459 protein-coding genes, 3 tRNA genes, 1 other RNA gene, 1 pseudogene, 1 riboswitch and 6 other annotated features (2 of these 471 cut by a window edge) are annotated in these 461,373 nt (G+C 47.3%); of the genes and pseudogenes, 397 read left to right on the forward strand and 67 right to left on the reverse strand.

Annotated elements, in window-relative coordinates; all coding sequences use genetic code 11:
- From racE to N7U64_RS00955, 25 genes are all read left to right on the forward strand, one after another.
- A protein-coding gene (gene racE / locus N7U64_RS00835) for a glutamate racemase (RefSeq protein ID WP_214763419.1) crosses the window boundary here: on the forward strand, nt 1-696 show its 3' portion. Its footprint begins 120 nt before the window's first position; only the last 696 of its 816 coding nucleotides appear in the window; its start codon lies beyond the left edge, outside the window; it ends in the stop codon at nt 694-696.
- The gene (gene rph / locus N7U64_RS00840; RefSeq protein ID WP_318927929.1) at nt 687-1,439 is read left to right on the forward strand and encodes a ribonuclease PH; all 753 of its coding nucleotides are present in this window, start codon (nt 687-689) and stop codon (nt 1,437-1,439) included. The genes racE and rph overlap by 10 nt, the downstream gene beginning before the upstream one ends.
- A complete protein-coding gene (locus tag N7U64_RS00845) occupies nt 1,436-2,032 on the forward strand; it encodes an XTP/dITP diphosphatase (RefSeq protein WP_318927930.1) in 597 nt (198 codons plus the stop codon). The genes rph and N7U64_RS00845 overlap by 4 nt, the downstream gene beginning before the upstream one ends.
- A gap of 6 nt (nt 2,033-2,038) precedes the next feature.
- Nucleotides 2,039-2,545, forward strand: coding sequence for a metallophosphoesterase (locus N7U64_RS00850; RefSeq protein ID WP_318927932.1), 507 nt, complete (start codon nt 2,039-2,041; stop codon nt 2,543-2,545).
- 66 nt (nt 2,546-2,611) lie between these two features.
- Nucleotides 2,612-2,685: transfer RNA gene (locus tag N7U64_RS00855), tRNA-Arg, on the forward strand.
- 102 nt (nt 2,686-2,787) lie between these two features.
- Nucleotides 2,788-3,312 carry a hypothetical protein gene (locus tag N7U64_RS00860; protein ID WP_318927934.1) on the forward strand — a complete coding sequence of 175 codons (525 nt, stop codon included), beginning with the start codon at nt 2,788-2,790 and terminating at the stop codon, nt 3,310-3,312.
- Between the two features lie 29 nt (nt 3,313-3,341).
- Complete coding sequence (locus tag N7U64_RS00865; protein WP_318927936.1) at nt 3,342-4,364, forward strand: hypothetical protein; 1,023 nt, start codon at nt 3,342-3,344, stop codon at nt 4,362-4,364.
- 108 nt (nt 4,365-4,472) lie between these two features.
- Nucleotides 4,473-5,765, forward strand: coding sequence for a trigger factor (tig, locus tag N7U64_RS00870; protein WP_012371016.1), 1,293 nt, complete (start codon nt 4,473-4,475; stop codon nt 5,763-5,765).
- A 233-nt stretch (nt 5,766-5,998) separates the two neighbouring features.
- On the forward strand, nt 5,999-7,264 hold the full coding sequence (clpX, locus tag N7U64_RS00875) for an ATP-dependent protease ATP-binding subunit ClpX (RefSeq protein WP_012371015.1): 1,266 nt from the start codon (nt 5,999-6,001) through the stop codon (nt 7,262-7,264).
- 71 nt (nt 7,265-7,335) lie between these two features.
- Entirely contained in the window at nt 7,336-9,645 is a 2,310-nt protein-coding gene (gene lon / locus N7U64_RS00880) for an endopeptidase La (protein ID WP_318927939.1), read from the forward strand.
- Nucleotide 9,646: 1 nt separating this feature from the next.
- Nucleotides 9,647-10,228 (forward strand): ribosome biogenesis GTP-binding protein YihA/YsxC, encoded by a 582-nt coding sequence (gene yihA, locus N7U64_RS00885; protein WP_012371013.1) that lies wholly within the window; start codon nt 9,647-9,649, stop codon nt 10,226-10,228.
- 150 nt (nt 10,229-10,378) lie between these two features.
- Entirely contained in the window at nt 10,379-13,426 is a 3,048-nt protein-coding gene (locus N7U64_RS00890) for a hypothetical protein (protein ID WP_318927940.1), read from the forward strand.
- A complete protein-coding gene (locus N7U64_RS00895; protein ID WP_214763437.1) occupies nt 13,427-14,179 on the forward strand; it encodes a response regulator in 753 nt (250 codons plus the stop codon). It begins immediately after the preceding gene.
- Complete coding sequence (locus N7U64_RS00900; RefSeq protein WP_318927941.1) at nt 14,176-15,198, forward strand: hypothetical protein; 1,023 nt, start codon at nt 14,176-14,178, stop codon at nt 15,196-15,198. Before N7U64_RS00895 ends, N7U64_RS00900 begins: the two co-directional genes overlap by 4 nt.
- Entirely contained in the window at nt 15,185-16,633 is a 1,449-nt protein-coding gene (locus N7U64_RS00905) for a glycosyltransferase family 2 protein (protein WP_290827265.1), read from the forward strand. Before N7U64_RS00900 ends, N7U64_RS00905 begins: the two co-directional genes overlap by 14 nt.
- A 25-nt stretch (nt 16,634-16,658) precedes the next feature.
- Nucleotides 16,659-17,807, forward strand: a complete 1,149-nt coding sequence (locus tag N7U64_RS00910) for an AI-2E family transporter (protein WP_318927944.1) — start codon at nt 16,659-16,661, stop codon at nt 17,805-17,807.
- Between the two features lie 204 nt (nt 17,808-18,011).
- Nucleotides 18,012-19,352, forward strand: a complete 1,341-nt coding sequence (hemA, locus tag N7U64_RS00915; RefSeq protein WP_214763456.1) for a glutamyl-tRNA reductase — start codon at nt 18,012-18,014, stop codon at nt 19,350-19,352.
- 82 nt (nt 19,353-19,434) lie between these two features.
- Nucleotides 19,435-20,361: a hydroxymethylbilane synthase gene (hemC, locus tag N7U64_RS00920; RefSeq protein ID WP_318927946.1), complete on the forward strand. Its 927-nt coding sequence runs from the start codon at nt 19,435-19,437 to the stop codon at nt 20,359-20,361.
- Entirely contained in the window at nt 20,327-21,037 is a 711-nt protein-coding gene (locus N7U64_RS00925; protein WP_318927948.1) for a uroporphyrinogen-III synthase, read from the forward strand. Before hemC ends, N7U64_RS00925 begins: the two co-directional genes overlap by 35 nt.
- A complete protein-coding gene (gene hemB, locus N7U64_RS00930) occupies nt 21,034-22,023 on the forward strand; it encodes a porphobilinogen synthase (RefSeq protein WP_318927950.1) in 990 nt (329 codons plus the stop codon). The genes N7U64_RS00925 and hemB overlap by 4 nt, the downstream gene beginning before the upstream one ends.
- On the forward strand, nt 22,020-23,330 hold the full coding sequence (gene hemL, locus N7U64_RS00935) for a glutamate-1-semialdehyde 2,1-aminomutase (protein ID WP_214763461.1): 1,311 nt from the start codon (nt 22,020-22,022) through the stop codon (nt 23,328-23,330). The genes hemB and hemL overlap by 4 nt, the downstream gene beginning before the upstream one ends.
- Before the next feature lie 55 nt (nt 23,331-23,385).
- Nucleotides 23,386-23,615: a binding site (T-box leader), on the forward strand.
- Between the two features lie 42 nt (nt 23,616-23,657).
- On the forward strand, nt 23,658-26,300 hold the full coding sequence (locus tag N7U64_RS00940; RefSeq protein ID WP_318928801.1) for a valine--tRNA ligase: 2,643 nt from the start codon (nt 23,658-23,660) through the stop codon (nt 26,298-26,300).
- A 56-nt stretch (nt 26,301-26,356) separates the two neighbouring features.
- Nucleotides 26,357-27,607: a folylpolyglutamate synthase/dihydrofolate synthase family protein gene (locus N7U64_RS00945; protein ID WP_318927952.1), complete on the forward strand. Its 1,251-nt coding sequence runs from the start codon at nt 26,357-26,359 to the stop codon at nt 27,605-27,607.
- Nucleotides 27,608-27,679: 72 nt separating this feature from the next.
- A complete protein-coding gene (locus N7U64_RS00950) occupies nt 27,680-31,261 on the forward strand; it encodes a DUF5057 domain-containing protein (protein ID WP_318927954.1) in 3,582 nt (1,193 codons plus the stop codon).
- A 15-nt stretch (nt 31,262-31,276) separates the two neighbouring features.
- Nucleotides 31,277-31,966 carry an ankyrin repeat domain-containing protein gene (locus N7U64_RS00955; protein WP_318927956.1) on the forward strand — a complete coding sequence of 230 codons (690 nt, stop codon included), beginning with the start codon at nt 31,277-31,279 and terminating at the stop codon, nt 31,964-31,966.
- 47 nt (nt 31,967-32,013) lie between these two features.
- Here N7U64_RS00955 and N7U64_RS00960 read toward each other — a convergent pair whose 3' ends face one another.
- Genes N7U64_RS00960 through N7U64_RS00970 form a run of 3 tightly spaced genes read right to left on the reverse strand, consistent with a single transcriptional unit; the run spans nt 32,014 to nt 34,701 of the window.
- Nucleotides 32,014-33,582 carry a type II secretion system protein gene (locus N7U64_RS00960; RefSeq protein ID WP_318927957.1) on the reverse strand — a complete coding sequence of 523 codons (1,569 nt, stop codon included), beginning with the start codon at nt 33,580-33,582 and terminating at the stop codon, nt 32,014-32,016.
- Nucleotides 33,583-33,599: 17 nt separating this feature from the next.
- Nucleotides 33,600-34,214, reverse strand: coding sequence for a type II secretion system protein (locus N7U64_RS00965; protein WP_012370997.1), 615 nt, complete (start codon nt 34,212-34,214; stop codon nt 33,600-33,602).
- A complete protein-coding gene (locus tag N7U64_RS00970; protein ID WP_012370996.1) occupies nt 34,177-34,701 on the reverse strand; it encodes a prepilin-type N-terminal cleavage/methylation domain-containing protein in 525 nt (174 codons plus the stop codon). The genes N7U64_RS00965 and N7U64_RS00970 overlap by 38 nt, the downstream gene beginning before the upstream one ends.
- Nucleotides 34,702-34,876: 175 nt before the next feature.
- Here N7U64_RS00970 and N7U64_RS00975 point away from each other — a divergent pair, with 175 nt between their 5' ends.
- The 23 genes from N7U64_RS00975 to N7U64_RS01085 all read left to right on the forward strand — a co-directional run bounded on the left by N7U64_RS00975 (nt 34,877) and on the right by N7U64_RS01085 (nt 55,654).
- Nucleotides 34,877-36,238, forward strand: a complete 1,362-nt coding sequence (locus N7U64_RS00975; RefSeq protein ID WP_318927959.1) for a G5 domain-containing protein — start codon at nt 34,877-34,879, stop codon at nt 36,236-36,238.
- 26 nt (nt 36,239-36,264) lie between these two features.
- Entirely contained in the window at nt 36,265-36,579 is a 315-nt protein-coding gene (locus tag N7U64_RS00980; RefSeq protein WP_012370994.1) for a hypothetical protein, read from the forward strand.
- A gap of 8 nt (nt 36,580-36,587) precedes the next feature.
- On the forward strand, nt 36,588-38,252 hold the full coding sequence (locus tag N7U64_RS00985; protein ID WP_318927962.1) for a GspE/PulE family protein: 1,665 nt from the start codon (nt 36,588-36,590) through the stop codon (nt 38,250-38,252).
- Entirely contained in the window at nt 38,249-39,292 is a 1,044-nt protein-coding gene (locus N7U64_RS00990) for a type IV pilus twitching motility protein PilT (protein WP_290827239.1), read from the forward strand. The genes N7U64_RS00985 and N7U64_RS00990 overlap by 4 nt, the downstream gene beginning before the upstream one ends.
- 4 nt (nt 39,293-39,296) lie before the next feature.
- Nucleotides 39,297-40,514, forward strand: coding sequence for a type II secretion system F family protein (locus N7U64_RS00995; protein ID WP_318927964.1), 1,218 nt, complete (start codon nt 39,297-39,299; stop codon nt 40,512-40,514).
- Between the two features lie 138 nt (nt 40,515-40,652).
- Nucleotides 40,653-41,153, forward strand: a complete 501-nt coding sequence (locus N7U64_RS01000) for a prepilin-type N-terminal cleavage/methylation domain-containing protein (RefSeq protein WP_318927965.1) — start codon at nt 40,653-40,655, stop codon at nt 41,151-41,153.
- Nucleotides 41,154-41,215: 62 nt separating this feature from the next.
- Nucleotides 41,216-41,974: a prepilin peptidase gene (locus N7U64_RS01005; protein WP_318927966.1), complete on the forward strand. Its 759-nt coding sequence runs from the start codon at nt 41,216-41,218 to the stop codon at nt 41,972-41,974.
- A gap of 18 nt (nt 41,975-41,992) precedes the next feature.
- Nucleotides 41,993-43,738, forward strand: a complete 1,746-nt coding sequence (locus tag N7U64_RS01010) for a fimbrial assembly protein (protein ID WP_318927969.1) — start codon at nt 41,993-41,995, stop codon at nt 43,736-43,738.
- Nucleotides 43,735-44,466 carry a hypothetical protein gene (locus N7U64_RS01015; RefSeq protein WP_318927970.1) on the forward strand — a complete coding sequence of 244 codons (732 nt, stop codon included), beginning with the start codon at nt 43,735-43,737 and terminating at the stop codon, nt 44,464-44,466. Before N7U64_RS01010 ends, N7U64_RS01015 begins: the two co-directional genes overlap by 4 nt.
- Before the next feature lie 107 nt (nt 44,467-44,573).
- Entirely contained in the window at nt 44,574-45,152 is a 579-nt protein-coding gene (locus N7U64_RS01020) for a Maf family protein (RefSeq protein ID WP_318928802.1), read from the forward strand.
- 47 nt (nt 45,153-45,199) lie between these two features.
- A complete protein-coding gene (gene radC / locus N7U64_RS01025; RefSeq protein WP_214764730.1) occupies nt 45,200-45,832 on the forward strand; it encodes a RadC family protein in 633 nt (210 codons plus the stop codon).
- 161 nt (nt 45,833-45,993) lie between these two features.
- Nucleotides 45,994-47,028: a rod shape-determining protein gene (locus tag N7U64_RS01030; RefSeq protein ID WP_012370984.1), complete on the forward strand. Its 1,035-nt coding sequence runs from the start codon at nt 45,994-45,996 to the stop codon at nt 47,026-47,028.
- Between the two features lie 14 nt (nt 47,029-47,042).
- Nucleotides 47,043-47,927: a rod shape-determining protein MreC gene (mreC, locus tag N7U64_RS01035; RefSeq protein WP_012370983.1), complete on the forward strand. Its 885-nt coding sequence runs from the start codon at nt 47,043-47,045 to the stop codon at nt 47,925-47,927.
- Nucleotides 47,920-48,423, forward strand: coding sequence for a rod shape-determining protein MreD (gene mreD, locus N7U64_RS01040; RefSeq protein ID WP_012370982.1), 504 nt, complete (start codon nt 47,920-47,922; stop codon nt 48,421-48,423). The genes mreC and mreD overlap by 8 nt, the downstream gene beginning before the upstream one ends.
- Before the next feature lie 3 nt (nt 48,424-48,426).
- Complete coding sequence (locus N7U64_RS01045; RefSeq protein WP_318927981.1) at nt 48,427-49,101, forward strand: septum site-determining protein MinC; 675 nt, start codon at nt 48,427-48,429, stop codon at nt 49,099-49,101.
- Between the two features lie 50 nt (nt 49,102-49,151).
- Nucleotides 49,152-49,955 (forward strand): septum site-determining protein MinD, encoded by an 804-nt coding sequence (gene minD / locus N7U64_RS01050; RefSeq protein WP_041261996.1) that lies wholly within the window; start codon nt 49,152-49,154, stop codon nt 49,953-49,955.
- A 64-nt stretch (nt 49,956-50,019) separates the two neighbouring features.
- Nucleotides 50,020-51,357, forward strand: coding sequence for a ribonuclease E/G (locus N7U64_RS01055; RefSeq protein ID WP_318927983.1), 1,338 nt, complete (start codon nt 50,020-50,022; stop codon nt 51,355-51,357).
- A 77-nt stretch (nt 51,358-51,434) separates the two neighbouring features.
- Nucleotides 51,435-51,505: a sequence feature (ribosomal protein L21 leader region), on the forward strand.
- 15 nt (nt 51,506-51,520) lie between these two features.
- Nucleotides 51,521-51,829 (forward strand): 50S ribosomal protein L21, encoded by a 309-nt coding sequence (gene rplU / locus N7U64_RS01060; protein WP_012370978.1) that lies wholly within the window; start codon nt 51,521-51,523, stop codon nt 51,827-51,829.
- A 3-nt stretch (nt 51,830-51,832) separates the two neighbouring features.
- The gene (locus N7U64_RS01065) at nt 51,833-52,171 is read left to right on the forward strand and encodes a ribosomal-processing cysteine protease Prp (protein WP_290827225.1); all 339 of its coding nucleotides are present in this window, start codon (nt 51,833-51,835) and stop codon (nt 52,169-52,171) included.
- 14 nt (nt 52,172-52,185) lie between these two features.
- On the forward strand, nt 52,186-52,464 hold the full coding sequence (rpmA, locus tag N7U64_RS01070) for a 50S ribosomal protein L27 (RefSeq protein WP_012370976.1): 279 nt from the start codon (nt 52,186-52,188) through the stop codon (nt 52,462-52,464).
- 68 nt (nt 52,465-52,532) lie between these two features.
- Entirely contained in the window at nt 52,533-53,018 is a 486-nt protein-coding gene (locus tag N7U64_RS01075; protein WP_290827223.1) for a Spo0B domain-containing protein, read from the forward strand.
- A 15-nt stretch (nt 53,019-53,033) separates the two neighbouring features.
- The gene (obgE, locus tag N7U64_RS01080) at nt 53,034-54,329 is read left to right on the forward strand and encodes a GTPase ObgE (RefSeq protein WP_012370974.1); all 1,296 of its coding nucleotides are present in this window, start codon (nt 53,034-53,036) and stop codon (nt 54,327-54,329) included.
- A 41-nt stretch (nt 54,330-54,370) separates the two neighbouring features.
- Nucleotides 54,371-55,654, forward strand: a complete 1,284-nt coding sequence (locus N7U64_RS01085; protein WP_214763523.1) for a hemolysin family protein — start codon at nt 54,371-54,373, stop codon at nt 55,652-55,654.
- An 80-nt stretch (nt 55,655-55,734) separates the two neighbouring features.
- Here the strand turns inward: N7U64_RS01085 and N7U64_RS01090 are convergent, their stop codons facing one another.
- Together N7U64_RS01090 and N7U64_RS01095 are read right to left on the reverse strand one after the other, a co-directional pair.
- A complete protein-coding gene (locus tag N7U64_RS01090; RefSeq protein WP_214850221.1) occupies nt 55,735-56,277 on the reverse strand; it encodes a transcription repressor NadR in 543 nt (180 codons plus the stop codon).
- Nucleotides 56,278-56,297: 20 nt separating this feature from the next.
- On the reverse strand, nt 56,298-57,389 hold the full coding sequence (locus N7U64_RS01095; RefSeq protein ID WP_318927992.1) for a cysteine desulfurase family protein: 1,092 nt from the start codon (nt 57,387-57,389) through the stop codon (nt 56,298-56,300).
- A gap of 97 nt (nt 57,390-57,486) precedes the next feature.
- Between N7U64_RS01095 and N7U64_RS01100 the strand changes: the two genes are divergently transcribed.
- The 16 genes and pseudogenes from N7U64_RS01100 to N7U64_RS01175 all read left to right on the forward strand — a co-directional run bounded on the left by N7U64_RS01100 (nt 57,487) and on the right by N7U64_RS01175 (nt 77,217).
- Entirely contained in the window at nt 57,487-58,917 is a 1,431-nt protein-coding gene (locus N7U64_RS01100) for an L-aspartate oxidase (protein WP_318927994.1), read from the forward strand.
- On the forward strand, nt 58,886-59,728 hold the full coding sequence (gene nadC / locus N7U64_RS01105) for a carboxylating nicotinate-nucleotide diphosphorylase (protein ID WP_318927996.1): 843 nt from the start codon (nt 58,886-58,888) through the stop codon (nt 59,726-59,728). Before N7U64_RS01100 ends, nadC begins: the two co-directional genes overlap by 32 nt.
- The gene (gene nadA / locus N7U64_RS01110) at nt 59,718-60,815 is read left to right on the forward strand and encodes a quinolinate synthase NadA (RefSeq protein ID WP_318927997.1); all 1,098 of its coding nucleotides are present in this window, start codon (nt 59,718-59,720) and stop codon (nt 60,813-60,815) included. The genes nadC and nadA overlap by 11 nt, the downstream gene beginning before the upstream one ends.
- Nucleotides 60,816-61,031: 216 nt before the next feature.
- The gene (gene ruvA, locus N7U64_RS01115; RefSeq protein WP_012370967.1) at nt 61,032-61,625 is read left to right on the forward strand and encodes a Holliday junction branch migration protein RuvA; all 594 of its coding nucleotides are present in this window, start codon (nt 61,032-61,034) and stop codon (nt 61,623-61,625) included.
- 4 nt (nt 61,626-61,629) lie between these two features.
- Complete coding sequence (gene ruvB, locus N7U64_RS01120; protein WP_026832440.1) at nt 61,630-62,625, forward strand: Holliday junction branch migration DNA helicase RuvB; 996 nt, start codon at nt 61,630-61,632, stop codon at nt 62,623-62,625.
- Between the two features lie 2 nt (nt 62,626-62,627).
- Entirely contained in the window at nt 62,628-63,671 is a 1,044-nt protein-coding gene (gene queA / locus N7U64_RS01125) for a tRNA preQ1(34) S-adenosylmethionine ribosyltransferase-isomerase QueA (RefSeq protein ID WP_318928002.1), read from the forward strand.
- Nucleotides 63,668-64,813 carry a tRNA guanosine(34) transglycosylase Tgt gene (gene tgt / locus N7U64_RS01130; protein WP_026827829.1) on the forward strand — a complete coding sequence of 382 codons (1,146 nt, stop codon included), beginning with the start codon at nt 63,668-63,670 and terminating at the stop codon, nt 64,811-64,813. The genes queA and tgt overlap by 4 nt, the downstream gene beginning before the upstream one ends.
- Before the next feature lie 71 nt (nt 64,814-64,884).
- On the forward strand, nt 64,885-65,175 hold the full coding sequence (gene yajC / locus N7U64_RS01135; RefSeq protein WP_012370963.1) for a preprotein translocase subunit YajC: 291 nt from the start codon (nt 64,885-64,887) through the stop codon (nt 65,173-65,175).
- A 153-nt stretch (nt 65,176-65,328) separates the two neighbouring features.
- Nucleotides 65,329-67,540 (forward strand): annotated as a pseudogene (gene secD / locus N7U64_RS01140) (protein translocase subunit SecD).
- A gap of 69 nt (nt 67,541-67,609) precedes the next feature.
- Nucleotides 67,610-69,919 carry a single-stranded-DNA-specific exonuclease RecJ gene (gene recJ, locus N7U64_RS01145; RefSeq protein ID WP_318928005.1) on the forward strand — a complete coding sequence of 770 codons (2,310 nt, stop codon included), beginning with the start codon at nt 67,610-67,612 and terminating at the stop codon, nt 69,917-69,919.
- The gene (locus N7U64_RS01150) at nt 69,898-70,416 is read left to right on the forward strand and encodes an adenine phosphoribosyltransferase (RefSeq protein WP_012370959.1); all 519 of its coding nucleotides are present in this window, start codon (nt 69,898-69,900) and stop codon (nt 70,414-70,416) included. The genes recJ and N7U64_RS01150 overlap by 22 nt, the downstream gene beginning before the upstream one ends.
- Nucleotides 70,417-70,555: 139 nt before the next feature.
- Nucleotides 70,556-72,754, forward strand: coding sequence for a RelA/SpoT family protein (locus N7U64_RS01155; protein ID WP_131972439.1), 2,199 nt, complete (start codon nt 70,556-70,558; stop codon nt 72,752-72,754).
- A gap of 13 nt (nt 72,755-72,767) precedes the next feature.
- Nucleotides 72,768-73,205, forward strand: a complete 438-nt coding sequence (dtd, locus tag N7U64_RS01160; RefSeq protein ID WP_318928010.1) for a D-aminoacyl-tRNA deacylase — start codon at nt 72,768-72,770, stop codon at nt 73,203-73,205.
- 56 nt (nt 73,206-73,261) lie between these two features.
- Nucleotides 73,262-73,485: a binding site (T-box leader), on the forward strand.
- A gap of 40 nt (nt 73,486-73,525) precedes the next feature.
- The gene (gene hisS / locus N7U64_RS01165) at nt 73,526-74,806 is read left to right on the forward strand and encodes a histidine--tRNA ligase (protein ID WP_131972441.1); all 1,281 of its coding nucleotides are present in this window, start codon (nt 73,526-73,528) and stop codon (nt 74,804-74,806) included.
- The gene (gene aspS / locus N7U64_RS01170; protein WP_318928012.1) at nt 74,803-76,569 is read left to right on the forward strand and encodes an aspartate--tRNA ligase; all 1,767 of its coding nucleotides are present in this window, start codon (nt 74,803-74,805) and stop codon (nt 76,567-76,569) included. Before hisS ends, aspS begins: the two co-directional genes overlap by 4 nt.
- A gap of 60 nt (nt 76,570-76,629) precedes the next feature.
- Nucleotides 76,630-77,217 (forward strand): DNA-3-methyladenine glycosylase, encoded by a 588-nt coding sequence (locus N7U64_RS01175; RefSeq protein WP_131972443.1) that lies wholly within the window; start codon nt 76,630-76,632, stop codon nt 77,215-77,217.
- Nucleotides 77,218-77,301: 84 nt separating this feature from the next.
- Here the strand turns inward: N7U64_RS01175 and N7U64_RS01180 are convergent, their stop codons facing one another.
- Nucleotides 77,302-77,424: a hypothetical protein gene (locus tag N7U64_RS01180; RefSeq protein ID WP_012370953.1), complete on the reverse strand. Its 123-nt coding sequence runs from the start codon at nt 77,422-77,424 to the stop codon at nt 77,302-77,304.
- A gap of 140 nt (nt 77,425-77,564) precedes the next feature.
- On the opposite strand from N7U64_RS01180, the gene N7U64_RS01185 reads away from it, so the two are divergent.
- The 3 genes from N7U64_RS01185 (at nt 77,565) to N7U64_RS01195 (ending at nt 79,886) form a co-directional block, all read left to right on the forward strand.
- Nucleotides 77,565-78,767, forward strand: a complete 1,203-nt coding sequence (locus tag N7U64_RS01185) for a DASH family cryptochrome (protein ID WP_318928015.1) — start codon at nt 77,565-77,567, stop codon at nt 78,765-78,767.
- 67 nt (nt 78,768-78,834) lie between these two features.
- Nucleotides 78,835-79,024: non-coding RNA, 6S RNA (gene ssrS / locus N7U64_RS01190), on the forward strand.
- Between the two features lie 97 nt (nt 79,025-79,121).
- Entirely contained in the window at nt 79,122-79,886 is a 765-nt protein-coding gene (locus N7U64_RS01195; protein WP_131972445.1) for a ThiF family adenylyltransferase, read from the forward strand.
- Nucleotides 79,887-79,922: 36 nt separating this feature from the next.
- On the opposite strand, the gene N7U64_RS01200 is transcribed toward N7U64_RS01195, so the two are convergent.
- Complete coding sequence (locus tag N7U64_RS01200; RefSeq protein ID WP_318928017.1) at nt 79,923-81,236, reverse strand: replication-associated recombination protein A; 1,314 nt, start codon at nt 81,234-81,236, stop codon at nt 79,923-79,925.
- 63 nt (nt 81,237-81,299) lie between these two features.
- On the opposite strand from N7U64_RS01200, the gene cymR reads away from it, so the two are divergent.
- The 4 genes from cymR to N7U64_RS01220 are packed head-to-tail and all read left to right on the forward strand — an operon-like array spanning nt 81,300 to nt 84,659.
- Nucleotides 81,300-81,707, forward strand: coding sequence for a cysteine metabolism transcriptional regulator CymR (cymR, locus tag N7U64_RS01205; RefSeq protein WP_041261991.1), 408 nt, complete (start codon nt 81,300-81,302; stop codon nt 81,705-81,707).
- A 14-nt stretch (nt 81,708-81,721) separates the two neighbouring features.
- Nucleotides 81,722-82,852 carry a cysteine desulfurase family protein gene (locus N7U64_RS01210; RefSeq protein ID WP_290827184.1) on the forward strand — a complete coding sequence of 377 codons (1,131 nt, stop codon included), beginning with the start codon at nt 81,722-81,724 and terminating at the stop codon, nt 82,850-82,852.
- Between the two features lie 12 nt (nt 82,853-82,864).
- The gene (gene mnmA / locus N7U64_RS01215; protein ID WP_318928019.1) at nt 82,865-83,989 is read left to right on the forward strand and encodes a tRNA 2-thiouridine(34) synthase MnmA; all 1,125 of its coding nucleotides are present in this window, start codon (nt 82,865-82,867) and stop codon (nt 83,987-83,989) included.
- 13 nt (nt 83,990-84,002) lie between these two features.
- The gene (locus tag N7U64_RS01220) at nt 84,003-84,659 is read left to right on the forward strand and encodes a tetratricopeptide repeat protein (protein WP_012370946.1); all 657 of its coding nucleotides are present in this window, start codon (nt 84,003-84,005) and stop codon (nt 84,657-84,659) included.
- 59 nt (nt 84,660-84,718) lie between these two features.
- Here the strand turns inward: N7U64_RS01220 and N7U64_RS01225 are convergent, their stop codons facing one another.
- Entirely contained in the window at nt 84,719-85,267 is a 549-nt protein-coding gene (locus N7U64_RS01225) for a VOC family protein (RefSeq protein WP_290827179.1), read from the reverse strand.
- Between the two features lie 116 nt (nt 85,268-85,383).
- Between N7U64_RS01225 and N7U64_RS01230 the strand changes: the two genes are divergently transcribed.
- The 14 genes from N7U64_RS01230 to N7U64_RS01295 all read left to right on the forward strand — a co-directional run bounded on the left by N7U64_RS01230 (nt 85,384) and on the right by N7U64_RS01295 (nt 100,027).
- Nucleotides 85,384-87,609 (forward strand): ATP-dependent RecD-like DNA helicase, encoded by a 2,226-nt coding sequence (locus N7U64_RS01230; protein ID WP_318928022.1) that lies wholly within the window; start codon nt 85,384-85,386, stop codon nt 87,607-87,609.
- Between the two features lie 42 nt (nt 87,610-87,651).
- Nucleotides 87,652-87,869 (forward strand) — a binding site (T-box leader).
- 61 nt (nt 87,870-87,930) lie between these two features.
- Nucleotides 87,931-90,573, forward strand: a complete 2,643-nt coding sequence (alaS, locus tag N7U64_RS01235) for an alanine--tRNA ligase (RefSeq protein ID WP_290827177.1) — start codon at nt 87,931-87,933, stop codon at nt 90,571-90,573.
- Between the two features lie 34 nt (nt 90,574-90,607).
- Nucleotides 90,608-90,877, forward strand: a complete 270-nt coding sequence (locus tag N7U64_RS01240; RefSeq protein WP_026827846.1) for an IreB family regulatory phosphoprotein — start codon at nt 90,608-90,610, stop codon at nt 90,875-90,877.
- Nucleotides 90,874-91,296 carry a Holliday junction resolvase RuvX gene (gene ruvX, locus N7U64_RS01245; protein WP_012370941.1) on the forward strand — a complete coding sequence of 141 codons (423 nt, stop codon included), beginning with the start codon at nt 90,874-90,876 and terminating at the stop codon, nt 91,294-91,296. The genes N7U64_RS01240 and ruvX overlap by 4 nt, the downstream gene beginning before the upstream one ends.
- 12 nt (nt 91,297-91,308) lie before the next feature.
- Nucleotides 91,309-91,596: a DUF1292 domain-containing protein gene (locus tag N7U64_RS01250; protein ID WP_014970868.1), complete on the forward strand. Its 288-nt coding sequence runs from the start codon at nt 91,309-91,311 to the stop codon at nt 91,594-91,596.
- Nucleotides 91,580-91,876: a DUF1292 domain-containing protein gene (locus N7U64_RS01255; RefSeq protein WP_233494510.1), complete on the forward strand. Its 297-nt coding sequence runs from the start codon at nt 91,580-91,582 to the stop codon at nt 91,874-91,876. Before N7U64_RS01250 ends, N7U64_RS01255 begins: the two co-directional genes overlap by 17 nt.
- 81 nt (nt 91,877-91,957) lie before the next feature.
- Entirely contained in the window at nt 91,958-93,106 is a 1,149-nt protein-coding gene (gene mltG / locus N7U64_RS01260; RefSeq protein ID WP_318928030.1) for an endolytic transglycosylase MltG, read from the forward strand.
- Between the two features lie 72 nt (nt 93,107-93,178).
- Nucleotides 93,179-93,820 (forward strand): O-methyltransferase, encoded by a 642-nt coding sequence (locus tag N7U64_RS01265; protein WP_012370937.1) that lies wholly within the window; start codon nt 93,179-93,181, stop codon nt 93,818-93,820.
- A gap of 20 nt (nt 93,821-93,840) precedes the next feature.
- Nucleotides 93,841-94,488: a uridine kinase gene (gene udk / locus N7U64_RS01270; RefSeq protein ID WP_012370936.1), complete on the forward strand. Its 648-nt coding sequence runs from the start codon at nt 93,841-93,843 to the stop codon at nt 94,486-94,488.
- A gap of 56 nt (nt 94,489-94,544) precedes the next feature.
- Nucleotides 94,545-95,018 carry a transcription elongation factor GreA gene (greA, locus tag N7U64_RS01275; RefSeq protein WP_318928037.1) on the forward strand — a complete coding sequence of 158 codons (474 nt, stop codon included), beginning with the start codon at nt 94,545-94,547 and terminating at the stop codon, nt 95,016-95,018.
- 58 nt (nt 95,019-95,076) lie between these two features.
- Nucleotides 95,077-95,781, forward strand: a complete 705-nt coding sequence (mtnN, locus tag N7U64_RS01280; protein WP_131502701.1) for a 5'-methylthioadenosine/S-adenosylhomocysteine nucleosidase — start codon at nt 95,077-95,079, stop codon at nt 95,779-95,781.
- A gap of 111 nt (nt 95,782-95,892) precedes the next feature.
- On the forward strand, nt 95,893-96,837 hold the full coding sequence (locus N7U64_RS01285; protein WP_290827166.1) for a beta-ketoacyl-ACP synthase III: 945 nt from the start codon (nt 95,893-95,895) through the stop codon (nt 96,835-96,837).
- Between the two features lies 1 nt (nt 96,838).
- Nucleotides 96,839-98,077 carry a beta-ketoacyl-ACP synthase II gene (gene fabF, locus N7U64_RS01290; RefSeq protein WP_214763572.1) on the forward strand — a complete coding sequence of 413 codons (1,239 nt, stop codon included), beginning with the start codon at nt 96,839-96,841 and terminating at the stop codon, nt 98,075-98,077.
- Between the two features lie 303 nt (nt 98,078-98,380).
- Nucleotides 98,381-100,027: a peptide ABC transporter substrate-binding protein gene (locus tag N7U64_RS01295; protein WP_214850257.1), complete on the forward strand. Its 1,647-nt coding sequence runs from the start codon at nt 98,381-98,383 to the stop codon at nt 100,025-100,027.
- Between the two features lie 137 nt (nt 100,028-100,164).
- On the opposite strand, the gene trpS is transcribed toward N7U64_RS01295, so the two are convergent.
- Entirely contained in the window at nt 100,165-101,166 is a 1,002-nt protein-coding gene (trpS, locus tag N7U64_RS01300; protein WP_012370929.1) for a tryptophan--tRNA ligase, read from the reverse strand.
- A gap of 52 nt (nt 101,167-101,218) precedes the next feature.
- Nucleotides 101,219-101,423: a binding site (T-box leader), on the reverse strand.
- 55 nt (nt 101,424-101,478) lie between these two features.
- Nucleotides 101,479-101,859: a DUF3899 domain-containing protein gene (locus tag N7U64_RS01305; protein ID WP_214763577.1), complete on the reverse strand. Its 381-nt coding sequence runs from the start codon at nt 101,857-101,859 to the stop codon at nt 101,479-101,481.
- A gap of 271 nt (nt 101,860-102,130) precedes the next feature.
- On the opposite strand from N7U64_RS01305, the gene N7U64_RS01310 reads away from it, so the two are divergent.
- The 5 genes from N7U64_RS01310 to N7U64_RS01330 all read left to right on the forward strand — a co-directional run bounded on the left by N7U64_RS01310 (nt 102,131) and on the right by N7U64_RS01330 (nt 108,096).
- A complete protein-coding gene (locus tag N7U64_RS01310) occupies nt 102,131-103,747 on the forward strand; it encodes a peptide ABC transporter substrate-binding protein (RefSeq protein ID WP_290827157.1) in 1,617 nt (538 codons plus the stop codon).
- A gap of 337 nt (nt 103,748-104,084) precedes the next feature.
- The gene (gene opp3b, locus N7U64_RS01315) at nt 104,085-105,011 is read left to right on the forward strand and encodes an oligopeptide ABC transporter permease (RefSeq protein ID WP_012370926.1); all 927 of its coding nucleotides are present in this window, start codon (nt 104,085-104,087) and stop codon (nt 105,009-105,011) included.
- Entirely contained in the window at nt 105,011-106,042 is a 1,032-nt protein-coding gene (gene opp3C / locus N7U64_RS01320) for an oligopeptide ABC transporter permease (RefSeq protein ID WP_114595364.1), read from the forward strand. The genes opp3b and opp3C overlap by 1 nt, the downstream gene beginning before the upstream one ends.
- A gap of 27 nt (nt 106,043-106,069) precedes the next feature.
- Entirely contained in the window at nt 106,070-107,143 is a 1,074-nt protein-coding gene (locus N7U64_RS01325; protein WP_290827155.1) for an ABC transporter ATP-binding protein, read from the forward strand.
- Nucleotides 107,143-108,096 carry an ABC transporter ATP-binding protein gene (locus N7U64_RS01330; RefSeq protein ID WP_214763580.1) on the forward strand — a complete coding sequence of 318 codons (954 nt, stop codon included), beginning with the start codon at nt 107,143-107,145 and terminating at the stop codon, nt 108,094-108,096. The genes N7U64_RS01325 and N7U64_RS01330 overlap by 1 nt, the downstream gene beginning before the upstream one ends.
- Nucleotides 108,097-108,145: 49 nt before the next feature.
- Here N7U64_RS01330 and N7U64_RS01335 read toward each other — a convergent pair whose 3' ends face one another.
- Entirely contained in the window at nt 108,146-108,679 is a 534-nt protein-coding gene (locus N7U64_RS01335; RefSeq protein ID WP_214763584.1) for an HD domain-containing protein, read from the reverse strand.
- A gap of 224 nt (nt 108,680-108,903) precedes the next feature.
- On the opposite strand from N7U64_RS01335, the gene N7U64_RS01340 reads away from it, so the two are divergent.
- From N7U64_RS01340 to mecA, 3 genes are all read left to right on the forward strand, one after another.
- Nucleotides 108,904-109,041, forward strand: a complete 138-nt coding sequence (locus tag N7U64_RS01340) for a hypothetical protein (protein ID WP_012370921.1) — start codon at nt 108,904-108,906, stop codon at nt 109,039-109,041.
- A gap of 175 nt (nt 109,042-109,216) precedes the next feature.
- Nucleotides 109,217-109,615, forward strand: a complete 399-nt coding sequence (gene spxA / locus N7U64_RS01345; protein WP_012370920.1) for a transcriptional regulator SpxA — start codon at nt 109,217-109,219, stop codon at nt 109,613-109,615.
- Between the two features lie 169 nt (nt 109,616-109,784).
- On the forward strand, nt 109,785-110,411 hold the full coding sequence (gene mecA, locus N7U64_RS01350) for an adaptor protein MecA (RefSeq protein WP_012370919.1): 627 nt from the start codon (nt 109,785-109,787) through the stop codon (nt 110,409-110,411).
- Nucleotides 110,412-110,480: 69 nt separating this feature from the next.
- On the opposite strand, the gene N7U64_RS01355 is transcribed toward mecA, so the two are convergent.
- A complete protein-coding gene (locus N7U64_RS01355) occupies nt 110,481-111,203 on the reverse strand; it encodes an SDR family oxidoreductase (protein ID WP_318928051.1) in 723 nt (240 codons plus the stop codon).
- Between the two features lie 61 nt (nt 111,204-111,264).
- On the opposite strand from N7U64_RS01355, the gene cls reads away from it, so the two are divergent.
- Genes cls through pepF form a run of 3 tightly spaced genes read left to right on the forward strand, consistent with a single transcriptional unit; the run spans nt 111,265 to nt 115,663 of the window.
- Nucleotides 111,265-112,776 carry a cardiolipin synthase gene (cls, locus tag N7U64_RS01360; protein ID WP_318928053.1) on the forward strand — a complete coding sequence of 504 codons (1,512 nt, stop codon included), beginning with the start codon at nt 111,265-111,267 and terminating at the stop codon, nt 112,774-112,776.
- Between the two features lie 11 nt (nt 112,777-112,787).
- Nucleotides 112,788-113,855 (forward strand): competence protein CoiA, encoded by a 1,068-nt coding sequence (locus tag N7U64_RS01365; protein ID WP_318928055.1) that lies wholly within the window; start codon nt 112,788-112,790, stop codon nt 113,853-113,855.
- A gap of 5 nt (nt 113,856-113,860) precedes the next feature.
- On the forward strand, nt 113,861-115,663 hold the full coding sequence (gene pepF, locus N7U64_RS01370; protein ID WP_012370915.1) for an oligoendopeptidase F: 1,803 nt from the start codon (nt 113,861-113,863) through the stop codon (nt 115,661-115,663).
- A 169-nt stretch (nt 115,664-115,832) separates the two neighbouring features.
- Here the strand turns inward: pepF and N7U64_RS01375 are convergent, their stop codons facing one another.
- Both N7U64_RS01375 and N7U64_RS01380 read right to left on the reverse strand, forming a co-directional pair.
- Nucleotides 115,833-116,624 (reverse strand): DsbA family protein, encoded by a 792-nt coding sequence (locus N7U64_RS01375; RefSeq protein ID WP_012370914.1) that lies wholly within the window; start codon nt 116,622-116,624, stop codon nt 115,833-115,835.
- A gap of 91 nt (nt 116,625-116,715) precedes the next feature.
- Nucleotides 116,716-117,291, reverse strand: a complete 576-nt coding sequence (locus N7U64_RS01380; protein ID WP_318928060.1) for a CYTH domain-containing protein — start codon at nt 117,289-117,291, stop codon at nt 116,716-116,718.
- A gap of 105 nt (nt 117,292-117,396) precedes the next feature.
- Here N7U64_RS01380 and N7U64_RS01385 point away from each other — a divergent pair, with 105 nt between their 5' ends.
- Genes N7U64_RS01385 through N7U64_RS01395 form a run of 3 tightly spaced genes read left to right on the forward strand, consistent with a single transcriptional unit; the run spans nt 117,397 to nt 119,760 of the window.
- The gene (locus N7U64_RS01385) at nt 117,397-118,047 is read left to right on the forward strand and encodes a GTP pyrophosphokinase family protein (protein WP_012370912.1); all 651 of its coding nucleotides are present in this window, start codon (nt 117,397-117,399) and stop codon (nt 118,045-118,047) included.
- Between the two features lie 10 nt (nt 118,048-118,057).
- On the forward strand, nt 118,058-118,861 hold the full coding sequence (locus N7U64_RS01390; RefSeq protein ID WP_012370911.1) for an NAD kinase: 804 nt from the start codon (nt 118,058-118,060) through the stop codon (nt 118,859-118,861).
- A gap of 17 nt (nt 118,862-118,878) precedes the next feature.
- Nucleotides 118,879-119,760: an RluA family pseudouridine synthase gene (locus N7U64_RS01395; protein WP_318928063.1), complete on the forward strand. Its 882-nt coding sequence runs from the start codon at nt 118,879-118,881 to the stop codon at nt 119,758-119,760.
- A 45-nt stretch (nt 119,761-119,805) separates the two neighbouring features.
- Here N7U64_RS01395 and N7U64_RS01400 read toward each other — a convergent pair whose 3' ends face one another.
- Nucleotides 119,806-120,975, reverse strand: a complete 1,170-nt coding sequence (locus N7U64_RS01400) for an FtsW/RodA/SpoVE family cell cycle protein (protein WP_012370909.1) — start codon at nt 120,973-120,975, stop codon at nt 119,806-119,808.
- A 144-nt stretch (nt 120,976-121,119) separates the two neighbouring features.
- Here N7U64_RS01400 and fabI point away from each other — a divergent pair, with 144 nt between their 5' ends.
- The gene (gene fabI, locus N7U64_RS01405) at nt 121,120-121,893 is read left to right on the forward strand and encodes an enoyl-ACP reductase FabI (RefSeq protein ID WP_318928066.1); all 774 of its coding nucleotides are present in this window, start codon (nt 121,120-121,122) and stop codon (nt 121,891-121,893) included.
- 128 nt (nt 121,894-122,021) lie between these two features.
- Nucleotides 122,022-122,225: a hypothetical protein gene (locus tag N7U64_RS01410; RefSeq protein WP_318928069.1), complete on the forward strand. Its 204-nt coding sequence runs from the start codon at nt 122,022-122,024 to the stop codon at nt 122,223-122,225.
- A 2-nt stretch (nt 122,226-122,227) separates the two neighbouring features.
- On the opposite strand, the gene N7U64_RS01415 is transcribed toward N7U64_RS01410, so the two are convergent.
- Nucleotides 122,228-122,740, reverse strand: coding sequence for a YjcG family protein (locus N7U64_RS01415; RefSeq protein WP_290827129.1), 513 nt, complete (start codon nt 122,738-122,740; stop codon nt 122,228-122,230).
- A gap of 145 nt (nt 122,741-122,885) precedes the next feature.
- On the opposite strand from N7U64_RS01415, the gene N7U64_RS01420 reads away from it, so the two are divergent.
- The 3 genes from N7U64_RS01420 to N7U64_RS01430 are packed head-to-tail and all read left to right on the forward strand — an operon-like array spanning nt 122,886 to nt 124,547.
- On the forward strand, nt 122,886-123,431 hold the full coding sequence (locus tag N7U64_RS01420) for a phosphatidylglycerophosphatase A (RefSeq protein WP_318928071.1): 546 nt from the start codon (nt 122,886-122,888) through the stop codon (nt 123,429-123,431).
- Nucleotides 123,431-124,066: a phosphatase PAP2 family protein gene (locus tag N7U64_RS01425; RefSeq protein ID WP_318928072.1), complete on the forward strand. Its 636-nt coding sequence runs from the start codon at nt 123,431-123,433 to the stop codon at nt 124,064-124,066. Before N7U64_RS01420 ends, N7U64_RS01425 begins: the two co-directional genes overlap by 1 nt.
- Nucleotides 124,053-124,547, forward strand: coding sequence for a hypothetical protein (locus N7U64_RS01430; RefSeq protein WP_318928073.1), 495 nt, complete (start codon nt 124,053-124,055; stop codon nt 124,545-124,547). The genes N7U64_RS01425 and N7U64_RS01430 overlap by 14 nt, the downstream gene beginning before the upstream one ends.
- A gap of 179 nt (nt 124,548-124,726) precedes the next feature.
- Here the strand turns inward: N7U64_RS01430 and N7U64_RS01435 are convergent, their stop codons facing one another.
- From N7U64_RS01435 to N7U64_RS01450, 4 genes are all read right to left on the reverse strand, one after another.
- Nucleotides 124,727-125,599, reverse strand: a complete 873-nt coding sequence (locus N7U64_RS01435) for a DegV family protein (RefSeq protein ID WP_012370902.1) — start codon at nt 125,597-125,599, stop codon at nt 124,727-124,729.
- Nucleotides 125,600-125,662: 63 nt separating this feature from the next.
- On the reverse strand, nt 125,663-126,985 hold the full coding sequence (brnQ, locus tag N7U64_RS01440; protein WP_318928075.1) for a branched-chain amino acid transport system II carrier protein: 1,323 nt from the start codon (nt 126,983-126,985) through the stop codon (nt 125,663-125,665).
- A gap of 202 nt (nt 126,986-127,187) precedes the next feature.
- Nucleotides 127,188-127,481 (reverse strand): hypothetical protein, encoded by a 294-nt coding sequence (locus N7U64_RS01445; RefSeq protein ID WP_318928076.1) that lies wholly within the window; start codon nt 127,479-127,481, stop codon nt 127,188-127,190.
- 251 nt (nt 127,482-127,732) lie between these two features.
- Nucleotides 127,733-128,464, reverse strand: a complete 732-nt coding sequence (locus tag N7U64_RS01450) for a hypothetical protein (RefSeq protein WP_318928078.1) — start codon at nt 128,462-128,464, stop codon at nt 127,733-127,735.
- A 121-nt stretch (nt 128,465-128,585) separates the two neighbouring features.
- Between N7U64_RS01450 and N7U64_RS01455 the strand changes: the two genes are divergently transcribed.
- From N7U64_RS01455 to N7U64_RS01485, 7 genes are all read left to right on the forward strand, one after another.
- Nucleotides 128,586-129,143, forward strand: a complete 558-nt coding sequence (locus tag N7U64_RS01455) for a GNAT family N-acetyltransferase (RefSeq protein ID WP_012370898.1) — start codon at nt 128,586-128,588, stop codon at nt 129,141-129,143.
- 8 nt (nt 129,144-129,151) lie between these two features.
- Entirely contained in the window at nt 129,152-129,877 is a 726-nt protein-coding gene (locus N7U64_RS01460; RefSeq protein ID WP_318928081.1) for an alpha/beta hydrolase, read from the forward strand.
- A gap of 133 nt (nt 129,878-130,010) precedes the next feature.
- On the forward strand, nt 130,011-131,102 hold the full coding sequence (locus N7U64_RS01465; RefSeq protein WP_318928084.1) for a virulence factor: 1,092 nt from the start codon (nt 130,011-130,013) through the stop codon (nt 131,100-131,102).
- 357 nt (nt 131,103-131,459) lie between these two features.
- Nucleotides 131,460-131,672: a hypothetical protein gene (locus N7U64_RS01470; protein ID WP_012370895.1), complete on the forward strand. Its 213-nt coding sequence runs from the start codon at nt 131,460-131,462 to the stop codon at nt 131,670-131,672.
- Nucleotides 131,673-131,763: 91 nt separating this feature from the next.
- Nucleotides 131,764-132,225 (forward strand): BsuPI-related putative proteinase inhibitor, encoded by a 462-nt coding sequence (locus tag N7U64_RS01475; RefSeq protein ID WP_318928085.1) that lies wholly within the window; start codon nt 131,764-131,766, stop codon nt 132,223-132,225.
- Nucleotides 132,226-132,263: 38 nt separating this feature from the next.
- Complete coding sequence (gene nadE / locus N7U64_RS01480) at nt 132,264-133,079, forward strand: ammonia-dependent NAD(+) synthetase (protein WP_012370893.1); 816 nt, start codon at nt 132,264-132,266, stop codon at nt 133,077-133,079.
- 110 nt (nt 133,080-133,189) lie between these two features.
- Complete coding sequence (locus N7U64_RS01485) at nt 133,190-134,470, forward strand: protoporphyrinogen/coproporphyrinogen oxidase (RefSeq protein ID WP_318928087.1); 1,281 nt, start codon at nt 133,190-133,192, stop codon at nt 134,468-134,470.
- Between the two features lie 9 nt (nt 134,471-134,479).
- On the opposite strand, the gene N7U64_RS01490 is transcribed toward N7U64_RS01485, so the two are convergent.
- The gene (locus N7U64_RS01490; RefSeq protein ID WP_318928089.1) at nt 134,480-134,872 is read right to left on the reverse strand and encodes a disulfide bond formation protein B; all 393 of its coding nucleotides are present in this window, start codon (nt 134,870-134,872) and stop codon (nt 134,480-134,482) included.
- A 65-nt stretch (nt 134,873-134,937) separates the two neighbouring features.
- Here N7U64_RS01490 and N7U64_RS01495 point away from each other — a divergent pair, with 65 nt between their 5' ends.
- The 5 genes from N7U64_RS01495 (at nt 134,938) to N7U64_RS01515 (ending at nt 140,548) form a co-directional block, all read left to right on the forward strand.
- Nucleotides 134,938-135,828 (forward strand): LysR family transcriptional regulator, encoded by an 891-nt coding sequence (locus N7U64_RS01495; protein WP_012370890.1) that lies wholly within the window; start codon nt 134,938-134,940, stop codon nt 135,826-135,828.
- On the forward strand, nt 135,812-136,924 hold the full coding sequence (locus tag N7U64_RS01500; protein ID WP_318928093.1) for an N-acetyldiaminopimelate deacetylase: 1,113 nt from the start codon (nt 135,812-135,814) through the stop codon (nt 136,922-136,924). Before N7U64_RS01495 ends, N7U64_RS01500 begins: the two co-directional genes overlap by 17 nt.
- A gap of 221 nt (nt 136,925-137,145) precedes the next feature.
- Nucleotides 137,146-138,534: a cytochrome ubiquinol oxidase subunit I gene (locus N7U64_RS01505; protein ID WP_012370888.1), complete on the forward strand. Its 1,389-nt coding sequence runs from the start codon at nt 137,146-137,148 to the stop codon at nt 138,532-138,534.
- A gap of 12 nt (nt 138,535-138,546) precedes the next feature.
- On the forward strand, nt 138,547-139,569 hold the full coding sequence (locus N7U64_RS01510; RefSeq protein WP_012370887.1) for a cytochrome d ubiquinol oxidase subunit II: 1,023 nt from the start codon (nt 138,547-138,549) through the stop codon (nt 139,567-139,569).
- Between the two features lie 310 nt (nt 139,570-139,879).
- Entirely contained in the window at nt 139,880-140,548 is a 669-nt protein-coding gene (locus tag N7U64_RS01515) for a potassium channel family protein (protein ID WP_012370886.1), read from the forward strand.
- A 43-nt stretch (nt 140,549-140,591) separates the two neighbouring features.
- Here the strand turns inward: N7U64_RS01515 and N7U64_RS01520 are convergent, their stop codons facing one another.
- A complete protein-coding gene (locus tag N7U64_RS01520) occupies nt 140,592-141,368 on the reverse strand; it encodes a Cof-type HAD-IIB family hydrolase (protein WP_012370885.1) in 777 nt (258 codons plus the stop codon).
- Between the two features lie 170 nt (nt 141,369-141,538).
- Here N7U64_RS01520 and N7U64_RS01525 point away from each other — a divergent pair, with 170 nt between their 5' ends.
- Entirely contained in the window at nt 141,539-141,757 is a 219-nt protein-coding gene (locus N7U64_RS01525) for a DNA-dependent RNA polymerase subunit epsilon (protein WP_012370884.1), read from the forward strand.
- Entirely contained in the window at nt 141,754-143,421 is a 1,668-nt protein-coding gene (gene rnjA, locus N7U64_RS01530; protein WP_012370883.1) for a ribonuclease J1, read from the forward strand. The genes N7U64_RS01525 and rnjA overlap by 4 nt, the downstream gene beginning before the upstream one ends.
- Nucleotides 143,422-143,475: 54 nt before the next feature.
- Here the strand turns inward: rnjA and def are convergent, their stop codons facing one another.
- Nucleotides 143,476-144,015: a peptide deformylase gene (gene def, locus N7U64_RS01535; RefSeq protein ID WP_012370882.1), complete on the reverse strand. Its 540-nt coding sequence runs from the start codon at nt 144,013-144,015 to the stop codon at nt 143,476-143,478.
- Nucleotides 144,016-144,392: 377 nt separating this feature from the next.
- Here def and pdhA point away from each other — a divergent pair, with 377 nt between their 5' ends.
- The 5 genes from pdhA (at nt 144,393) to N7U64_RS01560 (ending at nt 149,683) form a co-directional block, all read left to right on the forward strand.
- The gene (gene pdhA / locus N7U64_RS01540) at nt 144,393-145,475 is read left to right on the forward strand and encodes a pyruvate dehydrogenase (acetyl-transferring) E1 component subunit alpha (protein ID WP_012370881.1); all 1,083 of its coding nucleotides are present in this window, start codon (nt 144,393-144,395) and stop codon (nt 145,473-145,475) included.
- A 3-nt stretch (nt 145,476-145,478) separates the two neighbouring features.
- Nucleotides 145,479-146,456 (forward strand): alpha-ketoacid dehydrogenase subunit beta, encoded by a 978-nt coding sequence (locus N7U64_RS01545; protein WP_012370880.1) that lies wholly within the window; start codon nt 145,479-145,481, stop codon nt 146,454-146,456.
- A gap of 98 nt (nt 146,457-146,554) precedes the next feature.
- On the forward strand, nt 146,555-147,853 hold the full coding sequence (locus tag N7U64_RS01550) for a dihydrolipoamide acetyltransferase family protein (protein WP_318928101.1): 1,299 nt from the start codon (nt 146,555-146,557) through the stop codon (nt 147,851-147,853).
- Between the two features lie 3 nt (nt 147,854-147,856).
- Nucleotides 147,857-149,269, forward strand: coding sequence for a dihydrolipoyl dehydrogenase (lpdA, locus tag N7U64_RS01555; RefSeq protein WP_114595397.1), 1,413 nt, complete (start codon nt 147,857-147,859; stop codon nt 149,267-149,269).
- A gap of 105 nt (nt 149,270-149,374) precedes the next feature.
- Nucleotides 149,375-149,683, forward strand: coding sequence for an SAV0927 family protein (locus N7U64_RS01560; RefSeq protein WP_318928103.1), 309 nt, complete (start codon nt 149,375-149,377; stop codon nt 149,681-149,683).
- Nucleotides 149,684-149,807: 124 nt separating this feature from the next.
- On the opposite strand, the gene N7U64_RS01565 is transcribed toward N7U64_RS01560, so the two are convergent.
- Complete coding sequence (locus N7U64_RS01565; RefSeq protein WP_012370876.1) at nt 149,808-151,295, reverse strand: aminotransferase class I/II-fold pyridoxal phosphate-dependent enzyme; 1,488 nt, start codon at nt 151,293-151,295, stop codon at nt 149,808-149,810.
- Between the two features lie 132 nt (nt 151,296-151,427).
- Here N7U64_RS01565 and N7U64_RS01570 point away from each other — a divergent pair, with 132 nt between their 5' ends.
- The 3 genes from N7U64_RS01570 (at nt 151,428) to N7U64_RS01580 (ending at nt 153,040) form a co-directional block, all read left to right on the forward strand.
- On the forward strand, nt 151,428-151,700 hold the full coding sequence (locus N7U64_RS01570) for a UPF0223 family protein (RefSeq protein ID WP_318928106.1): 273 nt from the start codon (nt 151,428-151,430) through the stop codon (nt 151,698-151,700).
- 234 nt (nt 151,701-151,934) lie between these two features.
- Nucleotides 151,935-152,123, forward strand: coding sequence for a hypothetical protein (locus N7U64_RS01575; RefSeq protein ID WP_012370874.1), 189 nt, complete (start codon nt 151,935-151,937; stop codon nt 152,121-152,123).
- Between the two features lie 137 nt (nt 152,124-152,260).
- On the forward strand, nt 152,261-153,040 hold the full coding sequence (locus tag N7U64_RS01580) for an inositol monophosphatase family protein (RefSeq protein ID WP_052294397.1): 780 nt from the start codon (nt 152,261-152,263) through the stop codon (nt 153,038-153,040).
- An 18-nt stretch (nt 153,041-153,058) separates the two neighbouring features.
- Here N7U64_RS01580 and N7U64_RS01585 read toward each other — a convergent pair whose 3' ends face one another.
- Complete coding sequence (locus tag N7U64_RS01585; protein ID WP_012370872.1) at nt 153,059-153,229, reverse strand: DUF5325 family protein; 171 nt, start codon at nt 153,227-153,229, stop codon at nt 153,059-153,061.
- Between the two features lie 187 nt (nt 153,230-153,416).
- On the opposite strand from N7U64_RS01585, the gene typA reads away from it, so the two are divergent.
- From typA to N7U64_RS01600, 3 genes are all read left to right on the forward strand, one after another.
- Nucleotides 153,417-155,264, forward strand: a complete 1,848-nt coding sequence (gene typA / locus N7U64_RS01590; protein WP_012370871.1) for a translational GTPase TypA — start codon at nt 153,417-153,419, stop codon at nt 155,262-155,264.
- A gap of 27 nt (nt 155,265-155,291) precedes the next feature.
- On the forward strand, nt 155,292-155,645 hold the full coding sequence (locus tag N7U64_RS01595; RefSeq protein WP_012370870.1) for a YlaH-like family protein: 354 nt from the start codon (nt 155,292-155,294) through the stop codon (nt 155,643-155,645).
- A gap of 138 nt (nt 155,646-155,783) precedes the next feature.
- Nucleotides 155,784-156,833 carry a PQQ-dependent sugar dehydrogenase gene (locus tag N7U64_RS01600; protein ID WP_318928111.1) on the forward strand — a complete coding sequence of 350 codons (1,050 nt, stop codon included), beginning with the start codon at nt 155,784-155,786 and terminating at the stop codon, nt 156,831-156,833.
- Nucleotides 156,834-156,861: 28 nt separating this feature from the next.
- Here the strand turns inward: N7U64_RS01600 and N7U64_RS01605 are convergent, their stop codons facing one another.
- Nucleotides 156,862-157,065: a YlaI family protein gene (locus N7U64_RS01605; protein ID WP_012370868.1), complete on the reverse strand. Its 204-nt coding sequence runs from the start codon at nt 157,063-157,065 to the stop codon at nt 156,862-156,864.
- Between the two features lie 116 nt (nt 157,066-157,181).
- On the opposite strand from N7U64_RS01605, the gene N7U64_RS01610 reads away from it, so the two are divergent.
- Both N7U64_RS01610 and N7U64_RS01615 read left to right on the forward strand, forming a co-directional pair.
- Nucleotides 157,182-157,634, forward strand: a complete 453-nt coding sequence (locus tag N7U64_RS01610; RefSeq protein ID WP_214763625.1) for a hypothetical protein — start codon at nt 157,182-157,184, stop codon at nt 157,632-157,634.
- Nucleotides 157,635-157,673: 39 nt separating this feature from the next.
- Nucleotides 157,674-158,990 (forward strand): PhoH family protein, encoded by a 1,317-nt coding sequence (locus N7U64_RS01615; protein WP_012370866.1) that lies wholly within the window; start codon nt 157,674-157,676, stop codon nt 158,988-158,990.
- A gap of 73 nt (nt 158,991-159,063) precedes the next feature.
- Here the strand turns inward: N7U64_RS01615 and N7U64_RS01620 are convergent, their stop codons facing one another.
- Complete coding sequence (locus N7U64_RS01620) at nt 159,064-159,525, reverse strand: hypothetical protein (protein WP_318928114.1); 462 nt, start codon at nt 159,523-159,525, stop codon at nt 159,064-159,066.
- 122 nt (nt 159,526-159,647) lie between these two features.
- On the opposite strand from N7U64_RS01620, the gene N7U64_RS01625 reads away from it, so the two are divergent.
- The 4 genes from N7U64_RS01625 to N7U64_RS01640 all read left to right on the forward strand — a co-directional run bounded on the left by N7U64_RS01625 (nt 159,648) and on the right by N7U64_RS01640 (nt 166,161).
- Nucleotides 159,648-159,926, forward strand: a complete 279-nt coding sequence (locus tag N7U64_RS01625; protein WP_014970798.1) for a YlaN family protein — start codon at nt 159,648-159,650, stop codon at nt 159,924-159,926.
- 77 nt (nt 159,927-160,003) lie between these two features.
- Entirely contained in the window at nt 160,004-161,275 is a 1,272-nt protein-coding gene (locus N7U64_RS01630) for an FtsW/RodA/SpoVE family cell cycle protein (protein ID WP_318928118.1), read from the forward strand.
- Nucleotides 161,268-164,702, forward strand: coding sequence for a pyruvate carboxylase (locus tag N7U64_RS01635; protein ID WP_318928119.1), 3,435 nt, complete (start codon nt 161,268-161,270; stop codon nt 164,700-164,702). Before N7U64_RS01630 ends, N7U64_RS01635 begins: the two co-directional genes overlap by 8 nt.
- 103 nt (nt 164,703-164,805) lie before the next feature.
- Nucleotides 164,806-166,161 (forward strand): deoxyribodipyrimidine photo-lyase, encoded by a 1,356-nt coding sequence (locus tag N7U64_RS01640; RefSeq protein ID WP_318928122.1) that lies wholly within the window; start codon nt 164,806-164,808, stop codon nt 166,159-166,161.
- A gap of 64 nt (nt 166,162-166,225) precedes the next feature.
- On the opposite strand, the gene N7U64_RS01645 is transcribed toward N7U64_RS01640, so the two are convergent.
- The gene (locus tag N7U64_RS01645) at nt 166,226-167,119 is read right to left on the reverse strand and encodes a COX15/CtaA family protein (protein WP_214763644.1); all 894 of its coding nucleotides are present in this window, start codon (nt 167,117-167,119) and stop codon (nt 166,226-166,228) included.
- Nucleotides 167,120-167,444: 325 nt separating this feature from the next.
- On the opposite strand from N7U64_RS01645, the gene cyoE reads away from it, so the two are divergent.
- The 9 genes from cyoE to N7U64_RS01690 all read left to right on the forward strand — a co-directional run bounded on the left by cyoE (nt 167,445) and on the right by N7U64_RS01690 (nt 174,740).
- Nucleotides 167,445-168,377, forward strand: a complete 933-nt coding sequence (gene cyoE / locus N7U64_RS01650) for a heme o synthase (protein WP_318928125.1) — start codon at nt 167,445-167,447, stop codon at nt 168,375-168,377.
- A 65-nt stretch (nt 168,378-168,442) separates the two neighbouring features.
- Entirely contained in the window at nt 168,443-169,474 is a 1,032-nt protein-coding gene (gene coxB / locus N7U64_RS01655; protein WP_012370858.1) for a cytochrome c oxidase subunit II, read from the forward strand.
- Between the two features lie 34 nt (nt 169,475-169,508).
- Entirely contained in the window at nt 169,509-171,377 is a 1,869-nt protein-coding gene (gene ctaD / locus N7U64_RS01660; protein ID WP_026827913.1) for a cytochrome c oxidase subunit I, read from the forward strand.
- Nucleotide 171,378: 1 nt separating this feature from the next.
- Nucleotides 171,379-172,008, forward strand: a complete 630-nt coding sequence (locus N7U64_RS01665; protein WP_012370856.1) for a cytochrome (ubi)quinol oxidase subunit III — start codon at nt 171,379-171,381, stop codon at nt 172,006-172,008.
- A gap of 1 nt (nt 172,009) precedes the next feature.
- Nucleotides 172,010-172,339, forward strand: a complete 330-nt coding sequence (locus tag N7U64_RS01670) for a cytochrome C oxidase subunit IV family protein (RefSeq protein ID WP_026827914.1) — start codon at nt 172,010-172,012, stop codon at nt 172,337-172,339.
- Nucleotides 172,340-172,470: 131 nt separating this feature from the next.
- The gene (gene ctaG / locus N7U64_RS01675) at nt 172,471-173,376 is read left to right on the forward strand and encodes a cytochrome c oxidase assembly factor CtaG (protein ID WP_041261986.1); all 906 of its coding nucleotides are present in this window, start codon (nt 172,471-172,473) and stop codon (nt 173,374-173,376) included.
- Nucleotides 173,377-173,394: 18 nt separating this feature from the next.
- On the forward strand, nt 173,395-173,856 hold the full coding sequence (locus N7U64_RS01680; RefSeq protein ID WP_012370853.1) for a DUF420 domain-containing protein: 462 nt from the start codon (nt 173,395-173,397) through the stop codon (nt 173,854-173,856).
- 12 nt (nt 173,857-173,868) lie between these two features.
- Nucleotides 173,869-174,474, forward strand: coding sequence for an SCO family protein (locus tag N7U64_RS01685; RefSeq protein ID WP_114595415.1), 606 nt, complete (start codon nt 173,869-173,871; stop codon nt 174,472-174,474).
- Between the two features lie 8 nt (nt 174,475-174,482).
- Entirely contained in the window at nt 174,483-174,740 is a 258-nt protein-coding gene (locus N7U64_RS01690; protein WP_318928129.1) for a hypothetical protein, read from the forward strand.
- Nucleotides 174,741-174,886: 146 nt separating this feature from the next.
- Here N7U64_RS01690 and N7U64_RS01695 read toward each other — a convergent pair whose 3' ends face one another.
- Together N7U64_RS01695 and N7U64_RS01700 are read right to left on the reverse strand one after the other, a co-directional pair.
- Nucleotides 174,887-175,237: a YugN family protein gene (locus tag N7U64_RS01695; protein WP_012370850.1), complete on the reverse strand. Its 351-nt coding sequence runs from the start codon at nt 175,235-175,237 to the stop codon at nt 174,887-174,889.
- 110 nt (nt 175,238-175,347) lie between these two features.
- The gene (locus N7U64_RS01700) at nt 175,348-176,115 is read right to left on the reverse strand and encodes an ATP-grasp domain-containing protein (protein ID WP_234944529.1); all 768 of its coding nucleotides are present in this window, start codon (nt 176,113-176,115) and stop codon (nt 175,348-175,350) included.
- Nucleotides 176,116-176,216: 101 nt separating this feature from the next.
- On the opposite strand from N7U64_RS01700, the gene N7U64_RS01705 reads away from it, so the two are divergent.
- The 5 genes from N7U64_RS01705 to N7U64_RS01725 are packed head-to-tail and all read left to right on the forward strand — an operon-like array spanning nt 176,217 to nt 179,050.
- Complete coding sequence (locus N7U64_RS01705; protein WP_318928134.1) at nt 176,217-176,657, forward strand: YlbF family regulator; 441 nt, start codon at nt 176,217-176,219, stop codon at nt 176,655-176,657.
- Nucleotides 176,658-176,682: 25 nt separating this feature from the next.
- Nucleotides 176,683-176,940 carry a YlbG family protein gene (locus tag N7U64_RS01710; protein WP_012370847.1) on the forward strand — a complete coding sequence of 86 codons (258 nt, stop codon included), beginning with the start codon at nt 176,683-176,685 and terminating at the stop codon, nt 176,938-176,940.
- Nucleotides 176,941-176,994: 54 nt separating this feature from the next.
- Nucleotides 176,995-177,564 (forward strand): 16S rRNA (guanine(966)-N(2))-methyltransferase RsmD, encoded by a 570-nt coding sequence (gene rsmD, locus N7U64_RS01715; protein WP_318928137.1) that lies wholly within the window; start codon nt 176,995-176,997, stop codon nt 177,562-177,564.
- A complete protein-coding gene (gene coaD / locus N7U64_RS01720) occupies nt 177,561-178,055 on the forward strand; it encodes a pantetheine-phosphate adenylyltransferase (protein WP_012370845.1) in 495 nt (164 codons plus the stop codon). Before rsmD ends, coaD begins: the two co-directional genes overlap by 4 nt.
- Nucleotides 178,052-179,050: a SepM family pheromone-processing serine protease gene (locus tag N7U64_RS01725; protein WP_318928139.1), complete on the forward strand. Its 999-nt coding sequence runs from the start codon at nt 178,052-178,054 to the stop codon at nt 179,048-179,050. The genes coaD and N7U64_RS01725 overlap by 4 nt, the downstream gene beginning before the upstream one ends.
- Here the strand turns inward: N7U64_RS01725 and N7U64_RS01730 are convergent.
- Nucleotides 179,023-180,174 carry a nucleotidyltransferase family protein gene (locus N7U64_RS01730; RefSeq protein ID WP_318928140.1) on the reverse strand — a complete coding sequence of 384 codons (1,152 nt, stop codon included), beginning with the start codon at nt 180,172-180,174 and terminating at the stop codon, nt 179,023-179,025. The two genes, N7U64_RS01725 and N7U64_RS01730, sit on opposite strands and share 28 nt — an antisense overlap.
- 155 nt (nt 180,175-180,329) lie before the next feature.
- Here N7U64_RS01730 and N7U64_RS01735 point away from each other — a divergent pair, with 155 nt between their 5' ends.
- The 35 genes from N7U64_RS01735 (at nt 180,330) to N7U64_RS01905 (ending at nt 216,759) form a co-directional block, all read left to right on the forward strand.
- The gene (locus N7U64_RS01735; protein ID WP_012370842.1) at nt 180,330-180,854 is read left to right on the forward strand and encodes a YceD family protein; all 525 of its coding nucleotides are present in this window, start codon (nt 180,330-180,332) and stop codon (nt 180,852-180,854) included.
- Between the two features lie 47 nt (nt 180,855-180,901).
- Nucleotides 180,902-181,075, forward strand: coding sequence for a 50S ribosomal protein L32 (rpmF, locus tag N7U64_RS01740; RefSeq protein ID WP_012370841.1), 174 nt, complete (start codon nt 180,902-180,904; stop codon nt 181,073-181,075).
- 87 nt (nt 181,076-181,162) lie between these two features.
- Complete coding sequence (locus N7U64_RS01745) at nt 181,163-181,984, forward strand: 2-dehydropantoate 2-reductase (protein ID WP_318928145.1); 822 nt, start codon at nt 181,163-181,165, stop codon at nt 181,982-181,984.
- Nucleotides 181,981-182,337 (forward strand): DUF3397 domain-containing protein, encoded by a 357-nt coding sequence (locus tag N7U64_RS01750; RefSeq protein WP_012370839.1) that lies wholly within the window; start codon nt 181,981-181,983, stop codon nt 182,335-182,337. The genes N7U64_RS01745 and N7U64_RS01750 overlap by 4 nt, the downstream gene beginning before the upstream one ends.
- Before the next feature lie 25 nt (nt 182,338-182,362).
- The gene (gene bshC / locus N7U64_RS01755) at nt 182,363-183,922 is read left to right on the forward strand and encodes a bacillithiol biosynthesis cysteine-adding enzyme BshC (RefSeq protein WP_318928149.1); all 1,560 of its coding nucleotides are present in this window, start codon (nt 182,363-182,365) and stop codon (nt 183,920-183,922) included.
- Between the two features lie 160 nt (nt 183,923-184,082).
- The gene (gene rsmH / locus N7U64_RS01760; RefSeq protein ID WP_318928150.1) at nt 184,083-185,021 is read left to right on the forward strand and encodes a 16S rRNA (cytosine(1402)-N(4))-methyltransferase RsmH; all 939 of its coding nucleotides are present in this window, start codon (nt 184,083-184,085) and stop codon (nt 185,019-185,021) included.
- 13 nt (nt 185,022-185,034) lie between these two features.
- Nucleotides 185,035-185,421 (forward strand): cell division protein FtsL, encoded by a 387-nt coding sequence (ftsL, locus tag N7U64_RS01765; RefSeq protein ID WP_012370836.1) that lies wholly within the window; start codon nt 185,035-185,037, stop codon nt 185,419-185,421.
- A complete protein-coding gene (locus tag N7U64_RS01770) occupies nt 185,418-187,556 on the forward strand; it encodes a penicillin-binding protein (RefSeq protein ID WP_012370835.1) in 2,139 nt (712 codons plus the stop codon). Before ftsL ends, N7U64_RS01770 begins: the two co-directional genes overlap by 4 nt.
- A 104-nt stretch (nt 187,557-187,660) precedes the next feature.
- Complete coding sequence (locus tag N7U64_RS01775; RefSeq protein WP_318928152.1) at nt 187,661-188,980, forward strand: UDP-N-acetylmuramoyl-tripeptide--D-alanyl-D-alanine ligase; 1,320 nt, start codon at nt 187,661-187,663, stop codon at nt 188,978-188,980.
- 22 nt (nt 188,981-189,002) lie between these two features.
- Nucleotides 189,003-189,965, forward strand: coding sequence for a phospho-N-acetylmuramoyl-pentapeptide-transferase (gene mraY / locus N7U64_RS01780; protein WP_318928155.1), 963 nt, complete (start codon nt 189,003-189,005; stop codon nt 189,963-189,965).
- Between the two features lie 33 nt (nt 189,966-189,998).
- Nucleotides 189,999-191,348: a UDP-N-acetylmuramoyl-L-alanine--D-glutamate ligase gene (gene murD, locus N7U64_RS01785; protein WP_318928157.1), complete on the forward strand. Its 1,350-nt coding sequence runs from the start codon at nt 189,999-190,001 to the stop codon at nt 191,346-191,348.
- Nucleotides 191,345-192,439 carry an undecaprenyldiphospho-muramoylpentapeptide beta-N-acetylglucosaminyltransferase gene (gene murG / locus N7U64_RS01790; protein ID WP_214763684.1) on the forward strand — a complete coding sequence of 365 codons (1,095 nt, stop codon included), beginning with the start codon at nt 191,345-191,347 and terminating at the stop codon, nt 192,437-192,439. Before murD ends, murG begins: the two co-directional genes overlap by 4 nt.
- A 61-nt stretch (nt 192,440-192,500) precedes the next feature.
- Nucleotides 192,501-193,280 (forward strand): cell division protein FtsQ/DivIB, encoded by a 780-nt coding sequence (locus N7U64_RS01795; protein WP_012370830.1) that lies wholly within the window; start codon nt 192,501-192,503, stop codon nt 193,278-193,280.
- A 229-nt stretch (nt 193,281-193,509) separates the two neighbouring features.
- The gene (gene ftsA, locus N7U64_RS01800) at nt 193,510-194,814 is read left to right on the forward strand and encodes a cell division protein FtsA (protein WP_214848821.1); all 1,305 of its coding nucleotides are present in this window, start codon (nt 193,510-193,512) and stop codon (nt 194,812-194,814) included.
- A 38-nt stretch (nt 194,815-194,852) separates the two neighbouring features.
- On the forward strand, nt 194,853-196,013 hold the full coding sequence (gene ftsZ, locus N7U64_RS01805) for a cell division protein FtsZ (protein ID WP_012370828.1): 1,161 nt from the start codon (nt 194,853-194,855) through the stop codon (nt 196,011-196,013).
- 82 nt (nt 196,014-196,095) lie between these two features.
- Nucleotides 196,096-196,872, forward strand: a complete 777-nt coding sequence (gene pgeF / locus N7U64_RS01810; protein ID WP_318928162.1) for a peptidoglycan editing factor PgeF — start codon at nt 196,096-196,098, stop codon at nt 196,870-196,872.
- Nucleotides 196,859-197,530: a YggS family pyridoxal phosphate-dependent enzyme gene (locus N7U64_RS01815; protein ID WP_318928164.1), complete on the forward strand. Its 672-nt coding sequence runs from the start codon at nt 196,859-196,861 to the stop codon at nt 197,528-197,530. Before pgeF ends, N7U64_RS01815 begins: the two co-directional genes overlap by 14 nt.
- 201 nt (nt 197,531-197,731) lie before the next feature.
- Nucleotides 197,732-198,055 carry a cell division protein SepF gene (locus N7U64_RS01820; protein ID WP_233550664.1) on the forward strand — a complete coding sequence of 108 codons (324 nt, stop codon included), beginning with the start codon at nt 197,732-197,734 and terminating at the stop codon, nt 198,053-198,055.
- 2 nt (nt 198,056-198,057) lie between these two features.
- Nucleotides 198,058-198,330: a YggT family protein gene (locus N7U64_RS01825; RefSeq protein WP_012370824.1), complete on the forward strand. Its 273-nt coding sequence runs from the start codon at nt 198,058-198,060 to the stop codon at nt 198,328-198,330.
- Nucleotides 198,330-199,103, forward strand: coding sequence for an RNA-binding protein (locus N7U64_RS01830; RefSeq protein ID WP_012370823.1), 774 nt, complete (start codon nt 198,330-198,332; stop codon nt 199,101-199,103). Before N7U64_RS01825 ends, N7U64_RS01830 begins: the two co-directional genes overlap by 1 nt.
- 26 nt (nt 199,104-199,129) lie before the next feature.
- Entirely contained in the window at nt 199,130-199,651 is a 522-nt protein-coding gene (locus N7U64_RS01835) for a DivIVA domain-containing protein (RefSeq protein WP_012370822.1), read from the forward strand.
- Nucleotides 199,652-199,879 (forward strand) — a binding site (T-box leader). It begins immediately after the preceding gene.
- Between the two features lie 57 nt (nt 199,880-199,936).
- Complete coding sequence (ileS, locus tag N7U64_RS01840; RefSeq protein ID WP_318928169.1) at nt 199,937-202,672, forward strand: isoleucine--tRNA ligase; 2,736 nt, start codon at nt 199,937-199,939, stop codon at nt 202,670-202,672.
- Nucleotides 202,673-202,744: 72 nt separating this feature from the next.
- Complete coding sequence (gene lspA, locus N7U64_RS01845) at nt 202,745-203,218, forward strand: signal peptidase II (RefSeq protein ID WP_012370820.1); 474 nt, start codon at nt 202,745-202,747, stop codon at nt 203,216-203,218.
- Nucleotides 203,219-204,142: an RluA family pseudouridine synthase gene (locus N7U64_RS01850; RefSeq protein ID WP_012370819.1), complete on the forward strand. Its 924-nt coding sequence runs from the start codon at nt 203,219-203,221 to the stop codon at nt 204,140-204,142.
- A 243-nt stretch (nt 204,143-204,385) separates the two neighbouring features.
- Nucleotides 204,386-204,916, forward strand: coding sequence for a bifunctional pyr operon transcriptional regulator/uracil phosphoribosyltransferase PyrR (gene pyrR, locus N7U64_RS01855; RefSeq protein WP_012370818.1), 531 nt, complete (start codon nt 204,386-204,388; stop codon nt 204,914-204,916).
- Between the two features lie 51 nt (nt 204,917-204,967).
- Nucleotides 204,968-206,284, forward strand: coding sequence for a uracil-xanthine permease family protein (locus tag N7U64_RS01860; protein WP_214763724.1), 1,317 nt, complete (start codon nt 204,968-204,970; stop codon nt 206,282-206,284).
- A gap of 138 nt (nt 206,285-206,422) precedes the next feature.
- Nucleotides 206,423-207,322 carry an aspartate carbamoyltransferase catalytic subunit gene (locus N7U64_RS01865; RefSeq protein ID WP_318928803.1) on the forward strand — a complete coding sequence of 300 codons (900 nt, stop codon included), beginning with the start codon at nt 206,423-206,425 and terminating at the stop codon, nt 207,320-207,322.
- Between the two features lies 1 nt (nt 207,323).
- Nucleotides 207,324-208,595, forward strand: coding sequence for a dihydroorotase (locus tag N7U64_RS01870; RefSeq protein ID WP_318928174.1), 1,272 nt, complete (start codon nt 207,324-207,326; stop codon nt 208,593-208,595).
- Nucleotides 208,588-209,676, forward strand: coding sequence for a carbamoyl phosphate synthase small subunit (locus N7U64_RS01875; protein WP_214763745.1), 1,089 nt, complete (start codon nt 208,588-208,590; stop codon nt 209,674-209,676). Before N7U64_RS01870 ends, N7U64_RS01875 begins: the two co-directional genes overlap by 8 nt.
- Entirely contained in the window at nt 209,669-212,881 is a 3,213-nt protein-coding gene (gene carB / locus N7U64_RS01880) for a carbamoyl-phosphate synthase large subunit (protein ID WP_318928177.1), read from the forward strand. The genes N7U64_RS01875 and carB overlap by 8 nt, the downstream gene beginning before the upstream one ends.
- A complete protein-coding gene (locus tag N7U64_RS01885) occupies nt 212,878-213,609 on the forward strand; it encodes a dihydroorotate dehydrogenase electron transfer subunit (RefSeq protein ID WP_012370812.1) in 732 nt (243 codons plus the stop codon). The genes carB and N7U64_RS01885 overlap by 4 nt, the downstream gene beginning before the upstream one ends.
- A complete protein-coding gene (locus N7U64_RS01890) occupies nt 213,606-214,535 on the forward strand; it encodes a dihydroorotate dehydrogenase (RefSeq protein ID WP_318928180.1) in 930 nt (309 codons plus the stop codon). The genes N7U64_RS01885 and N7U64_RS01890 overlap by 4 nt, the downstream gene beginning before the upstream one ends.
- Nucleotides 214,510-215,208, forward strand: coding sequence for an orotidine-5'-phosphate decarboxylase (gene pyrF / locus N7U64_RS01895; RefSeq protein WP_318928182.1), 699 nt, complete (start codon nt 214,510-214,512; stop codon nt 215,206-215,208). Before N7U64_RS01890 ends, pyrF begins: the two co-directional genes overlap by 26 nt.
- A complete protein-coding gene (gene pyrE / locus N7U64_RS01900; protein ID WP_214763780.1) occupies nt 215,205-215,849 on the forward strand; it encodes an orotate phosphoribosyltransferase in 645 nt (214 codons plus the stop codon). Before pyrF ends, pyrE begins: the two co-directional genes overlap by 4 nt.
- Nucleotides 215,850-215,949: 100 nt before the next feature.
- Complete coding sequence (locus N7U64_RS01905; protein ID WP_214848837.1) at nt 215,950-216,759, forward strand: GNAT family N-acetyltransferase; 810 nt, start codon at nt 215,950-215,952, stop codon at nt 216,757-216,759.
- 80 nt (nt 216,760-216,839) lie between these two features.
- Here N7U64_RS01905 and N7U64_RS01910 read toward each other — a convergent pair whose 3' ends face one another.
- Together N7U64_RS01910 and N7U64_RS01915 are read right to left on the reverse strand one after the other, a co-directional pair.
- Nucleotides 216,840-217,811 carry a zinc-binding dehydrogenase gene (locus tag N7U64_RS01910; RefSeq protein ID WP_318928804.1) on the reverse strand — a complete coding sequence of 324 codons (972 nt, stop codon included), beginning with the start codon at nt 217,809-217,811 and terminating at the stop codon, nt 216,840-216,842.
- A gap of 2 nt (nt 217,812-217,813) precedes the next feature.
- Nucleotides 217,814-218,305, reverse strand: a complete 492-nt coding sequence (locus N7U64_RS01915; protein WP_012370806.1) for a lactoylglutathione lyase family protein — start codon at nt 218,303-218,305, stop codon at nt 217,814-217,816.
- A 106-nt stretch (nt 218,306-218,411) separates the two neighbouring features.
- Here N7U64_RS01915 and N7U64_RS01920 point away from each other — a divergent pair, with 106 nt between their 5' ends.
- The 4 genes from N7U64_RS01920 to N7U64_RS01935 all read left to right on the forward strand — a co-directional run bounded on the left by N7U64_RS01920 (nt 218,412) and on the right by N7U64_RS01935 (nt 221,454).
- Nucleotides 218,412-218,711: a winged helix-turn-helix transcriptional regulator gene (locus tag N7U64_RS01920; protein ID WP_012370805.1), complete on the forward strand. Its 300-nt coding sequence runs from the start codon at nt 218,412-218,414 to the stop codon at nt 218,709-218,711.
- Nucleotides 218,712-218,751: 40 nt separating this feature from the next.
- On the forward strand, nt 218,752-219,441 hold the full coding sequence (locus N7U64_RS01925; RefSeq protein WP_318928183.1) for a metal-dependent hydrolase: 690 nt from the start codon (nt 218,752-218,754) through the stop codon (nt 219,439-219,441).
- A 205-nt stretch (nt 219,442-219,646) separates the two neighbouring features.
- Nucleotides 219,647-220,546, forward strand: coding sequence for a DUF4097 family beta strand repeat-containing protein (locus N7U64_RS01930; protein WP_214763827.1), 900 nt, complete (start codon nt 219,647-219,649; stop codon nt 220,544-220,546).
- Nucleotides 220,543-221,454 carry an FUSC family protein gene (locus N7U64_RS01935; RefSeq protein ID WP_012370802.1) on the forward strand — a complete coding sequence of 304 codons (912 nt, stop codon included), beginning with the start codon at nt 220,543-220,545 and terminating at the stop codon, nt 221,452-221,454. Before N7U64_RS01930 ends, N7U64_RS01935 begins: the two co-directional genes overlap by 4 nt.
- A gap of 59 nt (nt 221,455-221,513) precedes the next feature.
- Here N7U64_RS01935 and N7U64_RS01940 read toward each other — a convergent pair whose 3' ends face one another.
- Entirely contained in the window at nt 221,514-223,208 is a 1,695-nt protein-coding gene (locus N7U64_RS01940; RefSeq protein WP_318928186.1) for an NFACT family protein, read from the reverse strand.
- 168 nt (nt 223,209-223,376) lie between these two features.
- Here N7U64_RS01940 and gmk point away from each other — a divergent pair, with 168 nt between their 5' ends.
- From gmk to N7U64_RS02000, 12 genes are all read left to right on the forward strand, one after another.
- A complete protein-coding gene (gmk, locus tag N7U64_RS01945) occupies nt 223,377-223,994 on the forward strand; it encodes a guanylate kinase (RefSeq protein ID WP_234944616.1) in 618 nt (205 codons plus the stop codon).
- Between the two features lies 1 nt (nt 223,995).
- Complete coding sequence (gene rpoZ, locus N7U64_RS01950; protein ID WP_012370799.1) at nt 223,996-224,199, forward strand: DNA-directed RNA polymerase subunit omega; 204 nt, start codon at nt 223,996-223,998, stop codon at nt 224,197-224,199.
- A 56-nt stretch (nt 224,200-224,255) separates the two neighbouring features.
- Entirely contained in the window at nt 224,256-225,446 is a 1,191-nt protein-coding gene (coaBC, locus tag N7U64_RS01955) for a bifunctional phosphopantothenoylcysteine decarboxylase/phosphopantothenate--cysteine ligase CoaBC (RefSeq protein WP_318928188.1), read from the forward strand.
- A complete protein-coding gene (gene priA, locus N7U64_RS01960) occupies nt 225,443-227,767 on the forward strand; it encodes a primosomal protein N' (protein ID WP_318928190.1) in 2,325 nt (774 codons plus the stop codon). The genes coaBC and priA overlap by 4 nt, the downstream gene beginning before the upstream one ends.
- A gap of 11 nt (nt 227,768-227,778) precedes the next feature.
- Nucleotides 227,779-229,164: a methionyl-tRNA formyltransferase gene (gene fmt / locus N7U64_RS01965; protein WP_318928192.1), complete on the forward strand. Its 1,386-nt coding sequence runs from the start codon at nt 227,779-227,781 to the stop codon at nt 229,162-229,164.
- A complete protein-coding gene (gene rsmB, locus N7U64_RS01970) occupies nt 229,161-230,501 on the forward strand; it encodes a 16S rRNA (cytosine(967)-C(5))-methyltransferase RsmB (protein ID WP_318928193.1) in 1,341 nt (446 codons plus the stop codon). The genes fmt and rsmB overlap by 4 nt, the downstream gene beginning before the upstream one ends.
- A gap of 24 nt (nt 230,502-230,525) precedes the next feature.
- Entirely contained in the window at nt 230,526-231,260 is a 735-nt protein-coding gene (locus tag N7U64_RS01975) for a Stp1/IreP family PP2C-type Ser/Thr phosphatase (RefSeq protein ID WP_318928194.1), read from the forward strand.
- 2 nt (nt 231,261-231,262) lie between these two features.
- Nucleotides 231,263-233,188 (forward strand): Stk1 family PASTA domain-containing Ser/Thr kinase, encoded by a 1,926-nt coding sequence (gene pknB / locus N7U64_RS01980; protein ID WP_318928196.1) that lies wholly within the window; start codon nt 231,263-231,265, stop codon nt 233,186-233,188.
- A gap of 37 nt (nt 233,189-233,225) precedes the next feature.
- Nucleotides 233,226-234,131 carry a ribosome small subunit-dependent GTPase A gene (gene rsgA / locus N7U64_RS01985; protein WP_012370792.1) on the forward strand — a complete coding sequence of 302 codons (906 nt, stop codon included), beginning with the start codon at nt 233,226-233,228 and terminating at the stop codon, nt 234,129-234,131.
- Nucleotide 234,132: 1 nt separating this feature from the next.
- On the forward strand, nt 234,133-234,789 hold the full coding sequence (rpe, locus tag N7U64_RS01990) for a ribulose-phosphate 3-epimerase (RefSeq protein WP_318928198.1): 657 nt from the start codon (nt 234,133-234,135) through the stop codon (nt 234,787-234,789).
- Between the two features lie 23 nt (nt 234,790-234,812).
- Nucleotides 234,813-234,919: riboswitch (TPP riboswitch) on the forward strand.
- Nucleotides 234,920-234,982: 63 nt separating this feature from the next.
- A complete protein-coding gene (gene thiT, locus N7U64_RS01995; RefSeq protein WP_012370790.1) occupies nt 234,983-235,543 on the forward strand; it encodes an energy-coupled thiamine transporter ThiT in 561 nt (186 codons plus the stop codon).
- Nucleotides 235,543-236,151 carry a thiamine diphosphokinase gene (locus tag N7U64_RS02000; protein WP_012370789.1) on the forward strand — a complete coding sequence of 203 codons (609 nt, stop codon included), beginning with the start codon at nt 235,543-235,545 and terminating at the stop codon, nt 236,149-236,151. The genes thiT and N7U64_RS02000 overlap by 1 nt, the downstream gene beginning before the upstream one ends.
- Nucleotides 236,152-236,216: 65 nt before the next feature.
- Here the strand turns inward: N7U64_RS02000 and N7U64_RS02005 are convergent, their stop codons facing one another.
- Nucleotides 236,217-237,620, reverse strand: coding sequence for an amino acid permease (locus N7U64_RS02005; protein ID WP_318928201.1), 1,404 nt, complete (start codon nt 237,618-237,620; stop codon nt 236,217-236,219).
- Nucleotides 237,621-237,761: 141 nt separating this feature from the next.
- Nucleotides 237,762-237,950, reverse strand: a complete 189-nt coding sequence (gene rpmB, locus N7U64_RS02010) for a 50S ribosomal protein L28 (protein WP_012370787.1) — start codon at nt 237,948-237,950, stop codon at nt 237,762-237,764.
- A gap of 283 nt (nt 237,951-238,233) precedes the next feature.
- Between rpmB and N7U64_RS02015 the strand changes: the two genes are divergently transcribed.
- The 11 genes from N7U64_RS02015 to rnc all read left to right on the forward strand — a co-directional run bounded on the left by N7U64_RS02015 (nt 238,234) and on the right by rnc (nt 248,411).
- A complete protein-coding gene (locus N7U64_RS02015) occupies nt 238,234-238,596 on the forward strand; it encodes an Asp23/Gls24 family envelope stress response protein (RefSeq protein WP_026827974.1) in 363 nt (120 codons plus the stop codon).
- 25 nt (nt 238,597-238,621) lie between these two features.
- The gene (locus N7U64_RS02020) at nt 238,622-240,295 is read left to right on the forward strand and encodes a DAK2 domain-containing protein (protein ID WP_413230420.1); all 1,674 of its coding nucleotides are present in this window, start codon (nt 238,622-238,624) and stop codon (nt 240,293-240,295) included.
- Between the two features lie 91 nt (nt 240,296-240,386).
- Nucleotides 240,387-241,049 carry an L-serine ammonia-lyase, iron-sulfur-dependent subunit beta gene (gene sdaAB / locus N7U64_RS02025; protein WP_012370784.1) on the forward strand — a complete coding sequence of 221 codons (663 nt, stop codon included), beginning with the start codon at nt 240,387-240,389 and terminating at the stop codon, nt 241,047-241,049.
- A gap of 4 nt (nt 241,050-241,053) precedes the next feature.
- Entirely contained in the window at nt 241,054-241,950 is an 897-nt protein-coding gene (gene sdaAA / locus N7U64_RS02030) for an L-serine ammonia-lyase, iron-sulfur-dependent, subunit alpha (protein WP_026827977.1), read from the forward strand.
- The gene (gene recG / locus N7U64_RS02035; protein ID WP_318928206.1) at nt 241,934-243,964 is read left to right on the forward strand and encodes an ATP-dependent DNA helicase RecG; all 2,031 of its coding nucleotides are present in this window, start codon (nt 241,934-241,936) and stop codon (nt 243,962-243,964) included. Before sdaAA ends, recG begins: the two co-directional genes overlap by 17 nt.
- A gap of 85 nt (nt 243,965-244,049) precedes the next feature.
- Nucleotides 244,050-244,619 (forward strand): transcription factor FapR, encoded by a 570-nt coding sequence (fapR, locus tag N7U64_RS02040; protein ID WP_012370781.1) that lies wholly within the window; start codon nt 244,050-244,052, stop codon nt 244,617-244,619.
- On the forward strand, nt 244,616-245,611 hold the full coding sequence (gene plsX / locus N7U64_RS02045; protein ID WP_318928208.1) for a phosphate acyltransferase PlsX: 996 nt from the start codon (nt 244,616-244,618) through the stop codon (nt 245,609-245,611). Before fapR ends, plsX begins: the two co-directional genes overlap by 4 nt.
- 13 nt (nt 245,612-245,624) lie before the next feature.
- Entirely contained in the window at nt 245,625-246,545 is a 921-nt protein-coding gene (fabD, locus tag N7U64_RS02050) for an ACP S-malonyltransferase (RefSeq protein WP_012370779.1), read from the forward strand.
- Nucleotides 246,542-247,273: a 3-oxoacyl-[acyl-carrier-protein] reductase gene (gene fabG, locus N7U64_RS02055; protein WP_012370778.1), complete on the forward strand. Its 732-nt coding sequence runs from the start codon at nt 246,542-246,544 to the stop codon at nt 247,271-247,273. The genes fabD and fabG overlap by 4 nt, the downstream gene beginning before the upstream one ends.
- A 69-nt stretch (nt 247,274-247,342) precedes the next feature.
- Nucleotides 247,343-247,582, forward strand: a complete 240-nt coding sequence (gene acpP / locus N7U64_RS02060; RefSeq protein WP_012370777.1) for an acyl carrier protein — start codon at nt 247,343-247,345, stop codon at nt 247,580-247,582.
- Nucleotides 247,583-247,640: 58 nt separating this feature from the next.
- Nucleotides 247,641-248,411, forward strand: a complete 771-nt coding sequence (rnc, locus tag N7U64_RS02065) for a ribonuclease III (RefSeq protein WP_012370776.1) — start codon at nt 247,641-247,643, stop codon at nt 248,409-248,411.
- Between the two features lie 50 nt (nt 248,412-248,461).
- Here rnc and N7U64_RS02070 read toward each other — a convergent pair whose 3' ends face one another.
- On the reverse strand, nt 248,462-248,662 hold the full coding sequence (locus N7U64_RS02070; protein ID WP_012370775.1) for a DUF1128 family protein: 201 nt from the start codon (nt 248,660-248,662) through the stop codon (nt 248,462-248,464).
- Nucleotides 248,663-248,788: 126 nt separating this feature from the next.
- Here N7U64_RS02070 and smc point away from each other — a divergent pair, with 126 nt between their 5' ends.
- From smc to N7U64_RS02495, 85 genes are all read left to right on the forward strand, one after another.
- A complete protein-coding gene (smc, locus tag N7U64_RS02075) occupies nt 248,789-252,358 on the forward strand; it encodes a chromosome segregation protein SMC (RefSeq protein WP_318928221.1) in 3,570 nt (1,189 codons plus the stop codon).
- Nucleotides 252,355-253,359, forward strand: coding sequence for a signal recognition particle-docking protein FtsY (gene ftsY / locus N7U64_RS02080; RefSeq protein WP_318928223.1), 1,005 nt, complete (start codon nt 252,355-252,357; stop codon nt 253,357-253,359). The genes smc and ftsY overlap by 4 nt, the downstream gene beginning before the upstream one ends.
- A 101-nt stretch (nt 253,360-253,460) precedes the next feature.
- Nucleotides 253,461-253,781, forward strand: a complete 321-nt coding sequence (locus N7U64_RS02085) for a putative DNA-binding protein (RefSeq protein WP_012370772.1) — start codon at nt 253,461-253,463, stop codon at nt 253,779-253,781.
- An 11-nt stretch (nt 253,782-253,792) separates the two neighbouring features.
- Nucleotides 253,793-255,145, forward strand: a complete 1,353-nt coding sequence (gene ffh, locus N7U64_RS02090) for a signal recognition particle protein (RefSeq protein ID WP_012370771.1) — start codon at nt 253,793-253,795, stop codon at nt 255,143-255,145.
- A gap of 95 nt (nt 255,146-255,240) precedes the next feature.
- Entirely contained in the window at nt 255,241-255,516 is a 276-nt protein-coding gene (gene rpsP / locus N7U64_RS02095) for a 30S ribosomal protein S16 (protein WP_012370770.1), read from the forward strand.
- A gap of 89 nt (nt 255,517-255,605) precedes the next feature.
- Nucleotides 255,606-256,115: a ribosome maturation factor RimM gene (gene rimM, locus N7U64_RS02100; protein ID WP_214763942.1), complete on the forward strand. Its 510-nt coding sequence runs from the start codon at nt 255,606-255,608 to the stop codon at nt 256,113-256,115.
- Nucleotides 256,112-256,840, forward strand: a complete 729-nt coding sequence (gene trmD, locus N7U64_RS02105) for a tRNA (guanosine(37)-N1)-methyltransferase TrmD (protein ID WP_318928227.1) — start codon at nt 256,112-256,114, stop codon at nt 256,838-256,840. Before rimM ends, trmD begins: the two co-directional genes overlap by 4 nt.
- A 112-nt stretch (nt 256,841-256,952) precedes the next feature.
- Nucleotides 256,953-257,306 (forward strand): 50S ribosomal protein L19, encoded by a 354-nt coding sequence (gene rplS / locus N7U64_RS02110; RefSeq protein WP_012370767.1) that lies wholly within the window; start codon nt 256,953-256,955, stop codon nt 257,304-257,306.
- Between the two features lie 100 nt (nt 257,307-257,406).
- A complete protein-coding gene (gene lepB, locus N7U64_RS02115) occupies nt 257,407-257,946 on the forward strand; it encodes a signal peptidase I (protein ID WP_012370766.1) in 540 nt (179 codons plus the stop codon).
- A gap of 214 nt (nt 257,947-258,160) precedes the next feature.
- On the forward strand, nt 258,161-259,027 hold the full coding sequence (ylqF, locus tag N7U64_RS02120; protein ID WP_214848876.1) for a ribosome biogenesis GTPase YlqF: 867 nt from the start codon (nt 258,161-258,163) through the stop codon (nt 259,025-259,027).
- A 59-nt stretch (nt 259,028-259,086) separates the two neighbouring features.
- On the forward strand, nt 259,087-259,839 hold the full coding sequence (locus N7U64_RS02125) for a ribonuclease HII (RefSeq protein WP_318928230.1): 753 nt from the start codon (nt 259,087-259,089) through the stop codon (nt 259,837-259,839).
- Nucleotides 259,840-259,852: 13 nt separating this feature from the next.
- Complete coding sequence (locus tag N7U64_RS02130) at nt 259,853-260,731, forward strand: hypothetical protein (protein ID WP_214848881.1); 879 nt, start codon at nt 259,853-259,855, stop codon at nt 260,729-260,731.
- A complete protein-coding gene (locus N7U64_RS02135) occupies nt 260,728-260,988 on the forward strand; it encodes an EscU/YscU/HrcU family type III secretion system export apparatus switch protein (RefSeq protein WP_214763980.1) in 261 nt (86 codons plus the stop codon). The genes N7U64_RS02130 and N7U64_RS02135 overlap by 4 nt, the downstream gene beginning before the upstream one ends.
- Before the next feature lie 88 nt (nt 260,989-261,076).
- The gene (gene sucC, locus N7U64_RS02140; RefSeq protein ID WP_318928235.1) at nt 261,077-262,237 is read left to right on the forward strand and encodes an ADP-forming succinate--CoA ligase subunit beta; all 1,161 of its coding nucleotides are present in this window, start codon (nt 261,077-261,079) and stop codon (nt 262,235-262,237) included.
- Between the two features lie 13 nt (nt 262,238-262,250).
- The gene (gene sucD, locus N7U64_RS02145) at nt 262,251-263,165 is read left to right on the forward strand and encodes a succinate--CoA ligase subunit alpha (RefSeq protein ID WP_012370760.1); all 915 of its coding nucleotides are present in this window, start codon (nt 262,251-262,253) and stop codon (nt 263,163-263,165) included.
- Between the two features lie 64 nt (nt 263,166-263,229).
- Nucleotides 263,230-264,057: a DNA-processing protein DprA gene (locus N7U64_RS02150; protein WP_318928238.1), complete on the forward strand. Its 828-nt coding sequence runs from the start codon at nt 263,230-263,232 to the stop codon at nt 264,055-264,057.
- A 47-nt stretch (nt 264,058-264,104) separates the two neighbouring features.
- Nucleotides 264,105-266,201 (forward strand): type I DNA topoisomerase, encoded by a 2,097-nt coding sequence (topA, locus tag N7U64_RS02155; protein WP_290828824.1) that lies wholly within the window; start codon nt 264,105-264,107, stop codon nt 266,199-266,201.
- 3 nt (nt 266,202-266,204) lie between these two features.
- Nucleotides 266,205-267,509 carry an FADH(2)-oxidizing methylenetetrahydrofolate--tRNA-(uracil(54)-C(5))-methyltransferase TrmFO gene (trmFO, locus tag N7U64_RS02160; RefSeq protein WP_012370757.1) on the forward strand — a complete coding sequence of 435 codons (1,305 nt, stop codon included), beginning with the start codon at nt 266,205-266,207 and terminating at the stop codon, nt 267,507-267,509.
- 171 nt (nt 267,510-267,680) lie between these two features.
- Nucleotides 267,681-268,559: a tyrosine-type recombinase/integrase gene (locus tag N7U64_RS02165; protein ID WP_318928244.1), complete on the forward strand. Its 879-nt coding sequence runs from the start codon at nt 267,681-267,683 to the stop codon at nt 268,557-268,559.
- Between the two features lie 13 nt (nt 268,560-268,572).
- Complete coding sequence (gene hslV / locus N7U64_RS02170) at nt 268,573-269,124, forward strand: ATP-dependent protease subunit HslV (RefSeq protein ID WP_012370755.1); 552 nt, start codon at nt 268,573-268,575, stop codon at nt 269,122-269,124.
- Entirely contained in the window at nt 269,117-270,487 is a 1,371-nt protein-coding gene (gene hslU, locus N7U64_RS02175; protein WP_012370754.1) for an ATP-dependent protease ATPase subunit HslU, read from the forward strand. The genes hslV and hslU overlap by 8 nt, the downstream gene beginning before the upstream one ends.
- A gap of 16 nt (nt 270,488-270,503) precedes the next feature.
- Complete coding sequence (gene codY, locus N7U64_RS02180) at nt 270,504-271,283, forward strand: GTP-sensing pleiotropic transcriptional regulator CodY (protein WP_012370753.1); 780 nt, start codon at nt 270,504-270,506, stop codon at nt 271,281-271,283.
- A 245-nt stretch (nt 271,284-271,528) separates the two neighbouring features.
- Entirely contained in the window at nt 271,529-271,894 is a 366-nt protein-coding gene (flgB, locus tag N7U64_RS02185) for a flagellar basal body rod protein FlgB (RefSeq protein ID WP_234944526.1), read from the forward strand.
- A 3-nt stretch (nt 271,895-271,897) separates the two neighbouring features.
- Nucleotides 271,898-272,296, forward strand: coding sequence for a flagellar basal body rod protein FlgC (flgC, locus tag N7U64_RS02190; RefSeq protein WP_026828004.1), 399 nt, complete (start codon nt 271,898-271,900; stop codon nt 272,294-272,296).
- A gap of 16 nt (nt 272,297-272,312) precedes the next feature.
- Nucleotides 272,313-272,600, forward strand: coding sequence for a flagellar hook-basal body complex protein FliE (fliE, locus tag N7U64_RS02195; protein ID WP_012370750.1), 288 nt, complete (start codon nt 272,313-272,315; stop codon nt 272,598-272,600).
- A gap of 28 nt (nt 272,601-272,628) precedes the next feature.
- A complete protein-coding gene (gene fliF / locus N7U64_RS02200; RefSeq protein ID WP_318928253.1) occupies nt 272,629-274,197 on the forward strand; it encodes a flagellar basal-body MS-ring/collar protein FliF in 1,569 nt (522 codons plus the stop codon).
- A 4-nt stretch (nt 274,198-274,201) separates the two neighbouring features.
- On the forward strand, nt 274,202-275,209 hold the full coding sequence (fliG, locus tag N7U64_RS02205) for a flagellar motor switch protein FliG (RefSeq protein ID WP_318091483.1): 1,008 nt from the start codon (nt 274,202-274,204) through the stop codon (nt 275,207-275,209).
- Entirely contained in the window at nt 275,193-275,918 is a 726-nt protein-coding gene (locus N7U64_RS02210; RefSeq protein WP_318928257.1) for a FliH/SctL family protein, read from the forward strand. Before fliG ends, N7U64_RS02210 begins: the two co-directional genes overlap by 17 nt.
- A complete protein-coding gene (gene fliI / locus N7U64_RS02215; protein ID WP_318928259.1) occupies nt 275,911-277,224 on the forward strand; it encodes a flagellar protein export ATPase FliI in 1,314 nt (437 codons plus the stop codon). Before N7U64_RS02210 ends, fliI begins: the two co-directional genes overlap by 8 nt.
- 13 nt (nt 277,225-277,237) lie before the next feature.
- Nucleotides 277,238-277,672, forward strand: a complete 435-nt coding sequence (locus N7U64_RS02220) for a flagellar export protein FliJ (protein WP_012370745.1) — start codon at nt 277,238-277,240, stop codon at nt 277,670-277,672.
- The gene (locus tag N7U64_RS02225; RefSeq protein WP_318928262.1) at nt 277,669-278,223 is read left to right on the forward strand and encodes a MotE family protein; all 555 of its coding nucleotides are present in this window, start codon (nt 277,669-277,671) and stop codon (nt 278,221-278,223) included. Before N7U64_RS02220 ends, N7U64_RS02225 begins: the two co-directional genes overlap by 4 nt.
- Nucleotides 278,224-278,239: 16 nt before the next feature.
- A complete protein-coding gene (locus N7U64_RS02230) occupies nt 278,240-279,442 on the forward strand; it encodes a flagellar hook-length control protein FliK (RefSeq protein WP_318928264.1) in 1,203 nt (400 codons plus the stop codon).
- Nucleotides 279,435-279,905: a flagellar hook capping FlgD N-terminal domain-containing protein gene (locus tag N7U64_RS02235; protein WP_114595503.1), complete on the forward strand. Its 471-nt coding sequence runs from the start codon at nt 279,435-279,437 to the stop codon at nt 279,903-279,905. The genes N7U64_RS02230 and N7U64_RS02235 overlap by 8 nt, the downstream gene beginning before the upstream one ends.
- Nucleotides 279,905-280,801 (forward strand): flagellar basal body rod protein FlgG, encoded by an 897-nt coding sequence (gene flgG / locus N7U64_RS02240; protein ID WP_014970679.1) that lies wholly within the window; start codon nt 279,905-279,907, stop codon nt 280,799-280,801. Before N7U64_RS02235 ends, flgG begins: the two co-directional genes overlap by 1 nt.
- Nucleotides 280,798-281,034 (forward strand): flagellar FlbD family protein, encoded by a 237-nt coding sequence (locus N7U64_RS02245; protein ID WP_026828015.1) that lies wholly within the window; start codon nt 280,798-280,800, stop codon nt 281,032-281,034. Before flgG ends, N7U64_RS02245 begins: the two co-directional genes overlap by 4 nt.
- Nucleotides 281,009-281,458 carry a flagellar basal body-associated FliL family protein gene (locus N7U64_RS02250; RefSeq protein ID WP_026828016.1) on the forward strand — a complete coding sequence of 150 codons (450 nt, stop codon included), beginning with the start codon at nt 281,009-281,011 and terminating at the stop codon, nt 281,456-281,458. Before N7U64_RS02245 ends, N7U64_RS02250 begins: the two co-directional genes overlap by 26 nt.
- Nucleotides 281,459-281,467: 9 nt before the next feature.
- Nucleotides 281,468-282,451, forward strand: coding sequence for a flagellar motor switch protein FliM (gene fliM / locus N7U64_RS02255; protein WP_012370738.1), 984 nt, complete (start codon nt 281,468-281,470; stop codon nt 282,449-282,451).
- Nucleotide 282,452: 1 nt separating this feature from the next.
- Nucleotides 282,453-283,583, forward strand: coding sequence for a flagellar motor switch phosphatase FliY (fliY, locus tag N7U64_RS02260; protein WP_318928269.1), 1,131 nt, complete (start codon nt 282,453-282,455; stop codon nt 283,581-283,583).
- A gap of 12 nt (nt 283,584-283,595) precedes the next feature.
- Entirely contained in the window at nt 283,596-283,961 is a 366-nt protein-coding gene (locus N7U64_RS02265) for a response regulator (protein ID WP_012370736.1), read from the forward strand.
- 14 nt (nt 283,962-283,975) lie between these two features.
- Complete coding sequence (locus N7U64_RS02270; protein ID WP_318928272.1) at nt 283,976-284,452, forward strand: flagellar biosynthetic protein FliO; 477 nt, start codon at nt 283,976-283,978, stop codon at nt 284,450-284,452.
- Nucleotides 284,449-285,117, forward strand: coding sequence for a flagellar type III secretion system pore protein FliP (gene fliP / locus N7U64_RS02275; RefSeq protein WP_012370734.1), 669 nt, complete (start codon nt 284,449-284,451; stop codon nt 285,115-285,117). The genes N7U64_RS02270 and fliP overlap by 4 nt, the downstream gene beginning before the upstream one ends.
- An 11-nt stretch (nt 285,118-285,128) precedes the next feature.
- Nucleotides 285,129-285,401 (forward strand): flagellar biosynthesis protein FliQ, encoded by a 273-nt coding sequence (fliQ, locus tag N7U64_RS02280; RefSeq protein WP_012370733.1) that lies wholly within the window; start codon nt 285,129-285,131, stop codon nt 285,399-285,401.
- Nucleotides 285,398-286,165, forward strand: coding sequence for a flagellar biosynthetic protein FliR (gene fliR, locus N7U64_RS02285; protein ID WP_318928275.1), 768 nt, complete (start codon nt 285,398-285,400; stop codon nt 286,163-286,165). Before fliQ ends, fliR begins: the two co-directional genes overlap by 4 nt.
- A gap of 1 nt (nt 286,166) precedes the next feature.
- Nucleotides 286,167-287,258 (forward strand): flagellar biosynthesis protein FlhB, encoded by a 1,092-nt coding sequence (gene flhB, locus N7U64_RS02290; protein ID WP_012370731.1) that lies wholly within the window; start codon nt 286,167-286,169, stop codon nt 287,256-287,258.
- Nucleotides 287,259-287,272: 14 nt separating this feature from the next.
- Nucleotides 287,273-289,297: a flagellar biosynthesis protein FlhA gene (gene flhA / locus N7U64_RS02295; protein WP_318928277.1), complete on the forward strand. Its 2,025-nt coding sequence runs from the start codon at nt 287,273-287,275 to the stop codon at nt 289,295-289,297.
- A 3-nt stretch (nt 289,298-289,300) separates the two neighbouring features.
- On the forward strand, nt 289,301-290,371 hold the full coding sequence (locus N7U64_RS02300) for a GTP-binding protein (RefSeq protein WP_012370729.1): 1,071 nt from the start codon (nt 289,301-289,303) through the stop codon (nt 290,369-290,371).
- On the forward strand, nt 290,368-291,222 hold the full coding sequence (locus N7U64_RS02305; RefSeq protein ID WP_318928279.1) for a MinD/ParA family protein: 855 nt from the start codon (nt 290,368-290,370) through the stop codon (nt 291,220-291,222). The genes N7U64_RS02300 and N7U64_RS02305 overlap by 4 nt, the downstream gene beginning before the upstream one ends.
- Before the next feature lie 21 nt (nt 291,223-291,243).
- Nucleotides 291,244-293,235, forward strand: a complete 1,992-nt coding sequence (locus N7U64_RS02310) for a chemotaxis protein CheA (protein WP_318928280.1) — start codon at nt 291,244-291,246, stop codon at nt 293,233-293,235.
- Nucleotides 293,236-293,246: 11 nt separating this feature from the next.
- Nucleotides 293,247-293,675, forward strand: coding sequence for a chemotaxis protein CheW (locus N7U64_RS02315; RefSeq protein ID WP_012370726.1), 429 nt, complete (start codon nt 293,247-293,249; stop codon nt 293,673-293,675).
- Nucleotides 293,668-294,276, forward strand: a complete 609-nt coding sequence (locus tag N7U64_RS02320) for a chemotaxis protein CheC (protein WP_318928282.1) — start codon at nt 293,668-293,670, stop codon at nt 294,274-294,276. Before N7U64_RS02315 ends, N7U64_RS02320 begins: the two co-directional genes overlap by 8 nt.
- Nucleotides 294,269-294,751: a chemotaxis protein CheD gene (locus N7U64_RS02325; RefSeq protein WP_012370724.1), complete on the forward strand. Its 483-nt coding sequence runs from the start codon at nt 294,269-294,271 to the stop codon at nt 294,749-294,751. The genes N7U64_RS02320 and N7U64_RS02325 overlap by 8 nt, the downstream gene beginning before the upstream one ends.
- A 13-nt stretch (nt 294,752-294,764) precedes the next feature.
- Nucleotides 294,765-295,538 carry a FliA/WhiG family RNA polymerase sigma factor gene (locus N7U64_RS02330; protein WP_318091464.1) on the forward strand — a complete coding sequence of 258 codons (774 nt, stop codon included), beginning with the start codon at nt 294,765-294,767 and terminating at the stop codon, nt 295,536-295,538.
- An 11-nt stretch (nt 295,539-295,549) separates the two neighbouring features.
- Nucleotides 295,550-295,963 carry a hypothetical protein gene (locus N7U64_RS02335; protein WP_318928285.1) on the forward strand — a complete coding sequence of 138 codons (414 nt, stop codon included), beginning with the start codon at nt 295,550-295,552 and terminating at the stop codon, nt 295,961-295,963.
- A 129-nt stretch (nt 295,964-296,092) separates the two neighbouring features.
- Nucleotides 296,093-296,827 carry a 30S ribosomal protein S2 gene (rpsB, locus tag N7U64_RS02340; protein ID WP_012370721.1) on the forward strand — a complete coding sequence of 245 codons (735 nt, stop codon included), beginning with the start codon at nt 296,093-296,095 and terminating at the stop codon, nt 296,825-296,827.
- Between the two features lie 82 nt (nt 296,828-296,909).
- Entirely contained in the window at nt 296,910-297,791 is an 882-nt protein-coding gene (tsf, locus tag N7U64_RS02345) for a translation elongation factor Ts (RefSeq protein WP_012370720.1), read from the forward strand.
- A gap of 110 nt (nt 297,792-297,901) precedes the next feature.
- Complete coding sequence (gene pyrH / locus N7U64_RS02350) at nt 297,902-298,621, forward strand: UMP kinase (RefSeq protein ID WP_012370719.1); 720 nt, start codon at nt 297,902-297,904, stop codon at nt 298,619-298,621.
- A gap of 1 nt (nt 298,622) precedes the next feature.
- Nucleotides 298,623-299,180: a ribosome recycling factor gene (gene frr / locus N7U64_RS02355; protein ID WP_012370718.1), complete on the forward strand. Its 558-nt coding sequence runs from the start codon at nt 298,623-298,625 to the stop codon at nt 299,178-299,180.
- An 83-nt stretch (nt 299,181-299,263) separates the two neighbouring features.
- The gene (locus N7U64_RS02360; protein WP_318928294.1) at nt 299,264-300,001 is read left to right on the forward strand and encodes an isoprenyl transferase; all 738 of its coding nucleotides are present in this window, start codon (nt 299,264-299,266) and stop codon (nt 299,999-300,001) included.
- A 19-nt stretch (nt 300,002-300,020) separates the two neighbouring features.
- Nucleotides 300,021-300,821, forward strand: coding sequence for a phosphatidate cytidylyltransferase (locus tag N7U64_RS02365; RefSeq protein WP_214764082.1), 801 nt, complete (start codon nt 300,021-300,023; stop codon nt 300,819-300,821).
- 12 nt (nt 300,822-300,833) lie between these two features.
- Nucleotides 300,834-301,988, forward strand: a complete 1,155-nt coding sequence (locus tag N7U64_RS02370) for a 1-deoxy-D-xylulose-5-phosphate reductoisomerase (protein WP_214764091.1) — start codon at nt 300,834-300,836, stop codon at nt 301,986-301,988.
- 13 nt (nt 301,989-302,001) lie between these two features.
- Nucleotides 302,002-303,243: an RIP metalloprotease RseP gene (gene rseP, locus N7U64_RS02375; protein WP_290828778.1), complete on the forward strand. Its 1,242-nt coding sequence runs from the start codon at nt 302,002-302,004 to the stop codon at nt 303,241-303,243.
- A gap of 29 nt (nt 303,244-303,272) precedes the next feature.
- Nucleotides 303,273-304,973 (forward strand): proline--tRNA ligase, encoded by a 1,701-nt coding sequence (locus tag N7U64_RS02380; protein ID WP_318928300.1) that lies wholly within the window; start codon nt 303,273-303,275, stop codon nt 304,971-304,973.
- Nucleotides 304,974-305,097: 124 nt separating this feature from the next.
- Complete coding sequence (locus N7U64_RS02385) at nt 305,098-309,393, forward strand: PolC-type DNA polymerase III (protein ID WP_318928303.1); 4,296 nt, start codon at nt 305,098-305,100, stop codon at nt 309,391-309,393.
- A 129-nt stretch (nt 309,394-309,522) separates the two neighbouring features.
- Nucleotides 309,523-309,990 (forward strand): ribosome maturation factor RimP, encoded by a 468-nt coding sequence (gene rimP, locus N7U64_RS02390; RefSeq protein WP_012370711.1) that lies wholly within the window; start codon nt 309,523-309,525, stop codon nt 309,988-309,990.
- 16 nt (nt 309,991-310,006) lie between these two features.
- Nucleotides 310,007-311,134: a transcription termination factor NusA gene (gene nusA / locus N7U64_RS02395; RefSeq protein WP_214764120.1), complete on the forward strand. Its 1,128-nt coding sequence runs from the start codon at nt 310,007-310,009 to the stop codon at nt 311,132-311,134.
- Between the two features lie 3 nt (nt 311,135-311,137).
- Nucleotides 311,138-311,407 carry an RNase P modulator RnpM gene (rnpM, locus tag N7U64_RS02400; RefSeq protein ID WP_214764127.1) on the forward strand — a complete coding sequence of 90 codons (270 nt, stop codon included), beginning with the start codon at nt 311,138-311,140 and terminating at the stop codon, nt 311,405-311,407.
- Nucleotides 311,400-311,702 (forward strand): YlxQ family RNA-binding protein, encoded by a 303-nt coding sequence (locus N7U64_RS02405; protein WP_012370708.1) that lies wholly within the window; start codon nt 311,400-311,402, stop codon nt 311,700-311,702. The genes rnpM and N7U64_RS02405 overlap by 8 nt, the downstream gene beginning before the upstream one ends.
- Nucleotides 311,703-311,717: 15 nt before the next feature.
- A complete protein-coding gene (gene infB / locus N7U64_RS02410; protein ID WP_012370707.1) occupies nt 311,718-313,886 on the forward strand; it encodes a translation initiation factor IF-2 in 2,169 nt (722 codons plus the stop codon).
- Between the two features lie 36 nt (nt 313,887-313,922).
- Nucleotides 313,923-314,264 carry a 30S ribosome-binding factor RbfA gene (gene rbfA / locus N7U64_RS02415; protein WP_012370706.1) on the forward strand — a complete coding sequence of 114 codons (342 nt, stop codon included), beginning with the start codon at nt 313,923-313,925 and terminating at the stop codon, nt 314,262-314,264.
- Between the two features lie 51 nt (nt 314,265-314,315).
- Entirely contained in the window at nt 314,316-315,224 is a 909-nt protein-coding gene (truB, locus tag N7U64_RS02420; protein WP_318928308.1) for a tRNA pseudouridine(55) synthase TruB, read from the forward strand.
- 17 nt (nt 315,225-315,241) lie between these two features.
- The gene (locus N7U64_RS02425) at nt 315,242-316,171 is read left to right on the forward strand and encodes a bifunctional riboflavin kinase/FAD synthetase (protein ID WP_012370704.1); all 930 of its coding nucleotides are present in this window, start codon (nt 315,242-315,244) and stop codon (nt 316,169-316,171) included.
- A 123-nt stretch (nt 316,172-316,294) separates the two neighbouring features.
- Nucleotides 316,295-316,564: a 30S ribosomal protein S15 gene (gene rpsO, locus N7U64_RS02430; RefSeq protein ID WP_012370703.1), complete on the forward strand. Its 270-nt coding sequence runs from the start codon at nt 316,295-316,297 to the stop codon at nt 316,562-316,564.
- Nucleotides 316,565-316,699: 135 nt separating this feature from the next.
- Nucleotides 316,700-318,919 carry a polyribonucleotide nucleotidyltransferase gene (gene pnp / locus N7U64_RS02435; protein ID WP_318928310.1) on the forward strand — a complete coding sequence of 740 codons (2,220 nt, stop codon included), beginning with the start codon at nt 316,700-316,702 and terminating at the stop codon, nt 318,917-318,919.
- Between the two features lie 78 nt (nt 318,920-318,997).
- Entirely contained in the window at nt 318,998-320,239 is a 1,242-nt protein-coding gene (locus N7U64_RS02440; protein WP_318928311.1) for a pitrilysin family protein, read from the forward strand.
- Nucleotides 320,240-320,303: 64 nt separating this feature from the next.
- Nucleotides 320,304-321,767 (forward strand): UDP-N-acetylmuramoyl-L-alanyl-D-glutamate--2,6-diaminopimelate ligase, encoded by a 1,464-nt coding sequence (locus tag N7U64_RS02445; protein WP_012370700.1) that lies wholly within the window; start codon nt 320,304-320,306, stop codon nt 321,765-321,767.
- Nucleotides 321,764-323,023 carry a lipid II:glycine glycyltransferase FemX gene (locus tag N7U64_RS02450; protein WP_012370699.1) on the forward strand — a complete coding sequence of 420 codons (1,260 nt, stop codon included), beginning with the start codon at nt 321,764-321,766 and terminating at the stop codon, nt 323,021-323,023. The genes N7U64_RS02445 and N7U64_RS02450 overlap by 4 nt, the downstream gene beginning before the upstream one ends.
- Nucleotides 323,023-323,685 (forward strand): M15 family metallopeptidase, encoded by a 663-nt coding sequence (locus tag N7U64_RS02455; protein WP_012370698.1) that lies wholly within the window; start codon nt 323,023-323,025, stop codon nt 323,683-323,685. The genes N7U64_RS02450 and N7U64_RS02455 overlap by 1 nt, the downstream gene beginning before the upstream one ends.
- A gap of 153 nt (nt 323,686-323,838) precedes the next feature.
- Nucleotides 323,839-325,503 carry a ribonuclease J gene (locus N7U64_RS02460; protein WP_026828051.1) on the forward strand — a complete coding sequence of 555 codons (1,665 nt, stop codon included), beginning with the start codon at nt 323,839-323,841 and terminating at the stop codon, nt 325,501-325,503.
- 72 nt (nt 325,504-325,575) lie between these two features.
- Nucleotides 325,576-327,741, forward strand: coding sequence for a DNA translocase FtsK (locus tag N7U64_RS02465; RefSeq protein ID WP_318928315.1), 2,166 nt, complete (start codon nt 325,576-325,578; stop codon nt 327,739-327,741).
- A gap of 231 nt (nt 327,742-327,972) precedes the next feature.
- Nucleotides 327,973-328,992: a BMP family protein gene (locus tag N7U64_RS02470; RefSeq protein WP_318928317.1), complete on the forward strand. Its 1,020-nt coding sequence runs from the start codon at nt 327,973-327,975 to the stop codon at nt 328,990-328,992.
- Between the two features lie 222 nt (nt 328,993-329,214).
- Nucleotides 329,215-329,934, forward strand: a complete 720-nt coding sequence (locus N7U64_RS02475; RefSeq protein ID WP_012370694.1) for a GntR family transcriptional regulator — start codon at nt 329,215-329,217, stop codon at nt 329,932-329,934.
- Nucleotides 329,935-330,062: 128 nt separating this feature from the next.
- Nucleotides 330,063-331,136, forward strand: coding sequence for a BMP family ABC transporter substrate-binding protein (locus N7U64_RS02480; RefSeq protein ID WP_318928321.1), 1,074 nt, complete (start codon nt 330,063-330,065; stop codon nt 331,134-331,136).
- A gap of 65 nt (nt 331,137-331,201) precedes the next feature.
- Nucleotides 331,202-332,731 carry an ABC transporter ATP-binding protein gene (locus N7U64_RS02485; RefSeq protein WP_012370692.1) on the forward strand — a complete coding sequence of 510 codons (1,530 nt, stop codon included), beginning with the start codon at nt 331,202-331,204 and terminating at the stop codon, nt 332,729-332,731.
- Nucleotides 332,728-333,801, forward strand: coding sequence for an ABC transporter permease (locus tag N7U64_RS02490; RefSeq protein ID WP_012370691.1), 1,074 nt, complete (start codon nt 332,728-332,730; stop codon nt 333,799-333,801). Before N7U64_RS02485 ends, N7U64_RS02490 begins: the two co-directional genes overlap by 4 nt.
- Nucleotides 333,801-334,760 carry an ABC transporter permease gene (locus N7U64_RS02495; protein ID WP_318928324.1) on the forward strand — a complete coding sequence of 320 codons (960 nt, stop codon included), beginning with the start codon at nt 333,801-333,803 and terminating at the stop codon, nt 334,758-334,760. The genes N7U64_RS02490 and N7U64_RS02495 overlap by 1 nt, the downstream gene beginning before the upstream one ends.
- Before the next feature lie 101 nt (nt 334,761-334,861).
- Here N7U64_RS02495 and N7U64_RS02500 read toward each other — a convergent pair whose 3' ends face one another.
- A complete protein-coding gene (locus tag N7U64_RS02500) occupies nt 334,862-335,110 on the reverse strand; it encodes a ferredoxin (protein ID WP_012370689.1) in 249 nt (82 codons plus the stop codon).
- A gap of 285 nt (nt 335,111-335,395) precedes the next feature.
- Here N7U64_RS02500 and N7U64_RS02505 point away from each other — a divergent pair, with 285 nt between their 5' ends.
- The 8 genes from N7U64_RS02505 to N7U64_RS02540 all read left to right on the forward strand — a co-directional run bounded on the left by N7U64_RS02505 (nt 335,396) and on the right by N7U64_RS02540 (nt 343,307).
- Nucleotides 335,396-336,409 (forward strand): helix-turn-helix domain-containing protein, encoded by a 1,014-nt coding sequence (locus N7U64_RS02505; RefSeq protein WP_318928326.1) that lies wholly within the window; start codon nt 335,396-335,398, stop codon nt 336,407-336,409.
- The gene (locus N7U64_RS02510; RefSeq protein ID WP_318928327.1) at nt 336,406-337,839 is read left to right on the forward strand and encodes an ATP-dependent DNA helicase RecQ; all 1,434 of its coding nucleotides are present in this window, start codon (nt 336,406-336,408) and stop codon (nt 337,837-337,839) included. The genes N7U64_RS02505 and N7U64_RS02510 overlap by 4 nt, the downstream gene beginning before the upstream one ends.
- A 39-nt stretch (nt 337,840-337,878) precedes the next feature.
- Nucleotides 337,879-338,076, forward strand: coding sequence for a hypothetical protein (locus tag N7U64_RS02515; RefSeq protein WP_041261653.1), 198 nt, complete (start codon nt 337,879-337,881; stop codon nt 338,074-338,076).
- A gap of 71 nt (nt 338,077-338,147) precedes the next feature.
- Nucleotides 338,148-339,032 (forward strand): MerR family transcriptional regulator, encoded by an 885-nt coding sequence (locus tag N7U64_RS02520; RefSeq protein WP_012370686.1) that lies wholly within the window; start codon nt 338,148-338,150, stop codon nt 339,030-339,032.
- Nucleotides 339,033-339,091: 59 nt separating this feature from the next.
- Nucleotides 339,092-339,682 carry an adaptor protein MecA gene (locus N7U64_RS02525; protein WP_012370685.1) on the forward strand — a complete coding sequence of 197 codons (591 nt, stop codon included), beginning with the start codon at nt 339,092-339,094 and terminating at the stop codon, nt 339,680-339,682.
- Nucleotides 339,683-339,859: 177 nt separating this feature from the next.
- Nucleotides 339,860-340,807 (forward strand): D-alanine--D-alanine ligase, encoded by a 948-nt coding sequence (locus N7U64_RS02530; RefSeq protein ID WP_012370684.1) that lies wholly within the window; start codon nt 339,860-339,862, stop codon nt 340,805-340,807.
- Nucleotides 340,808-340,938: 131 nt separating this feature from the next.
- Nucleotides 340,939-342,204 (forward strand): Glu/Leu/Phe/Val family dehydrogenase, encoded by a 1,266-nt coding sequence (locus tag N7U64_RS02535; protein ID WP_012370683.1) that lies wholly within the window; start codon nt 340,939-340,941, stop codon nt 342,202-342,204.
- 113 nt (nt 342,205-342,317) lie between these two features.
- Complete coding sequence (locus N7U64_RS02540) at nt 342,318-343,307, forward strand: YpdA family putative bacillithiol disulfide reductase (RefSeq protein WP_214764217.1); 990 nt, start codon at nt 342,318-342,320, stop codon at nt 343,305-343,307.
- Nucleotides 343,308-343,367: 60 nt separating this feature from the next.
- Here N7U64_RS02540 and N7U64_RS02545 read toward each other — a convergent pair whose 3' ends face one another.
- Complete coding sequence (locus N7U64_RS02545) at nt 343,368-344,336, reverse strand: asparaginase (protein ID WP_041261650.1); 969 nt, start codon at nt 344,334-344,336, stop codon at nt 343,368-343,370.
- A 151-nt stretch (nt 344,337-344,487) separates the two neighbouring features.
- Here N7U64_RS02545 and prsW point away from each other — a divergent pair, with 151 nt between their 5' ends.
- The 26 genes from prsW to N7U64_RS02675 all read left to right on the forward strand — a co-directional run bounded on the left by prsW (nt 344,488) and on the right by N7U64_RS02675 (nt 365,500).
- Nucleotides 344,488-345,147 carry a glutamic-type intramembrane protease PrsW gene (gene prsW / locus N7U64_RS02550; protein ID WP_012370680.1) on the forward strand — a complete coding sequence of 220 codons (660 nt, stop codon included), beginning with the start codon at nt 344,488-344,490 and terminating at the stop codon, nt 345,145-345,147.
- A gap of 25 nt (nt 345,148-345,172) precedes the next feature.
- A complete protein-coding gene (locus tag N7U64_RS02555; RefSeq protein ID WP_214764230.1) occupies nt 345,173-345,829 on the forward strand; it encodes a flagellar brake protein in 657 nt (218 codons plus the stop codon).
- A 77-nt stretch (nt 345,830-345,906) separates the two neighbouring features.
- On the forward strand, nt 345,907-346,578 hold the full coding sequence (gene cmk, locus N7U64_RS02560; RefSeq protein WP_012370678.1) for a (d)CMP kinase: 672 nt from the start codon (nt 345,907-345,909) through the stop codon (nt 346,576-346,578).
- Nucleotides 346,575-347,174: a lysophospholipid acyltransferase family protein gene (locus N7U64_RS02565; protein ID WP_214764238.1), complete on the forward strand. Its 600-nt coding sequence runs from the start codon at nt 346,575-346,577 to the stop codon at nt 347,172-347,174. Before cmk ends, N7U64_RS02565 begins: the two co-directional genes overlap by 4 nt.
- Before the next feature lie 93 nt (nt 347,175-347,267).
- Nucleotides 347,268-348,401, forward strand: coding sequence for a 30S ribosomal protein S1 (gene rpsA, locus N7U64_RS02570; RefSeq protein WP_318928341.1), 1,134 nt, complete (start codon nt 347,268-347,270; stop codon nt 348,399-348,401).
- Between the two features lie 123 nt (nt 348,402-348,524).
- On the forward strand, nt 348,525-349,835 hold the full coding sequence (der, locus tag N7U64_RS02575; protein ID WP_012370675.1) for a ribosome biogenesis GTPase Der: 1,311 nt from the start codon (nt 348,525-348,527) through the stop codon (nt 349,833-349,835).
- A gap of 17 nt (nt 349,836-349,852) precedes the next feature.
- Nucleotides 349,853-350,878, forward strand: a complete 1,026-nt coding sequence (locus N7U64_RS02580; RefSeq protein WP_041261645.1) for an NAD(P)H-dependent glycerol-3-phosphate dehydrogenase — start codon at nt 349,853-349,855, stop codon at nt 350,876-350,878.
- 18 nt (nt 350,879-350,896) lie between these two features.
- Nucleotides 350,897-351,094, forward strand: coding sequence for a DUF2768 domain-containing protein (locus N7U64_RS02585; protein WP_251135900.1), 198 nt, complete (start codon nt 350,897-350,899; stop codon nt 351,092-351,094).
- On the forward strand, nt 351,091-351,825 hold the full coding sequence (locus tag N7U64_RS02590; protein WP_012370672.1) for a hypothetical protein: 735 nt from the start codon (nt 351,091-351,093) through the stop codon (nt 351,823-351,825). Before N7U64_RS02585 ends, N7U64_RS02590 begins: the two co-directional genes overlap by 4 nt.
- Nucleotides 351,826-351,910: 85 nt before the next feature.
- On the forward strand, nt 351,911-352,183 hold the full coding sequence (locus tag N7U64_RS02595) for an HU family DNA-binding protein (protein ID WP_012370671.1): 273 nt from the start codon (nt 351,911-351,913) through the stop codon (nt 352,181-352,183).
- Nucleotides 352,184-352,325: 142 nt separating this feature from the next.
- Nucleotides 352,326-352,904 (forward strand): heptaprenyl diphosphate synthase component 1, encoded by a 579-nt coding sequence (locus N7U64_RS02600; RefSeq protein ID WP_012370670.1) that lies wholly within the window; start codon nt 352,326-352,328, stop codon nt 352,902-352,904.
- 22 nt (nt 352,905-352,926) lie between these two features.
- Nucleotides 352,927-353,634 (forward strand): demethylmenaquinone methyltransferase, encoded by a 708-nt coding sequence (locus tag N7U64_RS02605; protein WP_012370669.1) that lies wholly within the window; start codon nt 352,927-352,929, stop codon nt 353,632-353,634.
- A gap of 49 nt (nt 353,635-353,683) precedes the next feature.
- On the forward strand, nt 353,684-354,598 hold the full coding sequence (locus N7U64_RS02610) for a polyprenyl synthetase family protein (RefSeq protein ID WP_290828709.1): 915 nt from the start codon (nt 353,684-353,686) through the stop codon (nt 354,596-354,598).
- A gap of 94 nt (nt 354,599-354,692) precedes the next feature.
- Complete coding sequence (gene ndk / locus N7U64_RS02615; protein WP_012370667.1) at nt 354,693-355,109, forward strand: nucleoside-diphosphate kinase; 417 nt, start codon at nt 354,693-354,695, stop codon at nt 355,107-355,109.
- Between the two features lie 139 nt (nt 355,110-355,248).
- Nucleotides 355,249-356,022, forward strand: coding sequence for a CheR family methyltransferase (locus tag N7U64_RS02620; RefSeq protein WP_012370666.1), 774 nt, complete (start codon nt 355,249-355,251; stop codon nt 356,020-356,022).
- A 23-nt stretch (nt 356,023-356,045) separates the two neighbouring features.
- Complete coding sequence (aroC, locus tag N7U64_RS02625; RefSeq protein WP_012370665.1) at nt 356,046-357,200, forward strand: chorismate synthase; 1,155 nt, start codon at nt 356,046-356,048, stop codon at nt 357,198-357,200.
- Entirely contained in the window at nt 357,197-358,255 is a 1,059-nt protein-coding gene (gene aroB, locus N7U64_RS02630) for a 3-dehydroquinate synthase (protein WP_318928359.1), read from the forward strand. Before aroC ends, aroB begins: the two co-directional genes overlap by 4 nt.
- On the forward strand, nt 358,246-359,499 hold the full coding sequence (gene aroA, locus N7U64_RS02635; RefSeq protein WP_318928361.1) for a 3-phosphoshikimate 1-carboxyvinyltransferase: 1,254 nt from the start codon (nt 358,246-358,248) through the stop codon (nt 359,497-359,499). Before aroB ends, aroA begins: the two co-directional genes overlap by 10 nt.
- A 43-nt stretch (nt 359,500-359,542) precedes the next feature.
- The gene (locus N7U64_RS02640; protein WP_012370662.1) at nt 359,543-360,805 is read left to right on the forward strand and encodes a tetratricopeptide repeat protein; all 1,263 of its coding nucleotides are present in this window, start codon (nt 359,543-359,545) and stop codon (nt 360,803-360,805) included.
- A gap of 28 nt (nt 360,806-360,833) precedes the next feature.
- Nucleotides 360,834-361,361, forward strand: a complete 528-nt coding sequence (locus N7U64_RS02645; protein ID WP_012370661.1) for a ReoY family proteolytic degradation factor — start codon at nt 360,834-360,836, stop codon at nt 361,359-361,361.
- A gap of 196 nt (nt 361,362-361,557) precedes the next feature.
- Nucleotides 361,558-361,998 carry a DUF2487 family protein gene (locus N7U64_RS02650; RefSeq protein WP_012370660.1) on the forward strand — a complete coding sequence of 147 codons (441 nt, stop codon included), beginning with the start codon at nt 361,558-361,560 and terminating at the stop codon, nt 361,996-361,998.
- Nucleotides 361,999-362,102: 104 nt separating this feature from the next.
- A complete protein-coding gene (locus tag N7U64_RS02655) occupies nt 362,103-362,609 on the forward strand; it encodes a ubiquinol-cytochrome c reductase iron-sulfur subunit (protein ID WP_026828085.1) in 507 nt (168 codons plus the stop codon).
- A 3-nt stretch (nt 362,610-362,612) separates the two neighbouring features.
- Entirely contained in the window at nt 362,613-363,284 is a 672-nt protein-coding gene (gene qcrB, locus N7U64_RS02660; protein WP_012370658.1) for a menaquinol-cytochrome c reductase cytochrome b subunit, read from the forward strand.
- 41 nt (nt 363,285-363,325) lie between these two features.
- Nucleotides 363,326-364,117 (forward strand): menaquinol-cytochrome c reductase cytochrome b/c subunit, encoded by a 792-nt coding sequence (locus N7U64_RS02665; RefSeq protein WP_214848919.1) that lies wholly within the window; start codon nt 363,326-363,328, stop codon nt 364,115-364,117.
- Nucleotides 364,118-364,173: 56 nt separating this feature from the next.
- Entirely contained in the window at nt 364,174-364,773 is a 600-nt protein-coding gene (locus N7U64_RS02670) for a DUF1405 domain-containing protein (RefSeq protein ID WP_318928367.1), read from the forward strand.
- A 46-nt stretch (nt 364,774-364,819) separates the two neighbouring features.
- Nucleotides 364,820-365,500, forward strand: a complete 681-nt coding sequence (locus N7U64_RS02675) for a zinc metallopeptidase (protein WP_318928368.1) — start codon at nt 364,820-364,822, stop codon at nt 365,498-365,500.
- Between the two features lie 67 nt (nt 365,501-365,567).
- On the opposite strand, the gene N7U64_RS02680 is transcribed toward N7U64_RS02675, so the two are convergent.
- Nucleotides 365,568-366,455 carry a YitT family protein gene (locus N7U64_RS02680; RefSeq protein ID WP_012370654.1) on the reverse strand — a complete coding sequence of 296 codons (888 nt, stop codon included), beginning with the start codon at nt 366,453-366,455 and terminating at the stop codon, nt 365,568-365,570.
- Nucleotides 366,456-366,641: 186 nt separating this feature from the next.
- Between N7U64_RS02680 and bshA the strand changes: the two genes are divergently transcribed.
- The 13 genes from bshA (at nt 366,642) to nth (ending at nt 379,587) form a co-directional block, all read left to right on the forward strand.
- Nucleotides 366,642-367,784 carry an N-acetyl-alpha-D-glucosaminyl L-malate synthase BshA gene (gene bshA, locus N7U64_RS02685; protein ID WP_012370653.1) on the forward strand — a complete coding sequence of 381 codons (1,143 nt, stop codon included), beginning with the start codon at nt 366,642-366,644 and terminating at the stop codon, nt 367,782-367,784.
- Nucleotides 367,771-368,916 (forward strand): CCA tRNA nucleotidyltransferase, encoded by a 1,146-nt coding sequence (locus N7U64_RS02690; RefSeq protein ID WP_318928372.1) that lies wholly within the window; start codon nt 367,771-367,773, stop codon nt 368,914-368,916. The genes bshA and N7U64_RS02690 overlap by 14 nt, the downstream gene beginning before the upstream one ends.
- Entirely contained in the window at nt 368,877-369,848 is a 972-nt protein-coding gene (locus N7U64_RS02695) for a biotin--[acetyl-CoA-carboxylase] ligase (protein ID WP_318928373.1), read from the forward strand. The genes N7U64_RS02690 and N7U64_RS02695 overlap by 40 nt, the downstream gene beginning before the upstream one ends.
- A gap of 238 nt (nt 369,849-370,086) precedes the next feature.
- The gene (gene panB, locus N7U64_RS02700) at nt 370,087-370,926 is read left to right on the forward strand and encodes a 3-methyl-2-oxobutanoate hydroxymethyltransferase (protein ID WP_318928375.1); all 840 of its coding nucleotides are present in this window, start codon (nt 370,087-370,089) and stop codon (nt 370,924-370,926) included.
- Nucleotides 370,923-371,753 (forward strand): pantoate--beta-alanine ligase, encoded by an 831-nt coding sequence (panC, locus tag N7U64_RS02705; protein ID WP_318928376.1) that lies wholly within the window; start codon nt 370,923-370,925, stop codon nt 371,751-371,753. Before panB ends, panC begins: the two co-directional genes overlap by 4 nt.
- Before the next feature lie 2 nt (nt 371,754-371,755).
- Nucleotides 371,756-372,139: an aspartate 1-decarboxylase gene (gene panD / locus N7U64_RS02710; RefSeq protein ID WP_318928378.1), complete on the forward strand. Its 384-nt coding sequence runs from the start codon at nt 371,756-371,758 to the stop codon at nt 372,137-372,139.
- 100 nt (nt 372,140-372,239) lie between these two features.
- Entirely contained in the window at nt 372,240-375,053 is a 2,814-nt protein-coding gene (gene dinG, locus N7U64_RS02715; protein WP_318928380.1) for an ATP-dependent DNA helicase DinG, read from the forward strand.
- 61 nt (nt 375,054-375,114) lie between these two features.
- Complete coding sequence (locus N7U64_RS02720) at nt 375,115-375,285, forward strand: YpmA family protein (protein ID WP_012370646.1); 171 nt, start codon at nt 375,115-375,117, stop codon at nt 375,283-375,285.
- Nucleotides 375,282-375,749 carry a hypothetical protein gene (locus tag N7U64_RS02725; RefSeq protein WP_214764380.1) on the forward strand — a complete coding sequence of 156 codons (468 nt, stop codon included), beginning with the start codon at nt 375,282-375,284 and terminating at the stop codon, nt 375,747-375,749. The genes N7U64_RS02720 and N7U64_RS02725 overlap by 4 nt, the downstream gene beginning before the upstream one ends.
- A gap of 15 nt (nt 375,750-375,764) precedes the next feature.
- A complete protein-coding gene (locus N7U64_RS02730; RefSeq protein ID WP_318928385.1) occupies nt 375,765-376,946 on the forward strand; it encodes a pyridoxal phosphate-dependent aminotransferase in 1,182 nt (393 codons plus the stop codon).
- A gap of 29 nt (nt 376,947-376,975) precedes the next feature.
- The gene (asnS, locus tag N7U64_RS02735; protein WP_214849403.1) at nt 376,976-378,265 is read left to right on the forward strand and encodes an asparagine--tRNA ligase; all 1,290 of its coding nucleotides are present in this window, start codon (nt 376,976-376,978) and stop codon (nt 378,263-378,265) included.
- A gap of 71 nt (nt 378,266-378,336) precedes the next feature.
- Nucleotides 378,337-378,915 carry a DnaD domain-containing protein gene (locus N7U64_RS02740; RefSeq protein ID WP_012370642.1) on the forward strand — a complete coding sequence of 193 codons (579 nt, stop codon included), beginning with the start codon at nt 378,337-378,339 and terminating at the stop codon, nt 378,913-378,915.
- A 3-nt stretch (nt 378,916-378,918) separates the two neighbouring features.
- Nucleotides 378,919-379,587, forward strand: coding sequence for an endonuclease III (gene nth, locus N7U64_RS02745; RefSeq protein WP_318928388.1), 669 nt, complete (start codon nt 378,919-378,921; stop codon nt 379,585-379,587).
- A gap of 45 nt (nt 379,588-379,632) precedes the next feature.
- On the opposite strand, the gene N7U64_RS02750 is transcribed toward nth, so the two are convergent.
- The 3 genes from N7U64_RS02750 to N7U64_RS02760 all read right to left on the reverse strand — a co-directional run bounded on the left by N7U64_RS02750 (nt 379,633) and on the right by N7U64_RS02760 (nt 381,627).
- Complete coding sequence (locus tag N7U64_RS02750) at nt 379,633-380,523, reverse strand: DUF3800 domain-containing protein (protein ID WP_290828667.1); 891 nt, start codon at nt 380,521-380,523, stop codon at nt 379,633-379,635.
- Between the two features lie 395 nt (nt 380,524-380,918).
- Complete coding sequence (locus N7U64_RS02755) at nt 380,919-381,164, reverse strand: hypothetical protein (RefSeq protein WP_214764401.1); 246 nt, start codon at nt 381,162-381,164, stop codon at nt 380,919-380,921.
- 169 nt (nt 381,165-381,333) lie between these two features.
- Nucleotides 381,334-381,627 carry a DUF1798 family protein gene (locus N7U64_RS02760; protein WP_214764403.1) on the reverse strand — a complete coding sequence of 98 codons (294 nt, stop codon included), beginning with the start codon at nt 381,625-381,627 and terminating at the stop codon, nt 381,334-381,336.
- A gap of 74 nt (nt 381,628-381,701) precedes the next feature.
- Between N7U64_RS02760 and recU the strand changes: the two genes are divergently transcribed.
- The 6 genes from recU (at nt 381,702) to gpsB (ending at nt 389,464) form a co-directional block, all read left to right on the forward strand.
- The gene (gene recU / locus N7U64_RS02765) at nt 381,702-382,316 is read left to right on the forward strand and encodes a Holliday junction resolvase RecU (protein WP_041261972.1); all 615 of its coding nucleotides are present in this window, start codon (nt 381,702-381,704) and stop codon (nt 382,314-382,316) included.
- 33 nt (nt 382,317-382,349) lie between these two features.
- Entirely contained in the window at nt 382,350-385,028 is a 2,679-nt protein-coding gene (locus N7U64_RS02770; RefSeq protein WP_318928392.1) for a PBP1A family penicillin-binding protein, read from the forward strand.
- Between the two features lie 107 nt (nt 385,029-385,135).
- Nucleotides 385,136-387,400, forward strand: coding sequence for a DEAD/DEAH box helicase (locus tag N7U64_RS02775; protein ID WP_214764419.1), 2,265 nt, complete (start codon nt 385,136-385,138; stop codon nt 387,398-387,400).
- A complete protein-coding gene (locus N7U64_RS02780; protein WP_318928394.1) occupies nt 387,397-388,578 on the forward strand; it encodes a ribonuclease H-like domain-containing protein in 1,182 nt (393 codons plus the stop codon). Before N7U64_RS02775 ends, N7U64_RS02780 begins: the two co-directional genes overlap by 4 nt.
- Entirely contained in the window at nt 388,575-389,135 is a 561-nt protein-coding gene (locus N7U64_RS02785) for a DUF1273 domain-containing protein (protein WP_214764433.1), read from the forward strand. The genes N7U64_RS02780 and N7U64_RS02785 overlap by 4 nt, the downstream gene beginning before the upstream one ends.
- A gap of 5 nt (nt 389,136-389,140) precedes the next feature.
- Nucleotides 389,141-389,464: a cell division regulator GpsB gene (gene gpsB / locus N7U64_RS02790; protein WP_214764442.1), complete on the forward strand. Its 324-nt coding sequence runs from the start codon at nt 389,141-389,143 to the stop codon at nt 389,462-389,464.
- Between the two features lie 75 nt (nt 389,465-389,539).
- Here gpsB and N7U64_RS02795 read toward each other — a convergent pair whose 3' ends face one another.
- Together N7U64_RS02795 and N7U64_RS02800 are read right to left on the reverse strand one after the other, a co-directional pair.
- Complete coding sequence (locus tag N7U64_RS02795; protein ID WP_012370631.1) at nt 389,540-389,848, reverse strand: hypothetical protein; 309 nt, start codon at nt 389,846-389,848, stop codon at nt 389,540-389,542.
- A gap of 33 nt (nt 389,849-389,881) precedes the next feature.
- The gene (locus N7U64_RS02800) at nt 389,882-391,456 is read right to left on the reverse strand and encodes an FAD-dependent monooxygenase (RefSeq protein WP_318928398.1); all 1,575 of its coding nucleotides are present in this window, start codon (nt 391,454-391,456) and stop codon (nt 389,882-389,884) included.
- 81 nt (nt 391,457-391,537) lie between these two features.
- On the opposite strand from N7U64_RS02800, the gene yvfG reads away from it, so the two are divergent.
- From yvfG to N7U64_RS02850, 10 genes are all read left to right on the forward strand, one after another.
- Nucleotides 391,538-391,768: a protein YvfG gene (gene yvfG, locus N7U64_RS02805; RefSeq protein WP_233494521.1), complete on the forward strand. Its 231-nt coding sequence runs from the start codon at nt 391,538-391,540 to the stop codon at nt 391,766-391,768.
- Nucleotides 391,765-392,376, forward strand: coding sequence for a CoA pyrophosphatase (locus tag N7U64_RS02810; protein WP_318928401.1), 612 nt, complete (start codon nt 391,765-391,767; stop codon nt 392,374-392,376). The genes yvfG and N7U64_RS02810 overlap by 4 nt, the downstream gene beginning before the upstream one ends.
- A 60-nt stretch (nt 392,377-392,436) precedes the next feature.
- On the forward strand, nt 392,437-392,643 hold the full coding sequence (locus N7U64_RS02815) for a hypothetical protein (protein ID WP_012370627.1): 207 nt from the start codon (nt 392,437-392,439) through the stop codon (nt 392,641-392,643).
- 144 nt (nt 392,644-392,787) lie between these two features.
- A complete protein-coding gene (locus N7U64_RS02820; protein WP_012370626.1) occupies nt 392,788-393,519 on the forward strand; it encodes an ABC transporter ATP-binding protein in 732 nt (243 codons plus the stop codon).
- Nucleotides 393,516-395,033 (forward strand): ABC transporter permease/substrate-binding protein, encoded by a 1,518-nt coding sequence (locus tag N7U64_RS02825; protein WP_214764446.1) that lies wholly within the window; start codon nt 393,516-393,518, stop codon nt 395,031-395,033. Before N7U64_RS02820 ends, N7U64_RS02825 begins: the two co-directional genes overlap by 4 nt.
- Nucleotides 395,030-395,914: a diacylglycerol kinase family lipid kinase gene (locus N7U64_RS02830; RefSeq protein WP_318928403.1), complete on the forward strand. Its 885-nt coding sequence runs from the start codon at nt 395,030-395,032 to the stop codon at nt 395,912-395,914. The genes N7U64_RS02825 and N7U64_RS02830 overlap by 4 nt, the downstream gene beginning before the upstream one ends.
- A 200-nt stretch (nt 395,915-396,114) precedes the next feature.
- Nucleotides 396,115-397,461 carry a sodium-dependent transporter gene (locus tag N7U64_RS02835; protein ID WP_318928405.1) on the forward strand — a complete coding sequence of 449 codons (1,347 nt, stop codon included), beginning with the start codon at nt 396,115-396,117 and terminating at the stop codon, nt 397,459-397,461.
- A 278-nt stretch (nt 397,462-397,739) separates the two neighbouring features.
- Nucleotides 397,740-398,486, forward strand: a complete 747-nt coding sequence (locus N7U64_RS02840; protein ID WP_012370622.1) for a 5-bromo-4-chloroindolyl phosphate hydrolysis family protein — start codon at nt 397,740-397,742, stop codon at nt 398,484-398,486.
- Nucleotides 398,473-399,693 (forward strand): toxic anion resistance protein, encoded by a 1,221-nt coding sequence (locus N7U64_RS02845; RefSeq protein ID WP_290828640.1) that lies wholly within the window; start codon nt 398,473-398,475, stop codon nt 399,691-399,693. Before N7U64_RS02840 ends, N7U64_RS02845 begins: the two co-directional genes overlap by 14 nt.
- Before the next feature lie 64 nt (nt 399,694-399,757).
- The gene (locus N7U64_RS02850) at nt 399,758-400,339 is read left to right on the forward strand and encodes a deoxycytidylate deaminase (protein WP_413230423.1); all 582 of its coding nucleotides are present in this window, start codon (nt 399,758-399,760) and stop codon (nt 400,337-400,339) included.
- Between the two features lie 259 nt (nt 400,340-400,598).
- Here N7U64_RS02850 and N7U64_RS02855 read toward each other — a convergent pair whose 3' ends face one another.
- Nucleotides 400,599-401,081 (reverse strand): hypothetical protein, encoded by a 483-nt coding sequence (locus N7U64_RS02855; protein WP_318928409.1) that lies wholly within the window; start codon nt 401,079-401,081, stop codon nt 400,599-400,601.
- 147 nt (nt 401,082-401,228) lie between these two features.
- On the opposite strand from N7U64_RS02855, the gene N7U64_RS02860 reads away from it, so the two are divergent.
- The 3 genes from N7U64_RS02860 to N7U64_RS02870 are packed head-to-tail and all read left to right on the forward strand — an operon-like array spanning nt 401,229 to nt 403,781.
- Nucleotides 401,229-402,419, forward strand: a complete 1,191-nt coding sequence (locus tag N7U64_RS02860; RefSeq protein WP_318928411.1) for an HD domain-containing protein — start codon at nt 401,229-401,231, stop codon at nt 402,417-402,419.
- Between the two features lie 11 nt (nt 402,420-402,430).
- On the forward strand, nt 402,431-403,390 hold the full coding sequence (locus N7U64_RS02865) for a CobW family GTP-binding protein (protein ID WP_318928413.1): 960 nt from the start codon (nt 402,431-402,433) through the stop codon (nt 403,388-403,390).
- Nucleotides 403,383-403,781 carry a ribonuclease HI family protein gene (locus tag N7U64_RS02870; protein WP_318928415.1) on the forward strand — a complete coding sequence of 133 codons (399 nt, stop codon included), beginning with the start codon at nt 403,383-403,385 and terminating at the stop codon, nt 403,779-403,781. Before N7U64_RS02865 ends, N7U64_RS02870 begins: the two co-directional genes overlap by 8 nt.
- A gap of 37 nt (nt 403,782-403,818) precedes the next feature.
- On the opposite strand, the gene N7U64_RS02875 is transcribed toward N7U64_RS02870, so the two are convergent.
- Nucleotides 403,819-405,126 (reverse strand): hemolysin family protein, encoded by a 1,308-nt coding sequence (locus tag N7U64_RS02875; RefSeq protein ID WP_318928417.1) that lies wholly within the window; start codon nt 405,124-405,126, stop codon nt 403,819-403,821.
- Nucleotides 405,127-405,242: 116 nt separating this feature from the next.
- Between N7U64_RS02875 and fumC the strand changes: the two genes are divergently transcribed.
- Both fumC and N7U64_RS02885 read left to right on the forward strand, forming a co-directional pair.
- The gene (gene fumC / locus N7U64_RS02880; RefSeq protein ID WP_290828626.1) at nt 405,243-406,637 is read left to right on the forward strand and encodes a class II fumarate hydratase; all 1,395 of its coding nucleotides are present in this window, start codon (nt 405,243-405,245) and stop codon (nt 406,635-406,637) included.
- Nucleotides 406,638-406,715: 78 nt separating this feature from the next.
- Nucleotides 406,716-408,236, forward strand: a complete 1,521-nt coding sequence (locus N7U64_RS02885; protein ID WP_318928419.1) for a GGDEF domain-containing protein — start codon at nt 406,716-406,718, stop codon at nt 408,234-408,236.
- A gap of 76 nt (nt 408,237-408,312) precedes the next feature.
- On the opposite strand, the gene N7U64_RS02890 is transcribed toward N7U64_RS02885, so the two are convergent.
- Genes N7U64_RS02890 through N7U64_RS02900 form a run of 3 tightly spaced genes read right to left on the reverse strand, consistent with a single transcriptional unit; the run spans nt 408,313 to nt 410,265 of the window.
- Complete coding sequence (locus N7U64_RS02890) at nt 408,313-408,798, reverse strand: dihydrofolate reductase (protein ID WP_318928421.1); 486 nt, start codon at nt 408,796-408,798, stop codon at nt 408,313-408,315.
- Nucleotides 408,795-409,589, reverse strand: coding sequence for a thymidylate synthase (locus N7U64_RS02895; RefSeq protein ID WP_318928423.1), 795 nt, complete (start codon nt 409,587-409,589; stop codon nt 408,795-408,797). The genes N7U64_RS02890 and N7U64_RS02895 overlap by 4 nt, the downstream gene beginning before the upstream one ends.
- Nucleotides 409,590-409,647: 58 nt before the next feature.
- Nucleotides 409,648-410,265 (reverse strand): hypothetical protein, encoded by a 618-nt coding sequence (locus N7U64_RS02900; protein WP_318928424.1) that lies wholly within the window; start codon nt 410,263-410,265, stop codon nt 409,648-409,650.
- Between the two features lie 210 nt (nt 410,266-410,475).
- Here N7U64_RS02900 and N7U64_RS02905 point away from each other — a divergent pair, with 210 nt between their 5' ends.
- Nucleotides 410,476-412,149, forward strand: coding sequence for an alpha-glucosidase (locus N7U64_RS02905; protein ID WP_318928425.1), 1,674 nt, complete (start codon nt 410,476-410,478; stop codon nt 412,147-412,149).
- Between the two features lie 129 nt (nt 412,150-412,278).
- On the opposite strand, the gene N7U64_RS02910 is transcribed toward N7U64_RS02905, so the two are convergent.
- The 3 genes from N7U64_RS02910 to N7U64_RS02920 form a co-directional block, all read right to left on the reverse strand.
- Nucleotides 412,279-412,635: a PilZ domain-containing protein gene (locus N7U64_RS02910; protein WP_318928426.1), complete on the reverse strand. Its 357-nt coding sequence runs from the start codon at nt 412,633-412,635 to the stop codon at nt 412,279-412,281.
- An 81-nt stretch (nt 412,636-412,716) separates the two neighbouring features.
- Nucleotides 412,717-413,415, reverse strand: coding sequence for a queuosine precursor transporter (locus tag N7U64_RS02915; protein ID WP_290828612.1), 699 nt, complete (start codon nt 413,413-413,415; stop codon nt 412,717-412,719).
- 95 nt (nt 413,416-413,510) lie between these two features.
- The gene (locus N7U64_RS02920; RefSeq protein ID WP_318928428.1) at nt 413,511-413,990 is read right to left on the reverse strand and encodes a GNAT family N-acetyltransferase; all 480 of its coding nucleotides are present in this window, start codon (nt 413,988-413,990) and stop codon (nt 413,511-413,513) included.
- Nucleotides 413,991-414,194: 204 nt separating this feature from the next.
- On the opposite strand from N7U64_RS02920, the gene N7U64_RS02925 reads away from it, so the two are divergent.
- A complete protein-coding gene (locus N7U64_RS02925) occupies nt 414,195-414,509 on the forward strand; it encodes a hypothetical protein (RefSeq protein ID WP_012370605.1) in 315 nt (104 codons plus the stop codon).
- 57 nt (nt 414,510-414,566) lie between these two features.
- Entirely contained in the window at nt 414,567-415,349 is a 783-nt protein-coding gene (locus N7U64_RS02930; protein ID WP_041261962.1) for a class I SAM-dependent methyltransferase, read from the forward strand.
- A gap of 54 nt (nt 415,350-415,403) precedes the next feature.
- On the opposite strand, the gene putP is transcribed toward N7U64_RS02930, so the two are convergent.
- Nucleotides 415,404-416,876, reverse strand: a complete 1,473-nt coding sequence (putP, locus tag N7U64_RS02935) for a sodium/proline symporter PutP (RefSeq protein ID WP_318928432.1) — start codon at nt 416,874-416,876, stop codon at nt 415,404-415,406.
- Between the two features lie 338 nt (nt 416,877-417,214).
- The gene (locus N7U64_RS02940; protein ID WP_318928433.1) at nt 417,215-418,393 is read right to left on the reverse strand and encodes a PatB family C-S lyase; all 1,179 of its coding nucleotides are present in this window, start codon (nt 418,391-418,393) and stop codon (nt 417,215-417,217) included.
- A gap of 149 nt (nt 418,394-418,542) precedes the next feature.
- Between N7U64_RS02940 and N7U64_RS02945 the strand changes: the two genes are divergently transcribed.
- The 5 genes from N7U64_RS02945 to N7U64_RS02965 all read left to right on the forward strand — a co-directional run bounded on the left by N7U64_RS02945 (nt 418,543) and on the right by N7U64_RS02965 (nt 421,703).
- Nucleotides 418,543-418,740, forward strand: coding sequence for a hypothetical protein (locus tag N7U64_RS02945; RefSeq protein ID WP_012370601.1), 198 nt, complete (start codon nt 418,543-418,545; stop codon nt 418,738-418,740).
- 112 nt (nt 418,741-418,852) lie between these two features.
- A tRNA-Thr gene (locus N7U64_RS02950) sits at nt 418,853-418,923 on the forward strand.
- Between the two features lie 94 nt (nt 418,924-419,017).
- Complete coding sequence (locus N7U64_RS02955) at nt 419,018-419,905, forward strand: helix-turn-helix domain-containing protein (protein ID WP_318928437.1); 888 nt, start codon at nt 419,018-419,020, stop codon at nt 419,903-419,905.
- A gap of 20 nt (nt 419,906-419,925) precedes the next feature.
- Nucleotides 419,926-420,804: a helix-turn-helix domain-containing protein gene (locus tag N7U64_RS02960; RefSeq protein ID WP_214764563.1), complete on the forward strand. Its 879-nt coding sequence runs from the start codon at nt 419,926-419,928 to the stop codon at nt 420,802-420,804.
- A gap of 23 nt (nt 420,805-420,827) precedes the next feature.
- Nucleotides 420,828-421,703 (forward strand): helix-turn-helix domain-containing protein, encoded by an 876-nt coding sequence (locus N7U64_RS02965; RefSeq protein WP_318928440.1) that lies wholly within the window; start codon nt 420,828-420,830, stop codon nt 421,701-421,703.
- Here N7U64_RS02965 and N7U64_RS02970 read toward each other — a convergent pair.
- Nucleotides 421,700-422,329: an FMN-dependent NADH-azoreductase gene (locus N7U64_RS02970; RefSeq protein WP_318928442.1), complete on the reverse strand. Its 630-nt coding sequence runs from the start codon at nt 422,327-422,329 to the stop codon at nt 421,700-421,702. The genes N7U64_RS02965 and N7U64_RS02970 overlap by 4 nt on opposite strands.
- A 155-nt stretch (nt 422,330-422,484) precedes the next feature.
- Between N7U64_RS02970 and N7U64_RS02975 the strand changes: the two genes are divergently transcribed.
- The gene (locus N7U64_RS02975) at nt 422,485-424,317 is read left to right on the forward strand and encodes a bifunctional diguanylate cyclase/phosphodiesterase (RefSeq protein ID WP_318928443.1); all 1,833 of its coding nucleotides are present in this window, start codon (nt 422,485-422,487) and stop codon (nt 424,315-424,317) included.
- Nucleotides 424,318-424,794: 477 nt separating this feature from the next.
- Here the strand turns inward: N7U64_RS02975 and N7U64_RS02980 are convergent, their stop codons facing one another.
- Both N7U64_RS02980 and N7U64_RS02985 read right to left on the reverse strand, forming a co-directional pair.
- Complete coding sequence (locus tag N7U64_RS02980; RefSeq protein WP_012370596.1) at nt 424,795-425,481, reverse strand: amino acid ABC transporter permease; 687 nt, start codon at nt 425,479-425,481, stop codon at nt 424,795-424,797.
- Nucleotides 425,478-426,320 carry a transporter substrate-binding domain-containing protein gene (locus N7U64_RS02985; RefSeq protein ID WP_012370595.1) on the reverse strand — a complete coding sequence of 281 codons (843 nt, stop codon included), beginning with the start codon at nt 426,318-426,320 and terminating at the stop codon, nt 425,478-425,480. The genes N7U64_RS02980 and N7U64_RS02985 overlap by 4 nt, the downstream gene beginning before the upstream one ends.
- 284 nt (nt 426,321-426,604) lie before the next feature.
- Between N7U64_RS02985 and gltB the strand changes: the two genes are divergently transcribed.
- The 23 genes from gltB (at nt 426,605) to N7U64_RS03100 (ending at nt 453,608) form a co-directional block, all read left to right on the forward strand.
- Nucleotides 426,605-431,083 (forward strand): glutamate synthase large subunit, encoded by a 4,479-nt coding sequence (gltB, locus tag N7U64_RS02990; RefSeq protein ID WP_318928445.1) that lies wholly within the window; start codon nt 426,605-426,607, stop codon nt 431,081-431,083.
- Nucleotides 431,080-432,549: a glutamate synthase subunit beta gene (locus N7U64_RS02995; RefSeq protein WP_318928447.1), complete on the forward strand. Its 1,470-nt coding sequence runs from the start codon at nt 431,080-431,082 to the stop codon at nt 432,547-432,549. Before gltB ends, N7U64_RS02995 begins: the two co-directional genes overlap by 4 nt.
- Nucleotides 432,550-432,720: 171 nt before the next feature.
- Nucleotides 432,721-433,014: a hypothetical protein gene (locus N7U64_RS03000; protein ID WP_318928448.1), complete on the forward strand. Its 294-nt coding sequence runs from the start codon at nt 432,721-432,723 to the stop codon at nt 433,012-433,014.
- Entirely contained in the window at nt 433,007-435,040 is a 2,034-nt protein-coding gene (locus N7U64_RS03005) for a BglG family transcription antiterminator (protein WP_318928450.1), read from the forward strand. Before N7U64_RS03000 ends, N7U64_RS03005 begins: the two co-directional genes overlap by 8 nt.
- Before the next feature lie 172 nt (nt 435,041-435,212).
- Nucleotides 435,213-436,646, forward strand: coding sequence for a PTS mannitol transporter subunit IICB (locus N7U64_RS03010; RefSeq protein WP_214764630.1), 1,434 nt, complete (start codon nt 435,213-435,215; stop codon nt 436,644-436,646).
- 24 nt (nt 436,647-436,670) lie between these two features.
- Complete coding sequence (locus tag N7U64_RS03015; RefSeq protein ID WP_012370590.1) at nt 436,671-437,108, forward strand: PTS sugar transporter subunit IIA; 438 nt, start codon at nt 436,671-436,673, stop codon at nt 437,106-437,108.
- 3 nt (nt 437,109-437,111) lie between these two features.
- A complete protein-coding gene (locus tag N7U64_RS03020) occupies nt 437,112-438,257 on the forward strand; it encodes a mannitol-1-phosphate 5-dehydrogenase (RefSeq protein WP_318928452.1) in 1,146 nt (381 codons plus the stop codon).
- A gap of 242 nt (nt 438,258-438,499) precedes the next feature.
- Nucleotides 438,500-439,297 (forward strand): hypothetical protein, encoded by a 798-nt coding sequence (locus N7U64_RS03025; RefSeq protein WP_131503642.1) that lies wholly within the window; start codon nt 438,500-438,502, stop codon nt 439,295-439,297.
- Nucleotides 439,298-439,382: 85 nt separating this feature from the next.
- Nucleotides 439,383-439,904, forward strand: coding sequence for a TraR/DksA C4-type zinc finger protein (locus tag N7U64_RS03030; RefSeq protein ID WP_012370587.1), 522 nt, complete (start codon nt 439,383-439,385; stop codon nt 439,902-439,904).
- A 211-nt stretch (nt 439,905-440,115) separates the two neighbouring features.
- The gene (gene adh / locus N7U64_RS03035; RefSeq protein WP_318928458.1) at nt 440,116-441,636 is read left to right on the forward strand and encodes an aldehyde dehydrogenase; all 1,521 of its coding nucleotides are present in this window, start codon (nt 440,116-440,118) and stop codon (nt 441,634-441,636) included.
- Between the two features lie 21 nt (nt 441,637-441,657).
- Nucleotides 441,658-442,026 (forward strand): DUF779 domain-containing protein, encoded by a 369-nt coding sequence (locus N7U64_RS03040; protein WP_012370585.1) that lies wholly within the window; start codon nt 441,658-441,660, stop codon nt 442,024-442,026.
- 130 nt (nt 442,027-442,156) lie between these two features.
- Complete coding sequence (locus tag N7U64_RS03045) at nt 442,157-442,498, forward strand: thioredoxin family protein (RefSeq protein ID WP_318928460.1); 342 nt, start codon at nt 442,157-442,159, stop codon at nt 442,496-442,498.
- A 29-nt stretch (nt 442,499-442,527) separates the two neighbouring features.
- Nucleotides 442,528-443,544 carry an LD-carboxypeptidase gene (locus N7U64_RS03050; protein ID WP_318928462.1) on the forward strand — a complete coding sequence of 339 codons (1,017 nt, stop codon included), beginning with the start codon at nt 442,528-442,530 and terminating at the stop codon, nt 443,542-443,544.
- A 20-nt stretch (nt 443,545-443,564) separates the two neighbouring features.
- On the forward strand, nt 443,565-443,906 hold the full coding sequence (locus tag N7U64_RS03055; protein WP_114595634.1) for a hypothetical protein: 342 nt from the start codon (nt 443,565-443,567) through the stop codon (nt 443,904-443,906).
- A 22-nt stretch (nt 443,907-443,928) separates the two neighbouring features.
- Nucleotides 443,929-444,873 (forward strand): alpha/beta hydrolase, encoded by a 945-nt coding sequence (locus tag N7U64_RS03060; protein WP_318928464.1) that lies wholly within the window; start codon nt 443,929-443,931, stop codon nt 444,871-444,873.
- Nucleotides 444,874-444,935: 62 nt separating this feature from the next.
- Nucleotides 444,936-445,019: transfer RNA gene (locus N7U64_RS03065), tRNA-Leu, on the forward strand.
- Nucleotides 445,020-445,211: 192 nt separating this feature from the next.
- A complete protein-coding gene (locus N7U64_RS03070; protein WP_214764691.1) occupies nt 445,212-445,976 on the forward strand; it encodes a transporter substrate-binding domain-containing protein in 765 nt (254 codons plus the stop codon).
- Between the two features lie 36 nt (nt 445,977-446,012).
- Nucleotides 446,013-446,657 (forward strand): amino acid ABC transporter permease, encoded by a 645-nt coding sequence (locus N7U64_RS03075; RefSeq protein ID WP_290828955.1) that lies wholly within the window; start codon nt 446,013-446,015, stop codon nt 446,655-446,657.
- Nucleotides 446,654-447,382, forward strand: coding sequence for an amino acid ABC transporter ATP-binding protein (locus N7U64_RS03080; protein WP_012370578.1), 729 nt, complete (start codon nt 446,654-446,656; stop codon nt 447,380-447,382). Before N7U64_RS03075 ends, N7U64_RS03080 begins: the two co-directional genes overlap by 4 nt.
- 355 nt (nt 447,383-447,737) lie before the next feature.
- Nucleotides 447,738-450,599 carry a 2-oxoglutarate dehydrogenase E1 component gene (locus tag N7U64_RS03085; protein ID WP_318928469.1) on the forward strand — a complete coding sequence of 954 codons (2,862 nt, stop codon included), beginning with the start codon at nt 447,738-447,740 and terminating at the stop codon, nt 450,597-450,599.
- Between the two features lie 53 nt (nt 450,600-450,652).
- Nucleotides 450,653-451,903, forward strand: a complete 1,251-nt coding sequence (odhB, locus tag N7U64_RS03090) for a 2-oxoglutarate dehydrogenase complex dihydrolipoyllysine-residue succinyltransferase (RefSeq protein WP_318928471.1) — start codon at nt 450,653-450,655, stop codon at nt 451,901-451,903.
- Between the two features lie 177 nt (nt 451,904-452,080).
- On the forward strand, nt 452,081-452,971 hold the full coding sequence (locus N7U64_RS03095) for a glycerophosphodiester phosphodiesterase (RefSeq protein WP_318928473.1): 891 nt from the start codon (nt 452,081-452,083) through the stop codon (nt 452,969-452,971).
- A gap of 190 nt (nt 452,972-453,161) precedes the next feature.
- Complete coding sequence (locus tag N7U64_RS03100) at nt 453,162-453,608, forward strand: Rrf2 family transcriptional regulator (protein ID WP_012370574.1); 447 nt, start codon at nt 453,162-453,164, stop codon at nt 453,606-453,608.
- A 49-nt stretch (nt 453,609-453,657) separates the two neighbouring features.
- Here the strand turns inward: N7U64_RS03100 and mnhG are convergent, their stop codons facing one another.
- Genes mnhG through N7U64_RS03135 form a run of 7 tightly spaced genes read right to left on the reverse strand, consistent with a single transcriptional unit; the run spans nt 453,658 to nt 459,450 of the window.
- Nucleotides 453,658-454,038 carry a monovalent cation/H(+) antiporter subunit G gene (gene mnhG / locus N7U64_RS03105; protein ID WP_318928475.1) on the reverse strand — a complete coding sequence of 127 codons (381 nt, stop codon included), beginning with the start codon at nt 454,036-454,038 and terminating at the stop codon, nt 453,658-453,660.
- On the reverse strand, nt 454,022-454,306 hold the full coding sequence (locus tag N7U64_RS03110) for a Na(+)/H(+) antiporter subunit F1 (RefSeq protein WP_012370572.1): 285 nt from the start codon (nt 454,304-454,306) through the stop codon (nt 454,022-454,024). The genes mnhG and N7U64_RS03110 overlap by 17 nt, the downstream gene beginning before the upstream one ends.
- A complete protein-coding gene (locus N7U64_RS03115; RefSeq protein WP_012370571.1) occupies nt 454,306-454,782 on the reverse strand; it encodes a Na+/H+ antiporter subunit E in 477 nt (158 codons plus the stop codon). The genes N7U64_RS03110 and N7U64_RS03115 overlap by 1 nt, the downstream gene beginning before the upstream one ends.
- Nucleotides 454,783-454,785: 3 nt before the next feature.
- A complete protein-coding gene (locus tag N7U64_RS03120; protein ID WP_214764711.1) occupies nt 454,786-456,270 on the reverse strand; it encodes a Na+/H+ antiporter subunit D in 1,485 nt (494 codons plus the stop codon).
- On the reverse strand, nt 456,263-456,604 hold the full coding sequence (locus N7U64_RS03125) for a Na(+)/H(+) antiporter subunit C (RefSeq protein ID WP_318928476.1): 342 nt from the start codon (nt 456,602-456,604) through the stop codon (nt 456,263-456,265). Before N7U64_RS03125 ends, N7U64_RS03120 begins: the two co-directional genes overlap by 8 nt.
- A gap of 3 nt (nt 456,605-456,607) precedes the next feature.
- Complete coding sequence (locus N7U64_RS03130) at nt 456,608-457,048, reverse strand: Na(+)/H(+) antiporter subunit B (RefSeq protein ID WP_012370568.1); 441 nt, start codon at nt 457,046-457,048, stop codon at nt 456,608-456,610.
- Nucleotides 457,045-459,450, reverse strand: coding sequence for a Na+/H+ antiporter subunit A (locus tag N7U64_RS03135; protein ID WP_318928477.1), 2,406 nt, complete (start codon nt 459,448-459,450; stop codon nt 457,045-457,047). Before N7U64_RS03135 ends, N7U64_RS03130 begins: the two co-directional genes overlap by 4 nt.
- Nucleotides 459,451-459,800: 350 nt before the next feature.
- On the opposite strand from N7U64_RS03135, the gene N7U64_RS03140 reads away from it, so the two are divergent.
- Complete coding sequence (locus N7U64_RS03140) at nt 459,801-460,073, forward strand: hypothetical protein (protein ID WP_318928478.1); 273 nt, start codon at nt 459,801-459,803, stop codon at nt 460,071-460,073.
- Nucleotides 460,074-460,116: 43 nt separating this feature from the next.
- Here the strand turns inward: N7U64_RS03140 and N7U64_RS03145 are convergent, their stop codons facing one another.
- Entirely contained in the window at nt 460,117-460,410 is a 294-nt protein-coding gene (locus N7U64_RS03145; RefSeq protein ID WP_214764713.1) for a hypothetical protein, read from the reverse strand.
- A 329-nt stretch (nt 460,411-460,739) separates the two neighbouring features.
- A protein-coding gene (locus tag N7U64_RS03150; RefSeq protein WP_012370564.1) for a YebC/PmpR family DNA-binding transcriptional regulator crosses the window boundary here: on the reverse strand, nt 460,740-461,373 show its 3' portion. 80 nt of this gene lie beyond the right edge of the window; 634 of the gene's 714 nt are visible here — the last part of the coding sequence; the start codon falls outside the window, past its right edge; the stop codon is at nt 460,740-460,742.

Below are 461,373 nucleotides of genomic sequence, written 5' to 3' on the forward strand. Positions count from 1 at the left end.
TACGGTCCCCGGCCGGAAGAAGAAATTCGTCAATTTACATGGGAGATGATTGATTTTCTAGTCGCTCAAGGTGTGAAATTGATTGTCATCGCCTGTAATACGGCGACAGCAGTTGTCCTAAAAGAAGCCCGGCAAAAACTGTCGATTCCCGTCATCGGTGTCATCGATCCTGGAGCACGGGCGGCAGTCAAGGTTACACGCTCGAAACGGATCGGCGTCATTGGTACGAAAATGACGATTGAAAGCAATTCGTATGAGAAAGCCTTGCGTCACGTCGAAGGGCAGGTCGTCGTTGAGTCGCTTGCCTGTCCACCGTTTGTTCCGCTCGTTGAATCGTCTCAGACAAGTGGACCATATGTTGAACGTGTCGTCGCCAACACGTTAAAGCCGTTGCTTTCCTATGATATGGATACATTGATTTTAGGATGTACACATTATCCGTTACTGGCAGAAGTCATTGGACGAGTCATCGGACCAAACGTCCAGCTGATTTCTTCAGGAGACGAGACGGCGCTTGAAGTCAGTGCCTTGCTTGATTATAACGGCATCACGGCAGATCTTGATCGTATTCCGGAACATGTCTATCATGCGACCGGCGATACACGCTCTTTTGAACGAATCGCCAGTGACTGGTTACATCATCCGGTCCAAGCGAAACGGTTAGTGTTAGGAACGGAGGAAGAAAAATGCGTTTAGATCAACGGGCACAATCGGACATGCGGAAAATTCAGCTCGAGACCGATGTCAATAAGCATGCAGAAGGATCGGTACTGATATCGGTCGGAGATACACGTGTCTTATGCACCGCGACGGTGGAAGAAAAAGTGCCGCCGTTTTTACGGGGGAAACGTCACGGATGGATCAATGCCGAATATGCGATGTTGCCGCGGGCGACAGCACAACGGATAGGACGGGAAGCCGTCCGGGGAAAGCAGACGGGACGAACGATGGAAATTCAACGATTGATCAGCCGGGCTTTACGGTCCGTCGTCAATCTCGAAAAATTGGGTGAACGGACGGTTTGGATTGATTGTGATGTGCTGCAAGCAGATGGTGGAACGCGTACAGCGGCTATTACAGGCGGTTTCCTGGCACTTGTCTTGGCAGTCGACGGATTGATTCAAAGCGGTAAGCTGACGGATACCCCCATCAAAGAAGGAATTGCAGCAGTATCAGTCGGGAAAGTCGGTTCGGAGTTATTGCTTGATCTTTGTTATGAAGAAGACGCGGCAGCCGATGTCGATTTAAATCTTGTCATGACCTCATCCGGAAAAATCGTCGAACTGCAAGCGACAGGGGAAGAAGCAACCTTTTCTCGTAAAGAGATGCTCGATATGCTTGAACTTGGGGAAAAGGGTATTGAAGAACTCCTTCACGCGGCGGAACAATCGTTAGGGGCTTCGTGGTGGTATGTCGGAGAAGAGGTGGAGCACAAATGAAAATCATCGTAGCGACAAGAAATGCTGGTAAAGTCGGTGAGTTTCAAGCGATGCTTGGACGACTCGGATACGACGTCGAATCGTTACTCGATTATGAGACGGCACCGGAAACGGAAGAAACCGGATCAACCTTTGAAGAAAATGCGGAACTGAAATCGAAAGAAGCAGCAGCTTATTTTGGCCACGCCGTATTGTCGGACGACTCCGGACTTGAAGTCGATGCACTGGACGGCGCACCGGGCGTCTACTCTGCCCGGTTTGCGGGAGAGGACAAATCAGATGCTGCCAATAACGCATTGTTGCTGGAAAAATTAGCGGACACACCGGCCGATCGACGGACAGCCCGTTTTGTCTGTGCCTTGTCACTGGCAAAACCGTCCGGTGAAACACTGACCGTCCGGGGAACAATGGAAGGTCAAATCGGATTTGAGCAGAAGGGGACAAACGGTTTCGGTTACGATCCGTTATTCCTGATTCCATCGTTGAATCAGACAGCGGCTGAACTCACGAAAAGTGAAAAAGCAGCCATCAGTCATCGTGGGCAGGCTTTGAAAAAACTTGAAGCGGCATTAACTACTTTTTTGGGAGAGTGATTTTAGATGAAAGCGTTAATCGTAAGTGACAGCCATGGTCTCGATCAGGAACTATTGACGATATTCAACCGCCACCAAGAAGCAGATTTCGCCTTTCATTGCGGGGACTCCCAACTGACAGGAACTACTGAATCGTTATATCCCTATCGTGTTGTCAAAGGGAACTGTGATTACGGGAATGACTTCCCGGATGAAGTCATCGAGGAATTTGGATCGTTTCGTGTCTTATGTGTCCATGGACACCGGCAAGACGTCAAGTACAGCCTCGACCAGCTGGTGCATCATGCCGATCAAAAAGCGGCAGCAATCGTTCTGTACGGTCATTCGCATGTTGCAAAAGCCGAGCAACGGGACGGGAAACTGTTCATCAATCCGGGCTCGATCCGGATGCCGCGCCATCGCCCGGAAAAGACGTATGCGTTGTTGACGGTTGAAAATGATCAATTCACAGTCGATTTTTATGATCTGACAGGTGAAAAAATCAATGCTTTGTACCTCGACGGTACACTTTAAAAAGAGTTTTACCAAATGTGATTGACACGAAAGAATTGTTTTAGTATAGTTTATTCGTGTTGACACGTCTCAATAGCTCAGCTGGATAGAGCAACGCCCTTCTAAGGCGTCGGTCGGGGGTTCGAATCCCTCTTGGGACACTATAATTAAAATAGAGACTTCCCTTATGAGGGAGGTCTCTTTTTTTTATCCGTTTTTTCGAGTATACTTAAGGTATCATGAACTTGAAAGGGATGATGAAAATGTTAAAGAAAATGAGTGGAATCCTCGTACTGACCGTGGCTTTAGCCGGATGCAGCGAGGTTACAGATACAGTCGATCAGGCGAAACAGCAAGTGACGGACGTAAAAAACAGCGTTGATTATGCAGGTCAGTTGCAAGATATTGCCCAGGACACGTCCAAGGTGACATCTGAATTGTCGACGAAACTCGATCAAGCAGCGACTGAAGCGCGGGATGCCGCAAATCCGGAACAGGCTCTTGATCAGCAAATTGAAAAACTCCAGACTGACGGAACAGTTCAACAGTTGAACGAAGAATTAAACAAAATTGACGAACGGCTTGCTAATTTAGACACTCCGCCGGCGGAACTGAAGAACTTAAGTGAAAAATTGGAGCAGTACGTGAATCAATCGGAAGATATCACACGGTTGCTGGAAACCGATGTTTCCCTGGACACATTGAATAAAATGGGAATCGAACAGGCAGGACAGTTACAGGAAGCGATTACGAACTGGACGTCTTTACTGGATCCGTTCACGAAGTAAGGAAGTAAGACAGATATGAAAAAGGTGGGATGACCGTGAAGCAGTCGCAATCACGTTGGATGGAACAACCGTTGTCAGATGAGCGGAAGCGGCTCGCAAGATTGAGTCAGGACGAATTGGCAACTGAGCTGGAACGACTGAAAAGTTTAGAAACAGAAGAGGATATTCTTTATGTGCTCTATACAATTCAGGAAGCTTTTTTGACAAACGATCAAGAGGTGGAAGCCTATCTGCAAGTGGTGAACCCTTTCCTTGAAGTGGACGGTGTCGAGCAACTGATCGCACTCTTCATGTACGAGAAGGGAGAGAGGTATTCCTTTGATCTGGCCCTGCGGACAGCCTCTCCCTATCTTCCTTACGGTCTCGCCTTGAAATTAGACGAAATGACCCAGTCGCTTTCACGTAAGAAAGGTAACATCGGGCAGACGGATGATTCCTCATATGTGAAGGTACGGGAACAATCCCATTTACGGCTAGTACCAGGGGACCGGGTCGATTGTTACCGGCTCGGGACGATGGACGAACAGTTTCGTTTGATCGGGCAATTCGATTTACAGGCAGATCCTTCGTTCGTCCGTTATCTCATCGAGGATTATTTCACGGGAGAAGATGTTAACGAACAGAGTGCTCTTGTCATCCAGACATTGCTTCCGCAACTTCCGGCGGATCGTGCACTTTTCCCCGTCCGGATCCGGATTCCATCGATTGGGCTGGATCATGAATTTGAAAGTCCGGAGCAACTCGAGAGACATGTGACGAGACAGGCGCTTGAGCTTCAGTCTTTCAGTAACGAAACCTTCAGGCTGAAGCGCATGGATCCATTTAAGGCGCTGTTGTTCATGAACTGGTATCAAATCGTCTTTCCGACCGAAGTGCTGGAACAGGGAGACAGATGGCAGGAATGGGTGGATGCGGTCGAAGAATTGGCGGAATCCGACTTTACATCGGAAACTCCGCCACCTGACTTGAGCGGACAAGCGCAAAGGATTTATCAGGCTGTCCATTTCCTGTTACCGGAAGGAAAACAGTACGAGCAGGCCTTGCTTCTTTAATTCAAGGGAATGGCTCGTTCAACAGTGGTAATCCTCGGAACGATTGTGCTATAATGTGACTTGTTGTACACACACGTACGCTAATTGACATTTTTGGAGGGACTCAGCATGACTGCAAAATGGGAAAAACAATCAGGTAGCCTCGGCGTTCTCACGTATGAAGCGCCTGCTGAAGCATTTGATAAAGCGGTAGACCAAGCGTTCAAAAAAGTCGTTAAGACATTGAACACACCAGGTTTCCGTAAAGGAAAAATGCCACGCGCAATGTTTAACAAAATGTACGGCGAAGAAGCACTTTACCAAGATGCACTTGATATCTTATATCAAGACACAATCGAAGGTGCTGTCGTCGAATCAGGAATCGAGCCAATCGCGCTTGACAACATCGACGTCGAAACACTCGAAAAAGGAAAACCAGTTGAGTTCAAAATCACATTCGTGATTGAGCCGGACGCAACACTCGGTGAGTACAAAGGTCTTGAGTACACAGCAGTCGAAACAGACGTTACAGACGAAGATGTCGATGCTGAACTCAAAACAATGCAAGAGCGCGGTGCAGAGCTCGTCGTTAAAGAAGACGGCGCGATCGAAAATGGCGATACAGTCGTATTCGACTTCGCAGGTTTCGATGGTGAAAACCAATTCGACGGTGGTACTGCAGAAAACTACTCACTCGTCATCGGATCTGGAAACTTCATTCCAGGATTTGAAGAGCAGATGGTTGGTCTTAAATCAGGCGAGCAAAAAGATATCGACGTCACATTCCCAGAAGAGTACCATGAAGCATCACTCGCTGGAAAACCAGTCGTGTTCAAAGTAACAATCCACGAAATCAAAGCACAAGAACTTCCTGAATTGACAGATGAGTTCGCTAAAGAAATGGACGAAGAAGTTTCTTCTCTTGATGAGTTGAAAACAAAAATCCGTACACGTCTTGAAAACACACGCAAACAAGAAGCTGATGCTTCAATGCGTGATGAGTTGGTTGAAGCTGCGACTAAAAACGCAACAGTTGATCTTCCAGAAGTTATGGTTGAAAACGAAGTTGAACGTATGGTCCAAGAATTCACACAACGCATTCAGTCACAAGGAATTGACCTTAACATGTACTTCCAGTTAACTGGAACGACTGAAGAGGCAATGCGTACTGAAATGAAAGAACAAGCAGAAGAGCGCGTTAAAGCTCGTCTCGTTCTTAAACAAATCGTTGCAGACGAAAAAATCGAAGTTACTGAAGAAGAAGCGCAAGCTGAACTTCAATCGATGTCTGAACTCTACAACATTCCTGCAGATCAGCTTGAAACGATGCTTGCACCACAAGGCGGACTTGATACACTTAAAGGTGATCTTCAGTTCCGTAAAGCGATCGACGTTCTCGTTGACAACGCAAAAGCAAAATAAGCAAACAACCGAACAGGATCGACTTCAAGACCAATTTCTGGTCTTGGAGTCGATTTTTTTGTACGATAGGTCAAACAAGGACAAACAAAAATATATTTTTCAAATCAAACTGTAAAACGCTCATCCAAGATTTGAAAGAGTTTCCTTGTTCATGCTACAATCATAAATAGTAAAACGTGAGAATAGATGCGAAACGGATCTATACAAATTCCACGTTAAAGGGGTGGACCTTTATGTTTAAATTTAACGAAGAAAAAGGTCAGCTAAAATGTTCTTTCTGCGGAAAGACACAAGAGCAAGTGCGCAAACTTGTTGCTGGACCTGGCGTTTACATTTGCGATGAATGTATCGAACTCTGTAATGAGATCGTCGAAGAAGAGCTTGGTACAGAAGAAGAAGTCGAACTGAAAAACGTACCGAAACCGCATGAAATCCGTGCGACTTTAAATGACTACGTCATCGGACAGGAAAAAGCGAAAAAATCGTTATCTGTCGCGATGTACAATCATTATAAACGGATCAATGCCGGTGGACGTGCCGACGACGTGGAATTGTCTAAATCAAACATCGTCATGATTGGACCGACTGGTAGTGGTAAAACACTCCTCGCACAAACGATGGCCCGTATTCTGAATGTTCCGTTCGCAATCGCGGATGCAACAAGTCTGACGGAAGCCGGATATGTCGGGGAAGATGTTGAAAACATTCTCCTAAAACTCATTCAAGCTGCTGACTATGATGTCGAAAAAGCAGAAAAAGGTATCATCTACATCGATGAAATCGATAAAATCGCCCGTAAATCTGAGAACCCGTCGATTACACGTGACGTTTCAGGTGAAGGGGTGCAACAAGCACTTCTGAAAATCTTAGAAGGTACTGTTGCAAGCGTTCCGCCACAAGGCGGCCGGAAACATCCGCATCAAGAATTCATTCAGATCGATACGACGAACATCTTGTTCATCGTCGGTGGTGCCTTTGACGGGATCGACCAATCGATCAAACGTCGTCTTGGGAAAAAGGTCATCGGATTCGGAAATGATTCCGAGAACCGCAACCTGACGCAAAAAGAAATTCTTGCGGCTGCTTTACCGGAAGATTTACAGAAGTTCGGATTGATTCCGGAATTCATCGGACGTTTACCAGTCATGGCGACACTTGAGCCGCTTGACGAAGAAGCGCTCGTCCAAATCTTAACAAAACCGAAAAATGCACTCGTCAAACAATACAAAAAAATGCTTCAACTGGACGATGTCGAACTCGACTTCACAGAAGATGCACTCGTTGAGATTGCGAAACTTGCGATCGAACGGAAAACAGGAGCACGTGGTCTTCGTTCAATCATTGAAGAAACGATGCTCGATATCATGTTTGAAATTCCATCACGTGAAGATATTGCAAAAGTCATCATCACAGCAGAAACGTTGACTGGAAAACGCGGTCCAACGCTCGAGTTGAAGGATGGCACAATTGAACATGGTAAAGAAAAAGAAACGGCGTAACACCGTGACAAATCGGCTCGGAGGCTACTTGTACGCCTTTCCGAGTCTTTTTGTTTAGGAGGAGATTTTTGATGAAGACAAAACAATATCCATTATTGCCATTACGTGGTGTCGTCGCCTACCCTTTAATCGGTCTGACGATTGATGTCGGGCGTCCCGTCTCGCTCAAAGCACTGCTGGCGTCGAAAGAGCATGAAATTGATTTGGTTGTCGTCACGCAACGTGATCCGGAAGTAGAACCATCCGTGGATGGCCTGCATACAATCGGGACGCTCGTCCAGATTGCGAAAATGAGTGAACTGGGCAACGATACGGTTCGTGTCCGGGTCATTGGTAAAGAACGTGTCCGGATTGATCAGGTGACGGAAACAGATGAAGGTTATCAAGCGAGTATCGAACCGATTGAAAAAGCAGACATCAAGGGAGCGAAGCAGGAAGCGCTCGTCCGTCTGATCAAGGAACAGTTCGGACAACTGGTGTCACGCATCAAAGGAATCGGAACGGACGAACGACGTCGTTTTGAGACATACGAACGACTCGATTCGTTGACGGATTACATCGCGTCGAAATTGCCGATCGACATCGCGAAGAAACAGGAATTCCTTGAAGAAAATGATCCGGTTGAACGCGGAGTCATGCTGCTTGATGTCATGAAACATGAATATGAAGTCGTCGAACTCGAACGCGAAATGCGGGAACGGACGAAAAAGACGATTGAACAGTCGCAACGTGAATACTATCTTCGTGAACAACTGAAGACGATTCAACAGGAACTTGGCGGAGAAGCAGTCTCGGCAGAAAGTGACGCCGTGAAGTATAAAGAAAAACTGGCACTGCTTGATTTGTCAGAAACGGCAGTCATCAATATCGAAAAAGAAATCAATCGTCTTTCCGTCGTGCCGGCAACGAGTCCGGAACACGGTGTAATCCGGAACTATCTCGAATGGTTCTTTTCCCTTCCATGGAACGAAGCGACGGACGACTTCTTGAACGTCGAAGCCGCATCGGAACAGTTGGATGAAGATCATTACGGTCTCGAGAAAGTAAAGGAACGGATTCTTGAGTACTTAGCGGTCAGACAACTGACGGACTCGTTACGCGGTCCGATTTTATGCCTGGCAGGCCCTCCGGGAGTCGGGAAAACGTCACTCGCCCGGTCAATTGCGACGGCGCTTGAACGCAAATTCGTTCGTGTTTCGCTCGGTGGCGTGCGTGACGAAGCAGAAATCCGAGGACACCGCCGGACTTATATCGGAGCGATGCCCGGCCGGATCATTCGCGGATTGAAACAGGCCGGAACAAACAACCCGGTATTCCTGCTCGATGAAATCGACAAGATGGCAAACGATTTCCGGGGCGATCCGTCTTCCGCGATGCTTGAAGTACTTGATCCGGAACAAAACAACAGTTTTTCCGACCACTACATCGAAGAGCCGTTTGATTTATCAAATGTCTTATTCATTGCGACGGCAAATGATGTTTCCAATATTCCGGGACCACTGCTTGACCGGATGGAACTGATTCAAATCGGCGGCTATACAGAACAGGAAAAAACAGAGATTGCCATCCGGCATTTATTGTCAAAACAATTAAAAGAGCACGGCCTGAAAAAAAGTCAGCTGACGGTTAAACCGGATGCCTTACAAGAGGTCGTACGGCGCTATACACGAGAAGCTGGTGTGCGGAGTCTCGAGCGTGTCATCGGTGCGTTATGCCGAAAAGCGGCGAAACAAATCGCTATGGGTGAAAAGAAACGGGTTACGGTCACAAAACGTAATTTACCGGACTTCTTAGGTAAACCGATTTACCGTTATGGTCAAAGTGAACTTGAAGATACGATTGGCGCGGTGACTGGTTTAGCGTATACTGCATTTGGGGGCGATACACTGACGATTGAAGTGAGTCTCGCTCCAGGTAAAGGAAAACTGCAGTTAACGGGGAAATTAGGAGACGTCATGCAGGAATCCGCTCAAACGGCACACAGCTTCGTTCGGGCGAATGCAGAAGCGTTTAAGATCGATCCGAATTTCTATGAGACACAAGATATCCACATTCACGTTCCGGAAGGCGCCGTGCCAAAAGACGGTCCTTCGGCGGGGATTACAATCGCGACAGCATTGATTTCCGCGTTGACGAAACGTCCGGTACGGCGAGATGTCGGTATGACCGGAGAAATTACGTTACGGGGACGGGTCTTGCCGATCGGCGGTCTGAAAGAGAAGTCATTGGCAGCCCATCGTGCGGGTTTGACGACGATTTTGATGCCGCAAGACAATACACGTGATATCGATGACATTCCGGAAACGGTTCGGGATGGCATTCGCTTCATACCGGTCGCGACAATGGATCAAGTGCTCGAACATGCATTAAAAGGAGAGTAACATGAAAATTTATAAAGCAGATTTTATTACGAGTGGTGTCAATCCGGAACATTATCCGGAACCGCTCCTTCCTGAGGTGGCACTCGCCGGACGTTCGAACGTCGGAAAGTCGTCGTTCATCAACAAACTTGTTCAGCGAAAAGCACTCGCCCGCACATCCTCAAAACCGGGTAAAACACAAACGTTAAACTTCTTTAACATCAATGATGAAGTCATGTTTGTTGATGTACCGGGTTATGGTTATGCGAAAGTTTCGAAAACCGAACGTGAGGCATGGGGCAAGATGATGGAAAAGTATTTCACGACACGTGAAATACTAAAGGGAGTCGTCCTGCTCGTCGATATCCGTCACGAACCTTCAGCGGATGATGTCATCATGTATGACTTCTTAAAATACTATGATTTATCGGTCATTGTCGTAGCGACGAAACTGGATAAAATCAAGCGTGGTCAACGCGATAAACAGATTGCGGCGATCAAACGGAAATTACAGTTTGACGGGCAGGACACATTCATTCCGTTTTCTTCAGAAACAGGTGAAGGTGTCGACGCAGCATGGGAAGCCATCTATCGTCATTTATGATTCAGATAAAAAGAAGCAACCGCCGACAGGCAGTTGCTTCTTTTTATATCCAAAATATCCCTTTCAGAAATAAACGCTTCCCATATATGCGATAGATTGTTTTCACGTTACAATAGAAAAAACAAAAGTGACGGAAAGGGACGTGTAAAGATGAAACGATATAAATGGATTGCTGCGATCGTTGTTCTTCTGATGCTGACACCGCTATTGGTTTGGTTCATCCAAAAGGAACGGACGCTCAATGTCATCCTGTTTGATTACACCGTAGGGAAACAACAGCGGGAACATGCAGGAACGACGTGGCTGTTAAATCATTTGAAGATTAGAAAAGAGGAAGGGAAAGAATATACATACACCGATTACATCAACCGTTATGACGGGACGCAAGGTGAAGCGATGTTGAAACAAGCTTCCAAAGCTGATGTCTTGCTGTTTACGGATACGTACGGAAAATCCTATACGATTGACGGGAAGCAACAACACCGTGGCGGATTGACGGCTGAGGATGTGGCGCTTGCGACAGATGCTGTCTCAAAAGGGAAGCCTGTCGTCGCAGAGTTCAATACGGCAGCCAGTCCGACACCATCCGATCGTTCGAATGCGTTCCGGCAATTGTTCGGAACGGCATGGACGGGCTGGATCGGACGTTTTTTTCCGGACTTGACGAAATTACAGGGTCTCGATCAAACCGTCATCGATAAATTAAAGCTTCAGGCTAAGGATAAAGCGTTTAAATTATCCGGACCCGGATATGTTTTCATCAATGACTCGACGGAAGAAGTCTTTTTCGTCAATGATGAGACGCCTCTTTTGTACAAATGGGATAAAAATCAAGGATCCGCAAAGGATGAAGTCCGGTACAACTATTGGTTTGAAATATTGGAACTCGACGGGGGCGAACAACAGGCCCATTTTTCCTGGAAACCTTCCAAGAAAACACAAGCCATGTTACGTGAGCGGCAACTTCCTCTCGAATTTCCCGCCTATGTTACACAAGGAAGCGGACATTACTTTGCGGGCGATTTTACCGATGTCGCTGATATTCCACGCTACTATCGTTATGCCGGACTCGAATGGTTCCGCAAACAATTTATTCTCGACAGCGCAGACAGCGAGACGGCATTCTTTTGGAAGGTCTATGCACCGACCATCAGCCGGATCTTAAAGGAAACGAAAGTCGTCAAACAGCAGGCGGCGCAAGTTCAACCGCTGGCCCAAACAAAAATCAACAATCAAACGGTCCGGACACGGGCACGTTCTGGTCAAGATACGCTTGAGATGTATCAAGACGGAAAATGGAAACCGTACTTCGTTAAAGGGGTGAATGTTGGACTCGGCCGTCCCGGTGCTTTTCCGGGAGAACACGCCATCAGCCGTAATGAATACGACCGCTGGTTGAAGCAGATGGGTGAGATGGGTGTCAATACGATCCGGATTTATACACTTCATCCTCCCGCTTTTTATGATGCGTTAAAAGCGTACAATGAAACGGCAAAAACACCGATTTACTTAATGCAGGGTATGTGGGTTGAAGAAAAACCGTTTGAAGAATTAAAAAATGCCTTCGAACCGGAGTTTTTAAAGATGACGGATACGGAAGCCAAACGGATGGTCGATGTGATTCACGGGAATGCTGTCGTCAAAGAAGTTGTCGGTCATGCTTCCGGTACGTATACATCTGACGTTTCGCAGTACGTCTCGGCATTTGTGTTCGGGATCGAATGGTTACCGGACGCTGTCATCGGAACGAATAAAAAGAATAAGGGTCTCCGGTACGACGGCGAATATGTGACGACGACCAAAGACGCCTCGCCATTTGAATCATGGTTAGCCGGGCGGATGGACAGTGCGACACAACATGAGCTCGATACCTACAAAACGACCCGACCGATCGGAGCGACGAACTGGCCGACAACGGATCCGCTTGCGCATCCGAAGGAAGTGGAGGAAGAACAGGACTTGGTATCGATTGATTTTAATCATATCCAGGCCACAAAAGACTTTGCAGGCGGCGTCTTTGCCTCGTATCATATTTATCCCTACTATCCATCGTTCATTAAGGAAGAGTTTGGACGCAAAGGGGATACCGGATCAGAGTCGTACAGCCGTTATCTGAAGCGGATGAAAGACTATCATGATATGCCGTTACTCGTTTCCGAATTCGGCATTCCGAGTTCGCGTGGGAAAACCCACCTGGGGCCGAATGGATTTGATCAAGGGCATGTCAGTGAAGAAAATCAAGGAAAACTCGTAGCCAAGTTATATCAAGACATCGTCAAAACGAAGATGGCCGGTGGACTGGTCTTTATCTGGCAGGACGAATGGTTCAAACGGACGTGGAATACGATGGACTATGATGACGCCAACACACGTCCGCGCTGGTCGAATGTCCAAACGAGCGAGCAGCATTTCGGAATGCTCGGTTTCTTAAGAGCCGATATTACGATTGACGGAAAAATGGATGACTGGAAAGGCTACGCGCCAGTAGCGAAAAACGACGGTCAAGCCATTTACATGACATCGGATGAAGCCTATCTGTATGTCCGGATTGACCGGAAAAAAGTGGAACCGACGACGCTTGCCTTGTCGACGAAGCCGAACGATGGCAACTTACAAGTCGGACCGTTGAAACTGGAAGAAGGAGCCGAATATCGTTTAACGATTGCCGATCAAGCTCGGCTGGACGTCGATGAACGGTATGACATCTTCCGTTACCATTACGGATTGAAAAAACCGTTTGAGATGGTCAAACCACCATCCGATCAACAAAACAGCGGAAGCTTTAATCCGATTTACCAAATGCTCGACTATGCAAGACGGGACCCGGTCACTAAAAAAATCATCAAGCCGGCCGTGAAGTGGGACACCGGCATCTTACATGAAGGACCGCCGGAAAGTATTTTGACCGATATCTCTGACATCAAGCAAAAGCAGATCGAACTTCGGATTCCATGGATGTTATTAAATATGCGGGACCCAAGCAAACATGAAATCATCGGAGATTTTTGGAAAGATGGGCTTGAGGCGAAGATGATCACGGAAGGGATTGAAGTGACCGGCCAGATTGGAACAACGCGGATTCCGGAAAAAGACCGCGGTTTTTATAATTGGTCGGAATGGACGAATCCGCAACAGCGCGAGGCGCTAAAGCCGGTGTATCAAACGATGCAACAGGCGTTTAAAGAAGGAGTGAGATAAATGCGTCGGGAAGAGATGTGGAAATTAATCAATGCAACAATCGAACCGATTGATACAGAAACAAGCTCATCACATATCTTGTCCGAACAGGATGTGAACGAATCAACATCGGGAGTCATTTTTGTTCATACAATTGGTGTCATGCCGGAAACGGTCAATGACTTGATTGAAGAAGGGCGTTGTGCAAGAACGGATTTGTCTTATGCGGATGTTATTCTCGCCAGTCGACCGGTAGAGGAGGAACGGATTCCTGTCGTTTACCTGAATCCGGATATGAACGATGCCTCGTTCTATTTACTGGAGAATGCCCGGGAAATCGTACCAGCTGATCTGGCCAAGGATGTCTTGTTGGATCGAATTGTCCGGTATAAACGTGTTCAGCGTGTCGTCGATGCGGTAATCGTCACAGACGATCCGCATCTCAGACGATTGCTGGAACGCGAATTGACGAAAAGCTTTGAAACCCTCTCCCTGTATGAACGGGCAGAAGTATTTTTAGAGCAGCATGTGGCGACACGCCCGTATCTGTTGGTCTTTTCATCCGCACTCCCGCGAGCTGACGGACTGGAGTTATTATTACGTGCGAAGCAGGAAACCATCGTTCCGTTTCATGCCATCATGATTTCGATGTACAACCGGGAAAGAGATCATGTACTCGCGATTGAGCGCGGAGTCGACGGTATCATGACTTTACCGCTTAAAGTCGAAGAGTTTCGGGCCTGGGTCAGCAGACTAGAGGGGGTCCGCGGATGAAGTGGATTTTAGGTTTCATCTTCCTTCTGGTCGTCCTGCAAATCGGAGCACTCGTTTACCTGGTCATTCAAAAAAACAAACGCGCGAAACAGGAAGAAAATCGTTTAACGTGGCAGTTGAATTTCCGGGATGAATTGTATGATTTTGCGACAGGAGAACAACCCGCTATGCCGAAAATCGTATCCGGAAACGAAGATCTGGTTGAGCTTGAGCTGTTTGCCTTTACGAATCTGACAGCGACGGTTTCCCATCAGGAGCGTATCTACCAATACGTCGAGGCGAAGCTGTTGCCATACTATCATAAACAGATCCGGCACCGTCGGATTGACCGCCGTTTAAATGCCTACGAAGCGATTGCGCAGTTCCACTTAAAGCCGGTTGCGACTGAATTGCATCAAAAACTGCATAAATCCTTATCGCAGGAAGAAGAAGACGTCATCATCCGGACGTTGGTCTCGATTGCTCCGGAACTGGCGATTGAAGAAGCAAAACAAAAAAGCCACATCAGTTTCTTTGGAGCTGTTCTCGCAGTCGGACGCAGCAAAGACTTAACATTGTGGATCCAGGCATTTGAGAATTTGACAGAACCCTTTCAGATGGCGATTCTCCAGCTGATTTATGATCGTGATGAAACGCAGTATACAGAGCTGGTCCGAACGAAGACGACAGATGCCAATCCGGAAATCCGGAAGCGGGCACTCCGCGCGTTGACGCGTGTCGGGCTCGAAGAAGACTGGCAACTTTATACGCCTTATCTCGAGGATGAGACAAGTTGGGTCGAGCAGATGTTAGCATTGCGCTTTTTAGAAAACGTGACACCAAAGGATTCTGTCGACTACATCCTGCCGTTCGTCGGCAGCCGTTCCTGGTGGGTGCGGACCGCAGCCTTTGATGCCCTGCTTGCCTGTGGTGGTCTCGAACAGCTGGCGCTCGTCGCAAAAGATCATCCTGACCGTTATGCCAAACAAAAAGCGACGGAACGGTTAGCAAAGGAGATGAAACAACATGTTGTCATCTGAAACGATTCAAAATATCATTAACGTTTTATCCTGGACTGTCCTGATTTATATGATTCTCGTCATCATTTTTTATTCAACGCTGTATCTAATTTCAGCGCAAATGGTCCGAAAACAACGGTTCCGACGAAAGGAAAGCTCTTATCTTCCGTTAATGCGTTCCCTTTATACGCGACCGGTCAGTATTCTTGTTCCGGCTTACAATGAAGAGTATACGATCGTCACCAGTGTCCAGGCGTTGCTTGCGCTCGACTATCCGGAACATGAAGTTATCGTCATCAATGATGGATCGAGTGACGGGACGATGGATGAACTGTTTAAGACGTACGAGTTGGAAAAGGAATTGCGATTTCCCCGGATTCTGATCGGATCACAACCCGTCAAACAGGTGTACCGTTCCCGAATCGATGCTCGTTTGATTGTCATTGATAAAGAGAACGGCGGAAAGGCGGATGCCTTGAATGCCGGCATCGACTACTCCAGTTATCCGTATTTCTGTTCGCTGGATGCCGACTCGATTCTTGAACGGGATGCTCTCCTGAAAGTCATGAAACCGATTGTTGAGTCCGATGAAGACGTCATTGCGACATGCGGATCGATTTTCCTCGTCAACGGTTGTACGATCGAAGGCGGCGAAATTGTTGAGATTCGGACCCCGAAACAACGGATTGTATTGATGCAGATGATTGAGTACTTCCGTGCCTTTTTGTTCGGACGCCTCGGACTCAGCCGTTTTAATATGTTACTGATTGTGTCCGGTGCTTTCGGATTATTCCAAAAAGCAATCGTCGTTCAGGCGGGCGGATACAAAGAGGGGCTTGTCGGCGAGGACATGGAGTTAGTCGTTCGGCTGCATCGTTACATGAAAGAAAATAAGATTGATAAACGGATTGAGTACGTCCCTTCACCGGTCTGCTGGACACAGGCACCGGATACGATGGAAGTCTTACGCTCGCAACGGAGCCGTTGGCATCGGGGACTGGCAGAAACGTTATGGACACATAAACGGATGATTGGGAATCCGCGTTACGGTTTCGTCGGAAGCGTCTCGATGCTGTACTTCTTTTTAATCGAATTACTAGGACCGATTGTCGAGTTGATCGGGTACTTCATCATTCCGCTTAACCTGTTGGTTGGAACACTTAATTTTGAGTTCGGTGTTGTCCTATTGACTGTTGCTTTACTGTACGGGTCTTTGTTATCCGCCGGAGCCGTTCTGCTTGAAGAGTGGACGATGCACCGATTCAAGAACGTCAAAGAGTTGATCCGTCTATACTTATGGTCATTGACAGAATCGTTTTGGTACCGTCCGATCCTGGTCTTCTTTAAGCTCGGTGGATTAATTCAGTTCATGACGGGACGCGGTCAATGGGGTAAGATGGAACGACAGCGACTGGACGATGTCGTAACAGACGAAGTGAAAGAAAAAACAAGTTGATTGTAAACTCGTAGGAGGACTGTTCGTGGATTTACTTCGAAACAAATGGTTTAAAGCCTTACTTTGGATTTTGACGATTTTCTTGGTTATCTGGGTCGGAACAAAAATCTCATTTTTATTCCAACCGATTAAAGTGATGTTAGCATTGATTTTCCCACCGCTGATTATCGCCGGTATCTTTTATTACTTCACCCTCGGAATTGTTGACACGCTTCAAAAACGCGTCAAGAAACGAGGACTCGCGGTTCTGATCGTCTTGCTCGGATTTCTTGGTATCATCACGATTGCCGTCGCTTCGATTGGTCCGATTTTGGTCGAGCAAGTGTCGGATTTTGTGACAAGCATTCCGAACCTGGTCGTCGAACTGCGGGACCAGACACTGAATCTCCGGGACCAGTTGATGAACAATCGTTTTATCTCCAACTGGGTGCATGAAAATACCGCCATGTTTGATTCCTGGACGAATGAAGCGACATCTTATATCGGCACGTTATTCAAGTCGGTCTCGACGTCTGTCGGAACGATCTTCGGGGTCATCTCTTCGACCGTCTTGATCATCGTGCTTGTACCGTTCATTTTGGTCTACATGTTACTCGACGGCTATAAGTTTCCGAACTCAGTCGTCAAACTGTTACCGAAAAGCTATGAAACGGAAACGCGGAAAATTCTTCACGATATGCATGTGACGGTTAAACACTACGTGAACGGTCAAGTCATCGTCTCGTTGTGCGTCGGTCTGATGTCGTTGATCGGATTTTTCATCTCGGATATTCAATATGCGTTGCTGCTGGCATTGTTCTGTACGGTTACGAACATCATTCCGTATCTTGGACCGTATATCGGGGCTGTTCCTGCCGTCATCGTCGGATTCATCGATGATCCGATCAAAGCACTCTACGCTATCATTACGATTGTCGTCGCCCAACAGATTGAATCAAATCTGATTTCGCCGTATGTTCAAGGAAAGACGCTGAAGGTCCATCCTTTGACGATCATCATCGTCTTGCTTGTTGCCGGAAAAATTGGTGGAATCATCGGTGTCATCTTAGCGGTCCCGACTTATGCCGTGACGAAAGTCGTCGTTCAAAACATTGCCCGGATTTATCGTCTGCGCCAACAAAAGTTGGATGTTCAGATTGATGAGTCACGGATCATTACCGATTCAACGAAATAAGAAAGACAAACCCTCTGCTGAATGATGAAAGCAGAGGGTTTGTACTTTGGCGCTGAGAGGGATATGGTAAGAAGATAAGTTTTCACAACTTCGACTCATTTTAGTTTATAAATTGATTGGAATCTTTTTTATAATGGTTATAATGTAGAGTAGAGAACGAAAGATAGATGAGAATGAAATCTTTGGACGTAAGGGGTAGAGCGCATGCATATCGTAGTTGTCGGGTTAAATAATAAGACGGCGCCTGTATCAATCCGCGAACAAGTCTCATTTGGGGAACATGAGATGAAGGGAGCGGTCGTTGCGCTACGTGACGAAAAAAGTATTTTCGAGAGCGTCATCGTTTCGACGTGCAACCGGACGGAATTATATGTTGTTACGGATCAACCGCATACAGGACGTTATTATACAAAACGTTTTCTGGCGAACTGGTTCGGTTTGACGATGGAAGAACTGGAGCCGTATTTGTTCATTCACGAGGGATTTGACGCGATGAAGCATCTTTTCCGGGTGACGAGCGGACTCGATTCGATGATTGTCGGCGAAACACAGATTCTCGGGCAAGTGAAGACAAGTTTCTTTACGGCACAAAAACTCGAGACGACCGGAACGGTTTTCAATAAATTGTTTAAAGAAGCAGTCACGCTTGCGAAACGCGCGCATGCGGAAACGGGAATCGGTGAAAATGCCGTGTCGGTCAGCGCAGCTGCTGTCACGTTAGCGGAACAGTTACTTGGATCGCTTGAAGATAAATCGATTGTCGTCATCGGTGCCGGAGAAACAGGAGAATTAACGACCCTGAACTTATATGAAGCAGGTGCCCGTGATATCACTGTTTTCAACCGGACGCTGGCAAAAGCGGAAGAAGTGGCGAATCGTTTCGAAGGATCCGCACATTCGATAAACGAAATGCAATGCGGTCTGCTTCGGGCTGACATCGTTATTTCTTCAACCGGAGCAAAACGAGCAATCATCAAACGTGAAGACATTGCCGCAGCCCAATTGTTCCGAAGTGACCGTCCGTTCCTGTTGATCGACATTGCGGTTCCCCGTGATATCGAGCCGACGGCGGGTGACTTGCCAGGTGTCCACCTGTATGATGTCGATGATTTAACGTCAATCGTTCAGCAAAACATGGCGGAACGATTGAAGGAAGCAGCAAAAATCGAACAGCGGATTGAAGCTGCGATTGCCGAGTTCGAAGGATGGATGACGACACTTGGTGTCGTTCCGATTATTACGGAACTCCGCGATCAGTCGCTTAAAATCCAGCAAGAGACGATGCAGAGTCTGGAACGGAAACTTCCGAACATGACGAATCGGGAAAAAACCGTAATCGGTAAACACATGAAATCGATCATCAACCAACTGTTGCGTGAACCGTTGTCGTACATCAAAGATGCGGCAGCAAAACCGGATGCCGAGCAACGGATTGCTCAGTTCATGGATACGTTTGCATTGGACGAAGAATTGTTTGACGGTGCGGCCGAAGAAATCGTATTACAAGAAGAAACAGCAGCAGAACGGAAAGCTGTGAATCGGTGAACATAGACCGAATTGTGTTACAATAGAAAAGCATGGGGCGGACTTGTGCCGCCCCTTTATTATTGTACAGGGGGATTTCAGCATGCGAAAAATCATAGTAGGTTCACGAAGTTCAAAACTTGCGATGACACAAACAAAGTGGGTCATCGAACAATTGAAACAGGCAGGTGCACCATACGAATTCGAAATCAAGAATATCATCACGAAGGGTGACCGCATCCTTGACGTGACACTATCTAAAGTCGGTGGTAAAGGATTGTTCGTTAAAGAAATCGAACAACAGATGATTGACGAAGATATTGATTTTGCAGTGCATAGCATGAAAGATCTCCCGTCTGAGTTGCCGACAGGACTCATCATTGGGGCGACACCTGCACGGGTCGATGCGCGTGATGCTTTGATTACGAAAACAGGCGGCGGACTGGACTCGCTTCCGGAAGGTGCAGTCGTTGGGACAAGCAGCTTACGCCGTGGCTCACAATTACTCAAATTACGCCCGGATCTAAAAATCGAATCAATCCGCGGAAACATCGATACACGTCTTGAAAAGCTGAAGACAGGTCCGTTTGACGGCATTTTGCTTGCGGCTGCCGGTCTGCAACGGATGGGTTGGTCGGATGAAACCGTGTCGGAATACATTTCAACGGATGACATGATTCCTGCAGTCGGTCAAGGAATCTTAGCGATTGAATGCCGGGCAGACGATCAGGAAGTCCGCGACTTGTTGAATTTGATTCATGACCAGATGACAGAGAAAGTAGCCTTCGCCGAACGTTCATTCTTAGCAGCAATCGAAGGAAGCTGTCATGTACCTGTCGGTGGATTTGCGACGATCAACGAAGATTTGTCGACGACACTCGTCGGATTCCTCGGTTCAGTAGACGGACAGCAAATCCTGCTTGAACGGGAAACGTCACTTGATCCGATGCAACTCGGTCAAACGGTTGCGACGCGTCTTCTTGATGCAGGGGGTCGTGAAATTCTCGCATCTTTACCGGATGACCTGTAAACGACTGGTTTTGACGGGAAGCCGTCGACCGACTGCGGAGCAGGTGGAGCGTTTGACAGCACAGCGGATTGAAGTCGTCCATCATCCGGTCATCGAAACGATTCCGGTCGATTTTCAATTGCCGACGGAACTCGATTGGCTGATTGTGACGAGTCCGACTGGTGTCGAACGCATCCAGTCAGAGCTTCCGTCCTTGCACTATACGAAGATTGCAGTCGTCGGATCAAAAACGGCGGCGGCGTTAATCAAGCAGGGACGAACACCTGATTTCATACCGTCCGCTTTTACAGGGGATGTACTGGTTGAAGAATTACGGCCGCTTCTCCGGACAGGACAACGCATCTGTTTTGCCCGCGGGAACCGGTCACGTCAAGAACCGCTCGAACGATTAAAGAATGCCGTTGCGGCTGAAGTGTTGGAAGTCATCACGTACGAAACAAAGTTACGGGTGATTCCACCTGATCTGTTGCAACAGGCTACGTATATTGGTTTACAAAGTCCTTCAGCTGTCGAAGCGATTGCTCCACTACGTCAAGAGACGACGGCGACTTACGTGACCATCGGACCGATTACAGAGCAAGCCGCTCGACGTTTCGGTTTGACACCACTTTTGGTCGCTGCCGTTTATACACTCGACGGACTGATTGACTGTATTTTAGAGGAGGAACTGTTATGAACACATTAGAATTCGCACGTCATCGCCGCTTGCGGAATACAGCATCATTGCGCTCACTCGTCCGGGAAAATCATCTCCACAAAACGGATTTGATTTATCCGTTGTTTGTCGCAGAAGGAGAAGACATCAAACGGGAAGTCAGCTCGATGCCCGGCGTATTCAACCTTTCACTCGACCATCTTGAAGCAGAAATCAAGGAAGTCGTTTCACTCGGTATTGAATCGGTCATCCTGTTTGGTGTTCCGCACGATCACTTAAAAGATGAACAAGGGACCGGCGCGTTTCACGATCACGGGATCGTTCAAGAAGCGACGCGACTCGTTAAAAAAATCGCACCGCAACTGACAGTCATCGCTGATACGTGTTTATGCGAATATACGTCAACCGGACACTGCGGCATCGTTGCTGACGGAACGGTTGATAACGATGCGTCACTTCCGTTGCACGTCCGAACAGCGGTGTCTCAAGCGCGTGCCGGTGCCGACATCATCGCGCCATCTTCCATGATGGACGGATTCGTCGCGGCGATCCGCCAAGGACTCGATGAGAATGGATTCAGCCACATCCCGGTCATGAGCTACGGCGTCAAGTATGCTTCCGCTTATTACGGACCGTTCCGTGATGCGGCAAACTCGGCACCTGGTGAAGGGGACCGCAAAGGGTATCAAATGGATCCGGCCAACCGTCGGGAAGCATTCCGTGAAGCGACGGCAGATGTCGAGCAGGGTGCCGACTTCATGATCGTCAAACCGGCTCTCGCCTTTATGGATATCATTCGCGATGTCCGGGAACGGGTAGACTTACCAATCGTCGCCTATAACGTATCGGGTGAATATGCGATGGTCAAGGCTGCTGCCTTAAACGGTTGGATTGACGAAGAACGTATTGTCATGGAAACGATGCTCGGCTTTAAACGGGCCGGAGCCGATTTAATCATCACCTATTTCGCGAAAGACATTTGCCGTTACTTGGAGGGGTCGAAATGAGCTTAACGAATCAAAACTCAAAATCAAAAGCCGCGTTTGAACGGGCCTTACCGCTCATGCCGGGCGGCGTCAACAGCCCGGTTCGCGCGTATAAATCAGTCGGTATGACACCGATTTTTGCAGAACGTGCGCAAGGATCACGTCTGTACGATATCGATGGAAAAGAATACATCGACTATGTTTTATCATGGGGACCGATGATTCTTGGTCATGCTGATCCGATCGTGACGGCTGCCATTCAAGAGCAGGCGACACGTGGATGGAGTTACGGCACACCAACTGAAATCGAGTCGGCGATGGCGGAAGTCGTCATCAGCCGTGTCCCATCGGTTGAAGTCGTCCGGATGGTCAACTCGGGAACAGAAGCAACGATGGCGGCGCTTCGTCTCGCACGCGGCTATACAGGAAAAACAAAAATTCTGAAATTCGAAGGCTGTTATCACGGTCACGGCGATTCACTGTTGATTAAAGCCGGATCAGGTGTTGCAACACTTGGACTTCCGGATTCACCGGGTGTACCGGCACAAATTGCGAGTATGACATTGACAGTGCCGTACAATGACATGGATGCGGTCCGGATTGCATTTGAAAAACACGGCGACGATATCGCCGGTGTCATCGTCGAACCGGCAGCGGGCAACATGGGCTTCGTGCCACCGCAACCGGGCTTCCTCGAAGGACTGCGCGAAATTACGGAACAGCATGGCACACTCTTGATCTTTGATGAAGTCATGACCGGTTTCCGCGTCGGCTTCAATTGTGCCCAAGGACATTTCGGTGTCACACCGGATATCACGTGTCTCGGTAAGGTCATCGGTGGCGGTATGCCGGTCGGTGCCTACGGCGGACGTCGCGACATCATGGAACAAATCGCGCCGCAAGGTCCGATTTATCAAGCCGGTACATTATCAGGTAACCCGCTTGCGATGGCGGCAGGCCTTGCGACATTAACGCAACTGAAACCGGAACACTACGAAGAGTTTGACCGGAAAGCCAACCGTTTGTCGGAAGGATATCTCGCAGCAGCTGCGAAATACAACATTCCATTGACGACGAACCGCGCCGGTGCGATGTTCGGTGTCTTCTTCACGGATCAGCCGGTGACGAATTTCGAAGAGGCGAAATCATCGAACCTCGACATGTTCCGCTCGTATTATCAAAAAATGGCGGCACGCGGTATCTTCTTACCGCCGTCACAATTTGAAGGACTCTTCTTATCGACCGTTCATACGGACGACGACATCGAGCAGACGATTGCAGCAGTCGAGCTGACATTCAAGGAATTACAACTCGAATTTAATCGTTAAGCAGTTCTTGACGAGCCGTAGAGGTCTCGGATAAAATAAGGAAAGAATAATTTGGAAAACAGCGATGACGGGAAGAGTAGTCAACAACCGGACTGTATGAGAGAACACATCCACTGGCTGAGAGATGTGACAGGACGTGCTGACGAAGGTCACCCCACGAGCTGGTTCTGTAAGCGACAGCAAGCAGAATCCGGATTGCCGCACGTTACGCGGACTAGAGGGCACTCTGTCAAGAGTGAACTAAGGTGGTACCGCGGAAGAGCAACGGCTTCTTTCGTCCTTAGATGAGGACGAGAGAAGCCGTTTTTATTATGGATTAAAGGAGCGATTCAGATGCAGGAATTATCAATGCCGACAAAATATGATCCGCAGGCGACGGAAGAAAAATGGTACGACTTTTGGATAAAAGGGGAATATTTTAAAGCCGATCAGGATCCGGAAAAAGCACCGTATACGATCGTCATCCCACCGCCGAACGTTACCGGTAAATTACACCTTGGTCATGCCTGGGATACGACACTTCAGGATATGCTGACACGGATGAAGCGGATGCAGGGCTTTGACGTCTTGTACCTGCCGGGAATGGACCATGCCGGAATCGCGACGCAGGCAAAAGTCGAACAGAAACTCCGCGCGGAAGGTAAATCACGTCTTGAAATGGGACGTGAGAAGTTCCTCGAACAATCATGGGCATGGAAAGAAGAATATGCTTCAACGATCCGCGAGCAGTGGTCAAAACTCGGACTCGGACTCGATTATTCACGGGAACGGTTTACGCTTGACGAAGGACTGTCAGAGGCGGTTCAGGAAGTATTCGTCAAACTGTATGAAAAGGGTTTGATCTACCGCGGCGAATACATCGTCAACTGGGATCCGGCAACGAAAACAGCCATCTCGGACATCGAAGTTATTTATAAAGACATCGAAGGTGCGTTTTACCACTTCAGTTATCCGTTGACGGACGGATCCGGTCACGTTGAACTGGCGACGACACGTCCGGAAACGATGCTCGGCGATACAGCGATTGCCGTTAACCCGAAAGACGAGCGTTATGCACATCTCGTCGGAAAAACGATCACGTTACCAATCGTCGGGCGGGAAATCCCAATCGTTGCCGATGAATACGTCGACATGGAGTTTGGAACAGGTGTCGTTAAAATCACACCGGCACACGACCCGAACGACTTTGAAGTCGGAAACCGTCATGACTTACCGCGTGTCCTCGTCATGAACGAAGACGGCACGATGAATGAAAATGCGGGGAAATATGAAGGCATGGATCGTTTTGAATGCCGTAAGCAGATTGTCGAAGATCTCAAAGAGTCAGGTGTCTTGATCAAAGTCGAACCACACCTGCATTCCGTCGGTCACTCGGAACGGTCGGACGCGATTGTTGAGCCGTACTTGTCACTCCAATGGTTCGTCAAAATGGAACCGCTCGCTGAAAAAGCATTACAAGAGCAACAAGGCGAAGACAAAATCAACTTCATCCCGCAACGTTTTGAAAACACCTATGTCCGCTGGATGGAAAATATCCGTGACTGGTGTGTCAGCCGTCAGCTCTGGTGGGGTCACCGGATTCCGGCCTGGTACCACAAAGAAACAGGCGAAGTGTACGTCGGTAAAGAAGCACCAGCTGATCTCGAAAACTGGGAACAAGACAATGATGTGCTGGATACGTGGTTCTCTTCTGCCCTCTGGCCGTTCTCGACAATGGGATGGCCGAACGAAGGCGCAGCCGATTATCAAAAGTACTTCCCGACATCAACACTTGTCACAGGTTACGACATCATCGCGTTCTGGGTCTCACGGATGATCTTCCAGTCGTATGAATTTACAGGCGAACGTCCATTCAACGATGTCTTGATTCACGGTTTGATCCGTGACTCGGAAGGACGGAAAATGTCCAAGTCACTCGGGAACGGAATTGATCCGATGGATGTCATCGAGAAATACGGCGCCGATTCACTGCGTTGGTTCTTAACGACCGGTTCCACACCGGGGAACGATTTACGTTTCTACTGGGAGAAAATCGAAGCGACATGGAACTTCTCGAACAAGTTATGGAATGCAAGCAGGTTTGCGTTGATGAACATGGACGGACTGACGTACGACCAGATTGATCTGTCAGGTGAAAAATCACTGGCTGACCAATGGATTCTGACACGTCTGAACACGACGATTGATGATGTCACTCGTCTGTCGGATAAGTATGAGTTTGGGGAAGCCGGTCGTGTCCTCTATCACTTCATCTGGGAAGACTTCTGTAACTGGTACATCGAGATGGCGAAGTTGCCGTTGAATGGTGAGGACGAAGCAGCCAAATTGACGACACGTTCGATTCTTGCCTATACGCTTGATCAAATCATGCGTCTGATGCATCCGTTCATGCCGTTCATCACGGAAGAAATCTGGCAGCACTTACCGCACGAAGGCGAAACAGTTACACGTGCCGCTTGGCCGACACGCAATGATGCACTCGACTTCAAAGCATCTGTCCCGGCTTTCGAAGCCGTTCAGAACGTCATCCGTTCAGTCCGGAACATCCGGGCGGAAGTGAACGCACCGATGTCGAAACAAATTCAGTTGATGATTGCAACGAGTGACGATCAAGTCCAGCATGATTTAGAAACAAATCTGTCGTACTTGAAAAAGTTCACGAATGCGTCAGAATTGCTCGTTGAACGCAATATGACAGCACCGGAAAAGGCGATGAGTGCCATCGTGACGGGAGCAGAATTGTTCATTCCACTTGCTGACTTGATCAACATCGAAGAAGAAATCGCTCGTCTGAACAAAGAACTCGTCAAGTATACAAAAGAAGTCGAACGGGTCGAGAAAAAACTCAACAACCCGGGATTTGTCGGGAAAGCACCGGCACATGTCATTGAAGAAGAACAAGCAAAAGCACAAGACTATAAAGAGAAGCGGGCGGCAGTTGAAGTCCGAATCAGCGAACTCGCAAAATAATCTTAACAGTGGCTCAAGTTTTCTTGAGTCACTTTTTTTGAAGGAGTGAACCAAGCGTGAGAACACGAGAAGATGTGTTGGAATGGTTATCGGCGTTACTGGCATTTGGCATCAAACCGGGACTGAGTCGGATGGAAGCAGTACTGGCGGAACTTATGATTGATCCGGATGCGATTCCGACGATTCATGTCGCGGGAACAAACGGAAAGGGGTCAACGGTCGCTTTTTTGCGGGAGATGGGTGTAGCCGAAGGATTGCAAGTCGGAACCTTTACGTCACCGTATATCATTCAGTTCGAGGAACGGATCATGTTGAACGGTGTACCAATCAGTGAAGCGGATCTGGTCGAGGCGGCTAATGTGGTTCAAGCTGCAATCCTGAAATTAGAACCGGTAATTGGGGCATTGACGGAATTTGAAGCCTTAACGGTGCTCGCTTTTTATCATTTTTATCAAATTCGTCCTGATTTTGTGATTTATGAAGTCGGACTCGGTGGTTTGTACGATTCGACGAATGTCCTGAAGCAACCGAAAGCCGCCATTATTACTTCGATTGGGCACGACCATCAGGCTATCCTCGGAGATACGCTTCAAGAGATCGCCCTACAGAAATTCGGGATCATCAAACAAGGCACACGAGTCATTGCCGGGAAACTGCAGGAAGAATTGACGGTGCCGTTGATGGCCTATTGTGGCGATCGGCAAGCGAGTCTGTCCTGGAGTCAGGAAGTCATCCGGCATTACCGGCTGAGTGAGACAGGAACATGGACAACCTATGAAGGCATTCCCGAGACACGGCTTGGACTGGAAGGGATGCATCAAGTCCACAACGCGGCCAATGCCGTCGTCTGTGCCAAACAACTCGGATGGTCGAAGACCGCAATCCGGCGTGGACTGCGGAATGCAACGCATCCGGGTCGGTTTGAAATCATCTCCCGTAAGCCGAGGATCATTTTGGACGGTGCCCATAATCCGGAAGGGGTGACGGCACTTGTCGAACGTTTGAAGGAAGAGTCAAAACCGGTCGTCGTCCTCTGTTCGATCTTACGGGACAAGGACCGCAAAGCGATGCTCAGGCAGTTACGGGAAGTGACACCTGATATTTACGAGACGACGTTTGATTTTCCAAGGGCGCGAACACTGGAAGAATTGGAGATGGACGGAGCGAAGGCGATGGAACTCAACCGCTTTTTCAAGGAAGTGGATACGGCCGACAAGACACTTATTGTCACGGGTTCCCTTTATTTTATCAGCACGGTTCGCACATTACTTAAGGCACAGTCTTTTACAAAAAAGGGGAAACACTGAAAGAACTTGTATACTAATGGTGGGGTAATATAGTCCTAGATTTTATGATCTTACGACGAGGAGACGATGGAGATGCAACGTTGGGTACGTCTGTTTTTAGTCAGTCTGTTGATTTTTACCAGTATTACGTATATACAACCACCACATACAAAGGCTGCAGCCGGAGAAAAGTTTAAGATTTTAGAAATCCGGGATGCCTGGTCAGCAACAAATCGGATTGATCCGAATACTGTCATCACATCCATGTTGACAGGACTGGATACGAACCGGTACGAGATTAAGATGATGACAGTCAAGGAACTGAATGCGTCGCGTTTCCCGCTTGATGGAGCATTTGATGCGATTGTTTTTGATCCGTCAGCTTTTTCGGGAACAGACCGTTATTCGATGACTGTTTCAGATACGAAAAAAAATCATAATACGAACAAGATTGAAAATGATATTACAAAGCTGAAAGCAAACGAGATTCAAAATGCATATGTAAAAAAAGGACTACCTGTCTTTTTGCATCAAGATGTTCTGACGCATTCGTCGAGTAACTTTACGGGAATTTTTAAAGAGACACCGGTGTATACGGATCTTTCTACCGTCATTTCAAAATTGAAACTGCAAAAGGTTGTACGCCCTCGTTTGGAAGGCGTATCTGTTCAACAAAAAGGAACGGCTTTGACGGGCGTCGATAAAGGAACGACAGCCGTTCCAAACGTCCCGATTGATTTTACGTACACGACGAGCGCTGAAAATACGAATCAACTTGTTCGACTGTACATTGATTTTGACAGCAATGATCAATTTGAAGAGTCGGAAAAAGTCGATGAAAAACCGGCAGGGAAAACGGGTACACTAAGCTATAATTTTGATGCGCCAAGTTATACCGGTCCAAGGAATTGGATGATTCGCGTTTCTAGTAGTGACGGTTTGACGGATTATAAAACCGGCAGTTTTTTAATGAAAGATCAGGTCGCGGAAGCGAAAATTCTTCAAGTGACACGGACAGGAACGACCGGATCCATCAATGGATTTATGAATACTGGAACGTTACTGAAGCAGGATGGATTTTATGACTTTAATGTCGAAGTCATCACTGCAGACACATTTAATCAAACGTATTCGACTAAGAATTTAAATACGGCTTACGATATGTTGATTTTTGGTTTTCAAGATTCTTATGGTGCCGCATCTTTGAGTGACGCTGCATCGAACGCGATCCTTGGGTTTACGAACACGGGACAAGGTCTGATGTTGTCCCACGATACGATTTTTAGACCGAATCAATCAGCAAGTCCTGAACTGTTTTGGGAGAAGAAGTTTGCCGGACTCGCCGGACAGAAAAACTTTACCAACATGGGATACGCAGCACCACGGACGTCAGGTCAAGCTGTTAAACAAAACGATGGTGTCATGACGTCGTATCCCTTTACGTTAGGTAATAGTGTTCAGATTGCGACGACCCACAACCAATATTTTGGTTTGGACTTAGAACAACCGGACTTGATTCCATGGTATAACATTCGTGAAAATAACCTTGCTTCGACAAATCAGGATGCTGGACGTACGATCGGTGATGCCCGAAATCATTATTATATGTATACAAAAGGGAATGTCACCTATTCCGGAGCGGGACATACTTCGACCTTCAACCAGCAACAGGAAAAAGAGTTGTTCTCGAACACGATGTACCGTGCTTTCATTGGTGCCAACCACAAACCGCTTCTGAAAAATATTTTGCCGGAAAATCAGGCGAGTTATTTAGACAACGAACCACTCACTATCTCATACAAAGTGAACGACTATGACTTACGGGACCGTGAATTAAAAACACGTATTTATATCGACAATGAAAAAGTGTATGAGAATGATAAATTGAAAAACAATTCCTTTGTCAGTGAGACGTTTACCGGGAAATTAGCTGGTAAGACGTCAGCAGTAATTCGGATTGAAGCGGAAGATCAACGTGGCGCGAAGACGATTGAAACACGGACGATTCAAGTCGTTCAGCCGTCCGCCTCATCTCCGTTTACGTTGTCACGTTCGATTGATCCGGCGACGATTCCACAAGGGGAAACAGCAGACATCACCTATACCGTCAAAACGAGTCCGATGCTTCAAAAAGATGCCATCGGAAATAATGGATATATCATGGGTCAATTCTCTGTCACGATGGAAGATATCCTATTCAGTGAAGATTTCCCGGGGAATGTCGAGGTGATCTCAGCGACAGGGCTCGGTAACGTGAAGATCGTCAATCAAAAGTTGACGGGAAACGTGCCGGATATCGAATATGACGAAGCAATTGCAGGTGTTCAAAAAGGATTGTGGATTGCCAAACCATCTGAGCTGACCTTTACCGTGAAGGTCCGGGCAAAAGATGCAGCCGGTGTTCATCTGTTTGATAAAAAAGATAATTCGATGACTTCAACGAAAACGGTCTACCGTGATAAGAAAAATGGAGTCGATAAATCAAAGTCCGTTGCAAATGACGCGCAAGCTTTTCCGACGTTAGGGTATGCACTGTCGACACGTTATGCGACAGAAGCCAAAATCCCATCAGTCCGTATCGATATCAATACCCCGTCTTATAAAGTCTTGCCTGACATCAATCCGGCAGGCAGTCAATACGGGACGTTGAAATGGTCGATTGCAGATACGAGTATTGCGACGATCAACCAAGAGGGAATCATTGTACCGAAAAAAATCGGTACGACGGATATCAAGTTGATTGTACCTGTCGCAAATGGCAAAGAACTTGTCGCAACATCCAAATTGACCATCAATGATGTATTTGGCGGATTGATTGTCCGTGATGTGCCAAATGTGTTGTACGTGGGGCAAACGAAAGCGATGACAGGGGATGCCATCATGTTGTCCGGAACAGACGCCCCAATCAAATGGATCGTGACGAATCCTGGATTTGTTGAATCAAAAGGAAAAGACACCGATACGTTGAGCTTAACGGGCATTAAACCCGGTATGCTGACCGTTCAAGCGGTCGTGCCAGCAACTGCAGGCGCAACGACCTACTTGGCGCAATCACAAGTCTATACGATCGAAGTCAAGGTTCCGGAACTAACTGTGAATCCAAGCAACTTGGAACTATGGGTCGGGACGACAAAGGATGTGACGGCAATATTTTCACCGGATATCCGTTTACCGTTTGTTCTTTCTAAAATCAGTGATGCCATTGAACTGACTGCGGCCGGTACCGGATACACCGTCAAAGGATTGACCGGGACTCCAAACGGTCCGATTGATGTACTGTTACAGTTAAAAGATTTCCCAGATACGCAAGCGATCACTAAAATCAATGTGCGTGAAAATCCACTGACATTGACGGCGAATGATTTGACGATGACATTACAAGATGATCAAAAACGCCCGCTTCTCAATTGGCTACCCGTTACGACGACGGAACGTTTCTATCGTCTCGAAGTCTTGCAAGGAAAAGAATACGTCAAGACGGATGCGACTGCTCAGACGCTGAAGGCACTTCGTCCGGGTGTTGCCCGCGTCAAGGTCACTGCCTTAAAAGAAGACAAGACTGTTTTTGAAGTATTGAAAGACGGAGAAAAAGAAAAGCAACCGTTGACGACAACGTTTAAAGTCACGATTTCATCTGAGGGATCGGCGGGAGAAAGTGATACGGATGTGTATTAAAGAGGAGCCAACGACGTGACACGAAAAAAAATCATGATCGTCGTTCTCCTGTTCTTGATTGGAATCGGAGGAACGACGTATCTGTTAATCGATTATCGAAATCAACAAACCTTTGAAGCAAGCCTCAAGGCAAGTGATGCCACTAAGTTGCAACAAGCAGCAGAAGCTGTCAATTTATCGACAAAAGAACGAAACCGGTATATCCGGCAGTTTCAAGAAACACTCGAGTACGACAAAGCACTCGTCCTGTTGGACCGGACAAGTGCTAAAAATCAAACCAATTGGTTTTATGTCGCACAGTTTGCTCCGACGAATGTCGTAGCGGATTGGTTGCAAGCAGGCGCGTCCGTCCGACAAGTGAACAAGGAACGACAAAATGTGTTACATGTCGCAACAAGTGTCAATCGTTCGGTCGATGCCTACGCGTTACTCGTCAAACAAGCAACGAAACGCGAATTGAACCAGCAGGATCGATCCGGTCATACCCCACTATATTATGCAACCGTCGATCAAAACCAAGAAGCGATGGAGCTGTTACTGGCAGCGGGTGCTTCGCCGGACAAAGGGAAAGATCGCCCGATTTACGAGACCGTCAAACAAAACCGGAAAGACCTTTATCAAGTGTTAGAAAAAAGCGGCGCCTCAGCAACACGTAAACAAGTGAAACAACTGGCTGAAACGTATGGTGCAGCATCTTTTGAGTAACTGAAAAACACGACATCCGCTGTTGACGGGTGTCGTGTTTTTGTTTGTCATGGAAGCCGTTTCGGCGTCTCGACATAGAGTTGAACGGCCCGGCTGAGCGGAAGCATCGCTGTTGGATTTTGAAGAACACTCGCATCGTAAGTTAAACGAAGACGGGATTTTTCAGCATCAGCGGATTGCTTGGCCTTCATCAAGGTCTCGAGTGCTGTTACATCTTGCGGGAAACTATTTTCCGGTAAATCAAGCGTTCCGCGGTAGGCATTGACTTCGAGACTGCCTTTCGTAAAGATTCCACCTTGCAGGTTCATCGTCGAACCAACGGAATAGATTCGGTTTAGCTTTGGATCATCGCTGTATAAAAAAGCACTCATATCGGGTGTTGCGGTTTTTGGTGTTGAAAATTTATTGACGCGGTTAATCGTCAAACTTCCTTTGCTGAGAAGGATCAAGGTATTCTGACTGACTGAACTGGCAATTCCTTGAATGTTCGCATCGTCCAGGCGGCTCGAGCCCGTCGAAAACATCGTCGTCGCAAAGCTGACGTTACCGCGGATCAGTAAATTACCGAGAACAATCATCGGCCGTTTGATTTCAAGTGGTCGATCGATGGGGTTGAGGGAAGAAATCGTCAAGTTTCCGTCGATGATAAGGGGTTCAGTGGAAGCTTTGACGATGTCGTCGGTAATGGTCACCGTGTTGTTTTCTGTTGGTGCCGGTCGAATCAGTTGTTTGTCTGTACTTAGTTCGTTTAAAAATGGACCTGATAAGACAGCCTGTTTGATCGGTTGATCTCGTAAGTAACTCGATAACGTGGCGAGTGGCGTGGTACTCGGAATATCTAAAAAATCGTTTAAGGAGAATTCAAAATCAAACGGGACCAAGGCGTCTTTTGTGGCCAACAAGTCCGTTTTGACGGTCGAGTCGAATACACTTGAATCACAAGGTAAAAAATCACGACAGCTCAATAACGTTTGGTCCTTTGGCTGGAATACCTTGACTTGACCATCGATGTAAGAACGGGCCGTTTTATCCGTATACTTCCCCGAAACACCATTGTAGATAAAGTTAGGTGACGCTGATACTTGCAACGGTTCCCGGGAAAAGATATTTCCCTGAATCCGCGGGGCGCCATTTAAAATCACTTGATTGTCCGAACCTAAGATGTAGTATAAAAAACTTGGAATCGCAGACAGATAAACGCGTTGCGAATACGTTTTCCGGACTGTCGGCTGATCGCCTTTTGTTTCTTCGACCTCTGCGGTCAAATCAAATGCCTTGACCCGGATGTTCGAGGCCGCCTCGTTTAAGATGATTTTGACATTCGGTGCGGAAGCCGCAAGCTTTAAAATGATTTGATTGGTTGGATCCTTAAATAATTCGGTGGAAGAACTGGTGGGATTGGTGCCGGCTGTCGTCGCAACGATTTGTTGCAGGGCAGCGATGGCTTGATTCAATTCATTTTGTGTCGCTGATTCGACTTCGATGTTCGTGCCCCGGATTTCCGTCAACCGGGTGGATTGTAGACTGATACCGATTGTCGCCACCGCCAGTACGGACAGAACGGTTAATGTCACTAATACAAATAGTAGGGTGTAACCTTCTTCAGATTTTCGCATAGGTCGTCCTTTCTCCCTTAAAAGCCGATCGTACTCGTCAGGGTTTGTGTTTCTTCTTGATCAACGGACCGGATGGTTAAGGTAATCGTCAAGATGCCATGAATGACATAGACACCTGGATGGTCGCCTGTGGTAATCGTGACCGTTTCCGGACGCGATAGGGTAAATGTTTTTTCAACGCGTGTCTGGTCATTGATGCTTTCGGGCGGTCCTTTATAAATCAAAGTCGTCTGTTCGGTTTGTTGCTCAGCAAATGTATAAGTGATCGGATTGACCGTCTCGTCTGTTTGGTCTTGATTGGCGTTATACGGTACAAAACCGGCCGACCGTTCAAGCAGCCCTGTTGATTGACTAATACTTGGCAGTGTTTTTTTATAAAATGACAATTGATTGAGTTCGTCAATTCGAATAGCATCAAACCCGGTGATTTCATTTAAAATCAAACCAACCGAACTGTCGGCTTCACTCCGCAACTCACTGATAATGCCGGTTGCCTGAAAGCTTTTTGTTCCCGAAATAAACACCGTTAGGATGACCGCACTAAAAATCGCAGCAATGACGATTGCGACCAGTAATTCAACGAGTGAAAACCCGTCACTTCGTTGATGGAAAACTTTGATTAAGCGTCGCATTCGTAATCGATCCTTTCAAGGAAGTAATGGGCTCTGATTGTCCGTCTGGATAGACATAAACATACAAATCGAGCAGATTGGGATCCGTTTGTCCGTTGATTTTACGTGGAGTGACACTGAACTTCACATCGAACGGTAAATTATTTATTTCGGCGTCATTGAAGATTGAGTCACAAATAGCCGATACACCACATGACGGCGTGTTCGGCGTCGGCATTACAAAAGCTCCATTCTGATAGGTTGCCTGTTGGGCTTTGGTTTTCAAGTCATTAAAAACAAAAGGACCGGACTCTGCTTCGACGGCTTCCCGCTCGATATAGGAGGCAGCATTTTTGGCGAGATAATTGGCAAACGTCAATTTAGTGCTATCCCGGGATGCGGCGAGGGATTGGGAAAAGATACTGATTAACGATACAGAAATAATCGATAAAATCGTAATGCTGACTAATACCTCAATTAATGAAAAACCAGCTTGCTTGTTTGGCACGGATTCACCTCATGTCTAAATCAATAGGATTTCTGGACTAAAAATTAAAAAAAGGTATGTATTCACACGTAGAGAAAGTATTTGTCAGGTAGGACTTATGTTTCATCATAATATTCATTATAATGGAAATACTAGACACCTGAAATGGTTATTTCATACGGAAAGGAAACAGATGATGATAAATTTAAAACGTTTTGCCGTACATACGCTGTTGTTAGTCGCCTTAATTGCTCTGATTTATGTTCCTTCATTTGCTTTGATTTCTTTTACCGGCAAAGCAACGGTCGTCGAAAATTTTTCCGATACCGCCCGAATCGGTTCTGTTCCCGTCAGCGGATTGACACGGAAAGAAGCAAAACCGAAAGTGCAGGAAGCAGTCACGTCCTGGTCTAAAAAAACACCATTGACCGTCGGGACAGGAGAAGAAACATTGCCAATTCCGACTGAACTGGTGACATTTAAAATTGAGGAATCAATCAAACAAGCGTCCTTAAAAAAAGGTGGATCTTTAGAGGTAACTGTTGATCAAACAGCGATGGAAGCCTATCTCGCCTCACAACCGATTACATATACAGAAGAGCAGGTGAAGACGTTCAACACCTGGTTAATCAAAACAAGTGAAAAATTGGAAGAAGGAAACTTTGATCCGTCTGAAACGGCAGCAGCGATTGATCCGGCGGGTGAAGTCGTTTCGAGTGTCACGTTCATGACCCGTTCGGCAGCAGAAGAACAGATGATTGACGCGATGGCTCAAGTCGACATCAAGGCCGGTCAATTGATGAATGTGAAGACATATGGGATGGATCCGATTGCGGCCTCTTTCATTGGCAGTAAACTGTATGAATTATTTGCGAAAACGCCATTTGAGATTGTCGAACGGATGCCACATGCGCAGTTACCGGACGATATCACGCTTGGTTATGATGTCAAGATTGACGAAAAAACCGATTTTGCCGTTCGGAACACACAAGCGGTCAACTACCAAGTCGTAGCGACGAAGAATGGGAGCGATGTCACACTTGAATTACGCGGGACACCGTTCAAAGAAACGGTTTCTGCCGTACTGGAAGCGGAAAAAACAATTCCGTACCGGACAATCACACGCTATTCTGCAACGCTATCTGCGGGAACAAGCAGTGATACGCAATCAGGCATTGAAGGAAAATCAATTGAGTTGTATCGTGTCACGAAATCAAATCAAGGAGAAGTCAAACGATTACTGGCCCTTGATTTTTATGCAGCCACACCAGCCATTGTGACGAAGAGCAGTCAAGAAGAGTTACCGCCTGTCGTCACACCACCGGCAGAAGAACCGTCAACCGACTCGACGGACGAGACGACGAATGATGAAACAACCAATGACTCGACAGATAACTCAACAACCGACTCAACGGATGGAACAACAGACGGAACGACGACACCAGAAGAACCTGTAACACCGGAGCAACCGACAACACCAGATACTCCGGATACACCAACAACAGGGGACCCGGCATCTCCAGTCGAAGATGATTCGACAGAAGGCGCTGTCGGCTGATTTTCCTAAAAGAAAAGAGGATGAACATGAACTGGACGGACTTAGCAATTGAACTTGGTATCATTATCGGTCTTGCGACCATCATTTGTGGTTTGATGTTTGCGATTCAAATTCCTTTTGTCACGACTACAGCAGCAAAAGTGATTCTTTCATTGACGGCGCTCGTCTTGGTCACTTCCCTCTATTTAATCGTCAAGTTTGACTGGATTTCGAATCCTTTGGTCATTGCCGGTTATATCGTATTGATTCTCGTTGTAACGGCAATTACGAGTGTCGTGGATGAAAAAAAACAAAAACTGACACCACTTGACGAAGAAGAAACATGGCACGCGGAAGGATGACAACGTAAATGGCGATGAAACGAAAACGTTTAGGCGAAATGCTGTTGGAAGAAAGTGTCGTGACGGAAGCACAGATTGAAGAGGCTTTATCCGTCAAACGGACATCGGAAAAATTAGGGGATACCTTACTACGACTCGGTCATTTAACCGAACAACAATTGATTGAAGCGTTGCATCATCAATTAAAAATTCCTGTCATTCAACTGTATAACTATCCGGTCGATGTCGCGGTAACGAAATTGATTTCAAAAGAACTGGCACAGCGGCATACATTAGTGCCGGTTTATCGAGAAGGAAATCGGCTGTTCATCGCGATGGCCGATCCGATGGATTTAATTGCAATTGATGATTTGCGGTTGCAGACCGGATTGATGATTGAGGTGGGACTTGCGACACGCGACGAAATCCGGCGGACGATTTTAAAGTATTACGATATCGATTCATCCCTACGAGAATTACTCGAGTCCGACGAGATGACGATTTCGGATACATCACGTGATACCGTGACACGTGAAGATGCTCCCATTATCCGTCTGGTCAATCAAATACTCGAAAACGGAATTTCCCAGCGGGCATCCGATATTCATATGGATCCACAAGAAACATCGCTTTCAATCCGAATTCGGATTGATGGTGAATTACGGACAGAAAACAATTATCCGAAACAGATTCAAAATATTTTGACGACCCGGATTAAAGTCATGAGCGAACTTGACATTACGGAATCCCGGTTACCACAGGATGGACGAATTAAATTCCTACATAATGGCGTTGCGTATGATTTCCGGGTCTCGACATTACCGACTGTCTACGGCGAAAAAGTCGTCATTCGGATTCTCGACAGTTCCAATTCCAACATCTCGATTGCAAAAATCGGTTTCAGTGAACGGAACGAACAACAATTCCGTGAGATGCTCAAACGGCCAAACGGGATTATCTTAATCACGGGACCAACCGGATCCGGGAAATCCTCGACATTGTATGCCGCTTTAAATGAATTGAACGATGAAACACGTAATATCATTACCGTCGAAGATCCGGTCGAGTATCAAGTCGACGGTATCAATCAGGTTCAGGTCAACTCAAAAATCGGCTTGACGTTTGCCAGTGGTCTCCGTTCGATTCTGCGACAGGATCCAAACGTCGTCATGGTCGGGGAGATTCGGGACATTGAAACAGCCGAGATTTCAATCCGGGCTTCATTAACCGGTCACCTGGTCCTGTCGACCTTGCACACGAATTCGGCCGTCAGTTCGATTACCCGATTGATCGATATGGGGGTTGAACCATTCCTTGTTGCGGCCTCAGTTACCGGATTGATTGCCCAGCGTCTCGTCCGGCGGGTATGCCGTGACTGCGGGGAAGTCCAGCCGTTGTCGAAGCGGGAAGAAGAATTATTTGCGCAAGAAGGCATTGCGGCGACGACCGTCATGAGGGGACGCGGTTGTTCATCGTGTAACATGACCGGTTATCGTGGACGTCTGGCGATTCAAGAAGTCGTCATGGTTGATGAAAGCTTACGACGGATGATCATGAATCAATCAACGGAGAGTGAAATCACGATGTATGTAAAATCACAAGGACAACGATTGTTGTTGGCCGATGGACTATCCAAAGTCGCACAAGGCATCACGACAACCGAAGAAATTCTCCGGACGGTGATTTCCGAATGAGTACGATGGAACGCGCCCAAATTGAAGATATTTTACGATCGTCAAAAGAAAAAGAAGCATCCGATGTCCATCTGACAGCCGGCTCACCGCCGGTCTTTCGAATCAACGGGATGTTAACTCCGTTCGGAACAGAAAAAATGAAACCAATCGTCATCGAAGGATTCGTACGCTCGCTAATTACCGAGGAAATGTTTTTACAGCTAAAACAAGACCGGGATATCGATTTTTCGTTTGGTGTGACAGGAGTGGCACGCTACCGCGTCAACTGTTTTTACCAACGCGGTGCATTGTCGATGGCCTTTCGAACGATTCCGACTGAAGTTCCGACACTCGACCAATTATCGTTGCCGCCGGTCTTAAAACGTTTCCTGACAAAGCCACACGGTTTGATTCTCGTGACCGGTCCGACCGGTTCCGGGAAATCGACAACACTCGCAGCGATGATTAATGAAATCAATCAGACGATGTATAAACGGATCATCACCCTCGAAGATCCGATCGAGTATCTGCACAGTCACCAGAAGAGTTTGATTGACCAGCGGGAAATCGGTATTGATGCCCCACGGTTTGCGACTGGGTTACGGTCTGCTCTCCGGCAGGATCCGGATGTCATTCTGTTAGGGGAGATGCGGGATCTCGAAACAATTTCGACGGCCGTGACAGCAGCAGAAACCGGACACTTAGTCTTTGCAACCGTCCATACGTCGACGGCGGCCTCGACGGTCAGCCGGATCATCGATGTCTTTCCGTCGGAGCAACAAGATCAAATTCGGGCTCAACTCGCAAACGTCCTGGCCGGAGTCGTCTCGCAACGGCTAATGCCGCGAACGGACGGGTCCGGTCGTGTCGCCGCGCTTGAAATCATGGTTGAAACACCCGCAGTATCCAACTTGATCCGGACCGGAAAAGAATATCAGATTCAATCTGTCCTGCAGACAGGGAAACAGTACGGGATGCAGACGATGCAGATGGCATTACAAGACTTAGTGAGTCGAGGTTTGATTCCAGCATCAGCCGCGACACCTTACATATCGGGGTGAATTAATGACAGTCTTCAAATATGAAGGTCGCACGATGACCGGTAAACGGAAAAAAGGCAAGATTACAGCACTGACGAAACGGGAAGCAGCAGAACGTTTACGGACTGATCAAATTGCCGTGACGTTACTTGAGAAACAAGAGTCTAAAGGATTAAATACGGAGATCACATTTTTAACCGCGAAACCGAAAATCGAGCATTTGGTCATGTACGCCCGGCAGTTCGCGACACTCGTCCGGTCCGGTGTTTCAATTGTCAAAGCAACGGAAATCTTACGGAAGCAGACCGATTCAAAACCGCTTGAGCGGGCACTTGTCGAGGTCGAAGATGATTTACGGAGCGGAATTCAATTCTCGCAAGCAATTGAAAAACATCCTCGTGTCTTCGATACGTTTTTCGTCAGTATGGCGATGGCGGGGGAAGCAAGCGGAAACTTGGAAGAAGCACTGGATAATATCGTCACCCAGCTACAGAAACAATATGAAATCAAACGCAAAGTCATCTCAGCGCTGATTTATCCGGCGGTCGTTTCAATCGTCGCAGTTGGTGTTGTCGTTTTCTTAATGCTGAACGTCGTCCCGACATTCGCCTCGATTTTCGATCAGCTCGGCAGTGAACTGCCGTTGATTACCAAAATCGTCGTGGCGGTCTCTGACTTTTTTGTTGCCTATTGGTGGGTCTTACTCTTAATTGTGTTTGGTTTACTCGGATTATTGTATTTTAACTTGAAGAACGAACGGCAACGGGTTGTCTTCGACCGGTTGTTATTGATGATTCCGGTTTTTGGTCCGTTGATACAAAAGTCACAAATTGCGTTGATGACACGGGGACTGGCTGTCCTGTTGAATGCGTCGGTCCCGATTCTTTCATCACTTGATATCACGGAACGGATTGTCACGAACCGGGTTATCCGCAAAGGCATTGCCGCAGCGAACGAAGCGATGGCACGCGGGATTCCGATGCACGAACCGTTGGCGAAAAACAAATATTTTCCACCGCTTGTCACACAGATGATTGCGATCGGGGAAGAGTCAGGACGACTTGACTCGATGCTGACGGAAGTCGCCGATTTTTACGAAACGGAAGTCGAGACGACGACGGATCGCTTGAAGTCCATCATCGAACCGTTATTGATTGTCGTACTCGCTGTTATCGTCGGTGTCATTGTCATCGCGGTTGTTGTTCCGATGTTTAAAATCTATTCCGATATTCAGGCCAGTTGACAACTGTAAAAACATTTACCTATCGTACAAAAAATACATTTTCTACAAAAAATATGGTGCTACTATAATAGTATTCATCTGGACAGTATGACCTATACGTCAGGAACAGTAAAAAAGTACTAGGGAGGAATAGTAAACATGTTAGAACGTCTGAAAGAAATCTGGTTAGATGCAAAACAAATGCGCGATGAGCGCGGCTTGACATTGATCGAGTTACTCGTAGTTGTCGTTATCTTAGGTATCATTGCAGCAATCGCTGTCGTCGCCATCGGCGGATTGATTGAGAACTCACGTAAGGATGCGGTTGTGTCCGATGCGAAACAACTGGTTTCGGCTGCGAAATTGTATACTTCGTCTAATCCAATTAAACCTGGAGCAACAGTTGAAATGGGAGTAAGAAAAGGTAGTACGGATTATGCAGCAACAGATGGTGTTGTATTAGATAAGTATATTGATAGTATGGAAGATCCATTTAACTCTCCGACTGCATATAAAGATGCTTTTGTTTCTGTGAAAGAAGAGAATGGTAAGTATACTTATAAGGTTACTTTAAAAGGCGATAAAGACTACTTCGTTACAAAAGATCCTAGTGAGTTAAAACGTGATAACATTGCTAAAGCTGCGCCTGTAACGCCATAAAACTCTTAGTTGTCACCCCCATATCGGGGGTTTTTTTCTGAACTTTTTTAGGAGGGAACTGTATGATGACAGTCGTCTTTACCGTTTATTTTTTCCTGATTGGGCTGCTCGTGACCTCATTTACAAACGTCGTCGGCTTACGGGTCCCGGTCGGGGAATCCATCGTCCGTCCGCGCTCGCATTGTCCGAACTGCGGGCATGTCCTCGGTCCGCTTGAGCTGACTCCGGTCATCGGCTATCTCGCATTAGGTGGCAAATGCCGGACGTGTCAGCTGCCGATCTCAATCAAGTATCCGGCACTCGAATTATTCGGCGGTATGTTATATGCGTACGCCTTTTATCAGTTCGGCTGGTCGATGCAATTCGTCCTGTCGATTCTGCTGACGAGTCTGCTCAGCATCCTCGTTATGTCGGATCTTGCTTACATGCTGATTCCGAACAAAATCTTATTATTCTTTTTACCGATTAGTCTGATTGTTCGCTACCTTTCTCCCCTTGAGAACTGGTATAATCCAATTATTGGCGGATTCGTCGGCTTCTTTCTATTGTTCGTGATTTTTCTTGCGTCACGACAGGGAATGGGCGCCGGGGATGTCAAACTGTTTGGGGTGCTCGGAATCTTTTTAGGTCCGTTACACGTCGTCATCGCGTTGTTCGTTTCCGCATTCGTCGGATCAATCATTGGTCTCGGGTTACTCGGACTCAAACGCGTGGAACGAAAACAACCGATTCCGTTTGTTCCTTCGATTGCCGTCGGAACGTTACTGACATATTACTTCGCGGACGATTGGGTGAAGCTTTATCTCGATCTGTTCCTCTAGGAAAGGAAGAACATACATATGGCGCAAGCTCGGCGCAGAGGTACATATATTTACTTTAATTTCACGGATGTCGGGATTTTCGGAGCAGTCGTTAAAAAGGGTGTCATTAAACGACGCGGTGTCGTCTCGTTGCCGCCCGGAACGCTTCAAGGAGGATGGCTCCAGCCGGAAGCATCACTCGATCTGATCTTTGACAGCTTACTGGCAAAGCTGAAGGTGCCCCGCGGTTCGCAAGCGGTCCTCGCGATTGACGGATCTCTCGTCCTGGCCCGGAAACTCGAAATTCCGGAGACGGTCGAGACAAATCAGATTCGCGGTTATTTGTTTATGGAACTGGGACACAGTATCGTCCTGCCGTTTGAAGAACCTTATTTTGATTACACGTTGCTCGAAGAAGACGGCAAACGGGAAATCATGTTGTATGCGGCACCAAACGAAGCATTAAAACAGTATATGGAGCTGTTCCGGAAAAAACATATCCGCCTTGTTGCAGCAGAACCGCAACCACTGGCGACGTTTTATGGTCTCGATTCGCTCTATGAGGTCGAAGCCGACAGCAATCTGTTGATCTGGAACGTCAATGCAACGAATCACCAGTTGATCATCATTGAAGACAAAGTCCCGCGTCTGATTCGTTCGGTCGACACGTTTGTCGCGAATGCCTGGGAAGTGGACGTCATCGAGGACCGGTTGCATTACCGGTATCAATCGGACGATGCCAACGTCGAATTCATCCTCGAAGAGATGTTACTGGAGTTTTCCCGCGTGCTCGATTTCTATCGCTTTTCGTTGGCACGGGACGGTCGGGAAATCCGTCGCGTCATGCTGACCGGAGATTTTCCGTTTCAAGAGGAATTGGTCCGCCGGTTCGAAACGAACTTTGACGTCCGTTTGGAACAGGTGCCGGATGTCCTTGACGTGTCAGGTCAACCGATTCCAAAGCCGTATTTGCCGCTCGTCGGTCTCGCGACCAGCCATAAAGAGCGGATCAATTTGTTGCCGGACAGTGATGTCGCACCAAAGTTTCCGCTCGTCGCCTCGCTGATCCTGCTGCTATTCGGCGGTATGGTCGGCGGATACCTTTACTGGCAGACCGATCAATTTGCCGACCGGATCGAGACCGCGAATAATCAGATTCAGATCGTCCGAGCGCTACAATCAGAATCGGCCCAATCTGCCAAACAAGAAGTCGCACAGCTGAAACAAACAGTGGATGGTCTTGAAGCAACACCACGTCCGGCTGTTCCGGCCCTCGAACGGATTACGCGTTATTTGCCGGAACGCGGTTACATCCTGCAGTTCGCTTATGGCGCAGATCATGTTGTCACAATGAATGCCCAGTTCGAGACGTTAGATGAGTTAAACGGTTTTTACCGTCAATTGTTGACGGATACGGCCTTTACCGGAGTGACGTTAACGAATGTCACGACGAAAACGATGAATGAAGAAGCGGAAGTCGTCACATCAACGACGATCGATCCGTCGACCGGCGAAGAGATTCCGACGACGACCATTACGCCGACGGACGAGACGGAGACGGAAGAACCCCGCTATATCGGGCAATTTGGTCTGACGGTTGTCCCGGCGGAAGTCATCAAAGGGGAAACGAACCAGGCGGATCCCGATGCGCCGAAGGAAGATGCAACGACGGATGCCGTGGTCGACCCGGAAGCGGAAGCGACGGAAACGGTGGAACCACCGGCGGCCGGCACAGAAGCGGACGAACCGGTTTCGACTGAAGTAGAGGAGGTGGAAGAAAATTGAAACGGTATAGTGGTCTCATTCTTCTTGCCTTGACGATTGTTTTGATTGTCGGGGGGCTCGGCTACTTCGGTTATACGACGTACACGACGTATCAGGAATTACAGCAAACCGAAGCAACGCTTGAACGGGAACAGATGGCGCTTGAAGCGGCAAAAGCGAATGAACAGAAAGTCGATGTTGCTGAATCCAGCTTCCTCCAAAAACAGGTGCCGGTCGTACCGGCGAATGATGATGTGATTGATGCGATCAATGCCGCCAGTCAAATTGCCGGTGTGAAAGTCCAAGCCATCACGTTTGGTGCAACCGGAACGGAAGCAGCTCCTGCATCGCCGGTCCAGTCAACGCCTGCCGTGGACGGTGCAATGGCGACGGAATCCGAGACGGAAGCTGCTCAGACGGCAGAGACACCGGTTGCGACCACGACGGCGACGGCACTGCCTGCTTCTTTGACGGTCGAAGCCCCATCCTATCTCGAACTGATGGCTTTTCTTAAACAAATCGAACGGACGGACCGGATTACGATTTTACGCCAAATCCAGTTGACCGGTCCGGATGAACCGGGTCCCGGCAGTCAGACAATTGTCCTCGAAGACGAACTGATGTCCTTTACGGTCGAGATTGAAAGTTACTACCGACCGGATTTAACGAAGTTGATTCCGGATAAACAGACGCCTCTTCAAGAGACGACACCAAAATCGGATCCGTTTGTCGATGTTACAGATAATTAACCGAAAGACAAGTGTTGCTCTTACTCGGAGCGGCACTTGTTTTTCGTTATACTAAAAGTTGATTCCAGTAAGACTGGTCGAAAAAGAAGGAAAAGAGCGTGATACTGATGATAACGCAACACTCATTGATTCTGGCTTCTGCCTCTCCGAGACGGACGGAACTGTTACAGCAGATTGGGGTGCCGCATACGATACGACCGGCGGATGTCCTGGAGGAAGCACCGTATCCGATGGCAGCCGAAGAGTACGTGATGTATTTATCACGGAAAAAAGCCCGCGCTGTCGCGAAGCCCGGTGAAATCGTCCTGGCAGCAGATACCGTCGTGGCACTGGATCAGCAGATTCTTGAAAAACCGGCAGATCAACCGGCTGCCCTCGAAATGTTCCGGCTGTTATCCGGACGGACACATGAAGTCGTGACCGGTGTAACCCTTTTACAGGATGAACGGGAGGAGACGTTTACGGTCACGACGACGGTCCGGTTCTGCGAGATTCCGGAAAGTTGGATGTTGTCCTATGCTGCGACAGATGAGCCGTATGACAAGGCGGGCGGATACGGAATTCAGGGGAAAGGCGGTCTGTTTGTCGAAGCGATTGACGGCGACTATTATAACGTCGTTGGTCTGCCGATCAATCCGATCAGCCGCCGTCTTGAGGCATTTGGAATCGAGCCGATGTTCGCGTAATTCCTTGTACAGAAAGGTCGGATGAAGTGATTGAATGGCCAAAGGATATGATTCAATTAAAAGGGTTGGCACAGGCGACGACTGTGGAATTATTGGCGTGTCTCGTCCGCAGCGGAACCCGGAACCGAAGTCCGCTTGAAATCGCCGAAGACTTACTTGAAATCTATCCGTCGCTGATCGAACTGGAAGCAGCAGGTGTCGGCGGACTGGAGAAGGCACCGGGCGTCGGAAAAGCAAAGGCGCTCCAAATCATGGCGGGACTGGAACTCGGCCGCCGGCTCGTCACGGAACCGAAATGGGTCCGTCCGGTCGTCCGCTCACCGGATGATGCCGCGGAATTGCTGATGGAGGAGATGCGGTTGTACCAACAGGAACACTTCATCTGCCTGTATCTGAACACGAAAAACGAAGTGATCTCGAAGAAAACACTGTTCATCGGCGGACTCAATACATCGATTGTTCACCCGCGCGACATATTTCGGGAAGCCATCCGTTGTTCGGCGGCAAGCTTCATCGCCGTCCATAATCATCCGTCCGGTGACCCGACACCGAGCCGGGAAGATATCGAGGTCTCGGAACGAATGGTTGAAGCGGGCAGATTGATCGGAATCAGTTGCATCGATCACCTCGTCATCGGACACGGACAATTTATTAGTATGAAACAGCGGGGATTTATGTAAGAATAACGTCTGAGGGGGAACTGTGCTTCCTGACCTCAGGCGTTTTTACTTTTATAACCACCATTGAACTGTAAACAAGCTGTAACGTTTTAACGCTTTCCAAGGAAGGCTTTTCCGTTATAATTAGTGAAGTGTATTCTCAGAGAGGGGTTTTTTGAATAATGTTTGGATCATTTAGCCGTGAAATCGGCATTGACTTAGGTACGGCAAATACGCTCGTTTATGTGAAGGGGCAAGGCATCGTCGTGCGCGAACCTTCTGTCGTCGCATTCCGTACCGATACAGGAAAGATTGAAGCAGTAGGTAATGCAGCGAAAAACATGATTGGACGGACACCGGGAAACGTGACGGCACGACGCCCGATGAAAGATGGGGTTATCGCCGATTATGAAACAACGGCTACGATGATCAAATACTTCATGGATCAAGCAACGAAGAAAAAAGGCTTATTCTCGTCTAAGACTAACGTCATGATCTGTGTACCAAGCGGTATCACATCCGTTGAAAAACGTGCGGTTGAAGATGCAGCCAAACTCGCTGGTGCACGCGAAGCTTATACGATTGAAGAACCGTTCGCGGCAGCAATCGGAGCAGGTCTTCCGGTTTCTGAACCGACGGGATCCATGGTCGTCGATATCGGTGGCGGAACGACTGAAGTTGCTGTCATTTCACTCGGTGGTATCGTTACAAGCCAATCGATTCGTGTCGGTGGAGATGAGATGGACGAGTCGATCATTCGTTACATCAAATCGAAATACAACTTGATGATTGGTGAGCGGACGGCTGAAACGTTGAAAATGACGATTGGTTATGCGCGGATTGATGAAGAATCGGAAAACGAGACGATGGAAATTCGTGGACGTGATCTCGTAACGGGACTTCCAAAACAAATCGAAGTCACAAGTGCAGAAATTTGTGACGCGTTGTCTGATACAGTCGATGCGATTTTAGCCGGTGTCAAGCATACGCTCGAACAAACACCGCCGGAATTATCAGCAGACGTCATGGACCGCGGAATCGTCCTGACAGGCGGCGGTGCCCTTCTGAAAAACTTGGATGCTGTGATTGAAGATGAAACACGCATCCTGACACTCGTTGCGGAAAATGCGCTCGACTGTGTTGCAATCGGTACAGGTAAATCACTGGAGATGATGAATGTGTTGCGTTCGAAATCAGGCATCTCACAAAAAAGATAAGGACGGGATGAGCGATGAAGCGATTTTTAAATAATCGAAAACTGCTCATCACACTCCTTAGTTTTCTCCTTTTGGTGATTTTAATCGGAATCTCGCTTCAAGGACGTAACCAAACCCACTGGTATCAAAGCTTTGTCCGCGATACGGTCGGGGTTGGCCAACGTCTTTTTGCGACACCGATTGGCTGGATTGATGATACGGTCACTTCGGTTAAAGAAGTGCGCGATGTGTATAAGGAAAATGAGTATTTAAAATCACGACTGGGCGACTATGCCGGAAATTCCGTTAAAGTCCGCGACCTGGAACGTGAGAACAATGAATTAAAAGACATGTTGAAGTTAAAAGGGTCGATTCGTGATTACACGTTATTACCGGCAGAAATGATTGGTCGGACGTCATCCGAATGGCAACGCTTCGTTACGGTCAACATCGGTAAAGAACAAGGGGTGAAAGCCAACATGGCCGTCGTGACGGCAGATGGGTTGGTCGGCCGTGTCATTCAGACAAGTGCCTACACTTCACTCGTTCAGTTATTATCGGATACGAGCCGGACGAACAATGTCTCAGCTGTCGCTGACGATACAAAAGGTAAAGGGGTCTTCGGAACGATTGAAGGCTTTGACGAAGAGACGAATCTTTTGAAATTCACGAAGATTCCGAACGACGCCAAACTGAAAAAAGGTCAGATTGTTACGACATCCGGACTTGGTGGCAAGTATCCGAGCGGTATCGTCGTCGGTAAGATCGAACAAGTGAAATCGGATCAATACGGTGCTTCGAAAATCGCATACGTCAAACCGGCAGCAGACTTCGAACAGTTTGGTCACGTTTTCGTGATCCAGCGCGAAGCGAAGGAACCTTTCGCTGAGACCGACAAGGGAGGGGACACTCGTGAATAACATCAAGTTGTTTTTCGCCGTGTTCCTTCTTTTTATCTTGGAAGGAACACTGTTCGCAGGTCCGCTCGGAGACGGCTCTCCTTACGTCATTCATGTCACGCTGATTGCGTTGATGTTTTTGGGGCGTTACGGAAAAATCGAACAGGCGCTTGGTTTTGGACTGCTGTTTGGTCTGTTATATGATTTTGTCTACTCGGATATCATCGGAATTTATTTATTTGCACTATCTGCCATTCCGCTTTTTAGTAGCTTCGTGCTAAAATATGTAAAGGAGAACGTATTAACGATTATCGTCACCTTTACGTTCAGCGCTATTTTGTTTGAACTGGATATTTATTTCTTCACGGCTTCGGTCGTAGGGGTCGGTGTTCCCTTCAAGGAACTCGCGACACAAATCATTCCAAGGAGTCTCATTGCGCAGTTGATTGGGATCATCGTGCTGTATTACCCGATGACGCGACTGGTGCAATCCACATTTGATGAGAAAAGAGGATGAGTCATGATTGAGCGTAAGCGTTATGTAACGATGAAGGGCCATCGTGGTGGCCTCGCCGTCTATGTAAATGAAAGGTGCAGTGTGGATGAATTTCTTGACGATTTAGAATTGACGCTTGCCGACAAATCCGTCGAGAACGGACGCGCCGTTCCGATTACTTTCTTCTTCGGTCGCCGTTATGTCGACGAAGGCGTAGTGACGGCTGTCGAATCCATCGTTGCACGTCATGATTCATTTTCGTTTAATGGGTACGACAGCGAGTGTCTGACGAAGGATGAAGCAAAAGCCATGTACGGGGAACGAACGTTTCATTACTTCGGCGGCACGGCCCGCAGTGGGCATGTCGTAGACGTTGAAGGATCGATCGTCGTCATTGGCGACATCAATCCAGGAGCCGTCGTTCACGCAACCGGCAGCATTTATTGCCTGGGAGCGTTACGTGGAACGGTTCATGCAGGAAAAGGCGGGAATCATCAAGCTGTCATTGCTGCCAGTGTCTTACAACCGAAATGGATTTCAATTTCTGATTTTGTTTATGAAGATCCGGACGATGCGCCGATTCAGGCACTGGATATGGGCTGTGCGTTTGTCGGGGAAACAGGAGTAGAATTTTCTCGTCTTCAAACCGTTCCGCTTGCGCGGATGGATCAATTTGCGATTGATAGTGAAAGAGGGTGACAGATATGGAACAAGTGAAAGAACAGGTACATAAAGATGCGAAAACGCATGTGGGACGTGCCATCGTCGTCACATCTGGTAAAGGTGGCGTCGGTAAGACGACGACAACGGCTAACATCGGGACGGCACTTGCGCTGATGGGGCATTCGGTTTGTCTCGTTGATACAGATATCGGTCTTCGGAATCTGGATATCGTACTTGGCCTCGACAACCGGAGTATCTATAATATCGTTGACGTCGTGACCGGACAATGTAAACTGCATCAAGCCCTCGTCCGTGATAAACGTTTTGAAGAAATGTATCTGTTACCTGCTGCCCAATCCAAGGATAAATCATCCGTTACACCGGAACAGGTAAAAGGCATCATTGATTCGTTGAAACTCGAGTATGACTTTGTTTTGATTGACTGCCCGGCAGGAATCGAACAAGGATTCATGAATGCGATTGCCGGTGCAGATGAAGCAGTCATCGTCACGACACCGGAAAAAGCAGCGGTTCAGGATGCAGACCGGATCATCGGTATGCTGGAGCGTTCGGAACGTCAAATCGTACCGAAGCTCGTCGTCAACCGTGTCCGTTCGCATATGATGGCATCTGGAGATATGCTCGATATCGATGAAATCATGCGTATTCTGTCGATTGATCTGCTTGGTCTGATCGTCGATGATGAAGAAGTCATCGCGGCTTCACATCGTGGTGTACCTGTGACGATGAATCCGGATAACCGGGCTGGTCTTGGCTATCGGAACATCACCCGCCGGATTCTCGGAGAGTCTGTTCCGTTGCTCGACATCATGGAACAGCCGCAAAAAGGATTTTTCGTGAAACTTAAAAAAATGCTTGGCATGAAATAAGATGGGGAAAAATAGACTAGAAGGGTTTTGATGCTTCTAGTCTATTTTTCATGGAGGAATGAAGATGAAATGGATTAGTGAACAGACTCCGTCCCTGGAACGGGTGGCATTGGTCGAAGGAGGACGTGTCGTCGAATACCATGAACGGATGCGGGATGAGATTCGGGTCGGTACGTTGCTGCATGCCAAAGTCGACCGGTTGCACCCGACGCTTGAAGCGGCATTTTTGATTGCGACGGATGGCACGCCGCTTTATTTACCGATCAATGAAACGCTCGAGACGTTACGCCGTTATCCGGAAGTTCCGACAATCGGACAAGCCGTTCAGGTCGGTCAAACCTTACTCGTCCAGGTGGTGAAAGAAGGGGCTGCGCCGAAACAGCATAAAGTAACACAAAACATCACCTATGGCGGAAGGTTTCTCGTCTATTTCCCGTACGGACGCCGCGTACGTTTCAGCCGTAAACTGGATCTCGTCGTCCAGCAACAGCTGGCCAAAGTGATTCCGGTAGCGGAAGAAGAAGGGATTTTATACCGGACAGAAGCAGCGCAAGCCGAGGTCGGGGTATTGATGACGGAATTGAAGCAATTGCGTGCGCGTCATCAGCACATGTTGGAGCAGGCGACGCTGGAACAGGATGAACCGTTGATCATTCAGGAAGCGAAACGGTTGAGTCATGTCGCCGAAGCGCTTGTCACGACCAGAGCGGAGAAAGAACGGCTCGAGCAGATGGGGCTGCAAGTCGAGCGTCCGGTCATCAAAGGACGTCTGGCGGTTATGGAACAGGTCGACCGGGCGATTGAGAAGGCACTGGACCGGGTCGTTTGGCTTGACGGTGGTGCATATCTGTTGATTGAAGAAGTCGAGACGATGACCGTGATTGATGTCAACAGCGGAAAAACGGTTTCCGTCAAAGAACAAAAGCGGACGTTCGATCAAATCAATGAAGCGGCGGCTGTTGAAATCATGCGTCAGCTCCGTCTGCGAAATATCAGTGGGATGATTGCCGTCGATTTTTTACGGGGTTCCAGTAAAGGGCAGACACGGGTGACACAACTGTTGAAGGAACGGGCCGCCCATGAGTCAAAACAGATTGAAGTGTACGGATTTACAAAGATGGGCTTATGTGAACTGACACGTCAGCGACACGGGAAGTCTTTGTTCGAACGGTCACGGGATCATGGTCAGTTGTCCCGGATCGCCATCCACCGGCAACTCGAGCCGCGGTTAATGGAACTCGCGACACATACGGAAGCGGCGGTCGTTCGCGCTCCGCTCGCTCTGCTCAGTCCGTTGCTTCTCGCCGAAAGTCCTCTTGAATTACTTCTGATAGAAGGTGAACCGGGCATTCTGTTTACCGGTACGAAAGCCGACTGTGACGATTTTGTCAAAAGACATTGAGAATCCGGCAGAACGTTATTGACAATAGTCAACTTCATTTGGTATTCTGAATAACGTTAGTTCGTTTGGAAGCACCCAAATGACTACAACCGCACAGACCGGGTCTTTAAAGCATCCGCTGCCCGTGATGGCGAGTCTGAGTTCCTAAGAGGAGGTGCACGTAATGTACGCAATTATTAAAACTGGTGGTAAACAAGTTAAAGTCGAAGCTGGCCAAGAGATCTACGTTGAGAAATTAAACGCAGACGTCGACAGCACAGTAGAATTCGGCGAAGTCTTGATCCTTGGTGGTGACGATGTTAAAGTCGGCGCTCCACTCGTAGAAGGTGCGAAGGTCGTAGCAACGGTCATCAAACACGCTCGCGCGAAAAAGATCACAGTCTTCAAAATGAAAGCTAAAAAGAACTACCGTCGTAAGCAAGGTCACCGTCAACCTTACACGAAGGTCCGCATCGAGAAAATCGAAGCGTAAGCCATGATACGTGTCAAGATTCGACGAGATGAAGCGGAGTTGATCCGTTCCATCGAAGTGACAGGACATGCCGAGTTCGCTGAGCCTGGTTTGGATTTAGTCTGTGCCGGCACATCAAGTGTGATCTTCGGGGCATATAATGCCATCGAATCACTGCTCGGGCAGGTCCTGCTCCTTGAAATGGCAGAACAACAAGAAGGTGGCTACTTTTACGTAGAAACGTATGCTGACTTAGCACCGGATGTCAGTGAACGCACCCAATTGTTACTGGAAGCGATGTTGGTCCAACTCGGAACCATCGCCGACAGTTACGGTGAGTTTATCCAACTTGAACAAATATAGGAGGTGGATTCCACATGTTGAAACTTAATCTTCAGTTCTTCGCATCGAAAAAAGGGGTAGGTTCGACAAAGAACGGTCGTGACTCGCAATCGAAACGCCTTGGGGCGAAACGTGCAGACGGTCAAACTGTTTCTGCTGGTTCAATCCTCTACCGCCAACGCGGTACGAAGATTCACCCAGGTATGAACGTCGGACGTGGTGGCGATGATACACTTTTCGCAACTGCAACTGGTGTCGTTCGTTTCGAACGTCTCGGACGCGACAAAAAACAAGTCAGCGTTTACCCAGCATAAGTGATCGATGAAGCAGACTCTAGCCACTTTCAGGGGTTAGGGTCTGTTTTTTTAGGAGGGAACGACTGATGAAGGATGAACAGGTACTGGATCTTTTGAAGTCACTTCGTCACGAATGGTTGAATCGGTTACAACTTGTTCGTTCATATAGCGCGATGGGTGACGAGGCGGCTGTTGAATCGATTTGTTCAATGTATCGGGAACAAGCGTCGCGAGAAGGACGACTTTCCCTGATTGGACTACCGAAAACGGCACTCGCACTGCAACGAGCAGATTGGACAGGCCTAACTGTCGAATATGATGTAATCGAAATACCAAAGCAGATGGAGGATGCGCGCTTGGCGTCTATTCTTGAAGCTGCGTTTGACATGATAGAAGTGGGGAATGGAGAAGTATCCGTGACCTTCCATGAGGGCGTGACCATCGAGATCTATCGGGATCTACTAGATATGTCGCGCCTTAAAGATCTAGTGACGCCGATGGAGATCGAGTCACAGACAGAACATGAGTGTGTGATTGAAATCGAAAGTCTTCCTGTCGAGGAAGAAAAGTAATAGGAGGGATCTGACATGTTTGTCGATCAGGTAAATATTTATGTAAAAGCAGGAGATGGAGGACGCGGGCAGGTAGCGTTCCGTCGCGAGAAATATGTTCCAGACGGCGGACCAGCCGGAGGAGACGGTGGGCATGGTGCTCACGTCGTTCTCGAAGTGGATGAAGGACTTCGGACGTTGATGGATTTCCGTTACAAACGTCATTTTAAGGCCGTTCAGGGTGAAAACGGGATGTCGAAAGGGATGCACGGACGTAAAGCCGAGCACCTGGTCGTTAAAGTCCCGCCAGGCACAGTCGTTTATGACGATGATACGGATGCAGTCATCGCTGACCTTGTCCACCACGGACAACAAGCCATCGTGGCAAAAGGCGGACGCGGCGGACGTGGTAATTCACGTTTCGCAACACCAGCGAACCCGGCTCCGGAACATGCAGAGAATGGTGAACCCGGTGAAGAGAAATACTTGAAACTCGAATTGAAAATGCTCGCAGATGTCGGACTTGTCGGCTTTCCAAGTGTCGGGAAATCAACGATGCTGTCGATCGTCTCAGCAGCCCGTCCGAAAATCGGGGCGTATCACTTCACGACGATTACGCCGAACATCGGTGTCGTTGAAACGGAAGACAGCCGCAGCTTCGTCATGGCCGATTTACCGGGTCTGATTGAAGGGGCAAGCGAAGGTGTAGGTCTTGGTCACCAGTTCCTCCGTCACGTCGAGCGGACGAAAGTCATCGTGCACGTCATCGATATGAGTGGTATGGAAGGACGCGATCCGATTGACGATTACAATATCATCAACAAGGAGCTTGCGGACTACAACCTTCGTCTGACAGAACGACCACAAGTCGTTGTCGCAAATAAAATGGATATGCCGGATGCGGAAGCGAATCTCGAAGCATTCAAAGAAGCGTTCCCGGATCTTGAAGTGTTTGCCATCTCGGCTGCAACACGCCAAGGATTACGCGATCTCTTGTTCCGTATCGCCGACCTTGTTGATGCGACGCCGGAATTCGGTCTCGAAGAACTCGAAGAAAAAACAGCGACACCGCGTGTCGTTTACGGATATGAAGCACCGGAAGCCGGATTTACGGTTTCGAAAGATGAAGATGATTGCTTCGTCATCAAAGGACCACGGATCGAGAAGCTGTTTACGATGACAAACTTCATGCGTGAAGAATCCATCAAACGCTTTGCCCGGACGTTGCGTCAAATGGGTGTCGATGAAGAACTTCGTAAGATGGGTGCGATTGACGGCGACGTCGTTCGAATCCGCGACTTCGAATTCGAATTCATCGAGTCTTCGTTCTAAAATACAACAAGTTCATTTGAGAAATGGAGTGTGAGAGCATCGTGGACCCACTTCCCGCGATTCAGTTCATCTGGTTTTTCGTCCTGCTTGTCATCTCGGCCTTTTTCTCCTCGTCTGAAACCGCCTTGTCGAGTGCAAACCGGTTACGGATTTTGCATCAGTCGGAGGAGGGGAGCCGTCGTGCGACCCAGGCTCTTCGTCTGTTGCAACGGTATGAGGAGACACTGACCGCCATCTTAATCGGAAATACCCTGTCTAACCTCGGTGTCGCGATGATCGGCGGCTGGTTGGCGATGACGGTATCGACGGATCTATTGGTACAAATCAGTATTGTTTTCCTGACGTTTCTGTTCATTTTGTTATTTGGGGAGCTCATTCCTAAGTCCTATGCCCGGGAACATGCGGAAACGTACGTATTTTGGATCAGTGGTCCGCTGCATGTCTGTCTGAGTCTCTTCAAACCGGCCATCTTCCTGTTTCTGAAATTGCGACAGGTTGCGTTGTTGCTGATCGGGGCCGATCCGAAAGGACCGCTTGTCACCGAACAGGAACTACGGGCTTTAGTCGACATCAGTGAAGAAGAAGGTGTCATGGACGAAGCGGGAGCGGAAATCGTGCATCGAGCGGTTGACTTTAAGAATGTCACGGTCGAAGAAGCACTGACACCGCGAACGAATATTCAGGCAATCGACATTGATGCCGGTTTTGATGAAATTTTACGTGAAGTGCAAAAAGGCGGATTCTCGCGCTTGCCGGTCTATAAGGATTCGATTGATCACATCATCGGAGTTTTATCAGAACGTGACTTTTTACGGGAATTCGTCAAGCATGGACGTGTCGAGATTCGCGAATTGATCCGTCCGGTTTCGTTTGTCGTTCCGCAAACCCATATCATTGATTTGCTGCCGGAATTAAAAGTCAAACAGTCACATATGGCTGTTGTACTCGATGAATTCGGAGGAACAGCCGGTTTGATTACACTGGAGGATATTCTCGAGGAACTGGTCGGAGAGATTTGGGATGAACATGATGAATCACTCGAGTACACGAAACAGGTGAGTCCGAACCGGTATGAATGTCTGGCGGAATACGACATCGAAGATTTTTGTCATCAATTTGACTTGGCGATGCCGGAAACGGAAGCGCAGTCGCTTGGAGGCTGGATCATGGAAGATGTCGGTCATATTCCGGAAGTGGGGACTCAGATGGTGTATGGACCGTTGACCTTGACTGTCCTGCACGTCGAAAACCGTCGGGTCCGAACCGTTTCAGCCGTATTCTCACAACATGAACCATCGGAAGGAACGGACGATTTAAACGTCTGATCTGCATAACAAAAGGCCCGTTCCGATTAGGAATGGGCCTTTTTGTTATGAAAGGATGTATTTAAAAGGCATCCTCGTGATTAAACATCGAGTTCTGAAACAAGAATACCCAAACGGTCGAGCGCATCGATTGCGGCATTTAACGCTTCTTCGTTATCCGCTTCCAGCGTATGAATGTGGACACCATCCGTCAAAGTGGATAAAGGGGTCGCCTGCGTTTCTTCCAGTTGTTCGATCAACGCCCGGACATCGCGGCGGCTTTTCAGCATCAATTCTCCTGTTAAAAAGCCGTAGACGGGATGTTCGACGATGACATCACGGATGATGACACCTTCATCGACGACGGCGTCACACTCTGCTTTTAATTGATCACTACCGTGCCGGCAAACGACTTTTCTCATATGGCGGGATTCGTCAAGCTCCGGATGATTTAATAGATATCCCCGGGCAGTCGCAACGACAGGATGTCCTTTTGCTTTTAGCAATGATAAATCCTGCACGATGACCTGGCGGCTGACACCTGCCTGCTTCGCCAACTTCGTTCCTGTGACGGGTTGTTCGCTTTGTTGAATGATTTCTAACAACTCTTGCCGGCGTTCTTCTCCGGACTGTCTTCTTCCCATGATTATTCCTGCCTTTCCAATTAATCTGATTCCTCCAGAGAACAGAGAACATCGAGACATCGCTCTACTTCCTCGGCTGTTGTCATCCGACCGAAACTGAGTCGAATCAATCCATGAGCCGCCGACTCATCAAAACCAATCGCCCGTAAAGTCGAGTTGGGGCCATTTTCACCTGCACGACAAGCGCTTCCCGCCGATACGGCAATTCCGGCACGGTTCAGGGCGAGGAGGACGAATTGACCATCCCGTTGTTTCGTATGAATGGCACAAATCGAATGAAGTTGCTGAGGGGACTCAATGATTTGATAATAAGCAGCTGGAAGTCTTTTTTTTAGCATACCACGAAATCTTTTGCTCGATGCCTGGATCTGTTGATTTTCCTGAAGATAACGGTGACATGCCATCATGAAAGCAGCAATTCCCGGGACATCGACGGTTCCCGGCCGGATTCCGAATTCGTGGTGCGCCTCATAATAGGGACTGAACAGGGGATGACGCAAATAGACGGCACCGAGTCCTTTCGGTCCATAAACTTTATGACTGCTGATCGTATAAGCTTCGACGTCAGTCAAATCAACCGGGTTCTTCAAAAAGCCTTGAATCCCGTCACAGTGGAACAGAATACCTTTTTTTCGGCAAAAGGCGGCAATCGCGGCAATCGGAAAGATGAATCCTGTTTCTGAGTTTACCTGCTGGATGGAGACGACACCGACCTCTTCCGTACACGCTTGTTCGAATAAGTCCCAGTCGAATTCACCGGTCGTCTTTAAATCGAGTGCCTGCCAATGGACTGCCCACCGTTGCAAAGGAAGTAAAACAGAATCGTGTTCCGATTTAAGTGTCAAGACAGTTGTCTTATTGGTTTGACGGAGAAGATGGCTTAAAGCGATGTAATTAGCTTCAGACCCGCTGCCCGTAAATATAATCGTTCCTTCGGTTACACCGAGCCATTGCATTAATTTATTCCGTGCCTGTTCCAGCAGTTGAAGGGCGTCTTCTCCCGTGTCATGGAGCGAAGAACTGTTGCCGTAGAACCGTTCTGCCGTGTCCCGATACTGTTCGATGGCATCCGGGTGCATAGGTGTCGTTGCCGCATGGTCTAAATAAATCATCAATTATCGTATCCTTTCATCTTGTCACTCAGCTAAAAATATGCCAAACTTATTGTCAAGTCAATAGTAAATATAAATGTACAGAGGTGTTTTTCATATGTCTTTACATAAAACAGAAGAAGTGGATGTTTTAATCATCGGGACAGGACTAGCCGCCGTCTCGGTTGCCCTGCATCTTCCGGCTGATCTGAATGTCATTCTTGTCTCAAAAGGAACAAGGACAGAAACAAATTCGATGCGGGCGCAAGGCGGAATTGCGTCAGCGTATCTCGAAGCCGACCATGTCAGCCATCAAGCGGATACGAAGCAGGCGGCAAAAGGGCGGACCGATGAAACGATGATTTCTTTTATCACCGCAACCGGAAAGCAGGTGATTCCGGAACTCGAAGCGTTTGGTGTTAGGTTTGATCGACAGGTGACAGGAGCATACGCTTTAGGTCAGGAAGGGGCACACTCGAGACCACGTATTTTTCACAGTGGAGGAGACCGGACGGGCGAACGTATCATGACGCAACTGCTTCAGCAACTCGTTCATCCCGTCATCGAGGATACCGTCATTACAGAATTGTTGACGAACAGACAACAGGTCGTCGGAGCACGGGGATATCGGGGTCAAAAGCCGGTCGTCTTTTCAGCCCGGGCTGTCATCCTGGCGACAGGCGGCATCGGCGGATTGTTTACAGCCTCGACGAACGAACCGAGCTTGACCGGTGACGGTCTGGCACTCGCTGCTCAAGTTGGCGCCGGTCTATCGGATTTAGGTTATATCCAACATCACCCGACCGTTCTGTTGCATGACGGCGTCAGTCACGGCTTGATTACGGAAGCTTTACGGGGCGCCGGTGCTTTTTTAATGACGGCAGACGGTCGGCGCGTGATGGCGGATCATCCGCAAGGCGACTTGGCGGCCCGGGATGAAGTGGCGATGAGAATCACGACGGTACGAGAACGGGAAGCGGTCTATCTCAATACGACGCCTGTCGAACATCTGCAAACACACTTTCCAACATTTGTTGAAAAATGTGAAATATTGAACATATCACCTGATATCGTCGAAGTGACGACCGGTGTGCACTTTTTAATGGGCGGGATTAAAACGGATCGTCTCGGACGGACAACTGTTCCGGGACTGTATGCAGTCGGAGAGGTCGCTTCAACAGGGTTGCACGGAAAAAATCGATTAGCCTCGAACTCACTTCTCGAATGTTTTGTGATGGGCAAGGAACTGGCGTTACGACTCCAGTTGCCGCCCCGTCTGCCATTGCCTGAAAATCAGTTCAAAGAAGATGAAGAGAAGGTGGCACTTGACCCATCATGGACAGAAGCGCTGGCCGTCCATCTTGATGAAACCGTACTTAAACAAACCTTGGAAACCTTCAAAAACCAACCGGAGGAACGGGCAACAGGACGGGACGCTGAACTGAGGCGTCTGCATCTGATGACGGCAAAGCTGTTGCTTGAAGGTGCAATTCAACGATTAAAAGGAGACCGACAACATGAACAGATGGTATCTACGACGACAGCTTGAGGATTTTTTGGTGGAGGACATCGGGCATCAGGATGTGACGAGTGAGGTGTGTTTGACCGGCGATGAATTAGGAACCGGTCACTTCATGGCGAAAGAGGACGGTATTTTTTGCGGCGAAGCGGTATTGGTCGAACTAGCACGACTGCTCGGAGTCGAACACGAAACACTTGTCCGGGACGGAGAACCGATAGTCCGGGGACAAGTCGTTGCGAAGTGGACCGGGCGGTTACAAGCGATTTTAACGGGAGAGCGGGTCGCATTGAATCTGATTCAGCGGACGTCCGGAATCGCGACATTGACGCATCAGGCTGTCCGTCTGGTCGCCGGGAACGTCCGGATTGCGGATACCCGTAAAACAACACCGGGACTCCGGATGCTTGAGAAACATGCGGTTCGAGTCGGAGGCGGATTTAATCACCGCGGTCGACTCGATGACGCCGTCATGATCAAAGATAATCACATCACCGTCGCCGGTTCGATTACAGCAGCTGTCCGTCGGGCGAAGGCGCAAGTCGGTCATACGACACCGATTGAAGTCGAAGTCGAGACCGGTGAAGAGGTCAAGGAAGCAGTTGCAGCAGGAGTCGACATTATCATGCTCGACAACCGGACACCGGAAGAAATCAAGCGGTTCCGGTCATGGATTCCGAAATCAATCACCGTTGAATTGTCCGGCGGGATCACGCTGGATACGTTGCCAGCCTATAGTGAGTGCGGGGCAGATTACATCTCACTCGGAGCATTGACCCATTCGGCACCGGCGTTAGACATCAGTATGAAAATTGCGGGAGGAAAAAAAGATGAGTCTTGATTTATTTACAGAGCAGGGGATTCCAAAAACGTACTCAGAAAAAACGGATGCACAATTAGTGACAATCATTAAAGGTATCAAAGAACGGATGGGCTCACGGTTATTTTTACCGGCACATCATTATCAAAAAGATGAGGTCGTTCAGTTCGCCGATGCGACCGGAGATTCACTCCAGCTCGCCCAACTGGCGAAACAGATGACAGACGCAGAGTATACTGTTTTTTGCGGCGTTCATTTCATGGCAGAGACGGCAGATATGCTGACGGATCAAACACATACAGTCGTCTTACCGGACATGCGGGCCGGTTGTTCAATGGCTGATATGGCAAATGGATTTCAGACGGAACGGGCATATGAGATATTGACGAACCGGTTGGGCCGATCGATTCTCCCGCTGACCTATGTCAATTCAACGGCTGAAATCAAAGCGTTTGTCGGACGGCACGGTGGAGCGACGGTCACGTCCTCGAATGCCGTTCCGATGGTCGAATGGGCACTCGGGGAACGCGAGATTCTTTTTTTCCTGCCTGACCAACATCTCGGGCGAAATACGGCACATGCTTTGGGGATTCCCCTGGAACAGATGGCGGTCTGGGATCCAATTGCGGATCAACTGATCTTCGACGGAGCGGATGAGGACATCCGGGTCGTCCTGTGGAAGGGACATTGTTCCGTCCACGAGAAGTTTACGGTCGGACAAATTGAACAGTTCCGTCAAGCGGATCCCGAGCGGAAAATTCTTGTTCATCCGGAGTGTTCCTTTGAGGTCGTCGCAGCCTCGGACTTAAACGGTTCGACAGCCTATATCATTGATCAAATCAAACGGGCGGAACCGGGGACAAAATGGGCGATTGGTACAGAGATGAACTTAGTCCAACGACTGGCGAACGATTATCCGGAACTCGATATTGTCTCCTTGAATCCTTTCATGTGTCCCTGTCTGACGATGAACCGGATTGATTTAAGACACCTTGCCTGGTCGCTCGAACAAATTGAAGCCGGTCAGCCGGTTAATATCATCACCGTTGATCCGGAAACGACACGATATGCGGTCCTTGCACTCGAACGGATGCTTGAACGTCCTTGATCGTCCGAAATGAAAAGCCGGTCTGAAATATTTACGCACTACGAACCAGAGAAAGGAATGTCGCATTCCGTTTTTCTGGTTCGTTTTTTTGAGTAGTTTAGAAGAGGTGAATTTCCGTCGTGAACGTCTTCGGTATAAAGAATTACGTTTTGAAGAGCCTCCTCGTTATATGCTACAATAACACGAGAGTTTGTTAATGGATGGGAGCGTTCTAAAGTGATAGAATTCGTACGCGGCGAAGTCGCTTATGTCTGTGCGGAATTCGTGACGATCGAGGTCGGGGGGATTGGCTACAAAATCGTAGCACCGAACCCGTTTTTTTATCGGACCGGAGACGAACAGGTTATCGTATATACGTATCATTATGTCAGAGAAGACCAGGAAGTTTTGTTCGGATTCCGTTCAAGACGGGAACGGGCGCTGTTCACAAAATTGCTTGGCGTAACGGGAATCGGTCCTAAAGGATCACTCGCCATCGTGGCGTCCGGAGACGTCGATGCGCTTGTGGAAGCGATTGAGCAGGAAAAGGAAAGTTATTTGATCAAGTTCCCCGGTGTCGGCAAAAAGACGGCGAAGCAGATGACCCTTGATTTAAAAGGGAAGTTGGCAGAGCTCGCGCCGGATTATATTCCGAGCGAAGGATTGTTTGCCCAAGGAAATGCGGAATTAAATGAAGCATGTGAAGCGTTGACGGCACTCGGATACAGTGAACGGGAAGTCGAAAAAGTCAAAAAAGCACTTCAAGGTGAAGTGCTGTCTACGGATCAATACGTGAAGCGGGCGTTGCAGTTGTTATTGAATGTGAGGTGAGAACGTGGAAGAACGGATTTTGTCAGAATCCGCACATGCGGAAGATCAGGAAGAGTGGAGTTTGCGTCCTCAGACGCTTGATCAATACATCGGTCAGGAAAAGGCGAAAGGCAACTTGAGTGTCTTTATCCAAGCGGCAAAAATCCGTCAGGAAACACTGGACCACGTCCTTTTATACGGTCCTCCCGGTCTTGGTAAGACGACGCTTGCGACGATCATTGCCAATGAGATGGGCGTCGGCATCAAGACGACAGCCGGACCGGCAATTGAACGCCCGGGCGATTTGGCTGCCATTTTATCTTCGCTCGAACCGGGAGATGTTTTGTTCATCGATGAGATCCATCGATTAAGCCGGTCAATTGAGGAAATTCTTTATCCGGCGATGGAAGACTATTGTCTCGATATCGTCATAGGTCAAGGCGAACTCGCCCGCAGTGTGCGGATTGATTTACCGCCGTTTACCCTCGTCGGAGCAACGACGCGGGCCGGTATGTTATCGGCTCCGCTTCGTGACCGGTTTGGAGTGACGCTGAAACTCGAGTACTATACGATGCCGGAACTGTCGGCGATTGTTACGCGGACGTCCCGCTTGTTTGGTTTTGAAGCGGACCGGATGGCAGCGGAAGCAATTGCGCTCCGTTCCCGGGGAACCCCCCGTGTCGCGAACCGTCTGTTACGGCGTGTCCGTGATTTTGCACAAGTCGCTCACCAAACGGCAATCGATGCGACACTTGCAACGAGCGCCCTGGATCGTCTGCATGTCGATGCACTCGGACTCGATGACGTTGATCACCGGTTGTTACGTTCGCTTGCCGAACGGTTTGCCGGTGGTCCGGTTGGTCTTGAGACGATTGCTGCGACGATCGGTGAAGATGCTCAGACGATTGAAGACGTCTATGAACCATACTTGCTGCAGCAAGGATTTTTACAACGCACACCACGCGGTCGTGTTTTGACGCCGTTTGCGCGGCAACATTTAGGATTGAAAGAAGGAAACTAAAGATGGATGTAAATTTATTTGATTTTCATTTACCGGAAGAACAGATTGCGCAAGTTCCCTTGCTCGATCGGACGAGTTCGAAGCTGATGGTCGTCAATCGGGAAACCGGCGCCCTTCGGCATGAAAAGTTTCATGATATCGTCTCGTATTTTAATGCGGGAGATACCCTTGTCATCAATGATACAAAAGTTTTGCCGGCACGCCTCTTCGGTGTCAAGGAAGAGACCGGCGGCAAAATCGAACTGCTGTTACTCAAACAGACAAGCGATGACGTCTGGGAGACGCTGGCGAAACCGGCAAAACGCGTTAAACCTGGAACCGTCCTGTCCTTTGGTGACGGGTTGCTCCGCGCAGAATGTGTCGAAGCACTCGAAGACGGCGGACGGATCCTGAAGTTTTCGTATACAGGAATTTTTTATGAGGTACTCGATCAACTCGGGACGATGCCGTTGCCGCCCTATATCCACGAGCAACTCGAGGATCAGGATCGTTACCAGACAGTTTACGCCCGGGAACGGGGAAGTGCGGCAGCTCCGACAGCCGGTCTTCACTTTACGCCGGAATTGTTGCAAGCTTTGACGGATAAAGGGGTTCAGCTTGCGCCGTTGACGTTGCACGTCGGACTCGGGACATTCCGTCCGGTCTCTGTCGATGACGTCGACAGCCACAAGATGCACAGCGAATACTACGAGTTGCCGGAGTCTTCCGCTAAGATTTTACGCGAGACCCGCAAAAACGGCGGTCGGATCATTGCTGTCGGAACGACTTCGACACGAACGCTTGAGACCGTCATCCGCGATCACGGAGATTTTGTTGAAGCATCCGGTTGGACAGATATTTTCATCTATCCTGGTCAGGAAATCAAAGGAATCGACGGATTGATTACGAACTTCCACTTGCCGAAGTCGACGTTGATCATGCTCGTATCCGCTTTATCGACCCGCGAACACATATTACATGCCTATGAAGAAGCTGTTGCACAAAACTACCGATTCTTTAGTTTCGGAGACGCAATGTTCTTAACGAGAGAGGAATTAAACCGATGACAAAACATGCAGTAACGTACGAACATATCAAGACTTGTAAACAATCTGGTGCGCGGTTAGGAATCGTCCATACGCCGCACGGCAGTTTCGAGACTCCTGTTTTCATGCCGGTCGGGACACAAGCGACGGTCAAGACGATGGCGCCGGAACAGATCAAAGACATGAACGCGAACATCATTCTGTCAAACACGTATCATTTGTGGGTCCGTCCGGGACATGATGTCATCAAGGAAGCCGGCGGTCTGCATAAATTCATGAACTGGGATGGTGCGATTTTAACCGATTCGGGCGGGTTCCAAGTCTTTTCACTCGCTGATTTGCGCAACATCACGGAAGAGGGGGTTAACTTCCGCAACCACTTGAACGGGGATAAACTGTTCCTGTCACCGGAAAAAGCGATGGAAATCCAGAATGCCCTCGGTTCGGATATCATGATGGCCTTTGATGAGTGTCCGCCATTCCCGGCTTCTCATGAATACATGAAAGCGTCAGTCGAGCGGACAAGCCGCTGGGCGGAACGTTGCCTTGAAGCCCATGAACGGCCTCAGGATCAAGCCTTGTTCGGGATTATTCAAGGTGGCGAGTATGAAGATTTACGCCGTCAAAGCGCACGCGATCTCGCATCGCTTGATTTCCCGGGTTACGCGGTCGGTGGTCTGTCGGTCGGAGAGCCGAAAGACGTCATGTATCGTGCTCTTGATTTCACGACACCACTCATGCCGGAAGACAAGCCGCGTTATTTGATGGGCGTCGGTTCGCCGGATGCCTTGATTGAAGGAGCCATCCGCGGGATTGATATGTTTGACTGTGTCTTGCCGACCCGGATTGCCCGTAATGGTACGTTGATGACATCAAGCGGACGTCTCGTCGTCCGGAATGCCAAATATGCGCGTGATTTCCGTCCGCTCGACGAAAAGTGTGATTGCTACGCCTGTAAGAATTACTCGCGTGCGTATATCCATCACTTGATCCGGGCACAGGAAACATTTGGTCTTCACCTCTGTTCGACACATAATCTTCACTTCCTCGTCAAGTTGATGGAAGGCGTCCGTCAAGCGATTCGCGAAGATCGTCTTCTTGATTTCAAAGACGAATTCTTTGAAGAATACGGTTATAATTTACCGAACGCAAAGAATTTCTGATAAATGGTCTGACAATTCTATTCTTTTTACGGTATAATGAACGTGATTTGAATGAAAAGGAGCTGACTCAGATGCAACAATTATTGACATTCCTCCCGATGATCTTGATCTTCGTGGTGTTTTATTTCTTGTTGATTCGTCCACAGAACAAACGCCAGAAGCAAGTGCGTGAGATGCAAACCCAGTTATCACGCGGTGACTCGATCGTAACGATCGGTGGCCTTCATGGGGTCGTACAAAAAGTAGATGAGACGACAGTCACATTGAAATCGGGTAACGCTCAATTGACGTTCAACCGTAGTGCGGTCGCAGAAGTTACGAAAAAAACTACGACTGTCATGGACGACGAAATCGTCGAATAAGGCTAGAAAAAGACGCTTTCCGAATTCGGAAGCGTCTTTTCTGTTTTTATATGAGAAAAACGATTGCTAAGATTACCAATTCTTATGTAAGCTAGGATAGGATAAGAAAGTTGTCTGAAAATATACTGGGATTGAGAGAAAGGACAATGTAGCATGATTAAGAAGGGAAAACTGGCCACGTTCTTCATCATCGTTGCCGCGCTGCTCGTTTTGATTGGCACGACATCGAATTGGCTCTTAAAAGACACAAAACTCGGTCTGGACTTAAAAGGCGGATTTGAAGTGTTGTATGAAGTACAACCGTTGAAAAAAGGTGACGTCATCGATGCCAATGCGATGAGCGCGACACTGACGGCAATCGAAAACCGGGTCAACGTACTCGGTGTCTCAGAGCCGGATATCCGGATCGAAGGAAAAAACCGGATTCGTGTTCAACTAGCCGGTGTCAAAAATCAGAGTGAAGCCCGTCAGATTCTATCCTCGACAGCCGAATTGTCATTCCGGGACATCAACGACAAAGTGTTACTTGATGGTTCAGACTTAAAGGCGAAAGGCGCAAAAGTCGGATACGATCCGCAAACAAATGCACCGCTCGTCGAACTGACGATGAAATCGAAAGAAAAATTTTATGAAGTGACACAACAAGTATCAAAAATGCAACCGCCCGCCAATCGTCTTGTCATTTGGCTCGATTATGAGAAAGGCGATACGTACGAAAAAGAGATTCAAAAAGAAAACTCTAAAATCGTCTCCGATGCATCGGTCCAACAGCCGATCAACTCGGATAAAGCCATCATCTCAGGTGGTGACATTACAGCAGAATACGGGAAGCAACTATCCTCGATCTTAAACGCCGGAGCACTTCCGGTTAAACTGGATGAGATTTACTCGACGTCCGTCTCGGCCGCATTTGGTCAAGATGCCCTCGACCAGACATTGTTTGCGTCGATGATCGGTGTCGCAGCCGTCTTCTTGTTCATGTTGCTGTTTTACCGGGTATCCGGTTTCGTATCGATCATTACCCTGTTGTTCTACATCTATCTCGTCATGATCTTCTTTAACGGAATTAATGCCGTACTGACCTTACCGGGAATCGCGGCCCTTGTCCTTGGAGTCGGGATGGCGGTAGATGCCAACATCATCACGGCAGAACGGATCAAAGATGAACTCCGAAGCGGGAAATCTGTCTTGTCTGCTTTCAAAGCCGGTAACCGCCGCTCATTTGGTACGATTCTTGATGCCAACTTGACGACGTTGATTTCTGCAGGCGTGTTGTATTACTTCGGAACGAGTACCGTCAAAGGATTCGCGATCATGCTGATGGTCTCGATTGCCGTAACGTTCGTCACGAATGTTTTCATCTCGCGTTACCTGATGCAACTTCTCGTCAGCAGCCGATGGTTTGATAAGAAGAAAACCTGGTTTGGCGTAAAGGAGGATGAAATTCGTGAACTTTAATCCAACGAAATTTGATTATGTAAAACACCGGAACATTTACTTCATCATCACGATTGCCCTTGTCGTCATTTCTGTTTTGTTGCTCACATTCCGCGGCTTGAATCTCGGAATCGACTTTACAGAAGGAACACGGGTTGAAATTTCTTCAACGAACACGATCAAGGAATCAGAGGTTCGTTCCGTTATCGAAGATGCGGGAATTGATGCAGCGGAAATTAACGGTGTCCAATTTGCGCAAGGCGGAAAGCTCGCGAACGTGACGTTCGTCGGAGAATTCAATCAGCAACAAATCTCGAAAATGAAACAAGCGATTGAAGCAAAATACAAGAAAGAACCAAGCATCTCGACTGTATCTGCCCAGGTTGGTCAGGAGATTGCCCGTAATGCGATTTATGCCGTTTTACTGGCGTCGCTTGGGATTGTCATCTACGTCTCGTTCCGTTTCCAACCGTTATACGGGATTGCGACTGTTCTTGCGTTGCTCCATGACGCCTTGATGATCATCGCGTTCTTCTCGCTGTTCCAGATTGAAGTCAATCTGTACTTCATCGCAGCGATTTTGACCATTATCGGTTACTCGGTCAATGATACGATTGTTACGTTTGACAGGGTTCGGGAAAATCTCGCCCATGCTGAAAAAGGCGGCCGCCAGGTGACATTCAGTGAATTGTCGCATATCGTCAACGAATCGATTCAACAGACAATCATTCGTTCGATCAATACTGTCGTCACAGTCATCATGACTGCAGCGGCGCTCTATATCTTCGGTAGTGAAGCCATCCGTGGATTCAGCCTTGCCTTATTGGTGGGTCTGATCATGGGGATGTATTCTTCAATTTTCATTGCAGCCCAATTGTGGCTCGTCATGAAAGGCCGGACGCTCAAATCATCTAAACAAGCCTCATAACCTGACCCGCGTTAGCTATCGCTAACGCGGGTTTTGTTCTATAATGATGGAGTTGATTGGAGGGATTAGATGTATCATTCAAAGAAAACATGGATTGACAAAGACGTCGATTCGCTTAAAATAGACGAGTTAGCCGACCAGGTGAACGTATCCCGGCAAGTCGCGCACTTGCTTGTTCAGCGGGGATTTGATACCGCTGATCAAGCCAAGGCGTTTTTGGAAACGGATCAAACGGCATTTCATGATCCTTTTTTGTTCCAGGATATGACCAAAGTAATCACCCGGATCCAGCAGGCGGCAGATGAAGGTGAAATGATTTTGATTTACGGCGACTACGATGTCGACGGTGTCAGTTCCGCTGCGATTTTATGGCATGCGCTGATTGAAATCGGTGCGATGGCGGAATGTTATATTCCGAATCGTTTTACGGAAGGTTATGGACCAAACGAGGCGGCGTTCCGCTGGGCAGCGGAAGAAGGATTTGGTCTTGTCATCACGGTCGACTGCGGGATTTCCGGCATCGAGGAAGCGGCTGTCTTAAAAGAACTCGGCGTCGATTTAATCATTACCGATCACCATGAAGCAAAAGAGGTCTTGCCGGACGCTTTTGCCATGATTCATCCGGGTGTCGATTCCAACTATCCGTATTCGAAGCTCGCTGGAGCCGGTGTAGCTTTTAAGGTTGCCCACGCGCTGCTCGGGCGTGTACCGGAAGAATTGCTTGATTTGGCGGTACTCGGAACAATTGCCGATTTAGTCCCGCTGATCGGTGAAAATCGTTTGCTTGCAGCAAAAGGAATTGAAGCGTTGAATGCGAGTGAACGGCCTGGCATCCTGGCGTTACGGAAAGTCTGCAGTCTCGTTGAAGACGAACTGACGGAAGAATCGGTCGGATTTGCCTTCGGTCCCCGGATCAATGCGGCCGGACGTCTCGACTCGGCGATGCCGGCGCTTGAGATGCTGCTTGCGGAAACGATGGAAGAAGCGGAACCGCTTGCCGAGCAACTCGATCAGCAAAACAAACAACGGCAGGATATCGTCAAAAAAATTGCCGAAGAAGCGACGGCACTGGTGGAGCAACATTATCTGTCCGATCGTGTTTTAGTCGTTGATTCCGATCAATGGAATCCTGGTGTCGTCGGAATCGTCGCATCCCGGCTCGTTGAAAAGTACCATCGTCCGGTCATTCTGTTGTGTCATGATGCAGAAAAAGGAACGGCTAAAGGATCAGGACGTTCGATTGCAGCCTTTGACCTTTTTGCCGAGTTGAATCAGACGGCTGACATCTTACCGCACTTCGGAGGACATCCGGCGGCTGCCGGGATGACATTGTCATCCGAAAACGTCCCGGTGTTACGAGAACGGTTGAATGCCCAAGCGGTAAGTCTGCCGGACGAAGCGTTTGTCGCAACGACGGAGATTGATTTACGCTTACGTGTCTCGGATGTCTCGATCGGCTTGATCGAAGAAATGGGACGGTTGTCTCCGTTTGGTATGGGAAATCCGTCGCCGCGTGTCGTCGTCGAAGGCGCCAACATTCGGGACTTAAAACGAATCGGACGTGATTTAACGCATTTGAAGGTTCTTGTGACGGACGGAAAAACGGAACTCGATGGTATCGGATTCGGGTTTGGAGATGCCGTTGACGAAGTATCGTCGCTCGCTGAAGTTTCATTGATGGGGAGTCTGAACATCAACGAATGGAACGGTTTCCGTAAACCGCAACTGATGATTCAGGATCTGGCCGTCGTGGATTATCAATTGTTCGATTACCGCGGCGGGAAAAAACCGTTAACGGATTTATTTGAACTTCCGCACGACACGACGACGTATGTTGCATTTTCGGAAGAAACGCAATCCAAATATGCCGAGCGTCCGCTGAACGGAGGGACGAAGGCAAACGTTGTCTTTTTGGATTTGCCGGAAGACGAAGCGGCTTTCTTGCCGTATTTAAAAGATGCCGAACGGATTTATTGTGCGTTTAAGGACGAAGGGTACTATTTTGAGACGATTCCGTCACGGGAAGAATTTAAACATTATTTCAATTACTTTGCGAAATGTCCCCGTGATGAGCTCCGAATCGGGCTTGTTCGTTTGTCGAAATCGCGAAAATGGTCGAAACGTTCGATTAACTTTATGCATTCAGTGTTTTCGGAACTTGATTTTCTTGTTACAATGGAGGACGGGCTGCCGGGTGTAAACCCGAATGCTGAAAAACGGGACTTGACGGAAGCTGCGACGTACAAGCGTCATGAGGAACGTCAACGTCTTGAGCAACAATACATTTATTCGTCACTCGCTCAGTTGAAAGAGCGTTTTGATACTTTGGTAGAAGCGGCGAAGCAGGAGGAAATGACATGGAGTTCAAACAGCATATAAAAGAGGTCGAAAACTGGCCGAAAGAAGGAATCAGTTTCAAAGATATCACATCCCTGATGCAGAACGGTCCTGCTTATAAGCAGTCAGTCGATGCATTGATTGACTATGCCCGTAAGCAAGGCGCGGACGTCATCGCCGGACCGGAAGCACGCGGATTCGTTGTCGGATGCCCAGCAGCATACGCGATGGAAATCGGATTCGTCCCAGTTCGTAAAGAAGGAAAATTACCGCGTGAGACAGTCCGTGTCGAGTATGGTCTTGAGTACGGGAAAGATGTCTTGACGATGCACCACGATGCGATCCAACCAGGACAACGCGTCGTCATTCTCGATGATTTACTGGCAACAGGCGGTACGATCGAAGCGACAATCAAAATGATTGAGCAACTTGGTGGAACGGTTGCTGGAATCGGATTCCTGATCGAACTTGACGGTTTAGGCGGACGTGAAAAATTAGAAGGATACGATATTTTATCCTTGATTCGTTACGCAGATTAATGAATAAGCAATACCTTCTCGACGGTGGTCGGGGGGGTATTTCTTTTTATTTTGACATATTATCAAAATTTCACGATAATAGAGGATATATATTAGGGATTCAGCGTAATCAATCCCGGGGACTGGGTGAGGATAAGGGATGACAAATAAACAAATCGTAAATGTAGAAGACCTTCTCGCTCGATGTGCGGAGTACATGACAGAGGCAGAAGTCAAAGATATCGAACGCGCCTATCAATTCGCAAAAGACGAGCATGAAGGACAATTTCGTCGATCGGGTGAACCTTACATCATTCACCCCGTTCAAGTAGCGGGGATACTAGTGGATATCGGTTTGGATGCGACAACGATTATTGCCGCGCTTCTTCATGATGTCGTCGAGGACACCGATATTACGCTGGAAGAACTTACGGAACAATTTGGAGCAGATGTCACAATGCTTGTCGATGGTGTGACGAAGCTTGGTAAAATCAAATACAAATCGAAACGGGAAGAACTGGCTGAAAATCATCGGAAGATGTTTATCGCGATGGCAGAAGATATTCGTGTCATCTTGATTAAGCTGGCTGACCGTTTGCACAATATGCGGACTTTACAACATATGGTCAAAGAGAAGCAGGTTCAAAAGGCGGAAGAAACACTTGAAATCTTCGCACCGCTTGCGCATCGTCTCGGGATTTCAACGATCAAATGGGAACTGGAAGACATCAGCCTGCGTTATATCAATCCGCAACAGTATTACCGGATCGTCTCGATGATGAAACAGAAACGGACCGAACGGGAAGCGCTCGTTACGTCTGTCATCGATGAAGTCAACGAGGTCCTGGAAGAAGTCGAGATTGCAGCCGAGGTCGATGGTCGTCCGAAGCATATCTATTCCATTTATAACAAGATGCAAAACTCGAAAAAAGAGTTCAGCGAAATTTATGACTTGATGGCAGTGCGGATCATTGTCGACTCCATCAAGGATTGTTACGCAGTCCTCGGAATCATTCATACGCAGTACAAACCGATGCCGGGACGCTTCAAAGACTATATTGCCATGCCAAAACCGAACATGTACCAGTCGTTGCATACAACGGTCATCGGGCCGAAGGGTGAACCGCTTGAAGTGCAAATTCGGACACGCGATATGCATTTCATCGCCGAGTACGGAATTGCCGCGCACTGGGCTTACAAAGAAGGGAAAGAGCAGGAAGCAAAATCAGGTTTTGAAGATAAGATTGCTCATTTCCGTGAAATCTTAGAATTACAAAAAGATACGGCGGATGCAGAAGAATTCATGGAGTCGGTTAAAGTCGATTTCTTCAGTGATATGCTGTACGTCTTCACACCGAAAGGCGACGTCATCGAGTTGCCGAAAGGTTCGGTTCCGATTGATTATGCGTACCGGATTCATACGGAGATCGGGCACCGCACGATCGGCGCGAAAGTCAATGGACGGATGGTTCCGATCGATTATAAACTCAAGACCGGTGACATCATCGAAATCGTGACGTCGAAGCACAGTTACGGCCCAAGTAAGGACTGGTTAAAGATTTGTGTCTCGAGTCAGGCGAAAAACAAAATCCGTCAATGGTTCAAACGCCAACAGCGGGAAGAAAACGTCTCGAAAGGCCGCGAATTGATTGAGGCGGAAGTCAAAAAACTTGGTTTTGAACCAAAAGAAGTCATCAACGAGAAAACGCTCGAGGACGTCACGCGGAAGTTCAATTTTTCGCAAGAGGAAGATATGTATGCGGCAGTCGGCTATCATGGATTAACCGCGGCTCAAGTCGCTCATAAATTGACGGAAAAATTGCGCAAAGATAAAGAGTCGAAAAATCTTGAGTTAAACGAAGCGATCAGCGGAATGAAGACGTTTGACCGGCCGAAGAAACAAAATCCGGAAGGTGTTCGTGTCAAAGGCATCGACAACATGCTCGTCCGTATGAGCCGTTGCTGTAATCCGGTTCCGGGTGATGATATTGTCGGGTATATTACCCGCGGTCGCGGTGTTTCGATTCACCGGTCCGATTGTCTGAATGTGATTCATGAACAGAATCCGGAGCGGTTGCTTGAAGTCGAATGGGAACATGAAGGTAAGACGGTCAAGAGCTATAACGTCGAAATCGAAATTTCCGGTTTTGACCGGGCAGGGCTGCTGAATGACGTCCTCCAATCGGTGTCAGCGATGAACACGAATATCGTGGCTGTCAGCGGTAAGGGAGACGACAGTAAACAGGCCAAGATTTCAATGACGATTGCAATTGACAACGTCAATCACCTGCAAAAGGTCGTCGATCGGATTAAACAAATATCAGACGTGTATGCCGTGCATCGCGTCATGATGACATAAGGAGCGGATAGAAATGCGAGTCGTATTACAACGGGTCAAAGAAGCAAGCGTGACGGTCGAAGGGGCGGTTACCGGTCAAATCGATCAAGGATTTCTTTTACTCGTCGGGGTCACGCATGACGATACGCTGGAGCAAGTCAACTGGTTGGCGGACAAGATTGCCGGGTTACGAGTGTTCGAGGATGAAGAAGAACGGATGAACCTTTCGCTTCAGGATGTCGAAGGGAAAGTTTTATCGGTGTCCCAGTTCACCTTATACGGAGACGTCAAAAAGGGCCGTCGCCCTGCTTTTACAGAAGCGGCCAAACCTGATGTTGCAAATGAGTTGTATGAAGCGTTCAACGCCCGTTTACGTCAGCAGGGAATCATCGTCGAGACCGGACAGTTCGGAGCGATGATGGACGTCGCGCTCGTCAATGACGGACCGGTCACATTGATTCTTGAAAAGTGACCAAAGTCTTGACAGGATCTTTTGGACGAGGCAATATAAAGGATAACAGAACGAATTAAGAACCAATGACGAAGAAGAGTAATTTAGATCTCGGCTGCATAGAGAGTCGCTCCCCGGCTGAAAGAGCGATCAGACGAACTAGATGAAAGACCCTTTTGAGGTATTTTCCTGAAACGAACAGAGTAGGGGAAATCGTAGGCAGGCGTTAACTGCACCGAGTGGCTGAGATTTTTCAGCAACCAGGGTGGTACCACGGGATCTTCAAGTTCTCGTCCCTTTGCGGACGAGGGCTTTTTTTGTATTCAAAAGGAGGAATTAGGATGAAATTACCACGCGGAACGTTTGATGTACTTCCCGGTACAGTAGAACGTTGGCAGTATATTGAAAACCAATTGCGGGAGATCAGTAAACGGTATAACTACAAAGAAATCCGGACACCGATTTTCGAAGAAACCGAGCTGTTTAAACGCGGTGTCGGTGAGACGACGGACATCGTTCAAAAAGAGATGTTCATGCTTGAAAAACGCGGTAAAGAACAGTTTACGCTTCGTCCGGAAGGAACAGCAGCGGTCGTTCGGTCATTTGTGACGAATAAACTGTACGGTGCTGCCAATCAGCCCGTCAAACTCTTTTACATCGGACCGATGTTCCGTTATGAGCGCCCGCAAGCCGGACGTTTCCGTCAACTGCACCAATACGGTGTTGAGGCACTCGGCAGTGAAGAGCCAGCCATCGATGCAGAAGTCATCAGCCTGGCGATGAGCATTTACCGCTCATTCGGACTGAAAAAACTGAAGCTCGTCATCAACTCGCTCGGAGACAGCGAAAGCCGTGCCGCGCACCGGGAAGCACTGGTCAATCACTTTAAGCCGGTCGCTCACGAGTTATGCCAGGATTGTCAAAACCGTCTTGAAGCGAATCCGCTTCGTGTACTCGATTGTAAAGTCGACCGCAATCACCCAAGCATGGCGACAGCCCCGTCGATCCTCGACTTTTTGAATCCGGCTTCGAAAGACTATTTCGATCAAGTCCTGCTGCACCTGGATGCGCTTGGTATCGAATACGTGATTGATCCGACTCTTGTTCGGGGACTGGATTACTACAATCACACGTCATTTGAGATCATGTCAGAAGCAGAAGGATTCGGCGCGATCACGACGCTTTGCGGCGGAGGACGTTATAACGGACTCGTCGAACAAATCGGTGGACCGGCCACACCGGGAATCGGATTTGGGATCGGACTCGAACGTCTGTTGATGGCGCTTGAAAATGAAGGGGTTCTGCCGGAAATCGATGATGCGATTGATGTCTTCATCGTCGCGCAAGGTAACGAAGAAGTTGAAAAAACGGCGACACGCCTGTTGCAGTTGATGCGTCTTGAAGGACTTGCTGCGGACCGTGATTATCTCGGGCGAAAGTTTAAAGGGCAATTCAAAGCGGCTGACCGTTTGAAAGCCCGTTTCACTGTCATCCTCGGAGACGAAGAAGTCGAGCGCGGAGCGGCTGCGTTAAAAGACATGTCGACCGGCGAACAGATTGATGTGCCATTATCAGCTGTTGCCGATACGATTGTCGCGAAATTAAAGGAGGAAGTACAATGATCGGACGTACACATATGAACGGAACCGTAACAGAGGAAACGATCGGCCAAGCCGTTCAACTAAAAGGATGGGTCCAAAAACGACGTGACCTCGGGGGATTAATTTTCCTCGATCTTCGTGACCGGACCGGGATCGTCCAAGTCGTCTTCCAACCGGAAAACGAACAGGCGCACCGTCTGGCGGAATCGATTCGCTCGGAATACGTGCTCGACATCAAAGGAACAGTCGTCCAGCGTGAAAATCCGAACCCGAACATTCCGACCGGCCAAGTCGAAGTCGTCGCAGACGAAGTCATCATCTTAAACGCTTCGAAAATGACGCCGTTCCCGATTAGTGAAGAAGCGGAACAGACATCGGAAGATCTTCGTCTGAAATACCGCTACCTGGATCTCCGTCGTCCGTCATTACAGGAAACATTCCGTCTGCGTTCGAAAGCTTCGAATATCATGCGGAACTTCCTCGACGAACAGGACTTCCTCGAAGTTGAAACACCGATCTTAACGAAATCGACACCGGAAGGCGCGCGCGACTATCTCGTTCCGAGTCGTGTTCACCCGGGTGAGTTTTACGCCTTACCGCAATCACCGCAGTTGTTTAAGCAGTTATTGATGGTATCAGGCTTTGAGCGGTACTTCCAAATTGCCCGTTGTTTCCGTGATGAAGATTTACGGGCTGACCGTCAACCGGAATTCACACAAGTCGATATCGAAACAAGTTTCATGGACGTCGAAGACCTGTATGCGATGATGGAATCGATGATGACACGAGTCATGAAAGAAACACTCGGAAAAGACATCACGACGCCATTCCCACGGATGCCATATGCGGAGGCGATGAGCCGGTTCGGTTCAGATAAACCGGATACGCGTTTTGGTCTTGAATTGATTGATGTCGCGGAAGCGGTCACAGGAGCAGGCTTCAAAGTCTTCGAAATGGCGCTTGAATCAGGCGGCGAAGTCAAAGCCTTGAATGTTAAAGGGGCAGCCGATCAGTTCTCCCGCAAAGACATCGATAAATTACAAGAGTTTACAGCAATTTATGGTGCCAAAGGTCTTGCATGGGTTAAAGTAACCGCTGACGGACTGAACGGTCCGATTGCGAAGTTCTTTGATGAGGCAGCAACAGCCCGACTCGTCGAAGCGACGGCAGCAGAAGCCGGTGACTTACTTGTGTTCGTCGCGGCAAAAGCGTCGATCGTTGCCGACAGTCTCGGTGCTCTTCGTCAAAAACTCGGGAAAGAGCTTGGTTTGATTGACGAAACTGTCTTCAACTTCCTGTGGGTAACGGACTTCCCACTCGTGACGTTTGAAGAAGCGGACGGTCGTTTTTATGCGAACCACCACCCGTTCACGATGCCACGCCGGGAAGATCTCGATAAACTTGAGACAGACCCGGGCAGTGTCCTTGCTGTTGCCTATGACCTTGTCTTGAACGGTTATGAGCTCGGTGGCGGATCACAACGGATTTACGAACGTGATATTCAAGAGCGGATGTTTAAATTGCTTGGTTTCACGGAAGAAGAAGCCAACGAACAATTTGGTTTCCTGATGGAAGCATTCGAGTACGGCACACCGCCACACGCCGGTATCGCACTTGGTCTTGACCGCCTGATCATGCTGCTTGCCGGTCGGACGAACTTACGCGATACGATTGCGTTCCCGAAAACAGCTTCTGCGAGCGATCTGTTGACAGCGGCACCAAGCCCGGTTTCAGACGCACAATTGAATGAACTGTCGATTCGGACAGCAGTCAAACAATCATAATACCAACAGATTTCCTTCTATCCTGAAGGGAATCTGTTTTTTTTATAAGGGGGACTGAAGATGGAACGAACATTTTTTGAACGGTCACCGGTTGAGGTGGCACCGGAATTGTTAGGGAGTCTGTTGACGGTCGAACACGTCACGATGCGAATTGTCGAAGTGGAGGCGTACCTTGGTCCGCACGATCAAGCCGCCCATTCCTACAGTGGACGACCGACGAAACGGACCGCGCCGATGTTTGGCCAGGCTGGTCATATCTATGTGTATTTCACCTATGGCATGCATCATTGTTTGAACATTGTCTGCGGGGAAGTCGGACAAGGATATGGGATTTTGCTTCGCGGAGCGGAAATCGTCACCGGACACGATTTAGTTGCTGACCGCCGTTTTGGGAAGCCGTATGCGGAACTGACCAAAACCGAGCAAAAAAATCTCGTCAACGGTCCCGCTAAATTATGTCAGGCCTTCGGATTGAGAACGGACGATTCAGGTGCTGATCTCTACACGGATCACCGGTTTCAGATCGAGAACGGTCAAGCGACTGAAATCGTCCAGACGACGAGGATCGGGATTCCGAATGCGGGAGAAGCAACAGCGTATCCATGGCGGTTTTACGAACGGGAAAGCAATGGGGTCAGTAAAAAATAAACCGTATAAAAAAGATGTACCGCTGATGGATACATCCTGACATCAAAAAACGTGTTTCTCTAAAAAGAGAAACACGTTGCTGTTTTATCGTTTTGGTGTGTTGATTGATTTTTTAGATTGTTGCTTTTTATAGAATTTGTAGACGATCGGTCCAACCGTCGTAGCAAGCGTAATCAATGTTCTTAATTTACCTTTTTTAGCAGCCATGATATGTTTCACTCCTTAGTAAGTTGTACTAATCATATTCCACGAAAACAAAAACTTAAAACCTTTCTAGCACATCGGTTCTTTGCGAAAGGAAGTAAGATTGAGATAGTACGGGTAGAAAAGAGAAAGGAGCTGAGATTATGACGGGAGTCGTATGGTACCGAAACGATTTGCGGGTTGACGATCACGAGGCGTTGACCCGGGCATGCAACGAACAAAATACAGTCCGGGCAGTATTTATCCAGCAGGAATCCGGAAACCGTGGCGAACAGCAAGTAAGATTTGAACAGGAAACGCTTCGGTTCTTGCGGGAACACTTAGGACAACTCGGCGTCGAACTGACGATTTTACAAGAGGAAACAGTCGAACAGCTGACATCGCTTGTCCAACCGGAGGATGTCGTTTATTTTCACCGGATGACGGGTGAATACGAAGCACGGCAGGAAAATGAAGTTAAGAAGCATTTTACCACGCAGATGTACGAGACCCAGACGCTCCATCTCCGGGAAGATATCGGCAGTGACGAACTGAAACGTGTCTTTACGGCATTCCGGAAAAGAGTGGAGTATGACGGGCGTTTTGCGGAGCCAATCGAAGCACCGGGGGAAGTTCGGTATATCGAACCACCTCAAACGAGAGCTGGCTACGACCCGCGAACCGCGTTCCCGTTTATGGGAGGCGAGTCGGCAGGTCTGGACCGATTAGCCGCGTATTTGGAACGACCGGTTTTTACCTATAAAGAAACACGAAACGGCTTTGACGTGGATGATTCTTCTAAACTGTCTGCCTGGCTTGCCAACGGTTCACTGTCCCCACGGAGGGTCATGGCGGAACTGCAACGGACGGAATGGGAACACGGCGCGAATGAATCGACCTACTGGTTATACTTCGAATTATTGTGGCGGGACTTCTTCCATTTGACGATGCGGGAGACGGGACACCGGCTGTTTCGCTCGAACGGTTTGAAGGACGGTCGCTTGACGTGGAAGACGGATCAGGCGGCAATCGACCGTTGGATAGCTGGCGAGACGGGAGAACCGTTTGTCGATGCTTTCATGCGGGAAATCAAGGAAACTGGCTGGATGTCGAACCGGGGACGTCAAATTACAGCCAGTTATCTGATTCATGACTTGAAACAGGATTGGCGGATCGGTGCACGGTACTTTGAACAGCATTTGATTGATTACGATGTTGCCTCCAATTACGGAAACTGGGCTTATATCGCGGGAGTCGGAAATGCGACCCGGACACCACGGTTTAATCCTGAATTTCAGCAACAAAAATATGATCCGAACAGAGCCTTTATCCGACGCTGGATGTCAAGTGAAACGACTGAAAAATGACCAAATTTTAAGGGTCAGAACCAGTTGCATTTCGATAAGGGGAATGCTATATTAAATGCAACAGATGGGGTTCCTGAGATGTACGAGAGCCGCCTTTTATCTTTGAGCCACTCTTTTTTGATAGGGAGTTTGACGTTCCAACTAGTAGTACATGCCTCGTAACACAGCAGGAGGACGTACGAATAGGAATCGGATAAGACACCCACCTGCGCAGCAGGTTCAAAAATAAGGTATCGACACGGCACTTCGGGTCCCATCGTTTCTTTTTTAGATGAATCACACCATACGTCGCATGACGTTTTTTTTTATGATATAATTCCGAGTAAAACAGTATGAGTATTGTGAGGTTATGAGATGTTAAATCAATTTTCACGTAATGAACTGGCAATCGGTAAGACCGGACTTGACGCATTGGCATCCAAATCTGTAGCGATTTTAGGAATCGGCGGCGTCGGTTCGTTTTCGGCGGAAGCCCTGGCGCGCAGCGGTGTCGGACGTTTGATTCTGGTGGATAAAGATGATATTGATATCACAAACGTCAACCGTCAAATCCATGCGTTGCTTCCGACGGTCGGTCAGCCGAAAGTCGATGCCATGGCGGATCGCCTGATGCAAATCAACCCGGATTTAGAAATCATCCGTTTGAAAATGTTCTACAATGAAGAAACATATGAAGCCTTTTTTGCAGAAAATCCGGATTACGTCATTGATGCTTCGGATACCGTCTCGTTTAAGATTCATTTGATCAAAGAGTGTAAACAACGTCAGATTCCGATCATCTCGAGTATGGGAATGGCGAACAAGATGGATCCGACACGAATCAAGATCGTTGATATTAAAGATACGAGTTACGATCCACTCGCAAAAGTGATTCGGACGCGCCTGCGTAAGGAAGGAATCCATAAAGGCGTCCCGGTCGTCTTTTCGGATGAACCACCGGTCAAAATCATCGAAGAAGTCCGTCAAGTCGTCGGAAACGATGAAGCCGTGATTCGAAAAGCTAAAATGCCGCCGAGTTCAAACGCGTTTGTCCCGTCGGTCGGTGGATTGATTGCGGCAAGTTATGTCATCAATGAGATTGTCCGGGAAGCCGGCGTCATCATCGAACGTGTCCGTTAAAAAAAGCGACCTTCTGAGGTCGCTTTTTCTCATCGGTTACGGTTGTTTTTTCCAAAAGTCGAGCCGGGCCTGCAATTGTTTTTCGAACCCGCGGGAACTTGGCTTGTAGAAAACGGGTTTGGTTCGTGCCAGATTTTCCGGCCAATAGTTCTGTTTGACATATGCATGCGGAAACTGGTGTGGATACTGATATTCGACACCATTACCAAGTGCTGCAGCACCGGCATGATGAGCGTCCCGTAAATGCGGTGGAACCGGACCGCCGTCCGATCGGCGGACGAGTTCGAGTGCCTGATCGATCGCGGTAATAACCGTGTTTGATTTCGGTGCCGTCGCAAGATACAGCACCGTTTCGGCGAGCGGGATCCGTGCCTCCGGAAAACCGATATATTCACAGGCCCGGGCACAGGCGTCCACAATCAGCAAAGCTTGCGGATCCGATAATCCGATATCTTCTGCCGCGTGGACATAGAGGCGACGGACGATGAAGCGGGGGCTTTCCCCGGCCTCAATCATAACGGCAAGCCAGTACAAGGCAGCATCGGGATCCGAGCCGCGAATTGATTTGATGAAGGCCGAGATGACATCGTAATGCCGGTCTCCGTCCTTATCGTATTTCAAGGCTTTTTGCTGAATCGATTCTTCCGCTACGGCAAGATCAATCGTAATTTCACCGTCAATTTCCGGTGTCGTCAAAACGGCGAGTTCGAGTGCGTTGAGTAATGCCCGGTAATCCCCGTCCGACAGTTTGACATAATGATCGACCGCCTCTTCTGTGACGGTAATCGGATATTTGCCGAGACCACGCTCCGTATCGTGTAAAGTTCGGTGGAGGACGACCCGTAAATCGTCTGTCGTCGGCGTTTCAAACCGGAAGACGGTTGCCCGCGATAACAGAGCGGCATTGACTTCAAAACTCGGATTTTCCGTCGTCGCGCCAATCAGCGTGATCGTTCCGGCTTCGAGTGCAGGCAGTAAAGCATCCTGTTGCATTTTATTGAAACGATGGATTTCATCCAAAAATAAAATCGTTTTTTGTTGATCAAACTGCAGTCGGGATTCGGCTGCTTTTAAAACTTCACGCAACTGATCCAGTTTTGCCGTGACAGCATTCAGCTGTTCGAATGCCGATTTCGTATAACTGGAAATGACACGGGCAAGCGTCGTTTTTCCGGTTCCCGGTGGTCCGTAAAAAATAACCGTCCCAAGCCGGTCGGCGAGAATTGCCCGGCGCAACAAGGTTGATTCTCCGATCAAATGGCGTTGGCCAACGATTTCGTCCAGTGATTGAGGGCGCATCCGATTGGCGAGCGGACCGGCCGGAGAATGTGATTCAAATAGATTAGCCATAGGTAGCGTTCCTTCTTTCAACTTTTAGCTACTACTATACTAGAAAGGATGTCTTTTCGCATGATGAAAATCTCGACAAAAGGCCGTTATGGTCTGACAATCATGATTGCACTCGCCAAAGGAGGCGAAGCCAAGCCGTTGTCCTTAAAAAAAATTGCCCAGATGTATGATCTGTCCGAACATTATCTGGAGCAATTGATTGCCCCGCTCCGAAACGGCGGTCTCGTCAAAAGTGTCCGCGGTGCATACGGTGGATATAAATTAGGCCGTTCGGCCGAAGAAATCACAGCAGGAGATATCATCCGTCTGCTTGAAGGTCCGCTTGTCGTCGTTGAAGGCGATAATTGTGACGAAGTGACGAAACGAAAATTGTGGGATAAAATTCAAAGTGCCGTCGATCAAGTTTTGGATACGACGACATTAAAAGATTTAGCCGAAGAAGATGACACGGGTTATATGTTTTATATATGAGAGGTGAAAAAACGATGATGTATTTTGATCACGCGGCAACGACGCCAATGCGGCCGGAAGTTTTGGAAAAGATGACGCCTTACATGCTCGAACAATTCGGGAATCCGTCAAGCGTCCATGCATTCGGACGGACGGGGCGGGCTGCGATTGACACGGCACGACGAATGATGGCAACGGAACTGAACGCCAAACCGACGGAAATTCTCTTTACGAGCGGCGGCACGGAGTCGGATAACTATGCCATCATCGGTGCCGCGATGCAGTATCAGTCGAAAGGACGTCATGTCATCACGACACGGTTTGAACACCATGCCGTGCTTCATGCGTTCGAGGAACTGGAAAAGCGGGGATTCGACGTGACGTATCTCGAAATACCGGAGTCCGGTATCATAACGGAAGAGGCGTTACGGGCAGCTGTTCGGCCGGATACGATTCTAGTATCGATCATGTTCGGAAACAATGAAGTCGGGACGGTCCAGCCGATTGCGGCATGCGGTCGTTTCCTCCGGGAACAACAGATTATTTTCCATACCGATGCCGTCCAAGTCTTTGCAAAGTCGCCGATCGACGTGGAAGCGATGCAAATCGATTTGCTGTCCGCATCAAGTCATAAAATCAACGGACCAAAAGGCGTCGGCTTATTATATATCCGTTCTGCCGTCAAACTGGCTCCTCAGTCGTATGGCGGGGAACAGGAACGAAAGCGTCGTGCCGGAACGGAAAATGTCGCCGGAATTGTCGGATTTGCGGAAGCGGTCCGGCTGACGGCAATGGAACGCGAAGAACAGGTTAAGCAGTATCAACTGTTGCGGCATACATTGCTCGAACGGCTTCGTTCCTCAACGATTGATTTTGAAGTCAACGGGACAGACGGATTGCCGCAAGTCATCAACCTGTATTTCCCGGACGTCGAGATCGAACCGTTTTTGATTATGCTCGACATGCGGGGCATTGCCGTTTCGAGCGGAAGTGCCTGTACGGCAGGGTCGGTCGAACCGTCGCATGTCTTGTCCGCGATGTACGGTGAAAATCCACGGACGAAACAATCGGTCCGAATCAGCTTCGGCCGTGGAAACGACAAGGCGCAAGTCGAACTGCTCGCACAAGGCCTGATAGATGTCGTAAAATCGTTTCAGAACAATTAAGAGGTGAAAACAATGAATACACGCGCAAAAGCACCGGAGGAAACAACGGTCGTCGTCGGGATGTCCGGCGGTGTCGATTCGTCCGTTACGGCTTATTTATTAAAAGAACAAGGATACAACGTCATCGGGATATTTATGAAGAACTGGGACGATACAGATGAAAACGGATTTTGTACGGCAACGGAAGATTACGAAGATGTCATCGCCGTCGCCAATCAAATCGGCATTCCGTATTATGCGGTCAATTTCGAAAAGGAGTACTGGGACAAAGTCTTTACGTACTTCTTGGATGAATATAAACTCGGCCGGACACCGAATCCGGATGTCATGTGTAATAAAGAAATCAAGTTCAAGGCATTCCTTGACCATGCGATGCGCTTAGGGGCGGATTTTGTTGCGACGGGCCATTATGCACGAGCTGTCTATGAAGACGGGGAGCATAAATTATTACGCGGCGTCGATACAAATAAAGACCAAACGTATTTCCTGAACCAACTGTCACAGGATCAAATTGCGAAAGCGATGTTCCCGATTGGGCATATGGAAAAATCAGAAGTGCGGAAAATCGCGGAAGAAGCGAACCTTGCGACAGCAAAGAAAAAAGATTCGACCGGTATTTGTTTTATCGGGGAACGGAATTTCAAACAGTTCCTCAGTCAGTATCTGCCGGCGCAACCGGGTGAAATGCGAACACTCGACGGGACAACGATGGGGCGTCATGACGGTCTGATGTATTACACGATGGGACAACGCCACGGTCTCGGAATTGGTGGAGACGGAGAACCGTGGTTCGTCGTCGGGAAAAACCTCAAAGAAAACATCCTGTTCGTTGAACAAGGGTTCCATAATGAATTGCTTTATTCAGAAGGCTTATATGCGTCTGACATCAGCTGGACGGCATCTATGCCGATCGGGACGGAATTCCGTTGTACAGCGAAGTTCCGTTACCGTCAAACGGATACACCGGTCACGGTTCGTGTCCTCGACGGCGGACGTCTGGACGTCGCATTTGACGAACGGCAACGGGCGATTACTCCCGGACAAGCCGTCGTCTTTTATGACGGAGATGTCTGTCTCGGCGGAGCAACGATTGACGATGCCTACAAAGCAGGTCAAGCATTAACGTATCTTGCATAAGGGAGAGATTGGGATGAATTACAACGAAGTCGGATTCCGACATTTAGAATCCGGTAATTATGAATTAGCGGCTCAAGCTTTTAATGATGCCATTGAAGAACAGCCGAACGACCCGACCGGTTACGTCAACTTGGGGACATTACTCCAATCGATGGACGATGCTGACCGGGCACTCCGGTTTTACGATAAAGCCTTGACGATTGATCCGACGTTCGCCAGTGCCCATTATGCCAAAGGTGCCTTATACTTCTCGGCGGATTTATTGGTCGAGGCGGAAGAGTCGTTACGTCTTGCTTTGCTGCACGGACTCGATGATGCCGATCTCCATTTCATGCTCGGTCTGACGTATCAAAAGCTCGGGGATCCGGTTCGGGGGATTCCGCGTTTGAAACAGGCGACGGAACTGAACGGGGTGGATGTTGAAATCGCCTTCCAGTACGGTCTTGCCCTGGCTCAGAACGAACAGATTGAAGAAGCGGCTGAAATCTTTGAACAGGTCTTATTGCTCGAAGAGACACACACCGATGCCCGTTATAATTATGCCATTGCACTGGCCTTTTTAGGTCAGCAGGAAGCATGTTATACAGAGCTCGAAACCGTTCTTGCCTATCAGCCAAACCATACGCTGGCGCAGGATGCCAAAGCGAAAATGGATGCCTTACTAAAATAACCAGGAAAAAGACTCTGCTGTCGACGGCTTGTGGCAATCGATTCAGCAGAGTCTTTTTTTTAATGGCCGACTTCGCGGACGATGCGTAGTGGCGGACCGGAAAATTCCTCATAGGCTTCATCCATATTTTTCGTATAGAGCTCAATGACATTGTTTTCTGTATCTTTAAAATAAGCCGAGTATTCCTTGTCATTAGACGTCTCTTGTTCATCCCATTCCCGAATCTTGACGTCAATCGATGCACCCCGAAGCAAATCAAGTGCTTCGTTAAATTCGTCTTTCTCAATATAAAAGGCACAATGGACATGAACGCCGCCTTCATCATACAAGCTGTCCCATTCTGTCACGGGAAGGTTTTTGACGGTCCGTTCTTCCATCGTAAAGTCCCGTTTGAGCCAAAGACCGAGACGGGTGTTTCCTCCGATGTACAACCATGTCGCCCAAACCCCATCCTGTTTTTCCTGTTCATGACTCGGCTCTGCATCTTCCGGTGCCCATTGTTCGACGATTGGAATTCCAAGCGTTCCGTTCCAAAAGGCGACGGCCCGGTCCATGTCCTGCACTTCTAAAACTAATTCACATAATCCTGCAATCGGCAGACGTCCCATGTTTGTTCCTCCATTCAGATAATATATGAAGGAATGTTTCCCTCATTTAAAATCCCTTAAACGAATGCTATGATAATAACTGAGTAACGGAGTCCAGAAAGAGAGCAGGTGGAGTGATGGAGCACCCCCATCAAGTAGTCGGTCGTATCAAACGTGTGCTTTTTTCCTCCGAAGAAGAAGCCCATTCCATCGTCCTGATGGCGATCAAGGAAAAAAACTTTGAACTAAAAGAAACGGAGCTTGTCGTTACGGGAACCGGTGTCGGAATCGAACTCGGCGGAACGTATCAAGCGTTCGGACGGTTGATTGATCATCCGCGATTTGGCAAACAACTAAAAGCAGAGTTGATCCGGCGTTCGGTCCCGATGACGAAACACGCTGCCGTCCGTTTTTTGACGAACGGATCGTTTACCGGCATTGGTCCGAAAACAGCGAAAAATATCGTCGATGAGCTCGGTGAAGATGCCATTGACATCATCTTAAAGGACAGTAAAGCACTCGATCGTGTCCCCGGGTTAAAACAGAAGCAGGCGGATGTCATCTTCAGCCGGCTTGCGACCTTATACGGTGTCGATCAACTGATGCTTTTTTTAGCACCGTTTGATGTCACCCCAAAACTCGCAGCAAAGATTTATGCAGCGTACGAAGGGGATGCGATGGCGAGAATTCGTGAAAATCCTTATTCCTTGATGTATGAGGTCAGTGGAATCGGTTTTAAGACGGCCGACCAAATTGCCTCGCACCTCGGACTTATCGGACTGCATCCGGAACGGGTCGCAGCATCCATCATGCACATCCTCGAACAGGAAGCGGGAGAAGGGCATGCATTCGCGACGGTCGAATCCCTGTTACAGCGGGCACCGCGTCTACTTGGCGAGGATCCGGGTGAACGCCTGGAACAAGCCATCGAGCTGTTACTGACGGAAGATAAGGTCAAACTCGAAGAAGGTTGTTTGTATCTGCCGACGATCTTCTATGCGGAAGTCCGGGCGGCAAAAGAGTTGGCCCGTGTCATGGCGAACGGATCCGAGCAGGAAGTCGATGTAGCGACGATTTTGTCAGCCATCGGTCAACTTGAAGAACGGTTTGGTATGGAATACGCCGTTCAGCAACGGGAGGCGATTGAGCTTGCGGTTAAGGCGCCGTTGATGGTTCTGACGGGTGGACCCGGAACCGGGAAGACGACGGTCATCAAAGGGATTTTGCATGCGCTTCAAGAAATACATGATTGGCCGCTTGAAAAAAGCCAGGTCAAGTCAGGTGAAGTCTATCCGTATGTGCTCGTCGCCCCAACCGGACGGGCGGCCAAACGGCTGTCGGAAGCAACGGATGTTCCGGCGATGACCATTCACCGCCTATTAAAATATGACGGAACGAACTTCCAACTGGACGAAGACCAACCGATTGCCGGTAAAGTACTGATCATCGATGAATCGTCCATGATCGACATCTATCTGTTATCGAGTTTGTTACGGGCAGTGCCAAACGGGATGAAGATTTTATTCGTCGGCGACCGTGACCAGCTGCCATCGGTCGGTCCGGGACAAGTCCTTGCCGACTTGATGGATACGGACGGTATTCCAGTCGTCCGACTCAACGTCGTCCACCGTCAAGCGGAAGATTCCTCGATTCTCCGGTTGGCCCACGATTTAAAAAATCGTGTCACTTCGGCTGATTTGCTGGCCCCTTTATCCGACCGTCGTTTTTATTCGCTTGCTCCGCAGGAATCGTTGCGCGGTATCGCGGCTTTTGCCGAAAAAGCACTGGCAAAAGGATATTCGAAGTTTGACGTTCAAATTTTAGCGCCGACGTACCGGGGACAGGTGGGCATCGACGAATTGAATATCGTTCTGCAAAAAGTCTACAATCCGGAAGCGCCGAAAAAACGGGAAGTCAAACAAGGGACACGGATTTACCGGAGCGGAGACAAGATTCTTCAGCTCGTCAACAATGCGGAAGAGAATGTCTACAACGGTGATATCGGTGAAATCGTCAATATCTTTTTCGCAAAGGAAAATGTCGATAAGGTGGATAAAATCATTGCCCGGTTCGATCAGACGGAAGTTGAATATAACCGGAGTGATTGGGATCAATTTACGCATGCCTATGCGATTACGATTCATAAAGCGCAAGGATCGGAGTTTCCGATCGTGTTGATGCCGGTCTTTTTCACCGGTGCCTTCAAGCATTCCCGGAACCTCATCTATACAGCCGTCACGCGGGCCAAAGCCAGTCTGCTGTTGTTCGGAGATCCCCGTGCCTTCCATAAAGCATCACAAGAGGAAGAGCCGCGCCGGCGGACACGGCTCATTGAACGGCTCGGCGGTATGACAAAGACTTGACTGAATGCATCAGATAGGTAATAATCACGGTAGATGAATGGACGCAAAACGTTGATGGAAGATAAGTAAATCGTAATTTTTATGACCAGAGAGAGATGGAATTGCTGGAACCATCTTCATGACGATTCGATTGAAGCTCCTTCCGGAGTCGAGTGCAAACACTTGCGGGTAATCTCCGTTAACGGATTTTTCGAGGTAAAGGGAGCAGTTGTCTTTACGAACGAGGGTGGTACCACGAGAGCGATGCTTTCGTCCCTTTTCAGGGATGAATGTATCGTTTTTTTTGCGTTCAGGACAAATTAATCAATGGGGGTATTTTCGATGAAACCATTAAAACCGTTGACGGGTGCACAAATCCGTCAAATGTATCTCGACTTTTTCCAGTCTAAAGGGCACGCAATCGAACCAAGTGCATCACTCGTTCCAATTGAGGATCCGACGTTACTCTGGATCAACTCAGGTGTTGCTACGTTAAAAAAATATTTTGACGGACGGGTCATTCCGCAAAATCCACGGATTGTCAACGCACAGAAATCGATCCGGACGAACGATATCGAAAACGTCGGGAAAACAGCACGTCACCATACATTTTTTGAAATGCTCGGAAACTTTTCGGTCGGCGATTACTTCCGCGAAGATGCGATCAAATGGGGCTGGGAACTCTTGACGAGTGACGAGTGGTACGGTCTTGATCCGGATCGTCTTTCCGTAACGATTCATCCGGAAGACGACGCGGCACGTCAAATCTGGCTCGAACTGGGTGTGCCGGCCGAGCGCATCATCCCGCTTGAAGATAACTTCTGGGAAATCGGGGAAGGTCCTTCAGGTCCGAACACGGAGATTTTCTTCGACCGTGGACCGGCTTTCGGAGATGATCCGAACGACTCTGAACTCTATCCGGGCGGCGAAAACGAACGATACCTTGAAATCTGGAATATCGTGTTCAGTCAATATAATCATGACGGACATGGCAACTATACAGAATTACCGCGTAAAAACATCGATACCGGAATGGGTCTTGAGCGGATGGCGAGCGTCATGCAGGACGTACCGACGAACTTTGACACCGACCTGTTCATGCCGATCATCCACAAAACGGAAGAAATCAGCGGGAAACGTTACCGCGAAGACACAAAACTGGATGTCGCGTTTAAAGTCATCGCCGACCACATCCGGACGGTTGCCTTTGCCATCGGAGACGGAGCGTTACCTTCGAACGAAGGACGCGGTTATGTCTTACGCCGACTGCTCCGTCGTGCTGTCCGTTATGCAAAAATGCTCGGAATCGAACGTCCGTTCATGTACGAACTCGTTGATACAGTCGGCAGCGTCATGGTCGATTTTTATCCGCAAGTTCCGGAAAAAGCAGATTTCATCAAACGTGTCATCAAAAACGAGGAAGAGCGATTCCACGAGACACTGCATGACGGTCTTGCCATCCTGAACACAGTGGCACAAGCAGCCAAAAATAACGGCGAACATGTCATCAGCGGAGAAGATGCTTTCCGTTTGTATGATACGTACGGTTTCCCGCTCGAACTGACGGTTGAATACGCAGAAGATCACCAGATGTCCGTCGATGAAGAAGGGTTTAAACTGGCGATGGATGAGCAACGGAAACGTGCCCGTGCTGCCCGTGAAGACGGCGGTTCGATGCAACAGCAATCAGAAGTATTGGCAACTTTGACTGTTCCAAGTCAATTCGTTGGTTATACGGACCTTGAGGCGGATGCAAAAATCATTGCTTTGTTGCATGATGGAGAACGAGTGACAGAAGTCGCTGCCGGCGAAGAAGCACAATTGTTGCTTGATGTTACACCGTTTTATGCAGAGAGTGGCGGAGAAGTGGCAGACTCAGGAACGATCACGGGTCCGGATTTCGTCCTCGATGTCAAAGATGTTCAAAAAGCACCAAACGGTCAAAATCTGCATACCGTTGTGGTCCGGACAGGAATTGCTTTAGCAGATGCATCCGTTCATGCCGCGGTCGAAGCATCATCGCGTCAAGCCATCACGAAAAACCATACGGCAACCCATTTGTTGCATAAAGCGTTGAAAGACACACTCGGAACACACGTCAACCAAGCGGGTTCACTTGTTTCAGCGGATCGTCTGCGCTTTGACTTCTCGCACTTCGGAGCAGTGACGGCTGAAGAATTAGCAACAATCGAACAGGATGTCAACCAAGCAATTTGGGCATCACTTGCAGTAGAAATTGAAGAAATGAACATTGCTGATGCAAAAGCAAAAGGGGCAATGGCACTGTTCGGTGAAAAATACGGCGAGACGGTTCGTGTCGTTTCGGCTGGAACATATTCGATCGAACTGTGTGGCGGAATCCACGTCCGCAATACAGCAGAAATCGGTCTGTTCAAGATTGTTTCCGAATCAGGAATCGGAGCTGGCACACGACGAATCGAAGCCGTCACAGGCGCTGGAGCCTATCATGTCATGAACGGTCACCTGCAGACACTCGAGCAGGCAGCACGTGTCCTGAAAACGAAAACGACGGAAGTACCGGGACGAATCGAAGCACTTCAAGTTCAGCTTCGCGAAACGGAACGGGCACACGAATCATTGCAGGCAAAACTTGCAAACATCGAAGCGGCGTCACTTAAAGATGATGTCGAGCAGATCAACGGCGTCCAGGTGCTTGCGAAGCAAGTCGACGTCTCGGATATGGATGCCCTTCGCGGCATGATGGACGAACTGAAGTCAAGTCTCGGTTCGGCAATCATTGTCCTCGGTAGTGCGCAGGGAGACAAAGTCAACCTCGTTGCGAGTGTCTCAAAAGACTTAATCGATCAAGGGTACCATGCCGGTAAATTGATCAAGGAAGTAGCGACTCGTTGCGGCGGCGGTGGCGGCGGTCGTCCGGACATGGCACAGGCCGGCGGAAAAGATCCTGCAAAATTAAATGAAGCTCTTGCGTTTACTTCACATTACGTGCAATCACTGGCATAATAGAGAAGTAGTGTAAATGAAAGAGGTGATTAACGTGAGTCAGATGGATCAAACGATGAAATTTAATTTTCCAGAAGACGATAGCCAGGCGGCGACACGCGAAGTATTGCTGACGGTCTATCATGCTTTAGAAGAAAAAGGCTATCATCCGATCAACCAAATCGTCGGATATCTACTTTCCGGTGATCCTGCTTACATTCCTCGTCATAACGATGCACGTAATATGATCCGAAAGATTGAGCGTGATGAACTACTGGAAGAACTCGTGAAATCTTATCTATCGGAGAGTGGAGACAAAAAATGAAGCGTGCCATCGGACTTGATGTCGGTTCGAAGACGATCGGTGTTGCGGTGAGTGATTTGATGGGCTGGACAGCACAAGGCGTCGAAACCATCAAATGGACAGAACCTGAATACCCGGTCGCCTTCAAACGACTCGAGGCAATTATTAAGGAATACGGTGTCGAAATCATCGTCATCGGACATCCGAAAAACATGAATGGGTCAATTGGTCCCAGAGCTGAGGCGAGTGAAGCGTTCGCGCGTGAAATCGAAACCCAGACGGGCCTTTCGACTGTTCTTGTCGACGAGAGACTGACGACGATGCAGGCAGAACGTATGCTGATCGATGCCGATGTCAGTCGGAAAAAACGGAAACAAGTCATCGATAAGATGGCAGCAGTCATGATCCTGCAATCTTATTTGGATCGGGCAAATCGATAAGGAGGAAATGAGATGTCTGAAGAAAAACGGCAGTATCTCTTTCCTGATGAAGACGGTGGCGAACATCTTTTCGAAGAATGGTACCGTTATGTCAGTGAGCGAACCGGCAAGACCTATTTATTTCTCGAAATGATTGGTCATCCGGAAGAGGGCGCAGATGATTTAATCATTTGTGAAATCGACGAGTTTGGCGAAGGCGAAGATGATTTTGAATTGAGCCTGATTGATGAAAACGATGAGCAGACTTGGGATGAACTTGAGACTGCATTAAAGGAGCGGATGAATGATGCAACAGAATGAACCTACACATTACGTAATTCCCGATGGAGAAGGAAACGAATTTAAATTTGCCGAGCGTTTACGGTATGAAAGCCCACGTTCAAGCAAAACTTACATTTTCCTCGAGCCGGTCGGCGCGGATTATGATGAAGCAGAAGAAGTCGACATCTTCGTTTATGAGTTAGAAGAGTACGGTGACGGCGATGATGACTTTAACCTCGTCCCAATCGCAGAAGACGATGCAGAAACTTGGGATGAAATTGAAGAAGTCTTTAATACATTAGAAGACGAGCTTGACTAAACCGACTCGTGTATAAGGTGGTGTCGTCAGAGCAATGGCTCTTTCGATATCACCTTGTTTTAAGAGAAGAAGGAGGAACCGATGGAGAATGAATGGAAGAAAAATGCTGAAATCGAAAAGAAACGTCGCCGGACATCGCGCCGGATTACGTTAATCATCCTTTCAGTATTGTTCACGATTTTCTTAGTAGCAGGAGCAGCCATCTACATCTTTTTAAAGAGTTCACTCGAACCGGTCAACGAAGAGGCGACGAAGTCTGTCAAGGTTGAGATTCCTTTAGGCGCCGGTACAAGTACGATTTCAAGCATTCTTAAAGAAAAAGATTTAATCGCGAACGAAACGATTTTCCGCTATTATGTCCGCTATAAGAATGAATCGTCATTCCAAGCCGGGACATACACGTTGACTCAAGCGATGACACCGGACGAAATTATCAATGAGTTGAAGACCGGAACCGTCATGAAAGCAGCAGATGTCAAAATCACGCTCCCTGAAGGAATCACGATGGACCGTCAAATTGCCATCATCGCGAAGGCAACCGGTTTTAAAGCTGACTCCATCCGTAAATCTCTGACAGATGAGGCATATATCAAAACATTGATTGAAAAGTATCCGATGCTGACGGACGAAGTAACGAAGCAGGGCGTCCTCTATTCTCTCGAAGGCTATCTCTTCCCGGCGACATACGAATTCGACAAAGGAAAAAGCATCAATCAAATTGCCGAAACGATGTTGGATGAGATGGAAAAGATATATGATGCGAATGCCGATGCTATTAAGAAATCAGGCATGACTTTCCATGAAGTGCTGAGTCTCGGATCCATGGTTGAGCGGGAAGCCGCAACACCAGACGATCGTCGTGAGATTGCCGGTGTCTTTACGAACCGACTGAACGACGGGATGAAACTCCAATCGGATCCAACGGTCTGGTACGGTACAGGAGAAAATACAGCATTGACGACATTAAAGGATTTGGAGAACAATTCGAAATACAATACGTACAAGTATGAGGGGATTCCGATCGGTCCGATTTCAACCGTCAGTGAAGATTCAATTCTTGCCGTCCTTAATCCTAAAAAGACGAAATACGTTTATTTCTTTGCCCGACCACCAAGTGATAAAAATCCACGCGGTCAAATTCTTTATGAGGAAACCTATGAGGAACATCAACGTAATGTTGTGAAGTACAAACCGGAATGGGTCGAATACGAAGCAAGTAAAGAGCAATGAACAGGAGGTTGATCGGGAACGGTATGTTCGTTCCCGGTCAACCTGTTTATGCGCAGAAGGAGTGAATTCCGAATGAATGATTTTACAGCGTATGTCGAAGGGATGATTCGGCCACGTGATCCCTTGTTACAGGAAATGGAAGCATACGCGAAAGAGCACCATATTCCAATCATCGAACTGACGGGATCGGAAGTTTTATTATCGTTGTTGACGTTACAACAACCGAAACGAATTCTCGAACTCGGCACAGCGATTGGGTACAGTGCGATTCGGATGGCTCGCGCCTTGCCGGATGCCCGGATCACGACCGTTGAACGAAATGCGAAACGATACGCCGAGGCCAAGATGTTCATTGAACGTTCGGACGTTGCGGACCGGATTGACATCGTTTTTGCGGATGCAGTAGAATTAGCCGAAACCCTTGAACAGCAATTTGATGCCGTGTTCATCGATGCGGCCAAAGGGCAGTATAAAAAATTCTTTAACGGTTATGGGCGATTGGTGCCAATAGGCGGAGTTTTATATACGGATAACCTATTTTTGCACGGGGATGTCCTGGAGACGGATCCGAAGACGTTTGACCGGAGAAGACGGCGGCTTGTCCGTCTGGTCAAAGAATTTACGGCATGGATGATGGAGCAAGACCAATATGATACGACGATTTTCCCGCTTGGAGACGGCGTGTCCGTCAGTCGGAAAGTAAAGTCGGAATGAATGATGGAGGTACGAATTCAATGCAAAAACCGGTTGTAATTGGTGTGGCTGGAGGAACAGGTTCAGGAAAGACGACGGTCGCACGTTCACTTGTCGACGCATTCCCGAGTGAATCCATCGTCATGATCGAGCAGGATGCTTACTATAAGGACCAAAGTGAATTATCGATGGAAGAGCGCTATCAAACAAACTATGATCATCCGTTTGCCTTTGACAATGATTTGCTGATTGAACACATTAAGGCACTGCGAGAAAATCAGGCGGTTGAAAAACCGGTCTATGATTACGTTGCGCACACACGGGCAACGGAGACGATTCCGCTTGATCCACGTGACGTCATCATCGTCGAAGGTATTTTAGCGCTTGAAGATGAACGTTTACGGGAATTGATGGATATTAAAGTCTTCGTGGATACAGATGCCGATGTTCGGATTCTGCGCCGGATGCAACGTGATATGAATGAACGGGGACGGTCGATTGATTCCGTCGTCGAGCAATATACGAAAGTTGTCCGTCCAATGCATCTCCAGTTTTGTGAACCGACAAAACGGTATGCAGACATCATTGTTCCTGAAGGTGGCGAAAACCACGTGGCGATTGATTTACTCGTCACGAAGATCCGTGCGATTCTCGATTATCGGTCTTCACTTGATCAAAGAGGATATTGATTCCAAAAAAGATGTGAATATACTATACTAGTGGAATAAAAAGGAGCGTGACAAAAATGGCAGAAAAACAGTATTACATGACGCTTGAAGGTAAAGCGAATGTTGAAAACGAATTAAACGAACTGAAGTCAGTCCGCCGTAAAGAAGTTGTCGAAAATATTAAAATCGCCCGTTCATTTGGTGACTTGTCGGAAAACGCGGAATATGATTCAGCGAAAGAAGAACAAGCAATGGTCGAAGGCCGGATTGCTCAATTGGAAGAGATGTTACGCAACGTTGCCATCGTCTCGGAAGATGAGAAGGATATCTCGGTCGTTGGTATCGGGACGACAGTTACATTCTTGATCCTTGAAGACAACGAAGAAGAAACGTATACGATTGTTGGTAGTGCAGAAGCGGATCCGTTCACAGGAAAAATCTCGAACGAATCACCGATTGCGAAAAGTCTGTTCGGCCACAGTGTCGGCGAGCAAGTTTCTGTCCAAGCACCAGGCGGAGATTTCGCTGTAAAAATTACATCAATCAAGTAAATACGAATGAACAGCAGCCGGAGCAATCCGGTTTTCTGTTTGAACGGGGGAAAAAGAGATGCCAATCGCAATTATCGGAGCAATGGAAGAAGAAGTAAACTTACTTCGAAATGAATTATCGGAACGAAAAGATACCGTCATTGCCAACTATCATTTTTATGAAGGATTGTTGAACAGTGTACCGGTCGTCATCTTAAAATCCGGTATCGGAAAAGTGAATGCGGCTATCGGAACGACGTTGTTACTCGATCATTTCAAACCGAGTGCCGTCATCAATACCGGTTCAGCTGGCGGATTCAGAGCCGGTCTGAAAGTCGGAGATGTCGTCGTTTCGACGGAAGTCCGTCATCACGACGTTGATGTGACAGCGTTTGGTTACGAGTATGGTCAAGTACCGGGAATGCCGGCTGCCTATACAGCTGATCCGAAATTGATTGCAACAGCGGAAGCTGTCATTGAACGGATGGATGCGATTCGGGTCGTCCATGGCTTGATCGTGACAGGTGATTCATTCATTCATGATACAGAGCGTTCGAACCTCATTAAAACGAACTTCCCGGATGTAGCGGCAGTTGAGATGGAAGCAGCGCCGATTGCGCAAGTTTGCCATCAATTCGATGTCCCGTTCGTCGTGACACGTTCGATTTCTGACAGTGCCGATGAAGAAGCATCTCTGTCATTTGATGAATTCTTGGAGATTGCTTCGATTAATTCAGCGAAGATGGTCATGGAAGTCGTCCGCACATTAGCTGATTCAGAGTAATCTGGATGACGTAAAGGAAGGTCTCTCAATGGGAGGCCTTCTTTTCTCTTTGACAAAATGTGTTTAACGCTTTATATTAGTACCAGATACTAATTTCAAAGGAGCAATCATATGAATATCGGAATTGTAGGACTCGGTACATCATTACCCGAACATCGGATGACAAATGATGATTTAGCAGCGACACTCGATACGAGTGATGAATGGATTCGGACACGTACAGGAATCGGGGCGCGGCGGATTGCAGATGATGCAGTCGATGTCACGGATTTAGCGACGGAAGCAGCGGAAAAAGCATTAGCAGATGCTAACCTGACAGCAGAAGACATCGGATTGATTGTTGTCGGTACGGCAACCGGACGTGCTTTCCCGTCGACTGCCTGTATCGTTCAGGAGCGGATCGGTGCACTCGGTGCAACAGCTTTTGATATCAGCGCAGCCTGCAGCGGATTCATTTTTGCCCTACAGACGGCTTCGAGTATGATGACGGCAACGGGATCAAAACACGCACTTGTCATCGGAGCAGAGAAGATGTCAAGCATCGTTGACTGGTCAGACCGGTCGACGGCCATCTTGTTTGGTGATGGTGCCGGGGCAGTTGTCCTCGGTCCAACCGAGCAACAAGGATTGAATGCCTTTGAACTGGGCACGGATGGCCGCGGAGCACATCTGTTATTTAAAAACTTGGATGGTCCGATTGAAATGAACGGCCGGGAAGTCTTTAAGTTCGCAGTCCGCAAATTACCGGACATCGTGGAGAAAGTCATTCAAAAAGCGGACGGAACCCTGGCCGAACTTGATTTACTGATTCCGCATCAAGCGAATTTACGGATTATTGATGCAGCACGTGAACGGCTTGGGATTGAAGAAGAGAAAGTAATCGTGACGATTGACGAACATGCGAATACATCTGCTGCGTCAATACCACTTGCACTAGAAGAGGCACGGCGACAAGGAAGATTGTCACCGGGGACGACACTTGTCCTCGCCGGATTCGGCGCAGGTTTGACATGGGGAGCAGCTTACATTACTTGGACTAAAGGGGAGAACACATAAAATGATGAGAAAACGTGTAGTAGTAACAGGTATGGGCGCACTGACGCCAATCGGTAATGATGTCGATACATTCTGGAATGCCTTAAAAGCCGGTGAAAACGGGATTCGTCCGATGGAACGTCTCGATATCGATGAGTATCCGACGAAAGTAACGGGAGAATTACAGAATTTTGATGTAACAGAATTCATTGAAGCCAAGGAAGCCCGGAAAATGGACCGTTTCGTCCATTATTCGCTCGTCGCAAGTATGGAAGCCGTCAAAAATGCTGATTTGGATGTTAAAGCCAATGCTGAACGTATCGGCGTCTGGATCGGATCCGGTATCGGCGGCGTCGAGACGATTGAAAAACAGGCGAAAATCTATTTTGAACGGGGCCATCGTCGTGTCAGCCCATTCTTCATCCCAATGATGATTCCAAACATGGCGAGTGGCCAAGTTTCGATTTATACAGGCGCAAAAGGACCGAATAACTGTTCCGTCACTGCATGTGCTTCCGGTACGAACGCGATTGGTGAAGCGTTACGCGTCATTGAACGCGGTGACGCGGACGTCATGATCGCCGGTGGAGCAGAAGCACCGATTACCAATCTTGCATTTGCTGGTTTTTGTGCCAATAAAGCGATGTCGACGAACCATGATCCAAACACGGCAAGCCGTCCGTTTGATGAAGGCCGTGACGGATTCGTCATGGGAGAGGGTGCCGGAATCCTGGTACTTGAAGAGTATGAACATGCAATCGCCCGCGGTGCCAAAATCTATGCAGAAGTCAGCGGATACGGATTAACAGCCGATGCTTACCATATCACAGCACCAGATCCAGACGGTGACGGCGGAGCGCGCGCAATGGCGATGGCGATTAAAGATGCAGGTATCGAACCGGTTGCCGTTCAATACATCAATGCACACGGAACGAGTACACCGATGAACGATGTGTTAGAGACGAAAGCAATTCATACAGTCTTCGGCGAACATGCTGAAAAATTAGCCATCAACTCGACGAAATCGATGATTGGTCATTTGCTCGGCGGTGCCGGTGGAGTGGAAGCCATCGCAACGATTAAATCGTTGCAAGAGCAAATCGTTCACCCGACGATTCATTTGGAACAACCGAGTGAAGGGTGTGATCTCGATTACGTACGCGAGGGAAGCCGGTCATGGGATCTTGAGTATGCACTCAGTAACTCTCTTGGATTCGGTGGTCATAATGCTTCACTTGTCTTTAAACGATATCACGCATAATCTTGTGCGGAATAGAAGCAGAAAAGCGATTTAACGGTTCGGATGACCGTTAAATCGCTTTTTTTATATAAAGAAATTCTGCTTTATTTTATAAAAAACAAAATAAAAATCTAAAAATTCCACTTATTTTCAAATTGTTTTGAAAAAATATTTAGAAAAATCGGATAAAAGGTTTGCAAAATTATCAGAACATTGTAAACTATTTGTAACGAGAGGTTTTGGTCGAATAAAAGTTACGACTTTTTTTTTCGCTCAAAAACCTTAGATTACTAGCTTTGGAAATTTTAGGGGGGTCATCGTATCATGAAAAAGAAAAGTTTTGCACTGGCTACATCTGTAGCCCTCGTTTCAAGCGCGTTCCTCGCAGCTTGTTCGACGACTGATTCAAATGACACATCATCGGGCGACAAAGGTTCGGACAAGAAATCAAGTGAGCAGACGCTAAACTTGATCGAAAGTGCTGATATTCCAACGCTTAACCCAACAACTTCTACGGATGCCGTGTCGTTCAACGTCTTGAACAACACAATGGAAGGTCTTTATCGTTTAGATGACAAGCAACAGCCGACACCGGGTATTGCTGAAAGTCACACAGTGTCTGACGATAAATTGACTTACACATTCAAGCTACGTGATGCAAAATGGTCGGACGGTACACCAATCACAGCAAAAGACTTCGAATATGCTTGGAAAGAAGTCTTGAACCCGGATAATGCTTCGCAATACGCGTATGTTTTCTACAACATCGAAGGTGCTGAAGAATATAACACGAAAAAAGGCGAGCGTGATGCGGTTGGCGTCAAAGCAGTTGACGACAAGACATTCGAAGTAAAATTAAAAGCACCAGCTGATTACTTCCTCGGTTTAACTGGATTCGGACCATTCATGCCGAAATCAGAAGAACTTTCGAAAAAAATCGGTAAGGACTTCGGTTCAACAGCTGACAAATCACTTTACAACGGACCATTTAAATTAACAGAATGGACACGTGAACAAGGCTGGAAAATGGTTAAAAACGATAACTACTGGGATAAAGACAGCGTGAAGCTGAACACGATCAACGTTAAAGTCGTTAAAGAAGTTGCGACAGGCGTTAACCTTTATGAAAAAGGCGACATCGATCGTGCTGGTCTTTCTTCAGAGTTCGTTGCCCAGTTCCAAGACAACAAAGAGTTCAAAACTAAAGGGGAGTCAACAATCTTCTACCTTTACTTGAACACGAAAGTCAAAGCTTTGAACAATGAAAAAATCCGTCGTGCCATCGACATGGGTTACAATAAAAAAGGAATCACGGACGTCATCTTGGCGAACGGTTCGCTTCCTGCAAACTACCTCGTACCAAAAGACTTCGCGAAAGATGCTGACGGAAAAGACTTCCGTGAAAAGTATCCGACATTCAACGAGTACAATGCAGACGAAGCGAAAAAACTATGGGAAGAGGGCTTAAAAGAAATCGGTCAAAAATCGGTTGAACTTGAGCTCCTTAACTACGATAGTGATGATGCGAAGAAAATCGGTGAGTTCTTGAAAGGTGAGCTTGAGAAGAACCTTCCAGGCATGAAAGTCACAATCAAGCAACAACCGTTCAAAAACAAATTGGATCTCGAAAACAAAGGCGACTTTGAATTCTCGTTCGCCGGCTGGGGTCCTGACTACCAAGATCCAATGACGTTCCTCGATCTCTTCTTGACTGACGGACCATACAACCGTGGTAAATGGTCAAACAAAGAGTACGATAAACTCATCAAAGATGCACAAACACAAACAGATGCAGCAAAACGTTGGTCTGAACTTCAAGAAGCAGAGAAAATCCTTCTTGATTCAGCAGCGATCTCGCCTGTTTATCAGCGCGGACGCGCATTCCTCGTTAAACCATACGTTAAAGGTGTTGTCGAACATAACTTCGGCGCAGACTTCTCGTACAAATGGGCTTCTATCGAAGGAAAATAAGTATGATAAGCGTTCCCTTAACCGGGAGCGCTTTTTTTAGTTAAAAAGTGGCTGACGCAACAGTCGATTTTTTCAAAAAAACTCCGGGTGGCAGAATTGGAATCTGCCACCCGGAGTTCATTAAAAGATAACTGAAATTATTTTTTTACTTTTGCCCGTTTACGCTGAAGGCCCATCGCTTTTTCGACTTTCGCCAATTTGCGTGAGGCAACCAGTTCCGCTTTATCGCGCCCTTGATCAAGAATTAAATCAAGTTCTTCTGAATCAATCAGCTCGTGATATCGTTGCTGGATTGGTTCGAGTTCCGCTACGATGACTTCCGCAACATCTGCTTTAAACACACCGTAGTTTAATCCGTCATACTTCGCTTCCAAGTCTTTAATGGAAATACCGGCAAGCAGCGAATAGATTTCAAGTAAGTTCGAGACGCCGGGTTTGTTTTCCCGGTCAAACCGGACGATGCCTTCAGAATCCGTGACGGCAGACTTGATTTTTTTCCGAATGACATCCGGTGCATCAAGCATTGAGATATAACCTTTTGGATTCGTATCTGTTTTTGACATTTTTTTATCAGGAGACGTCAAGCTCATGATGCGGGCACCTGTTTCAGCGATGACCGGTTCGGGCATTTTAAACGTTTCGTAGTATCGGCTGTTGAAGCGCTGTGCCAAATCACGTGTCAATTCAATATGTTGTTTTTGATCGTCACCGACCGGCACGAGTTCCGCGTCATACAGCAGAATGTCCGCCGCCATCAAGGTCGGATAAACAAACAATCCGGCACCGATCCGGTCTTTTCCTTGCGATTTGTCTTTATATTGCGTCATCCGCTCCAGTTCACCCATGCCGGACAGGCATGTCAGCATCCAACCGAGTTGCGCGTGCGCTTTGACTTCTGATTGAACGAAGATTGTTGATTTTTCGGGATTTAATCCACTTGCGATGTACAATGCAGCCAGTGCCCGTGTATTGTTCATCAGTTCGACGCGGTCAATGTCGACTGTAATCGAGTGTAAATCGACGATGCAGTAATAGGCATCATGTTCATCCTGAAGATTCACAAAGTGTTTCATTGCTCCGATGTAGTTACCGAGCGTGACCGTACCCGTTGGTTTAATGCCTGAAAAAATTGTTTTCATGAGATTCCCTCCAAAAAATGAAATAAAAAAGATGACTCGTCCCTTGAAATTATCAAGGGACGAGTCATCGCGTTGCCACCCAAGTTGCTAGAACACTAGCCGCTCATTTGCTGTAACGGGCAGACCCGTCTGATTCTACATGATTTCGAATCAGCCACTCCGAAGTCCATTCCATCTGTGCCGACTGTCCATTTCCACCATCCATGGACTCTCTGTAAGTGGTGATCAGATGTACTACTCTTCTTCACTGTGTTCTCTATAACGTTATCTTCACTTTATCACATGTCTATTCAAAACGTCATTAAAATTCAATCAAATGAACGACAAAAGCAATGAAACGACGATGCAGATAAAACCACTGGAGAGATACGGAACTGTCCGGTTGGAAGCCCGTTTTTGTTTTGCTTCCAAGAGTTCACTTTCTTCATCCTCGTCTTCGTAATAATCACCGTCGACTTCGCGTAATTTTGCTTCACGTTGCTTTTTGAAACCTGCAGTGACCCCTTTAAAAAATCCATTAGCAGACATATTAGAAAAAAATCCAATCGCGAGTAACAGAAAACCGGCAATGAATAAACCGCCGGACAAGTGATACATCAGGGAGTGGGTCGCATCGGCGACAACGGCCCAAATCGTGTAAATCGTTGTTAAAATCAAGGCAATCAAAAGCGGGCGAAATAGTTTGGCAGACATGATGAACCTCCTACGGCAAGATGATGATTTCATTATACGCAAAGTCAAGGACAGTTACGACTCTGTATTATTCAGAGCATGTAAAATAGCAAATAGTGTGACTATTCACTTGACGTTATTGTTATTCTCACATAAAATCAATTTATCACTTCGTTTAAGATTTTGAAACTAGGTCAATGCGTTTTGGGGAACGTTGAGGCAGTTTCGACGAGATGTCTAAAAATCGTTTAGTTGTAGCGGTTTTTAAAAAAGAAAAGGAGATGACTCACCGATGAATAAAAAAACAGTCGGTCTCGCGTTATCAGTTATGCTTGCAGGAAGCGTTGTTCTTGCAGGGTGTTCAACAACAGGTGACGGAGATAAAGATGCAGGTTCTTCTAACGGGAAAAAGGTCTTACGTCTAACAGATACTTCTGATATTACGACGGTCGACCCGGCACAAGCAACAGATGCTGTTGCCTTCAACATGATCGGTAACACGATGGAAGGTCTTTACCGTCTCGATAAAGACGGAAAAGCGATTCCGGCACTTGCTGAAAAAACAGATATCTCAAGTGACAATCTCACATACACATTCACACTCCGTGATTCGAAATGGTCAGATGGTACTCCAGTCAAAGCACAGGATTTCGAATTTGCATGGAAACGTGCCGTCGATCCTAAAACGGCTTCCGGTTATGCGTATATTTTTGATACGCTTAAAAACGGATCTGACGTCTCACAAGGTAAAAAACCGGTTGATGAGTTAGGTGTTAAAGCCATCGACGATAAAACTCTCGAAGTTAAGCTCGAGCGTCCGGCACCGTATTTCCTTTCACTGACATCATTCGGAACGTATACACCGATCAGCGAAGATTTCTATAACAAAAACAAAAAAGACTTCTCGCTTCAACCGGATAAATTACTTTACAATGGTCCTTTCGTTTGGACTTCTTGGAAAACGGATTCAAAACGTGTTCTGACGAAAAATGAAAACTACTGGGATAAAGACAACGTGAAATTGGATGAAGTATCAATCCGCGTCGTCAAAGACAACTCAACTGTTGCGAATCTCTATGATACGGATGAAATCGATTATGCCGGATTGACATCTGAACAAGTAGCAACATATGAATCAAAACCTGAGTTCAAGACAGCACTCCGTTCATCGATCGCTTACTTGAAATTCAACAATGAAGACGCAACAATGAAAAACGTCGATGCACGTAAAGCAATTGCCCGTGCGATCGATCCGAAAGGGATTACAGATACGTTACTTGCGAACGGTTCGATCCCGACAACAAGCTTCATTCCGAAAGAATTCATCAAAGATGACGCAGGGAAAGACTACACAAGCGACATCAACTGGTTCGACCGTGATGCAAAAGAAGCAGCTGACCTTTGGAAAAAAGCAAACGGTAACAAGAAAACGACAATCGAACTCCTGTCATTTGACAGTGAAGATGCGAAAAAAGTCGGTGAGTACATGAAGGGACAAATCGAGAAAAACCTTCCGAATGTTACCGTCTCAATCAAACAACAACCGTTTAAAAACAAACTGGATTTAGAAGCGAAAGGCGACTATCAGATGTCGTATGCACTTTGGGGTCCTGACTACCAAGATCCAATGTCAAACTTGTCGATCTTTGAATCAACAAACAGTCAAAACGACGTGAAGTATAAATCGTCTGCTTACGATAAATTGTTGAACGCTGCCAATGAAGAATCAGATGTTGCAAAACGTCTTGATCTCTTTAAGCAAGCAGAATCACAATTGATTGAAAAAGATCAAGCCATCGCGCCGATCTATCAAGCAGGAGCTGCTTTCTTGAGCCGTCCGTCTGTCAAAGACTTTAACCGTCAAGTCTTTGGTGCTGACTTCCAGTACAAGTACGTTGATGTGAAGTAATTGAAAATTGGAGCGTCCTTGAGAACGTTTTCAAGGTACGCTCCTGTTTTATACGTTTTTTTCTGAATGGAAACTCATTTTGTTATCAGAAATGTGAACTTTTCGTAAAAAATGGGTTCTAATTACTTTGTTAGCAAAGTATAATGGAATCAAACGAAAAATTCTGAAATATTGGTTAACTGTGAAAAAACAGTAACCAGGGGGGCGTCAATCAGTCCAAGATAAAAAGAATTTTAATTTTTACAACAAAATTCTTGAATGTTCCGACAATTTTGGGTCATACTGATTTTATTGATGTTTCGAAAAAAACAGAAAATCTTTATAGGGGGTGCCATCTATGGGCCGTTATTTAGCTCAACGCCTTGTTTACGGCGTACTGACGTTTTTACTCATCGCTTCGTTCACTTTCTTCCTAATGGATCTGTTACCAGGTTCACCGTTCCAAAACCAGGAGAAACTTTCTCCTGAACAGTTGGATATCCTGCGGGATAAATACAACTTGAATGATCCGCTTCCACAACGCTATGCAGCGTACATGGTCAACTTGGTTCAAGGGGACCTCGGCGTATCATTTAAATATGACAGCCGTCCAGTAACAGATTTAATCATGGAACGAATTGGACCATCAGCTCAACTAGGTGTTCAAGCCCTCGTGCTCGGTGTATTGCTGGGTCTTGTTCTCGGTGTTGTTGCGGCTCTCCGCCACAATACAGCAGTTGACTACGGTGCGATGTTTATTTCGGTACTTGGGATTTCCGTGCCATCATTCGTATTTGCGTCACTTCTTCAATATTATATCGGAGTGAAATGGGGCGTATTGCCAGTAGCCTTCTGGGAAAGTCCAGCACATACGATTCTTCCGACGGTATCCTTATCGCTTGGGGTAACGGCCTCGATTGCCCGTTTCGTTCGAACGGAGATGCTTGAAGTCACCGGTCAGGATTACGTGACGCTCGCTAAGGCAAAAGGCCTAGATGGTCAATCAATCACTTGGAAACACATGGTGCGTAACGCTTTGATTCCAGCAATCACGATTCTTGGACCAATGACAGCAGCCTTGATTACCGGAACATTTGTCATTGAAAAAATCTTTGCCGTACCGGGTCTTGGTGAATTATTCGTTTCATCAATCACACAAAATGACTATACAGTTATCATGGGGACAACGCTGTTCTTCTCGGCAGTCTTTATCTTTATGATCTTGCTCGTCGATATTCTGTACGGTGTCGTCGATCCACGGATTCGTTTGGGGGGTAGCAAATAATGGCAGAACAAAATTCAAACGCAAAAGCGGAGCAGTTCGATTCCTCGTTGTTCCAACCAGTAGAATTTAATGAACAAGCGGGTGAGCGGATTGCCGGAAAAAGCTTAAACTTCTGGCAGGATGCATGGACACGGCTTCGTAAGAACAAAGCGGCGATCCTGTCGCTCGTTATCATCGTCATCATCGCATTGTTATCACTATTCGGACCAATGTTATCCGGTAGAGATGCTTATACCCAAACGATTACTCAAGCTAAACTTCCACCAAAAATCACTGGTCTCGAATGGGCTGGTTTTGACGGAATGGCGACACTTGGTGAAAAGCCAATCGATTTTTATGAAACAAAACAAGTCAAAGATACATTCTGGTTCGGTACGGACCATCTCGGACGTGACTTATGGTCACGTGTCTGGGAAGGAACACGGATTTCACTCTTCATCGGTCTTGTCGCAGCAATCATTGACGTTCTAGTCGGTGTCACGTACGGCGGTATCTCTGCTTACTACGGTGGACGCGTCGATAACATCATGCAACGGATTGCGGAAATTCTGACAGGGATTCCGAACTTGATCTTAATCATTTTGTTCATCTTAATTCTTGAACCGGGAATCACGACAATCATCCTCGCGATGACGATCACCGGCTGGATCGGGATGAGCCGACTCGTCCGCGGACAAATCCTGAAACTTAAGAACCAGGAATTTGTTCTTGCAGCACGTACACTTGGTGCTTCTAGCGCACGTTTAGTATTCAAACATTTGATTCCAAATACACTCGGTACAATCATCATTTCATTGATGTTCACGATTCCAGGTGCGATTTTCTTCGAGGCTTTCCTAAGCTTCATCGGTCTTGGTCTTGCTCCACCGCAACCATCACTGGGTACATTGATCAATGAGGGATACAAAGAATTAAAAACATTCCCTTACTTGCTCGTCATCCCATCGACAATCCTCGTACTTGTCATGATCAGCTTTAACATGCTAGCCGATGGATTACGTGATGCGTTCGACCCACGTCTGCGTCGCTAACGGAAATAAGAGAGGAGTTCATCCACAATGGAAACTATTTTATCAGTACGCGACCTGACTGTCGCTTTCCATACGTATGCTGGGACGGTTCAAGCCGTCCGCGGCGTATCGTTTGATTTAAAAAAAGGTGAGACACTTGCCATCGTTGGTGAATCCGGTTCAGGTAAGTCGGTTACATCAAAAGCCATCATGCGTTTGATTCCGAATCCTCCTGGGGAAATCACAAAAGGTGAAATCATGTTTGAAGGCCGTGATTTGGTTAAGCTTTCTGACAAAGAGATGCAAAAAGTCCGTGGTCGTGATATCGCGATGATCTTCCAGGATCCGATGACATCATTAAACCCGACGATGACCATCTTCAAACAGATTGCAGAAGGTTTGAAACGTCACCAAGGATTGACAGGCGACGCAGCGAAAAAACGGACGCTTGAATTACTGACACTCGTCGGAATTCCGAATCCGGAAGCGCGTCTTAAACAATACCCGCACCAATTGTCAGGCGGTATGCGTCAACGGATCGTTATCGCAATCGCACTTGCTTGTAATCCTAAAGTCTTGATTGCCGATGAACCGACGACAGCACTCGATGTTACGATTCAAGCACAGATTCTTGAGTTGTTAAAAGACATCCAGCAAAAAACAGGTACAGCTATTATCTTCATCACGCACGATTTAGGTGTCGTAGCGAACATGGCAGACCGCGTAGCGGTTATGTATGCTGGGAAGTTGATTGAAAAAGGAACTGTCGATGAGATTTTCTATGAGCCACGTCATCCTTATACATGGGGACTTCTTGGATCCATGCCACGACCGTCTGACGATCGTTCCCAGGACTTGCCGGCAATTCCTGGTACACCGCCGAACTTATTGCACCCGCCGGTCGGTGATGCATTTGCACCACGTAATCAGTACGCAATGAAAATTGATTTCGAGAAAGAACCTCCGTTCTTCCCGATCACAGATACTCATGAAGCGGCAACTTGGTTGCTACATCCGCAAGCACCGTATGTAGAACCACCAGTAGCCATCCGCGATCTTGCGCTGAAATATCGTCCAGATAGCACATTCGCGAAATCGCTTCTGAAAGGCGGTCTAAAGTAATGGAGAATCGTAATAAATTACTTGAAGTAAAAAACCTGAAACAACACTTTAACATCGGTCGTGGTCGTGTCGTCAAAGCAGTTGACGGTTTATCATTCGATATTTATGAAGGCGAAGTTCTTGGTCTTGTTGGAGAGTCCGGTTGCGGAAAATCAACAACAGGACGTTCGATCATCGGTTTATACGATGCGACAGACGGAGAAGTTCTTTTCAAAGGTGAAAATGTTCATGATAAAAAATCACGTAAAGAGAAATTGAAATTCAACCGTTCGATGCAGATGATTTTCCAGGATCCATATGCATCGTTGAATCCACGGATGACGGTCGGAGATATTATCGCGGAAGGGATTGATATCCACGGTCTTGCAAAGTCGAAAGACGAGCGCAACAACCGCGTTTACGATCTTCTTGAAACAGTTGGTTTAACAAAAGAACACGCGAGCCGTTATCCGCATGAATTCTCAGGTGGACAACGTCAGCGGATCGGGATTGCCCGTGCGTTAGCCGTCGAACCAGATTTCATCATTGCCGATGAGCCGATCTCTGCACTCGACGTATCGATCCAGGCACAGGTCGTCAACTTGATGAAACAATTGCAACGTGATCGCAGTCTGACGTATCTGTTTATTGCCCATGATTTATCAATGGTCAAATACATTTCGGATCGAATCGGAGTCATGTATCAAGGTCACCTTGTAGAATTATGTGATGCGGATCGTCTTTACGAGAACCCGGTTCATGCGTATACGAAATCCTTGTTATCAGCGATTCCACTTCCGGATCCTGAGCATGAGCGGACACGTAAGCGGATTATCTATGATCGGCCGACAGGCGGAGCGGTCGGAAAATCGAATGAAGATTCGAGTATTCCACCATTACGTGAAATCGAGCCAGGTCATTATGTCTCGATGACAGATGCAGAACTTGAAGCGTATCAAGCGCAACTAGTATAATTAACCCAAATTAAAAGGCATTCCTGAATGTATTCGGGAATGCCTTTTTTTAATTTTCGGAAGCAATACGGGGAAGGTTGTTAAAGCGGTGGACAACCGAGTCAAGAGCATGCAGTCGGTTGACGGCTTCTTCGAATGGAATCTTCTCATAATGATGAAGACCACCCGGTTGTTCTTCGAGCGTATCTGCATCATGGACTAATTGTTGCAACGGAGTCCGGTTGATTGTACCTGGTGGTAAATAAGAATCTGTATGCAAGAGGACAGCAAGAGCGATTTCTTTTGCCCGTTCCGGCTCTTCACCAAGTCGGATCAGTAACTTGTGCGCGCGTTCCGCTCCTTTGATTGCATGAATATCATTTTGACGGTAGAGATCATAATTCCATGTGCCGTCGGTATACCATTCGTAATGACCGATATCATGAAGCAAGGCAGCCTTCGTTGCCGTATCCGCATCAAGACCGCGTTGAGTAGCAAGTGTCAAAGCTTGTTCGGCTACAGAAATAGCATGATTCAAGCCGGACCGTTCTAAATATTTTTGGGCAATCGGGTGTTCAATGATGGTGACAAGGGTAACTGACATAAAGAAATAACTCCTTTCACGAGTAAGTATTTCTATACACTCTACGTGAAATTGAAAAGAATTGCAACTGTTTCCCTCATGCCTATCGACAATCTCACATAATTAATTGACACAAGTAGGAATAGAAATCGGGTAAACGTGGTATACTAATTAATGTAGAAGATGATAATTTAGCTTTCGTTGGTTAACTGTTCTTTTTTTCGGACCGAGCGAGGTGTCGGAGTATGAAAGAACGTGATAAAAAGAAAAAGTTGAAAAAACGTCTTTTGCGGGATATTTTCGAAAAAAAATTAAAAGAAATCAAACTCCCGAAAGCAAAAGAAACGATTTCTCAACCCTTTGATCACACGCCAGCTTGCTGAAGCCACCTGGTGGCTCCGGCAAGTTTTTTTACGAAAAGTTCTTTTCATCTCAAGACATATTGGGTTTTTGTTTTTAGAAAAATCAAGTAAACTATCAAGTAATAGAATCATCAGCTCCTGTGTTCTATATATACACAGAAGAAATGATGTGAAATCAGGGGGAGGATGTTTTTCAATGGTAACACTCTATACTTCACCAAGCTGTACTTCTTGTCGTAAAGCGCGCGCATGGCTTGAAGAACATGAAATCCCATTTGTGGAACGTAATATTTTCTCGGAACCATTATCGCTTGATGAAATTAAACAAATACTTCGTATGACAGAGGACGGGACAGATGAAATCATCTCGACACGTTCGAAAGTCTTTTCAAAATTAGATGTATCGGTAGAAAATTTATCGTTACAACACTTGTATGATTTGATTCAAGAATATCCGGGTTTGTTACGTCGTCCGATTCTGATTGACGAGAAGCGTCTTCAAGTCGGGTACAACGAAGATGAAATCCGCCGCTTCTTACCACGAAAAGTCCGTACATTCCAATTATTGGAAGCTCAGCGCCTTGTCAATGAGTAAATTACACCGAGCACGCTGCTTTCTGAGCAGTGTGCTTTTTGTTACCGTCTAAAAAGGTTAAAATAGAGTTAACAAAGGAATATACCTTATATGTTAAATGATTCTTTTGAATCTATGTGAAGTGCTCGTTCGTATACTAGATAAGAGCGAGAGGAAAGGAGTGGACATATTGAAAATCGAACGCGTCAATGACAACACCGTCAAGTTCTTCATTACGTACACGGACATCGAACGCCGCGGCTTCGCCCGAGACGAGATTTGGTACAACCGTGAGCGTGGAGAACAGTTATTCTGGCAGATGATGGATGAAGCGAATGAAAAAGAGTCCATCTCCTTCGAAGGTCCACTATGGATACAAGTTCAGGCATTTGAAAAAGGTCTTGAAGTCACCGTTACAATCGCTAAAACAACGATTGACGGAGAACAAGTTGACGAAGATGAGTTAGATTCGTTACTTCGTTCCGCGATGTCTGATGCGGAAGAAAAAGAAACGGAACTCAGTCAAGATGTCTTATTTGAAACAACAGATTTCGAGCATATCATTGCCCTTAGCCAATATGCAGAAGCACCGATCTTCGAAGAAGTGAAAACGTCTCTTTACCAAAAAGACGGACTGTACCTGTTGCATCTTCATTTTAAAGAAGAAACAGAAGTGGAAGAACAGGAAAATGTGATGAGCCTGATTGCGGAGTATTTAAACTTCAGTGAACAGACGATTCATCCGGTGGCAGAGTACGGAAAAGTCATCGTACCGAACGACGTATTTGCGTTCATCCGGAAACATTTCCCGAACTAACAGAATCAAACGCTACAACAAAGGACTGCTCCAATGTGTTTGGAAGCAGTCCTTTGTTGTGTAAAAGAATCAAGTGAGAGTGTAACCGCCGTCGACGATTAAGGTTTGACCATTGATGTAGCTCGCTTTATCAGATAATAAAAAGCAGACGACTTCTGCGATTTCGGATGGATGAGCCGCTTCGCCGCGTAAATGATGTTTCATTGCTAAATCGAATTTATCTTTTCCGCCGTATAAAGAATGACTTAGTTTCGTGTCGACAGGACCGGGACAAATGGCATTAAAACGGTACTTTCCATGAAACCGGGCGGCATATGTTTTCGTAAGCGTAAGAAGAGCACTTTTGGAAGACGCATACGGTAAGAGCATCGCAGGGAATTTAACATGTCCGACAATCGCGCTGTTGTTGACGATGGAAGCACCGCGGCTCAATCGTTTGACAGCCTGTTGAATGATTTGCTCCGGTGCATGATAATTGACTTGAAAGACTTCAGCCTGTTGCTCTGTCACCCGTTCTGGAGCGACCGGTTTTCCGAAAGTTCCGGCATTATTGAAAATACCATCAAATGTCGGGAACTGTTCTTTGGTGTCTTCAAAAAATTGATTGATATCTGACGGGACGGATAAATCAACTGCAAAGAAGCTGATTCGTCCGTCACCACGACTTTCCAAGTTGTTCCCGCGTTCCTCGTCTCGTCCAAGTGCAAGGACGGTATGTCCTTCTTGAGCCAATTGTAAGGCGGTCGCTTCACCAATTCCGCTTGTTGCACCAGTCACTAAATACGTTTTCATGTTGAATCGTCCCTTCTACATAAAAGTGTGTGATCCATAACTAATCAAAGGAGGGGATACCATGTTGCGGCGTGTCCAATTACTTATGACGCTACTGTTAACGGTCAGTCTGATCGGCTTTCTTTCCTATTACTGGAGTGTGTACATGGTAGGATGGCTCTCAATCGTCATCATTCTTGTCGTACTGAGTGTTTTTGTCATCATTCTGCTTGAGAATCGGAACCCGGAACGAACGCTTGTCTGGGCGCTTGTCATGATGGCGCTTCCCGTTGTCGGTGTTTTTGTATATTTCACCTTTGGTCAAAATTATAGACGAAAAAAAATGTTTCGTCTGAAAGCGATGCTCGATGAAGAGTCTTACATTAAATATCGTACCCAGTTTGATCATGGAATACACAATCAAGTGTTCCGACATGGACATTACACGAAAGTTGTTAAACTCATCGACTCCATCAGCCGCCTGCCGATTTCGTATAATAGTCATACGAAAGTATTAACGAATGGACAAGAAAAATTTCCGCTGTTATTAGCCGAGATCCGGCAAGCGGAGCACCACATCCATTTGGAATACTATATCGTCCGCGATGACGAACTGGCGCTGGAGTTACAGGAAGCATTAATTGAACGGGCGAAAGCCGGAGTAGAGATCCGTTTTTTGTATGATGCCGTCGGTTGTTTCTCTACGGATAAGGCCTACTTCAAAAAGATGGAGCTGGCGGGAATCGAAGTACGTCCATTTTTCCCGGTCGTTCTGCCTTTCATTTCGAGTAAATCCAATTACCGGAATCACCGGAAAATCGTTGTCATTGACGGTACGGTGGCTTTCACGGGTGGAATTAACGTTGGGGACGAGTACATGGGAAAAGATAAGATGTTTGGATTTTGGCGGGATACGCATTTGCTCGTCAGGGGAGAGGCCGTCTCGGAACTGCAGTTGATTTTTCTTCAGGATTGGTACTATATGACGGGGGAACGGTTGTTTACACCATATTATATGAAACCGCTCGAAGTCATGGAGGAGTCGACAGGAGGCGTTCAAATCATTGCGAGCGGGCCGGATGAACCGTATGAAACGATGAAGTCTCTCTACTTCGGTTTAATTACGGAAGCCCGGAGCTCTGTTTACATTGCTTCTCCTTATTTGATTCCGGACGAGGATCTGATGACTGCTTTAAAGACGGCAGCGATGTCGGGAATCGACGTCCGGATCCTGCTGCCGAGTTTTCCGGATCATAAAGTCGTTTTTTATGCCAGTCGCTCTTATTTTGATGACTTGTTATTAGCGGGTGTAAAGATTTACGAATACAACAAAGGATTCATGCACTCAAAAGTCATCGTGGTCGATGATGCGATTGCGACAATTGGCACAGCAAATATGGACTTAAGAAGTTTTCACTTGAACTTTGAAGTAAATGCCTTTTTATACGGGACAAATTCCGTCCATGAATTAACACGTGACTTTTATGAAGACTTTTCTAATTCTTCACAGGTTGAGCGTAAAGTCTTTATTCAAAGGAGTTTCGGTCAACGTTTGATCGAGTCCATTTCGCGGTTATTCTCACCGTTACTCTAAGGAGGAGTAAGATGTTTGAGGCGATGGATGAACGGGGAAATCGAATCAACAGCCAACTGGAGACCTTCCAATCGTTAACGAATAAACTACTGTACTGTCCTTATTGCCAAACGCAACTCCGGGTCCGCCAAGGCAAGAAGCGCCTTCATTTTGTTCATGTGACAGCATGTACCGGTGAATCGTCCGAACATCAATTTTGGAAAAAACGGCTGGCTGCCTATTTTGAAACGTTACGATTCAAGGTCGAGATAGAAGCAGTCCGAGGACGAAGGCGGTTTGATCTTTTCATTTCGCCCGGAGAAATCGGGGTCGAGATTCAGCGTTCGAAAATGAGCGCTGAAGAATGGCAACGGCGGTCGTTGATTGATCAGCAAGCGGGATACGAAGTCTGTTGGATTGGTTTTCATGAGTCGGGCGGACAGCTTCTTAAGCTTGACGGCTGGATGAAGGCGGCATTCATGAAAAATGGTTACATCGATTTAATCGAGCGGGGACGAATCGTCCGTTATGTACATCCGCTTCCGTTTGCGCAACGTTTGGTGTTCTGCCAACGTGTGCCTCTATCGGCAAAACAATTTCTTTTTCCACGTCCGGTTCCCCAGCAATTCCTCGAACGACCATGGACGACACTGATAAAAAATTATCGGCTTCGTCCGTTCTTTTCTTCGCTCCCATCCCGTTATGTGCGATCTCCTCTTTATTACTCCAACCTCCAGGTTTCTATACTCCCGTCCTGGTGTTTTTTGCCCTTATCCCCGTTGCTGTGTTTATCTGTCCATCCTTTTGAAATTCAAGTAGCTGTGTATCTGCGCTTACAAGGAACTTACCTCGCAGGGCAGCTGCTTGCCTTCCTGACCGAATGTTTGACACGGTCCAAGGTTTCATATGAGTTATCCGATCTTCACCTTCTGATTGACGAATGGACGGCTATGATCGGCTTTCTCCAAAATCATCTGCCTGAACTTTTTCAAACCAAGACCGTTGATTTGTCGACCCGCTTGGAAGAAGATCAAAAGTTAGCAGGTGCGCTTCGTTTGTTTGTCGAAAGGGAAACAGGTATAAATGAAGTAAAGGAGTGATTTAAATGGCAGAAGTATTAACACGAAAAGACGTCAAGCAGGAAGAGACGTGGAATTTAGAATCCATTTATGAAACGAATGAGAAATGGGAAGAAGAGTTTGAGTCAGTGAAAGCGATGCTTCCGCTACTCGTCGAGTATAAAGGACGCCTTGCACAGTCCGATGCAACTTTATTTGAAGGACTTCAACTTCGGGACGAGATCTCAAGACGGCTGCATAAGCTCTATACATATGCACATATGCGTTACGATGAGAATACGGCCGATAGCTTTTATCAGGCGATGAATGACCGTGCCCGGACGCTCGCTTCGCAAATTGGAGCGACGCTCGCCTTCATGACACCCGAGCTGTTGGAAGTTCCGGAAGAAACCATTGCTTCATACTTGGATCAGAATCCGGATCTCGCCCTTTACCGTCATGCGTTCGATGAGTTGAACCGTGAGCGGGAACACGTCTTATCGGAAGCGGAAGAGGCGATTCTGGCAAAAGCAGGAGAAGTCCTTGGACAGTCGGGTACGACGTTTGGCATGCTGAATAATGCGGATATGAAATTCCCGAAAATCAAAGGCGAGGACGGGGAAGAGGCGGAATTGACACACGGGCGGTTCATCACGTTCATGGAGTCAAAAGATCGTTCCGTCCGTGAGGCGGCGTTTAAAGCCATGTATGGAACGTATAGCCAGTATACAAATACATTGGCGTCTACGTTAGCCGGTTCCGTCAAAAAAGATAACTTCTATGCTGAGGTCCGGAAATTTAAAACAGCACGTGAATCAGCGTTACATGGAAACACGATTCCGGAACAGGTATATGACGGATTGATCGAAGCGGTTCATGAACACCTTCCGTTGTTACACCGGTATGTTGCTTTACGTAAACGGATTTTAGGTGTCGATGAACTGCATATGTATGATATGTACACACCACTGGTCAGTGAAGTGGAAATGAAGATCTCGTACGAAGAAGCAAAACAGTTGATGGTGGACGGATTAGCGCCACTAGGACCTGAATACAAACATATTCTTGAAGAAGGTCTTGCAGAACGCTGGGTCGATGTCCGTGAAACACGGGGCAAACGGAGTGGTGCCTATTCTTCAGGCGCGTACGATACGCAACCGTTCATCTTGATGAACTGGCAGGATAACGTCAACAACTTGTTTACGTTAGCACACGAGTTCGGACACTCGGTTCACAGCTACTATACACGCCAGAATCAACCCTATGCCTACGGAGATTATTCAATTTTTGTAGCAGAGGTCGCGTCGACGACAAACGAAGCACTTTTAAATGATTACCTGTTAAAACGTGTGACAGATAAAAATGAGAAACTGTATCTCCTCAACAATCAATTGGAGACATTCCGCGGAACGTTATTCCGTCAGACGATGTTTGCCGAGTTCGAACATCAAATTCATGAGGCAGCTCGTCTTGGACAAGCACTGACACCTGAATTCTTAACAAAGACGTATTATGCTCTAAATAAAACGTATTTCGGCGATGGTATTGTATTAGATGAAGAAATTGGTTTGGAATGGGCACGTATTCCACACTTCTATTACAATTACTATGTCTATCAGTATGCGACAGGCATTTCTGCTGCCGCAGCGCTGACTTCACAAATCCTAGAAGAAGGAGAGCCGGCAGTCGAACGGTACATCAATAACTTCCTCAAAGCAGGATCAAGTGATTATCCGATTGAAGTTCTGAAAGCGGCCGGCGTCGATATGACAACAAAAGCACCGGTTGAAGCTGCTCTTCGTCAATTCGAACGGGTACTTGATGAATTTGAAGCATTACTCGGAGAATGACAATTTTGTGAATTAGTGAACAAATGGGTGTTGGGGAGATTGAGATTGGGTTATACTAATCATGTGAAGCGAATCACATTCCCCTGAGGATTCTCTTTTCCCCCCATCCAGATTCAAAAAACGACAAAGAAGCTGCTTCTACGATTAACGTGGAAGCAGCTTCTTTGAGTTAAGCATGGGCAGAATCTTTTAAGTGACGCCATACTTTACCGTCACAATACGTCAGTGAAACACATTTTTGTTGAAGCAATAACTTTTTCAATTCGTGTTCAACCTGTGCTTCTGTTGCATCATAGATAAATGCGATTTCAGAAGTGGTTGCTGTGTCATACCGTCTCAAGAATTGTTCGAGAGGAGGTTTTGCCTGCTTCTCAAACGGTTGATCTAATAATTCGTTCAGAATCGATACATAAACCAAATATTCGTAATGACCTTCTGCTTTGATGGCTTCCTCGTCCCCGACGAAAGCAAGCGTTGGGAGAATACGTACGTCCCAGTCGGTCACCAGTTCAGTCTCTTTTTCGAGCATTAATTGAATAGTATCTGATTCGATATCACGATGAAATTCCGCTAAATCCAGACCAAATTCCGTCAATGCTTCTGCTAACCGCATCAAGGAAGAACGCGAATAAGCGCTTTTTCCTTCGACGTTATGCAACATGCGTAAACGACGCATGAACCGCATACCAAATGTTTTTCCCTGCAATTCGATCGCCTTTAGAATCAGCAGTGGTGACATATCACACGCTGATCGTGAAGGTGCGCAAGGAATGGTTGCAATCGTCCGGAGACGGAATAAATGACCGTATTCTAATTCTAATTTCTTGAGAACGGGAATCAACCGTAAACCATCCGTTTGTGTGACGTCTAGAAAATGATAAATTTCTAGTGGTTTCGTCGGTTGTTGAATTGATGGTTCGTCCAATGAACAATATGATCCGTTGCATTGTTCGTGTTCCATCCGTTCACCCCTTTTCTTTTAATATCGTTACCCTATTTTAGCAACGAAAAAAAAGAAAGAGCAAAGGTTTTGCTTGTACATTTCTACACGATTAACGTGTAAGCGCTTTACGATCCATGAAACGGACGATTTTATTTTTCGTTTCACGGACTGGAATTTCGTTTGTTTGCAACAGTTCTTCGAACGCAAGTTTGCCGGCTGCGTAGTCTGTCACTTCGAATTCAAGCTCATAATCCGTCGTGCCTAAATACGTGCTTTGATCCAACACCAACAACCCACTCGGCAATTGTTTTTCAAAACGTTCGGTTTCAAGACGGCCCAAATGTTCAAGCGAAGTCGTTAATTCAAACTTTTCCAATTGTTGATTCATCTCAGCAGAGTGAATCAGACCATACTGGAATAAATCTTCCGCCTCTTGTTCGGACAATGTCACATGTGTTTCCAGTAATCCATCGTGTTGCGGTTCTTTTAACGTCAATACCAATCCGGTTTTCTTTTCACGGATACGCAGAGCGGCACCATGATTGCGAAGTTCGAACGCCGGGGTATCGAAATAGTCATTTGCTTGCCACACGGAAGACCCGGATGTATTGTACCGTTCCATTAATTTTTTGTATTCAGATTCGTTTAGCAGGTTTTTAAATTCAATTTCCATTTCTTGTCTCATTTCCGACCACACCTTTCTAGTTGAATGCTTGAAAATATGATACCATGAATGGTGTAGTGGAACGAATTGAACTAACAATTTAGACTAAAAGTGGTGACAATAACGATGACAAAAGAAAATTGGGACTTATTTCTCGCACCGTATCAAATCGCAGTGGATGAATTAAAAGTAAAATTAAAAGCCATTCGAAAACAATTTCAACAACGTGGGGAACATTCACCGATTGAATTTGTCACAGGACGTGTCAAACCTGTAAAGAGTATCTTACAGAAGGCTGAACGAAAATCGATTGATATCGAGTTGCTGGAACAGGACATGCAGGACATAGCAGGTCTCCGGATCATGTGCCAATTCGTGGATGACATCATCCATGTCTTAGAATTGTTGCGTTCCCGGGGAGACTTTAAGATTGTTGAAGAACGAAACTATATTACACAAAAGAAGGAAAGCGGCTATCGTTCGTACCACATCATCATTGCTTATCCGGTCCAAACGATTGAAGGGGAAATCCCGACACTCGTCGAGATTCAGATCCGGACACTCGCAATGAACTTTTGGGCAACGATCGAACATTCCTTGAATTATAAATACCAAGGAAATATTCCGGAAGAGACACGGGAACGCTTGCGACGTGCGGCTGAAGCGGCGTTTCTGCTCGATGCGGAGATGAGTCAGCTGAAAGTAGAGATACAAGATGCTCAAGTCGTTTTACATGAACGAGAGGCGACCGAAGCAAAGAATCGAGCAAAAGAGTAGGAGGATGACGATGCGTTTTGCGGTTACGGCGCGGGGCGATGAACGTTCCCATATGCTGAAGGAACAATTAGAACAGGCGTTGATCGAACGAGGAAGTCATCGAGACGTCGTTACTCCTGAAATCGTGATTTCAATCGGCGGGGACGGTACGATGCTGCAAGCTTTCCACTCTTATTTGGACCAGGTCGAGGAAATCACACTGGTCGGAATTCACACCGGACACCTCGGGTTTTATGCCGACTGGCGACCGGAAGAGATGGATGAATTGATTCAACATATCGCAGATGACAATATAGCGACCGTTGAATATCCGCTGCTTGAATTATCGATTGATTATGCTGATGGATCGACGAATAAACTGTTGGCATTAAATGAATGTACGATTAAAAGCTTTAATCAGACACTCGTCTGCGATCTGTCGATTCGTGGCGATTATTTTGAAACGTTTCGGGGAGACGGTCTATGCATCTCCACGCCGTCCGGCTCAACAGCTTATAACAAAGCGCTTGGCGGGGCAATCGTGCATCCGGCACTCGAAGCGATTCAGATTACAGAAATGGCATCGATCAATAATCGCGTGTACCGGACGATTGGTTCCCCGATGTTATTGCCGAAGCACCATGATGTCGAGATTCGGCCGGTCAATCCGATTGATTTTCAATTGACGTACGATCATTATGCTTCGATTGTGCATCAAAACGTTAAATCGATTCGTTGTCGTGTATCGGATAAAAAGGTCAAATTCGCTCGATTCCGTTCTTTCCCGTTTTGGCAAAGAGTCCGGGAGTCGTTTTTAGCAGAAGAAAGAAGTTAATTAAAAGAGGTAACGTGATGGCATTTCAAATTGAACAACAAGTAACTTCCATTGAAGACGGATGGAGTGTCGGTCATTTTTGTACGACCCGTCTTCATATTTCCCGAAAAATGTTAGTGTCGATTAAACACCACGGAGATATTTTGCGGAATGAACAACATGTCAACGTAAACGAACCTGTTCATGCAGGAGACCGGATTCATGTCCGGTTTCCGGAAGAACAGCCTGCACAGGATATGCATGCGACGAGCGGAGAACTCGATATTCTTTTTGAAGATGACTGGTTGCTGATTGTCAATAAACCGCCGGGAATGGCCTCGATTCCGTCTCGACTTCATCCGGAGCGGTCTTTATCGAATTTTGTTCTCGGTTATTACCGGCAACATCAGATCCCGTATGCGATTCATATCGTCAATCGATTGGACCGGGATACAAGTGGACTGGTCGTTTTTGCGAAACATGCCCTTGCGCATCATCAGTTGAGTAAGATGCAACAGAACGGCTTGCTTGATCGCCGGTACGTCGCATTGATCGAAGGGACCATTCCGGCTCAAACGATTGACCTTCCGATCGGTCAAACCGATCATTCCTTCATGGAAAGAATGGTCCGGGAAGACGGTCAGCAGGCGATCACACATATCTTAACGAGTGAGCCGATCACGGCGTTTTCGCGTGAATTGTCCCGATTAACGATTAAATTGGAGACGGGCAGGACGCACCAAATCCGGGTTCACCTCGCGGCACTTGGTCATCCGTTAGTCGGAGATACGATGTATAAAGGGACACCATTGATTGCGAGACAAGCATTACACAGTGCGTCTGCGACGTTCCCGCATCCGGGGACAGGTGAGGTGATGACGTTCGTCGCACCGTTGCCAGACGACTTAAGTCTTTCATGAATAGAAAAAGAGTGGCACCCGACTGGATGCCACTCTTTTTTGACGTTAATCTTCATCAAACATGGAGATGCGGGACTGTGAAGCGATGGCCATAATCAAGCCGAGTCCAACCAGGTTAACGATCATCGTCGACCCTCCGTAACTAATGAAGGGAAGCGGGAGACCGGTGATCGGTAAGACCCCCATCGTCATCCCGATGTTTTGGAAGATCTGGAATGTGAACATCGCGACGTATCCCGTTACGATATACGTTCCAAACGGATCTGCTGTTTCCAGCGCGATTTGAATCAACCGGTAGATGAATAGGAACAGGATAATCAGGACAACAGCCGCACCGATAAAGCCGTAGTGAGCTGAAATCGCGGTGAAGATAAAATCGGTGTGCAGTTCGGGAACCGATACTTGAAGTTTTCCGTACCCGACACCAAACATCTGTCCTGAACCGATAGCGTTAATCGACTGGACCAACTGATAGGAAAGGTCATCCGCATATTCAAACGGTTGTAACCAAGCCATGATCCGGTTCATCGCATGCCCCGGGAAGAAGGTGGCAAGTAAATCATTTTGGAAATAAAACAGATAAAAGAATCCGACGATTGCGACAGCCAACAAGCCGAACATCGTAAGTAACCATTTCCAGTTCAAGCCGGACAGTAACATGGCACAAGCCAAAATGACACAGAGGATCAAGCCGATTCCTAAGTCGGGTTGAATGATAATCAAAGCGAGTGGAAGCAATGTGAGAGCGACCATCTTGACTAAGAGCAGGAAGTCCCGCTCATGCTGGACGTACCGGGCGTTGTGTTCCGAGATGACGGCAGCGAGTGAGACAATCAAGAAAAACTTCATGAACTCAGCCGGCTGAACGGTTCCGATGACCGGGAACTGATACCAGCCGTAGGCTCCTTTAATATTTGCGACCAACGGTGTCCCTCGTAAGACGACAAGACCAATCAGGGAGACAATTCCTGCCCCGTATAAGTACCAATGGAAACGTTTCAGTTGCTCATAATCGATGAGAATGACGACAGACAGTGCGATAAATCCGATGATATACCACTGAATCTGTTTAGCCATGAAATTGATTTCACTGATTGCCCCTTGTAAAAAAGGTTGCGCGGTATAGATTGCGATGACACTGACGACCATCAAACAACCGAGCAAAAAAAGCAACGTGTTATCATAACGTTGTGTAAATGATTTAAAACGGTTCATTCCATCCCTACTTTCTGTCTCTTTCTATATTACCGTAATTTATCAAAATCGCAATATCAAGAGCGATGGTTGACAGAAGCGTTACGTTTTTGTAACCTAGACATAGGTGTTATTACCAGGTACTAATTTAAGGGGGAACTCATAATGAATATTTATCCTTCGCTTGAGGGGAAGACGTATGTTGTAATGGGTGTCATCAATCAACGGTCAATCGCATGGGGAATCGCACGTGCTCTTGATGCAGCAGGTGCAAGTCTTGCCTTTACGTATGTCGGAGAACGTTTTAAGGCGCCACTCGAAAAGTTAGGTCAAGAACTTTCACGGCCTGCTACTTACTACACATGTGACGTGACGAGCGATGCTGAAATCGAACAGGTATTTGAAACGATTCATGCCGATCACGGTAAGATTTCAGGAATTGCTCACTCGATTGCTTTTGCCGATAAAGAAGCGTTACGCGGTGAATTCTCGGGTGTAACACGTGAACAGTTTGCCCAGGCGCTTGATATCTCGGCATACAGCCTGACAGCTGTCGTGAAAGCAGCAAAAAACTTCTTCACGGAAGATGCCTCTGTTATTACATTGACGTATCTCGGCGGTGAAAAGATGGTTCCGAACTACAACGTGATGGGCGTCGCAAAAGCGGCACTCGATGCAAGTGTCCGTTACTTAGCAGCAGAATACGGAAAGCAGGGCGTTCGCGTCAATGCGATTTCAGCTGGTCCGGTCCGGACGGTTTCTGCAAAAGGTGTCGGCGATTTCAATTCGATTCTTGAAAGTATTGAAGAGCGGGCTCCGCTTCACCGTAACGTTACGACAGAACAAATCGGTCAAAGCGGATTATTCCTCTTGTCCCAAATGTCGAGTGGTGTCACGGGTGAGATTCTGCACGTCGACAGCGGTTTCCATATCTTATAATAAGATTTCGGGTACATTCTGAACGATACGGTACAGCTGAAACCAGGGGTAACCCTGGTTTTTTGTTTTTCTTAAAGCGATTTTGGGAATAACAGAATAACAAGCTGAAAGTAGAGGGAGGACATCATATGTACCAAGTAGATTTTACGGTGGTCCAGTATGTGAATCGGCAAGTGAGGGTCGACTTGGAACGAAAAACAGAACCAGTTGCCCGCATCAATCCGGTCAAACGTGTCGAGCCGCATCATGCCGAATTAGAAGAACAAGCTAATGCTTATGGGATTTTGCCAGAACTAAAACTTCCCGGTCGCAAGTTCGACCGGGAAGTTTGATGTTATTGACCTGTAAATCGGAACGTTTCGTACACGCTCCAAGAACCGTTTTCGAGTTCATACAGCAGAGCCATCTTAGTGACATCTTCTTGGAAACGGATATCCTCCATCTTCAATCGTTCGAGAACGTCGAATAATTCGACATCGGATAAGTCCTGACCGATTGTGATGTGAGGTAAGAAATCATACTTGGGTGTGTGACTCAGGTCACCCGTGTGCAAGGCTTGATGTAATTGTTCCAATTCATCCGTCGGCATGACTTTTAAAAATAAGACATTATTCGTCGGGTGGAAAGAACGAGCTCCTTGAATGTGAAGTGAAACTGGTTTCGTTTGCTCTGCTACTTTGTTGAGAGCGGCTACGATGGAATCAAGTTCGGTATCATCAATATTGATCCGTTCCCGCATCGTAATGTGTGGTGTAATCAACGCATACTTGGAATCGTACCGTTTGCGGTATGAATTCGCAAAATCCTGAATTCGTTTCGATGGAAACAAAACTACCCCGATGTTCATCGAAAATCCCCTACTTTCCCCTGAAATGATAACGCTTTACAGGATAATCATGACGGATTATCCGCGTGATGTCAAAGAAGTTTGAGGGGAGAGGAGCAATCCGTGTATACTTGTGAAGAACTTTGTCAGAGAGGTGGATTTTGTCATGAAAGAAAAAGCACATTCCAAAGAAGTAAAACAAGCAGCAATCGATAAGCTGCATGAGCGGGGCGTCACGATTCACGCGATCGCTGAAATCGTGTATCAAATGCAAGCACCGTACACGATTGAACTGACGCTTGAAACATGTGTCAGTTCTGTGGAACGCGTTCTCGAAAAACGGGAGTTGCAACATGCGATTCTTGTTGGGGCAGAACTCGATATTTTAGCCGAAAAAGGACTGTTGTCTGAACCGCTTTTATCCATCATTCGCAGTGATGAAGGTTTGTTTGGCGTGGACGAGACGATTGCGATCGGAGCCGTCAATACGTACGGATCGATTGCCGTCACAACATTTGGTTATTTGGATAAGGCCAAGGTCGGAATTATTAAAGAACTTGATACGAAGGTCGATGACGGACGTGTCAATACGTTCATGGATGATATCGTTGCCGCAATCGCTGCCAATGCGTCCGGTCGTCTCGCGCACCGATTACGTGATAAAGAAGACTATTCGGCAGAAGAACTTGAACAACGGAAAGGGACGTATTGATGAAATTAAATCGAAAAGCATTAGTCGCTTCAGGCATTGCGTTCATCATTTTCATAGGAATCGCCATCTCGATCCGATTGACGGGATATTTTTTGTTTGATGCGCAACTGTCGAACCGTATGTCGAAACAAGTACCGGCTGACTATGTCAGTTGGTTCACACAATTAGGCTCGGGAGTAGGGGCTGTGACGGTGACCGTTCTGTTGACTGCCATCAGTTATTACTTGTGGCGTGACCGTGTGGGGAGTATTTGGTATCTGTCAAACTTTTTGGCAGTGGCTGTTCTCAATCAAGTCGCTAAAGTGATTTTTGTCCGGGATCGTCCGTCACTCAATGAGTTGGTCGGCGGAGTCGGCTACAGTTTTCCGAGCGGTCATTCTTCGATGGCTTTCGCGGTATACGGTGGTTTTTTGATTCTGAGTTGGCGATTTTTGAACCGGGCCGGGAAAGTCATTTTAGGTATCTTTCTTAGTCTGTTGATCTTGGCCATGGGATCGTCCCGTATCATTTTAAACGTTCATTACTTCTCAGATGTAGTCGGTGGTTTTTGTTTTGCTGCCTTCATCCTTTGTCTGTCCTATGCCTTTATTTCACCGCGACGTAAGCAAAAGGAGACGCATCATGTTACTACTTGATATCGATCACAGTCTGCTTTTTGATGAAGCCACGATGAAAAAGATTGCCGTTCCTACTTTATTGGTAGAACGAGTGGGAGAAGAAAAACGGTTTATGACGATGCGGACGCATTTACGATTAAAGCGTCTGGTCGAAAAAAACGGCTTGATTCCATTTACGAGTCGCACATTTGAGGTATTCCGGCAGTTGGAGTTGTTTCAAATCGATGCAAAGCCGAAATGGGCGATTCTCGAGAGCGGCAGGATTTTACTGAAGGACGGCAAACCGGATAAACGTTATGAAAACTGGTTGCGTCAACACGACGAAGAGGCTTCGCTTGAAACGGTACTCCGTTACCTGGAGGAAGTGGAGCAGTTGAGTTGGACGGTATATCCAGCGGAAGCGTGGACGGAACGGATCCGTCGTCCGCATCAGACGATTCGGCGGGAAGAAGACGAAGCAAAGATGCTGGATGATGTCTTTAAGCAGATGAAATTCTAATCTTAAGTAACATTTACCGAATGCGGACACTTGATAAAAGGTCCTATTCGGTTTTTTTGTCCGGTTTTGTTATGTGGACTACAAAAAAATGATTCCGATATGGTATCGGAATCATCCCAAAGCCGCCTGATCAGCGGAACTATTATAATGATAGGGTCTCCAGAAGAAGATGTCGTCAATCATCGATTGACCGTCAAATCATCGAACCAATATACACCGACTGTTTCCGACCCGGCATGTGTCAGGATAGATGGACCGAATTGTGTAATCTCGATCGAAATCTGAGGCAGTTTCGTCTGCAACAAATCACGTAATTGTTCGGCAGAAGACCGCGCCAGTGTATGGCCGATGTAGAGGGTCTGATTGTATAATCCGAACTGTTCGATTTTAGAAGCAATCTCGGATGACATTTCCTGAAAAGCTTTTTTGATGGAACGTACTTTCTTAAACGGAACGAGTTTACCGACCTCATCGAACTTAACGATCGGTTTAATGTTCAGCATGTTGGCAAGCAAAAACTGACTGCTCGACACACGGCCACTTCGACGCATCGTCTCCATATTGCCGATAATCAGATAAAAATGAGAATGGTGTTTGAACTGTTCCAAGACCTGCATGACTTCTTCCGGCTGTTTCCCGGCTTGTGCCATTTCGATCGAAAGACGTAACATATTTTGTTGGTTGGCAGCACCGGTATAGGAATCGATGGCATATAATTTAAAGCCGACAGCATCTGCAGCAGCGACAGAGCTGGCATAAGTACCGCTCAATCCGCTTGTGATGTGAACAGCGTACGCATAATCATAACCTTCTGCCTGCAAATGTTCGTAAAGTTCAACCAACTCACCAAACGAAGGCTGTGAAGTCGTCGGGATGACAGAAGAGCTTTCGCGCATTTTTTGATCCAATTGTTCGATCGACAAGTCAGTATATTCCCGATAGGACTCTCCGTTGATGATGATGACTGTTGGTACGACATGGACTCCGAGTTTTTCAGCTTCCCCGGGTGGGAAAAAGGCCATACTATCGGTAATCCAAGCAATCTTATCCATTAAAGCGACGCCTCCAGTAGAATTTCATTTTTTTAATCATACCATGCGATGAAAGCGGCATCACTAGCCAATCCGTTTTTCAGGAATAGAATCAGAAGAATCGTGTCTAATCGATGAACTGATGAAGAATATAATCAAAGCAGGCAGAAGCCAGGCCAGGCTTTTGTCGGATAACGGTAAGGCAGAATATACAGTAACTACCGGATCCGGCAAAACTTTTAATGTGTGGAGAGCAGTTAATAGCGAGAACAGGGCAGTAATCGATAAAGTGGCTCTGTACACAAACGACGGTTTTTTAAGCAATGAACGGATAAAGGTCAAACCAATCAATACGATGACAATAGGATAAAGGAACATTAAGACAGGTACCGCAATTGCCAGTAATGCATCAAGTCCGACAATGGAAATCAAGAAACCTAGAACGGTTGTGATTGTACCCGTGAGCGGAAGCGTGAGACGTGTCGAAAGCGACATCATATATTTTGAAAAAGCTGTGACAAGACCGACGGATGTCGTTAAACAAGCTAGCAAAATAGCAACTCCTAAAATCATCAAACCGATCGTGCCAAAAGTACTTTCGGCGTATTGTTGTAATAAGGAAGGGCCGTCGATCATCCCGACTGCTCCAAAGCTGTTTCGACCAATGAAACCAAGTCCGGTATAAACCAACGTCAATGATAATGCAGCAATCAATCCGGCTTGAGTCACAGTCTTCAATTGGACTTTTCGACTTTTTAAACCGCGAGCATGTAGCGTATACAGAACGATGACGCCAAATACAAGGGCGCCAAGAGCGTCGAGCGTCAAGTATCCTTGAAGAAATCCTTGGGTGAATGCATCTGTAAAACCATTGTACGAGGAATGAGGAGGTTGAACGGCCGATAATGGCTTTAAAATACTGCTGATGCTCAGTGTCGCGAGTGCCAAAAGTAACAACGGGGTGATGAAACGACCAATGATATCAAGAAGTTTACCCGGTTTGAGAACAAGATATAACGTGACTAAAAAGAAAAGAGAAGAAGAAATTAGTAGTGTCGTTTGACTAGGTCCATTCAAGAAAGGGACGACACCAAGTTCGTATGTGACGACGGAAGTCCGCGGAATTCCGAAAAAAGGGCCAATGGCGACATATAAGGCAAACGTCAATAGAGCTCCGACGAATTTTGGAAGTGGATTAGCAAGCGTGCTGATGCCCCCGCCGACCCATGCGACAGCAATTAATCCCGTCAGAGGTAACCCGACACCGGTAACGATGAAACCGAGCATTGCAGGGAAAAATTCTGTTCCAGCCAGAGCACCAAGTTCAGGAGGGAAAATTAAATTACCCGCACCAAAGAACAGTGCGAAAATCATAAAACCTAAAGCAAATATGTCTTTTTTACTCATAATATATCTTACCTCCTGTTTTTTTTACGTTATTCACTATATCATCGGATGCGAGATGATGAAAGAATTTTTAGAAAATTCATTTGTTTTCAAGGCTTATTTTTTGACTTCAACAAAAAAAGCCCACGACACGGTTAGAAAATCTCTAACGGTGACGTGAGCAACATCTTGCAGTGATAATGAAATAAAGGAGTAATTGGTTTTAGCTAGACGCCATGAAGCGACTCTTTTTTTGTCGTCTTAATTTATGGAGGAGCCAAGCGTGAACGACTTCGCACGATTGACGAGGGAGGGTCAGTTCCACGAGCGGTTCTTGTTTCTGACCACGGATAATGAATAATCCTGTTTCTTCATCAATAGGTGAGATAGTCATTGAGCTCGCTTCATTCAATGATACCTTCAGTTCGCCGGTTGTCGCATCCTTCAATTTCAGGATGTTTCCGTTCGTTGCAAACTTGGTGAATGAACCGATACCGTTCACTTTTAACTGATCCATGCTAAATTCCTCCTTCGGTTGATACAGACTTAAATTAAATCATCAGAAAATCAGTTCCAACTTCTAACTTCCAAAAGGTTAATCTCATTATAACGAAGTCTGCAGCAGATACCAGTCTAAATTTATGTGAAAATTCCAACAAATTAGTAACGATATTGTCATATAGAGGATTATGCAAAAAACGAGCAAAAATAGCAGTTTGAAAAATATGAAAAAACTATCCTGTTATTAAGTCATAAATAGGATTGGGATCATTGTAACTCCAAACTCCAGCTTTTTTTGCGGTGGATCAACTCGCCGCGCAAGACGATGGATTCTTTTTTTGTTTCCAGGTCTTCTTTCAGGACATGCATGTCTTCATATCGACCGGCGATATAAACTGGAATGGTCGTTTGACGTGTGAACATCGATTGCCGTGTATGCGTGAAATCAATTAAGATTCCTTCTTGCAGCAATTGCCGAAGATTAATGATGATTTCAGCTGTAAGTGGTGAGGCAGTCGGGATGCGGAGTTCCCGGCGGATTTTTTGTTGCAACAACGTTGACAGGACTTGTTCGATACTTGACCAATCTTTTAAATAAGCCGTTGCTTGTGTCCCGTTGTGCTCACTGAAATAGGCCCATTCATTGTCGACGGCAGTCATGAACGGACTGGGCATGCCGCGTTTCATATGCATTAAAAATAACAGCTCTGCGATTTCAACATCTGTGAGGATATCGAGAGAATGAGAAGAACGGATATCGATGGCATTCAGGGGAAAACGTTCGACATCGCTCGATTGAACGAATTGTTCTACTTCATGGGACTCGACATAATGAAAGGCGGTCCGAGAAGAATGTTTGACGGTTTTAAAAGCAGCTCCGGAAACGAGCAGAGCACTTTTAAAGCCAATCGACATGATAAAGTCTGCAAAAGTGACGCCGGACATCGTCAAACGGTTATTTTCGGCATCTTCATACAAATAAAGCAGGGAATTGGACATTGAAAAGCGACTTCCTTTCGTATCAGAACGTGAATAAGTTCAATAGTAGCAAAACTTCTCAGCAGCGAAAAGGGTATTTCCTTCTGAAAACGGGCATAATATAGAAAAGAGGTGATTGGGTATGTGGGGGTTGAGAAAACCATTCCCGGAACTAAAAACAGAACGGTTCATCCTGAGAGAATTGGAAAACAAAGATGCACGAGATTTATTCAAGATTCTGTCGGATGACGAGGTCATGTATTATTACGGCTCTGATCCGCTGGTCACGGTGTATGAAGCCAAAAATGTCATCAGTTATTTTAAAGAACAGTTTACTCAAGGAAAAGCGATCCGGTGGGCGATTGCCGATCAACAAACGAATCAATTGATTGGAACGATTGGATTTCATAATTGGTTGACCCAGTATCACCGGGCGGAAATCGGATTTGAAGTCAGCCAGGACTATTGGCAACAGGGTGTGGCTTCGGAAGCAGCACGAGCGGTCCTGACACACGGATTTGAAGATTTTGCTTTGCACCGGATCAGTGCTTTGGTTGCACCTGAAAACATTGCCTCCAATGCCTTGGTTCAAAAACTAGGTTTTCAGGCGGAAGGATTACTTGAAGATTATGCTTACAGTCATGGACGATTCATGGATTTAACGATATACCGAATGCTTGCATCGGAATGGAAAGGATGACTAGTTGAATGTCAAAACAACCACTTGTTTTATTACACGGTTTTGCTGGAGGAACAGATTATTTTAGTCGGGTTGAAGCGAGACTGCGCTTGTCATTTGATGTACTCGTACTTGCTTTACCGGGGCATGAAGGACAATCGGTCGGTCCTGATACAATTGAAGGATTTGCTTCATGGGTGATGGATGATCTGGAACGAAGAGGTATCGAACGCCCCATTTTGATCGGTCATTCATTCGGGGGTTACATCGTCTCATCGATTGTCGAAACGTATTCGGAAAAAATCAGCGGATTTGGACTTGTCTATTCAACCGCTAAAGCAGATACAGACGACGCTAAACAAAAAAGAAATCAAAATATCAGCCGGGTTCAGGGAATCGGCGTGCGGGAATTCGTTGACGGATTAGTGCCCGGGTTGTTTGCAGAAGGAACAGATGCGATGATCGTCTCAGAAGCAAAGGAAATCGGCTACATGATGACGGTCGAAGGAGCCATTCGGGCATTGACGGCGATGCGTGACCGAAGAGATTTGACACCGGTCTTAAGCCGGACGAGCGTTCCGGGAGTGATTATCCATGGTGAGAAGGATCCGTTAATTTCAGAAGACAGTGCGTTTGCACCTCAAAACGAGCGGATCATCAAGCGGTCGACGGACAGCAGCCACATGGGTATGCTCGAGACACCGGATGCATTTTGTGAGATTCTAGAAGAAGTTTTCTCGGAAGAACATGCGTAAACGCAGTCTTGCCGATAAGCGTTCACCGCGTGGTGGGCGCTTTCTTGCTTCTTTTCGACAGGATCTGAAAACAAAAGCGTATGCGTTGCATTTTGAAACGAATTTCTGAATGATAAAAGGGGGAGGGATTAAGATGAAGATTATAGCCATTGAACCAACACCAAGTCCGAACAATATGAAGGTCATCGTCGATGAAACGTTCTCGGAGAAGGGGCAAACGTTTGAACATGCATTCGGTGCACCGGACCACGTCGCAAAATTACTGGAGATTCCAGGCATTAAATCAGTGTATCAAGTCAGTGATTTTTTAGCTGTCGAACGGTTTCCGAAATATGATTGGCGAACGCTAGTCATCGAGATTCGCCGGTCGTTTGGTGAAGTACTCAGTGATGTCGAACGACATGAAACGGATGAGGCATTTGAGCCTGTTCATCTGTTTATTCAATTTATTTTAGGCGTACCGATGCAGCTAAAGGGAGTTAAAGGGTTAGAAGAAAAACGTCACGGATTACCCGACCGGTTCCGGGAAGCCGCACTATTCGTTCAGCCTTATGTCAAAAATGTCATCAGTGACCGCCGGTGGGTTGAACAGGCCCCGCGTTACGGTGATTTGGATGAAAGTCTGGAAGAAGCGGCCCAAGAAATTGAAGTCGCGTATCCACCAGAGCGGATTGACCGTTTAAAAACCATAGCTTCTGGAGAAGAAGTGACATTTGACGGACAAGCGTTAACTTCGTCCGATTGGAAACAGCGTTTTGCAGCGCTTGACGAACTGCCAATCGAACTGGACTGGGTTCCAGCCTATGCGAAGATGCTTCAGGATGAAAAGATGCAAATCAGAAGACAAGCCGTCGTCAAACTTGGCATGTTCGAAGAAAATCGATTGGAACTATTGGACTATATTACGAATGCCTTGCATGATCCTTCAAGCAGTGTCCGGCGAACCGCCGGAGATACGATTTCCGACTGGGCCTTGCCGGAGGCAGAAGTAATGATGATGGAAGCTTTAACGGATAAAAATAAACTGGTCCGTTGGCGTGCGGCACGCTTTTTATTTGATGTCGGAACGGAACAATCGATTCCACGCCTAAAAGAAGCCGTGCAAGATAAGGAATATGAAGTCGCGCTTCAGGCGGAACTCGCACTGGCCCGGATTGAAAGTGGGGAAGAAGCACTAGGTACGGTTTGGCAACAAATGAATCGAATGTCAGGTGAAAGTTCATAAGAACCTCAAATAAACGGTGTGTGAAGAACCATTCGACAAAATAACAAGTAAGATGTCTAGGTATATTTTCCCTTCTAACTAAGAGATATGGGAAAAAATGAATATTATTTTGTAATGGTTTTGAAATGGAATTGAAATGTGTTGATAAAACGCCATTTTAAAGATGTATGCAGCAACTATCTCGATGTTCCAAAAAATGGTTGTATTTTTTGGAACAAAGTTTTGACACGAAATGTCGAACGAGAATTTTCCGGTGTTTTTTCTGTTTTGATAAAGTGAAATCACAATAACTGATTCGAATTCAAACAGCTATTCTGGTTTGACTGACATCTGACATAACAAAGGAGATTCGGGGATATGATACTTTTTGCTGAAACAGACTTAGCGGTAGGGTACAAAGAACGCACAGCTTCAGGAGTGTTCGTGACGATTGAGACAGTGGATAGCCGGACGATTACACTCGTGGCACCTGCAACGGCAACGGACGCTATTTGCGATGAATTGTTTGTGACGGGGATCGAACAATTATTTTCTCCATCAAAAATGACAGCAACGATTCCGGTTGCTTAATGTATGAATCGAAGAGGCAGGATGAGGGCGAACCTTATCCTGCCTCTTTTTTGTGCTAAAATTGTTAAGTGAGAAGAGAGGGGGCGTTGTTTTGAAATGGATTATACGGATATCGTGTGTATGTGTCCTGACGTTGATTTTAGCCGGGTGTAACCAGCAGGAACAGGAAAAGCCAGCGACACAAGACGATGCGGTACAACCGATTGAAATCAAGGTGTCCGGCAAACAGCTCGAATCCAATAAGGTTTTGGCTGTCGTGGAATTAAAGAATCCGAATGAGCAAGCATTGACTCTGACATTCCCGACATCCCAACGGTTTGAATTGAAAATCAAGGATGCGGATCAAAAAGTACTGTATACTTTTTCGCAAGAGCAGGTATTTACGCAAGCCATCGAACAAGAACAGTTTAAAGGATTGGAGACCAAACGGTACGAAGTAAAAGTCGAGCTTCCGGCTTCCAGTCATCCGACCCGGATTGAAGCGATGACCATCCGACAGGTGAAGGATCAATCGACGTCCATCACGAAAGCGGAAAGTGAGCTTTTGAACTAAGGAAGACATGATGAAAAATGAAGGAGTGTGACGGTTTCATGCAACAGGAAATCATTCAAGTGACCGGAGTTAAACCAGTCATTGATGCTGAAGAAGAGATTAAGCAACGCGTTCAATTCTTAAAAGAGTATCTTGTGCATACAGGAGCAAAAGGACTTGTTCTCGGAATCTCGGGAGGACAAGATTCTTCGTTAGCCGGTCGTCTTTGTCAAATCGCGGTTGAGGAGTTACGCAGTGAGACGAATCGCGATTATCAATTCTACGCTGTGCGATTACCGTATGGTCAACAACAAGATGAGTCGGATGCGCAACTGGCCCTGTCCTTCATCCGTCCGGATCATGCGTTACGAGTGGATATCAAGCCAGCCGTCGCTGCTTCCATGGCTTCTTTTGAACAAGCGACAGGAGACGTCTTGTCTGATTTTAGTAAAGGAAATACAAAAGCGCGGGAACGGATGAAAGTACAGTATGATATAGCGGCCCATTACGGCTGTCTCGTCGTCGGAACCGATCATGCAGCTGAATTCGTGACCGGGTTTTATACGAAACACGGGGACGGAGCTTGTGATTTGACGCCATTGACCGGTTTGAACAAGCGACAGGGGAAACAACTGTTACGTCAATTACAGGCACCTGAAGGACTGATTGAAAAGGTACCGACAGCTGATCTAGAAGATAATCAGCCGGGATTGCCGGACGAACAGGCACTCGGCATGACGTACAATGAAATCGATGACTACTTGGAGGGGAAAACCATCTCCGCTGAAAGTCAGGCTAAACTCGAAGCTCAGTATAAACGGGTTGGCCATAAACACCATATGCCGGTTTCACCCCTGGATACGTGGTGGAAATAAAGAATGACTTGCAGACGACAGCTGAAAGAGCTGTCGTTTTTTTCGTCTGAAAAGCGGGAAAAGAGTTAAAACAAACCATTGAGTAAGAGAGCCGGACTGGAGGGAACAGAATGGAATCGATAGCAGTCGTCGGTGGTGGACTGGCAGGATTATCCGTTGCTGCCTTGCTTGCGAAACAAGGGAAACAGGTGCAACTGTATGATGCCGCGATGTTAGGCGGCAGAGCGACCTCACAACGCATTAAAGGTTATACGTTCAATTACGGGGCGCATGCGATATACGGGCGTGATCAGTCCGTCTTAAAGACGATCATAAAAAATCTGAAATTAGAGATTACCTGGCTGGACTTTTCTTCGGCAAAAGCAAAATATGAATTTTCCGGTCATTTAACGGCTGCTCCGGCTAATGCAATTGGTCTCTTAAAAACAGAAGTGATAGGCGGAACGGATAAACTTCGTTTTACATGGGAAGTCGTGAAAACCGTTCTCCGGCTTGAAACAGGGGAGCCGGAGTTGTCAATTGGTCAATGGTTGATACGGGAAAAAACGGAGGAAGATGTGTCCCGTCTGATGCTTGATCTGGCCTCCAGCAATTTTTTTACGACCGAACCGGAAAATATTCCGTCAGTCGTCTATTTTGACTATTACCGTAAACTCTTTCGGACACGAAAACCGGTTTCTTATATCGCCGGAGGATGGCAAGTTTTAATTGATGAACTGGAACGGGTCATCCAAGAACAAGGCGGAACCATCCATCGGAAAACTAAAATCACGGCGATTGAAGAACATGAACAAGGATATCAGTTACGTGACCGGAAAAAGACGGAATGGATTGTGAACCGGGTTGTCCTGGCGCTTCCTCCCCGGGACATGCGGAAACTGGCATTGCCGACATCCGTTCAATCCTTCATCGAACCTTTTGCGCAGTACGAACCGGTGGAAGTTCTTGTATACGACGTCGGGATCAGTCCATATCTCAAAACACCGTTTTCATATGTGTACGACCGTACGCATCAACTGTTCGTAACGGATTTATCCCATTATGATTCGAGTATTGCACCGAAAGACGGTCAAGTCTTACAGGTTGTTGCTTACCTTGCCCACCCGGAAGTCGGAAATCCGGATTATCTGGCGGAAAAGGTCCGACACATTCACCGGCTCCTTGATCAACATTATCCGTCATGGCAGGAGCGTCTGGTCGTCGAGCGGACGATGAAACGGGCAATCGTTCAAGAAATCAAATGGAAGATGGGGCAAAGCGGCTTACCTAATTTTATGCAGGACGGACCAAAGGAGACGATGGCGTTTGTCGGGGATTGGTGTGAAGGGGAAGGGCAGTTATCGGAGTTATCCTTCTCGAGCGCGTTGAACGTGGCGGCAACTTGGAAATAAAAAAAACGCTCATTGAGCGTTTTTTTGTTTTGGATAAAAAGCGAGGATGACCAATAAAGTGAACGCAATCAAACTCATCATCGGAATCGTCAGGAAGCCAAAATAATTAACCCATTTGATGAGACAACCGTTCGTACAGAGCGCTTCTCCGTCCGGTAATCGTTCGAGTACGACGTGGTAAGCCGCGACTGCGAACCCGAGTAATGTATACAAGCGAAGGAAAAATCCGTCGACCGGACGATTGCGGAACAAGGATACGAACAGGTAGATGGCGGTCGTATACATGAACAGACGTTGCCACCAACATAATGGACAAGGAATGAATCCCCGGACCTCACTGAAATACAGACTGCCTAAAGTAGCGACCGTTGAGACGATCAACATAAAATGATACCGTGACATATGTACCTTCCTCTCTAACGTGTTAAACTAATGCCATCTTATATCATGAGGAGTCGAATCATACATTGCAAGTGTCGGAAATGGAAATGTTGATTACGTTGTCAGAAGAGTTGAACATGAGACGGGCAGCCGAACGTCTTTTTGTATCGCAGCCTGCCCTCAGCCAACGTTTGGTCGCAATCGAGCGGCGCTGGGCAACCAAGCTGTTCATTCGTTCATCCCGTGGGCTGAGTATTACTCCGCAAGGCGAAAAAGTCATCGGTCTCGCCAAGGAGATGAACCGGAAAGAACTGGAGCTTAAAAGTGAATTGACGGCAGAAGAGGGAGCCGTTTACGGGACACTTCGGATTGCAGTCGCGTCCATTATGGGACAATACTGGCTTCCCCGTGTTCTGAAACGATTTGTCGAACGGTATCCGCATGTCCGTGTCCAATTGGTCACAGGGTGGTCAAGTGAAATGATGCGTCATATGCTGGAAGAACATTTTCACATCGGCATCATCCGCGGAAATCCCGATTGGAAAGGCGTGAAGGAACGGCTGTTTTCCGATCCGCTGTATTTAGTCGACAGTGAACTGACGTCGCTCGAGCAGTTGCGGAAGACAGAACGTCCTTTTATCCAGTTCAAGAGCGATTCGACCTATTATCAGGAAATTTTAGAATGGTGGCAGGATCGTTTTTCGAGTCCGCCGGCTCGGACGCTCGTCGTCGACCAGATTGAAACGTGTAAACAGATGGCACTTCACGGGATTGGTTTTGCCATCTTGCCGGAATCGACGATCCATGAAGCGAGTGAAGTGATGCAGATTCCGCTCAAAACGTCATCCGGTAAAATTTTAAAGCGGGACACGTGGATTCTATCAACGGAGTCGATGCTTGAATTAAAACAAGTCCAAGCGTTTTGGGACATTGTCAAAGAAGAAGGAGGAAGTCAGTCAGATGGAATACGCAATTGAAATGCGCCGAGAACTTCATAAAATACCGGAACCTGGTTTTAAGGAGTTTAAAACGCAAGCATTTATCCTTGATCAAATCCGATCATACCCGGAAGATCGGGTCAGTTACGATACATTCGAAACAGGAGTATTTGTCCGTGTGAAAGGATTAACCGGAAATCGGACGATTGGATACCGGGCGGATATCGACGGATTACCGATTGAAGAAGCAACGGGACTGCCATTTTGTTCCGAGCATCCGGGGTTCATGCACGCCTGCGGCCATGATGTACATGCATCGATTGCCCTCGGTCTGTTACGCCGAATCGTTGAACTGCCGGTCATGGATGATGTCGTTTTCCTGTTCCAACCAGCTGAAGAAGGTCCGGGTGGGGCAGAACCGATGATTAAAAGTCCGCTGTTTGAAAAATATCGTCCGAGTGAGATGTATGGTCTGCATGTCGCACCGGAGTATCCGGTCGGAACGATTGCCAGCCGTCCGGGTGTCTTGTTTGCGAGTGCACGGGAAGTTCATATCACGATTTATGGACAGAGCGGTCATGCTGCGTTCCCCCATTTGACGATTGATACAGTCGTTGCGCAGGCAGCGTTAATCATGCAGCTGCAGACGATTGTCAGCCGCTCGATCAATCCGATGAACTGCAGTGTCATCACGATCGGGAAAGTAGATGCAGGAATTCGGGAGAATGTCATTGCCGGTCGGGCGTTACTTGACGGAACGATGCGGGCGCTTAACGGAACAGATATGGAAAAGTTAGAGCAACGTGTCCGGGATATCATCCGCGGCATCGAAGCTTCATTCGGCGTCAAAATCGATCTGCAGTTCGGAAATCGGTATTATGAAGTCGTCAACGATCAACGCGTCGTTGATAAATTCTCATCCTTCGTCAAAATGAATGCGAATTACATTGAGTGTGATGCTGCCATGACGGGAGAAGATTTTGGTTTCATGTTAAAAGAAATTCCCGGCATGATGTTTTGGCTCGGGGTGAATAATGCAACGTCCGGATTACATCAACCGACCTTGAATCCGGACGAAGAAGCCATCCCCTTCATCATCAATTTACTGGATCATTATTTCCGCGAATACGTCTAAATAAAAGACGTGACAATCGGCCCTTTATTCATGAAAAAATGGATAAAGGGCTTTCATTTTATAGAAGAGAACAGTTTTCGAACGTTTTGTGAAATAAATCACGAGTATATGTGAACAATTTGTTACATCAAACATTTAAAACAGACACAAATGATTATGTTCTCTATGATACGGATATAAACAATATATAGAAGTACGTCTAGAAAGAGGGGGCTATACACATGTTCAATGATCCAGTCATGCTCAGTCGATTATTGACAGGGCTCACATTAGCATTCCACATCATCTTTGCGACGATTGGGGTAGGGGTTCCATTGATGGTACTCGCAGCTGAGTACATCGGTATTAAACGAAAAGATTCAGACTATATTCTTTTGGCACGTCGCTGGACGCGCGGTTATATCGTAACTGTAGCGGTAGGTGTCGTAACAGGAACAGCGATTGGTCTACAATTGTCGCTCTTATGGCCTTCCTTGATGCAAGTAGCCGGTCAAACGATTGCCTTACCGTTGTTCATGGAAACTTTCGCCTTCTTCTTTGAAGCGATTTTCCTCGGTATTTATCTCTACACATGGGACCGGTTTAAAAATCCATGGTTACACTGGTTAATCGGGATTCCCGTCGTCATCGGGGCGACATTATCTGCTTTCTTCATCACGACGGTCAACTCATTCATGAACTCGCCGGAAGGATTCAAAATCGTTAACGGAACGTTGACGCAAATCGAACCGTTGAAAGCGATGTTCAACACGGCGACACCAACGAAAGCAACGCACGTCATCGTATCCGCTTACTTGACGGTTGCCTTCATCTTGGCAGCAATCGCAGCGTTTCATCTGTTGCGCAAGAAAACTTTGTCGGCGGCAGAAACGGCTTATCACAAAAAAGCACTTCGCTTAACCGTCATGGCCGGCTTAATCTTTGCCTTCTCGACAGCATTGGTCGGTGATTTCTCCGGGAAATACCTGGCGAAATACCAACCTGAAAAACTCGCAGCGGCAGAATGGCATTTTGAAACGACAAACGAAGCCGAATTGATTTTCGGTGGTATTTTGGATGAACAGGCGGACGGCAGCTATGAAATTAAAGGTGCTGTCAAGATTCCGTATGCTTTATCCATTCTCGCAGGGGGAGCACCGGATACAGAGGTCATCGGTTTGAATGAATTCGCCAAAGAAGATCAGGCACCTCTGTTTGTCCACTATTTCTTCGATATCATGGTATCGATTGGCATGTACCTGGCTGCCATCTCAGCCTTGTTCATCTTGGCATTCCGACTCAAAAAGTTGAACCCGTACAACAAATGGTTACTGCGCGGTATTTTCATCGGTGGACCGCTTGCCATCGTCTCGATCGAAGCAGGATGGATGTATGCGGAAATCGGACGTCAGCCTTGGACGCTCTATGGTATTATGAGAACGGCTGATGCAGCGACGACTTCGACGGCTGTCGGACCGATGTTGATTTTATTCAGTTTACTTTATCTGTTGCTCGGAACGATTTGTACAGTCGTCTTGCTCCGGATGTTTAAAAATAATCCAGTCGGCAAAGAACTCGCGGACGATCATCACACACGTGGTGAAGCGATGTTTGCGGACGACAACAAATAAGGAGGGAACGAGTTGGACATTCAAACACTTGGAATAACCGTACTTTGGACGTTCCTTTATGGATATCTCATCGTTGCCTCAATTGACTTCGGTGCCGGTTTTTACGCGTTTTATTCAAAATATACGAAACGGGATCATCTGACGAACCGTTTGATTCTCCGTTATCTTTCTCCGGTCTGGGAAGTGACGAACGTCTTCTTCGTCTTCTTCTTCGTCGGACTTGTCGGATTCTTTCCGGATACGGCATATTATTACGGAACAGCTTTACTTGTTCCGGCTTCGATCGTGTTGGTATTGATTGCAATTCGCGGTAGCTTTTACGCATTTGCCAACTATGGTTCGAACGACAGCATGTTCTATACGTTCTTATACGGTGCGACAGGATTGCTGATTCCGGCAGCGATGTCGACGACACTGACAATCAGTCAGGGCGGTTTTATCCGGAAAACAAATGAGACAGTCGAATTCCTTGGGACGAAGCTGTTCACGAACTTTTATTCTTGGACGGTCGTTGCGCTTGCCATCGTATCGGTTCTTTATATCAGCGCGATGTTCCTGTTGTTCTATGCGGATAAAGCAAAGGATGAGAATGCAACACCATTGATTCGGAAATGGGCATTGTTCTGGAGTATTCCGACAATTGTTGTCTGTGCATTAGTCTTCTTCGGACTGAAGAATCAGGCAGCGTGGCATTATGAAAATATTTTAAACGGCAACTGGTGGTGGTTCGCAGCAAGTTTCCTATTCTTCTGCGTTGCTGTCACACTTGTTTACTTGAAGAAAAACTACGGAATTGCTTTCATCGCCGTGATGGCGCAATACGGTGTTGCCTGGTTCGGATACGGATACACACACCTTCCGTACATTCTTTATCCGTACATCGATATCAATAAAGCGGTCGTTAACGAAACGATGGCTACGGCACTTGTCGTCGTCTTCATCTTCGGACTGATGTTATTGATTCCTGCACTGTATTTGATTTTACGGTTGTTCCTGTTTGACAACGATTATGTCAGCGGGAAAAAAGCAAAATAAGCAGAACGTCTATCACGTAATCAGTTCGAGGCTGACTCAAAAGTCGGTTTCTCCAAAGAAAAGGGCGGCAGATTCAATTCTGCCGCCCTTTTCTCGTTTAATGTAGAACTCACGTACTTACGAGACTCCTACAGGAAATGGCGTGAAAGATCAAATGATTTCTTTTGGAGTCGGCCCCTTTTTTTGATCAGATTTGTCGGTCGTTTTAAGGTGGGGAGAACCGAAAACTGTATTGTAAAAGCGTTCATAGTAATTTAGAAGTGAATCGGGTACACTACTACTGAAGCAGAAATGTGAAGGAGAGTTGAACATGAATGGAGAGTTTGCGGTAATCGGTTTAGGGCGTTTCGGGGGATCGATTGTTCGAGAGTTGTCGAAAAACGGATATGATGTTTTGGCGATTGATTCGGATGAAGAACGTGTGAATGAATATATGGGGATTGCGACGCATTCCGTCATTGCAGATACGACGGATGAGAACGTTCTAAAGAGTCTCGGAATCCGTAATTTTGATCATGTCATCGTTGCGATCGGGGAAAACATCCAAGCATCGATTTTGACGACTTTAATTTTAAAAGAACTGGGTGTCCAGTCGATTACGGTCAAGGCGACGAATGATTACCATGAAAAAGTGTTGCGTAAAATTGGTGCGGACTTCATCGTCCACCCCGAGCGGGACATGGGGGTCCGGATTGCCAACGGATTGATGAGTTCGAATATTTTAGATTATCTCGATTTATCACAAGAATTCTCGATTGTCGAAATCAAAGTCAGTGACCGGATGGCGAACCAGACTTTGATTGATCTGGATTTACGAAGCAAGTACGGTGCGAACGTTGTTGCCATCAAGCGAGGCGAGAACGTCATGATTTCCTTACAAGCGGATGAATTGATCGAAAAAGGGGATTACCTCGTCGTCATTGGAGAAAACGATGACTTGGACCGCTTGGAGCGCGCCATTCATAAAGTGAAAAATTAATATCAAAAAAGGCTGAGGAATGATTCCTCGGCCTTTTGAGTAGTTAAATGAGTTGAAATTCCTTGAGACCGTGTTCGATGCCGTCTTCGAGAATATGTTTAGTGACGAAATCGGCGGCTGCTTTTGTTTCTGCAAGACCATTGCCCATCGCGATGCCGGTTCCGACATAACGCAACATTTCTAAATCATTTAACGCATCTCCGAAAGCAAACGTATCTTCGCGCCGGATGTTGGTCAGCTTCAGAAATTGTTTGATGCCGTCCGCTTTGGATGAACCGACATTAATGACGTCCATTGCGTTCGGATGCCAGCGGATGAAGTCGAAGGCCTGATAGTTCTGAGTGTACTCAGCTTCTTCTTCAGCAGTACAATAGACAAGCGTCTGGAAGACATCATGTGTCGTAAACGCCTGGTCATTAAAAGCCGGTAAAGGAATATCCAGTTCGCCAAGTGACTCTTGGACTAACTGATCCGACGGTTTCGTTGAAAACCCCTGTGTTTCACCTAGATAAACAAGCGTATGACCATTTTTATGGGCCCGCTCTGTCAAATGCTTAAGATCTGCAATCGGTTGCGGACGTCTGTAAATGACCTCGTTCTGATGCACGACGATTTGACCATTGTACCCAATGATCGTATCGATATTGAGTAATTCGCGGACACCGGATAACATCGCCGGACCGCGTCCGGTTGCGATAGCTACATAGACACCATTTGCTTGTAATTGTTTAATTGCCTGTTTGGTCGACTCGGGAACAAAATGACCATCGTGAAGTAAGGTTCCATCGATATCGAAAAAGACGACTTTCTGATTTGCCATGGTTTCACCTTCTCTTTTTAATTGGCTGTTCAGCCGGATACATGTGGAATTATAGCACAGCGTTAACGTTTACGCCGACCTTGGATTAGGAATAGGATGAAAAAATAGTAGGATATCGTGTATACTAATCTAAGGACAAAAAACAATGGACTGATAAGGAGTTGCTAAACATGATTTTTAAAGTATTTTATCAACCGCTTCGTTCAGAAGCCCCGGTACGGGAACGGACAGAAGTGATGTATGTTGAGGGAGAGAACATTCGTGAAGTGCGAACAGCGATTGACCACCTCATCAAAGAAATTAACGTCGAATTCATCCGTGAGTTAAGCGGCGAATTCCTTGAATATGAAAAACTAAGCCCAGACTATAAGGTTGAAACGTTCGCATGAAGTTCGTTAAAAACCATCAAGCAGCCGTTTTCGCACTCGGCGGCTTAGGAGAGATCGGGAAGAACACATACGTCGTTCAATTTCAGGATGAGATCATCGTCATCGATGCCGGTGTCATGTTCCCTGAAGATGAACTGCTTGGAATCGACTATGTCATTCCAGATTACACATACTTGATCAAAAACAAGGACAAGGTAAAAGGTGTCTTCATCACTCACGGTCACGAAGACCACATCGGGGGATTGCCGTTTTTACTCAAACAAGTCAACTTACCGATTTATGCCGGAAAGATTGCACTTGGTCTCATTAAAGTAAAACTCGAAGAACACGGTTTATTGCGGACGGCCGAGTTGCATGAAATTGATGAAGATTCAATCATCAAATTCCGGAAGACGAGTATTTCATTTTTCCGGACGACTCACTCGATTCCAAACTCGTTCGGAGTTGTCGTCAAGACACCACAAGGTAACATCGTCCATACCGGCGACTTTAAGTTCGATTTTACACCCGTTGGAGAACCGGCTGATTTAACAAAAATGGCGGAACTCGGCAAGGAAGGTGTTCTCTGTCTATTGTCTGACTCGACGAATGCCGAGATTGAAGGCTTTACGATGAGTGAACGTGTCGTCGGAGATACGATTTCAAACATCTTCCGTAAAGCAGAGGGGCGGATCATCTTCGCGACTTTTGCCTCGAACATCTATCGCTTGCAACAAGTTGTCAATGCATCAGTCGAAGCCGGACGCAAAATCGTCGTCTTCGGTCGGAGCATGGATAAAGTCATGATGATTGGTCAGGAGCTTGATTTCATCAAAGCACCAAAGGGCACAATCATTGAACCGAACGAGATGAAACGGTACAAGTCAAATGAACTGACGATTCTTTGTACAGGTTCGCAAGGGGAGCCGATGGCAGCCCTTAGCCGGATCGCCAACGGAACACACCGTCAGATTTCCATCATTCCGGATGATTTGGTCATCTTCTCGTCTTCTCCGATTCCAGGAAACGTTGTTTCCGTCGGGAAAACGATTAACCAATTGTATAAAGCCGGTGCAGATGTCATGTACGGTAAATTGAATGACATCCATACATCAGGTCACGGCAGCCAACAGGAACAGTTGTTGATGCTCCGTCTCTTGCAACCTAAATACTTCATGCCAATCCACGGAGAGTACCGCATGTTGAAAAAACACATGTCACTTGCGATGGATGCCGGTGTGCCGGAAGAAAACTGTTTCGTCATGGACAACGGTGAAGTTCTGGCACTCGATGCCAATGCAGCCGCCATTACGGGTAAAATCCAAGCGAATGCCGTCTATGTAGATGGAAAAGGAATTGGAGATATTGGTAATATCGTCCTGCGTGACAGACGGATTCTTTCGGAAGAAGGACTGGTCGTCGTCGTTGTAACGCTCGATTCTAAAACGAATCGTCTTGTTTCAGGACCGGACATCATTTCACGCGGATTCGTATACATGCGTGAATCAGGTAACCTGATCAAGGATGCGGAACGTCTGTTGAAGCGTTCGCTTGAACAATCTTTAGCGAACCGAAACACAAAATGGACGGATATCAAACAAGTCATCAACGATACATTGACACCGTACCTGACTGAAAAAACACAACGTCATCCAATGATCATGCCGATCATCATGGAAGTATAAATAAAAAAGACATTTCCGTATTTTGGAAATGTCTTTTTTATTGCTTCATACTCATCAGAGAGACGAACCGTACTCTTTGAACGGTTCTTTCGGATCGATTCGATCGTAAAACATGATGCCGTCCAAATGATCGTATTCGTGTTGGCAAACGACGGCTTTTAATCCTTTTAATCTTAATTTTACAGGATTTCCGTTATGATCGATGCCAGACAGGGTAATACGCATATAGCGCGGTACATGACCTTCGACTTCCCGGTCAACGGACAAACAACCTTCTCCGCCGGCAAGATACGTTTGTTCAACGGAATGACTGACGATCTTAGGATTATAAATCCCAAACTCGAGAATGTCGTCCCCGTCTTGCAGGCGAATGGCAAACATTCGTTTATTGACTCCGATTTGTGGAGCCGCCAGTCCGATCCCGCTACGTAAATCATATTTTTCGGCTAATTCATCGTCTTGACTGTTGGCGAGATATTCCATCATCAGACGCATCGTTTCCTTATCTTCCTCACTGAGAGGGAAGGTAACGTCGACAGAACGTTCGTGAAGCGAAGGGACATCTTCCCGAACGATCTCATTCATGGTAATCATGAACAGCACCCCTTTCATCTAAAAAAATTATAGCATATCAAAGGAGGAATATTAATAACTAACACAGTTGTGAATTGATGAATAGTACAGAAGTAAAGGCGTTCTTTGTATGTGAGGTCATTCACAAGAACATCCGCTAAAAAAAATAAAACATTTCCTTTGATTTTATAGGCGTTACAGTTTTATACTTGTAACGTAATGAACAAGACATGCTTGCGTGTCTCTTCATGTTAATACAGTTTACTCAACTGGATAGGTACACAGATATATGTTCAAGAAAAGGTCATACGGGACTTCATTTTTTGAACACTATTGGTATGTAGCAAGTCAGTAAGAGGAATATTTCGCTGAACACAGTGAAAGGATGAGGTGAAAAGATGAACTTAAACATGTTTAAAAACGTGGAAGAAAACTTTGAAACATTCCGCATTTTGGATGAGAAAGGTGAAGTCGTCAACAAAGACGCTATGCCGGACCTCTCAGATGAAGAACTTACGGAATTAATGCGTCGTCTCGTTTACACACGTATCTGGGACCAACGTGCAATCTCACTTAACCGTCAAGGACGTCTTGGTTTCTACGCGCCAGTCGCTGGACAAGAAGCGTCAATGATCGGTTCACAATTTGCTTTAGATAAAGATGACTGGATTCTTCCAGGATACCGTGATATCCCGCAAATGGTTTTCCATGGTTTCCCGCTTTACAAAGCATTCTTGTTCTCACGCGGACACATCACAGGTGGTAAGATTCCTGAGGGTGTTAACGTCTTAATGCCGCAAATCATCATCGGTGCACAAATCGTGCAAGCTGCCGGTGTCGCACTCGGTCTTAAGAAAAGTGGAAAAGAACAAGTCGCAATCACGTACACAGGTGATGGCGGATCGTCACAAGGTGACTTCTACGAAGGTATGAACTTTGCCGGAGCATTTAAAGCACCTGCGATCTTCGTTGTCCAAAACAACCGTTTTGCGATTTCTACACCGGTTGAAAAACAATCGATGGCGAAAACAATCGCTCAAAAAGCTGTTGCAGCGGGTATCAACGGAATTCAAGTTGACGGAATGGATGTTCTTGCCGTCTACGCAGCAACAAAACAAGCTCGTGTTGAAGCACTGAACGGTGTACCGACATTGATCGAAACGCTCACATACCGTTACGGACCACATACGCTCGCTGGAGATGACCCAACACGTTACCGTACAAAAGATATGGACGATGAGTACCAAGCACAAGATCCACTCGTTCGTTTCCGTGCGTTCATGGAAACAAAAGGTCTCTGGAACGAAGACAAAGAGAACGAAGTCATCGAACAAGCGAAAGCGGATGTAAAAGAAGCACTCGCTCAAGCAGATAAAGAACCAAAACAAAAAGTAACAGACTTCATCAACGTGATGGCTGAAAAGTTACCACAAAACCTGCAAGAGCAGCTTGATGAGTATACAGCAAAGGAGTCGAAATAACCCATGGCACAAATGACGATGATCCAAGCGATCACTGACGCAATGCGCGTCGAGATGAAACGCGACGAGCAAGTTCTCTTGTTCGGTGAAGACGTCGGTAAAAACGGTGGGGTATTCCGTGCGACAGAAGGTCTTCAAGATGAATTAGGCGAAGACCGTGTCTTCGATACACCACTTGCCGAGTCTGGTATTGGTGGCCTTGCAGTCGGATTCAGCTTAACTGGTTTCCGTCCAATCATGGAAATCCAATTCTTCGGTTTTGTTTTCGAAGTATTTGATTCTGTAGCGGCACAACTCGCACGTTTACGTTACCGTTCAGGCGGCACGTACAGCGCACCTGTTACAATCCGTTCACCATTCGGTGGCGGTGTTAAAACACCTGAGCTTCATGCAGATAACTTGGAAGGATTAATGGCTCAGTCACCAGGACTTAAAGTCGTCATCCCTTCAACTCCGTATGATGCAAAAGGTCTTTTGATTGCATCAATCCGCGATAACGACCCAGTCGTTTTCCTTGAGCACATGAAACTGTACCGTTCATTCCGCGGTGAAGTGCCAGAGGGCGACTACACGATCGAACTCGGAAAAGCAGACATCAAACGTGAGGGTACTGACGTGACAATCGTAACGTACGGTGCAATGGTTCACGCGTCACTCAAAGCTGCTGAAGAGCTTGAAAAAGAAAACATCAGCGTTGAAATCATCGATTTGATGACAATCAGCCCGATTGACATCGATACAATCGTTGAGTCAGTCAAGAAAACGAACCGTGTTGTCGTTGTTCAAGAAGCTCAAAAACAAGCAGGTGTGGCTGCAATGGTCGCAACTGAAATTCAAGAGCGCGCGATTCTTGACCTCGAAGCACCGATCCTTCGTGTTGCGGCACCTGACACAATCTTCCCGTTCGCACAAGGTGAAGATTCATGGCTTCCGGACCACAAAGATATCGTCGAAAAAGTAAAAACTGTTTACAACTTCTAAGAGTGAACCGGAAAAAAGGAGAGAGGCAATTCTCTCCTTGCTTCCGTTTTAAAGATAACAATCGACCAGAAGAGTGAAATAAAAGGAGGCTAATTCAAATGGGTTTATTTGAATTCAAATTACCGGATATCGGTGAGGGTATTCACGAAGGTGAAATCGTAAAGTGGTTCGTTAAAGCAGGCGACACAGTAAAAGAAGATGACATTCTTCTTGAAGTACAAAACGATAAAGCAGTCGTTGAAATCCCGTCACCAGTTGATGGCACAGTCAAAGAAGTAAAAGTCGACGAAGGCATCGTAGCCGTCGTTGGTGACGTATTGATCACGTTTGATGTGGAAGGCGAAGGTTCAGCTCCTTCTGAAGAAGAAGCACCGGAACAACCTAAAGCAGCAGACAACGCAAAAGATGTCCAAGACACAGATAAAAAAGTCGAAGACAAGCCAAATGAAGTTCAAATCCATAAATCAGAACGCGTTATCGCAATGCCTTCAGTGCGTAAATATGCACGCGAAAAAGGCGTCGACATCCGTGAAGTTCAAGGTTCTGGTGACAACGGTCGCGTTGTCAAAGAAGACATCGATGCATTTGCAAACGGTGGACAATCTTCAACTGCACCAGCAGCAGAAGAAAAAGCACCGGCAGCACAAGCTTCAGCATCTAAATCTGAAGTGAAACCGTATGTTGCAGCTCAACCTGAGCTCGAAACACGCGAGAAGATCAAAGGAATCCGTAAAGCGATTTCGAAAGCAATGGTCAACTCGAAACATACAGCCCCACACGTTACATTGATGGACGAAGTCGATGTTACGAATCTTGTTGAACTCCGTAAAAACTTCAAAGAAGTTGCGGCAGCACAAGGTACGAAATTGACGTATCTTCCATTCGTTGTAAAAGCATTGACTGCTGCAGCTAAAAAATACCCTGCAATCAACGCGTCAATCGACGATGTGAACGAAGAAGTTGTTTACAAAAACTACTTCAACATCGGTATCGCAGCAGACACAGACAACGGTCTTGTTGTTCCTGTCGTCAAAGATGCAGACCGTAAATCAATCTTCGGATTAGCAGATAACATTAACGACCTTGCTGGTAAAGCACGTGACGGTAAACTTTCTGGGGACGAAATGAAAGGCGGATCGATCACAATCACAAACATCGGTTCTGCTGGCGGACAATGGTTCACACCTGTCATCAACCACCCAGAAGTTGCAATCCTCGGTATTGGCCGTATCGCTGAAAAAGCGGTCGTCAAAAACGGTGAAATCGTTGCAGCACCAGTACTTGCTTTGTCATTCAGCTTCGACCACCGTCTCATCGATGGTGCTACAGCACAAAACGCGCTTAACTTGGTTAAACGTCTGTTAAACGACCCACAACTTCTCATTATGGAGGGATAAGCAATGGTAGTAGGTGAATTCGCACAAGAAACAGATTTACTCGTAATCGGGGCTGGCCCTGGTGGTTATGTCGCTGCAATCCGCGGTGCGCAACTCGGACTTAAAGTAACAATCGTCGAACGTGAAAACGTCGGTGGTGTTTGTTTGAACGTCGGATGTATCCCGTCAAAAGCCTTGATCACAGCTGGACACAACTTCCAACATGCAAAAGGTTCAGATTCAATGGGAATCACATCTGAGAACGTCGCTGTCGACTTCTCAAAAGTTCAATCTTGGAAACAATCAGTCGTCAACAAATTGACTGGTGGTGTCGGTGGCCTTCTTAAAGGTAACAACGTTGAAACAGTCGTTGGGGAAGCTTACTTCCAATCTGAAGATACAGTTCGTATCATCAATGAAGATTCTTCTACACCTTACAAATTCAAAAAATGTATCATCGCAACAGGTTCGACTCCAATCGAACTTCCAGCTTTCAAATGGTCAAAACGTGTCCTTTCTTCAACAGGTGCTTTGAACCTTCCTGAACTTCCGAAAAAACTCATCGTCATCGGCGGCGGGTACATCGGAATGGAGCTTGGAACAGCGTATGCTAACTTTGACACTGAAGTTGTCATCTTAGAAGGTACAAAAGATATCCTTTCTGGATTCGAGCCTGCAATGACGCAAGTCGTTAAGAAAAAGCTCAAACAAAAAGGAAATATCACGATTCACAACGAAGCACTTGCACAAAGTGTCGAAGAGACAGAAGAAGGCGTAAAAGTTACGTTTGAAGTCAAAGGTGAAACACAAACTGTCGAAGCGGACTACGTCCTCGTCACAGTCGGTCGTCGCCCGAACACATCTGATCTCGGTCTTGAAATGGCAGAAGTTAAAGTCAGCGAACGTGGACTCGTCGAAATCGACGATCAGTGCCGTACGTCGAACGAAAACATCTACGCTATCGGGGACATTGTTCCTGGACCGCCACTTGCACACAAAGCTTCATTCGAAGCAAAAATTGCTGCTGAAGCAGCTGCTGGACATCCGGCATACCTCGACTACAGTGCGATTCCTGCGGTTGTCTTCACAGACCCAGAACTCGCAACAGTCGGTTATACGGAAGCACAAGCAAAAGAAGAAGGACTTGACTATGTTGCGTCTAAATTCCCTTACGCTGCAAACGGACGTGCTCTTGCACTCAACGAGCCAGACGGCTTCTTGAAAATGATCACACGTAAAGCAGATGGTCTCTTGATCGGTGCTCAAATCGCTGGTACAGGCGCATCTGACATGATCGCAGAGATGGGACTCGCAATCGAGTCTGGTATGACAGCAGAAGATATCGCACTCACAATCCACGCGCACCCTTCACTCGGTGAAATCGCAATGGAAACTGCTGAAGTTGCAATCGGTAGCCCAATCCACATCATGAAATAAGTTATAAAACCTTAAGCGGGGAGCCGACCGCTTAAGGTTTTTTTTTGTGTCGTTTAATCTGTCTTTAAAACAGGAAAAGAATAAAAAAAGAAAGGGTGAGACAAGATGGAATCTCAACTGTCGCCACTTGAAGAACTGTATCATGTCTCAGAAACGGATAAAGTCAGGTTTATCGGGATGACGACGGAACAGGCGCGGTACGATTTTGGTGTCGTCTTTACCAAACAGTTTTTCGGGAAGATGTTAGTTGTCAGTCTTACGAGTGGACGGGCTGCTTTACTCGATCATACGGATGTTCTCGAGGCAGACGCTATGACGCGTCTGCTCGGGATTGAACCGGAGGATACCGAGACGGTCGGAGAATTTTTAGCGACGCTGTTGCCGGATGTTCCGAGTTATGAGCAGGCAGATTAAAAGAGGCTGACTTCTAAGAGAGTAATTCCTGTTTAAACGAAACAAGGGTGGCAGATTTGGAATCTGCCACCCTTGTTTTTTGGAGAAACTGACTTTTGAGTCAGCTGTTTATTCTGAACGAGACTCAGCGAATCGCATTCGATTGTTGAATGACTTTAATGGTCTCAAGAGTATGATCCTCAAGTCCTTGGACAGGAAGACCGGCTTCGATATTTTCTTTGATGTACGCTAAATTGTCTGTCGTAATCATTTCACCCGGAATGAAAATCGGAATGCCGGGTGGATAGACCATCATGAACTCTGCCGAAATCCGACCGACAGCGTCTGCAAGTGGAATGGTTTCCGTTTCTTCATAAAAAGCATCACGCGGACTGAGAGCGAGTGCCGGAATGTCGGGTAAGACGATCGAGTGAGAAGATGTTTTAGCCCCTGTATCCCGATGACGCTCTACGAGATCAGCCATTCCTGCGAGCAAGGCGTCAATCGTCTCTTCCGAATCACCGGAAGTGATGATCAGCAAGATGTTGTTTAAGTCGGACAGTTCCACTTCGATGCGATGTTCGTCCCGTAAAAATTCTTCGACAAGATGACCGGAGATGCCGAGTCCTTTGACGGAAATCAGAACTTTTGTCGGATCAAAGGCAAATGTCGCACTGGAATGAAGGTCCGATTCACCAAATACTGCGAGATAAGGAAGTTTTGCCAGTCCCATCCGCATCCGTGTCGCCAGTTCGAGCGCGCGACGGTTCATCGCTTCTCCGTTGATCGCGAGATGCCGGCGGGCGCAGTCGAGTGATGCCAGTAAAAGATACGACGTAGAAGTCGTCGTCAACATCGACAGGACAGCTTGTACTTTATCCGGCGAGACGAGACCGCGGCGGACATTCAAGACGGAACTGCCGGTAAGTGATCCTCCTAATTTATGAACACTTGTCGCAGCAAGATCTGCACCAGCCTGCATCGCAGAAAGCGGCATATCATCGTGGAATGCGATGTGAACGCCGTGTGCTTCGTCGACGAGGACGGGGATGCCTTTGCTATGAGCAAGGGTGACGATGCTCTCTAAGTCACCTGCAACGCCGAAGTACGTCGGATTGATGACGAGGACCGCTTTTGTATCCGGGTGAAGACTGAGGGCACGCTCGACGGCGCTTGGTGTGATACCGTGAGCGATACCGAACATTTCGTCAAACTCCGGGTGAATGAAAATCGGGTGCGCTCCAGAAAGAACGATAGCCGACATGACCGATTTATGAACGTTCCGAGGAACTAGAATTTTATCATCCGGACCGACGACACTCATGATCATTGCCATGATGGCGGTCGAGGTTCCTTGAACGGAGAAAAATGTTTCGTCTGCATGAAAGGCTTGGGCTGCTAGTTGATGAGCATCCTTGATGATTCCTTTCGGATGATGTAAATCATCGAGTGGCGCGATATTGATTAAATCGATATCAAGCGCGTTTTGACCGATGAATGATCGAAAAGCAGGATCCATCCCTTGGCCATTTTTATGACCGGGAATATGAAATTGAATTGGTTGACGTTTCGCATGCGCAAGCAGCGCATCGAATAAAGGTGTATCGAGCTGTGTTAAGCTTTTTGTTTGCACCAGATTTCCCCCCTTAAAACCGAATAAAAAAACAATCAAACAAGCTAACTATAACAAGTTTTCATAAGGTTGCAACTGTTTTATGTTCGATTTCGTTGTAAAATAGGAAGCGTCAAGAAAGGAAGTGTCACAATGGCGGTCAATTATCCCATTAATCCGGACTGGTCGACGGACGAAATCGTAACAGTCATCCAATTTTTTAATACGGTCGAAGAGGCTTACGAAAAAGGAATCGATCGAACGGTCTTTTTAAAGGCCTACCAGGCTTTTAAAACCATCGTCAATTCAAAGTCGGAAGAAAAACAGCTCGATCAGTTTTATTTTGAAGAGACTGGATGTTCGAGCTACCGTGCAGTTCAGCAGGCAAGAAAACAAACCGATGCTTTTTTGCGTTTGAAAAAGTAAAGAAATCCGTATCATCAAACAACCTCTTTTCTGACTGTCCAGAAGAGAGGTTGTTTGTTTAGAAAAAACAAAAACTGGTTATATACTACATACAAGACGATATCGTACAACTGTAAAATTTAAAAATAGACACTTTACATCTAAGTTAAATCGTACTATTATGGATTCAATCCACTAATTAGTCGCAATTGTCTGATAACTAAGTTTTTTATCCCGCGAAGGAGTGTGGTTACTGTGAAACAAGTGATTGAAGCATACAAAAGAAAAGATGCAGAAAAACGCATTCCTGTATTGCGCCTTGAAATCGATTATGAACTTGCGACTTTACATGATGCAATTGTAGCAAGTGATACGGAAGCGATGGGTGCCAGTAAGGAACGTCTTGAAAAATACCGCCAAGAGATGGTTCGTCTTGAAGCGTAATCAAGATGATCTTCTTAAAATAGAATAAACGATAATAAAATAATCCCAAAATCAACCAGCGAAATTTTTGTTGGTTGATTTTTTTTGTTATCATGAAAAGGTAGGACGGTTTAAAGGAGACGGAAAGGGTGAGTCGGATGCAAGGGATTGAGTTACATGCGATCGATCTAATCAAGCGGGCGGGAAAGTATATCCGTCAAAAGATGGATCAAGCGTATCATATAGAAGAAAAAACAAATAAAAGTGATCTTGTCACGGAAATTGATCAGCATGTGGAGGATTTACTGATTCGAGGAATTTTGGATCGGTATCCGGATCACCATGTGTACGGAGAAGAAGGACGAATCGTTCGTCCGGATACGTTAGAAGGCACGGTCTGGTTCGTGGATCCGATTGACGGGACGATGAACTTCATTCGTCAAAAACGGTTATTCGCCATCTCGATTGCCATTATGGTAGAAGGAGAATTACGTTACGGATTCGTCTATGACGTGATGGCAGATGAACTGTTTCATGCCATTAAAGGGCAGGGGGCTTACGAAAACGGAATCCGACTTGCACCAATCAAGGAAAGACCGGTCAATGAAGCGATTATCTGCATGAATGCGACATGGGTGACGGCAAACCGGCGAATCGATTCCAACCTGCTCGCGCCTCTTGTCCGTGATGCGGTCGGTGTTCGGGCAGTCGGTGCGGCTTCACTCGAACTCGCCTGGGTTGCGGCAGGTCGGGTCGACGGATATATTACGATGCGGAACATGCCGTGGGATTATACAGGGGGACAAGTCTTGATTGAAGAACTCGGCGGACGTGTCGGGACAATCGAGGGAGCGGACATGACGTATCTTGAACAAACAAGTGTATTGGCAGGAAGCCGGCAATTCGTTGAGGATGTCTTAACGTACGTGCAAAAATAAAACGCCCCTAGAGGGCGTTTAAGCTTGTTTACGTAAACGAGCTTTCAAGACGAAGCCTACTCCCATTGTTCCGATAGTTAAAAGAAGTGAGACGACAATCATAAGAACGTTTTGCTCCGCGATAAAAATACCGATGGCAGCCATTGAACCGACTGCGATAATGGCTAACAATAAAAAAAGAATCCGCATTTGTCATTTCCCCCTCACGATACATAAACTCGTCTTTAGTTTAGCGTGAATCAGGGACAATGAAAAGGCTTTCGCTGTCATCTTCAATCGAAGTGATTGCCAACTACCAGTCAACCTGTGCTATACTCTTAAAGTTGACCGAAAGTATTAATGGATTATTTAAATGAACAGAAAGAGGTACACACCTATGACAACATTAGTAAGAAACGATTTACGCAACGTCGCGATCATCGCCCACGTTGACCATGGTAAAACGACACTCGTCGATGAGCTTTTAAAACAATCTGGAACATTCCGTGCGAATGAACTAGTCGAAGAACGCGCAATGGACTCAAATGATATCGAGCGTGAGCGCGGAATCACGATCCTTGCTAAAAATACGGCAATTGATTACAAAAATACACGCATCAACATCGTTGATACACCAGGTCACGCCGATTTCGGTGGTGAAGTAGAACGTATCATGCGTATGGTTGACGGCGTTATCCTCGTTGTCGATGCACGTGAAGGCTGTATGCCACAAACACGTTTCGTATTGAAAAAAGCACTTGAACAAGGTCTTCAACCAATCGTCGTCGTCAATAAAATTGACAAGCCGATGGTCCGTCCACTCGAAGTTGTTGACGAAGTCGTCGACCTCTTGATCGATCTTGGAGCAGATGAAGATCAACTCGAATTCCCAGTCGTTTATGCATCGGCAGTCAACGGCTCAAGTTCATTTGACCCTGAACTTGAAAATCAAGAAGATACAATTACAAACGTTCTTGATTTGATTCTTGAACACACACCGGCTCCTGTTGACAACAGCATGGACCCGTTACAATTCCAAGTTACAATGCTCGACTACGATAACTATCTTGGTCGTATCGGAGTAGGACGCGTTTTCCGTGGAGAAATCAAAGTTGGAGACAGCGTTTCGCTTTCTAAACTTGATGGATCAATCAAAAACTTCCGTGTTACAAAATTATTCGGATACTTTGGTCTGAAACGTGTTGAAATCGAAGCTGCAAAAGCTGGAGATTTGATCGCAATCGCAGGTATGGAAGATATCAACGTCGGTGAAACGGTTTGCCCGACTTCACACGTCGATCCACTCCCATTACTTCGTATTGATGAGCCGACTCTTCAAATGACGTTCATCGTTAACAACTCGCCATTCGCTGGTCGTGAAGGTGACCTCGTCACTTCGCGTAAAATCGAAGAGCGTCTTGAAAAAGAACTTGAAACAGACGTTTCGCTCCGTATCGAAAACACAGATTCGCCGGACCGCTGGATCGTATCTGGCCGTGGTGAGCTTCACCTCGGGATTTTGATCGAAAACATGCGTCGTGAAGGATACGAAATTCAAGTATCTAAACCGCAGGTAATCATCAAAGTTGAAGACGGCGTTAAAGTTGAGCCGTTTGAGCGCGTTGTCATTGATACACCTGAAGAGTACACAGGTGGTGTCATGGAATCGATCGGTCTCCGTAAAGGTGAACTGACGAACATGCAGACAATGGATAACGGACAAACAAAAATGGAATTCATCGTTCCTTCACGTGGATTGATCGGATACCGGAATGAATTCTTATCTGCAACACGCGGATACGGAATCATGAACCACACATTCGAAGAATACCGTCCGTTCATCAATGCAGACATCGGTGGACGCCGCAGTGGTGTTATGGTCTCAATCGAGACGGGTAAAGCGACTGCTTATGCAATCTCTGCACTCGAAGACCGCGGAACAATCTTCATCGAGCCAGGCCTTGAAGTGTACGAAGGAATGATCATCGGTGAGTGTAACCGTGACGTCGATCTCGCTGTTAACGTTGTTAAAGCGAAACAATTAACAAACATGCGTGCATCTGCGAAAGATACAACAAACGTTCTTAAACGTCCACGTGTCTTCTCACTTGAAGAATCATTAACATTCTTGAATGAAGATGAGTACTGTGAGATCACACCGCAATCAGTTCGTCTTCGTAAACAAGTATTAAACAAAAACGAACGTGAAAAACAAGACAAGCGCCGTCGTCTTGGTAAAGACTGAGCTCTTAACACGTAAGGGGGACTGGCAATGACTGCACAACCTGCCGTTGCTTCTGATTTCTCGAAATTTGATATTCCTGCCGTTGCGAAATTGCTTGGTGTGGGAAGTGACCCGAATAACTTGAGTGCCGGATTTAATGCACTGATGATTACGGTCGTCATCTTGACGTTAATCGTTTTTAAATTAGGTTTTGCGAAAGAGTTAGCCTGGTGGAAATCACTGATTGTCTATTTGTTACTCGCGGTATTTTCTGCTGCTTTAACACTCGTCTTTTGGACATGGCCGATTCCTGAAGTCTTACTTGCGATGGTCGTCATTCTCGGAATTTACCGATTCCGGATGTGGATGGTCAAACGTGAGCGAGAACGAACTGCTTCTTGATCGTAAATCAATAAAAAAGTCCCGTTTCCTTTTGGAAGCGGGACTTTTTTATGTGAAATGAAGGGAAACGTAATCCGTGTTCGATTGCAGGAATAGTTTGCGGCAGGTTCGGGAAAAAAACAGCAAGAGGTGATCGAGATGATAAACCGAAGCTTAGGCATTTCGTGTGGTCTTGTGATTGTATTAGCCGGATGTTCGGAAACGACGACTAAAGATTCATCAAAAATAGTTCCGAAAACATCGGAAACGGTCAAAAGTGATATCATTTTTAAAAATTTAAGGACACCATGGAATATTGAGAAAAACCAAGAAGTGTTTTATATTACCGAACGGGAAGGGAAAATTGTCAAAGGCGCTGAAGGAAACTACAGCCGGACGGATCTCGAACTGACCGAACCGGTTGTTGCGCAAGGGGAAGGCGGACTGCTTGGGATGGCGCTTGATCCGGACTTCTCAAAGAATCGAACAGCGTATGTCTATCATACGTATGAGAAGGATGGCGCGCTCTGGAACCGCATCATAGCGATTAAGGAAGAAAAGAAATCCTGGAAAGAACAACGGGTACTGCTCGATAAGATTCCCGGTGCCACGATTCATAACGGTGGCCGCATCGAAATAGGACCGGACGGATTGTTGTATGTCACGGCCGGAGACGCGGCAGTCCCTGAAAACGCTCAAAAACTCTCTTCGTTATCCGGAAAAATTCTCCGGATGAAACTCGATGGAAAACCGGCGGACGGGAATGTAAAAGAGTACATCTACAGTTACGGTCACCGGAATCCACAAGGTTTGGTGTTTGTCGACCAAACCCTGTATGCAACGGAACACGGACAGAACGGACACGATGAAATCAACCGGATCGAACAAAAAAATTACGGGTGGCCGTTGATTGAAGGAACGGAAAAGCAACAAGGGCTCGTCACACCTTGGTATGAAGTGGGCGAAAAATCAGTTGCGCCGAGCGGAGTAGCGGAACAAAACGGGAAACTGTATTTCGGGACGCTGGTCGGTCAAAGTCTCCGGTCGATTGAGACGGAGTCGTCGAAAGTGGAACAAATCGTGACGGATCGCGGGCGCATTCGGGACGTGATGACGGACGGGGAGGAACTTTATTATGTGACGAACAATACAGATGGTCGAGGAAATCCGTCGGATGAAGACGATGTGCTGGTTCGTCTTAAGCCATAAAAAAACTACTTTGATCATTCAAAGTAGTTTACCATCTTTTTTTAGTTGTCGCCCAGGTCGGATAAAGGTTAAAATGTCCGGTTTCTTGGCGCGCGATGGTCCGCTCAGTGACACGTTCATGACATTCATCGCATATGTAGACGCGTACCGGTTTATTTCGCAGTCTTTTTGCTGTGAAGGACCAGTCATCGATGGTTTCTCGTTTATCGCAGATGGTGCATTTGACACGCATGGGAGGTCCCCCTTTTTTTCTTAGTATATCATATTTAAGAATTGTTCAACTTGAAAAAGGGATGCGAATATATAGTATCGAATAGTAATAAAATAAGGAACAGAGGGGGTGGTACCATGGCAAATAAAGTGGAACATCGTCTGAGTGAACAGCAGATGAAGGCATTAACAGATTTACCGCTTGTGTTTTTAATCACACATGATCAGAGCAAAAGCTGGCCGATTACACATGCCATCAGTTGGGTGTATGCAAAAGACGAAACAACGATTCGCTTTGCGATTGAAGCAGATTCATTACTTGTCAAAACGTTAGCTGACCATCCTGTTTTTACACTTATTTTCTTTGCTGATCAGTCGACGTACAGTTTAACATGTACGGATGTCGCAGCCTGGGAAACGACAGCACGCTTACCGTTAAAGGTAGCGCTCTATGAAGGACAGATAAAAGAGGTCCGCGATATCTTATTCTACGGAGCCGCTGTGTCGGACCGGCCGCGTGTGCATAAAACGTACGATGAAGCAGCCGCGATGCAACTTGATCAACAAATTCAAGACATTTTAAAAGGATAACATTCATCAAAACTCGACTCTAAAGGAGCGAACGATGGAATGAAAAAAATATATGTGCTCGATACCAATGTCATGCTACATGATCCATTGTCTCTGTTTCAATTTCAAGAGCACGATGTCGTGATTCCGGCCATAGTCTTAGAAGAATTGGACGGAAAAAAACGAAATATGGATGAAGTCGGTCGAAATGCCCGGGAAACGGCACGGATTTTGGATCAATTGCGGGAAACGGGACACCTCCATGCCGGTGTTCCACTCGGGAACGGCGGAATTCTTCGGGTCGATATTGGAGATTCCATCAGTGAAGTGTCACCGTTTACGCATGAGTCCAACGACAATAAGATTCTGGAACTCGCCTGGTCGATTCACCGGGAACAAAAAGAACAGCAAAGCGGACGGGATGTCATCCTTGTTTCAAAAGATATCCTCGTCCGGGTTAAAGCGGATGCTTACGGATTAGTCGCAGAAGACTATTTGACCGATCACATCGCTGATCTGACCGGACTATATACGGGTTTTGTGGAATTGACCGTCGACCAAGAATACATCGATGCGTTTTATCAGGATAAACGATTATCGGTCGATGTTCTTCCGGAAAAAGTACATCCGAATCAATTCGTCATTTTAAAAAGTAATATGTCAAAAGCATCGGCAATTGCCGTCGTCGATCAGGAATTGCCGATCATCCGGGCTTTATCACTCGATATCGATCAAGTCTGGGGTGTCGTTCCGCGGAACGTTCAACAGCGGATGGCATTTGAACTGTTGCTTCGGGATGATGTGCCGCTTGTCACACTTGTCGGGAAAGCGGGAACCGGAAAAACATTACTGGCACTCGCAGCAGGGCTGTTACAGGTGGAAGATGAACACCGGTATAAAAAATTAGTTGTTGCCCGTCCGGTCGTACCGATGGGGAATGATATCGGATATTTGCCGGGAGAAATGGAAGAAAAGCTCCGGCCCTGGATGCAACCGATTTATGATAACTTGGAGCATCTGTTCAATACGAGTTCCGGTGATGAGCTGGGGAACATTTTGGCAGGAATGAAATCGATTCAACTGGAAGCCCTGACTTACATCAGAGGTCGGAGCATGCCGGGACAATTCATCATTATCGATGAAGCGCAAAACCTGACGAAACACGAAGTGAAGACGATTTTGACCCGTGTCGGTGAAAACTCGAAAATTGTATTGGTCGGTGACCCGCAGCAAATCGATCATCCGTACCTGGATGAATATTCAAACGGATTGTCTTATGCAGTCGAGCGGTTGAAAGGTGAAAAGATGACAGGACATGTCAAACTGGTGAAAGGCGAGCGGTCAAGTCTGGCTCGTTTGGCAGCCGACTTGCTGTAAGCTCAACTACAAAAAAAGCCGTTCTGTTTCCTTCAAGTCAGAAGAAACAGAATGGCTTTTTGTCGTTTCCGGATTACACGACAGTGATGCGAGTAACGGAGCGGACAATTTGATCACGATAAAGCAGATGAACAGGACCGTCGCTTAAAACTTTTCCGTCTTTTGAAAACTGTAAGTACAGTTCCGATAACGTACTGAGATTAAGCTCGACTGTTTCTGTTCCTTCAAAGCGTAGCGTGGAGGCACCTTCAAGTGTCTCGGCATTTTGAATGAACGGCGCAAGCGGCATGGCAAACGTTCCCCGTAAGGCAGCATCTTTTTCTTCGCGCGTCATCGGTTTGTTGTGGTCCGTTCGACTGCCCTCTGTGATCCCTTTATCCCAAGCAGCCCCCATCTTGGCATAATAGGCTTCTTGTGCGTTATCCCCGACTTCTTTTCCAATATGGTCGACTTCAATCTTCCGTTCATCGAAGATCCAAACCGTCGGGTCGATTGTGAGTGGATAGCGGACGTTACCTGTAATCGGAAAAATCATCATTATTCCCCCTAAATGTATGAGTCGTGCAAATCCATTATACCGAAACGTTGAATTGTTGGCGAAAGTAAGGTAAAGTTTAGCTATAACAGGAACGCGTCATTTGATGAGGAGGGATTGGATTGTCAACTGAAATCGGGACAGTTCATCGCCAGCGCGCTCTTGAGCTACTAGAAGCGGATGCCCATAAAATCCGCCGGTTGATCGAGGTCCAGCTTGCGAATTTAACGATGCCACAATGTCCTCTTTATGAGGAAGTATTGGATACACAAATGTTCGGATTGTCACGCCAAATTGATTTTGCCGTTCGTCTCGAACTGATTGATGCGAGTGAAGGGAAACAACTACTCGACTCATTAGAACAGCAATTATCTGATTTACATGATGCGGAGACGTGCTGATTTTCTACTCAAACGTGAAATGCGGCGTTTGGGTATTTTTTTTTAGAACTAGGAATTAGAAAAAGGACGTGTACATAATGCAATCGAAGTTTAAGGAAAAACGTGCGTTTTTTGATTATCGCCTCTTCTTCACGATGCTGATCCTGATGGCCATCAGTACGGTGATGGTCTACAGTGCCAGTGTCTGGAACGGCGGCGATTACGCGAATACCTCATTTTTTGAAAAACAATTGATGTTTGACGTGATGGCGATTGTTGTCTTCTTGTTTGTCGCTCATTTAAATCATGAGACGTTCCGAGGACCGCTCGCTCGGTTGGGTTTATATCTCATTACATTCGGGATGTTGACGGCAACTCTGTTTGCTGCCCCGTTGAACGGAGCACGTGCCTGGTTAAATTTCGGGATTTTCTTGATTCAGCCGATTGAGCTGTGTAAATTTGTTCTTGTCATCGGTCTCGCCAACTACTTTGATCAAAAACATAAAGGACAGATGAACGGTGTGATTGGGATTGTCCATCATTTCATTCATCGGCAAATCGCACCCGATTCATCCGGCAAACGGATTTTGCTTAGTTTTACGGACTGGATCTTGATTCCGATGACCGTGTTGTTGGCTCCTTACGCCATCATTATCCGCATGCAGCCGGATGACGGAGGATTGTTTATCCTTCTTTTGATTTCGGCCATGATTTTGTTTGCAGTCGGCTTGCCGCGCGGGTATATCGCTGTTGCCATCGTATTTGCATCAGGAGTCGGTCTGTATGCCTGGAACAATTTTTCCGCCAATCAGATGGAACGGATTCAAGCCATCTTCAATCCATTTTTAGATGCCGAAGGAAAAGGGTATCAACTGATTAATTCGGTCATCTCGATCGCTCATGGAGGATTGTTCGGAGTCGGTTTGGGGAACAGCTTTCAAAAGTACGGTTATCTGCCGGAGCCGGAGACCGATTACATCATGTCAATCATCTCGGAAGAACTCGGATTCGTCGGGGTTCTCGTTGTTCTCGGACTGTTGTTCTTTTTAATGTGGCAAGGGGCGCTGATTGCCCGGCAATCTGCTTCGATTTATTCGAGTATGGTGGCGTTCGGCATTTCGTCGATCATCTTTATCCAAACCGGTATCAATATCGGAGCGATGTCCGGTCTGTTTCCGGGGACGGGTGTGACGTTACCGTTTATCAGTTACGGCGGGTCTTCACTGCTTGTCATGAGTACGATGCTTGGGGTCGTGGCAAATATTTCGATGCAAAACAAGCACCGGATAGCGTATCATAAAGAAGTACAGGAAGCACGAAAGATGAGTGCTACGAGTTCATTACCTAAAGGGGGAGCATCAGTTGACTAAAATCAAAAAGATTCTTGTCGCCAACCGCGGAGAAATCGCGATTCGCGTATTCCGTGCGGCAACCGAACTCGGGATTCGGACAGTCGCTATTTATTCACGAGAAGATATGGGGTCGCTTCACCGGTACAAAGCCGATGAAGCGTACCGAATCGGTGAGGGAAAAAAACCGATCGAAGCATACCTTGATATCGAAGGAATCATCGAGACTGCCAAGAAGGCACAATGTGATGCAATCCATCCAGGTTACGGATTTTTGTCAGAAAATATTGAACTCGCTACTCGCTGTCGGGAAGAGGGGATTATCTTTATCGGTCCCCGAGAAGAACATCTCTACAGCTTCGGTGATAAAGTCCGTGCGCGGACGACAGCCATCGAAGCCGGTTTACCCGTTATTCCGGGAACGGACGGTCCGATCACATCGATTGATGAAGCGTATGCTTTCGCTGAAAAAGCCGGTTATCCATTAATGGTCAAAGCTTCTCTAGGCGGCGGCGGACGCGGGATGCGTGTCGTCCGGACAGAAGAAGAGTTGCCGGAAATGATTGAGCGGGCAAAATCGGAAGCTTTAAAAGCATTTGGTTCAGATGAAATTTACGTTGAAAAATTGATTGAACGTCCGAAACATATCGAAGTTCAAATCATCGGGGATGCCCATGGCAATATCGTTCATTTGTTTGAACGCGATTGTTCCGTGCAACGCCGTCACCAAAAAGTCGTCGAAGTCGCGCCGTGTGTCACGTTATCGGACGAAGGACGCCAAAAGATCTGTGAAGCAGCGGTAACGTTGATGAAGCATGTCGGCTATGAGAATGCCGGTACGGTTGAATTTTTAGTGACACAAGACGAGTCCTTCTATTTCATCGAAGTCAATCCGCGTGTTCAAGTCGAACATACGATTACGGAAATGATTACGGGCATTGATATCGTCCAGACACAAATTCGAGTCGCGGAAGGGGAATCACTACATAGTGACCTGGTGGGTATTCCTGCGCAAGAAAATATTCAAATGTTAGGTTTCGCCATTCAGAGCCGGATTACGTCCGAAGACCCGGAGAACGGCTTCCTGCCGGATACGGGAAAAATCAAAGCATACCGTTCACCAGGCGGTTTTGGCGTTCGTCTTGACGGCGGAAATGCCTATGTCGGTGCTGAAATCTCGCCTTATTACGATTCCTTGCTCGTTAAGATTTCGACACACGGCTTAACATACGATCAAGCCGTTGCTAAAATGAGCCGAAACTTAAGCGAGTTCCGGATCCGGGGAATTAAAACCAACATCCCATTCTTAAGTAATGTTCTGAAACACCACGCGTTCATCAGCGGAGATTACAATACATCGTTTATCGACGACACAAAAGAATTGTTCATCTTCCCGAAACGACAAGACCGTGGTACGAAGTTGCTGACATATATCGGAGAAGTATCCGTCAACGGTTTCCCGGGAATCGGCAAGATTGAAAAACCGCTTGCCCGCGACGTCCGGATTCCGAAAGATCTTCCGGCTGACTATCAAGCAGGTGCGAAAGCGATTCTTGATACGGAAGGCCCGCTTGGTGTCATCAACTGGCTGAAAGCACAAGAACGGGTTCAATTGACAGATACGACTTTCCGTGATGCGCATCAGTCGTTGCTTGCGACACGGATGCGGACAAAAGATTTAGTGGCAATTGCCGAGGCGGAAGCCAAACTGTTGCCGGAACTGTTCTCAGTAGAGGCCTGGGGCGGTGCAACGTTTGACGTGGCATACCGTTTCCTGTCAGAAGATCCGTGGGTTCGTTTGATGCAGTTGCGTGAAAAGATGCCGAATGTGTTGATTCAGATGTTGTTACGCGGAGCCAATGCAGTCGGCTATAAAAACTATCCGGACAATGTCATTCATGCATTCGTCAAGGAAGCCGCACAAGCGGGTGTTGATGTGTTCCGGATTTTCGACAGCTTAAACAATCCTGAATCCATTCAGCTGGCCATCGATGCCGTCTTGCCGACGGGTAAAATCGCAGAAGCAGCAGTTTGTTATACAGGGGACTTGTTTGATGCGAACCGTCCGAAATATCATCTTCCGTATTACGTTAAACTGGCGAAACAACTCGAAGCGAGCGGTGCCCATATCATTGCCATCAAAGATATGGCAGGTCTGCTGAAACCGGAAGCTGCCTACGCATTAGTCTCGGCGTTAAAAGATGCTGTTGATTTGCCGATTCATCTGCATACGCATGATGCAAGCGGGAACGGCATTTACACGTATGCCCGAGCTGTTGATGCAGGTGTCGATATCGTTGACGTCGCCGCTTCAAGTATGGCGGGACTGACAAGTCAGCCTGCCGGAGGAAGTCTGATTCATGCCCTCAGTGGTCACAAGCGTCAACCGCTCGTTTCGGCACAAAAATTTGAGGAAGTGTCGGATTACTGGCAGGATGTGCGCCACCTCTATCAAGCATTTGAACTTGATATGTTAGCACCGAACCCGACGGTCTATGATCATGAAATGCCGGGCGGTCAGTATTCGAATCTTCAACAACAAGCGAAAGCCGTTGGACTCGCGGATCGCTGGTCGGAAGTCAAAACGATGTATGCCCGCGTCAACATGTTGTTCGGCGACATCGTCAAAGTGACACCATCTTCGAAAGTCGTCGGTGATATGGCCTTGTTCATGGTCCAACACCATCTGACGGAAGAAGATGTTCTGGAACGTGCCAGCAATCTTGACTTCCCGGATTCTGTCGTCGAATTGATGAAAGGCGAGCTGGGTACGCCACCGGACGGTTTCCCGAAACAAGTCCAAGCGGCAATCCTTAAAGGCGTTGAGCCATTGACGGAACGTCCAGGGAAAATGATGGAGCCACTCAATTTTGATGCCATCAAACATGAGTTGTTCGAGAAACTGGAACGTCCGGTAACGGAATTCGATGCTCTGGCATATGCCTTGTATCCGAAGGTATTCCTTGATTACAGTTCGTATGTTGCACGTTACGGGGATATCTCCGTTCTCGATACGAGTACGTTCTTCCACGGCATGCGTCTCGGGGAAACAATCGAAGTCGAAATCGAGCGTGGAAAAACACTGTACCTGAAGTTGATTCAAATCGGTCAACCGGACGATCACGGTGTTCGTGTCATCTACTATGAGATGAACGGCGTCCCGCGTGAAGTCGAAGTAAAAGATATCAGCATCAAAGAAAGTTCGTCGAGCCGTCCGAAGGCCGATCGTTCGAACCCGAAACAGATCGGTGCTTCGATGCCCGGCAGCGTCTTGAAGGTCCTGGTCGAACCCGGTACCCGGATTCGTAAGGGAGAGCAGCTGCTTGTGACGGAAGCAATGAAAATGGAGACGACGATTCAAGCACCAGAAGACGGTGAGGTTAAATCGGTTCATGTCAAAGAAGGCGAAGCTATCGCGAGCCAAGATTTATTGATTGAATTCGTGTAATGCATAATATGTAACGCAGGATAAATACAGGGTGACGAAAACAGGCAAAACGCATGGCGGATTGCCTGTTTTTCGTTCATCGTCAGTTGATGGAGGAATGAATATGAATATCATCTGTTGGATTCGAAGTGATTTTCGGCTCGAGGACAATCATATGCTGGCACGAGCGGTCGACTATCTTGAAAAGGACGAACAGGCAAATGTCGAGTTCGTTTTCTGGGTGAACCCGGACTACATCGGAGAGTATGATGCGAGGCAACAGTATTTTTTTCAGGCACTCGAACATTTCGCAAAAAACTGCAAGACCCATGATATGCCGATCCGTTTCATTGAAGGACAGGAAAAGGATTTTCTCGAAGCAACGGAAATCGCTGATGTTCTGTTGTTTAACGCCGAGTACGTCGAACCGTTCAAGAGCCGTGACGACGGCATCATGAAAAAACGGGGCGATAAAAAAACGGAACGGTTGCTTGACCGCCATCTGCTTCATCCACATGCCGTCAAAAAAAATGACGGATCCTATTACAAGGTATTTACACCGTATAAAAATGCTTTTTTAAAGAAAGATGTCGATAAACCGTATCCGGTCAAGCTGAATCTTTTAAAGGAACGTTATCACAAACGGCGGCAGAACAATGCCTTTATGCTGGATTATTTTAAGCGGGCGGCATCAGACACCGACTTCGCGGTCGGGGAAGAAACGGCTCGAAAACGTTTACGATCATTCCTTAAAAATAATTTATCTGCTTATGAGGAGCAACGGGATCTGCCGGCCGTCGACGGAACAAGCCTGATGTCCCGATATCTGCGGACTGGTGAAATCGGAATTCGGACGATTTTTGATGCGGTCCAGCAGGAACAGGATTCAAAAGGAAAACAGACCTATCTGACGGAATTGATCTGGCGGGAATTTTACTACACGATTCTCATGCATTATCCGGAATCCAAACGACTGCCTGTTAATGAACAGTATACGAAGATTGAGTGGGAAACGGATGAGCAGGGATTCAAAGCCTGGGCAGAAGGGAAAACCGGGTACCCGATCGTCGATGCAGCGATGCGTCAGCTCAATACGACTGGATGGATGCATAACCGCCTGCGAATGATTGTCGCATCTTTTTTGACGAAGGATTTATTAGTCGACTGGCAAAAAGGAGAACGCTACTTCCAACAGAAACTGGTGGACTATGAAGCAGCGTCGAATATCGGCGGGTGGCAGTGGGCGGCATCCGTCGGTACGGACGCTGTGCCGTATTTCCGTGTCTTCAATCCGACGACCCAGTCGAAAAAATTCGATAAGGATGGAACGTTCATCCGTACCTATTTGCCGGAACTGAAGGATTTGCCGAAAACATCGATTCATGAACCGACGGAACAACAACGAAAAGACTACGATTATCCGATGCCGATTGTCGAGCACGATATGGCCCGGAAACGAGCGATTGCCCGTTTTAAATAAAGCGTATAAAAAAAGGGAGGCGGATAGTTGAAAAATCCGCTTCCCTTTTTAGTTGAAGGTTTAATCAGCGCAGTCTAGAATCCTTTTTTCGGGTCCGGAACGCATGGTAAGCGAGATACGAAATGACTCCGAAGTAGCAGGTGATCAGAAACGCATGTAATAAAGGCACATATGTCGCATGTCCGCCGAGCACGATCCAGGCACCGGTTGCGACCTGACACGAGATGAAGAAAGTTGCGAACAGCATACCTGTCCGTGATGTCCGGTGTTTGAGGCGAATCGCCGTATAGTGAACAAACAACGTATAGAAAAACAGCAGTCCGGCCAGAATCCGGTGAATCATCTGAACCCAGGCTTCAAACGTCATCGTCGGTTGCGAACAGACCGGCCAGCCGACACACGCATACGTCGCGCCGACGTGGCGGACAAAAGCGCCGGTATAGACGACGACTAATGTATAAACCAACAAGCCGTACAGCAGTTTACGCAAGAACGCTGGGACCGATTCCCTGAATTCTTGACCGGGTCGTTCCATGATTAAAATCGTCAAGATGAGTAAGGAAGCAAAAGAAATCAAGGAAATACCGAAATGTAAGGCCATGACGAGATCGGACTGTTGCCAGACGACGGCACCTGCACCGACGATCGATTGAATCAACATAAAGATAAAGGCAAGGAAAGCAAAAATCTTTATATCCAGACGATCTTTGAAAGCGACGAGTGTCCACAGGCATAAGGCAATGATCAATAAACCGACGACTCCCGTCACAGCGCGGTGACTATACTCAATCATCGTTTCGACACTAGGGTTAGTCGGAATCAGTTCGCCGTGACAAAGCGGCCAATCGGTTCCGCATCCGTTTCCGGAATCTGTTTTCGTGACAGTTCCCCCCATGAGAAGAACAATCATCATCGTGAATGTGACAAATGCTGAAAAAATCGAAAGTTTTCGATTCAAAACGCAGCCACCACCTTTCTAGGAAAAATACATGATACTTGAAATACCTAGCAATAGTATCGCATAAAAAATATCGAAACGCTTGCAATCTTTTAGAAGAACGCTATTCTAATATTAGGTAAATATGGTGAACTGTGAGGTAAATCACATACATTTCACATTTTGTTCATTATGTCGAAAGTATTTTCATACGTCATGACCTTGAATATGTGGTATCTTTTATAGAGAAAAGGACGTTTCGTGGCGTGTCTGTGTTATTTCTGTGAAGAAAATACGTGTATCCTACGTACAGAAAGAGCACAGGCGGTTAGAAGGAGGAAACAACATGGCGAAAGTAAACGGGGAGACCCTGGACATGATGATCGAGCAGTCGGATCAGCCGACGTTCAAGGACTATGTCTCCCTAGCAAAGATGGGAATCGTTCGTGCGAATCTCATCACCGTCTTCGCAGGTTATGTCGTGGCAGCATCATACTTAACGGATGATGTTCTACTCTACTTGTGGCAGACGAAGTTGACATTATTGTGGACGCTTCTCGGAAGTGGTCTGGTCATTGCCGGTAGTTGTTATCTCAATAACTACATCGACCGTGACATCGATTATAAGATGGAGCGGACGATGGGGAGACCGAGTGTAACCGGTAAGATGGACGGGCAACGGATATTGGCATTAGGACTTGGCATACTGGCTACCGGTACCGTCCTGTTGCTGATCGTTAACCATGTCGCGGCAGTTTTCGGATTGATCGGTTCGTTTGTCTACGTCGTCATCTATACGATGTGGTTGAAGCGGACACATACGATCAATACAGTCGTAGGTGGTATTTCAGGAGCAGTGCCACCGATCATTGGATTTGCGGCAGTCACTCCGACACTTCATATCGATGCATGGATTTTGTTTCTCATCATGTTCGTATGGCAACCGCCTCACTTCCTTGCGCTCGCCATGAGACGGACGGAAGAGTACCGCGCTGCCGGTATTCCAATGTTGCCTGTCGTCAATGGTTTTGCGATCACGAAACGACAAATTGTATGGTGGATTGCAGTTTTACTTCCATCATCACTTCTCCTTGCGCACTACGGCATCATTTATATGCTTGTCATGGCTGTGCTCGGCGGATACTGGCTCTACATGGGACTGAAAGGTCTCAAAATCAAGGAAGAACAAGCTGAGATTAAGTGGGCTTCGAAGATGTTTTTCTTCTCGCTCTTTTATTTCACGGCTTGGATCGTGACGGTCGTACTCGTTTCTCTCTAAAACGATTTGACATACTTCACGGACACCATTGAAGAAAGAAAAAAATTGGGGAAAAGAAAGTGGGGATGGTTGTGAAAAAATCAGGAAAAATGCTCTTCCGGCTTCTTCCGATCGGTTTGATGGCATTATTGTTATCAGGTTGTGGAATCCCGGAATTGTCCGCACTACAGCCTCGCGGGGAAGGCGCACAAATGCAACTTGAAATCATTAAGCTCAGCTTATGGGTCATGTTGTTTGTCCTTGCGATTGTAGCAGTCATCTATATTTACGTACTTATGAAATTCCGTCGTAAAGCTGGAGACAACACTGTTCCGAAACAAGTGGAAGGAAATCATACACTTGAAATCATTTGGACAGTCATTCCGATTCTCTTGTTAGTCGTTCTTGCCGTACCAACCATCAAAACGACGGTTGAATTAGCAGATGCGAAAGAAGCGAAGAAAAATGAAGTCATCAACGTTACAGCCAACTTGTACTGGTGGGAGTTCGAATATCCAGACAAAGGTGTTTCAACAGGACAAGAACTCGTTATTCCAGTCGGAAAACGTGTCGCTGTCAACTTAACTTCAAAAGACGTCATCCACTCATTCTGGGTACCGGCTCTTTCTGGTAAGACAGATACAAACCCGGGTCTCGATAACGAGATGTGGTTACAAGCACAAGAAGCCGGAACATACTACGGTAAATGTGCCGAGTTATGTGGACCTTCACATGCATTGATGGACTTCAAGGTCATCGCGCTTGAGCAAGATGATTACGATGCATGGCTTAAAGACATGAAATCAGCTAAAGAAGCAGAAACAAAACAATTGGATGCAAAAAACAAAAAGAACTGGACGACTGGCGAGCAAGTTTACGCACAAAACTGCCTCAGCTGTCACGGTGGCGGGAAAGTCGCGCCAAGCTTAACAAACTTTGGTGATCGTCAGCGTATCGCTGGATACCTCGACCATGACAAAGAAAATCTCGAAAAATGGATTCGCAATCCACAAAAAGAAAAACAAGGAACAAAAATGCCTGGTTTCTCTGAAGATAAGATTAGCGATGAAGAGTTAAGCGAACTTGCAGACTACCTATTGGACAAAAAGCTCCAATAATATTTAAGGGGGAATCATAGTGGGGACACATACTATGGGTATGCCGAAGAAAAAAACCGGCATCATGGACTGGCTAACGACAGTCGACCATAAAAAAATCGGGGTTCTCTATATCATCTCTGGATTGTTTTTCCTTCTGGTTGGTGGCGTAGAAGCCTTAATGATTCGTTTTCAATTGATTAAACCGATGAACGATTTCGTCAGCGGTGAATTATTTAACCAGTTGATCACGATGCACGGTACGACCATGATCTTCCTGGCAGCCATGCCGATGTTGATCGGTTATATGAACGCTGCTGTTCCGCTTCAAATCGGCGCACGTGACGTTGCGTTTCCGTTTTTAAACGCACTTGGTTTTTGGTTGTTCTTCTTCGGGGGAGTCTTGTTGAACCTGTCATGGTTCTTCGGCGCAGCTCCGAACGCAGGGTGGACAGCATATGCACCGCTTTCAACTGTTCCAGAATCACTCGGGGTTGATTTCTACTCACTCGGGTTACAGATTTCTGGTTTCGGTACACTCATGGGGGGGATTAACTTCCTCGTTACGATTTTGAACATGCGTGCACCAGGTATGAAACTGATGCGGATGCCGTTGTTCACATGGACAGCATTCGTTGCATCAGCATTGATCGTTTTCGCATTCCCACCACTTACGGTCGGATTGTTCCTCTTGACGTTTGAGCGTCTGTTCGGGGCACATTTCTTCGATCCGGCGGCCGGTGGTAATATCGTCATCTGGGAACACCTTTTCTGGATTTTCGGTCACCCGGAAGTATACATCTTGATCTTACCGGCCTTCGGTATCTTCTCTGAAATCATTCCTACATTTGCGCGTAAACGTCTCTTCGGTTACACGACGATGGTCTTTGCGACAATGTTGATCGGTTTCTTAGGATTCATGGTTTGGGTTCACCACATGTTCACAGTCGGACTCGGTCCAGTTGCGAACGCAATCTTCGCGGTTGCGACAATGGCGATCGCCGTTCCGACCGGGGTCAAAATCTTCAACTGGCTCTTTACGCTATGGGGCGGTAAGTTGACGTTCCCGGTTGCGATGCTTTACTCGGTTGCTTTCATCCCATCATTCCTTGTTGGTGGTATGACAGGGGTTATGCTTTCTGTTGCTCCTGCCGATTATCAGTACCATGACAGCTACTTCGTAGTTGCCCACTTCCACTACGTTATCGTTGGTGGGGTTGTCTTCGGCCTCTTCGCAGGTCTGTACTACTGGTTCCCACTCATGTTCGGGAAACAGCTCAACGAGTTCTGGGGTAAAATTCAATTCTGGTTGTTCTTTATCGGCTTCCACTTGACGTTCTTCCCGCAACACATTCTCGGTCTGACTGGTATGCCACGTCGTGTCTTCACGTACTTGCCAAACCAAGGCTGGGAAACAATGAACTTACTGTCATCAATCGGAGCAGCCTTCATGGGTGTCTCGACAATCGTTCTTGTCGTATCCATCGTTGCAGCATTGATGTCAAAAGAATACGTTAAACGTGACGTCTGGGGCGACGGTCGTACCCTCGAGTGGACGCTTCCTGTTCCAACTCCAGAGTACAACTTTGCACAGATTCCACTTGTTAAAGGTCTTGACACATACTGGCTCGAAAAAATGGCTGGAAACAAAACGGTTTCGGTTTCGGAAGAAGTCGGCGATATCCACATGCCGAACAACTCGATCCTGCCATTCGTCATGTCAGTCGGTTTATTCCTTGCCGGTCTCGGATTCATTCTTCGCCTTGACTACGGTACAGTAGGTCTGATCATCGCCTTGATCGGTCTTGCGATGACACTCTTCGCAATGTTCCTCCGTTCTTGGATTGACGATGAAGGATACTACATCCCGAAAGCGGAAATCGAAAAAGATCTACGCCTTGAAGCTGAAAAGGAGGCGAAGTAAGATGGGACATCATTCAGTACCAAACAACCCGATCACGGGTATTCCGGATCATGTTGAAAAAGCAACACTTGAGGGTAAGAATAAATATGTAGCCTTCTGGTTCTTCCTTGGAGGAGAGACGACATTGTTCGCTTCTCTCTTCGGGACGTACATCGGTTTGCACAACTCTGGTGCAAAAGAAGGATTACGCAGTTACGATATTTTTGAAATGGGTCTTGTCTTCATCATGACGATGCTCCTTCTCACAAGTTCACTGACAAGTGTTCTTGCGATGATGGCGATGAAACGTAATGATGTCAAGAAAATGAAAATGTGGTTGATCATCACACTTGCACTCGGTTTAGGGTTCCTCAGCGGTGAGATCTATGAGTTCAATCATTATTACCACATTGGTCACACGTTTACTTCAAGTGCTTTTGGATCAGCCTTCTACACACTCGTTGGTTTCCACGGAGCACACGTCTTGTTCGGTCTCCTCTGGATTTCGACATTGTTGATCCGGAACTGGAACCGCGGCATTACGGTTGTCAACGCACCGAAATATTATGTTTCAAGTCTTTACTGGCACTTCATTGACGTCGTCTGGGTCTTTATCTTCTCAGTCGTCTACCTCATGGGGATGGTGAAATAAGATGGAAAAACACGAGCCGCAATTAACACGTAATCAAGTTGAACTCGAGATGAAAGCAGATCGCAGCCGCGAGATGCAATTACAACTCACAAGTTTTGCTTTGATGATTTTTCTCACACTTATTGCTTTTGGTGCGGTCATGGCAGAACTCATGCCACACTGGGCAGCTGGTGGATTCTTAATCATCATGGCAATCGTTCAAGTTTACTTGCAACTTTATATGTTCATGCACATGAACAATAAAGGCAACACATGGATCAAAGTCATGATGGCACTCGGCGTCTTCGTCGCCTTGACGATTGTCGCGACACTCCGTCTTTTGATCTGGTAATCAATTGTGACCATTCTGCTAACGTTTAGCAGGATGGTCTTTTATTTTGGAATCGTTTTATGAGAAACCTTTACAATGAAATAGGGGAACGGTAATCTTAATCTGTAGGAAAAAGGAACGGGGTGAAAAACATGTTAGGTAATTTAAGGGGATCCTTATCACAATTCGACTGGACCGTTTTATGGAGTCCATACTATGCATTACTTTTAATTGGTATATATGTTTTATACGCTGTATTGACGGAAAAAATCCGTCGACCTGATGAAGCGGAGACGACATTAGGACAAAAGTTTTCGATGCTTGCGGCTTTGTTTGTCTATTACATCGGTTTTGGCAGCCCGCTTGATGTCTTGGCCCATATCACGTTCTCTGCTCATATGTTGCAGATGGTCTTCGTGTACATGGTGGCACCGCCGCTCTTGATGATTGCGATTCCAGGGTGGGTGTTCAAACGGTTGTTTGAGGTGCCGTATCTTGGACGGACATTACGATTTTTCATTTTGCCGTTGATTGCACTGATTTTGTTTAATTCACTGTTTACGTTTTATCACATGCCCTTCATCTTTGATTACGTCCTGACGAACTATACGGTGCACCGGATTTTCCACGGGACATTGATTTTCCTCAGTATGACGATGTGGTATCCGATTATCGCACCGGTCAATGAAGAAGACAGCTTGTCGGATTTGAAGAAAATGGTTTATATCGTCGCCAATGGTGTTTTGTTGACGCCGGCGTGTGCCTTCATGATCTTTAGTCAAAGTTTCCAGTACGACGCCTATCAGGATCCGGCAACATTCGCAAAAGTATTAGCCTACTGTATGCCGAATAATGATTTGAGTGGACTCAACATGGAACGACTGTTCGGAACAACAAAAGATTTGCTCGAAGACCAGCGTTTTGGTGGGGTTCTCATGAAACTTGGTCAAGAGTTAGTGTATGGGCTGTTCTTTGGTCTGACATTCTTTACTTGGGTCAGACGTTCTAAAAGTACTGCTGTCGATGAAGGTATGTCCTTCTCGCCAAAAGCGGATTAAATTGGGGGAAGTTGGAACATGAGTTATTTGCCGTTGATTTGTGTCTCGTTGATTGTCATCAGTGCGATTTTTGTCGCAATCGGTTGGTTTTTGATTGCGCAGACACGCCGGAATATGAAAGCACACCAATTCGTGATGACGATTGCTGCTGCATTAGCCTTACTATTCTTCATCATGTACGCGTTACGGACGATTCTGCTCGGTAACACGGCGTTTGGAGGACCGGATACGGTCAAACCGTACTACACAGGATTTTTGATTTTCCACATCTTGCTCGCGACATCAGGTGGTGTCCTTGGACTGATGGCTCTGTTCTTTGCCTATAAGAAAAACTTTGCAAAACACCGTAAAATCGGTCCGAAAGCATCGGTCATTTGGTTTTTAACGGCGATTACAGGTGTGATCGTCTACTGTCTGTTATACGTGGTCTACGAGCCGGGAGAGACAACAAATGTGTTCCGGGCCGTCTGGAACCATTAAGGAGGTCTTGATTTGAAGAAAAACAGTTATTTGACTGTCGCCGCAGTCGTGTTGATTTTAGTAGCTGCAGCAGGCGGGTATTATTACTTCTTCATGAAAGAAAAATTACCCGTCATCGCGGAGCCGACACCATTTGAATTGACGAATGCAGTCGATGGGAAACAGTTTAGTTCGGAAGATGGAAAAGTCAAAGTACTGACGTTTTTCTACTCGAACTGTCCGGATATCTGTCCGTTGACGTTAAACGATTACCGTAAACTCGAAAAGCAGTTACGTGCGGAAGAGTTGTACGGAACAGATGTCGAACTGGTCGCGGTCACGGTCGATCCGAAAGTAGATACACAAAAAGTATTGAAAAAGTATGCTTCGAACTTTGAAGCAAATGCAGAAGGCTGGAAAGTATTGACGGGAGATGATGTCGTCATTGATCGTCTGACACGCCAATTGAATTTCTATTATTCAAAAGCAGAAAGCGGCTTAGTCACACACGGTACGCAGATGTTCATACTCGACCGGGATAATAAAGTCCGGGCAATCTCTTCAATGGCAAAAACGACAGACGAACCGGTCGACTTAGAGGAAGTAATGACATCGGTCAAACAACTTGCGAAGGAGTGAATTCCGTGATGAAACAGCAGTATCAAGTAACGGGCGCAGTAACGGTCTCGGTTCAAGCGATTGAAGAACTTTTACTCTGTACAGTCCTTGATTTCGGTGCGACGGTAGCCCGGATCAAACGGTTATCCGGAGATTCGGTTTCGTTCAGCTTGAAAGTCCAGGTCGACGCCACACGGCTTCCGGACTTGTATCACTATTTGCGTGAACAAGTAAACATCCAATTAGGGGAAGATGTGCTGGACTATCTTCAGTTGGTAGCCAAGTAACCGGGACTCCTCGATTTCAGTGGGATATCCGTAAAAAGTAAAGGAGGCACTTTCTCGATTCGTGAGAAGGTGCCTCCTTTTTAGATAATTGTTACGCAATAAAAAAATCAAAATCCACGAAAAGTGAATTTTGATTCGTTGAGTGCTTATTTTTCGAGTGTTTCAAGCAATGCAGTTAAGCGGCGCTCGCAGTCTTTGACGATCTCAGGAGGGAACTCCTCATCGTATTCGACGCCGTGCGGATAGTAATGTTTTCCGAGTAACGGTGTCAACATCCGAACGACTGCTTGACGGTCTTCGATCTCACCTTGGATGGCATAGACCGGAATACGGAGGTAAAATACCTCGCCCGTCGATTGTTTTTCGTATTTCATGTCATACATGGCACGCTCATAATCCCATTGTCCTTCGCGGACGAAACGGTGATGCGCCATAATCGTTTCGAGTAACCCGAACTTCATTTCCTTATTTTCGATTCCGAACTGTTCAAACTTCATGTGTGAATCCCCCTATACCCCAGTTTGCTAGTGTACACTAGTCTTTCCAAGCTATCATACCATAATGAAACTACCGATAAAGAAAAAGTTGTGAAGTCAATTTGAAGAATTCATGAACTTCCGTATTTTCGCTCAACGTATTCAAGAATCGTATCCGGTGCATGGATGCCGAGGTGATTTAATCCTTCTCCGCCGAAGAAAACGTTAAATTCAAGCACATAAATATGACCGTCTCGGAAAATGAGATCAAATCCGGCATGATCGATATCGAGTTGCTTGGCGAGAGTCAGCACAAAATCAAGTGCCTCCTGTGGAATGTTCTCGAAATCAAGGACACCCCCTTGAGCGACGTTATTCAAAAACTCGGTACCGCCGACCCGCCAATAAGCAGCGAGAACCTGATCGCCGACGACGACGACACGTAAATCCTTTTCATTCGGAATATATTCCTGTACATAAAACGTATCATGTTGCGCCACGTATTTATCCCAGTCCGCGTCATTTTTGATCAGATGGACGCCTTGACCCATGGAACTGCGGACGGTCTTGGCGACGAACGGAAAACTGAACTGATCGAGCACACGGGAAATCGTGAATTCGTTTTTTCCGTAAATTTCTGTCCGGGGAATATTGTCGGGAATAACGGTTTTGAAAATCCGTGTCATTTCGATTTTATCGTGCCCTAAATGGAATGTTGCCGCTGACGGGAAAATCGGTTTTTTCATTCCGTAGATAATAGAATGGATCTGCCAATATTCCGGAAACAAGATAACATCTGCCTGGGCGATTTTATTTAATGAATCAAAATGATAATCCGACTTCGCATGCTCGGTTTTGATACCAATCGTCCGGAACATGTTAAATGATAAAAATTGCATACAATTCATTCCTTCCTTCTGAACAAATTATACACAATTCAGCGTGCTAGGAGCGAGATAAATGTTATGATATGATGGTTAAGTTAAGGAGGAGATTCGTTGTGATTTATTCAGATAAAACAATCGGCCTCATCAACGCAGCGGAAGACCTTGCATACTCTCTCTCGCAAAGCGAAACAGGTCAAGCATATAGATTAGCAAAACAGGCACGTGCAAACTCAAGACAAGCACAGGACGTCATTCGTGATTTTAACCGCATTAAGGAAGAATACGAATTGGTGCAACGATTTGGCCGGTATCATCCGGACTATCAAACCATCACAAAAAAAGTGCATGAAATTAAACGTGCGCTTGATTTACAGGAAGAAGTCGCACAGTTTAAGAAGGCGGAGAAGCAATTGGAAACGCTCCTCGGACAAGTCAGTCTCGTCCTGGCCGGACAAGTCTCTCCTCAAATCAAAGTACCGACCGGAAATCCATTTTTCGATCAGGGATGCGCAGGCGGGTGTTCGACTGGCGGAAGCTGCAGCTGTAGCGGTTAAGAACGACACAAGGGAGGAACGGTGTGTGATCAAGGATCGAATCGGACTTATCGTCTATGTCAATGCGTTGAAGGCGTCACGTCAATTGCGTCGGTTCGGAAATGTCTATTTCACTTCAAAACGGGAACGGTACGTCTTTTTATACGTTGATTTGGAACGGCATGAACAGATAGTTGAACGGATTACGGAACTGCCGTTTGTCGAGAGCGTCATTCGATCAGAACGGCCGTTCATCAGTGAAACGTATGCGAATAAAAAAGGTAAGATACAAGAAGAAGTCTAACAGGCAGAGCGATGAGGTCATCCTCGTCGCTCTTTTTTGAAAGGATGAGAAGGCATGCGGGTCATATCAGGAGAACGAAAAGGTACACGAATCAAAGCGGTCCCGGGAGATCAAACGCGACCGACGACAGATAAAGTCAAGGAATCCTTGTTCAATGTCATCGGACCGTATTTTGACGGAGGGAAGGCGCTTGATTTATTTGCAGGAAGCGGGGGTCTTGGAATCGAAGCTTTATCCCGGGGATGCGATGAAGCTGTTTTTGTCGATCAACATTTTAAAGCGATTCAAACGATTAAAGAAAATTTACAAACAACACGTTTGACGGAGCGGAGCCGTGTTTTAAAAAAAGACGTGACGGTGGCCTTGGCGGAACTGGCGGGCGAATCGCCTTTTAAATTGATTTTTCTCGATCCCCCGTATGCGAAGGAGCAACTCGCCGAGCAAGTGGCCTACATAGAGCAACATGACATGCTGACGGACAATGGCGTCATTGTTTGTGAGCATGGATCAGAAACGGAGTTACCGGATGTCATCGGTCGTTTGCAGGTCATCAGACGGCTGCAGTATTCTACGGTCATCTCGATTACATTGTATGAATTTACAGAACTGGAGGAACAAGCATGAAACGAATCGCCATCTGTCCCGGGAGTTTTGATCCCATCACGAACGGACATCTTGATATCATTGAACGGGCAGCACCGATTTTTGACGAAATCATCGTTGCCGTATTAAACAATTCCTCCAAACAACCGTTGTTTTCAGTTCAGGAACGGATGGAGCTGATTTCAGAAGTGACGGAACATTTACCGCATATTAAAGTCGATGCTTTTAACGGGCTACTTGTTGATTATGCTTCGACGGTCGGAGCGGATGTCATCGTCCGTGGCTTGCGCGCCGTGTCGGATTTCGAGTATGAGATGCAAGTCGCCTCCATCAATAAAAAAATGAATGATCAAATCGAGACGTTATTTATGATGACGAACAACCAGTATTCGTTTTTAAGTTCATCGATCGTCAAGGAAGCAGCCAAGTATGGAGCATCGGTCGCCGGTCTCGTTCCTCCTGCCGTCGAAGAAGCATTACGTCATAAATACAGCGAAGGAGAATTAAGATGAAGGCTTGGAAACCGGCACTAGCCGCTGTCCTCGCAGCGATGATTGCTTTTTTTGTTCCGCTTCCGTATTTCATTTCCTATCCCGGGGACGCGACATCGACAGAGCAACTGATTGACGTCAAAGGGGCGACAAAAGAACCGGGTGACCTGATGATGCTGACGATTGCCCAGCGGCGGGCGACGCCCTATTTTCTCGTAGAGAGCCTGTTCCTGCCGTTTGCGGACCGTTCGAGCGTCAGTGACTATCTATATGACGGGGAGTCGGATGCGCAGTATGAGAAACGTCAGAAGCTTTACATGGAAGAAGCCCAGCATAACGCGACGATTGAAGGGTATGAACTTGCAGGGAAAAAAGCGACGGTCGACTTCAAGGGGATTTATGTATCGGGAATCATTCCGGATGGTCCGGCAGACGGAAAGTTAAAAGCCGGGGATCAGATTACGACGATTGGCGATAAAGCGATTACTTCGTTGAGCAGTTTCATGAAAACGATCAGCAGCAAAAAAGCAGGAACGGAAGTAAAGCTGACATACCTGCGAAACAACAAACAACGACAGACGAGCATTACCGTCAGTCAGCTGACAAAGGAATCAGAGCGGGTCGGACTGGGGATTTATGAACCGCTTCCGATATCTTCCGTAAAAACGGATCCGGAAGTCGATTTTAACGTCAAGGATGTCGGCGGTCCATCGGCCGGAATGATGTTCACGCTCGAAATTTACGATCAACTGACAAAAGGTGATTTAGCCAAAGGATATAAAATTGCCGGAACCGGTACGATTGAAGAGGGCGGAAAAGTCGGTCCGATCGGCGGAGCGTGGCAAAAAGTTGTCGCGGCAGACGAAGCCGATGCAGAAATCATGTTTGTCCCGGCAGGTGAAAATTACAAAGAAGCCAAACCGTCGGTCAAAAAAATCGAGACGAGTATGAAACTCGTCCCGATCAAGACAGTGGAAGATGCACTAGATTATTTGGAAACACTGCCGGCAAAATGAGCGAAGCGGCGATGTTCTTCAAGCCTGTCATAACGAGCCAAGGGCACAGCGTATGCTGCTGTGACTTGGCTTTCTTTGATGAGCCAGGGATGTTTCTCGAATGTCGAGATGACCGGGATACGCTGTTTGATTTCACGTAAGGCGAGACGCCCGTTGTCATTGAAGGCCAATGGGCGGACGTAGTCGATCTGGTCGAAGGCAATGTTTTCGAACTCGTGTGATTTAGTGGACGTCAACAGGTAGATCAGAACACGTTGCAGGCTGGTCCGGGTGTAACGACGTGTTTTAACAGCCGTCATGAAGTTGTCGAAAGTCTCGTTTTTACGTGCTCCTTCAATCAGGCGCGGGGCCAATGAGGAATCAATCCCGTTAAATTGCATTAAATCATCGAGAGGGGTTGTCAGAAGGCGGTGGCGGATAAAAGGATAGTAGGGCTCGAATGAAGCAAAGACCGCATTCCGCAGCGTCTCAGCGGTCAGTTCCGGTAAACCGATCAATGAGTGATGCGTTGCGTGATAAGCACGGATTGCCGTGGCACTCATGATGTCACCAGTGGAAAGATCATGGTAGCCGCTCCCGATGCGTTTTGTCGTGTGCAAGGTGATCGTCGAGGCAGCCCGTGCGTAATAATATCCGAGTGTATTATTTGGTGTCGTCAAGTCCAGTGTCGTCGTCATCTCCCGGAATGCTTGACTGGCGGCTGTTGCAGACGATAATCCACGGGCTAACCCTTCCTGCATCAGTTCTTGATAACGCGGAGTCGCTTCCTGGTTTTCAGCAGCAGCCTCGATGAACGGCTCCAATTGACCGCATTCACTCCCGAACGATAAACTTTCCGCACCGATCGTCTCGGCAATCGTGACTCCCCCAAGGGCGAACCGGTCGGCCCGTTGGACGGCGAAATAAAACGGAAGTTCGAGGACGAGATCGATTTCGCCGCTCGCGACAGCCGCCTGCGCCCGGGTCCATTTGTCTGTAAAAGCCGGTTCACCGCGCTGTGTAAACGTTCCGCTCATGATAGCGACAATCAAATCAGCGCCTGTTTCTTGACGTGCGATTTTTGCTTGATAAAGGTGTCCGTTGTGAAACGGATTGTACTCAGAAATAATTGCAGTCATTCTCATGAAACTTTCTCCTTTGCAAACCGAATTAAGTGCGGTAATATGAATGAAGACGTCCAAAAGTGTTCGTTCTCTAGCGATTTCAGTGTAAAGAAAAAACATTGACAAAACAAGATGTCCTCTCTATAATTCATATTGTTGCAATTGAGGTGATTCGGATGAAATGGTCCCTGATGCAATTGAATAAATTGCGCAATCTGGGTCAACTTCAGGTTAACGAGACGATTGAGCTTCCTGAGCTTATCGCCCTCCATCCGGATATCCGGGCGGTGCAACCTGTGCACGTTCGTGCAAATGCATCGTTTACATCGAATCAATTAATATTCAATCTCCGGATTACAGGCGAAATGACGCTTCCGGATGCCCGGACGCTGAGTGACGTCGCGTACCCGTTCGAGATTGAATCCATCGAGTCGTTCCTGCTCGAGGTTGATGCTGTTCCGAGTGATTCGGATGACATCAACTTACCGAACGGGAATACGGTTGATCTTCAACCACTCGTGCAAGAATTGATTTTACTTCATGTGCCAGTGCAAGTGCATGGGGATGATGAAGAAAATCAGTTGGTTCAAGGGGAAGGCTGGACGGTTCTCTCTGAAGAAGCGCCAGAAGAAGCTGAACCAAAAATTGATCCGCGACTTGCGGGTCTCGCTCAGTTCTTTAAAAAAGATCAGGATTCCTAATCTTTTCATAAAAAGACGAGTGTATTTTTTCAAGGAGGTGGACAACGATGGCAGTACCATTCCGCAGAACGTCGAAAACACGCAAACGTCTTCGCCGTACTCATTTCAAACTCCGTGTACCAGGTATGGTCGAGTGCCCAAACTGTGGTGAAATGAAACTTTCACACCGCGTTTGTAAAGCATGTGGCTCGTACAAAGGTAAAGAAATCGTCAGCAAGTAAGCTGAATGATCGGTATAAAAGCGACCCTAGAATCGAGCAATCGGTTTGACAGGTCGCTTTTTTTGATGAAAGAAGGAGCGTGGACAGATGAGTCAAGTAGGAATCATCGGTGCCGGATCGATTGGATTATTAATCGCATCCTACCTTGCAGAACAGCACAGTGTGACACTCTATACGAGACAAGCGACAGGGCATGAAATCAAGATTATCCGGGATAATCAAGTCAGCCGACCTGTAGAGGTGCGGCCGCTTGAACAATTCGAGTCACAAGACTTGGTGTTCGTGACGACAAAGTCGTATGATATAAAAAGTGTGATGCCTTATCTGACGAACGGAAAGATGCCGGTCATGTTCTTACAGAACGGGATGGGGCATGTGAAAGAAGCGGAGCAAGTACCGCAGGCGTTGTTCGGGATCGTCGAGCATGGTGCCATGAGAACGGGACGATACGCGGTCCGACATACCGGAATGGGACGGATCCGCTACGGGCGGGTACCCGTCGCGATGCTCGAGGCGACACCGTTGCAGTTTGAGTATGTTCCGGACATCGCGCAGGTTATGTTAACGAAATTATTCATGAACGCCGTCATCAATCCATTAACTGCCTATTACCGGATTACGAACGGTCAATTACTCGAAGCACCTTACGCTGAAAAGGCACACGGTATTTTTGAAGAGTTGCGGAACGTCTTTCCGGAGCATCCGATCAGCTATGAAGAAATCGAACAGGTCATCAGACGAACCGCGCTGAATCGTTCGTCGATGCTTCAAGATATAGAGCAGGGAAGACAAACGGAAATTGAGCCGATTGTCGGTTTTGTCCTGGAACACGCGGTGAATCCGACACCCTTACTGACTTTTTATTTTAATCAGATTAAATCTCAGGAAAAAAGAGGGGATTCGATGTGACGTGGTTTATTATTTTTCCAATCTTCAGCTTAGTTAGCTTATACCTTATTTTTTTGATGGTCTTTCGCCAACACGGAAAAGCAGTCCGGTTGGCGCTTGATTTAGGTACATTCATCGTATTGTATGGAATTCACGTCGCTCTGATTGCCTTGACCGGTCAAAATTATTTAGGGTGGCTGTTAATCGCCGTCCTCTTGATTTTTGCAGTCAATGCCTTATGGCAACGGATCAAAAAGGTGGATGTGGATTATATACAGATGATTCGACACAGTTGGCGGATTACGATCTTGATTGCTCTTCCGGTTCAGTTGACGCTGTTTGGAATCGGAATTCAACAACTGTTCATTCATTGATTTTGTCAGAAAGAAGGGATTTTGTTTGAAGGTACAATCATTTGACGCCTTGTATGATGAAGATTCATTGATGCAGAAAGCTTCCCGTCAAGAATTTTCGAAATACGTTGATCATATTGGAACAGAAGGAATGCAGGCAAGAAGCGGCCTGTTGCAAGAACGGCAGTATCCGCATCTGAATGCGCTTGTCGACGAATTGATGCGGCAAAACCCCCGGCTGAACGACAGCTTGAAGGAACGCCTCGAACTGTTGCGGACAGGTGAGGCGCAAGTCGTGATCACCGGTCAGCAAACGGGAATCTTCGGCGGGCCGATGTATGCCGTTTATAAATTGCTGACCTGTCTAAAGGTTGCCCGCCAAACGGAAGAACTGCTGAATCATCCGGTTCTCCCGATTTTCTGGCTCGCAACCGAAGACCATGATTTTGATGAAATCAATCATCTGATTGTACCGACACATGATTTCCGGACACGCAAACTGGCAATCCAGGCACCGGATTCGATTTCGCGTTCTGTCAGTCGGCTGGCATTTGACCAGACGGCCGTCAAGGATATCGTTCGTCAGGCACTATGTACCGAACGGGAAACACCGTATACAAAAGAGTTACTGGCACTGTCGGACCGGTTAATCGAATCGAGTACGACATACGGAGAGTTTTTTGCTTCGTTCATGGGAGAACTTGTCGATCACGATATCATCTTCTTTGATGCAGATACGGAAGCAGTCCGCCAGCTTGAAATTCCGTTTTTTGAACGATTGATTCAGGACAATGCTGAAATCCGGCAAGCGTTATCGAAAGGCATCCAAGAAACAACCGAGTTGCCGGATACCTTTTTAAACGAAGAAGCGGCCCACCTGTTTGTGGAGGACATCGGACGTGATTTATTGTATCCGGGACAAGATTTTGTGACGAAACAAGGAAAGACCTATACGGAGCTTGAGCTGTTGGCATTACTGTATGCAAGTCCGGAACGTTTTTCAAACAGTGTCGTCACACGTCCGTTGATGCAGGATTACTTATTCCCGACACTTGCTTACATCGGAGGACCGGGAGAAATTGCATACTGGACAAGATTACGGCCGTTGTTCCATCACTTCGATTGGACGATGCCGGTGCTGATTCCAAGGATGGGAGCCGTCATGTTACAGGCACGGGACGAGAAAGGACTTCGGCGTCATGGTCTGAGTCTCGAACAAGTGCTTCATACAGGCGTGCCGCTCGCACCATTTGACGCGGCGGCAATAAAACGGCATTTGCATGACGCAACCCTCTTAGGAACAGTCCTGGTCGAGGAAGTCACGCGGGTCGAACAACAGGAGTTGCGTACGACGGCTGTCGCGACGAAACTGAACAAACAGCTTCAACTTGCCGTAGAGACGATCGTCGATCAAAAGCGACGTCTCCATGAACAGGCGAATCGTTCGGACCGCGCCCTGCAGTATCAGTTGGCACCCGATCATGCACCGCAGGAACGGATTCATTCGATATTGCCTTGGCTGAACCGATACGGTTTGAATTTAGTTCAGACCTTACGGATGCACTATGAACAAACCGAGGCGGAACAATTGAAAATTATGCTCTAAACCTGCGAAATCAGCAGGTTTTTTTGTTTTTTTAACGAAAGATACACAAAAGTTCAAAAAATCAAGGAAACTGTCTCATTTTCGTAACGTTTTCAAGAAAGAATATGATACATTGAAAAAGAGTAACGTCCAGTTTGGACAGTGAAAGGTGAGGCAGCACATGTTTGAGCATGAAACAGTATTAAAATGGGAGTCCATTAAAGGGCTGAATATCAAACCTGACGGGATTTATGTCGATTGTACGTTAGGTGGAGCAGGACACAGTGAAGAAATCGTCAAGCAGTTGACGACAGGACATCTGTACGCGTTTGATCAGGACGATGTCGCACTGGCACATGCAGCAGAACGTCTCGCGGCGTATGAAGGTCGCTTTACTTTAATAAAAAGTAATTTCGTACATTTAAAAGAGGAATTAGAAGCACGATCCGTAACAAAAGTGGACGGGGTTTTATTTGATCTCGGCGTATCTTCTCCACAACTAGACGAAGGCGAACGTGGATTCAGCTACAACTTTGACGCCCGACTGGATATGCGAATGGACCAAACGTCACCGCTGTCTGCGTATGAAGTCGTCAATGAGTGGCCATATAACGATCTTGTTCGGATTTTGTTTACATATGGGGAAGAAAAGTTCTCCAAACAGATTGCCCGCAAGATTGAGAAGGCACGTGAGATTGCACCGATTGAAACGACATTTGAACTGGTCGAGTTAATCAAAGATGCGATTCCGGCACCAGCCCGCCGTAAAGGAGGGCATCCGGCCAAGCGGACGTTCCAAGCGATCCGGATTGCCGTCAATGACGAACTGAATGTTTTTGATCGAGCCGTGTATCAGGCGATTGATTTACTCGCTGTCGGTGGACGCCTATGTGTCATCACTTTCCATTCGCTCGAAGACCGGATGTGTAAGCAAGCATTCAAAGAAAAGTCATCTTTACCTGAGCTTCCGCAAGGGTTGCCGATGATTCCAAAAGAATTTGAACCAGAACTGCGTCTGGTGACAAGAAAACCGATTACAGCAGGAGACGATGAACTCGATGATAATCGCCGGTCACGCTCCGCCAAATTACGAATTGTTGAAAAAATGAAGGAAAGTTGAGAGGAGCATTCAAATGGCAGAACCACTTCGTAAACCGATGCAATCCATGGAACCTGTTCGGCAGCAACCTATCCAAGAACCACGTAAGACGGAAGATATCGCACGTCGTGTTGCGGTTCGTCCAAAATATCGTTTGTATCCATTTGAAAAGTTTTTGTACAGTGCGATGATTGGCGGAATTGTCCTCTTTGGCAGTGTGACGATTGGTGCTCATAACGAAGCTTACAATGTCAGTCGCGATCTCGCGAAAGAAAACCAAGTGACGCAAGAGATGAAAAAAGAGAATGAACGTCTTCAACTTGAAGTGACCAACTTAAGCTCTCCAGAACGCATTTACAAGATTGCGAAAGAACAAGGTCTTGATATGCGAAAAGGGAACATTAAGGTGATTCCTAAATGAATCCACTATCTAAATCCCGACGGAGAGTAGCCTTTGTCATGTTGATATTTGCTGCTCTCTTTTTGGTGTTCATTTCACGCTTTTTATACTTATCGACGACAAAAAAATTCCACGGAGAAGACATGTTGGTCTACGCGGAAAAAAAACGTTGGGAGTCGCAATCGACATTATCGGCAGAACGTGGAGAAATCTTTGATCGGCTGGGTTCACCGATTGCGATCAACATCCCGTCCTATCACTTAGTGGCAATCTACCGGTTGGGCGGAGTGAAGGATCCGGACGAGACAGTGGTCGATTTCAAGAAAACAGCGACCGGACTGGCGCCGATTTTAGGCATGTCGGTGAAAGAGCTGGAAACGTATCTGATTGAAAATAAAGATCGGTCTCAAATCGAATTCGGTAAAAAAGGGAATGACTTGACGGTTGATCAGAAAGAACAGATTGATCGGTTGAAGTTGCCCGGAATTCGATTAATCGAGGAACCGAAACGCTATTATCCGAACGGGATTTTCCTGTCGGATACGCTAGGATTCGTCCAAAAAATTACAGAAGATAACGGGCGGGTTGTCTTAAAAGGACAGATGGGCATCGAAAAACAATACGATGAGGCCTTACGTGAATCGTTTGGCTCCCGTGTCTTTGAAAAAGATCGCAGTGGCGGAGAGTTGGTTCAAGGTACGTCAAAAATCTCAAATGAGCCGAAAGACGGATCCAATCTGTATCTGACGATTGATCACCGGATTCAGCAGGCGCTTGAGAAGCAGATGCAGAAGATGTACAACGAATACAAACCGAAAAATGCGACCGGAATCGTCATGGACGCCAAAACAGGTGAAATTTTGGCAATGACGGATCGTCCGTCATTTAACCCGAATTTACGTGATATGACGGATTTTACGAACTTTGCCGTCTCGTCTCGATTTGAACCCGGATCGACGATGAAGATTTTCACGTTGGCTGCTGCCATCGATGCAGGGGTCTTCCGTCCGAACGAACCTTATAAATCAGGAAGTTACAATTACAAGGGGACCGTCATTAAAGACTACAATGATGTCGGCTGGGGAACGATTCCGATGATTGAAGGGGTTTATCACTCCTCAAATGTCATGTTCTCGATTCTGACGGCTGAAAAGCTTGGAATCGAGCGCTATAAAGACTATTTCAAGAAGTTTCATTTCGATCAAAAAACGGGTATAGATATCTCGGGTGAAGTAAACAGTCAATCTGATCTGTCAAAACCGCTGAATACGCTGATTACATCGTGGGGACAATCGACGGCGGTAACGCCGATGCAAATTCTCCAAGGGGCGACAGCGATTGCCGGAGACGGTGAAATGGTCAAACCGCATATTATCCAAAAAGCGGACCATACGGACAAAGCGCCGTATAAAGCCAAGACAGAAGTAGTCGGAAAACCGATTTCCGCGGAAGCGGCAAAAGCGACCCGGGAAGCACTGGACGGTGTCGTTAACAGTAAAATCGGAACCGGACAGATGTACAAGCTGAAAGATTACCGTGTCATCGGGAAAACAGGGACGGCCCAGATTTCCGAGAATGGGAAATACATCCAAGGGCAGTTCATCCACTCCTTTATCGGAATGGCGCCAAAGGATGATCCGGAATTGATCATGTATATCGCGGTCGACCGGCCGTCGAAAAATGAATCGTCGGTTTCCGGTCCAAGCATCATGAGTCCTGTCTTCAAAAGTGTTATGAATACAGCATTACAGTATCGAAGCATTAAACCGGCGACTCAAAAAGAGTCGGTGGATGTCAAAGCGAAAATCATTCCGAGCTACATCGGGAAAAGTATGAATCAGGCGGAAGAGATGGCGAAAGAGCAAGGTGCCGTACCGGTCGTGTTAGGTGACGGGGTCGAAGTCGTCTCCCAAATTCCGACCCGCGGACAGGAATTCGTCAGCGGGGAACGTGTCCTCTTCAAAACAGGACGGACGTTTAAGATGCCTGATATCACCGGGTGGTCACAACGGGATGTCAAAAAGCTTGTCAGTCTCTATGATTTAAAGTTAGACGTGATTGGTAAAGGTTTTGTAACCAAACAATCGGCGCGAACTGGTACACTAGTGAAAGAAAATGGAAAGCTGACGGTGGAACTCGCTGAACCAAAAGAGTAAGAAACAGCGGTCTCCTGATTTCTGCAGTGAAACGAGGACGGACCGGAGTCATTCGTTGACTTCTGTTCGTCCTCGTTTGCTGTAATCGAGTGGAGGAAATAGTGATGGTGACAATTGCACAGATTGCCCAGTGGCTGGGATTAGAAGAAACCGATACACGGGCTTTAAGAAATTTTGCGACAGATTCAAGAAGTACGCTGACGGAAGGATTGTATATCCCGATCCAGGGAGCACGCGTCGACGGACATACGTTCATCGAGGGAGCAGTTGCTCAAGGTGCCATCGCCACGTTGTGGAAAAAAGGTATTCCGCTTCCGGAGATGGACATCACGGTGCTTGAAGTCGAAGATCCGTTACAAGCGTTACAAATCATCGCCCGACGTTATTTACAACAAGTGGCACCGAAAGTCATCGCTATTACAGGATCAAACGGCAAGACCTCAACGAAAGACATGATTGAAAGTGTCTTGAAACAGTCATTTCGAACGCACAAAACGGCAGGAAACTTTAATTCGGATATCGGAATGCCTTTGACGATCTTGATGATGCCGATCGAGACGGAAGTCGCCGTTCTTGAAATGGGAATGAACGGGTTTGGGGATATCGAGCTGTTATCGAACCTTGCCGAACCGGATATCGCACTCGTGACGAACATTGGGGAGTCCCATGCCGAGCAAGTCGGCGGACGAACTGGAATCGCCCGAGCCAAACTGGAGATTCGCTCAGGCTTAAAACCGAACGGTCATCTCTTCGTAGATGGCGACGAGCCGTTGTTAGGAGAAGTGCCGGCTGAACGGATCGGATATCATGCGACCAATACGTACGTCATTGAACAGGCGGAAGCGACGTTCATCGGAACGACGTTTAAATTTGACGGGACGACGTTCAGCATACCGGTCCTCGGTAAACATCAAGTCCGGAATGCAGCATACGCGATTGCGACAGCAAAAGCACTGGGACTTACCGATGACGTCATCCAGGCAGGATTGAATGACGTACAATTGACACCGATGCGGATGGAACGTTTAATGTACGGGCAAACGGCAATCATCAACGATGCCTATAATGCCAGTCCGACATCGATGAATGCGGCGATTGAAACGATTGCAACGCTCGATGGATTTACGAATAAAGTCGTCGTCCTCGGTGATATGTATGAACTCGGTCAACAAGAACGTCTGTTACACGCCTCTGTCGGGAAGAAAATTGCACTTCCTGTATCCCATGCTATCCTTGTAGGAGGGAAAGGACGTTATATCGCGGATGGAATTGTTGATCCGACCGTCCAAGTTCAATTTGCGGACACGGTCGAAGAGGCAGCACGTCTGCTCCAACCTTTGCTCGGCCAGCAAACCGTTATTTTGCTGAAAGCGTCGCGTGGACTGGCACTGGAACAAATTTTTACATTTCTAAATGAAACTTAATCCTTAAAAGTAGGTGTTTGCAATGATCACATTATTCATCAGTTTAATTATTGCGTTTTTGGTTGTCGTCCTCGTGATGCCAAAAGCGATTCCTTTTTTACACAGTCTTAAATTCGGTCAAGAGATTCGCGAAGAAGGTCCGGATTGGCACCAAGTGAAATCCGGGACGCCGACAATGGGTGGAATCGTCATATTGCTGGCGATGATCGGCAGCCTGCTTGTGCTCTTAGTGATGGGAGATCTGGACCAGAGCCATCTGTCGTTATTGTTCTTGACGCTTGCTTACGGAGCGATCGGTTTTATCGATGACTATATCAAAGTCGTTAAAAAACGTAATCTTGGTTTAAACTCAAAACAAAAATTAATCGGACAAATTGTCGTCGGTCTTTTGTTTGTCTGGTTGAGCGGCGGATTTTCGAGTCAAGCTACGTACCTGGCGATTCCTTTTACGACATGGTCGATTGACTTCGGTATTCTGTATCCGCTCGTCGCGTTATTCTGGCTCGTCGGATTCTCGAATGCGGTCAATCTGACGGACGGACTGGACGGACTCGTATCCTTTACGGCGATTCCGACATTCCTGTTCTTTGGCCTTTACGGTTGGTTTATCGCGGATGAGCCGGGGGTTGCCTTGTTTGCCTTTTCAGCTGTCGGTGCGTTGATCGGATTCCTTGTGTTTAATGTCTATCCAGCTAAAATCTTCATGGGCGATACGGGATCACTGGCTTTAGGAGCTGCGCTTGCCGGTTTATCGATCTTATTGAAACTGGAATTACTGTTAGTACTGATCGGCATTGTATTCGTTGTCGAGACATTATCGGTCATCCTGCAGGTTATTTCCTTCAAGACGACAGGGAAACGGATCTTTAAAATGAGTCCGATTCACCACCATTTCGAAATGGTCGGGTGGAGTGAGTGGCGTATCGTCGGAACATTTGCTTCGATTAGCTTAATCGTGGCGTTAATTGCCTATCTGTTCGTGTAATTGAAATTCGTGGTCAAGAAAGTGAGCGATTTAATGATGAAGAGTTCTGAGCTGGAGAAGAAAAAAGTATTGGTCCTTGGGACTGCGAAAAGCGGAATTGCGGCAGCGACCTATCTTGTGAAGGCAGGCGCTGTCGTGACGGTGAACGATGGTGGGACACCTTCGGAAAATGACGTCCAAACGCTTGAATCCTTGAAGGTCGAAACCCTCTTCGGAAGTCATCCGTTATCCTTGTTGGATGGAACAGACTTAATCGTAAAAAACCCGGGGATCCCTTATCAGATTCCATTGTTACAGAAAGCACTGGAGCTTGGCATCCCGGTTTGGACGGAAGTGGAATTGGCTTATCGTTCAACAAAAGCGGACTGGGTGGCGATTACAGGATCAAACGGCAAGACAACGACGACGACGCTCGTTCATGAACTATTAAAACGGGGATCAAAACGTGTTCATCTGGCGGGGAATATCGGTTTCCCGGCAGTTGAGGTTGCCCAGCAGGCAGAAGCAGGCGATGTCATCGTCATTGAGTTGTCCAGTTTTCAATTGATGGGCATCGAATCCTTCTGTCCAGTCAGTGCGGCGTTCCTGAACCTGTCGCCGGCTCATCTTGATTACCATGGGGATGTTACATCTTATGCGGCAGCCAAAGCACGAATCTTTTCAAACATGGATGAAGCCGGACGACTGGTCGTCAATGCGGATGACGAGGAAGTCATGCGCCTAAGCGAAACAGCAGCAGCCGAACGGTTGACGTTCTCACGTCGCCAAGATGCGTATGCACACATCGAAAACGATATGATTTTTGTCGGTCAGACAGAAATTCTCCCGGTCCGTGAGCTGGCGCTCGGCGGTGGTCATAACCTCGAAAACGTCCTGGCTGCCTTGACATTGATTGAACCGTTCGGGATTTCCCTGACAGCGATTCAAGACGTCTTGCGTACGTTTGGCGGAGTAGCACACCGGACAGAATACATCGGTGAGTTTGCCGGACGAAAGGTCTACAATGATTCAAAAGCCACGAACAATGTTGCGACGGAAGCAGCACTGTCCGGTTTTCAATCGTCTATCATTTGGATTTGCGGTGGACTCGAACGCGGTGCAGATTTAACACCGTTGAAAAGTGCGATGACCCATGTCAAACATGTCATCGGACTCGGGGAGACCGGTCAACGCTTCGCCGATTTAGCGACCGAGCAACAGATTGCTTCGACGGTGACACGTGAGATGGAAGAAGCCGTTGCCACGGCATTTGATGTCTCGAAACCCGGGGATATCATTTTGCTGTCTCCGGCATCGGCCAGTTGGGACCAATACAAAACGTACGAAGAACGCGGCGAACATTTCATCCGTTCTGTCCAAAAAGTAGGAGGAATGATGAAATGAGAATCGTAGTTTCAGGTGGAGGCACCGGTGGACATATCTATCCGGCGTTGGCGATGATTCGAGAAATTGAACGTCGGACGCCATGCGAAGTGTTGTACATCGGAACAGAGAATGGACTCGAAGCAGATATCGTCCGTCGAGCGGGTATTCCTTTTGAATCGATTGAAATTTCGGGGATCCGCCGTTCCTTATCGTTTGAAAACGTCAAGACCGGTTTCCGCTTTTTAAAAAGTGTTGTCCGCGTCCGGAAGCTTTTGCGCGACTTCCAACCGGATATCGTGGTCGGAACGGGTGGTTTCGTCTGCGGTCCGGTTTTATACACAGCAGCGAAGATGGGATATAAAACACTCGTCCATGAACAAAACAGTTTACCGGGAATCACGAATAAGTTCCTGGCGCGTTATGTTGACCGAGTGGCCTTGTCCTTTAAGGGATCTGGTCATCATTTCGGCAAAAATGAAGGGAAGACGATTTTAATCGGGAATCCCCGTGCTTCGGAAGTTGCGATGCTGCAGATTGATCCAGTCGAAGAAAAACAAAAATACGGTTTTGAACAAGATCGTCCTCTGATTGTCGTTTACGGCGGCAGCCGGGGGGCACCAGCCATCAATAAAGCAGTCGTCGACATGATTCCCAAGCTGACAGAAACTGACTGGTCGTTATTGTTCGTCACGGGACAGGTGCACTACGAAGACATTCAGGCTCAGCTCGGCACATTACCCGACCGGATTCAATTGCGTCCGTTCATTTATGATCTGCCGTTAATTTTAAAAGCGAGTCAACTGGTCATCTCGCGTTCCGGTGCAAGTACGTTAGCTGAATTGACGACGCTCGGTTTGCCGAGTATCTTGATTCCAAGCCCGTACGTGACGGAAAATCATCAAGAAGTGAATGCTTCGTCACTCGTCGAGACAGGAGCCAGTCTGTTGATTCGGGAATCCGAGTTGACGGGAGACCGATTGTTCGACGCTTGTACGAAAGCAATTGCCGATCAAGCGGACATGTCAAAAGCGTCACTTGCGCTTGGTATGCCAAATGCGGCAAGTGATCTGGTCGATGAATTATTACGGTTGATTCAGCAAAAAAACTAAAGCATTGCAGGAATAGACCGATAAGGTACTGAAATTAAACATAATGGAGGGAGAGGCTTACGTGAAGGAACAACAACCGGCCAGACAGCCGAAGATGGATGCGACTGTCCGCAGCTTAGAAGATAAAATTCCATATGTCCGTGAGCAGCGTCGGAAAAAGGCGAACCGGCGTTTAATCTATGTCCTCATCCTGATCGGTCTATTGATTGGTGTCGTCTTCTATCTTCAATCGAGTTTCTCGCGTGTCGCGACATTTGATGTCACTGGCACCGTGAACGTCAAGAAGGAAGACATCATTCAAGCATCACGTATTAAGGTGAAGGAGACACATGCTTTCAATGTGTCGGAAGAAGCCGTGTTGGAACGGATTGAAGATGTTCCGGGTATTCGCGAAGCGACGATGAAAAAAACGTTTTTACACCATTATGAAGTGGATGTCGTCGAAGAAAAAGAAATCGCGTATGCCAAAGACAAACCGGGCGCCCGGATCGTCTTAGCGGACGGAACGATTATTCCCGGAAAGTCGAAGGAAGAATTGTTTGATGCACCGATTCTAACCGGATTTACGGATCAGTCCTTGGAACGTCTGACAAAGGAACTCGTTAAAATCGAGCCGAAAGTCCGGAGCCGGATTTCGGAAATCGTAGCCAATGACCAGACCGACAAAGGCGGATTAAAGTTATTCATGACGGACGGAAATACCGTCTTATTGAGTACATCGGCTTTTTCTAACTCGTTGAATGAATATGTCAAAGTGATTTCTGCATTGCCAAAAGGTAAAACAGGAACGATTACCATTGATGGTGGTATCTATTTCAAACCATATAAAGGTAAAAAATAGTAAATAACACCCTGTATTAGACGGGTTTGACAAACGTTTGTTTTCATTAGTAGGAAAGCGGACACATCGTCATCAAATCGTAATCTATTAGATGGGTAAGTTAGACAATAACTTCTTTTCGTGAGGTTTTTTATAGTGTAGACTTAAACGAGAAGAAGATTGTCTCGATTCCTGTAAATATAAACAGGAACGACAGGATTAGTATTATGAAAGTGGAGGTGTCACTCCCATGGAAACGAAAGGTACGATTGCCGCACTAGATATTGGGACATCGGAAGTGAAACTCATCGTCGGTGAACTTCTAGGTGGAACACTGAATGTCTTAGCGGAAGGGTCTGCACCATCTGCAGGCGTCAAGCGAGGTGTCATCGTCGACATCGATCAAACAGTAAATGCCATTAAACAAGCGGTTGCAGAAGTGGAGCGCACACTCGGTGAACCGATTGGTGAAGTATATGTAGCAATTTCCGGTGAGCACATCCAAGTCAAGGATTGCCAAGGGATGACATCAATCAAAGGGGAAGATAACGAAATCACGGATGATGATGTGAAGGATGTCCTTCATTCTGCCATGGTGATGCGGATTCCAAACGAATTGAGCGTTGTCGATGTTTTACCTAAAACGTTTACTGTCGATCAGCAGACGGAGATCACAGATCCACGTGGCATGATCGGTTATCGTCTAGAAGTGACAGGGAAGCTGATTATCGGAGCGAAGACGATTCTACATAGCATCAAACGTTCCATCGAACGAGCTGGGTTGGAACTTGCGGGGTATGTGCTGGAAAGTTTGGCCGTCTCACGAATTGCAGCTTCGATTGATGAATTGGAACTCGGTGTCGGAATCGTTGATATCGGACATGAAACGACCACTCTTTCAATTTACGAAAAAAATGATTTAGTGTACTCAACGACACTTTCGTATGGCGGAGATCATCTGACACGCGATTTGACGTATAAAATGAATTGTAAATACCAAGATGCAAAACTCGCCAAAGAAGAATATGGTGTCGCACTGGAAGCACTCGGAGACCCGGAAGAGAAAGTTTCCTACGTGACGATTAACGGAGAACACCGTTTCGAACCACAGACGGAGATCGGTTTTGTACTGGAAGCCCGTCTGGAAGAGATTTTTGAAATGATCCAGAAACGAATGACACAAGCCGGATATGCACAAATGAACAGCGGCATCATTCTTTGTGGCGGCAGTTCTTCCTTACCAGGAATTGACCAACTCGGTAAGCGGATCTTTAAACAAAGCGTGAACGTGTATCAACCAGCCAGCTTAGGGATTCGTCATCCGAAGTATGCTGTCGCTGCCGGAATGTTACGCTACGTGCTGTCACGCAGTGCCGTTTCGAAGTCAGGGTTTGACCGGGCGGACGAAAAGGGAATAGCCGCACAAGGACGTGAGCAAGAAGAGTTACTTGCACACCCTTCCCAACCTTCAGTACGCGAAGAGCGACCACAGAAGGAACAGCCTCCAAAAGAGCGGAAGTCATTCAGCAGTTTCTTTGAGAAATTTTTCGGCTAAATAAAAAATTATCAGTAAAAAAATAGGGGGCCCCTTTTATGTTGCATTTTGATGAAATGATGGACCAAGTAGCTAAAATCAAAGTCATCGGAGTAGGTGGCGGTGGTTCAAACGCTGTCAACCGAATGATTGAACATGGTGTCCAAGGCGTAGAATTCATCGCTGTCAATACGGATGCACAAGCTCTAAACATGTCACAGGCGGATGTAAAACTTCAACTGGGAGCAAAACTGACACGTGGTCTTGGTGCCGGAGCAAATCCGGAAATCGGTAAGAAAGCTGCCGAAGAAAGCCGCGAACAGTTGACAGAAATTCTATCTGGTGCCGATATGGTTTTCGTAACAGCAGGAATGGGTGGCGGTACCGGAACAGGTGCAGCACCGGTCATCGCTGAAATTTCTAAAGAAATCGGTGCGTTGACAGTAGGTGTCGTCACAAAACCTTTCATGTTCGAAGGCCGCAAACGGATGCAACATGCTGTTTCAGGCGTGCAGAACTTTAAAGAAAAAGTCGATACACTCATCGTCATTCCGAATGATAAATTGCTTGAAATCGTCGATCGTAACACGCCGATGCTTGAAGCCTTTAAAGAAGCCGATAACGTGCTTCGTCAAGGTGTTCAAGGGATTACGGACTTAATCGCCGTTCCGGGTCTCATTAACTTGGACTTCGCGGATGTTAAAACGATCATGACGGAAAAAGGTTCAGCATTGATGGGTGTCGGTGTTGCAACGGGTGAACACCGTGCGACAGAAGCCGCGAAAAAAGCGATTTCGAGTCCATTGCTTGAAACATCGATCGAAGGTGCAAAAGGCGTCTTGATGAATATCACCGGTAGTGCGAACTTGAGCCTTTACGAAGTAACGGAAGCTGCTCAAATCGTTCAAAGCGCTGCGGACGAAGAAGTCAACTTAATCTTCGGATCAGTCATCAATGACAACTTGGAAGACGAAATCATTGTTACGGTCATCGCAACGGAATTCGAAAACGAGCCACTCGATTTTGAAATCCCGTCAGCACAAGAAATGATGAAAAACCTGCTCAAGAAAAAGCAGGCATCGACACCATCACCGGTAGCTGAAGAACCTAAACCGCAAGTCGAAGAGACACCTATTAGCTCGAACCAAGAATCAGCAAAAGGGTCAGATGTCGAAGAGACGATGGATATTCCTTCTTTCCTTCGCCGGAATAATCGTTAATTCGATATTCCCGGGACACGACTGCTAGATCAAGAGGTGTCGCGTAAGCGACACCTCTTTTTTTAAAAAAGGATGGGATGAGATGTTTGGTCAATGGATAAAATGGGATACCCCGACAGGAACGGTCCGTGCAGCGTTTACGACAAAGTTTTCAGCACCTCACGGTCAAGGCAACTTAGGACTGCATGTAAAAGATGATCCGGAAGGTGTCATTAAAAATCGTGAAGTCATCGTGCGGCAACTGGATTTAGCCCTGGAAAACTCAGTATGGGCTGAACAGGTGCACGGCAATCATGTCGAGCAAGTAACGACCCTCGAGTCCGGTCGTGGATCCTCAGATTACGAAACGGCAATCAAGGGTACAGATGGACTGGTGACAACGGATTCAAACGTCTTATTGATGATGCTGTTTGCAGACTGTGTGCCGCTCCTTTTCTGTGATCCGCGGACAGGTATCATTGCAAACGTTCACGCCGGCTGGCGCGGAACGGTTGCCAACATCGTCGAAGCCACATTGACAAAGATGGAACAAGCCGGTGCCGAACGTTCTTCGATTCAGATGGTGATCGGACCCTCGATCCGGGAATGTTGTTATGAAGTCGATGGTCCTGTTCTTGAGGCGGTTGACCAACTGAACTTGGAAGAGTCTCCTTATACTAAAAAAGAAGACGGAAAAGCTATGTTATCACTTCAAAAAACCAATGCCATGTTAGCCGAACGCAGTGGTGTCGGTGATGTGCTGGATACAGGAATCTGTACGAACTGCCAGGCGGAAGACTACTTCTCCTATCGTCATGGGGATCATGGTGGACGGTTTGCCAGTTTGATTGTAAAGGAGTCTCTCGATGTCAATTTCTGAAAATGTACAACAAGTCCGACAAAACATGAAACAGGCGTATGAAAAGACCGATCAAAAAAAGCAGGTACAATTGATTGGCGTGACGAAATCAGTTTCAAGTGAAGTGGCGGCGGAGTTGCTGGCGGCAGGTATAACGGCACTGGGTGAGAATCGTCCGGAAGGATTGACCGACAAACAAACGGTCTTAGGACGTGCGGCCTGTGAGTGGCATTTTATCGGAACACTGCAGACCCGTAAAGTCCGGCAAGTCATTGATCGGATTGACGTGTTACATTCCTTGGACCGCTTGCATCTTGCGGAAGAAATCAATAAACGTGCCAAGCAGCCAGTCGATTGTTTTGTGCAAGTCAACGTTTCTGGTGAAGAATCCAAGCAGGGGATTGATCCGGAAGATGTCCACTCATTTTTGCATGAGGTAGGACAATATCCGATGGTCCGTGTAATCGGACTGATGACGATGGCTCCGTTGACAGAAGACGAACAAGTACTCCGTTCGGTTTTTCGTTCACTTCGTGTCTTGCGAGACGAAGTGGCAACCCGTCAACTCCCGCATGCACCGTGCACGGAATTGTCGATGGGGATGTCATCGGACTATCAGATTGCCATTGAAGAAGGCGCGACATATGTCCGAATCGGTACGACGTTAGTCCAGTCATAAATTGCCTAGATATACGAAAGGAGAATTGATATGGGATTCAAAACAAAAATGCAAAATCTATTTCTCGGTAATACAGACGATTTAGATGAACTCGAATATGAAAATGATGCTACAATAAATAAAGGTAGAGGTGCATCACAGCAAGAATATGACGAGTATTATGAGGATTCTACCCCTACTGTTACTCAAAAGGAGGACCCTGTGAGACAATCGAACATCGTACCCATTCATACAAAAAAGGCGAAATCACAAGTCATTCTCAGTGAGCCGCGTGTGTTTAACGAAGCACAGGAAATCGGCGAACATCTTCGTCAAAATCGTGCTGTCATCGTGAACATGCAACGGATGTCTAAAGATCAATCACGCCAAATGATTAATTTCCTGTCAGGTGTCGTGTTTGCTCTTGATGGAACGATTACGACTATAAGTCAAAATACACTCCTCTGTGTACCGAACAACGTCGAGCTGGCCGGAAGTATCTCAAATCTGCTCGGTGAAGATGATATCAACCATAAGGGGTGGTAAGCATGGATTCGCAAGTCATGTACGCAATCGGTCGTACACTCAGCACGTTACTTCAATATTACAGCTACGTCATGATTGCCTATATTTTATTATCGTGGTTCCCAAATGCACGTGAATCACGATTCGGTCAAGTTCTGGCCATGTTAGTCGAACCTTTCCTCGCACCGTTCCGACGGATTATCCCGCCCATCGGAGGTATGCTTGACATTTCACCTATCGTTGCCTTTTTAGTGCTTAATTTGGCACAGGCAGGCATTCGAGCGATCTTCTTCTAATGAGCGTTTATGATCATTATCGCGGACATGAGCGGGAGTTCGTCGATCTCGTCCTAAACTGGATCGACCATGTCGAAGCGACCTACACATTTAAAGTGACAGACTTTCTGGATCCGCGTGAACAACAGATTACCCGAGAACTTGTCGGAACAAAATGTGCCCTCTTTTTTGAGGGCGGTTTTGAAGGTGCGGAACGACAGCGTGCCCTCATTGCCCCTGATTATTACGAGCTTGATGCCAACGATTTTGATATCGCCATTTATCGTATCCATTATCCCACAAAATTCGTCGAGCTCTCGCATCGCCAGGTGACAGGGACATTACTAAACGTCGGATTAAAACGAGGGAAATTCGGTGACGTCGTCATCCAAGATCAACTCGTCCAGTTCGCCGTCGCGAAAGAAGTGGCTTCTTATATTGAAGCGAACGTCGATCGTGCGGGGAAAACCAAGATCCGGTTGTCACTCGTGGATTCAGAAGAACAGTTGAAAATCAAGGATCAAGAATGGCAGGAAGAACTGGGATTTGTCAGTTCGCTCCGTTTTGATACGGTCGTCAGTGAAATCCTTGGATTTTCAAGACAAAAAGCGCAAAGCCTGATTAAGCAGGGTGAAAGTAAAGTCAATTATAAAATCGTTGAAGATCCGAGCTTTTTGTTAGAGGAAGGCGATTTACTGTCACTTCGCGGAACGGGACGTGTCAAGTTAATTGCCGTACTCGGTTCAACGAAACGGGACCGGATCAAACTGCAATACGGTCTGCTAAAAGGATAACCAACAAGCTGAGGGAGGATTTCATCATGCCATTGACGCCACTTGATATTCACAATAAGGAATTTACACGTAAGTTTCGCGGCTATGACGAAGATGAGGTCAATGAATTTCTTGATCAAGTCATCAAAGATTTTGAATTGTTGCTCCGGGAAAACCGTCAACAGCAAGAAGTCATTCAAAACATGCAGTCTCGTGTCGATTACTTCAGCTCGATGGAGGAAACGCTAAACAAATCCATCATCGTGGCACAAGAAGCGGCAGAAGAAGTCAAAGCGAATGCGACGAAAGAAGCGAGCCTCATCGTCAAACAAGCAGAACGGGAAGCCGAACAACTGCAGGATGCAGCACAGCGCCGAGCGCAGCGGACTGATTTTGAAGTCGAACAGATGCGTAAAAAAATCGAATTGTACCGTAATCGATTCAAAGTATTGATCGACGCACAGATGGAATTGTTGACGAGCCACGACTGGGATGCATTTGATAGTTCGACCCGGGGTGTGCTTGACGAGATTCCGGCAGTTGCGTATAATGACGACGATGTCGTATAAGTTAAATCATTGAGAAGGACACGTCTTTTATCTAAATACTGTCAGCGAATCGGGGACCGGTGTGAGCCCGATCAGTCAAGGATAAAAGGTATCCCCTTTGAGTGTGGAACTGAACCTGTTCAGTAAGTTCCACCGTTTCGCCTCCGTTATCAGGCTCTTAAGTGGTAATCCGTTTTTCAGGGTTGCTAGTAGGGTGGTACCGCGAGTTCAAGCCAACTCGTCCCTATCAGGGGATGTGTTTGGCTTTTTTTGTACGCAAAATTCAGATAAGTGAGGGAATGCCAGATGGAATACAAAGATACGTTATTGATGATGAAAACGGAATTTCTAATGCGGGGAAACCTGCCGAAACGTGAGCCGGATATGCAGGCACGTTGGAACGAGATGAATCTGTATGAAGCCGTCCAGGAGAAAAATGCCGGCAAGCCGACATTCATTCTTCATGATGGTCCTCCTTACGCTAACGGAGACATCCACATGGGACACGGATTAAACAAAGTCTTAAAAGACATCGTCGTCCGTTACAAGTCGATGAACGGGTTCCGTTCTCCGTATGTACCGGGTTGGGATACGCACGGACTTCCGATCGAAACAGCGCTTCAAAAAGCGGGTGTCGACCGGAAGTCGATGTCGGTCGCAGAATTCCGTGAGCTGTGTGCTAAATATGCATTAGAGCAAGTCGATCACCAACGGGAACAATTCAAGCGTCTTGGTGTTCTCGGTGACTACGACAATCCATACATCACGTTACAACCGGAATTCGAAGCGGCACAAATCCGTCTGTTCGGTGATATGGCGAATAAAGGATACATCTATAAAGGGAAAAAGCCGGTCTACTGGTCGCCGTCTTCGGAGTCTGCTCTCGCAGAAGCAGAAATCGAATATCAGGATAAACGTTCGGCTGCAATCTATGTGGCGTTCCAAGTCATGGACGGAAAAAACATCCTGGAGCCGACGGATCATTTCGTCATCTGGACGACAACACCTTGGACGATTCCGGCGAACCTCGGGATCTCTGTCAGCGGTGAGTTGACGTATGCTCGGATTGAGCACGAAGGAAAAGGCTATATCGTCGCCGAAACACTCGTACCGGAAGTCATCGAAGCCCTCGGCTGGGAAGGTGCGACGATCGGTCGTGTCTTCGACGGAGCCGACTTTGAATACATCAAAGCGAAACATCCGCTCTATGACCGCGAATCACTTGTCATGCTCGGCGATCATGTTACGGCAGAAGCGACGGGTGTCGTTCATACTGCGCCTGGACACGGGGAAGATGACTTCCGAATCGGTCAAGCGTACGGTCTTGATGTCCTTTGTCCGGTCGACGACAAAGGGGTCATGACGGCAGAAGCACCTGGTTTTGAAGGATTATTCTATGAAGATGCCAACAAAGAAATCGGTGTGGCACTAGAAGAAGCCGGTGCATTGTTAAAACTGTCGTTCATCAAACACTCGTATCCGCACGACTGGCGGACGAAAAAACCGGTTATCTTCCGGGCGACACCACAGTGGTTTGCTTCGATCAAAGATTTCCGGGCGGAGATCCTCGATGAAATCAAAGAAGTTCAGTGGGTACCGGAGTGGGGCGAAACACGTCTTCACAACATGTTCAAAGACCGCGGAGACTGGGTCATTTCCCGTCAACGCGCGTGGGGTGTCCCATTGCCGATCTTCTATGCTGAAGACGGTACGGGAATCGTCACACCGGAAACAATCGACCACATCGCCAATCTGTTTGCCGCTCACGGATCAAATGTCTGGTATGAGCGCGAAGCCGTTGATCTGTTACCGGAAGGCTTTACGCATCCGGCAAGCCCGAACGGCATCTTCAAAAAAGAGACGGATATCATGGACGTCTGGTTCGATTCCGGCTCATCCCATGCCGGTGTCCTCGCGACACGTCCGGAACTCGAGCGTCCGGCTGACTTGTACCTGGAAGGGTCTGACCAATATCGCGGATGGTTCAACTCGTCTCTTTCGACATCCGTCGCAACGACAGGGAAAGCACCTTATAAAGCGGTCGTCAGTCACGGATTCGTCCTTGACGGTCAAGGGCGGAAGATGTCGAAATCAATCGGAAACACGATTGCACCAATCCAAATCATGCAACAGTTCGGAGCGGAAATTCTTCGTCTTTGGGTGGCTTCCGTCGATTATCAATCAGATGTCCGTGCTTCAATGGACAACTTCAAACAAGTATCGGAATCTTACCGGAAAATCCGGAATACGGTTCGCTTCCTGCTCGGAAACCTCGACCAGTTCGATCACACGACGCACCGTGTGGCATTTAAAGACTTGCCGGAATCGGATCGCTTCATGCGGACGAAACTCGATCAACTTGTCGGTAAAGTAAAGGCAGCGTACGATGCGTACGACTTCATGGCGGTCTATCAACTGTTGCATAACTTCTGTGTCCTGGACTTGTCTTCGTTCTATCTCGATTACACGAAAGATATCTTGTACATCGAAAAAGAAGATGCACCGGCGCGTCGTGCCGTTCAAACAGTCATGTATGATACCGTCGTCACATTGTTACAACTGATGGCACCGGTCTTACCGCATACAGCCGACGAAGCGTGGGAATTCGTTCCCGGCGTCGAGACGGCGAGTATTTTCTTGACGGATCTTCCGGAAGCACCGGAAATGACGGAAGAAGGTCTTGCATTGATCGCGAAATGGAACAGTTTCCTCGTCTTCCGCGATGATGTCCTAAAAGCACTCGAAGAAGCACGTGCCGAGAAACTTGTCGGGAAAACGCTCGAAGCGAAACTCCTGCTTGCACCGAATGACGAAACGAAAGCGTTGCTTGCGACAATCGATCACCTCGAACAACTATTGCAAGTTTCGCAAATCGAGTTTGTCGCTTCGGCCGAGAAATCGTACGGAACGACAGGCATCACTGTTCTGAAAGCAGATGGCGAAAAATGTGAACGTTGCTGGACATATTCGACTGAACTTGGACAAGATCCAGCTCATCCGACACTTTGCCCACGTTGTACTGAAGTCGTCAATTCTTTATAATGAATCAGGGAGGGGCAGCTACGGCGACTTCGTAGCGGTCCCTCATTATTTTTGGATGTGGAGGAAAAAAGAATGTGGCTTTACTTAGCGATTGCTGCTGTACTCGTCGGAGTGGATCAATTGACGAAATGGATCGTCGTCCAACAGATGACGATTGGTCAAGCGATTGAGATCATTCCCAATTTCTTTTATTTAAATTCATACCGGAATCGTGGTGCCGCCTGGGGAATGCTTGAAGGGAAATTCGGTTTTTTCTTCGTCATTACGCTGGTCGTCGTCATCGGGCTGATTTATTTTCTTTACAAAGAAGGCACAAAAAACAAAGTATTTGCTTGGAGTGTCGCCTTGTTACTCGGCGGTGCGGTCGGAAATTTCATCGACCGGATGGCCCGTGGAGAAGTCGTCGACTTTTTTCATTTTTATCCGTTCGGGTATAATTTCCCGATTTTTAATGTCGCAGACGTCAGTTTGACGTTTGGTGTTATTTTGATGCTGATCAGCGTCATGTTTGAAGAGCGTTTGACTAAGAAGGGAACGATTGATTAAATGAATGAACAAAATGAATGGGCTGTTAAAGCCAATGGTGCTACCGGTCGAATTGATAAATGGTTAGCTGAACAACAAGACTGGTCCCGGTCACAAGTCCAGGACTGGTTAAAAGCGGGTCACGTCGAAGTAGACGGACGGATCGTGAAACCGAACTACAAGATGTCTGGAACAGAAGAAATCCTTGTTCGCATCCCAGAAGCGGTCGAGCTTGAAGTCCTACCGGAAGATATCCCGCTGGATGTCGTCTATGAAGACAGCGACGTCATCGTCATTAATAAACCAAAAGGGATGGTCGTGCATCCGGCAGCCGGTCACGTATCGGGAACACTCGTCAATGCCTTGCTCCATCATTGCCAGGATTTGTCCGGCATCAACGGCGTCAAACGTCCGGGGATTGTCCACCGGATCGATAAAGACACATCAGGTCTCTTGATGGTCGCTAAAAATGATTTGGCTCATGAATCGTTGGCGCAACAATTGAAAGACAAAACGACAGAGCGTCTTTATATCGCACTGGTCCACGGCGAGATTCCACATGAACTCGGGACGATTGAAGCACCGGTCGGCCGTGACAAAAATGACCGTCAGCGGATGACGGTAACAGATAAAAACTCGAAAGCAGCTGTGACACATTTCCGTGTTCTCGAACGGTATGAAGGCTTTACGGTCGTCGAATGTAAACTCGAAACAGGACGGACGCACCAAATCCGTGTCCACATGCGTTACATCGGTTTCCCGCTTGCCGGAGATCCGAAATACGGCCCACGTAAAACGATGAAAATGAACGGTCAAGCGCTTCACGCTGCGGTTCTTGGATTCAAGCATCCGCGGACCGGCGAGATGTTGCATTTCGAAGCACCGTTGCCGGAAGAGATGACGTTTGAGATCAGCCAGTTGAAAAAACTTGAATTAGAGTCTTGACGTTTTTCTAATAAAACGGTAGAGTATCACCTAGAGAGCGATGCGAGACATCTGCCTCAAACAATCGGTCGTCCGCGTTGACGATCCTACCCATAGCACACCTTTAAACGAGTCCGGAGAGGCTACGAAAGGGAGACACTTCATTTGTGTAGATACGTGCAGTTTCGGCTGCCCAACACTTATTGTCTTCAACAACCTCCTGCGACTTAGCGCAGGAGGTTTTTTTGCAGAAAGGAGCACCTCATGAAACCATCCGTCATTTTAGATGAAGCGGCAATCAGTCGTGCGTTGACACGCATCGCCCATGAAATCATCGAACGCAACAAAGGAATCGACCAACTGATGATTGTCGGCATCAAAACACGCGGGGAGACACTCGCCCGTCGTTTGGCCCGCCGGATTGAAGAAATCGAAGGAAAGCCGGTCTTGCTGGGTGTCGTCGACATCTCGATGTACCGGGATGACTTATCGAAAAAAAGTCTCGAGCCGGAAATCAAAGGAACGGATATGCCGGAGACGGTGACCGGAAAAATCATCGTCCTCGTCGATGACGTCCTGTACACCGGACGAACCGTCCGCGCCGCAATGGATGCGCTCGTTGACCATGGTCGCCCGAGTATGATCCAGCTCGCAGTCCTAGTTGACCGGGGACACCGGGAACTGCCGATCCGCCCGGATTTCATCGGGAAAAATGTCCCGACCTCACGTGAAGAACAAGTTGTCGTCGCTTTATCCGAAGTCGATGACGCTGATCAAGTATTCATCAAACGTTAAACACAAATACCTTTAACGTGGTCCAGAGAGACCAGAAAGGGAGTTATCCTCATGCAAACACACAAACCAGTTCTCGATGTACAAGAACGACCAAAACATCCTCTTCAGTGGCTGATGCTCAGCCTCCAACATGTCTTCGCGATGTTTGGCGCGACGGTCCTAGTTCCGTTATTAACGGGATTAAACACATCCGTCGCCCTCGTCGCAAGCGGAGTCGGCACGTTGATTTTCCTCGCCGTCACCCGCTTTAAAGTTCCGACGTACTTAGGTTCAAGTTTCGCTTATATCGTCCCGATCATTGCCGTCAGTGAACGCTGGGGTGTCGAAGACGCACTTGTCGGCGGAATGGTTGCCGGACTTGTCTACGGAATCGTTTCCCTCGTCATCACGTATACAGGTGTCGGCTGGTTAATGAAACTGTTGCCGCCGGTCGTCATCGGCCCCGTCATCATGGTCATCGGATTATCGCTTGCTCCAACAGCCGTCAACATGGCAATGAACGGAGCGGACGGGAAGTACAACGGTACCTTCCTGCTCGTCGCCTTGACGACACTCGCTGTCACCTTGCTTGCGATGACGTACTTTAAAGGAATATGGAGTACCGTCCCGATTCTGTTCGGTATCCTGACCGGATATCTGGTCGCCGTCGCTGCCGGGATTGTCGACTTCACGTCACTGAAACAAGCGAGCTTCTTCCAGGTGCCGAACTTTACGGTGCCATTCCTCGACTACTCGCCGACACTAAACTGGGCGGCACTTGCGCTCATCGTTCCGGTCACACTGGTCACATTGACAGAGCATATCGGAGAACAAAAAGTGACATCACGGATTATCGGGCGCGAGACGCTTCTTGATCCGGGGATGCACCGGACGGTTCTCGGGGATGGCCTGGCGAAGACGATTGCCTCGATCCTCGGCGGTCCGCCGGTCACGACGTATGGTGAAAACAACGGCGTCATGGCCATCACCCGCGTCTACAGTGTCTTTGTCCTCGGAGGCGCAGCAGTTCTTGCCATCAGTTTTGGTTTCCTCGGCTATGTGGAAGGGTTCATCAAGACGATACCGACACCTGTCATGGGCGGCATCAGTATCCTGTTATTCGGGGTCATCGCCTCGAACGGTCTGCGGACACTGGTCGAAAGTAAGGTCGATCTTGCCGATAAACGAAACCTGACGATCACAGCGGTCATTCTGGTCATCGGGATTGGTGGAGCTGCCCTCAAAATCGGCAACTTCTCGCTTGAAGGTATGGCACTGGCCACGATCTTAGGAGTCCTTCTGAATTTGATCTTGCCGAAAACAAAGGTCGAAACGGCAGAACACGAACAAGAAATACCACAATCGAAACGAGCAGCTAACGACTTTTAAGACGTTCCAGAGAGAACGATAAAGTGGAGGCCCTTCAGAAACAGGTGGCGACATCTGTCTTCTTCAGCGCACCTTCACATCAGAAGGTGCGCTTTTTTGCGGCCCAAAGGAGAGAATAACATGCAGACACGACAACGGATTGCCCATTTTACGAGTCTTGACGCATTAGCGACAGAAGACATCGAACAGTTGATTGAGCGGGCACTGCAGCTGAAACAAGGCGCACCTGTCCGACCGCTTCCGACGAAAACCGTCGCCAACTTATTTTTCGAACATTCGACACGGACTAAATGTTCGTTTGACATGGCGGAACATCATCTCGGACTGCATGTACTGCCGTTCGAAACGGCAACTTCATCCGTCCAAAAAGGGGAAACGTTGCTGGATACGTGCAAAACGTTACAAGCAATCGGCGTGGATGCCCTCATCATCCGACACGGAGAGACCGGTTATTATGAACCATTACAACAACAGTTGTCGATTCCAATCATCAATGCCGGAGACGGCAGCGGGCAACATCCATCGCAATCACTGCTCGATTTGATGACGATGTATGCGGAATACGGTCATGTCAGCGGAAAAACGATCGTCATCTGCGGTGATCTCCGGCACAGTCGGGTTGCCCGTTCAAACGCACACGTCTTGCAACGCTTAGGAGCGACCGTCATCGGTTCCGGACCGAGGGAATGGTTTGACGAGACGATGGGTATCACCTACCGGGAGATGGACGAGGCGGTGGCGACGAGTGACATCATCATGCTGCTCCGAGTCCAGCACGAGCGGCATACGGATGGCCGTCCGTTTGCAGCGAAAGAGTACCACGAACGGTACGGATTGACGGAACAACGGATGAAGCGCATTCGACCGGAAGCAATTGTGTTACATCCGGCACCGGTCAACCGTGGTGTTGAGATTGCCGACGAATTGGTGGAGCATCCACAATCACGTATCTTTGATCAGATGACGAACGGTGTGTTTGCCCGAATGGCGATTTTGGAACGGGCATTTGAGACAGCAACGATAAAGGAGACGATCTAAAATGGCGATTCGAATTGATCATGCAACATGGTATAAAAACGGGGAACTGCAAAAGTCGAGTATTCGCATGGAGGACGGGGTCTTTACGGATCTTGATGCGACACCACTTGAAACGGATCAGGTGATTGATGCCATGGGATACACGGTGGCACCTGGATTTGTGGATGTTCATGTTCATTTACGCGAACCGGGCGGCGAACATAAAGAGACGATTGCGACCGGAACAGCGGCAGCGGCAGCCGGCGGATTTACAACGATTTGTCCGATGCCGAATACGCGACCGGTTCCGGACGACCGCGAGACGCTGGATGCGCTCTTTAAAAAGATTGAAGAAACGGCATCTGTCCGTGTTTTCCCTTATGCGGCGATTTCAAAAAATCAGCTAGGGCAGGAACTCGTCGCATTTGAACAACTGACTGATGCCTTTGCCTTCACGGACGATGGAGTCGGCGTCCAAAGTGCCGCCGTCATGCGGGAAGCGATGACACGTGCTGCCGCAGTCCAAAAAAGTATCATCGCCCATTGTGAAGATGATTCGCTGAAAGCAGGCTGTGTCCATGAAGGGGCATACAGTGCACGGGAAGGATTGCAGGGAATCCCGTCACTTGCAGAAAGCATTCATATCGCCCGGGATGTCTTGATTGCGGAAGCGACCGGCTGTCATTATCATGTCTGCCACGTCTCGACAAAGGAATCCGTCCGGGTCATTCGGGATGCGAAACGGGCGGGAATTCGGGTGACGGCAGAAGTTACGCCGCACCATTTAGTATTGACGGAAGACGATATCATCGGACGCGATCCGAACTTCAAGATGAATCCACCGCTTCGGAGTGAAGCGGATCGCCAAGCGTTGCTTGCAGGACTGCAAGACGGAACGATTGATTGCATCGCGACAGACCATGCGCCGCATGCCGCGGAGGAAAAAGCACTCGGCATCGAACGGGCACCGTTCGGGATTACTGGATTTGAAACGGCCTTTCCGTTGCTCTATACGAAACTGGTCGAAACCGGCATCTTTACGCTGAATCAGTTGTTCGACTGGATGTCACGTAAACCGGCCGATTTGTTTGACTTACCGTTCGGACGGATTGAAATCGGGGCGCCCGCCGATCTTGTCCTGCTTGATCTCGAGACGGTCCGGACGGTACAACCGGACCAGTTCCTCTCAAAAGGAAAAAATACTCCGTTTGCTGGAGCAGCACTAACCGGTTATCCGGTCTTGACATTCGTCGGTGGAGAAATCGTATTCAAGGGGGAAAAAGCACATGTCTAAACGGACGTTGATTTTAGAGGATGGAATGGTATTTGAAGGAGAAGCGTTTGGTTCAAGCGAGGTGACGATGGGAGAGGTTGTCTTCCAGACCGGGATGACCGGATACCAGGAGATGTTATCCGATCCGTCTTACTGCGATCAAATGATTGTGTTAACGAATCCTTTGATCGGCAACTATGGAATGAACCGTGACGACTATGAAACGACCCGGCCGCTTGCGAAAGCACTGATTGTCCGGGAAGTCTGTCACACGCCATCGAACTTCCGCTCGCAGACGTCTCTTGCGACAGCTTTGGAAGAATTCAACATTCCCGGATTAACCGGCATCGATACGCGGCAACTGACACGACATCTGCGGTCAAAGGGTGTTATGCGGGGATTGCTCGTTGACGGTACGTACGATTTGACCGAGCAACTGGAGCGGCTCAAGCAAATGGCGCTTGCGACCGATCAGGTCAAACGGGCTTCGACGGAACGGGCCTATGTCATTCCAGGTGCCGGTCCGAGAATCGTCCTGGTCGATTTCGGCGCGAAACTGGGCATTATCCGCGAGCTCGTCCGACGCGGCTGTGAAGTCGTCGTCGTTCCGCACGACGTGACGGCAACAGACGTCTTGCGTTACGTCCCGGACGGTGTGATGTTATCAAACGGTCCCGGGAATCCGAAAGATGTCCCGACCGCCATTCCCTTGATTCAGGAACTGACGGGACAAGTCGTCATTTTCGGTATCTGTCTCGGTCATCAACTGATTGCCTTAGCACATGGCGCAGACACATTTAAGCTGCCGTTCGGTCACCGGGGAGCGAATCATCCGGTCGAAGATCTTCGGACGGGACAAGTCAGCATCACATCACAAAATCATGGATATGCCGTGGAGGAACAGTCGCTTGCCGGCTTGAATCTCAAGTTGACGCACCGGGCGATCAATGATGGAACCGTCGAAGGAATCCGCCATACGACACACCCTGTCTTTTCGGTCCAGTATCATCCGGAAGCCTCTCCCGGACCGATGGATGCCAATGATTTATTCGATCAGTTTTTAACAGAAATCACGAACCAACAGGAGGTCTCTCATGCCTAAACGTCAAGATATTCAAAAGATTCTCGTCATCGGATCCGGTCCAATCGTCATCGGACAAGCAGCAGAATTTGATTATGCCGGAACACAAGCCTGCCAAGCCCTGAAAGAGGAAGGGTACGAAGTCGTTCTCGTCAACTCGAATCCGGCCACCATCATGACGGATCCGACTGTAGCGGATCGGGTCTACATCGAACCGTTACAAGCAGAGTTTGTTGCCCGCATCATTCGGAAAGAACGTCCAGATGCGTTACTCGCGACACTCGGCGGACAAACGGGACTGAATCTCGCCGTTGAACTGGATCGACTTGGTGTGCTCGCCGAATACGGCGTCGAACTGCTCGGGACGAAACTGACGGCAATCGAGGAAGCGGAAGATCGTGATTTGTTCAGAAAATTGATGTTTAAACTCGGTCACGGTGTACCGGAAAGTGAAATCGTGCATACGGTCGAAGAAGCTGAGCAGTTCTGTGCGAAGATCGGTCTGCCGATCATCATTCGACCAGCCTATACACTCGGTGGAACCGGCGGTGGTATCGCCGAAACGATGGATGAGTTCATCCGGATTGTCGAAGGTGGACTGAAAGCCAGTCCGGCGACCCAAGTCTTACTGGAAAAATCGATTGCCGGCATGAAAGAAGTCGAGTTCGAAGTCATGCGGGACGCGACGAACCAGGCAATCATCGTCTGTGCGATGGAAAACTTTGATCCGGTTGGTGTCCACACGGGGGATTCAATCGTCTTTGCCCCGACCCAAACATTATCCGACCGCGATTATCAGATGATGCGGAATGTATCGCTTGATATCATCCGTGCCCTAGGAATCGAAGGCGGATGTAACATCCAGTTCGCACTCGATCCGGTCAGCTTCACGTATTATGTCATTGAAGTCAATCCGCGGGTCTCACGTTCGTCAGCACTGGCTTCAAAAGCGACGGGGTATCCGATTGCCAAACTGGCTGCCAAGATCGCCGTCGGGTATGCCTTATCCGAATTAAAAAATCCGATTACGGAAACGAGTTTTGCCTCGTTCGAACCGGCACTCGACTATGTCGTCGCCAAAATTCCCCGCTGGCCGTTTGATAAATTTGAATCGGCCGACCGGACGCTCGGTACCCAGATGAAAGCGACAGGTGAAGTCATGGCAATGGGCCGGACGATGGAGGAAGCTTTGCTGAAAGCGGTTCGTTCGCTTGAAATCGGACAAGCGGACTTACACATGAACCGTTTTGCCGAGATGAATGAAGCCGACCTGCACCGTCATATCATCAAAGCGACAGATGAACGCCTGTTTGCCCTGTATGCCGGCATCGAACGTGGTCATACCGTCGAACAATTGCACGAATGGACGAGCATCGACCGGTTGTTCCTGGAAAAACTGCAGCATATCCACCGGATCGAACAAGACATCGTCAAGCAGGGATTGACATCGGAACGTCTCCGCCATGCGAAACGTTACGGTTTTAGTGACCAGATGCTGGCCCGGATCACGCAACAGACCGAGTCAGCAATCCGGCAGATCCGCAACGAATCCGGACTCCATCCCGTTTATAAAATGGTCGACACGTGTGCTGCAGAATTTGCATCCGACACACCGTATTACTACGGGACATACGAAGTCGAAAATGAAGCGGTTCCGACGACACGGCCATCGATTCTTGTCCTCGGTTCCGGACCGATCCGAATCGGACAAGGGGTGGAATTTGACTATGCCACCGTCCATTCGATCCAAGCGATTCGTGAAGCCGGATACGAAGCCATCATCGTCAACAATAATCCGGAGACGGTTTCAACCGATTTCTCGATTTCCGACCGGCTCTATTTTGAACCACTGACGACGGAAGACGTACTCGAAGTCATCCGAAACGAACAGCCAATCGGTGTCATCGTCCAATTCGGCGGTCAGACGGCGATCAATCTCGCGGAATCACTGGAAGCCGAGGGTGTGAAGATTCTCGGAACGTCACTCGAAGATCTCGACCGGGCAGAAGATCGGAAACAGTTTGAAGCAGCCCTGACACAGCTCGATATTCCGCAGCCTCCCGGAAAAACAGCCGTTACAGTCGCAGAGGCAACAGCAGCGGCAAGCGAGCTCGGCTATCCCGTCCTCGTCCGTCCATCGTATGTCCTTGGTGGACGCGCGATGGAAATCGTCTATGGAGAGCAGGAACTGGAGCATTATATGAAACATGCCGTCATCGCCTCACCGGAACGTCCGGTGCTCGTCGACCGTTACTTGACGGGAATGGAGCTTGAGGTGGATGCGATTTGCGACGGAACAGATGTCGTCATACCGGGCATCATGGAGCATATCGAACGCGCCGGCGTTCACTCGGGTGATTCGATCGGGGTCTATCCGCCGCAACGGGTACCGCAAGCGATCAAGGAGTTGATTGTCGATTACACGACACGCATTGCCAAGGCCTTCCGGATCAAAGGATTGCTCAATATCCAATTTGTCTTTGCTGACGGAGAACTGTATGTGCTGGAAGTCAACCCGCGGGCAAGCCGGACTGTTCCGTTCATCTCAAAAGTGACGGGGTTGCCGGTGGCACGTCTCGCGACGAACGTCATCTTAGGCGATACACTGGCGTCTTACGGATTGACGAGCGGTGTTTTACCGGAAGAAAAACTGGTTTCTGTTAAAGTACCGGTCTTCTCCTTTGCGAAGCTGAAAGAAGTGGATCCGTCGCTTGGACCGGAGATGAAGTCGACCGGCGAAGTCATCGGAACGGACCGGACACTTGAAAAAGCCCTCTACAAAGGACTGCTTGCTTCCGGAATGGCGATTCCGGAACACGGGCGGGTGCTGCTGACAGTCGCGGATCAGGACAAACAAGAGATGCTTGATCTCGCCAAACGCTTTACGGCACTCGGGTTTACGCTGCTTGCAACGGCCGGAACAGCCAGTGTCCTGGAAGAACACGGATTACGTGTTCAAGTCGTCGGCAAACTGGGTTCGGAACAAGGATCGATGCTCGAATGGATTGAAAAAGCAGAAGTCGAATATGTCATCAATACGATGAGCCGGGATTCACAAGTCACGAAAGACGGCTTCATCATCCGCCGGGCAGCAGCAGAAAACAATGTCGTCTGCCTGACTTCTCTTGATACAGCGGAAGCGTTGTTGCGGGTCATTGAAAGTCTGTCCTTTGAAGCGAGCGCGATTCAGCCGTTCGATTATATGAAAAAGGCGGTGACTCGATGATTCAACTCCTGACAGTCGTTTCACGCCGGGAAATCGCAAAAGGCGCGACAGAGTTAATCTGTCGCCGGCCTGACGCGACGGCCATCGAACCAGGTCGATTCATGCATTTACGGGTTGGTCCATTGTTACGTCGTCCCATCTCGATCGCCAACGTGGAAGGAGATTTAATCACGTTTTTATTCAAAGAAATTGGTCAAGGTACAAAAGAACTGGCCCGTCTCCGTGCCGGCGATCAAATCGATGCGCTCGGTCCGCTCGGAAACGGATTTCCGGTCGAACACGTTGCGCGTGAGGCGAAGATCGTCTTAGTCGGGGGAGGGATTGGTGTTCCGCCGCTCTACTATACAATGCGTCGGTTGGTCGAACGGGGAATTGCCTGCGAAGCGATTTTAGGATTTGATACGGCAGACAGCGTCTTTTATGAAGCTGAGTTTCAAAAGCTTGGTCCGACGACCGTGACGACCGTCGACGGGACAGCGGGCATCGCAGGATTCGTAACCGCCGCGCTCGACAGCAGCCGGTTTGATACGTTATTCGCCTGTGGGCCGGAACCGATGTTACGTTCGATCCAGCAGGTGCCGGTCGAACACAAGTTTTTATCGATTGAGAACCGGATGGGATGCGGTATCGGAGCCTGTTTCGCTTGTGTCTGTCCGACACCGGACGGGCATTATGTCAAAACCTGTTCTGATGGTCCGGTCTTCCGGGCGGAAGAGGTGATCCTATGAATCGTTTGCAAGTGGTCTTGCCCGGTCTGAATTTAAAAAACCCGATCATTCCGGCATCCGGATGTTTCGGATTCGGCGAAGAGTTTGCCAAGCTGTATGACTTATCGGTGCTTGGCGGCATCATGATCAAAGCAGCGACCGGAGAAGAACGGTACGGGAATCCGACACCGCGTGTCGCGGAAAGCGGAATGGGCATGCTGAATGCGATCGGCTTACAAAATCCCGGAGTGGAAGGAATCATTGCACAGAAGTTACCGTTCCTCCGTCAGTTTGATACCGAAATCATCGCAAATGTAGCCGGTTCAACGCCGGAAGAATACGAAGACGTCACAAGACGGATCAGCCGGGATCCGGTCGTCAAAGCGATTGAACTGAATATCTCCTGCCCGAACGTCAAGTCCGGCGGATTACAATTCGGAACAGATCCACAGATGGCAGCCGAGCTGACGAGACGTGTCAAGGCGGTTTCCGAAAAACCGGTTTATGTCAAATTATCGCCGAACGTCACATCGATCGTCGAGATGGCCCAAGCGGTTGAACAGGCGGGAGCGGATGGACTGACGATGATCAATACACTGGTCGGGATGCGGATTGACGTTCGGACGGGTCAGCCGATTTTGGCCAACCGAATCGGTGGTTTATCCGGACCGGCCATTAAACCGGTCGCCGTCCGGATGATTCACGACGTCGCCCAAGTCGTCACGATTCCCATCATCGGGATGGGCGGCGTCATGGAAGTGGATGATGTGCTGGAGATGATTTATGCAGGAGCATCGGCAGTAGCAGTCGGTACGGCCAATTTCGTCAATCCGTTCATTTGTCAGGAATTGATTACGGATTTACCAAAACGGATGGACGAGTTGGGCATCGACCACATCATGGATATCAGGGGGAAAGCATATGGAGCAACTTTACATCGCGCTTGATTTTCAGTCAGCCGATCAAGTCGAACGGTTTTTAGAAAAATTGGCACCACACCGGCCGGCACTTAAAGTCGGGATGGAGCTGTATTATGCGGAAGGTCCAGCCTTTGTCCGTCATTTGGTCCAACAAGGACATGATGTCTTTCTCGATTTAAAAGTCCATGACATTCCGGAGACTGCCCGGCGGACGATGCGTGTCATCGGTCAGCTAGGTGTTGAACTGACAAATGTCCACGCAGCAGGCGGGAAAGCGATGATGGAGGCAGCTCTTGCCGGATTACGCGAGGAGTCGCCCAAGACACGGCTGATTGCCGTCACCCAACTGACCTCAACGGATCAAGACATGTTAACCGATCTGATGATTCCGCATGCCATGGACGAAGTCGTTGCCCGTTATGCCCGCGAAGCTGACCAGGCCGGTCTTGACGGAGTCGTGTGCTCGGCTCTGGATACGACACACATCATAGCAACCTGCCGCTCCGGCTTTCAACTCGTCACGCCGGGAATCCGGCCGAACGGAACGGATGCGAATGACCAAAAACGGATTGCGACAGTAACGGATGCACGCCTTAACGGGGCAACGGATCTCGTCATCGGACGTGCCATCACACAGGCAAAAGATCCGAAAGTCGTTTATGAAGCACTGCTCTCAGAATGGAAGGGGATTAAACAATGAATCAACTCGCACAGGCATTACTTGAAATCGAAGCGGTCACGTTGGCACCGATGGCTCCTTATACATGGGCAAGCGGATTACGGTCTCCGATTTATTGCGATAACCGGCTGACATTGTCGAGTCCGGCGGTTCGGACTTTGATTGCCGACAAATTGGCGGAACGAATCCGCCCGTTAAACGCCGACGTCATCGCCGGGACGGCGACAGCCGGTATTCCGCATGCGGCGCTCGTCGCGGAACGACTTGGTCTCCCGATGGTGTACATCCGGGGAAGTGCCAAGGGACACGGGAAAGGAAATCAGATTGAAGGGCGTTTGCAGGCCGGACAACGTGTCGTCGTCGTCGAAGACTTGTTGTCGACAGGGATGTCTTCGATTGAAGCGACGCAAGCCGTCGAAGCCGCCGGTGCTTCGGTCATCCGGATTCAGGCGATCTTCTCTTACGGCATGACCCGACTGAAGGAAAACTTGACGGCCGCCGGAGTGGAAGCCGATGCTTTACTGACGTTCACGGAATTACTGGAGACGGCTGTCGAGACCGCCTATATTTCAAAAGAAGAGCAGGAAGGATTACAAACCTGGTCGATTGATCCGGTGAAGTGGAGTGAATCTTTCCTGATCGGCACGAAACAGAATTCATAATCAGGAAACTCACCCGAGCATGGCGGAAAAGATTCGATTCGTCCGTCATGTGTTCTTTTTTTTTGATACACTGAAAACAAAGAAAAGGAGCTGTTTTCAGATGTTGACCCATTATCGTGATTATGAGAGTTTCAAACAGGTGGCGATCCCGTTGCTTGAGCGACGACCCGATGTCCATCAGTTACCGCTCGGGATACTCGAACGGGGGGATGTGCCGATTTTAATGGCGATTGCGGAAGAAGGGGACCGGACGATCGTTGTGCTGCAAACGATTGAAGAACAGGCCATCTTATCAGGTGATGTCTTTACATACGAAGGAATCCGAAAATTATCGCGGATTTTAAACTGTCCCGGATATGTCGGAGAGCAGGCGATCATCGAGCCGTTACTTGCTTCGCACAGTCCGTTTCAAGTTAAGATGGATCAAGGGATTTATACATTGACGACGGTCATTCCTCCTGTGACGCTTGACTACGAATTCCGATTGATCGAGGAACGGTTTGCACCACAGGCTGTTGCGTTCGGTTGGTCGTTCATACAGGAGACCGGTGCCCTGCCGGCGACGGAACGCAGTCGTTTGAAGAATGAGCAAACGATACGTAAACACATTGAAGCCGAAACATTATTTGGTTTGTTTGACGGGGAACAGTTATTGGCAATGGCTTCATCGAGTCGGCCAACTGCTTCCGGTGTGACGATTTCCTATGTCTTCACCCCACCAAAATGGCGAAAACAAGGGATTGCGTCTTATCTCGTGGCCTGTCTGTCCGAACATCTGTTACAACAGTATCCGATGGTATCGCTCTACACGGACTGGTCCAATAAAACATCAAACAAAATCTATCAGGCAGTCGGATTTGAACTCGCCGGACGTTCCATGCAAATCACGAAACGTCCGAAATACCAATGACCGGCTGACGACATACAAACAAAAAGCAGAGATACTCTCCTTGAATGGAGGAAAATATCTCTGCTTTTTGTATACAGATTTTAGAATGTTGCGATGAGCTTTCCGCGGACATGTCGTTCAGACAGCCGCTGTAAGCCTTTGACGAGATCTGCCGCCGGAATCTCTTCCGTAACGAGCGGGTCCAGTTCTTTTGCAGCAACCAGTTTCAAAAGCTCATCTGCCATATGACCGAGATTCCGGATGGCCCGGTCGTCTTCGCTTGCATAAGCAGCAGCGAGTGCGACTTCATGGATAGATGGTGAGAGCGTAAACGGTTTAACGACCGATTGATCGGGACCGCCGGCGATGAAAGCCAGTTGTCCGGAAAAAGCGAGTCGTCCGAGATCAGCGGTCGCTTCATCTCGACCTACTGTATTGAAAATCAGATCCGCACCACGACCGTTCGTCCAGTCGCGGATGACTTCCGTCACATTTTCTGTTTTATAGTCGATGGCAAGATCAGCACCAAGCTTCTTGACCCAGTCATGATTCTCTGTCGAGGCCGTCGTCGCGACGGCAAGACCGAGTCGTTTCGCGAGCTGAATCCCGATTCCGCCGACACCACCGGCTCCGGCATGAATCAGGATGGTCTCTTTACCTGTCGTGTTCATCTTTTGAATGATGGCTTCATAGGCTGTCATACCGGCGCAGAGAATGGCAGCTGCCTCCGAAAAGCTGACAGCATCCGGAATTTTCGCCAACGCACGGACATCGACGACGGCATATTCCGCAAATGCCCCGTTTTTTTGAAGATTCGTATGAACGGCGATACGTTCTCCGACTTTGATACCCGTTACATTCGGTCCTGTTTGTTCGACGATACCGGTTAAATCGACACCCGGCACATGCGGATACGTCCAGGCCGGATTTTTGATTGCTTTGTAATCGACGGGGTTCAAGGCAACTGACTTGACGCGGATCAACGCCTGACCTGCACCGGGCGTCGGCGTTTCGATCTCCTCGAACGTCCATTGATCAATTGCTTCACCTGTGTGGTTTAACCATGCTTTCATCATTAATACGCTCCTTCCGAATACGTCAGTTCATATGAGTGGGAATACAGTTCGACCAGGTTACCGAACGGGTCTTCGCAATAGACCATCCGGTAAGGTTTTTCACCCGGATAATATTCGCGGATCGGCATCCGTTGTTTACCACCATGGGCAACAATTTTTTCGACCATGCCCTCGATATCCGGATCCTGAATGGCGTAATGAAAAATGCCGGTCTTCCAGAATTCGAAATTGTTGTCTGGTTGTTCATTGTTCGGGAATTCAAATAACTCGATTCCGACCCGGTCGCCGGTCGCCATATGAGCAATCCGGAATTTTCCCCAGCCGGCTCCAAAGACATCCGTACACATGACCCCGATCGGTGAGTCATCCTCGACGACGTCCGACGGTTCCATGATGATATACCAGCCCATCACCTCCGAGTAAAATGAGATAGCTTGTTCTAGATTCGGAACAGACAGTCCGATGTGTGAGAAATTACGTGGGTACGTCATAACATCCAACTCCTTTGCTTTTTGATTTACGATTACGATAACTTACGATACACTCGACTGCATAGTACGCACTTTGAAGTAACTACCTGAAGGAGAGACAAAAGCAATGACGACAGAACAGTTCCCAGTCAATCGGGCGCTCGCCATCATCGGCGGAAAATGGCGTCCACAGTTATATTGCACGTTAGAAGATGGTCCGAAACGTTTTTTAGAGCTGCAACGCGCAATTCCCGGTATTTCACGGAAAGTGTTGACCGATCAATTGAAAGAACTTGAACGGCTCGGAATGGTCGAACGGATTGAATTCGACGAAGCTGTCTTACATGTCGAGTACCGGTTGACAGATGCCGCTTATACGCTGCAACCTGCGATAAAAGGTTTATGCGCCTGGGGAGAAGGGAACTAAATTCTTTGTTGATACCACTAATCTCAGGAGGTCCTTTTAGATGAAACTGACTTATCACGGGCAGTCTACTGTCACGATCGAAACGAACGGGCACCACATCGTCATTGATCCGTTTTTCAGCGGCAACGATCAGGCGATGACAAAACCGGAAGACGTCAAAGCAGACTTTATCCTGTTAACGCATGCGCATGCCGATCATATGCTGGATGCCGAAGACATCGCCAAAGCGACAGGCGCGACGATTGTCGCGACACATGAACTGGCGACGTACCTGAGCTTTAAAGGATTGAATGTTCATCCGATGAATCTCGGCGGACAGTTTGAGTTTCCGTTCGGAAAAGTCAAAATGACGCAGGCGTTCCATTCTTCAAGCATCATCGATGAAGAAAAACAGACGATCACGTACATGGGAATGCCGGCCGGCTTCTTATTGACGATTGAAGATAAAGTCATCTATCATGCGGGAGATACGGCACTGTTTGGTGATATGGCGCTCTACGGTGCACATTACGACATCGATCTTGCGTTCCTGCCGATCGGTGATAACTATACGATGGGTCCGGATGATGCCTTGGTGGCAGCAGACATGTTGCAGGCGAAAACGGTTGTGCCGGTCCATTACGACACGTTTGATCTCATCAAGCAGGATGCCGCGGCTTTCTGTGCGAATTTGGAAGCGCAAGGCCAAACCGGTCAAGCCTTGAAAATCGATGAGTCAATCGAACTGTAATTAACAGTGCAAACCAGTCAGACCGGTTTGCACTGTTAAAAACGAATCATTCTTCCGGAAGCTTGGAAAGAATGATTCGTTTTTTGTCATGCTCCATCTTCCGCCCGATGGTATTATGTGAACAATTTCGTATGATAAAGAAGGAATGTTGACAGACGAATCATAAATTCGGAATAATGGGAGAGAATTGGATGGAGGTAGACCAATGGAGGAGAACACAAGCAGAACAGAACGAAAGCGGAAACAATCATCGTTTACGCGACTAAAAGACAAACGGCGGAAAATGACGGCTTCATTCGACCGGATCGGTGCCCGTAAACCGATTCGCCGCCCGCTCATCGTCTACGGTTCGGTTATCTTAAGTCTGATGATTTTATATACGGTGACCTTATTTTTGACGACGGATTCCTTATCAAGGGGAGAAGCGTTTAAAACAACAAACCGGTATAAAACGCTTCAGATCGACGCACCGAACGGTACAATCAACTTTGTCCGGAGTACAGACGGAAACGTTCAATTGAAATTGGTTGATAGTGCGTCAAGTCAAAAACGATTAAAGATCGGGACGTCAGGAAATACATTGACAGTGACAGGGCGAGACGGATTTGCCGCACGACTCGGGAACCGTCCGAGTGAGAAGCCGGGTGATTTTTCGATTCAAGTCGGATTACCGAACTACATGAATCGAATCGATGTTGACGCTCGGTCCATTAAAGGAATGGGTGTGTATGCGAAATCAATCCGGATGTCGGCTGAGATGATGGATATAAACAAAATGGATGCCGACGATATCGTCCTGACAGCTCAAGGTAACGTCAAAGCAACGAACATGAATGCCGTCCATGCGGAAGTAACTGCAGAATCGGTTAACTTATCCGAATACGGTGCCAAACTGGATTTATCCGTCTCGACGATTGACGGCCCAGTTCGATTGAAACCAACAAAAGCGGCCGGAACGATTGCCGTAACGACGGAAGGTGACATCAAAGCTTCAGACCGGTATACGAAACGAAAAGACGACGATACCGCTTTATTTGAGTTGTCGAAACAAGAAAAACCGGAAGTGACTGTCGAGAGTGAAGTCGGGCAGGTGACGCTCGAGTGAAATTCCAATTTCGGATTGGTCTCCGGACAATCAAGACCGGAATCGCTGTAGCGATTGCCCTCAGTTTTTCTTGGTATGTCTTCGGAATTTATTCCGGTATGGGAGCGGTTGCCGCAATCGTCGCCATGCAACCGACGATTCACCGGTCGTTTAAAATCGTCTTCAACCGGATTTTAGGAACGATTCTCGGTTTAGTCTGTGGACTCGCGGTCGTCGCGACCCTCGGAGCGAATCCATTGACGATCGGGTTGGCCGTCATCGTGTCGCTTGTCTTCAACTCGATGATTGGGCGGACCGACATGTCGACGTTTGCCGCTTTTGCCATCGTGCTGATGTTTGAAAGTCCAACCGCTGACTATGTCCATTATGCATTGACGCGTTCCTTATTGACGGTCGTCGGTGTCTTATCCGCAGTCGCCGTCAACTACATCGTGTTTCCTCCTCACTATGAAGACCGTTTACTGTTGTTCGTCAAAAAGACGACCAAACAATTGATGGAGGACTGGCGCAGTCTGGTCAAAGACGATGCAAAATTACTGACAGTCCGCAAACAGGTTTTAAAGCATGAGGAAATGATTATCATGCTGCAGGAGGATCAGAAATATCCGCTTGTCGCCAGCGGTCAGAGTAAAGCATTCATTCAATTGAAGCAGCTGGTTGATCTGGAGGACAAACTTCTGTTACTGCTTGAAAGTATCGCCAGTCATCGCGACTTGCCGATGTCGGACGAACAGGAGAAGATACTCGGACAAGAAATCGATTTTCTGCTCAGCCATCATTATGATGTGATTTTTTCACACGACCGGGATCAGCCGATGTTCAGCTTTGACCAGGAAGTCAGTGAAGTGGACGATATCATCAACGGTCATTTGCTCGATTACCGAGAACAGCTGGAAAAAATGAAATAAAAAAACGTCGTCCTTGTGAATCTTTTTCAATTGAAAAAGAGCGAAGACGACGTTTTTTTTTAAGGTGTCCGCAATGACTGGACAAGATCGGCATCTGGAGTGACGTAAAGTGTCGTTTGATCCGTATAGATGACGAATCCCGGTTTGGCACCACTCGGTTTTTTGACGTAACGGAGTTCTGTGAAATCGACCGGCACCTGGCTCGATTCCCGGGCCTTGGAATAATAGGCGGCGACCACCGCGGCTTCTTTTAATGTGGTCTCATCCGGCTGGTCACTGCGGATGATGACATGTGAACCGGGGATATCTTTTGTATGCAACCATGTCTCGGACCGGCGTCCGAATTTAAACGTCGCATAATCATTTTGTTTGTTGTTTTTGCCGACAAAAAATGGAATCCCGGTCGAAGATTGGTAGGCCTCAAGTTTAGGGATAAGAGGTTTCTTTTTCTTTTTGCTGCGTTCCCGGACGTATCCTTCTTCGACGAGCTCTTCCCGCATCTCTCGAATATCCTCCGGAGAAGCGACATCGAGTTGTGCCAGTAGCGACTCAAAATAATTGATTTCGAGCTGGTTTTTCTCGAGCTGCTTCGCGACTTCGATTTTAGCAGTCTTCAGTTTGTTGTAACGTTTGTAGTACCGCTGGGCATTTTCGTTCGGTGAAAAGCGGGGATCAAGGGCAATCGTAATTTCCTTCCCGTCTTCGTCATAATAATCGACGACCGTCGCCTCTTTCATACCGCGTTCGAGCTGATACAGGTAGGTCGTTAATAATTCGCCTTTGTGTTTCAATTCGTCCATCTTTTCGGTAGCAGCCAGGTCACGTTCGAGTTTCGTACGTTTCAGAATATTTTTATCATATTCGCTTTTGATGAAACGCTCCAAGTCAGACGCCTGTTGTTTGACGCGATCCCGATTTGATTTCTGGTGGAAAAACGCATCGAGGACGTCTCCGCTTGTCGCAAAAGTCTTTTCTTCAACGATTTCCCCGTAGTGCAACGCGACAGGGGAGAAACGTTCCTTCCCGTTTGCGAGACGTTGGAAATAATAAGGACCTGTCAGTTCATCCAGAACGGAATGAATGGCCTCTGCAAGTGATGTCCGGTTCGAAAGACCGGCCCGCGACACGATTTCAGCAGTGATTTGCGGTGAAAAACCACTGAACAAACCTAATAACTGACGGTCGATCTTTCCGGCGTTCCAATCAATCCGGTGTAACGTCTGTTCGATGTCACCGGTCAGAGGATCGACTTTATCTTGTTCCGGCGGCAAGTGATACTGCAGACCCGGCATGATGGTCCGGAATGTATTCTGGCTGAGCGGAAGATGTTTGATCGCATCCAAGATTTTATCCTGTCCATCTGTCAGGAGGATGTTGGAATGGCGGCCCATCAGTTCGATGTACAGTTTTTTCGCTTCTTCATCCCCGAGTTCATTTCGTGAGCGGACACGCATTAAAATGACCCGGTCACGTCCGAGCTGCTCGATTGATTCGATGAAGCCGCCTTCGAGATGCTTTCGGAGCATCATACAAAACATCGGCGGTTCGCTTGGATTGCTCGTCGACTCCGATGTCAGATGAAGCCGCGCGTACATCGCATTGGCCGATGCGAGCAACATCACGTTTTTTCGTTCTGCCCGGACACTGAAAATTAAATCGAGTGCATACGGTTGGTGTATTTTATTAATCCGTGCCCCAACGAGCGGTTGGAGTTCCTGGACGACACGTGTTGTCATTAGTCCGTCAAAAGCCATGATATTACCTTCTTTCCTGATTTCGTTTCCACTTTCTAAAGGTAACAGAAAGTGCACGGTTATGGTATGATTAAGCAGTCGAGCTGAAAAAGACCACTTGCGAACTTCCTGTCTCTACTGCTAATATGAAACAATGTGAAGTTTGTTAGATGGAGGGGTTCTGAAGTGATTTTTAAAGAGCGTGGCTTATTACTCGTATTGTCTGGTCCGAGTGGTGTTGGTAAAGGAACGGTTTGCCGTGCCTTGCGCGAAGATGAAGACAATAATTTGCACTATTCTGTGTCATGTACGACACGTAAACCGCGTGAGGGAGAAGTGGACGGTGTCCATTATTTCTTCAAGACACGTGAAGAATTCGAAAGTATGATTGCGAACAACCAATTGCTCGAGCATGCGGAATTTGTCGGTAACTATTATGGTACACCCGTCGAATGGGTCAACAAAATCTTAGATGAAGGAAAAGATGTCATCTTGGAAATTGAAGTACAGGGTGCGATGCAGGTGAAGGAACATTTTCCGGAAGCTGTTTTTCTGTTTTTGGCTCCGCCAAGTTTACAGGAACTTCGCAACCGTCTTGTCGGGCGTGGAACAGAATCAGAAGAGGTCATCAAACAACGTCTTCTTGTCGCGAAAGAAGAGATTGAAATGATGGATGCTTATGATTACGTCGTCACGAATGACGAGATCCACAAAGCATGTGACAGAATTCAAGCAATCGTCACTGCAGAACATTGTAGCCGGGAACGCGTTGCGTCCTTGTATAAAAAAGCCATGGAGGTCAAATAACATGTTATATCCATCAGTAGACAAGCTTCAAAAGACGGTCCCTTCGAAATACACAATCGTGACGGTTGCAGCAAAACGTGCACGTCAAATCCAAGACGGGAAACGCGTGAAAGTAGCGAACCCGAAATCATACAAACCAGTCGGAAAAGCGCTCGAAGAACTCTTTTCTGGTGAAGTCGTGGTTACGAACCAACCGCAAGACTAATTTTGAAGCAGCCACTCCTCATTGTGGCTGTTTTTTTCAATAAGGAGGAATTCATCATGCTAACGAATCGTAACATTTTATTATGTGTCGGAGGAGGAATCGCCTCGTACAAAGCGGCGGCTTTGGCATCGAAACTCGTTCAGGCCGGAGCGAACGTTCAAGTCGCGATGACGAAGAATGCCCAACAATTCGTCGGGAAAACGACGTTTGCCGCGCTGACGCGGAAACCGGTCTATGATGATGTCTTCATTGAGCATGATGCATCCAAGATTGCCCACATCGATTTAGCAGATGAAGCTGATTTGATTGTCGTGGCTCCTGCGACGGCGAATCTGATTGCGAAACTTGCGCACGGAATCGCCGATGATTTTATTACGACGACGATTTTAGCAGCGACGTGTCCGGTCGTTGTTGCTCCGGCGATGAACGTCAATATGCTCGAAAATCCGGCGACGGTGCGAAATATGGAACGGCTGATGGCAGACGGAGTCCACTTGATCGCACCCGGAGTCGGTAACTTGGCATGTGGCTGGATCGGAAAGGGACGGTTGCCTGAACCGGAAGAGTTGGTCGAAACGTTATCCGGCTTGTTCCAACCGAAACCGCTCGCGAATCGCCATGTCCTGATCAGTGCCGGTCCGACCGTCGAACGGATTGATCCGGTTCGTTATTTGACGAACGATTCGTCCGGTAAAATGGGCATTGCACTTGCAGAAGCGGCCCGGGATGCCGGAGCAACCGTCACGCTTGTTCATGGTCCGGTTCGAGAAGCCTTGCCGACCGGTATAACGACGAAAGCTGTCGAGTCCGGTGACGAGATGCTTGCAGCGATGTTAGCTGACTATGACAAACAAGATCTGGTCATCATGGCAGCGGCGGTGGCCGATTATCGTCCGACTGTCCGGTATGACCGCAAACAAAAGAAAATCGACGGACCGTTACGGATTGAACTGGAAGAGACGACGGATATCTTACGTACGCTTGGTGAGCGGAAGACAAATCAGATTTTAGTAGGGTTTGCAGCCGAAACTGAAAATCTGGAAAAACATGCGCAGCAAAAACTGATTCGAAAACAGGCGGATTTCATCGTCGCAAATGATGTCTCCCGTGCAGACATCGGTTTTTCAAGTGATGAGAATCAAGTCACGGTTTATGGAAACAATCATCCGGCCGTTCATTATGATCAACAATCGAAAACCCGATTGGCAGCCGCATTGATTGAACAGTTCACGGAGGCATTACGATGATTGCCGAAGTCATCGTCGATGTCGCTGCGGCGACGGTCGACCGGCCATTTGATTATGAAGTACCGGATTTATGGCGTGATCTCGTTGTTCCCGGTATGCGTGTCGAAGTGCCGTTCGGTCCACGGGCGTTGCTTGGAATCGTCGTTGCCGTGAAGGACGAGACGGACCTCGCGCGGATCAAACCGATTGTACGCGTTCTCGATGAGACACCGACGTACACGGAAGAATTGCTTCAACTGTCGAGTTACCTGTCTGAGACGACTCTTTGCTATCAGGCAACGGCACTACTTGCGATGTTGCCCGCTGCTTTGAAAGTCAGTTATGATAAACTGATTTTGGCGGAAAATCCGCGGTTGATTCACTGGAATCAGAAGAAAATCAGCCAGTTTCCGAGTGAGGTCCAACAACAGATATTGGTGGCTGCCCAAAATGGGGATATCCGACTGCAACCGATCGTCAAAGAAAAGAAGACGTCTAAAACCGACAAGCGGATCTGTCTGCTCGATTCGACGATTGAATTATCGAAACAAGCGACAAAACAGATTCTGTTCCGTGATTATCTGATGGCACGTCCGGAAGTGTTATGGAGTGAAGTGATGCATGAACTGGATTTGACTGTCAGCATCCTTAACAGTTTAGAGAAAAAAGGTGTCATTACGGTCGAGACAATTGATGTAAATCGCAATCCGTACGAACATCTCGTCCAAGATATCTTTGTTCCGTCCATCCTGACGACACATCAGCAGGATGCGGTCGATGCGATCACGGCATCGGAAGAGACGAGTACGTTTTTACTCCACGGTGTGACCGGCAGCGGGAAAACGGAAGTCTATCTGGAATCGATTCATACAATGCTTCAGCGGGGGCGCCAAGCGATTTTACTTGTACCGGAAATCAGTTTGACGCCGATGATGGTCAAACGTTTTAAACGCCGGTTCGGGGATCGAGTGGCTGTTCTGCACAGCGGTCTGTCGTTAGGTGAAAAATACGATGAATGGCGGAAAATATCCCACGGGGAAGTCGACGTCGTCGTCGGGGCCCGTTCTGCGATTTTTGCACCGTTGACGAATATCGGTGTCATCATTTTGGATGAAGAACATGAAACGACGTATAAACAGGAAGAAAATCCGCGGTATCATACCCGGGATGTGGCCACGTGGCGAGCGGCGTATCACAAATGTCCCGTCGTCCTTGGAAGTGCGACGCCGATTCTAGAAACGTATGCACGTTCTCAGAAAGGGGTCTACCGATACCTCCCTCTAAAAGAACGATTCGGAGGCGAACTTCCACCGGTCGAGATCATCGATATGCGAAAAGAACTGGAACGCGGCAATCGAACACCGTTCAGCCTGCCGCTTGTCGAAGGAATTAAACAACGCATCGAACGGGGCGAACAGACGGTCCTGCTCCTCAATCGACGGGGATACACGACGTTTGTCCTGTGTCGGGATTGTGGTGAAACGCTTCAATGCCCACATTGCGCCGTCAATCTGACCTATCATCAACACCAGGATTGTCTGAAATGTCATTATTGTGGATTTGAAGCAGCCATGCCGAAAACCTGTCCGTCCTGTGAATCGAAAAAAATTCGGCAGTTCGGTACCGGGACGCAAAAAATCGAAGAAGAACTGGCCCATTTGATTCCGGAAGCCAAAATCATCCGCATGGATCAAGATACGACGTCACGCAAAGGCGCGCATGAAAAATTATTGAATGCGTTTGAGCGCGGTGAAGGAAACATCCTGCTCGGAACCCAAATGATTGCCAAAGGGCTTGATTTTCCGAACGTGACACTGGTCGGTGTCATTGCGGCGGATGCAACACTCGGGATTCCTGATTTCCGGGCGAGTGAACGAACGTTTCAACTGATTACGCAAGTTTCAGGTCGTGCCGGCCGGGGAGCGCTTGCCGGACAATCGATTATTCAGACTTATAATCCGGATCATTACGTCATCCAAACGGCGAAACGGCACGATTATGAAGCATTTTATAAACGGGAAATGCAATTGCGTAAGTTGGGTGGTCACCCCCCCTTCTGGTTTTTGGGATTAATCACGATTTCAGCGGCTCATCCGCTCGAAGCACAAGCGGAAGCGGAAGCGATTGCCGGACAACTCCGGCATCTGGAATCAGACGATTTAATTGTCAACGGTCCGCTCGAAGCACCGCTGGCACGACTAAAAAACATGTACCGATACCAGGTGATTCTAAAACATAAAGGTCAAGAAGAAGTGCGGGAGGCACTCCGTGCGATGCTTGCATTACGCATCAAACAAAAAGTCCAAGTAACAGTGGATTTGAATCCATTTGTATTCATGTGAGGTGGCAAACTATGTACAAAGTTGTGGAAGTACCAAATGAAGTGTTGCGTCAAAAATGCCAACGTGTAACGAAGTTTGATAAGAAATTAGGAAAAATGATTGATCGGATGTTCGATACGATGTATGAATATGACGGCGTCGGATTAGCAGCGCCACAAATCAACCAACCGATTCGTGTCGCTGTCGTCCATACGGATGATGAGACGGGACCGATTGAGCTGATTAATCCGGAAATCATCGAAGCAACCGGATCGGAAATCGACGACGAAGGCTGTTTGAGCATGCCGGGGATTTTCGGACCCGTGGAACGCTTTGAACAGATTGTCGTCAAATCACAGGACCGTCTTGGACGAAGTGTCAAAATTAAGGCGAACGGCTTTTTTGCACGGGCCATCCAGCACGAAATGGATCATTTGGACGGTGTGTTGTTCACGGACAAATTAGTGGAGACGGAAGCAACGCCTCGTGTCGTTTTCATGGGAACACCAGAGTTTGCTGCAAATACACTTCGGGAAGTGATTGACGCCGGATATAACGTCGTCGGTGTCGTTTCCCAGCCGGACAAACCTGTCGGACGCAAACGTGAAATCAAGCCGACACCGGTGAAAGAAGTGGCATTGGCTCATGAAATCCCGGTGTTACAACCAATCAAAATCCGTGAAGACTATCAAGAGCTGCTTGATTTAAAACCGGACTTAATCATTACAGCTGCTTACGGACAAATCGTTCCGACGGCAGTGCTCGAAGCCCCACAATACGGCGCGATTAATGTCCACGCGTCCTTATTGCCGAAGTATCGCGGCGGAGCCCCGATTCACCAGGCGATCATCGACGGAGAAACAGAAACAGGGGTCACGATCATGTATATGGTCGACAAGCTGGATGCAGGCGACATGTTATCAAAAATCATCGTGCCGATTGAAGAGCGTGACACGGTCGGAACGATGTTTGACAAACTCAGTGCTGCCGGTGCCCGCTTGTTAATCGAGACATTACCGCAGTTGATTGCGGGAACGTTGACACCGAAAGCACAACGGGAAGAAGACGTCACGTTTTCTCCGAATATCAGCCGGGAACGGGAACGACTTGATTTTTCACGTCCCGGAGAAGCATTATACAATCAAATCCGCGGAATGAATCCCTTCCCGAGTGCGTATACGATGCTTGGTTCAGACCGTCTGAAAGTCTACTTTGCTGAAAAAGTCCCGGGTCACGGACCGGCGGGCGAAATCATTGCCCTGGAAACGGACGGACCTGTCGTTGCAACCGGTTCAGACACAGCTTTGAAATTAGTAGATGTACAACCGGCCGGAAAAAAACGGATGGACGGTGCAACGTTCATGCGGGGTGTCGGACAGACATTGACGATTGGACAGAAAGTAGGCGAACAAGCATGAATGTCAGAGATGCAGCAGTCACAACTTTATTAAAAATCGGCCAGGGCGGCGCTTTTTCCACAATTTCCGTCCACCAGATGCTTGAAAAACGTGCTATCTCAAAAGCAGATGTCGGTTTATATACAGAACTGGTTTACGGTACACTCAGTCGTGAACTGACACTGGACTATATTTTGGAACCTTTCTTAACGAAACAAAAAAAGTTGGACCCTTTCATGCGTCCGCTATTACGGATGAGTGTTTACCAACTGTTTTATCTCGACCGGATTCCGGATCATGCGGTCATCAACGAAGCAGTCGAGATTGCCAAGACACGCGGGAAACCGCACATCGCCAAGGTCGTCAACGGTGTGCTGCGGAACGTGCTTCGACAAGGGAAACCTGAGTTCTCGGCGATTCCTTCGACGGTTGACCGGATCAGCATCGAAACGAGTCATCCGGTCTGGCTGGTCAAGCGATGGCTGGAACTGTTTGGAGAAGAAGAGACATGGAAGATGTGCCGACTGAATAATGAACCGGCACCCGTCACCGTCCGTGTCAACCGGACCCGGACAGACCGAAAAGAAGCAATCGTATTGCTGGAAGAACAAGGGGTCATTGCAAAACCGGCTCATGCGGCACCAGACGGACTGGAAATCATCAGTGGCAGTGTGCAACAGACGGATCTGTTGGAACGTGGTTACTTGTCGCTCCAAGATGAAAGTTCGATGTTGGTCGCTGTCGCTCTAGGTGCACGACCGGCGGATCATGTCTTGGACAGTTGCGCGGCACCGGGCGGAAAAGCGATGCATATCGCGGAAGGTTTGGCGACGGGATCATTAGTCGCACTGGATCTTCATCCGCATAAAGTAAAATTATTAGAAAAGCAGGCAACTCGTCTTGGACTGCACAATGTGCAGGCGGAGGCACTGGATGCCCGTCAGGCAGGCACACGTTTTGAAGCGGCATCATTTGACCGGATATTGGTCGATGCACCATGTTCCGGACTCGGTGTCATTCGCCGGAAACCCGATATCAAGTGGACGAAACGTCCCGAAGATTTAACGCAATTGCCGGTCATTCAGCGGCAAATTCTTGAAGCTGTCCTTCCGCTCGTCAAACCGGACGGAACTTTCGTCTATTCGACTTGTACGATGGATCCGCTTGAAAATGAACAGCAAACCGAGTTCATCCTCAGCCAAGGATTTGTTTTTGACGAGACGTTCAAAACACGGATGCCGGAAGCTGTTCAATCATTGATTGGTGAACGGGCTGAATTAAAATTACTCCCGACATCGCTTGGTACAGATGGTTTTTATATCGCTGCGTTCAAAAAAATGAATGAACCAACGGGATAATCAAAAACGAAGAGGAGGACGGGTATGGAGTTAGCTTATTTGACGACGACTGGAAAGGTCCGTTCAAAAAATGAGGATACGGTTTTATTGGTAGGCGATGCCACACAAGGATTGGCCGTCGTCGCTGACGGTATGGGGGGGCACGCGGCCGGTGAAACGGCGAGTGCCATCGTCAAGCAGACTTTTGCCGAAGCATACGCAGACATGCCAAGCCGACCGATGGAGTTATCTTCCTGGATCGAGCGGTTAGTGAAAGAAGCCAATACGCAGATTCTACGTTTTTCTCAAGTCGAAAATTTATCGATTGTCGGCACGACGATGGCCTGTGTCTGTTGGTCGGATGAATTACTGGTGATCGGTCACGTTGGCGACAGCCGCGTGTATGCACTGGAAGCAGGACACCTGAAACAACTGACGGATGATCATTCCTATGTCAACATGCTCAAACAGTTGGGGGAATTATCGGAAGCAGAGCTTGAAAATCATCCCCGTCGTAATGTCATTACACGATCCGTCGGTTCGAACGAATCCGTTGATGTCGACATTCAAGTCCGGGATGCACCGGACTATGATATCGTGTTAGTGTGCAGCGACGGTTTATCGGATGAAGTTCCCCATGAAGTCATCGAGCGGTTGCTTCAAGAAGATGAACCGCTCGATACGATTGTCGAACGTCTCGTATCAGAGGCGAATGACCGGGGAGGCGCAGACAACATCACGATTGCTGCAATCCGTTTTAAAGAAAGAGAGAGGATCTGAATATGCGTTACGGAGATCGATTGAACGACCGCTACCGCATAGAACGGTTAGTTGGAAATGGCGGAATGGCAAACGTTTATCAGGCATATGATGAAATCTTGAATCGAACTGTCGCAATCAAAATTTTACGTACCGAGTTTTCGCATGATGAACAATTCATCCGCCGGTTTGAACGAGAGGCACATGCTGCGACGAGTTTAAATCATCCCAACATCGTCGCGGTCTATGATGTAGGAGAAGAAGAAGCGATTTATTATATCGTGATGGAATATATCGATGGCATGACACTGAAAACGTATTGTGAGGGGCGGGCACTGCCGGTCACAAAAGCGATTGACATCATCAGTCAAATTTGTGATGCGATTGATCATGCCCATGCCCACCGGATCATCCACCGGGACATTAAACCGCAAAATATGTTGATTCGTGAGGACGGAACCGTCAAGGTGACGGATTTCGGAATTGCGGTCGCGATGTCGAATGCGACCCTTACCCATACGATGTCAGTACTCGGATCCGTTCATTATTTTTCGCCGGAACAGGCGAAAGGAAAATTTGCGGATGAAAAATCAGATATTTATTCTCTTGGAGCAGTGTTATATGAACTCGTGACGGGACAGGTTCCGTTTGAAGGCGATTCACCGGTGGCGGTTGCTCTGAAGCATCTGCAAGATACCGCTCGCCGTCCGACCGCATTGAATCCGGCCGTACCGCAAGCTTTAGAAAATTGCATCATGCAGGCGCTCTCTAAAGCACCGCACGACCGGCAACAAACGGTCGCTGCCTTTAAAGAAGATATGGTGACGGCGATGTCAGCCGAACGGGCGAACGAAGGAATTCGCGGTGACGATTTGATGGAAAAAACGATGGTGCTCAGTCCCGTATCGTTGCCATCAGAAGCACTCGAACAAACCGCACCGGTTCCGAAAGTCGCGACCGTTCTGCCTAAACCCGAGAAAAAAAAGAAACGCGCATGGTGGATCATTTTATTATTGGTAGTCCTAATCGGTGGAGCTGCCACGACTTTTGCCATGTGGCCAGACCCAACTGTCGTCGTTCCGGATGTAACAGGCAAGGACGCCGACGAGGCGGAAACGAAGCTTGAAAAAATGGGGTTCATTGTGGAATCGACTGAACGCTCAAGTGATACGGTCGAAGAAGGGGCCGTCATCAGTCAGTCTCCTCGCGAACAAGCGACCGTCAAAAAAGGATCGACGGTGGATTTGATTGTCTCGACTGGGAGTGATCCGGTCGAAGTACCGGATGTTTCGGATGAAACAGAGAAAAAAGCAATCGCCATCTTGAAGGACAGCGGGTTTGAAAAAGTCGACGTTGAACGGGAAGAATCCGAAGACATCAAACGCGGGAACGTCATCCGACAGTCGATTTCAGCAGGAACGGAAGTCATTGCGAAGGAACAGATGATCACCATCACGGTCTCAAATGGATCGCCGGCGTTTATCCTGAAAGACTTGACGGACTTATCGAGTACAGAAGCGAAAGCCTACCTCGATGAGATGGGACTCGACGGCACTTTTGAGCAAGAGTTTTCGAGCGACGTCGCTCTTGATCAAGTCATTCGTCAATATCCGCAAGCCGGTGCGCAAGTCGAGCCGAATGATTCCGTCACGGTCTTTATTTCACGGGGAGAGGAAGAAAAAACCGTCACAGCGACGTTCCCTGAAAAAGTCGTATACGATGGCGTCAGTGAAGAAGACGAGCCCGCTCCACGTCAACTCGTCCGGATTGAGACGGAAGATGCCAAAGGGAAACGGACGGTCATCGAAGAATCGATCGATCAGGACGAAACGTTTGATGTTCCGTTAACGATTGATCCGGGAGAAGAAGGTAAGATCACCATCTATAAAGATGACGAAGTTTACCGGGCGAAGACGATTACGTACAATCAGGCAAAATCACAAGAATAATGAGCAGGAAGTTGATCCTGACAAAGGAGGGCATAGGATGGCAGAAAATCGAATTGAAGACAATCGGGAAGGAACGATCATTCGGCTTCAGGGTGGATTTTATGATGTCATGACACCTCAAGGCGAGATTCGTTCACGGGCACGCGGTAATTTCAGAAAACGGGGCATCAGCCCGGTCGTTGGGGATGAAGTTGTTCTACACATTGAAAGTGAGACCGGATATATCCTGGAAGTAAAGGACCGTCAAAACTTCCTCGTTCGCCCGCCGGTTGCCAACATTGATCAAGCGTTGTTGGTCGTTTCAGCAGCAGAACCTGATTTTTCTGCCCATCTTCTCGATCGGTTTTTGGTACTGATCGAAGCAAAAGAGATTCAACCGATCATTATCTTGACGAAGATGGACTTGCTGCAAGGAGAAGCCGAACAGCATGTATCCGAAGCGATTGCTGCCTACCGGACAATCGGCTACCAGGTCATCGAAACGTCAAGTGAGACCTTGACCGGAGTCGAATCCGTCCGTCCGTTGCTGAAAGATAAAACGAGTGTCCTGGCCGGACAGTCCGGTGTAGGAAAAAGTTCGTTGCTGAATGCTTTAGAACCTTCATTGGCACTGGAAACAAGTCATATCTCGAAGGCACTTGGACGCGGACGCCATACGACCCGCCACGTGACCCTGATGCCGCTCGGTGATGGATTAATTGCGGATACTCCGGGATTTTCGAATCTCGATTTTCCGCATGAAATGGAACTGGAAGAGTTACGTTGGTGTTTTCCTGAATTCGTTGCTTTACAGGATGATTGCAAATACCGCGGCTGCCTGCATCTGAATGAGCCCGGTTGTGCCGTTAAGCAGGCTGTCGAGGCACATGAAATCATGAGTTCGCGGTATACGAATTATGGTATGTTTGTAGAGGAAATCAAGAATCGGACACGGAGGTATTAACATGATTAAAATCGCCCCATCAATCTTATCAGCGGATTTTGCAAATTTAGAGCGGGATGTCAAAGCAGTAGAAGCGGCAGGGGCCGACTACATTCATTTTGATGTCATGGACGGTCAATTTGTTCCGAATATCTCATTCGGACTTCCTGTCTTAAGCAGTTTACGTCAAAAAACAGACATGATTTTGGATGTGCATTTAATGATTGACCGTCCGGAAAACTTTGTCGAAGCATTCGTTGAAGCAGGGGCTGATATCGTGACATTCCACGTCGAGGCAACGAATCACGTCCACCGTGTCCTGCAACAGATCAAAGCAGCCGGTGCGAAAGCGGGCGTCGTGCTCAATCCGCATACACCACTTTCGACGATTGAACACGTGCTGGAAGAAGTCGATATGGTGTTGTTGATGACGGTCAATCCAGGTTTCGGTGGTCAAGCCTTTATTCCGGGTGTCATGAAGAAATTAAGTCAACTGGCTGCGCTGAAAGCGGAACATGATCTATCGTTTGAGATTGAAATCGATGGCGGAGTCAATGCAGAGACGGCCAAATTATGTATCGAAAACGGTGCAAATGTTTTGGTCGCAGGTTCGGCGATTTATAATGCGCCGGATTATTCAGAAGCAATCACTAGTATTCGGAATGCCGCTCACGTATAATAAGAGCAGAATCAAAATTGAATGAAGACCGCAAGGGGTGTCGCGTCAAGCGGCTGAGAGAAGTGATTGGACTTTAACCCTTCGAACCTGTTCCGTTCAGACGGACGTAGGGATGTGGCGCACGCAGGCAGTACGGCGTTCGTCGTACTGTCTTTTTGCCGTCCTGCGATTTTATTTTTAGGAGGAAAAAAGGATGAAACGGCTACAAATGTTAATGGAAATTGCAATCTTTGCAAGTCTTGGTGTGGTGTTCGATTTATTGATCCCGTTTAAAATGCCTCAAGGAGGTTCCATCAGTTTGGCGATGTTACCGATTTTCGTCATGGCGTTTCGTCACGGCGTTGTCGGTGGGGTCGTGACGGGAGCACTCGTTGGAACAATCCAACTGATGTTCGCTCCACAAATTCTGACGGTCGTTCAGCCGTTACTCGATTATACGATTGCGTTCGGAGTCGTCGGACTGAGCGGACTGTTTGCCCGTCAAGTTAAAAAAGCAGCAGCAGCCGGGAAGAACGGCCGTTTGATGGCGATTGTATTAGGTGCGACATTGTTAGGTGCGGGCTTACGTTATGTCTGTCACGTCATCAGCGGAATCGTCTTCTTTGCTGAATATGCGGAAGGTCCGGTCGTTCCGTATTCCTTGATCTATAACGCGACGTATATGGTTCCGTCCTATCTGTTATGCGGTATTGTCGCAGGGCTCCTGTTTACGACGGCACCACGGCTTCTTCGTTATTCGGCACGAGGTGTCTGATGCGGGTCGTGATTGTAGCAGCCGGTCCGGCGGAAGACATTCCATCCTTACAACCGTTTATGGAGGAGAAGCCGGTTGTCATTGCTGTCGACGGCGGGGTCACCGTATTGGCGCAACAAGGTCTCGCTTTTGACTTGGCCATCGGTGACTTTGATTCGCTCGGATACAAACCGGAAGGGGCAATCATTCATCCGGCTGAAAAGGATGAGACCGATTTGGAACTGGCATTACGTTACGTCAGTCAACATTATGAAGCAACGGAAGTGCTGGTATTCGGTGCGACCGGCGGACGACTGGATATGACGCTTCAAAATGTCTATCTGTTAAAACAATTCCCGCTCGTCCGTTTGATGACGAAGCGGGAAGAGATCCGTTTCCTGCAACAGGGACAATATGACATCAAAGCAGACCAGTATCATTATCTGTCCTTCATTCCGCTCGTCCCGACGCGTTTGACGCTCCAAAGGGTCAAGTATCCGTTGACACAACACGATGTCCCGGTCGGCGGATCGTTGACCGTCAGCAATGAATGGACGAATCAGGGACCGGCAAAAGTGACGGTGCACACAGGTGAAGTTATCGCATTACGGAGTTTGTCGGACCATTGAAAAAGCGTGTTCGTTAGGATTGCCTAACGAACACGCTTTTTTAGGATTCTGTAGGTGGAGGCAGTTCAAGATTCTAACGTGGAACTGGCTGCCTGACGCTCGGTTTGAGCTGCAATATGTTTTCCTTTGACGAACAGATGGTAACAACCCCATGTCAAGAGGAAGAACGGAACACCGATATACAGCGCAATCCGTTGATCCGCCTGAAACGCCAAGCTGATCAATACGAGCATGTTCAGAGAAAACGAGATGATCGGCAAGACCGGGAAGAACGGTGTCTTGAATTTTAATTCACTGACAGCATGCCCGTTTTTGATGAATTGACGACGGAACGCAATCTGCGAAGCGGAAATTGAAATCCATCCGACTTGTGCACCGAGTCCTGCTAGTGACAACAACCAGATGAAGACGGTATCTTCCGCGAAAAAGGCGGTCAGAAGCGATAACATCGCAAACAGCATCGTAAAACATAACGCCCGCATCGGTACACCACGCGAGTTGACGATCGCAAGTTTTTTCGAAATCATGCCTTCTTGAGACATCGACCATAACATCCGGGTAGCAGCGTATAATCCCGAGTTCCCGACCGACAGTAAGGCAGTCAGAACGACGATGTTCATCAAATCGGCCGCGTACGGAATCCCGATCGCATCAAAGACCATGATGAACGGACTGCTGATACCGCCGGCTGTTTCATAAGGAATCAAGGCGCCGACGATTGTAATCGAAAGAACAAAAAAGATGAACGTCCGCCAAACCGTATTGCGGATCGCTTTCGGAATCGATTTTTCGGGATCGTTCGACTCTCCGGCCGCAACCCCGATCAGTTCCGTCCCCTGGAATGCGAAGTTGACGGCGATCATCGTCGTCAAGACTCCGAGCGCACCGTTCGGGAACAATCCGTTTGAAGTAAAGTTGGCGAATAAACTTTCCGGGCGTGCTGCCGTCATATCAATCCAGCCAAACCAAGCCGCTCCCCCGAGCGCGATGAAAAATAGAATGGCCAGGACTTTCAGGCTCGAGAACCAGAATTCAGCCTCCCCAAAGGCTTTGGCAGATACGGCGTTAAGTCCGAATAAAATGACGGTGAAGATGGCACACCAGATGACGATAGGGGTGTTCGGAAACCACCGATCCATCAGACTTCCGGCTGCCGTGATTTCAAGTGCCACCGTCACGGCCCATCCGAGCCAGTAAATCCAGCCGACGGCAAATCCGATACCCGGTCCGATGAACCGTGTCGTATACGTTTGAAACGATCCGGAAACCGGCATATGGACTGCCATCTCTCCTAAACATAACATTGTCAGATACATGATGGTCCCACCCACGATGTAACTGAGAACCGCCCCGAGCGGTCCTGCTTGCGAAATCGTTAATCCGGAACCGAGGAACAGTCCCGTACCGATAATCCCTCCGAGTGAAATCATGAAGAGATGCCGGCTTGTCATTTCTCTTTTTAACTGCATGTCTGACCCTTCCCCCTTGAAAAAAATAACTGCTCACTTATTGTAAGCGTTTTCAATTATTCAGACAATTAGTTTATAAGAAAAATAAAAAAAGAACAAAAAAAGAACCGGAAGGGAAGATTCCCATCCGGTTACTGCGCCTTATACGCGTTCGACTTTACCTGATTTGAGCGCTCGAGCTGAAACCCAAACCTTTTTAGGTTTACCGTCAACGAGAATACGTACTTTTTGTACGTTGATTCCCCAAGTGCGTTTCGTTTTGTTCAATGCGTGTGAACGGTTGTTTCCCGACTTCGGCGATTTCCCAGTAACGTAGCATTTACGTGCCATGTGTTCCGCCTCCTTTTATGTTGTTTTGCGTTCGTCCTAATAGACACTTTGCTATCTTAGCATGCTGTTAAGACGGTTGCAACATAAAAAAAGTAGCTGACAAGAAAAAAACTTGACAGACAACCTCAAAATTTAAAATAATGAATGAGGATGATGGTAAAAGTTCATTTGACCGCTACTATTTTTCACATATTCATTGTATAGTCAGTACGGCGACTTTTCAATAGTAGGTCCTTATAGTAGAATTATGGGAAGAACACAATTAACAAAGGGGGCTACTCAGGTGGCGATCGAGATGAAAACGACCTATGGAAAAATTGATGTAGACAACGATGTCGTTGCGCAACTTGCAGGCGGAGCGGCGATGGAATGTTTTGGTGTCGTTGGTATGGCGTCCCAGTCACAAATCAAAGACGGGTTGGCTGAACTGCTGAAACGCGAAAACTTTGCACGCGGTGTCATCGTACGTCAGGTATCGGAACAAGTTCACATCGATATGCATATCATTGTTAGTTACGGTACGAAAATCTCAGAAGTCGCAAACAACGTCCAGAGCCGTGTGAAGTATTCACTCAGCCAGGCACTTGGTTTAGAAGTGACATCTGTAAATATTTTTGTCCAAGGAGTCCGCTTGACGAATGTCTAAGGCGGGAATAGAGGAGGAAACTTTAGTGAGTGTAGATCGTTTAACAGGAGCGCAACTGGTCAAGATGATTCAGAATGGCGCAGCGAATCTCTATCAAAATGCGGATTTTGTCGATTCGCTGAACGTTTTCCCGGTCCCAGATGGTGACACGGGAACAAACATGAATTTGACGATGACGTCGGGTTCAAAAGAAGCGGCCAAAACAACAACAGACTCGGTCTCAGAAGTTGCCACGGTCTTTGCACGAGGTCTTTTAATGGGCGCACGCGGGAACTCAGGTGTTATCTTAAGTCAATTGTTCCGTGGTTTCTCAAAATCAATCGAAGGAAAAGATGCGATTGATACAAAGGAATTCGCAGATGCCCTGCAAAAAGGGGTCGATACAGCTTATAAAGCAGTCATGAAACCTGTCGAGGGAACGATTTTGACAGTGGCACGCGAGACAGCTGTCGCAGCGATTGCCCAGTCCGAGACAACGACCGATTTACTAGAGTTGATGCGCGGTATCGTTGAAGCGTCGAAAGTATCGCTCGAAGGCACACCGGACTTGCTACCTGTACTTAAAGAAGTCGGCGTCGTCGATTCCGGTGGTCAAGGACTGGTTTGTATCTATGAAGGATTCCTTGCGACCCTCGAAGGGAAAGAGCTTGAGAAACCGCATGCGCCTGTCATGGAAGCACTCGTCGAAGCAGAGCATCACAAATCGGCTCAAAGCTTCATGTCGACGGAAGAAATTCATTACGGTTACTGCACGGAAATCATGGTGCGTTTCCAGGACGATAAATTAGCAGATACGCCGTTCAGTGAAGAAGCATTCCGGAACGAACTCGCGGAATTCGGTGATTCATTACTCGTCGTTGCAGACGAAGAGTTACTGAAGGTTCATGTACATGTGGAAACACCGGGTGAAGTCATCACGAAAGGTCAACGTTTTGGTGAACTTGTTGCCGTCAAGATTGAAAATATGCGTCAACAGCACTCGACGATCCTCGAAGAAGAAGGCGTCAATCAAGTGGCGGCTCCGGTTGCGACAAAAGCAAAAGCCCAGTCAGCGCTTGTAACGGTAGCAATGGGTGAAGGAATCAGCGAACTCTTTAAATCACTTGGCGTCAGTGTCGTCATCGAAGGCGGACAAACGATGAACCCGTCAACGGAAGACATCGTCAAAGCAATTGAAGATGCCCATGCGGAACACGTCTACGTCTATCCGAACAACTCGAATATCATCATGGCAGCAGAACAAGCGGCATCAGTTGCTTCTTGTGGGGTGACGGTCGTGAAGTCGAAGACCGTACCTCAAGGACTGGCGGCGACCATCGTCTACAATCCGGAAGCGACAGTCGCTGAAAACGAACGTCATATGACGGATGCGATCGCAGCCGTTAAATCCGGTCAAGTCACATATGCCGTCCGCGATACAAGCATCGATGGTGTCGAGATTAAAAAAGACGATCATATGGCGATTGCCGAAAAACAAATCATCGCAACGGATCATTCGAGCCTCGGGGCTGTCAAGAAACTCGTGGATACACTTGTGACAGACGAAGATGAAATCATCACGGTCCTGTTTGGTGAAGGAGTGGCACAAGAAGAAGTTGACGAACTTGTCGCTTACATCGAATCCATCAATCCGGAAGCGGAAGTAGAAGTCCATGACGGAAAACAACCGCTCTACTCGTATATCTTAAGCGTCGAATAATATAAAACGTGAACGTACCTTTTCACATATCCCACCATCTGCGATAATAGAGGTGGGATTTTTGTTTAGTTGAAAGAGAGGGGAAAAGAAGATGAAGTATCGGAGTGTATTTGATATCATCGGTCCAATCATGGTCGGACCATCCAGTTCGCATACGGCGGGGGCAGCACGGATTGGATTGATGGCGGGGAAATTGTTTGGCGAGCAGCCGACGGATATTACGATCACCTTTTATGGGTCATTTGCGGACACATACCGGGGACACGGAACGGACGTCGCCATTATCGGCGGTGTCCTCGGCTATGATACGTTTGACGACCGGATTCCGGAATCAATCAAGATTGCGGAACAAAAAGGAATCCGGATTCATTTTGAAACAAGTGAGGCACTGACGGATCATCCGAATACGGCACGTGTTCATTTAACGGATGGACAGGCGGAGTTTGAGCTCGTAGGGATTTCAATCGGCGGGGGAACGATTGAGATTACCGAGTTGAACGGAGTACCGTTGAAGTTGTCAGGCGGTGGACCGGCCCTGATCGTCCTGCACCATGACCGCTTCGGGGCCATCGCAGCCGTCACAAGTATTTTGGCCGATTATGAAATCAATATCGGTCACATGGAAGTATCGCGTCACGAAAAAGGCAAGCAGGCATTGATGGCGATCGAAATCGACGACCGGATGCCGACTGCCGTACTCGAAGAAATCAACCGGTTACCACAAGTCGAGCGTTCTGTCATGATGGGAGAGTGAAGAGATGTTTAAATCCGTAAAAGAACTCGTCGCACTGGCGACTGAAAAAAATGTACCGATTTCAGAAATCATGATCGAACAGGAAATGACGGTCCGGCATCTTGAACGGGATGAAGTCCTCGGGATGATGGAACGGAATCTTGAAGTCATGGAAGCAGCGGTCGAACGGTCGCTGACAGGGGACGGTGTCGAATCGGTCACTGGTCTGACCGGCGGCGATGCTGTGTTGTTACAGCGATACCGGGCAAGCGGGCAAGGCTTATCCGGCGATCTGTTGTTAGACGCCGTCAGTAAGGCAATCGGCACAAATGAAGTCAATGCGGCCATGGGAAAAATCTGTGCGACACCGACAGCCGGTAGTGCAGGCGTCGTTCCGGGAACGTTATTTGCAGTTCGGGAACGTTTGAATCCGAGCCGCGAACAGATGCTGCGCTTCCTGTTTACATCCGGTGCGTTCGGTTTTGTTGTAGCGAACAACGCGTCCATTTCCGGCGCGGCAGGCGGATGTCAGGCGGAAGTCGGTTCGGCAACTGCCATGGCAGCGGCGGCAATCGTTGAAATGGCAGGTGGAACACCTGATCAATCGGCCCACGCGTTTGCGATTGCCCTTAAGAACATGCTCGGACTCGTCTGCGATCCGGTTGCCGGACTTGTTGAAGTACCATGTGTGAAACGAAATGCCATGGGTGGAGCGAACGCGCTTGTTGCAGCCGATATGGCGTTAGCCGGTATCACGTCACGGATTCCGTGTGACGAAGTCATCGGAGCGATGTATGAAATCGGTCAAATGATGCCGTCCGCCTTACGGGAAACCGCGAAAGGCGGACTCGCCAACACACCGACAGGGCGTTGGCTCGAATCAAAAATCTTTGGGGAACTCTCGAATGAATCCATCAAATAAAGTAACCGCCTTAAAAGGAGTCGGGCGCGATTTAGCCCGTAAACTCGAAGAAATGGATATGCTGACGATTGCGGACGTGCTTGAGCACGTCCCGTTTCGTTATGACGATTTTGTGACCGGCAGTCTGACAGAGGCAATCCATGAAGACAAGGTGAAATTCACAGGACAGGTTCAATCGGAAGCGCTTGTCCGGTATTACGGAAAAGGAAAAAACCGACTCACGTTCCGTCTGCTTGTCGAAGACCGTTACAGCGTCACTGTGACGATGTTCAACCGTGCCTTTTATAAAGATCAGTTGAAACTCGGAGAAGAAGTAACGGTCAGCGGCAAATGGGATTTACACCGGATGACGATCTCAGCGACAGAATTACAATTCGGAGCGATTGAAGGGGAATTGACACCGGTCTATTCGCTCAAAGGGGACATGCGGATGAAGACGTTCCGGCGGGTCGTCGAACTGGCTTTTGCCGAATGCGAAGCGCTCGAGGAACGAATTCCGGAGAACATTCGTAAGACATATCGACTGCTGGACCGGATGACGATGTTGCGTCGGTTGCACTTCCCGACAACCCGGCAAGATTTGACGACTGCCCGGAGAAGTTATGTCTATGAAGAATGTCTGTACTTCCAACTGAAGTTACAGACGTTACGCCTTGGGAAACGAAAGGGACAGGGTCTTGCTTTACCGTTGTTCCAGCAAGAAATCGATCAATTCATTGCCACATTACCGTTTCCTCTCACCGGAGCACAAAAGCGGGTGACGGACGAAATTTTGGCTGACATGCATCGAGCGGAACGGATGAACCGGCTTCTCCAAGGAGACGTCGGAAGCGGAAAAACAGTCGTGGCGGCGATTGCCCTCTTTGCAGCGGTCCGTGCGAATAAACAAGGAGCCTTAATGGTTCCGACAGAAATTTTAGCGGAACAGCATGCCTCTTCACTTGCGCCGCTCCTCGAGCCGCTCGGCATTAAAGTCGGATTATTGACGAGTTCCGTCAAAGGGAAAAGCCGGCTCCTTCTGCTGGAAGCGTTACGGCAAGGGGAAATCGACGTATTGGTCGGGACCCATGCCTTGATTCAAGATACGGTCGTCTTCAAGGACCTTCATCTCGTCATAACGGATGAACAACACCGGTTTGGAGTCGAACAACGAAAACGCCTGCGAGCGAAAGCAGAACAGGCAGATGTTCTTTACATGACAGCGACACCGATCCCACGGACGCTAGCAATTTCCGTGTTTGGCGATATGGATGTCTCAATCATTGACGAGATGCCGGCAGGAAGAAAAGAAATTGAAACTTATTGGGCAAAACCGGAACAAATGGAACGGGTTTTCGGGTTTGTCGAAAAAGAGTTACTGCTCGGTCATCAAGCGTATGTCATCACGCCACTGATTGAGGAATCTGAATCGCTTGATGTTCAAAATGCAATCGAACTGCACGTGCTTTTGACGGAACGGTTTTCCGCACAGCGTGTCGGATTGATGCACGGTCGGCTCAGTTCGTCCGAAAAAGACGACGTCATGCAGGCCTTTAAGGAAAATCAAGTCCAAGTTCTTGTCTCGACGACCGTCGTCGAAGTCGGCGTCAACGTTCCGAATGCCTCGATCATCGTCATTTACGACGCGGAACGGTTTGGTTTGGCACAATTGCACCAGTTACGTGGTCGGGTCGGGCGGGGAGCTGCCCAATCATTTTGTATCCTGATTGCCGATCCGTCTTCCGACACCGGAAAAGAACGGATTAAAACGATGACAGAAACAAACGACGGATTTAAGCTAGCTGAAAAAGATTTGGAATTACGAGGGGCCGGGAACTTCTTCGGAACCGAGCAAAGCGGCTTGCCCCGATTTGTGCTGACAGATCCGGCACTTGACATCCAGGTGATGGAGACTGCACGAAACGACGCGGTTCGTCTGCTCCGTTCCGATGCCTTTTGGCAACATCCGGAGTACGCGGTTTTACGCCGATATATCGAACAGCAGGGACTGCTGGACGGAGAAAGAATCGAATAATACTTGAAAGTGAACAACAAGGGATATATACTACTATTAGTACCAGGTAATAATGGTAGTCATCCTTCTTGTGGGAGGAACGTACATGCGGGTACCTAAAAAAGAGCGACAAACTGAACTACAGCATACAATTGAACAAAATCCGTTCATTACGGATGAAGCATTAGCCACTCATTTCAACGTCAGTATCCAGACAATTCGACTGGATCGGATGGAAATGAAGATTCCGGAATTACGTGAACGGATTAAACACGTCGCGACGGAACGGCTAGATGATGTGCGTACATTGACTGAAAATGAAGTCATTGGTGATATGATTGACCTGAAACTGGATACATCGGCGATTTCGATTTTAGAAATCCTTCCGGAACACGCGTTCAGCCGAAATGCCATTGCCCGCGGACATATTTTGTTTGCCCAAGCCAATTCATTAGCGATCGCCTTGATTGATGATGAACTGGCTTTGACGACAAAAGCCAACGTCCAGTTTACACGGTCCGTTCACGTCGGTGAACGTGTCGTGGCAAAAGCATTCGTCAGTTCGCACCGGCAGGATGGCCGATCGGACATCAACGTCGAGAGTTTTGTCGGCGATGAGTGTGTGTTCATCGGTGAATTTACGGTGTATCGAAGTAGTAAGGAGGAGTCAAAATGATTTTAGCAGTAGACGCAATGGGAGGAGATCATGCTCCACGCGCCATCGTAGAAGGAGTCGTTCAATTTTTAGCGGAGCGTCCGACGGAACAGATTGAAATCCGTCTGGTCGGCGACGAATTAAAATTACGTTCGTATGACATCAAGGATCCACGTGTGAAAATCATTCACGCCGCATCCGTCATTACCGGAGAAGACGAACCGGTCCGAGCAATCCGTCGCAAGAAAGACAGCTCACTCGTGGTGGCTGCAAACCTGGTGAAATCAAAAGAAGCAGATGCTTTGATTTCAGCAGGCAACACGGGTGCACTCATGACAGCCGGATTGTTCGTGATTGGTCGGATCGAAGGGATTGACCGTCCGGCATTAGCGCCGACGTTCCCGACACGAAATGGAAAAGGGGTCGTCATCTTAGATGTCGGTGCCAATCCAGATGCAAAAGCCGAACATCTTTTGGATTATGCGATCATGGGGTCGGTCTACGCAGAACAAGTCAGAGGAATCAAACAGCCGAAAGTGGCCTTGCTGAATATCGGATCAGAAGCCGGTAAAGGGAATGCCCTGACGAAAGAGACTTATCCTCTGCTTGAGACCGCGCCCATCCATTTTGTCGGGAATGTCGAAGCGCGAGAAGCGATGAGCGGGGAAGTAGATGTCATCGTGACGGAAGGTTTCGCCGGAAACACGCTGTTAAAGAGTACAGAAGGCGCCGCCAGTATGATCATGGGCGTCATGAAAGAACAATTCATGAGTTCATTCAGTTCAAAAATCGCGGCTTTGATTTTAAAACCGAAGCTGAAAAAAATGAAACAACTGCTTGCCTATGAAGAATACGGCGGAGCCGGATTATTCGGAATTGCCGCTCCGGTCATCAAAGCCCATGGTTCGAGTAATGCCTACGCGTTCAGCCGGGCGTTGGTACAAGCAGAGCAGATGGTCGAACAGCAGGTAGTTACAAAAATCATCGAGGCAAAAACAACGAAAGAAATCTAAAGGGGTGAGACGGATGGGTAAAACGGTTTGGATGTTCCCAGGTCAAGGATCACAAATGCCAGGCATGGGACAAACACTTCTCCATCATGAAGAGTCACGTCAAGCATTGATGGACCTCGGGACACGGATTGGTCTTGATTTAACGGATCTGTTGACGACAGGGACAAAAGAAGATTTGAAACCGACGGAAATCGCACAACCTGCCATCGTTGCACACAGCACGCTGCTTGCGAATCGTTATGCGGCGCTTGGTCACCGGCCGGACTTCGTACTCGGACACAGCGTCGGAGAGTACAGTGCCCTCGTTGCCGCATCTGTGTTGACGGCAAGTGAAGCGGTCTATCTCGTACGCGAACGAGGAAATCTGATGAATCAAGTGACGGGCGGGACGATGGCAGCTGTCATCGGTCTAAACGATGTCGAAGCAGCCCATCATGCTGTCGAGTCCATTGCGGCAACGGGAGAAATCGTTCAAATCGCCAACTACAACTGTCCGGGGCAATTCGTGATTTCAGGACAAGTTGCAGCTGTCGAGACGGCGACTGCGAAATTAAAAGAGTTGGGCGCGAAACGTGTCCTGCCGCTTGATGTATCAGGAGCGTTCCACTCGTCGTTAATGACACCGTTTGCCTCACGGTTCGAAGATATCTTGGTTTCTTCACCATTTCAGGCGGCAAAAACGAAATTCATCTCGAATGTTGACAGTGATTTCCACGATCAGCCGGATGAATTGATCCGTTTACTCGTCCAACAATTGTATTCACCGGTTCGTTTTGAAGCCTGTGTGGAAAAATTGATTGCAGAAGGTGCGGATACATTCATCGAATTCGGTCCGTCGTCCCCTCTCAGCGGTCTCGTCAAGCGGATTAAAAAAGACGTCAAGATTGTCAGTATCACGACACTTGAACAATTAGAAGCGGAGGCGATTCGTTGAATAAGGTAGCACTCGTCACCGGCGCATCACGTGGAATCGGAGCCGCTATCGCCAAACGGTTGGCGGCAGACGGATTCCGGATCGTCGTGAACTACGCCGGGAATACAGCAAAAGCAGAAGAAGTCGTTTCGGCCATCGTCGATGCGGGCGGTGAGGCCATCGCCGTCCAGGCAGACGTGGCTGATGCCGAACAAGTCAAGGCATTGCTGAAAACGGCACTGGATACTTACGGTCAGTTGGATTGTGTCGTCAACAATGCCGGAATCACGCGTGACGGTCTGTTAATGCGAATGAAAGAAGCAGATTTTGATGCGGTTCTGAACACCAACTTAAAAGGTGCGTTTCTTGTGACACAAGCGGCGACGCGGCCATTATTAAAAACGAGCGGTCGCATCATCAATATCGCTTCCGTCGTCGGCATCACCGGTAATCCCGGTCAAGCCAACTATGTGGCGGCGAAAGCGGGGCTGATCGGATTTACGAAGTCGGTCGCACGCGAACTGGCAAGTAAAGGCGTTACGGCGAATGCGATTTGTCCCGGTTTTATTGAAACCGATATGACGGATGAATTGACAGAAGCGCAACGTAATCAGACGCTCGATCAAATTCCGTTAAAACGATTTGGTCAGACGGACGATATCGCATCGCTCGTCAGTTTTATCGCGTCAGACAATGCCCGTTACATCACTGGTCAAACTTTGGCAGTCGATGGCGGCATGACAATGTAAGTGAACTGTGGTAGTACTTTGCCAAATTGGCAATCATCTTATATACTCAACTCATGGAGGGATTTTAAAATGACAAAAGAACAAATTTTAGTAGACGTGCAAGAAGCAATCGCAGAGAAATTAGGTAAAGAACAGAGTGAAATCACACTCGACAAATCGTTTAAAGACGATCTCGGAGCAGATTCACTTGAAGTCATGGAACTCGTAATGGATCTCGAAGATAAATTCGAAATCACAATCGAAGATGACCAAGCAGAAAACTTAAAAACAGTTGGCGATGTCGTTAGCTACATCGAAACACAAGTCTAATATATGAAGCTGAACCCACCGCGTATTTGCGGTGGGATTTAGCTGTTTAGGAGGCATTATGACGAATCAAAAAGGACGTCGTGTCCGAAAAGGACCCTATGTAAAGCGACGCAAAGACTCACGGGCTTTGGCGCAAATTGAACAGAAGTTCGGACAGCTCCAGGAACGGCTGGACATTCATTTTGCGAATGTAGAACTATTAAAGCAAGCATTTACACATTCTTCGTTTGTGAATGAGCAGCGTGAATCAGACGGGGATAATGAACGTCTTGAATTTCTGGGTGACGCGGTACTTGAATTGACAGTCTCCCGTTATCTCTTTCAACACTACCCGGAACGTTCCGAGGGGGAATTAACAAAGCTGCGTGCGGCCATCGTCTGTGAGCCGTCACTGGTCCAGTTCGCGAATCATTATGAGTTTTCCGAAATGATTCTACTTGGTAAAGGAGAGGAACTGACAGGGGGAAGAAATCGTCCGGCACTACTCGCGGATGTATTTGAAGCCTTCATCGGTGCCTTATACCTCGACCAAGGGATTGAAGCTGCAGAACGATTCCTCGCCGAAGCGGTTTTTCCGAAAGTGGCGTCTGGATTTTTTGAAGAACAAACTGATTTTAAAAGTCAGCTCCAAGAAGCGATCCAACGGGTCGGACTGGGACAGATCGAGTATGAAATCATCGAAGAACGCGGACCGGCACACAGTCGGGAGTTTATTTCACGCGTGCACATCGCGGATAAACTGGAAGGCATCGGGACCGGCCGCTCGAAAAAAGAAGCGGAACAGCAGGCTGCCAAACAAGCCTTGCTTGAACTGAAAAACAGCTTTTGACACGAAAAAAAGGCACCCATTTCAAATGGAGTGCCTTTTTGTGAGCAATCTTAAACAGTTTTCAGTGATTTCAGTTCATCGACGATGGCATCGACTTCTGCCAATGTCAACGACTCACGCATCATGACGAAATCATAAATCTCTTTTAAATCGTCGTTTTTTGTTCCGTCGAATTGTTCCGCCTTGATGACGCCTTTGTTAATGATGTTCAATTTATCCAGGATCTCTACGATCATTTGTTCAATTGTCATGTCTTAAAATCTCCTCTTCATTTCTTTAAGCCTAACATTACCATAAAAGCTACCATTTTGTAGACCTTTCGGCTATGGTAAACTAAAAGAAAATCAAAAAGAAATTTAAACATATGGGTGGTCAAGATGTACTTAAAACGAATTGAAATCAATGGCTTCAAGTCATTTGCTAGTCGGACGGAGCTCGACTTCCTTCCGGGAGTCACGGCTGTCGTCGGACCAAATGGCAGCGGGAAGTCCAATATATCGGATGCAGTGCGCTGGGTGCTCGGTGAGCAGTCGGCTAAATCATTACGCGGTGCGAAGATGGAAGATGTCATCTTTGCCGGAAGTATCTCGGAACACCGGAAACAATTTGCGGAAGTCACGCTCGTGCTCGACAATGAATCGGGTACGGTCGCTTTGCCGTATCAAGAAATCAATGTGACGCGGCGTGTCACGCGAAACGGAGACAGTGACTACTTCTTAAATAAAAAACCGTGTCGTTTGAAAGACGTGCTCGATTTATTTATGGATACCGGATTGTCCCGCGATGCATTTGCCATCATCGGTCAAGGACGAGTCGAACAAGTCATTTCCGGAAAACCGGAAGAACGGCGCTCCGTCATCGAAGAGGCGGCCGGTGTTTTGAAATACCGGAACCGTAAAAAACAAGCCGAAAGAAAGCTGACGGATACAGAAACAAATCTTTCCCGTGTCGATGATATTCTGTACGAACTGGGTGGACGAATTGAGCCGTTACGGGAACAAGCGTCACTGGCAAAAGAATTTTTAGTAGCCCGTGAACGGTATGACTTCTTGGAACGGGGAATCATTGCGACCGAAATCGAGCAGTATATGACGCAACTCACTGACGTGTCGACGGAAATCGAATCCTGCCAAGCCCAACTGCTTGCGGAGCAGGAGCGGTTGCAAGAAACAATAGCGACAAGGGAAACACAAGAAACATCGTTAGAAGAGAAGCGGCGCTTAGAAACGGAAATGCAGGACCGCCTGCGGCTCGTATCGACGAAACTCGTTGAAATCGAAGGGGCTTTAAACCTGGCGAAAGAACGGGAAAAGCACGGAGCGGAAATGAAGGCGCGTCTCGAACAGGAAGTAACGGTTGCAGAACAACGGGTAGCACAAATCGAACAAGAAGAACAGACGGTGCTGAAGCAACAGCAAGAGACACAACAATTGTATCTTCAAACAGTCGCAAAACGGGAACAAGCCGATGCCGCCTTATCTTACTCCGACCGGGACTTTGAAAAAGAAGCCGAACAATTGCGTTCGGAAGCGTTTGAAGTAGCGAGCCGGTTGGCAGCGACGACCAATGCATACCATCGGGCGCAACAAGATCTGTTACATGCAGAAGAGCAGCAACGGAGCTTTTCGGAAAACGTCGGCTCGAAACAAACGGATCGTTCGACGTATGAAGCGGAAACCATCCGTCTTGCTCAGCAGGTAGAAGAATTACGGAATCGCTTGGAAACATTGCGTCAGGAAGAAAAGACACAGCAAGACCAGCATCGTCAGCAACAAGAGACATTACGTCAAACGGATCAATCGATCATCGATCTCCACCGACGCCGCGATAAGACCGAAGACCGGATTGAATTTTTGGAATCCGTCAAAGCCGACTACAGTGGTTATTTCGGAGCCGTCAAAACCGTTTTAAAACAGCGGGACCGGATTGCCGGAATCCACGGTGCCGTCGCAGAACTGATCACCGTTCCCGCCCGCTTCGAGGCAGCGATTGAGACCGCACTAGGCGGCGCGATGCAAAACGTCGTCGTCGATACCGATGTGACCGGACGGAAACTGATCCAAGAGTTGCGCCGGCTGAATGCCGGGCGGGCGACGTTTATGCCGCTCTCGTCGATTCAGCGCCGGGAACTGAGCGCTTCCGTTCAGCAAAGCGTGTCAGGGATGCCTGGATATCTCGGTGTCGCAAGTCAGCTAGTCACGACGCGGGAAGACTTTACGAAACTAAAAGATAATCTGCTCGGGACGACACTCGTCGTCGAATCACTTGAACAAGCCAATGCCATCGCCCGTTCAACCGGGCACCGTTACCGGATCGTGACGCTCGAGGGTGATGTCGTTAACGTCGGCGGATCGATGACGGGAGGCAGTCGTAAAAAGGGGACACCGCTCTTCAGCCAATCCCGTGAACTAGAAGAGTTGCAGACAGGATTGAAACAAGGTCAAGCCGTCATTCGTGAACAAGAGCGGCGACGTGATGAAATGAAAACAGCCATGCAACAACTCGTCGACTCGCTTGAAACAAACACCCGTGATATTCAATTGGTTCAAGCACAATTGGAAAGTGTTCGCGAAGCTTACACGGATGCGAAACGCAGTCTCGCCGTCACAGCTTCTGAATTATCGGTCCACGACGGTCAATTGACTCGTCTCGCTGAACAAGCGGCAGAGGCGAAATCCATCATCGCGGCATCAGAGCAGGACATAGAACAGTTAACGAACCGGCAAGCGGAATTGCGGCAAGCAATCGATCAACTGAAGGAAGCGCAGTCACGCGGAGCAGTTGCGGTCGAAGAATTGAAGCAACAGCAAGCGGAAGCCTTGCTTGAGGAACGGACTGTCAGCATGACACATGACCAGATCGACCGCGAGGTAACACGTCTCCGTGAGACATTGAGTCATGCAAAATTAGAAAGAAGTCATAAACGCCGTGATCTGAAGCATGTCCTGGAAGGATTCGACGAAGCGAAGATTGATGCCCTGCACACTGAGAAAACGCAGATGCAACAGGAACAAGCTTCAGTCGAGCGTGAATTAACGCTTGTGACGGCAGAAATTCAGCAGGCAGCAGAAAACTTACGTCTGTTACGGATCCAGGAAGCGAAACTGACAGAAGCCCGGCAAGGAACGACACAGCGGCTCGATCAAGCCCGGCTTACTCAGGGAAGGCTCAGTACACGCCTTGAAACCCGCCACGAGACACTTGAAGAAATGGGACTGGTCGCTGAGTTGATTCAACCGCTGACGATTTCATTCGAGGAGGCGAAGGAAGAATTGCATCTTCTGAAGCGGCAACTCGAGGAAATCGGGATTGTCAATCTTGGTGCGATTGAAGAATTTGCCGAAGTCGATCAACGTTTTACGTTCCTGTCCACGCAACGCGACGATCTGGTCAGTGCGAAGACCGATTTATATGTGGTCATTGAAGAAATGGACCGGGAAGTAATCCGGCTGTTCAAACAGACGTACACAGCGGTCCGGGAACATTTCCGGGAAACGTTCCGTGAACTGTTTGGCGGCGGGGAGGCCGACTTGATTCTCGTCGACCCTACGGATCTGTTGACAAGCGGTATTGATATCGTGGCTAAACCGCCCGGTAAAAAGTTACAGAACCTGTCCTTGTTGTCAGGCGGAGAACGAGCGCTGACAGCGATTGCTTTATTGTTTGCCATCTTAAAAACACGCCCGGTACCGTTCTGTGTTCTTGATGAGGTCGAAGCAGCCCTCGATGAGGCGAATGTCGCCCGATTCGGAGAGTTCGTTCATCAACTGGCACGTGAGACCCAGTTCATCATCATCACCCACCGTAAGGGAACGATGGAGTCAGCTGATGTCCTGTATGGTGTGACGATGCAACAAAACGGTATTTCCGAAGTATTATCCGTTAAACTGGAAGAAGCGAGACGGACATTAAGCGAAGAAGTAGAACCAAAGGGGATAAAAAAATGAGTTTCTTTAAAAAGTTAAAAGACCGGTTGACGACTTCGACACAAGAAGTGACATCGAAGTTTACGGAAGGTTTGACGAAAACACGGGACGGACTGGCGAATGCCGTCAATGATCTCGTCTACCGCTTCCGGGAAGTCGACGAAGATTTTTTCGAAGAGTTGGAAGAAGTATTGATTCAGGCCGATGTCGGTGTCACGACGACGATGGATCTTGTCGAAAAGTTAAAAATTGAAGTCAAACGTAAAAACGTCAAGGATACAAAAGAAGTGCGTGACGTACTTGTCGAAGTCGTCGCGAGCATGCTGGTGGAAGAAGAAGAGTCCGAACTTGATCTCAGTCATGAACTCAATGTGATCTTATTTGTCGGTGTCAACGGCGTCGGGAAAACGACGACAATCGGTAAACTGGCGAATCGTCTGAAAAACGAAGGCAAAACGGTAATGCTCGCAGCCGGCGATACATTCCGGGCCGGTGCAATCGACCAACTTCAAGTCTGGGGTGAACGTTCCGGTGTTCCGGTCATCCGTCAGGGAGAAGGATCGGATCCGGCGGCAGTCATCTATGATGCTGTCCAGGCCGCAAAAGCACGCCGTGTCGATGTCCTGATTTGCGATACGGCCGGCCGTCTGCAAAACAAAGTCAATTTAATGAATGAACTTGAAAAAGTAAAACGTGTCATCGAACGGGAAATCCCGGGAGCACCACATGAAGTATTGCTTGCACTTGACGCGACGACCGGTCAAAATGCAATGGTTCAAGCCAAAGCCTTTAAACAGGCGACCGATGTCAGCGGGATCGTTCTGACGAAGCTTGACGGAACGGCGAAAGGCGGAATCGTTCTTGCGATTAAGAATGAGCTGGATCTGCCGGTGAAATTCGTCGGTCTCGGTGAAAAAATCGATGACCTACAACCGTTCGATGCCGAACAATTCGTCTATGGATTATTCGGGGATGTCTTTGAAGAAAAAGAAACAGTCGAAGAAGTCCGAGAAGAGGACTGACCTCGATTTCCTTGTAAAGAAAAAAACTTGACAACACACTGTGAGGGCTGTACTATACTATCTGTAAAGGAATTTCACTTAACAACCGTGGAGGTGCTCGAATGACACTTGATAAGACGAACCGGATGAATTATCTGATTGACTTTTATCAGGAGCTTTTGACGCCGAAACAACGGAATTATATGTCACTCTATTATCTGGATGACTTTTCGTTAGGTGAGATCGCCGATGAGTTTGAAGTCAGCCGACAAGCAGTCTACGACAACATAAAACGTACGGAAGCGATGCTTGAACAATATGAAGAACGACTGGGTCTGTTTGCAAAGTATGAACAGAGAAAGTTACTCCTTGATCAGTTAAAGCAACTTGACCTTCCGAGCGAAGCTCACGTGACCATTGCGGCACTTGAGCAATTAGAGTAGGGGGCAATTTCATGGCATTCGAAGGATTATCGGAACGGCTTCAAGCCAGCCTCGCTAAAATGCGGGGTAAAGGTAAGATTTCTGAAGCGGACGTAAAAGAAATGATGCGTGAGGTCCGCCTTGCGTTATTAGAAGCTGACGTCAACTTCAAAGTCGTCAAACAATTCGTAAATGATGTGAAAGAACGTGCAGTCGGGCAAGATGTCATGACGTCTCTCACACCAGGTCAGCAAGTCGTCAAAATCGTCCATGACGAATTGACGAAACTGATGGGGTCAGAAGTTTCTCCGTTGACGTTATCGAACCGTCCGCCAACCGTCATCATGATGACCGGTTTACAAGGGGCAGGTAAGACGACGACGGTCGGAAAACTCGCGAATCATTTACGGAAGAAACAAAATCGCAGTCCACTGCTCGTCGCAGCGGATATTTACCGACCGGCTGCGATCAAACAGCTCGAGACGTTAGGGAAACAACTCGAACTGCCGGTTTTCTCAATGGGAGATCAGGTCAGTCCACAAGAGATTGTTACGAACGCTCTCGACTATGCAAAAGAGCATCACCACGATATCGTGTTGATCGATACGGCGGGACGCTTACATATCGACGAGGACCTGATGCAGGAACTGGTTGATGTGAAAGAAATCGCCAAACCAAATGAAATTTTCCTTGTCGTCGATTCAATGACGGGTCAGGACGCTGTCAATGTCGCGCAAAGCTTTAATGAAAAGCTGGGTGTGACAGGTGTCGTCTTGACGAAGCTCGACGGGGATACTCGAGGCGGAGCAGCACTCTCCATCAAGGCAGTCACCGGAGCACCGATTAAATTCGTCGGTCTTGGAGAGAAGCTGGACGCAATCGAGCCATTCTATCCAGAGCGGATGGCGTCACGGATTCTCGGCATGGGAGATATGCTGACGCTGATTGAAAAAGCGGAGTCTCAAATGGACGCAACACGCGCCAAAGAGCTCGAAGGCAAAATGCGCGATGCATCGTTCACGTTTGACGATTTCATCGAGCAGTTACAGCAAGTGAAACAGATGGGTCCTTTGGATGAGTTGTTAGGAATGATTCCGGGTGCCGGTAAAGGAAAGATGAAGGGTCTGAAAAATGCCCAAATCGATGAGAAGCAACTCGTCTATGTCGAAGCGATTATTCAATCGATGACAAAACGAGAGCGGACTGAACCGGAAATTCTCAATGCCAGTCGTCGGAAACGGATTGCGCGCGGCAGTGGTCGCAGCATTCAAGAAGTAAACCGATTGATTAAGCAATTTGAAGACATGCGGAAGATGATGAAACAATTCTCCGGCCAAATGGGCAAAGGGAAAAAGAAAGGCGGCTTTGGCCTCCCATTCTTCTAAAAGTCTTTTCACTTTTGCTGGAACGTTGTATACTAGTGAAGTTGTCAATTTGACTAAACGAAAAAAAATTATTTATTATTTGGAGGGACTTACGAATGGCAGTTAAAATTCGTCTTAAGCGCATGGGCGCAAACAAATCACCTTTCTACCGTGTGGTAGTAGCAGACTCACGTGCACCACGTGATGGTCGTTTCATCGAGCAAATCGGATACTACAACCCGGTTGCTAAACCAGAAGCAGAAGTAAAACTTAACGAAGAGCTTGCTCTTAAATGGCTCGCTGAAGGTGCTAAACCTTCGGACACAGTTCGTAACCTCTTCTCAAAAGCTGGTATCATGGAGAAATTCCACAACGCGAAACTCGCGAAGTAAGACGATTGGAGGTGAGCGAAAGCTTACCTCCTTTTTGTATGGCAAAATAATAACAAGAAATAAGACTTGTGGATAAGGAAGTGAAACAGATGGAATGGTTGGAAGTCGCAAAAATCGCCAACACGCACGGTTTGAAAGGCGAATTGAAACTCCTCGCAAGCACGGATTTTCCGGAACAGCGTTTTAAAGTCGGTAATGAGGTATTTCTTGAGTCGAACGGAATCTACACGCCGTTTACGATTAGCAGTTACCGCAAACATAAACAATTCATCATGGTGACGTTCAAAGGCATGCAACACATCAATGATGTCGAGAAATATAAAGGCTTGAAACTGTATGTGCATCCGGAAGCCTTACAAGAGCTCGGAGAACATGAATTTTATTACCATGAAATCATCGGCTGTACCGTCTTTGACGGTGAGGATGAAATTGGTGTCGTATCCGAGATTCTCGAGACGGGTGCAAACGACGTCTGGACGATCAAACGTCCCGGCAAAAAAGATGTGCTGATTCCCTATATCGAACAAGTCGTCGCTTCAATTGACGTCGAAGCCAAACGGATTCAAATCACACCGTTACCGGGTTTGATAGAAGGATGAACATCACGGTCCTGACGCTATTTCCGGAAATGTTCACGGCACTGAATCACTCGATTGTCGCCCGTGCGCAAGAGGAGAAACGGATTGAACTCAACTATGTCAATTTCCGGGACTACTCGACGAATCGTCATGGTCGTGTCGATGATTCCCCCTACGGCGGTGGGGCAGGCATGTTATTGACGCCCCAACCGATTTTTGACGCAATCGCCGACTTGCCTGAAGCAAAACGGCGTATCATTGCGTTGACACCAACAGGGCGTCGGTTTGATCAACGTCTTGCGGAAGAATGGTCCAAAGAAACGGATCTTGTCTTTTTATGCGGTCATTATGAAGGGTTCGACCAACGGGTTCATGATGAACTGGTGACAGATGAAGTCTCACTTGGCGATTTTGTTCTGACCGGCGGCGAACTTGCAGCCATGACGATGATCGATGCGACGGTCCGCCTGTTGCCGGATGTTCTCGGAAAGGCCGCGAGCCATGAAGACGACTCGTTTTCGACCGGTCTGCTCGAATACCCGCATTACACACGGCCGGCTGATTTTCGCGGTTTGACGGTCCCGGAAGTTTTATTGTCGGGTAATCATGCCCGGATTGAAACGTGGCGCCGTGAACAGGCATTGAGACGGACGCTTGAGCGGCGACCGGATTTACTCGAAACGGCCGACCTGTCCGAGACCGACCGCCGTTACCTGCAATCAATTTCAGGATTGTCAAACGACTGAAACTGTGATAAGTTAAAACATGTGGCAAAAGCCACCTATTAACGATGTTCCGCTGTTGGATGCCAGAGGCAAATGAAGATACGAACATTGGTGAAAAAAGGAGAAATCATTCATGAACACACAACAATTGTTCCGTGAAATTACACAAGAACAAATCAAGTCAGACGTCCCTGCATTCCGTCCTGGTGATACAGTCCGCGTCCACGTTAAAGTCGTCGAGGGAACGCGTGAGCGGATCCAGCTTTTCGAAGGCGTAGTCATCAAACGTCACGGTGGCGGCATCAGCGAAACGTTTACAGTTCGTAAGATTTCTTACGGAGTTGGCGTTGAGCGTGCATTCCCGCTTCACTCACCACGTGTTGCGCAAATCGAAGTCGTTCGTTACGGTAAAGTCCGTCGTGCGAAACTTTACTACCTCCGTAACCTTCGTGGTAAAGCGGCTCGTATTAAAGAAATTCGTCGTTAATCATGTGAAAAAGTGGCTTGTCTCCGGACAAGCTTCTTTTTTTTATCGTTTATGCGTATACTAGGTTTAGGCAAGAGATTGAGTTGAAGGAGTGGAACGCGTGAAGGAGTTATTTAGTTGGATTAAGGCGCTGGTCGTGGCGCTCGTAATTGCGTTCATCATCCGAACGTTTTTATTCGTCCCGGTTATTGTGGACGGCGAATCGATGATGCCGACCTTACACAATTCGGACCGAATGATTGTCAATAAGGTTCCTTATTATTTCAATGAACCGGAACGGGGGGACATCGTGGTCTTCCATGCGACAGAAACACGGGACTACATCAAACGTGTGATTGCTGTTCCAGGTGATACGATGTACTACAAAGATGATACGTTATACGTCAACGATAAAAAAGTCGAGGAACCTTATCTGAATGAATTTAAGGCACAGATGAACGGTGTTCCTTTAACAGAAGACTTTACATTGGAAGAAAAAACAGCACAAAAAACGGTTCCAAAAGGAAAAGTATTTGTGATGGGGGATAACCGTCAAAACTCGAAAGACAGCCGGGATATCGGTTTTGTGGATGAGGATCAAATCGTCGGTACGACGAATTTCGTCTTCTATCCGTTTAATGATGTCCGGTCCGTTGATTGATGAAGGAGATCCTCTTTCAAGAAACGAAGTTCACAAAATGTGGACTTCGTTTTTTTGTTCGGACGGGGACAGGGTTCTTTTCTGTCGAAAAGTTGCGTATACTAGAGAATGGATCGTTTCTCTCGAACAGACAGTGGATCGGTAACACGGGACACGACGTATATATCGTTCATTATTAGCAGTCCAAGCACTATGAAAACTTGAGGTGGAAGAAATGACAATACAATGGTTCCCGGGACACATGGCGAAAGCACGCCGTGAAGTGACGGAAAAATTAAAATTGATTGATGTCGTCATCGAATTAGTCGACGCACGTTTACCGATGTCGAGCCGTAATCCGATGGTCGAACAAATCACAGCAGGCAAACCACGACTGATCGTCCTGAATAAATCAGATATGGCGGATGCCCGGCTGACGGAAAAATGGATGCAGGCACTCCGTAAAGACGGTGTCGACGTCATCGCCGTGGATGCGAAGCACAGTAAAGGGTTGGGTCAGATTCATGAAGGTGCCTTACGCTTGATGAAAGACAAACATGACCGGATGCGGGATAAGGGACGGAACCCGAGTGCGATTCGCGCGTTGATCATCGGGATTCCGAACGTCGGAAAATCAACCTTGATCAATCGGTTGGCCGGACGGAACATCGCAATCACAGGCGACCGTCCAGGTGTAACGAAACGTCAACAATGGATCAAAATGAAAACAGGTGAAATGGAACTACTCGATACACCGGGAATTCTTTGGCCGAAGTTCGATGACCAGCTTGTCGGTTACCGTTTAGCGGCGACGGGTGCCATTAAAGATGATATCCTGAATATCGATGATATCGCCTTGTTTGCAATCCGAGAGCTCAAGTCCCGTTATCCGGAGCAACTGAAAGCCCGTTATCGGTTACAGGATGTGTCAGGTGAAGCCGTCGAAGTGCTCGAAGCGATCGGTAAAAACCGCGGTTTCGTAACAGGCGGTTATGTCGACTTTGAACGGACGAGTGAAATGTTGCTTCATGAGCTACGGACGGAGAAAATTGGTCGTGTCACGCTCGAGACCGTCGAAGAGTGGGCAACCGTCACAGAATAAGACAGGCTTGGGTTTCTCATCATGAGAAATCCAAGCTTTTTTCAAAAAGGAGCTACGTCATGAACATAACGGAAATCAAAACCCGATTGGCACACGCTTCGCGTGAAGAATTGGAACAAATTAAAAGGGAATTCGCCGAAGATGAACGAAAAGGTGTTGTTACGGCCCTGAAACAAGCAGAACGTCGATTGTTGCATGAAGAGCAGCAACGTGTCCAGTTCCAGGAGCGGTCCCTGTTCGAAGACCGGTACCGTGCACAAGGGCATCAGCGAATCGCTGGAGTGGATGAAGTCGGCCGTGGGCCGCTCGCCGGTCCCGTCGTCGCAGCAGCCGTCATCCTGCCGGCCGGCTTTTATCATCCCGGATTGACGGATTCAAAACAGATGTCCAAAAAGCAACGAAGCGCCGCTTATCAACATATTCAGGAGGTCGCAGAAGTCGCAATCGGTATCATCGAGCCGGAAGAGATCGACCGGATCAACATCTATCAGGCCTCGAAGCAAGCGATGCAACAGGCTGTTGCTCAGTTGACACCGGATGCCTTGTTAGTGGATGCAATGACACTCGATGTCGATTTTCCGCAAGAGTCTCTGATCAAAGGAGATGCGCGGAGCGTCTCGATTGCAGCGGCGAGTGTCATCGCTAAAGAAACACGGGATAAGATGATGGAACAATACGCCGTTCTCTATCCGGAGTACGGTTTTGATCAACATGCCGGGTACGGGACAGCACAACACTTACAGGCACTCGATCGTGTCGGGGTGACACCGATTCACCGGAAGACATTTAAACCGGTCCTCGACCGACTTTAGGGGGTAAACCATCGTGCAAATTGAACATCGGGCCTTACTGCCTTTTAAAATCATTGATGCGACCAACCAACCGTTGCGTGAAGGGGCCAACGTCATCGGCAAAGTATTGAAGCTGCTTCCGGACGGTCTGATGGAACTGCAGGTTGGTCAACGTGTCTTGACGGCAGGAACGACAGCCGAGCTGAAAGAAGGTGCGACCTACCGTTTTACCGTCACGAGCACAGATGGACAACCGGTTCTAAAAATCGTAGCAGAAGAGTCCGCACCAAATAAGGCGACAGTCTTACCGGCCTTTAACCGGTTAACCCACTTTTCGAATGACTCGATCCCGCAAACGACGCGGGATGTGTTGCAACAGCTGGGGAAAAAAGTGATGGAAGGATCCGGAACGGCATTTAAACAAGCAATCATCGAATTGGTCCAACTCGCTCGGCATGCGGACGGCATGGCGGAAGGACAATTGGACCGGAAGACCAGTGATCAAGTGCTCGCCCAACAAGTCATTCAAGCAACGAATGAAACCGGGCGCGGTATTTTTTTGTTTCAATTACCGCAATTCGGTCCTTTTGAGGAAGTCGATGTCACAATGGAAGCGCCGTTTGATCAAAAAGAATTTAATCCCGATCACGCCCGCATCGCTTTTTACTTAAAACTGCCGAAAACCGGTGAAATCGCATTGGATTTATTAATTACGGATCGAAAGATTGCGATTTCCGTTTTTCATCCGGATGAGCGGATAGCAACGTTCATGTCCCATTATCAGCCGACTATCGAGCAGCGTCTGCACGAGCAAGGGTATGATTTGATTCGTTTTGAACAGATCGAATCGGAAAAAGAACGGATTTCATTTCAACCGACGGATCGAAACGGAAGGGTGGACTATCAGATATGAAAAAAGCCATCGCCTTATCGTATGAGGAACAGATGCAGGCGCCTAAGGTCGTCGCGAAAGGATCGGAACGGGTCGCGGAACGAATTCTTGAAGAGGCGTTACAGCACAACATTCCAATCCGTGAAGACGCGACGCTGATTACATTGCTCGATGCCGTTCAAGTCTCGGAACAAATTCCAAACGAATTATACGGAGTCATTGCCGAGTTGTTTGCCTTTTTATATCAGCTCGATCAAACGGAAATTTTGAAGAAATAAATGCTTTCGGTCGATAACGATAGACAGCGCTTCCAATTTTAACTACAATGAAAGAGCCGAAACTAAAGGGGTTAAGGGGGATTTTTTCATGAATGTACATGAATATCAGGCAAAAGAGTTACTTCGTTCGTACGGTGTACCTGTTCCGAACGGAATTGCAGCATTTACAGTCGAAGAGGCAGTCGATGCAGCAGAACAATTGTCAGGTCCGATCAAAGTCGTAAAAGCACAGATTCACGCAGGGGGTCGCGGTAAAGCCGGTGGTGTTAAATTGGCTAAATCGCAAGAAGAAGTGAAAGAATTCGCGACAGAGTTACTCGGCAAAACACTCGTCACGCATCAAACAGGTCCAGAAGGTAAAGTCATTCAACGTCTTCTTGTTGAAGAAGGTTGTGCGATTGACAAAGAATACTATCTCGGGATTGTCCTTGACCGTGTAACGGGACGTGTCGTCATCATGGGTTCAAGTGAAGGCGGAATGGATATCGAGGAAGTCGCAGAAGCAACTCCGGAAAAAATTATCAAAGAAGTAGTGGATCCGGCAGTCGGCTTACAAGCTTTCCAAGTGCGTAAACTGGCGTTTGCAATGGGTGTTCCGGTTAAGCTTGTCAACAAGTTCGTCGGCATGGTGACGAAATTGTATACATTCTTCGTCGATAAAGATTGTTCAATCGCTGAGATCAATCCACTCGTCACAACAAAAGACGGTGATGTTTTGGCACTTGATGCAAAACTGAACTTTGATTCAAACGCGTTATACCGTCATGCCGATGTCGTTGCACTTCGTGACGAAACGGAAGAAGATCCACGCGAAGTGGAAGCTTCTAAAAATGACTTAAACTATATTGCACTTGACGGAAACATCGGATGTCTCGTCAACGGTGCAGGACTTGCCATGGCGACGATGGATATCATCAAGCACTTCAGCGGCGATCCGGCAAACTTCCTTGATGTTGGCGGCGGTGCGACGAAAGAGAAAGTAACAGAAGCCTTTAAATTGATTTTGTCGGATGAGAACGTCAAAGGAATTTTCGTTAACATTTTTGGTGGAATCATGAAATGTGACGTCATTGCAGAAGGTATCGTTGCAGCAACAAAAGAAGTGGGCTTAGAATTGCCACTCGTCGTCCGTCTCGAAGGAACAAACGTCGATGCCGGAAAACAAATTCTCAAAGATTCAGGTCTAGCGATTACAGCAGCTACATCAATGGCAGACGGCGCAGAAAAAATTGCTGCGCTCGTGAAGTAAGGGGGAGCTAAGGATGAGTATTTGGGTAAATGAATCAACAAAAGTCATCATTCAAGGAATTACAGGGAATCAAGGAATGTTCCACGGTGAACAGATGATTGATTACGGAACGAACCTCGTCGGTGGTGTGACACCAGGTAAGGGCGGCACAGAAGTATTAGGTGTACCGGTCTTCGATACAGTCGCTCAAGCAGTAGAAAAAACAGGTGCCAATGCTTCGATCATCTATGTACCGCCTGCATTTGCAGCGGATGCCATCATGGAAGCGGCAGATGCGAACATCGCCTTGATCATCTGTATCACGGAAGGAATTCCGGTTCTTGATATGGTCAAAGTAAAACGTTACCTGGACGGAAAACCCGTTCGCCTGATTGGACCAAACTGTCCGGGTGTGATTACACCGGGCGTTGCGAAACTCGGAATCATGCCTGGATACATTCATACCCCAGGTCACGTCGGTATCGTTTCTCGTTCTGGAACGTTGACGTACGAAGCGGTTCATCAATTGACGACAGCAGGAATTGGTCAATCCACTGCAGTCGGAATCGGTGGCGATCCGGTCAACGGAACAGACTTCATCGATACGCTCAAAGCGTTTAATGAAGATCCGGAAACAAAAGCCGTCATCATGCTTGGTGAAATCGGTGGAACGGCGGAAGAAGAAGCGGCAGAGTGGGTCAAAGCCAACATGACGAAGCCGGTCATCGGATTCATCGGTGGACAAACAGCGCCTGAAGGCAAACGGATGGGTCATGCCGGTGCCATCATTTCAGGTGGTAAAGGAACTGCTGCAGAAAAAATCAAAACACTTCGTGCCAACGGAATCGAAGTGGCAGAAACACCAGCAATCATTGGTGAGACGTTAATTCGTGTCATTAAAGAAGCCGGTATTTACGATGAATGTGTCACAGGTTCAACTGTGAACTAAACAAGATGTCAGCTGTCCTGATCTAATCAGGACGGCTTTCTTCTATATAAAAGGAGCGTAATGAATGGAGAGAGAACTGTATGCACGTTTTGCGACTTGCCGGGTTCCGTATTCAATCGTTGTCTTGATCGAGCAGTACGGTCTTTTACCGGTAGAGGATTTGCCTGTGTCGAGATCCATCAAAAACCGCTATCAGCAAGCCCTACAATTGGATCAAGTCCCAACGAACCTTCTTGTTCCGGGAGATCCGTATTTCCCAATGCCGTTACTTCAGATTCCTCAACCCGTCTATGGACTTTTCTTCAGTGGTGATCCTTCCTTATTGAGACAGCCGATGATCAGTATCATCGGAAGCCGTCAACCTTCTCCTTCTCACTCAAAACGTCTATCTTTCTTACGTCCATTTTTTGAATCGCCGTTCGTTACCGTGTCGGGTGGCGCACTTGGTATTGATTCTCTCGTACACCGTCTTTCCCTCAAACATCATCAGGCGACGATTGCCGTACTAGCGAGCGGGTTTGACTTTTTATATCCTGCAAGGCATGCGCCGTTGTTTCAACGGATTCAACAAGACGGACTGCTTTTATCGGAATATCCTGCTCCTAGACCCGTCAAAAAACATCAGTTTTTAGAAAGAAACCGGATCATCTCAGGTTTGGCATCAGGATTGATCATCGTCGAAGCGACACGGAAAAGTGGGACGATGAATACAGCCGGACATGCGCTTGAACAAGGAAAAGACGTGTACTGCATTCCGGGATGTCCGACGGAAAAACACTTTCAAGGAACAAATCAATTGATTGCAGAAGGCGCGATTCCACTCTTAAATCCGGAAGAAGTTTCAAAAAGTATCTTGATGAACGTTGACAAATGGGAATCGAGACTACTATGATAAGTGAGATTAAAATACGAGTACGCCTCTAATAGGGAGCGATTGTAATGGCAAAATATTTAGTAATTGTCGAATCACCTGCAAAGGCAAAAACCATCAAACGTTATCTCGGTTCAAACTATACCGTGAAAGCTTCGATGGGACATGTCATCGACTTACCGAAAAGTCAAATGGGTGTTGACGTAGAACATGACTATGAACCAAAGTATATTACGATTCGTGGTAAAGGGCCGGTTTTAAAGGAATTGAAAACGGCCGCTAAAAAAGCACAAAAAATTTATCTCGCAGCCGACCCGGACCGTGAAGGGGAAGCGATCGCTTGGCACTTAGCGAAAGCCCTCGGTGTCGATGAATCGACAGAATGCCGGGTTGTCTTTAATGAAATCACAAAAGACGCCATCAAAGATTCGTTCAAGAGACCCCGCAAGATCAACTACGATCTTGTCGATGCACAACAGGCACGGCGTATCTTGGACCGTCTTGTCGGTTACAGCATGAGTCCGTTACTTTGGAAGAAAATTAAAAAAGGTTTGTCAGCAGGACGTGTTCAATCGGTTGCCGTGAAGATGATCATCGACCGCGAACAGGAAATCAACGCCTTTTTACCGGAAGAATATTGGACGATCAAACTGGAGCTTGATGCAAACGGCGAAAAGCTGGAAGCGAATTTTTACGGAATTGACGGAAAGAAACGTGAACTGCACTCGGAAGAAGAAGTCAATGAAGTATTGGCTAAACTATCCAAGTCCTTTACGGTCGATTCCGTGACGAAAAAAGAACGCCGGCGTAATCCGGCCTTGCCGTTTACGACGAGTTCGCTCCAACAGGAAGCAGCCCGTAAGCTGAACTTCCGTGCGAAAAAGACGATGATGATTGCCCAGCAGTTATATGAAGGAATCGAGCTCGGAAAAGAAGGTACGGTAGGTCTGATTACGTATATGCGGACTGATTCAACCCGGACATCCGAGACCGCCAACATCGAAGCGCAAGGATTCATCGAAAATGCCTACGGAAAAGAATACATTGCTGTTGAAAAACGGAAAGAGAAAAAAGCAGCGAATTCACAAGATGCCCACGAAGCTGTTCGTCCGACGTCGACGATGCGTGACCCGCAGCTTGTAAAATCATATTTGTCCCGGGATCAGTTCCGGTTGTACAAATTGATTTGGGAACGGTTTGTTGCCAGTCAGATGGCTCCGGCTGTTCTCGATACCGTAAAAGTGGATTTGGTCTCAAACGATGTCATGTTCCGCGCAAACGGTTCAACGGTTAAATTTGCCGGATTCATGAAAGTCTATATTGAAGACACAGATGATGAGACGGTAACGGACGTCAAGGACGGTTTATTACCGCCGCTTGAAGACGGGGAAGTCTTGGAACAGGAAATGATTGAACCGAAACAGCATTTTACGCAACCACCACCGCGGTATACAGAGGCACGCCTCGTCCGGGCGATGGAAGAACTCGGAATCGGTCGTCCGTCGACCTATGCCCCGACACTGGATACGATTCAAAAACGCGGCTATGTGACGTTGGAAGAGAAAAAATTCCTGCCGACTGAACTCGGAGAGCTGGTCATCGACATGATCAGTGATTATTTCCAAGAATTTATCACCGTTCAATTTACGGCGGATATGGAAGCCTTACTTGACGCGATTGAAAAAGGTGACATGCAGTGGACCGAAGTCGTCGATCCGATTTATAAATCGTTCGAAAAACGACTGACGCGTGCCGAAGCCGAAATCGAAAAAATCGAAATCAAAGATGAACCGGCCGGAGAAGATTGTGAAGTCTGCGGTCACGCGATGGTCATCAAGATGGGCCGTTACGGCAAATTCATGGCGTGCTCGAACTTCCCGGAATGTCGGAACACCAAACCGATTCAAGTTGAAATCGGTGTCAAATGTCCGACTTGCGGAACAGGTGAGATCGTCGAACGCCGGAGTAAAAAAGGCCGTTTGTTTTATGGCTGTTCCAATTATCCGGAATGTGAATTCGTCTCATGGGATAAACCAGTCGAGGAACCATGTCCGGTGTGTAGCAGTATGATGGTACAAAAGAAAATCAAGAACGGTGTGAAAGTAGAATGTACGTCTTGCGGACATCATGAAACACGCATCGATCAGGAGCAAGAGGAGGAATGACCGATGAAACGGGTAACCGTAATCGGCGCCGGACTCGCAGGTTCCGAAGCAGCATGGCAACTTGCGAAACGCGGTGTACAAGTAGATTTATATGAAATGCGACCAGTCAAGCAGACACCTGCTCACCATACGGATCAGTTTGCCGAACTCGTTTGCTCGAACTCACTGCGGGCGAATCAACTGACGAATGCAGTCGGCGTATTAAAAGAAGAAATGCGACAACTTGACTCACTCATCATGAAAGCAGCTGACTTGGCAAGTGTGCCGGCAGGCGGAGCACTCGCTGTCGACCGGCATGACTTTGCCGGATATGTGACGGAAACATTAAAAAATCATCCAAACGTCACGGTTCATCATGAAGAACTTGAAGCGATTCCGGAAGGTCCGACCATCGTTGCAACAGGTCCCCTTACAAGTGCCGCTTTGTCCGAATCACTGAAGCAGTTTACCGGAGAAGACTATCTGTACTTCTTTGATGCTGCCGCGCCGATTCTTGACGGTGATACGATTGACCGCGATAAGGTGTATTTAAAGTCACGTTACGATAAAGGAGAAGCGGCTTACTTGAACTGTCCGATGACAGAAGAGGAGTTTACGCATTTCCATAACGAGTTGATCAAAGCGGAAGTCGTTCCTTTAAAGGAATTCGAGAAGGAAATCTACTTCGAAGGGTGTATGCCGTTTGAAGTACTGGCGTCACGCGGACCGAAGACACTGTTATTCGGACCGATGAAACCGGTTGGTCTCGAAGATCCGAAAACCGGTAAACGTCCGTATGCCGTTGTTCAATTGCGTCAGGATAACTCAGCCGGGACACTCTTTAACCTGGTCGGTTTCCAAACGCATTTGAAGTGGGGCGAGCAAAAACGGATCATCCGTTTGATTCCGGGTCTTGAAAATGCCGAAATCGTCCGTTACGGTGTCATGCACCGGAACACGTTCGTCAATTCACCGAACCTGTTGCAACCGACGTATCAAACGCGGACACGTCATGACCTGTTCTTTGCCGGTCAGATGACAGGGGTTGAAGGATACGTTGAATCGGCGGCATCGGGTTTGACGGCAGGAATCAATGCGGCACGTCTCGTCAATGAGGCGGAACCGGTCGCTTTCCCGAAAGAGACGATGATGGGGGCAATGGCACATTACATCACGACGACGGAAGGAAAGAACTTCCAGCCGATGAACGCAAACTTCGGATTGGTACCGGGACTTGTCGGACAGACAGGTCGTATGAAGAAACCTGAAAAATACGCGCTCCTTGCCGAGCGGGCATTAGAAGCGATTAAAGACTTTACCGATATGTAAGTGGGATGGGGGAGAAGGCGCAATTCAGCGTTCTTTTCTCCCATTTCTTAATTTGTCATAAAAGCGTGATAATTTTGTCATTTTTCCGATTTTTGGTCTATTGTCAGACTACTTACGGTGTGCTATGCTAAGGGCGATTCGAGTATGAAATGGTTAGAAGGGGGCTCATCCATGGGAGTAGACTCAGAGTTTGACGTACTGCGAAAATCGTTTTTACGGTATGTACACATCGAACGTCAATTATCTCCAAATACGGGCCGTTCTTATGATCAAACACTTCGACAATACGCCGCTTTTTGCCTCGATCATCAGCTGGGATCGATTGAATTGGCAACTGCACGGCGTTATTTGTTTGCTCTTTATGACCAAAAAGCATCTAAATCAACGATCGCTCAAAAAGTATCTTGTTTGAAACAGTTCGGGCGTTTTGTGACACGGGATACAAATGATGTGAATCCATTTGAAGGATTGAAGGCACCAAAGCGTGTCCAAACGCTGCCGACGTTTTTAGTCCCATCAGAATATGAACGATTTTTAGAAGTTTTCCGAACGTCGGATGCACTAGGTGTACGGAATGTGGCATTGATTGAGTTGTTGTATGCAACAGGGATGCGTGTCAGTGAATTAGCCGGATTGAACGTAAAAGATTTAGATTCGGACTTGGAATATGTTCATGTATACGGAAAAGGACGAAAAGAGCGGATTACACCGATCGGATCATTTGCGAGAAAAGCCTTGACCGACTATTTGGCGGAACGACAACCAACCGAGGACGAAAAACAAGCTGTTTTTCTTTCCCGTTCAGGCCGTCGTCTGACAACGGACGGGATTCGGAAAATCTTAAAAAAGGCAGACCCCTTTTTATCGAAACATGTGACACCACATGCTTTACGACATAGTTTCGCGACCGACTTACTGGAACGTGGAGCAGATTTACGAGCGGTGCAAGAATTGCTTGGGCATGCTTCATTATCGACGACAGGGCAATATACACACGTCACGACGGAGCGGCTACGACATGTTTATCAGCAAGCGCATCCGCGTGCCTAAGGGAGGAAATAGGATGTTTCATGCAACGACGATTTTTGCGATTCAACATAACGGTCAATCTGCCATGAGCGGAGATGGACAAGTGACTTTCGGTAATCAGGTCATCATGAAGAAAAGTGCAAAAAAAGTCCGGCGTCTCTATGGTGGAAAAGTGATTGCAGGATTTGCCGGAAGTGTAGCTGATGCGTTTACGCTATTCGAAAAGTTTGAAGCAAAACTTGAGATGTACAACGGGAACCTGCAACGGGCAGCCGTGGAATTAGCAAAGGAATGGCGTGGCGATAAAATGTTACGCCAACTCGAAGCCTTGTTGCTTGTCATGGACGGAACACATTTACTGCTTGTTTCCGGTAATGGAGAAGTAATCGAACCGGATGACGGCATTTTAGCCATCGGTTCAGGCGGCAACTATGCTTTGGCAGCGGGTCGGGCACTTGCTCGGCATGCCGGACATATGACGGCTGAGCAAATCGCCCGTGCAGCTCTTGAAACAGCAGGAGAGTTATGTGTATTCACAAATGATCAAATCATTTTAGAAACGATTGGGGGAAGTGCAGATGCATGAATTTACACCGAGACAAATCGTGGAAAAACTAAATGAACATGTCATTGGTCAGGCGGATGCAAAACGAGCCGTCGCGATTGCACTTCGAAATCGTTACCGCCGGCAACTGCTCGACCCGAGCCTGCGTGATGAAGTGACACCAAAGAATATCCTGATGATCGGACCGACTGGTGTCGGGAAAACAGAAATTGCCCGTCGACTTGCTAAACTGGTCCGCGCACCATTCGTTAAAATTGAAGCGACGAAGTTTACAGAAGTTGGTTATGTCGGTCGGGACGTTGAATCAATGGTCCGTGATCTAGTCGAAGCTTCACTCCGCCTCGTCAAGGATGAGAAAAAGGAAGCTTTAAAAGAACGGGCTGAAGCGGTCGCGAATGAACGGATTGTGGATGCACTTGTCGGTAAAAAAGCGTCGACAGGTCTCGGTGGAGGAAATCCATTCGAGATGTTATTCGGTGGCACCCAAAAACCGCCTGAACAAGAAACTGCGAATGACACCGCCGATCGCTCTGTCATTCGACAACAGCTGTTCCAAGGTCAACTAGAAGACCGCATGATTGATGTTGACATTGAAGAACGTCAAATGGATTTGTTCTCCGGACAACAAGGTATGGAAGGTCTTGCGAATCTGCAGGATATGCTCGGACAAGTCATGCCGAAAAAAACAAAAAAACGTCAGCTGAGCGTTAAAGAGGCACGTCCGATTTTGACAGCAGAAGAAGCAGAACGTTTACTCGATTTAAATGAAGTCCATGATGAAGCCGTTCGTCGTGCAGAACAGATGGGTATCATCTTCGTTGATGAAATCGATAAGATTGCCACGAAGGGACAAGACAGCGCCGGTGTATCGCGCGAAGGTGTCCAGCGTGATATCCTTCCAATCGTCGAAGGTTCGACTGTCGTAACGAAGTACGGTCCTGTGAAGACCGATCATATGTTATTCATTGCAGCCGGGGCTTTCCACATGGCAAAACCATCCGATCTGATTCCGGAGTTACAAGGACGTTTCCCGATTCGGGTCGAACTCGACAGTCTGACGGAAGATGACTTCGTCAAAATTTTGACAGAACCAAACCAAGCATTGCTCAAGCAATATAAAGCGTTGCTTGGGGCAGAGCAAGTCCATGTCACATTTACGGAAGACGCGATTCGTCAAATTGCACGGATTGCGGCACAAGTAAATGATGAAACAGATAATATCGGTGCTCGCCGTTTATATACCATCATGGAACGTGTATTAGAAGAATTATCGTTTGAAGCGGCAGAGATGCCGGAGACAGACGTCACCATCACACCTCAATATGTCATGGACCGCGTCGGAAAAGTAGCAGATGATCGTGACTTAAGTCAGTTCATCTTATAAGTGGAGGAAGAAAATCATGAATTTACTGGCAAAAACACGAAAGCTCAACACGATGTTACAACAAGAAGCAAGCACACATGTCGACTTTAAGGTCATGGCAGATCGGTTAAGCGAAGTCATGGAATCAAATACCTTTATCGTCAGCCGTCGTGGAAAGTTGTTAGGGATTGCAATTAAACAACAAATCGAGAATGCACGGATTCGTGGATTCCTCGAAGAGCGCCAGTTCCCGGAAGATTACACCAAAAAATTGTTTAACGTCACGGAAACGACTGCGAACATCGCGATTGACAGTGAGCACACAGCGTTCCCAATCGATAACCGTGATATGTTTGAAACTTCAAAAACGACAATCGTTCCAATTATCGGTGGCGGGGAGCGCCTTGGAACACTTGTCCTTGGCCGGATGCTCGAAGACTTTAATGAAGAAGACTTAGTCCTTGCTGAATACGGAGCAACCGTCGTCGGAATGGAAATCTTACGCGAGAAAGCCCATGAAGCGGAAGATAAGGCGCGGAAAAAAGCCGTCGTCCAAATGGCGATCAATTCCTTATCTTATTCGGAGCTTGAAGCGATTGAACATATCTTTGAGGAATTGGACGGAAACGAAGGGTTACTCGTCGCCTCTAAAATTGCCGATCGTGTCGGTATTACCCGTTCCGTCATCGTCAACGCCCTGCGTAAGCTTGAAAGCGCCGGTGTCATCGAGTCCCGTTCACTTGGGATGAAGGGAACGTATATCAAAATTTTAAACGATAATTTCCTTTATGAGTTAGAGCGTATTAAATCGAACTAAAAAAAGGAAAAGCTAGAATTTTAAAGAAGACCTAGTAATGTACTAGGTCTTCTTTTTTTATAGGTATTATTTATCATTTTTATAAGAAAAGGGTTTAAAAAGCGAAATATTAACATCTCATTCCCCTATTTTTCAAAAAACTTCTTTTCAAACATTGACCTATTTGTTTCAATTATTTCAGATATGTTACTAACCGCTTACGGTATAATACTAAGTTTTACGAGATAAATAGGGGTGGAGGTTGAATGATGAACTGGCTTGGTTCAGATTATGCAACAATGACACAGGCCGTCGATCGGACGGTGGCAGCGCAGAAAGTAATTTCAACAAACATTGCAAATGTCGATACGCCGGGATATAAAGCAAAACGTGTCGTGTTCAGCGATGTGTTGGACTCCGAAATGAAGATGAGTCTAAAACGACACGCGACAATCGGTACTTCAGGAAGTATCGTTGAACAATCGTCTGCTATGCGTAACGATGGCAACGGGGTCGATATTGACCTCGAAATGTCTGAATTATCACGCAATCAAATTGAGTACGAAGCACTGGTCGAACAATTGAATCGAAAATTTTCCGGTATTCAATCTGTCATCCGGGGAGGACGTTAAACCATGAGTATGTTTTCAGGTTTTCATACATCGGCAACAGGACTGACGGCACAGCGGCTGCGACTTGATACCGTCTCTGCCAATATCGCCAATGCTCAGACGACACGCGGTGAGCTGGTTAACGGAGAATGGCAACCATATGCCCGCAAGTTAGCCGTCTTGAAAGAAACAGGTAACGGGGTGACAGTCAGCGAGATTCGAAAAGATCAGGAACCGTTTAAGCTGGAATACAATCCGAATCATCCTGATGCGGATGAACTCGGATACGTTAAAATGCCAAACGTGGATTTATTGAAGGAAATGGTTGATATGATGGGGGCGACGCGTTCTTACGAAGCCAACGTCACGGCATTGAATGCAACAAAAGCAATGTTAGTCAAAGCGATGGAAATCGGCAAGTAATGAAGGAGATGACACGATGGCGATTCAACCGATTCAAAGCATGCAGATGGTCTTACCGTCTCAATCTGTTGCCAAAACGACACCAAGTGATTTCAGTGAAGTACTCAGCCAGGCCATGAATGGTCTGAATGACGCACAACAAGCTTCATCGCAGGCACGGGTGGATCTTGCGACTGGAAAAACGACGGACTTACATAACATCATGATCAAAACAGAAGAAGCATCGCTTTCTATGCAACTCGCTATCGAAGTCCGAAATAAAGGCATCGAAGCATACCAAGAAATGATGCGTATGCAACTGTGATTGTTAAGGAAAGCGTGGGAGATGTTTGATGAATGAAGGACTGAAAACGCGCTTTGGCGCATTAAAAACAACATGGCAGGAATGGTCGCTCGTCAAAAAGGCAACAATCATCGGAATCATCTTATTTTTAATCGCTGCGATCATTGTTGCAGCGATTTGGCTAAGTAAACCGACGATGACACCGCTGTACTCGAAGTTGTCTCCCCAAGAGGCAGGTCAAGTGACGGAGAAATTAAATGAAGACGGTGTAAAGTCTGAAGTCGTCAGTGGAACAGATGGTGTAACGATTCTTGTACCAGAAGAAAGTGCCGAAAACTTAAAAGTTGAATTGGCGACAGCCGGAATACCAAAATCAGGACAAATCGATTATTCCTTCTTTAGTGAAAACGCCGGTTTTGGAACAACGGATAAGGAAATGAATATTCTCGAGCGGGACACGATGCAGACGGAGTTAGAAAACCTGATTACACAAGTCAATGGAATCGATGCAGCAAAAGTTATGATTACATTACCGGAAAAGAGTGTCTTCTTGTCAGATAAAGAAGAGACGTCAACTGTCTCAGTCGTTTTGACATCGAGCGCCGGCAGTGACTTGAATCAGCAGACAGTTCAAGGGTTGTATCATCTGATTGCGAAAAGTATCCCGAATTTAAAAGAAGAAAATATTACCATCATGGATCAGTACTTTACGTATTATGAACCGGGCAAGGGAGCACAGACTGCGGGCGGAACGGATCCGATGCAGCTGAAGAAAACGACAGAAAAAGATTTGCGTCAACAAATTCAGCAAATGTTGTCGGTTGTTCTTGGTCCGCAAAAAGCATTGGTTTCTGTTACGGCAGACGTCGATGTCACGCAACGTCAAGAAGAACAAAAACTGGTCGAACCGGTTGATCCCGATAAAATCGAGGGAATTGTTACATCGGCAGAAAAAGTTGCCGAAGCATACACCGGTGCTGCCAACGAAGGAACTGCAGGAACGGGTGAAAATGAGACGATCAATTTCCCGCAAGGTACAGGGACAACAGGTGATACCAGTGAAAAGACACACGATATCATCAATTATGAAGTCAACCGGATCACCAAACAGATTACCGGTGCTCCTTATGAAATCCGTGACTTAGGAATTCAAGTCATCGTCGAGCCACCTAAAGGACAAAATCAGATTGATCCGCAACTTCAAACTGATCTGCAGACGATGATGTATTCAATCATCCGGACTTCATTGACGAAGACCGATGCGAAAACGACCTTGACTGATGCAGAACTTGCGAATAAAGTCGTCGTCATGTCAAGACCGTTTGCCGTGACACCGAAACAGACAGTCACAACGGAAACAACACCGATGTGGGTCTGGTTTGCATTAGGTGCTGCAGCACTGGTCGTAGTAGGAGCCATCTTCCTGTTGATGCGTAGAAGAAGAACAGCTGAAATTGAGGAACTGGAAGAATGGACTCCGATTGAGACAGAGATTCCTGAACTGTCGACAGAGGACACAAGTGAAGGAACGGTCAAACGGAAACAGCTTGAGAAGCTTGCCGCATCCAATCCGGATGAATTTGCGAAGTTGTTACGCACCTGGTTAGCGGAGGATTGATGAAATGAAGAAGTTAGAGATGAGTAGTCGGGAAAAAGCCGCCATTTTAATGATTTCGCTTGGTCCGGAAGTCGCGGCCAGCGTATACAAACATTTGTCGGAAGAAGAAATGGAATGGCTGACATTACAAATTTCGAGCATGAAACGGATTGATCCGGAGGAAAAGCTCGAAGTATTGGAAGAGTTCCATGAACTAGCGACAGCACAAAACTATATTACGCAAGGTGGTATCGGATTCGCCAAATCGGTCTTGGAAAAAGCATTAGGGGAAGAGAAGGCGATGGAACTCATTTATCGTTTGACGTCGACACTTCAAGTCAGACCGTTTGAGTTTGCCCGTAAGGCAGATCCAAAACAATTGCTGAACTTCATTCAAAATGAGCATCCGCAGACGATTGCGTTAGTCTTGGCCCATCTGGACCCGGTTAAATCAGGACAGATTTTATCAGAACTGCCGGCAGAAGCCCAGTCCGATGTCGCTCGACGGATTGCAACGATGGACCGGATGAATCCGGAAATCATCAGTGAAGTCGAACAAATTCTTGAACGGAATCTATCGCAAGCAGGAATGCAGGATTATGCCCAATCTGGCGGAATCGAGGCAGTAGTTCAAGTCTTGAACGGTGTCGATCGGACGACGGAACGAACGATTCTCGATACGCTTGAAATTCAGGATCCGGAGTTGGCGGAAGAAATCAAGAAACGGATGTTTGTCTTTGAAGATATCGTTACGCTTGACGCCCGGGCCATCCAACGGATTATCCGCGAAGTTTCGAATGAAGACTTGTTACTATCACTTAAAGTCTCATCAGAAGACGTCAAGGAAATGGTATACCGGAACATGTCCCAACGAATGGTCGAATCATTCAAAGAGGATATGGAGTTCATGGGGCCTGTCCGGTTACGGGACGTCGAAGAAGCACAAAGCCGGATTGTCGGCATTATCCGCCGCCTAGAAGATATGGGTGAAATCGTAGTCGCCCGTGGTGGAGGAGATGATATCGTTGTCTAATGTCATTAAACGTCAAGTCGTCTTCGACCGGACGCAACGAACGATTTTTCATCAGACGGAATCCGAGCAGGTGACTGAAACCGAACCGCTTGTTTCTTATGACGAGATGATGCGGGAAGGACAAGCCCAACTAAAGCAACAGCAATTGTTGATCGAACAACAAGAACAAACACGACGGGCTGCTTTGGAGCAAGAGCGGCTCCTCGTGCTGGAAGAAGCGAGACAACAGGGGTACGAAGAAGGGTATCGGTCGGGTCAACAAGCTGGACGAACACAATACGAACAACGGATTGAGGAAACGAATCAACTTGCGAACCGGCTCGAACAGATGTTTTCAGAACGAGTCCTCCTGATGGAAGATGAATTGTGTGCACTGGCCCTTCAATTGACGCATCAGTTTATGGAGCAGCTTCACGATAAGGATGAAGAAGCACTTTACCAGACGATTCAGCAGTTGATTCTTCAATTTAGAGATCGTGAAAAATTGATTATCTATACATCAACTGAAGACTTTGAACGGGTTGTCTTACTGGATGAACGGTTACAGACCATTTTAGGAGGGACGGCAACGATCCGTTTACGGATTGATCCCGAGCTTGATGCACGAGATTTCCGGATTGATTCAGAGAACGGTGCCATCACGGGTGGATTGTCAATCGGTTATCAACGATTAATGGAGCAACTCACCGAGGTGTTACACGATGTATAAACTCAAACAGTTACAAGCAGCGATTCGAGATGTTCGTCGGGAAGAACTTGTCGAGCATTCCGGTAAAGTCGTTCAAGTCATCGGTTTGATGATTGAATCACGTGGTCCGACAGCGGTTGCCATCGGCGAGCGGTGCTTGATCCGGATTCATCGTGGAGACGAAATTGAGGCAGAAGTCGTTGGATTTCGAGAAGGACACGTACTATTGATGCCTTATGGTGAAACGACGGCGATTGCACCGGGATCGATCGTCATCGCAACAGGAAAACCGCTTCATGTTCCTGTCGGAGATGATTTGATCGGGAAAGTCCTGGATGGTCTCGGACGATCATTAGACGGGAAATCACTGGCGCATTTACGGACGACTTCAATTGTCCGTAAACCGCCAAGTCCACTCGACCGTCCGCGGATAGATCAAGTGTTATCAACAGGAATTCGTGCCATCGATGGTTTGTTGACCGTCGGACAAGGACAACGAGTCGGACTATTCGCAGGATCCGGTGTCGGTAAATCGACATTACTCGGCATGATTGCTAAACGATCGACGGCTGATATCAATGTCATCGCCTTGATTGGTGAACGGGGCCGTGAAGTGAAGGAATTCATTGAGGCGGAGTTAGGTGAGGAAGGCATGAGCCGTTCGATCATCGTCGTAGCGACGAGTGATCAGCCGCCACTCGTTCGACTCAAAGGAGCGTATACGGCAACGGCAATCGCTGAATATTTTCGGGATCAAGGAAAAAATGTCGTATTGATGATGGACTCCGTTACACGGTTTGCCATGGCCCAGCGTGAAATTGGTCTGGCGACCGGCGAACCGCCTGCTTCAAAAGGATATACACCGAGTGTGTTCGCCTTGCTTCCACAACTGTTGGAACGAAGCGGGAAAACGACAGAAGGTTCCATTACGGCATTTTATACCGTCCTGGTTGACGGCGATGATATGAATGAACCGATTGCGGATGCGGTCCGCGGAATTCTTGATGGTCATTTTGTCCTCGACCGAAATCTCGCTAATAAAGGACAATATCCGGCGATTCATATCTTACGCTCCATCAGCCGGGTTATGAATCAAATTACTTCGACCGAACATAAAGATAGTGCGATTACGTTCAGACAGTTGTTGTCGACATACCTCGATGCCGAAGATCTAATCAATATCGGCGCTTATAAAAGCGGGACAAACCCTGACATTGACCGGGCTGTTGAAAAATATCCTGAATTAATCGGATTTTTAAAACAACGTGTCGAAGAAAAAAGTCATTTCGAAGATGGAATGAGTCGTCTGATTTTGACAATCCGTTAAAGGAGGTGCACGAATGAAAACCATATATGAACGTATCATTCCTTTAGCGGAAGCGGAAAAGGATCGTGTTTCAAAACATACTGCTGAAAAAAAGAAGCAATACGAAGTTGAAGTCGAGAAGCTGTATCATCTGCTCGTTCGTTATGAGGCCTTCTTAAAAGCACAAAACGAAACCGGCACGGTTGAACTGCTTGCGTCTCAATACCGGGAGCGGGCACGAGATGTCGTCAAACAACAGATTGAACGCCAACAATTATATGTTACCCAGGCGAAAAATCAGTATGAACGGGCTCAAATCGATTTAAAAGAAGCGTTGATTGAAGAAAAGAAATTTACACGACTGCAATCAAATCAATTAGAAGAAAATCGGCGGACACTCGCTTTGGTGGAACAGAACCAAATGGATGAATTAGCATTATTGCAGTTTGGAAGAAGGCGAACGACATGAGTGAGAACAAGTCATCAAAACAATGGATTTTGCCCTTATTAATCATCCCGTTGTTATTGTTATTATTTACAGCCTATCTCGTATTAAATTACGCTAATGGGCGACCGATTTTTACGTTGCCTTTCGCATCGGAAGAAGTGACGGATTCAAAAGTATCGTCTTCAAAAAATTCAGAGATCGAACAACGCTTGAAATTAGCCAATGCTGAAATCAAAAAACTACGTGTGAAGACCACCGATCAAGCAGAACTCATCCAAGCAAAAGAACAGGAAGTCGTCCGGTTGATTGCGGAACGGGATCGATTGAAAAACACGCCAGCTACACCTGCAACGACAGGGACAGATAAGTCTGTTTCGAAAAAGACTGCTGATGTGACAGATGTCTATGCGGAAATGACACCGAAAGACGCAGCCAATATTTTCAACGAATTAAGTCCGACGGAAGTCGTTTCAATCATTAAAGAAATTGATGCTGAACAACAGGCAGCCATCATGGCAAAGATGGATCCTAAAAAAGCTGCAGCGTTGACACAATTGTTGGCAGTCCAATAAGGGGTGAGAAAATAAGATGAACTTGACGGATGTACAGCAAGCACAAACAGCCAAACCGGTTACGAAGTGGAACGGGAAAGAGCTCCCAGCGAGTGGCGTTGGAAATTTTGCCTCGTTACTTCAATACTTAGTGCAACCTCTAGCTGAGGGCGTACAGAACCCTTCACTGGATCAACAGACAATACCAACTGAAGGGGAGGCGGATCTTGAAGTCAAACTGCTGTTGGAACAATTGACCGCACAGCCGGAAAAAGTGTTACAACTTTTGGAGCAACCCGAACTAGAAGGTATGATACATGATCCCAAAAAAGCGACGGAGCTGATTCAGTTCATTAAGACGATACAAGACGGACAGCCTGGAAAAGCAATGGAGTTATTCGAACAATTCCCAGCTTCCCTCCAACAAGTACTTGCAACGGTGATGTCGACCGTCGTCGGCGTCGCTAAGGAACACATGAAAGGAAATGACTTACCGGCAGGACTAAATGCTCCAGTCACTCAGGCGACTGATGTTTCAGGAACTGTTGGACCGTTTCCGGTAATGTCAGTTGTAACTGCGGTTTCAGCTGTACCGCAAACTAATCCGACGTTAATGAATGCTCCGGGCACTAAAAAAGAGGCAGTGATGCCTTTGCTTTCAAATCGCCTTATCTCATCTGAACAAACGACACCAACTTTGAAAACAAGTGTCATGACTAAAAAGGTGATTGAATCCATTCAGGTAGCTGCTGATCCGGAAGGGAAAGAACAACCATCAGCACTAACCGGTTTGAAATTTGAACGGATGAACGGTGCACTAGGAGTAAGCATTCGGCCATCCGTCATGCAGCCAAGTGTCGATGATCAACTCACGTCACGGATTGAAGCGGCGATGAAACAAGCGCCATTTTTAAAAGGCGCGGACGGTTCGACACGCATGTCGATCCGCCTATATCCAGAACAGTTGGGTGAAGTCGTCATCCAGTTGGATAAAAAAGACGGTTTATTGACAGTAAAGCTTTTCGCAGCGACGGAACAAGCAAAACAAATACTGGATCAGCAACTCGGAAAGCTACATACATCGTTGCAGCCGCAAGCACCACTTGTCAAAGTCGAAACCGGGATGTTGGCATCGAGTGTCAAAGACTTTGAACAAGGTTTGCCGCAAGAACGACGGGAACGCCAGCAAGAAGAACCTGCACAGTATGAAGAAGAACTAGAGGAGGATGAAGATGACTGATTCCATCAAAAATGATGCGTCGTCCTATCAGTTACCGGAGAAAACGAAAGTACCATCCAGTAACTCTATGGACAAAGACATGTTCATGAAAATCCTGATTGCCCAATTGTCCAATCAAGATCCGACGGCACCGATGGAAGACAAGGAGTTCATTTCGCAGATGGCTCAGTTTTCTTCTCTTGAACAGATGCAAGCGATTGGCAAAGGCATGGATACGATGATGCTCAATCAGCATGCGGCGGCTCTGATGAACTACAGTAATTTGATTGGTAAAAGTGTCAGCTATGAAGGTGAGACTGTCACGAAAGATGCGACGGGAGCAGATGTGACATCGACCGGTAAAGTGACGGCAAACGTCCTCAGTGTAAAGCGTGACGGGGTCGATGTCATTGCCGAGTTATCGAACGGAAAAAGTGTCAGTGTCTACGAATTGACTGAAATTAAAACAAAGGAGGAAAAATAATGTTACGTTCAATGTATTCAGGAATCAGTGGGTTAAAGAACTTCCAAACAAAGTTAGACGTCGTTGGGAATAACATCGCTAACGTCAATACATTTGGTTATAAAAAAGGCCGTGTCACGTTTAAGGATCTTGTCAACCAATCAGTTGGTTCCGCATCAGGTAATGGTGGAGGTGTCGGTGGGACAAACCCGAAACAGGTAGGGCTCGGGGCCTCGATGTCGACGGTCGATAACGTTTACAATCAAGGAGCGTTACAAAATACAGGTCGAACGCTTGATGTCGGGATTTCCGGTGAAGGATTCTATCAAGTCTTGACGGCAGACGGTGTGCGTTATTCTCGTTCCGGTAACTTTTATACAGATCTTCAAGGAAATATCGTAACGGGAGATGGAAATTATCTCGTAGGATTGTCTGATCCACCGCCTGCCAACCCTGGACAGCCACCTGCCGATCAAGCAAACCTACCTGCCAACCAATACGATGCTCAAGGTCAAATCACAAACAAAGTAAATAATGGCTACATGAAGTTACAAATTCCGACTGGAGCACAGAACCTTGCAATCGGAAAAGATGGACTAGTCACATTCGTTGACGGAACGGGTAACTTGCAACGAGTTGGTTACGTATCAATGGCAAATTTCGCTAACCCGGGTGGTCTTGAAAAATCAGGAGTGAATTTATTTGCCGCTTCTCAAAACTCCGGTATCGCAGCGACTGGAACACCAAGCACAAACGGTCTTGGTCAATTAACATCCGGTACACTCGAGATGTCGAACGTCGACTTATCGGAAGAGTTTACGGAAATGATCATCGCCCAACGCGGATTCCAGGCGAACACCCGGATCATTACAACATCAGATCAGATTTTAGAAGAACTCGTTAACTTGAAACGATGATTACTTTAACGACATTACGTGAAACACCGCTTGTCTTAAATGCAATCTTAATCGAAGCGGTCCGGTCGACACCCGATACGACGATCCAGTTGGTCGGGGGACAGACTTATGTCGTCAAGGAAACGTTAGAAGAGGTAAAAGCAGCCACAATCGATTTTTACCGACAAGTCGGTTTAACGGGCTTGAACAGTGCTAGGAGGCTCGAAGATGGCAGAAGAAAAGAAGAAGAGTAAGTTGAAATTACCACTTATAATGGTTGTCGTTGCGATTATGATGGTAGGTGCCGGCTATATGCTTTCAAAATATTTGTTAACGAGTGATCCGACTGAAGCGAAAGTCGAACAGCCGACAGGCGCGGAACTCGAAGAGCGAAGCTTTCAAACAGATGATTTGACGACGAACATTGCAGACGAACGATTCTTAAATGTTCAGTTTACAATCGTCACGGATGATGCAGCGACGCGGGAAGAACTTGAGTTACGCAAGTTTCAAATCAACAATATCATCTTAGGGGATTTAGCTTCGATGAAAAAACAAGATTTAGATTCTAAACAAGACATGGCGAAACTCGAAGAAAAATTACGGGGGCAATTTAAAAAACTCCTGCAAGAAGGCGATGTTCAACGTGTCTACACGACGAAAAAAATCATCCAGTGAGGTGGCCGCATGAGCGAAGTATTATCACAACATGAAATTGACGCCCTGCTATCAGCCATTTCAAGCGGAGATATGGAAGTCGAGGAAATACGCAGTCAAGAAGAAGAACGTCGTGTGAAAGTGTATGACTTTAAACGGGCGTTACGATTCTCAAAAGACCAGATGCGAAACTTAACGCGAATTCATGAACAGTTCGCCCGAGTCTTGACGACCCATTTCTCAGCACAGCTCAGAACATATGTCCAGTTTACGGTCAATACGGTCGAGCAACTGCCATATGATGAATTCATTCATTCCATTCCGAACATGACCTTAATTAATTTAGTGAATCTTCACCCGTTAGACGGACGGGTCATCTTCGAAGTAAATCCGAACATCGCTTATGCGATGCTCGATCGATTGCTCGGCGGACCGGGTGAAGGTATGAATAAGATTGAGAACTTGACGGAAATCGAAACCCGGATCTTGACGCAGTTATTCAAACGCGCTTTTGTTCAATACGGGGCAGCGTGGGAATCGATTGCCGAAATCGAAGCCGAGTATGATGATTTGGAAATCAATCCACAATTTCTTCAACTCGTCTCACCGAATGAAACGGTCATTCTCGTCTCGATTTACGTGACGGTCGGAGAAGTAAGCGGAACGCTTAATGTCTGTCTGCCGTTCGTGACACTCGAACCAATCATTCCGAAACTATCGAGTCACTTTTGGATGCAACAAGAAAAACGAAAGTCAGCCGATAACCAAGAGTCAGAACATATGCAAACACAGTTGATGGGATCCATCGTCGATTTGAAAGCAGTGCTCGGCCAGACGGAACTTTCGTTTGGAGAATTGTTACACCTCGAGGTAGGCGATTGCCTGTCCCTCCAGACACGTACATCCGATCCGGTTGAATTGTTCGTCGATGATCGGAAAATGTTCAAAGCGCGGCCTGGTCTGAACGGGAAGCATCTCGCTTTACAAGTCTTACAACGAATTGAGGAGGAATAACATGAGCGATATGCTTTCGCAAGATGAAATCGATGCCTTATTACGGGGCACCCCATCGGCTGAAGAACCAGCCGATACCCATTTAACGGATGATTTACATCAATTGGATGAGATGGAGATTGATGCACTTGGAGAAGTCGGGAACATCTCGTTAGGGAATTCCGCGACAGCCCTTTCTGCATTGTTGAATCAAAAAGTCGAAATCACAACACCACACGTCCGGATGATTACGATGGAGGAGTTGCGAAGTCGTTATCCGATTCCCCACGTCGCCCTTCGTGTCGGATATACAGAAGGATTCAAGGGAGAAAACGTGTTGATTTTGACACAGCGGGATGCTTCCGTCATTGCGAACCTGATGATGGGCGGCGACGGTGTCGTGGACGAGAGTCTTGAAATGGAACCAATTGCGTTATCTGCCGTTCAGGAAGCGATGAACCAGATGATGGGAGCGGCTGCGACCTCAATGTCGACCGTGTTCTCAATGCGAATCGATATCTCGCCTCCAGCGGTCGAAGTTTTTGATTTCTCCCAAGAAAAAAGTATCGTGGACAGCTTCTCGTTATGGGAAAGCATGGTCATCATCGAGTTTGATTTAAAGATTGGAACGCTGATTGATTCAAAAATCGTCCAATTGGCACCACTTGAATTTTCCAAACAACTGATTCAGAAATTATTCAGTGCCAGTACGACAACCACCGAACCGGCACCCACCGCTCAAGTCCCTACATCAGAACCGGTCCGAGAACAGCAGACCGCGCCGCAGCCACAACCGGAACCCCGGTATGAGGCACCGCCGGAACAGAAAAAAGAGCCGGTTGGTGTCAGTCCTGTTCAATTCGGTCAGTTCTCTGAAGTGCAACAAGAAGGTCCACCGGGTAACATCGGGATGCTTTACGATGTACCGTTGAATGTGACGGTCGAGCTGGGACGGACACGCCGATCCGTCCGGGATATCTTAGAACTGACACAAGGCTCAATTATTGAGCTGGATAAACTAGCAGGAGAACCCGTTGACGTGTTCGTCAATAATACGTTGATCGCAACGGGAGAAGTCGTTGTCATCGAAGAAAACTTCGGTGTCCGGATTACAGAGATTGTCAATACAAAAGAACGTCTGCGGATGTTCTAAGGAGGAAATAGGATGAGTGCAAAAGTTTTGATTGTAGATGATGCAGCTTTCATGCGAATGATGATTAAGGAGATTTTATCGAAGAACGGCTATGACGTCGTTGGAGAAGCAGAAAACGGTCGGGAAGCCGTTTCGAAATATAAAGAGTTAACGCCGGATCTCGTTACACTGGATATCACGATGCCGGAAATGGACGGAATTTCCGCTTTAAAAGAAATCAAAGCCTTTAACCCGGCTGCTAAAGTCATCATGTGTTCTGCCATGGGTCAACAATCGATGGTCATCGATGCAATTCAAGCCGGAGCAAAAGACTTCATCGTTAAACCGTTCCAGGCTGACCGCGTACTCGAAGCCGTTTCGAAAACCATTTCATCATGAGAAGACTGACCTGTTTGACCTGTCTTCTCCTGTTCCTGCTGACGCATCAGGTCGGTGCCGAAACAGTGGAAGAGAAGCTCAACCCATCTAAGAACAATGAACCTACAATACAACAGGTCGACGGGTCATCGACAGTCGTCACGGTCATAAAGATTGTCGTGACGCTCGCAGTTTTGATTGGCGGATTTCTGTTAGCCGTCCGTTTCATCAATGAGCGGACAAAAGGAGTCCGTCAATCGAGCCGCCTGTCTCATCTCGGAGGTGTCCCGCTTGGCAAAGATCGTTCCGTTCAGCTTGTAAGAGTTCACGGTAAGATTTACGTTGTCGGTGTCGGTCAGAACGTTGAACTGCTGGATACGATTGAGGAAGACGACGACTGGTCGGCAATGGATACATCCGACAGCCCATCACATACGTCAAACACGTCTCCGTTTCTGGAATCCTTTAAGCAACAGCTTGATCAGTTCCAGAAGAAACGAGGACGATCATGACGACGATTGAAAATTTGATTTCCTTGGATACGCCGTCCGGGACGGCGACTTCCGTTAAACTGTTGGTTTTACTTACGCTTTTATCATTAGCACCATCCCTGCTGATTCTGATGACCTGCTTCACACGCGTCATCGTCGTATTGTCCTTTGTGCGGTCGGCACTGGGAACGCAACAAACACCGCCGAACCAACTGCTCGTCGGATTGGCATTATTCATCACATTGTTCGTCATGGCGCCTGTCCTGACCGAATTGAACACGACGGCGTTACAACCGTACATGGATGAAAAAATCAGTCAGGATGAAGCCTTCGATCAAGCGGGCGGAACAATGAAACGTTTCATGTCCCAGTACACGCGGAGCAATGATTTAGAACTATTCCTGAAGTACGGCAATTATGAAAAGCCGGAGAAGGTGGAAGATATTCCGCTTGTCGCTTTAGTACCGGCTTACGCCATCAGTGAGTTAAAGACGGCATTTCAAATCGGATTCATGATTTTCATCCCGTTCCTCGTTATCGATATGGTTGTCTCGAGTGTCTTGATGTCGATGGGGATGATGATGTTGCCGCCGGTCATGATTGCCTTACCGTTTAAATTATTATTGTTTATTTTAGTGGATGGTTGGCATTTGATTGTCGAATCACTGCTCGTCAGCATGCGATAGGGAGGGACGACATGACGCAGGAAATGATTATTCAATTAGCCAGTTCGGCCGTATGGACCTTGTTAAAGGTTTCAGCCCCGCTCTTGCTCGTCTCACTCGTCGTTGGACTTCTCGTCAGCATCTTACAGGCGACGACCCAAATCCAAGAGCAGACCTTATCGTTTGTGCCAAAGATTGTTGCCGTATTTTTAGCACTCGTCTTTTTTGGACCGTGGATTATGGAAGAGCTCAAAACGTTTACGATTGAAATCTTCAAACAGATTGCCGAGGTTTCACGAAAATGACGTTACTGTCCTTTGTCAGCGTGTTTTTACTTGTATTTGGTCGACTTGTCGGATTTTTAGTGGCAGCACCTCTGTTTTCATCCAAGCAGTTACCTGCCCAGCATAAGTTGGCCATTGCGGCCGGACTCGCCTATTTTGCCAGTTATGCGGTCAAGACGACCGTCCAAGTCGATGACATCGATTTCTTTTTTCGAATGGGGACAGAAGTCATTATTGGACTCGCCCTCGGTCTGCTCGCCAGTTTTTTACTGTATGCCCCGCAAATCGCCGGATCCATCATCGATTTACAGATGGGTCTAGCCATGGCCTCGGCATATGATCCGATGTTCGGCGGACAGTCGCCGATTGTCGGTCGATTTTATTACATGTTGACGTTGCTTGTATTGCTGGCTTCCGATATGCATTTGATTTTACTGGACGGGATTTATACGAGCTTTAAAATCTTTCCGCCCGGTAGTGCGATTGATGTTTCCGGAGAAGCCGGCATGAGTTTAGTCGTGCGGGTTGTAGGTCTAGCCATGCTCACGGCGCTTCAAATGGCGATGCCGCTAGTTGTCGCTTTATTTTTAGTAGACCTGGCGCTTGGTTTTTTAGCAAAAACGGCGCCTCAGTTCAATATTTTTGCGATTGGATTTTCCGTTAAATTGTTGATGGGTTATGCAATTTTGTTTTTGCTTGCTGGAGCAACCATTACCGGAATTTCGCGATTTGTTCCTTTACTGCAAGAAGTACTGTCCGATGCGGTTCATTTACTAGGAGGTTGAGATGGGAAAATATACATTAACGCTTGACCTCCAGTATTTCGCAGGTGAAAAAACGGAAAAAGCATCACCCCGAAAACGTGATGACTCCCGTAAAAAAGGTCAAGTGGCAAAGTCAGCCGACTTAACGAGCAGTTTGATGTTGTTTGGCATGTTTTTGATTTTATTTTTCTTTGGTCCGTTTCTCGGAAAACGGTTCGTCATGGTGCTTGAGAATGGACTGAGTGCCCAAACGGTGTTAGTCGCCGTTGAAGAGGGGCGTATTCAGGAAGTCATGATTGAAATGCTGGTTCAAATGGGCATCCTAGTGGCTCCATTTTTTGTGACGGCCGTCGTCATCGGTATTTTAGGGAATTTCGTACAGATTGGAGCTTTGCTCAGTACGGAATCGATTCAACCGAAACTCGACCGGATCAATCCGCTGCAAGGAATCAAACGGATCGTCAGCATGAAAGCATTGATTGAATTCTTGAAATCCGTTTTTAAATTGCTTGTCATCGGTGCGACAAGCGGAACCGTCTTATGGAATAACAAAGTGGAAATTTCACGTTTAACGTCAGAACCGATTGGTGACGCCTTGGCGATTATCGGTCATCTGACTTTCCTGTTAGGGATTTCGGTCAGTATCGCGTTGATTGTCCTTGCTGTACTGGATTTCGCTTATCAAAAATTCGATTTTGAAAAGTCGATTCGGATGAGTAAACAGGATTTAAAGGATGAACATAAGAATACGGAAGGTGACCCGCAAATCAAAGGGAAAATCAAACAGCAACAACGGGAGATGGCGATGCGGCGGATGATGCAGGAAATACCGAACGCCGATGTTGTCATTACGAACCCGACCCATTATGCCGTCGCGATTCAATATGATGACGGCAAACATGCCGCCCCAATTGTCGTCGCCAAGGGAGTGGATGCTGTCGCATTCCGGATTCGGGAGAAGGCGACAGCAGCTGAGATCCCGATTATCGAAAACAGACCGCTCGCACGAGCATTATTCGCAAAATCAGAAATAGGAATGGCAGTGGATGAATCATTTTATCAGGCACTCGCTGAAACACTCGCCTTTGTCTATCAAATGAAACAAGCGAAATGAAAGGATGAAGCATCATGACCATTTCAACACGAGATTTATCTGTCCTGCTAGGCGTCATTATGATTGTCTTCATGCTCGTCATTCCACTGCCAGGATTTTTACTCGATTTTCTTATTATCATCAACATCTTGATTGCCTTAATGGTGTTACTTGTCGCGATGAATGCGAAGGAAGCACTGGAGTTTTCAGTTTTTCCAACACTCTTACTGATTGTGACCTTGTTCCGGCTGGCTCTGAACGTCTCGACAACCCGGTCGATTCTCTCGAACGGGAACGGCGGAGAAGTCATCGAAGCGTTTGGTAGTTTCGTTGTCGGTGGAAACGCCCTCGTCGGATTCGTCGTCTTCCTGATTCTTGTTTTGATCCAGTTTTTGGTCATTACAAAAGGATCCGAGCGGGTATCGGAAGTGTCGGCCCGCTTTACCCTCGACGCGATGCCCGGAAAACAGATGGCGATCGATGCCGATCTGAACTCCGGTATGATCGATGAATTACAGGCTAGGACGAGACGGCAGAAAATTCAATCGGAAGCCGACTTTTACGGTGCGATGGACGGAGCATCAAAGTTCGTAAAAGGAGATGCGATTGCCGGAATCATCATCGTCATCATCAACTTGATTTTCGGAATGATTATCGGTGTCGTCCAACAAGGATTACCGATGACGGATTCCGTAAAGCTGTATACGCTGTTGACGGTCGGTGACGGGCTGGTCAGTCAAATCCCGGCATTGTTGATTTCTGTCGCAACCGGAATCATTGTTACCCGTTCGACTTCGGACGGGAATTTAGGAGAAGACATCGTCGGTCAGCTCTCCCGGACGCCGCTTCTCGTCATGATTGGAGCCGGTGCCATCTTCCTGTTAGGTCTCTTTACGGCAATTCCCGATTACGTGACGATTCCTGTCGCGGCTGCAGCGGCCTTCTTCGCTTGGCGATTGACACGAACGTCAAAAGCAACGCAGGAAGAAGTCGCTGTCGAAGAAGCACCGACTGAAAATCTGCGATCGAGCGAATCGGTCATTTCACTTTTGAATGTCGATACGATTGAATTTGAATTCGGCTACGGCCTGATCCCGCTCGCCGATGAAGCACAGGGCGGCGATTTACTTGACCGGGTCGTTATGATTCGTAGACAGCTGGCTCTTGAACTCGGGTTCGTCTTACCGACGGTTCGGATTCGCGACCATCTGCAACTCCCGCCAAACCATTACCGGATCAAAATCCGCGGAAGTGAGATGGCAACCGGTGAACTGTTGCTTGATCATTATCTGGCGATGAGTCCCGGTGTCGATGATCCGGAAATTCAAGGCATCGAGACGGTTGAACCCGCGTTCGGAATGCCGGCCTTATGGATTGACGAGCGGACGAGAAGCCGGGCCGAGATGTCCGGATACACGGTCGTTGATCCGCCGTCTGTCGTCGCGACGCACTTAACCGAACTTTTGAAAAAACATGCGGCCGATTTACTCGGTCGGGAAGAGACGAAACAACTGGTCGATCATTTGAAGGAGTCGCATCCGATTTTAGTCGACGAAGTGACACCACAATTGTTGTCAGTCGGCGAATTACAAAAAGTATTCGTTCAGTTGTTAAAAGAAAAAATCTCGATTCGAAACTTGCCGCTTATTTTTGAAACACTTGCTGATTATGCCACTGTGACGAAAGACAGTGATTTGCTGGCTGAATATGTCCGTCAAGCCTTGGCACGACAAATTACGGAACAGGTCATGCAAGGAGACGTCTTACACGTCGTGACGGTATCGAGTGAGCTGGAGATGGACATCCAGTCAGCGATCCAAAAAACAGAGTTCGGTAATTATTTGGCACTTGATCCTGATAAAGCAACACGTTTCATCGAATCATTAAATGAATTGACGGCAGAATTCGAACGGTACGGGGCTCAGCCAATCGTCTTGGCATCACCAAGTATTCGGATGTTTGTTCGTCAATTGACAGAACGGTATTTCCCGGATGTACCCGTCCTGTCCTATAACGAACTGATTCCGACCATTGAAGTCAAGAGTATTGGGGTGATTTAACACATGATGGTAAAACGAATTGTCGCAAATTCTGTCAGCGAAGCCATGGAACTGGTCAAACAGGACTTAGGGAACGATGCCATTATTTTGAACACGCGCCAGATTAAAGTAGGCGGGTTGTTTGGTCTATTTGCACAAAAGAAAGTGGAGCTGGTCGCTTCAGTAGAAGAGCATCCGGTAGTGAAAACAGTCCAACCGGTTGCTCCGCAAGCTTCATCCGAACCACGTCCGATTAAACCGGTAGTGGAAAAACGGGCATTGTCTGTAGAAACGGTAAGTCCAAAAATTGTTTCGTTTGCGTCACGTCGGTTGCCGGAAGCACTCTGTGCCTATGAAGTTCTACTCGCTGAACCGGCCTTGCAACACGAAGCGGAAGCGCTTTATGACTTGTTAGTATCGACCTATTACAAAACAAATGATTTAGACCAGGTCGAGCAAGTTTTCGCTGCGACCGTGACGGATTCGATTCGAGTCACGGCGGCGACTTCACGTTTCATCATGGTGACAGGACCGACGGGAGTCGGGAAAACGACGACACTGGCTAAACTGGCTGCTTATTACCGTTTGACGAAACAACAAAAAGTCGGATTGATCACGACGGATACATACCGGATTTCAGCTGTTGAACAATTACGGACGTATGCCGACATCATCGATATTCCGTTGCGCGTCGCATACGATTTACAGGAGTTTGAACAAGCGAAAGTCGACTTGTCAGATTGTGATGTCATTCTGATTGATACGGCAGGACGAAATTTTCTGGACGCAGGTTATGTCGAGCAGTTAAAAAAACGACATGATTTTTCAGAGACCGATGTGTTTCTTGTACTCAGCCTAACGTCGAAGTACCGTGATTTAGAACAAATCCAACAACGGTTCGATCAAGTGCCGCTGTCCGGTTTTATTTTTACCAAAGCTGATGAAACGATAGATTTGTGGTCGATTTACGGACTTACGAAGAAAACGCAGTTGCCGCTGTTTTGTCTGACGACTGGACAAGAAGTGCCTGAAGACATCATTTGGCCGACAAGTGCAGAAGTTTCCCGAATGATTGTAGAAAGAGGGTTAAGATGATGCCGGAAGATCAGGCACGTGCGTTAAGATCAAAAGTTTCCGTCCGCCAAACGAAGACCATTGCCATCGTCAGTGGTAAAGGCGGTGTCGGTAAAACGAATGTGGCGGTAAACCTCGGTGTCGCGCTATCGTTGCAGGCTAAAAAAGTACTGATCATTGATTTGGACATCGGAATGGCAAATGTCGGGGTATTGCTAGGAAAATCGTCCAAACTGTCACTGATGGATTCTGTCAAGGAGCGGTCCCCGTTGAGCCAAGCCGTCGTCGAAGCGACGCCGGAGTTGCATTTCATCCATGGCGGGAGCGGGTTTACAGAACTGATGGACCTGACGGATCATGATGTCGAATTCATGATGAGCGAGTTTCGGTTTTTTTATGAGTATGATTTCGTGTTACTTGATTTAGGAGCGGGGGCGACGCACCAGACCTTTGATTTCATCAGCAGTGCCGACGAAGCCTGGCTGGTCGTGACGCCTGAACCAACATCCATCATGGACGGATACGCCTTTGTCAAACTGGCGCATCATCATGCAAACGAACTTCCGGTCGCTGTCATTGTCAATCGGGCGACAAACGGTCAAGAAGCACTTGAGACGTTTGACCGGTTACAACAGGTAAGTCAGAACTTTTTGGGAAAATCATTGCGTTTCGTTGGTTTTTTACCGGACGATCCGACCGTCATGAAGGCAGTCAAAGCCCAACGCCCCTTTTATCTATTTGATCGGACGAGTGATGTCAGTTGGCGGCTCGACCATATCACGACATCGCTGACAGGACTTCAGGTCCAGGAACAGAAATTTTTAGACCGGTTACTGAATCGTTTGAAAAAACGGCATAACCGTGTCCGTTAATCATGAAGGAGGATACGTTTCATGGATTTAAATGAATATTTAGGATTGTTTCTTGATGAATCGATTGAACATTTACAAGCCATTAACTCGAGTCTGCTGATTTTTGAACAACGACTCGACGATGAAGCCGTCATCGATCAAATTTTCCGCTCCGCCCATACCTTAAAAGGGATGTCCGGAACGATGGGATATGATGCGATTGCCGATTTAACACACGAAATGGAAAGTGCACTGGATTTGGTCCGTTCAAAAACACAACCGGCTACACCGGAATTGATCGATGTGCTGTTTGTCGCAGCTGAACAGCTTGAAACGATGGTCGAAGATATCAGTCAAGGCGGAACAGGAAAGTTGGATGTCACCACAACCGTCATTCGTTTGAAACAGTTTATCGATCCGGATACCGAATCAGGTAAGGACACGGTTAAAGCTGCCGGGACGGTCATGAAGAATTTTGAGTGTGACGTTTATTCCGAGTCGGTTGTCCGTCAATCAATGGCTTCCGGTTATCAGGCGTACGTCATTACAGTTGAATTATCAGCGGATGTCATCTTGAAGGCAGCCCGTGTCTACATGGTATTCGACCGGCTGCAAAACCTCGGAGATGTCATCTTGTCGAATCCGACATCGGATGAGCTGGAACAAGAACAGTTCGAGACCCGTTTTGATGTCTTGTTTGTGACGATGAAAACGGCAGAAGACATTCAACAGGAAATCAAAGCCGTTTCGGAAGTTGCCCAAGTCTTGATTCAGCCATTTGAGGTGTCGGTGGAACCGGCAGCAGCAGCGACGTTGCTCGAACCGGTGGAAGAGACACCGGCAGTCAATACTTCGATAGAGAATTCAACTGAGACGCAAACACCAATCGCGGCAAAAACGATTCGGGTCAACCTCGAACGAATTGATCGGCTGATGAATCTGTTTGAAGAATTCATCATTGACCGTGGACGTCTCGAACGGATTGCGGCAGAGGTCGGTTCGTCTGATTTGACGGAGACGGTTGAACGGATTAAACGCGGGACAAATGAATTACAGTCACTGGTTCTGACGTTACGGATGATGCCGATCGAACAAGTCTTCAATCGTTTTCCACGGATGGTACGTTCGGTATCAAAAGATGTCGGCAAAAACATCAAGCTTCACATTACAGGAGCAGAAACGGAACTCGACCGGACGGTCATCGATGAAATTGGCGACCCGCTTGTCCACTTGATCCGAAATGCTGTCGATCATGGAATCGAGAGTAAAGCCGACCGGATTTCAGCCGGAAAACCAGTCGAAGGTAATCTGTCACTTCGGGCCTATCATTCCGGAAACCGTGTCTTCATCGAGATTGAAGATGACGGCGCAGGGATCAATCAGGAACGGGTGACGAAAATCGCACTGGAAAAAGGATTGTTGACGGAAGAAGAGGCGACACTATTGACGCCGGAAGAAGCGGCAATGTTATTATTCGCCCCTGGATTCTCGACAGCGGAAACCGTCACCGACTTATCCGGACGCGGTGTCGGACTGGACGTCGTCAAATCGAAAATCGAATCACTCGGCGGAGAAGTTTTTGTTGAGACGAAACGCGGGGAAGGAACGATTTTCAGAATCAGTTTACCGCTGACGTTATCAATCATTTCGGCAATGCTCGTCAAGCTGGACCAAGAAACCTACGCGATTCCTTTGACGGCCATCATTGAGACAACATCTTTGAAGCAGGACGTCATTTTACAAGCCCACCGGGAAAAAGTATTCGATTTCCGGGGACAGCTCGTTCCGTTAATCTCATTAAATCAAGTATACGGATTACCGCATGTGGAGGCCGACGCTTATTCTGTCGTCGTTGTCCGAAGCGGAGAAAAACTAGCCGGGTTAATGGTTTCTGAACTGATTGGTCAGCAGGAAATCGTCATGAAGCCGTTAGGAAGTTATCTTGAGGGAATTCGTGCGATTTCAGGTGCGACGATTCTGGGTGACGGGCAAGTTGCGTTAATCATTGACAGCAATGCACTGTTACGAAAGTGAGGGAATGAATAATGGAACAGAAATGGGTCGTCTTTCAATTAGAAGAAAATGCATACGGGATTGATGTGCAATCGGTCCGTTCAATCGAGCGTGTCATTCCGATTACACGTATTCCGAATGCAGCATCTTATGTCAAAGGTGTCATCAACCTGCGCGGCGTCGTGACACCCGTGATCGATTTGCGGACACGTTTAGGATTTGAAGCGATTGAGGAAACAGAAGAAACACGCATCATCATCGCGACACTGGAACACGGGGATGCAGGATTCATCGTGGACTGTGCAAATGAAGTCGTGGAAGCTGCAGATGTCCGGATTGAACCGCTGACAGATCAAAAACAAGACGAAATGACTTATTTGACGGCCATCGCTAAAGGAGAAGATCAATTATTCTCTTTACTCGAACCGAATCGTCTATTTGAAGAGATCATCCATGCTTAATCGGATGGAACAGGATGTCTTTCGGGAAATCGGCAATATCGGGGCAGCGCATGCGGCGACCGCATTATCCACTTTACTCGGACAACCGATTGAAATCGCAGTCCCTTCGGCGGAATTAGAAGGATTCACAACCATCATCGAACGGGTGGGAGGCGCTGAAGCTTATACGGCAGGAGCACTCCTTCGGTTTTCCGGTGATATTAAAGCCTCCTTACTGTTTTTGATGCCGCTTCACGATGCTGAAAAACTGATTTCACAGTTGTTGCAACAGCCGTTTCAATTTTTCTCTGACCACCATGCGCTCGGCGTTTCGGCATGGGAAGAGATCGGGAACATTTTGATCGGAGCGTATGCCCGTGCGATTTCGGATTGGTTGGATTTGTCTGTTCATGTCACGGTTCCGGCGTCAGCTTTTGATATGGTGGGAGCAATTTTGGAAGTTGCCTTACTTGAATCGACAAAATTTGGTAACATGGCAGTATACATCGATACACGCTTATCCAGTTCAGGTAATGATTTGAATGGTCATTTACTGTTACTACCTGAAGAAGATGCCTTTAGTTCGGTATTTCAGCGATTGGGTGTGGATATTGATGGATGAAGTCGTTCGGATTGGAATTGCAGAATATGCAGTCAGCCAAAAACCGATCATTCTTCGGACGGCTGGTTTAGGTTCTTGTGTCGGTGTCATCATCTACGACCAAGAACGTGGACTGTCGAGTATGGCCCACGTCATGTTACCGGATTCGACCATCAGCCGGAATATCGCACTGGAAATCGGGAAATTCGCCGATACGGCCGTCGTCGAGTTGGCACGTCGTCTTCGTCAAAGCGGAGCGATTCGTCTCCGGGCGAAAATTGCCGGCGGTGCACAGATGTTTCAATTTAAATACGAACACGAATCGATGCGAATCGGCGAACGGAATATTGCAGCTGTAAAATTGGCTTTACGAAAAGCGAACGTCCCACTCGTTGCGGAAGACGTTGGTGGAACAAACGGTCGGACGATCGAGTTCCATTCTCAGACAGGCCGGTTAGTCATCCGGACGGTTAACGTCGGAACGCTGGAAATTTAGAGGAGGAATGGTCATGCGTGAGGAATTACAACAACTTTGGAATCAATGGCTATCGACGCGTGATATAGCGGTAGCTGACCGGTTACTGCAAAATTATGAACCTCTTGTGCACTACCACGTTCAGCGTCTCAGCGCGACACTTCCGAAAAGTGTCGATCGTGATGAATTAAAGAGTCTTGGAATGATGGGACTGTATGATGCTCTTCAAAAATTTGATCAAAATCACAACAATAAATTTGATACATATGCAGCTTTCCGGATTCGTGGCGCCATTTTGGACGGATTACGAAAAATTGATTGGTTGCCCCGGTCGTTACGGGAAAAATCAAAACGGGTCGAAGCTGCTGTTGAGATTTTAGAACAAAGTCTTCAACGGACGCCGACGATTGATGAAGTCTCGTCGATTGTTGATATGAGTCCGGAAGAAGTCAAGACGGCACTCGCTGAGAGTTATTTTGCGAATATTCTTTCGATCGACGAAGCGGTGACGCTACAAGACGAAGGGAAGGCGATGGCTGTTTCCTACCTCGATCCGGATGCCGCGACACCTGAGGATACACTTTTGATGCGAGAATTGATTTCGAAGCTTGCGGAAGAAGTGGAACAGTTGTCCGAAAAGGAACAATATGTCGTATCCCTCTTTTACTTTGAAGAACTGACGTTGACGGAAATCGGAGAGGTCCTCGGATTATCCACTTCACGGATTTCCCAGATTCATTCGAAAGCGCTCAGAAAACTGAAACAAGCGCTTGGAAGCGCCTATCTTTCTGACCGCGTCGCGATGTGAAAGGACAGACCATGACACTTTTTTATATTTTACTGGCAGCACTCATTTGCTACGGCCTTTTATTACTATTTAAGCAACAGGCACTTTTGAAGGATCGCGTTACCAACCTGGAACGACAGAAGCAGGAAACGGAAGCAATTTTGTTACAATTCATGCAACAAGTGAATGAGTTGACGGACGGGGAAGAAAAATCCCGCCCGGCGGCTCCTGTTCAACAGCAGTCGCGGGTCGAGGTCGTTTTAGCAGAAGAATCAGGACGGCCGGAGCATCCGTCTGACCTGGAAGAACCGGAACTGTTAGACGTAAAAAACCAGCTCGAAAAAGGTGCTGATTTAGATCAGTTGGCACGTTCATTGAATCGGGGAGCAGGAGAAGTCGCACTGATTGCTAAACTTTCTCGGAAAACGAAGGTTGCCCGGCGTTAAACTTTATGCTATATTAGTCTACGGTGTTAATTACGCACGCATGTATCGCCGGCTGCGGTGCCTTTAATAGGTTAGCTGGAACAACGATCATCGCGGAGGACATCTAAAACCCAAAAGGAGGAATTCATCATGGCAGTAATCTCGATGAAACAATTGTTAGAAGCTGGTGTACACTTCGGTCACCAAACACGCCGTTGGAACCCAAAAATGGCAAAATACATCTTCACAGAACGTAACGGAATCTACATCATTGACCTACAAAAAACGGTTAAAAAAGTAGACGAAGCTTACAACTTCATCCGTGAAGTAGCGTCTGAAGGCGGAAACGTTCTTTTCGTTGGTACGAAAAAACAAGCTCAAGACACTGTGAAAGAAGAAGCGATCCGTGCAGGTCAATACTTCATCAACGAACGTTGGTTAGGTGGAACACTCACGAACTTCTCTACAATCAAAAAACGTATCAACCGTTTAAAACAACTCGAAAAAATGGAAGAGAACGGTACATTCGAAGTTCTTCCTAAAAAAGAAGTCATCATTCTTAAAAAAGAAATGACTCGTCTTGAGAAATTCCTCGGCGGTATCAAAGATATGCCAGGCGTTCCAGATGCACTCTTCATCGTTGACCCACGCAAAGAGCGTATCGCGATTGCAGAAGCACACAAACTCAACATCCCAATCGTTGCGATCGTTGACACAAACTGTGATCCAGACGAAATCGACTACGTCATCCCAGCAAACGACGATGCGATCCGTGCAGTCAAATTGCTTACTGGTAAAATGGCTGACGCAATCCTCGAAGTTAAACAAGGCGAAGATAACGTAGCACCTGAAACTACTGAAGAAGTAGTAGCAGACGCTGAGTAATTCGTGATGCCAGGTGATAAAGGGAATTGACCTTTTATCACCTTTTTTTTGAAAATAAGGACCTTATAAGGAGGAATATCGAATGGCTATTACAGCAGCTATGGTAAAAGAACTTCGTGAAAAAACTGGTGCAGGGATGCTTGACTGCAAAAAAGCACTCGTCGAAGCTGATGGGGATATGAACGCAGCAATCGACTTCTTGCGTGAAAAAGGAATCGCGAAAGCGGCAGCTAAAGGCGACCGCATTGCAGCAGAAGGCTTGACAGCTGTTGCAGTTAACGGAAACAAAGCAGCACTTGTTGAAATCAACTCAGAAACAGATTTCGTTGCGAAAAACGAACGTTTCCAATCACTCGTTCAAAACATTGCAGACGCAGTACTCCGCAATGGTTCTGAAACGGCTGAAGCAGCACTTGCTTCTGAATACGAAGCAGGAAAAACAATCGACACATACATCTCAGAAGAAGCATCAACAATCGGAGAGAAAATTTCACTCCGCCGTGTAGCTCTCTTCACTAAAGAAGACAATGCAGCATTCGGTTCTTACCTCCACATGGGCGGTCGTATCGGTTCTGTCGTCGTCGTCGAAGGTACAACAGACGAAACGGTTGCAAAAGATATCGCAATGCACATCGCTGCAGCACGTCCGCTTTACGTCGACCGTTCTTCTGTAACAGAAGAAGAAAAAGCACGTGAAGAAAAAGTTTTGACAGAGCAAGCACTCAACGAAGGCAAACCTGCTAACATCGTTGAAAAAATGATTGCTGGTCGTATGAACAAATTCTACGAAGAAATCTGCCTCGTTGACCAAACATTTGTCAAAGATCCAGACTTCAAAGTTGGTAAATACGTAGAATCTAAAGGTGGAAAAATCGTTTCATTCGTACGCTTCGAAGTTGGAGAAGGTATGGAGAAACGTGAAGAAAACTTCGCTGAAGAAGTAATGAACCAACTTAAAAAATAAGAATCAGGATTTCCTGATGACAAGAGAAGGAACACGTATGCTTCAATCCACTTTCGTGTGGAAGTGGGTCGTGTTCCTTTTTTACGGAATTTAGCAAGGGGGACATAGTCATGCAACCGAAATATAACCGGATTGTGTTAAAATTGAGCGGAGAAGCGCTCGCAGGAGATCAAGGGTTCGGAATTCATCCTGGTATTGTCAATTCGATTTCGAATCAGATTAAGGAATTAGTCGAATTGAACGTAGAAGTCGCAGTCGTCGTAGGTGCAGGAAACATTTGGCGCGGTAAGACGGGAGCGGAGCTTGGGATGGACCGGGCAAATGCCGATTATATGGGAATGCTTGCGACCGTCATGAACTCGCTCGCTTTACAAGATAGCCTGGAGTCCGTTGGTGTCGAAACACGTGTTCAGACGTCGATTGAGATGCGACAAGTCGCTGAACCATACATCCGCCGCCGGGCAATGCGTCATCTTGAAAAAGGACGGGTTGTTATCTTTGCAGCCGGAACAGGAAATCCTTATTTCTCAACAGATACGACAGCAGCGCTTCGGGCAGCTGAAATCGAGGCGGAAGTCATCCTGATGGCGAAAAACAACGTCGACGGTGTCTACTCGGCTGATCCAAACGTCGATCCGGACGCGAAGAAATTTGAGACATTGTCTTACCTCGATGTTCTTAAAGACGGCCTTCAAGTTATGGATTCAACGGCAACATCACTTTGTATGGATAATGATATCCCGCTCATCGTCTTCTCGTTGATGGAAGAAGGAAACATTAAACGGGTCGTCACCGGTGATGAAATCGGGACACTTGTAAGGGGGAAATAACATGTCACAAGCAATCATGAAACAAGCAGAAGAGCGGATGGAGAAAGCACATCTGTCATTAAAAAAAGAACTTGCAACATTACGTGCAGGACGTGCAAACGTCTCAATCCTTGATCCGGTTCAAGTGGACTACTACGGTTCACCGACACCGCTCAATCAAGTCGCAAACGTCAATACGCCGGAAGCGCGTTTGATTTTGATTACACCATGGGATAAATCGATGGTGACAGAAATCGAAAAAGCGATTCAACGTGCAGACCTCGGACTGGCTCCTTCTTCAGACGGAACAGTCATTCGTTTGGCGATTCCGCCACTGACAGAAGATCGTCGGAAAGAACTCGTGAAACTTGTCAAGAAGTACACGGAAGAAGGAAAAGTTGCACTTCGGAACATCCGTCGTGATACGAACGAACAATTGAAAAAGCAAGAAAAAGATGGCGTATTGACGGAAGACGATCTGCGCGGTTACACGGAAGATGTTCAAACCTTGACGGATAAATTCGTTAAAGTACTTGATCAAACTGCCGCGGATAAAGAACAAGAAATTATGGAAGTATGACACGCTATATCGTCAGGTTGGGGACTCTTTGTCACACGAAGAGTCCCTTTCTTCTTAAACTAAACGAGGGGAGGAAGAAGTAAATGTTTCAATGGTTAAATCAGACTAAAGAAGTAATTGAACAACAAGTTCCTGAACACATTGCGATTATTATGGATGGAAACGGACGTTGGGCAAAAAAACGAGGCCTTCCCCGGATCATGGGGCATCGTGAAGGGATGAAATCTGTCCGGGAAGTTGTTCGGACGGCAAATGAATTAGGTGTGAAAAGTTTGACGTTATATGCTTTTTCGACCGAAAATTGGACGCGTCCTGAAGAAGAAGTCAGTTTCCTGATGAAACTGCCGGCCCAGTTTTTAGAATCCGATTTAAAGGACTTAAATGAACGTAATGTCAAAGTCGAAGTGGCGGGAGAAATATCACGTCTGCCGATTTATACGCGGGAAGCCGTTCAACAAGCGAAAACAGATACAGCAAACAATACAGGACTTCGGCTGATTTTCGCCCTCAATTACGGAGGACGGGATGAAATCGTCCAAGTCATGCAGAAAATTGCTGAAAAAGTCCAGGCCGGTTTGTTGCAACCCGACATGATTACAAATGAAATCATTGAACAGGAATTGATGACAGGTTCGATGACGGATGTCGATCTCGTCATCCGGACGAGTGGGGAACAACGACTTTCTAACTTTTTATTATGGCAAGCTGCCTATGCCGAATTTTACTTTACCGATGTCTTATGGCCCGAGTTCCGGCGTGACCAGTTCTTAGCGGCAATTGAAGACTATAATCAACGGACCCGTCGTTTTGGCGGAGTCTGACTAAACGAGGACATTTCTTATGAAAACACGAATTATTACAGGAATCTGGGCAGGTGCCATCTTTTTAGGTTTGCTTTATCTAGGAGGACTCCCATTCCTTGCTTTTATGGCAATCTTGACACTCATCGGGTATACCGAACTGGTTAAAATGCGGCAATTGTCGTTCAAGTCGATTCCGGTGCTGTTGTTTGGAGCAGGTACATTACTTCCGTTCATCAGTTTGTACGAACAGGCAAGCGACCAGTTGCTGTCACTGGGACTGACACCGATTGCTTGGGGAATGTTGATTGTCTTGATCGGGTTATTTTGGACAGTATTCTCAAAGAACGTGTTCACTTTTGACGATGTCGCCTTCCTGTTGCTGACTGCTGTGTATGTCGGTGTAGGATTTGCATCGTTTACGTACATTCGTCTGCTTGAGAACGGATTAATCTTTTCTTTACTGATTATTCTGCTGATCTGGTTTACGGATTCGGGTGCTTACTTCGTCGGAAAAAGTCTCGGGAAAACAAAACTGTGGCCGGCAATCAGCCCCAATAAGACGGTTGAAGGGGCACTTGGCGGTGTTGTTCTTGCCATTCTGCTCGGAGTAGTCTTTGAGCTGATTCATCCAACAGTTGGCATGGGAACAGTTGTATTATTGGCACTGATCGTTGCCGTAGTCGGCCAACTTGGGGATTTGGTTCAGTCCGCGTACAAACGTCATTACGGCGTAAAAGATTCCGGAGCATTATTACCCGGACACGGTGGGATTCTTGACCGGTTCGACAGTATGATCATTGTGTTTACCGTTCTGATCGTACTCGGTATATTCGGATAAGGAGGAAAAATGATGAAACAGGTTAGTATCATTGGGGGAACCGGATCGATCGGCACCCAGACGTTAGATGTCATCGCAGCAAATCCGGACCGTTTCCAACTGGTCAGCTTTGCGTTCGGGAAAAACATCGAGGTTGCTTTACCCTGGCTGAATCGTTTACGTCCGGAGCTGGTAGCGGTCTTAGACGAGACTGTAAAAGAGCAATTGGAAGCAGTACTTGACTATTCGCCGACAGTACTTGTCGGGGAGGACGGATTGATTGCTGTTGCGACAGCTGAACAAGCGGATATCGTCATTACAGCCGTCGTCGGTGCAGTAGGTCTTCGACCGACATTGGCCGCAATCGAAGCGGGAAAATCAATTGGATTGGCAAACAAAGAGACATTGGTGACTGCCGGACACCTCGTCATGAAAAAAGCACGCGAAAAAGGTGTCGCGATTCTTCCGGTCGACAGTGAACATGCTGCCATCTTCCAGTGCTTGAATGGTGAACGGCGTCAGGATGTCCGACAAATCATTTTAACTGCATCGGGCGGCAGTTTCCGTGACCAAACACGGGAACAGTTGGCAAACGTGACGGTGGAACAGGCGCTGAATCATCCGAACTGGTCGATGGGTGCAAAAATCACGATTGACTCGGCGACGATGATGAACAAAGGGTTTGAAGTCATCGAAGCGCACTGGTTATTTGATGTGACGTATGACGAAATTGATGTGGTCCTCCACCGAGAATCCATCATCCACTCGATGGTCGAATTCAATGACGGTGCAGTGATGGCTCAACTCGGAATGCCGGACATGCGTGAACCGATTCAATATGCCCTTACATATCCGTCCCGCCTTGAAATCAAAGGGGGAGAACGGTTAAACTTAAAACAAATCGGACGCCTGAATTTTGCGGAAGCTTCATTTGAACGGTATCCACTGCTTCGTCTTGCGTTTGAGGCAGGACGTGCCGGCGGATCGATGCCTTCCGTGCTCAATGCTGCGAACGAACAAGCTGTCGACCGTTTTTTAAAAGGGGAAATCAGCTTTTTAGAAATTGAAGCGAGCGTCGAGGCGGCTCTTCAAGCACATGAAAACATCGAAGATCCGTCTTTGGACCAGATTTTGGAGTCGGATCGTTGGGCCCGTGCGTTTGTTGCTTCCCTCTCACTCGCTAACTAAGGATGGGATAACAATGACGACCTTTATATCAATCGTATTGATGTTCGGTGTACTTGTTGCCGTACATGAATGGGGTCATCTCGTTATGGCGAAACGGGCAGGAATTCTCTGCCGTGAATTTGCCATCGGATTTGGTCCGAAAATTTTTTCTTTTTTCAAAAATGAGACGCTGTATACAGTCCGCCTGTTACCAATCGGCGGATATGTCAAAATGGCCGGGGAAGAACCGGAATTCGTCGAAGTCAAGCCGGGTCAGACGATCGGATTGGGACTTCGTGACGGTGTTGTCGAAACGATGTATCTGGATGCTTCGCGTCCGGAAGCAGATCAGGTCGTCACCGTTGAAAAAATTGACTTGCTGCACAAGTTAGAAGTCATTGCGTTACAAGATGAAGTGTCGACACGTTATCCTGTCTCAAAGACTGCTTTTCTTGTCGAGGGACAAACGAAAACACAGATTGCGCCTTACGATCGGACGTTTGGGTCAAAATCCGTGTTCAAGCGTGTCTTAGCCATTGCTGCAGGTCCGGCAATGAACTTCGTCCTCGCGTTTGTCATTCTATTCGGCTTGGCATTGTATAACGGTTCACCGACCGGAGACAGTGTCATCGGAACGGTTCAAAAAGGTTCTCCGGCCGACAAGTCAGGTCTTGTCGAAGGAGACCGGATCGTTTCCGTCAATGGGACTGAAACGAATAAATGGACGGATTTACGGGCAGGTTTCCAAGATCAGGCTGGAAAAAAGACGACGGTCGTCTATGAACGAGACGGTCAGGAACAAACGACGTCCATCACACCGAAAGTCCAACAGCAAGGTGATCAAAAAGTCGGAATCATTGGTGTGACGAACGAAACAGAAAAATCATTCGGAACTGCTCTACAGACAGGGGTTTCTGAAACATGGCGGATGTCGACTTTAATCGTCGGAGCGGTCGGAGATCTCGTAACAGGTGTCGTCGGCGTCGATCAATTATCCGGTCCGGTCGGCATCGTCAAGATGACGGATCAAGTCGCGGATAGCGGATTTTCGATGTTGCTCACGTGGACTGCACTGCTCTCGGTTAACTTGGCTGTATTCAACTTATTGCCGTTACCTGCTTTAGACGGCGGCCGATTATTGTTCCTGTTTTTAGAAGCGTTACGCGGGAAACCGGTCGATCCGCAAAAAGAAGGGCTCGTCCATTTTGTTGGATTTGCACTGTTGATGCTCTTGATGCTGGTCGTCACATGGAACGATATTCAGAAGTTCTTTTAAATTATTAGTCAAAGGGGTTCACGACTCACATGAAACAATCCAAACTATTTATGCCAACTTTACGTGAAGTACCATCCGATGCAGAAGCCATCAGTCATCAGCTTTTGTTACGGGCGGGATTCATGCGTCAAAATGCTGCGGGAATCTACTCCTATCTCCCACTGGCGAAACATGTCCTGTCAAAAGTCGAGACGATCATCCGTCAAGAGATGGAGAACGCGGGTGCACAGGAACTGTTGATGCCAGCCATTCAGCCGGCAGAACTATGGGAAGAGACCGGACGCTGGGATATTTACGGTCCTGAACTGATGCGTCTGACCGACCGTCACGATCGTCGGTTTGCGCTAGGTGCGACACATGAAGAATTGATTACTTCCATCGTCCGTGATGAGTTGAACTCTTATAAAAAATTACCGGTCAACTTGTTCCAGATTCAAATGAAGTACCGGGATGAGCGCCGTCCGCGTTTCGGATTGCTCCGCGGCCGTGAATTCATCATGAAAGATGCCTATTCATTCCATTCGACGCAAGAGAGTTTGGAAGAAGAGTATCAAAACATGTTTGATGCCTATACAAAAATCTTCACGCGTGTCGGACTTGAATTCCGTCCAGTCGTCGCAGATTCCGGTGCAATCGGTGGAAGTGGAACACATGAGTTCCATGCATTAGCTGCAATCGGAGAAGATACGATTGTCTACTCCGATCAGTCGGATTATGCCGCGAACTTGGAAATGGCAGAATCAGTCGATCAGTATACGAAGCAGGATAAAGCACCGGAAGCGCTCGCAGAAGTCCACACGGGAGACGCTAAAACAATTGAAGCAGTCAGTGCAGTGCTTGGATTACCGGAACAGGAGTCCATTAAGACCGTTGTCTTCAAGACAGAACAGGGTCTCGTGATGGCGCTTGTTCGCGGTGATCATGAAGTCAACGACATTAAGTTGAAAAACTATCTCGGAGCACTCGATATCATGATGGCGACGGATGAAGAAATCGAACAGGCCCTCCATTCGACGCCGGGCACGCTCGGACCGATTGGAGCCGACATGAAGGTTGTGGCGGATTATGCAGTTCGGGCATTGACGAATTCGGTTTGCGGCGCAAACAAGTCGGAAACACATTACGTGCATGTCGATCCAAGCCGTGATTTTGAAGCGGAGTATACGGATTTACGATTCGTCGAAGAAGGGGACGTGTCGCCAGACGGACAAGGGCACGTGAAGTTCGCCCGGGGAATCGAAGTCGGACAAGTCTTTAAACTCGGAACTCGTTATTCAGAAGGCATGAATGCGACCTTCCTCGATGAAGGCGGAAAAGCCCAACCGTTGATCATGGGTTGCTACGGAATCGGTGTTTCGCGGACGATGTCTGCCGTCGTCGAACAACATTACGACGAGCGGGGAATCATCTGGCCAAAAGCAATCGCACCATTTGATGTTCATTTGATTGCCGTTAACGGTAAAAATGCAGAGCAGTTAGAAGTGGCAGAAACGGTTTACCGTGAACTGACGGCTGCCGGTTTTTCGGTCCTCTTTGACGATCGCAAAGAACGCGCCGGTGTCAAATTTGCCGACGCAGACTTGATCGGACTGCCTGTCCGGATCAATGTCGGTAAAAAAGCACCGGACGGTATCGTGGAACTGAAAGCACGACGCGGCGGTGAAGCAGAGGAAATTCAACAAGCAGATCTTCTTGAAGCTGTTCGTTCGCTTTATGAAGGTTTACAATAAGTAATGGGAACGGTCACTTTTCGTAAAGTGACTGTTTTCTTGTCTCACACCCATTCGCCCCTTGGGCAATCTGCAAGAGGAGGAGGAGTGGCTGTCATGGTGTGAAGCAACAACGACAGCACAAATGCGAGTGGATACACAACAACGCATGGCGCTCTTGATGAGCGATTTAGAATTACCAACCGGCATCGTCGAAGAGTTTTTTACAGATGCTTCACTTGAAAAATTACGGGTCCAAAAAGCAACTGCAACGTGGACTTTCCATATTCGGCTGACACAAATTTTACCCCAGAACGTCTATCAGATGTTTTACAGTCGGTTGAAGAGCCGTTATCAACAGTTTGCAGAGGTCAAACTGTTGCTTGAATCCGAGCAACGTCCCGATGCTAAACTGTTTATTGATTATTGGCCGTATATCGTTGAAGACTTGGCCGATGCTTCGTCAGCGATGCGGAGTCATCTGAGCCGGGTTCTACCGGAATACCGGGACAATAAATTGTTTATTCCGGTCCGCAGTGAACCGGAAGCCGGATTCCTGAAAAACGATCTGTGCGGTGAAATGCAATTGTTATACGGGGCATACGGTTTCCCGAAATTCGTATGTGAACCGGTCGTCCAGATGGACCAGACCGAGCAGGAAGAGTTGCGGAACCAGGTAAAGCAGGAAGACATTGATGAAGCAAAACGGATGCTTGAACTGCAATTCAAACGGGAACAATCCCGTGACGATGATGAAGGTCCGATTGATATCCGGATTGGAAAACCGATTCAGGATGAAGTCGTACCAATCAAGACGATTCAAGATGAAGAGCGCCGGATTGCTATCCGCGGACTTGTTTTTGCGGCGGAAAGCCGTGAACTCCGCAGCGGGAAAACAATCTTTACTTTTAAACTGACCGACTATACGGATTCACTTGTCGTCAAAATGTTTGCCCGGGACGAGACGGATGTCAAAATCTTGTCGGCGATCAAAAAAGGCATGTGGATTCAAGTGGCGGGTCGTGTTGAATTTGATACGTTCTTACGTGACTTATGTATGATGATTGCCCAATTGTCCGAAGTCAAAATGGAATTGCCGGCTGATCCTTGGGCCGGTGAAAAACGGGTCGAGTTGCATGCCCATTCACAAATGAGTCAGATGGATGCCGTCATGAACGTGACGAAATACGTCGAACGGGCGGCTGCCTGGGGACATCCGGCAGTTGCCATCACGGATCATGCCGGGGCTCAGAGTTTTCCGGACGCCTATTACGCCGGAAAGAAAAATGATATCAAGATTTTATACGGGATTGAAGCGAACGTCGTCAATGACGGGGTGCAAGTCGCCTATCATCCGGTGGATCAAGAATTAGAAAAAGCAACATTCGTCGTCTTTGACGTCGAGACGACCGGGTTGTCTGCCATGTACAACAAAATCATCGAGCTCGCTGCCGTTAAAATTTATGACGGTGACGTCATTGACAAGTTTGAAGCTTTTGCCGATCCGAAACATCTATTGTCGGCGACGACGATTGACTTGACGGGAATTACCGATGAAATGGTCCGCGGAAAACCGGATCCGGAACAAGTCGTCAAGGAATTCATGGACTGGGCCGGCGACTCGATTCTCGTTGCCCATAATGCGTCCTTTGATATCGGCTTCTTGAATGCGACACTGCGGTCCGGTAATCATGAAGAATCAACGTTACCGGTCATCGATACGCTGGAACTGGCACGGGTCCTGATGCCGAGTCTCAAGAATCACCGGCTGAATACGCTCGCGAAACGCTTTGATATCGAATTGACCCAGCATCACCGGGCGATTTACGATGCGGAAGCAACCGGGTACTTGATGCTCAAACTACTGCAGATGGCAGATGAGATGTTTAATATGAAAACGCACCTTTCGCTGAACCGGGAAATGGGAAAAGACATATCGCGGGCTCGTCCGTATCATGCGACGGTCTATGCGAAAAACCGGACCGGGCTCAAAAATCTGTATCAATTGATTTCGCTTGCGCATACGAAACACGTTCACCGGGTCGTCCGGACGCCGCGTTCGCAACTGGTTGCACACCGGGAAGGATTAATTATCGGTTCCGCTTGTGATAACGGGGAAGTGTTTGATGCTGCCCTTAACAAGTCGGACGAAGATTTAGCGAAGGTCATGCGTTTTTATGATTTTATCGAAATTCAGCCGCCGGCGATGTACGGTCATTTGATTGAACGGGAAATCGTTCAAAATGAACTGGAGCTACGGGAACTGATTAAAAAAGTTATCCGTGTGGCGGAAGAAAATAATATTTTGCCGGTTGCGACAGGAAATGTCCATTATCTCGACAGACATGACGCAACATACCGGGAAGTCTTGATTCGGACCCAAGGCGGCGCCAATATGCTTAATATGCGAAAACAACTGCCGCCGGCTCATTTCCGAACGACGCAGGAAATGATGAGCGACTTTAAGTTTTTAGGACCGGATGTATCGGAACGACTCGTCATTACAAACAGTCAGCAAGTCGCCGACTGGTTTGAAAATATCGATATCATCCCAAAAGATCTGTTCACTCCGAAAATCGAAGGGGCCGATGAAGAAGTCCGCTCACTGTCGTATGATATGGCGCATCAAATTTACGGTGATGTGTTGCCGGAAATCGTCGAGGCCCGATTGGAAAAAGAACTCAAGTCGATTATCGGACATGGATTTGCCGTCATCTATCTGATTTCGCACAAACTTGTTAAGAAATCACTTGATGACGGGTACCTTGTCGGTTCGCGGGGGTCAGTCGGGTCAAGTCTTGTCGCGACGATGACGGAGATTACGGAAGTCAACCCGTTGCCGCCGCATTATGTCTGTCCGAATTGTAAGGAATCGGAATTCTTTGATGACGGATCGGTTGGTTCCGGATTCGACTTACCGGATAAAACGTGTAAGACGTGTGATGTGCCGTTAATTAAAGACGGGCATGACATTCCGTTTGAGACCTTCCTCGGATTCAAAGGGGATAAAGTCCCGGATATCGATTTGAACTTCAGTGGAGAATACCAGCCGAAAGCCCACGCCTATACAAAAGTTTTGTTCGGGGATGATTATGTTTACCGTGCCGGAACGATTGGTACAATTGCTGAGAAAACGGCATATGGGTATGTCAAAGGTTATCAGTCGGAAAATGACCTCAATTACCGGAATGCCGAAGTCGACCGGCTCGTCAGCGGAGTGACCGGTGTCAAACGGACGACCGGACAGCACCCAGGGGGAATCATCGTTGTTCCGGACTATATGGACATTTATGATATCAGTCCGATCCAGTTCCCGGCGGATGATATGGGATCCGAGTGGAAGACAACTCACTTTGACTTCCATTCGATTCACGATAACCTGTTGAAACTCGATATTCTCGGACATGATGATCCGACGATGATCCGGATGCTACAGGATTTATCGGGACGTGATCCGAAAACGATTCCGGTCGACGATGCCGAAGTCATGAAGATCTTCAGTTCGACAGAATCAATCGGCGTGACGCCGGAACAGATCGATTCGAAAACCGGAACGCTCGGAATTCCCGAGTTCGGAACTAAATTCGTCCGGCAGATGCTCGAAGAAACAAAACCGACGACGTTTTCAGAGCTCGTCCAGATTTCCGGTCTGTCCCACGGAACGGATGTCTGGCTCGGTAATGCCAGTGAACTGATTTATAACGGAACATGTGAACTAAAAGACGTCATCGGGTGCCGGGATGATATCATGGTCTACTTGATTTACGCCGGTCTTGAACCGTCGCTGGCCTTTAAAATCATGGAGTCGGTCCGTAAAGGGAAGGGTCTGTCGATTGAGATGGAAGAAGCGATGATTGAGAACCATGTCCCGCTCTGGTACATCGATTCGTGTAAAAAAATCAAGTACATGTTCCCGAAAGCCCACGCCGCAGCCTATGTATTGATGGCTGTCCGGATTGCCTATTATAAAGTCCATCATCCGATGTACTACTATGCTTCTTACTTCACGGTCCGGGCCGGTGATTTTGATATCGGTGCGATGAATAAAGGGTCGGCCGCGGTCCGGAAAGTGTTGCAGGACATCAAGGACAAAGGATTTGAAGCGACAGCGAAAGACAAAGGACTCTACACCGTCCTTGAAATTGCGCTTGAAATGATCGAACGTGGTTTCACCTTCAGCAAAGTTGATTTGTATAAATCGAGCGCATCCGAATTTCTGATTGACGGAGACGCGTTGCTACCGCCATTTGATGCCGTCACCGGACTCGGGACGAATGCAGCGAAACAGATTGTCGAAGCCCGAAAAGGCGGCGAGTTCTTATCGAAAGAGGATCTTCAAAAACGGGCGAAGTTATCCAAATCGATCATCGAAACACTCGATAATCTCGGGTGCCTCGAAGGTCTTCCGGATGAGAACCAGCTCTCGTTATTTGACCTCTAAAGCCTTGCGAATGCTTGCTTAAGACGGTGCATTATGCTATATTGAGTAAGGAAATGTTTTTTATACTACGACTTGGAAGGAGTAGGGGGACCTGCTCCTTTCTTGTTGGTTTTTTGAAGGAGGATGAAGATGACGAACGTAACTGAGAAGGTCGAACAACTCGCAAAACCGATCGTAGAACGTGAGGGGATGGAGCTTGTCGACGTCGAATTCGTCAAAGAGGGGGCGGATTGGTTCCTACGTGTCTCCATCGATAAAGACGGTGGCGTTGACCTGGAAGACTGTGTCAACATCAATGAAAAGTTGTCGGAAGCATTGAACCAGGATGATCCGATCGACGAACCCTACTATTTAGATGTTGCGAGTCCAGGTGCCGAACGACCACTCAAAAAAACTGAGGATTTCGAGAAGGCAATCGGGAAACATGTCTATATCAAAACCCATGACCCGGTTAAAGACGCAACAGAATTCGAAGGCACATTACTGACTTATTCTGAAGAAATGCTGGAACTCGAAGTCCGTGTGAAGACACGTAAATTGAAAATTGAAATACCGGTGAACAAGATCGCGATGGCGCGGCTTGCGGTAGTGTTCTAAGGAAAGGAAGAGAACGATGGGACCACAGTTACTTGAAGCAATCGAACAAATCGCTAAAGAAAAAGAGATTGATAAGAATATCATCATCGATGCGCTCGAACAGGCATTGATTTCCGCTTACCGTCGCAACTTTGGAAAAGAGTCGGAGGCAGTAAAAGTCGAGTTTGATCAACAGACAGGAGATATCCGTGTCTTCGCCTTGAAAGAGGTCGTTGAACGCTTGACGCAGCCGGAAGAACAGCTTTCACTCGAGGAAGCACACGAAATCGATCCGACGTATGAACTCGGTGATTTCCACAAAGTTGAAGTGACACCAGGTGATTTTGGACGTGTTGCAGCACAAACGGCCAAACAAATCGTCACACAAAAGATGCGCGAAGCAGAACGGGAACGCATTTACAATCATTTCGCCGACCGGGAAGATGAAATCATGACGGGGATGGTCGAACGTCAAGATGCGCGTAATCTATACGTTAACCTCGAAGGTATTGAAGCGGTCTTGACGACACACGAACAGATGCCGAATGAACGTTTTGGAATTCGGGAATACATCAAAGTATACGTGACGAAAGTCGATCCGATGGTCAAAGGATCAGGCGCATCGATTCTCGTATCGCGGACGCACCCGGGCTTATTAAAACGCCTGTTTGAAATCGAAGTACCGGAAATCGCGAGCGGCGAAGTCGAAGTGAAGTCGGTGGCACGTGAAGCCGGCGACCGTTCGAAAATTGCCGTTGCTTCTGACGAAATCGATCCTGTCGGCGCATGTGTAGGTCAAAAAGGCGCACGTGTTCAACGCATCGTCAACGAATTGAACGGTGAAAAGATTGATATCGTCCGTTATTCAGATGATCCGAAAGAATACGTTGCCAATGCTTTAAGCCCGGCACAAGTTGTTGCTGTATACGTCAACGAACCGGCTAAAGCAACAATAGTCGTCGTCCCTGACTTCCAATTGTCACTCGCAATCGGAAAACGCGGTCAAAATGCCCGTCTGGCTGCCAAGTTGACAGGATGGAAAATCGACATCAAGAGCGAATCAGAAGCAGAATCGATGGAATTGAAGGATGTCTTCATGAAAGTCGAACCTGCGACAGCAGAAGCAGTTGACGTGGAAACGGTCCAAGTCGAAGGCGAGGAATAATTCGTGCAAAAAAAGGTACCATTACGCAAATGTGTCATCACACAAGAAATGCGTCCTAAAAAAGAGTTAATTCGGGTCGTCCGGACACCTGACAGTGAGGTTGTCGTCGATCTTAATGGTAAAATGAATGGGCGAGGCGCCTATTTGACGAAAGATGCAACTGTCATTGCGACAGCCAAAAAGAAGCGCACACTCGATCATCATCTGAAAGTCAAGACAACAGATGAGTTATATGATCAATTGCTTGCGATCGCGGGAGGTACACATGAGTAAATGGGAATCGCTCCTTGGTCTCGCGAACCGAGCGCGGAAAGTGACGACTGGAGAAGAACTCGTACTGAAAGAAGTACGGGGAGGACAAGCCAAACTCGTCCTCTTAGCAGCAGATGCGGGGGCTGCCACGCGTAAGAAAGTGACGGATAAATGTACAAGTTATCGTGTTCCGTACATCGAAGTCGGAGATCGAAACATTCTTGGACATGCACTTGGGAAAGATGCGCGTGTAGTCGTATCAGTCAACGAAGCCGGATTTGCGAAAAAGCTAACGGAACTCCTCTCGAACGATTAACTGGAGGTGGATCTTTTGGGTAAACGTGTATACGAATTCGCGAAAGAACAGAATGTAACGAGTAAGCAGGTCATCGCCCAGCTCGAAAAACTGGAAAAACCGGTCAAGAATCACATGGCGGTTTTAGATGAACAGACAGTACAGCAACTCGACAAAGTATTTAATCCCGAGAAACATCGGGTCCAAAAAACGGAGGCTCCAAAACAAGTGAAATCAGACAATAAACCGAACAGACCAGGAACAACTAACAAACCAGCAGGGAACCAATCACGCAATTCAAAAGGCGGACGTCCAGAATTCGGAAACCGTAATAACCGCGGTGGAAAACGTCGTCCCCAGAAGAAAGTAGAACCACGTAAATTGGAAGTAGCAGATCCAAATTCAAAATCAAGCCAACGAAAAGCAGCACGTCGGGCGCAAGAAGAAGCAATGGCGAACGTCGTTCAATATGCAGACAACTTAACAGTCGGCGAATTGGCTGAAAAAATGGATAAAAAACCAAACGAACTCATCATGAAATTGATGGGAATGGGCGTTATGGCGACCATTAACCAAGATCTCGATGATGAGACAGTTGAATTGCTTGCTTCTGACTTCGGATTTGAAGTCGAGAAAACGGTTCAAGTCGATGAAACAGACTTCGATGCATACGAATTGAATCTCGATAACTACGAATTGTCAGAACGTCCACCGGTCGTTACGATCATGGGACACGTCGACCACGGTAAAACGACATTGCTGGACTCGATCCGAAACACGAAAGTCACAGCAGGCGAAGCCGGCGGAATCACACAGCACATCGGGGCTTACCAAGTTGAAATCGAAGGAAAGAAAATCACATTCCTCGATACACCAGGTCACGCCGCGTTTACAACGATGCGGGCACGTGGTGCAGATGTCACAGACATCGCAATCATCGTCGTCGCAGCGGATGACGGTGTCATGCCGCAAACGGAAGAAGCCATCAGCCATGCGAAGGCAGCCGGTGTTCCAATCATCGTTGCAGTCAACAAGATGGATAAAGAAGGCGCTAACCCGGACCGTGTCAAACAAGAATTGACGGAATTCGAACTCGTTGCCGAGGACTGGGGCGGCGACACGATCTTCGTACCAGTTTCAGCACTTAAGGGAGACGGAATCGACGAGTTACTCGAAATGATTCTGCTTGTTTCGGAAGTCCAAGAATACAAATCAACACCGGATATGCACGGACGCGGAACAGTCATCGAAGCGAAACTCGACAAAGGACGCGGACCAGTCGCGACATTGCTTGTCCAACACGGAACACTTCGTGTCGGCGATCCAATCGTTGTCGGTCATACGTTCGGTCGTATCCGGGCCATGGTCAACGATATCGGTCGTCGTGTCAAAGAAGTCGGTCCATCGACACCAATCGAAATCACAGGATTAAACGACGTGCCAAAAGCCGGCGATCAATTCTTTGCGTTTGAAGATGAGAAAAAAGCCCGTCAAATCGGGGAAGCACGTTACCAACGCGAAATCGAGGCACAACGCCGCGATTCAGCGAAAGTCAGCTTAGAAGATCTCTTCGACCGGATCAAAGAAGGCGAAGTCAAAGATCTTAACATCATCATCAAAGGTGACGTTCAAGGTTCTGTCGAAGCACTTGCCGGTTCACTCAAGAAAATCGATGTCGAAGGCGCGAAAATCAACATCGTCCACTCAGGTGTTGGTGCGATTACAGAAGGTGACGTCATCTTGGCTTCAGCAGCCAACGCGATCATCATCGGCTTTAACGTCCGTCCGGATGGTAACGCTAAATCGATGGCAGACCAAGAGAAGGTTGAGATTCGCCTTCACAAAATCATCTACAATGCCATCGAAGAAATCGAACAAGCGATGAAAGGTCTTCTTGATCCTGAATTCGTTGAAAAAATTATCGGTCAAGCTGAAGTTCGTGACGTCATCAAAGTCTCGAAAGTCGGAACGATCGCAGGTGGTTATGTCACAGAGGGTAAGTTAACACGTGCTGCAGGTGTTCGTGTCGTCCGTGACAGCATCGTTATTTACGAAGGAAAACTCGATACGTTGCGCCGCTTCAAAGACGACGTTAAAGAAGTCGCAGCCGGTTACGAGTGTGGAATTAAGATTGAACGGTACGACGACATCAAAGTCGACGATGTCATCGAAGCGTTCATCATGGAAGAAGTAAAACGTAAGTAACAGAACGGATCAGAATCCGAACTGGAGGGATATAGAATGAGCGTACGTTCCAATCGTGTAGCAGAACAGGTGCGTAAAGAAATTACGCAAATGTTGATCAAAGATGTGAACGATCCGCGTGTCAAAGCGGTTACGGTAACTGGTGTTGAAGTCACAGGCGACTTACAACAAGCAACGATCTTTTATTCGGTGCTCGGTGATGAAACAGTGCGCGAAGAAGCGCGCGTTGGTCTTGAAAAGTCAAAAGGGTTCATGCGCAAAGAAATCGGATCACGCATCCGTTTACGCAAGACACCTGAATTGCTGTTTGAGATCGATACATCTGTCGAGTATGGATCACGGATTGATGAGTTGCTCCGGAACTTGAACAAGGATTAACAAGACGAGGGCAACCACAGGTGTGGTTGCCCTTTTTTAGGAGGGAAAAAGATGGAACCCATAGGAGTATTACCACTGGACAAACCGGCAGGCATGACGAGTCACGACTGTGTCTTTCGACTGCGCCGGCTCTTTCAGACAAAAAAAGTCGGGCATACCGGAACACTTGACCCGGAAGTGACAGGTGTCTTACCGATCTGTCTCGGACGTGCTACAAAACTTGCACGTTTCATTACAGACGAAGGAAAGAGATATGTGGCAGAAGTGACAATCGGATATGCGACGACGACCGAAGACGCCCACGGTGAAACCGTCCGCGAAACACCGGTCACGCCCGCGTCAATTACGGAGCAACAAGTAGATGAAATTCTACAGCAATTGACCGGACAGATTGAACAGACTCCACCATATTATTCGGCGGTCAAAGTGAACGGGAAAAAATTGTATGAATATGCCCGTAAAGGCATCGAAGTGGAACGTCCGACCCGAACGGTTCAAATTGATACGTTGGAACGGACATCCGGGCTGACCTTTGCAGACGGACTCTGCCGGTTTCAAATCGAGATTGCTTGCGGAAAAGGAACCTATATTCGGACGCTTGCCGTTGAAATCGGTGAACGGTTGGGTTATGCGGCTCATATGAGTGAGTTGCGCCGGACGAGTTCAGGAATGATGTCTGAAACAGAAGCAGTGACGCTAGCTACGCTTGAAGCCTGTGAGACTGTCGAAGAGCGGATGCAGTACGTCTTACCGATTGAACAAGTCATTCAAAAGTGGCCGCGGTTGACTGTAAATGCCGAGACGGCGGCTCGTGTATTGAATGGGGCAAAATTACCAGGCATTCCGGTCGAATTTGAACGATTTACTGTCTATAATGAAGAGGGCATCCCTTTAGCGATCTACCGGCTTGATTCCGAGATCAATATGGGACGCGTTGAAGTCATGTTACAAATCGATTAGGATCGGAGCGATCAGGAATGGACATCATTCACTTAACATACCCAGAACAACCAACAGAAGATCCGGCGGTCATCGCACTCGGATTTTTTGACGGTGTTCATCTTGGACACCAACGTGTTTTACAAACCGCAATTGAAAAAAGCCGTGAGCTCAATCTGCCAGTAGCAGTGATGACGTTTGATCCTCATCCGAAACAAGTTCTTGGCAACGGGACGGAACAGATTCTCTACATTACGCCACTTGACCGGAAACTCGAAAAAATGGCACAACTCGGCATTGACCGGGTATATGTCATCGAATTTACAGTCGCTTTTTCCGAACTGTCTCCGCAAGATTTCGTCGATCATTATTTAATTGCTGCCGGAGCACGCCACATTGTGGCCGGATTTGATTATTCGTATGGACGGTTCGGGGCAGGTAAGATGGCGACGCTTGATTTCCACAGCCGTGGACGATTTGATCATACGACGGTTTCCGAACATCAGGCAGACGATGAAAAGGTCAGTTCGACACGGATTCGTCGTTTACTTGCGGATGGAGCGGTCGCGGAAGCAGCTCTGTTATTAGGGGAACCGTATCAAACGAAAGGGATTGTCATTCACGGTGACGCCCGAGGTCGGCAGATTGGTTTTCCGACGGCCAACATCCGTCCGGAATTTGCCTATGTCATTCCGAAACTTGGGGTCTATGCGACGTTCGTCCATCTTGAAGACGGGCGCAAGTTTCCGGCGATGACGAATATCGGACGGAGACCGACGTTTTATGAGACGGGAGAAGTCAGCATCGAAACCCACTTGCTTGCCTTTGACGAGGATTTATATGGACAAGAACTGAAACTCGAGTGGATGGCATACTTACGCGATGAACGTGCGTTTGACGGGATTGAAAGCTTAAAAACACAGCTTGCCCAAGATAAAATTCATGCGATGCAAGCATTAACGGTTTGACAGACGATGACGGGTTCGTTATGATGAGTCAGTACGAATACGTACAGCCGGTTGGCTTGGCATCAGGTCTCACCATCCGATGCTCGGCAATACGGTCATTCAAAAGATGGAGGTGGAGTGACAATGGCACTCACTAAAGAACGTAAAAACGAAATTATCGAAGCTTATGCTACGAAACAAGGCGATACTGGTTCGCCGGAAGTACAAGTTGCTGTTTTAACTGAACAGATCACAACTTTAAACGATCACTTACGTACACACAAAAAGGATCACCACTCACGTCGTGGTCTCTTGAAAATGGTTGGTCGTCGCCGTAACTTGCTCACATACCTTCGTAACAAGGATGTTTCACGTTACCGTTCATTGATCGAGCGTCTTGGTCTTCGTCGCTAATCCGAACAGATCAACAAGGAAGCAGGAGCATCGTCTCCTGCTTCTTTTTTTTGCCGATTCATGGACATTTGGCGCAAGAACATCCATAATTAGATTTGAATGAAAAAACGGATAGAAGTGAGAGGGGATTTGTGCATGTCACAAACAAAGCAGACGTTTTCGACCGAATTCGGTGGACGTCCATTAAAAATTGAAATCGGTCAACTGGCCAAACAAGCAAACGGAGCAGCATTGATCCGTTACGGTGAGACAGCAGTCCTTGCGACGGTCGTCGCATCCAAACAACCAAAAGACTTAGATTTCTTCCCATTAACTGTGAACTATGAAGAAAAACTATATGCAGCAGGTAAGATTCCAGGTGGTTTCCTAAAACGTGAAGGACGTCCGGGTGAAAATGCGATTTTGACATCACGTTTGATTGACCGTCCGATCCGTCCGTTGTTCCCAGACGGTTTCCGTCATGATATCCAAGTCGCAACGACAGTTTTGTCTTCTGACGAAGATAATTCACCGGAAGTGGCAGCAATGATTGGGGCATCGATTGCTTTGTCGATTTCAGACATTCCATTTGACGGTCCGATTGCCGGCGTGACGATTGGTCGTGTGAACGGTGAGTTCATCATCAATCCGACGATGAGTCAAGCATCTGAAAGTGATATCGACCTTCAAGTTGCCGGAACGAAACATGCGGTCAACATGGTAGAAGCCGGAGCAAAAGAAGTTTCGGAACAAGCAATGCTTGAAGCGATTCTCCTCGGACATGACGTCATTAAGGAATTGATTGCGTTCCAAGAAGAAATCGTCGCAGCAGTCGGACAAGAAAAGTTCGCTTACACGGTTTCTTCGTTTGACGAAACACTCGTCAACCGCTTGAAAGCAGAGGCGCTTGCAGAAGTCACAACAGCCGTTCAAGTCGAAGAAAAACAAGCACGTGATCTTGCTATCAATGAAGTCATTTCGAAATATATCGATCAGTACGCAGCGGATGACTCAATTACGGAAGCTCAATTAGCTGAAGTATCCGGTGTCTTAAATAAATTCGTTAAGACAGAAGTCCGCCGCTTGATCACAGAAGATAAAGTCCGTCCAGATGGTCGTGGTCTTGCTGAAATCCGTCCGCTTGATTCGGAAATCGGACTGTTGCCACGGGCACACGGTTCAGGTCTGTTCACACGCGGTCAAACACAAGTCTTGTCCGTCGCAACGCTTGGTGTTGCTGGAGATGCACAAATCATTGACGGTCTTGGACTTAAAGCAGAGAAACGTTTCATGCACCATTATAACTTCCCGCCGTTCTCTGTCGGGGAAGCTCGTCCGATGCGCGCACCAGGTCGTCGTGAAATTGGTCACGGAGCACTCGGTGAACGTGCCTTGTTACCGGTTCTTCCGTCAGAAACAGATTTCCCGTACACGATTCGTCTCGTTTCGGAAGTCCTCGAATCAAACGGTTCGTCTTCACAGGCGTCAATTTGTGGATCAATTCTTGCGATGATGGATGCGGGTGTGCCGTTGAAAGCACCGGTTGCCGGAATTGCAATGGGCTTGATCAAAGAAGGCGAAAATTACTCAATCTTGACAGATATCCAAGGAATGGAAGATCACCTCGGCGATATGGACTTTAAAGTTGCTGGAACAAAAGATGGTGTGACGGCTTTGCAAATGGATATGAAGATTGGCGGAATCACGCGTCAGATTTTAGAAGAGGCGCTTGAACAAGCACGTCTTGGTCGTTTACACATCCTGGAACACATGAATTCAGTCATTGCTGAACCACGTGTCGAGTTGTCTAAATATGCACCAAAAATCGTCACATTGAAAATCAATCCGGATAAAATCCGTGATGTGATTGGGCCCGGCGGTAAAGTCATCAACGGTATCATCGATGAGACAGGTGTCAAAATCGATATCGATCAAGACGGTACAGTCTTTATCGCGTCAACGGATCAAGACGGTATCAACCGTGCGCGTCAGTTGATTGAAGATATCGTTCGTGAAGTCGTCATCGGAGAAGAATTTGACGGTACGGTTCGCCGCGTCGAAAAATTCGGAGCTTTCGTCGAATTGTTCAAAGGGAAAGATGCCCTCGTGCATATCTCGGAACTGGCACTTGAACGTGTTGGTCAAACCGAAGATGTCGTCAAATTAGGCGATAAATTGAAAGTACGTGTCACGGAAGTCGATGATAAAGGACGTGTCAATGCGTCGCATAAAGTCCTTCTCGTGGAAGGTATGAGTCCAGAAGATCGTGCCGCATATGATGAAAAGAAAAAAACAGAGCGTGACAGCCGCCCGCCGCGTCGGGATACTGGATCTCGCCCACCACGTGACGGACAACGTCCACCACGTCGTAACTAATGAAAACAAAGGTGGCTCAACGGTGCGAATACGTGCACCGCGGGCCACCTTGTTTCATATTTCAAGGAGGAATGAACGATGGTCGAAAGACTCGTATTAGAGAACGGCGTTCGAATTGTCAGTGAACGGATTGAGAACGCCCGAAGTGTGGCAACCGGAATTTTCATTAAAGCTGGTTCACGGACGGAAACAAAAGAAGAGCATGGAATCAGCCATTTGATTGAACATATGATGTTTAAAGGAACAAAAAAACAATCGGCAAAAGAAATTGCCGTTTATTTTGACCGCTTGGGTGGTAATATTAATGCATTCACGAGTAAAGATCAGACCTGCTATTATGTGAAGACGTTGGACGAGCATGCGATTACGGCGTTTGATGTTTTAGCAGACATGTTTTTGGAGTCGACCTTTGATGAAGAGGAACTTGAAAAAGAAAAACGGGTCGTGATTGAAGAAATTAAAATGTATGAAGATACACCGGACGACCTGGTACATGAACTGTTAGCCGTTGCGGCTTACGGAGAAGACGTGATGGCCCGCCCGATTCTCGGGACAGAGGAAAGCGTCAAACAACTCAGCCGGCAAATGATTGTCGAGTATCTGCAAGAAGCCTATGCACCGGAACAAATCGTCATTTCCGTTGCGGGTCATGTAACAGATGAACTGATTACACAAATTAAGAATCGATTCGGTTCGCTGCAGTCAAGTGGCACTAACCGACAAATTACTGAACCTGTCTTAAAAAGTGACGCGTTACGAAAAGAAAAAGACACGGAACAAGTGCATGTCTGTTATAATTTCCGGGCGATTCCGTCTGCTGACGACCGTTTACCGACGCTTGCCTTACTCAATAATGCGTTTGGGGCGACGATGTCGAGCCGTCTGTTCCAATCGATTCGTGAAGACCGCGGATTGGCCTATTCCGTTTTTTCGTACTATACGACGTTTGATGATCATGGAACGTTTACGATTTATGTCGGGACATCAAAAGAAACGTTGGAAGAAGTCGAGACGGTCCTTTCGGCGGAAATCAAACAGTTGCTCGAACATGGTCTGACAACGAAAGAGCTGGAAGACGGCATCGAGCAGTTAAAAGGATCATTGATTTTAGGAAATGAGAGTATATCGAGTCACATGAACCGTAATGCCCGGAATGAACTCCATCTTGGCATGCATCCGACATTAGAAGATGTTCTTACGGAAGTGGAGCAGATTACGCCTGCTGACGTTCAGGAAATGATTGCGTATATCTTTAGTGAACCGCCGGCGAAAGCATACATCTTGCCGGAAATCGATGAGGCAGACCTTGAAACCGAGTGAGGCTTACCCTACACTGAAATAGCATGTAATTGAAAAACAAGTTGTTGAGAAAGAAGGAATACCCTTGAATTTAGCTGAACTAATCGAAGTCATTCAGACTCAAAAAACGGAACGTATGGTAGAGGCAGTCGTGACCTCCTTAACAACCGATTCACGTGATGTGAAGCCGGGAACGTTATTTGTCGCCATTAAAGGTTATACAGTGGATGGACACGATTATGCCAAACAGGCCGAAGCACAGGGGGCTGTCGCCATCGTGTCAGAACGGTTGCTCGATGTGACGATTCCTGTCATTCTTGTCCGGAGTACAACCCGAGCGATGGCAGAACTTGCCGGGAAGTTTTATGATTATCCTTCTGAAAAGATGCGGATGATCGGAATCACTGGAACGAACGGAAAAACAACGACGACGACCATCGTACGTGACGTCTTGGCTCAGCTGGGGCGGAAAACGGGAATCATTGGTACCGTTGAAGTCAAAATTGGGGACCGGGTCGTCCCGAGTCGCAACACGACACCTCAAAGTTCGGAATTACAGGCCTTTTTCCATCAGATGCATCAAGAGGGCGTCGAAGACGTCATCATGGAAGTTTCTTCGCATGGATTAGAGCTCGGTCGTGTGACCGGAACGGATTTTGATGTTGCTGGGTTTACGAATTTGACGCACGACCACCTGGATTTCCATAAGACGTTCGAGAACTATGCACGAGCAAAAGGTCTGCTCTTTGCGCAACTCGGACAACGGCTGTCGGATAAGAAAGTAGCAGTCTTGAATGCAGATGATGAGATCAGCCATTTATTTGAGATGATGACGGGTGCCCGCGTACTGACATATGGCATTGAGCAGCCGGCCGACTTACAGGCTAAAAATATTACACAAACCCTTCAGGAAACGACCTTTACGATGGTCTATCAAGAGCAGGCAGTCGAATTGACCGTTCAGTTCATCGGTCGATTCAATGTCTATAATTTACTGCTTGCAACGGGTATCCTGCTGTCAATCGGCTACAGTTTAACTGAGATTTCGAATGCGATCACTCAGATACAGCCGGCAAAAGGCCGGATGCAACGATTGCCGATTGACGGGTACAACATTTATGTGGATTATGCCCATACGCCGGACGGCATTGAACAATGTCTGAAAGCACTGGTCGATGTTCCGAAAGAAAACATCATCTTCTTGATTGGAACAGGCGGTAATCGCGATGTGACGAAACGGCCGATGATGGGTCAACTTGCATCGACGTATGCGGGAACTGTCGTCATCACGACGGACGATCCCCGTTTTGAATCGTATGAGTCGATTACATCCGGTATCGCCTCCGGAATGCTTCACGATCAATTCGTTGAAATCGGAGACCGGGAAGAAGCGGTCCGCTATGCAGCGAGCCTCGCCCGTCCGGATAACATCGTCATCCTGGCAGGAAAAGGGCATGAAAAATATCAAATCATTGGGGATGAGAAAACACCCCTCGACGAAGAAGCACTCGTCAAAGAGATGATACGCCAATTGGAGGAAAAGAAGTGACTTATCAACAACTTGAAATTGAACAGGCTCAGTTTGAACAGTTTGTAAAAACCCATCCTAAAGGAGACCTCTTGCAGTTACCGGCTTGGGGATCCGTCAAGGCAGCGACCGGCTGGACACATGAACGGATTGCGGTCGGGACAGCGAGTGGTCAACTGGTCGGGGTCGCACTGTTATTGTTTAAAAAAGTTCCGAAATTACCGTTTACGTTATGTTATGCTCCGCGCGGATTTGTCGTTGATTATACGGATCAGGCAGCTGTTGCCGCATTACGGGATGCAGCGATCCAAGTCGCGAAAAAGCGAAAAGCAATCACAATTAAACTCGATCCAAACGTTGATCGGACGGAATATCCGAATTTACTTCAAGAAATGAAGGCGTTAGGGTTTAAGCACAACGGATTCGGAGGCGGATTTGATTATGCGCAACCGCGTTTTACGATGGAGACAAGTCTTGAAGGGTCGGAAAAAGAAATCTTTGACCGCTTCCATTCGAAGTTCCGTTACAATGTCCGTTTGGCCGAACGAAAAGGAATCGTGTGTTACGAAGCATCACGGGAAGAGTTGAAAATATTCGCCAACCTGATGGTCGAAACGGGTGAACGCGACGGGTTCTCCATCCGCGGTCTTGATTACTTTGAAAATCTATACGACCATCTTCGTCCAACCGGAGACGCGGCATTGTTTTTGACGAAATTGGATGTCGTCCGGGCGCTTGAAAATACGGAAGCGGCCTTATTACAAGCAGAGAAGGAATTGGTGAAGATTCATCGTCAACTTGAAAAAGAAACGGTCGAGAAAAAAATCAACAGTTTGAATAATCGACTGGAACAAACGACTGCTCAGATTGAAAAAGCAGAGAAGTCGAAAACTGAATTGATGGCGATTGCGGCAAAACACCCGAACGGAGTGATTCTGTCGGGCGGTTTGTTGACGTTAGCCGGTCGACGGTCGTATTACCTGTATGGTGCGTCGTCAAACGAATACCGTGAGTTCATGCCGAACCATTTAATGCAGTGGACCATGATGCGTCATGCAAAAGCGCACGGCGCCCTCTCATACGACTTTGGTGGTGTCAGCGGGTCAACGGATCCGGATGACCACTATGCCGGATTGTATGCCTTTAAGTCCGGTTGGGGCAGTGAAATGATTGAAAAAATCGGAGAGTTTGACTATGTCCTGAACAAGCCGTTGTATCTGTTGCTTGAAACAGGATTACCGATTCTTCAAAAAATCCGGAAGAAGTTACGCCGCTAATGAAGCGGGGAACAATCTTCATTTGGATTTTGTTCCTGCTGGTCATGTTTGCCATCGGCTCCTTTCTGGCAGCGTCGACTAATCGCATGCCAAGCATTTTAATCGATCAGCCGGAGCTGGGACTGGAGAGTTGTCCCCGCGACCGCGCCGGTGAGAACCGTCTCATCAACGACAGTTCGGATCAGTTAAAGCAACTTCATCCGGCAGTCCGTGCAGGTGCCAAGGATTTGATTCGTCTCAGTCATTCCTGCTACAACATCGACATCCGGATCACCCAAGGATACCGGACGAAAAAACAGCAGGACGCATTGTATGAACAAGGACGCTCGCAAGCCGGAGAAGTCGTGACGAACGCCCGGGGCGGGGAATCGATGCATAACTATGGTTTAGCGATTGACTTCGTTCAAATGATAGACGGGGACATTTCTTACGATTTAGAGTATGACGGAAATCAATCCGGTAAAAGTGACTGGCGTGAGGTCGCTGCTGTCGGAAAGGCGCTTGGCTTTGAATGGGGAGGGGATTGGAAACGTTTTGTTGACTATCCGCACTTCGAGATGACATTCGGCTATTCCTTGAATGAACTTCAAGCAGGTGAAAAACCGGGCAGGCAGGAAAAAGCGAACCGAACAGAAGAAATCGAGAAGCTGTTGAATCCGTAAAACGAACATCGTGTGGACCGAAAGAAGGTCCGCGCGATGTTTTTTTTCGTTTTCACCATCCCTGTTGTTGGCAGAATGGCAAAGTTCGGCTAGAATAGTGATAGTGATAAGTGGACGGCTCACGAAAAGTGAATACAAATAGGAGGTCATATCGTGTCAAAGAAAAAGACGGAAAAGGTAAGCGTCTTTGCTCTTGGTGGCGCCGGTGAAATCGGTAAGAACATGTACGTCGTCGAACTCGACGAGGACATCTTCGTAATCGATGCCGGATTAATGTTCCCAGGAGATGAGATGCTTGGAATTGATAAAGTCATTCCAGACATTAGTTATTTAAAAGAAAACAAAGAGCGGATTCAAGGGATTTTCATCACGCATGGACACGAGGACCATATTGGTGCCCTCAGTTATGTCTTACGGGACTTAAAAGTGCCGGTGTATGGAACACGCTTAACACTGGGTTTAATTGAAATTAAATTAAAAGAAGCCGGTTTATTGAAAAAGGCAGATCTTCGTCCAATTGATGCCAAGACGAAATTAACCGTAGCAGGTCATTTCATTACATTTTTCCGTGTCAATCACTCGATTCCGGATGCAGTCGGGGTATGTATCCAAACATCGCAAGGGGCAATCGTACACACGGGAGATTTTAAATTTGATTACACACCGGTTGATGGAAAACAAGCTGATTTCGGAAAAATTGCCGCAATTGGTCAGCGGGGAGTCCTTTGTCTCTTATCAGACTCAACTAACGCTGAACGTCCCGGAATGTCCGGATCGGAATCAACGGTCGGGTCGGAACTCAACGACGTCATCTACGAGGCACCGGGTCGCGTGATCGTTGCGTCATTCGCATCAAACGTCCATCGTCTGCAACAAGTCTTTGCAGCGGCAGAAGCTAACAACCGTAAAGTGGCCGTTGTCGGTCGCAGTATGGTCAATATCGTCGAAGTGGCACAACGCCTGAACTACTTGCGTTTCAAACAAAAGACGTTGGTCGAACTTTCGGATATCAATCGACTCGATGACAATCAAGTCGTGATTTTAACAACGGGCTCGCAAGGCGAACCGATGGCAGCACTCACACGCATGGCACGGAATGCACACAAGCAGGTCAACATCCGTTTAAATGATACAGTCGTCGTCGCGGCGTCTCCGATTCCCGGAAACGAAAAATCCGTTTCGAAAACGATTGATTTGTTGTTCCGCGCCGGTGCAAACGTCATCTATAACCAGCGGAAAGTGCATGTATCCGGTCACGGACATGCCGAAGACTTGAAGTTGATGCTGAACTTGATCAAACCAAAATTCTTCGTCCCGATCCACGGGGAATTCCGGATGCAGAAGGCACACAGCCGTTTAGCACAAACAGTTGGTGTCAATGCAAATAACATCTTCATCATTGAAAATGGGGATGTCGTCGAGTTCGAGAAACGTAAAGCCCGGATGTCACGTAAAGTAAATGCCGGAAACGTCTTGATTGACGGAATCGGTGTCGGTGATGTCGGAAACATCGTGTTACGCGATCGTCGTCTCCTGTCGCAAGACGGTGTCGTCCTTTGTGTCATCACGATCAGCCGTAAAAACAAAACGATCGTCTCCGGACCAGAAATCATTTCACGTGGATTCGTCTACATGCGTGAATCAGAAGATATGATCAACGAAGCGAACCGGATTGTTGCCAAGCAACTGCAAGGTAAATTAACAGGTGAGCTTGACTGGACAGAAATGAAGTCATTGATTCGTGACAAGTTAAGTTCGTATCTTTATGAACAAACGAAACGTCGTCCGATGATTTTACCGATCATCATGGAAATCTAACAAAAAGGAGCGACTCAGGGAGGCCGATGGATGGTCAGCTGAGTCGTTTTTTTATCAGGAGGTCAGAAAAAGATGGCAACGACAAAAAAAGGACCGGTCCGGAAAACACCGCCGCGAAAGCGTACACCGGCTAAAAAACGGGCACCAGCGAAAAAGCAACGTCAGCCGATTCAATACCGTACATATGCAGCCGTCATTGCGGTCTTATCGCTGCTTTCGTATGTATTGGCACTTGGACAGTTTGGACGTGTCGGAGAAGTACTGGCCGAGTTTGCGAAAGATCAGGTCGGACAGTTTGGTTCACTCCTGTACGGATTGATTGGCGGACTGCTGTTGCTGATTTTGTCGAATCAACCACGGTTAAACAAATGGGCCTGGTCGTTTTTGATTCTCGGCGGATTAATCTGGATTGACTTGCTGCTTGGTCAACCGCGCGGAGCCATGAATGCGTGGTTGTATCAAGGTTCGTCCTATTATATTTCGAGTTTTGGCGCATTCATGATCGGTTTATTTCTGATTGTGGCAGGGATTCATTTGTTGCAACCGACGTTTTTCAGTGAACTGGCTTTAGGAATCAGAGAACGGATTCAAGAATTCCAGCAACGTGAACGGCAGACTGTCGTCAAAGAACGTCCTGAGAAAAAGAAACCAGACCGGTCAGAAGCGGTGGTGCAACCGGTCAATGATAAGAAGACACTGAAAAGACAGGCCATTGAAGAAATTGTGGCGGAAGAAGCTCCTGTCAATCTTCAGGACGTCCCGATTATCGGCTTTGCAGATCATGTCGAACCGCAGGCAAAAGAGACACAAGGACCATTGACGATGACGGAGACGCCGGACGGCTATCAGTTGCCGTCGCTTGATTTACTGGCAGAACCTGTCACAAAAGATTTATCAGGAGAAAATAAACGATTAAAAGACAATGCGACAAAATTGATTGCGACGTTAAAATCTTTCGGAATCGGAGCAAAAGTCTTGAAAATTCATCTCGGTCCCAGTGTGACGAAATATGAGATTGAACCGGATCAAGGCATCAAACTGAGTCGAATTACCGGACTGGCCGATGATTTGGCGCTTGCGCTCGCCGCAAAAGATATCCGGATCGAAGCACCGATTCCCGGTAAGGCTGCCGTCGGAATCGAAGTTCCGAACCGGGAGGTCGCCATGGTTTCCCTACGGGAGGTCTTAGGAGCAGAGAGTGTCCAGGCCGATCCGGACCGCTTGCTCGTGGCACTTGGTCGAAGTATTTCCGGTGAGACGGTCACGGCGAAACTGAATAAGATGCCGCACGTCTTAGTCGCCGGTTCAACCGGATCGGGAAAATCCGTCTGCATCAACGGGATGATCGTCTCAATTTTAATGCGGGCCCGCCCGGATGAAGTCCGGTTGATGATGATCGATCCGAAGATGGTTGAATTGAATGTCTACAATGGTATTCCCCATCTGCTGGCACCGGTCGTGACCGATCCGAAGAAAGCGGCTCAAGCGTTAAAACAGGTCGTATCGGAGATGGAACGGCGTTATGAAATCTTCAGTCAGAACGGGGCACGGAATATCGAAGGATACAATGCCCTGATTGATAAGATGAACGCCGAAGAAAAAGTCCATCAACGTCTGCCGTACATCGTCGTCATCGTCGATGAGTTAGCCGATTTGATGATGGTCGCCTCAAACGAAGTCGAAGATGCCATCATGCGTCTTGCCCAGATGGCACGGGCAGCCGGAATTCATATGGTCATCGCGACGCAACGACCGAGCGTTGACATCATTACCGGTGTCATCAAGGCAAACATCCCATCGAGGATTGCCTTCAGTGTCTCAAGCGGGACGGATTCCCGGACGATTCTTGATACGAGCGGGGCAGACAAACTACTTGGACGAGGAGATATGCTGTTGCTTGGAAACGGCATGAATAAACCGGTCCGTGTCCAAGGAGCTTTCTTGTCGGATGAAGAAGTCGAAACAATCGTCAACCATGTCATCTCCCAGCAAAAAGCCCAATATGTTGAAGCGATGATTCCAAAGGATCTTCCGGAAGGGGAGACGGAAGTCGATGATCCGCTATATGATGAAGTCGTCCAGTTCATTTTGACGCAAGAAACAGCGTCAACTTCGATGATCCAACGGAAATACCGGATTGGTTACAACCGGGCCGCCCGTCTGATTGATGCACTAGAAGAAAATGGTTTAATCGGTCCGTCGGAAGGCTCAAAACCACGGCGAGTCATGGGTCATTAATAATCGGAAAGAGGATAAAGCCCGGTGCTTTATCCTCTTTTTGACGGTGAAAACCAAAAAAAGAAAACTTAAACCGTTTTCATGAAAATAGTTGTCAGACGTCTGTTGATTTTGCGCGCAATATTTGTCATACTCAGTCATATGAGTTGGCGTACCCGATAAAAGGTACGTGAGCGACTTTTTCACAAATAGATAATGAAAGCGCTCACATAATAGGAAGAGGAGTTGGCGATGATGAAAAAACAGTATGCATTCGTATCAATGATGACTGTTGCGACAGTCGGATTAGCAGCATGTGGAGGTTCAGCAGACAAAGATTCGAGTAAAAAGGACGAATTTTCTGTAGCAATGGTGGCCGATAAAGGCGGAATCGACGACAAGTCGTTTAACCAATCAGCATGGGAAGGTCTTCAGGCATATGGAAAAGAAAATCAGCTCAAGAAAAATGAAGGCTACTCTTATCTTCAATCGAAATCCCAACAAGACTATCAACCAAACTTGTCCCGACTTGCACGAAGCGGGGAAAACTTAGTGTTCGGAATCGGGAATACCTTTAACGAAGACATCGAAACGGTATCAAAACAATTCAAAGACACACAATTTGCCATCGTGGATAATGTCGTTCCGGGTAAAAACGTCACATCGATTACATTCAAAGAGAATGAAGGCGCTTATCTTGCGGGAATCGTCGCAGCGATGCAGACGAAAACGGATCATATCGGTTTTGTCGGCGGCATGAAGATGGATGTCATTGAACGGTTCCGTGCCGGATTCGAAGCAGGCGCAAAATCCGTGAATCCGAAAATTAAAGTCGATGTCCAATACGCGGAAGACTTTGCGGCTCCGGAAAAAGGACAGGCGATTGCAGCCGGAATGTACGGAAAAGGCGCAGACATCATTTTCCCGGCAGCTGGCGGAACAGGAAACGGTGTCTTCACAGAAGCGAAGAACCGTAAGAAAAACGGGGAAGACGTTTCAGTGATCGGAGTCGACCGGGACCAAAAAGAAGAAGGCATGCCGGAAGACGTAACGTTGACATCGGTCATCAAACGAGTGGACCGTGCCGTTCAAGATACAGCGAATGCAGCCAAAGACGGAAAACTAACGGGTGGAAAAACAATCCGTTACGGTTTAAAAGAACAAGGTGTCGATTTAGTGGAGTCAGACAAGTTGTCAAAAGAGACGTTGAAAAAAGTTGAACAAGCGAAAAAAGCTGTTATTAAAGGGGAAACAATTGTCCCTGAACAATAAGCGGTAAGAGAAAAGAGGGTGTTCTTAGGTAGAATGCCCTATTTTCTTCCAAAGTTATTTACGTTATGAAAAGGGTTACAAAAGCGCCAGAAGTCAGACTTCTAACCTGTTACAAAATGATTGCAGGATTGAGTCCGGCATCATATACTTATCTTGGCTGGAGTTCTCATACGTCAGAAGTCTGAGCACTGGTTACAACTAGATAGAGGATGGAGATGCGTCATGTCGATTAAATTAGATCATCGTTTGCTTTATTTACGTGTGATTGAAAAAATTAAGTCTGACATCGATGACGGCGTTTACAAGGAAGGCGAAAAGCTACCTTCAGAGTTTGAACTTTCAAAGCAACTTGGCGTTAGTCGAGCGACTCTTCGAGAGGCTTTACGAATTCTTGAAGATGAGAACATCGTCATTCGTAAACACGGTGTCGGTACGTTTATCAATGCAAGACCACCGTTTACTTCAGGGATTGAGGAGCTTTACAGTGTTACGGAGATGATTGCACGTGCAGGTATGATTCCGACCTCAGAAGTATTGTCATCAGAAATGGTGCAACCAACTGAACGTGATCGAGAACGTTTTCAGTTAGGACCGGATGAACTGGTTTATCGAATCGAACGAATCCGACTTGCGGGAGATGTTCCTGTCGTCTATTGTGTCGATAAGATTCCAAGCCATTATATTAAAAACGAAGAACAGTTTACGTCCTCGACGTCACTGTTTGACGCACTAGAAAAAGAATTAGGACGCCGTGTCACTCATGCGGTTACGCATATCGAGCCGCGGATTGATCCAAAGATCGCTGAACAATTACATACGGACCAACCGTTACTCGTACTGCGCCAAACGCATTATGATGAGCTTGACCGATCCGTTCTTTATTCAGCGAACTATTTCCGTGCGGACAAGTTTGATTTCCATGTCATCCGTAAGCGTGTTTAACCACTCGTTTTAGGGGTTTTACTGAAAGCGCTTTCCACCTACCTACGTAACGCTCCTCATCACCAGCCTCAGGTGCTTGACGTAGTCAGGAACTTTGTATGACCATATTCGAAAGGGGATTATTTCAGATGAAAAAGAAGTCACTTCTCGCATTAGCAGCAACAGGTTTAGCAATGAGTTCGGTACTCGCAGCATGTGGTGGTAACGATGATTCGAAAGATTCAAGCGGCGGAGACAAAAAAGACGGCTTCAAAGTAGGTATGGTTACAGATACAGGTGGTGTTGACGATAAATCGTTCAACCAATCAGCATGGGAAGGAATTCAAAAATTCGGTAAAGACAACGACTTAAAAGAAGGTACTGGCTACAAGTATCTTCAGTCGGCAAAACAATCGGATTACCAACCGAACCTTCAGCAATTGGCGCGTGCGAAATATGACTTGATTCTCGGTATCGGATTCTTGATGGCAGAAGATATCGGTAAAGTAGCGGATCAATTCAAAGACAACAACTTTGCACTTGTTGATATGGTCGTTGACAAACCAAACGTCGCGTCAATCGTCTTCAAAGAAAACGAAGGATCATTCCTCGTTGGTGTTGTTGCCGGTTTGACTACGAAATCAGACAAAGTTGGTTTCGTCGGTGGTGTTAACTCGGACTTGATCAAAAAGTTCGAAAGTGGATTCAAAGCCGGCGTTAAGGCCGTCAATCCAAAAGCGGATATCCAAGTTCAATACGCAGAAGATTTTAACGCTGCTGAAAAAGGACAAGCAATCGCTTCAGGTATGTACGGTAAAAAAGTTGACGTCATCTATCATGCTGCCGGTGGAACAGGACAAGGTGTCTTCACTGAAGCGAAAAACCGTAAGAAAAACGGCGAAGATGTTTGGGTAATCGGTGTCGACCGTGACCAAGTTGAAGAAGGTATGCCGGAAAACGTTACATTGACTTCAATGGTCAAACGTGTCGATACAGCAGTTGAACAAGTAGCAAAAGATACAAAAGACGGTAACTTCCCGGCTGGTAAAGTTGTTGAGTTCGGTCTTAAAGACGGCGGAGTTGATATCGCGCCATCACAAGACAATATTGCGAAAGACGTCTTGACGAAAGTGGAAGACTACAAAAAACAAATCATCGCTGGTGACATCAAAGTTCCGTCTACTGACGACGAGTACAAAGAATACGAGGCGTCACTGAAATAAAATGGAAGCGGGGGTCGCTAGTACTGCGGCCTCCCCTTTTAAACTAAACATGGGAGTGGATTTTCTTGGAATACGTCATTGAGATGCTAAACATACGAAAAGAGTTTGGCAGTTTCGTCGCAAATGATAACATCACGCTCCAGCTTCGGAAAGGTGAGATTCACGCTTTACTTGGTGAAAACGGTGCCGGAAAATCGACGCTGATGAACGTCTTATTTGGTTTGTATCAGCCTGAGGCTGGAGAGATTCGTGTACGTGGTGAAAAAGTGAATATTACGAGTCCGAACGTTGCGAATGATCTGGGAATCGGAATGGTACACCAACATTTCATGCTCGTTCAAAATTTCACGGTAACAGAAAACATCATCTTGGGTGCAGAGCCGAAAGCCGGTCTGAAAATTGACCGAGCAGCAGCACGGGAAAAAGTCCGTCAAATTTCGGAACAGTATGGTCTTGCCGTTGATCCAGATGCAAAAATTGAAGATATTTCGGTCGGGATGCAACAGCGTGTTGAAATTTTAAAAACACTATACCGCGGTGCTGATATTCTAATCTTCGATGAACCATCTGCTGTTTTAACCCCACAAGAAATCAAAGAATTGATTCAGATCATGAATCGCTTGATTGCTGAAGGGAAATCGATTATCTTGATTACCCACAAATTGAAGGAAATCATGGAAGTCGCCGATCGTTGTACAACGATTCGTCGTGGTAAATACATCGGAACAGTTGATATCGATGAAACAATGACCCAATCAAGATTAGCCGAGATGATGGTAGGGCGGGAAGTAAACTTTAATGCGGAGTATTCCAAGGCAACTCCACAAGAACTGGTGCTCGACATCAAAGACTTGGTTGTCAAAGACAGTCGCGGCATCAAGGCAGTAGACGGATTAAACCTCGATATCCGAGCCGGTGAAATTGTCGGGATCGCTGGAATCGACGGAAACGGACAAACGGAATTGATCGAAGCCATTACCGGTTTGCGTAAAGCGGACAGCGGAGAGATTTTCCTCAATAACAAATCCATTAAAAACTTAAAACCACGAAAAGTGACGGAAGCCGGAGTCGGACACATCCCGCAAGACCGTCATAAGCATGGACTGGTCCTCGATTACTCAATCGGTCACAATATGGTATTGCAAACGTATTATCAAAAACCGTATTCAAAAGCAGGCATCATGAACTACGGTCAGGTCATGGATAAAGCAAAAACCTTAATCGAGAAGTTCGACGTCCGAACTCCAAGTCCGGAAACATTTGCCCGCGCTCTGTCAGGCGGAAACCAGCAAAAGGCGATCATCGCCCGGGAAGTGGACCGTTCACCTGACTTATTGATTGCAGCACAGCCGACCCGTGGATTGGACGTCGGTGCCATTGAATTCATTCACGAACAATTGGTACTCGAACGTGAAAAAGGCCGCGCCGTTCTTCTGATTTCATTTGAACTAGAAGAAATCCTGCAAGTATCGGACCGGATTGCGGTTCTTTACGAAGGACGGACAGTCGCCTTCCTTGATCCAAAAGAAACAAACGAAATCGAACTTGGCTTCTTGATGGCCGGCGGTAAGAAAGAGGAGGTCGGTCGTTCATGAAACTAGAACGTTTTTACGGAATATTGATTCCGATTCTTTCCATCATCTTGGGAATGGTTGTCGGTGCGATTGTTATGCTCGCCGGCGGTTACAATCCGGTTGACGGATTTGATCAATTGTTTTACGGCATATTCGGGGAACCGTACAGCATCGGTGAAACATTACGAGCTGCTGCCCCGTTGATTTTTGCAGGTCTTGCTGTTGCCTTCGCTTTCCGGACTGGATTGTTTAACATCGGAGTCGAGGGACAAGTATTGGTCGGCTGGATGGTTGCAGTCTGGATCGGGATTGAGTTTGATCTTCCGACAGCGATTCACCTGCCGCTTGCTTTAATCGGAGCAGGACTCGCAGGAGCACTGTGGGCATCGATTCCGGGTATCCTAAAAGCGAAATTCCATGTCCACGAAGTTATCACATCCATCATGATGAACTATATCGCACTGTACGTGACAAACGATATTCTTCGGAATGTCATCGGGATTGAAAACGAACGGACGGAATCAGTAAAAGAATCCGCTTCGCTTGCGTCACCTTTCCTGCAAGAGTTGACAGATTTCTCACGTCTGCATAATGGGATTTTCATTGCCGTGATCGCAGCACTTGTCTTCTGGTTCATCCTTTGGAAAACGACGCTTGGTTACGAATTACGGGCCGTTGGATTCAACAAGAGTGCCGCAGAATATGCCGGTATGGGCGTCAATAAGAACATTGTTCTTTCGTTCGTCATCTCAGGTGTATTTGCCGGACTCGCAGGAGCAATGGAAGGTTTGGGGACATTCCAGAATATGACGTTAAACGCTTCATTCACGGGTGTCGGATTTGACGGGATTGCCGTTGCCTTACTTGGTGCCAACAATCCGATTGGTGTCGTACTCGCCGCCTTGCTGTTTGCCGGTCTGAATATCGGTGGTCTTTCGATGCAACAAATCGGAATCCCGCCGGAGTTAATTAAAATCATCATCGCGTTTATCATTATCTTCGTCGCTTCTGGATATGCGATCCGTCTCTTGATCGAGAAATTCACGGTCAAGAAATCCGAAGATAAAAAAGTGAAAGGAGCCGATAAATAATGGGCTTTTTAGAAGTACTGTATATTATCGTACCGATCGCACTTGCCTATTCGGCTCCGTTGATCATTGCGGCACTCGGCGGAATTTTCAGTGAGCGCTCCGGTGTCGTCAATATCGCACTTGAAGGACTAATGGTCATGGGGGCGTTCTCGGGTATCGTCTCAGCCTTGACGTTATCGAAAATGGGCTTAGGTGCTGCCAGTCCTTGGATTGCCATGCTGATTGCAATCATCGTTGGAGCAGTGTTCTCCTTGTTCCTCGCGATTCCGGCCATTTTGTTCCGGGCCGATCAAACGGTTCTTGGAGTAGCGATTAATATGTTAGCAGTCGGTCTCGCGATTTTCCTTGTCCGGGCATTCTACGGAAAAGGGCAGACCGATTCGATTCCGAACCGGATTTCGAAAGAAAACGTTCCATTTTTATCGGATATTCCGGTATTGAAGATGTTTTTTGCCAACGTCTATTACACATCGTACATTGCGATTGCTTTAGCATTCGTTGCATGGTACGTCATCTTTAAAACACCGTTTGGTCTTCGTCTTCGTTCAGTCGGGGAACACCCGATGGCAGCGGACACGATGGGAATCAACGTTACAAAAATGCGTTTCATCAGTGTCATGATTTCAGGTGGTTTCGGTGGTCTTGCCGGCGCTGTTTACGCGACGTCGATTTCACTGAACTTCAGCGTGACGACGATTCTTGGACAAGGTTTCCTCGCTATTGCAGCGATGATTTTTGGGAAATGGAATCCACTCGGAGCGATGGGAGCGGCCCTGTTCTTCGGATTCGCTCAAGCGATTTCGATCATCGGGCAACAGTTACCGCTTCTTGATCAAATTCCACAAGTTTACTTGTTGATTGCACCATATTTGTTGACGATTCTTGCCCTTGCCGGTGTCGTTGGACGGGCGGATGCACCGAAAGCTGTTGGTGTACCGTATATTAAAGGAAAACGCTGACGTTTTCTGAGAATCACTTTTCTGCGCTTGTCGCGGGAAAGTGATTTTTTTTACGACAAAAAAAGATCTGCTCGTGTAAGAGCAGACCGGTGAAGCGAATATTATTCGTATTTAAGTGCGTCGCCTTCGAATGATTCATCTGCGACTTTGATTGAATCCGTCGGGCATCCTTCGAATGCATCGATCATATCATCGAATAATGCTTCTGGAATTTCAGCTGTTCCCTTGTTATCATCTAAAATGACGTAAGCCAAGCCCTCATCATCGTAATCATAAATATCTGGGGCAGCTGCGCCACAAGCACCACATGCGATACATGTGTCTTTGTCAACAATTGTAAATTTAGCCATCGGTCATTCTCCTCTCGATTCGAAAACATTGGAAACTAAGTACTGTTCTCATCTATAAGTCATTGTATCGGACTCATGCGCGCATTTCAATGAGGAAGAGGCAGAAGTATGTGAATAAACCGATTGTCGGAGCGAAATCACCTTTTCTGTTTCTTTAATCGATTCAACATGGCATAAATCTGATTGGAAATGTAAAATAAGAACAAGTGTACGAAACAGGAGCCAGATGTATCCTGATGATAAACTAAAGTTAAAACAGGTGATGTAACGGAGGGGAGGACTGACATGGAAAAAACGATTGTGCGACAGGTAGTACTGGAAGCCATTAGTCGATTACAAAATGAACGGACGGATCGAAGCTTATTCCATCTGCTGCAAGGAAAGCGGTCCGCTACTTCCTTACAAGATGCACACTTTTACGGACTGGAAGCAGTTTTTGGAATGCTTCCATTGAAAAAAGACCGGTTTGAGCAAGTCTTACACGAACTGGAGCATGCCGGATGGATTAAGCGGGAACAGAATCTGCTGATGACAGATGCCGGAAAAGCACAACTTGATTCTCCTTTTCTACTGGATGACTTAGGTGGAGAACTGCGCGGCTATCCGATGCAGTTGTGGAAACGGGTCAGTCTGATGATCCAATCAATCGTTTGTCTGGATGAAAAAACCTTTTTTATTCCGGTACAACAAGACAGTGGCGTAAAGGAATGGGTCAAACAACAAATCCGTCAGGTAGCTGACCGGTCCGACTGGAAAGCGACCGTCTATCAGGAATTGAATCAGGCGTTACATCAATTGACAGAACGAGAAGCGATTCTGATCACTTACCGGTTGTCGGGATTAAAGACAGGATTATCGTTTCCTCAATTGAGTGAACGGCTAGGAACGGATTTACTTTCACTCCAGTTGGAATTTGTGATTGCCTGGCGAAGATGTTTACGTGTCTTGCCCGAAGACAGTCTGATTTTATCTTTAGGAAACGACATCAATCATTTCAAAATGACACAGTCTGCGCAAAAAACCTGGAATCTGCTGAAACAGGGCTATACGGTTCCGCAAATTGCTGAACGACGGCGTTTGAAAAAAAGTACAATGGAGGATCATCTGGTGGAAATTGCGATGTATGCTCCCGTTTTCCCGATCGAGCAGTTTGTTGCTGCTGCACAGTATGAAGAGGTCATTCAAATCACCGACCGGCTCCAAACGTTTTCGCTGAAACGGATCAAACAAGAGTTGACACAGGAAATGGACTATTTTCAAATTCGTATCGTTTTAGCAAGAAAGGTGGTTCATTCATGATGGAGGAAGTATTAAAACGAGTCTTTCGGTATGGTGCGTTTCGAGACGGACAGCGGCAAATCGTCGAGTCGGTCCTCGCCGGTCACGATACAGTCGCCATTCTGCCGACAGGAGGCGGAAAATCAATTTGTTACCAACTGCCGTCTTATCTGCAACCGGCCGGATTGACGGTGATTGTATCCCCGTTATTATCGCTGATCGAAGACCAGATCATGCAGATTAAACGCCGCGGGGAACGAGCCGTCGCTAAGTTGACGTCTCTTGAATCCCGCGATCAAAAGGAAGAAATTTTACGTCATCTGAATCAATTGCGTTATTTGTATCTGTCACCCGAACAATTGGCCGCCCCGCAAATTCAACAGCGATTAGCGGAAATTAAAATTAATCTGTTTGTCGTTGATGAAGCTCATTGTATCTCGCAGTGGGGACATGAGTTCCGTACGGACTACGCCAAACTGGGTGAGATTCGCCAACGACTCAGCAATCCAACTTGCTTAGCCTTGACGGCAACGGCAACGGCACAAGTCGAACAAGACATCATTCGGGGACTGGCGCTGACGCAAGCGAAGCGGATTCGCCATTCCGTCAACCGGCCGGAAATTCAACTCATCGTCGAGCAAACCGAGCCGAGTAAAAAAGATGAGGTCTTGAGCCGACGATTGGAAACCGTCAATCGTCCATGTGTCATTTATACGACGACACGCAAAGAAGCAGAACGGATTGCATCGATTGTTCCTCAGGCCGCTTATTATCATGCCGGTCTTGAACCGGAAGATCGCCAACTAATCCAACAACAGTTTCTGCACGACGAAATCGACTGTCTCGTCTGTACCAGTGCTTTTGGTATGGGGGTCGACAAAGGGAACGTCCGGACGGTTATTCATTACACGATGCCGGCGACGATTGAAGCCTATATGCAGGAAATCGGTCGAGCGGGACGGGACGGGCAACCGTCGACCGCAGTATTGCTTTATGCACCGGGAGATCAGCAACTTCAACAATTTTTAGTGGATAAACAATATGCGTCCCTTCTTTGGATTGATCAAGTGACGCAATACCGCGGACGAGGGGAGTCGTTTGAGGCGATTGAGCAACGCCTGCATCTCGATCCGGACGATCCGGCTTATCGTCTGCTAAAAGGTCAGCTTACGGAAGGGAAAACAAAATCCCAAATCATCGAGTGGCAGGAGGAACGGAAAAAAATACGTTTACGTGAACTCATGCAAATGATAAATTATATTCAAAATACGTTTTGCCGCCGAGCATTCATATTGGAACATTTTGACGAACGTCCCGTTGTACAAGACCGGTGTTGTGACAATTGCGGCACGATTACGATGGATGAACCTGTCGTCCGGACCGGTTTTGCCCAACTGGACTGGAAGAACCGGCTAGAAGAAGTCTTTTTTTCATCCCGTCCTTCAGTGTAAACTAATAGTAGTCCTTATTTTTTAGAAAAGGTGATGAAATTGAGTAAACAGGATCAACGAAAAAATCGGCAAGATGAACAACAACGCACGTCCTTACCTCCTCGATCCTCAAGAATCGAACACGTTCGCAATGAACGATTAAAACAACCATTTGCTAAAAATCCACTCGCGATTACACTCACAGTTTTGATGATTACAATTATCATTGCCTTTGTCTCCATCGGTTTCATGATGTAAGCGCACATTATGAACGGAGATTTTTTTCCTTTACGGGTATACTAAAGGGAAGAAGAAAGGAGGCACGGTGCATGGATCGTGGGAAATATAATATCAAAGCAGTTGCTGCATTGGTGGGACTCAATCCGACGACCATTCGTGCTTGGGAACGGCGGTATCAAGTATTGGATCCGGATCGGAGCGAATCAGGCCATCGTATTTACAGTGATAACGATGTTGCCAAGCTGCGTTGGATCGTTGATAAACAAAAAGAAGGGCTGTCGGTTTCAAAAGCCATTCAATTATATGAAATGCCCGTGAATCGAACGGAGGTTCCGATTGATTATGGAATCGAGCTGCGGGATCAATTGTTCGAAGCACTGACGAATTTCGAAGAACGACATGCCCATGACATTATGAACAAAGCATTTTCGATGTTCAGCTTTGATAAGGTCATCCAAGACATCGTCGGTCCGTTGTTACATGAAATCGGGATGCGATGGGAAAAGGGAACGATTACGATTGCCCATGAACATTTCGCGACCGCTTTTTTACGGGCACGTCTCTCGACATTGTCTCTTCAAATGCCGATCAATCCATTTTTACCACGCATCTTGTGTGTCTGCGCGCCGGAAGAAGAACATGAACTCGGATTGCTGTTTTTTACGCTGTACCTCCGTCAGAGCGGATTCGATGTCATCTTCCTTGGAGCGGGTATTCCTGTACCGGATCTTGTAACAGTGACGAAACAGCTGACGCCTCGAGCAGTCGTGCTATCATGTACGATCTCGGATCATTTGAAGGACTTAGATGAAGCAATTGACCAGATTCAAAAGCAGGCACCACAAACGGAAATCGGTTTAGGCGGCTATGCCGTTGAGCAGCATCCGGAAAAGTACGGAGATATGTTACTTGGATCCGATGACAACGCTTGGAAAAGTTGGTTAAGTCGACTCACTCCGACAACTGGTGTATAGTGTGAGTCATATCGAACGGAGAGCATTTGTACTCTGCCGAGTAACTGGAGGAGTCTAACATGAGGTTTGAGCAATTTAAGCAAGGTCATTTACGGGTCTTCGTATCAAAACAAGAACTGTCGGTCCATGACGTTCGACCGGAGACATTGGCTGTCGGCAAAGGCCAGGCTTTATTACGTAATTTACTGGAAGAAGCTGAATCGAATTATGGATTTCATGCAGTCGGGACCCTCGACTTTTTTGTAACATTTTTCCCGAACGACGGTATGTTGGTCGACGTTCGGCGTGAAGGTGCCCTGCCGGAAGAAACGTTTGAGGAATTTGATCAAGTTGAGATTCGGATGACGGTCGATATCGTCCACCATGTCCTCTATCAACTCGACCAATTGGAAGATGTCATTCAGGCGAGTCATGGTTTGGCACGTCACATCGATCAAACGGAAACGGGTGGCACACTGTATTTCTTCGAAGACCGCTATTATTTATACTTCCAAGAACAAATGAAGCAACATGTCGAGCAGACTGTAACGACAATTTTGTCGGAATACGGTGTACCCAGTCCGAAAAGTCCGCTCGTGATGTCCGAATACGGAAAAACCATCCTGTTGGAACAAGCCGTTCCAACAATGATCGCAAGCTTTACACCTTGATTCCGATGACTGTCGTTAACGGGAATTTTCAAGATGTAACTAAAAAGTCACTTCACCGAACGCAATCGGGAAGTGACTTTTTATATATCCGGACGGTGGTTGCGACCAATTTGTGTTTTTTCATACAAAAAGTGATGGTATGATAAGCATTGAACGTAAGATGAAGGAGTGAACAAGATGAAAGTGGCAGTATTGTTTGGCGGAATTTCCGGTGAACGGGAAGTTTCATTAAATAGTGGGAAATCGGTAATTAATGCGCTGGAAAGTAAAGGGCATGAAGTCGTTGCCGTCGACTTTCATCCAGAGCGTGCAGAAGAAATTTTAAATCTACAAGTAGAGGCCGCTGTCATTGCCCTTCACGGCAAATATGGTGAGGATGGCCGTGTCCAGGCGCTGCTCGAGATGGCGGGTATTCCATATACCGGTTCAGGAGTGTTGGCATCCGCGTTAGCGATGGATAAAGCGCGCTCTAAGGTACATTTTGAAAAGGCGGGAATCCGGATTGCACGTGATGTCTTGGTCGAGCGTGGAGATGACATCGAACAAAAAATTAAACAGTGGGACGCCCAGTTTCCTTGTGTCGTCAAACCGGCCCAAGAAGGTTCTTCGAATGGGTTGACGATTGCGATGGATGAGCAGATGTTACGTCAAGGTATTGAACTGGCTTTCCAGGCGGATGATGCCGTCTTGATTGAACAATTCATCAAAGGACGTGAAGTGACGGTACCGGTTCTCGGGGCAAAAGGACAAGAAAAAGCATTGCCGGTCATCGAGATTATCCCGAAAAATGAATTCTATGACTATGAGTCGAAATATGCCATCGGCGGATCGGAGCACATCTGTCCGGCACAGTTCGATGAGAAGACGACGCAAACATTACAGGAATGGGCTGTTTTGGCCCATCAAGTATTAGGATGCGCCGGCTATTCCCGGACCGATTTCCTCGTTCCCGATGAAGGGGCACCGGTTATTTTAGAAACGAATACGTTGCCGGGAATGACATCTACGAGTCTGTTCCCGGATGGTGCTCGGGCCGTCGGAATCGACTATCCGGAACTTGTGGAAACGTTTATTGAACTGGCAATCACACGTCATGAAAGCGAATCGGCCAGTAGAAAAAACTGAAAATGAAGTAGATGGTAGAAAGCGCTTACAAATATGATGGGAACCCCTTTCATTACGGCTCGGAAAAAGGTATACTTTATCCGAACAAGGAAACGGCATAGGGGATGCCACTTATGGGGAGGAACGTTGGAATGATCACTGACCAACAACACGCAAATCATCGCAAGAATGTACTCGAAGCAACACAAGAAATCGTCAAGGAAGCTCTTGAGAAGCTGGGTTATCCAGACGAAATGTATGAATTGTTGAAAGAACCACTTCGGATGCTGACGGTCCGGATTCCGGTTCGGATGGATGACGGATCGACAAAAATCTTTACCGGATACCGTGCCCAGCACAATGATGCGGTCGGTCCGACAAAAGGCGGAATTCGTTTCCACCCGAATGTCACGGAAGTCGAAGTCAAGGCCTTGTCCGTCTGGATGAGTCTAAAAGCGGGAATCGTCGATCTGCCTTATGGTGGTGGTAAAGGCGGAATCATTTGTGATCCGCGTGAGATGAGTTTCCGTGAGATTGAACGATTAAGCCGCGGTTATGTCCGTGCCATCAGTCAAATCGTTGGTCCGACGAAAGACATTCCAGCACCGGACGTCTTTACGAATTCACAAATCATGGCTTGGATGATGGATGAGTACAGTCGAATCGATGAATTCAACTCACCAGGCTTCATTACAGGGAAACCATTAGTCCTTGGTGGTTCGCATGGTCGTGAGACGGCGACGGCAAAAGGTGTCGCCATCATGATTCGTGAAGCGGCTGCTAAAAAAGGAATTACACTTGAAGGAGCACGTGTTGTCGTTCAGGGATTCGGTAATGCTGGAAGCTTCTTGTCGAAGTTCATGCATGATCTTGGTGCAAAAGTCATCGCCATTAGTGATGCGTACGGTGCGTTACATGATCCGAACGGTCTTGATATTCCGTATCTGCTCGATCGCCGGGACTCATTTGGTACCGTCACGACACTTTTCAAAAATACCATTTCGAATAAAGAGTTGCTTGAACTGGAGTGTGACATTTTAGTACCGGCAGCCATCGAAAATCAAATTACAGAAGATAACGCCCATGACATTAAAGCAAGTATCGTCGTCGAAGCAGCGAACGGTCCAACGACTAACGAAGCGACGAAAATTTTAGCGGAACGTGATATCTTGATTGTTCCGGATGTCCTTGCTTCGAGTGGTGGCGTTACCGTCTCTTACTTTGAATGGGTGCAGAATAACCAAGGATATTACTGGACGGAAGAAGAAGTTCATGAAAAACTTGAAAAAGTGCTTGTCAATTCCTTTAACCAGGTGTATCAGACGGCACAGACAAGAAATGTCGACATGCGACTTGCGGCATACATGGTCGGTGTCCGGAAAATGGCGGAAGCATCACGATTCCGCGGTTGGGTTTAATCTCAGTCAGCTCACTTCGTCTAGAAGTGAGCTTTTTTGTATGGTTATTTCTTTCTTCGACGGGAAAGATTTGCTAAGATGAAAAAAAAGCAAGTGGAAGAGGCGAAAGAGATATGTTGGATTGTATCGTCATCGGCGCGGGTCCTTGCGGATTATCCGCGGCAATTGAAATGCAGGACCTTGGACTGACTGTCGAAGTCATTGAAAAAGGAAACATCGTGGAAGCGATTTATCAGTATCCGACACACCAGACATTTTTTTCAAGCAGTGAAAAATTAGAAATCGGCGGTGTGCCTTTCATCAATAAAGAATTAAAACCGAAACGGCAAGATGCCCTTGTCTATTACCGGGAAGTCGTGCGGCGAAAAGAGGTCACTGTGCGACCGTTTGAGACGGTTCAAGACGTCGCACGTATCGAAGGTGGGTTTAACGTGACATCGCTCCGGAACGGGCAAGTTGTGACGCGGACGGCCAAATCAGTGGTGCTGGCGACCGGTTACTACGGATTGCCGAACCTGATGAACATTCCGGGCGAAGACTTACCGCATGTTTTCCATTACTTTAAAGAAGGCCATCCGTTTTACGGTCAGGATGTCGTCGTCATCGGCGGAAAAAATTCGAGTGTCGATGCGGCCATCGAGCTCGAAAAGGCAGGCGCCCGTGTGACGATGCTGTATCGCGGGGAATCCTATAGTCCGTCCATTAAACCGTGGGTCCTGCCGAATTTCGAATCGTTGGTACGGGCAGAAAAAGTAACGATGGTGTTTGACGCGACGATTGATGAAATTACAAATACGGAAGTGCGATATTCCGTTCATAGTGAACAATCGGCTGTCAAAGCAGATTTTGTATTTGCGATGACAGGATATACACCGGACATCGGTCTTTTCGCCGATGCGGGCATCGAAATCGATCCGGAAACAGGGATTCCCGCATTTGACGAAACGACGATGGAGTCGAACGTTCCGGGAATCTACATTGCCGGTGTCGTGGCCGCTGGTTATGATGCCAATAAAATCTTCATTGAAAACGGACGATTCCACGGCGGATTGATTGCAGACAGTCTCAAACACCGCCTGAAACCGGAAACAGCTCGACCGTGATTCATAGGCAATAAAAGGGAGAGGCCTCTACGGAAGCCTCTCCCTTTTGCCTGCATAATTTTATTCGACGCGGAAAGATTCTTCCAAAGCATGATGATTGGCACCTATTTCAAGTTCAATCATTAACTTCAACCGTGCTTTTTGAGAATTCAATCCATTCGAGAAGATCACGCCCAGTTCTTTTAACTGTTGACCGCCTCCCGTATAGCCGTATACGTCCTGGACAATCCCGTTAAAACAACGGCTGACGATGACGACAGGCATCTGTTCGGTTAACGACTGGATCGCATCGACCAGGCTTGGCGGCACGTTTCCTTGACCGAGAACTTCGAGCACTAGACCGTCGTATCCGAGTTCGCTGATCGCAAGCAGTAAGTCCGGTTCCATCCCGGCATAGACTTTCAAGACAGCGACACGTTTACTCAATTGTGTCACCATATGAGTCGGTTTAAGAAGCGGAGTATTAAATAAGTACACGTGATCTTTTGTGACCATCCCTAAATTTCCAAAATGGACGGATTTGAACGTATCGACTGAAGAAGTATGGGTTTTCGTGACATTAAACGCCGAGTGGATTTCTCCGTTAAAGACGACGAGGACGCCTTTGTCTTGAGCAGCCGCACTGACGGCAACCCGTAAGGCGGTAATCAAATTAAATTCACCGTCTGATCCGACTTCGTTAGACGAACGCATGGCACCGGTCAAGACGATTGGGATAGGAGCTCCGATTGTGAGCTGGAGAAAATAAGCGGTTTCTTCCAATGTATCTGTGCCGTGCGTGATGACGACTCCGTCATATCCACCGGTCTGTAACTCCTCTTTAATGAAATGAGCCAGCCGCAACATGATTTCCGGTGTGATGTGTGGAGACGGCAGATTCGAGAAGTGACGCGTCGTAATGTCGGCGATATCGGTCGCACGTGGCAACGAGGCGTCCAGAGGATTGATCTCATTCGGTAAAACGTGACCGGAATGATTTTGCGCCATCGCGATGGTGCCTCCGGTATGAATCAAAAGTAATTTTTTCATTAAACAGTTGTCGTCGGATAACGAACAACCTTCACCTTCTTTCCGGTCATTTTCATTAACATTGTACCCTTTTTTTCAAGAGAAACAATGGGTGCGGTTTTCTTTTCCGTGAGAAACCTTTATTCTAAGAGAATAGGAAGGGGGAGGAGACGTGTTACCAATCGTTTTCTCAGGAATTGCCCCAGGAATTGCATTGCTGACATATTTTTATTTACGCCACGAACACGAGTCAGAACCCGTAGGCTATATCCTACGTAGTTTTATTTTCGGGATACTTCTTGTTTTTCCTTTAATGTTCGTTGAATACATCATCCAAAGTGAATTTGGTGGACTCGAATCGATTCAATTGGTTCGTTCGGCCGTGACGGAAGAGTTTGCAAAATGGTTTGTTGTCTTTTATACCGTGTATATTCACCAACGGTTTAATGATTATTATGACGGAATCATTTATGCCGTCGCTTGTTCCTTAGGATTTGCGACACTGGAAAATATTTTATATTTAATGGTCAACGGGACGGTTGAACATATGGTTTTCCGTGCCTTGTTACCGGTCTCAGGGCATGCTTTATTTGCAGTCATCATGGGATTTTTTATGGGAAAAGCCAAGTTCTCGACGCATCCGTATCGTTGGCTAGCCTTATCAATTTTCGTTCCGATGATTGTACACACTATCTTTAATTTGTTAATATTGGAAAATGGTGGTATATCGGTTGTGCCGATTTTATTTATGATCGGATTATGGATTGTCGGCCTGTATCAAATTCGAAGCGCCAATCGCTTGAACCAACGACACAACAGAAAAAGTAACTGAATAGAATGGGCTGGGAGAGAGTAAGATGATAGAAACTGGAGATTTAGTCATGTTGACTAACCAAGAGGACCGTCAAGGACGGACGAAAGTGACGGCCGTGACCAACCGGTTAATCTGGATCGAGGCACCGAGTGAAGTTTCGACGTTAAAAACCTTTATTTTATCGGATCAGGAACAAGTTGGATTTTATTTTTTTAAGGAAAAAGGAAAGCTGTATGGATTTGAGACCGAAGTCGTCGAACGTCAAAATGATCCGTTAAGAGGTCAGCGGTATGCGTTACGCCGGCCGAAGGAAGAAATGATCCAGCGTGTTCAGCGCCGTCAGTTCGTCCGGGTGCCTCAATTGTTGGATGTAGCAGTTCACCCGCACAAAACAGCGTTTGAACCGTTCACTTCCGTCACGCTCGATTTATCGGCAGGCGGTATTTTAGTATTGGCAAATCAAATTCCGATCGAAGTAAAGGATGAGCTCGAATTAACCTTCATACTGCCGACGGGAGACGGTGTGACACATACGGTTGATGTATTGGCAGAACTTGTTCGTGTTGACCCGCGAGAGACGCGGTATGAACTGGCCTTTCAATTTACCCGGATCAATGACCGGAGTCGGGAACTAGTCTTACGGCACTGTTACCAAGCGCAAATGAAAAACTCACGGCGTGGAACGAACCCATTCACGTAAGCGTATTTTTTTGCTATGATAACGGTCGATACTATACACCACTTACGTTGGTGAAGATGGAAGGAACGAAGTCACTCATGAAGAAGATTCAAATTGCCTTAGACGGACCTGCAGGTGCCGGGAAAAGTACGATTGCCAAACAGTTAGCATCACATCTTGATTATGTTTATATCGATACGGGAGCCATGTATCGTGCGGTCACACTGGCTGCATTGGAACAAGGACTTGATTTAGAGAACGGACCGGTTCTTGGAGAATTGATGAAATCACTTGATATCCGACTGACGCCGGGCGAACAGGGACAACGTGTGTTCATCGGAGAACGGGAAGTGACGGATGCGATTCGGACAAATGAAGTCACGAACAATGTTTCATTTGTCGCCCGCCAAGCAGAAGTCCGGTCAGCACTGGTCATCGCACAACGTAAACTGGCGGAACGGGGAGGCATCGTCATGGATGGACGTGACATTGGGACGGTCGTCTTGCCGGAAGCCGAGCTGAAGGTCTTTTTGACGGCATCGGTCGAAGAACGGGCCAGCCGCCGTCACCGGGAGAACATTGCCCGTGGAATGGACAGCGATTTAAAGGGGTTACAGGATGAAATCGCGCTGCGCGACAAGCGGGACAGTGAACGAACGGTCTCACCGCTCAAACAGGCAGATGATGCGATTTATCTCGATACGACAGAACTGAACATTGATCAAGTCGTTGCGCGACTGACTGAACTGGCAGAGGGTGCTTTAAAATGAAACGAAACGAATTTGTCTATCGGCTTGCACGATTCATCGTTCTGATCATTGCCAAAACGGTGTTTCGTTTAAAAGTGACAGGTAAGGAAAATATTCCGTCGGACGGATCGCTTTTAGTCTGTGCCAATCACAGTTCCAACTGGGATCCGGTGTTCTTGGTCAGTGCCATTCCGACAAGTCGCTCTGTCCGCTACATGGCGAAAGAGGAATTGTTCAACATTCCGGTTCTCAAACAAATCATGATTTCAGCCGGAACGTATCCGGTCGGTCGCGGACAAGGCGATCGCCAAGCGTTGAAGCGGACGATTGAATTGCTGAATTCGGATGAAACGGTCGGGATTTTCCCGGAAGGAACGCGGTCGGCTCCCGGCGAGTTTACATCTGCTCAACCCGGCGTCGGATTCTTTGCTTTACGTTCGCCAGCCCAAATCTTACCGATCGCCATCATCGGCGATTACCGTCCGTTCCGCCGGATGCGTGTTGCTATTGGAAAACCGGTTGATATTTCGGATTTAAGAGATCAACGGGGAGCGGCAAAGGCAATTTCCGAACGGATTTTGGAAGAAATTAAAACCGTCTACTTCAATCACGCGTAATGCCTTGACAAATAGTCAGAATTGTAAGAAGTTAGAAGAAGGTTAAACGTATTCATACGTTTCTTGTACTCATCGTGAGGAGGTTGTGTTGGAATGGTCGAAGAAATGAAAGATATGCCTGATTTTGAAATTCATCGGGACCAGGTAGTAACCGGAACGGTCGTGAAGATTGAAGACAAGCAAGCACTCATTGATATCGGATATAAGACAGAAGCAATCCTGCCGATTAGCGAAGTATCGAGTCTCCATCTGGATGACATTCAAGGTGCACTCAAAGTCGGTGATGAACTACAAGTAAAGGTCAAGAAAATTACAGATGAAGAAGTAGTCGTTTCCAAACGTGAAGTCGATGCCTTACAGGCATGGGAAAAAGTTGAGGCGAAATACGCATCGGGTGAAATTTTTGAAGTCGTTGTGAAAGATATTGTCAAAGGCGGACTGGTCGTCGATATTGGTGTCCGCGGATTCATTCCTGCTTCGCTTGTCGAACGCCACTACGTGGAAGACTTTTCGGATTATATCGGTCGGACGATTGCCGTCAAGGTCGTCGAACTGGATCAAGAAAAAAATCGCGTCATTCTTTCGCATAAAGCCGTTGTCGAAGGTGAGCTGAATGCAAAGAAAAAAGAGACACTGGAACATCTTGAAGTCGGACAGGTGCTAGAAGGAACCGTCCAACGTCTGACGGACTTCGGAGCATTCGTTGACATCGGCGGTGTTGACGGGTTGGTTCACATTTCAGAAATGGCACATCACCGCGTGGAACGTCCGTCGGATATCGTGACGGAAGGACAAAAAGTTGAAGTGAAGGTCCTTGGTGTTGATCGGGACACGGAAAAAGTCAAACTCTCGATCAAAGAAACGCAACCGGGTCCATGGCAACAGATGGAAGGCAAAATTGAAGCGGGAGACATCGTCAAAGGACGTGTCCGCCGGATCGTTCAATTTGGTGCTTTCGTTGAGCTGGCACCTCAGGTCGAAGGATTACTTCATATTTCGCAAATTGCCAACCGCCATATCGGCTCGCCGTCCGAAGTGCTTGAAGAAGGTCAGGAAATTGAAGCAAAAGTTCTCGAGGTTCATCTTGCGCAACATAAGATTTCCTTATCGACACGTGTGCTTGAACAGGAAGATTCGTCGAATGATGACTACTCTCAGTACACGGATCAAAACGAAGGATTTTCGGTAGCCGATCTTTCTGAGAAGGAATCGGATACAAAAGAATAAGGCAGTAAAAGTGAACACGAAACGTGTTCACTTTTTTTATGTTCCGATAGATATGGTATAAAACCGCTTCATTTGGTACAATAGAACGGCTATGAAGCGAGAGAAGAGAAAGAAGGTGTTGGGATGGCAATTCCAGTAGTGGCGATCGTAGGTCGCCCAAATATCGGAAAGTCGACGATTTTTAACCGGGTGATTGGAGATCGGGTTTCGATCGTAGAAGACAAGCCAGGTGTTACCCGCGACCGTATATACGGAACTGGAGAATGGCTGAATCGTCATTTTCATTTGATTGATACAGGTGGAATCGAAGTCGGGGATGAGCCCTTACTTCAAATGATGCGTCATCAGGCGGAGCTCGCCATTGATGAAGCGGACGTCATTATCTTTATGGTCAACGGCCGTGAAGGGATTACGGCAGCGGATGAAGAAGTGGCGAACATGTTATTCCGTTCAAATAAACCGGTTGTCGTCGCTGTTAACAAAGTGGACAATTTTGAAATGCGCGATTTAATGTATGAATTTTATTCGCTCGGATTCGGTGATTTATATCCGATTTCCGGTACACACGGTTTAGGACTCGGAGATATGCTCGACCGCGTGCTTGAACTGGCACCGGATAAAGAAGATATCGAGTACGATGAGGATACGATTAAATTTGCTTTAGTCGGACGTCCGAACGTCGGAAAATCAAGCATGACGAATTCGATTCTCGGTGAAGAACGTGTCATCGTTTCGAGTATCGCTGGTACGACACGCGATGCGATTGATACACCGTTCTCACGGGATGAGCAGGAATATGTCATCATCGATACAGCCGGTATGCGTAAACGCGGAAAAGTCTATGAATCAACAGAACGATTCAGTGTTATGCGTGCACAAAAAGCCATCGAACGGGCAGATGTCGTCTGTGTCGTATTAGATGGTGAAGAAGGAATCATCGAACAAGATAAGAAAGTCGCCGGTTATGCCCATGAAGCAGGCCGTGCCATCGTCATCGTCGTCAACAAATGGGATGCCGTTGAAAAAGACGATAAAACAATGAAAAAAATGGAAGAGGAAATTCGCGAAGAATTCCGGTTCCTTGATTATGCCCCAATCGTTTTCGTCTCTGCGAAAACAAAACGTCGTTTACAAACGTTACTTCCTGTCATCAAACAAGCAGCGAAGAGCCATGCCCAACGTATTCAGACAAGTGTCTTGAATGATGTCATCGTAGACGCTGTAGCGATGAATCCTGCACCAACGGATAAAGGGGTTCGTCTGCGGATCAACTATGCAACACAGGTCGCTTCCCGTCCGCCGACATTCGTTTTATTCGTCAATGATCCGGAATTGTTACACTTCTCATACAAACGTTATCTGGATAACCGGATTCGTGAAGCCTTTGATTTTACAGGAACACCGATTCGGATTCTGGCACGTCAAAAACAATAAGGACAAGGTGAATCATGATGAAAAAAATTGCAGTCATTGGAGCCGGGAGTTGGGGAACCGCACTCTCGCTCGTTTTAGCCGATAACGGTCATGAGGTCATTCTTTATGGTCGGGATCAAAAAAATGTTGATGCCATTAATCAAAATCATGAAAATACGCAGTTCTTACCAGGTGTGACGTTGCCGGAATCACTTCGGGCAACTACTGTTTTAAGCGAAGCTGTCGAAGGGGTATCCCATATCTTGATTGTGACGCCTTCTTCTGCGATTCGTTCTGTATCGCGTCAATTAAACGAATTGTTGACGGAACCGGTCGTGTTGATTCACGCCTCGAAAGGGATTGAACCGAAAACACACTTACGGTTGTCAGAATTGATGGAGCAGGAAATCGATGCCTCCAAACGTTCGGCGATTTGTGTGTTGACCGGTCCATCCCATGCGGAAGAAGTCGCATTACGTAAGCCGACGACCGTAACGGTTGCTTCCACTGACATGGAAGAGGCAGGACGAGTTCAGGAATTGTTTACGAATGATAACTTCCGTGTCTATTTAAACGCCGATATTATCGGAGCAGAACTGGGCGGAGCATTCAAAAACATCATTGCCTTAGCAGCCGGAATGGCTGATGGATTAGGGTACGGTGATAATGCCAAAGCAGCCTTGATCACCCGCGGGATGGTCGAAATTGCCCGACTAGGCACATTGTTCGGTGCAAATCCGATGACGTTCACCGGTTTAACGGGAATGGGCGACTTAATCGTGACCTGTACATCGGTCCACAGTCGGAACTGGCGCGCCGGAAATGCGATCGGCCGGGGCGAAAAACTTGAAACCGTTCTTGAGAACATGGGAATGGTCGTCGAGGGCGTCCGGGCGACACAAGCCGCTTACGATTTAGCAGAAACGAAACAATGTGAGTTACCCATCACGACAGCGCTCTATCATGTCTTATTCGACGGACATACTCCGGCAGAAGAAGTACAGAAATTGATGCGCCGTCCGCAGAAAAATGAGATTGAACATCTGTTTACGATGAAAGATTAACGGAGTGGGGTGGAAACCTTGAGTCCTGGATTACTAAAAATGTGGATTTCGTTTGCCGGGATCGGTTTGTTTGCGATCAGTGTCTTATTGGTCACAATCAGTCGGACGAAATTATCCGGTGCTTGGCAATTCTTGATGTCGACCATTGCTTTTCTTTGTTTTATCGTGGCATCGATCATCATGGTCTTTATCGTCATGGCAGGTCCGAGTGCATGAAAAAACTTTTAATAGTCTTTATGCTGATTCCGGTCATGTTGTTGTCGGGCTGTTTATTTCCGGACAGTCAAAAACCGTCGAATCGGGTTCCGTATCCGGAACAAATTCGAACGGTTCAAAATGCAGTAGACGCCTATCAAAAAGATACCGGCGTTTTGCCGATTAAAACAAGAGAAGCGGATACACCATTAATGGAACGGTATCAAATCGAACTCGGACGTCTGATTCCACGCTATATGAGCGACCCTCCTCCCAACAGTTTTGAAGGGGGCGGGACCTTCATTTATTTACTCGTGGATGTCGAGAAAAAGCCGACGGTTAAATTGATGGACTTGCTTGTAGCAGAAGAACTTCAAAAGCTTCAAGTCCGCATTGATACGTACCGTAAGAAAAATGACAAATATCCTTTCAAAGGTTCGATCGGGAAAAATCAGTTTACGCTTGATTATAAGAAGCTGTTTATCAAAGAGGAACCGAAAGTACCGAGTCCGTATTCCGATGAAAAACTGTCGATCTATGTAGACGGTCAGGGGCAGTTGTTTATCAACTATTTGCCTGAACTTAAAAAAGCGGTCGAAACAGCGAAGAAAAAGCCGAAAGTCGGCCAAGATATTCGGCATTTGCTCTACGATGAGCAACCATTTGTTCCTGCATACTCCCAAAGTTACACAATCAACAAAAAAGGCGAACCTGTGTTTTCTGAGAAATCGATCGAAGAATCAGAAAATTAATGGGGATTCTAACGAAAATGTTGTAATATCAACGTTTATAAGGTATGATTAGCCTCGAAGAAGTGATTGGGAGGGGGTGAACGTAATGAACAAAACTGAACTCATTCAAGCAGTTGTCGAAAAATCAGGTCTGACTAAAAAAGACGTGACGAAAGTTGTCGAATCAACATTCGAATCGATCACTGAGACACTTCAGTCTGGAGAGAAAGTCCAATTGATTGGCTTTGGTAACTTCGAAGTCCGTGAACGCGCAGCTCGTAAAGGTCGCAACCCACGTACAAAAGAAGATATCGAAATCCCAGCAAGCAAAGTACCGGCTTTCAAACCAGGTAAAGCATTGAAAGATGCTGTTAAGTAATTCGGCTACATAGTCGTTCGAGGAATTCCTCGGACGGCTTTTTTTGTGGACATTGAGAGACGAGAAAACGAACTGATTATGGTATATTAAAAAAGAAGAAAATCCATCAACGAGATGGCACTGGAGATCGGGGGGTAAAAGCATGAATCATCAAGAGCTGCTCGTGGAAGAAATGATCACCGCACTCACTACAAAACAAACGACACAATTGGCTCGGCATGTGGATTTCCCTTCCATCAATCGTGAACAAATCAGTTGGTTGATCGATGTCGCCCAAAATGAAACGTTGGCTTGGCAATCACTTGTCAAAGGTGTGCATTATGCACAGGTGGCCTTACTGTTACATGAACGTGTCGGAGAGACCAAAAGAGGTTCGAAAGAACGACAACTGCTGGTTCTGGCGGGAGATTTATTTTCGAGCTACTTCTTTGAAGAATTGGCGTCGCTTCCCCAAACGGCACTCGTAACACTCGGGCGGACCGTTCAGCATGTGAACGAAGCGAAATGTGCCCTTCATGAGGAAAACTACGATTCAACTGAAGAGTATGTCTTATTATGGTTAAAGGCAGAATTCGGATTGGTTCAAGGACTAGCAGCGATTAGCGGAAGAGACTGGTTGACGGAGGACGGACAACGTTTGATTCGTCAACGGGCACAAAGCTTACAATCAAGTGCTCAACAACTGTTATTATCTCATCTGGAACAGATGGCAGTAGCGTAATATCTTCGAAAGGGTGAACTGCGTGCAGACACAAGAAAAAGAGAAAAAAGTATATGAAGTGTTTCAATCGATTTCAAGCAATTATGATCAAATGAACTCCATCATCAGCTTCCGCCTTCATAAATTGTGGAGAAAAGAAACGATGCGCCGGATGAACGTATTTCCAGGTGCAAAGTGTCTCGACTTATGTTGTGGAACCGCTGATTGGACGATTCAGCTTGCGAAAGCAGCCGGTCCGACCGGTGTCATCAAAGGACTTGATTTTTCCGAGAACATGCTGAAAGTTGGTGTCGAAAAAGTTGAAGCGCTTGAGATGAAAAATGTCGAGTTGATTCACGGGAACGCGATGGAGCTTCCGTTTGGCGATCATTCGTTTGATTTCGTGACAATCGGATTTGGACTGCGGAATGTACCGGATTATTTGCAGGTCATCAAAGAAATGCACCGTGTCCTAAAACCGGGCGGGACGGTCGTCTGCCTTGAGACAAGTCAACCGACAGCACCGCTGTTTAAGGAAGCTTACTCCCTGTATTTCGGAAAAATCATGCCGCAGGTCGGTCGTTTGTTTGCCAAATCCTACGATCAATACAACTGGTTGCAAGAGTCAACTGAAGTTTTCCTTGATCGTGTCGAACTGAAACAACTGTTTGAACAAGCCGGATTCATGCAAGTGGAAGTCAAAGCATTTGCAGGTGGGGCGGCTGCAATGCACCTCGGAAAGAAGTGGTGAGATGTCACTGCATTCTATTTATCGAGACGTAACCAAAGAAGTAAATTTAGTGGATCAATTTTTGATCCGTCATATCGCATCGAGCGATCCGACCATCGATGCTGCCGGACAACAATTGCTTCAAGCAGGCGGTAAACGCATTCGGCCGGCCTTTGTGTTGCTCGCATCAAAGTTCGGTCAGGCCGATCGTGATGAGCTTGTGCGTGTTGCAGCCAGTCTTGAACTGGTCCATATGGCTTCACTTGTCCATGATGATGTGATTGATGACGCTGAACTGCGGCGCGGCAAACCAACCGTCATGCAACACTTTGATGAAGAAGTGGCACTCTATTCCGGTAACTTTTTATTTGGTGAGGCAGTTAAACTGATTGGGGAAGTTGGCAAACCGGAACTGGTCCAGGTGATGGTCCATGCGATGCGTGAAATCTGTGAAGGCGAAATCGAGCAGATTTACGATCAGTATGACTGGGAACAATCGATCAAACGGTATATTAAACGGATCGAGCGGAAAACGGCCATCCTGATTGAAGCCAGCTGTCATCTCGGGGCGATTGTCGCGAACTGTTCACCGGAAGATACGAAGGCGTTACGACAATTTGGGCGTGACATTGGTCTAGCTTTCCAAATTGCAGATGATTTGCTTGATTTTACAGCGAAACGGACTGAACTTGGAAAACCTGTCGCAGAAGATTTGCGTCATGGTCATAAAACATTGCCTGTATTTTATGCGTCGGAAGATCAAGAATTTTTCCGGGAATTACAAAAGATCCGTTCAATGCCGAGTCATGAAGAGGTGGCTCCTTTACTGGACCGGTTGCAACGATCAGATGCGTTGGAACGAACGCAACAAACCGTTGATTTATACATTCGGCGGGCGATTCTCCGCTTGAATCATCTCCCGAAATCATCAGCGAAACGGTCCTTGGAAGAAGTCGCCCGGTATGTCGGGAAACGTAAAGGTTGAAAAAATGTAAAAAATTTCTTGCCGCTTGTCCACTTACGCAGTAAACTTACTATGTAAGCGCTTTTTTATCTGTATTTCATAGGGGGAACTAGTAATGGAGCAAACGTTTTTAATGGTAAAACCGGATGGCGTTGAACGAGGTTTGATTGGGGAAATCATCGCTCGTATCGAACGTAAGGGATTCGTAATTCGTGAAATGAAAATGATGCAGGTGACTGAAGAATTAGCACAGGCTCATTACGCGGAACACGCAGAAAAACCATTTTTCGGAGAGTTGGTCACTTTCTTGACATCTGGTCCTGTCGTCGCACTTCGTGTTGAAGGCGAAGATGTAGTCACGGTTTCGCGGATGATGATTGGTAAAACGAAACCGACGGAAGCACTACCGGGAACGATTCGGGGCGATTTTGCAAACACGATGAGCGAGAATGTCATTCACGGTTCAGACAGTGTTGAAAGTGCCGAGCGTGAACTCGGTCTTTGGTTTCAAGGACAACCGTTAAACGTTTGAGGTCAGCAAGACGATTGAGCAACTGCTCAATCGTCTTTTTTGTTTTTTGGAAAGGAAATGGCTTTATGCTAAGATAGAAAATAAGACAGGGAGTGCCTGAAAAGCAATCCCACCAGAGAGAGGATTTGTGAGGTGGACTATGCAGGACTATGAGCTTTTCATCCAACGTTTCTTGAAAAAATCAGGAATTGATTTAGGACAATATAAAGAAGCCCAGATGAAGCGGCGATTAACAGCATTACGTGATAAAAAAGGATACAGTACATTTGCTTCTTATATGCAGGCGATGGAAAAAAGTTCAACTTTGTATGAAGAATTTTTGGATCGGATGACGATTAACGTCAGTGAGTTTTTCCGGAACCCGATTCGATGGCAGCAACTGGAGCAAGATATCTTGCCGGTGTTGCAAGCCCGTGCCCACGGACGGATTCGGACGTGGAGTGCCGCCTGTTCGACAGGTGAAGAGCCGTATTCGTTGGCGATGATCCTAAACGAAAAACTCGATCCGGCACAATTTACGATTCAAGCAACGGACTTAGATGAGTTAGTCCTTGAGAAGGCAAAACAAGGCCGCTACGGAGCGTCCGCTCTGAATGAAGTGGAAGCAGGACGGAAAAAACGTTATTTCATCGAACAAGAACAACAGTTTGAAGTCGTTCCTGAAATCAGACGTCTCGTTCGATTCAGTAAACATAATTTACTCGGTGACCGGTATGATACAGGATTTGATTTGATCATCTGCCGGAATGTCTTGATTTATTTTACTGAGGAAGCCAAGGCACATGTCTATCGGTCATTCGTCGACGCTTTAAAACCGGGGGGCATTTTGTTTGTCGGCGGAACAGAACAGATTTTCCAACCGGAACGATTTGGCTTAAAAATGAAACAAAGCTTTTTTTATGAAAAAATCTAACGGATAAAAGGGGATGAGGCAACATGCGTTACATGACAGCAGGTGAATCACACGGTAAAGGATTATCGGTCATCATCGAAGGAATCCCTTCTGGTCTCATCATTGATTTTGATCAAGTGCAACGTGAGATGACACGACGTCAAGGTGGTTACGGTCGTGGACGGAGAATGCAAATCGAACAGGATGCGGTGGATGTCCGCGGGGGGATCCGGCACGGCTATACGACGGGCGCACCGATCAGTCTGTTCATTGAGAATAAAGACCATACGCACTGGACGAAAGTCATGCAGGCCGAACCGTTGCAGGAGGAACTGGAACGTCCGCGGACACTGACACGTCCACGCCCGGGTCATGCTGATTTGGTCGGCGGATTAAAATACGGACACCGGGATTTACGCGATGTCCTGGAGCGTTCGTCCGCCCGGGAAACGGCAGCGCGTGTCGCGGTCGGTGCCATTGCCAAACAACTGCTCGGTCAACTGGGGATTGATGTGTTTTCTCATGTCCGCTCCATCGGAGGCATCGATGCGGATTTCGTCAACCCGATGGAGTACCGGGAAGTGATTGAGGCGTCGCCTGTTCGCTGTGCCGACGAAGCGGCAGCAGAGCGGATGATGGCAGCGATTGACCAAGCTAAAAAAGACGGGGACACATTAGGCGGAGAAGTCGAAGTCGTCGTGACAGATATGATGCCGGGAATCGGTTCCTTTACACAAAATGAGACGAAACTTGACAGCCGGATCGCCCGTGCCGTCATCAGTGTCAATGCGATGAAAGCAGTCGGGTTTGGCGACGGATTTGATTTGGCGCGCAGAAAAGGTAGTACCGTCCAGGATGAAATCCTGCATGACGAAACCGGGTATTTCCGTAAGACGAATCATCTGGGCGGGATTGAAGGCGGAATGTCGACCGGAATGCCGATTCGGGTCCAAGTGGCGATGAAGCCGATTCCGACGTTATATCGTCCTCTCCAGTCCGTCGATATCGAAACAAAGGAGCCATTCGTCGCTCAGGTCGAACGCAGTGACGCCTGTGCCGTTCCGGCGGCAGCGGTCGTACTGGAAGCCGTCGTAGCCGTCGAGATTGCGGCAGCTGTTCTTGAGATGTTCGGTACATCGACGCTTGACCGCCTGAAACAGGCTGTCACAGCTTACCGGGAGGAGGTGCGTCTCTTTTGACGCATCTGACTATCCGGGCGAGCCGTCCTTATTCCGTCTATGTTGAACCGGATGCCATCCGACGGATTCATGAAGTGAAACAAGCGCAGGAAGCGGATCAGTTCTGGATCATTACGGATCAGACCGTGGCGGATCTGCATATGGCGTCAATCCGCCGTCAACTTGAGAACGTTTTTCCGCTGACGGCTCAGCGTGTCAGTACCGTCGAGCCGGGGGAAGGAAGTAAATCCTTATCCGTCTATCAACGGTTGCTGGAAGAAGGAATTGAGCAGGGCGCAACACGAAAGACGATGATTCTTGCCGTCGGAGGCGGTATGATCGGTGATTTAGCGGGATTCGTTGCAGCGACTTTCCTACGTGGTGTTCCTTTCCTTCAAATCCCGACGACATTGCTCGCACATGATTCGAGTGTCGGCGGAAAGGTTGGATTAAACTTACGTTGGGGTAAGAACTTAGTAGGTGCTTTTTATCAGCCGTCTGCCGTTTTATACGATCCGGCCTTTTTACAAACGTTGTCCGACCGCGAATGGAGAAGCGGTTTTTTTGAATTACTGAAGCATGGATTATTGGCGCGTCCGACTTTTGCGGAAGAGCTGATCGGACTGGGACTTTCAGACATCAAACAATTACCGCTCGCTGACTGGATTTCAGCCGGCATACAGGTGAAACAGCATATCGTAGAACAGGATGAACGGGAAACCGGCATCCGTGCCTTTTTAAACTACGGGCATACTTTCGGCCATGCCGTCGAATATGCGAGTGAGGATCTGTCCCACGGAGAAGCAGTCGGGATCGGACTGGTTTTTGTATCGATCCTTGAAGGCAACGAATACCAAACCAACCGATTGGTCGAGCTGATTCACCGGCTTGGTGTTGTGTTACCGGAACGTCAACCGTTTGAAAGATACTTGGAATTGATGAAACGCGACAAAAAAAATGATGTATCGATTCGATTTGTAGTAAAAGGTGAAGGTGGATTTGCCCTGGAAGCAATCGATCAGAAACGTCTAAAGAATGCATATGATCAAACAGTGAGGTGTTTACAGTGGGCTTAAGAGGGACGGTACGTGTACCGGGCGATAAATCGATGACCCATCGTGCTTTTTTGATGGGTGGAATCGCAGAAGGAACAACAGTGATTTCGAATGCCTTGTTAGGGGCAGATTGTCTGGCGTCACTTGCAGCAGTCGAGGCACTTGGCGCACACGTTCAGCAGACGGAACAAGAAATCCGGATTACCGGGACCACTGCTCTAAAGGCAGCGACGATTGACTGCGGTAATTCAGGAACGACGATTCGTTTACTGAGCGGTATTTTGGCAGGTAGTCAGGAAACGTACACCTTGACAGGAGACGAGTCATTACAACGACGGCCGATGGACCGGGTGACCGTCCCGCTTGCGACACTCGGAGCGGACATTGAAGGGACATACGCGCCGCTGACGATCCATGGTCAACCGCTTGTCGGGACAACCTATACGTTGCCTGTTGCGAGCGCTCAAGTCAAAAGTGCGGTTTTACTGGCCGGATTGTTTGCGACCGGCGAGACGACAGTTGTCGAACCGATTCTGTCACGGGACCATACAGAACGGATGTTGCCGAAATTCGGAGCCGACCTGACTATTCAAGAACAGGAGCAGGGACGGAGAATCCGTCTGCAAGGACCGGTCCGCCTGCAAGCCACGACGATCGACATTCCGGGTGATCCTTCTTCTGCCGCCTTTTGGTGGGCGGCGGCTGTCTTAGGAGCCGACAGTCGGATCACGACGGAACATGTCTTGATGAATCCGACCCGGACAGGATTTTTACAAGTCCTACGGCAGATGGGAGCCAGTGTCGAAATCACGAACCGTCGGGAAACGGCGGGGGAAGAGACGGCTGACGTGACGCTGATGACGACTTCCCTGCAAGCTGTAGCGATTGAAGGGGAGCAAATTCCTTCGTTGATCGACGAAATTCCGTTGCTTGCCCTACTTGCGACACAAGCCGAAGGACGAACCGTCATCCGGGATGCAGCGGAACTGCGTGTTAAAGAGACGGACCGGATCGAGACGGTTGTTTCGACGCTGCGAAAGATTGGTGCGCAGATTGAAGCGACGGAAGACGGCATGATTATTGACGGACCGACACCACTTGTCGGAGCGACGGTCGACAGTGCCGGAGACCATCGTCTGGCGATGATGCTGACGATTGCTTCGACATTACAGCCGGAAATCGAGGTCCTTGGGAATGAAGTAGTTGAAGTCAGCTACCCGACGTTTTATGATGATTTAAAGACACTGCAACAAACGAATCCCTGAAAAGATCTCGAACAGTGAAATAGAGGAAAGTGAGGCGTTTGCCTTGAACGAACACGTATTAAAAGAAATAGTCGAGAGTCTCGAACACGGCCATACGTCTGAAGCGTTAGTCGCACTCGAACAACTCGAAAAAACAGGAACGGACGAAGATCGTCTGGCGGTGGCTGATTTGTACATCGAATTAGGATTATCCGACCGTGCCGTCGATCTGTTGGCTCCGTTGTACGTCGATTACTCAGGGAATGCCGGTGTGGCCTTATTGCTTGCCGAATGTTACATCGATCTCGACCGGGAAGAAGAGGCCATCACCGTCCTGGAACAGGTGGATGTGACGGATATCGAAAATGGTCCCCGGACGTTGGTCCTGCTCGCCGACTTGTATCAGTCGCAAGGACTTGATGAAGTAGCATTGGCCAAATTAAAGGAGGCCCGGGAATTAGCACCAAATGAACCGTTGCTTGCTTATGGACTGGCTGAACTGTATATGACACTCGGTGCATTTGATCAAGCGGTTCCTTTGTTTGCTGAAATTGCGGCTGATCCGGTCTTGCGGGAAGAATTGCCGCTGGATGCCCTCTATGCGGAAGCATTGGCCATGATCGGGGAGTTCGAAGAAGCGATTCCACTGTATGAACGCGCCGTGGCGGAACGGTCGGATCTGCATACATTGTTCGGACTCGCGATGACGGCTCACCGGGTCGGACAACATCAAAAAGCGGTCGAGACATTCCAACAATTGATTGCTCAGGATCCTGATTATACGTCGGCGTATGTCCCGTACGCGGAAAGTCAGGCTGAACTCGGACTGACGAAAGAAGCGCTTAATGTCATCAAACAGGGAATCGAGCGCGACGATTACAACGATGAGTTGCGAACGATGGAAGCATTGTTCCTCTTGAAACTTGGAGACCGGGAAGGCAGTGTGAAAGCATTGCGTGAAGCCCTGGCCCTCAATCCGGAATCGCTCGTCGCGGCCGAAAGACTGCTTGCACTGCTCGCGGAAGATGAAGATCACGATGCGACGCTTGAGACGATTTCCGCCATCGAAGAACATGTGACGGCACCGATTCTGACCTGGTACCGGGCACGCTCCTTATATGCATTAGAAGAGTATACGCAAGCGATGGAGAAATATGCGCAAGTCGAGGCTGCTTTTGCGGATGATGCGTTATTCTTAAAAGAGTATGGATATGCGCTCGTGGAAGAAGGACGCCGGGACGAAGGGCTGATCTTATTACGCCGGGCGGCCGCTCTGACACCGGAAGATGCCGATTTAGTCGACTATGTCGAACGAATGGATGGATGACTTCACTGGAGAAGGGAGTAGGATTAAGATGACAGAGAGAAAGCAGCGTTTCTTGCGCCGCATCTTGACCTATTATACGTTGAAACGTCGGGAATCAAAGTGGATCATCGATTATTGGCTTCGAAACGATTCGAAGCTCGAACAGGTTCACTTTGTTCAAAATGCCATGTTTGCGCCAAAAGCAATGATCATTACGACCTATGGATTTGATGCAGACCCGTTTCTCTTTAAAAAAGGAGAGGTCAAAACGACCGATCCGGAAAAAGCCTACCATGATATTCGATTGACGGATGAGCCGCTTTATATCGAGTTGAACTTTCAAGGGATGATGATGGATGATGAGTACCTCTCGCTGTTGGAGGAAAATCCGTTCCGACCGGAAGTAGCCGTTGAACCGAAACTGGCCGATGCTGCGATGAATTTCATTGCGGCGACGGTCAACCGTCAAGAAGAAGAACGTTTGGTCCGGTTGATCGACGAGGCGCTTGACGCCCGGGATAAACATCGTTTCCAATCGCTTTCGGACGAATTGCGAATCATCCGCAGCCAACTCTGATCGAAAAATCGAGTCGTTTGCCTTCCTTCGACTGTACTGAAGGGAGGCTTTTTTTCGAAATCGAAACTAAGGGGAAAATATGAAGAAAAATTGTAGCTAATTTCATAAAACGTTCACATTAAAGAAGCAGTAACAAAAGCGGATATGATACATTAAATGTGACGAAATGTAAGTGAACAGGAAAGGGGGGAATGACTTGCGTTTCAAACCATCCGATGTTCAAAGGACAAGAAACGAACAAGCGTATATCGATACGTTGATTGTCCCATTGATTCCCGTCGGATTCGACGAAGCGATGCATGCTTTCTCGGAATGTGCAGATATGACGATGACCGTCGCGACGGAAGTCGAACGGCAATTGTCGGGACGGGCGATGCTTGTACCGGCGATGACGTATATCGGTGAACCGTCCATCGACCAGCTTACGAGTTGGCAACAAGCGGCATCTTCAGAACAGTTTCGATTTGTGACGTTCATTACTGCCGATTTACGGTGGAAAGAGACATCGGTCACGGACATTATTTATGTCCCGCGTTTATCGCTTGAGACGATGAGCCGAGATCAACAAGGTCAGATGGTCGGGAATTTTGTCGGGCAAGTCTTAGAGCAGTTAGGAAACCGCTGGACCGCGCTATGAAGCGGTTGACGCAATGATTTTATTAAGATACTATTACCATGTGAGAAATTTGTGTGAAGTACCGTGGTCTTGGGGCACAGTGTACATCACGAGGGGGGATCGAGATGGCTCAAAACGGGTCTAATGTAACACGTCGTCAATTCTTGACGTATACATTGACTGGAGTCGGCGGCTTTATGGCGGCGACGATGGTCATGCCGATGGTCAACTTCGCAGTTGATCCAGTCCTGAAGAAATCAGGAGCAGGCGATAAAGTAAAAGTAATGAAGTTGTCGGACATCACGACAGAACCAAAACGGGTTGACTTCAAAAAACAAACACAGGATGCGTGGTATGAGTTTGAAGAAACGTTATCTGCGTGGGTGTTTAAAAATGATAAAGGCGAAGTGTTAGCTTTATCACCGATCTGTAAACACTTAGGATGCCAGGTCAGTTTTGGAGCGGATCCGACGCACCCAGAACAATTCTATTGCCCATGTCATTTCGGCCGGTATACGAAAGACGGCGTCAACGTACCAGGTACGCCTCCGACGAAACCGCTTGATGAATATGAAAAGCAAGAGAAAGATGGTTTCCTTTACCTAGGTAAACCAGTCGAAAGAGGTGCGTAAGCGATGATGCAAAAAATTTATGATTGGATTGATGAGCGCGTTGATATCACGCCGCTTTGGCGGGATATTGCCGATCATGAAGTTCCAGAACACGTTAACCCGGCCCATAACTTCTCAGCATTTGTTTATTGTTTTGGCGGGTTGACATTCTTTACGATTGTCATCCAGATTCTTTCAGGAATGTTCCTGACAATGTATTACGTACCAGACATCATCAATGCGCATGCGTCCGTGTACTATCTTCAAAATGAAGTAGCTCACGGTCAAATCGTCCGTGGTATGCACCACTGGGGCGCATCGGTCGTCATCGTAATGTTGTTCTTACATACATTACGTGTCTTCTTCACAGGTTCATACAAAAAACCACGTGAATTGAACTGGGTTGTCGGTGTACTGTTGTTCTTCGTTGTCTTAGCACTTGGTTTGACAGGATACCTGTTGCCATGGGATATGAAAGCATTGTTCGCGACGAAAGTTACCATTCAAATCGCGGAAAGTATTCCTGTCATCGGTGGTATTGCAAAAACACTCCTGGCGGGTGGAGAAATCGTCGGTGCAAGCACAATCGCTCGATTCTTTGCGATTCACGTCTTCTTCCTTCCTGCAGCATTGTTCGTCTTGCTCGGGGCCCACTTCATGATGATCCGGAAACAAGGGATCTCTGGACCACTTTAAACCGACACTTATTATTAGACAACTAAAAGGGGGAGAACACGATGCATCGTGGTAAAGGAATGAAATTCGTCACCGATTCACGGGTGTCGATCAACAACCGGATGCCGAACAAGTCAAAAGACTATTCGGAGTATCCAGGTCGGACGGAAGCGTTCTGGCCAAACTTCTTGCTTCGCGAATGGATGGTAGGAGCGGTCTTCTTGATCGGCTTCATGACCTTGACAATCGTTGAAGCAGCACCGCTTCAAAATATTGCTGACCCGACGAATACGTCGTACATTCCACTTCCGGACTGGTACTTCCTATTCCTCTATCAGCTCTTGAAATACCAATTCGCGGCTGGTCCGTACATTTTAATGGGAACGGTCATCCTGCCTGGTCTTGCGTTTACAGCATTGCTCGTAGCGCCATGGCTTGACCAGGGACTCGAACGTCGCCCGGCAAAACGTCCGATCGCCGTCAGCATGATGTTACTTGCCATCGTATCGATCGTCTTCTTGACATGGGAATCGGTTCAGACAACACACTGGGATACTATCCATAAACAAGGTGAGTTGACAATGAACGAAGGTCCAAAAATCGATACATCAGCAAAAGGGTTCGAGATTTACTCGAACCAATCATGTGTCAACTGTCACGGTAAGAACCTCGAAGGCGGCGCAGCAGCTCCAGCCCTCGTCGGGACGAAAAAGACAGAAAAAGAAATTTATGATATCGCAGTCAAAGGTGTCGGTTCGATGCCTGCTGGACAGTTCAAAGGTTCAGATGCCGAACATAAAGAACTTGCTAAATTCATCGCTTCATACGGTGAAGGCGGAGAAAACAATAAATAAGACAACCGGCCGGGGGAATTTTCCTCCGGTTTTTGTCTATCATGAGGTGACAATACATGCTGTTCATTCATCTGTTAAAACATAAAGCTGTGCTTTGGCCGCTCGCTTTGATTAATTTGGGCGGAACATTATACGGCTATTACTGGTATCAACCCCAACTGGCGCAGTCGAAGTGGTACTATTATCCGTTCATTCCGGACAGTCCGACAGCCTCGCTCTTTTTTACGATTATTGTCTTTTTATGGATTTTCAACCGCCGTTCCCGTTTATTTGAAGCCCTTGCCTTTGTGACGTTAATCAAATACGGGGTGTGGGCGGTCGTCATGAATGCCTTGATGTTACGGGAACTCGGGACGGAGAATTCCTATTTGACGGCCATGGCGTTGATGCTGATGGTCTCGCACGGGGCGATGGCGTTTCAGGCATTGCTTTACGCGCCGGTCATGACGTTTCGGGTCAAAGAGCTGCTCCTTGTCGCAATTTGGGTCGTCCATAACGATGTCGTCGATTACGTTCTCGGACAGTGGCCGCGGTATCCGGCACTCGCCGAACATATCCAGTGGATCGGTTACGGCTCGTTCTGGCTGACTGGATTATGTCTTTTGATGGGATATTGGTTTGTGGCACGCGATTCGATTGACAATAAGGTCGCTTGAACATAAAATAAGACTATAATCTTTTTTTATGAAAGGAAGCGACGACATGGCGAACTATTTGATTTATCTGGCCATCATCATCATCGTGCCGATTTGGGCGCAGATGCGTGTCAGAAAAACGTACAAGAAATATCAGGAAGTTCCGATTCACAGCGGCGTGACCGGAGCACAGGTCGCAGATTTCATCATGAAGCAAAACGGAATCACGAATGTGCGTCTAGAACCAATCGGCGGAACGATGTCCGATCATTACGATCCAACGAATAAAGTCGTCCGTTTGTCAGAAGATGTTTACTACGGTTCGACTGTCTCAGCCGTCTCGATTGCTGCCCACGAAATCGGGCACGTCATTCAAGATGCGACCGACTACAGCATGATGCGGGTTCGTCACCGGATTGCGCCAGTGGCTTCGATCACGTCCAACTTATCGTTCCCGTTGTTACTGATCGGTTTCCTCGCCGGAATGAGCGGACTTGCCATGCTTGGGGTCATCCTGATGCTCGGAGCCGTCATCTTCCAACTCGTCACGTTACCGGTCGAGTTTGATGCGTCGAACCGGGCGATGGCCCAGTTGACGGAACACGGAATCATCGATGCGGAAGAAGAGCGCGGCTCACGCCGTGTCTTGAATGCTGCAGCTTGGACATACGTTGCTGCGACACTCGTCGCGATTGCTGAGTTCGTCCGTTTGGCTTTGATTGTCTTTGCACCGTCAAGTGATGACTAACTAATCGAATCGAAAAAAAATGACGAGAAGTCCGCAATGGATTTCTCGTCATTTTTATTGTCATTGATTACGTTTCTTTAATCGGGACCCGGTTTTCATCAAAGGTAAACCCTTCACCAGTCACTTCATAGACATCGTGCAGAGTGATAAAAGCATGTTGATCGATTGATTTGACAAGTGTCTTCAACCGTGTAATTTCATTGCGGGCGACGACGACGTACAAGACTTCCAAGTCGCGTCCCGAATAGCCACCTTTGGCGATCAGGCGGGTCGTCCCGCGGTTCATCGTCGCATGGATACCGTCTGCAATTTCCGTCCGTTGATCGCTGATGATCATCGCGGCTTTTCCGGCATAGGTACCTTCTTGCATCCAGTCAATGACCCGGGCTCCGACGTAGACGGCAAGTAATGTATACATCGCCTGTTTATAGTCGAGATAGCTCAGTGAAGCGACGATGACAAAAAAGTCGAAGACCATAAACGTTCTGCCGATCGACCAACCAAAATACCGTTTGGTCAAGCGGGCGATGATATCGACCCCGCCGGTCGTCCCGCCATTATTGAAAATGATACCGAGCCCAACACCGATGAAAACCCCGGCAAACAAGGCTGCGAGAACCATATCGTCTTTCAAGAAAATTTCAAGCGGAGAATATTTTGCAATCAATCCATACCAAATCGAGAAACTGAACGTTCCGATCAATGTATAGACGAACGTCGTCCGTCCGAGCAGTTTATAACTGACGAGAAATAACGGAATGTTGAGCAACAAGTTCGTAACGGACGGGGAAAAACCGAACAGTCCTTTTAAGATCAAGGTGATTCCTGTAAATCCTCCTTCTGCCAACTCGTTTTGCACGTTAAAATGATAAATACCAAAAGCGAAAATAAAGGATCCGATCAAAATCCAGATGATGTTTTGAATACGAATCGGAAACTGAAATGGGGGTGCCATCTGATTGCTCCTCTCTGACATGACTCTTTCTCTAGGGTAACGGCAGACGTCAAAAAAGACTAGCTTTTCTGACGAAAATCGTTCGAAAAGTGACGGATGTAGTTTTTAGTCGGCAATTTGATTACAATGAGCAGGGACAAGACATTACTTACAGGACATTATTTAATGAGGAGAGAGTGACTAGATATGAAAAAAGCGATTGGGATTCTCTGTTATCCATCGGTCGGCGGCAGTGGTGTCGTGGCGACGGAACTCGGAATGAAGTTAGCGGACCGGGGGCATGATGTTCATTTCATCACCTCGAGCATTCCGTTCCGCTTGACGGAATATCGTCCGAACATTACCGTTCATTTGGTTGAAGTGAATCAATATTCGGTCTTTAAATATCCCCCGTATGACATTACCCTGGCGTCAAAAGTCGCGGAAGTGATCGATCTGTTTGATCTTGACATCATTCATGCGCATTACGCGGTCCCGCATGCCGTATGCGCGGAACTTGGGCGGAATATGGCGAAGAAAAAAGGGGTTGGTGTCGTGACAACCTTACACGGGACAGACATTACCGTCATCGGTCAGGACTTGGAAATGCAACCGGCCATCCGGTACGGAATCGAAAGTTCAGATGCCGTCACGGCGGTTTCAGAAAGCCTGGCCCTCGAAACGAACATAACATTAAACGGACAGTATGCGATCGAAGTCATCCCAAACTCGATTGACGAAAGTATGTATTATCCGATGCGGGATGAACGGTTGAAGAGGCATTACGGTATCGAGCCGGATGAAATCGTCGTCATTCATATTTCGAATTTCCGACCGGTCAAACGAATCGACGATACGATTGCCGCGTTTGCAATCGCTTCAAAAGACCGGGCGATGCGGTTATTGTTGGTCGGGGACGGTCCGGAAATGGGACAGACGAGACGCCGGGCAAAGGAACTCGGAATTTACGACAAAATCATTTTTGCCGGGAAACAGGAGCATGTCGCTCAGTTGCTGGCAATCAGCGATATTCATTTACTGTTGTCGGAAAAAGAAGCCTTCGGACTGGTTGTTCTTGAGGCGATGGCCGTTGGTGTCCCGAGTGTCGTCTCGAGCGCCGGAGGATTACCGGAAGTGATTCAGGACGGAAAAACAGGATTCATCGTTCCGACGTATGATGTCAAGACGGCAGCGGACCGAATCGGAAAGTTGGCTGATGACGCGGCCTTGCGGGAAGAATTGGCAGAGGAAGGAATCCGCGATACCCGGAGACGGTTTGATTCCAATCAGGTCGTTCGTGCTTATGAACTGTTATATGAACGGGTGTGTGCGCAATATGAAAATGCTTGAGTCTGCGAATCAGATCATCCAAACGATTGAAGCGGCAGGCGGCGAAGCCTATGTCGTCGGGGGAGCGGTTCGGGATATGTTGCTTAAACGCGAACCCGGAGATTATGACTTGGCAACGTCGCTGCTTCCGGAAGCGGTCATGCACCTGTTTCCGGTCGTGATTCCGACCGGACTGGATCACGGAACCGTCACGGTTGTCCTTGATCATATACCGTTTGAAGTGACGACCTTTCGTTCGGAAAGTGCGTACAGTGACCGGCGGCGTCCGGACGAAGTGACGCTAGGTGTCAGCCTGGAGGAAGATCTGACGCGCCGTGATTTCACCATCAATGCGATGGCGCTGAAGCCGACCGGTCTCGTCGATCTGTTCGGCGGTCAAGCTGATCTGACGACGAAAGTCGTCCGGACAGTCGGGCGGGCGGAAGACCGGTTTGATGAAGATGCCCTGCGGATGATCCGGGCGTTCCGTTTTATGAGTCAGTTGGAGTTTACACTCGATCCGGAGACAGAACGGGCCATCGAAAATAAAAAACAGCACCTTTCATCCGTTGCCGTCGAACGGATCGCCATTGAATTTGAAAAACTGCTGTTAGGTCCCGGGCGCAAAGCCGCTTTAGCAGCGATGCGTCGGACAGGAATCGGACACTATATGCCGCATATGAACGATGTGATACTGCATCAGTTGATGCTGCTGCCGTTTAATGGTGTGTCGCCGGACGACGTATGGACGCTCGTCTTGGTGGCCGGACTCCGTCCCGAGTCTTTACGGGCATGGAAACGGTCTAAAAAACAAGAAGGCCGGGCGAAGACCTTCGCTCCGCTCGTTCACGAACAGACGTTATCCGATTGGCAACGTTACCGGCTGTCGGATGAAGAATTGGACCATTTGAATCAGATGACGGGATACCGTCACGAAGGCCGGGCGTCCTTGCCGATTCGGCGTCTGCAAGACTTGGCGGTCAACGGACGGGACATGATGGAGCTCGGTTTACGAAAACATCAGATTAAAGAAGCACTCCATCATTTGGAGCGGCAAGTCGTGCACCGTCAGTTGGATAATGAGCGCGAGATTCTGGTAAAGGAAGTGATGAGTTGGAAAAATCAACACGGGACCGGGTCCTCCAGGCATTGATGCGAGCTGACTGGATATCCGGTCAAGAGTTGGCGGATCAATTGAATATTTCACGTACCGCTATTTGGAAACAAATTGCGGCATTGAAAGAGGACGGCTATATCATCGAAGCCCATAAAAAAACCGGATATCATTTGGCGGATCGGGGTGACCGGTTGACACCGCTTGCGATTCAGCATTATGTGCGAACGGACACTTTGGGACAACAGATCATTCATCTCGAACAGACGGAAACCACACAACGGATTGCGCATGAGCAGGCGCAACAAGCAGCAAGTGAAGGGACGTTAATTGTCTGTGACTTTCAAACCGACGGACGGGGACAACTTGGACGGACCTGGCACGAGACGCGGAGTGCAGGTATTGCAATGAGTTTAATTTTGCGTCCCACAGCACCGCTTCACCAGGCCGGGCAATTGACCTTACTTGCCGGAATCGCTTTAGCCGAGACATTACGGACACTAGACGTCCCGGCGACGATTAAATGGCCAAACGATTTGTTGATTGCCGGAAGAAAAGTTGCCGGAATCCTAACGGAAATGCAGACGGAAGCCGATCGCATCAATTCCGTCATCATCGGAATCGGTATCAATGTCCACCACACGCAATTTCCGGAACTTTTATCGGATCGGGCGACCTCTTTACATTTAGCAACCGGAAAATTAATCGCCCGCGCTGAAATCGTCGGATTGTTTTTAAACACGTTTGAACCGATGTACAAGAAATGGTTGACAGAAGGATTCGCATCGTTTGTCCCGGCATGGGAGAAATACGCCGACCGGTTAAACGATTTAGTGACGTTGCGGACCCGGCAAGAGACCGTGACCGGAATCTTACGCGGAATTCAGGCGGACGGTACCTTACAAATTGAAACAGAGACAGGACTGAAAGCATTTCATTCCGCCGAACTGGTTTACTGGACGGAGATGTAAGCTCGGACGTTTGCAGTCTGCTTTTTGAATCATGTATAATAAGTGCGAGGATGATAGCCACTTGGAGTCATACCGGTTAGAGGCTTATATTCATATTGTTTATTTGACTGCCTTGATCCTACTCGGACAGGGACAGAAGGATGATTTTGCACTTATTCATGCCTTCTTTCCTATGCTATTTTTTAGGAAGGAAGGCATTTCCTTTTGTCCTCTCTAAACTATGAAGGAGAGAACACACATGCATACGATGACACCTTTACTAAAAAAACAACAGGCGGGCGAAAAACTCGTCATGCTCACAGCGTACGATTATCCGTCCGCAAAATTAGCGGAAGCCGGACACGTCGATTTGCTGCTGGTCGGGGATTCGCTCGGGAATGTCATTCTTGGATATGATTCGACGATTGCCGTGACAGTAGACGATATGGTCCATCACGCAAAAGCTGTCCGTCGCGGAGCACCGGCAACCTTTATGGTCGTTGACATGCCGTTTGCCAGTTATCACGGTTCGTTTGACCGGACGCTTGAGGCGGCAGCCCGTATCTTCCAGGAAAGCGGAGCAGACGCTTTGAAACTTGAAGGGGCAGGAGACATCCTGACAACGATCCGTCGTCTGACGGAGGCCGGCATGCCTTGTGTTGCCCACTTGGGGCTGACACCACAATCTGTCGGAGTGCTCGAAGGATTTAAAGTTCAAGGGAAATCGCTTGCAGCAGCGGAACAGTTGATTGCCGACAGTTTGGCCACAGAACAAGCGGGAGCGAAGATGCTTGTTCTTGAATGTGTACCGCATCCGCTTGCTAAACGTGTTCAGGAACTCTTGACGATTCCGGTAATCGGAATTGGGGCAGGTGCCGATGTTGCCGGACAAGTATTGGTCTACCATGATATCTTGACGTACGGTGTCGGACGGTTGCCGAAATTCGTCAAAGCATATGCCGATTGGAACACATCCGGTACGGAAGCGATTGCCCGTTACGTCGAAGACGTCAAAAACGGGACGTTCCCTGAACTCGCCCATTCCTTCATGATGGATGAAGAACTGATCGGGGCATTATATGGAGGATCAAAAGAATGAAAATCATGCAGAGTGTGGCACAATTACGGGAAGCATTGGCAGGGCAGACATCGGTCGGATTCGTTCCGACGATGGGATTCTTGCATGAAGGGCATGCTTCCTTACTCGAACAGGCACGGCAGGAGAATGACATCGTCGTCCTAAGTATCTTTGTCAATCCGACACAATTTGGTCCGAACGAAGATTTAGACCGATATCCACGGGATGAACAGCGTGATCAGCAATTGGCCCAAGCTGCCGGCGTCGATTATCTCTTTTATCCGACGAACGATGTCATGTATCCGCTTGATATGGCGCGGGTGACGGTTCGTTCGGGTGATGACGTCTTATGTGGTGCGTCGCGTCCGGGACATTTTGACGGGGTCTTGACGGTCGTCAGTAAATTGTTTAATATTGTCCAACCGACGCGTGCCTATTTCGGATTAAAGGATGCACAACAACTGGCATTAATTGAAGGGTACGTCGCCGATTATTTCGTTCCGGTCGACATCAAACGGTGTCCGATCATTCGTGAAGCGGATGGACTGGCGAAATCGTCGCGAAATGTCTATCTGTCGGAAACGGAACGGAAGCAGGCACCGGGTATCCAGCAGGCGTTGCAACAAGCCAAACAAGCGCTCGATGCCGGAACACCGCTCGAAACGGTTTTGGAGCAAACACGGGCATCGCTTCACTTTGAAGGTACGACAATCGATTATGTCGAGGCTGTCGCTTATCCGACACTCGATCCGGTCGATGCGACTACAGAAATGATTTTACTGGCGGTTGCCGTTCAATTTGAATCGGCCCGATTGATTGATAACTTACTATATACGAGAGGAGCATGATCATGTTGCGTACATTCATGCATGCAAAATTACACAAAGCCTGTGTCACGGAAGCAAATCTGCATTACGTCGGTTCGATTACAATCGATGAAGATTTACTGGACGCTGTCGGGATTCTTGAAAACGAGAAGGTCCAAGTGACGAACAATCAAAACGGGGCCCGGATTGAGACATACGCCATTAAGGGAGCCCGTGGTTCTGGTGTCATTTGTCTGAACGGAGCAGCTGCCCGTCATTTCCAAATCGGAGATGAAGTCATCATCATGGCCTATGCGCAATTGACGAACGAAGAAATCTCATCACATGTTCCGAAAGTCGCGGTCCTTGATCAGGATAATTCAATCAAACAGATGTTATCGCAGGAAATCGCACATACGATCTTATGATTTTGAGGGACCCGAGATACATTCGGGTCTCTTTTTTGTTAAGATGGAACTTGAGATGCCATATGCTTAAGATATGGATGGTTAAAGGTGGAGATGAGTCGTGGAGAAGAAGTTTGTTGTAGTGGATTTAGAGACGACCGGACATTCGATTAAATCCGGCGATGAGATGATTGAGATCGGAATGGCAGTAATTGAAGATGGTCAGATTACAGAGCGTCTGTCAGCATTTGTCCGTCCACAAAAACCGATTCCGCCATTTATTTCTCAATTGACCGGCATTACGGATGAGGATGTGGCACAGGCGGAATCATTCGCGACCATTGCGCCGCGTGTGCTTCAATTACTCGATGGTGGGGTGTTCGTCGCACATAATGTGCAGTTTGATCTGACCTTTTTGAACGAAGCATTAGAAGAAGAAGGTTATTTACCGTACACAGGTCCTGTCATCGATACAGTCGAGTTAGCAAGGATCTTACTGCCGACTGCTGAAAGTCATTCGTTGTCGCATTTGACGGAAGCGTTACAACTGACGCACCACGAAGCACACCGTGCCGGGAGCGATGCAGAAGCGACGGCGGAACTGTTGCTTCATTTACTTACCCGTCTACAGGATTTACCGCTCGATACGTTACGCCACTTACGTCGTTTGGCTGGAAAACTGTTTAGTGCGATTGAACAGGAGATTGACGAAGCGATTCAAACGGTCGGTTTGGAGCCGGATGACCGGTTTGATTCTTTTCGTAAGCTGGCGTTAAAGAAACGAACCGAATCGGAAGAATGGATGGAGCGGACAGAACTGGAACCATTCAGTCCGTTTGTCGACCGATTGAACGAAACCGTTTTTCCACAGCTGTTCCCGGGATATGAACCACGGATGGGGCAACTCGAAATGATGCGGCATGTCTATCAATCGCTTGATCAGGAAACACCGCTACTGGTCGAGGCGGGAACGGGAACCGGGAAATCCCTCGGCTATCTTGTACCGGCGGCGCATTATGCGATTGAACATGAGACGCCGATTATCGTCAGTACCCACACGATTCAATTACAGGAGCAGTTATTTGCCCGGGATTTGCCGCTTTTACGCCAATTGTTTGAAGCACCGGTCGACATTACCTTATTAAAAGGGCGCAGCAATTACATGGACTTACGCAAGTTTGAATTTTTCCTCAGCGAAACGGAAGAACCGTATAATTTTACGCTGGCGAAAGCCATCCTGTTAGTCTGGTTGACACAGACGGAAACAGGCGACCTGGAAGAAGTCAGTTTACCCGGAGGGGCAGCGCAAGGGAATATCGCCATTAAACAGCTGATCCAGTCGGACAGCCAGTCGCAACTCGGACGATTTGATCCCTGGTACAGCCGGGACTTTTTCCATCATGCCGTCCGGCGGGCGAAACAGGCGACGATTATCGTCACGAATCATGCCTTGTTGTTCAGTGATATTCAATATGAAGCCGGTGTCCTACCAAAGGGATGTCCGTTGATTTTGGATGAAGCGCATCAAATCGAAGAAGTGGCCAGTCATCATTTCGGTCTGGTTTTTGACGGTCATTCCTTTGACCGGATATTCAGACAGCTTGGATTCTCTTCCGATAAAAAACTGTTGACGCGGCTGATCAGTCTATCGGATCAATACGACTTGACGGAACTGGTCGAAGCGCACAGTGAAACGATCGATGAGACATTGACAAAATTACTCGAAGAAGCCGACGGACTGTTGACGATCATTCAAGCGTACGGTCTGGAACTGGCTTCCCGCAAAGAGCGCCGGGAAGGACGGGTCACGGTCCGTTTCAAACGACTCGATCACTCGATGCGGGCGGTGCAGGAGAGCGCGAAACGTGTGGAACTGGTTTTACGGCGTCTCCGCCAGGCAATCCGGGCAATTCATAAATTGTTCCATGATCAACGGGAGCATATGAGTTACCGCGAACGCTCGGTCGTAGCGGATTTGAAGGCTGTCATCGGTCAGTTGGAAGAAGTCGAACAAGCAATATTTGAGACGATGCTCGCCCCGCATGATGAGACCGTCTCCTGGATTGAAACAACGGCTAAAAATCGGAAGCTGACGCGGATTTATACGCAACCGATTGATATTTCAGATCGTCTGCACCGGGAAGTTTTTTCGAAACGGACCTGTATTTTAACATCCGCGACTTTGACGGTATCAAACAAATTTCAGTTCATCGAACAGCGTCTCGGGCTGTCAGAGCTCGAGACACGGCGGTTCATCGTCCCGTCGCCGTTTGGATACGCCGAAAAAGTTCGGCTGATGATTCCGACGGACTTACCGTTATTACAAGATGTACCGCAAGCCACGTATTCTGAAGTCATTGCGGATGCCATCATCCGGATTGCCGAAGTGACGGAAGGCCGGATGTTGGTGTTATTCACATCAAACGAGATGTTACGCCAAACGCATGATGCAACAAAAATGGCATTGCCGGAACGGTTTACGCTGCTTTCCCAAGGGATTACCCAAGGATCACGGCAGCGTCTGATGAAACAATTTAAACAACTTGATGCCTGTATCCTGTTCGGTACAGCGAGCTTTTGGGAAGGGGTCGACGTTCCGGGTGACGACCTGAGTTGTCTCGTCATCGTGCGACTGCCGTTTGCACCACCCGATCAACCGATTGTGCAGGCGCGTTCGGAACAAATTGAACAACAAGGAAAATCGTCGTTCTTCGAATACAGTTTGCCGCAAGCCATCATTCGCTTCAAACAGGGATTCGGCCGCTTGATCCGAACGACGAATGACCGGGGTGTCGTCTTCGTCTTTGACCGGCGCATCGAGACGACCCGTTACGGAAAACGATTTGTCACAAGTCTTCCTAACGTGCCGCTTTTGGCCAAACCGCTCGACGAATTAACGGCCGAGTTGGAATTGTTCTTAAATGAGACGGATTGAGTCTGTTAAAATAAGCATTATCGCATTATAATAGATGTAGAAAAATGAGGGAGGATATAAGATGGATTCGAAAATCGAGACGCTAGCAACCGTCAAGGTCAACCGCCATGACGATACGTACAAGATTGTAGACTTATTGAATCGCACGCTGAAAACAGAAGATTTGATGTTTGGTCTGGCACTGGACGAAAAAGACAAGGAGCAGATGGTCTTTACCATCTACCGCACATGAAGTGGAAGATCGTCATCGGTCTGATCGGCTTCATCCTTCTGATTACGCTGATTGGGACGGGTGTGTATCAATTCACCGTCGCTGAAGCGAAAGAACGTGAACAAACCGTCGCCATTCAAGCGGAAGCACGCTTGAAAAAAGAATTGGCGCCGAAACAGATTCAATTTGACCATGTATTTAACGGAAAAACCCAGTATAGTGTCTTTACGATTGAACAAGATGGTCAAGCGTTACGGGCATTCGTTCCGAAGACAGGAAAAATCGAGACGAGACGTGTCAAAGATGGAATGAAGATTGCCGATGTCATTCGACAAGCGGGTAATCCGGAAAACATCGTTTCAGCGAAATACGGTTTTGAAAACCGGGCGCTGATTGAAATTGTCACCAAGACGGCGACCGGCTACGACTATTCGTACTATACCTATCAAGAGGGATCCTTCATCAAACGATTACGGATCAATTAAAAAGGAGTGGACAGGATGTTATCGAAACGGGTACAACAACTGACACCGTCAACGACACTGGCGATTACTGCAAAAGCGAAAGCATTGCGTGAAGAAGGACAAGACATCATCGGACTCGGTGCAGGCGAACCGGACTTCAACACTCCAGAATTTATCATTCAAGCGGCCTTCGCAGCTGCCGAAGCGGGCGATACGAAATATACCCCGTCCGGCGGAACGGTTGCCTTGAAAGATGCCATCATTGAAAAAACACGCCGTGATTTGTGGGTATCCTATGACCGTTCGGAAGTCATGGTCGCGTCAGGCGCGAAACATGCCTTGTCGACGTTGTTCCAGGCGATTTTAGATCCAGGCGACGAAGTCATCGTCCCGGCCCCTTACTGGGTCAGTTATCCGGAACAGATCAAACTGAGTGACGGCGTGCCGGTCATTCTTGAGACGACGGAAGCATCGCGCTTTAAAGTGACGCGTGAACTGCTCGAACAGCACATCACACCGAAGACAAAAGCACTTGTCTTAAACTCTCCTTCGAATCCAACAGGGATGGTCTATACGAAGGAAGAGCTTGAGATGGTGGCAGAAGTGGCGATTGCCCATAATCTGTTGGTCATCAGCGATGAAATTTATGAAAAGTTGTTATACAACGGCGTGACGCACTTATCGATTGCAACGTTACCGGATATGCGTGAGCGGACAGTCATCATTAACGGCGTTTCGAAATCTCATGCGATGACGGGCTGGCGGATTGGTTATGCCATCGGACCGAAAGACATCATCAGCGCGATGACAAATCTCGCCAGTCATTCGACGTCGAATCCAACATCGATCGCCCAAGCAGCATCTGTCGCCGCCTATGCGGAAGGGGATGCACCGGTTGAGGCAATGCGTGTCGTGTTTGAAGAACGGTTGGAACAGATTTATGACCGCTTGATTCAGATTCCGGGTTTGACCTGCCTGAAGCCGGAGGGTGCCTTTTACCTGTTCCCGCACGCCTTACAGGCAGCAAAAATGTGCGGATTCTCAAATGTCGATGACTGGTGTACGGCTGTGTTATCCGAGGCGAAAGTCGCCTTGATTCCGGGCTCAGGCTTCGGAGCACCAGAATATGTCCGGTTATCGTATGCGACAGACCCGAAACGGGTACTTGAGGCATTAGACCGGATCGAAGGATTTATCACGGCGCATACTGCCGTTTAATAGAGAGAGGATGTTGACTTTTGAAAGCAATGATTCGGGATGTAGAAAAACACGTAGGTGAAGAAATCACGATCGGTTGTTGGCTCGCGAACAAACGATCAAGCGGGAAAATCGCGTTCCTTCAATTACGGGATGGTTCAGGGTTCATGCAAGGTGTCGTCGTCAAAGAAACAGTCGGTGAAGAACTGTTTAAGACGGCTAAAGGATTGACGCAGGAAACATCGATGTGGGTAACGGGTACAATCAAATCGGATGGCGGACGGACGGCCATCGGCCACGAAATGGAAATCACAGCGATTGAAGTGATTCATGAAGCGGTCGATTATCCGATTACACCAAAAGCTCACGGAACGGACTTCCTCATGGATAACCGTCACCTCTGGTTACGGTCAAAACGTCAGCATGCGGTCATGGTCGTTCGGAACGAATTGATTCGGGCGACATATGAATTCTTTAACCAGGAAGGATTCATCAAAGTCGACCCTCCGATTTTGACAGGAAGTGCACCGGAAGGAACAACGGAATTGTTCCATACGAAATATTTTGACGAAGATGCGTACTTGTCGCAATCAGGACAACTGTATATGGAAGCGGCCGCGATGGCACTTGGAAAAGTCTTTTCGTTTGGTCCGACTTTCCGGGCGGAAAAATCGAAAACACGCCGTCACTTGATCGAGTTTTGGATGATGGAGCCGGAGATGGCGTTTTATGATCATGACATGAACCTCGAAGTCCAGGAAAACTATGTGTCACATCTTGTTCAGTCGGCGTTGAAAAACTGCCGTCCGGAACTCGAATTGCTTGAGCGCGATCTGACCGTTCTTGAAAACATCCAAGCGCCGTTCCCGCGTGTGAAGTATACGGAAGCGATTGATATGTTGAAAGAACAAGGATTTGACGACATCGAGTTCGGAGATGATTTTGGAGCACCGCACGAAACGGCAATCGCCAATACGTTTGCCCGTCCTGTTTTCATCACACACTGGCCAAAAGCCATCAAACCGTTCTACATGAAAGAAGATCCGGAAAACCCGGGCTTCGTGTTATGTGATGATTTGATTGCGCCGGAAGGCTACGGTGAAATCGTCGGTGGTTCACAACGGGAAGAAGACTTCGAGAAGTTACTTGCCGGCATGAAAGAACATGATTTGGATGAAACCGGTGCTTATAAATGGTACTTGGAAACACGTAAATATGGATCAGTGCCGCACAGTGGTTTTGGACTCGGACTCGAACGGACAGTCGCCTGGATCACAGGAGTCGAACACGTCCGGGAGACGATCCCATTCCCACGTCTGCTGAACCGGTTGTATCCGTAATAGTGATTGAAATCGACCCATCCCTCGGACGGGTCGATTTCTTGCTTACTTTAAAGAATCGAGGAAGTATCATGGATCATAATTTAATTCAGCTTTTTGAGGAAGGAACGGTTGTCCTCCCTAAGCGATTGTTCACAGAAGCGAAACGTCTTGGCATCAGTTTCGTCGAGTTTACGCTGATCGGACAATTGTTTGCCTGCCGTGCCGAAGGGATGGAGATGCCGTCACCAGAGGAACTCAGCAACCGGCTCGGACTCTCGGAGACGGAAACGATTGAGACGACACTTGGATTGCTTCAAAAAGGATTACTCGCGATGGAAAACGTCGCCGGTTCGGAACGCTATTCGCTGGTGCCGCTCTATGAAAAATTGATGGCACCCCCGGAACAGGAAGCACCGAACTTCGATACGATCAATCCATCGGTCTTCCAACATTTTGAGCGCGAACTTGGGATGATGTCCCCGTTTCAGATGGAACAGATCATTCAGTGGTTGACGATTGAAAACATTGCAGAAGAGCTTGTCTTGGCCGCATTACGGGAAGCCGTTTATCATAACGTCCGGAAAATGACCTACATCAATCAGATTTTGCGGACATGGGAACGGGAAGGGATCAAGACGCTCGAAGATTTGGCAACGAGAGGGGGCTGACACATGTTACGAAAATCAGATATTGAACGGATTGAATCCACCCTGGAGGAGATGTTTCCGGAAGCGTTTTGCGAACTGATTCATCAAAATCCGTTTGAACTGGTCGTTGCCGTGGCCCTCAGTGCGCAAGCGACCGACGTTTTGGTCAACAAAGTGACGCCGGGTCTGTTTGCCGCTTATCCGACGCCAGATCAATTGGCGGCAGCGCCGGTGGAAGAGATTGAAGAAAAGATTAAGCGGCTTGGTTTGTACCGCAATAAAGCCAAAAACATCAAAGCGTTAGCGGAGCAATTGCTGGTTCTTCATGGTGGGGAAGTCCCGACGGATCGGGCGGGACTTGAAGCGTTACCGGGTGTCGGCCGGAAAACGGCGAACGTCGTATTATCCGTTGCCTTTGATGTTCCGGCCTTTGCAGTCGATACACATGTCGAACGGGTCTCGAAGCGTCTTGGGATTTGCCGCTGGAAAGACAACGTTACGCAAGTTGAACAGACCTTAATGAAACGGTTTAAGCGGGAACGATGGTCAAAGTTGCACCATCAGTTCATCTTTTTCGGACGGTATCACTGTAAGGCACAACGACCGAACTGTCTCGAGTGTCCATTGCTCGACATGTGCCGTGAAGGGAAAAAGCGGACGAAAGGCTTACTGCCGCCTCTTGAGGAAAAATGACAAAACAGCGTCCTGCCATTTTCGGCAGGACGCTGTTTTGTTGTATCATCCGTTCCACGGGGTATCGGACCACTCGCGGCGTTTTTTTGTAATCGGAACCTTCTTGAAACCCCAGTTTCGGAAATCTTGGTCCGGACTGTCACGGCGGATGTAAATCTTATTTTTGATGGCTTTGAAAATTCGGTTTTCGTCCCCATAATGGACAAACCGCGGTTTTACCTCAATCACGCCGCGGCGGACGCGGGAGAGAGGGAGACAGACAAGATCAGCAATCTCAAGACCGGATTGGTAGAGGTCGCTATCTTTTTCAGCAAAAATAAATCCTTTGATTTTTTGACGGCTTTTCTCCACGTCCAGATGAACGGTACCGGAATTGAAAATATCAAAAAATGCTTTTTGAATCAACAGGTTCTGATAATCGTCCCGGCTTTCGAGTACAACACGGGCGCTTGTCGCTTCCGTCTCCTCGAGAAACGCGTAAAACGATTTCATCAAATGGGCAAATGCAACGACGTATGGATCTTTTGGTGTCGAATAGAATTCCTGCAATTTTTGTTTATCGACTTCGACACTGACAATCGTACAGTCGATATCGACCAAGAAGTCCGGCAAAGCGACCCAAAAATGACGTAACATATCAATCGTAATCCCGTCTTCTTTTCCATATGGGTGTTCCGCCTTTAAGATTTCTTTCAGGTGCAACGGAATATGCGGATCTTCGAAAACAGACGATTTGAATTCCATTAATCGCTTGCGTAATGGACTTGGTTCGCCGGTTTCGTCGGAATCAATAGCGTATTTATACTCCATCAAGACCCCGGTCAGATTAAACTGGGTATTTCCTTTTGGCGTGCCCGTCTCATCGACGAACATGACATATTTTTTAGCTGTTGGATTTGTAGCCCTAGGAAATCCTTTGACATCAACGTTTTTCACGTTTCTTGGTTCTCTTTTATTCAAGCGAATCTCCTCCAATTGCACACATACTGCACACTTTTATTAAAACCAAGCACATTTATTACCTCTTTATGTAACTTTACACTGACACGGCTATATAAATCCATGGTTATTACATAACTTGTATACCTGAATCTTTCCAGGACGACTCTTGATGATCGGGTGGTCAGATAATCAATGTGGCCGGTAGTAGGGTTCGTTATTTTATATTCGTCATGGAGCCTGTCCTTCCTGCATGACGAAACACGTTTCTTGTTGATTTCAATCAGCGGATTTCACACGAGATAATGATTCTACAGGATAGACGATGGAAAAGAGAAAAATTTATGGAAGATTTATCATACAAAAAAGCCGTCATCTAGACGGCCCGGGTGTTACCATTCGAATCCTTCATCACTGTAAGATCCATTGGAATTGAAGAAACGTTCTTCTGTTTTACCGTTTACGGTATTCGTATAAATGACATAGACATCGAGGTGATCAAATGTATCCGCCATTTTTTTAGCTGCTTTACGAGCATCGGCCTCGTTCGTAAACGATTCCGTCTTACTTGCTTGACGATGGGTTTCTACTCCATTGTCTTCATAACCTTCTACTGACCAGACTTTTTTTGATGACATAAACAACATCCTTTCATAGCAAAGGTCATAGGTAACGCTTTGCTGTTTTTCATTATGCTTTGTTTAATTGAAATCCGTCAAATTATCATCCTGATAGTTCAAGATCCTATCAAAACATAGAATTATGAAACGTTCGAAATTTTCTATCTGAAAACAGACGTCCTCAGACTCATTGCATCAGTTGATCGATATAACGGACAGACTTGATCGTTTCATTAAAGCGTTTTAAACTGGTTTTTGGCTGGAACGCTTGGACGGACAGTTGCTTCAGCTGATCGACGGCACTCTCGACCATTGCCGGACGTAAATAGGGGCTATTTTGTGCGTTCTGTTGCCAGTCGGCAATTAAAATGTCGGCTTTTGCGACGAAGGGTACAACCTCTGCCTGAAAGTCATATTCCTGCCCATTGCGGCCAGCCTGATAAATACGTTCTATCTCTTGAAGTAACGGTTCTATTGTCATTTGTTTTTAACTACTCCTCTCGGCCGATACGATACAATCACATATCATGGTACAATAAACGCGTTAGGAGGGGAATCCTTTTGAATTACCCGAATGGTAAGAAATTTCAGAAGCCTGCTGAGCCGCATGGTCTGGCGATTCAGAAAGCCCGCACGACAGGTTCGACCTTTTCGAACCGCGGGATGAAGCTTGAAAAATTGATTAATGAAAGTAATATGTTTTATCTGACCCATAATCGGGCAATCATTCACAAGAAACCGACTCCTCTTCAAATCGTTCAAGTCGATTATCCGAAACGGTCCGCTGCAGTCGTCAAGGAAGCCTACTTCAAACAACCGTCAACGACCGATTACAATGGAGTATACCGTGGAAAATACATTGATTTCGAAGCGAAGGAAACCAACCATAAAACGTCGTTCCCGCTGAAAAACTTTCATCTCCACCAAATCGAACATATGCGCCAATGCATTGCACATGGAGGAATTTGTTTTGTCATCATTCGATTCAGTATGTATAATGTGCAATATGTGTTGTCTGCCGAGCATCTGTTCCCCTGGTGGGAGCAACTGGAAACGGGCAGAAAATCGATTCCGCTAGACGAAATCGAACGGCATGGAAAAAAACTCGAGACAGGTGCGTTTCCTGCGATTGATTATTTACCGGCAGTGGACGAGTTATATTTCACTTGAGAAACTTTACAGATTGAAGGAGAAGGATAGCGTATGGAAAGAAGTCGTGTCGCACGTCGTGAAGAAACAAAGACGTCAGCCAAGCAAACGAATCGGACAAAGCGTCCGAAAAAGAAAAAATCAGGTGGGTCCGGTGGTAAAGGTCCGCTTTGGAAAAAACTTCTATTAATCGCGACAGGATTATTTATCCTGATGATGATAGCAGGGGGCGGATTTGCGGCCTATGCTGTTGCGACCGCACCGGAACTTGATGAGTCGAAGTTACGGGATGCCCTGCCGTTAAAAATTTACGCGAGCAACAAAGAAGAAATTAAAAAGGGCGGGACGAGCCGGGAATATGTCTCGATTAAAGAAGTACCGGATGTCGTTAAAGACGCATTCATTTCGATTGAAGACCGGCGTTTCTACCAGCATAACGGAATCGATTTCCGACGGTTAGGCGGCGCCATCATTGCTAATATCACCGATGGTTTCGGTTCTGAAGGAGCTTCAACGATTACGCAACAGGTCATCAAACAATCATTTTTAAGTTCAGACAAGACCATTACTCGGAAAGTTCAGGAACAATGGTTGGCAATTCGTCTGGAGCGGGACTATACGAAAGAACAGATTCTTGAGATGTATTTGAATAAAAACTATTACGGTCAAGAATCTTACGGAATTCAGACAGCATCAAAAGCCTACTTCAACAAGACAGTCGATAAGCTGAACTATGCTGAAGCAGCGATGCTTGCAGGACTTCCGCAACGTCCGTCCGCATACGATCCGATTCAAGGAGATCCGAAGTTAACGAAATGGCGTCAGACGCAAGTCTTGAACGCGATGTTAACGACCGGCGTCATCACAGAAAAGCAACGAGATAAAGCAGTCGATCAACCGATTTCGAAATTGATCAATCCGGCACCAAAATCGAAAGACGACGCGGCTTACGACAGTGTCATCTTTGACATGGTGTCGCAAGAGTTAGAAGATGTTTTTGGTTTAGAAGGTAAAGATATTTACGGTCAAGGATTAAAAGTGTATACGTCGATCGATAAGCCGATGCACGATTATATGAACGAAGCAATCAAAAAAGACCAAGTCGTCCAGTTGCCGGATTACGCGGAAGCAGCAGCGACAGCGGTCAATACACAAACAGGTGAGATTTTAGGAATCGTCGACGGGAAAAAGCCCGGTACGGGTACTGCGCGACGTAACTTTGCTAAAGAACCGCATCAACCCGGTTCATCGGCAAAACCATTTTTCGCATACGGACCAGCCATTGAAAATGAGAAATGGTCGACAGCTAAAATGCTGACGGACCAGGAAACAGAAGTAAACGGTAAAAAGATCGGTAACTATTATGACGGGTACCGGGGCACCAACACGATTCGCTACTGGCTGAAGATTTCTGCTAATACGCCTGCTATCCAGACGTTCCAACAAATCGGCGGCGATACCGTCGAAAGCTTTGCCGCTAAGTCCGGATTGGGCTTAGAAAAAGACGAATCTATTTCACCGGCGTATGCGATTGGCGGGATGAAACACGGATTCAATACGACGCAAATGGCTTCTGCTTATGCGACGCTTGGTAATGGCGGAGACTACATCAAACCGCACATCATCAAAACGATTGAATACAGTGACGGCTCAAAAATCAAATCACCGGTCAAACCGAAAAAAGCCATGGAAGACTATACGGCTTACATGTTAACCGACATGCTGCGTGATGTTCTAAAACCAGGCGGGACGTTCCCGAGTGCTGCGCTTGCTTTTGACGCAGCGGGTAAAACCGGAACAACCAATGCTTATAAAGATGTCTGGTTTGCTGGTTATACATCAGATGTCTCAATCAGTGTCTGGACCGGAACAACGAAGTCGGGCAACAACAATGGTGCCGGCTTAAGCGGACCGACCAACAGTACGATGGCACAAAACATTTGGAAAGATTTTGTCACGAAAACACGTGACCGGACACCTGCTCCGTTCGAACAACCGAGTTCTGTCCTCAGTATCGGTGAGGAACTGTACGTTAAAGGGACAAAAGAGCCGGTTGTCGAAAAAAAGGCAGTACCAGCTCCGACTGGCTTACAAGCATCCTACAATGAAGACTCGGAGTCTGGTGAACTGACATGGAGTTATAATGATTCGGCACTTCGGACGAACGGCTATGACAGTGTATCGTTCGAAGTATCGATGACCGATCCTGACGGAAAACAATCTGTACTCGGCACCAGCTCAACAAACCGGATCGGGATCAATCGACTTGATCCGGGACGGACGACATTTACAGTCGTCGCGAAAGCATCCGGAGAAAAATCCGGTCCTGTTTCAACCACAGTAACTGTTGCAGACGTCGAAGCGGATCAACCGGCGACGGATGAACCGACAACAGACGAGCCGACAACAGACGAGCCGACAACAGATGAGCCGGCAACAGATGAACCGACGACGGATGAACCGACGACGGACGAACCGGCAACGGACGAACCAACGACGGATGAACCGTCGACGGATGAACCGGCAACGGACGAGCCGACGACGGACGAACCAACGACGGATGAACCAACAACGGACGAGCCGACGACGGATGAACCAACGACAGATGAACCGGCTGCAAGTGACGGAGCATCTACTCGGTCAAACCGGGGGAATTCGTCGAACGGCAATCAAGGCCGAGGACAAGATAATGCGCCTGCCGATCAACAGTCGGAATCAGAAACACAGCAATAAATGAGTCAATGGATCAGGAGAAGAAGATAAGACCGGAGAAACGGGTGTGTTTCTTCGGTCTTGCTTCTCTTTTTTTGTATAATGGAGGTCAGGAAGGAAGTGGGGCAATGGAATCCAAACAATCACTTGTCACCTATTTAGAAGAACTAAAAGCCGATCGTTCGTTTATGGAACGTGTCACATATATGAAAACGATGGAAGCGACTGCCGGACGGTATGCACCGTTTCCAAAAGAAATGCCGGAACGGTTGCGTCAAGCGCTCGAAAACAGAGGCATTACGTCATTGTACCGCCATCAGGAGTTAGCATTTCGAACCGTCCAAAGCGGTGCTTCGACGGTGATTGTAACACCGACGGCATCAGGAAAAACCTATTGTTTTAACTTACCGATTTTATCGCATCTCTTAGCGAATCCGAATGCAAGGGCCCTGTATCTGTATCCGACGAAAGCGTTGGCCCAGGATCAAAACAGTGAATTGTTGGAACTGATTGATGAAATGGAAGCATCCATCCGTTGTTTTACCTATGACGGGGATACATCACCGACGATTAGGACAAAAGTTCGAAAAGCCGGGAATATCGTGATTACGAATCCGGATATGCTTCATTCCGGAATCCTGCCGCACCATACGAAATGGATCGAACTGTTTGAAAATCTGTCGCATATCGTCATTGACGAGCTGCATACGTATCGAGGGGTATTTGGAAGCCACGTCGCCAATGTCATCCGGCGGTTACGACGGATTTGCCGGTATTACGGCAGTGATCCGATTTTCATCATGACAAGTGCGACGATTGCCAATCCACAAGAACTAGCGGAACGGTTGACCGAAAAAAAAGTCCAATTGATTGATGACAACGGGGCTCCGACCGGCCGAAAACATTTTATCGTCTACCAACCGCCGATTGTCAATGCACAACTCGGCATACGCCGTTCGGCAACACTTGAGACGAAACAATTGGCATCACGTTTTATTAAAAAGAAGTTTCAGACGATTGTTTTTGCGAGGTCGCGTGTCCGGGTCGAAGTCTTATTAACCTATCTTCGTAGTCTCATCCGATTCGAATTAGGACCGAAGTCGATTGAAGGCTACCGGGGCGGTTACCTGCCGAGTGAACGGCGTGATATTGAAAGACGATTGCGTAAAGGAGAAATCACGGGAATTGTTTCGACCAATGCGCTCGAGCTCGGAGTGGATATCGGGCAACTGCAGGTCTGTATCATGAACGGATACCCGGGAACGATTGCTTCGCTGTGGCAACAAGCAGGCCGGGCCGGACGCCGTCAGGATGATGCGCTCATCATTCTCGTCGCCTCATCCGGGATGCTCGATCAGTATGTTGCGGAACGTCCAGAATTGTTTCTAAATCAGTCACCGGAAGCCGCGCGACTCGATCCGGATAATCTGATTATTGCAGTCGATCATATTAAATGTGCGGCATTCGAACTGCCGTTTCGTCAGGGGGAGTCATTCGGAACACTGGAGACGGAGGACATTCTCGAGTATCTCGTCGAAGAACGTGTCTTACATCAACGTGGGGAACGGTATTACTGGATGAATGATGCGTTTCCGGCTCACGGTATTTCTTTGCGCTCGAGTGATCAGGAAAATGTCATCATCGTCGACCAAACCGAGGTTCCGAATCGGGTCATCGGCGAAATGGATACGTTCAGTGCGATGACGCTGTTACACGACGAAGCCATCTATTTACATGGGGCTGACCAATACCAAGTCGAAGTACTGGATTTCGAAGAGAAAAAAGCATTCGTGCGTGCAGTCGACGTCGATTACTATACGGATGCTAATTTTTCGGTCGAACTGTCTGTTCTCGATGAGGATGACAGCTATACGAATGGAGACTTCAGTGTCGCCCGAGGGGATGTCAGTGTCCGCGGGATGGCGACGATGTTCAAGAAAATCAAGTTCGGAACACATGAAAATATCGGATCGGGTCCGATTCATCTTCCGGAAAGAGAAATTCATACGACAGGCGTCTGGTTTTCTTTACCGGAAGAAGCGTCCTCAAGCACGGAACTGGAGCAAGTCATCGAAGGCGTGGCAAACAGTCTGCGTAGGGTCGCACCATTGTATTTGATGTGTGATGCAAGCGATGTCTTCGTCGTCCCTCAAGTCAAAGCGACGCACACGCAAAAACCGACAATCTACCTGTATGACCGTTATCCGGGAGGGGTCGGACTTGCCGAATCCATCTACAAACAACGCGGCATCATGCTCCGGGCCGCACGGGATTCGATTGAGACCTGCCCTTGCCAGGATGGTTGTCCGGCATGTATCGGAATGATCGGCTTGGCAGATGAAAAAGAGCGGACGGTCAGAATGCTAGCTGAAATGGAGAAGGAACTATCATGAAAAATAAGTTGAGACGGATGTTGAAGACGACAGAGAATGAGCCGACAGCAAGCCCGTCAACCAATGAGGCGCAAAAGACAACAGCGGAACAAACCGCCTGGCTGGACCGAGGAGCAGACATTCTTACGTTTGAAGACGAATGGATTGTCCGGTTGGACCACCGGTATGCTCTTGAGGAAAAACATGGACACCGGTCATATGCGGAAGTATTTGAATCGTTGCAGTTGCCGCATCCGCCGCTTGCACTTGATGTCCCGCTCGAACAAGTCATTTTTTTTGATACGGAGACGACCGGCTTAAAAGGAACGGGAACAACGATTTTTTTACTGGGATTCGCCCGTTTTGAAAAAGGTCAGCTGCTGATGCGGCAGTATTTTTTACCGCACCCGCATTATGAAGCAGCACTTTATCATCATTTCCTGCATGATATCGGAGAAGATGTCCGTTTCATCACGTATAACGGGAAAAGTTTTGATTGGCCGCAGATTAAGACCCGGCACGTCTTCGTCCGGGAACGTGTTCCCCGTCTGCCGAAAGTCGGCCACCTGGATTTACTGCATGTCTGCCGGCGGATGTTCAAAGGATTGTACGATTCATTCCGTTTGACGGCGATGGAAGAACGGATTGGATTTGAACGTACCGATGATTTGCCCGGATTTCTAGCGCCGATGCATTATTTTCAATATGTCGAACACCAAAATCCGGCAATCATGGAAGGGGTGCTTGAACACCATCTGCATGACTGTCTGACTTTGGTGAGTTTGTATGACGAATGCAACCGGCTCGTGACCCATCGTCAGGAAGCACCGTCACGTGTACGTGAGAACATCGGCATCTGGTTAGCCGATTTAGGTATTCATGAACAATCGGCGGAGCATTTCGGACAGGCGGACGAATTGACGGCCGACGGTTGGTTGCGTCAAGGGCGGTTGTATAAAAAACTGCAGCAACACGAAAAAGCCAATACTTGTTTTGAAAAAAGTGATACCTATGAAGGATTCATCGAACTGGCAAAATGGGCCGAGCACATTGCCAAACAACCATCCGTTGCTTATGATTATACTGAACGAGCCAAACGTCTATTAGAAAATCGACAGTTGTTAGCTTCGCGGCGAGAACGATTATTTGCCGAGCTAAATCATCGGAGCTTACGCCTGCAAAGGAAGTGTCGCGAATGAACGTCGTCGCAGTAACCGGATATAAACCGACAGAACTCGGGATCTTTGATCAAAAACACCCGGGAATCAACATCCTGAAAGCCGCCTACCGGGAACGGATGATCCGCCTGATTGAAGACATGGGAACAACCTGGTTCATCACCAGCGCTGCACCGGGATGTGAACTTTGGGCGTGTGAAGTCGTTTTGGAACTCAAACACGACTATCCGGAAATCCGTTTAGGTATCCTGCTTCCTTTTTTGGAACAAGAGTCAAAATGGAAAGAGCCGGTTCAAGCCCAGTATCTGGCCGTGCTGAATCAAGCGGATTTCGTGGATGCCATCAGTCAAAAACCGTATGAAAATCCATCCCAGTTCCGAAATAAAACGGAGTTCATGATTCAAAAAAGTCAAGGATTGTTATCTGTTTATGATGAAGAGCACGGCGGATCTGCCAAGTATTTAGTGGAACGTGCTAAACTAGAGATGGAACGTTCGGATTATCAATTGTTTCTGATTACGCAAGATGATTTAGCGATGATGGAGCAAGATCAGAACTATAATGAACAGTGGGAGTGAAGCATATGTATAAGCCGTTATTGACAGCAGATGATATTTACAAAAAAGAGTTCAAAACCGGATTACGTGGATATGTGATTGAAGACGTCGATGGTTATCTCGATCAAGTCATCAAGGATTATGAAGGATTCGAACGGGAAATCGAGCGGTTGACAAGAGAATTGGCAGAGGCGAAATCTTCATCATCTTCCATCGGTTTCAAACGGGATGAGCGGCGATCAGAACCAGAAGTGACAGCGCCACCTTCGAATTCGTCCAATTACGATATGTTGCGCCGAATTTCTAATCTTGAAAAAGCAGTTTTCGGACGTCCTCATCAAGAAGATTAATCTTGTCTTACTTAAAAAACACGTCACTATGTAATAAAACACGGAATCTCCGGACGGAGATCCCGTGTTTTTGTGTTACGTCCGATGCAGAATCACTTCGGCTTCGGGCAACTCTTCTTTTAAGACATACAGCGCCACCCGATCGTCTAAATCTTTACTGAAGCGACGGAACAAAAATGAGGTTTTGACGCCTCGTTCCATCCGGACATGAAGTCCTGCTTGTTCGAGCCGATCGTGATCGCGTGCCAACCGTTCTCCTTTTTCACCAAACTCTTCGCCGAGCAAGACCCAACGTAAGGATTCTTTTGTACGTCGTGTAACGATGAAGAGAAAGCATAAAACAAGTACAACAATCAATAGAATTCGAATCGTGTTAAAGTCCATATAAAAACCTCACCTCATCTTTATCATACGTCCTTAACGGGCATAAAGTAAACGTTCAAGATAACGTGAGAAGGATTGAATCTTTAAACCCTGCTGGCGGTAAGCAATGTATCCGTCCGGGCGAATCAAATACAGGCCGGCTTGTTTAATCCCAAACTTTCGTGCCAGTTCGCCGCCCTGATCGACGACGCCGTCATCTTTCAGTTCCTGGTGAATCGAAACGGTTTCGAACAGGTCCGGATACGAATAGGCGAGTTCCTTGAACGGCAGCAGTGTCTGTTCACCGGCTTCACGCGGCAGGAACAGCAGGAGCAGGAAGTTACGATCTGCCCGTCGCAACAACAGTTCATTTTTTTTCGTGCGCGGATTGACAACTTCACTGTACGGCATCGGTTCTCCCGGACGCGGCGTCAAAAGCGGGAAATTACCTTGTGTGACAAACAACCGCGATGATTGATAATTACTGTTGAGTTGTGCAATCCGGTTCGTGACGTAATGGTGTAACGGTGTAATCTTTAAACTGTTTCGAATGACTTTTTCCTGAAGCGGCAATAAGAAGGGAACATTGATCTGTAACAGCTCAGTCGCGAGATTCGTAGAACGTAAAATACCGCGCGCTGCTTCGCGTCGCTCGACGCTGTACGAATCAAGTAACGGGAAACTGGCTTTAAACCGGTGGACGCACCACAGTTTCCAGGCTAAATTCATCGCATCGGCAATGCCGGTGTTCATTCCTTGTCCGCCAACCGGTGAATTGATATGCGCGGCGTCACCAATCAAATAGATCCGGTGGTGTCCAAACTTCTCGATGATTCGATTATGAACGCGGAACATGGAATACCAATGGACTTTCTTTAAAGTGAACGGCACCTTCGCCCGATTTTTTAAGAAGTCTTCGATAGCGGAATGGTCGGTCGGAACGTTACCATTCGTTAAATTACCGGTAATTCGGAAAAGATTCGACTGAAGCGGGAAGGATTCGATGACACCGTGATCAGAGAAGAAAATATGCACTTCTTCCGATGACAACGGCCAATCGACTTCAATGTCGGCCAGTGCCCAGGATTCTTTAAAAGATTTCCCGCTGAACGGGAGTCCGAGTTCACGCCGGACAAAGCTGTTGGCCCCATCTGCCCCGATGATGAAGGAAGCATCGACCGTTTCCGTGACATCATGTTTTCGAATCGATGCGGTGACGAATGTCGGAAATTGTGCGAAGCCGGTCAACTCAGTTTCACGTTCGACCGTATGACCGTCTTCTTTTAAACGTGTCTCAAGAATTCGTTCTGTTTCACTTTGCGGCAACAAGGTGACAAAAGGAAACGGTGTATTTAAATCCGTAAAGTCAAGTTTTGCCTGCCAGGCACCATTGACATATAAGTTACCTTGATTGATTTTAATGGCGTTCTCCATTAAGGCATCGGCTACACCAAGACGTGCGAACAACTCGAGTGATCGTGCCTGAATACCGATGGCTTTTGAAACGACAGATGGACCGCTTGCGCGTTCAATGATCCGAAACGTCAGTCCGTAACGCGATAAGGCAAGCGCTAATGTCAAGCCGGTCGGTCCGGCACCGATAATCAATACATCTATTTTTTTCTTCACGGATAGCCCCCCCTTATTTTACTTCTTAGCCGAAACTCGCTACCATTAAACTATCGACTGGACGGCAAACCGTCTGAAAGGATGAGAGCAGTGAACGAGCAATTATTTACGACAGAACGTCTGATGAGTAACTTCAGAGAATACATGCAGCAAAATGAAGCGTACATGACAAAAATCCAAGCATTAAACGCCTACTACAAGGTCGTCGCCGGATCGATTCTGGCGGATCGTATCGCCAAAAATGCCGATTTGATCGTTCGGATGCGTCATCTCGAAGAAGCGTATCAGAAAGTGGCGCAGGAAACACGATGAAAGAAATTCGATTACATGACGTTAAACGCGTGTTTGCGTCTTCTACGGAACAGCTTCCTAAAAATGCCGCAGCCGTTTTAGTCCCACTAGTAGGGCGGGACGGGGAAGTGCATCTCTTATTCCAAGTACGGGCGAAGACGTTGCGTTCGCAACCGGGAGAAATTGCATTTCCGGGCGGTCGGATTGATCCCGGAGAACAGCCGAGAGCAGCGGCGGTGCGGGAAACAACGGAAGAATTGAATATTCGCGAAACTGAAATTGAAATCATCGGAACATTGGAACCGCTCGTCACGCCCAATCGTTCCATCATCTATCCGTATCTCGGCATCCTGACAGCGGAGGATATTCAGCCGTCGCCGATGGAAGTCGACCATATCTTTTATGTGGCGCTTTCCGACTTGCTTGCAGCAGAACCGATCCAAGGTGAAATGGAATGGCGGATTCGTCCCGGTAAAACCGTACCGACGGATCGTTTGGCGAACCGGGATGCGTATGTCGACCGGACATATAAGACAGTCGAACATTTTTATGAACATGAAGAATATTTGATTTGGGGACTGACTGCGAAGATTTTACGGCAGATGTTACGTACCTTGACGCAATACTAGCTTTTTCACAGGTTCTTTTATATGATTAAGACTATCTGAACGTGTCAGGAGATGAAGAAGATGGAAGAAGAAGAGTTATTTGATTATATCGTCGGTGATATGGTGAAAACAAAAGAAGGTTGGGTGGCGGAAGTCACAGCTGTATTAACGAATACGGTAGTAGGCGATCTCTCGCATACAAAAAACTTCGAATCGCTTGGTTTTGAATTTGAGAAACAAGTTTTGATCAAATCAGAGATTGAATTATTAGAGCGTAAGACAAAATAAACAGTAAACCGGACAGAATCTTCTGCCGGTTTTTTTGTGTCTTCCAATCGTGTAAAGCAGGTTTCAGAACGGTTAAATCAGGGAAATTTTACAAAGATAATAACGAATAGACTTGACTACATTAAGGTGCTGGAGGGATCGTACGTGATTGAATTTAAAGCAGTTGGAAAAACATATCCAGATGGAACGAAAGCGGTCCGCGATTTAAACTTTACAGTCGATCAGGGGGAAATCTTTTGTCTGATCGGTCCGTCCGGTTGCGGGAAAACGACGACCATGAAAATGGTCAATCGATTGATTGATCATACGGAAGGGCAAATTTGGATCAACGGTCAACCGATCATGTCAATCAATGAACACGAGTTGCGTCGTCAAATTGGTTACGTCCTTCAGCAAATCGCCTTATTTCCGCATATGACGATTGAAGAAAACGTAAGTGTCGTTCCGCATTTATTGAAGTGGGACAAAAAGAAGGTCGAAGAACGTGTCCATAACCTCTTCCAGTTAACCGGTTTAAATGAGAATTTAAGAAAAAAATATCCGGGGGAACTTTCGGGCGGCCAGCAACAGCGGGTCGGTGTCATGCGGGCTTTGGCGGCAGAACAAGACGTCATCTTAATGGATGAACCGTTCTCAGCCCTTGATCCGATTTCAAGAGACCAATTACAAAACGATTTGCTGCGCTTAAACGCAGAACTCGGGAAAACCATTTTATTCGTCACCCATGACATGAATGAAGCGTTAAAGCTCGGCAGCCGGATCTGTTTAATGAATGACGGCGAGATTGTTTTGATCGGGACAAAAGAAGAAATTTTGGCCAGCAAAGATGAATTTGTTCAAGAATTCATGGGTCAAGTCAGGGGGACTGTCCAATGACAGGATTGTTTGAGACGTACCAAGACCGAAAGACGGAATTGTTGCAGGCGTTGATTGAACATATTCAACTGTCTGTTTTATCATTGGTGATTGCCTGTGTGATTGCCATTCCCCTCGGTATCTATCTGTCGCGCCACAAAAAGTTCAGTGAATGGTCGATTGGGGTCACTTCAGTCATCCAAACGATTCCTTCACTCGCGTTACTTGGTCTGATGATTCCGCTCGTCGGCATCGGGACAGTCCCATCCGTCATCGCACTCGTTTTATATGCCCTTCTTCCAATCGTCCGAAATACGTATACGGGCTTAGCGGAAGTAGACCCTTCACTGAAGGAAGCAGCGCGGGCTTGCGGGATGACACCGATGCAGAGTCTGATGAAAGTTGAGCTTCCGCTTGCCTTGCCGGTCATGATGGCCGGGATTCGGACGGCGATGGTTCTGATTATCGGGACGGCTACGATTGCCGCCTTGATTGGAGCCGGCGGACTTGGTTCGATCATCCTGCTCGGGATTGACCGCAATGACAATTATTTGTTATTACTCGGTGCGATTCCTGCCGCTTTGCTCGCTCTTTTGTTTGACGGATTATTAAGACAGACGGAAGTCGCGACTAAAAAACGTCAAACCGGTCGACTTGTGGTCGCTCTAGCCTTGATTGCAGCATTAATCATTACACCATTCGCCCTCGGCCGGACGGAACAACCGGATCTGGTCGTTGCCGGTAAATTAGGGGTCGAACCAGAAATTCTAATGAATATGTATAAACTGGTCATCGAAGATCAGACGGATTTGAACGTTCAAGTCAAACCGAACTTCGGGAAGACGACATTCGTCTATAAAGCCTTACAGTCCGGTGATATTGATTTGTATCCGGAATTCACGGGCACAGTGCTTGCCAGTCTGACGAACGAAAAGCCGGTCTCGAACGATAAACAAGCTGTTTTTGAGCAGGCACGCGATGGTCTTGCTAAACAAAAGCTGGCACTGTTGCCACCGATGAACTATAACAACACCTATGCTGTCGCCGTTCCGAAAAAGGTTGCAGACCAATATCAATTAAAGACGATTTCCGATTTACAGCAAGTAGCGGATCAATTAAAAGCCGGATTTACATTAGAGTTTAAAGATCGGCAAGACGGCTATAAAGGAATTCAAGAAAAATACGGTGTCAATTTCAAAGAAGTGGTGACGATGGAACCGAAACTACGTTATAAAGCCGTCCAGTCGGGCGATATTCAAGTCATCGATGCGTATTCGACCGATCCGGAAATCGCCAAATATAACATGGTTGTGTTAGAAGATGATCAGCAACTATTCCCGCCTTATGAGGGGGCTCCTCTTCTTCGACAAGAGACGTTAGACGAATATCCGGAAGTCGAACAGGCATTAAAGCAGTTGGATGGAAAAATTTCCGACAGCGAGATGTCAAAAATGAATGAAGCGGTCGCTTATGGCGGGAAAACAGCCAATCAAGTCGCACGCGACTATTTACAGAAAGAAGGAATTCTGAAATGAGATTGCTACTGATCAGTAACCCGACGGCCGGGTCCAACCGCGCCGGACTTTTACAGGATGTGATTGATCCGTTGGCAGCGATGTTTGACGAAATTGTCATTCGGCAAACTGCCAAAGCCCTTGATGCCTTACATTTTGCAGAAGAAGCGGACGGTTTTGATGCCCTCGTCGTCATCGGCGGGGACGGGACTGTTTTTGAAGTCATCAATGGAATCGCGAAACTTGAGACCCGTCCGGTTCTCGGTATCATTCCGGGTGGTACGTGTAACGACTTTGCCCGGACGCTCGGATTACCAATGGTGCCACGGTTAGCTGCCGAAATGATTGCGACCCAGCAAATCGTCGAAGTCGATCTCGGGCAGGTCAATGATACGTACTTCTTGAACTTCCTTGGTTTAGGTCTGATTGCGGAAGCTTCCATCGGAATTGATACAGAAGAAAAAGCCCGTCTCGGTAAGATGGGATATTATCTCTCAACGATTCGATCCAGTATGGAGGCAGAACCGTTTTCTTACGAGCTCGAGTTAGCGGAAGGTCAAAAAATGACGGGAGAAGCCGTGCTGATTTTAGCTGCGAACGGGGAATCACTAGGTGGCATCGGAACCAATCTGTCAGAAGGCGCTTATAACGACGGAAAACTTGATCTTGTCATCGTTGATGAAGTGAACTTGACGACAATCCGCGATGTCATCTTACAAAAAATAGGTCTGGCGACAGAACCGTCGTTTACACATATTTTGACAAGCGGCTTCACGTTAAAAACCGACTCTCCGAAAGTCATTGATACGGATGGAGAAAAAGCGATGCATTCGCCGATCGAAGTCAAAGTATTACCAGAGTTTTTGAAGATGTACAGTGGACGGATCGATGCATTACCATGAAACGAATCATCAATTAAATAAAGTGTTTCGGATCGAAGTTCCTCATGCGGACTTCGATTTTTTTTAGGATGAAACATCGTTAATTCAGCGCGAATATGCGGTTATGCTTTGACGCTTTAAAGAAAATGTTTGATAAAGGATGACTTCCTGGATGAACTTTTGTACAATGGAAAAGTATTTTTGAAAAGGAGGGTGAGCACATGAAGGGAAATGCATGGGCTTCAAAGATTGGATTTATTTTGGCGGCAGCTGGATCAGCGATCGGGCTGGGCGCAATTTGGAAGTTCCCATACACAACGGGAACAAACGGAGGCGGGGCATTTTTATTATTATTTTTGGCCTTTACGCTTTTGCTCGGATTACCGGTATTGATTGCCGAATTCTTAATCGGGCGGACGAGTGGCAAAACCGCCTTACGCGCTTTTTCAGAGCTTGGTCATAAAAAATATACGTTTATTGGTTGGCTCGGTGTTATCGCGTGTTTTTTGTTGCTCTCATTCTACAGTGTCATCGGCGGCTGGGTTCTCATCTATATCGTGCTAGGGTTTTCCGGAAATTTAACGTCGATGAATGGATCGGACTTGGGTGAATTATTTGCGACAGTCTCCGGTTCGCCCGGTTATGCCATTACGGGACAGTTAATTTTTCTGATTATTACGTGTGTGATTGTCTTACGCGGAGTGCAGGCCGGTATTGAAAAAATGAGTAAAATCATGATGCCTTTACTTTTCCTCTGTTTCATCGTTCTTGTCGTTCGTTCGTTGACGCTCGAAGGAGCAGGCGCGGGAGTCCGCTTCTTCATCGAACCTGACTTCTCGGCCCTGAACCGGACATCGGTCCTTAGTGCGTTAGGGCAAGCGTTCTTTTCTTTATCGTTAGGCGTATCAGCGATGCTGACTTATGCTTCGTACATGAAGGAACGGGGACAAATCAATCGTTCCGCGATCTGGATCGTGTCGTTGAATGTGGTCGTCTCCTTGCTTGCAGGATTCGCCATTTTCCCGGCTGTTTTCGCATCCGGTCTCGATCCGGCGGAAGGCCCTTCGTTATTGTTCATCGTCTTGCCGACGGTGTTTAGTCAAATTCAATTCGGATCGTTGTTTTTGATCCTGTTCTTCCTCTTGTTCGCATTCGCATCGATCACTTCCTCTATTGCGATGCTTGAAGTGGTGGTGTCCGCTATTACGGACCGGAAAGAAACCGCTACGTTCCGGGATAAAAAACGAAATACGATTATTGCCACGATATTAATCGGGGTAATCGGTATTCCATCAGCTCTATCATTTGGTATGGCATCTGACATCACATGGATGGATAAAACGGTTTTTGACTGGATGGACTTTACCGTTTCCAATCTCCTGATGCCGATTGGTGCCTTGTTGATTTCATTTTTTGCCGGATTTAAATTGGACCGTGCTCTAGTCGAACAAGAACTTGTCACAAGTCCGCTGATGAAATGGCTTCTTCCGTTCTGGCGTTTCAGTATTTGTTATTTGAGTCCGCTCGCCATTTTGATTATCTTGATTTGGCCGCTGTTTGGTTCTTAAAAAGAAAAGGATAGTGACAGATCATAATAAAAAGTTCGTCTGCAGCGTTTTGCGGACGGACTTTTTTTGGTTGCCGGTATGATGGCAGAAATCAAACTTGAGACGGATGTCATGCTCGATAGATTAAGGTGAAATAAGAAATAGAGAGGACTAACATTTCTCTAAAACGGGAAACTTTTTGTTATATGATGCGTAATGGTAAGATATAAGTAACAAATAATTAAAGTGCAGACAGTGAAGACAGAATAGAAGAAACAATCAAAAGGGGTGGTGATGAGGTGAAGTCTTCTACATGGTGGATCTTTGGTTCCATCGGTCTAATGTTCGTATTTCTTCAAGTGGCGGATGCCTTGAATTTTTCCGGCATTTTCATTGCACTGGGTCTCTGGTTCATTTGGAGCGGTTATCGTGCGAAACCGGGAAAACGGTATCGGACTGAACGGAAATCAACGGAATTAAAACGAAAAAATGTGAAAAAGAAATTGTTGCTTGATGATGAAGATGAGTTTGTCGGAAGTGTCATCTTAAAACCGGAACAAGCAACGCGAAGGTTCGATGAAACGGATGATTTAGAGCTTCAGGTCTTACAGCGGACGGTCGAAGAAGGATTTGCTAAACTTCAATCCTTCGATAAAATCATTCCGGCGATCCGGGATAGTGAAGTCCGCTCTGAAATGCGGATTGTTTCCCGGGAAGCCCATGTCCTGTTTGAAGAATTGTTCACGGCGCCGCGTGAAGTCAAAAAAGTCCGTGATTTCTTTACATTTTATCTGGATTCGCTGCTCTCGATTTCAGAAAAGTTTGCGGATCTCGAACGGCGAGGAGCGCAAGTTCAACTTGACACACGGGAACAGTTGCAATCCAATCTGAAACTGATCGCCGAGAAGTTAAAACAACAGCAATCGTTGTTGTTAGAAGGCGATACAGTAGACTTAGAACGTGAATTGTTAACGATTGAAAAGGTTTTGGCACAAGAGTCAGAACAACGAAAACAGGAGGAGAGTTATAAACATGACCCATTCTGATAACAACAGTTGGCAACAATGGCCGGAAGAAGAATCAACGACACAACCGACAATTTCGGATCCGTCCGTTGACTTGAACCTTGCGGAAGCGACATCCCGTCCGGCTGCACCGGTCCGGCCGGTCGAAGACATGATCCCGAGTGACGTTCCGGCAGAACAACGCCAAAAAATTGAACGGTTGCTCCAAGTCATCGATTTAAACAAATCAGATGCCGTCATGCAGTACGGGGCACCGGTTCAACGCGAATTGTCACAGTTTTCAGATCAAGTGTTGAGTGAAGTGAAAATGAAAGACGGCGGCGATGCCGGCAAACTTTTGTCGGATTTAATGCAACGGGTCCGTCAGATGGATCCGGATACATTACAGGAAAAAAAAAGTTTCTGGTCCAATGTTCCGGTCATCGGCCGGGCGAAGAAAAAAGCAGAGACGTACTTTTTACAGTACGAAAAAATGAGTGCTTACCTGGAAGAAGTCGTTCATAATCTGGATCGTTCAAAATTCGGTTTGATGAAGGACATCACGCTGCTTGATCAGATGTATCAAAAAAATAAACGGTACTTCGAAGAACTGAACCTCTACATCGCTGCAGGGGAAACAAAGATTGCACATGTCAGAGAACATGAAATCGAACCGTTACGTATGGAAGTCGAACGGTCACAGGATCAGACGCGGATACAGGAACTCAATGACATGATTCAGCTCGCTGATCGATTTGAAAAGAAAATCCATGACTTAAAACTGTCACGGACAATTAGTTTACAAATGGCTCCACAAATTCGTGTCATTCAACAAAACAATCAAATTTTAGCGGAGAAGATTGAATCAGCGGTCGTCAATACGATTCCACTTTGGAAAAACCAAGTCGTTCTCTCGCTCAGTCTGTCGCGGCAAAAAACAGCCCTGCAGATGCAAAAAGACGTCACGAATACGACGAATCAATTGTTGGAACAAAATTCACGACTGCTCAAAGATTCATCGATCGAAATTGCAGAAGAAAACGAAAAAGGAATCGTGTCTGTTGAGTCCTTGAAAGTGGCGCATCAAAACCTGATCGAAACGTTGGATGAAACGCTTCGCATTCAACAGGACGGAAAACAAAAACGTCGTGATGCGGAACACGAGCTTGAACGAATGGAAAATGAATTGAAGCAAAAAGTCATGGAAGTGGCTTCAAAAAATCGCGAATTACCAAACCGCCCTTACTAAGGAACACATTTATGTGTTCCTTAGTGGTTTTTTTAAAATAGTTATTCAGGGGGAGAACGTTATGATGAAAAAACAACATCAATGGGATACGACCTGGCTTTTGTTTGCACGGATGATGGCGGATCGCCATTCAAAGTGTGCGTCAAAGTCAGTTGCCTGTGTCATCGTCAAAGATGAGAAACCGATATCGATCGGAATCAATGGAACACCGAGTCAGCACGTGAATTGTAATGAAATCTATTTAAAGCAGGACAACATTCTGTATAAAGCAGAAGCCGAAGGACAACAGCGAAAGACAGATGCCTTGTCAATCGTACATAACGGTCAAGTATTTTACCGCTGTGACAACCAAGAAGAACACCATGAATGGTCGAAGATGAACGAGATTCATGCTGAAATCAATGCACTCGGAAAACTTGCGGCCGACTCGACGAGCGCCCGCCATGCGACAGCCTATGTGACACACAGTCCCTGTCATGCCTGCAGCTTAGCCTTGATCGCCTCGAAGATCGATCGTGTCGTCTATTCAACAGGCTACGAATACGGGGATGGTTTGACACTGATGCGTCAAAGCGGGATCGAAGTTCTTCATCGTCCGTTAACAGAAGAATATTTTCTTGAAAGAATTTTCGATAAAGACTTGTAAACGCTTCCATTGCATTGTATTATGAAATTAAGCATTGCCATGGTAATTATTCACTCTTCCATTCGGGATAACTTCAGAAGAAGTTATCCCACTTTTTTTTGAAAAATAAATTGACATATTTCCAATATTCTGCAATGATGTATATAGAATATGACGAAGCGGAATGCCGCATTTTCATTAGAAATGTCCATCAAGGAGCTGGAATGCCAGGTCGTTGAAAAAAAGTCCTGACTCATTTGAGTCAGGACTTTTTGTATGCTTAATGCAGGATGGCCCAGGAAGTTTGAAGGCGCTCGGCTCGAACACGTACTTTTTTCGCCGTCGCGCCGGCTAACACGGTCATCAAACGTTGACAGAGAATGTCGGGTTGTGTTTGATGAAGAAACAGTTGCTGGATGAACCGTGAGAAAACGACATCGTTCGTTGCGAGTTGCCGTTTTAATGTCTCATGGGACATGCGATCGATTTCTACCGTATCAAAGCCGGCACCCGGATTAAATGACGAGACAATCAACAGCTTAACAGGGGCTGCTTCAAGTGATAAACCAAGTGCCTCCACTTGTCGGCATGCTAAGATCATTTCTTGATCAATGAGTTGATGTAATAAACAAGGATTTTTCAGAGCAAGCGGATCATAAACCGAAACGGCTTGACGAAGCTGTTCACGAGTGACAATAGTTTGTTCCGGCTCCAGTTCTGAAGCTTGAACAGTGTCATAACAAGTCGATAATGAAAAAATCATCCGGTAATCCTCCTTATCATGGATAATTTGTCTTCACTTGTCATTTTAAATCATAAATGAAGCGCTTACAATGAATGTTTTAGCATATGCAGGAATCAGGAAGATTTGTTATCATGAGAGGCAGAGTAAATGAGAGGAGTGTTGACGATGATTCGATTATTTAAAGCGATTCCCGAGCTTGAATTACCGGTTTACAGCGGAGAAGACTATCCGGTCGGCGGAACTGAGAAGACGACCGGCTTTCTGATCTCGAACCATGTTCCTGGAGAACAGGTGGAAGAAACCTTGCTTGTCGCATCGGCTGAAATTAAAACAAGTCAGACAGGTCGTGAATGGTTACAGTTCACCTTCAACTCTCCAAGTGGTTCCTGCAAAGGGAAACAATGGTTGAACCAGGGAACAGCAGAAGAGGCGATGCGTCCGTATCTTGAAACCGGAATCGTTCATGTCTCGGCCAAGGTAGATGAATATCCCGTTGATTCCGGAAACAAATCTTTAACGGTCCAGCGGGTGAAAGCTGTGCACGATCAATCGGGTACCGCCTATTTACCGCAAATGCCAGCAGGTGAATCCGCACAAGACTACCGTGATCAATTGATCGGACTGGTTGAAAAAATGGAGGCACCGCTCCGGCAAGTGGCACATCGGGTGGTAGCCGCCTATTGGGACGATTTTTCGACCCGTCCGGCAGCCTTGTATCACCATCATGCCTATATCGGTGGATTGTTAAAGCATACAGCGTGTATGATGACGATCGGTTTTGGGATTTGTCAATCGGAACGACCTGATTTGACGCTGTTACAATGTATTCAGGAAGCCGAAGCGGATCATAAAAATGATTTATTCCAAGCGGGTGAACGGGACATGCGCCAATTTGCCTGGGATGACAGCTTTGATGCTTTGTACCAGTCGGCCCGGTCGATTGCCCTGTTGGACGAACGACCGCACCAGGATGAGTTACTGTTGGGTATTTTATTGCACGATATCGGAAAAATCTTTGAATATACCCACCTTGGAGCAAGCGGTGACCGTTTTTCCCGTTTGGTCCAAACAGAACCAGCCAGTGAACAATTATCCGGAATCGCTTTAGATCCGAACGGTGTGTTGGTCGGTCATATGCCGTACGGATGTTTTGTCCTGGAACAAGCACTCCAAGCAGAAGCCGTCCGTCTCCCGGTCAATCAATATCACCGGTTGATGCATATGATTCTATCCCACCACGGCAAAAAAGAGTGGGGATCAAGCGTCACACCGCAGACAACAGACGCCTGGTATTTGCATGCCATCGATTTACTCGATGCGCGGAAAGAAAAATGGCGCCAGTCGCAGTTAACATAAGGAGTGAACCTATGTCTGAACGTATTCAAACGACCCTTGTCACCGGCTTTTTAGGGGCAGGGAAAACGACATTATTAAACCGGATTGTTTCGAATCCGATTGAAAAAGTAGCATTACTCGTCAACGAAGTCGGTGCCGTCAACATCGATGAAGCCTTGATCGAGCGAAGTGACGAAGAAGTCATCGAACTGACGAACGGTTGCATCTGTTGCTCCATTCGCGGTGACTTGCGGGATGCGTTACTTCGGATTGCGAAAAAAAGACGGCATGGTGAAATGACATTTGATCGTTTGATTGTGGAAACAACAGGGATTGCCGATCCGGGTCCAATTTTACAGACGTTCTATTTTGAACCGGCGGTTGAACAGCAGTATCAAATATCAAGTGTCATTACGGTCGTCGATGCTTATCAACTGGAGCGGCAGTTAACATTTGAAGAAAACGTCCGCCAAATCGGGTTTGCTGATACTTTGTTGCTGAACAAAACGGATTTAATTTCGGAGAATGATGTGACGGTTGCTCTCAAACGTTTATCCGAACTGAACCCAACGGCGTTAATTTTACCGACGGTCGAGTCCGAAACACCGATCGAACAGTTATTTGAAACATTCCATTTTCCGAAACAGGAAGAAGAACGATTGGCTCAACAAACGGACGGCTTGCAGAAGGCGGCCGATTCCTTTACTGCGTTAACGATTACAGAACCAGTCCCGTTGCATCGGCAACGTTTCGGTGCTGTCCTGCGAGAAATTCTTGAGGCGTATGCGGAAGATTTATACCGGTATAAAGGCATTCTTCATTTTTCGGATACGGATCGGAAAACCATTTTACAAGGAACAGGCATGATTTACGGAACGGCAACACGCGGTGAATTTGAAGGGTCCAAACAAACAACGCTGGTCTTCATCGGAAAAAATCTGGATGAACAAGCGATTCGAAAAGGTGTAAAGGCGGCGAGAGAACATGGTTGAGTTGTATTTTGACGGAGCGGTCCGTCCCTCGAATGATGATGCGGCAGTCGGTATTTTCTGCAAAAATTCAGAAGGTCAGGTCATTGAACGGACGTTTCGGATTACGGCTGAAAATAATCACGAAGCTGAATTTCAGGCATTTTTAAAAGCAGTGGAATTAGCGGAAGAATTAGCCGTACAAGGAGAAAGCGTGTTTTCCTTCCGGACGGATTCAGAAGCTGTTTCGTTGGCAGTCGAACGCGAATTTGCCAAAAACAAACGGATTCAAATTTATTTTGATCCGGCATTCGAACAATTTTCCCGGTTACCGCTTGCATTCGTCAAATGGATTCCACGGTCGGAAAATAAAGCCGATCGTGTGGCAAAAGATGCTTTAAATGAATATGAATAAGAAAACTGACCGGATCGCACAGATCCGGTCAGTTTTTTCATAGAGACGTCTCATCGACCGGATCTTCCAGTCGTTCGACTAAAATTTGATCAATCCGCCGACCATCCAAGTCAACCACCTCGAAACGATAACCATTGCTCGTCACGTGACTTCCGCGGACCGGAAACTCGCCGAGCAGATATAAGACGAGCCCGGCGACCGTATGATAACTATTTTTTGCTTCGCCAGGTAACTCTGTTTTAATATCGAGTACCCGTTTTAAATCATCGATATGCAGTAAGCCGTCTGCTAAATATGATCCATCCGTCCGCTGGACAAGTTCCGGTTCCTCTTCGACCGTCGAGATTTCACCGACAAATGCTTCCAAGATATCAAATAATGTAATCATTCCCAAAAAACCGCCATATTCATCGAGTACAAAGGCAATGGAAACCGTTTCCTTGCGCATCCGTTCGAGCAGGACAGTCGCTTGCAATTGTTTCGGGACGATAAGCGGAGTGTGAATCATGGACTCGATGACAGCAATCGGTTGCTCGGCAGCGAGAATTTCCTTGGCATCGATGTATCCGACGAAGTGATCCAAATCACCGTGACCGACAGGAAGATTCCGGTGTTTTGCACTTCGTAAATCAGCCAAGATCTCGTCGGATGAATCCGTCAAATCAATCCATTCCGTCACCGTACGCGGTTCCATCAATTCATATGCCAACTGATCGTGAAACGCGAATACACGCGAGACTTGTTCTGCCTCTGACGTTGCGAACGTCCCTTCTTTTGTCCCGCGAATCAACAACTGTTTGACTTCATCTTCCGTCTCGTCTTCCATTTGCAGCCGGTCGAGTCCGATCATCCGGAAAATAACGCTTGTTGACTTACTCAAGATGAAGATGAACGGCTTTAAGACACTTGAGAATATCCGCATCGGTTGTGCCAGAAGCATCGTGACACGCTCCGGACTGACAAGGGCAATTCGTTTTGGGACCAGTTCACCGACGACAAGCGATAAATAAGTGATGATCGTGACGACGACGACATAGCCGATCGTACTGGCGTAAGGTGCCAGCCACTCAAAACCGGCGAGCCAGTCAATCAACGGAGCGGATAAAGCAGCACCGCCAAAGGCTCCGTTGATGATGCCGATTAAGGTAATACCGACTTGAACCGTCGACAGCAAATCCGTCGGACGTTCCAAAAAGTCGAGAGCGATTTGAGCGGATTTTTTTCCGTCGTCGGCATATTGTTGCAGCTTGGATTTTTTGGAGGACAGTAAAGCCAGTTCCGTCATCGCAAAGACCCCATTCGCCAAAATTAAAAGTAAAACAATTGTTAAATTGATCAACCACATCAAGCATTCACTCCTTTTCGATAACAAACTATTCCCCAAACCGGCCTCTATCATTCCCATTCGTGACGGTTTCCGTTAAACTATTAATGTATCAGCAGATAAAGGGGGAAATGATTATGGAATACCGTTTAGAACATGACACGATGGGGGAAATTCGTGTCCCGGAAGCACAGGAATGGGGAGCACAAACACAACGCAGTCTGGAAAACTTTAAGATCGGTACGGAAAAGATGCCAATCGAAATCATTCGGGCATTCGCCGTTCTGAAAAAGGGCGCAGCATTAGCCAATCGTGATCTAGGGGTTTTGGATCAAGAGAAAGCGGAAGTGATTGCGGAAGTCTGTGACGAAATCATCGCCGGACAGTTCGACGCAGAATTTCCACTGGTCGTTTGGCAGACGGGTTCCGGCACACAGTCGAACATGAACGTCAACGAAGTGGTTGCCCGGGTCGCAACACGGAAACTTGCCGAGCGGGGAAGTGACAAGGTCATCCATCCGAATGATGATGTCAATAAATCACAAAGTTCAAACGATACATATCCGACGGCGATGCATATTGCGGCGAAGACGATTGTCATCGATCAACTGTTGCCGGCAATCGATGCGATCCACGCAACGCTTGACGAGAAAGCCAAAGCCTTCTCAGACATCGTCAAAATCGGCCGGACCCACTTACAGGACGCAACACCGATTACACTGGGTCAGGAAATCAGCGGCTGGGTCCGTATGTTACAGCTTTCGAAAAAAATGATTGAATTGACACTGGAACCGTTGACGGAACTGGCAATCGGCGGAACGGCTGTCGGTACGGGCATCAATGCCCATCCGGAATTCGGGGACCGGGCAGCTGAAAAAATGAGTGAAGAAACCGGGAAATCGTTTGTCAGCGCAGAAAATAAGTTCCATGCCCTGACGAGCCATGATCAACTCGTCTTTTCCCACGGAGCCATCAAGGCACTTGCGATGGATGCGATGAAAATCGCCAACGACGTCCGCTGGCTTGCATCCGGTCCGCGTGCCGGAATCGGTGAGATTACGATTCCGGAAAATGAACCGGGAAGTTCGATCATGCCCGGAAAAGTCAATCCGACACAAAGCGAAGCGTTGACGATGGTCGCTGCTCAAGTTCTTGGAAATGATGCGACGATCGGATTTGCTGCAAGTCAAGGGAACTTTGAACTCAATGTCTTTAAGCCGGTCATCATGTATAACTACATCCAGTCGGTTCGGTTATTGACGGATGCCCTTCAGTCGTTTAATGATCACTGTGCCATCGGAATCGAGCCGGAGCGGACTGTCATCGCCGAGAACGTCGAACGTTCCTTAATGCTTGTCACGGCACTCAATCCGCATATCGGGTATGAAAATGCAGCTCGGATTGCTAAAGCTGCGCACAAAGAGGGTACAACTTTAAAAGAGGCGGCACTTGCCACCGGTTTATTGACAGAAGAACAATACGATCAATGGATCGTTCCGGCGGACATGGTTCATCCGAACTTAAAAGCATAATCGAAAACGAGGGTCTTCCCTCGTTTTCTTTTCAGTCGAACGGATGATTTCGGCTGTATAGAAAGAGAGGGAAGACACGTGGAAACAACCAAACAACAAATTGAAAAACAAATCAATCAGACGATTCTGATGGTCGAACGTTTACTCCGGATGGATACGGTTCCGAAATCGGAGTTGCTTGTTTTCGCACAATGGCTGAACCGATTCAGCGAATATGATCAAGCAAATTTCTTGGAGCGGCAGACAGCAGGCTGGGGAAGTGAATTGAACGGGGCAGCGGAAGAAGTCACGCATGAACAAATCGTGAAGCTGCTCGCACCGGTCATCGATCATTTGTCAGAACGGGGACGGAAGAAAGTCGTGCGCAAGGAAATGATTCTTTCGGTCACGAAACGGTTTTTGGATAACATTCAATGGAAAAAAGCACTGGAGCACGAAAAATACATGACACGTTTTTTCGGTTCAATCGAAGATACACTGGAAGTCGGATACGATTTGCATGTCGATGCGATGCTGATTGATTACGAAATCATTCGCATGACAGAAGATGCATTGCTGAAGAAGTTGATTAAAAAATTGGAAACCGCGTTCATTCCGCTGATTTTGATTGGTCCGAATGACCCGACTGTCCGTCAGATGTGTTATGCACTTGGAGCAGATGATTACTGGGATGAGACGGTAGGGATCGACGAACGTAAGATTCGCCTTCAGCGGTTGCTGCGGAAATTACGTGCCGTGTCTTCATCGATGTTAGTTGATGAGTTAACAGGTGCCTTCAACCGAAAATATCTTCAAAATGCTTACCGGAGACGGACATCGCGGTTGGAACGTGATCATCAGCTGTTTGCTCTGGCCATTTTCGATTTAGACCACTTCAAACGAATCAATGATTTGCATGGACATCCAACAGGTGATCTTGTGTTGACTGAACTGGCAGCTTTGACGAAACAAGCTCTCCGACAAGACGACGAATTGATTCGCTTCGGGGGTGAAGAATTTATGGTGCTGTTTAGTGCAGACAATTCGAAACATGCCGCAGAGATGATGGAAAGGGTTCGGGCACGAATTGAACGTCATACCTTTCCAAACGGGTTGAAAGTAACGGTTTCAATCGGATTAACGATTATTGATGATGCTCTGATGGATCTAGAAGAGATGACGTCTGAAGCAGACGAAGCCCTCTATCAAGCCAAGCGAAACGGACGGAACCAGGTCATCCTGTACGCGATGGCAACTGCCAAGGAGAAGCTAGAGGTCGTCATTAAGGTCGAAAAGACGTTACTGCCATCTCTTTCACGGATGGAGTTACCGTTTCATCCGAAATACGATTTTAATCTCGTAGCTGACGATCAAAAAACAACTGGCGCGATTGAGCTTTACGTAATGCCGCTCGAACGACTGGCAACGTCAGATTTTAAGCTAGTTAAGCAGTGGAAGCAGGCACGGGAGGCCCTCATTGACGTGATTGCGATTGCCGATGAAGAAAATCAACTGCTGGGACAGGCGCTGGAACGCGGCGTTACGGATTATTGTTTATCTCCGCTTGATTCCCATCAGTTGGAAGAGCAAATTCGCCAATGGGTGATTCGTCTGCCTTAAAAAGACCGAATTAAAAAAGCATCCTGACTTCTTGGAAGTCGGGATGCTTTTGCTTGAAACGTCAATCGAATGATGTTTATTCAAGAACACGATCAAATTGCTTAATCGTAAAAGCCTCTGCATGTTGCGTATCCACAGGGTGATACGTTTCGGAGGAGCAAACGAAATGATCAGGAAGAACGGGATAGTAAACATCCCCTTCGATGTGGGCATCGATTTCCGTCGCATAAATCCGCTCGATAAGAGGGAGAGTCTGCTGGAACAATTCGCCGCCGCCAATCAAAAAGACCTCCTCGTCCGACTCCGCGTAATCCGCCAGTCTGTCTAAGTCATGCCAAATGGTAATGCCTTCCGCATGAAAGTCCGGATCACGTGTGATGACGATATTTTCGCGTCCCGGTAATGGCCGTCCGATTGACAGAAAGGTTTTTCGACCCATGATAACCGGTTTACCGTAAGTCGTTTTCTTGAAATGGGCTAAATCAGCCGGCAAGTGCCAAGGCATTTCGTTATCCCGTCCAATGACCCGGTTTTTTGTATAGGCAACGATATGCGAAATCATACGGCGACGACTCCTTTAATGTGCGGATCAGGGTCGTAGCCTTCGATAATGATATCGTCAAACGTAAAGTCTTCAATGCGCTCGACTTCACGGGCAAATCGAATCGTCGGCAAAGGTTTCGGATTTCGACTCAACTGGAGATTCACTTGATCCAGATGGTTCGAATAAATATGGGCATCTCCTAAAGTATGAACAAAATCGCCGACTTCAAGTTTACAGACATGAGCAATCATGTGCGTCAACAAAGCATAGGAAGCAATATTGAACGGGACTCCGAGGAAGACGTCCGCCGACCGCTGATAGAGCTGACAAGACAGTTTTCCGTCTGCTACGTAAAACTGGAACAACAGATGGCAAGGCGGTAAGGCCATCTCCTCCAGTTGTCCGGGATTCCAGGCACTGACAATCAAACGACGGGAGTCCGGATTGACTTTGATCTGTTCAATCACATCTGCTAATTGATCGACGGTCGTTCCATCCGGTTTCGGGAAAGAACGCCACTGAGCACCGTAAACCGGTCCGAGATTACCGTCTTCATCCGCCCACTCGTTCCAAATACGGACACCGTTCTCTTGTAAATAAGAGATATTCGTTTCACCGGAGATAAACCAGATCAATTCATGAATGATCGATTTCATATGTAACTTTTTTGTCGTTATCATCGGAAAACCATCCTGTAACGGGAACCGCATTTGATGACCAAAAATACTGATGGTTCCGGTTCCCGTCCGATCTTCTTTTTTTACGCCGTTCGTTAAAATTTCCTGACAAAGTTGATGATACTGTTTCATGAATAATGTCCCCCTATGAAAGCTATCTTCCTATTGTAGCCGAATCCGTTCGGTCGAATCAACCGTTGGAGGAAGTCGGAAGATGACGGCGGAACAAATAACTGAACAGTCCGAACAATGGCACGAGGTCTCGCCAACCGAGCCGAGTATTCTCGCGCGCCCGAATACGGTGTAACATAAACAACTGTAAAATATAAAACATCACCACATCGACGGTCATCGTCCGAACGAATTGATTTGTCATGAAATAAACTCCAAAAATGCTCCAGTCAGAACGTGCCAAAGCCAACCAGATGATAATTGCCGACAGAACGGCTAACACGGCGACAACATAAGGAATGAACTTCCGGCGCCGAAACGGTAAAAACGTTTGACGGGGAATTGCCAGGGCGAGATACGGCATCAGAATAAAAGAGCCTAATGCGAATGCGCCGAAACTGGCCAACATCGGTGAAGGTTTCAAGAAGCGTTTTTCATCCAAGAAGAGCATGAAAAAGGCTGCAGGATAGATCCCGAGTAATGAAAATAAACTGAGCGCAGACGTATCAAATTGGCTTTGATCGAATCGTAAAAAGGACAGGAGAAAACCGGACGGGAAAACTCTGTTATTCCCGAACAACAGTATAAAGATGATGGCGACAGCCCAGACAAGAAATAATAAATAACGACGATACATGTTGGTACGCCTCCTCTCTTAAATCATTTTCCTCAAACGGAAAAATTCAAACGTGAAACGATAGGTCCAGTATACCTGATTGCGTACAAGGGAATCTTCTTGTCCTGATTACAAGATTCGTGATACGCTAACGATGAAATAAATGGAAGCGCTTTTATTAAATGCGCAATCGATTGCGCAAATTGTTCACAAGAGGAGTCGATCAATCACATGGAACGTAAATGGTGGCATGACAGTGTGGTCTATCAAATTTATCCGCGGAGTTTCAATGATTCAAACGGAGACGGAATCGGGGATCTCGTCGGTATCATTGAAAAACTGGATTACTTAAAAGAACTTGGAATTGATGTTATTTGGCTGAGTCCGGTCTATGACTCACCAAATGATGATAACGGATATGATATTAGGGATTATGAAGCCATCATGAGCGAATTCGGAACGATGGCAGACTTTGATCTTCTGCTCGACCAGGCGCATGAGCGGGGAATCAAAATCGTAATGGATCTGGTCGTCAACCATTCGTCGGACGAGCACGCCTGGTTTGCAGAGTCACGAAAGAGTAAGGACAATCCATACCGGGACTATTACATTTGGAGAAGCGCCAATGAAGACGGGACGCTCCCGAACAACTGGGGCTCGATTTTTTCCGGACCGGCTTGGGAACTGGATGAGACGACAAACGAATATTACTTGCACCTGTTTTCTAAAAAGCAACCTGATCTGAACTGGGAAAACGAAAAGCTGCGTCAAGAAGTCTATCAGATGATTACGCGCTGGTTGGATCGCGGGATTGACGGCTTCCGAATGGACGTCATCAACTTAATTTCGAAGACACCCGGTCTTCCGGATGCGACGGTTCCTCCCGGTGCTCTATACGGGGACGGCGGACAACATTATATTAACGGACCAAGAATTCATGAGTTTTTAAAAGAAATGAATGACGCTTCTTTCGGTAATTACGATGTCTTGACGGTTGGTGAAATGCCGGGGGCGACGACTGACGACGCCATTCTTTATACAGATCCGGAACGCAAAGAAGTCAACATGGTCTTTACGTTCGAACATATGGACTTGGATTCCGGTCCGGGCGGAAAATGGGATGTAAAACCCTTTGACCTTCAGAAACTGAAAGAAAACTTCACGAAATGGCAAGTCGCCTTACACGAAAAAGGGTGGAACTCGCTGTACTGGAATAATCACGACCAGCCACGCGTTGTCAGCCGATTCGGAAATGATACGACGTATCGCGTCGAATCCGCTAAAATGTTAGCGACCTTACTCCACTTGTTAAAAGGAACTCCCTACATTTATCAAGGGGAAGAAATCGGCATGACGAACGTTGCCTTTGAATCGATTGAGGACTATGAGGATATCGAAATCCGTAATATGTGGAAAGAACGGACCGAGCAAGGGGCTTCACCAGCAGAGTTATTGCGTGCTGTCCATGTTAAAGGACGGGACAATGCCCGGACACCCATTCAATGGGATGCGACGGAGCATGGCGGATTTACGACGGGTACACCCTGGTTAAAAGTTAATCCGAACTATCCGACCATCAATGTCGAACAGGCCTTGGCGGATCCGGGTTCCATCTTCTATTACTACAAACAGTTGATTGCGTTACGTCATCAGCACGATGTAATCGTATATGGTGAATATGCCTTGATTTTAGAAGAGGAAACGGACATCTATGCGTACACAAGAACATATGAAAATGAAACATGGTACATTTACTGCTCATTCAGTCAGGAAGAAGTAACTGTTCCACTGTCTCACGATACTTCTGATCCGGTCATTGGAAATTACAATGAATCACCGGCAGGATCAAAAGAAGAGTTGGTCCTTCGACCGTATGAAGCAATCGTCTACCGGACGACACGATAAAATCAGAAAAACGATTAAAAATAAGGGTGGCGGACATGATATCCGTCACCCTTATTTTTAATCGTTGAAGTCCGCTCCTTCTAAAAAAAGAGAACGTATCCTTCTTGTTCTAAGTAAAACACGAGTCATTCAAGACGTCGTTTTGACGAATTGTTTGATCGTATCGATAATCTGTTGTTGTTCCTCTTTCATCGTTTCGAGCCGGATGCCGTACAAACGCTGGTCATCAATCCATTTTTCATGTAAAATCCGTCCGTTCAGCTTCAAAGGTTCGAGACCGGATATAAGAGAAAATTCAACGACGATTGACATCGAACGATCAATCGGCAGTTTCAGCGGTGTTGCAATCGCCATGCCACTCGGGGAGAGATTATGAATTTTCATCGATCCGACCGGTGTCCGCCGTCCCTCTTTGACAAGATAGAATTCACCGGAAACCGGTTGATCAAACTGATACCGGAACGATTCATTGCGTTTAATTTTCAAATGAACACCTCCTGACTTCCATTATCCGTTAAAAGAGAACAATCTTCTAGCGAAATGTTGAAAATCAGGAAGGTGATTGCATTATGCGGCCAAATCTTTCGAAGGAGCCGTCGGATGAATCCGTTTGGCAATATACATGAAAGGAGTCGCGACCCAGGCAATGACGAATTTAGCGAGATAAGTGGTGATGAAAATCTGCCACCAGATATCAAAGGGTAAACTGTGAAAGGCGATTGCACAAAACGTTAATGTATCAATCAATTGACTGAGGACAGTCGAACCAGTGGTACGTAACCAAAGTTTCTTTTCACCCGTCTTCTGACGGATTTTTGAATAGATAAAGACATCAAACAATTGTGAGACAAGGTAGGCGGACAGGCTGCCGAGCGCAATCCAAGGAAGCAACCCGAATAGAAGGTTCAATGAGTTTGACATGTCTTTTGCGAGTGTGTCATTGAGCGGCGTATACAGTAAACTGTATTGCATCAATAACGTTGTCGTAATCAATGAGAAAAAGCCCATATAGACACCTTGACGCGCGACTTTCTTCCCGTACTTTTCATTTAAGATGTCGGTCGCCAAGTAACAGCTTCCGTACACGACGTTACCTAATGTGAAAATATAAGAATAAAGTTCGACTTGTTGTGTGACTTGGATATTGGCAATGATCGTTGCGATGGCAATCCACATCATCAGACCGGTTTTGCCAAATAGACGATAACTGAGTAATAATAATCCCATCGTAATTAAAATGGAAGGAAACCATAACCATTCGTTCATGTGAGAACTCCTTTCTGAATCATACAAACCAAGATTTTACGCTGTTTTTAGTTTGATGTCAAAAAAAACCGACGCCTGATTGCGTCGGTCGAATTTCAAGGGCGTTGCAAGGAGTAACGTTTACGACGACCCTTGCTGAAGTAATCATTCTGTTTGACGAATCCGTTCGTCTCTAAAATCTTAGAAGCGATCTCTTGATGGGGAGAGGTCGGCAGGATACGGGCACGCACTTCGTAAAGAGCCAATACGTTTGACTGCTCGAGTGCCTGTTTTACCGCCTTTGTTCCAAAACCTTGTCTACTGTAAGGATCGAATACCATCAAATCAAGTTGGAAATAATGCCCCATCTTTAATAAGAGTACGCGACCGATCAACTGTTCGTCGACGAGAATATCATAGTAGAAATCTTCGGCATAACTGTGTTCGACAGAATCGAAGGCACGTTCGGTTCCTAGCTCATGGTCGTACCCTTGAATTTCCTGACGAGATAATCCGTAAGCCTGTTCGCCGTACTTTAAAAAATGTTCGAATTCAGTCTGATCTACATGACGTAGTGTTCGACGTTTTAAATCCATGACGGTGTCCTCCTCTGATCGCATTTCACTCTGCTCATTTATTATAGCGACTTGAGGAAACAAATTGCAAAAGATAGCCGGAAGGAATCTCGCACCCGGAAGAGCGAAAAAGCAAGTTGTAAACGGATTGTGATTGTTTCATTTCATGATGAATATGGTAAAGTAATGATGTAGACATCTGTATGCTGGAAGGGGTTGGAAAATGTGTTCACAGAACGCGATGGAATCAAATTACGTTTAGAACAAATCGAACGCTTATATTCTGATTTGAATCGGGAAGCGAAACAATTGACGGAGCGGTTACGCCAACTTGACGAACAAGGGGACGAAGTCCGTCACGATCTTGCCTTAAATAAAGAAGATCGCGATCATTTGAAATCAAGTATTGACGAGACGTTGCAGGCGTTATTACAACGGACGACTGTCGATGCTAAAGTCGAACAAGAAAAACAAGAAGATTTGATTTCTAAAAAAGCACTCATCGAAGACATCGAAGGGTTATTGAAGAAAAAGAAATAAGCTGGCGCAGGCTAGCTTATTTTTTTCTGGGAGTGAAACGGATTGGATAAACAAAAAGTGATCTTGACGACATGCTTAAGACCGACAGAGGATGTGAAGATCAGAAGACAACAACTTTTTGAAACAGAACAAAACATCGACTTTGCTGTCGTAGAACGAAAAAAAATGAGTCTGCCGGCACTTCACGAGCAACATCAGCTACCCGTTCTTGTCGTGGATAAAAACCGGTTGGAGTACTATCCGTCAGGAACGGACAGTTCCTTTTTCTTTCATCCGTCTAGTGCGGTTTTTCGGATCAAACAATTCGACCGCGACGGTCATGACCCCTTGATTGCGATTGCCCGATTGCAAGAGGGGATGACAGTCCTTGATTGTACGTTAGGTTTAGGAGCGGATGCAATCATCATGAGTCATGCGGTCGGCCGGTCAGGTCAGGTCACCGGTATAGAGAGTAATCCGGTCACGGCACTGATCGTCCGGGAAGGGTTGCGGCAGTGGATTGAAGGATATTCGCCAATCGTTGAGGCGATGCGTCGGATTAACGTTCAACTGACGGAACACTTCACATACCTCAAACAATGCACGAGTAATTCGGTGGATGTGATTTATTTTGATCCGATGTTTGAAAAAACGATTTCGGAATCCACACATCTAGACGGATTACGGCAATTGGCAAACTATGAACCGTTGACAGAACATGTGTTAGCTGAAGCGAAGCGTGTCGCGCGACAAAGAATCGTCTTAAAAGCTCATTTTGAGAGTGATCTCTTTGAACGGTACGGATTTGAGCGTACGAAACGAAAGTCATCCAAGCTGCACTATGGTGTTCTTGAATTATGACGGCAAGAAACCCCTCTGAGTCAGACTCAAAGGGGTTTTATCTGTTGCTTCAAATTATTCGATGGCTTCTTTTAATTCTTCTTCCATATCGTCAAATGTATCTTGAACCGATTCAACCGGTTGCTTCGTCAAGAGGCTGACAACGACAGTAAAGAGTAAGCTGGTAAAGAAACCGGGTACCATTTCGTACAATGTATCGCTGAGTCCGAGCTGTACCCAGGCAATAACCGTAATGGCACCGGATAACATACCGGCAAGTGCTCCTTGTTTCGTCATCCGTTTCCAATAGAGCGAAAGCAGAATGATTGGACCAAAGGCCGAACCAAAACCGGCCCATGCATAACCGACGAGTGATAAAATCGTAGCTGACGGGTTCCAGGCTAATATGGAACCGATGACAGCGATGACTAGGACGGCAATACGTCCTGTTAAGACTAACTGTTTATCCGTCGCTTTTTTGTTTAAGAACGTTTTATAAAAATCTTCTGTTAAGGCACTTGATGTGACGAGCAACTGGGACGAAATCGTCGACATGATTGCAGCAAGAATCGCTGCCATCAGGAATCCAGTGATATACGGGTGGAACAGGACGTCAGAGAAGCGGATAAAGACCGTCTCCGGATCACCTAGACCGTTGCCTTGTCCTTCAAAGTAAGCAATTCCGACAAGTCCTGTCATCATGGCACCAAGAATCGAGATAAACATCCAACCGATGCCGATCCGACGTGCATTTTTCAAGTCTTTGACTGAACGAATGGCCATAAAACGAACAATGATGTGCGGTTGTCCGAAGTAACCAAGTCCCCATGCGAGGAATCCGATGATTCCGAGGAATGTCGTTCCTTTCAATGGATCAAACAAAGTAGGGTCTAAGTTTTCAGCGTAGCTGTAGGCCCCGTCAATCCCGCCGACATCTGTCAACGCGACGATTGGTACTAGAACAAGCGCGATGAACATGATACAACCCTGGACGAAGTCGGTCCAACTGACTGCGAGAAAACCGCCAAACAATGTGTAGGCGACAACGACCGCAATCGTCAAGAGCATACCATAGTGGTAATCAAAGCCGAATGAGCTTTCAAACAATTTCCCGCCGGATACGATACCAGCTGATGTGTAGAACGTGAAGAATACGATAATGACGACTGCTGAAACCGTCCGTAAGACACGTGATGTATCTTTAAAACGATTTTCTAAGAAATCGGGAATCGTAATCGAGTCATTTGCCATTTCCGTGTAGAGACGAAAACGTGGCGCTAAAATCAGGTAGTTCACGTAACATCCGATCAGTAATCCTAAAGCAAGCCATAAAGCGGATACGCCAGTGGCATACATGGCACCAGGTAATCCCATCAACATCCAACCACTCATGTCGGATGCTCCAGCGGATAGAGCCGTAACACCGGGTCCTAAATCCCGACCGCCTAACATATAATCTTCTGTGTTTGTCGTTCGCTTGTAGGCAATGTAACCGATAGCAAGCATCATGACCAGATACAAGCTGATAGAAATCCATTCTTGCGTCATAACAATAAATCCTCCAATTTCAACTTTTTTTGCGCTGTTCATATCTTTGTCAAAATAAGCACAATCGATTTGTTCCCCACGTTACAAGGTCTAAAACAACAACGCAAGTCTTCACAAAGTCGTTAAAAGCGGCGTCAGCCCTCGTCCATCAAGGGGTTGGGACGGTTTTCGTCCCTGTTAAAGTTTAAATTTTCAAACTTTCGTCTTGTGAACGTAATACGAAAGAAAAAGCGTTGAAATCTATAAAAGTGTTAAAAGCGGTATGATTAAAAATTTGTTTGCAAAAAAAAGCGATTCAAGTGACTTTCACGTCACTTGAATCGCGGGTTAAATCAACATTAATCCGTAAAGACAATCGCTTTATAAGCCGTTCGAAGACGATTGAGTGCTTCGTCCAATTGACTGCGCGGGCATCCGAAGTTCAATCGCTCAAAGGCTGAAGCATTTTTTCCGAATGGTTGTCCGTGCGTCAAGGCGAGACCGGCCTGTTCTACTAACCAGTCCGCCCGTTCCTTCGAATCAAACGGAAGTGCTCGGCAGTCAATCCAAAGCAAAAAGGTCGCGTCCGGTACAACGACAGTGAGACGTGGCATTTCTGTTTGAATCCGCTCGACGGCATGGTTTCGGTTTTCCTCAAGATAAAGTAGCAACTCCCGTAACCATTCTTCACTGTCGGGATCGGTATAAGCAGCAATGATGGCCGTTGCTGCAAAAGCATTCGGATGGACAAAGTTTGCCTGCTGTACCTGCTCGATTTTGAGCCGCAAGTCGGCATTCGGTACGATCAGATAAGACGCATACAGCCCCGGGATATTAAATGTTTTAGACGGGGCACTGACTAATATCACCTGATCATAATCAAAGGCAATGATCGGATGATGGATTGCTTCGGAAAACAGCAGGTCTGCATGGATTTCGTCCGATAAAACAAAGACACCATACTGTTTAGCGAGTGTAACGAGCCGTTGCAATTCATCGTAACTGAATACACGGCCGGTTGGATTATGCGGATTACATAAAATAATCATGCGGGCGGTCTTCATTTGCTGTTCCAGCATGGAAAAGTCGATCTCATACCGGTCATTTTGCAAGCGGAGCGGATTTTCAATTAAACGTCGTCCATTTGCTTCGATGACATGATGGAAAGGCGGATAGACCGGAGTCTGGATGATGATTTCGTCGTTTTCCTCGGTCAAGGCCAGTACACTGTGTGCGAGGGCGGGCACAACACCGTTCGAATAAAGAATCGTCGCCGGATCCACCGATTGATTGTAACGTTTTTCAAACCAATGCTGAATCGCGTATTTTGCTTCTTCTTCAAACAGGGAATAGCCGAAATTGCCGCTTGCAGCCCGTCTTGTCAAGGCTTTCGTAATGGAGTCGGCTGGGCGGACGTCCATATCCGCAACCCACATCGGAATTAGTTCATCCGATCCGAACAACTGTTTCAAACCATCCCATTTGACGGAACCGGTTTGTCTTTTTTCCAAAATTTCATCGAACATATGCTCATTCATTCTGATCAGTCCTTTCTCTAAAAAAGTTACCATATCTTCACAGTACCGAATGCCTCTTATTTCGGCAAGCTGGAAAAATAGAGGTTTTAAAAAATGAGCCCATGGGAAAACTCAATATCGTACACAAAAAAAAGGACGGGGTGGATTTTATGTTACATTCAAAAGTGTTAGTAGGACGATCACCAGAAGAACTCGAAGAACGACTTAACCAATTCTTTGAGGAAAACGGTGTCGGTTCAAATTCAATCATCACACTCAAATTCTCGACATTCGTCGCATCGAAAGCGGATGAACATTATTCTGTGCTGATTGTCTTTGATAACTCATTAACTAAAACAGTCCTTTAATGTATCATCAAAACGGTTAGGGGAAAGGGTTCCTCTAACCGCTTTTTTTCTATATTTGTGAAAAAGTTGAATTTCATATTGGGTTACGTTATACTAATATTAGAAAAAACAGGCTTCCGTAGGTTAATGGCAGACCTCAGCAATGGTAATGCTGCAGTGCGAGTTCGATTCTCGCCGGAAGCATCAAAATAAACAGGTCTTCCGTCACAAGTCAATCACTTGAACGGGAGGCCTGTTTTTTTGTCCAGAACAGGAACAGATTGTGAGGGAGACATCCATGAATCAATTAAATGTTTCGATTGGTAACGAAATCAAACGGATCCGGCAAGAGCGGAATTGGACACAATCCGAACTATGTGAGGGAATTTGCAGTCAGGCAGAAATCAGTAAAATCGAGAATGGACGCAACTCACCCACGGTTGATTTGTTGCAACAAATTGCAGAACGTCTTAAAATACCAATCTCTTTCTTGTTCGAAAATCAGAAGCAAGAAGAAAGTGTAAAAAAATTAGACCATACATTGCTTCGATTGACTAGAGAAGGAAATTATGAGCAGATTCGATCGTACAAAATGATTACTGAAGATAGATTTGAAGAGACAATTTTGTTGTTGAAATATTATCAAATCATCAGTGACTATCGCTTAAACAATTTTGATCATAGGACAACATCCGTCCAACTTTCTCGATTAATTGAACAGAATGACATTAAATATAGTTATCCGGATTTATATTTAAGAACAAAAATGGGAATAGCAATTCTATACGCAGAAAATCAGGAGTATAAACAAGCTGAAAAACTATATAAAGAGTTAGAAGAGACTCACTTTGATTTTAGTAATGAAAAAGTAGTAGGTCAGCAATTGAAAATCACTTATAATCATGCGAAACTGTTGTTTAAAATGGGAGACTTAGAAAAAAGTTTAACTGTCACATTAAAAGGTATTCGTTATAGTGTACTGCTAACAGATACTTCTTACATTGCACACTTTTATTATCAACTGGGTGAAGTTTTAGAAGAAATGTACGGGGATAATAAGGAAACGTGTCAAAGCTATGTAATTGCATATGAATTATTTAAAGCATTTCATATGAATCGATATGCTAATACCGTTAAAAAAGTAAAACAAAATTTTTGTGACGAAATAAACTATGATGAATACTGACTAAAAGGGCTGTTTATTACATGACTTCACTCTCTAACTTGATCGGAAATCAATTAAGACGAATCCGGCTTGAACAACGATTTACTCAACAAGAAGTTTGTCAAAATATTTGTAGCCAAGCGGAATTAAGTAAAATTGAGCAAGGAAAAGTATCTCCAACAATCGAAACGATTCAAAAAATCGCAAATCGATTAAATATTTCGATCCTACAATTATTTGAGGAAGACACGCAAATGATGTTATTCCAAGAATATGATTATGAATGGACAAAACTCTATCGTAGTCAAAAATTTGATGACCTTATTGGTTCTGTTAAAGAAATTTTTAATACAAAGATAAATACGTCGATATATCTACTTGCTAAATATTTTGAACTGATTGGATTAGAAGGCAGAAAATCAATAGATTACCGATCGTGTATTTCAGAATTATCCTTTTTAACAGACCAGGAAGAAGTATGGTATGAGTCACCTCTAATGTATGTAAGAATTAAATTAGCTATCGCAAACTATTATTATTTGAATGATCAGTTTGTGCACTCAAGAAAAATTTACGAAACATTACTAGCGATGGACTATAATACGGAAGAATTAAAAAGCTTACGAATTAAAATACTGTATAATCATGCGCAACAATTATTTTTTCAAGGATACTATCGAGACGGAATGATAGTCACAGAATCAGGAATTTCTGAGAGTATAGAACGAAAAAATTCTTCTTTTTTAGGACACTTTTATTATCAACGTGCAAATTTCAAAGAAAAATTAAATTTTGATCTTCAAACAGTAAAAGAGGACTATTCCATGTCGTATACTTTGTTCACTGCACTTAATTTGGATCGTTACGTCGAGATTGTAGAAAAAGGAAGAAATGAGTATTTATTGTTTAAGTTCTTATGAGGTTTAATCAAGGGAGACAATTAATGAATTCACTACCGGTATCAATTGGAAATGAAATCAAACAGATTCGTAAAGAAAAAAGAATGACACAAAAAGAATTGTGCGACGGGATATGTAGCCAGGCAGAAATCAGTAAGATTGAAAATGGGCGTAACTCGCCAACGATTGATTTATTACAACAAATTGCGAAACGATTACGTGTACCCCTGTCAATGTTATTTCGTGATCAATATAAAAGTGAAGAATTCCGTGAATGTGACCGACTCCTTACCGGCTTGTTTCGAAGCCAGCAGTTTGATGAGTTAATAAATCAAACTGAGAAAATAAAAAGTCAGTCAACAAACAAGGAAATATTACTATTGTTGGAGTATTTTGAAATTATTTGTAGTGAGAGAACTCAAAAAATAGATTTTCGATCAAGCATTTCTCGATTAGTGCATTTAACGGATACAGAAGAAGTTTGGTTCGAATCACCTCAAATGTATCTGCGAATCAAGATGGCAATTGCTAATTTTTATTTTGAAAACAAACAATTTGTTCACTCGGAAAGTGTTTTTGAAGACGTCTTAAGTCTGAAATTTGATACGATTGAATTAAAGAAAGCTAGAATTAAAATCATTTACAACCATGCTCAGCAACTGTCATTCCAAAAGAATTATGAAAAAGGTCTTCAAGTAGTAGCGACTGGAATTCAGGAAAGTCTTGCGCTGGACGATGCTTCGTTTTTGGGACATTTTTATTTTCAACGCGGCTATTTCACTAAAAAAACAAACGGTAATATAGATGATATCAAGCGAGATTTTACACTTTCCTATAGTCTGTTTAAAGCCTTCGAGATGCCGAGCTACGAACAGCTTGTCATAGATAGCCACGAAAAGTTTTTACTCTACAGATTTTAAAATATTTCCCCGGCCTTCTCACATGCGGAGAGGGCTTTTTTGGTGAGTTCATCCGCGCGGTCCGGATATTGTTGGTGGCCTTCCAAAATGATCGTTTGAACATCTTCAATGCCGAAGAAACGGAGTATGTCGAGCATGTAACGAACGGCATGTTCGGAGTCCGCTTTATCGGATGTCGAATAGTCACCGCCGCGTGAATGCAGCAACAATACTTGTTTTCCTTTCACCAATCCGATCGATCCTTCTGCCGTATAACGGAATGTCTGACCGGCTTGCGCCAGATAGTCCATATAGTTATGGAGGGGAGCCGGAACGGTCAAGTTCCACATCGGGAAAGAGAAGACGATTTTGTCCGAGTCGAGAAATCCGGTCAGGTATTCTTGTAATTTTCCGATCGGAACATCGTCATCGGCATCTACCGATTCCCCGCGAAACAGTTTAGCGGCAGCGGAAGCGAGGCGTAAATCAAAAAAAGGTAACCGTTCCTCAAATAAATTGAGAACGACGATTTCGTCCTCCGGATGATGTGTCCGGTAGCTTGAAAGAAAGGCTTCATTCATATGGGAGCTGATCCCTTTCTTTTGATGGGTACTGTCATTGGCTTCGATAAATAAAAGACGGCTCATGATTTAACACTCCTTTCAATCTTTATTAGTCAATTACCCGAATGAAGACTTCTTTAGACGTGAGGAATTAAAACCAAATCAATGGAGGAATTAGGTTTTAATTCCAACTCGATAAGGAAAAGAAGAGGACGAAGTCACGGGAAGGAGAGAAGATTATGAAGGCACATGAACGTCCTTCATCGACGAATTTTCACTACCATCGCGAAGTAAACGCCAATTACCAGCTGTTCGGAATGATTATTTTTGTGCTGACTAGCTGTGGTTCCATTTTATATATCTTCTCGAGCAACATCAGTTCGTCTGGATTGCAGTGGTCTGAAGTGTGGCGTGCTTTTTTGATTTTTATTGTGGGTGGTGTACAGTTTCTGATTGGGAAAAGCAGTCTTAGCGACCGATGGAAACCGCATATGATGTCGAGTGTCTTCTTATTGATCCCGTTCATCAACTATCCGTATATAAACAATGGGGCACAGACTGTGTGGGCCGCATCGTTGTTATTTGTATTGGCCTCCCTGGTCGTCATTAACCGGACGATGTTACTGTATGCGACGGCAATCAGCGTTTTATCACTCCTGTACGTCTGGTTAAAAGCACCGGCAGGCATGTCAAACTTCAGTTCAACGGATCATATCGCACGGATCGGACTGATTTTGATTGCTACACTGATCAGTCTGTTGATTCATAGACAGTATGTTTCACGGCTGGAACGAAACATCGACTACTTAGCTCGATTGAAGGAACAAGCATTTTTTGATTCGGTCACGGAACTGGCGAACCGGTCTTTTTTTGTGATTGAAACGGAAAAAAAAGCGGTCGCGGGAGATATCATCTGTCTGATTGATTTGGATGATTTCAAGACAGTCAATGATGCATTCGGTTACCGAACGGGAGACCGGACGTTGCATATCATCGGAAAACGGTTGATGACGCGTTTTTCCGATTGTATCGTCGCTAAAGCGAGTGGAAGTGCCTTTTTATTACATGCGACGTCCGCGCAACCGGATCAGTTATGCGATGAGATTTTAGCCAGTATTTCTGAACGTGTCCAAATCGATTTTAAGCAAATTAATGTAACGGCAAGCATCGGGGTGTCATTCGTTAACGGGGAATCGATTGATCATGTCATCAATGATGCCGAGATTGCTTTATTTACAGCAAAGTCAAATCGTAAAAATACGTTTGCAATCACGGATCAAGTGACTCAAAATGAACGCAAACGAGCCATGCAACTGACACGTGATCTGTATGATGCTGATCTTGACCGGGACTTTTTCGTATTGTTTCAACCGCAAGTCAGCGCAACTAATCACCGCATCACGGGTGCAGAAGCACTAGTCCGGTGGAATCATCCGAAATACGGGTTGATTTCTCCGCTGGAATTCATTCCGTTGGCAGAACGGACGCGATTCATCGAAACACTTGGAGGATGGGTAATGCGTAAAGCCTGCCTGCAAGGTCAGCAATGGTTGGAACAAGGACGAAAACCAATCACGATTGCCGTTAATGTCTCGCCTTCGCAGTTGCGTCAAGAAGACTTTACCGAAAAGGTATTGAAGATTTTACGATCAACCGGTTTTCCGCCTTACTTATTGGAAATCGAAATGACAGAACATATTTTTATCGAAGGAATGGCACAAATAATCGAGACATTAAATGAATTGCATCTCCACGGGATCCGGATTGCGCTTGACGATTTTGGAACCGGTTTTTCTTCGATGCAGACGCTCGTCGAATTACCTTTTGATCAGTTGAAAATTCCGAAAGAGATTGTCCGGGCGGCGATTGACTCGGAAGAAAAACGAGCCATCGTCGAGATGATCATTCAATTAGGAGATCGGTTGAAGATGACGATTGTCGCGGAAGGAATCGAAGCGATGGCGGAAGCGGAACTTTTGACAGGGTTAGGGTGCCAGACGCTTCAAGGCTATTTGTTCCATAAACCATTGGAAGCGCTATCCGTCGAACCATTGCTCGACCAACAAGCTTGAACTACCTCCACCTACGCTATGCTAAGAGGTGAAGGATTCCTGAGTTATCCGACCTATTGGTCTGAATTTATCAAGCTAACCCCGTCGTCCCGACGGTTGGATTTTAATCTTGTCAGTTTCTTTTGTGCGGACGCTTACTCTGCTTGGTTTTCGCTACTTCGGTCATCTGCAAGGTGAACGTTGAAGATTTTACGTGACAGACGAACTTCCAGTCACAACCCTATACCTTCAGTTTTCAAAGAACACGACGTATTGTTTTTTTCCTGGTTTTAAGTGTTTTCAAACCGAAAACGTCGGGCAATTGACGTGTCGTAAGACACGCCTTGCCCGAAGGCGATTCATCTCCCACCTACGCTGGGCTTTGTCCGAGACACTTAGAGGTGAGAGTATTCTCGCCTAATTTTGATAAAAAAAGCTCAACCTGTTTTCTACAGACGTCCTCGTGACGAAAGTGAAAAACGGTTGAGCTTTTTTACGTTATAGATAGCGGGCGAAACGCCGTTCGAGCATTTCTTGTCCGGCGGCGATGACGGCACAGATTCCCCAGTAGATGAAGGCGATGACAAAATAAACTGTCATGTAGTCAAACTCCCGTCCGCCGACGATTTTTGCCCGTTGAAAAATCTCCGGCACCGTAATCATGGCAGCGAGCGAAGAGGCTTTTACCAAATCAAGAAGGACATTTGATAACGGGGGGATTGCCAGGCGGACGGCCTGCGGCAAGATAATGCCGACGAACACACGGTATCTGGAAAGCCCGAGCGATTGTGCCGCTTCTTGTTGCCCGCGATCAACGGACAAAAGTGACGAACGAATGATTTCAGCCATATAGGCAGCACTGTTCAGACTGAAACCGGCAATGGCAGCGGTTAAGGCATCGAGTTGAATGTTGATGACCGGTAAACCAAAGTAAAACATGAATAATAAGACGAGAATCGGTACACCGCGCATGAAGGAGATGTAGAGAGTGGCGACTGTCCGTAACAGACGTGATGCAGATAAGCGTGCCAAAGCAAGCAATAAGCCAAGTCCAAGACCAATCAACATGCTGAGTATCGAAATCCAAAGCGTATGACCGAGCCCTCCTAAGATGTAGGGAAACGCTTCTTTTGCTAATTCCGGGTTAAAGACAGACCGCCATTCAATCTCAGAGAAACTGTTCAATTCACGTCGACGAGCGTCGTCTTGACATCAGGCATTTTCGAGACGTCTTTGTTGGCATAAAATGTCTTCGACAATTTGGCGAGCGTGCCGTCTTCTTTCATTTCATCGATTTCAGCATTGATGTTCGACTGTAACTCTTTGTTGTCCAAGTCCATGATGAGTCCGACTTGGCTTGGGTTATAGGCAATATCAGGGTGAATCGTGATGTCGAAATCTTTGAAGAAGTCGACGGCAAGGCTCTGGAGATAATAATCGTTTAAGATGACGTCCGTCCGTCCGTTAGAGACATCACGTAAATATTGATCATTCGTGGCATTATCATATGTGACTTCCTTGGCACCGTATTTCTTGGCCACTTGCATGTACGTTGTCGTCGCTTCTCCAGCTGCTTTTTTCCCTTTTAAATCTTCGAGGGACTTGATGCCGGATAAATCACTTTTACGGACGATCGCTGTCCCGTACGTATATTTGTAAGGTTTAGAGAAGGCAAACTTTCCTTTACGTTCTTCCGTAATCGTAATATCGTTGGCCGCTAAATCCACTTGACCGGTGTTCACACTTGTCAGCATTCCGTCGAAAGACATTTCTTTGAAGGCGACTTTTAAATCAAGACGTTTTGCGATTTCTTTGACGACTTCGACATCAAACCCGGTCAATTTGTTACTTTTTTCTTCGTGGAAAGATGTCGGATAAAGGGTACCTGCTGTTGCAACGGTCAAGGTTCCTTCTTTTTTAATTTTATCGTATGCGGTCATTTGTTTTTCTTCCTGACCACATGCACTAAGGACCAGGGCCGTTCCTGCAATCAAGAGACCCGTCCATTTTACAGAGTTTTTCATTTTAATATTCTCCTTTTCCAAACAAGCACTGATAATTTATTTTCTATTTAAAAATACCACGGAAAAAGGAATTACGGCAAAAATGAACAGCCTCTTAAAAAATATTTTATTCAAAAAAATTATTCATCTATATGTAAGCGTTATCATCATGATGAAACGGTCTATCAAGGGATGAGAGAACTCAAATTTTGGAAATATACATGGTAGCGAATAAACATAAAAGAGTGTAAAGTATATTTTAACAGAATATACAGAAAATTTAGAACGGTTAGGAGCGTGGTAACATGTCATTTCATCAAATACCGCAGCGGCAAGGACTTTATGATCCGAGACAAGAACACGATGCGTGTGGAATCGGGGTTTATGCTCATCGGACGGGACGAGCCAGTCATGAAATCGTTCAAAACGCCTTGAAGATGTTGTGTCAGATGGAACATCGGGGAGGACAAGGAAGTGATGCGAAAACCGGCGACGGAGCCGGCATCCTCACGCAAATACCAGATCGTCTCTTCCGTCAAGCCTTACGAAATGTCCATCTGCCGCGCAGTGGGGACTACGGGGTCATGATGATGTTTTTACCGCGGGAAGACCGGTTGCGTCAACGGTTGGAACGGGCTTTGGAATCCATCATTTTATCAGAAGGACAACGCTTGATCGAATGGCGGACGGTACCGGTCACGAACACTGTGATTGGAGAAAAAGCCCGTCAAACGGAACCTGTTATCCGGCAATGCTTCATTGAAGCAAACAAAGTGGAAGGACTGGCGTTCGAACGGGCATTGTTCCTGATTCGCCGCTTATTTGAACGGGAAGCGGAGCAGCTTGGCATTGAACAATACGTCTTAAGCAGCTCAAGCGAAACAATCGTTTACAAAGGACTTGTGACAACCGATCAGCTTGGTTTATATTTTGATGATTTACAGGATGAACGGTATCAGTCCGGCTTTGCGATCGTTCACTCGAGATTCAGTACGAACACGTTTCCGAGCTGGAAACGTGCCCATCCAAATCGTTATTTAATCCATAACGGTGAAATCAATACACTACAAGGAAACGTCCGGGCGATGCGGAGCCGTGAAAACGGGTTGGCCAAGACGACGTACGGCCGTCGGGCGAAAGATGTCTTACCGATTTTGGACGAATCGGGCAGCGATTCCTCGATGCTGGATAATGCGTTCGAGTTTTTATATCTGTCCGGATTGACGCTTGCGGAAACCGCCTTGATGCTAGTACCGGAACCGTTTGAACACGCAGAGGTGCGACCGGCAAAACGGGCCTATTACGAATACCACAGCAGCATGATGGAGCCGTGGGATGGACCGTCGGCGATTGTCTTCACGAATGGGAAACAGATTGGCGCGACACTTGACCGGAATGGTCTGCGACCGGCACGGTATATGATGATGCGGGATGGTCATTTTATGTTGTCTTCCGAATCCGGTGTCTTACCAATTGCGGAACACGATATTTTATTTAAGAAACGGCTTGTTCCGGGAGAGCTGCTACTGCTTGATTTTGCATCCGGTCAATTGATTTCAGATGAAGAGGTTAAGCGTGAACTGGCGATGCGTCATCCGTATGCCGAATGGTTGGCAGAAGAAATGATTCCATTACCGGCAGACGTCAGAACGGAAGAGGTCTCGAATCTCGGAACGTTACAACGTTTATTCGGTTATACACGGGAAGACATCGACCAATATTTGATTCCGCTCGTGGAAGAGAAAAAAGATCCGTTAGGGGCGATGGGAACGGATATCCCGCTCGCTGTCTTAAGTGAACGACCGCAATCCTTGTTCCGCTACTTCAAACAGTTATTCGCACAAGTGACGAATCCGCCGATTGATGCATTGCGGGAACAAATCGTCACGTCGACGATGACCTGGCTTGGTCAGCAAGGGGAATTGTTGACACCGAACCGGCAGAATTGCCGTCGAATTCGTCTCGCCTCACCGGTTCTTACGCCAGCGGAAGCAGCGGCGCTCAAACAGACGAAACTTGCCCACAAGACACTTTCGACAGTGTTTGACGGTCAACTGGAGGAAGCACTCGAAGCGTTACTCGAGCAAGCTGTCCATGCGGTCCGGGGAGGCTGTGAACTGTTGATTCTTTCTGACCGGAATGTCCGGCCGGGTGCTGTACCAATGCCGATTCTACTTGTCACGAGCGCCATTCATCACCATTTGATCCGGGAAGGGTTACGGACGAAAGCCAGTTTGATCATCGAAGGCGGCGAAGTCCGGGAAGTCCATCATTTTGCCGCCTTAGTCGGATACGGAGCCGATGCCATTCATCCGTATCTCGTCTATGCGACGTTACAGGATGCGGTTGACGAAACGATGCCGGATTATGCCGAACGATACCGGTCGGCAGTGACGGAGGGTGTGGTCAAAGTCATGTCAAAGATGGGCATTTCGACGGTCTTCAGTTACCGCGGGGCTCAAATTTTCGAAGCGGTCGGTATTTCCGAAGAGGTCATCGACCGGTACTTCACGGGAACCGTCTCGCAACTCGACGGTTTGACCTTGGCATTGATTGAACAAGAAGCACTTCGTCAACATGAAGAAGGAGTCAAGCGGACACGGCTTGAGTCCGGTAGCGTTTTCCGCTATCGCCATGACGGCGAACATCATGCCTTCAACCCGGCAACGATTCATCTGTTGCAACATGCCTGCCGGACCGGACGGTATGATTTGTTTAAAACCTATTCTTCGCGGATCCAGGAAGAACCGGCGACGTTTTTACGTCACCTGATGTCTTTCCGGGAAACAACCCCGATTCCGCTTGCCGAAGTGGAACCGGTCAGTGAAATCGTCAAATATTTCAAGACAGGAGCGATGTCTTACGGTTCGTTGTCGAAAGAAGCACACGAAACGTTAGCCATCGCGATGAACCGGCTCGGCGGTAAAAGCAACAGCGGGGAAGGCGGCGAAGAAGAGGAACGGTATCAGTTGGATGAAAACGGGGATTCGCGGATGAGCCGGATCAAACAGATTGCATCCGGACGATTCGGTGTCACGAGTGATTATCTTGTCCATGCCGACGAACTGCAGATTAAGGTGGCGCAAGGGGCGAAGCCGGGAGAAGGCGGACAGCTGCCGGGTGAAAAAGTTTATCCGTGGATTGCGCGTGTCCGTGCCTCGACACCAGGTGTCGGATTGATTTCACCTCCGCCGCACCATGATATTTATTCAATCGAGGATTTGGCGCAGCTGATTCATGACTTGAAACGCGCGAATGACCGGGCGCGGATCAGTGTCAAACTGGTCGCAAAAGGCGGTGTCGGAACGATTGCTGCCGGCGTCGCCAAAGGACTGGCCGATGTCATCGTCATCAGCGGTCATGACGGGGGAACCGGTGCTTCACCGAAGACCAGCATTCAGCATACGGGATTACCGTGGGAACTGGGCTTGGCTGAAACCCATCAAACACTGGCCTTAAACGGATTACGGGACCGTGTCGTTTTGGAAACGGACGGAAAGTTATTGACGGGACGCGATGTCGTCATCGCTGCGATGCTCGGTGCTAATGAATACGGCTTTGCAACGGCACCGTTAATTGCCGTCGGTTGCATCATGATGCGGGCCTGCCATCTCGATACATGTCCGGTCGGCGTGGCAACACAAGATCCGAAGCTTCGTGAGAAATTTACAGGGTCAGCGGATCATGTCGTTCACTTCATGGAATTTGTCGCCGAAGAAGTCCGCGAATATTTAGCGCAACTCGGTGTAAGACGGTTAGCCGATTTAGTCGGCCGGACGGATCTGTTGCAATCATCGGACCGGTTAAAGACGCACTGGAAAGCAGCCAGTCTCGATTTATCCCGCCTGTTCGTCATGCCGGGATATTCACCCGAAAACCGGCAGTACCAGGAGCATCACGTCTCAGCTTCTTTTGACGGGCGTGAACTGGAAACGCTCATCACGGATCAATCGTTTACAGAACAACAAACCTTTACCTTCCCGGTCACCAATACGGACCGGGCAATCGGAACGAATACCGGATCCCGTTTGACACGGCTGTATGGAGCGATGGGGCTTCCGACGGATCGGTTAACGCTCAATCTGACGGGTTCAGCCGGTCAAAGTCTTGGTGCATATATCCCGCGTGGTATGACATTAAATGTGTCGGGAGATGCCAACGATTATGTCGGTAAAGGATTATCCGGCGGGGTCATTGCCGTGCGCCCGCAGGCAAAATCCAGTTTCGTCTCCTCGGATCAGGTCATCATCGGAAATGTGGCACTGTACGGGGCAACGAGTGGAGAGCTTTACGTCAACGGTCAGGCCGGGGAACGATTCGCTGTCCGGAACAGCGGAGCGACGGCAGTCGTCGAAGGAATCGGCAATCACGGTCTCGAGTATATGACGGGCGGAAGTGTCGTCATATTAGGAGATGTCGGACTGAACTTTGCCGCCGGAATGTCCGGCGGCGTCGCGTACGTCTTACCGAAAGATGTCACCCGTTTTGAGGCCCGGATCAACCGGGAGCTTGTCGTAACGGGAGCCGTTTCGGACCCTGAAGAGGCAACCCGCTTAAAAACATTCATCGAGCGGCATGTCGCCCGGACGAACAGTGAACAAGGTCATGCGATTTTAGCAAACTGGGATCATGTCCTCAGCTCATTCATTCGTGTCATTCCGTCGACATATCAAGCGGTGACAACTTTAATGGCGGGATATGCGCAACAGGGACACAATACGGAAGAAGCGATGTTGTTGGCATTTGAAACGCATATCGGACGCGGAACAGGAGGGAAACAATGAAGAGACGGGATCAATTCATGAACGTTCCCCGCCAGGCAGGCAAGGAACGTGACAGCAGTGAACGAATTGGTGATTTTAACGAGTATAAAGAACGTTTTTCTGAAGCGGAAGCTTCGGAACAGGCGAGCCGTTGTATGGATTGCGGGACACCGTTTTGCCATGTCGGTGAGACGTATGGTCAAGTCAAAATCGGTTGTCCGGTCTACAACTTAATTCCCGAGTGGAACGTACTGGTCGAACAGGGCAACTTCCAGGAAGCCCTTGAACGGCTGCAGGAAACGAATAATTTTCCTGAATTCACGGGCCGGGTCTGTCCCGCGCCCTGTGAAGGATCGTGTACGCTGTCCATCAATGAACCTGCTGTCACCATTAAACAGATCGAACGGACCATTATCGATATCGGTTTTGAGAACGGGTGGGTCCAACCGCGTATTCCGTCAGTCAGAAGCCAGCACCGGATTGCGATTGTCGGTTCTGGTCCGGCCGGCTTAGCGGCAGCCGATCAATTGAATCAAGCAGGGCATCACGTGACCGTCTTTGAACGGGAAGATCAAGTCGGCGGTCTGTTGACGTACGGGATTCCGGCGATGAAGCTTTCAAAAGACATCGTCGCCCGTCGTGTCCGGTTGCTTGAAACGGAAGGCATCACATTTAAAACCGGCGTCACGATTGGTCTTGATGTCTCACTCGATCAACTGGAAGCCGATTATGATGCCGTCATCCTCTGTGTCGGTGCAACCGAGCCCCGCAAAATACCGGACGCACCGGGTCAGGGCGTCGGATACGCGATGGACTATTTGACGAGTGTGACACGACAACTCCTGACCGGACAATCTTTGATTGACTTGCATGATACACGGGGGAAAGATGTCCTTGTCATCGGAGGCGGAGATACAGGCGCCGACTGTGTGGCGACGGCACTGCGACAAGGTTGCCGCTCCGTCGTTCAGTTCGGCAAACACGAGATGCCGGGTTCAACACGGACAGCGGACAATATGTGGCCGGATACACCGAACCTGTTCACTCTCGATTACGGGTATGAGGAAGCACACGTGCAGTTTGGTCGCGATCCCCGGGAATACTTGATTGCGATCGAGCGGTATACGACGGATGAAGCAGGCCGATTGACCGGTGTCTGGACGATTTATAATGACAAAATCCGTCATGCCGACGGACGGGTGGAGTTTCAGAAGATTCCTGGAACCGAAAAATATTATCCGGTTGATACAATGTTGATTGCCATCGGCTTCAGCGGCGTCGAGCAGGATGTTCTACGACATCTGCCGGTCGCGACACAAAACGGCAAGATTAAAACGATGGCATACGCGACAAACCGACCGGGTATCTTCGCGGCAGGGGATGCCCGTCGTGGTCAGTCCTTGATTGTTTGGGCGATCCGCGAAGGACGGGAAGTCGCTGAAAAAGTCGAACAACATCTTTTAACCGTGCATAAACAAACCGGTTGACCCGGATTAGACATCAACAAACGTTCGAACTTCCTCAGGCGGGAGATTCGAACGTTTTTTGATCTGTCAGGAATTTTGGACAAGATTAAAAAAAGAAATTAAATAAACCGGTTTGTCATCCCCCCGTTTTTAAGCGCTTTCAGATAGGATAAAAGGGAAGGGGTGAATAGGATGGATATGATGACCATTATCTTTGTCTGCGACTCGGGCTTAGTCAGCAGTGTCATGGGGGCAAAAGTCTTACGGGATCGATTACAAAAAGAGCGATTATCTGTCACGGTTGAAACGTGCCGGGCCAAAGAAATTCCGGCGAATGTCAGCTTTCTGGTCGGTCCCCGGCAAATCGTTGCAAATCTTCCGGTGAAGTCCTCGTGCCGGGTATTTGCAATTGATCATTTGTTGGCAACGGCATCCTATGATGTTTTAATTGAGACCATTAGAAATGAGTTGATGCAAAGTGACTGATTTTACGGCCCGTGAGCGGGAAATCTTGTTTTATTTACTGACGAAATCAGAACCGGTTCAGATTCAGGAAATCGCAGAAGCACTCGAAACTTCGGAACGGACGATTCAACGGGAACGAGACCGGCTTGGACAAACCGTAGCACCGTTTCAGTTGGAACTGGTTTATGTACGGGGACGCGGTTTACAGCTGAATGGGGATGAGGGACAGAAGCGGGAACTGCGTGAAGCGCTATTATTATCCCATCGTCAGTTACCCTCAGCGGAAGACCGGCAAGTCGAACTCGCGTATCGCCTTTTGCAGGAACAAGGGATGATCAAACTGCAGGCTTTGGCACATGCCATGTACATCGCGCCAAGTACGATCAGTCAAGATTTAGAACGGATTGATGAATGGTTCTGTCAGTATGCACTGGAATTAAAACGTAAAAAGGGGTTAGGGGCAGAAGTTATCGGCGAAGAAATCAACAAACGACGGTTGCTGGTCTCGTTGATTTTTACGCAATGGGATGTCTTGTCCTTTTACCGGTTCCTGCAAGGTCATGTCGATCAACTGCCGCATCTGCTTCAGATTCAGCAGCGGGAGTGGATTGAAGCGATTAACCAATCGTATGCCGTGATTGCTCCTTTGACGAAACAGCAGGATATCAGTGATCGACTTCTCATGCGGGCGGCGCTGAGTTTAGCCGTTCAAGCGATTCGGATGGACCAGTTTCCGATGGTCTATGAATTAAAAGCATATCCGCTCGAAGTCTTGCATCACGTCGATACGCTACAGCAACGGTTGCCGTACCCCTTATCGATTGCCGAGCGGCAATGGATTTCTGAAGAGTTACGGAATTTTCAACAAGATCAGCTGGAGACCGGCGAAGAACTGGTTATTCGTCTGCGTGTCAAACGACTAATCGAACAGGTCTCTTTATTGTACGGAGAAGGTTTCACAGAGGACCGGGCGCTCGAACACGGGTTGGTCAGTCACATCATGTCGTATACGAAACAAAACATCGTGAATCCGTCTTATGTCATTAAACAGATCGAACGGGAGTACCCGCGTTTGTTTGACGCTGTTAAACAAGCCGCTGAATTCGTCTTCAACGATCAAACGTTTGCGGATTATGACTTAGCCTTTTGGGTGATGCACTTTGGCGCTGTTTTAAGTAAACCGTTGCCGAAAACACCCTACCGTGTACTCGTCGTCTGTTCGGCGGGACTCGGATCTTCGAAATTACTGATGAACCGGTTACGGCAGGAATTTACCGAACTCGAGCAAGTCGAAAGTTCGTCTCTCTTTGGCATTGGACGTCTCCAGCTGAAGGATTATGACTTTGTGTTATCGACGGTGCCGTTGCCGGACATTAGTCAACCGCATCTGCTCGTCAATCCGTTACTGCCGAAAGAAGAAGTCGACCGAATCCGGAAATTACTTGTCTCCCTACCGAAATCGTTCCAATCTCCCGTCCGTCAGGAGTCATCGGGATGGCTGGATTTAGTTCGATTGGAAGAATTGGTCAAGACGGCCCGCCAATTGAGTGACGCGTTTTCCATTGAAACGATTGCTTCGCAAACGGAAGGGTTGGAAGAAATCCTTCTTGAAATCAGCAATGGACTGGTCGAAAAAAACGTCACCTCGTCGGCCGTCCAATTATCGGCGCAATTGTTACGGCGTCACGAGATGTCTGGACTCGGCATTCCCGGGACACGGTTGGCTTTATTCCATGGTCGCGACGAATCGATTCATCGTGGAGGGTTCTTCATCTATGAGCTGGACCAACCGATTGATCTTTTGGGGATGGATCAGCTCATTCAACCGGTCGAAAGGATTTTAGTACTCGCGGCACCAGAAGAAGCGACGGATCAACTGCTGCAACTGCTCAGCTCAATCAGTGGTGCAATCATCGAAAATGATGAACAAACCCATCAATTTGAATACGGGGATGTTCATCAACTTCAACAGATTTTGAACCGGACATTCCGGAAGGTCATCGAAAGAGAGCTCGAGGCGGTCGAGCAACCGATTAATTTCTCATGAGGACAACAAATCAGAAGAACCATTCGTTGATACGGATGGTTCTTTTGGTCTTGTCCAAGTAATCTGCCAAAACGTGAACTAGGAAAGATTGAGTAAGCGTTTCCAGAACGCATACAATAAGGACATAGCAAAGCACTTATCATACAATGCAAACGAAATGGAGGGTACACCAATGACAACAACACAAGAAGGAAAACGTGGACTCCGTGTCCAGGTACAACGGTTTGGAAGTTTCCTCAGCGGGATGGTCATGCCGAACATCGGCGCATTCATCGCCTGGGGGATCATCACGGCGTTATTCATTCCGACCGGGTGGGCACCGAATAAAAGTCTGGCGGAGTTAGTCGGTCCGACGATTACGTATCTGTTGCCGCTACTGATTGGGTTTACCGGCGGGAAATTGATGCATGACGTTCGCGGAGGAGTCGTCGGGGCACTGGCGACGATGGGGGTCATCGTCGGAACAGAAATTCCGATGTTCCTCGGCGCAATGGTCATGGGACCACTCGGCGGATTTACCATCAAGAAATTTGATCAACTAATTGAAGGCAAAGTTAAACCGGGTCTTGAGATGCTCGTTAACAATTTCTCGGTCGGGATTATCGGTGGTTTGTTGATGATCGGTGGCTTTAAACTGTTTGGTCCGCTGATGACGGGACTGGACGATATCATGGCAGCGGCTGTTGGAGCGATCGTCAGTGCTCATTTGTTGCCACTTGCGAGTCTGTTCATCGAACCGGCTAAAATCTTGTTCCTCAACAATGCCATTAACCACGGAATCTTAAGTCCGCTAGGTTTGGACCAAGTCAGTGAAGCCGGAAAATCGGTTCTGTTTTTACTCGAAGCGAATCCGGGACCGGGTCTCGGCTTGTTACTCGCTTATTCGGTCTTCGGTTCAGGCGCAGCGAAAAAGACAGCACCAGGGGCAGCCTTTATCCAGTTCATCGGCGGGATTCATGAAATCTACTTCCCGTATGTGCTGATGAAACCGGTTCTCTTGCTCGCCATGATTGCCGGCGGTATGAGCGGTATCCTCACTTTCGTCTTATTTGATGTCGGTCTGGTCGCACCGGCTTCACCAGGAAGTATCATTGCTGTCCTTGCGATGGCATCTCGCGGTTCATATGTCGGTCTTGTTGCCGGTATTCTGATTTCTGCATCCGTTACGTTTGTTGTTTCGTCTGTCTTGCTCAAAACGAGTAAAGCAAAAGAGACATCGCTTGAAGAAGCAACGGCTAATGTCAGCGCGATGAAAGGTAAAAATTCGATTGCTTCCTCGCTTGTTTCAGCGGAATCTGCAACTTCATTAGCAGAAGTCGAACACATCATTTTTGCCTGCGACGCCGGAATGGGATCGAGTGCAATGGGCGCATCCGTCTTACGAAACAAAATTAATAAAGCCGGACTGCCGATTAAAGTAACGAACACGTCAATCAGTCAACTCCCGACAGATGCCGAATTCATCATCACGCACCAGGATTTGACGCAACGGGCGAAGGAACGAGTACCGCAAGCTGAACATCGGTCCGTCGAAAACTTCTTGAATGCAGGTTACTATGATCAACTGGTTCACGAAATCGAAACCGCACGCAATAAAATTTCTTAAAAAATAGACAGGAGTGAATGAAGGATGGCAACTGCGATGAAACTGGAAAAAGAAATGGTGTTACTGAATCAACAGTTTAATACTGACGAGGAAGCGATTGAAGCAGCGGGAACATTGCTCGTCGATCATGGATATGTCCGTCCGAACTATATCGAATCGATGAAAACCCGTCACCGGTTATCGACGGTCTACATCGGAAACCATGTCGCAATTCCTCATGGGACGGAAGAGTCAAAAGAAGAAGTCTTAAAAACAGGATTATCCATTCTACAGGTTCCGAACGGTGTGTCGTTTGGAACCGAACAGGCGAAGCTGATCATCGGGATCGCCGGCATCGGTGACGAACACCTGGAACTGCTGTCGCACATTGCCATCATTTGTTCGGATGAAGAGAATGTCGAGCAGTTGGTCAAAGCGCAAACAGCCGAAGACATTATTCAGCTGTTATCTGTGGAGGTGTAAGCCATGAAAGCCGTTCATTTTGGTGCAGGAAATATCGGTCGGGGCTTCATCGGCTTACAATTGGTTAAATCAGGTTATGATGTCTGTTTCATTGACGTGAATGCCGAAGTCGTCGAAGCGTTGAAAACGCGCGGGGCGTATACGGTCGGTTATGCGGCGGAAGAAGCAGCGGTGGAAGAGGTGTCGCGCGTCACAGCGTTGAACAGTCAGACTGAAGCCGAGCGGGTAGTCGAAGCCATCGCGACAGCTGATGTCGTGACGACAGCTGTCGGACCGACATTGCTTGCGAGAATTGCTCCTTTGCTTGCGGAAGGACTCAAACAACGGGCGACAACCAAAAACGTCTTTGTGATCGCATGTGAAAACATGATCGAAGGATCCAGTCACTTGCAGCAAGAAGTGATGCACCATCTCGAGTCAATGCCAGGCAATGTCTTTTTCCCGAATGCTGCCGTCGACCGGATTGTCCCGTTGCAACACCATGACGATCCGTTATACGTCGAAGTCGAACCGTTTTTCGAGTGGGTCATTGAGACAAAGGCGTTACCGGATGGTTATCCGGTGTTCGAAGGTGTGACATACGTGGCAGACATCACACCGTTCATCGAACGGAAATTATTCACCGTTAACACCGGGCATGCGATCGCCTCTTACCTCGGTGCGTTGTTTGGAAAAGAGACGATTGCTGAAAGTCTGCAGGATGTTCGTGTCCGGCGCGGCGTACAAAGTGCCTTGTATGAAACCGGATGGTTACTGCTTGAGAAATACGGCTTTGATCCGAAAGATCACAGCGCCTATATCCAAAAAAACATTAAACGATTTGAAAATCCGCGGATCCATGATGAAATCGTCCGTGTTGCCCGTTCACCGATCCGGAAGCTCGGACCACGCGATCGCTTGGTCAAACCGGCCCGTGAATTGATGGACCGTGGTATCGAGGCGAATGGATTAGCTTTGGGGATTGCCGCGGCTTTAACCTACTCCGATCCAAACGATTCAGAATCTTCTGAATTAAATACCTTTATTGAACAAAACGGCATCCAAGAAACCGTCGCGACTTATCTGGGACTGGAAGCAGACGAACGTCTCAGTCAACTGATTGTCAGTCAGTATGAACAGATGCACCCGATGAGTGATTCCATTGCCTGATCCCGTTTGACCTGAACCAGTTCCGGTGTTTGCCGGGAACTGGTTTTTTTGTCGTTAAGTCTAATTATTTTAGGAAAAGCATCATAGTCTTCTAATTTCCAAATCTTTAACATAAATTCATTGCCTTGTGTATAACAGATTTAGAATATTCGTTATCGAATATTTTTAACGGTTTTTGCGATGTACGCTATAGAAACGGAACTATTCTCCGATCCGATTCTTAGTTAAGAGAAGGTGGAATTATGCTGAATTATAAAGTGAACGTATATATGGCTAAAGGAACACGATTAAAATCAAACCATTCGATGGCAGCAAAACACTTGATTTACACGAGTCAATTTTCATCCCATACACCGGTCGAACTGATTCATCAATTGCTGTTGAACCGCTTGACCCTCGAACAAGAACAGAACCAGCACTTGATGTATACACTCGAAGTCAACACCGTCGTTGATCAATACGTGATTGATGTCCGTCTTTCCTCTGAAGGGGACGTATCGGACACGGTGGAACGCGGACTGATTGAATTGATTGAACGGGAAGAAGTGAGACATATCCAGGCGCTTGAAATCGGAAAACCGGATTACGCCGAATTTGCGCATCTGGTCCTGCATGTCAAACCGGGAGCTCTTCGCGTCGATCAAGAGAAAATGCAACATGTCTTTGATGGATCCGGCGTTCAAGGGCGAATCATCCTGCAAAAAGAGCGGATCGACAGCCGAGAACCGTGTCACTCGATTCAATTGTTGATCGGCGGGATGGAGAAGAGTTTATACAGTCTCTCGCATTACCAGCTGGATCCGCTGTTCCGGAAATTCGGTTTAGTCATCCAGTCCTTGAATCTGTTGCCGTTTGATCTGTTCTTGATTCGTGACAAAGTGGCGATGTTATCCTCCGCTGACGCTACCCGGCTGTGGATCGATGATATTACGACTTCTAAAAACGGCAGAAGCCATCAAATCTGCTTCAAGGATGGTCAAGAATTCATGACGGTCATCTGTGATTTACACGGCTCGATCCGCTCCTATAAATGTTCTTAAGACAGTCTTTGACGTTTAACATAGTTTCATTTCGGTTAAATCCTTTAGAGAAGAAGCTGAAGCTAAAGAATTGGAGATGAAGGCTATGTTATCAGAAAAGCAAATTGAGACATTCAAAACACGTTTGTTAAAGGAAAAAAATAAAACGGAAACAAATATTGAAAATCGCGAAGTCGACTATGATACAGGGGAACTGTCGAGCTACGACAACCACCCGGGCGATTCGGGAGACGAATTGTTTTTACGGGAACGCGATCAAGCAATGACAGATATGCAGGAAGAAATGTTATCGGACGTCGATGTCGCGTTAAAAGCAATTGAAGATGGCACGTACGGAATCTGTAAAGTCTGTGGCAAAGAGATTGAAATCGAACGTCTTGATATCATTCCGGAAACGTTATTATGTATCGAAGACGCGAAAAAAGAAGAAGAGCAGCTTGGAAACGATCCGACATCGCGCCCGAGTGAAGAGGCGGTCCTTGATCCATCCGTTACGGCAACCGGTAAAGACATTGACGGGGCAACTGACGGATTCAGTAAAGTCGGTGAGTTCGGAAACTCGGATACACCTTCGGATAAAGAGGACGGCATAGATCCGACACGCTGATTCGACCAATCCACACGTCAATCCATTTTTTTGGAGATGACGTGTTTTTTTTTGTGAAAAAAATCTTTAAAAAATATCGGAAAATTTTGACTTTTATAAAACATTTGGTACGATAGAAACGAGAAGACATTTCGATAGGGGTAAAATGAAAGCGCATACATGAGATACCTTCTCGTCGGTTGACCATTTTATTTGAGGGAGGAACAATCAGATGATTTATGAGATTCCAAACACGCAAGGGTCAAAGGTACAATACAAGGATCGTTATGAAAATTTCATTAACGGAAAATGGACGGCACCGGTCGGTGGAGAATATTTTGATAACGTGACGCCGATTACCGGGAAAGTATTATGTCAAGTCGCCCGTTCAGGGAAAGAAGACGTCGAACTGGCACTTGACGCGGCACATGCGGCAAAAGATGCCTGGGGCAAGACGTCAGTCGCAGAGCGGTCAAACATCTTAAATAAAATTGCGAATCGGATGGAAGAAAATCTTGAGATGCTCGCCTATGCGGAAACGCTCGAAAACGGGAAAGCAGTCCGTGAGACACTGAATGCCGATCTTCCGCTTGCCATCGATCACTTCCGGTACTTTGCAGGTGTCATCCGGGCCCAAGAAGGTTCAATCGGGGAACTCGACAACGATACAGTCGCTTATCATTTCCATGAGCCACTTGGAGTCGTCGGTCAGATCATCCCGTGGAACTTCCCGATTTTAATGGCTGTCTGGAAACTCGCACCGGCACTCGCGGCAGGAAACTGTGTCGTCTTGAAACCGGCGGAACAAACACCGGCAAGTATTTTACTGATGACTGAACTGATTGAAGACTTATTACCTCCGGGTGTCCTGAATATCGTCAACGGTTTCGGACTGGAAGCCGGAAAACCGCTCGCCTCAAGCAAGCGGATTGCGAAAATCGCCTTTACGGGTGAAACAACGACGGGACGACTCATCATGCAGTATGCGTCGCAAAACATCATTCCGGTTACACTCGAGCTCGGCGGGAAATCACCAAACATCTTCTTTGCTGATATCATGGATGCCGATGATACCTTTTTCGATAAAGCAATCGAAGGATTATTGATGTTTGCCTTGAACCAAGGGGAGGTCTGTACGTGTCCATCACGTGCCTTGATTGAAGAATCCATCTACGAGCCATTCATGGAACGGGTCCTCGAACGTGTCAAAGCGATCAAACTTGGTAATCCGCTGGATGCTGATGTAATGATGGGTGCTCAAGCATCGAGTGAACAAATGGAGAAAATTTTGTCGTATCTCGAAATCGGAAAATCGGAAGGGGCCGAGTGTCTGATTGGCGGCGAACGGAACCATCTTGACGGTGACCTCGCGGATGGTTATTATATTCAACCAACGATTTTCAAAGGAAACAACAAGATGCGGATTTTCCAAGAAGAGATTTTTGGGCCAGTCCTGTCCGTCACGACATTTAAAACAGAAGAAGAAGCACTGCAAATTGCCAATGACACGCTGTACGGCTTAGGTGCCGGTGTCTGGACGCGTGACATGAACCGGGCATACCGCTTCGGACGCGCGATTGAAGCAGGACGCGTCTGGACAAACTGTTACCACCAATATCCGGCACATGCTGCGTTCGGCGGTTACAAAATGTCGGGAATCGGCCGTGAAAATCATAAAATGATGCTTAACCATTACCAGCGGACAAAAAATCTTCTCGTCAGCTACAGCCCGGATAAACTTGGTTTCTTCTAATCGAAGAAAGGATGTGGCGACATGGTCGAACGTGTACTTGCGACCGATGCCGGCTTGGAATTGATTGAACTGCTAAAAGCAAAACACGGACCGTTAATGTTTCATCAATCGGGTGGATGTTGTGACGGCAGTTCCCCGATGTGTTTTGCGGAAGGCGATTTATTTTTAGGCGATCAAGATTTATTGATCGGTACAATCGGCGGCTGTCCGTTTTATATTCATGAGGATCAATACGCCTACTGGAAACATACGCAACTGATCATTGATGTCGTTGATGGTCGAGGCGGAATGTTTTCCTTGGAAGGCGTCGAGGGGAAACGGTTTTTAACACGTTCTCGTGCTTTTACGTCTGAAGAATATGCGGAGCTCACAGCTACTGCCAAACCATAGAACAATCAAAAGAAGACACCTCGCCCGAGTATTTAAGTGCTTATGACTTAGATACACCGGGTGGAAGGTGTTTTTTTTGTGGCATCACGTTATAATTAAAAGATATTTTACAAAAAGAGGAGGACGAAACATGGCGACTTTTCAAGAGTTGACGTCCATTGAAGCCGTGAGGGATTTTTATCTCGGGCAGCGGGCGAGTTTTATTTATGTTTCGAGTCCGGGCTGCGGTGTCTGCGCTTCGTTGTTTCCGCAGATTGAGCCGATATTAGCAAGTCATCCCGAATTTCGGTCGGGACATGTCGATTTAGGAAGCGTCCCGGAAATTGCCGGAGAATTTCCCGTGTTTACTGCTCCGGCTTTGCTTTTTTTTGCGAACGGGAAAGAAATTCACCGGGAAGTACGAATCGTTCCCATTGAACCGTTTACTAAAAAAGTCGAACAGCTCAGCCGATTGGTGGCATCACTCGATTAACAATATCACATCGTCAGGAGGAAACAGACATGCGTTATCCTTATTTAGGTTGGACCGGACAAACAATCGGTGTGACGGCTCCGTCTTCCGGATTACCGGAAGAACTGCATCCGATGATTGAAGAGGCGACGAATCGATTACGGGATCGGCAAATGACTGTTCAAGTCGGACAAACCGTTTGGACACAACAGCAGGCGGCAAGTGCGCCGGTTCAAACGCGGGCGGACGAGCTGAATGCAATGCTACAAAATCCGGAAATTGATGCAATCATTCCACCATTTGGAGGGGAACGGGCGATTGATGTGTTACCATTCCTGGATTTTGAACGAATTCCGGCAAAGTGGTTGCTCGGGTATTCGGATATCAGTACATTACTGTTTGCGATTACGCTCAAGACCGGCATTGCGACGGCGCACGGACCAAACTTCGTCGACATGCGCAGTGAAGAATGGGATGAAACGACGACAGCTTGGCGACGAGTTCTCGCGACGCCTGCCGGAGCAACCGTGACGCAGTGGACATCTGATTTGTATCAGACGAATTGGAATCATGCGGAACGGCCCGAACGTTATATGTACCACCTCGACGCGGCAACAGAGTGGAAAACAATCGATCCGGCCCAAAAACAGGTATCCGGCCGGTTGCTTGGCGGATGTCTTGAAACGATTCGTCATCTCATCGGAACACCGTACGGAGATGTGGTCACGTTTCAGACGGATCAGCTGAATGAAGAACCGATTCTTTGGTACTTTGAAGTATCGGAAGCGAGTGCCACCGACGTTCACCGTTCGCTGATGCAGATGTACCTCGCGGGGTGGTTCGAGCGGGCATCGGGCATCGTGTTCGGACGAACAGCCGGCGGGCGGACAGTTGAGGAGTATACCATCCTCGACGTGTATGAGACGTTTAAAAAACTGCTGGACATTCCGGTGTTTTACGATCTCGATATCGGTCACCAACCGCCGCAAATGACACTCGTCAACGGAGCATCAGCAACTATCATGATTCAAGGAAAAGATTCTAGATTAGACATGACATTTCAGTAATCTAGAAGAGGAGGACAGATATGGCGAGTCGGAAGTTTCAATCGTTAGCAGCGTACAAGCGGGTGCACATCAATCCGGAAACACGGCGGATGACCCTGCCTGAACCGTTTTATGATGCGTTACAGGTAAAAGACGAACTGATGTTAGCACAGGTCGGTCAAGTGTTGATTATTCGGAACCCACAGGAGATTGTCACGACGGAAACGGATTTGCTGTCGGACATCGTCGAAGAAGGATTTACGGGACAAGAATTGGTTCAGGAATTTGCTTACCGAAAGGCACAACACGAACATCGTCTGCGGCAACAAATTTTACAAGAAGAGGATGCCGAGTCCTCGGCACAACTACAAATTGATCTTTAAGAGCAGATGAGGAGTGGGAGCAATGCGAACACGAACGAAAATCGGTTTAGGTGTAATCGGTTCCGGGATGCTTGCAGCGAGTTATTACTTTTATGAAATGGCGATCGCGACCAATCCGAAACCCTTTTTATCCAACAACCGTGATTTGAGTGACGAAATGGTCCGTCTGATGCAACCGGGGCAGACGTGGATTAAAGAACAGCCGCTGGAATTGATTGAAGTCAAGGCGCATGACGGATTAATGTTACGCGGGCATTACTTACCGCCGCTTGTACCATCGGATCGGATTGTGATTTTAGTGCATGGATACGGTGGTGTCGGAACGGATTTGGCCGGATTTGCGTATCTGTATCACCAAGCCGGTTTCCACGTCATGATGCCGGATAACCGTGGACACGGAAAAAGTGACGGGAACTATATTGGTTTCGGATGGCATGACCGGGAAGATTGTCTCCGGTGGACCGAATATCTGGTAGCTCGTCTTGGCCAGGAAAGTGCAATCTTTTTGCACGGTGTTTCGATGGGAGGAGCAACCGTTCTGATGACCAGTGGGGAACTGTTGCCGCCGCAAATCAAAGGCATCATTTCCGATTGTGCGTATACGTCGGTCAACGCCGTTCTCGCCTATCAAATGAAGCGGATGTATCGTCTGCCGCATTTCCCGTTCCTGACGATGACAAGTATCTTGACGAAATTAAAAGCGGGCTATTTTTTCAGTGAAGCCTCGGCCATTAAGCAAGTCCAGCGGGCGACGGTTCCGATTCTGTTTATTCACGGCGGAGCCGATACATTTGTTCCGACTTCAATGGTCTATGAATTGTATCAAGCCTGTCCGACGGAAAAAGAATTGGTAGTCATTCCGAATGCAGCCCACGCGATGGCTTATTTCGAGGATCCGGACACATACGATACGGTCGTGGAACGATTCGTCCGGCGGATTTTAGACGAACCGACAGAAAAAGTATAAAAAAATGCATGAAACCGTTGACACGAAAAAAACTATTTAGTATTCTAATAACATAAATAGAAGTCGTCGTGGCGGAACTGGTAGACGCGCTAGACTCAGAATCTAGTGGTGGCAACACCGTGGAGGTTCAAGTCCTCTCGGCGGCATTTTAAAGTGGAAATAGGAGTACTCTTCGTCAGAAGGGTGCTCCTATTTTTTTATTTTGAAAAATTTTGATTCATGCTCTTAACAAGTTTGTTCGTAAAATTTGAATTTTTCTGATAAAATATGTGTTAAGGAAAAGTTTTTGAGGAAAATACATGAAAGAAGGCATTTGTCTTCAAGAGAGGAGTAACAACATGAAAAAGCATTTATCGGTATTATTTTTATTGCTCAGCTGTCTCGTGGTATTAAGCGCATGTAGTATCGGTTCACAGGACGAGGTCTCGAAAGACAAGACGTACAAGGTTGGCATTGATGTTACGTATCCGCCGTTCGAATATAAAGACGGGGACACATACAAGGGAATCGATATCGACCTCATCAAAGCGATTGCCAAAGATCAAGGATTTAAAATAAAGTTTGAAGCGATGGATTTCAGCGGAATCATTCCCGCTCTTCAAGCGAACCAACTGGATGTAGCGATTGCCGGAATGAGTATCACACCGGAACGGAAAAAGGTTGTTACGTTCTCAGACCCGTACTTTAAAGCTGGGCTGATCCTGGTCGTCAAAGAAGATGAAAACAAAATCAAATCAGTCGATGATTTGAAAGGCAAGAAAGTTGCGGTTAAAAAGGGAACAACAGGTGCAAAATATGCAACTGACAATGCAGACAAACTCGGAATCACCGTCACCCAATTCAATGACAGCCCGGCCATGTTCCAGGAAGTCAAAAACGGAAATGCTGCCGCATTGATTGAAGATTATCCGGTCATCTCCTATGCAAACAAACAGCAAAACCTTGGTCTGAAACTCGTCGGAGACCGTTTGAATGGTGATAATTACGGAATTGCCGTCCTCAAGGGTGAAAACGAAGAGTTGATGAAAAAAATCAACAAAGGACTCGCAAACCTGAAAGAAAACGGGGAGTACGACAAAATCGTCGATACGTATTTAAAATAAGCCATTTGTACGAATGACAAGGGAGTTGAGTCACTGATGGAAGTCGCAAAAACGGCGTTTCCGTTTTTTCTGGAAGGGTTACAGATCACCCTCTATATCTTTATCATCGCGGTCATCGTTGGATTTATAATCGGCTTGATCGTCGCCTTGATGCGTTTATCACCACTTAAGATTTTAAACGGGATTGCCATCGTCTACATCGATGTCATCCGGGGAACGCCCTTTATCGTCCAATTGTTCTTCATTTATTTTGGACTCAATTCACTTGAGTGGCTGTCGATGGACCGGATGTATGCCGGGATTCTCACTGTCGCCATTAATGCCGGAGCCTATTTCGCCGAGATCATCCGGGCCGGGATTCAATCGATTGATAAAGGGCAGACAGAAGCGGCACGTTCTCTCGGTATGACGGGGCGTCAAACGATGACACAAATCGTTTTACCGCAAGCCTTCCGCCGTATGCTGCCGACGATTACGAACCAATCGATCATCAGTTTAAAAGATACGTCGTTGCTATCGATCATCGGTATCGCGGATTTGACGCAACAGGGACAAGTGCAACAAGCAACGACATTTGAACCGTTCATTGTCTGGACGGTCGTCGGTCTGATGTACTTCGTCGTCATCTATCTCCTTTCACTATTAGGGAAATTCTTGGAGCGGAGGTTTACACTGCGATGAGTATCATTGAAGTCAAACAATTAAAAAAATCATTTGGTTCGAACGAAGTCTTAAAGGATATTTCGGTCGAGATTGAAGAAAAAGAAGTCGTGTGTGTCATTGGACCTTCGGGATCGGGGAAAAGTACGTTTCTCCGTTGCTTGAACCGGCTCGAAGATATCACGGGCGGTACAGTAATCGTCGATACCCATGACATCACAGATCCGAAAGTCGATATCAATAAAGTCCGTGAAGAAGTCGGAATGGTGTTTCAACATTTCAACTTGTTTCCCCACAAGACCGTGCTTGAGAACGTCACGCTTGCACCGATGAAAGTCCGGAAAACGGACAAAACGCAAGCGAAACAGCGGGCGCTCGAATTGTTGGATAAAGTCGGATTGCGGGAGAAAGCCGATAACTATCCGGGGGAACTGTCCGGCGGTCAAAAACAACGGGTTGCCATTGCCCGTGCCCTGGCCATGAATCCGAAAATCATGTTGTTCGACGAGCCGACATCCGCGCTCGACCCGGAAATGGTCGGCGATGTCCTTGCTGTCATGAAACAGTTGGCACTTGAAGGGATGACGATGATTGTCGTCACGCACGAGATGGGATTTGCGCGTGAAGTCGGGGATCGGGTTCTTTTTATGGATGGTGGTTTCATCGTCGAAGAAAACATTCCGAGTCTATTATTTGATTCTCCACAACACGAACGGACACAATCGTTTTTAAGTAAAGTGTTATAACACAAGACATTGAGCAGGAATGGCCTTCAGGGAGGTCGTTCCTGCTCTTTTTTTGACGAATACAGCTGTTTTCCCCTAGAGAGGTTTCATTCATAAACAACACAGGGTACAGTCATAAGAAAAACTTATACATTTATGACTGAGAAATTGGGAATTCGAAACGCACTGACCTAAAAGAAGTAGTAATATAATAACTAAGGCAAACACTTTTGACATACAGGCCATCGTTAAGGGTTATGTTCGGTCTCGTTGCAAGGAACATGACGATTATCGAATTTTTATGTCATATGATTTGAAAGCGCTAACAGGTAGAGATCTGGAAATGTACTGATTTTCAGTACAAAGAGTGGAATGAATGAAACGGGGGGAACCGTACATGGCAAGCCGGGAACAGGAACAGCAAACATTTTATGGACCAAACCTTGGATACATCATTGAATTGTATGAACGCTTTTTAGAAGATGCTTCTTCTGTTGATGAAGAAACACGGGCCTATTTCGAACAAAATGGTGCTCCGGTCGCAGAATCAGTAACTCAGCAACCGATCGAAACGGGAGATTTCGAAAAGTACTTGGCAGCGAGTCGCTTAGCGGATCAAATTCGAGCGAAAGGTCACCTTGCGGCTGACATCTATCCGCTGAAAGATCATCCGCGGGAAACGGAATTGCTGGAGCTTCGTCAGTTCGGATTGACGGAAGCCGATTTACGCGGCATGCCGGTCACGCTTGTTTGTCCGGAACCGCCGGGACATCTGAAGGATGCCTATGAAGGAATCGAACATTTAAAAGCACAGTATACAGGTGCGGCAGCCGTTGAGTTCCAACATGTCGATGATTTGGAAGAAAAGAAATGGTTACGCCAAAAAATTGAACAAGGTGCATTGACGGCACGTTTATCGGTCGAACAGAAAAAGCAGTTATTCAAACGGCTCGCCGAGACGGAATTATTCGAAAAGTATCTCCATAAAACGTACGTCGGACAGAAACGGTTCTCGATTGAAGGACTTGACGCGATGGTTCCATTGCTCGACACGATCGTTGGACATCTGATTGCCAACGGGTCGGAAACGATCAATATCGGAATGGCGCACCGGGGAAGATTAAACGTCTTGGCGCATGTTTTAGGAAAACCGTATGAAATGATTTTCGCGGAATTCCAGCATGCACCGAACCATGATCTGGTCCCTTCCGAAGGGTCAATCGGCATCACGTACGGCTGGACGGGAGACGTGAAGTATCATTTAGGGTTAAACCGGAAGATGGAGCAACAATCAAGTAACGTCCGGATGACGCTTGCCAACAATCCGTCTCACCTCGAGTTCGTCGATCCTGTCGTCGAAGGTTTCACACGGGCAGCGCAAGATGACCGTTCACAAAAAGGGGCACCGCGTCAGGAACAGGGAAAAGCCGCCGCCATTCTCATTCATGGAGACGCTGCCTTCCCGGGACAAGGAATCGTTGCTGAAACGTTGAACCTGACGAATTTGAAAGGTTATAACACAGGCGGAACGATTCATATCATTGCCAATAACACAATCGGCTTTACGACGGAACCGACGGATTCCCGTTCGACCCGTTATTCGAGTGACTTGGCAAAAGGGTATGAGATTCCGATTTTCCACGTCAATGCGGATGAGCCGGAAAGTTGTTTGGCAGTCGCATTGCTTGCCAGCGAATACCGCGCGACGTTCAACAAAGACGTCTTGATTGATTTGATCGGATACCGTCGCTTCGGACATAACGAGATGGACGAGCCGATGAACACGAATCCTGTTCTTTACGATTTGATCCATAAACACGATTCAGCCCGTGTCTTATATGCGAAGCAACTGGTCGAACAAAATGATGTAACGAAAGAAGATGTCACGACGATTGAATCGGACATCAATGACATGATGAAAGCGGCACGTGAGAAAGTTCCGAATGTCGAAAAAGAGTACGGCGGCATCATGCCGGACGTCGTCTTCAAAGGTGTCCCGCACATCGAGACCGGCGTCGCGGTTGAAAAATTGACGGCTTACAATGAACAGTTGCTCGAATGGCCAAGCGGATTCAATGTCTTCCATAAACTTGAAAAAGTGTTGAAACGCCGGACCGACGCGTTGACGACGAAAAACGGTATCGACTGGGGACATGCGGAAACGTTGGCATTCGCCTCGATTCTTTCCGATGGCACACCAATCCGGCTCAGTGGTCAGGATTCGGAACGGGGAACATTTGCCCAGCGGAACATCAATTTAAATGATGTCAAAACCGGCAAATCGTTTTCACCGATGCACAGCTTGAAGTCAGCAACGGCCTCATTTGCTGTCTACAACAGTCCGTTGTCGGAAGCAGGCGTTCTCGGATTCGAATACGGTTATAATGTGTTCGCACCGGAAACACTGGTGTTGTGGGAAGCCCAGTACGGCGACTTTGCCAACTCGGGTCAAGTCATCTTTGACCAGTTCATCTCGGCAAGCCGTGCCAAATGGGGGCAGACTTCCGGACTTGTCATGCTGTTACCACACGGATATGAAGGACAAGGACCGGAGCACTCGAGTGCCCGTCTGGAACGTTTCCTGACCCTGTCAGGTGAGAAGAACTGGACGGTCGCCAATGTATCGAGTGCGGCCCAGTATTTCCATCTGCTACGCCGTCAGGCCGCGATTCTTGGAAAAGAAGAAGTCCGTCCGCTTGTCGTCATGACACCCAAAAGTTTACTCCGCCATCCACTGGCGACGTCCGATCTCTCGGAACTGACAGACGGTTCATTTAAACGGATCGTCGAACAGGACGGTCTCGGACAATCACCGGAACAGGTGGAACGAATCGTCTTCTGCAGCGGAAAAGTGGCCATTGATTTGGCGGAAGCCGTTTCAAAATCAGATGATGATTTCAACTGGTTGCATATTGTCCGGATTGAAGAAATTTATCCGTTCCCGGCCAAGCAGTTAAATGCTTTGCTTGAACGTTATCCGAATGTCAGTGAGTTTGTCTGGGTGCAGGAAGAACCGAAAAACATGGGGGCTTGGACATACATCGAGCCGCGTCTTGAATCGGTTGCCGTCAATGGCATTACAACGGTCCGTTACATCGGCCGTCGTCGACGTTCAAGTACGGCGGAAGGTGATCCGACAGGACATAAAGTCGAACAGGCGCGGATTCTGACAGATGCCTTGACGCGGACGACAGTCAATCAACCGAGCACATCAGCTACTTCCGAAACAAATGTCTAAGCTACAATCAAGTGGGGTCAAACACGAAAAGAGTCTTAGGGGGACGAATTAACATGGAAATCAAAGTGCCAGAACTTGCAGAATCGATTACAGAAGGTACGGTCGCATCGTGGTTAAAACAACCCGGCGATCAGGTAGAAAAAGGGGAAGCCATCGTCGAGCTGGAGACAGATAAAGTTAACATCGAAGTACCGTCTGATGAAGCGGGTATCCTGTCTGAAGTAATGGCAGCCGAAGGGGATACAGTCCGTGTCGGAGAGACGATTGCCATCATCACGGCAGGCGGGGAAGCGGCACAACCGGCAGCAACAACGCCGGCACCGGAGCAAAAAGAAGCACCGGTTGCACAGGAACCGAAAAAAGAACAGCCGGCACCTGTTGCCGCGACTGAAGCGACGTCGGTTGCCGATCGTCCGATCGCATCACCGGCTGCCCGGAAAATGGCCCGTGAAAAAGGAATCGATTTAGCGCAAGTCGCGACACAAGATCCACTCGGACGGATTCGTGTCCAGGATGTCGCGACGTTTGAAGTCGCTCCGCGTGAACAAGCAAAAGCACCGCAAGCGCCGGCACCACAAGCAGCACCGCCTGCAGCTCCGGGTAAACCGGAAGAACGGATTAAAATGTCACGTCGCCGTAAAACGATTGCCAACCGTTTAGTAGAGGTTCAACAAACGGCAGCGATGTTGACGACGTTCAATGAAATCGATATGTCGGCTGTCATGTCATTACGGAAGCGCCGCCAGGAAAAATTCGTCAAGGACAATGAAGTTAAGCTCGGTTTCATGTCATTCTTCACGAAAGCGGCCGTTGCTGCGCTGAAAAAAATGCCGTATCTGAACGCCGAAATTCAAGGGGACGAAATTGTTCTTAAGAAATTCTACGATATCGGAATCGCTGTTTCCGCACCAGACGGCTTGGTTGTACCGGTTGTCCGTGACGCCGATAAAAAGAACTTCGGTGAAATTGAAAAAGATATCATCAATCTGGCCGTCAAAGCCCGGGACAACAAGCTTGGCCTATCGGATTTGACAGGCGGGACATTTACGATCACAAACGGCGGAACGTTTGGATCATTGATGTCGACACCAATCCTGAACGGACCGCAAGTCGCGATTCTCGGGATGCATGCGATCAACCTGCGTCCGGTCGCCATCGACGCCGAGCGGATGGAAAATCGTCCAATGATGTACGTTGCACTTTCCTACGACCACCGAATCGTTGACGGGAAAGAAGCCGTCACGTTCCTGAAGCACATCAAAGACTTGCTTGAAGATCCGGAGTCATTGATTTTTGAAGCTTGATTCAATCATTTTTACTCCCTGTTTCCGTCGCGGAAGCAGGGAGTTTTTATGCACTCGTTCAAGCGGATGTGACAACTCTGTCACGGAATCTATACAGAAGATTACATGGAATTCATAAATTCTTCATCAACAGCCGATAAGATACATCTGTACGTTACTTCGAAGGGGGAACCAGAAATGTTGAAACAAATCGGTGTCACGGTAGTCGCAGGAATGATCGTCGCAAGCGGTACAACGAGTATTGAAGCAGCGGGGAAAGCGAAAGGACTGCTCGATCCAAATCGAGTTGTCAACATCGCTCACCGCGGAGCATCCGGTTATGCACCGGAACATACGATGCTTGCCTACGATATGAGCCATAAAAAATTTAAAGCGGATTATATTGAAATTGATTTACAAATGACGAAGGACGGTCAACTGATTGCGATGCACGACGAGACGGTCGACCGGACGACAAATGGTACCGGAGCCGTCAAGGATAAAACGCTTGCGCAAATCAAGCGTCTCGATGCGGGCAGCTGGTTTAACGAAACCTATCCGGCGTATGCCAACGCGAATTATAAAGGACTGAAAGTGCCGACATTAAACCAAATTTTTGACCGGTACGGCAAACAGGCCAACTATTATATCGAAACAAAATCTCCGGAAGTTTACCCGGGTATGGAGAAAAAGCTTTTGGATACGTTACGTCGTCACGGGTTATCAAGTAAACAGTTCAAACCGGGACAAGTCATGATTCAATCGTTCAGCCGGGACAGTTTACTGAAGGTCAAGCAGTTAGATCCGAAGCTTCCGCTTGTCCAACTGCTTGAGGGACCGCAAATGACGGATGTCACGGATAAGGAATTAAAGACGATCCAATCGTATGCTGTCGGTATCGGACCATCATTTAAATCGTTGACACGACAAAATACGAAACAAATCCGGAATGCTGGATTGTTGCTTCATCCGTATACGGTCAATGAAAAAGTAGATATGCAACGGATGCTTGATTACGGTGTGACCGGCGTCTTTACGAACTTCGCCGACCGGTTCAATGAAGTTCTGAAACATACAAAAAAGAAATGATTCCTTAAAAAGTCAGTTTCCGGATCCGGAAACTGACTTTTTTTGTTCGAACGGCATCCAAATCTCTTTCCGTTACGTATACTGTTAAAAGCACATCCTTTATTTTCGATTAGGATCGAACATGATACGATGAAACAGCAGTGTGAAGTGGGATTTAAACGGGTTCCATGAACAGAAAGAGAGGAAAAACATGCGAATCACTCAATATACAGACTATGGACTTCGCGTCCTGATTTATTTAGGTCTTCACCGAGATGAAGTAACACCGATGCCGGCGATTGCCAATCACTACGGTATTTCTTCCAATCACTTGATGAAAGTGACACAACAATTGACGAAACTCGGATACGTGGAGTCGACACGCGGGCGGACCGGGGGACTTCGGCTGATCCGTGATCCGGAAGAAATCAATATCGGAAAAGTCGTTCGCGAGATGGAGCCGATGGATATCGTCGAATGTTTTGCGGCAGATGGTCATTGTGTCATTGAACCCCAGTGTCAGCTCAAAGGGATTCTTGCCCGTGCCTTGCGTGCTTTCATTCGGGAACTGGAACAACATACATTAGCCGAATTACTCAAAAATCCATATGAACTGAATTTGTTATTCGCAAAAACGGATGCGAACCCTTCACGTTAAGTGAACGGTCGCATCCGTTTTTTGTGTTCGTAGAGAAAAAGAACTGGGCTCATTTTAATTTAGGAGCAGGTCGTTTTTTAGGGGTGACATGCTCCGGATTTTTGGCAAGGTCATCCTGAACCGAACCTTTCCAAAGCGGAACATCACTGTAATAGGCGGCACGGGCAATTAAATGTCCGCCAATCGGTGCTGTGATTAAGACAAACACGATGCCGAGTACGACTCGGGACGAGAAAAATCCGTCTTCAGCGACGAAATAGATGATGACGCTGATAAGAATACTCATGACGCCGAGTGTTGCACTCTTGGAGGCGGCATGCGCACGTGTATAGAGGTCAGGTAACCGGATAAGGCCAAGTGCCGTCACGAGGCTAAAAAATGCTCCGATCAATGCAAAGGCAGCTACAAAAAAATCACTGATTGCGGTCACGTTCGATGATCTCTCCTTTCTCGATGAATTTCGAGAAGGCGACCGTCCCGATAAAGGCTAAAATCCCGATCAACAAAATGACTTCGAGATAGTTACTCGTCCGAAGAATAATTGAGACGAGACCGACGACGGAAATCAGGCTGATTCCGATCGAGTCAAGGGCGATGACCCGGTCGGCTACGGACGGTCCTTTAATGACCCGGTAAAATAAACCGAGCATGGATAGGAAGACGCCTCCTAAGGCAATGAATAAAATCGTCTCTAACATCAGCGGCTCACCTCCAGGATGGCTTTCTCAAAACTGTTTCGGATCGAGGCCACTGCATCATCCGCTTCCGGCATGTGCAGAGCATGGATGTACAATGTCTTGTTATCGTCCGAGATATCGACGACCAACGTTCCGGGGGTCAACGTAATCAACAGTGACAGCAATGTAATCTGCCAATTGTGTTCGAGTTCTGTCTCATAGGCGAAAATCCCCGGTTTAATGTCGAGGCGTGGCTTTAAAATGATGGACAACACTTCCAAATTCGCGACGACCAGTTCATACAAAAACCGAATGAACAATCGGATCAAGGCGATGAACGGTCCAATATAAAACCGGGTGCTGAACCCTCGCCGCATCGCGAACATCGCAATCAAACCGAGTAAGTAGCCGATGATGAACGATGAGGCGGAGAAGGAGTTAGCAAGAAACATCCAGAGGAATGCAAGCAAGATATTGAGTAATAACTGAAACGGCATAGGTTAATCCTCCTTCAGTACAGCTTGGATATAGAGTGTCGGATCAACTAGCGGATCGACAGCTTGCGAGATGAGCGGACGGACGGCTTCCGTTCCGATTCCATATAAAACGGTCATTGCGACTAAAGCGAGTGCAGGAGCCAGCAACTGTTTGGTCAGATGGCGTTTTGGACCGCTGTAAGTTTTCGGTGTCCCCCAGAAGCCGCGGATGAAAATCTGCATCACGGAATAAAGCACAAGTAGACTCGAAATCAAGACGACGAACGGACCCACGAGATCGCCGGCTTCAAAACCACCGCGGACGATCAACAGTTTCCCGATGAATCCGCTGAGCGGTGGAATGCCGGCAAGTGATAATGCCGCAATGAAATACGTCCAGCCAAGCAACGGATAGTCCTTGATCATACCACCCATATCTTTTAAGCGGCTGGATCCGGCAATACCAATCATCACACCGATCAACAGGAATAACGCAGCTTTGATCAGCATGTCGTGAATCAGGTAGAAGACGGCACCTTCAAGCGACTGCCGGGTCATGACAGAGACGCCGTACAAGATGACACCCACCGCAACGATGATGTTGTAAATCAGAATCTGTTTCACATCACGTGTCGCAAGTGCCCCGATGACACCGATGACGATCGTTGCGAGCGCCAGCCAACCGAGCAGTTGATGCGTGAACTGTTGCTGGTGTGAGAAGAACAGACTGTATGTCCGTAAGATACCGTAGACACCAACTTTTGTCAGCAAGGCACCAAACAGGGCAAGAACAGGTGTCGGCGGCACTTGATACGAACCGGGAAGCCAAAAGTACAACGGGAAGATGGCGCCCTTTAAGCCAAAGACAATTAAAAACAGAACCGCGATGACGCTGAGGATACCGGGTTGATTGATTTCAGTGATCTTTTGTGAAATATCAGCCATGCTGAGTGAACCGATGACCCCGTATAAAAAGGCGACGGTCATGACGAACAAGGCGGACGAAATGACGTTAATCAACAAATACTTCAACGACTCCCGAAGTTGAGCCGGCTTGCCGCCGAGAACAATCAGGACGTAAGACGAGATCAGAAATACTTCGAAAAAGACGAACATGTTGAAAATATCACCTGTCGTGAAGGCACCGTTGACACCGAGCAATAAAAATTGGACGGCGATGTAATAATAAAACCGTTGGTGCAAGTCGGACAAATAATACATTGAATACCAGATGACAAAAAAGACGAGCAGACTGGTCGTTAAGACAAGCAGGGCGGACAACATGTCCGACACGAGCGTAATACCAAACGGAGCCGGCCAGCTGCCGAGTGTCACGGTCAGAATGCCGTCTTTTCGGACACTGTACACGAGATAGATTGTTGCAACGATCGTCAAGAAAGTCGAAACAAGCGACACCGATCGTTGCAGGCGGAGTCGGTTTGGAAACAGCATCAAGATGACTCCGGTAATCAGCGGAATTAACAGCGGTAGTAATGGTAAATTAATCATGCATATCGGTTCCTTTCATTTCCTCCAGATTATCTGTTCCCAGTTCCTGATAAGCCCGATAAGCAAGTACAAGGAAAAATGCAGTCACACCAAAGCTGATGACGATCGCTGTCAAGACTAAGGCTTGTGGCAGCGGATCCGTATACTGGGTGACGCCGTCCTTGATGACAGGAGCGGCACCGGTCTTCAGACCACCCATCGTCATGACGAGCAGATGAGCAGCATGACTGAGTAAACCGGTTCCGATGATGATTCGTAAGACACTTTTTGAAAGAATGAGATAGACGGCACACATCGTCAAGATGCCTGCTGCAATCGCCATGATGATTTCCATGCGTTAATCACTCTCCCCAATCGTTTGAATAATTGTCATTGTCACACCAACGACCACAAGATAAACACCTAAATCGAATAACATCGCTGTATGCAAAGATGTTTTTCCAAACAGCGGTAAATTGAAGTAACCGTGGGCGTGTGTGAAAAACGGTTTGTTAAACAGCAGGGCACCAGACGCTGTCAGCACGGAAATCAACATGCCGACTGCCGTCATCTGTTTGTAATCAATCGGAAGAATCTGCCGAAGTGTCTTGATGTCAAAAGCCAATAGGACGAGAACCAGTGCCGAGGCGGTCACAAGACCACCGATAAATCCGCCGCCCGGTGTGTAGTGACCGGCGAAAAACAGGTAGACGGCAAACAAAAAGATGATAAAAGTGATGAATGTCGTCGAAGATTCCAATATGACGTCATTCGTATGCTTTTTGATCGGGTTTTTCATTTGTCGATTCCTCCTGTCTTGCGGAAATTGATCATCGCGTAAATCCCGAGTCCGGCAATCGCGAGCACACTGATTTCAAACAACGTATCAAAACCACGGAAGTCGACGAGAATGACGTTGACCATGTTCCCGCCGGCAGCAAGGTCCGCTACGTTGTCGATATAATACTGGGCAATCGAAGCAAATGACCGTTGGCTGAGTGAAGCGAGTGCAACGAGTGTAACACTTAAGCCGACAAGTGCGGAAATTGCTGCGTTTCCGAGTTTAAATTTAATCCGTTCCTCTTTCCGGCTGATTTCCGGCATGTGATAAAACACAAGCAGGAATAAAGCGACGGAGACGGTTTCGATGACGAGTTGGGTCAAAGCCAAGTCAGGTGCCCGGAATAAGACGAAGAACAGAGCGACCGTATAACCAACGACACCAAGTAAGATGATCGATGTCAAACGCGACCGGGCAAAGGTAATTGATAAGGCACTGCCGACAAGGACCAGGACCAAGACGACTTCATAGGCATGAACCGTACTGAGTGGGTTCACATCAAACCGGAAGGCATCGAGGAAATAAAGGCTCGATAATACCAGGACGACGATGAAACCAAAGATATACACGAGGTAGGAACGCATATAGCCGGTCATGACCGTATCATGGATAGCGGTCGAGGTCCGCTCACCGCGACGCAACAGGGCATCATATTGATGATTGAGCGAGACCTGCTTCGGCATCCGGTGATACAGGGAGCGCCATTTTGGCAAGGTCAGGAATAAAACGGTTCCGGCTGAGATGATCAGGACGGTTAAGAACAGTTCCAGATTAAATCCATGCCAGAGCTTGATCTCGACCGGAATCGTACCGCCGTTTGCGATGACTTTCGGTAAAATGGCTTCCGCTGCCGGACGAATCAAGGTGTTCGACAACAGGTTCGGGAACAAGCCGATCAAAACGACCAAGGACACGAGAAAAAGCGGTGGTAACAGCATACCGATCGGTGCTTCATGCGGTTTTTTCGGCAACTTGTCGAGTTGCTTCGGACCAAGGAATGTCCGGTAGACGATTAAAATGCTGTAGACGAACGTAAAGATACTACCGACGACGGCGAAGAACGGGAACAACAGACCAAATGTATCGAGATGGAATAAGCCGGACTCTGATACTTGAAGAACACCGGTCAAAAACATTTCCTTACTTAAGAAACCGTTGAACGGCGGTACACCCGCCATCGACAACGTGCCGATCGTCGCAATCGTGAACGTCACCGGCATCAGTTGCGATAAACCGCCGAGTTTCCGGATATCCCGTGTGCCGGTCTCATGATCGACGATTCCTGCCATCATGAACAGACTTCCTTTGAACGTGGCATGGTTAATCAAGTGGAAGACGGCAGCGACGGTTGCGACTGTATAGAGGCTGTCCGGTATGATGTCGACCTGCAATGCAGCTGCTCCGAGTCCGAGCAATGACATGATCAGACCGAGTTGTGAAATGGTTGAATAGGCTAAAATCGCTTTTAAATCAACCTGTTTGACGGCGTTCAATGATCCCCAGAAGAGTGTGAACATTCCGACAGACGACACCAGATAAAACCAGAGCGGTGTTTCCGCAAAGATCGGACTCATCCGGGCTACGAGGTAGAGACCGGCCTTGACCATCGTAGCCGAGTGGAGATAGGCGCTGACCGGAGTCGGTGCCTCCATTGCGTCCGGTAGCCAGATGTGAAACGGGAACTGGGCGGATTTCGTAAAAGCCGCCAGTAAAAACAGGACAAGCGATACGGTGAAGAGTGGATCACCGGAATAGGTGCCGACCGTCGCAAGCGATTCACGGATGCTGAATGAGCCGGACAAGAGCGACAGCAGGGAAATCCCGCCGAGCATCGACAGACCACCAAAAACAGTGATGAGCATTGATTTTTGGGCACCGTAACGGGAGCGTTCCCGTTCGTACCAATAGCCGATCAACAGGAAAGACGAAATCGATGTCAATTCCCAAAACAGATACATGACGATCATATTGTCGGACAAGACGATTCCGAGCATCGCCGTCATGAACAGGAGCAGATACACATAAAAATTATGAAGTGCTTCTTTTTTGGCATCGAGATAATAAATCGAATACAGCACGACGAGCGAACCGATTCCGGTAATCAATAACGCAAATAGTAAACCAAGCCCGTCGACGTAAGCCACGAAATTGATATCGAGCGAAGGAATCCATTTCATCGTTGCAACGACTGTTTTTCCGGCCATCGTCTGGCTGAGAAATTGACTGAAGTAAGCGACGAGCGTCAGCGGAACAAGCAGGACGAACCAGCCTGTGTGCACCGATCGAATTTTTTTATACAACAATGGAATGAAGAGACTGACGAGTAACGGCAACAAGATTGCCAAATGAAGCAATGACACATGATTCCCTCCTTTTCATATCGTTCATTTCATCGAAAAAATGAAAGAAGGACGCAGTACGCAAGCGAGCAGTCGTGCTTGTGACGAGTCCTTTTTTATCCAATCATTCGATTCTTATGAAGCATCTGTTAAAAGTATAACGTAGATTTCGGCTCTCTGCATGACCCGAACCTTCTTGAGGTAGTGCAGGAAAGCGGTTTTTGAATAAATTATTAAATATGTAGGAACACGGCAGAAAAACATGAAAAAAAGTTCGAAAAAATTTTTGAAGACGGCGGAAATTTGATTACAATAGTCTTTTTCAGGGAAAAACAATAAAGTCTAAAAATTCAGCGAACAGAGGTGTCGTCATGAAAAAGTCATTTAAACAAGGTTTAGTCATTGGGGGGCTCGCAGCCTTATCTGCGTTAGCTATCAAACGTTATAAGCAAGCAGGGAATTCGTCGCAAGGATTCAGTGATCCGACTGCACTCGACCGTCAGCAGAGTGTCGATGCAAAAAAAGATAAAACGGAAGTTGGATTAACACAACTCGATTCCATTCATCGCGCGGATTGGCAAGCCAATGGTTTCCCGCAAACACACGCTGAACTGGAACGTCTCGAAAAGGAAGAAAATCAGTAAAAAAACACGCTCTCCATTGGAGGGCGTGTTGTCATATAAGGAATTAAGCACTAGTTGAAACGAGCGCTTGAATCCGCTCGCTGTGTGCAGCATAAGAAGAGAGATGTTCGAATTGATGTAGAGTCAGTGTCGTCATCCGACTGTGACCGGTACTCGATTCAAGGAACAGGTACGCTTCGTTTTGATCCTGACCACCACCGTCGAAACGAATTTTTGCTGTGATCGTTCGTCCGTCGTTTGCTTGCATATAGATATCGTAACCGCCGAAATCAACCCGGTTAAAGCGATTAGCTTCACTTACGATTCGTTTAAAAGTTTCAATCAATGAATAAGACATACCATTTCCTCCTTATGTGAAAAGCACGTGACCTAAAAATATATCACCTATCAGTATCGAATATGTCTTTTCCCATTATATTCAAAAATTAAACCTTCAAAAAGAATCTTTTTTTGGGTTGATATGAAACGCGTTTCATACTTTATCATTAATCCTGACAGCGCGTGACTATCCGGATGATGGGCGTCAGCTGAGTTAGAACATGTGAAAGAATCTGGTTTCTTTTGCACAGGCGAACGGAAGCTAAACAAAAAGGAGTCGGACGTAGATCCGACTCCTTTTTGTGTATCAAAGCCGGTATGAGAACCGGCTGATGAATAAAACGAAGATCAAAGTTCGACGTTGTGATAGACTTGTTGGACGTCTTCGAGGTCTTCGAGCGCATCAATCATTTTTTCAAACTGTTGCACGTCTTCGTCAGACAGCGTCACTTCGTTTTGCGCAAGCATGACGAGTTCAGCGACTGAGAAGTCAGTGATTCCTGCCTCTTTCAACGTCTCTTGAACGGCATGGAACTGTTCCGGCTCGGCATAGATGATGACCGATTCCTCTTCTTCCAAGATGTCACGGACATCGATGTCCGCTTCCATCATCAATTCCAAAATATCGTCTGCCGTTTTGCCTTCAAAAGCAAAGATCGCTGTTGCATCAAACATGTAAGCGACCGATCCGCTGACTCCCATATTCCCGCCGTTTTTACCAAATGCAGCCCGGACGTCAGACGCTGTCCGGTTAACATTGTTCGTCAATGTCTCGACGATGACCATCGAACCGCTTGGTCCAAACCCTTCATAACGTAAGACGTCAAAGTTTTCTTCCGCGCCGCCTTTTGCTTTTTCGATGGCACGATCGACGATAGCACGAGGAACGCTATACGTCTTCGCACGCTCGAGAACGACTTTTAATGCCTGGTTGGATTCCGGATCCGGCTCACCTTGTTTAGCGGCCACATAAATCTCCCGG

It is taken from the genome of Exiguobacterium sp. K1, from assembly GCF_033721435.1.
Lineage (GTDB): Bacteria > Bacillota > Bacilli > Exiguobacteriales > Exiguobacteriaceae > Exiguobacterium_A > Exiguobacterium_A artemiae.

What these genes read in the sequence shown, in the direction of transcription:
- N7U64_RS01610 (WP_214763625.1), top strand. Translation starts at nt 157,182, where the DNA reads ATGGCAAATAAAGTGGAACATCGTCTGAGTGAACAGCAGATGAAGGCA.
- rpsP (WP_012370770.1), top strand. Translation starts at nt 255,241, where the DNA reads ATGGCAGTTAAAATTCGTCTTAAGCGCATGGGCGCAAACAAATCACCT.
- hslV (WP_012370755.1), top strand. Translation starts at nt 268,573, where the DNA reads ATGTTTCATGCAACGACGATTTTTGCGATTCAACATAACGGTCAATCT.
- der (WP_012370675.1), top strand. Translation starts at nt 348,525, where the DNA reads ATGGCAATTCCAGTAGTGGCGATCGTAGGTCGCCCAAATATCGGAAAG.
- N7U64_RS02555 (WP_214764230.1), top strand. Translation starts at nt 345,173, where the DNA reads ATGATAGAAACTGGAGATTTAGTCATGTTGACTAACCAAGAGGACCGT.
- nadE (WP_012370893.1), top strand. Translation starts at nt 132,264, where the DNA reads ATGCAACAGGAAATCATTCAAGTGACCGGAGTTAAACCAGTCATTGAT.
- N7U64_RS01420 (WP_318928071.1), top strand. Translation starts at nt 122,886, where the DNA reads ATGAAAGAAAAAGCACATTCCAAAGAAGTAAAACAAGCAGCAATCGAT.
- N7U64_RS01585 (WP_012370872.1), bottom strand. Translation starts at nt 153,229, where the DNA reads ATGCGGATTCTTTTTTTATTGTTAGCCATTATCGCAGTCGGTTCAATG.
- N7U64_RS02940 (WP_318928433.1), bottom strand. Translation starts at nt 418,393, where the DNA reads ATGAATGAGCATATGTTCGATGAAATTTTGGAAAAAAGACAAACCGGT.
- ctaD (WP_026827913.1), top strand. Translation starts at nt 169,509, where the DNA reads ATGGGTATGCCGAAGAAAAAAACCGGCATCATGGACTGGCTAACGACA.
- recJ (WP_318928005.1), top strand. Translation starts at nt 67,610, where the DNA reads ATGTATCATTCAAAGAAAACATGGATTGACAAAGACGTCGATTCGCTT.
- N7U64_RS03120 (WP_214764711.1), bottom strand. Translation starts at nt 456,270, where the DNA reads ATGATTAATTTACCATTACTACCGCTGTTAATTCCGCTGATTACCGGA.
- adh (WP_318928458.1), top strand. Translation starts at nt 440,116, where the DNA reads ATGATTTATGAGATTCCAAACACGCAAGGGTCAAAGGTACAATACAAG.
- N7U64_RS02565 (WP_214764238.1), top strand. Translation starts at nt 346,575, where the DNA reads ATGAAACGAAACGAATTTGTCTATCGGCTTGCACGATTCATCGTTCTG.
- N7U64_RS03030 (WP_012370587.1), top strand. Translation starts at nt 439,383, where the DNA reads ATGTTATCAGAAAAGCAAATTGAGACATTCAAAACACGTTTGTTAAAG.
- fliQ (WP_012370733.1), top strand. Translation starts at nt 285,129, where the DNA reads ATGACGCAGGAAATGATTATTCAATTAGCCAGTTCGGCCGTATGGACC.
- smc (WP_318928221.1), top strand. Translation starts at nt 248,789, where the DNA reads ATGTACTTAAAACGAATTGAAATCAATGGCTTCAAGTCATTTGCTAGT.
- N7U64_RS03145 (WP_214764713.1), bottom strand. Translation starts at nt 460,410, where the DNA reads ATGTCTTATTCATTGATTGAAACTTTTAAACGAATCGTAAGTGAAGCT.
- N7U64_RS02960 (WP_214764563.1), top strand. Translation starts at nt 419,926, where the DNA reads ATGACTTCACTCTCTAACTTGATCGGAAATCAATTAAGACGAATCCGG.
- hslU (WP_012370754.1), top strand. Translation starts at nt 269,117, where the DNA reads ATGCATGAATTTACACCGAGACAAATCGTGGAAAAACTAAATGAACAT.
- codY (WP_012370753.1), top strand. Translation starts at nt 270,504, where the DNA reads ATGAATTTACTGGCAAAAACACGAAAGCTCAACACGATGTTACAACAA.
- truB (WP_318928308.1), top strand. Translation starts at nt 314,316, where the DNA reads ATGGAACCCATAGGAGTATTACCACTGGACAAACCGGCAGGCATGACG.
- N7U64_RS01030 (WP_012370984.1), top strand. Translation starts at nt 45,994, where the DNA reads ATGTTTGGATCATTTAGCCGTGAAATCGGCATTGACTTAGGTACGGCA.
- N7U64_RS02510 (WP_318928327.1), top strand. Translation starts at nt 336,406, where the DNA reads ATGATGGAGGAAGTATTAAAACGAGTCTTTCGGTATGGTGCGTTTCGA.
- yajC (WP_012370963.1), top strand. Translation starts at nt 64,885, where the DNA reads ATGCAACAATTATTGACATTCCTCCCGATGATCTTGATCTTCGTGGTG.
- greA (WP_318928037.1), top strand. Translation starts at nt 94,545, where the DNA reads ATGGCAGAAAAACAGTATTACATGACGCTTGAAGGTAAAGCGAATGTT.
- N7U64_RS01515 (WP_012370886.1), top strand. Translation starts at nt 139,880, where the DNA reads ATGAATGGAGAGTTTGCGGTAATCGGTTTAGGGCGTTTCGGGGGATCG.
- N7U64_RS02730 (WP_318928385.1), top strand. Translation starts at nt 375,765, where the DNA reads ATGTTATCGAAACGGGTACAACAACTGACACCGTCAACGACACTGGCG.
- nadA (WP_318927997.1), top strand. Translation starts at nt 59,718, where the DNA reads ATGAGTCTTGATTTATTTACAGAGCAGGGGATTCCAAAAACGTACTCA.
- rpsO (WP_012370703.1), top strand. Translation starts at nt 316,295, where the DNA reads ATGGCACTCACTAAAGAACGTAAAAACGAAATTATCGAAGCTTATGCT.
- N7U64_RS02870 (WP_318928415.1), top strand. Translation starts at nt 403,383, where the DNA reads ATGGTTGAGTTGTATTTTGACGGAGCGGTCCGTCCCTCGAATGATGAT.
- ctaG (WP_041261986.1), top strand. Translation starts at nt 172,471, where the DNA reads ATGTTAGGTAATTTAAGGGGATCCTTATCACAATTCGACTGGACCGTT.
- N7U64_RS02085 (WP_012370772.1), top strand. Translation starts at nt 253,461, where the DNA reads ATGACACTTGATAAGACGAACCGGATGAATTATCTGATTGACTTTTAT.
- N7U64_RS03080 (WP_012370578.1), top strand. Translation starts at nt 446,654, where the DNA reads ATGAGTATCATTGAAGTCAAACAATTAAAAAAATCATTTGGTTCGAAC.
- N7U64_RS02785 (WP_214764433.1), top strand. Translation starts at nt 388,575, where the DNA reads ATGAACGTCGTCGCAGTAACCGGATATAAACCGACAGAACTCGGGATC.
- fliI (WP_318928259.1), top strand. Translation starts at nt 275,911, where the DNA reads ATGTATAAACTCAAACAGTTACAAGCAGCGATTCGAGATGTTCGTCGG.
- N7U64_RS00905 (WP_290827265.1), top strand. Translation starts at nt 15,185, where the DNA reads ATGTTGTCATCTGAAACGATTCAAAATATCATTAACGTTTTATCCTGG.
- N7U64_RS01090 (WP_214850221.1), bottom strand. Translation starts at nt 56,277, where the DNA reads ATGGGAAGAAGACAGTCCGGAGAAGAACGCCGGCAAGAGTTGTTAGAA.
- N7U64_RS01500 (WP_318928093.1), top strand. Translation starts at nt 135,812, where the DNA reads ATGGAATACGCAATTGAAATGCGCCGAGAACTTCATAAAATACCGGAA.
- N7U64_RS02830 (WP_318928403.1), top strand. Translation starts at nt 395,030, where the DNA reads ATGAGATTGCTACTGATCAGTAACCCGACGGCCGGGTCCAACCGCGCC.
- N7U64_RS01735 (WP_012370842.1), top strand. Translation starts at nt 180,330, where the DNA reads ATGAAATGGTCCCTGATGCAATTGAATAAATTGCGCAATCTGGGTCAA.
- N7U64_RS01875 (WP_214763745.1), top strand. Translation starts at nt 208,588, where the DNA reads ATGTCTAAACGGACGTTGATTTTAGAGGATGGAATGGTATTTGAAGGA.
- mltG (WP_318928030.1), top strand. Translation starts at nt 91,958, where the DNA reads ATGGAGAATGAATGGAAGAAAAATGCTGAAATCGAAAAGAAACGTCGC.
- N7U64_RS01940 (WP_318928186.1), bottom strand. Translation starts at nt 223,208, where the DNA reads ATGGCTTTTGACGGACTAATGACAACACGTGTCGTCCAGGAACTCCAA.
- N7U64_RS02480 (WP_318928321.1), top strand. Translation starts at nt 330,063, where the DNA reads ATGAAAAAGAAGTCACTTCTCGCATTAGCAGCAACAGGTTTAGCAATG.
- N7U64_RS02850 (WP_413230423.1), top strand. Translation starts at nt 399,758, where the DNA reads ATGAAAAAACAACATCAATGGGATACGACCTGGCTTTTGTTTGCACGG.
- N7U64_RS02775 (WP_214764419.1), top strand. Translation starts at nt 385,136, where the DNA reads ATGGAATCCAAACAATCACTTGTCACCTATTTAGAAGAACTAAAAGCC.
- N7U64_RS01230 (WP_318928022.1), top strand. Translation starts at nt 85,384, where the DNA reads ATGGAGCACCCCCATCAAGTAGTCGGTCGTATCAAACGTGTGCTTTTT.
- N7U64_RS00890 (WP_318927940.1), top strand. Translation starts at nt 10,379, where the DNA reads ATGAAACGATATAAATGGATTGCTGCGATCGTTGTTCTTCTGATGCTG.
- N7U64_RS01355 (WP_318928051.1), bottom strand. Translation starts at nt 111,203, where the DNA reads ATGAAAACGTATTTAGTGACTGGTGCAACAAGCGGAATTGGTGAAGCG.
- N7U64_RS02470 (WP_318928317.1), top strand. Translation starts at nt 327,973, where the DNA reads ATGATGAAAAAACAGTATGCATTCGTATCAATGATGACTGTTGCGACA.
- pknB (WP_318928196.1), top strand. Translation starts at nt 231,263, where the DNA reads ATGCGTTACGGAGATCGATTGAACGACCGCTACCGCATAGAACGGTTA.
- N7U64_RS01525 (WP_012370884.1), top strand. Translation starts at nt 141,539, where the DNA reads ATGATTTTTAAAGTATTTTATCAACCGCTTCGTTCAGAAGCCCCGGTA.
- N7U64_RS01180 (WP_012370953.1), bottom strand. Translation starts at nt 77,424, where the DNA reads ATGGCTGCTAAAAAAGGTAAATTAAGAACATTGATTACGCTTGCTACG.
- N7U64_RS03045 (WP_318928460.1), top strand. Translation starts at nt 442,157, where the DNA reads ATGGCGACTTTTCAAGAGTTGACGTCCATTGAAGCCGTGAGGGATTTT.
- N7U64_RS00975 (WP_318927959.1), top strand. Translation starts at nt 34,877, where the DNA reads ATGATAAATTTAAAACGTTTTGCCGTACATACGCTGTTGTTAGTCGCC.
- N7U64_RS01455 (WP_012370898.1), top strand. Translation starts at nt 128,586, where the DNA reads ATGTGGGGGTTGAGAAAACCATTCCCGGAACTAAAAACAGAACGGTTC.
- N7U64_RS01775 (WP_318928152.1), top strand. Translation starts at nt 187,661, where the DNA reads ATGGTGACAATTGCACAGATTGCCCAGTGGCTGGGATTAGAAGAAACC.
- N7U64_RS01665 (WP_012370856.1), top strand. Translation starts at nt 171,379, where the DNA reads ATGGGACATCATTCAGTACCAAACAACCCGATCACGGGTATTCCGGAT.
- sucC (WP_318928235.1), top strand. Translation starts at nt 261,077, where the DNA reads ATGAATGTACATGAATATCAGGCAAAAGAGTTACTTCGTTCGTACGGT.
- N7U64_RS01745 (WP_318928145.1), top strand. Translation starts at nt 181,163, where the DNA reads ATGAGTCAAGTAGGAATCATCGGTGCCGGATCGATTGGATTATTAATC.
- N7U64_RS01285 (WP_290827166.1), top strand. Translation starts at nt 95,893, where the DNA reads ATGAATATCGGAATTGTAGGACTCGGTACATCATTACCCGAACATCGG.
- N7U64_RS01010 (WP_318927969.1), top strand. Translation starts at nt 41,993, where the DNA reads ATGGCGCAAGCTCGGCGCAGAGGTACATATATTTACTTTAATTTCACG.
- N7U64_RS02070 (WP_012370775.1), bottom strand. Translation starts at nt 248,662, where the DNA reads ATGACAATTGAACAAATGATCGTAGAGATCCTGGATAAATTGAACATC.
- tsf (WP_012370720.1), top strand. Translation starts at nt 296,910, where the DNA reads ATGGCTATTACAGCAGCTATGGTAAAAGAACTTCGTGAAAAAACTGGT.
- N7U64_RS00845 (WP_318927930.1), top strand. Translation starts at nt 1,436, where the DNA reads ATGAAAATCATCGTAGCGACAAGAAATGCTGGTAAAGTCGGTGAGTTT.
- N7U64_RS01460 (WP_318928081.1), top strand. Translation starts at nt 129,152, where the DNA reads ATGTCAAAACAACCACTTGTTTTATTACACGGTTTTGCTGGAGGAACA.
- N7U64_RS02305 (WP_318928279.1), top strand. Translation starts at nt 290,368, where the DNA reads ATGATGCCGGAAGATCAGGCACGTGCGTTAAGATCAAAAGTTTCCGTC.
- N7U64_RS01520 (WP_012370885.1), bottom strand. Translation starts at nt 141,368, where the DNA reads ATGGCAAATCAGAAAGTCGTCTTTTTCGATATCGATGGAACCTTACTT.
- trpS (WP_012370929.1), bottom strand. Translation starts at nt 101,166, where the DNA reads ATGAAAACAATTTTTTCAGGCATTAAACCAACGGGTACGGTCACGCTC.
- murD (WP_318928157.1), top strand. Translation starts at nt 189,999, where the DNA reads ATGATGAAGAGTTCTGAGCTGGAGAAGAAAAAAGTATTGGTCCTTGGG.
- pyrR (WP_012370818.1), top strand. Translation starts at nt 204,386, where the DNA reads ATGAAACCATCCGTCATTTTAGATGAAGCGGCAATCAGTCGTGCGTTG.
- N7U64_RS03040 (WP_012370585.1), top strand. Translation starts at nt 441,658, where the DNA reads ATGGTCGAACGTGTACTTGCGACCGATGCCGGCTTGGAATTGATTGAA.
- N7U64_RS03070 (WP_214764691.1), top strand. Translation starts at nt 445,212, where the DNA reads ATGAAAAAGCATTTATCGGTATTATTTTTATTGCTCAGCTGTCTCGTG.
- N7U64_RS00895 (WP_214763437.1), top strand. Translation starts at nt 13,427, where the DNA reads ATGCGTCGGGAAGAGATGTGGAAATTAATCAATGCAACAATCGAACCG.
- N7U64_RS01920 (WP_012370805.1), top strand. Translation starts at nt 218,412, where the DNA reads ATGACGACAGAACAGTTCCCAGTCAATCGGGCGCTCGCCATCATCGGC.
- N7U64_RS02595 (WP_012370671.1), top strand. Translation starts at nt 351,911, where the DNA reads ATGAACAAAACTGAACTCATTCAAGCAGTTGTCGAAAAATCAGGTCTG.
- N7U64_RS01435 (WP_012370902.1), bottom strand. Translation starts at nt 125,599, where the DNA reads ATGGATAAGATTGCTTGGATTACCGATAGTATGGCCTTTTTCCCACCC.
- lpdA (WP_114595397.1), top strand. Translation starts at nt 147,857, where the DNA reads ATGGTAGTAGGTGAATTCGCACAAGAAACAGATTTACTCGTAATCGGG.
- ylqF (WP_214848876.1), top strand. Translation starts at nt 258,161, where the DNA reads ATGACAATACAATGGTTCCCGGGACACATGGCGAAAGCACGCCGTGAA.
- N7U64_RS01310 (WP_290827157.1), top strand. Translation starts at nt 102,131, where the DNA reads ATGAATAAAAAAACAGTCGGTCTCGCGTTATCAGTTATGCTTGCAGGA.
- N7U64_RS02250 (WP_026828016.1), top strand. Translation starts at nt 281,009, where the DNA reads ATGGCAGAAGAAAAGAAGAAGAGTAAGTTGAAATTACCACTTATAATG.
- N7U64_RS02995 (WP_318928447.1), top strand. Translation starts at nt 431,080, where the DNA reads ATGAAGAGACGGGATCAATTCATGAACGTTCCCCGCCAGGCAGGCAAG.
- N7U64_RS01465 (WP_318928084.1), top strand. Translation starts at nt 130,011, where the DNA reads ATGAAGATTATAGCCATTGAACCAACACCAAGTCCGAACAATATGAAG.
- putP (WP_318928432.1), bottom strand. Translation starts at nt 416,876, where the DNA reads ATGACGCAAGAATGGATTTCTATCAGCTTGTATCTGGTCATGATGCTT.
- N7U64_RS01425 (WP_318928072.1), top strand. Translation starts at nt 123,431, where the DNA reads ATGAAATTAAATCGAAAAGCATTAGTCGCTTCAGGCATTGCGTTCATC.
- queA (WP_318928002.1), top strand. Translation starts at nt 62,628, where the DNA reads ATGGATGTAAATTTATTTGATTTTCATTTACCGGAAGAACAGATTGCG.
- N7U64_RS01905 (WP_214848837.1), top strand. Translation starts at nt 215,950, where the DNA reads ATGTTGACCCATTATCGTGATTATGAGAGTTTCAAACAGGTGGCGATC.
- brnQ (WP_318928075.1), bottom strand. Translation starts at nt 126,985, where the DNA reads ATGAGTAAAAAAGACATATTTGCTTTAGGTTTTATGATTTTCGCACTG.
- N7U64_RS02810 (WP_318928401.1), top strand. Translation starts at nt 391,765, where the DNA reads ATGAAAGAAATTCGATTACATGACGTTAAACGCGTGTTTGCGTCTTCT.
- N7U64_RS01220 (WP_012370946.1), top strand. Translation starts at nt 84,003, where the DNA reads ATGAATTACAACGAAGTCGGATTCCGACATTTAGAATCCGGTAATTAT.
- N7U64_RS01680 (WP_012370853.1), top strand. Translation starts at nt 173,395, where the DNA reads ATGAGTTATTTGCCGTTGATTTGTGTCTCGTTGATTGTCATCAGTGCG.
- fumC (WP_290828626.1), top strand. Translation starts at nt 405,243, where the DNA reads ATGGAATACCGTTTAGAACATGACACGATGGGGGAAATTCGTGTCCCG.
- N7U64_RS02365 (WP_214764082.1), top strand. Translation starts at nt 300,021, where the DNA reads ATGAAAACACGAATTATTACAGGAATCTGGGCAGGTGCCATCTTTTTA.
- N7U64_RS01430 (WP_318928073.1), top strand. Translation starts at nt 124,053, where the DNA reads ATGTTACTACTTGATATCGATCACAGTCTGCTTTTTGATGAAGCCACG.
- carB (WP_318928177.1), top strand. Translation starts at nt 209,669, where the DNA reads ATGCCTAAACGTCAAGATATTCAAAAGATTCTCGTCATCGGATCCGGT.
- N7U64_RS03100 (WP_012370574.1), top strand. Translation starts at nt 453,162, where the DNA reads ATGCGAATCACTCAATATACAGACTATGGACTTCGCGTCCTGATTTAT.
- ileS (WP_318928169.1), top strand. Translation starts at nt 199,937, where the DNA reads ATGGAATACAAAGATACGTTATTGATGATGAAAACGGAATTTCTAATG.
- N7U64_RS01870 (WP_318928174.1), top strand. Translation starts at nt 207,324, where the DNA reads ATGGCGATTCGAATTGATCATGCAACATGGTATAAAAACGGGGAACTG.
- N7U64_RS02380 (WP_318928300.1), top strand. Translation starts at nt 303,273, where the DNA reads ATGAAACAATCCAAACTATTTATGCCAACTTTACGTGAAGTACCATCC.
- N7U64_RS02330 (WP_318091464.1), top strand. Translation starts at nt 294,765, where the DNA reads ATGCGTGAGGAATTACAACAACTTTGGAATCAATGGCTATCGACGCGT.
- rseP (WP_290828778.1), top strand. Translation starts at nt 302,002, where the DNA reads ATGACGACCTTTATATCAATCGTATTGATGTTCGGTGTACTTGTTGCC.
- rpmB (WP_012370787.1), bottom strand. Translation starts at nt 237,950, where the DNA reads ATGGCACGTAAATGCTACGTTACTGGGAAATCGCCGAAGTCGGGAAAC.
- N7U64_RS01445 (WP_318928076.1), bottom strand. Translation starts at nt 127,481, where the DNA reads ATGGATCAGTTAAAAGTGAACGGTATCGGTTCATTCACCAAGTTTGCA.
- lon (WP_318927939.1), top strand. Translation starts at nt 7,336, where the DNA reads ATGAAGACAAAACAATATCCATTATTGCCATTACGTGGTGTCGTCGCC.
- plsX (WP_318928208.1), top strand. Translation starts at nt 244,616, where the DNA reads ATGATTTTAGCAGTAGACGCAATGGGAGGAGATCATGCTCCACGCGCC.
- N7U64_RS02540 (WP_214764217.1), top strand. Translation starts at nt 342,318, where the DNA reads ATGTTGGATTGTATCGTCATCGGCGCGGGTCCTTGCGGATTATCCGCG.
- radC (WP_214764730.1), top strand. Translation starts at nt 45,200, where the DNA reads ATGATTCAATTAAAAGGGTTGGCACAGGCGACGACTGTGGAATTATTG.
- N7U64_RS01380 (WP_318928060.1), bottom strand. Translation starts at nt 117,291, where the DNA reads ATGAGACAAGAAATGGAAATTGAATTTAAAAACCTGCTAAACGAATCT.
- def (WP_012370882.1), bottom strand. Translation starts at nt 144,015, where the DNA reads ATGATTACCATGAATGAGATCGTTCGGGAAGATGTCCCTTCGCTTCAC.
- fabF (WP_214763572.1), top strand. Translation starts at nt 96,839, where the DNA reads ATGATGAGAAAACGTGTAGTAGTAACAGGTATGGGCGCACTGACGCCA.
- N7U64_RS02005 (WP_318928201.1), bottom strand. Translation starts at nt 237,620, where the DNA reads ATGCAGTTAAAAAGAGAAATGACAAGCCGGCATCTCTTCATGATTTCA.
- N7U64_RS02825 (WP_214764446.1), top strand. Translation starts at nt 393,516, where the DNA reads ATGACAGGATTGTTTGAGACGTACCAAGACCGAAAGACGGAATTGTTG.
- N7U64_RS01295 (WP_214850257.1), top strand. Translation starts at nt 98,381, where the DNA reads ATGAAAAAGAAAAGTTTTGCACTGGCTACATCTGTAGCCCTCGTTTCA.
- N7U64_RS02135 (WP_214763980.1), top strand. Translation starts at nt 260,728, where the DNA reads ATGAAAAAAGCCATCGCCTTATCGTATGAGGAACAGATGCAGGCGCCT.
- pepF (WP_012370915.1), top strand. Translation starts at nt 113,861, where the DNA reads ATGGCAGAAGTATTAACACGAAAAGACGTCAAGCAGGAAGAGACGTGG.
- N7U64_RS02300 (WP_012370729.1), top strand. Translation starts at nt 289,301, where the DNA reads ATGATGGTAAAACGAATTGTCGCAAATTCTGTCAGCGAAGCCATGGAA.
- N7U64_RS02760 (WP_214764403.1), bottom strand. Translation starts at nt 381,627, where the DNA reads ATGACAATAGAACCGTTACTTCAAGAGATAGAACGTATTTATCAGGCT.
- N7U64_RS01915 (WP_012370806.1), bottom strand. Translation starts at nt 218,305, where the DNA reads ATGACGTACCCACGTAATTTCTCACACATCGGACTGTCTGTTCCGAAT.
- N7U64_RS02425 (WP_012370704.1), top strand. Translation starts at nt 315,242, where the DNA reads ATGGACATCATTCACTTAACATACCCAGAACAACCAACAGAAGATCCG.
- rplS (WP_012370767.1), top strand. Translation starts at nt 256,953, where the DNA reads ATGAACACACAACAATTGTTCCGTGAAATTACACAAGAACAAATCAAG.
- N7U64_RS02405 (WP_012370708.1), top strand. Translation starts at nt 311,400, where the DNA reads ATGAGTAAATGGGAATCGCTCCTTGGTCTCGCGAACCGAGCGCGGAAA.
- opp3b (WP_012370926.1), top strand. Translation starts at nt 104,085, where the DNA reads ATGGGCCGTTATTTAGCTCAACGCCTTGTTTACGGCGTACTGACGTTT.
- N7U64_RS01630 (WP_318928118.1), top strand. Translation starts at nt 160,004, where the DNA reads ATGCAATCGAAGTTTAAGGAAAAACGTGCGTTTTTTGATTATCGCCTC.
- N7U64_RS02230 (WP_318928264.1), top strand. Translation starts at nt 278,240, where the DNA reads ATGAACTTGACGGATGTACAGCAAGCACAAACAGCCAAACCGGTTACG.
- N7U64_RS01400 (WP_012370909.1), bottom strand. Translation starts at nt 120,975, where the DNA reads ATGAACCGTTTTAAATCATTTACACAACGTTATGATAACACGTTGCTT.
- N7U64_RS01560 (WP_318928103.1), top strand. Translation starts at nt 149,375, where the DNA reads ATGGAATCTCAACTGTCGCCACTTGAAGAACTGTATCATGTCTCAGAA.
- cmk (WP_012370678.1), top strand. Translation starts at nt 345,907, where the DNA reads ATGAAGAAGATTCAAATTGCCTTAGACGGACCTGCAGGTGCCGGGAAA.
- clpX (WP_012371015.1), top strand. Translation starts at nt 5,999, where the DNA reads ATGTTTAAATTTAACGAAGAAAAAGGTCAGCTAAAATGTTCTTTCTGC.
- aspS (WP_318928012.1), top strand. Translation starts at nt 74,803, where the DNA reads ATGATCGGACGTACACATATGAACGGAACCGTAACAGAGGAAACGATC.
- N7U64_RS03110 (WP_012370572.1), bottom strand. Translation starts at nt 454,306, where the DNA reads ATGTTAGAGACGATTTTATTCATTGCCTTAGGAGGCGTCTTCCTATCC.
- fmt (WP_318928192.1), top strand. Translation starts at nt 227,779, where the DNA reads ATGTACAAAGTTGTGGAAGTACCAAATGAAGTGTTGCGTCAAAAATGC.
- N7U64_RS02455 (WP_012370698.1), top strand. Translation starts at nt 323,023, where the DNA reads ATGAAGCGGGGAACAATCTTCATTTGGATTTTGTTCCTGCTGGTCATG.
- panD (WP_318928378.1), top strand. Translation starts at nt 371,756, where the DNA reads ATGTTGCGTACATTCATGCATGCAAAATTACACAAAGCCTGTGTCACG.
- fliP (WP_012370734.1), top strand. Translation starts at nt 284,449, where the DNA reads ATGACGACGATTGAAAATTTGATTTCCTTGGATACGCCGTCCGGGACG.
- N7U64_RS01330 (WP_214763580.1), top strand. Translation starts at nt 107,143, where the DNA reads ATGGAGAATCGTAATAAATTACTTGAAGTAAAAAACCTGAAACAACAC.
- N7U64_RS02795 (WP_012370631.1), bottom strand. Translation starts at nt 389,848, where the DNA reads ATGGACTTTAACACGATTCGAATTCTATTGATTGTTGTACTTGTTTTA.
- N7U64_RS02620 (WP_012370666.1), top strand. Translation starts at nt 355,249, where the DNA reads ATGCAGGACTATGAGCTTTTCATCCAACGTTTCTTGAAAAAATCAGGA.
- nadC (WP_318927996.1), top strand. Translation starts at nt 58,886, where the DNA reads ATGAACAGATGGTATCTACGACGACAGCTTGAGGATTTTTTGGTGGAG.
- fliF (WP_318928253.1), top strand. Translation starts at nt 272,629, where the DNA reads ATGAATGAAGGACTGAAAACGCGCTTTGGCGCATTAAAAACAACATGG.
- gltB (WP_318928445.1), top strand. Translation starts at nt 426,605, where the DNA reads ATGTCATTTCATCAAATACCGCAGCGGCAAGGACTTTATGATCCGAGA.
- N7U64_RS01175 (WP_131972443.1), top strand. Translation starts at nt 76,630, where the DNA reads ATGGAACGAACATTTTTTGAACGGTCACCGGTTGAGGTGGCACCGGAA.
- fabD (WP_012370779.1), top strand. Translation starts at nt 245,625, where the DNA reads ATGGGTAAAACGGTTTGGATGTTCCCAGGTCAAGGATCACAAATGCCA.
- N7U64_RS01395 (WP_318928063.1), top strand. Translation starts at nt 118,879, where the DNA reads ATGGCATTTCAAATTGAACAACAAGTAACTTCCATTGAAGACGGATGG.
- N7U64_RS02835 (WP_318928405.1), top strand. Translation starts at nt 396,115, where the DNA reads ATGAAGGGAAATGCATGGGCTTCAAAGATTGGATTTATTTTGGCGGCA.
- fliY (WP_318928269.1), top strand. Translation starts at nt 282,453, where the DNA reads ATGAGCGATATGCTTTCGCAAGATGAAATCGATGCCTTATTACGGGGC.
- N7U64_RS01065 (WP_290827225.1), top strand. Translation starts at nt 51,833, where the DNA reads ATGATACGTGTCAAGATTCGACGAGATGAAGCGGAGTTGATCCGTTCC.
- flgG (WP_014970679.1), top strand. Translation starts at nt 279,905, where the DNA reads ATGTTACGTTCAATGTATTCAGGAATCAGTGGGTTAAAGAACTTCCAA.
- N7U64_RS02855 (WP_318928409.1), bottom strand. Translation starts at nt 401,081, where the DNA reads ATGATTTTTTCATTATCGACTTGTTATGACACTGTTCAAGCTTCAGAA.
- N7U64_RS02720 (WP_012370646.1), top strand. Translation starts at nt 375,115, where the DNA reads ATGGATTCGAAAATCGAGACGCTAGCAACCGTCAAGGTCAACCGCCAT.
- mnmA (WP_318928019.1), top strand. Translation starts at nt 82,865, where the DNA reads ATGAATACACGCGCAAAAGCACCGGAGGAAACAACGGTCGTCGTCGGG.
- N7U64_RS03115 (WP_012370571.1), bottom strand. Translation starts at nt 454,782, where the DNA reads ATGCCGTTTCAGTTATTACTCAATATCTTGCTTGCATTCCTCTGGATG.
- N7U64_RS01505 (WP_012370888.1), top strand. Translation starts at nt 137,146, where the DNA reads ATGTTCAATGATCCAGTCATGCTCAGTCGATTATTGACAGGGCTCACA.
- N7U64_RS01100 (WP_318927994.1), top strand. Translation starts at nt 57,487, where the DNA reads ATGTCTTTACATAAAACAGAAGAAGTGGATGTTTTAATCATCGGGACA.
- alaS (WP_290827177.1), top strand. Translation starts at nt 87,931, where the DNA reads ATGAAACCATTAAAACCGTTGACGGGTGCACAAATCCGTCAAATGTAT.
- N7U64_RS00980 (WP_012370994.1), top strand. Translation starts at nt 36,265, where the DNA reads ATGAACTGGACGGACTTAGCAATTGAACTTGGTATCATTATCGGTCTT.
- N7U64_RS00995 (WP_318927964.1), top strand. Translation starts at nt 39,297, where the DNA reads ATGACAGTCTTCAAATATGAAGGTCGCACGATGACCGGTAAACGGAAA.
- N7U64_RS01250 (WP_014970868.1), top strand. Translation starts at nt 91,309, where the DNA reads ATGTCTGAAGAAAAACGGCAGTATCTCTTTCCTGATGAAGACGGTGGC.
- murG (WP_214763684.1), top strand. Translation starts at nt 191,345, where the DNA reads ATGAGAATCGTAGTTTCAGGTGGAGGCACCGGTGGACATATCTATCCG.
- lspA (WP_012370820.1), top strand. Translation starts at nt 202,745, where the DNA reads ATGTGGCTTTACTTAGCGATTGCTGCTGTACTCGTCGGAGTGGATCAA.
- N7U64_RS01305 (WP_214763577.1), bottom strand. Translation starts at nt 101,859, where the DNA reads ATGTCTGCCAAACTATTTCGCCCGCTTTTGATTGCCTTGATTTTAACA.
- coaBC (WP_318928188.1), top strand. Translation starts at nt 224,256, where the DNA reads ATGCTAACGAATCGTAACATTTTATTATGTGTCGGAGGAGGAATCGCC.
- N7U64_RS01725 (WP_318928139.1), top strand. Translation starts at nt 178,052, where the DNA reads ATGAAGGCTTGGAAACCGGCACTAGCCGCTGTCCTCGCAGCGATGATT.
- N7U64_RS01410 (WP_318928069.1), top strand. Translation starts at nt 122,022, where the DNA reads ATGTACCAAGTAGATTTTACGGTGGTCCAGTATGTGAATCGGCAAGTG.
- N7U64_RS03060 (WP_318928464.1), top strand. Translation starts at nt 443,929, where the DNA reads ATGCGAACACGAACGAAAATCGGTTTAGGTGTAATCGGTTCCGGGATG.
- N7U64_RS02860 (WP_318928411.1), top strand. Translation starts at nt 401,229, where the DNA reads ATGATTCGATTATTTAAAGCGATTCCCGAGCTTGAATTACCGGTTTAC.
- nusA (WP_214764120.1), top strand. Translation starts at nt 310,007, where the DNA reads ATGGGACCACAGTTACTTGAAGCAATCGAACAAATCGCTAAAGAAAAA.
- N7U64_RS02895 (WP_318928423.1), bottom strand. Translation starts at nt 409,589, where the DNA reads ATGAAACAGTATCATCAACTTTGTCAGGAAATTTTAACGAACGGCGTA.
- coaD (WP_012370845.1), top strand. Translation starts at nt 177,561, where the DNA reads ATGAAACGAATCGCCATCTGTCCCGGGAGTTTTGATCCCATCACGAAC.
- N7U64_RS01335 (WP_214763584.1), bottom strand. Translation starts at nt 108,679, where the DNA reads ATGTCAGTTACCCTTGTCACCATCATTGAACACCCGATTGCCCAAAAA.
- N7U64_RS03130 (WP_012370568.1), bottom strand. Translation starts at nt 457,048, where the DNA reads ATGAAAAACCCGATCAAAAAGCATACGAATGACGTCATATTGGAATCT.
- cyoE (WP_318928125.1), top strand. Translation starts at nt 167,445, where the DNA reads ATGGCGAAAGTAAACGGGGAGACCCTGGACATGATGATCGAGCAGTCG.
- N7U64_RS01195 (WP_131972445.1), top strand. Translation starts at nt 79,122, where the DNA reads ATGTTAAATCAATTTTCACGTAATGAACTGGCAATCGGTAAGACCGGA.
- sdaAB (WP_012370784.1), top strand. Translation starts at nt 240,387, where the DNA reads ATGAAGTATCGGAGTGTATTTGATATCATCGGTCCAATCATGGTCGGA.
- fliE (WP_012370750.1), top strand. Translation starts at nt 272,313, where the DNA reads ATGGCGATTCAACCGATTCAAAGCATGCAGATGGTCTTACCGTCTCAA.
- nth (WP_318928388.1), top strand. Translation starts at nt 378,919, where the DNA reads ATGTTACGAAAATCAGATATTGAACGGATTGAATCCACCCTGGAGGAG.
- N7U64_RS02490 (WP_012370691.1), top strand. Translation starts at nt 332,728, where the DNA reads ATGAAACTAGAACGTTTTTACGGAATATTGATTCCGATTCTTTCCATC.
- N7U64_RS03020 (WP_318928452.1), top strand. Translation starts at nt 437,112, where the DNA reads ATGAAAGCCGTTCATTTTGGTGCAGGAAATATCGGTCGGGGCTTCATC.
- N7U64_RS02325 (WP_012370724.1), top strand. Translation starts at nt 294,269, where the DNA reads ATGGATGAAGTCGTTCGGATTGGAATTGCAGAATATGCAGTCAGCCAA.
- hisS (WP_131972441.1), top strand. Translation starts at nt 73,526, where the DNA reads ATGAAATTACCACGCGGAACGTTTGATGTACTTCCCGGTACAGTAGAA.
- N7U64_RS01385 (WP_012370912.1), top strand. Translation starts at nt 117,397, where the DNA reads ATGACAAAAGAAAATTGGGACTTATTTCTCGCACCGTATCAAATCGCA.
- N7U64_RS02845 (WP_290828640.1), top strand. Translation starts at nt 398,473, where the DNA reads ATGACCCATTCTGATAACAACAGTTGGCAACAATGGCCGGAAGAAGAA.
- N7U64_RS01690 (WP_318928129.1), top strand. Translation starts at nt 174,483, where the DNA reads ATGAAACAGCAGTATCAAGTAACGGGCGCAGTAACGGTCTCGGTTCAA.
- N7U64_RS01470 (WP_012370895.1), top strand. Translation starts at nt 131,460, where the DNA reads ATGATACTTTTTGCTGAAACAGACTTAGCGGTAGGGTACAAAGAACGC.
- fliM (WP_012370738.1), top strand. Translation starts at nt 281,468, where the DNA reads ATGAGCGAAGTATTATCACAACATGAAATTGACGCCCTGCTATCAGCC.
- N7U64_RS02970 (WP_318928442.1), bottom strand. Translation starts at nt 422,329, where the DNA reads ATGAGCCGTCTTTTATTTATCGAAGCCAATGACAGTACCCATCAAAAG.
- N7U64_RS03140 (WP_318928478.1), top strand. Translation starts at nt 459,801, where the DNA reads ATGAAAAAGTCATTTAAACAAGGTTTAGTCATTGGGGGGCTCGCAGCC.
- N7U64_RS00990 (WP_290827239.1), top strand. Translation starts at nt 38,249, where the DNA reads ATGAGTACGATGGAACGCGCCCAAATTGAAGATATTTTACGATCGTCA.
- N7U64_RS01815 (WP_318928164.1), top strand. Translation starts at nt 196,859, where the DNA reads ATGTCAATTTCTGAAAATGTACAACAAGTCCGACAAAACATGAAACAG.
- N7U64_RS02670 (WP_318928367.1), top strand. Translation starts at nt 364,174, where the DNA reads ATGCTGTTCATTCATCTGTTAAAACATAAAGCTGTGCTTTGGCCGCTC.
- N7U64_RS02165 (WP_318928244.1), top strand. Translation starts at nt 267,681, where the DNA reads ATGGGAGTAGACTCAGAGTTTGACGTACTGCGAAAATCGTTTTTACGG.
- gpsB (WP_214764442.1), top strand. Translation starts at nt 389,141, where the DNA reads ATGTATAAGCCGTTATTGACAGCAGATGATATTTACAAAAAAGAGTTC.
- pyrH (WP_012370719.1), top strand. Translation starts at nt 297,902, where the DNA reads ATGCAACCGAAATATAACCGGATTGTGTTAAAATTGAGCGGAGAAGCG.
- trmD (WP_318928227.1), top strand. Translation starts at nt 256,112, where the DNA reads ATGAACATCACGGTCCTGACGCTATTTCCGGAAATGTTCACGGCACTG.
- rimP (WP_012370711.1), top strand. Translation starts at nt 309,523, where the DNA reads ATGACGAACGTAACTGAGAAGGTCGAACAACTCGCAAAACCGATCGTA.
- rbfA (WP_012370706.1), top strand. Translation starts at nt 313,923, where the DNA reads ATGAGCGTACGTTCCAATCGTGTAGCAGAACAGGTGCGTAAAGAAATT.
- N7U64_RS01450 (WP_318928078.1), bottom strand. Translation starts at nt 128,464, where the DNA reads ATGTCCAATTCCCTGCTTTATTTGTATGAAGATGCCGAAAATAACCGT.
- N7U64_RS02680 (WP_012370654.1), bottom strand. Translation starts at nt 366,455, where the DNA reads ATGGCACCCCCATTTCAGTTTCCGATTCGTATTCAAAACATCATCTGG.
- N7U64_RS02245 (WP_026828015.1), top strand. Translation starts at nt 280,798, where the DNA reads ATGATTACTTTAACGACATTACGTGAAACACCGCTTGTCTTAAATGCA.
- N7U64_RS02495 (WP_318928324.1), top strand. Translation starts at nt 333,801, where the DNA reads ATGGGCTTTTTAGAAGTACTGTATATTATCGTACCGATCGCACTTGCC.
- N7U64_RS03015 (WP_012370590.1), top strand. Translation starts at nt 436,671, where the DNA reads ATGGCAACTGCGATGAAACTGGAAAAAGAAATGGTGTTACTGAATCAA.
- N7U64_RS01045 (WP_318927981.1), top strand. Translation starts at nt 48,427, where the DNA reads ATGATTGAGCGTAAGCGTTATGTAACGATGAAGGGCCATCGTGGTGGC.
- N7U64_RS01550 (WP_318928101.1), top strand. Translation starts at nt 146,555, where the DNA reads ATGGGTTTATTTGAATTCAAATTACCGGATATCGGTGAGGGTATTCAC.
- N7U64_RS02875 (WP_318928417.1), bottom strand. Translation starts at nt 405,126, where the DNA reads ATGTGGTTGATCAATTTAACAATTGTTTTACTTTTAATTTTGGCGAAT.
- typA (WP_012370871.1), top strand. Translation starts at nt 153,417, where the DNA reads ATGACAACATTAGTAAGAAACGATTTACGCAACGTCGCGATCATCGCC.
- N7U64_RS03125 (WP_318928476.1), bottom strand. Translation starts at nt 456,604, where the DNA reads ATGGAAATCATCATGGCGATTGCAGCAGGCATCTTGACGATGTGTGCC.
- N7U64_RS01975 (WP_318928194.1), top strand. Translation starts at nt 230,526, where the DNA reads ATGGAGTTAGCTTATTTGACGACGACTGGAAAGGTCCGTTCAAAAAAT.
- mraY (WP_318928155.1), top strand. Translation starts at nt 189,003, where the DNA reads ATGATCACATTATTCATCAGTTTAATTATTGCGTTTTTGGTTGTCGTC.
- N7U64_RS02600 (WP_012370670.1), top strand. Translation starts at nt 352,326, where the DNA reads ATGAATCATCAAGAGCTGCTCGTGGAAGAAATGATCACCGCACTCACT.
- N7U64_RS02545 (WP_041261650.1), bottom strand. Translation starts at nt 344,336, where the DNA reads ATGAAAAAATTACTTTTGATTCATACCGGAGGCACCATCGCGATGGCG.
- cymR (WP_041261991.1), top strand. Translation starts at nt 81,300, where the DNA reads ATGAAAATCTCGACAAAAGGCCGTTATGGTCTGACAATCATGATTGCA.
- pyrE (WP_214763780.1), top strand. Translation starts at nt 215,205, where the DNA reads ATGAATCAACTCGCACAGGCATTACTTGAAATCGAAGCGGTCACGTTG.
- N7U64_RS00860 (WP_318927934.1), top strand. Translation starts at nt 2,788, where the DNA reads ATGTTAAAGAAAATGAGTGGAATCCTCGTACTGACCGTGGCTTTAGCC.
- N7U64_RS02475 (WP_012370694.1), top strand. Translation starts at nt 329,215, where the DNA reads ATGTCGATTAAATTAGATCATCGTTTGCTTTATTTACGTGTGATTGAA.
- rpsA (WP_318928341.1), top strand. Translation starts at nt 347,268, where the DNA reads ATGGTCGAAGAAATGAAAGATATGCCTGATTTTGAAATTCATCGGGAC.
- N7U64_RS02520 (WP_012370686.1), top strand. Translation starts at nt 338,148, where the DNA reads ATGGATCGTGGGAAATATAATATCAAAGCAGTTGCTGCATTGGTGGGA.
- opp3C (WP_114595364.1), top strand. Translation starts at nt 105,011, where the DNA reads ATGGCAGAACAAAATTCAAACGCAAAAGCGGAGCAGTTCGATTCCTCG.
- rplU (WP_012370978.1), top strand. Translation starts at nt 51,521, where the DNA reads ATGTACGCAATTATTAAAACTGGTGGTAAACAAGTTAAAGTCGAAGCT.
- N7U64_RS01605 (WP_012370868.1), bottom strand. Translation starts at nt 157,065, where the DNA reads ATGCGTGTCAAATGCACCATCTGCGATAAACGAGAAACCATCGATGAC.
- N7U64_RS02320 (WP_318928282.1), top strand. Translation starts at nt 293,668, where the DNA reads ATGCTTAATCGGATGGAACAGGATGTCTTTCGGGAAATCGGCAATATC.
- hemC (WP_318927946.1), top strand. Translation starts at nt 19,435, where the DNA reads ATGCGAAAAATCATAGTAGGTTCACGAAGTTCAAAACTTGCGATGACA.
- flhB (WP_012370731.1), top strand. Translation starts at nt 286,167, where the DNA reads ATGGGAAAATATACATTAACGCTTGACCTCCAGTATTTCGCAGGTGAA.
- ftsZ (WP_012370828.1), top strand. Translation starts at nt 194,853, where the DNA reads ATGTTGCATTTTGATGAAATGATGGACCAAGTAGCTAAAATCAAAGTC.
- N7U64_RS02315 (WP_012370726.1), top strand. Translation starts at nt 293,247, where the DNA reads ATGGAACAGAAATGGGTCGTCTTTCAATTAGAAGAAAATGCATACGGG.
- N7U64_RS02210 (WP_318928257.1), top strand. Translation starts at nt 275,193, where the DNA reads ATGATATCGTTGTCTAATGTCATTAAACGTCAAGTCGTCTTCGACCGG.
- ndk (WP_012370667.1), top strand. Translation starts at nt 354,693, where the DNA reads ATGGAGCAAACGTTTTTAATGGTAAAACCGGATGGCGTTGAACGAGGT.
- flhA (WP_318928277.1), top strand. Translation starts at nt 287,273, where the DNA reads ATGACCATTTCAACACGAGATTTATCTGTCCTGCTAGGCGTCATTATG.
- thiT (WP_012370790.1), top strand. Translation starts at nt 234,983, where the DNA reads ATGAAACGGCTACAAATGTTAATGGAAATTGCAATCTTTGCAAGTCTT.
- N7U64_RS03000 (WP_318928448.1), top strand. Translation starts at nt 432,721, where the DNA reads ATGGATATGATGACCATTATCTTTGTCTGCGACTCGGGCTTAGTCAGC.
- N7U64_RS01835 (WP_012370822.1), top strand. Translation starts at nt 199,130, where the DNA reads ATGCCATTGACGCCACTTGATATTCACAATAAGGAATTTACACGTAAG.
- frr (WP_012370718.1), top strand. Translation starts at nt 298,623, where the DNA reads ATGTCACAAGCAATCATGAAACAAGCAGAAGAGCGGATGGAGAAAGCA.
- N7U64_RS01095 (WP_318927992.1), bottom strand. Translation starts at nt 57,389, where the DNA reads ATGATTTATTTAGACCATGCGGCAACGACACCTATGCACCCGGATGCC.
- N7U64_RS01930 (WP_214763827.1), top strand. Translation starts at nt 219,647, where the DNA reads ATGGAGGAGAACACAAGCAGAACAGAACGAAAGCGGAAACAATCATCG.
- odhB (WP_318928471.1), top strand. Translation starts at nt 450,653, where the DNA reads ATGGAAATCAAAGTGCCAGAACTTGCAGAATCGATTACAGAAGGTACG.
- N7U64_RS00960 (WP_318927957.1), bottom strand. Translation starts at nt 33,582, where the DNA reads ATGCGAAAATCTGAAGAAGGTTACACCCTACTATTTGTATTAGTGACA.
- N7U64_RS00965 (WP_012370997.1), bottom strand. Translation starts at nt 34,214, where the DNA reads ATGCGACGCTTAATCAAAGTTTTCCATCAACGAAGTGACGGGTTTTCA.
- ftsL (WP_012370836.1), top strand. Translation starts at nt 185,035, where the DNA reads ATGGCAGAACCACTTCGTAAACCGATGCAATCCATGGAACCTGTTCGG.
- N7U64_RS02465 (WP_318928315.1), top strand. Translation starts at nt 325,576, where the DNA reads ATGGCAACGACAAAAAAAGGACCGGTCCGGAAAACACCGCCGCGAAAG.
- N7U64_RS02985 (WP_012370595.1), bottom strand. Translation starts at nt 426,320, where the DNA reads ATGAAAAACTCTGTAAAATGGACGGGTCTCTTGATTGCAGGAACGGCC.
- recG (WP_318928206.1), top strand. Translation starts at nt 241,934, where the DNA reads ATGAATCCATCAAATAAAGTAACCGCCTTAAAAGGAGTCGGGCGCGAT.
- N7U64_RS01580 (WP_052294397.1), top strand. Translation starts at nt 152,261, where the DNA reads ATGCAAGGGATTGAGTTACATGCGATCGATCTAATCAAGCGGGCGGGA.
- tig (WP_012371016.1), top strand. Translation starts at nt 4,473, where the DNA reads ATGACTGCAAAATGGGAAAAACAATCAGGTAGCCTCGGCGTTCTCACG.
- N7U64_RS01185 (WP_318928015.1), top strand. Translation starts at nt 77,565, where the DNA reads ATGACGGGAGTCGTATGGTACCGAAACGATTTGCGGGTTGACGATCAC.
- N7U64_RS02530 (WP_012370684.1), top strand. Translation starts at nt 339,860, where the DNA reads ATGAAAGTGGCAGTATTGTTTGGCGGAATTTCCGGTGAACGGGAAGTT.
- N7U64_RS02225 (WP_318928262.1), top strand. Translation starts at nt 277,669, where the DNA reads ATGAGTGAGAACAAGTCATCAAAACAATGGATTTTGCCCTTATTAATC.
- N7U64_RS01850 (WP_012370819.1), top strand. Translation starts at nt 203,219, where the DNA reads ATGAATGAACAAAATGAATGGGCTGTTAAAGCCAATGGTGCTACCGGT.
- N7U64_RS03095 (WP_318928473.1), top strand. Translation starts at nt 452,081, where the DNA reads ATGTTGAAACAAATCGGTGTCACGGTAGTCGCAGGAATGATCGTCGCA.
- N7U64_RS02975 (WP_318928443.1), top strand. Translation starts at nt 422,485, where the DNA reads ATGAAGGCACATGAACGTCCTTCATCGACGAATTTTCACTACCATCGC.
- N7U64_RS01055 (WP_318927983.1), top strand. Translation starts at nt 50,020, where the DNA reads ATGAAATGGATTAGTGAACAGACTCCGTCCCTGGAACGGGTGGCATTG.
- udk (WP_012370936.1), top strand. Translation starts at nt 93,841, where the DNA reads ATGCAAAAACCGGTTGTAATTGGTGTGGCTGGAGGAACAGGTTCAGGA.
- N7U64_RS01770 (WP_012370835.1), top strand. Translation starts at nt 185,418, where the DNA reads ATGAATCCACTATCTAAATCCCGACGGAGAGTAGCCTTTGTCATGTTG.
- N7U64_RS02655 (WP_026828085.1), top strand. Translation starts at nt 362,103, where the DNA reads ATGGCTCAAAACGGGTCTAATGTAACACGTCGTCAATTCTTGACGTAT.
- rpmA (WP_012370976.1), top strand. Translation starts at nt 52,186, where the DNA reads ATGTTGAAACTTAATCTTCAGTTCTTCGCATCGAAAAAAGGGGTAGGT.
- N7U64_RS01640 (WP_318928122.1), top strand. Translation starts at nt 164,806, where the DNA reads ATGAATATCATCTGTTGGATTCGAAGTGATTTTCGGCTCGAGGACAAT.
- N7U64_RS02220 (WP_012370745.1), top strand. Translation starts at nt 277,238, where the DNA reads ATGAAAACCATATATGAACGTATCATTCCTTTAGCGGAAGCGGAAAAG.
- rpmF (WP_012370841.1), top strand. Translation starts at nt 180,902, where the DNA reads ATGGCAGTACCATTCCGCAGAACGTCGAAAACACGCAAACGTCTTCGC.
- N7U64_RS01925 (WP_318928183.1), top strand. Translation starts at nt 218,752, where the DNA reads ATGAAACTGACTTATCACGGGCAGTCTACTGTCACGATCGAAACGAAC.
- N7U64_RS01885 (WP_012370812.1), top strand. Translation starts at nt 212,878, where the DNA reads ATGATTCAACTCCTGACAGTCGTTTCACGCCGGGAAATCGCAAAAGGC.
- N7U64_RS03055 (WP_114595634.1), top strand. Translation starts at nt 443,565, where the DNA reads ATGGCGAGTCGGAAGTTTCAATCGTTAGCAGCGTACAAGCGGGTGCAC.
- N7U64_RS01000 (WP_318927965.1), top strand. Translation starts at nt 40,653, where the DNA reads ATGTTAGAACGTCTGAAAGAAATCTGGTTAGATGCAAAACAAATGCGC.
- rsmD (WP_318928137.1), top strand. Translation starts at nt 176,995, where the DNA reads ATGCGGGTCATATCAGGAGAACGAAAAGGTACACGAATCAAAGCGGTC.
- N7U64_RS00950 (WP_318927954.1), top strand. Translation starts at nt 27,680, where the DNA reads ATGCAACGTTGGGTACGTCTGTTTTTAGTCAGTCTGTTGATTTTTACC.
- rph (WP_318927929.1), top strand. Translation starts at nt 687, where the DNA reads ATGCGTTTAGATCAACGGGCACAATCGGACATGCGGAAAATTCAGCTC.
- N7U64_RS02945 (WP_012370601.1), top strand. Translation starts at nt 418,543, where the DNA reads ATGTTACATTCAAAAGTGTTAGTAGGACGATCACCAGAAGAACTCGAA.
- ftsY (WP_318928223.1), top strand. Translation starts at nt 252,355, where the DNA reads ATGAGTTTCTTTAAAAAGTTAAAAGACCGGTTGACGACTTCGACACAA.
- hemB (WP_318927950.1), top strand. Translation starts at nt 21,034, where the DNA reads ATGAACACATTAGAATTCGCACGTCATCGCCGCTTGCGGAATACAGCA.
- N7U64_RS01700 (WP_234944529.1), bottom strand. Translation starts at nt 176,115, where the DNA reads ATGCAATTTTTATCATTTAACATGTTCCGGACGATTGGTATCAAAACC.
- N7U64_RS02335 (WP_318928285.1), top strand. Translation starts at nt 295,550, where the DNA reads ATGACACTTTTTTATATTTTACTGGCAGCACTCATTTGCTACGGCCTT.
- N7U64_RS02675 (WP_318928368.1), top strand. Translation starts at nt 364,820, where the DNA reads ATGGCGAACTATTTGATTTATCTGGCCATCATCATCATCGTGCCGATT.
- pgeF (WP_318928162.1), top strand. Translation starts at nt 196,096, where the DNA reads ATGTTTGGTCAATGGATAAAATGGGATACCCCGACAGGAACGGTCCGT.
- yvfG (WP_233494521.1), top strand. Translation starts at nt 391,538, where the DNA reads ATGAGAGCAGTGAACGAGCAATTATTTACGACAGAACGTCTGATGAGT.
- N7U64_RS03025 (WP_131503642.1), top strand. Translation starts at nt 438,500, where the DNA reads ATGCTGAATTATAAAGTGAACGTATATATGGCTAAAGGAACACGATTA.
- N7U64_RS01325 (WP_290827155.1), top strand. Translation starts at nt 106,070, where the DNA reads ATGGAAACTATTTTATCAGTACGCGACCTGACTGTCGCTTTCCATACG.
- N7U64_RS02740 (WP_012370642.1), top strand. Translation starts at nt 378,337, where the DNA reads ATGGATCATAATTTAATTCAGCTTTTTGAGGAAGGAACGGTTGTCCTC.
- tgt (WP_026827829.1), top strand. Translation starts at nt 63,668, where the DNA reads ATGACAAAACATGCAGTAACGTACGAACATATCAAGACTTGTAAACAA.
- hemA (WP_214763456.1), top strand. Translation starts at nt 18,012, where the DNA reads ATGCATATCGTAGTTGTCGGGTTAAATAATAAGACGGCGCCTGTATCA.
- N7U64_RS01210 (WP_290827184.1), top strand. Translation starts at nt 81,722, where the DNA reads ATGATGTATTTTGATCACGCGGCAACGACGCCAATGCGGCCGGAAGTT.
- N7U64_RS01365 (WP_318928055.1), top strand. Translation starts at nt 112,788, where the DNA reads ATGTTTGAGGCGATGGATGAACGGGGAAATCGAATCAACAGCCAACTG.
- aroC (WP_012370665.1), top strand. Translation starts at nt 356,046, where the DNA reads ATGCGTTACATGACAGCAGGTGAATCACACGGTAAAGGATTATCGGTC.
- N7U64_RS03075 (WP_290828955.1), top strand. Translation starts at nt 446,013, where the DNA reads ATGGAAGTCGCAAAAACGGCGTTTCCGTTTTTTCTGGAAGGGTTACAG.
- N7U64_RS01255 (WP_233494510.1), top strand. Translation starts at nt 91,580, where the DNA reads ATGATGCAACAGAATGAACCTACACATTACGTAATTCCCGATGGAGAA.
- N7U64_RS02525 (WP_012370685.1), top strand. Translation starts at nt 339,092, where the DNA reads ATGAGGTTTGAGCAATTTAAGCAAGGTCATTTACGGGTCTTCGTATCA.
- N7U64_RS01005 (WP_318927966.1), top strand. Translation starts at nt 41,216, where the DNA reads ATGATGACAGTCGTCTTTACCGTTTATTTTTTCCTGATTGGGCTGCTC.
- rpoZ (WP_012370799.1), top strand. Translation starts at nt 223,996, where the DNA reads ATGTTATATCCATCAGTAGACAAGCTTCAAAAGACGGTCCCTTCGAAA.
- N7U64_RS01545 (WP_012370880.1), top strand. Translation starts at nt 145,479, where the DNA reads ATGGCACAAATGACGATGATCCAAGCGATCACTGACGCAATGCGCGTC.
- rsmB (WP_318928193.1), top strand. Translation starts at nt 229,161, where the DNA reads ATGAATGTCAGAGATGCAGCAGTCACAACTTTATTAAAAATCGGCCAG.
- N7U64_RS02900 (WP_318928424.1), bottom strand. Translation starts at nt 410,265, where the DNA reads ATGTATCGTCGTTATTTATTATTTCTTGTCTGGGCTGTCGCCATCATC.
- N7U64_RS02690 (WP_318928372.1), top strand. Translation starts at nt 367,771, where the DNA reads ATGAAAATGCTTGAGTCTGCGAATCAGATCATCCAAACGATTGAAGCG.
- N7U64_RS02535 (WP_012370683.1), top strand. Translation starts at nt 340,939, where the DNA reads ATGATCACTGACCAACAACACGCAAATCATCGCAAGAATGTACTCGAA.
- dtd (WP_318928010.1), top strand. Translation starts at nt 72,768, where the DNA reads ATGCGAGTCGTATTACAACGGGTCAAAGAAGCAAGCGTGACGGTCGAA.
- N7U64_RS01225 (WP_290827179.1), bottom strand. Translation starts at nt 85,267, where the DNA reads ATGGGACGTCTGCCGATTGCAGGATTATGTGAATTAGTTTTAGAAGTG.
- N7U64_RS02865 (WP_318928413.1), top strand. Translation starts at nt 402,431, where the DNA reads ATGTCTGAACGTATTCAAACGACCCTTGTCACCGGCTTTTTAGGGGCA.
- N7U64_RS01620 (WP_318928114.1), bottom strand. Translation starts at nt 159,525, where the DNA reads ATGATTTTTCCGATTACAGGTAACGTCCGCTATCCACTCACAATCGAC.
- priA (WP_318928190.1), top strand. Translation starts at nt 225,443, where the DNA reads ATGATTGCCGAAGTCATCGTCGATGTCGCTGCGGCGACGGTCGACCGG.
- fabI (WP_318928066.1), top strand. Translation starts at nt 121,120, where the DNA reads ATGAATATTTATCCTTCGCTTGAGGGGAAGACGTATGTTGTAATGGGT.
- N7U64_RS02440 (WP_318928311.1), top strand. Translation starts at nt 318,998, where the DNA reads ATGGTCGAAAGACTCGTATTAGAGAACGGCGTTCGAATTGTCAGTGAA.
- N7U64_RS01200 (WP_318928017.1), bottom strand. Translation starts at nt 81,236, where the DNA reads ATGGCTAATCTATTTGAATCACATTCTCCGGCCGGTCCGCTCGCCAAT.
- panC (WP_318928376.1), top strand. Translation starts at nt 370,923, where the DNA reads ATGAAAATCATGCAGAGTGTGGCACAATTACGGGAAGCATTGGCAGGG.
- N7U64_RS01730 (WP_318928140.1), bottom strand. Translation starts at nt 180,174, where the DNA reads ATGAGAATGACTGCAATTATTTCTGAGTACAATCCGTTTCACAACGGA.
- N7U64_RS01485 (WP_318928087.1), top strand. Translation starts at nt 133,190, where the DNA reads ATGGAATCGATAGCAGTCGTCGGTGGTGGACTGGCAGGATTATCCGTT.
- N7U64_RS02955 (WP_318928437.1), top strand. Translation starts at nt 419,018, where the DNA reads ATGAATCAATTAAATGTTTCGATTGGTAACGAAATCAAACGGATCCGG.
- spxA (WP_012370920.1), top strand. Translation starts at nt 109,217, where the DNA reads ATGGTAACACTCTATACTTCACCAAGCTGTACTTCTTGTCGTAAAGCG.
- panB (WP_318928375.1), top strand. Translation starts at nt 370,087, where the DNA reads ATGCATACGATGACACCTTTACTAAAAAAACAACAGGCGGGCGAAAAA.
- ftsA (WP_214848821.1), top strand. Translation starts at nt 193,510, where the DNA reads ATGGAAACGAAAGGTACGATTGCCGCACTAGATATTGGGACATCGGAA.
- N7U64_RS01825 (WP_012370824.1), top strand. Translation starts at nt 198,058, where the DNA reads ATGGATTCGCAAGTCATGTACGCAATCGGTCGTACACTCAGCACGTTA.
- sdaAA (WP_026827977.1), top strand. Translation starts at nt 241,054, where the DNA reads ATGTTTAAATCCGTAAAAGAACTCGTCGCACTGGCGACTGAAAAAAAT.
- rpe (WP_318928198.1), top strand. Translation starts at nt 234,133, where the DNA reads ATGATTAAAATCGCCCCATCAATCTTATCAGCGGATTTTGCAAATTTA.
- N7U64_RS01910 (WP_318928804.1), bottom strand. Translation starts at nt 217,811, where the DNA reads ATGAAAGCATGGTTAAACCACACAGGTGAAGCAATTGATCAATGGACG.
- N7U64_RS02590 (WP_012370672.1), top strand. Translation starts at nt 351,091, where the DNA reads ATGAAAAAACTTTTAATAGTCTTTATGCTGATTCCGGTCATGTTGTTG.
- mtnN (WP_131502701.1), top strand. Translation starts at nt 95,077, where the DNA reads ATGCCAATCGCAATTATCGGAGCAATGGAAGAAGAAGTAAACTTACTT.
- N7U64_RS02500 (WP_012370689.1), bottom strand. Translation starts at nt 335,110, where the DNA reads ATGGCTAAATTTACAATTGTTGACAAAGACACATGTATCGCATGTGGT.
- N7U64_RS01340 (WP_012370921.1), top strand. Translation starts at nt 108,904, where the DNA reads ATGAAAGAACGTGATAAAAAGAAAAAGTTGAAAAAACGTCTTTTGCGG.
- N7U64_RS00985 (WP_318927962.1), top strand. Translation starts at nt 36,588, where the DNA reads ATGGCGATGAAACGAAAACGTTTAGGCGAAATGCTGTTGGAAGAAAGT.
- N7U64_RS02265 (WP_012370736.1), top strand. Translation starts at nt 283,596, where the DNA reads ATGAGTGCAAAAGTTTTGATTGTAGATGATGCAGCTTTCATGCGAATG.
- N7U64_RS03010 (WP_214764630.1), top strand. Translation starts at nt 435,213, where the DNA reads ATGACAACAACACAAGAAGGAAAACGTGGACTCCGTGTCCAGGTACAA.
- trmFO (WP_012370757.1), top strand. Translation starts at nt 266,205, where the DNA reads ATGAAACGGGTAACCGTAATCGGCGCCGGACTCGCAGGTTCCGAAGCA.
- rsgA (WP_012370792.1), top strand. Translation starts at nt 233,226, where the DNA reads ATGGCAGAAAATCGAATTGAAGACAATCGGGAAGGAACGATCATTCGG.
- N7U64_RS02905 (WP_318928425.1), top strand. Translation starts at nt 410,476, where the DNA reads ATGGAACGTAAATGGTGGCATGACAGTGTGGTCTATCAAATTTATCCG.
- N7U64_RS01375 (WP_012370914.1), bottom strand. Translation starts at nt 116,624, where the DNA reads ATGGAACACGAACAATGCAACGGATCATATTGTTCATTGGACGAACCA.
- rimM (WP_214763942.1), top strand. Translation starts at nt 255,606, where the DNA reads ATGGAATGGTTGGAAGTCGCAAAAATCGCCAACACGCACGGTTTGAAA.
- coxB (WP_012370858.1), top strand. Translation starts at nt 168,443, where the DNA reads ATGGTTGTGAAAAAATCAGGAAAAATGCTCTTCCGGCTTCTTCCGATC.
- flgC (WP_026828004.1), top strand. Translation starts at nt 271,898, where the DNA reads ATGAGTATGTTTTCAGGTTTTCATACATCGGCAACAGGACTGACGGCA.
- pyrF (WP_318928182.1), top strand. Translation starts at nt 214,510, where the DNA reads ATGGAGCAACTTTACATCGCGCTTGATTTTCAGTCAGCCGATCAAGTC.
- N7U64_RS02965 (WP_318928440.1), top strand. Translation starts at nt 420,828, where the DNA reads ATGAATTCACTACCGGTATCAATTGGAAATGAAATCAAACAGATTCGT.
- N7U64_RS01415 (WP_290827129.1), bottom strand. Translation starts at nt 122,740, where the DNA reads ATGAACATCGGGGTAGTTTTGTTTCCATCGAAACGAATTCAGGATTTT.
- N7U64_RS01490 (WP_318928089.1), bottom strand. Translation starts at nt 134,872, where the DNA reads ATGTCACGGTATCATTTTATGTTGATCGTCTCAACGGTCGCTACTTTA.
- N7U64_RS02755 (WP_214764401.1), bottom strand. Translation starts at nt 381,164, where the DNA reads ATGTCATCAAAAAAAGTCTGGTCAGTAGAAGGTTATGAAGACAATGGA.
- N7U64_RS02125 (WP_318928230.1), top strand. Translation starts at nt 259,087, where the DNA reads ATGAACATAACGGAAATCAAAACCCGATTGGCACACGCTTCGCGTGAA.
- N7U64_RS02645 (WP_012370661.1), top strand. Translation starts at nt 360,834, where the DNA reads ATGACAGAGAGAAAGCAGCGTTTCTTGCGCCGCATCTTGACCTATTAT.
- fapR (WP_012370781.1), top strand. Translation starts at nt 244,050, where the DNA reads ATGCGGGTACCTAAAAAAGAGCGACAAACTGAACTACAGCATACAATT.
- N7U64_RS01390 (WP_012370911.1), top strand. Translation starts at nt 118,058, where the DNA reads ATGCGTTTTGCGGTTACGGCGCGGGGCGATGAACGTTCCCATATGCTG.
- N7U64_RS00850 (WP_318927932.1), top strand. Translation starts at nt 2,039, where the DNA reads ATGAAAGCGTTAATCGTAAGTGACAGCCATGGTCTCGATCAGGAACTA.
- N7U64_RS02360 (WP_318928294.1), top strand. Translation starts at nt 299,264, where the DNA reads ATGTTTCAATGGTTAAATCAGACTAAAGAAGTAATTGAACAACAAGTT.
- qcrB (WP_012370658.1), top strand. Translation starts at nt 362,613, where the DNA reads ATGATGCAAAAAATTTATGATTGGATTGATGAGCGCGTTGATATCACG.
- N7U64_RS02000 (WP_012370789.1), top strand. Translation starts at nt 235,543, where the DNA reads ATGCGGGTCGTGATTGTAGCAGCCGGTCCGGCGGAAGACATTCCATCC.
- rsmH (WP_318928150.1), top strand. Translation starts at nt 184,083, where the DNA reads ATGTTTGAGCATGAAACAGTATTAAAATGGGAGTCCATTAAAGGGCTG.
- flgB (WP_234944526.1), top strand. Translation starts at nt 271,529, where the DNA reads ATGATGAACTGGCTTGGTTCAGATTATGCAACAATGACACAGGCCGTC.
- N7U64_RS01595 (WP_012370870.1), top strand. Translation starts at nt 155,292, where the DNA reads ATGACTGCACAACCTGCCGTTGCTTCTGATTTCTCGAAATTTGATATT.
- N7U64_RS01020 (WP_318928802.1), top strand. Translation starts at nt 44,574, where the DNA reads ATGATAACGCAACACTCATTGATTCTGGCTTCTGCCTCTCCGAGACGG.
- N7U64_RS01155 (WP_131972439.1), top strand. Translation starts at nt 70,556, where the DNA reads ATGACAAATAAACAAATCGTAAATGTAGAAGACCTTCTCGCTCGATGT.
- N7U64_RS02915 (WP_290828612.1), bottom strand. Translation starts at nt 413,415, where the DNA reads ATGAACGAATGGTTATGGTTTCCTTCCATTTTAATTACGATGGGATTA.
- N7U64_RS02770 (WP_318928392.1), top strand. Translation starts at nt 382,350, where the DNA reads ATGGAAAGAAGTCGTGTCGCACGTCGTGAAGAAACAAAGACGTCAGCC.
- N7U64_RS02370 (WP_214764091.1), top strand. Translation starts at nt 300,834, where the DNA reads ATGAAACAGGTTAGTATCATTGGGGGAACCGGATCGATCGGCACCCAG.
- hemL (WP_214763461.1), top strand. Translation starts at nt 22,020, where the DNA reads ATGAGCTTAACGAATCAAAACTCAAAATCAAAAGCCGCGTTTGAACGG.
- cls (WP_318928053.1), top strand. Translation starts at nt 111,265, where the DNA reads ATGTTGCGGCGTGTCCAATTACTTATGACGCTACTGTTAACGGTCAGT.
- N7U64_RS01890 (WP_318928180.1), top strand. Translation starts at nt 213,606, where the DNA reads ATGAATCGTTTGCAAGTGGTCTTGCCCGGTCTGAATTTAAAAAACCCG.
- N7U64_RS01830 (WP_012370823.1), top strand. Translation starts at nt 198,330, where the DNA reads ATGAGCGTTTATGATCATTATCGCGGACATGAGCGGGAGTTCGTCGAT.
- rpsB (WP_012370721.1), top strand. Translation starts at nt 296,093, where the DNA reads ATGGCAGTAATCTCGATGAAACAATTGTTAGAAGCTGGTGTACACTTC.
- N7U64_RS02815 (WP_012370627.1), top strand. Translation starts at nt 392,437, where the DNA reads ATGGAAGAAGAAGAGTTATTTGATTATATCGTCGGTGATATGGTGAAA.
- N7U64_RS01150 (WP_012370959.1), top strand. Translation starts at nt 69,898, where the DNA reads ATGGAGTTCAAACAGCATATAAAAGAGGTCGAAAACTGGCCGAAAGAA.
- ruvX (WP_012370941.1), top strand. Translation starts at nt 90,874, where the DNA reads ATGAAGCGTGCCATCGGACTTGATGTCGGTTCGAAGACGATCGGTGTT.
- pnp (WP_318928310.1), top strand. Translation starts at nt 316,700, where the DNA reads ATGTCACAAACAAAGCAGACGTTTTCGACCGAATTCGGTGGACGTCCA.
- asnS (WP_214849403.1), top strand. Translation starts at nt 376,976, where the DNA reads ATGATTCGGGATGTAGAAAAACACGTAGGTGAAGAAATCACGATCGGT.
- N7U64_RS02150 (WP_318928238.1), top strand. Translation starts at nt 263,230, where the DNA reads ATGGAGAGAGAACTGTATGCACGTTTTGCGACTTGCCGGGTTCCGTAT.
- N7U64_RS01075 (WP_290827223.1), top strand. Translation starts at nt 52,533, where the DNA reads ATGAAGGATGAACAGGTACTGGATCTTTTGAAGTCACTTCGTCACGAA.
- N7U64_RS03050 (WP_318928462.1), top strand. Translation starts at nt 442,528, where the DNA reads ATGCGTTATCCTTATTTAGGTTGGACCGGACAAACAATCGGTGTGACG.
- N7U64_RS02505 (WP_318928326.1), top strand. Translation starts at nt 335,396, where the DNA reads ATGGAAAAAACGATTGTGCGACAGGTAGTACTGGAAGCCATTAGTCGA.
- N7U64_RS02725 (WP_214764380.1), top strand. Translation starts at nt 375,282, where the DNA reads ATGAAGTGGAAGATCGTCATCGGTCTGATCGGCTTCATCCTTCTGATT.
- fliG (WP_318091483.1), top strand. Translation starts at nt 274,202, where the DNA reads ATGAAGAAGTTAGAGATGAGTAGTCGGGAAAAAGCCGCCATTTTAATG.
- N7U64_RS03085 (WP_318928469.1), top strand. Translation starts at nt 447,738, where the DNA reads ATGAAACGGGGGGAACCGTACATGGCAAGCCGGGAACAGGAACAGCAA.
- mreC (WP_012370983.1), top strand. Translation starts at nt 47,043, where the DNA reads ATGAAGCGATTTTTAAATAATCGAAAACTGCTCATCACACTCCTTAGT.
- N7U64_RS02385 (WP_318928303.1), top strand. Translation starts at nt 305,098, where the DNA reads ATGCGAGTGGATACACAACAACGCATGGCGCTCTTGATGAGCGATTTA.
- N7U64_RS01265 (WP_012370937.1), top strand. Translation starts at nt 93,179, where the DNA reads ATGAATGATTTTACAGCGTATGTCGAAGGGATGATTCGGCCACGTGAT.
- N7U64_RS00900 (WP_318927941.1), top strand. Translation starts at nt 14,176, where the DNA reads ATGAAGTGGATTTTAGGTTTCATCTTCCTTCTGGTCGTCCTGCAAATC.
- yihA (WP_012371013.1), top strand. Translation starts at nt 9,647, where the DNA reads ATGAAAATTTATAAAGCAGATTTTATTACGAGTGGTGTCAATCCGGAA.
- N7U64_RS02310 (WP_318928280.1), top strand. Translation starts at nt 291,244, where the DNA reads ATGGATTTAAATGAATATTTAGGATTGTTTCTTGATGAATCGATTGAA.
- rnjA (WP_012370883.1), top strand. Translation starts at nt 141,754, where the DNA reads ATGAAGTTCGTTAAAAACCATCAAGCAGCCGTTTTCGCACTCGGCGGC.
- N7U64_RS02780 (WP_318928394.1), top strand. Translation starts at nt 387,397, where the DNA reads ATGAAAAATAAGTTGAGACGGATGTTGAAGACGACAGAGAATGAGCCG.
- N7U64_RS02920 (WP_318928428.1), bottom strand. Translation starts at nt 413,990, where the DNA reads ATGGATTTAAAACGTCGAACACTACGTCATGTAGATCAGACTGAATTC.
- pdhA (WP_012370881.1), top strand. Translation starts at nt 144,393, where the DNA reads ATGAACTTAAACATGTTTAAAAACGTGGAAGAAAACTTTGAAACATTC.
- N7U64_RS01600 (WP_318928111.1), top strand. Translation starts at nt 155,784, where the DNA reads ATGATAAACCGAAGCTTAGGCATTTCGTGTGGTCTTGTGATTGTATTA.
- ffh (WP_012370771.1), top strand. Translation starts at nt 253,793, where the DNA reads ATGGCATTCGAAGGATTATCGGAACGGCTTCAAGCCAGCCTCGCTAAA.
- N7U64_RS01695 (WP_012370850.1), bottom strand. Translation starts at nt 175,237, where the DNA reads ATGAAGTTTGAACAGTTCGGAATCGAAAATAAGGAAATGAAGTTCGGG.
- N7U64_RS02890 (WP_318928421.1), bottom strand. Translation starts at nt 408,798, where the DNA reads ATGATTTCGCATATCGTTGCCTATACAAAAAACCGGGTCATTGGACGG.
- N7U64_RS01570 (WP_318928106.1), top strand. Translation starts at nt 151,428, where the DNA reads ATGGCGGTCAATTATCCCATTAATCCGGACTGGTCGACGGACGAAATC.
- topA (WP_290828824.1), top strand. Translation starts at nt 264,105, where the DNA reads ATGGCAAAATATTTAGTAATTGTCGAATCACCTGCAAAGGCAAAAACC.
- acpP (WP_012370777.1), top strand. Translation starts at nt 247,343, where the DNA reads ATGACAAAAGAACAAATTTTAGTAGACGTGCAAGAAGCAATCGCAGAG.
- bshA (WP_012370653.1), top strand. Translation starts at nt 366,642, where the DNA reads ATGAAAAAAGCGATTGGGATTCTCTGTTATCCATCGGTCGGCGGCAGT.
- rnc (WP_012370776.1), top strand. Translation starts at nt 247,641, where the DNA reads ATGACGAATCAAAAAGGACGTCGTGTCCGAAAAGGACCCTATGTAAAG.
- N7U64_RS01615 (WP_012370866.1), top strand. Translation starts at nt 157,674, where the DNA reads ATGAAAAAAATATATGTGCTCGATACCAATGTCATGCTACATGATCCA.
- sucD (WP_012370760.1), top strand. Translation starts at nt 262,251, where the DNA reads ATGAGTATTTGGGTAAATGAATCAACAAAAGTCATCATTCAAGGAATT.
- N7U64_RS01860 (WP_214763724.1), top strand. Translation starts at nt 204,968, where the DNA reads ATGCAAACACACAAACCAGTTCTCGATGTACAAGAACGACCAAAACAT.
- N7U64_RS00865 (WP_318927936.1), top strand. Translation starts at nt 3,342, where the DNA reads ATGACCGTGAAGCAGTCGCAATCACGTTGGATGGAACAACCGTTGTCA.
- fliR (WP_318928275.1), top strand. Translation starts at nt 285,398, where the DNA reads ATGACGTTACTGTCCTTTGTCAGCGTGTTTTTACTTGTATTTGGTCGA.
- N7U64_RS02235 (WP_114595503.1), top strand. Translation starts at nt 279,435, where the DNA reads ATGACTGATTCCATCAAAAATGATGCGTCGTCCTATCAGTTACCGGAG.
- N7U64_RS02580 (WP_041261645.1), top strand. Translation starts at nt 349,853, where the DNA reads ATGAAAAAAATTGCAGTCATTGGAGCCGGGAGTTGGGGAACCGCACTC.
- obgE (WP_012370974.1), top strand. Translation starts at nt 53,034, where the DNA reads ATGTTTGTCGATCAGGTAAATATTTATGTAAAAGCAGGAGATGGAGGA.
- N7U64_RS01670 (WP_026827914.1), top strand. Translation starts at nt 172,010, where the DNA reads ATGGAAAAACACGAGCCGCAATTAACACGTAATCAAGTTGAACTCGAG.
- N7U64_RS02665 (WP_214848919.1), top strand. Translation starts at nt 363,326, where the DNA reads ATGCATCGTGGTAAAGGAATGAAATTCGTCACCGATTCACGGGTGTCG.